This is a genomic window from Flavobacterium sp. N2820 (genome assembly GCF_025947285.1).
Classification (GTDB): Bacteria; Bacteroidota; Bacteroidia; order Flavobacteriales; family Flavobacteriaceae; genus Flavobacterium.
Genome location: NZ_CP110008.1, coordinates 633,786 through 1,095,158, shown reverse-complemented (window position 1 = coordinate 1,095,158; position 461,373 = coordinate 633,786). Strand labels below are relative to the sequence as shown.

At 32.3% G+C, this 461,373-nt stretch carries 429 protein-coding genes, 2 tRNA genes, 2 other RNA genes and 3 pseudogenes (2 of these 436 running past the window's edge); 229 read left to right on the top strand and 207 right to left on the bottom strand.

What is annotated here, in order from left to right; translation table 11 throughout:
* Positions 1–971 carry the 3' portion of a formate--tetrahydrofolate ligase gene (locus OLM52_RS05160; RefSeq protein ID WP_264550072.1) on the top strand. It extends 703 nt beyond the left edge of the window, so the window shows 971 of its 1,674 coding nt (coding positions 704–1,674); the start codon falls outside the window, past its left edge; it ends in the stop codon at positions 969–971.
* Between the two features lie 69 nt (positions 972–1,040).
* On the opposite strand, the gene OLM52_RS05155 is transcribed toward OLM52_RS05160, so the two are convergent.
* The 8 genes from OLM52_RS05155 to OLM52_RS05120 all read right to left on the bottom strand — a co-directional run bounded on the left by OLM52_RS05155 (position 1,041) and on the right by OLM52_RS05120 (position 5,708).
* On the bottom strand, positions 1,041–1,811 hold the full coding sequence (locus tag OLM52_RS05155; protein WP_264550071.1) for a TerC family protein: 771 nt from the start codon (positions 1,809–1,811) through the stop codon (positions 1,041–1,043).
* Positions 1,812–1,844: 33 nt separating this feature from the next.
* Positions 1,845–2,231: a DNA topoisomerase IV gene (locus OLM52_RS05150; RefSeq protein WP_264550070.1), complete on the bottom strand. Its 387-nt coding sequence runs from the start codon at positions 2,229–2,231 to the stop codon at positions 1,845–1,847.
* An 18-nt stretch (positions 2,232–2,249) separates the two neighbouring features.
* A complete protein-coding gene (locus OLM52_RS05145; RefSeq protein WP_264550069.1) occupies positions 2,250–2,486 on the bottom strand; it encodes a DUF6095 family protein in 237 nt (78 codons plus the stop codon).
* On the bottom strand, positions 2,486–2,950 hold the full coding sequence (locus OLM52_RS05140) for a hypothetical protein (protein WP_264550068.1): 465 nt from the start codon (positions 2,948–2,950) through the stop codon (positions 2,486–2,488). Before OLM52_RS05140 ends, OLM52_RS05145 begins: the two co-directional genes overlap by 1 nt.
* A 9-nt stretch (positions 2,951–2,959) precedes the next feature.
* Positions 2,960–3,778: an N-acetylmuramic acid 6-phosphate etherase gene (murQ, locus tag OLM52_RS05135; protein ID WP_264550067.1), complete on the bottom strand. Its 819-nt coding sequence runs from the start codon at positions 3,776–3,778 to the stop codon at positions 2,960–2,962.
* Between the two features lie 4 nt (positions 3,779–3,782).
* On the bottom strand, positions 3,783–4,163 hold the full coding sequence (locus OLM52_RS05130; RefSeq protein ID WP_264550066.1) for a PH domain-containing protein: 381 nt from the start codon (positions 4,161–4,163) through the stop codon (positions 3,783–3,785).
* A gap of 67 nt (positions 4,164–4,230) precedes the next feature.
* The gene (locus tag OLM52_RS05125) at positions 4,231–4,965 is read right to left on the bottom strand and encodes a ZIP family metal transporter (RefSeq protein ID WP_264550065.1); all 735 of its coding nucleotides are present in this window, start codon (positions 4,963–4,965) and stop codon (positions 4,231–4,233) included.
* Positions 4,965–5,708, bottom strand: a complete 744-nt coding sequence (locus tag OLM52_RS05120; RefSeq protein ID WP_264550064.1) for an SAM-dependent methyltransferase — start codon at positions 5,706–5,708, stop codon at positions 4,965–4,967. The genes OLM52_RS05125 and OLM52_RS05120 overlap by 1 nt, the downstream gene beginning before the upstream one ends.
* A gap of 147 nt (positions 5,709–5,855) precedes the next feature.
* On the opposite strand from OLM52_RS05120, the gene OLM52_RS05115 reads away from it, so the two are divergent.
* The 27 genes and pseudogenes from OLM52_RS05115 to OLM52_RS04985 all read left to right on the top strand — a co-directional run bounded on the left by OLM52_RS05115 (position 5,856) and on the right by OLM52_RS04985 (position 31,778).
* The gene (locus tag OLM52_RS05115; protein ID WP_264550063.1) at positions 5,856–7,019 is read left to right on the top strand and encodes a THUMP domain-containing class I SAM-dependent RNA methyltransferase; all 1,164 of its coding nucleotides are present in this window, start codon (positions 5,856–5,858) and stop codon (positions 7,017–7,019) included.
* Between the two features lie 116 nt (positions 7,020–7,135).
* On the top strand, positions 7,136–7,369 hold the full coding sequence (locus OLM52_RS05110) for a hypothetical protein (RefSeq protein WP_264550062.1): 234 nt from the start codon (positions 7,136–7,138) through the stop codon (positions 7,367–7,369).
* Positions 7,370–7,538: 169 nt separating this feature from the next.
* Positions 7,539–7,623 (top strand) — tRNA-Ser (locus tag OLM52_RS05105).
* Between the two features lie 288 nt (positions 7,624–7,911).
* Positions 7,912–9,159, top strand: coding sequence for a site-specific integrase (locus tag OLM52_RS05100; RefSeq protein ID WP_264550061.1), 1,248 nt, complete (start codon positions 7,912–7,914; stop codon positions 9,157–9,159).
* Between the two features lie 60 nt (positions 9,160–9,219).
* Positions 9,220–9,597, top strand: coding sequence for a hypothetical protein (locus OLM52_RS05095; protein WP_264550060.1), 378 nt, complete (start codon positions 9,220–9,222; stop codon positions 9,595–9,597).
* 180 nt (positions 9,598–9,777) lie between these two features.
* On the top strand, positions 9,778–10,650 hold the full coding sequence (locus tag OLM52_RS05090; RefSeq protein WP_264550059.1) for a DUF3347 domain-containing protein: 873 nt from the start codon (positions 9,778–9,780) through the stop codon (positions 10,648–10,650).
* A gap of 6 nt (positions 10,651–10,656) precedes the next feature.
* Entirely contained in the window at positions 10,657–11,121 is a 465-nt protein-coding gene (locus tag OLM52_RS05085; RefSeq protein ID WP_264550058.1) for a TlpA family protein disulfide reductase, read from the top strand.
* A gap of 1 nt (position 11,122) precedes the next feature.
* Complete coding sequence (locus OLM52_RS05080; protein ID WP_264550057.1) at positions 11,123–11,620, top strand: heavy-metal-associated domain-containing protein; 498 nt, start codon at positions 11,123–11,125, stop codon at positions 11,618–11,620.
* On the top strand, positions 11,620–12,429 hold the full coding sequence (locus OLM52_RS05075; RefSeq protein WP_264550056.1) for a hypothetical protein: 810 nt from the start codon (positions 11,620–11,622) through the stop codon (positions 12,427–12,429). Before OLM52_RS05080 ends, OLM52_RS05075 begins: the two co-directional genes overlap by 1 nt.
* A 7-nt stretch (positions 12,430–12,436) precedes the next feature.
* Entirely contained in the window at positions 12,437–13,096 is a 660-nt protein-coding gene (locus OLM52_RS05070; RefSeq protein WP_264550055.1) for a class I SAM-dependent methyltransferase, read from the top strand.
* Between the two features lie 13 nt (positions 13,097–13,109).
* Positions 13,110–13,805, top strand: a complete 696-nt coding sequence (locus tag OLM52_RS05065; protein ID WP_026712073.1) for a DUF3347 domain-containing protein — start codon at positions 13,110–13,112, stop codon at positions 13,803–13,805.
* A 1-nt stretch (position 13,806) separates the two neighbouring features.
* Positions 13,807–14,277, top strand: coding sequence for a heme-binding domain-containing protein (locus tag OLM52_RS05060; protein WP_264550054.1), 471 nt, complete (start codon positions 13,807–13,809; stop codon positions 14,275–14,277).
* Between the two features lie 5 nt (positions 14,278–14,282).
* Positions 14,283–15,563: an efflux RND transporter permease subunit gene (locus OLM52_RS05055; protein WP_264550053.1), complete on the top strand. Its 1,281-nt coding sequence runs from the start codon at positions 14,283–14,285 to the stop codon at positions 15,561–15,563.
* An 11-nt stretch (positions 15,564–15,574) separates the two neighbouring features.
* Positions 15,575–17,512 (top strand): efflux RND transporter permease subunit, encoded by a 1,938-nt coding sequence (locus OLM52_RS05050; RefSeq protein ID WP_264550052.1) that lies wholly within the window; start codon positions 15,575–15,577, stop codon positions 17,510–17,512.
* Entirely contained in the window at positions 17,499–18,752 is a 1,254-nt protein-coding gene (locus OLM52_RS05045; protein WP_264550051.1) for a TolC family protein, read from the top strand. Before OLM52_RS05050 ends, OLM52_RS05045 begins: the two co-directional genes overlap by 14 nt.
* 2 nt (positions 18,753–18,754) lie before the next feature.
* Positions 18,755–20,002, top strand: coding sequence for an efflux RND transporter periplasmic adaptor subunit (locus OLM52_RS05040; protein WP_264550050.1), 1,248 nt, complete (start codon positions 18,755–18,757; stop codon positions 20,000–20,002).
* Between the two features lie 2 nt (positions 20,003–20,004).
* Positions 20,005–21,222 carry an efflux RND transporter periplasmic adaptor subunit gene (locus tag OLM52_RS05035; RefSeq protein WP_264550049.1) on the top strand — a complete coding sequence of 406 codons (1,218 nt, stop codon included), beginning with the start codon at positions 20,005–20,007 and terminating at the stop codon, positions 21,220–21,222.
* Positions 21,223–21,242: 20 nt separating this feature from the next.
* On the top strand, positions 21,243–23,780 hold the full coding sequence (locus OLM52_RS05030) for a heavy metal translocating P-type ATPase (RefSeq protein ID WP_264550048.1): 2,538 nt from the start codon (positions 21,243–21,245) through the stop codon (positions 23,778–23,780).
* Positions 23,781–23,800: 20 nt separating this feature from the next.
* Positions 23,801–24,139, top strand: a pseudogene (locus OLM52_RS05025) (MerC domain-containing protein); the annotation flags it as partial.
* A 51-nt stretch (positions 24,140–24,190) separates the two neighbouring features.
* Entirely contained in the window at positions 24,191–24,409 is a 219-nt protein-coding gene (locus tag OLM52_RS05020) for a GDCCVxC domain-containing (seleno)protein (protein ID WP_035124236.1), read from the top strand.
* Between the two features lie 59 nt (positions 24,410–24,468).
* On the top strand, positions 24,469–25,341 hold the full coding sequence (locus OLM52_RS05015; protein WP_264550047.1) for a DUF2911 domain-containing protein: 873 nt from the start codon (positions 24,469–24,471) through the stop codon (positions 25,339–25,341).
* 56 nt (positions 25,342–25,397) lie between these two features.
* Complete coding sequence (locus OLM52_RS05010) at positions 25,398–27,662, top strand: multicopper oxidase domain-containing protein (protein ID WP_413614425.1); 2,265 nt, start codon at positions 25,398–25,400, stop codon at positions 27,660–27,662.
* A 223-nt stretch (positions 27,663–27,885) separates the two neighbouring features.
* Positions 27,886–28,725, top strand: a complete 840-nt coding sequence (locus tag OLM52_RS05005) for an RteC domain-containing protein (RefSeq protein WP_264550046.1) — start codon at positions 27,886–27,888, stop codon at positions 28,723–28,725.
* A gap of 116 nt (positions 28,726–28,841) precedes the next feature.
* Positions 28,842–29,156 carry a helix-turn-helix domain-containing protein gene (locus OLM52_RS05000; protein ID WP_264550045.1) on the top strand — a complete coding sequence of 105 codons (315 nt, stop codon included), beginning with the start codon at positions 28,842–28,844 and terminating at the stop codon, positions 29,154–29,156.
* A gap of 166 nt (positions 29,157–29,322) precedes the next feature.
* Positions 29,323–30,282, top strand: a complete 960-nt coding sequence (locus OLM52_RS04995; RefSeq protein ID WP_264550044.1) for a transcriptional regulator — start codon at positions 29,323–29,325, stop codon at positions 30,280–30,282.
* On the top strand, positions 30,266–30,925 hold the full coding sequence (locus OLM52_RS04990) for an ATPase (protein ID WP_264550043.1): 660 nt from the start codon (positions 30,266–30,268) through the stop codon (positions 30,923–30,925). Before OLM52_RS04995 ends, OLM52_RS04990 begins: the two co-directional genes overlap by 17 nt.
* 187 nt (positions 30,926–31,112) lie before the next feature.
* Positions 31,113–31,778 carry a hypothetical protein gene (locus tag OLM52_RS04985; RefSeq protein WP_264550042.1) on the top strand — a complete coding sequence of 222 codons (666 nt, stop codon included), beginning with the start codon at positions 31,113–31,115 and terminating at the stop codon, positions 31,776–31,778.
* Between the two features lie 575 nt (positions 31,779–32,353).
* Here OLM52_RS04985 and OLM52_RS04975 read toward each other — a convergent pair.
* Positions 32,354–32,539 carry a hypothetical protein gene (locus OLM52_RS04975; protein ID WP_264550041.1) on the bottom strand — a complete coding sequence of 62 codons (186 nt, stop codon included), beginning with the start codon at positions 32,537–32,539 and terminating at the stop codon, positions 32,354–32,356.
* A gap of 46 nt (positions 32,540–32,585) precedes the next feature.
* Here OLM52_RS04975 and OLM52_RS04970 point away from each other — a divergent pair, with 46 nt between their 5' ends.
* The 16 genes from OLM52_RS04970 (at position 32,586) to OLM52_RS04895 (ending at position 51,139) form a co-directional block, all read left to right on the top strand.
* Entirely contained in the window at positions 32,586–33,311 is a 726-nt protein-coding gene (locus OLM52_RS04970; protein WP_264550040.1) for a di-heme oxidoredictase family protein, read from the top strand.
* A gap of 1 nt (position 33,312) precedes the next feature.
* Positions 33,313–33,753 carry a ubiquinol-cytochrome c reductase iron-sulfur subunit gene (locus OLM52_RS04965; RefSeq protein ID WP_264550039.1) on the top strand — a complete coding sequence of 147 codons (441 nt, stop codon included), beginning with the start codon at positions 33,313–33,315 and terminating at the stop codon, positions 33,751–33,753.
* Positions 33,750–34,979: a hypothetical protein gene (locus OLM52_RS04960; RefSeq protein ID WP_264550038.1), complete on the top strand. Its 1,230-nt coding sequence runs from the start codon at positions 33,750–33,752 to the stop codon at positions 34,977–34,979. The genes OLM52_RS04965 and OLM52_RS04960 overlap by 4 nt, the downstream gene beginning before the upstream one ends.
* A 99-nt stretch (positions 34,980–35,078) precedes the next feature.
* Positions 35,079–35,366 carry a DUF6660 family protein gene (locus OLM52_RS04955; protein ID WP_264550037.1) on the top strand — a complete coding sequence of 96 codons (288 nt, stop codon included), beginning with the start codon at positions 35,079–35,081 and terminating at the stop codon, positions 35,364–35,366.
* A gap of 96 nt (positions 35,367–35,462) precedes the next feature.
* A complete protein-coding gene (locus OLM52_RS04950) occupies positions 35,463–39,812 on the top strand; it encodes a CusA/CzcA family heavy metal efflux RND transporter (RefSeq protein WP_264550036.1) in 4,350 nt (1,449 codons plus the stop codon).
* A gap of 11 nt (positions 39,813–39,823) precedes the next feature.
* Complete coding sequence (locus tag OLM52_RS04945) at positions 39,824–41,110, top strand: efflux RND transporter periplasmic adaptor subunit (protein WP_264550035.1); 1,287 nt, start codon at positions 39,824–39,826, stop codon at positions 41,108–41,110.
* 40 nt (positions 41,111–41,150) lie between these two features.
* A complete protein-coding gene (locus OLM52_RS04940; protein ID WP_264550034.1) occupies positions 41,151–41,471 on the top strand; it encodes a heavy metal-binding domain-containing protein in 321 nt (106 codons plus the stop codon).
* A 44-nt stretch (positions 41,472–41,515) separates the two neighbouring features.
* Entirely contained in the window at positions 41,516–41,881 is a 366-nt protein-coding gene (locus OLM52_RS04935; RefSeq protein WP_264550033.1) for a DUF3703 domain-containing protein, read from the top strand.
* Between the two features lie 10 nt (positions 41,882–41,891).
* Positions 41,892–43,883, top strand: coding sequence for a heavy metal translocating P-type ATPase (locus OLM52_RS04930; protein WP_264550032.1), 1,992 nt, complete (start codon positions 41,892–41,894; stop codon positions 43,881–43,883).
* 247 nt (positions 43,884–44,130) lie between these two features.
* On the top strand, positions 44,131–44,643 hold the full coding sequence (locus tag OLM52_RS04925) for a hypothetical protein (protein WP_264550031.1): 513 nt from the start codon (positions 44,131–44,133) through the stop codon (positions 44,641–44,643).
* Positions 44,644–44,648: 5 nt separating this feature from the next.
* Positions 44,649–45,098, top strand: a complete 450-nt coding sequence (locus tag OLM52_RS04920) for a LexA family protein (RefSeq protein ID WP_264550030.1) — start codon at positions 44,649–44,651, stop codon at positions 45,096–45,098.
* Between the two features lie 115 nt (positions 45,099–45,213).
* On the top strand, positions 45,214–46,473 hold the full coding sequence (locus tag OLM52_RS04915; RefSeq protein ID WP_264550029.1) for a Y-family DNA polymerase: 1,260 nt from the start codon (positions 45,214–45,216) through the stop codon (positions 46,471–46,473).
* Between the two features lie 195 nt (positions 46,474–46,668).
* Positions 46,669–47,079 carry a Fur family transcriptional regulator gene (locus tag OLM52_RS04910; protein ID WP_047788656.1) on the top strand — a complete coding sequence of 137 codons (411 nt, stop codon included), beginning with the start codon at positions 46,669–46,671 and terminating at the stop codon, positions 47,077–47,079.
* 67 nt (positions 47,080–47,146) lie between these two features.
* Positions 47,147–49,330 (top strand): TonB-dependent receptor, encoded by a 2,184-nt coding sequence (locus OLM52_RS04905; RefSeq protein WP_264550028.1) that lies wholly within the window; start codon positions 47,147–47,149, stop codon positions 49,328–49,330.
* 1 nt (position 49,331) lies between these two features.
* A complete protein-coding gene (locus OLM52_RS04900; RefSeq protein WP_047419588.1) occupies positions 49,332–50,126 on the top strand; it encodes a cation transporter in 795 nt (264 codons plus the stop codon).
* A 371-nt stretch (positions 50,127–50,497) separates the two neighbouring features.
* Positions 50,498–51,139, top strand: a complete 642-nt coding sequence (locus tag OLM52_RS04895) for an SOS response-associated peptidase (RefSeq protein WP_264550027.1) — start codon at positions 50,498–50,500, stop codon at positions 51,137–51,139.
* Here the strand turns inward: OLM52_RS04895 and OLM52_RS04890 are convergent.
* A complete protein-coding gene (locus OLM52_RS04890; RefSeq protein ID WP_264550026.1) occupies positions 51,114–51,497 on the bottom strand; it encodes a hypothetical protein in 384 nt (127 codons plus the stop codon). The genes OLM52_RS04895 and OLM52_RS04890 overlap by 26 nt on opposite strands.
* A 126-nt stretch (positions 51,498–51,623) precedes the next feature.
* Here OLM52_RS04890 and OLM52_RS04885 point away from each other — a divergent pair, with 126 nt between their 5' ends.
* The 4 genes from OLM52_RS04885 (at position 51,624) to OLM52_RS04870 (ending at position 55,579) form a co-directional block, all read left to right on the top strand.
* Complete coding sequence (locus OLM52_RS04885; RefSeq protein WP_264550025.1) at positions 51,624–52,676, top strand: endonuclease; 1,053 nt, start codon at positions 51,624–51,626, stop codon at positions 52,674–52,676.
* A gap of 1,295 nt (positions 52,677–53,971) precedes the next feature.
* Positions 53,972–54,394, top strand: coding sequence for a DUF6943 family protein (locus tag OLM52_RS04880; protein ID WP_264550024.1), 423 nt, complete (start codon positions 53,972–53,974; stop codon positions 54,392–54,394).
* Positions 54,395–54,580: 186 nt separating this feature from the next.
* Positions 54,581–55,141 carry a hypothetical protein gene (locus OLM52_RS04875; protein ID WP_264550023.1) on the top strand — a complete coding sequence of 187 codons (561 nt, stop codon included), beginning with the start codon at positions 54,581–54,583 and terminating at the stop codon, positions 55,139–55,141.
* A 9-nt stretch (positions 55,142–55,150) separates the two neighbouring features.
* On the top strand, positions 55,151–55,579 hold the full coding sequence (locus OLM52_RS04870) for a hypothetical protein (protein ID WP_264550022.1): 429 nt from the start codon (positions 55,151–55,153) through the stop codon (positions 55,577–55,579).
* A 213-nt stretch (positions 55,580–55,792) separates the two neighbouring features.
* Here the strand turns inward: OLM52_RS04870 and OLM52_RS04865 are convergent, their stop codons facing one another.
* The 4 genes from OLM52_RS04865 to OLM52_RS04850 are packed head-to-tail and all read right to left on the bottom strand — an operon-like array spanning position 55,793 to position 57,485.
* A complete protein-coding gene (locus OLM52_RS04865; protein ID WP_264550021.1) occupies positions 55,793–55,966 on the bottom strand; it encodes a hypothetical protein in 174 nt (57 codons plus the stop codon).
* Positions 55,959–56,252 (bottom strand): hypothetical protein, encoded by a 294-nt coding sequence (locus OLM52_RS04860; RefSeq protein WP_264550020.1) that lies wholly within the window; start codon positions 56,250–56,252, stop codon positions 55,959–55,961. Before OLM52_RS04860 ends, OLM52_RS04865 begins: the two co-directional genes overlap by 8 nt.
* A gap of 34 nt (positions 56,253–56,286) precedes the next feature.
* Positions 56,287–56,679, bottom strand: a complete 393-nt coding sequence (locus tag OLM52_RS04855; RefSeq protein ID WP_264550019.1) for a DUF5675 family protein — start codon at positions 56,677–56,679, stop codon at positions 56,287–56,289.
* A 47-nt stretch (positions 56,680–56,726) separates the two neighbouring features.
* Positions 56,727–57,485 (bottom strand): hypothetical protein, encoded by a 759-nt coding sequence (locus OLM52_RS04850; protein WP_264550018.1) that lies wholly within the window; start codon positions 57,483–57,485, stop codon positions 56,727–56,729.
* A gap of 265 nt (positions 57,486–57,750) precedes the next feature.
* On the opposite strand from OLM52_RS04850, the gene OLM52_RS04845 reads away from it, so the two are divergent.
* Together OLM52_RS04845 and OLM52_RS04840 are read left to right on the top strand one after the other, a co-directional pair.
* Entirely contained in the window at positions 57,751–57,951 is a 201-nt protein-coding gene (locus tag OLM52_RS04845; RefSeq protein ID WP_264550017.1) for a hypothetical protein, read from the top strand.
* 803 nt (positions 57,952–58,754) lie between these two features.
* The gene (locus OLM52_RS04840) at positions 58,755–59,018 is read left to right on the top strand and encodes a helix-turn-helix domain-containing protein (protein ID WP_264550016.1); all 264 of its coding nucleotides are present in this window, start codon (positions 58,755–58,757) and stop codon (positions 59,016–59,018) included.
* A 31-nt stretch (positions 59,019–59,049) separates the two neighbouring features.
* Here the strand turns inward: OLM52_RS04840 and OLM52_RS04835 are convergent, their stop codons facing one another.
* Positions 59,050–59,337, bottom strand: coding sequence for a hypothetical protein (locus OLM52_RS04835; RefSeq protein ID WP_264550015.1), 288 nt, complete (start codon positions 59,335–59,337; stop codon positions 59,050–59,052).
* Positions 59,338–59,638: 301 nt separating this feature from the next.
* On the opposite strand from OLM52_RS04835, the gene OLM52_RS04830 reads away from it, so the two are divergent.
* From OLM52_RS04830 to OLM52_RS04780, 11 genes are all read left to right on the top strand, one after another.
* Positions 59,639–60,280 (top strand): DUF6266 family protein, encoded by a 642-nt coding sequence (locus OLM52_RS04830; protein ID WP_264550014.1) that lies wholly within the window; start codon positions 59,639–59,641, stop codon positions 60,278–60,280.
* 164 nt (positions 60,281–60,444) lie between these two features.
* Positions 60,445–60,660 carry a helix-turn-helix domain-containing protein gene (locus tag OLM52_RS04825; protein ID WP_264550013.1) on the top strand — a complete coding sequence of 72 codons (216 nt, stop codon included), beginning with the start codon at positions 60,445–60,447 and terminating at the stop codon, positions 60,658–60,660.
* Positions 60,661–60,662: 2 nt separating this feature from the next.
* Positions 60,663–61,919, top strand: coding sequence for a DNA cytosine methyltransferase (locus OLM52_RS04820; RefSeq protein WP_264550012.1), 1,257 nt, complete (start codon positions 60,663–60,665; stop codon positions 61,917–61,919).
* Complete coding sequence (locus OLM52_RS04815) at positions 61,916–63,877, top strand: McrB family protein (RefSeq protein ID WP_264550011.1); 1,962 nt, start codon at positions 61,916–61,918, stop codon at positions 63,875–63,877. The genes OLM52_RS04820 and OLM52_RS04815 overlap by 4 nt, the downstream gene beginning before the upstream one ends.
* Before the next feature lie 14 nt (positions 63,878–63,891).
* Positions 63,892–65,571: a hypothetical protein gene (locus OLM52_RS04810; protein ID WP_264550010.1), complete on the top strand. Its 1,680-nt coding sequence runs from the start codon at positions 63,892–63,894 to the stop codon at positions 65,569–65,571.
* Between the two features lie 319 nt (positions 65,572–65,890).
* Positions 65,891–66,604 (top strand): TIGR04255 family protein, encoded by a 714-nt coding sequence (locus OLM52_RS04805; protein ID WP_264550009.1) that lies wholly within the window; start codon positions 65,891–65,893, stop codon positions 66,602–66,604.
* 4 nt (positions 66,605–66,608) lie between these two features.
* Positions 66,609–67,091 (top strand): hypothetical protein, encoded by a 483-nt coding sequence (locus tag OLM52_RS04800; RefSeq protein WP_264550008.1) that lies wholly within the window; start codon positions 66,609–66,611, stop codon positions 67,089–67,091.
* Positions 67,092–67,099: 8 nt separating this feature from the next.
* Positions 67,100–67,717 carry a hypothetical protein gene (locus OLM52_RS04795; protein ID WP_264550007.1) on the top strand — a complete coding sequence of 206 codons (618 nt, stop codon included), beginning with the start codon at positions 67,100–67,102 and terminating at the stop codon, positions 67,715–67,717.
* 58 nt (positions 67,718–67,775) lie between these two features.
* Positions 67,776–67,976: a hypothetical protein gene (locus tag OLM52_RS04790; protein ID WP_264550006.1), complete on the top strand. Its 201-nt coding sequence runs from the start codon at positions 67,776–67,778 to the stop codon at positions 67,974–67,976.
* Positions 67,977–68,111: 135 nt separating this feature from the next.
* Entirely contained in the window at positions 68,112–68,624 is a 513-nt protein-coding gene (locus OLM52_RS04785) for a hypothetical protein (protein ID WP_264550005.1), read from the top strand.
* Positions 68,625–68,760: 136 nt separating this feature from the next.
* Positions 68,761–69,540, top strand: coding sequence for a hypothetical protein (locus OLM52_RS04780; RefSeq protein WP_264550004.1), 780 nt, complete (start codon positions 68,761–68,763; stop codon positions 69,538–69,540).
* A gap of 299 nt (positions 69,541–69,839) precedes the next feature.
* Here OLM52_RS04780 and OLM52_RS04775 read toward each other — a convergent pair whose 3' ends face one another.
* The 4 genes from OLM52_RS04775 to OLM52_RS04760 form a co-directional block, all read right to left on the bottom strand.
* The gene (locus tag OLM52_RS04775; RefSeq protein ID WP_264550003.1) at positions 69,840–70,094 is read right to left on the bottom strand and encodes a hypothetical protein; all 255 of its coding nucleotides are present in this window, start codon (positions 70,092–70,094) and stop codon (positions 69,840–69,842) included.
* 6 nt (positions 70,095–70,100) lie between these two features.
* Complete coding sequence (locus tag OLM52_RS04770; RefSeq protein WP_264550002.1) at positions 70,101–70,853, bottom strand: hypothetical protein; 753 nt, start codon at positions 70,851–70,853, stop codon at positions 70,101–70,103.
* The gene (locus tag OLM52_RS04765) at positions 70,816–72,585 is read right to left on the bottom strand and encodes an ice-binding family protein (protein WP_264550001.1); all 1,770 of its coding nucleotides are present in this window, start codon (positions 72,583–72,585) and stop codon (positions 70,816–70,818) included. The genes OLM52_RS04770 and OLM52_RS04765 overlap by 38 nt, the downstream gene beginning before the upstream one ends.
* 328 nt (positions 72,586–72,913) lie before the next feature.
* Entirely contained in the window at positions 72,914–73,762 is an 849-nt protein-coding gene (locus OLM52_RS04760; protein ID WP_264550000.1) for an ABC transporter permease, read from the bottom strand.
* 331 nt (positions 73,763–74,093) lie between these two features.
* Between OLM52_RS04760 and OLM52_RS04755 the strand changes: the two genes are divergently transcribed.
* The 13 genes from OLM52_RS04755 to OLM52_RS04695 all read left to right on the top strand — a co-directional run bounded on the left by OLM52_RS04755 (position 74,094) and on the right by OLM52_RS04695 (position 85,307).
* A complete protein-coding gene (locus OLM52_RS04755; RefSeq protein ID WP_264549999.1) occupies positions 74,094–74,294 on the top strand; it encodes a hypothetical protein in 201 nt (66 codons plus the stop codon).
* A 52-nt stretch (positions 74,295–74,346) separates the two neighbouring features.
* Positions 74,347–75,990 (top strand): tetratricopeptide repeat protein, encoded by a 1,644-nt coding sequence (locus tag OLM52_RS04750; RefSeq protein ID WP_264549998.1) that lies wholly within the window; start codon positions 74,347–74,349, stop codon positions 75,988–75,990.
* Positions 75,991–75,996: 6 nt separating this feature from the next.
* A complete protein-coding gene (locus OLM52_RS04745; RefSeq protein ID WP_264549997.1) occupies positions 75,997–76,662 on the top strand; it encodes a response regulator in 666 nt (221 codons plus the stop codon).
* A gap of 108 nt (positions 76,663–76,770) precedes the next feature.
* The gene (locus tag OLM52_RS04740) at positions 76,771–77,208 is read left to right on the top strand and encodes a hypothetical protein (protein ID WP_264549996.1); all 438 of its coding nucleotides are present in this window, start codon (positions 76,771–76,773) and stop codon (positions 77,206–77,208) included.
* A 584-nt stretch (positions 77,209–77,792) separates the two neighbouring features.
* Positions 77,793–78,335, top strand: a complete 543-nt coding sequence (locus OLM52_RS04735; RefSeq protein ID WP_264549995.1) for an SH3 domain-containing protein — start codon at positions 77,793–77,795, stop codon at positions 78,333–78,335.
* A gap of 33 nt (positions 78,336–78,368) precedes the next feature.
* Positions 78,369–78,893, top strand: coding sequence for a hypothetical protein (locus OLM52_RS04730; RefSeq protein WP_264549994.1), 525 nt, complete (start codon positions 78,369–78,371; stop codon positions 78,891–78,893).
* On the top strand, positions 78,890–80,161 hold the full coding sequence (locus OLM52_RS04725; RefSeq protein ID WP_264549993.1) for a DUF4407 domain-containing protein: 1,272 nt from the start codon (positions 78,890–78,892) through the stop codon (positions 80,159–80,161). Before OLM52_RS04730 ends, OLM52_RS04725 begins: the two co-directional genes overlap by 4 nt.
* Positions 80,142–81,650, top strand: a complete 1,509-nt coding sequence (locus tag OLM52_RS04720) for a DUF4407 domain-containing protein (protein ID WP_264549992.1) — start codon at positions 80,142–80,144, stop codon at positions 81,648–81,650. The genes OLM52_RS04725 and OLM52_RS04720 overlap by 20 nt, the downstream gene beginning before the upstream one ends.
* Positions 81,651–81,656: 6 nt before the next feature.
* Positions 81,657–83,438, top strand: a complete 1,782-nt coding sequence (locus OLM52_RS04715; protein ID WP_264549991.1) for a hypothetical protein — start codon at positions 81,657–81,659, stop codon at positions 83,436–83,438.
* A 1-nt stretch (position 83,439) separates the two neighbouring features.
* On the top strand, positions 83,440–83,946 hold the full coding sequence (locus tag OLM52_RS04710; RefSeq protein ID WP_264549990.1) for a hypothetical protein: 507 nt from the start codon (positions 83,440–83,442) through the stop codon (positions 83,944–83,946).
* 11 nt (positions 83,947–83,957) lie between these two features.
* Positions 83,958–84,206 carry a hypothetical protein gene (locus OLM52_RS04705; protein WP_264549989.1) on the top strand — a complete coding sequence of 83 codons (249 nt, stop codon included), beginning with the start codon at positions 83,958–83,960 and terminating at the stop codon, positions 84,204–84,206.
* Positions 84,207–84,210: 4 nt separating this feature from the next.
* Positions 84,211–84,507 carry a DUF6804 family protein gene (locus OLM52_RS04700; RefSeq protein WP_264549988.1) on the top strand — a complete coding sequence of 99 codons (297 nt, stop codon included), beginning with the start codon at positions 84,211–84,213 and terminating at the stop codon, positions 84,505–84,507.
* On the top strand, positions 84,504–85,307 hold the full coding sequence (locus OLM52_RS04695; RefSeq protein ID WP_264549987.1) for an endonuclease/exonuclease/phosphatase family protein: 804 nt from the start codon (positions 84,504–84,506) through the stop codon (positions 85,305–85,307). The genes OLM52_RS04700 and OLM52_RS04695 overlap by 4 nt, the downstream gene beginning before the upstream one ends.
* Before the next feature lie 76 nt (positions 85,308–85,383).
* Here OLM52_RS04695 and OLM52_RS04690 read toward each other — a convergent pair whose 3' ends face one another.
* The 3 genes from OLM52_RS04690 to OLM52_RS04680 form a co-directional block, all read right to left on the bottom strand.
* A complete protein-coding gene (locus OLM52_RS04690) occupies positions 85,384–89,895 on the bottom strand; it encodes a PAS domain S-box protein (protein WP_264549986.1) in 4,512 nt (1,503 codons plus the stop codon).
* 659 nt (positions 89,896–90,554) lie between these two features.
* Entirely contained in the window at positions 90,555–91,439 is an 885-nt protein-coding gene (locus OLM52_RS04685; protein WP_264549985.1) for a type IX secretion system membrane protein PorP/SprF, read from the bottom strand.
* A 14-nt stretch (positions 91,440–91,453) separates the two neighbouring features.
* Positions 91,454–96,868: a gliding motility-associated C-terminal domain-containing protein gene (locus tag OLM52_RS04680; protein ID WP_264549984.1), complete on the bottom strand. Its 5,415-nt coding sequence runs from the start codon at positions 96,866–96,868 to the stop codon at positions 91,454–91,456.
* Positions 96,869–97,615: 747 nt separating this feature from the next.
* On the opposite strand from OLM52_RS04680, the gene OLM52_RS04675 reads away from it, so the two are divergent.
* The 3 genes from OLM52_RS04675 to OLM52_RS04665 all read left to right on the top strand — a co-directional run bounded on the left by OLM52_RS04675 (position 97,616) and on the right by OLM52_RS04665 (position 99,874).
* Positions 97,616–98,404 carry a PhzF family phenazine biosynthesis protein gene (locus tag OLM52_RS04675; RefSeq protein ID WP_264549983.1) on the top strand — a complete coding sequence of 263 codons (789 nt, stop codon included), beginning with the start codon at positions 97,616–97,618 and terminating at the stop codon, positions 98,402–98,404.
* An 81-nt stretch (positions 98,405–98,485) separates the two neighbouring features.
* Positions 98,486–98,902 (top strand): hypothetical protein, encoded by a 417-nt coding sequence (locus tag OLM52_RS04670; protein WP_264549982.1) that lies wholly within the window; start codon positions 98,486–98,488, stop codon positions 98,900–98,902.
* Between the two features lie 57 nt (positions 98,903–98,959).
* Positions 98,960–99,874 carry an alpha/beta hydrolase gene (locus OLM52_RS04665; protein ID WP_264549981.1) on the top strand — a complete coding sequence of 305 codons (915 nt, stop codon included), beginning with the start codon at positions 98,960–98,962 and terminating at the stop codon, positions 99,872–99,874.
* Here the strand turns inward: OLM52_RS04665 and OLM52_RS04660 are convergent, their stop codons facing one another.
* From OLM52_RS04660 to panB, 6 genes are all read right to left on the bottom strand, one after another.
* The gene (locus OLM52_RS04660; RefSeq protein WP_264549980.1) at positions 99,875–101,230 is read right to left on the bottom strand and encodes a hydroxymethylglutaryl-CoA synthase family protein; all 1,356 of its coding nucleotides are present in this window, start codon (positions 101,228–101,230) and stop codon (positions 99,875–99,877) included.
* A 150-nt stretch (positions 101,231–101,380) separates the two neighbouring features.
* A complete protein-coding gene (locus OLM52_RS04655) occupies positions 101,381–102,238 on the bottom strand; it encodes a neutral zinc metallopeptidase (protein WP_264549979.1) in 858 nt (285 codons plus the stop codon).
* A 38-nt stretch (positions 102,239–102,276) separates the two neighbouring features.
* A complete protein-coding gene (locus OLM52_RS04650) occupies positions 102,277–103,620 on the bottom strand; it encodes a hypothetical protein (RefSeq protein ID WP_264549978.1) in 1,344 nt (447 codons plus the stop codon).
* 14 nt (positions 103,621–103,634) lie between these two features.
* A complete protein-coding gene (locus OLM52_RS04645; RefSeq protein ID WP_264549977.1) occupies positions 103,635–104,405 on the bottom strand; it encodes a hypothetical protein in 771 nt (256 codons plus the stop codon).
* 9 nt (positions 104,406–104,414) lie between these two features.
* Positions 104,415–105,110 (bottom strand): RluA family pseudouridine synthase, encoded by a 696-nt coding sequence (locus OLM52_RS04640; protein ID WP_264549976.1) that lies wholly within the window; start codon positions 105,108–105,110, stop codon positions 104,415–104,417.
* Positions 105,111–105,112: 2 nt separating this feature from the next.
* Positions 105,113–105,931, bottom strand: a complete 819-nt coding sequence (gene panB / locus OLM52_RS04635) for a 3-methyl-2-oxobutanoate hydroxymethyltransferase (RefSeq protein WP_264549975.1) — start codon at positions 105,929–105,931, stop codon at positions 105,113–105,115.
* Between the two features lie 134 nt (positions 105,932–106,065).
* On the opposite strand from panB, the gene nhaD reads away from it, so the two are divergent.
* The 7 genes from nhaD to OLM52_RS04600 all read left to right on the top strand — a co-directional run bounded on the left by nhaD (position 106,066) and on the right by OLM52_RS04600 (position 112,301).
* Complete coding sequence (gene nhaD, locus OLM52_RS04630) at positions 106,066–107,352, top strand: sodium:proton antiporter NhaD (protein ID WP_264549974.1); 1,287 nt, start codon at positions 106,066–106,068, stop codon at positions 107,350–107,352.
* Between the two features lie 15 nt (positions 107,353–107,367).
* Positions 107,368–107,808: a nuclear transport factor 2 family protein gene (locus OLM52_RS04625; protein ID WP_264549973.1), complete on the top strand. Its 441-nt coding sequence runs from the start codon at positions 107,368–107,370 to the stop codon at positions 107,806–107,808.
* Between the two features lie 90 nt (positions 107,809–107,898).
* Positions 107,899–108,969, top strand: coding sequence for an ATP-binding protein (locus OLM52_RS04620; protein WP_264549972.1), 1,071 nt, complete (start codon positions 107,899–107,901; stop codon positions 108,967–108,969).
* A complete protein-coding gene (locus OLM52_RS04615; protein WP_264549971.1) occupies positions 108,962–109,645 on the top strand; it encodes a response regulator in 684 nt (227 codons plus the stop codon). Before OLM52_RS04620 ends, OLM52_RS04615 begins: the two co-directional genes overlap by 8 nt.
* Positions 109,646–109,658: 13 nt before the next feature.
* Positions 109,659–109,922, top strand: coding sequence for a hypothetical protein (locus tag OLM52_RS04610; RefSeq protein WP_264549970.1), 264 nt, complete (start codon positions 109,659–109,661; stop codon positions 109,920–109,922).
* Positions 109,922–111,274 carry a TrkH family potassium uptake protein gene (locus tag OLM52_RS04605; RefSeq protein ID WP_264549969.1) on the top strand — a complete coding sequence of 451 codons (1,353 nt, stop codon included), beginning with the start codon at positions 109,922–109,924 and terminating at the stop codon, positions 111,272–111,274. The genes OLM52_RS04610 and OLM52_RS04605 overlap by 1 nt, the downstream gene beginning before the upstream one ends.
* Entirely contained in the window at positions 111,252–112,301 is a 1,050-nt protein-coding gene (locus OLM52_RS04600) for a porin (RefSeq protein ID WP_264549968.1), read from the top strand. Before OLM52_RS04605 ends, OLM52_RS04600 begins: the two co-directional genes overlap by 23 nt.
* Here the strand turns inward: OLM52_RS04600 and OLM52_RS04595 are convergent.
* Positions 112,273–112,656: a DUF2809 domain-containing protein gene (locus OLM52_RS04595; protein WP_264549967.1), complete on the bottom strand. Its 384-nt coding sequence runs from the start codon at positions 112,654–112,656 to the stop codon at positions 112,273–112,275. The genes OLM52_RS04600 and OLM52_RS04595 overlap by 29 nt on opposite strands.
* Complete coding sequence (locus OLM52_RS04590; protein WP_264549966.1) at positions 112,656–114,071, bottom strand: L-serine ammonia-lyase; 1,416 nt, start codon at positions 114,069–114,071, stop codon at positions 112,656–112,658. Before OLM52_RS04590 ends, OLM52_RS04595 begins: the two co-directional genes overlap by 1 nt.
* Before the next feature lie 150 nt (positions 114,072–114,221).
* Here OLM52_RS04590 and OLM52_RS04585 point away from each other — a divergent pair, with 150 nt between their 5' ends.
* The 3 genes from OLM52_RS04585 to OLM52_RS04575 all read left to right on the top strand — a co-directional run bounded on the left by OLM52_RS04585 (position 114,222) and on the right by OLM52_RS04575 (position 117,896).
* Complete coding sequence (locus OLM52_RS04585; RefSeq protein WP_264549965.1) at positions 114,222–115,130, top strand: EamA family transporter; 909 nt, start codon at positions 114,222–114,224, stop codon at positions 115,128–115,130.
* Positions 115,131–115,265: 135 nt separating this feature from the next.
* On the top strand, positions 115,266–117,149 hold the full coding sequence (gene dnaK, locus OLM52_RS04580; protein WP_264549964.1) for a molecular chaperone DnaK: 1,884 nt from the start codon (positions 115,266–115,268) through the stop codon (positions 117,147–117,149).
* A gap of 117 nt (positions 117,150–117,266) precedes the next feature.
* Complete coding sequence (locus OLM52_RS04575) at positions 117,267–117,896, top strand: hypothetical protein (RefSeq protein ID WP_264549963.1); 630 nt, start codon at positions 117,267–117,269, stop codon at positions 117,894–117,896.
* Between the two features lie 61 nt (positions 117,897–117,957).
* On the opposite strand, the gene OLM52_RS04570 is transcribed toward OLM52_RS04575, so the two are convergent.
* Positions 117,958–120,498, bottom strand: a complete 2,541-nt coding sequence (locus tag OLM52_RS04570; protein ID WP_264549962.1) for a zinc-dependent metalloprotease — start codon at positions 120,496–120,498, stop codon at positions 117,958–117,960.
* Positions 120,499–120,679: 181 nt separating this feature from the next.
* Between OLM52_RS04570 and OLM52_RS04565 the strand changes: the two genes are divergently transcribed.
* The 3 genes from OLM52_RS04565 (at position 120,680) to OLM52_RS04555 (ending at position 122,601) form a co-directional block, all read left to right on the top strand.
* Positions 120,680–121,630 carry an NAD(P)H-dependent flavin oxidoreductase gene (locus OLM52_RS04565; protein WP_264549961.1) on the top strand — a complete coding sequence of 317 codons (951 nt, stop codon included), beginning with the start codon at positions 120,680–120,682 and terminating at the stop codon, positions 121,628–121,630.
* A 34-nt stretch (positions 121,631–121,664) separates the two neighbouring features.
* A complete protein-coding gene (locus OLM52_RS04560) occupies positions 121,665–122,045 on the top strand; it encodes a hypothetical protein (RefSeq protein WP_264549960.1) in 381 nt (126 codons plus the stop codon).
* Between the two features lie 85 nt (positions 122,046–122,130).
* Complete coding sequence (locus tag OLM52_RS04555; RefSeq protein ID WP_264549959.1) at positions 122,131–122,601, top strand: hypothetical protein; 471 nt, start codon at positions 122,131–122,133, stop codon at positions 122,599–122,601.
* 45 nt (positions 122,602–122,646) lie between these two features.
* Here OLM52_RS04555 and OLM52_RS04550 read toward each other — a convergent pair whose 3' ends face one another.
* Together OLM52_RS04550 and OLM52_RS04545 are read right to left on the bottom strand one after the other, a co-directional pair.
* A complete protein-coding gene (locus OLM52_RS04550; RefSeq protein ID WP_264549958.1) occupies positions 122,647–123,333 on the bottom strand; it encodes a carboxypeptidase-like regulatory domain-containing protein in 687 nt (228 codons plus the stop codon).
* Entirely contained in the window at positions 123,326–124,369 is a 1,044-nt protein-coding gene (locus tag OLM52_RS04545; protein WP_264549957.1) for a glutaminyl-peptide cyclotransferase, read from the bottom strand. Before OLM52_RS04545 ends, OLM52_RS04550 begins: the two co-directional genes overlap by 8 nt.
* An 88-nt stretch (positions 124,370–124,457) precedes the next feature.
* Between OLM52_RS04545 and ffs the strand changes: the two genes are divergently transcribed.
* From ffs to OLM52_RS04530, 3 genes are all read left to right on the top strand, one after another.
* Positions 124,458–124,556, top strand: an RNA gene (gene ffs / locus OLM52_RS04540) — signal recognition particle sRNA small type.
* A 90-nt stretch (positions 124,557–124,646) separates the two neighbouring features.
* Positions 124,647–125,645 (top strand): enolase C-terminal domain-like protein, encoded by a 999-nt coding sequence (locus tag OLM52_RS04535; protein ID WP_264549956.1) that lies wholly within the window; start codon positions 124,647–124,649, stop codon positions 125,643–125,645.
* Positions 125,646–125,682: 37 nt separating this feature from the next.
* Positions 125,683–126,486, top strand: a complete 804-nt coding sequence (locus OLM52_RS04530; RefSeq protein ID WP_264549955.1) for an SDR family oxidoreductase — start codon at positions 125,683–125,685, stop codon at positions 126,484–126,486.
* 1 nt (position 126,487) lies between these two features.
* Here the strand turns inward: OLM52_RS04530 and OLM52_RS04525 are convergent, their stop codons facing one another.
* Complete coding sequence (locus OLM52_RS04525) at positions 126,488–127,372, bottom strand: Brp/Blh family beta-carotene 15,15'-dioxygenase (RefSeq protein WP_264549954.1); 885 nt, start codon at positions 127,370–127,372, stop codon at positions 126,488–126,490.
* Positions 127,373–127,476: 104 nt separating this feature from the next.
* Here OLM52_RS04525 and OLM52_RS04520 point away from each other — a divergent pair, with 104 nt between their 5' ends.
* Together OLM52_RS04520 and fsa are read left to right on the top strand one after the other, a co-directional pair.
* Complete coding sequence (locus OLM52_RS04520; protein WP_264549953.1) at positions 127,477–128,211, top strand: bacteriorhodopsin-like; 735 nt, start codon at positions 127,477–127,479, stop codon at positions 128,209–128,211.
* Between the two features lie 129 nt (positions 128,212–128,340).
* Positions 128,341–128,997, top strand: a complete 657-nt coding sequence (fsa, locus tag OLM52_RS04515; protein ID WP_026726663.1) for a fructose-6-phosphate aldolase — start codon at positions 128,341–128,343, stop codon at positions 128,995–128,997.
* Positions 128,998–129,076: 79 nt separating this feature from the next.
* Here fsa and OLM52_RS04510 read toward each other — a convergent pair whose 3' ends face one another.
* Positions 129,077–130,480, bottom strand: a complete 1,404-nt coding sequence (locus tag OLM52_RS04510; RefSeq protein ID WP_264549952.1) for a TlpA family protein disulfide reductase — start codon at positions 130,478–130,480, stop codon at positions 129,077–129,079.
* A 155-nt stretch (positions 130,481–130,635) separates the two neighbouring features.
* Between OLM52_RS04510 and OLM52_RS04505 the strand changes: the two genes are divergently transcribed.
* From OLM52_RS04505 to OLM52_RS04480, 6 genes are all read left to right on the top strand, one after another.
* A complete protein-coding gene (locus tag OLM52_RS04505; protein WP_264549951.1) occupies positions 130,636–132,255 on the top strand; it encodes an ABC-F family ATP-binding cassette domain-containing protein in 1,620 nt (539 codons plus the stop codon).
* A gap of 94 nt (positions 132,256–132,349) precedes the next feature.
* The gene (gene pyrR / locus OLM52_RS04500) at positions 132,350–132,889 is read left to right on the top strand and encodes a bifunctional pyr operon transcriptional regulator/uracil phosphoribosyltransferase PyrR (RefSeq protein ID WP_264549950.1); all 540 of its coding nucleotides are present in this window, start codon (positions 132,350–132,352) and stop codon (positions 132,887–132,889) included.
* Positions 132,890–132,918: 29 nt separating this feature from the next.
* Complete coding sequence (locus OLM52_RS04495; protein ID WP_264549949.1) at positions 132,919–133,848, top strand: aspartate carbamoyltransferase catalytic subunit; 930 nt, start codon at positions 132,919–132,921, stop codon at positions 133,846–133,848.
* A 37-nt stretch (positions 133,849–133,885) separates the two neighbouring features.
* Entirely contained in the window at positions 133,886–134,218 is a 333-nt protein-coding gene (locus OLM52_RS04490; RefSeq protein ID WP_264549948.1) for a ribonuclease Z, read from the top strand.
* Between the two features lie 64 nt (positions 134,219–134,282).
* Complete coding sequence (locus tag OLM52_RS04485; protein WP_264549947.1) at positions 134,283–135,188, top strand: ribonuclease Z; 906 nt, start codon at positions 134,283–134,285, stop codon at positions 135,186–135,188.
* Between the two features lie 103 nt (positions 135,189–135,291).
* Entirely contained in the window at positions 135,292–135,948 is a 657-nt protein-coding gene (locus OLM52_RS04480; protein ID WP_264549946.1) for an HAD family hydrolase, read from the top strand.
* Here the strand turns inward: OLM52_RS04480 and OLM52_RS04475 are convergent.
* Genes OLM52_RS04475 through OLM52_RS04460 form a run of 4 tightly spaced genes read right to left on the bottom strand, consistent with a single transcriptional unit; the run spans position 135,945 to position 139,964 of the window.
* Positions 135,945–137,405, bottom strand: a complete 1,461-nt coding sequence (locus tag OLM52_RS04475) for an FAD-binding domain-containing protein (protein ID WP_264549945.1) — start codon at positions 137,403–137,405, stop codon at positions 135,945–135,947. The two genes, OLM52_RS04480 and OLM52_RS04475, sit on opposite strands and share 4 nt — an antisense overlap.
* Before the next feature lie 51 nt (positions 137,406–137,456).
* The gene (locus tag OLM52_RS04470) at positions 137,457–138,743 is read right to left on the bottom strand and encodes a cryptochrome/photolyase family protein (RefSeq protein WP_264549944.1); all 1,287 of its coding nucleotides are present in this window, start codon (positions 138,741–138,743) and stop codon (positions 137,457–137,459) included.
* A gap of 11 nt (positions 138,744–138,754) precedes the next feature.
* A complete protein-coding gene (locus OLM52_RS04465; protein ID WP_264549943.1) occupies positions 138,755–139,453 on the bottom strand; it encodes an SDR family NAD(P)-dependent oxidoreductase in 699 nt (232 codons plus the stop codon).
* A gap of 46 nt (positions 139,454–139,499) precedes the next feature.
* Entirely contained in the window at positions 139,500–139,964 is a 465-nt protein-coding gene (locus OLM52_RS04460; RefSeq protein WP_264549942.1) for an SRPBCC family protein, read from the bottom strand.
* 136 nt (positions 139,965–140,100) lie between these two features.
* Here OLM52_RS04460 and OLM52_RS04455 point away from each other — a divergent pair, with 136 nt between their 5' ends.
* Positions 140,101–140,952: a DUF2911 domain-containing protein gene (locus OLM52_RS04455; RefSeq protein WP_264549941.1), complete on the top strand. Its 852-nt coding sequence runs from the start codon at positions 140,101–140,103 to the stop codon at positions 140,950–140,952.
* A gap of 52 nt (positions 140,953–141,004) precedes the next feature.
* On the opposite strand, the gene OLM52_RS04450 is transcribed toward OLM52_RS04455, so the two are convergent.
* From OLM52_RS04450 to OLM52_RS04410, 9 genes are all read right to left on the bottom strand, one after another.
* Positions 141,005–142,687 (bottom strand): sodium:solute symporter, encoded by a 1,683-nt coding sequence (locus OLM52_RS04450; protein WP_264549940.1) that lies wholly within the window; start codon positions 142,685–142,687, stop codon positions 141,005–141,007.
* 209 nt (positions 142,688–142,896) lie between these two features.
* Positions 142,897–145,341 (bottom strand): PIG-L family deacetylase, encoded by a 2,445-nt coding sequence (locus OLM52_RS04445; protein ID WP_264549939.1) that lies wholly within the window; start codon positions 145,339–145,341, stop codon positions 142,897–142,899.
* Positions 145,342–145,417: 76 nt separating this feature from the next.
* Complete coding sequence (locus OLM52_RS04440; RefSeq protein WP_264549938.1) at positions 145,418–146,881, bottom strand: rhomboid family intramembrane serine protease; 1,464 nt, start codon at positions 146,879–146,881, stop codon at positions 145,418–145,420.
* 2 nt (positions 146,882–146,883) lie between these two features.
* A complete protein-coding gene (locus OLM52_RS04435; protein ID WP_264549937.1) occupies positions 146,884–147,420 on the bottom strand; it encodes a mechanosensitive ion channel domain-containing protein in 537 nt (178 codons plus the stop codon).
* Complete coding sequence (locus OLM52_RS04430) at positions 147,413–147,997, bottom strand: Maf-like protein (RefSeq protein WP_264549936.1); 585 nt, start codon at positions 147,995–147,997, stop codon at positions 147,413–147,415. The genes OLM52_RS04435 and OLM52_RS04430 overlap by 8 nt, the downstream gene beginning before the upstream one ends.
* A complete protein-coding gene (locus tag OLM52_RS04425; RefSeq protein WP_413614421.1) occupies positions 147,987–148,856 on the bottom strand; it encodes a geranylgeranylglycerol-phosphate geranylgeranyltransferase in 870 nt (289 codons plus the stop codon). Before OLM52_RS04425 ends, OLM52_RS04430 begins: the two co-directional genes overlap by 11 nt.
* A 117-nt stretch (positions 148,857–148,973) precedes the next feature.
* Positions 148,974–149,348 (bottom strand): four helix bundle protein, encoded by a 375-nt coding sequence (locus OLM52_RS04420; RefSeq protein ID WP_264549934.1) that lies wholly within the window; start codon positions 149,346–149,348, stop codon positions 148,974–148,976.
* A 71-nt stretch (positions 149,349–149,419) separates the two neighbouring features.
* Positions 149,420–149,947, bottom strand: a complete 528-nt coding sequence (locus OLM52_RS04415) for a KdsC family phosphatase (protein WP_264549933.1) — start codon at positions 149,945–149,947, stop codon at positions 149,420–149,422.
* Positions 149,931–150,689, bottom strand: a complete 759-nt coding sequence (locus OLM52_RS04410; protein ID WP_264549932.1) for a Rossmann-like and DUF2520 domain-containing protein — start codon at positions 150,687–150,689, stop codon at positions 149,931–149,933. Before OLM52_RS04410 ends, OLM52_RS04415 begins: the two co-directional genes overlap by 17 nt.
* A gap of 107 nt (positions 150,690–150,796) precedes the next feature.
* Here OLM52_RS04410 and OLM52_RS04405 point away from each other — a divergent pair, with 107 nt between their 5' ends.
* Complete coding sequence (locus OLM52_RS04405) at positions 150,797–153,295, top strand: T9SS type A sorting domain-containing protein (protein WP_264549931.1); 2,499 nt, start codon at positions 150,797–150,799, stop codon at positions 153,293–153,295.
* 137 nt (positions 153,296–153,432) lie between these two features.
* On the opposite strand, the gene pheT is transcribed toward OLM52_RS04405, so the two are convergent.
* The gene (gene pheT / locus OLM52_RS04400; protein ID WP_264549930.1) at positions 153,433–155,862 is read right to left on the bottom strand and encodes a phenylalanine--tRNA ligase subunit beta; all 2,430 of its coding nucleotides are present in this window, start codon (positions 155,860–155,862) and stop codon (positions 153,433–153,435) included.
* 269 nt (positions 155,863–156,131) lie between these two features.
* Here pheT and OLM52_RS04395 point away from each other — a divergent pair, with 269 nt between their 5' ends.
* Both OLM52_RS04395 and OLM52_RS04390 read left to right on the top strand, forming a co-directional pair.
* Positions 156,132–157,637: an aldehyde dehydrogenase family protein gene (locus OLM52_RS04395; RefSeq protein WP_264549929.1), complete on the top strand. Its 1,506-nt coding sequence runs from the start codon at positions 156,132–156,134 to the stop codon at positions 157,635–157,637.
* Between the two features lie 185 nt (positions 157,638–157,822).
* A complete protein-coding gene (locus OLM52_RS04390; protein WP_264549928.1) occupies positions 157,823–158,203 on the top strand; it encodes a DUF779 domain-containing protein in 381 nt (126 codons plus the stop codon).
* Positions 158,204–158,305: 102 nt separating this feature from the next.
* Here the strand turns inward: OLM52_RS04390 and OLM52_RS04385 are convergent, their stop codons facing one another.
* From OLM52_RS04385 to OLM52_RS04375, 3 genes are all read right to left on the bottom strand, one after another.
* Positions 158,306–159,229, bottom strand: coding sequence for an AraC family transcriptional regulator (locus OLM52_RS04385; protein ID WP_264549927.1), 924 nt, complete (start codon positions 159,227–159,229; stop codon positions 158,306–158,308).
* A 63-nt stretch (positions 159,230–159,292) separates the two neighbouring features.
* Complete coding sequence (locus OLM52_RS04380) at positions 159,293–160,306, bottom strand: proline iminopeptidase-family hydrolase (RefSeq protein WP_264549926.1); 1,014 nt, start codon at positions 160,304–160,306, stop codon at positions 159,293–159,295.
* Positions 160,307–160,312: 6 nt separating this feature from the next.
* A complete protein-coding gene (locus OLM52_RS04375) occupies positions 160,313–160,732 on the bottom strand; it encodes a hypothetical protein (RefSeq protein WP_264549925.1) in 420 nt (139 codons plus the stop codon).
* Between the two features lie 411 nt (positions 160,733–161,143).
* Here OLM52_RS04375 and OLM52_RS04370 point away from each other — a divergent pair, with 411 nt between their 5' ends.
* The 10 genes from OLM52_RS04370 to OLM52_RS04325 all read left to right on the top strand — a co-directional run bounded on the left by OLM52_RS04370 (position 161,144) and on the right by OLM52_RS04325 (position 173,939).
* The gene (locus OLM52_RS04370; RefSeq protein ID WP_264549924.1) at positions 161,144–161,332 is read left to right on the top strand and encodes a hypothetical protein; all 189 of its coding nucleotides are present in this window, start codon (positions 161,144–161,146) and stop codon (positions 161,330–161,332) included.
* A gap of 11 nt (positions 161,333–161,343) precedes the next feature.
* Complete coding sequence (locus OLM52_RS04365) at positions 161,344–162,036, top strand: hypothetical protein (protein ID WP_264549923.1); 693 nt, start codon at positions 161,344–161,346, stop codon at positions 162,034–162,036.
* 144 nt (positions 162,037–162,180) lie between these two features.
* The gene (locus OLM52_RS04360; protein WP_264549922.1) at positions 162,181–163,005 is read left to right on the top strand and encodes a DUF4328 domain-containing protein; all 825 of its coding nucleotides are present in this window, start codon (positions 162,181–162,183) and stop codon (positions 163,003–163,005) included.
* 276 nt (positions 163,006–163,281) lie between these two features.
* Positions 163,282–166,014 (top strand): class I SAM-dependent DNA methyltransferase, encoded by a 2,733-nt coding sequence (locus OLM52_RS04355; protein ID WP_264549921.1) that lies wholly within the window; start codon positions 163,282–163,284, stop codon positions 166,012–166,014.
* Positions 166,015–166,159: 145 nt separating this feature from the next.
* Positions 166,160–169,885, top strand: a complete 3,726-nt coding sequence (locus OLM52_RS04350) for a hypothetical protein (RefSeq protein ID WP_264549920.1) — start codon at positions 166,160–166,162, stop codon at positions 169,883–169,885.
* 102 nt (positions 169,886–169,987) lie between these two features.
* The gene (locus OLM52_RS04345) at positions 169,988–170,662 is read left to right on the top strand and encodes a DUF4339 domain-containing protein (RefSeq protein ID WP_264549919.1); all 675 of its coding nucleotides are present in this window, start codon (positions 169,988–169,990) and stop codon (positions 170,660–170,662) included.
* Positions 170,663–170,695: 33 nt separating this feature from the next.
* Complete coding sequence (locus OLM52_RS04340; protein ID WP_264549918.1) at positions 170,696–171,415, top strand: DUF4339 domain-containing protein; 720 nt, start codon at positions 170,696–170,698, stop codon at positions 171,413–171,415.
* A gap of 166 nt (positions 171,416–171,581) precedes the next feature.
* A complete protein-coding gene (locus OLM52_RS04335) occupies positions 171,582–172,283 on the top strand; it encodes a fibrobacter succinogenes major paralogous domain-containing protein (RefSeq protein WP_264549917.1) in 702 nt (233 codons plus the stop codon).
* Positions 172,284–172,453: 170 nt separating this feature from the next.
* On the top strand, positions 172,454–173,221 hold the full coding sequence (locus OLM52_RS04330) for a hypothetical protein (protein ID WP_264549916.1): 768 nt from the start codon (positions 172,454–172,456) through the stop codon (positions 173,219–173,221).
* A 400-nt stretch (positions 173,222–173,621) separates the two neighbouring features.
* Positions 173,622–173,939, top strand: a complete 318-nt coding sequence (locus OLM52_RS04325; RefSeq protein WP_264549915.1) for a GIY-YIG nuclease family protein — start codon at positions 173,622–173,624, stop codon at positions 173,937–173,939.
* Between the two features lie 566 nt (positions 173,940–174,505).
* Here the strand turns inward: OLM52_RS04325 and OLM52_RS04320 are convergent.
* The 6 genes from OLM52_RS04320 to OLM52_RS04295 all read right to left on the bottom strand — a co-directional run bounded on the left by OLM52_RS04320 (position 174,506) and on the right by OLM52_RS04295 (position 181,265).
* Positions 174,506–174,949 (bottom strand): hypothetical protein, encoded by a 444-nt coding sequence (locus tag OLM52_RS04320; RefSeq protein ID WP_264549914.1) that lies wholly within the window; start codon positions 174,947–174,949, stop codon positions 174,506–174,508.
* 12 nt (positions 174,950–174,961) lie between these two features.
* Positions 174,962–175,465 (bottom strand): hypothetical protein, encoded by a 504-nt coding sequence (locus tag OLM52_RS04315; protein WP_264549913.1) that lies wholly within the window; start codon positions 175,463–175,465, stop codon positions 174,962–174,964.
* Positions 175,466–175,482: 17 nt separating this feature from the next.
* Positions 175,483–176,028 (bottom strand): hypothetical protein, encoded by a 546-nt coding sequence (locus OLM52_RS04310; RefSeq protein WP_264549912.1) that lies wholly within the window; start codon positions 176,026–176,028, stop codon positions 175,483–175,485.
* Complete coding sequence (locus OLM52_RS04305; RefSeq protein ID WP_264549911.1) at positions 176,025–177,311, bottom strand: hypothetical protein; 1,287 nt, start codon at positions 177,309–177,311, stop codon at positions 176,025–176,027. The genes OLM52_RS04310 and OLM52_RS04305 overlap by 4 nt, the downstream gene beginning before the upstream one ends.
* Positions 177,312–177,329: 18 nt before the next feature.
* Positions 177,330–179,237 (bottom strand): fibrobacter succinogenes major paralogous domain-containing protein, encoded by a 1,908-nt coding sequence (locus OLM52_RS04300; protein WP_264549910.1) that lies wholly within the window; start codon positions 179,235–179,237, stop codon positions 177,330–177,332.
* 177 nt (positions 179,238–179,414) lie between these two features.
* Complete coding sequence (locus OLM52_RS04295; protein ID WP_264549909.1) at positions 179,415–181,265, bottom strand: LytTR family transcriptional regulator; 1,851 nt, start codon at positions 181,263–181,265, stop codon at positions 179,415–179,417.
* Positions 181,266–181,348: 83 nt separating this feature from the next.
* Between OLM52_RS04295 and OLM52_RS04290 the strand changes: the two genes are divergently transcribed.
* Positions 181,349–182,128 carry a LuxR C-terminal-related transcriptional regulator gene (locus tag OLM52_RS04290; RefSeq protein ID WP_264549908.1) on the top strand — a complete coding sequence of 260 codons (780 nt, stop codon included), beginning with the start codon at positions 181,349–181,351 and terminating at the stop codon, positions 182,126–182,128.
* A gap of 99 nt (positions 182,129–182,227) precedes the next feature.
* The gene (locus OLM52_RS04285) at positions 182,228–182,725 is read left to right on the top strand and encodes a hypothetical protein (protein WP_264549907.1); all 498 of its coding nucleotides are present in this window, start codon (positions 182,228–182,230) and stop codon (positions 182,723–182,725) included.
* A gap of 474 nt (positions 182,726–183,199) precedes the next feature.
* On the opposite strand, the gene OLM52_RS04280 is transcribed toward OLM52_RS04285, so the two are convergent.
* From OLM52_RS04280 to OLM52_RS04245, 8 genes and pseudogenes are all read right to left on the bottom strand, one after another.
* On the bottom strand, positions 183,200–184,129 hold the full coding sequence (locus tag OLM52_RS04280; RefSeq protein ID WP_264549906.1) for a hypothetical protein: 930 nt from the start codon (positions 184,127–184,129) through the stop codon (positions 183,200–183,202).
* 1,234 nt (positions 184,130–185,363) lie between these two features.
* Positions 185,364–185,762 carry a DUF2452 domain-containing protein gene (locus OLM52_RS04275; RefSeq protein ID WP_264549905.1) on the bottom strand — a complete coding sequence of 133 codons (399 nt, stop codon included), beginning with the start codon at positions 185,760–185,762 and terminating at the stop codon, positions 185,364–185,366.
* Positions 185,763–185,765: 3 nt separating this feature from the next.
* Positions 185,766–186,068 carry a TIGR03643 family protein gene (locus tag OLM52_RS04270; RefSeq protein WP_264549904.1) on the bottom strand — a complete coding sequence of 101 codons (303 nt, stop codon included), beginning with the start codon at positions 186,066–186,068 and terminating at the stop codon, positions 185,766–185,768.
* Between the two features lie 211 nt (positions 186,069–186,279).
* A pseudogene (locus OLM52_RS04265) lies at positions 186,280–187,142 on the bottom strand (bestrophin family protein).
* Between the two features lie 59 nt (positions 187,143–187,201).
* Positions 187,202–188,506, bottom strand: coding sequence for a TolC family protein (locus tag OLM52_RS04260; protein ID WP_264549903.1), 1,305 nt, complete (start codon positions 188,504–188,506; stop codon positions 187,202–187,204).
* Between the two features lie 130 nt (positions 188,507–188,636).
* Positions 188,637–191,723, bottom strand: a complete 3,087-nt coding sequence (locus tag OLM52_RS04255) for an efflux RND transporter permease subunit (protein ID WP_264549902.1) — start codon at positions 191,721–191,723, stop codon at positions 188,637–188,639.
* A 15-nt stretch (positions 191,724–191,738) separates the two neighbouring features.
* Positions 191,739–192,824: an efflux RND transporter periplasmic adaptor subunit gene (locus OLM52_RS04250; RefSeq protein ID WP_264549901.1), complete on the bottom strand. Its 1,086-nt coding sequence runs from the start codon at positions 192,822–192,824 to the stop codon at positions 191,739–191,741.
* 158 nt (positions 192,825–192,982) lie between these two features.
* Entirely contained in the window at positions 192,983–195,520 is a 2,538-nt protein-coding gene (locus OLM52_RS04245) for a DUF559 domain-containing protein (RefSeq protein WP_264549900.1), read from the bottom strand.
* A gap of 316 nt (positions 195,521–195,836) precedes the next feature.
* Here OLM52_RS04245 and OLM52_RS04240 point away from each other — a divergent pair, with 316 nt between their 5' ends.
* Complete coding sequence (locus tag OLM52_RS04240; RefSeq protein WP_264549899.1) at positions 195,837–197,894, top strand: M1 family metallopeptidase; 2,058 nt, start codon at positions 195,837–195,839, stop codon at positions 197,892–197,894.
* An 11-nt stretch (positions 197,895–197,905) separates the two neighbouring features.
* Here the strand turns inward: OLM52_RS04240 and OLM52_RS04235 are convergent, their stop codons facing one another.
* The 7 genes from OLM52_RS04235 to rsfS all read right to left on the bottom strand — a co-directional run bounded on the left by OLM52_RS04235 (position 197,906) and on the right by rsfS (position 203,445).
* The gene (locus tag OLM52_RS04235) at positions 197,906–198,676 is read right to left on the bottom strand and encodes a superoxide dismutase (RefSeq protein ID WP_319800220.1); all 771 of its coding nucleotides are present in this window, start codon (positions 198,674–198,676) and stop codon (positions 197,906–197,908) included.
* A gap of 3 nt (positions 198,677–198,679) precedes the next feature.
* Positions 198,680–198,967: an acyl-CoA-binding protein gene (locus OLM52_RS04230; RefSeq protein ID WP_264549898.1), complete on the bottom strand. Its 288-nt coding sequence runs from the start codon at positions 198,965–198,967 to the stop codon at positions 198,680–198,682.
* Positions 198,968–199,621 carry a phosphatidylserine decarboxylase family protein gene (locus OLM52_RS04225; protein WP_264549897.1) on the bottom strand — a complete coding sequence of 218 codons (654 nt, stop codon included), beginning with the start codon at positions 199,619–199,621 and terminating at the stop codon, positions 198,968–198,970. It lies immediately after the preceding gene.
* Positions 199,611–200,417 (bottom strand): phosphatidate cytidylyltransferase, encoded by an 807-nt coding sequence (locus OLM52_RS04220; protein ID WP_264549896.1) that lies wholly within the window; start codon positions 200,415–200,417, stop codon positions 199,611–199,613. The genes OLM52_RS04225 and OLM52_RS04220 overlap by 11 nt, the downstream gene beginning before the upstream one ends.
* Before the next feature lies 1 nt (position 200,418).
* Positions 200,419–201,030, bottom strand: a complete 612-nt coding sequence (locus tag OLM52_RS04215; RefSeq protein ID WP_264549895.1) for a lactate utilization protein — start codon at positions 201,028–201,030, stop codon at positions 200,419–200,421.
* 106 nt (positions 201,031–201,136) lie between these two features.
* Positions 201,137–203,065 (bottom strand): ATP-dependent zinc metalloprotease FtsH, encoded by a 1,929-nt coding sequence (ftsH, locus tag OLM52_RS04210; protein WP_264549894.1) that lies wholly within the window; start codon positions 203,063–203,065, stop codon positions 201,137–201,139.
* A gap of 8 nt (positions 203,066–203,073) precedes the next feature.
* Positions 203,074–203,445 (bottom strand): ribosome silencing factor, encoded by a 372-nt coding sequence (gene rsfS, locus OLM52_RS04205; protein WP_262318426.1) that lies wholly within the window; start codon positions 203,443–203,445, stop codon positions 203,074–203,076.
* An 86-nt stretch (positions 203,446–203,531) separates the two neighbouring features.
* Here rsfS and OLM52_RS04200 point away from each other — a divergent pair, with 86 nt between their 5' ends.
* From OLM52_RS04200 to OLM52_RS04190, 3 genes are all read left to right on the top strand, one after another.
* Positions 203,532–204,263, top strand: coding sequence for a biotin--[acetyl-CoA-carboxylase] ligase (locus OLM52_RS04200; protein ID WP_264549893.1), 732 nt, complete (start codon positions 203,532–203,534; stop codon positions 204,261–204,263).
* A 107-nt stretch (positions 204,264–204,370) separates the two neighbouring features.
* Positions 204,371–207,526: a cytochrome c biogenesis protein CcsA gene (gene ccsA, locus OLM52_RS04195; RefSeq protein ID WP_264549892.1), complete on the top strand. Its 3,156-nt coding sequence runs from the start codon at positions 204,371–204,373 to the stop codon at positions 207,524–207,526.
* A gap of 159 nt (positions 207,527–207,685) precedes the next feature.
* Positions 207,686–208,279, top strand: a complete 594-nt coding sequence (locus OLM52_RS04190; RefSeq protein ID WP_264549891.1) for a glutathione peroxidase — start codon at positions 207,686–207,688, stop codon at positions 208,277–208,279.
* Positions 208,280–208,356: 77 nt separating this feature from the next.
* Here the strand turns inward: OLM52_RS04190 and OLM52_RS04185 are convergent, their stop codons facing one another.
* Positions 208,357–208,851: a GNAT family N-acetyltransferase gene (locus tag OLM52_RS04185; RefSeq protein WP_264550519.1), complete on the bottom strand. Its 495-nt coding sequence runs from the start codon at positions 208,849–208,851 to the stop codon at positions 208,357–208,359.
* Positions 208,852–208,930: 79 nt separating this feature from the next.
* Here OLM52_RS04185 and menD point away from each other — a divergent pair, with 79 nt between their 5' ends.
* From menD to OLM52_RS04170, 3 genes are all read left to right on the top strand, one after another.
* Positions 208,931–210,586 (top strand): 2-succinyl-5-enolpyruvyl-6-hydroxy-3-cyclohexene-1-carboxylic-acid synthase, encoded by a 1,656-nt coding sequence (gene menD, locus OLM52_RS04180; protein ID WP_264549890.1) that lies wholly within the window; start codon positions 208,931–208,933, stop codon positions 210,584–210,586.
* Positions 210,587–210,658: 72 nt separating this feature from the next.
* On the top strand, positions 210,659–211,000 hold the full coding sequence (locus OLM52_RS04175; protein WP_264549889.1) for a DUF2853 family protein: 342 nt from the start codon (positions 210,659–210,661) through the stop codon (positions 210,998–211,000).
* Positions 211,001–211,203: 203 nt separating this feature from the next.
* The gene (locus OLM52_RS04170) at positions 211,204–211,626 is read left to right on the top strand and encodes a lipocalin family protein (protein WP_264549888.1); all 423 of its coding nucleotides are present in this window, start codon (positions 211,204–211,206) and stop codon (positions 211,624–211,626) included.
* A gap of 68 nt (positions 211,627–211,694) precedes the next feature.
* On the opposite strand, the gene OLM52_RS04165 is transcribed toward OLM52_RS04170, so the two are convergent.
* From OLM52_RS04165 to OLM52_RS04145, 5 genes are all read right to left on the bottom strand, one after another.
* Positions 211,695–212,090 (bottom strand): DUF1801 domain-containing protein, encoded by a 396-nt coding sequence (locus OLM52_RS04165; RefSeq protein ID WP_264549887.1) that lies wholly within the window; start codon positions 212,088–212,090, stop codon positions 211,695–211,697.
* Positions 212,091–212,169: 79 nt separating this feature from the next.
* On the bottom strand, positions 212,170–212,919 hold the full coding sequence (tpiA, locus tag OLM52_RS04160; RefSeq protein WP_264549886.1) for a triose-phosphate isomerase: 750 nt from the start codon (positions 212,917–212,919) through the stop codon (positions 212,170–212,172).
* Entirely contained in the window at positions 212,919–213,419 is a 501-nt protein-coding gene (locus OLM52_RS04155) for a TlpA disulfide reductase family protein (protein WP_319800219.1), read from the bottom strand. Before OLM52_RS04155 ends, tpiA begins: the two co-directional genes overlap by 1 nt.
* Before the next feature lie 4 nt (positions 213,420–213,423).
* Complete coding sequence (locus tag OLM52_RS04150) at positions 213,424–214,491, bottom strand: MauE/DoxX family redox-associated membrane protein (RefSeq protein WP_264549885.1); 1,068 nt, start codon at positions 214,489–214,491, stop codon at positions 213,424–213,426.
* 60 nt (positions 214,492–214,551) lie between these two features.
* Entirely contained in the window at positions 214,552–215,091 is a 540-nt protein-coding gene (locus OLM52_RS04145; RefSeq protein WP_264549884.1) for a DUF1599 domain-containing protein, read from the bottom strand.
* 89 nt (positions 215,092–215,180) lie between these two features.
* Between OLM52_RS04145 and folP the strand changes: the two genes are divergently transcribed.
* Positions 215,181–216,002 (top strand): dihydropteroate synthase, encoded by an 822-nt coding sequence (gene folP / locus OLM52_RS04140; RefSeq protein WP_264549883.1) that lies wholly within the window; start codon positions 215,181–215,183, stop codon positions 216,000–216,002.
* A gap of 3 nt (positions 216,003–216,005) precedes the next feature.
* The gene (locus OLM52_RS04135; protein WP_264549882.1) at positions 216,006–216,725 is read left to right on the top strand and encodes a hypothetical protein; all 720 of its coding nucleotides are present in this window, start codon (positions 216,006–216,008) and stop codon (positions 216,723–216,725) included.
* Positions 216,726–216,766: 41 nt separating this feature from the next.
* Here OLM52_RS04135 and OLM52_RS04130 read toward each other — a convergent pair whose 3' ends face one another.
* Both OLM52_RS04130 and OLM52_RS04125 read right to left on the bottom strand, forming a co-directional pair.
* On the bottom strand, positions 216,767–217,291 hold the full coding sequence (locus tag OLM52_RS04130; protein ID WP_264549881.1) for a hypothetical protein: 525 nt from the start codon (positions 217,289–217,291) through the stop codon (positions 216,767–216,769).
* Between the two features lie 2 nt (positions 217,292–217,293).
* Positions 217,294–217,731: a hypothetical protein gene (locus tag OLM52_RS04125; protein WP_264549880.1), complete on the bottom strand. Its 438-nt coding sequence runs from the start codon at positions 217,729–217,731 to the stop codon at positions 217,294–217,296.
* 391 nt (positions 217,732–218,122) lie between these two features.
* Between OLM52_RS04125 and OLM52_RS04120 the strand changes: the two genes are divergently transcribed.
* The 4 genes from OLM52_RS04120 to OLM52_RS04105 all read left to right on the top strand — a co-directional run bounded on the left by OLM52_RS04120 (position 218,123) and on the right by OLM52_RS04105 (position 223,332).
* The gene (locus OLM52_RS04120) at positions 218,123–220,450 is read left to right on the top strand and encodes an ATP-dependent helicase (RefSeq protein WP_264550517.1); all 2,328 of its coding nucleotides are present in this window, start codon (positions 218,123–218,125) and stop codon (positions 220,448–220,450) included.
* Between the two features lie 63 nt (positions 220,451–220,513).
* Positions 220,514–221,134 carry an L-threonylcarbamoyladenylate synthase gene (locus OLM52_RS04115; protein WP_264549879.1) on the top strand — a complete coding sequence of 207 codons (621 nt, stop codon included), beginning with the start codon at positions 220,514–220,516 and terminating at the stop codon, positions 221,132–221,134.
* A 96-nt stretch (positions 221,135–221,230) separates the two neighbouring features.
* Entirely contained in the window at positions 221,231–222,607 is a 1,377-nt protein-coding gene (locus tag OLM52_RS04110) for a sensor histidine kinase (RefSeq protein ID WP_264549878.1), read from the top strand.
* Entirely contained in the window at positions 222,604–223,332 is a 729-nt protein-coding gene (locus OLM52_RS04105) for a LytR/AlgR family response regulator transcription factor (protein WP_264549877.1), read from the top strand. The genes OLM52_RS04110 and OLM52_RS04105 overlap by 4 nt, the downstream gene beginning before the upstream one ends.
* A 205-nt stretch (positions 223,333–223,537) precedes the next feature.
* Here OLM52_RS04105 and OLM52_RS04100 read toward each other — a convergent pair whose 3' ends face one another.
* From OLM52_RS04100 to OLM52_RS04045, 12 genes are all read right to left on the bottom strand, one after another.
* Positions 223,538–225,025: a carboxypeptidase regulatory-like domain-containing protein gene (locus OLM52_RS04100; protein ID WP_264549876.1), complete on the bottom strand. Its 1,488-nt coding sequence runs from the start codon at positions 225,023–225,025 to the stop codon at positions 223,538–223,540.
* Positions 225,026–225,027: 2 nt separating this feature from the next.
* The gene (locus OLM52_RS04095) at positions 225,028–226,458 is read right to left on the bottom strand and encodes a CsgG/HfaB family protein (protein WP_264549875.1); all 1,431 of its coding nucleotides are present in this window, start codon (positions 226,456–226,458) and stop codon (positions 225,028–225,030) included.
* Positions 226,459–226,534: 76 nt separating this feature from the next.
* Positions 226,535–226,975, bottom strand: a complete 441-nt coding sequence (locus OLM52_RS04090; protein ID WP_264549874.1) for a curli production assembly/transport component CsgF — start codon at positions 226,973–226,975, stop codon at positions 226,535–226,537.
* 10 nt (positions 226,976–226,985) lie between these two features.
* On the bottom strand, positions 226,986–227,711 hold the full coding sequence (locus OLM52_RS04085) for a curli production assembly/transport protein CsgE (protein ID WP_264549873.1): 726 nt from the start codon (positions 227,709–227,711) through the stop codon (positions 226,986–226,988).
* The gene (locus OLM52_RS04080) at positions 227,708–228,190 is read right to left on the bottom strand and encodes a hypothetical protein (RefSeq protein ID WP_264549872.1); all 483 of its coding nucleotides are present in this window, start codon (positions 228,188–228,190) and stop codon (positions 227,708–227,710) included. The genes OLM52_RS04085 and OLM52_RS04080 overlap by 4 nt, the downstream gene beginning before the upstream one ends.
* A gap of 145 nt (positions 228,191–228,335) precedes the next feature.
* The gene (locus OLM52_RS04075) at positions 228,336–229,154 is read right to left on the bottom strand and encodes a hypothetical protein (RefSeq protein WP_264549871.1); all 819 of its coding nucleotides are present in this window, start codon (positions 229,152–229,154) and stop codon (positions 228,336–228,338) included.
* A 407-nt stretch (positions 229,155–229,561) separates the two neighbouring features.
* Entirely contained in the window at positions 229,562–231,352 is a 1,791-nt protein-coding gene (locus OLM52_RS04070) for an acyl-CoA dehydrogenase family protein (RefSeq protein WP_264549870.1), read from the bottom strand.
* Positions 231,353–231,476: 124 nt separating this feature from the next.
* Positions 231,477–232,661: an acetyl-CoA C-acyltransferase gene (locus OLM52_RS04065; protein ID WP_264549869.1), complete on the bottom strand. Its 1,185-nt coding sequence runs from the start codon at positions 232,659–232,661 to the stop codon at positions 231,477–231,479.
* 84 nt (positions 232,662–232,745) lie between these two features.
* Positions 232,746–233,099 (bottom strand): four helix bundle protein, encoded by a 354-nt coding sequence (locus OLM52_RS04060; RefSeq protein WP_264549868.1) that lies wholly within the window; start codon positions 233,097–233,099, stop codon positions 232,746–232,748.
* Positions 233,100–233,145: 46 nt separating this feature from the next.
* Entirely contained in the window at positions 233,146–235,536 is a 2,391-nt protein-coding gene (locus tag OLM52_RS04055) for a 3-hydroxyacyl-CoA dehydrogenase/enoyl-CoA hydratase family protein (protein ID WP_264549867.1), read from the bottom strand.
* 18 nt (positions 235,537–235,554) lie between these two features.
* On the bottom strand, positions 235,555–235,995 hold the full coding sequence (locus tag OLM52_RS04050) for a MarR family winged helix-turn-helix transcriptional regulator (protein ID WP_264549866.1): 441 nt from the start codon (positions 235,993–235,995) through the stop codon (positions 235,555–235,557).
* 123 nt (positions 235,996–236,118) lie between these two features.
* Positions 236,119–237,900, bottom strand: a complete 1,782-nt coding sequence (locus OLM52_RS04045; RefSeq protein ID WP_264549865.1) for an AMP-dependent synthetase/ligase — start codon at positions 237,898–237,900, stop codon at positions 236,119–236,121.
* 287 nt (positions 237,901–238,187) lie between these two features.
* Here OLM52_RS04045 and OLM52_RS04040 point away from each other — a divergent pair, with 287 nt between their 5' ends.
* From OLM52_RS04040 to OLM52_RS04000, 9 genes are all read left to right on the top strand, one after another.
* Positions 238,188–238,541 carry a cupin domain-containing protein gene (locus tag OLM52_RS04040; RefSeq protein ID WP_264549864.1) on the top strand — a complete coding sequence of 118 codons (354 nt, stop codon included), beginning with the start codon at positions 238,188–238,190 and terminating at the stop codon, positions 238,539–238,541.
* A gap of 43 nt (positions 238,542–238,584) precedes the next feature.
* Positions 238,585–239,157, top strand: coding sequence for a helix-turn-helix domain-containing protein (locus OLM52_RS04035; protein WP_264549863.1), 573 nt, complete (start codon positions 238,585–238,587; stop codon positions 239,155–239,157).
* Positions 239,158–239,274: 117 nt separating this feature from the next.
* Complete coding sequence (locus tag OLM52_RS04030; protein WP_264549862.1) at positions 239,275–239,496, top strand: hypothetical protein; 222 nt, start codon at positions 239,275–239,277, stop codon at positions 239,494–239,496.
* 121 nt (positions 239,497–239,617) lie between these two features.
* Entirely contained in the window at positions 239,618–240,652 is a 1,035-nt protein-coding gene (locus OLM52_RS04025) for a pesticidal protein Cry7Aa (RefSeq protein WP_264549861.1), read from the top strand.
* Positions 240,642–243,026 carry a glycosyltransferase gene (locus OLM52_RS04020; RefSeq protein WP_264549860.1) on the top strand — a complete coding sequence of 795 codons (2,385 nt, stop codon included), beginning with the start codon at positions 240,642–240,644 and terminating at the stop codon, positions 243,024–243,026. The genes OLM52_RS04025 and OLM52_RS04020 overlap by 11 nt, the downstream gene beginning before the upstream one ends.
* A gap of 128 nt (positions 243,027–243,154) precedes the next feature.
* Positions 243,155–243,796 (top strand): porin family protein, encoded by a 642-nt coding sequence (locus tag OLM52_RS04015; protein WP_264549859.1) that lies wholly within the window; start codon positions 243,155–243,157, stop codon positions 243,794–243,796.
* An 18-nt stretch (positions 243,797–243,814) separates the two neighbouring features.
* Positions 243,815–244,129: a YtxH domain-containing protein gene (locus tag OLM52_RS04010; RefSeq protein WP_264549858.1), complete on the top strand. Its 315-nt coding sequence runs from the start codon at positions 243,815–243,817 to the stop codon at positions 244,127–244,129.
* A gap of 161 nt (positions 244,130–244,290) precedes the next feature.
* Entirely contained in the window at positions 244,291–244,746 is a 456-nt protein-coding gene (locus OLM52_RS04005) for a hypothetical protein (RefSeq protein WP_264549857.1), read from the top strand.
* A 5-nt stretch (positions 244,747–244,751) separates the two neighbouring features.
* Positions 244,752–245,177 (top strand): hypothetical protein, encoded by a 426-nt coding sequence (locus tag OLM52_RS04000; RefSeq protein WP_264549856.1) that lies wholly within the window; start codon positions 244,752–244,754, stop codon positions 245,175–245,177.
* An 88-nt stretch (positions 245,178–245,265) separates the two neighbouring features.
* Here OLM52_RS04000 and purL read toward each other — a convergent pair whose 3' ends face one another.
* From purL to OLM52_RS03985, 3 genes are all read right to left on the bottom strand, one after another.
* Complete coding sequence (purL, locus tag OLM52_RS03995) at positions 245,266–248,931, bottom strand: phosphoribosylformylglycinamidine synthase (protein ID WP_264549855.1); 3,666 nt, start codon at positions 248,929–248,931, stop codon at positions 245,266–245,268.
* Between the two features lie 128 nt (positions 248,932–249,059).
* A complete protein-coding gene (locus OLM52_RS03990) occupies positions 249,060–249,692 on the bottom strand; it encodes a DUF1579 domain-containing protein (protein WP_264549854.1) in 633 nt (210 codons plus the stop codon).
* Between the two features lie 19 nt (positions 249,693–249,711).
* Positions 249,712–251,283 (bottom strand): hypothetical protein, encoded by a 1,572-nt coding sequence (locus OLM52_RS03985; RefSeq protein WP_264549853.1) that lies wholly within the window; start codon positions 251,281–251,283, stop codon positions 249,712–249,714.
* A gap of 91 nt (positions 251,284–251,374) precedes the next feature.
* Here OLM52_RS03985 and OLM52_RS03980 point away from each other — a divergent pair, with 91 nt between their 5' ends.
* The 4 genes from OLM52_RS03980 to OLM52_RS03965 all read left to right on the top strand — a co-directional run bounded on the left by OLM52_RS03980 (position 251,375) and on the right by OLM52_RS03965 (position 253,784).
* Complete coding sequence (locus OLM52_RS03980) at positions 251,375–251,800, top strand: hotdog fold thioesterase (RefSeq protein ID WP_264549852.1); 426 nt, start codon at positions 251,375–251,377, stop codon at positions 251,798–251,800.
* Positions 251,800–252,834, top strand: a complete 1,035-nt coding sequence (locus OLM52_RS03975) for a chorismate-binding protein (protein WP_264549851.1) — start codon at positions 251,800–251,802, stop codon at positions 252,832–252,834. The genes OLM52_RS03980 and OLM52_RS03975 overlap by 1 nt, the downstream gene beginning before the upstream one ends.
* Before the next feature lie 59 nt (positions 252,835–252,893).
* A complete protein-coding gene (gene bshB1, locus OLM52_RS03970; RefSeq protein ID WP_264549850.1) occupies positions 252,894–253,610 on the top strand; it encodes a bacillithiol biosynthesis deacetylase BshB1 in 717 nt (238 codons plus the stop codon).
* A gap of 98 nt (positions 253,611–253,708) precedes the next feature.
* Positions 253,709–253,784: transfer RNA gene (locus OLM52_RS03965), tRNA-His, on the top strand.
* A 55-nt stretch (positions 253,785–253,839) separates the two neighbouring features.
* Here OLM52_RS03965 and OLM52_RS03960 read toward each other — a convergent pair.
* Positions 253,840–254,766, bottom strand: a complete 927-nt coding sequence (locus OLM52_RS03960; protein ID WP_264549849.1) for an SIMPL domain-containing protein — start codon at positions 254,764–254,766, stop codon at positions 253,840–253,842.
* Positions 254,767–254,929: 163 nt separating this feature from the next.
* Between OLM52_RS03960 and OLM52_RS03955 the strand changes: the two genes are divergently transcribed.
* The 4 genes from OLM52_RS03955 to OLM52_RS03940 are packed head-to-tail and all read left to right on the top strand — an operon-like array spanning position 254,930 to position 257,368.
* A complete protein-coding gene (locus OLM52_RS03955) occupies positions 254,930–255,832 on the top strand; it encodes a hypothetical protein (RefSeq protein ID WP_264549848.1) in 903 nt (300 codons plus the stop codon).
* A gap of 1 nt (position 255,833) precedes the next feature.
* Positions 255,834–256,376, top strand: a complete 543-nt coding sequence (locus OLM52_RS03950; protein WP_264549847.1) for a hypothetical protein — start codon at positions 255,834–255,836, stop codon at positions 256,374–256,376.
* A 23-nt stretch (positions 256,377–256,399) separates the two neighbouring features.
* The gene (locus OLM52_RS03945) at positions 256,400–256,906 is read left to right on the top strand and encodes a hypothetical protein (RefSeq protein ID WP_264549846.1); all 507 of its coding nucleotides are present in this window, start codon (positions 256,400–256,402) and stop codon (positions 256,904–256,906) included.
* 3 nt (positions 256,907–256,909) lie between these two features.
* On the top strand, positions 256,910–257,368 hold the full coding sequence (locus OLM52_RS03940) for a hypothetical protein (RefSeq protein ID WP_264549845.1): 459 nt from the start codon (positions 256,910–256,912) through the stop codon (positions 257,366–257,368).
* 83 nt (positions 257,369–257,451) lie between these two features.
* Here OLM52_RS03940 and OLM52_RS03935 read toward each other — a convergent pair whose 3' ends face one another.
* From OLM52_RS03935 to OLM52_RS03925, 3 genes are read right to left on the bottom strand one after another with little or no spacing between them, the layout of a single operon-like run.
* Positions 257,452–258,015, bottom strand: a complete 564-nt coding sequence (locus tag OLM52_RS03935; RefSeq protein ID WP_264549844.1) for a YceI family protein — start codon at positions 258,013–258,015, stop codon at positions 257,452–257,454.
* A gap of 29 nt (positions 258,016–258,044) precedes the next feature.
* The gene (locus OLM52_RS03930) at positions 258,045–258,677 is read right to left on the bottom strand and encodes an NAD(P)H-dependent oxidoreductase (RefSeq protein ID WP_264549843.1); all 633 of its coding nucleotides are present in this window, start codon (positions 258,675–258,677) and stop codon (positions 258,045–258,047) included.
* A gap of 14 nt (positions 258,678–258,691) precedes the next feature.
* On the bottom strand, positions 258,692–259,144 hold the full coding sequence (locus OLM52_RS03925; RefSeq protein WP_264549842.1) for a MarR family transcriptional regulator: 453 nt from the start codon (positions 259,142–259,144) through the stop codon (positions 258,692–258,694).
* A 126-nt stretch (positions 259,145–259,270) separates the two neighbouring features.
* On the opposite strand from OLM52_RS03925, the gene OLM52_RS03920 reads away from it, so the two are divergent.
* Entirely contained in the window at positions 259,271–259,579 is a 309-nt protein-coding gene (locus OLM52_RS03920) for a rhodanese-like domain-containing protein (protein WP_264549841.1), read from the top strand.
* 36 nt (positions 259,580–259,615) lie between these two features.
* Here the strand turns inward: OLM52_RS03920 and OLM52_RS03915 are convergent, their stop codons facing one another.
* Positions 259,616–260,293 (bottom strand): Crp/Fnr family transcriptional regulator, encoded by a 678-nt coding sequence (locus OLM52_RS03915; protein WP_264549840.1) that lies wholly within the window; start codon positions 260,291–260,293, stop codon positions 259,616–259,618.
* A gap of 109 nt (positions 260,294–260,402) precedes the next feature.
* Here OLM52_RS03915 and OLM52_RS03910 point away from each other — a divergent pair, with 109 nt between their 5' ends.
* The 8 genes from OLM52_RS03910 (at position 260,403) to OLM52_RS03875 (ending at position 269,145) form a co-directional block, all read left to right on the top strand.
* Entirely contained in the window at positions 260,403–262,778 is a 2,376-nt protein-coding gene (locus tag OLM52_RS03910; protein ID WP_264549839.1) for a heavy metal translocating P-type ATPase, read from the top strand.
* 91 nt (positions 262,779–262,869) lie between these two features.
* Complete coding sequence (gene ccoS / locus OLM52_RS03905; RefSeq protein ID WP_264549838.1) at positions 262,870–263,064, top strand: cbb3-type cytochrome oxidase assembly protein CcoS; 195 nt, start codon at positions 262,870–262,872, stop codon at positions 263,062–263,064.
* A gap of 3 nt (positions 263,065–263,067) precedes the next feature.
* Positions 263,068–265,242, top strand: coding sequence for a cytochrome-c oxidase, cbb3-type subunit I (ccoN, locus tag OLM52_RS03900; RefSeq protein WP_264549837.1), 2,175 nt, complete (start codon positions 263,068–263,070; stop codon positions 265,240–265,242).
* 2 nt (positions 265,243–265,244) lie between these two features.
* Positions 265,245–265,415, top strand: coding sequence for a CcoQ/FixQ family Cbb3-type cytochrome c oxidase assembly chaperone (locus OLM52_RS03895; RefSeq protein ID WP_264549836.1), 171 nt, complete (start codon positions 265,245–265,247; stop codon positions 265,413–265,415).
* A gap of 88 nt (positions 265,416–265,503) precedes the next feature.
* Entirely contained in the window at positions 265,504–266,448 is a 945-nt protein-coding gene (locus tag OLM52_RS03890; protein WP_264549835.1) for a cbb3-type cytochrome c oxidase N-terminal domain-containing protein, read from the top strand.
* A 69-nt stretch (positions 266,449–266,517) separates the two neighbouring features.
* Positions 266,518–267,936, top strand: a complete 1,419-nt coding sequence (gene ccoG, locus OLM52_RS03885) for a cytochrome c oxidase accessory protein CcoG (protein ID WP_264549834.1) — start codon at positions 266,518–266,520, stop codon at positions 267,934–267,936.
* A 15-nt stretch (positions 267,937–267,951) separates the two neighbouring features.
* On the top strand, positions 267,952–268,401 hold the full coding sequence (locus OLM52_RS03880) for a FixH family protein (RefSeq protein ID WP_264549833.1): 450 nt from the start codon (positions 267,952–267,954) through the stop codon (positions 268,399–268,401).
* 42 nt (positions 268,402–268,443) lie between these two features.
* Positions 268,444–269,145 carry a sulfite exporter TauE/SafE family protein gene (locus OLM52_RS03875; RefSeq protein WP_264549832.1) on the top strand — a complete coding sequence of 234 codons (702 nt, stop codon included), beginning with the start codon at positions 268,444–268,446 and terminating at the stop codon, positions 269,143–269,145.
* A gap of 118 nt (positions 269,146–269,263) precedes the next feature.
* On the opposite strand, the gene OLM52_RS03870 is transcribed toward OLM52_RS03875, so the two are convergent.
* The 3 genes from OLM52_RS03870 to OLM52_RS03860 form a co-directional block, all read right to left on the bottom strand.
* Positions 269,264–270,403 (bottom strand): endonuclease, encoded by a 1,140-nt coding sequence (locus tag OLM52_RS03870; protein WP_264549831.1) that lies wholly within the window; start codon positions 270,401–270,403, stop codon positions 269,264–269,266.
* Between the two features lie 2 nt (positions 270,404–270,405).
* The gene (locus OLM52_RS03865) at positions 270,406–271,623 is read right to left on the bottom strand and encodes an RsmB/NOP family class I SAM-dependent RNA methyltransferase (protein ID WP_264549830.1); all 1,218 of its coding nucleotides are present in this window, start codon (positions 271,621–271,623) and stop codon (positions 270,406–270,408) included.
* Positions 271,624–271,696: 73 nt separating this feature from the next.
* Positions 271,697–272,887: a hypothetical protein gene (locus OLM52_RS03860; RefSeq protein ID WP_264549829.1), complete on the bottom strand. Its 1,191-nt coding sequence runs from the start codon at positions 272,885–272,887 to the stop codon at positions 271,697–271,699.
* 161 nt (positions 272,888–273,048) lie between these two features.
* On the opposite strand from OLM52_RS03860, the gene OLM52_RS03855 reads away from it, so the two are divergent.
* Positions 273,049–274,080, top strand: coding sequence for a WD40/YVTN/BNR-like repeat-containing protein (locus OLM52_RS03855; RefSeq protein WP_264549828.1), 1,032 nt, complete (start codon positions 273,049–273,051; stop codon positions 274,078–274,080).
* A gap of 36 nt (positions 274,081–274,116) precedes the next feature.
* Here the strand turns inward: OLM52_RS03855 and OLM52_RS03850 are convergent, their stop codons facing one another.
* The 3 genes from OLM52_RS03850 to OLM52_RS03840 are packed head-to-tail and all read right to left on the bottom strand — an operon-like array spanning position 274,117 to position 275,573.
* Positions 274,117–274,566: a sensor of ECF-type sigma factor gene (locus tag OLM52_RS03850; protein WP_264549827.1), complete on the bottom strand. Its 450-nt coding sequence runs from the start codon at positions 274,564–274,566 to the stop codon at positions 274,117–274,119.
* A 3-nt stretch (positions 274,567–274,569) separates the two neighbouring features.
* A complete protein-coding gene (locus OLM52_RS03845; RefSeq protein WP_264549826.1) occupies positions 274,570–275,001 on the bottom strand; it encodes a hypothetical protein in 432 nt (143 codons plus the stop codon).
* Positions 275,002–275,006: 5 nt separating this feature from the next.
* On the bottom strand, positions 275,007–275,573 hold the full coding sequence (locus OLM52_RS03840) for an RNA polymerase sigma factor (RefSeq protein WP_264550516.1): 567 nt from the start codon (positions 275,571–275,573) through the stop codon (positions 275,007–275,009).
* A 118-nt stretch (positions 275,574–275,691) separates the two neighbouring features.
* Here OLM52_RS03840 and pdxH point away from each other — a divergent pair, with 118 nt between their 5' ends.
* Both pdxH and OLM52_RS03830 read left to right on the top strand, forming a co-directional pair.
* Positions 275,692–276,336: a pyridoxamine 5'-phosphate oxidase gene (gene pdxH / locus OLM52_RS03835; RefSeq protein ID WP_264549825.1), complete on the top strand. Its 645-nt coding sequence runs from the start codon at positions 275,692–275,694 to the stop codon at positions 276,334–276,336.
* A 235-nt stretch (positions 276,337–276,571) separates the two neighbouring features.
* Positions 276,572–277,063 (top strand): CAP domain-containing protein, encoded by a 492-nt coding sequence (locus tag OLM52_RS03830; RefSeq protein WP_264549824.1) that lies wholly within the window; start codon positions 276,572–276,574, stop codon positions 277,061–277,063.
* A 142-nt stretch (positions 277,064–277,205) separates the two neighbouring features.
* On the opposite strand, the gene OLM52_RS03825 is transcribed toward OLM52_RS03830, so the two are convergent.
* From OLM52_RS03825 to OLM52_RS03795, 7 genes are all read right to left on the bottom strand, one after another.
* Entirely contained in the window at positions 277,206–277,781 is a 576-nt protein-coding gene (locus OLM52_RS03825; protein ID WP_264549823.1) for a hypothetical protein, read from the bottom strand.
* A gap of 105 nt (positions 277,782–277,886) precedes the next feature.
* Positions 277,887–278,282 carry a hypothetical protein gene (locus tag OLM52_RS03820; protein ID WP_264549822.1) on the bottom strand — a complete coding sequence of 132 codons (396 nt, stop codon included), beginning with the start codon at positions 278,280–278,282 and terminating at the stop codon, positions 277,887–277,889.
* Positions 278,279–278,872, bottom strand: a complete 594-nt coding sequence (locus OLM52_RS03815; protein ID WP_264549821.1) for a hypothetical protein — start codon at positions 278,870–278,872, stop codon at positions 278,279–278,281. Before OLM52_RS03815 ends, OLM52_RS03820 begins: the two co-directional genes overlap by 4 nt.
* Positions 278,873–278,980: 108 nt before the next feature.
* Positions 278,981–280,888, bottom strand: coding sequence for an OmpA family protein (locus tag OLM52_RS03810; protein WP_264549820.1), 1,908 nt, complete (start codon positions 280,886–280,888; stop codon positions 278,981–278,983).
* Between the two features lie 10 nt (positions 280,889–280,898).
* Complete coding sequence (locus tag OLM52_RS03805; protein WP_264549819.1) at positions 280,899–281,807, bottom strand: type IX secretion system membrane protein PorP/SprF; 909 nt, start codon at positions 281,805–281,807, stop codon at positions 280,899–280,901.
* Between the two features lie 29 nt (positions 281,808–281,836).
* Entirely contained in the window at positions 281,837–291,070 is a 9,234-nt protein-coding gene (locus OLM52_RS03800; RefSeq protein ID WP_264549818.1) for a gliding motility-associated C-terminal domain-containing protein, read from the bottom strand.
* Between the two features lie 16 nt (positions 291,071–291,086).
* The gene (locus OLM52_RS03795; protein WP_264549817.1) at positions 291,087–291,563 is read right to left on the bottom strand and encodes a hypothetical protein; all 477 of its coding nucleotides are present in this window, start codon (positions 291,561–291,563) and stop codon (positions 291,087–291,089) included.
* A gap of 296 nt (positions 291,564–291,859) precedes the next feature.
* On the opposite strand from OLM52_RS03795, the gene OLM52_RS03790 reads away from it, so the two are divergent.
* From OLM52_RS03790 to OLM52_RS03780, 3 genes are read left to right on the top strand one after another with little or no spacing between them, the layout of a single operon-like run.
* Positions 291,860–292,351 (top strand): SixA phosphatase family protein, encoded by a 492-nt coding sequence (locus OLM52_RS03790; RefSeq protein WP_264549816.1) that lies wholly within the window; start codon positions 291,860–291,862, stop codon positions 292,349–292,351.
* Positions 292,344–294,440 (top strand): polyphosphate kinase 1, encoded by a 2,097-nt coding sequence (ppk1, locus tag OLM52_RS03785; RefSeq protein WP_264549815.1) that lies wholly within the window; start codon positions 292,344–292,346, stop codon positions 294,438–294,440. Before OLM52_RS03790 ends, ppk1 begins: the two co-directional genes overlap by 8 nt.
* Positions 294,441–294,452: 12 nt before the next feature.
* Positions 294,453–295,343, top strand: a complete 891-nt coding sequence (locus OLM52_RS03780; RefSeq protein WP_264549814.1) for a Ppx/GppA phosphatase family protein — start codon at positions 294,453–294,455, stop codon at positions 295,341–295,343.
* 3 nt (positions 295,344–295,346) lie between these two features.
* Here the strand turns inward: OLM52_RS03780 and OLM52_RS03775 are convergent, their stop codons facing one another.
* Complete coding sequence (locus OLM52_RS03775) at positions 295,347–295,715, bottom strand: DNA polymerase III (protein ID WP_264549813.1); 369 nt, start codon at positions 295,713–295,715, stop codon at positions 295,347–295,349.
* A gap of 40 nt (positions 295,716–295,755) precedes the next feature.
* On the opposite strand from OLM52_RS03775, the gene OLM52_RS03770 reads away from it, so the two are divergent.
* The gene (locus OLM52_RS03770) at positions 295,756–295,995 is read left to right on the top strand and encodes a hypothetical protein (protein ID WP_264549812.1); all 240 of its coding nucleotides are present in this window, start codon (positions 295,756–295,758) and stop codon (positions 295,993–295,995) included.
* Between the two features lie 40 nt (positions 295,996–296,035).
* Here OLM52_RS03770 and dnaX read toward each other — a convergent pair whose 3' ends face one another.
* On the bottom strand, positions 296,036–297,109 hold the full coding sequence (gene dnaX, locus OLM52_RS03765) for a DNA polymerase III subunit gamma/tau (protein WP_264549811.1): 1,074 nt from the start codon (positions 297,107–297,109) through the stop codon (positions 296,036–296,038).
* A gap of 112 nt (positions 297,110–297,221) precedes the next feature.
* Positions 297,222–297,482, bottom strand: a complete 261-nt coding sequence (locus OLM52_RS03760; RefSeq protein ID WP_264549810.1) for a hypothetical protein — start codon at positions 297,480–297,482, stop codon at positions 297,222–297,224.
* Between the two features lie 166 nt (positions 297,483–297,648).
* Here OLM52_RS03760 and rnpB point away from each other — a divergent pair.
* An RNA gene (gene rnpB / locus OLM52_RS03755) (RNase P RNA component class A) lies at positions 297,649–297,972 on the top strand.
* A 13-nt stretch (positions 297,973–297,985) separates the two neighbouring features.
* Here rnpB and rsmD read toward each other — a convergent pair.
* From rsmD to OLM52_RS03740, 3 genes are read right to left on the bottom strand one after another with little or no spacing between them, the layout of a single operon-like run.
* A complete protein-coding gene (gene rsmD, locus OLM52_RS03750; protein ID WP_264549809.1) occupies positions 297,986–298,564 on the bottom strand; it encodes a 16S rRNA (guanine(966)-N(2))-methyltransferase RsmD in 579 nt (192 codons plus the stop codon).
* Positions 298,561–299,373 carry a DUF3822 family protein gene (locus OLM52_RS03745; RefSeq protein WP_264549808.1) on the bottom strand — a complete coding sequence of 271 codons (813 nt, stop codon included), beginning with the start codon at positions 299,371–299,373 and terminating at the stop codon, positions 298,561–298,563. The genes rsmD and OLM52_RS03745 overlap by 4 nt, the downstream gene beginning before the upstream one ends.
* Positions 299,357–300,118: a hypothetical protein gene (locus tag OLM52_RS03740; RefSeq protein ID WP_264549807.1), complete on the bottom strand. Its 762-nt coding sequence runs from the start codon at positions 300,116–300,118 to the stop codon at positions 299,357–299,359. The genes OLM52_RS03745 and OLM52_RS03740 overlap by 17 nt, the downstream gene beginning before the upstream one ends.
* Positions 300,119–300,241: 123 nt before the next feature.
* On the opposite strand from OLM52_RS03740, the gene OLM52_RS03735 reads away from it, so the two are divergent.
* Together OLM52_RS03735 and kdsB are read left to right on the top strand one after the other, a co-directional pair.
* Positions 300,242–301,666, top strand: coding sequence for an ATP-dependent DNA helicase (locus tag OLM52_RS03735; RefSeq protein WP_264549806.1), 1,425 nt, complete (start codon positions 300,242–300,244; stop codon positions 301,664–301,666).
* Positions 301,667–301,769: 103 nt separating this feature from the next.
* Positions 301,770–302,498, top strand: coding sequence for a 3-deoxy-manno-octulosonate cytidylyltransferase (gene kdsB, locus OLM52_RS03730; RefSeq protein ID WP_264549805.1), 729 nt, complete (start codon positions 301,770–301,772; stop codon positions 302,496–302,498).
* On the opposite strand, the gene OLM52_RS03725 is transcribed toward kdsB, so the two are convergent.
* Entirely contained in the window at positions 302,495–303,199 is a 705-nt protein-coding gene (locus OLM52_RS03725; protein WP_264549804.1) for a potassium channel family protein, read from the bottom strand. The two genes, kdsB and OLM52_RS03725, sit on opposite strands and share 4 nt — an antisense overlap.
* Complete coding sequence (locus tag OLM52_RS03720) at positions 303,186–303,860, bottom strand: spermidine synthase (RefSeq protein WP_264549803.1); 675 nt, start codon at positions 303,858–303,860, stop codon at positions 303,186–303,188. The genes OLM52_RS03725 and OLM52_RS03720 overlap by 14 nt, the downstream gene beginning before the upstream one ends.
* 55 nt (positions 303,861–303,915) lie before the next feature.
* On the opposite strand from OLM52_RS03720, the gene OLM52_RS03715 reads away from it, so the two are divergent.
* Positions 303,916–304,473, top strand: a complete 558-nt coding sequence (locus tag OLM52_RS03715) for a 1-acyl-sn-glycerol-3-phosphate acyltransferase (RefSeq protein WP_264549802.1) — start codon at positions 303,916–303,918, stop codon at positions 304,471–304,473.
* A 108-nt stretch (positions 304,474–304,581) separates the two neighbouring features.
* Positions 304,582–305,619: a hypothetical protein gene (locus tag OLM52_RS03710; RefSeq protein WP_264549801.1), complete on the top strand. Its 1,038-nt coding sequence runs from the start codon at positions 304,582–304,584 to the stop codon at positions 305,617–305,619.
* Between the two features lie 53 nt (positions 305,620–305,672).
* On the opposite strand, the gene OLM52_RS03705 is transcribed toward OLM52_RS03710, so the two are convergent.
* Positions 305,673–306,134 carry a helix-turn-helix domain-containing protein gene (locus OLM52_RS03705; RefSeq protein ID WP_264549800.1) on the bottom strand — a complete coding sequence of 154 codons (462 nt, stop codon included), beginning with the start codon at positions 306,132–306,134 and terminating at the stop codon, positions 305,673–305,675.
* A 301-nt stretch (positions 306,135–306,435) separates the two neighbouring features.
* Here OLM52_RS03705 and OLM52_RS03700 point away from each other — a divergent pair, with 301 nt between their 5' ends.
* From OLM52_RS03700 to OLM52_RS03690, 3 genes are read left to right on the top strand one after another with little or no spacing between them, the layout of a single operon-like run.
* Entirely contained in the window at positions 306,436–307,590 is a 1,155-nt protein-coding gene (locus OLM52_RS03700; RefSeq protein WP_264549799.1) for a M14 family zinc carboxypeptidase, read from the top strand.
* A gap of 57 nt (positions 307,591–307,647) precedes the next feature.
* Positions 307,648–308,127, top strand: a complete 480-nt coding sequence (locus OLM52_RS03695; protein WP_262318519.1) for an Lrp/AsnC family transcriptional regulator — start codon at positions 307,648–307,650, stop codon at positions 308,125–308,127.
* A 43-nt stretch (positions 308,128–308,170) separates the two neighbouring features.
* Entirely contained in the window at positions 308,171–308,680 is a 510-nt protein-coding gene (locus tag OLM52_RS03690; protein WP_264549798.1) for a DinB family protein, read from the top strand.
* 97 nt (positions 308,681–308,777) lie between these two features.
* Here the strand turns inward: OLM52_RS03690 and OLM52_RS03685 are convergent, their stop codons facing one another.
* Positions 308,778–309,944, bottom strand: coding sequence for a proline dehydrogenase family protein (locus tag OLM52_RS03685; RefSeq protein WP_264549797.1), 1,167 nt, complete (start codon positions 309,942–309,944; stop codon positions 308,778–308,780).
* A gap of 95 nt (positions 309,945–310,039) precedes the next feature.
* Here OLM52_RS03685 and aroB point away from each other — a divergent pair, with 95 nt between their 5' ends.
* The 4 genes from aroB (at position 310,040) to OLM52_RS03665 (ending at position 314,240) form a co-directional block, all read left to right on the top strand.
* A complete protein-coding gene (gene aroB / locus OLM52_RS03680) occupies positions 310,040–311,107 on the top strand; it encodes a 3-dehydroquinate synthase (protein WP_264549796.1) in 1,068 nt (355 codons plus the stop codon).
* 290 nt (positions 311,108–311,397) lie between these two features.
* Positions 311,398–312,807 (top strand): arginine decarboxylase, encoded by a 1,410-nt coding sequence (locus OLM52_RS03675; RefSeq protein ID WP_264549795.1) that lies wholly within the window; start codon positions 311,398–311,400, stop codon positions 312,805–312,807.
* 11 nt (positions 312,808–312,818) lie between these two features.
* Complete coding sequence (locus OLM52_RS03670; RefSeq protein ID WP_264549794.1) at positions 312,819–313,793, top strand: deoxyhypusine synthase family protein; 975 nt, start codon at positions 312,819–312,821, stop codon at positions 313,791–313,793.
* An 87-nt stretch (positions 313,794–313,880) separates the two neighbouring features.
* Complete coding sequence (locus OLM52_RS03665) at positions 313,881–314,240, top strand: DNA primase (RefSeq protein WP_264549793.1); 360 nt, start codon at positions 313,881–313,883, stop codon at positions 314,238–314,240.
* A 60-nt stretch (positions 314,241–314,300) separates the two neighbouring features.
* Here OLM52_RS03665 and katG read toward each other — a convergent pair whose 3' ends face one another.
* The 3 genes from katG to OLM52_RS03650 form a co-directional block, all read right to left on the bottom strand.
* Entirely contained in the window at positions 314,301–316,487 is a 2,187-nt protein-coding gene (gene katG / locus OLM52_RS03660) for a catalase/peroxidase HPI (RefSeq protein WP_264549792.1), read from the bottom strand.
* Positions 316,488–316,625: 138 nt separating this feature from the next.
* On the bottom strand, positions 316,626–318,095 hold the full coding sequence (gene nhaC / locus OLM52_RS03655) for a Na+/H+ antiporter NhaC (protein WP_264549791.1): 1,470 nt from the start codon (positions 318,093–318,095) through the stop codon (positions 316,626–316,628).
* 113 nt (positions 318,096–318,208) lie between these two features.
* Entirely contained in the window at positions 318,209–319,411 is a 1,203-nt protein-coding gene (locus OLM52_RS03650; RefSeq protein WP_264549790.1) for an aminotransferase class I/II-fold pyridoxal phosphate-dependent enzyme, read from the bottom strand.
* A 182-nt stretch (positions 319,412–319,593) separates the two neighbouring features.
* On the opposite strand from OLM52_RS03650, the gene OLM52_RS03645 reads away from it, so the two are divergent.
* Complete coding sequence (locus OLM52_RS03645; protein ID WP_264549789.1) at positions 319,594–320,046, top strand: Lrp/AsnC family transcriptional regulator; 453 nt, start codon at positions 319,594–319,596, stop codon at positions 320,044–320,046.
* Positions 320,047–320,149: 103 nt separating this feature from the next.
* Positions 320,150–321,553 carry a dihydrolipoyl dehydrogenase gene (gene lpdA / locus OLM52_RS03640; protein WP_264549788.1) on the top strand — a complete coding sequence of 468 codons (1,404 nt, stop codon included), beginning with the start codon at positions 320,150–320,152 and terminating at the stop codon, positions 321,551–321,553.
* Between the two features lie 71 nt (positions 321,554–321,624).
* Here lpdA and OLM52_RS03635 read toward each other — a convergent pair whose 3' ends face one another.
* Both OLM52_RS03635 and OLM52_RS03630 read right to left on the bottom strand, forming a co-directional pair.
* Positions 321,625–322,002: a DoxX family membrane protein gene (locus OLM52_RS03635; RefSeq protein ID WP_264549787.1), complete on the bottom strand. Its 378-nt coding sequence runs from the start codon at positions 322,000–322,002 to the stop codon at positions 321,625–321,627.
* Between the two features lie 84 nt (positions 322,003–322,086).
* Positions 322,087–322,980, bottom strand: coding sequence for a DUF4349 domain-containing protein (locus OLM52_RS03630; protein WP_264549786.1), 894 nt, complete (start codon positions 322,978–322,980; stop codon positions 322,087–322,089).
* Between the two features lie 267 nt (positions 322,981–323,247).
* Here OLM52_RS03630 and OLM52_RS03625 point away from each other — a divergent pair, with 267 nt between their 5' ends.
* The 8 genes from OLM52_RS03625 (at position 323,248) to yaaA (ending at position 332,672) form a co-directional block, all read left to right on the top strand.
* The gene (locus OLM52_RS03625) at positions 323,248–324,639 is read left to right on the top strand and encodes a hypothetical protein (protein ID WP_264549785.1); all 1,392 of its coding nucleotides are present in this window, start codon (positions 323,248–323,250) and stop codon (positions 324,637–324,639) included.
* A gap of 94 nt (positions 324,640–324,733) precedes the next feature.
* Positions 324,734–326,017, top strand: coding sequence for an anthranilate synthase component I family protein (locus OLM52_RS03620; protein WP_264549784.1), 1,284 nt, complete (start codon positions 324,734–324,736; stop codon positions 326,015–326,017).
* 43 nt (positions 326,018–326,060) lie between these two features.
* Positions 326,061–326,417, top strand: a complete 357-nt coding sequence (locus OLM52_RS03615) for a four helix bundle protein (protein WP_264549783.1) — start codon at positions 326,061–326,063, stop codon at positions 326,415–326,417.
* 33 nt (positions 326,418–326,450) lie between these two features.
* Complete coding sequence (tilS, locus tag OLM52_RS03610; protein WP_264549782.1) at positions 326,451–327,758, top strand: tRNA lysidine(34) synthetase TilS; 1,308 nt, start codon at positions 326,451–326,453, stop codon at positions 327,756–327,758.
* Positions 327,758–329,773: a protein-disulfide reductase DsbD family protein gene (locus OLM52_RS03605; RefSeq protein ID WP_264549781.1), complete on the top strand. Its 2,016-nt coding sequence runs from the start codon at positions 327,758–327,760 to the stop codon at positions 329,771–329,773. The genes tilS and OLM52_RS03605 overlap by 1 nt, the downstream gene beginning before the upstream one ends.
* A gap of 84 nt (positions 329,774–329,857) precedes the next feature.
* Positions 329,858–331,393 carry a YifB family Mg chelatase-like AAA ATPase gene (locus OLM52_RS03600; protein WP_264549780.1) on the top strand — a complete coding sequence of 512 codons (1,536 nt, stop codon included), beginning with the start codon at positions 329,858–329,860 and terminating at the stop codon, positions 331,391–331,393.
* A gap of 54 nt (positions 331,394–331,447) precedes the next feature.
* Complete coding sequence (locus OLM52_RS03595; RefSeq protein WP_264549779.1) at positions 331,448–331,816, top strand: methylglyoxal synthase; 369 nt, start codon at positions 331,448–331,450, stop codon at positions 331,814–331,816.
* 97 nt (positions 331,817–331,913) lie between these two features.
* Complete coding sequence (yaaA, locus tag OLM52_RS03590; RefSeq protein ID WP_264549778.1) at positions 331,914–332,672, top strand: peroxide stress protein YaaA; 759 nt, start codon at positions 331,914–331,916, stop codon at positions 332,670–332,672.
* Between the two features lie 19 nt (positions 332,673–332,691).
* Here the strand turns inward: yaaA and OLM52_RS03585 are convergent, their stop codons facing one another.
* Both OLM52_RS03585 and OLM52_RS03580 read right to left on the bottom strand, forming a co-directional pair.
* On the bottom strand, positions 332,692–333,951 hold the full coding sequence (locus OLM52_RS03585) for a DEAD/DEAH box helicase (protein ID WP_264549777.1): 1,260 nt from the start codon (positions 333,949–333,951) through the stop codon (positions 332,692–332,694).
* 80 nt (positions 333,952–334,031) lie between these two features.
* Positions 334,032–335,060: a formimidoylglutamase gene (locus tag OLM52_RS03580; protein WP_264549776.1), complete on the bottom strand. Its 1,029-nt coding sequence runs from the start codon at positions 335,058–335,060 to the stop codon at positions 334,032–334,034.
* Positions 335,061–335,183: 123 nt separating this feature from the next.
* On the opposite strand from OLM52_RS03580, the gene OLM52_RS03575 reads away from it, so the two are divergent.
* A complete protein-coding gene (locus OLM52_RS03575; protein ID WP_264549775.1) occupies positions 335,184–336,062 on the top strand; it encodes a hypothetical protein in 879 nt (292 codons plus the stop codon).
* A gap of 54 nt (positions 336,063–336,116) precedes the next feature.
* On the opposite strand, the gene crcB is transcribed toward OLM52_RS03575, so the two are convergent.
* Both crcB and hutI read right to left on the bottom strand, forming a co-directional pair.
* Positions 336,117–336,494, bottom strand: a complete 378-nt coding sequence (crcB, locus tag OLM52_RS03570; protein ID WP_264549774.1) for a fluoride efflux transporter CrcB — start codon at positions 336,492–336,494, stop codon at positions 336,117–336,119.
* A 1-nt stretch (position 336,495) separates the two neighbouring features.
* Positions 336,496–337,731 carry an imidazolonepropionase gene (gene hutI, locus OLM52_RS03565; protein WP_264549773.1) on the bottom strand — a complete coding sequence of 412 codons (1,236 nt, stop codon included), beginning with the start codon at positions 337,729–337,731 and terminating at the stop codon, positions 336,496–336,498.
* Positions 337,732–337,802: 71 nt separating this feature from the next.
* Between hutI and corA the strand changes: the two genes are divergently transcribed.
* Positions 337,803–338,873: a magnesium/cobalt transporter CorA gene (gene corA, locus OLM52_RS03560; RefSeq protein ID WP_264549772.1), complete on the top strand. Its 1,071-nt coding sequence runs from the start codon at positions 337,803–337,805 to the stop codon at positions 338,871–338,873.
* Between the two features lie 323 nt (positions 338,874–339,196).
* Here the strand turns inward: corA and OLM52_RS03555 are convergent, their stop codons facing one another.
* Together OLM52_RS03555 and arsC are read right to left on the bottom strand one after the other, a co-directional pair.
* Positions 339,197–341,647, bottom strand: a complete 2,451-nt coding sequence (locus tag OLM52_RS03555) for an outer membrane beta-barrel family protein (RefSeq protein WP_264549771.1) — start codon at positions 341,645–341,647, stop codon at positions 339,197–339,199.
* A 66-nt stretch (positions 341,648–341,713) separates the two neighbouring features.
* Positions 341,714–342,064, bottom strand: a complete 351-nt coding sequence (arsC, locus tag OLM52_RS03550; protein WP_264549770.1) for an arsenate reductase (glutaredoxin) — start codon at positions 342,062–342,064, stop codon at positions 341,714–341,716.
* A 44-nt stretch (positions 342,065–342,108) separates the two neighbouring features.
* On the opposite strand from arsC, the gene OLM52_RS03545 reads away from it, so the two are divergent.
* Positions 342,109–343,095, top strand: a complete 987-nt coding sequence (locus tag OLM52_RS03545) for a CPBP family intramembrane glutamic endopeptidase (RefSeq protein WP_264549769.1) — start codon at positions 342,109–342,111, stop codon at positions 343,093–343,095.
* Positions 343,096–343,137: 42 nt separating this feature from the next.
* Complete coding sequence (locus OLM52_RS03540; RefSeq protein ID WP_264549768.1) at positions 343,138–344,193, top strand: AMP-binding protein; 1,056 nt, start codon at positions 343,138–343,140, stop codon at positions 344,191–344,193.
* Here OLM52_RS03540 and OLM52_RS03535 read toward each other — a convergent pair.
* The 6 genes from OLM52_RS03535 to prfB all read right to left on the bottom strand — a co-directional run bounded on the left by OLM52_RS03535 (position 344,180) and on the right by prfB (position 352,817).
* Positions 344,180–345,796, bottom strand: coding sequence for a M1 family metallopeptidase (locus tag OLM52_RS03535; protein ID WP_264549767.1), 1,617 nt, complete (start codon positions 345,794–345,796; stop codon positions 344,180–344,182). The genes OLM52_RS03540 and OLM52_RS03535 overlap by 14 nt on opposite strands.
* Before the next feature lie 51 nt (positions 345,797–345,847).
* Positions 345,848–347,515 carry an RluA family pseudouridine synthase gene (locus OLM52_RS03530; protein WP_264549766.1) on the bottom strand — a complete coding sequence of 556 codons (1,668 nt, stop codon included), beginning with the start codon at positions 347,513–347,515 and terminating at the stop codon, positions 345,848–345,850.
* 71 nt (positions 347,516–347,586) lie between these two features.
* Positions 347,587–349,215 carry an acyl-CoA carboxylase subunit beta gene (locus OLM52_RS03525; RefSeq protein ID WP_262318537.1) on the bottom strand — a complete coding sequence of 543 codons (1,629 nt, stop codon included), beginning with the start codon at positions 349,213–349,215 and terminating at the stop codon, positions 347,587–347,589.
* A 94-nt stretch (positions 349,216–349,309) separates the two neighbouring features.
* Complete coding sequence (gene lpxD / locus OLM52_RS03520) at positions 349,310–350,308, bottom strand: UDP-3-O-(3-hydroxymyristoyl)glucosamine N-acyltransferase (RefSeq protein WP_264549765.1); 999 nt, start codon at positions 350,306–350,308, stop codon at positions 349,310–349,312.
* 106 nt (positions 350,309–350,414) lie between these two features.
* Complete coding sequence (locus tag OLM52_RS03515; RefSeq protein WP_264549764.1) at positions 350,415–351,686, bottom strand: PorT family protein; 1,272 nt, start codon at positions 351,684–351,686, stop codon at positions 350,415–350,417.
* Between the two features lie 35 nt (positions 351,687–351,721).
* Positions 351,722–352,817 (bottom strand): peptide chain release factor 2 gene (prfB, locus tag OLM52_RS03510; RefSeq protein WP_264549763.1). Its coding sequence is split into 2 segments (ribosomal slippage): positions 351,722–352,753 and positions 352,755–352,817, totalling 1,095 coding nucleotides; the frame shifts between segments, so codons are not numbered across the junction.
* 173 nt (positions 352,818–352,990) lie between these two features.
* Between prfB and OLM52_RS03505 the strand changes: the two genes are divergently transcribed.
* Genes OLM52_RS03505 through OLM52_RS03490 form a run of 4 tightly spaced genes read left to right on the top strand, consistent with a single transcriptional unit; the run spans position 352,991 to position 357,054 of the window.
* Positions 352,991–354,016, top strand: a complete 1,026-nt coding sequence (locus OLM52_RS03505) for a threonine aldolase family protein (RefSeq protein ID WP_264549762.1) — start codon at positions 352,991–352,993, stop codon at positions 354,014–354,016.
* Positions 354,017–354,064: 48 nt separating this feature from the next.
* Entirely contained in the window at positions 354,065–355,156 is a 1,092-nt protein-coding gene (locus tag OLM52_RS03500; protein WP_264549761.1) for a two-component regulator propeller domain-containing protein, read from the top strand.
* 58 nt (positions 355,157–355,214) lie between these two features.
* Complete coding sequence (locus OLM52_RS03495; protein WP_264549760.1) at positions 355,215–356,276, top strand: two-component regulator propeller domain-containing protein; 1,062 nt, start codon at positions 355,215–355,217, stop codon at positions 356,274–356,276.
* 4 nt (positions 356,277–356,280) lie between these two features.
* The gene (locus tag OLM52_RS03490; protein WP_264549759.1) at positions 356,281–357,054 is read left to right on the top strand and encodes a sulfite exporter TauE/SafE family protein; all 774 of its coding nucleotides are present in this window, start codon (positions 356,281–356,283) and stop codon (positions 357,052–357,054) included.
* Here the strand turns inward: OLM52_RS03490 and OLM52_RS03485 are convergent.
* Positions 357,047–357,370, bottom strand: a complete 324-nt coding sequence (locus OLM52_RS03485; RefSeq protein ID WP_264549758.1) for a YbaB/EbfC family nucleoid-associated protein — start codon at positions 357,368–357,370, stop codon at positions 357,047–357,049. The two genes, OLM52_RS03490 and OLM52_RS03485, sit on opposite strands and share 8 nt — an antisense overlap.
* Positions 357,371–357,434: 64 nt before the next feature.
* On the opposite strand from OLM52_RS03485, the gene OLM52_RS03480 reads away from it, so the two are divergent.
* Together OLM52_RS03480 and OLM52_RS03475 are read left to right on the top strand one after the other, a co-directional pair.
* A complete protein-coding gene (locus OLM52_RS03480; protein WP_413614420.1) occupies positions 357,435–359,570 on the top strand; it encodes a S9 family peptidase in 2,136 nt (711 codons plus the stop codon).
* Positions 359,571–359,708: 138 nt separating this feature from the next.
* Positions 359,709–360,749 (top strand): PLP-dependent cysteine synthase family protein, encoded by a 1,041-nt coding sequence (locus OLM52_RS03475; protein ID WP_264549757.1) that lies wholly within the window; start codon positions 359,709–359,711, stop codon positions 360,747–360,749.
* A 59-nt stretch (positions 360,750–360,808) separates the two neighbouring features.
* Here the strand turns inward: OLM52_RS03475 and OLM52_RS03470 are convergent, their stop codons facing one another.
* The 14 genes from OLM52_RS03470 to OLM52_RS03405 form a co-directional block, all read right to left on the bottom strand.
* On the bottom strand, positions 360,809–361,282 hold the full coding sequence (locus OLM52_RS03470) for a hypothetical protein (RefSeq protein ID WP_264549756.1): 474 nt from the start codon (positions 361,280–361,282) through the stop codon (positions 360,809–360,811).
* Between the two features lie 66 nt (positions 361,283–361,348).
* On the bottom strand, positions 361,349–362,095 hold the full coding sequence (locus OLM52_RS03465; RefSeq protein WP_264549755.1) for a DUF3667 domain-containing protein: 747 nt from the start codon (positions 362,093–362,095) through the stop codon (positions 361,349–361,351).
* Positions 362,096–362,100: 5 nt separating this feature from the next.
* Positions 362,101–362,643 (bottom strand): hypothetical protein, encoded by a 543-nt coding sequence (locus OLM52_RS03460; RefSeq protein WP_264549754.1) that lies wholly within the window; start codon positions 362,641–362,643, stop codon positions 362,101–362,103.
* A gap of 11 nt (positions 362,644–362,654) precedes the next feature.
* Positions 362,655–363,236, bottom strand: a complete 582-nt coding sequence (locus OLM52_RS03455; protein WP_264549753.1) for a hypothetical protein — start codon at positions 363,234–363,236, stop codon at positions 362,655–362,657.
* A gap of 39 nt (positions 363,237–363,275) precedes the next feature.
* Positions 363,276–364,205, bottom strand: coding sequence for a transglutaminase-like domain-containing protein (locus OLM52_RS03450; protein WP_264549752.1), 930 nt, complete (start codon positions 364,203–364,205; stop codon positions 363,276–363,278).
* Between the two features lie 27 nt (positions 364,206–364,232).
* On the bottom strand, positions 364,233–365,081 hold the full coding sequence (locus tag OLM52_RS03445; protein ID WP_264549751.1) for a substrate-binding domain-containing protein: 849 nt from the start codon (positions 365,079–365,081) through the stop codon (positions 364,233–364,235).
* Positions 365,082–365,131: 50 nt separating this feature from the next.
* On the bottom strand, positions 365,132–366,256 hold the full coding sequence (locus OLM52_RS03440) for an SDR family oxidoreductase (protein ID WP_264549750.1): 1,125 nt from the start codon (positions 366,254–366,256) through the stop codon (positions 365,132–365,134).
* Positions 366,257–366,286: 30 nt separating this feature from the next.
* Entirely contained in the window at positions 366,287–366,823 is a 537-nt protein-coding gene (locus tag OLM52_RS03435) for a GNAT family N-acetyltransferase (RefSeq protein ID WP_264549749.1), read from the bottom strand.
* Positions 366,820–367,254 (bottom strand): DinB family protein, encoded by a 435-nt coding sequence (locus OLM52_RS03430; protein WP_264549748.1) that lies wholly within the window; start codon positions 367,252–367,254, stop codon positions 366,820–366,822. The genes OLM52_RS03435 and OLM52_RS03430 overlap by 4 nt, the downstream gene beginning before the upstream one ends.
* Positions 367,251–367,628: a VOC family protein gene (locus OLM52_RS03425; protein WP_264549747.1), complete on the bottom strand. Its 378-nt coding sequence runs from the start codon at positions 367,626–367,628 to the stop codon at positions 367,251–367,253. The genes OLM52_RS03430 and OLM52_RS03425 overlap by 4 nt, the downstream gene beginning before the upstream one ends.
* Before the next feature lie 16 nt (positions 367,629–367,644).
* Entirely contained in the window at positions 367,645–368,511 is an 867-nt protein-coding gene (locus tag OLM52_RS03420) for a nucleoside phosphorylase (RefSeq protein WP_264549746.1), read from the bottom strand.
* A 150-nt stretch (positions 368,512–368,661) separates the two neighbouring features.
* The gene (locus OLM52_RS03415) at positions 368,662–368,994 is read right to left on the bottom strand and encodes a translation initiation factor (RefSeq protein ID WP_264549745.1); all 333 of its coding nucleotides are present in this window, start codon (positions 368,992–368,994) and stop codon (positions 368,662–368,664) included.
* A gap of 45 nt (positions 368,995–369,039) precedes the next feature.
* Entirely contained in the window at positions 369,040–369,438 is a 399-nt protein-coding gene (locus tag OLM52_RS03410) for a GxxExxY protein (protein ID WP_264549744.1), read from the bottom strand.
* 167 nt (positions 369,439–369,605) lie between these two features.
* Positions 369,606–370,559, bottom strand: coding sequence for an isopenicillin N synthase family dioxygenase (locus tag OLM52_RS03405; RefSeq protein WP_264549743.1), 954 nt, complete (start codon positions 370,557–370,559; stop codon positions 369,606–369,608).
* Between the two features lie 290 nt (positions 370,560–370,849).
* On the opposite strand from OLM52_RS03405, the gene OLM52_RS03400 reads away from it, so the two are divergent.
* Together OLM52_RS03400 and OLM52_RS03395 are read left to right on the top strand one after the other, a co-directional pair.
* A complete protein-coding gene (locus tag OLM52_RS03400; protein ID WP_264549742.1) occupies positions 370,850–372,826 on the top strand; it encodes a dehydrogenase E1 component subunit alpha/beta in 1,977 nt (658 codons plus the stop codon).
* 393 nt (positions 372,827–373,219) lie between these two features.
* Complete coding sequence (locus tag OLM52_RS03395) at positions 373,220–374,029, top strand: alpha/beta hydrolase (protein WP_264549741.1); 810 nt, start codon at positions 373,220–373,222, stop codon at positions 374,027–374,029.
* 5 nt (positions 374,030–374,034) lie between these two features.
* On the opposite strand, the gene OLM52_RS03390 is transcribed toward OLM52_RS03395, so the two are convergent.
* Entirely contained in the window at positions 374,035–374,958 is a 924-nt protein-coding gene (locus OLM52_RS03390; RefSeq protein ID WP_264549740.1) for a LysR family transcriptional regulator, read from the bottom strand.
* 102 nt (positions 374,959–375,060) lie between these two features.
* Here OLM52_RS03390 and OLM52_RS03385 point away from each other — a divergent pair, with 102 nt between their 5' ends.
* From OLM52_RS03385 to OLM52_RS03365, 5 genes are read left to right on the top strand one after another with little or no spacing between them, the layout of a single operon-like run.
* A complete protein-coding gene (locus OLM52_RS03385; RefSeq protein ID WP_264549739.1) occupies positions 375,061–375,258 on the top strand; it encodes a hypothetical protein in 198 nt (65 codons plus the stop codon).
* A complete protein-coding gene (locus OLM52_RS03380) occupies positions 375,236–375,514 on the top strand; it encodes a hypothetical protein (RefSeq protein ID WP_264549738.1) in 279 nt (92 codons plus the stop codon). The genes OLM52_RS03385 and OLM52_RS03380 overlap by 23 nt, the downstream gene beginning before the upstream one ends.
* Complete coding sequence (locus OLM52_RS03375) at positions 375,504–376,358, top strand: DUF6671 family protein (RefSeq protein WP_264549737.1); 855 nt, start codon at positions 375,504–375,506, stop codon at positions 376,356–376,358. The genes OLM52_RS03380 and OLM52_RS03375 overlap by 11 nt, the downstream gene beginning before the upstream one ends.
* 4 nt (positions 376,359–376,362) lie before the next feature.
* Positions 376,363–377,316, top strand: a complete 954-nt coding sequence (locus OLM52_RS03370) for an L-threonylcarbamoyladenylate synthase (RefSeq protein ID WP_264549736.1) — start codon at positions 376,363–376,365, stop codon at positions 377,314–377,316.
* Positions 377,317–377,340: 24 nt separating this feature from the next.
* Positions 377,341–378,303, top strand: coding sequence for a sodium-dependent bicarbonate transport family permease (locus tag OLM52_RS03365; protein WP_264549735.1), 963 nt, complete (start codon positions 377,341–377,343; stop codon positions 378,301–378,303).
* Positions 378,304–378,364: 61 nt separating this feature from the next.
* Here OLM52_RS03365 and OLM52_RS03360 read toward each other — a convergent pair whose 3' ends face one another.
* The 3 genes from OLM52_RS03360 to OLM52_RS03350 form a co-directional block, all read right to left on the bottom strand.
* On the bottom strand, positions 378,365–379,087 hold the full coding sequence (locus tag OLM52_RS03360; protein ID WP_264549734.1) for a sterol desaturase family protein: 723 nt from the start codon (positions 379,085–379,087) through the stop codon (positions 378,365–378,367).
* A gap of 70 nt (positions 379,088–379,157) precedes the next feature.
* Positions 379,158–379,733, bottom strand: a complete 576-nt coding sequence (locus OLM52_RS03355) for a Crp/Fnr family transcriptional regulator (protein WP_264549733.1) — start codon at positions 379,731–379,733, stop codon at positions 379,158–379,160.
* Between the two features lie 111 nt (positions 379,734–379,844).
* Positions 379,845–382,568 carry a T9SS type A sorting domain-containing protein gene (locus OLM52_RS03350; protein WP_264549732.1) on the bottom strand — a complete coding sequence of 908 codons (2,724 nt, stop codon included), beginning with the start codon at positions 382,566–382,568 and terminating at the stop codon, positions 379,845–379,847.
* 142 nt (positions 382,569–382,710) lie between these two features.
* On the opposite strand from OLM52_RS03350, the gene OLM52_RS03345 reads away from it, so the two are divergent.
* Positions 382,711–383,325, top strand: coding sequence for a matrixin family metalloprotease (locus OLM52_RS03345; protein WP_264549731.1), 615 nt, complete (start codon positions 382,711–382,713; stop codon positions 383,323–383,325).
* Here OLM52_RS03345 and OLM52_RS03340 read toward each other — a convergent pair.
* The 10 genes from OLM52_RS03340 to OLM52_RS03295 all read right to left on the bottom strand — a co-directional run bounded on the left by OLM52_RS03340 (position 383,322) and on the right by OLM52_RS03295 (position 393,569).
* Complete coding sequence (locus tag OLM52_RS03340; RefSeq protein WP_316044629.1) at positions 383,322–384,068, bottom strand: Asp/Glu racemase; 747 nt, start codon at positions 384,066–384,068, stop codon at positions 383,322–383,324. The two genes, OLM52_RS03345 and OLM52_RS03340, sit on opposite strands and share 4 nt — an antisense overlap.
* Before the next feature lie 88 nt (positions 384,069–384,156).
* On the bottom strand, positions 384,157–385,065 hold the full coding sequence (locus tag OLM52_RS03335) for a fumarylacetoacetate hydrolase family protein (RefSeq protein WP_264549730.1): 909 nt from the start codon (positions 385,063–385,065) through the stop codon (positions 384,157–384,159).
* 76 nt (positions 385,066–385,141) lie between these two features.
* Positions 385,142–386,254: a cupin domain-containing protein gene (locus OLM52_RS03330; RefSeq protein WP_264549729.1), complete on the bottom strand. Its 1,113-nt coding sequence runs from the start codon at positions 386,252–386,254 to the stop codon at positions 385,142–385,144.
* An 86-nt stretch (positions 386,255–386,340) separates the two neighbouring features.
* Positions 386,341–387,321 carry a carbon-nitrogen hydrolase family protein gene (locus OLM52_RS03325; RefSeq protein ID WP_264549728.1) on the bottom strand — a complete coding sequence of 327 codons (981 nt, stop codon included), beginning with the start codon at positions 387,319–387,321 and terminating at the stop codon, positions 386,341–386,343.
* Between the two features lie 79 nt (positions 387,322–387,400).
* Positions 387,401–387,823, bottom strand: coding sequence for an acyl-CoA thioesterase (locus OLM52_RS03320; RefSeq protein ID WP_264549727.1), 423 nt, complete (start codon positions 387,821–387,823; stop codon positions 387,401–387,403).
* Positions 387,816–388,442 (bottom strand): hypothetical protein, encoded by a 627-nt coding sequence (locus tag OLM52_RS03315; RefSeq protein WP_264549726.1) that lies wholly within the window; start codon positions 388,440–388,442, stop codon positions 387,816–387,818. Before OLM52_RS03315 ends, OLM52_RS03320 begins: the two co-directional genes overlap by 8 nt.
* Before the next feature lie 38 nt (positions 388,443–388,480).
* Complete coding sequence (locus tag OLM52_RS03310; RefSeq protein WP_264549725.1) at positions 388,481–390,070, bottom strand: AMP-binding protein; 1,590 nt, start codon at positions 390,068–390,070, stop codon at positions 388,481–388,483.
* 69 nt (positions 390,071–390,139) lie between these two features.
* On the bottom strand, positions 390,140–392,434 hold the full coding sequence (locus tag OLM52_RS03305; RefSeq protein WP_264549724.1) for a bifunctional salicylyl-CoA 5-hydroxylase/oxidoreductase: 2,295 nt from the start codon (positions 392,432–392,434) through the stop codon (positions 390,140–390,142).
* Between the two features lie 71 nt (positions 392,435–392,505).
* Positions 392,506–392,961, bottom strand: a complete 456-nt coding sequence (locus tag OLM52_RS03300) for an SRPBCC domain-containing protein (RefSeq protein ID WP_264549723.1) — start codon at positions 392,959–392,961, stop codon at positions 392,506–392,508.
* Positions 392,962–392,963: 2 nt separating this feature from the next.
* Positions 392,964–393,569 (bottom strand): flavin reductase family protein, encoded by a 606-nt coding sequence (locus OLM52_RS03295; RefSeq protein WP_264549722.1) that lies wholly within the window; start codon positions 393,567–393,569, stop codon positions 392,964–392,966.
* Positions 393,570–393,813: 244 nt separating this feature from the next.
* On the opposite strand from OLM52_RS03295, the gene OLM52_RS03290 reads away from it, so the two are divergent.
* From OLM52_RS03290 to acs, 10 genes and pseudogenes are all read left to right on the top strand, one after another.
* The gene (locus tag OLM52_RS03290) at positions 393,814–394,233 is read left to right on the top strand and encodes a hypothetical protein (RefSeq protein ID WP_264549721.1); all 420 of its coding nucleotides are present in this window, start codon (positions 393,814–393,816) and stop codon (positions 394,231–394,233) included.
* A 98-nt stretch (positions 394,234–394,331) separates the two neighbouring features.
* Positions 394,332–395,543, top strand: a complete 1,212-nt coding sequence (locus OLM52_RS03285; protein WP_264549720.1) for a hypothetical protein — start codon at positions 394,332–394,334, stop codon at positions 395,541–395,543.
* Positions 395,544–395,567: 24 nt separating this feature from the next.
* Complete coding sequence (locus OLM52_RS03280) at positions 395,568–395,828, top strand: DUF4212 domain-containing protein (RefSeq protein ID WP_262318614.1); 261 nt, start codon at positions 395,568–395,570, stop codon at positions 395,826–395,828.
* Positions 395,829–395,852: 24 nt separating this feature from the next.
* Positions 395,853–397,601 (top strand): sodium:solute symporter family protein, encoded by a 1,749-nt coding sequence (locus OLM52_RS03275; protein ID WP_264549719.1) that lies wholly within the window; start codon positions 395,853–395,855, stop codon positions 397,599–397,601.
* A 99-nt stretch (positions 397,602–397,700) separates the two neighbouring features.
* Positions 397,701–397,895, top strand: coding sequence for a hypothetical protein (locus OLM52_RS03270; RefSeq protein WP_264549718.1), 195 nt, complete (start codon positions 397,701–397,703; stop codon positions 397,893–397,895).
* Positions 397,888–400,589 (top strand): annotated as a pseudogene (locus OLM52_RS03265) (ATP-binding protein). The gene OLM52_RS03270 and the pseudogene OLM52_RS03265 overlap by 8 nt, the downstream one beginning before the upstream one ends.
* Positions 400,586–400,948 carry a response regulator transcription factor gene (locus OLM52_RS03260; protein WP_264549717.1) on the top strand — a complete coding sequence of 121 codons (363 nt, stop codon included), beginning with the start codon at positions 400,586–400,588 and terminating at the stop codon, positions 400,946–400,948. Before OLM52_RS03265 ends, OLM52_RS03260 begins: the two are co-directional and overlap by 4 nt.
* A 17-nt stretch (positions 400,949–400,965) precedes the next feature.
* Positions 400,966–401,547: a hypothetical protein gene (locus OLM52_RS03255; RefSeq protein WP_264549716.1), complete on the top strand. Its 582-nt coding sequence runs from the start codon at positions 400,966–400,968 to the stop codon at positions 401,545–401,547.
* 103 nt (positions 401,548–401,650) lie between these two features.
* Positions 401,651–403,552: an acetate--CoA ligase gene (locus tag OLM52_RS03250; RefSeq protein WP_319800225.1), complete on the top strand. Its 1,902-nt coding sequence runs from the start codon at positions 401,651–401,653 to the stop codon at positions 403,550–403,552.
* 124 nt (positions 403,553–403,676) lie between these two features.
* The gene (gene acs / locus OLM52_RS03245; RefSeq protein WP_264549714.1) at positions 403,677–405,584 is read left to right on the top strand and encodes an acetate--CoA ligase; all 1,908 of its coding nucleotides are present in this window, start codon (positions 403,677–403,679) and stop codon (positions 405,582–405,584) included.
* 50 nt (positions 405,585–405,634) lie between these two features.
* Here the strand turns inward: acs and OLM52_RS03240 are convergent, their stop codons facing one another.
* From OLM52_RS03240 to OLM52_RS03230, 3 genes are read right to left on the bottom strand one after another with little or no spacing between them, the layout of a single operon-like run.
* Positions 405,635–406,246, bottom strand: coding sequence for a GDSL-type esterase/lipase family protein (locus OLM52_RS03240; protein WP_264549713.1), 612 nt, complete (start codon positions 406,244–406,246; stop codon positions 405,635–405,637).
* Positions 406,247–406,255: 9 nt separating this feature from the next.
* A complete protein-coding gene (locus OLM52_RS03235) occupies positions 406,256–406,864 on the bottom strand; it encodes a PolC-type DNA polymerase III (protein ID WP_264549712.1) in 609 nt (202 codons plus the stop codon).
* A 3-nt stretch (positions 406,865–406,867) separates the two neighbouring features.
* Positions 406,868–408,787, bottom strand: coding sequence for a DUF294 nucleotidyltransferase-like domain-containing protein (locus tag OLM52_RS03230; protein ID WP_264549711.1), 1,920 nt, complete (start codon positions 408,785–408,787; stop codon positions 406,868–406,870).
* A 179-nt stretch (positions 408,788–408,966) separates the two neighbouring features.
* Between OLM52_RS03230 and OLM52_RS03225 the strand changes: the two genes are divergently transcribed.
* From OLM52_RS03225 to OLM52_RS03205, 5 genes are all read left to right on the top strand, one after another.
* A complete protein-coding gene (locus OLM52_RS03225) occupies positions 408,967–409,335 on the top strand; it encodes a hypothetical protein (protein ID WP_264549710.1) in 369 nt (122 codons plus the stop codon).
* Positions 409,336–409,449: 114 nt separating this feature from the next.
* Positions 409,450–410,058 (top strand): YqaA family protein, encoded by a 609-nt coding sequence (locus tag OLM52_RS03220; RefSeq protein ID WP_264549709.1) that lies wholly within the window; start codon positions 409,450–409,452, stop codon positions 410,056–410,058.
* A complete protein-coding gene (locus OLM52_RS03215) occupies positions 410,055–410,330 on the top strand; it encodes a DUF3817 domain-containing protein (protein ID WP_264549708.1) in 276 nt (91 codons plus the stop codon). Before OLM52_RS03220 ends, OLM52_RS03215 begins: the two co-directional genes overlap by 4 nt.
* A 42-nt stretch (positions 410,331–410,372) precedes the next feature.
* A complete protein-coding gene (locus OLM52_RS03210; RefSeq protein ID WP_264549707.1) occupies positions 410,373–411,569 on the top strand; it encodes a mechanosensitive ion channel family protein in 1,197 nt (398 codons plus the stop codon).
* Positions 411,570–411,661: 92 nt separating this feature from the next.
* Positions 411,662–412,048 carry a glyoxalase gene (locus OLM52_RS03205; protein WP_264549706.1) on the top strand — a complete coding sequence of 129 codons (387 nt, stop codon included), beginning with the start codon at positions 411,662–411,664 and terminating at the stop codon, positions 412,046–412,048.
* Between the two features lie 66 nt (positions 412,049–412,114).
* Here the strand turns inward: OLM52_RS03205 and OLM52_RS03200 are convergent, their stop codons facing one another.
* Complete coding sequence (locus OLM52_RS03200) at positions 412,115–412,783, bottom strand: DUF2461 domain-containing protein (RefSeq protein WP_264549705.1); 669 nt, start codon at positions 412,781–412,783, stop codon at positions 412,115–412,117.
* Between the two features lie 117 nt (positions 412,784–412,900).
* Positions 412,901–413,290 carry an acyl-CoA thioesterase gene (locus tag OLM52_RS03195; protein ID WP_264549704.1) on the bottom strand — a complete coding sequence of 130 codons (390 nt, stop codon included), beginning with the start codon at positions 413,288–413,290 and terminating at the stop codon, positions 412,901–412,903.
* A 71-nt stretch (positions 413,291–413,361) separates the two neighbouring features.
* On the opposite strand from OLM52_RS03195, the gene OLM52_RS03190 reads away from it, so the two are divergent.
* Positions 413,362–413,931, top strand: a complete 570-nt coding sequence (locus tag OLM52_RS03190) for a hypothetical protein (RefSeq protein WP_264549703.1) — start codon at positions 413,362–413,364, stop codon at positions 413,929–413,931.
* A gap of 86 nt (positions 413,932–414,017) precedes the next feature.
* Complete coding sequence (locus OLM52_RS03185) at positions 414,018–414,434, top strand: hypothetical protein (RefSeq protein ID WP_264549702.1); 417 nt, start codon at positions 414,018–414,020, stop codon at positions 414,432–414,434.
* Positions 414,435–414,438: 4 nt separating this feature from the next.
* Here the strand turns inward: OLM52_RS03185 and hisIE are convergent, their stop codons facing one another.
* The 21 genes from hisIE to fabG form a co-directional block, all read right to left on the bottom strand.
* The gene (gene hisIE / locus OLM52_RS03180) at positions 414,439–415,038 is read right to left on the bottom strand and encodes a bifunctional phosphoribosyl-AMP cyclohydrolase/phosphoribosyl-ATP diphosphatase HisIE (protein WP_264549701.1); all 600 of its coding nucleotides are present in this window, start codon (positions 415,036–415,038) and stop codon (positions 414,439–414,441) included.
* Between the two features lie 72 nt (positions 415,039–415,110).
* Positions 415,111–415,866, bottom strand: a complete 756-nt coding sequence (gene hisF, locus OLM52_RS03175; protein ID WP_264549700.1) for an imidazole glycerol phosphate synthase subunit HisF — start codon at positions 415,864–415,866, stop codon at positions 415,111–415,113.
* Between the two features lie 14 nt (positions 415,867–415,880).
* Positions 415,881–416,603 carry a 1-(5-phosphoribosyl)-5-[(5-phosphoribosylamino)methylideneamino]imidazole-4-carboxamide isomerase gene (gene hisA / locus OLM52_RS03170; RefSeq protein ID WP_264549699.1) on the bottom strand — a complete coding sequence of 241 codons (723 nt, stop codon included), beginning with the start codon at positions 416,601–416,603 and terminating at the stop codon, positions 415,881–415,883.
* 34 nt (positions 416,604–416,637) lie between these two features.
* Entirely contained in the window at positions 416,638–417,267 is a 630-nt protein-coding gene (gene hisH, locus OLM52_RS03165) for an imidazole glycerol phosphate synthase subunit HisH (protein ID WP_264549698.1), read from the bottom strand.
* A 176-nt stretch (positions 417,268–417,443) separates the two neighbouring features.
* The gene (hisB, locus tag OLM52_RS03160; protein WP_264549697.1) at positions 417,444–418,583 is read right to left on the bottom strand and encodes a bifunctional histidinol-phosphatase/imidazoleglycerol-phosphate dehydratase HisB; all 1,140 of its coding nucleotides are present in this window, start codon (positions 418,581–418,583) and stop codon (positions 417,444–417,446) included.
* Positions 418,555–419,616 carry a histidinol-phosphate transaminase gene (gene hisC, locus OLM52_RS03155; RefSeq protein WP_264549696.1) on the bottom strand — a complete coding sequence of 354 codons (1,062 nt, stop codon included), beginning with the start codon at positions 419,614–419,616 and terminating at the stop codon, positions 418,555–418,557. The genes hisB and hisC overlap by 29 nt, the downstream gene beginning before the upstream one ends.
* A gap of 115 nt (positions 419,617–419,731) precedes the next feature.
* Entirely contained in the window at positions 419,732–421,012 is a 1,281-nt protein-coding gene (hisD, locus tag OLM52_RS03150; protein WP_264549695.1) for a histidinol dehydrogenase, read from the bottom strand.
* 40 nt (positions 421,013–421,052) lie between these two features.
* A complete protein-coding gene (gene hisG, locus OLM52_RS03145) occupies positions 421,053–421,910 on the bottom strand; it encodes an ATP phosphoribosyltransferase (RefSeq protein WP_264549694.1) in 858 nt (285 codons plus the stop codon).
* 253 nt (positions 421,911–422,163) lie between these two features.
* Complete coding sequence (locus tag OLM52_RS03140) at positions 422,164–422,664, bottom strand: hypothetical protein (RefSeq protein WP_264549693.1); 501 nt, start codon at positions 422,662–422,664, stop codon at positions 422,164–422,166.
* 13 nt (positions 422,665–422,677) lie between these two features.
* Positions 422,678–423,790 (bottom strand): efflux RND transporter periplasmic adaptor subunit, encoded by a 1,113-nt coding sequence (locus OLM52_RS03135; protein ID WP_264549692.1) that lies wholly within the window; start codon positions 423,788–423,790, stop codon positions 422,678–422,680.
* A gap of 7 nt (positions 423,791–423,797) precedes the next feature.
* The gene (locus OLM52_RS03130; protein WP_264549691.1) at positions 423,798–428,135 is read right to left on the bottom strand and encodes a CusA/CzcA family heavy metal efflux RND transporter; all 4,338 of its coding nucleotides are present in this window, start codon (positions 428,133–428,135) and stop codon (positions 423,798–423,800) included.
* 93 nt (positions 428,136–428,228) lie between these two features.
* On the bottom strand, positions 428,229–428,603 hold the full coding sequence (locus OLM52_RS03125) for a hypothetical protein (protein ID WP_264549690.1): 375 nt from the start codon (positions 428,601–428,603) through the stop codon (positions 428,229–428,231).
* An 82-nt stretch (positions 428,604–428,685) separates the two neighbouring features.
* Complete coding sequence (locus OLM52_RS03120) at positions 428,686–430,086, bottom strand: sensor histidine kinase (RefSeq protein ID WP_264549689.1); 1,401 nt, start codon at positions 430,084–430,086, stop codon at positions 428,686–428,688.
* Complete coding sequence (locus OLM52_RS03115) at positions 430,079–430,741, bottom strand: response regulator transcription factor (protein WP_264550514.1); 663 nt, start codon at positions 430,739–430,741, stop codon at positions 430,079–430,081. Before OLM52_RS03115 ends, OLM52_RS03120 begins: the two co-directional genes overlap by 8 nt.
* A gap of 10 nt (positions 430,742–430,751) precedes the next feature.
* Positions 430,752–432,197, bottom strand: a complete 1,446-nt coding sequence (locus OLM52_RS03110) for a DUF3570 domain-containing protein (RefSeq protein ID WP_264549688.1) — start codon at positions 432,195–432,197, stop codon at positions 430,752–430,754.
* A gap of 12 nt (positions 432,198–432,209) precedes the next feature.
* Positions 432,210–432,419: a DUF4266 domain-containing protein gene (locus tag OLM52_RS03105; RefSeq protein WP_264549687.1), complete on the bottom strand. Its 210-nt coding sequence runs from the start codon at positions 432,417–432,419 to the stop codon at positions 432,210–432,212.
* 2 nt (positions 432,420–432,421) lie between these two features.
* The gene (locus OLM52_RS03100) at positions 432,422–433,405 is read right to left on the bottom strand and encodes an FAD:protein FMN transferase (RefSeq protein ID WP_264549686.1); all 984 of its coding nucleotides are present in this window, start codon (positions 433,403–433,405) and stop codon (positions 432,422–432,424) included.
* Positions 433,402–433,839 carry a thioredoxin family protein gene (locus OLM52_RS03095; protein WP_264549685.1) on the bottom strand — a complete coding sequence of 146 codons (438 nt, stop codon included), beginning with the start codon at positions 433,837–433,839 and terminating at the stop codon, positions 433,402–433,404. The genes OLM52_RS03100 and OLM52_RS03095 overlap by 4 nt, the downstream gene beginning before the upstream one ends.
* A 146-nt stretch (positions 433,840–433,985) precedes the next feature.
* Positions 433,986–435,944, bottom strand: a complete 1,959-nt coding sequence (locus OLM52_RS03090) for an LTA synthase family protein (protein WP_264549684.1) — start codon at positions 435,942–435,944, stop codon at positions 433,986–433,988.
* An 84-nt stretch (positions 435,945–436,028) separates the two neighbouring features.
* On the bottom strand, positions 436,029–438,056 hold the full coding sequence (locus OLM52_RS03085; protein WP_264549683.1) for a hypothetical protein: 2,028 nt from the start codon (positions 438,054–438,056) through the stop codon (positions 436,029–436,031).
* Positions 438,057–438,071: 15 nt separating this feature from the next.
* Positions 438,072–438,818 (bottom strand): 3-oxoacyl-[acyl-carrier-protein] reductase, encoded by a 747-nt coding sequence (gene fabG / locus OLM52_RS03080; RefSeq protein WP_264549682.1) that lies wholly within the window; start codon positions 438,816–438,818, stop codon positions 438,072–438,074.
* Between the two features lie 137 nt (positions 438,819–438,955).
* On the opposite strand from fabG, the gene OLM52_RS03075 reads away from it, so the two are divergent.
* Positions 438,956–440,140, top strand: coding sequence for a cytochrome-c peroxidase (locus tag OLM52_RS03075; protein ID WP_264549681.1), 1,185 nt, complete (start codon positions 438,956–438,958; stop codon positions 440,138–440,140).
* 62 nt (positions 440,141–440,202) lie between these two features.
* Here OLM52_RS03075 and sucD read toward each other — a convergent pair whose 3' ends face one another.
* The 10 genes from sucD to gyrA form a co-directional block, all read right to left on the bottom strand.
* A complete protein-coding gene (sucD, locus tag OLM52_RS03070; protein ID WP_264549680.1) occupies positions 440,203–441,075 on the bottom strand; it encodes a succinate--CoA ligase subunit alpha in 873 nt (290 codons plus the stop codon).
* An 84-nt stretch (positions 441,076–441,159) separates the two neighbouring features.
* A complete protein-coding gene (locus OLM52_RS03065; protein ID WP_264549679.1) occupies positions 441,160–441,522 on the bottom strand; it encodes a nuclear transport factor 2 family protein in 363 nt (120 codons plus the stop codon).
* Complete coding sequence (locus OLM52_RS03060) at positions 441,512–442,453, bottom strand: UDP-3-O-(3-hydroxymyristoyl)glucosamine N-acyltransferase (protein ID WP_264549678.1); 942 nt, start codon at positions 442,451–442,453, stop codon at positions 441,512–441,514. The genes OLM52_RS03065 and OLM52_RS03060 overlap by 11 nt, the downstream gene beginning before the upstream one ends.
* Before the next feature lie 10 nt (positions 442,454–442,463).
* Positions 442,464–443,030 carry an elongation factor P gene (gene efp, locus OLM52_RS03055; RefSeq protein ID WP_133607314.1) on the bottom strand — a complete coding sequence of 189 codons (567 nt, stop codon included), beginning with the start codon at positions 443,028–443,030 and terminating at the stop codon, positions 442,464–442,466.
* 39 nt (positions 443,031–443,069) lie between these two features.
* Positions 443,070–443,855: an acyl-ACP--UDP-N-acetylglucosamine O-acyltransferase gene (gene lpxA, locus OLM52_RS03050; protein ID WP_264549677.1), complete on the bottom strand. Its 786-nt coding sequence runs from the start codon at positions 443,853–443,855 to the stop codon at positions 443,070–443,072.
* Positions 443,856–443,857: 2 nt separating this feature from the next.
* The gene (locus OLM52_RS03045) at positions 443,858–445,246 is read right to left on the bottom strand and encodes a bifunctional UDP-3-O-[3-hydroxymyristoyl] N-acetylglucosamine deacetylase/3-hydroxyacyl-ACP dehydratase (RefSeq protein ID WP_264549676.1); all 1,389 of its coding nucleotides are present in this window, start codon (positions 445,244–445,246) and stop codon (positions 443,858–443,860) included.
* Between the two features lie 17 nt (positions 445,247–445,263).
* Positions 445,264–446,280: a UDP-3-O-(3-hydroxymyristoyl)glucosamine N-acyltransferase gene (gene lpxD / locus OLM52_RS03040; protein WP_264549675.1), complete on the bottom strand. Its 1,017-nt coding sequence runs from the start codon at positions 446,278–446,280 to the stop codon at positions 445,264–445,266.
* 120 nt (positions 446,281–446,400) lie between these two features.
* Complete coding sequence (locus OLM52_RS03035; protein WP_264549674.1) at positions 446,401–447,636, bottom strand: HD domain-containing protein; 1,236 nt, start codon at positions 447,634–447,636, stop codon at positions 446,401–446,403.
* Positions 447,637–447,739: 103 nt separating this feature from the next.
* Positions 447,740–448,846 carry a hypothetical protein gene (locus OLM52_RS03030; RefSeq protein WP_264549673.1) on the bottom strand — a complete coding sequence of 369 codons (1,107 nt, stop codon included), beginning with the start codon at positions 448,844–448,846 and terminating at the stop codon, positions 447,740–447,742.
* Between the two features lie 55 nt (positions 448,847–448,901).
* Positions 448,902–451,457 carry a DNA gyrase subunit A gene (gyrA, locus tag OLM52_RS03025; protein WP_264549672.1) on the bottom strand — a complete coding sequence of 852 codons (2,556 nt, stop codon included), beginning with the start codon at positions 451,455–451,457 and terminating at the stop codon, positions 448,902–448,904.
* A gap of 255 nt (positions 451,458–451,712) precedes the next feature.
* Here gyrA and OLM52_RS03020 point away from each other — a divergent pair, with 255 nt between their 5' ends.
* The 6 genes from OLM52_RS03020 to OLM52_RS02995 all read left to right on the top strand — a co-directional run bounded on the left by OLM52_RS03020 (position 451,713) and on the right by OLM52_RS02995 (position 457,264).
* Complete coding sequence (locus OLM52_RS03020) at positions 451,713–454,262, top strand: ATP-dependent Clp protease ATP-binding subunit (RefSeq protein WP_264549671.1); 2,550 nt, start codon at positions 451,713–451,715, stop codon at positions 454,260–454,262.
* A gap of 79 nt (positions 454,263–454,341) precedes the next feature.
* Positions 454,342–455,709: a 30S ribosomal protein S6--L-glutamate ligase gene (gene rimK / locus OLM52_RS03015; RefSeq protein ID WP_264549670.1), complete on the top strand. Its 1,368-nt coding sequence runs from the start codon at positions 454,342–454,344 to the stop codon at positions 455,707–455,709.
* A gap of 32 nt (positions 455,710–455,741) precedes the next feature.
* Entirely contained in the window at positions 455,742–455,924 is a 183-nt protein-coding gene (locus tag OLM52_RS03010; protein WP_264549669.1) for a GldL-related protein, read from the top strand.
* A complete protein-coding gene (locus OLM52_RS03005; RefSeq protein ID WP_264549668.1) occupies positions 455,921–456,502 on the top strand; it encodes a TMEM175 family protein in 582 nt (193 codons plus the stop codon). The genes OLM52_RS03010 and OLM52_RS03005 overlap by 4 nt, the downstream gene beginning before the upstream one ends.
* A 2-nt stretch (positions 456,503–456,504) precedes the next feature.
* Complete coding sequence (locus OLM52_RS03000; RefSeq protein WP_264549667.1) at positions 456,505–456,864, top strand: DUF1304 domain-containing protein; 360 nt, start codon at positions 456,505–456,507, stop codon at positions 456,862–456,864.
* Positions 456,865–456,868: 4 nt separating this feature from the next.
* Positions 456,869–457,264, top strand: a complete 396-nt coding sequence (locus OLM52_RS02995) for a hypothetical protein (RefSeq protein ID WP_264549666.1) — start codon at positions 456,869–456,871, stop codon at positions 457,262–457,264.
* 39 nt (positions 457,265–457,303) lie between these two features.
* On the opposite strand, the gene hutH is transcribed toward OLM52_RS02995, so the two are convergent.
* Positions 457,304–458,806 carry a histidine ammonia-lyase gene (gene hutH / locus OLM52_RS02990; protein ID WP_264549665.1) on the bottom strand — a complete coding sequence of 501 codons (1,503 nt, stop codon included), beginning with the start codon at positions 458,804–458,806 and terminating at the stop codon, positions 457,304–457,306.
* 163 nt (positions 458,807–458,969) lie between these two features.
* On the opposite strand from hutH, the gene gcvT reads away from it, so the two are divergent.
* Together gcvT and OLM52_RS02980 are read left to right on the top strand one after the other, a co-directional pair.
* Positions 458,970–460,052 (top strand): glycine cleavage system aminomethyltransferase GcvT, encoded by a 1,083-nt coding sequence (gene gcvT / locus OLM52_RS02985; protein ID WP_264549664.1) that lies wholly within the window; start codon positions 458,970–458,972, stop codon positions 460,050–460,052.
* 12 nt (positions 460,053–460,064) lie between these two features.
* Positions 460,065–461,373: the 5' portion of a S41 family peptidase gene (locus OLM52_RS02980; RefSeq protein ID WP_264549663.1), read on the top strand. 716 nt of this gene lie beyond the right edge of the window; only the first 1,309 of its 2,025 coding nucleotides appear in the window; its start codon is at positions 460,065–460,067; its stop codon lies beyond the right edge, outside the window.

Sequence of the window (461,373 nt, the reverse complement as noted above, 5' to 3'; positions counted from 1 at the left end):
TTGCCCGCGATTTGAATGCGGTAGGAGCAATGACTGTTTTGTTGAAAGATGCCATTAAACCTAATTTAGTGCAAACTTTAGACGGAAATCCTGCTATTTTGCATGGTGGTCCATTTGCGAGTATTGCACAAGGAACGAATACCGCAATTGCTACCAAAATGGGATTATCGCTTGGTGATTATGTAGTTACAGAAGCTGGTTTTGGTGCCGATTTAGGTGCCGAAAAATTCTTGCATATCAAATGTGAGCAAGCCGGTTTAAAGCCTGATGCAGTGGTTTTAGTAGCTACTTTGAGAGCGATAAAACATCATGCTGGAATGAGTGAATATGAATTGAAAGTACCAAAAGTGGCTGCTATTGAAAGTGGTTTTTGTAATTTAGAAAAACACATCGAAAACATTCAGAAGTTTGGAATTAACCCAGTAGTTTGTGTGAATGCTTTTCCAGATGATACGCAAGCAGAATACGATAAATTGAAAGAATTATGTGCTGCAAAAGGGGTAACCGCAATTGTGAGTACTGCTTTTGTTGAAGGGGGAAAAGGTTCGGCTGAATTGGCTTCTAAAGTTATTGCCGAAATAGAAGCAGGAAAAGCAAATTACAAACCGCTTTATGTGCCTTCGGATAGTATTGAGTATAAGATTAAAACGGTTGCTACTGAGATTTATGGTGCCCATACGGTAGATTTTTCTCCAAAAGCAAAAACACAATTAAAAATGATTAACGATTTAGGATTTAGTCATTTTTCGGTTTGTATGGCTAAAACGCCAGCGAGTTTTTCAGATAATGAAAAGTTAATTGGTCGCCCTACAAATTTTGATATTACGGTTCGTGAATTTGAAATTGCGAGTGGTGCTGGATTCATTGTACCGCTTTTAGGTGAAGTAATGCGAATGCCTGGTTTACCCGCTGTTCCAAACGCAGAGCGAATTGATATTGATAACGATGGAAGAATTACAGGATTGTCTTAAAACTAAATGCTTTATAAAATAAAAATGTCCCGATATTATCGGGACATTTTTTATGTACTTAGTTTAGAATTAGTTTTTCTTACGCATCTTCATATTAATAAATTCTACGGCTAAAGAGAATGCAATTGCAAAATATAAATAGCCTTTTGGAACTGCACCTACGTGTTGACCCGCTAATTCAGCGTGTGACAAGTGCATACTTTCGGTAATAAGCATGAATCCAATTAAGATTAAGAAGGCTAACCCTAAAATTTGAATAGAAGGATTGGCATTTACAAAATTGCCAACAGGAACTGCAAATAACATCATAACACCCACAGAAATAACCACAGCAGTAATCATAATTACTAACGCACCTTCGATGCCATTAGTCATACCTACAGCAGTTAAAATACTGTCTACAGAGAAAATGATGTCGATTAATAAAATTTGACCAATAACGCTTCCAAATGATTTGGTTGCCGAAGTTTTTAGTTCTTTTTCTTCTTCACCTTTGTGGTCTACTTTTTCATGGATTTCCTTCGTGCTTTTGTAAATTAAGAACAAACCTCCTAATAATAAAATTAAGGCTTGACCAGTTATATCTGCAGAGAACCATCCAAAATCAAAACTAAACCAAGGTGCTTTCATTGCTATTAAAATGGTAATTCCGAAAAGCAATGCAATACGCATAAACATCGCTAAAAATAATCCTACTCGTGTAGCTTTTTTACGTTTTTCTTCAGGTAATTTTCCTGTTACTATCGAGATAAAAATGATGTTATCAATACCTAATATGATTTCTAAAAAGGTTAAAGTCAAAAGTGCTATCCAAGCATCTGGGTTTAAGAAAACTTCCATTTATGTAGTGTTTTAAATTGTGTTTAACGTTGTTTAGTTCAGTTTTGTTACAGTTCCACGCTGTTTTTTTGAATCGCCCACAAAAGAATATTCAAATGTATATGAATCAGCGTTAGTTGTCAAAATTTTCATTTGAACTGGTTTTTTTTCTTCGCGGTTTTTTGGATTCGTATTTTGAATAATGTATTCGCAATCATTGGTCCATCGCACTTTAAAAGTATCAATTTTACCTTCGTAGCTTTCTATTTGAATAGAATCGTTTCGTTCAAAAGTACTGGTGTATTTTTTGCCTTCAATTTCGGTTTCCGAAGTAAATTTACCCGTTTTAAAATCGTTACAATTGCGTTCTTGATTGTAACAAGAAGTCAGCAATGTTAGAAGTAGTAAACCGTAAATTGTATTTTGTAAGTTGAATTTCATGGGTTGTATTTGAATTTGTTATTCCCCTTGTTTATCGCCATCAAATAAGCTTTTTAAAATCGTTTGGATTCCTTTATAAATCAAAAACATGGCAAACAAACAGCCAATAATTCCTAATCCTAAAACATAAGGATATAAAGGGTTATCTTGATTTTTAAAAGCACTATTGATAATTATAGGTCCTATGAATAACATTGGTAAAGCACCCGATAAATATCGTATTCCTTTTACTAATATTTTTTTATTGGTTGCCATTAAAAATTAATTTGAATCCCAAGTCCATTGGAATTGTTCACGATATTTAATTCGAAATTATCCCCTAGAGTTTTCTTCTCGTTTTTTAATCCTTGGTTGTAGCTATCCACACTTTCTTCAATCAATTTTTTTCTTCCTGATAAAACAGGAATGGATAGTGCCATTAATCCTACACCAACGTAAGTTATCCCTGTTGGATATTTAACATCAGAGGTTAATCCCATTACTAAATCGGCAGCAGTTGTTCCTATTCCTAAGCCAAGTAAGAAGCCACCTATTGATTCTTTATTTTTGGCTTTTTTAAATGCATATTGCGCTTTTAAATTGGAGGCCATTACTAGTTTGGTTTCATACGAAGACAATTGTTCACCTGCTTGATAAATTTTGCCTTTTGAATACTCTAAATTTTGTGCAAAACCAATTGAAAATCCTACTATGGCTATGCTTAAAAATAATTTTTTCATGCTGAATTTCTAGTTATTGTTGTTGTAATAATCTACTGCGTTTCTAACACTTCCATGGGTGTTTAATAATTGATTGGCTTCTTCATAACTTACCGGAATTTCCTCCATAATCATTCGGGTGCCTCTATCAATTAATTTGGTGTTACTCAATTGCATGTCGACCATTTTGTTGCCTTTTACTTTGCCCAGCTGTATCATGGTTGCGGTCGAAATCATGTTTAAAACTAATTTCTGAGCCGTTCCTGCTTTCATGCGTGAACTTCCCGTGACGAACTCTGGTCCAACGACCACATCAATCGGAAATTTAGCGGTTTTAGATAACGGACTTCCCGCGTTGCAACTGATGCTTCCTGTGCTGATGTTGTGTTGATGGCACATTTCTAACCCACCAATTACATAAGGTGTTGTTCCCGAAGCAGCAATACCTATTACGACATCATTTTCATTGATATTCCATTCTTGTAAATCTTTCCACGCTTGTGCGCTGTCGTCTTCGGCAAATTCTACTGCTTTTCTAATGGCAGTATCGCCACCAGCTATAATTCCGATAACCAAATCAAACGGAACACCAAACGTAGGTGGACATTCTGATGCATCTACAATTCCTAAACGCCCTGAAGTGCCTGCGCCAATGTAAAATAAACGACCACCTTGTTTCATTTTCGTAACGATTTCAGTCACTAAAGTTTCAATTTGTGGTATGGCTTTTTCTACGGCTAACGGTACGGTTTTGTCCTCGTTGTTGATATTGGTCAACAAATCGGTAACCGACATTTTTTCTAAATGTTCGTATTTGGAGGCTTGTTCAGTGGTTTTGGTAAAGTTCATGCGATTATTTTAAAACATGATGTGCTAAAACATTTTGCACATCATACACATTAACTGATTTATTAAATTGTTTCACGATACTTGGATTGGCTTCGCTTGAAACCCATATTTTTAATTCGGCTTCTAAGTCAAAAGTGCCTGCAGTTTCTATGCTGAAACGTGAAATACTCTTGTATGTGATGGATTTATATTCAATTTTACTACCTGTAATTCCTTGTTTTTCAATTAGAATTAATCGTTTGTTGGTGAAAATAAAAGTATCTCGGATTAGTTTGAAACCTAACTCGATTTCTTCACCTGTAATTAAAAGTTTGCCATACTCTTTCACTAAAGTTTCTTGATTTACAGCACCTGCATTGCCAAGTAGCGCAGAAAATAATCCCATATTAATTGTTTTAAATGTTCTTCAAATTTAACTAAAAACTACATATGATTTATGTGTTTATTGCTTTTTAATGCGAATGCCCCATTTCAATTATATATGCCAAAACGAAACCAAACACAATCATGGTAATTTTAGCCAAATTGAATTTATGTCCTTCGTTACTTTCAAAAATAATTGTTGAGGAAATGTGAAATAAAATTCCCACTACTACAGCCGAAATTTCCTTTGAATAATGTTGAGCAAAATGCATTTGTTCCGCTAATAAAGTGCCTAGTGGTGTCATTAATGCGAAGGAAAACATAAAAGCAAAAATCATTAGTTTATTCATCTTCGCATTTACGAAAAACAAGGTCAAAATAATGGCAATAGGGAAGTGGTGTACTGCAATTCCATAGGCTAAATTGTTGTTTTCGTGAATTGGAAAACCTTCTAACAAGGCGTGAATACACAAACTAATAAACAACAACCACGGAATGTGATGCAATTCGTTATGTTCGTCGGTATGTACATGTACGTGACCGTGTTCGGCACCTTTTGAGAAAAATTCCAATAAGATTTGAAATAAAATTCCAATCATAATGAAAACACCAACTGGTAACGTGGCATGTGCTTCTTCTCCTTCGTGAACGTGATTGTGTCCTTCGCTAAATAATTCAGGAAGTAGGTGTAAAACGGTAAGCGAAAGTAAAAACGCACCACTGAATGCCAACAATAATTTGATGTTTTTTTTCTTTTGTGGTTTTAAAAACAAAGCGATTAAAAACCCTAAAATAACAGCTGAAAAGGTGATGATATACTGCATTATTTAAAAATCATAATTAAACGTTCGGATTGTGTTTTAAAGAACTTTCGCAATTTATAATCGCCAAAGATATCCAATAAAAAGATACCCGCTTCTTCCATAATTTGTTCAAAATCGGACAGGCGAAGTGCTTGTACTTTTTCGGTAAAATGAAACGTTTCGCCTTGGTCTTCAAAATCAATTTCTTTGTAAATGTAGCCGTCTTTCAAATAGCGTTTGATATGAAAATCTATTCCGTCTACTGATTTTACTTCATCAGCCACTAAATTTTCTACAACATAATCCACATTCATAAAATCGATAACCGCAAATCCGGTTTCGGTTAAGCTATCATGAATGGCTTTGATGGTTTTATAATTGTCGGCATTGTCTTCAAAATAGCCAAAGCTGGTGAATAAATTAAAAATGGCATCGTATTTTTCTTCAAACGGTTCACGCATATCGTGTACTTTGAAGTGGAGTTTATCGTTTGCAAATTTAGAAGCTTCGGCAATACTATTTTCAGATAAATCGGCACCTGTAACGTCAAAGTCTAGGGAGTTTAAGTAAATGGCATGGCGTCCTTTTCCACAAGCTAAGTCTAAGATTTTAGCGTCTTCTGGAAGGTTTAAATAGTGCGTCAAATTATCCATTAACAATTGGGCCTCTTCGTCGTTGCGTTCTTTGTATAAAATGTGATAATATTTGGTATCAAACCAAGAGGCAAACCAATTTTCTGTTGAAGTCTTTTGTATTTCTGACATTAATTCTAAATTCGTTTCTTTCAAGAAGCAAATTTAGTGTATTTTTGCACGATAATTCAATTAATACGAATATTGATTTCTAATTTCGGAAATCAAATTTAAAAATAATAGTAAGGAAAAGGAAATTACTATTTTAAAGAAAAGGAAATGGAAAATTATAAAATGACCGCCAAAACCTTCTTTGGTTTTGAAGAAATATTAGCAAGAGAACTACAAATTCTTGGTGCGCAACAAGTTGAAATTGGTACGCGTGTAGTTAGTTTTAAAGGAGATAAAGGATTTATGTACAAAGCCAATTTGGCACTTCGTACGGCTTTAAAAATCTTAAAACCTATAAAAACGTTTAAAGCACATAACGACAAAGCGTTGTATGAAGGCATTAGAGCGATTGATTGGTCGGATTACTTGACGGAACACAATACGTTTTTAGTAGAAACTACATTACATTCTGAAAACTTCAATCACAGTCAGTTTGTGGCTTTGAAAACGAAAGATGCGATTGTGGATCAATTTAGAGATTTGAACGGAAAGCGTCCAAGTATCGATAAAGACTTCCCAGATTTACAAATTCACGTGCATATTGATAGAGATAATGTAACGGTTTCGTTAGATTCTTCGGGTGCTTCGTTGCACCATAGAGGGTATCGAACGGCTACGAATATTGCGCCTATCAACGAAGTTTTAGCAGCAGGAATGTTGATTTTAGCGGGTTGGGAAGGTAAGAGTCATTTCTTAGACCCAATGTGTGGTTCAGGAACTATTTTGGCGGAAGCGGCGATGATTGCTTGCAACGTTCCAGCGAATATTAACCGTAAGGAATTTGGTTTTGAGAAATGGAAAGATTGGGATGCGGAATTGTTTGATAACATTATGGAATCGTTATTAAAGAAAACGCGCGAATTTCATTACACGATTACAGGCTATGACAAAGCGCCAAGTGCGGTTGCTAAAGCAAAAGACAATGTTAGAAACGCCAATTTAGACGAATACATTACCATTACCAATGAAAACTTCTTTGATTCTAAAAAAGAAACCGAAGGACCGTTACACATGGTGTTCAATCCGCCTTATGGAGAGCGTTTGGATATTGATATGGAGCGTTTTTATAGAGAAATTGGCGATACGTTAAAACAAAATTATCCGAATACCAACGCTTGGTTCATTACTGCTAATTTAGAAGCTTTGAAATTCGTAGGCTTAAAACCCAGTAGAAAGATTAAACTGTTCAATGGTAAGTTAGAAGCCCGTTTGGTGAAATACGAAATGTATGAAGGCAGTAAGAAAGGTAAGTATATGAATAGTGAGGGATAAGTGTTCGGTGTTCAGTGTTCAGTGTTCGGTGTTCAGTATTCAGTGTTCAGTATTCAGTGTTCGGTGTTCAGTGATTGGTGTTTAGAATAGAGTTTCAATAATTAAATAAAAATACAATGAGTAAAAAAGTAAAATCATTTATATATAACTTTATAGGGTTTAGTGTTTTTTATATTCCTGCCTATTTATTGGTTATGAATTATTCCAACTTGCAAGGTTTGTGGATAGCTGGAACTGCTTTTATGGTTTCCTTGATTTTGTCGCCTAAATTTCAAGCGATCAAAACGCATGATGGCGAAAAAATCTTTATGAAATGGATTTTTATTAGTGGTGTGAAAGAGGTAAAATAGGGAGTAGGGAACTATTTCTTTAAAAAATATAGATTGGCTATCTGCTGAAATTCAGAGTTTTGTAAAAAAGTGCATAAAAAATGTTATTTTTTGTTCTTAAAACGCTTGCAGAAATAAAAAAACGTTCTATATTTGCACTCGCAATACGGAAATGATTGCACGACTTATTGGAGAAATGGCAGAGTGGTCGAATGCGGCAGTCTTGAAAACTGTTGACTGTAACAGGTCCGGGGGTTCGAATCCCTCTTTCTCCGCGGAATAGCTTATCAAAAGTTATCAAAACCTCGAAAATCTTATGAATTTCGAGGTTTTTTGTTTTTACTACCTTTCAAAATATTCATTCTTTTTCAAAAATCAAGAGACCCCATCGAGACCCTAATAAAAAAGTAATTTTTGGGTCTCGCTAAATTGAAAAATTAGTTGCAGTAAATTTCAACCAATCCACTATTGGTAAGCTGTTCAATAACCTTTTCAATTTTCAAACATCTTGATTTGTGGCAAACTTTAAAGTAAATTAATTAATAACTTAAAGGTTACCAAAAATGAATTCAAAAGTTACATTGCATTTTTATGCAAAATCAACCAAAGCCAATGGTAATGGATTATTACCAATTTATGTGCGATTAACAATCGAAGGAAAACGATTTGAGTACAGTACTAAAAAATTTATTGAGCCATCGAAATGGTCAACTGAATTAAGCAAAATGAAGGGTAATTCAGAAGAAGCTCGTTCAATAAATAACTTACTTGATTTTACACGAAATCGAATAAACGAAATCCAATTCGAATTATTAAAAGATGGCGTATCATTAAACAACGATGAATTTAAAAATCGTTTACTCGGTATCAAAGAACGCGAACGACTACTAATCCCAATATTCACAGAACACAACCGAAAAATTAAAGAGTTGGTTGGAAGCGAGTACGCTCCTGGAACACTAGAACGTTATGAAACATCCCTGAAACATACTAAAGACTTTCTTCAATGGAAATACAGAGTTTCTGATATTGATATTGAGAAAATAGATCATGCTTTTATAACCGAGTATGAATTCTATCTTCGTACAGAAAGAAAGTGTGCGAACAATACAGCTGTAAAGTATATTAAAAACTTTCACAAGATTATTAACATTTGCTTGGCCAATGGATGGCTGAATAAGGACCCATTTGCTAACTACAAATCAAAAGTAAAAGAAGTTACACGTGAATTCTTGACAGAACAAGAAATTCAAAGTTTGATGGAAAAAGAATTCGTTTCAGAACGTTTGGAATTAGTTCGTGACATATTTGTTTTCAGCTGCTTTACAGGATTAGCATATATAGATGTGAAACAACTAACACCGGATAATATTGTTTTAGGAATTGATGGTGATAAATGGATAAACAAAAACCGCCAGAAAACCGATACAAATTCAAAAATTCCTTTATTACCAACAGCTCAATATATCATGGATAAATATTCTGATTATCCTGTTAATAAAAATAAGGGCACAATACTTCCAATATTGTCAAACCAAAAAATGAATTCTTACCTTAAGGAAATTGCAACTGTTTGCGGAATCAATAAAGAACTAACATTCCATATTGCACGACATACTTTTGCTACAACAGTTACGCTGAGTAATGGGGTTCCAATTGAAACAGTAAGTAAAATGTTAGGACATACCAATCTAAAAACAACGCAGCATTACGCTAAGATTTTAGACAAGAAAATTAGTGAGGATATGAAAATACTTAAAGATAAATTTTCAATCAATGTAAATCGACGTAGTTGCCAAAACTCTATTTAACAATATTTTATACAAACAACAATTCATTTTTTATACATTTGTGATGTTTTAAAATTAAAAATGAAAAAATATCACATAATATTAATAGTTTTACTAGGCATGTTTTTAATGCCTAGTACAGCTATGGCTTGTGGTAACTCTAATTCAAAACATTCTTGTGAAAAAGAAGTTTCATCTAAAAAAACTGAAAAGAAATGTTGTTGTAGTAATGACAGTTCTGAAAGCAAAGATGAAAATGGATGTAAAGGTGATTGTGGTCATGCAAATTGTGGTTGTTCTATGACTTGTCCTTCTTCTTCAATCATTTTTATACCAGAAATTACTTTTAAATTTAACTTTATTCAATATTCTTCAATAGAGAAAGTTAAGTTTTCATACACGGCACCATCAATCTCAGATGGTTTTCATTCTATTTGGCTAATACCTAAAATAGGTTAAATTCTTTTTTTGACAGCCATTAGTGTGTCAAATTTATAGCATTTTGCTATCAGATTAATCATCAGTTTACTTTCCGTTTATTTTTAATTATTTCAAGCAGATAGACTTGTAAACTGAAATTCATTATTTTTTTATCAACTTATCAAAGGAATTCACTTTGATTACTAATACATTATTAAAATGAAAAATTCATTTAAAAATATAATGCTAGCAACTTTTATATTGCTTAGTATTGCTGTCAATGCACAAATTAAAAATGCAAAAACAGAAACAGTTAAGATTTATGGAAACTGTGGAATGTGCGAAACCAAAATCGAAAATGCAGGAAATATCAAAAAAGTAGCTAAAGTAGATTGGGATCAAGATTCTAAGATGGCCACTTTAACTTATGATACTACTAAAACTAATCCAGACGAAATACTAAAAAGAATAGCATTAGCAGGATATGATAGTGATAAGTTTCTTGCACCAGATGATGTCTATGACAATCTTCATGGATGTTGTCAATATGACAGAGTTGCTAAAGTTCAAGTTAAAGAAGAAATCAAAGTGGAAGAAACTACTGAAATCCATAATAATCATGTAAACCACAATGAAACTTCAAAGATGGTACTTCAAGAAGTTAACCAACTTAAAGTTGTTTTTGATAACTATTTTGTAGTAAAAGATGCTATGATTTCTTCTGATGGTAACACAACTTCAATTGCTTCAAAGGAATTACTAACTGCAATAAACAATGTTAAAATGGACAAATTGGATATGGATGTTCATATGGTTTGGATGAAAGTTGTAAATCAAATTAAAAAAGATACTGAACTGATTTCAAAATCAAAAGATATTAATAAACAACGAAATCACTTTACAACATTATCAAAAGACATTTATTCATTATTAAAAGTTGCAAAGTATGAGGTTCCAGTTTATTTCCAACATTGCCCTATGTACAATGATGGTAAAGGTGCAAATTGGTTAAGTAAAGAAAATGCAGTAAAAAATCCTTACTACGGCTCAATGATGTTAACTTGTGGAAAAACGGTAGAAACTATTAAATAATCTAAAATGAGAAGAATAATTTTTGCATTTTTTTTAATTACTAATATAGCCACTGCACAGATTGATGTTGGAGATACAATACCATCAATAGCATTAAAAAGTACTAGTAATACAGAGATAAATATTACATCTTTTAAAGGGAAATATGTATTAATTGATTTTTGGGCATCATGGTGTGGTCCTTGCAGATTAGGCAATAAAAAGTTAGTAAAACTACATAATGAAGTTAGCCCTGATAAAATAGAAATAATAGGAATATCAATCGATACAGATACTAATAAATGGCTAAAAGCTGTTGAAAAAGATAAAATTAAATTTACCCAATTGATAGACTCAAAAGGTTTTGATGCTGAAACAGCAATACAATTTGGTGTAGAGGAATTACCATCGAAATATTTGTTCAATCAAGAAGGTATTCTAATTGCAAAAAATCCAACAGAAGAAGAAATAATTAAATTAATAGAAAAGTAAAATGAAAAAAATAAATAAAGTATATATGGTCGTTGCATCAATGGTTTTGATGTTTTCAATAAAAAGTAATGCACAAATTGTAAAAGCTGAAATTAGAGCAACGGGTTTAACTTGCTCAATGTGTTCAAATGCTATAAATAAGCAACTTAAAGCATTACCAGAAGTTATCAATGTTGAAACTGACTTAAATACTAACACATTCACCGTAACTCTTAAAGAAGGAAATGAATTAAGTCCAAAAACATTTAAGGAAAAAGTAGAAAAAGCAGGTTTTTTTATTGGATCATTAGTGATAACTGCCAAAGCTGAAACCATTAGTAAAAGTCCTTACATTTTAGTAAATGACAAAAAAGACACTACAGAAGTTGTTAAATTTCAAGTAGTTGATAAAGGTTATGTTACAGAAAAAGAGTTTAAAAAATTATCAAAATCATATAAGGACATTTCGACTTATGTTGCAAACAGTGAAGATGATTTTCATATTAAAATTTTAAACTAATGAGAAAGTTTTTTATTCTAATAATATTATTCAGTATTCAAAAAAGTGTAAGTCAAGAACTGTTTCTAATCACAGATCCCGCTAGTAATGTTCCGGCAAACTCATTAGGTGTCAATCTTCTTCAATCACGTTTTAAAGAAGAATTTAAATCAGGATATAGTTATCATCTGATGCCCGAAGTTACATATGGGATTAATAAAAATTTGATGGTTCGTGCATCTGCTTTTGTGAGTAACAGAAGTAATGATTTAGTAACAGAGGGAGGAAGCTTTTATGCCAAATATCGTTTTTATTCTACAGATGATTTAAACAGTCATTTCCGTATGGCAGCTTTTGGAAGATATAGTTTCAATAATGCCGACATACATCAGGAACAAATTGAAATTATGGGACATAATACGGGTTTTGAATCTGGAATTGTGGCTACTAAACTGATTAAAAAATTAGCAATTAGTTCATCAATTAGTTTTGAGAAAGCTTTTGACAACAAACCAGATTATCCATTTCCAAACGAATTAGGAGATAATGCCACTAATTACACTCTTTCTTTTGGAAAATTAATGTACCCTAAAAAGTACACTAGTTTCAAACAAACCAATATCAATTTAATGGTTGAATTTGCAGGTCAAACCATTAACGAAAACGGTAAATCATATTTGGATGTTGTGCCTGTAATTCAATTTATTTTCAACAGTCAAGCGAGAGTTGATGTAGCTTACAGACATGAATTAATGAGTTCAATGGTACGTTCAGCACCAAATGGCTTTTATTTTAATCTGTACTATACTTTTTTCGATTTAACAAAATAAAATCAAGATGAGTGAAACAAAATTTATCCCGGCATTAGGTTATGATTTTTTAAGCGATTACTATGATTTAGCTATAAAAGTAACAATGCCTGAAAAAAAGTTCAGAAACAGATTAATTGATTTTGTTGACCCAAAGGAGAAAGAAAAAATTTTAGAATTTGGTTTCGGAACAGCCCAAAACATTATCATACTCAAACAACGATTTCCTAACTGTAACATACAAGGAGTTGACATCGACCCTAAGATTAAGTCAATAGCAGAATATAAATTGAAAAAAACAGGAATTGAAGCACCTCTTTTTTTATATGATGGAAATAAGTTACCATTTGAAGATAATTCAATTGACAAGGTTTATAGTTCTCTTGTTTTTCATCAGTTAGACATGATTACAAAATTGAAATGTTTATTAGAGATTAATAGAATATTAAAACCAAATGGAGAATTAATCATTGGAGATTGGGGTAAAGCAAAAACAAAATGGATGAGGTTATTCTTTTACTTAGTTCAATTATTAGACGGTTTCAAAACTACCACTGATAATGTAAATGGATTGATGATAAAATACATTACTGATGCAGGATTTAAAAATGCTCGGGAAGTAGATTATATCAACACATCAATCGGGACTTATTCTTATTATAAAGCAGAAAAAATAATTAATAACTAAAAAATAACACAGTATGAAAGCACTTATTTTAACAGCTATTTTAGCAATCACTTTAGTTTCTTGCAATCAAAAAAACAAAGAAACAGAAAACAACACTACAGAAACTTCCGCAAATTCAAGTGAACTATATGCATGCCCAATGCATCCCGAGGTTCAAGGAAAAAAAGATGAAACATGTTCCAAATGTGGTATGGAATTAACCGAACTGGTAACTCAAACGCAAGCACCTCACGAAAAAAAAGCAACAGAAGCATCCTCTGCTGCAACAACACAATCCAATGTTAACATCGAGGATATTTTAATTAGTTACATAAATTTAAAAAACAAATTGGTTAAAGATGATACAAATGGTGCTGCCGAAAAAGCAAAAATACTATTCACCTCATTTGACAGATTTGACATCAAAGTTTTAAGCGAAAAACAAAAAAAAGAATATTTGGATATTGCAGATGATGCCAAAGAACACGCAGAGCATATTGGAGATAATGGAGGAAAGATAGAACATCAAAGAGAACATTTTGTAATGTTAAGTAAGGATATGAATGACTTAATTCAATTATTTGGAACCAGTCAAAAACTATATCTGGATTTTTGCCCAATGGCAGATGACAACAAAGGTGCTGTTTGGATAAGTGAAACAAAAGAAATCAAAAATCCATATTTTGGAAAAGAAATGGCTACTTGCGGTTCTATAAAAAAAGAATACTAGTATGAAAAAAATCATCAAAAAAATACTTTTTATTGGGTTAATTATTTTTTTGCTGATGCAGTTGTATCAACCTGCTCGTAACGAAAGTTTTGAGCAGGATATAACTGGCAATTTTACAAAAGTCTATAATGTTCCTAAAAATGTTGAAATCATTTTGCGAACTTCTTGTTATGATTGCCACAGTAACAACACCTATTATCCTTGGTATTCTTACATTCAACCCGCTCGTTTTTTTATGGAAAGACATATAAAAGAAGGTAAAGAGGAATTGAATTTTAATGAATTTGGAAATTATTCAAAACGCAGGCAAAACAGCAAATTGAAAGCTATAAGTAAAGAAATCGAATCAAACGAAATGCCTTTGAGTTCTTATACTTTAATTCATAAAAATGCAATCCTTACAGCCTCACAAAAAAAGAAAGTTTTGGATTGGATAAATAAAATAGAAGATAGTATTTCATCACAAAATTAAAAATAATGGTAGAAAAATTAATAACATTCTCACTACGAAATCGAGCCGTTGTCTTGCTGGTTTCAGCTTGCTTATTTGCTTGGGGAGTTTACAGCGTCCAACAAAACCCCATTGACGCCATTCCTGATTTATCCGAAAATCAAGTTATCGTGTTTACGGAGTGGATGGGAAGAAGCCCACAAGTAATGGAAGATCAAGTCACTTATCCTTTGGTTTCAAACCTGCAAGGCATTCCAAAAGTCAAAAATATTCGGGGTGCTTCGATGTTTGGGATGAGCTTTGTCTACATCATTTTTGAAGATGATGTCGATATATATTGGGCAAGAACTCGGGTTCTAGAAAGATTAAATTATGCACAACGATTATTACCACAAAATGTAGTACCAACCTTGGGTCCTGATGGCACAGGTGTGGGTCACGTTTTTTGGTATCATTTAAATGCGAAAGGTATGGACTTGGGAGAACAAAGAGCCTTGCAAGATTGGTACGTGAAATTTGCCTTGCAAACCGTTCCAGGAGTTGCCGAAGTGGCTTCCTTTGGTGGATTTGAAAAGCAATATCAATTAGTGTTGGATCCATTGAAAATGCAATACTACAACGTCAGTATGATGGAAGTAATGAATGCTGTCAAAACAAATAATAATGACGTTGGAGGAAGAAAATTTGAAATGAGCAATATGTCCTATATCGTTAGGGGCTTGGGCTACATCAAAAACATAAAAGATGTAGAAGACATTGCTATTAAAAACTATAATTCCGTTCCGGTAAAAGTTAAAGATATTGGTTCAATACAAATGGGTGGCGATTTGAGACTAGGTATTTTTGATGAAAATGGCAATGGTGAAGTTGTTGGCGGAATTGTGGTAATGCGTTATGGTGAAAATGCTGACAAAGTAATCACGGCAGTAAAAGAGAAAATGAAAGAAGTCGAAAAAGGATTGCCCGAAGGAGTTACTTTTAAAACGTCTTATGACCGAAGTGAATTAATAGAAAAAGCAATCGCATCTGTTAAAGGCACTTTAATAGAAGAAATGATTGTCGTTTCAATTGTTGTACTACTTTTTCTTTTTCATTGGCGAAGCGCTTTAATTATACTCATTCAATTACCAATATCTGTGGCTATTGGCTTTATTTTACTCGAAGCATTTGGTATTTCTTCAAACATTATGTCACTAACGGGGATTGCTCTGGCAATTGGTGTTGTCGTTGATGATGGTATCGTAATGGTAGAGAATGCATACAGGACAATTTCGGAGAAACAGGAAGAAATGGACAATAATCAGTAATTGGAAATAAGATGAAAAATAAAATTAAAAATATATTCAAAAAAGAAAACGATCCGTTGTCTTCTGAAGATAAGTTGAAGCTTATAGAAAGCTCTTCCAAATTAGTAGGCCCAGGTGTTTTCTACTCAACAATAATTGTAATTACATCCTTTTTGCCTGTATTTCTTCTCACGGGAATGGAAGGCAAGTTATTTAGTCCACTAGCTTGGACAAAATCGTTTATACTGATAGTTGATGCTTTTTTAGCCATTACACTTACACCTGTGTTAATTAGTTTCTTACTAAAAGGAAAACTTCGCCCAGAAGATAAGAACCCAATTAATAAAAAATTGGAAAGCATTTATACACCCATTTTGATTTTTTGTTTAAAATGGAGAAAAACAGTATTGGGCATCAACATTATTGCTTTGCTGATTGGCGTATTGATGTTTACTCGTTTGGGTTCAGAATTTATGCCTCCTTTAGATGAAGGATCTGTACTGTTTATGCCAGTAACCTTACCCGATGTATCCAACTCCGAAGTAAAGAGAATTCTTCAGGTTCAGGACAAATTGATCAAATCAATTCCCGAAGTGGCTCACGTGTTGGGAAAAGCAGGCAGGGCAAATACGGCAACTGATAACAGTCCAATAAGTATGGTTGAAACCATTATTTTGTTAAAACCTCAAGCAGAATGGCGAGAAGACAAAACCAAGAATGATATTATCACGGAAATAAACAACAAACTGCAAATCCCTGGTGTGACCAATGGCTTTACGCAACCTATTATCAACCGTATCAATATGCTTTCAACAGGAATCAGAACCGATGTGGGTATCAAGATTTACGGAGCAAGTTTAGATACTATAAACGTTTTGGCTCAAAAAATTAAAAAAACACTCGAAGGAACTTCTGGAGTTAAAGATTTGTATGCGGAACCCATAACAGGCGGAAAATATATTGATATTGAAGCAAAAAGAGACGTCATTGGTAGATATGGATTGACCATAGACGACATTAATAATGTGGTTGAAGCCTCTATTGGAGGTATGAAACTAACCACGACTATCGAGGGAAGACAGCGTTTTTCTGTAAATGCAAGATATGCTCAAGAATACCGTAACAGCATTGAAGCCTTAAAAAAACTACAAGTGCAAACAATGGATTTTGGTCCAATACCATTAGAAACTGTCGCTAATGTAAAAATAAGTGATGGCCCTCCAATGATAAATAGCGAAAATGCAATGCTTCGTGGCACTGTGTTGTTCAACGTTCGGGAACGTGATTTAGGAAGTACTGTAAAAGAGGCGCAGAAAAAACTCGATGCAATGATAACTAAAATGCCAAAAGGATATTATGTGGAATGGAGTGGTCAATGGGAAAATCAAATTCGAGCCAACAAAACATTAAGTTTAATCTTGCCAATTGTTGTCATCATCATATTTCTTGTTTTATATTTTACGTATCATTCAATGAAAGAGGCGTTAATCACGATGATCACAGTACCTTTTGCTCTAATTGGAGGCATTTTTATGGTTTATTTTTATGGAATTAATATATCCGTTGCTGTTGCCGTTGGCTTTATTGCACTGTTTGGAATGGCAATCGAAACGGCAATGTTAATGACCATCTATTTGAATGAAGCAATGAATAAAATGGTAGAAAAGTACGGAAACACGAAGGAAACCATAACCGAAGAAATATTGAAACAATATATTATTGATGGTTCAGCCAAAAGGTTAAGACCAAAATTGATGACTGTTTCAGTTTCATTATTTGGACTAATCCCCATTCTTTGGGCAACAGGAACAGGATCAGATATAATGCTTCCCATCACTGTCCCACTAATTGGAGGCACCATTACCTCCACGATTTATGTATTATTAGTAACACCGGTTGTTTTTGAGATGGTTAAACTTCGAGAATTAAGAACAAAAGGAAAAATAGATCTTATAGATGTTAAAGAATAAATTTTATATAGCCATAAGTTGTTTGATTTTGACCGCCACTAATTTGGCAGCACAAACACTTTCCTTGGATAATGTATTGAGTACAATCAAGACAAACAATCCTCAACTAAAAATGTACGATGCCGAAATTCAAAGTATGGATGCAGCGGCAAAGGGTGCTAGAAGTTGGATGGCTCCACAAGTAGAGACGGGCTTTTTTATGGCACCTTACAACGCCAAAATGTGGAAAGCAGATGGTGCATTTCCTGGAATGGGGAATTATATGTTGGGCGTTACACAAATGATACCGAATGCTTCCAAGTTAAAAGCAGATTTTAATCTAATGAGTGCGATGTCATCGGTCGAAAAGGAAAATAAAAACTATACGATTAATCAATTGAAGGCACTAGCAAAAACAAATTATTATCAATGGTTGGTTTTAAATAAAAAAATAAAAATAGCCGATGATAATTTGTTGCTTTTAGACTATATGATTAAAAGTATGGAAATACGGTACCAGTATAATATGGATAAACTACCTACCTATTACAAAGCGAAATCTCAATATAGCATCCTGCAAAATATGATTCTAATGTTGAAAAATGATATTTCTCAAAAAAGAATTATGCTGAACACCTTGATGGCAAGAGATAAAAACACCGCATTTGAAATTGAGGAAACCTACGAAATAAAAGATTTCAATTCGGTAATATCAGATACCACTTCTCTTTCGAAAAATCGAAGCGATGTACAAGCCATCGAAAAAACGATGGAAATAAATCAGCTCAAAATTGCAGCCGAAAAAACAAAACTATTACCCGAGTTTGGTATAAAATACGACCATATGTTTGCTTTTGGAACACAACCACAACAGTTCTCCTTGTTGGGAATGGTTACTATTCCTATGCCTTGGTCAACCAAAATGAATAAAGCCAATATCAATAGTTTTAAAATTAAAAATGAAAGCTTGAACTGGCAAAAACAAATGATTTTGAATGAAGCTGCAGGAATGATTTCGGGAATGAATACAGAACTAACTTCCTTAAAAAAACAGTACGAAATCGCCCAAAAAAGTATCATACCTGCTTTACGAAAAAATTATGAAACCGCAATCTTGGCTTGGCAAAATAACACTGGTGATTTATTTGTCACTCTCGATGCTTGGGAAGCATTAAATATGGCTCAAATTGATGCCTTGGACAAATTACAAAGTATTTTGGCAGCACAAGTAGAAATTGAAAAACAATTAGAAACCAAATAATTATGAACAAGTATATAAAGTATGGTTTAGCTCTTGTTGTAATTTCCATTATCGGAATTGCAATCTATTTCTTTGCCAAAAAATCAGATAATCATTCGGAAATGGGACATCAAAACGAGGTTTACACTTGTTCAATGCACCCGGAAATCATTAGAGATAAACCCGGAAATTGTCCCATTTGCGGAATGACTTTGGTAAAAAAAGTAACAGAGAATAATTCCGTTGACGACAATTCAATCGACAATCTTATAAAACCTACCGACAATTTTATAGTAGGTAATTATCAAACAACAACGGCAATAGACACTGCTTTGAGCAGTGAAATAAATTTACCGGGAATTGTGGAGTATGATCCCAATTCATCGGTAAATATTGCAGCTCGAATGAGCGGTCGAATCGAAAAAATGTATGTCAATTATAAATATCAAAAAGTAAATAAAGGACAAAAACTATTTGATTTATACAGCCCTGAATTACTGACGGAGCAACAAAACTTCATTTATATGGTCATTAATGATGTTGAAAATCCTGCGATTATTAATGCATCCAGACAAAAATTGTTGCTTTATGGAATGACGGAAAGTCAAATTAATTTTTTGGTTGCAACTAAAAAATCGAATCCTGTAATCTCAATCTTTAGTCCTGCTTCTGGTATTATTGACGGTACAGGAACGATGGATAATACAACAAATCCTGCGATGCAAAGTGCAAGTAACAACACTGCAACATTGGATGTGAAAGAAGGGAGTTATATAAAAAAAGGAGAAGTCATTTTTAAACTATTAAATACGGATAAAGTATGGGGAATATTCAATGTTATCCAAGGATATAATAGTCTAATAAAAGCCAATCAATCCATCAGAATTACTTCCGAACTTGACAAAAACGAATTTATGGATGCCAAAATAAATTTTGTCGAAACACAATTAAATGCAACTGATAAAACCAATAGAATTCGAGTTTATTTAAATAACAATAAATTAAAATTACCAATTGGGTTAAGATTGCAAGGAGTTGTGAAAACAAATCCAGTAAATGGAATTTGGATTCAAAAACAGTCAATGGTAAGCATTGGAAACAAGAAAATAGTTTTCTTAAAAATGGACAATGGCTTTAGGGCAACCTCCATAAAAACAGGAATTGAAATAGTTGATTTTATCCAAATTATGGAGGGTATTTCAGTAAAAGACACCATTGCCAAAAACGCACAATATTTAATTGACAGCGAAAGCTTTATTAAAACCGAATAATAATGAAGACAATAAAAAAAATAAGTGTACTATCAATACTATTTATGGTAATGGTGGCTTGTAATACTAAAGACAAAGAAGACCATAGCAAACACAATAAGAGTGCAGCAACAACATTTTACACTTGTTCTATGGATCCACAAGTTAAGGAAGACAAACCCGGAAAATGCCCCATTTGCCATATGGAGTTAACACCAATAAAACAAGATGATACAGAGGCTAATGAAATAAGTTTGAGTAAACAGCAAATACAACTGGGAAATATCACTACACAAACTATTTCAGAAACTCAAAGCAGTTTAGAGCAAAATTATACAGGAGTCTTGTCCATTAATCAAGAAAAAATAAAAACCATTTCTGCAAGAGCAATGGGACGAATTGAAAAGTTGTATTTCAAAACCGTTGGTGATTATGTTTCTAAAAACCAAGCCGTATATCAATTGTATAGTGAAGATATTGCCATTGCCAAACAGGATTATTTTACGGCATACAAACAACTGGCAATGCCTGGCGATTTTGGAAAAAATGCCCGAAATATGCTCAATGCAGCAAAACAAAAACTGTTGTTCTTTGGTTTAACCAATGCCCAGATTGAAAGTATAAAAACCAGTAAGGAAGTTTCTCCTTATACCATTTTTTATAGCACTGCCAGTGGAACAATATCGGAAATAAGTACCACAGAAGGCAATTATGCAATGGAAGGTTCTAGCATCATTAAATTGGCGGATTTAAACAGTCTTTGGTTAGAAACACAGGTAAACGTAAACTATGCCAAGAATCTAAAAATAGGACAAAAAGCCCAAATTACATTTTCCGATTTTCCTGATAAAACCATAAATGCGCAAGTTTCTTTTATCAATCCTGAAATAAATCCAGATACTCGTCTGCTTTTAATTCGATTGGAAATATCAAATCCAAATTTGCAATTAAAACCCGGGATGCAGGCTATGGCAAAATTAACACAATCCAATTTAAAAGGATTGTATATTCCTGTAGATGCAGTGATCAGGGAGGAAAACGCTTCCTATATTTGGGTTGAAAAAAGACCGGGAGTATTTGAAAACGTAATGGTAGAAACTGGAATAGAAACCAATGGAATGATAGAAATCAAATCTGAAATAGATCCTGCCAAAAAAGTCGTTATTACAGGGGCTTATGCCATAAACAGCGAATATAAATTCCGAAAAGGAAGTGACCCAATGGAAGGGATGAAAATGTAATATTTAAAAACTAAAAAATTATGACACATACCTATACCATTACCGGAATGACTTGCAATGGCTGTCGTTCTAAAGTCGAAAAAACATTGAATGCTATTGATGGCGTTGAAGCAAAAGTTTCCTTAAACCCATCCATAGCTACTATAACAATGGAAAAACACATTCCAATAACACAGTTGCAAGAAGCATTATCTGCCGTTGGAAAATACACCATAGAAATAGCCAATGATAAAATGTTACAACAAGCAACCTCAAATGAAAATACTGTAAAATCTTGTTGCTCTACGCATTCCCACAGCGATAAAAAAGAAATCAAAATCGCTGTTAATGCTAATGGCAAATATTATTGTCCAATGCATTGTGAAGGCGAAAAAGTGTATGACAAAGCAGGCGACTGTCCTGTATGCGGAATGGATTTAGTCAAAGCTCCGGATTTAACTCTTAGCAAATCCCTATATACTTGTCCAATGCATCCAGAAGTAATTAGTGAAACACCAGGTTCTTGTCCTATTTGCGGAATGGATTTAGTGCCTATGAATCCAACTGACACAGAAGATCAAAAGACCTATAAAGATTTGGTCAAAAAAATGAAAATAGCGGTCGTATTTACAGTTCCCATTTTTGCAATCGCAATGATAGAAATGATGCCAAACAATCCGTTACTTAAAATAATGGATGCTACAAAATGGAATTGGGTACAATTTATACTTACACTTCCTGTTGTTTTTTATGCCTGTTGGATGTTCTTTGTTCGTGCCTTCAAATCTATTATTACTTGGAATTTGAATATGTTTACCCTTATCGGTATAGGAACCGGAGTTGCCTTTTTGTTTAGTTTAGTGGGTATGTTTTTTCCAAACATTTTTCCAAACGAATTCAAAACAGAACACGGAACAGTCTTGCTTTATTTTGAAGCCACAACAGTAATTCTAACATTGGTTCTATTAGGACAATTAATGGAAGCCAAAGCACACAGCCAAACTAGTGGAGCAATTAAGGAATTACTAAAACTCGCTCCTACCGAAGCTATTTTAGTAATTGATGGAAGTGATAAAGTAATTTCGATTCACGACATCAAAAAAGGGGATTTATTGCGCGTAAAACCCGGGGACAAAATACCAGTTGATGGCAAAATTACCGATGGAGAAAGTAGCATTGATGAAGCGATGATTACAGGCGAACCCATTCCAGTGGACAAAAAGAAAGATGACAATGTAATTGCAGGAACTATAAACGGTAACAAATCCTTTGTAATGATTGCCGAAAAAGTAGGTTCAGAAACACTACTCTCTCAAATCGTGCAAATGGTCAACGATGCTTCTCGTTCGAGAGCGCCAATCCAAAAATTAGCCGATAGCATTTCCAAATATTTTGTTCCTATTGTAGTAATTATATCAGCAATTACATTTATCATTTGGGCAAAGTTTGGTCCCGAACCGGCATTAGTATATGGTTTTATAAATGCTATTGCCGTTTTAATTATTGCTTGTCCGTGTGCGTTAGGATTAGCAACACCCATGTCAGTAATGGTAGGTGTTGGTAAAGGTGCACAATCAGGGGTTTTGATAAAAAATGCAGAAGCTTTAGAAAACATGAATAAGGTTAATGTTTTAATTACAGATAAAACAGGAACAATAACCGAAGGAAAACCATCGGTCGAAAAAATTTATGCGACCAATAACAATGATAACGATTTATTGCAAAGCATAGCTTCATTAAACCAATATAGTGAGCATCCATTAGCACAAGCCGTAGTCAATTATGGCAAAACAAAATCCATTTCATTAATCGAAGTAAAAGATTTTGAAGCCATTGCCGGAAAAGGAGTTACAGGAACAGTAACCAATAAAAAAGTAGCATTAGGTAATAAAAAACTAATGGAACAAGTAAAAGCTAGTATTTCTGACGATATAGAAAACAAAATCATTACCGAACAAAAATTGGGAAAAACTGTTTCATATATTGCTGTAGATGGCGTTGCAATTGGTTTTGTATCAATCTTCGATGCTATTAAAGAATCAAGTTCAGCAGCCATTAAAGAGTTAATACGTCAAGGTGTAGAAGTAATTATGCTCACAGGAGATAACGAAAACACAGCCAAAGCAGTTGCAGATGAATTGGGGTTAGCGGCATATAAAGCAGGATGTTTACCCGAAGACAAATTAAACGAAATCAAAAAATTACAAGCAGAAGGCAAAATTGTGGCCATGGCTGGCGATGGTATCAACGATGCACCGGCATTAGCACAAGCCAATATCGGAATAGCTATGGGAACAGGAACAGATGTCGCCATTGAAAGTGCCAAAATAACTTTAGTCAAAGGCGATTTACAAGGCATTGTAAAAGCCAAGAACTTAAGCCATGCTGTTATGAAAAACATCAAGCAAAATTTATTTTTCGCCTTTTTCTATAACGTATTAGGTGTACCAATTGCAGCAGGAGTTTTATATCCAGTTTTTGGAATTTTATTATCTCCTATGATCGCCGCTTTAGCAATGTCATTTAGTTCTGTATCTGTAATTGTAAATGCATTGAGATTACGAAATTTAAAACTTTAAATAATAACAAAAACAACAAAATGAAATTAATTAATAATGTAGATAAATTAGGCACTCTGGGGCTTTTTTTCACAGCACTGTTTTCGCCTTGCTGTTTTCCTCTTTTTGCATTTGCAGCATCAGCTCTTGGACTTGGAAGCTTTGAATTATTTGGAGGATGGACGATGTGGATTTTTCAAGCGATGGTTTTAATTTCCATTGTTGGCTTAATCATTTCCTATCGTAAACATCGTTGCCTGTATCCTTTATTAATAGCAATCCCGAGTGGAATAACAATATTATTTGCCTATTATTTTAGCAAATCAGAAAATGCAGTTTATTTAATTTATGCTGGTATGCTTGGGCTTTTCATAGCTACGATAGTAAATTATTATCGAAACAAATTACACGGAAATTGTGATACTTGCACTATCTACAATGGAAAATCAGTAGAATTAAAATCTACATTAACATGTCCAAATTGTGGGTATAGTAAAGACGAAATAATGCCAACCGATGCTTGTCAGTTTTTTTATGAGTGTGAAAAATGCAAAACAGTTTTAAGACCTAAACAAGGCGATTGTTGCGTTTATTGTAGTTACGGAACTGTAAAGTGTCCACCAATACAAGCCGGAGATAATTGCTGTTAGAAATCACAAAATCAATATAACTTAAAGTATAAAAATACAGTAATCAATAATTCAAAACAATGAAAAAAATATTCCTATTTCACCTAATTATTTTACAATCAGTATTTATTTCTGCACAAAACAAAGTCCAGATAAGAACAACATCTGCAAGTCCTGCTTCATCATTTGAACAGGAAGTCGGCAGTGCAAAAATTAAAATAGCCTATAGTAGACCATTAGTAAGAGGCAGAAAAATATTTGGTGAGTTAGTGCCATTTGATAAACTTTGGCGAACTGGTGCAAGTGATTGTACCGTAATTACAACTTCTGAAGATATCTACTTTGGTAATAGTATATTAAAAGCGGGTAGTTATTCAATATTTTCAATTCCTTCAATTAATGAGTGGACAATAATCATTAATACAGATATAACTTTACATGGTGAAACCGGCTATGATGAGAAAAAAGACGTAATGCGTTTTAAAGTTCCCACAGAAAAAAGTCCCTATTTCTATGAAACATTTACAATTGAGTTAAATGACATTAATAGCAAAGGTGAAGCATTTCTAAAAATCTTTTGGGAAAATACTATGGTCAAAATACCAATTAAAAGTAAAGAGGACGATATGTTATTAGCGTTGATAGACCAACATATCGTTAAAGGAAAAACGCAAGATGCCAACTTATTATTTCAAGCAGCCAACTATTATTACAGTACAAATAGAGATTTCAAACAAGCAATTAAATGGCTATTGGATGCTGAAAAGTTAAATCCTCAAAATTTCCATTATCCAAATTTGAGACAAAAAATAGCATCGGAAAACAAAGATTACGCTAGTGCTATTGAAGCTGCAAAAAGGGCAGTATCATTAGCAGATAAGGAAAAAATGAAAAAAACTATAGAAACATTGAACAATAAAATAGCAAGTTGGGAATTGCTATTAAAAAAATAAAATCAAAAATGCTTGATTTTCAAAAATTTGCAATAACTAAAATGAAAATATCAGATATGGATTTACAAAATATTTTTTCAAAAAAAATGTTGCAAATAGTACTATTACTTTTTGTATCACAAATCTTATTCGCTCAAAAAATAGTACGTTACGATTTATACGTTCGCGATACAATTGTTAACTATTCTGGAAAAGAAAAAAGAGCTATAGCAGTCAACGGTCAAATCCCAATGCCAACATTAACTTTTACAGAAGGCGATATTGCCGAAATTTACGTACATAACGAATTAAATGAAACTACTTCGTTGCATTGGCACGGATTATTTTTACCTAACAAAGAAGATGGAGTACCGAATTTAACCCAAATGCCCATTCAACCTGGCACAACGCATAAATATACATTTCCCATCATCCAAAACGGAACCCATTGGTATCATTCGCACTCGGGGTTGCAAGAACAAATAGGAATGTATGGTATGTTCATTATGAATAAAAAAGAAAACGATCCTACTTTTAGAAAAGGTATCGATGATTTACCAACTGTTCCTTTAATTTTAAGCGAATGGACCGATTTAAAACCAGAAAACGTTCACCGAATGTTACACAACGCTTCCGATTGGTTTGCCATAAAAAAAGGCTCAACACAAAGTTATAGTGAAGCTATCAAGCAAGGACATTTCAAAACCAAATTGGGTAACGAGTGGAAACGTATGAATGCCATGGATGTGAGCGATGTTTATTACGAAAAGTTTCTAATCAACGGAATAAACGAAAGTCAATTAACACAGTTTAAAGGAGGCGATAAAGTCCGACTGCGTATTGCTAATGGCGGTGCTTCCTCTTATTTTTGGTTAACCTATGCCGGTGGAAAAATAACGGTAGTAGCTAGTGATGGTAATGATGTAGAACCTGTGGAAGTAAATCGATTACTAATTGCTGTTTCAGAAACCTATGATGTCATAGTCACAATTCCAGCCAATAATACGTCATATGAATTTTTAGCTACTGCCGAAGATAGAACAAAATCCGCATCCCTTTACATTGGAAACGGTATCAAACAATTGATTTCACCCTTGCCAAAATTAAAATATTTTGAAGGGATGAAGATGATGAACGATATGATGAAAATGAACGGTGAGTTAGACGATATGGGAATGAGCATGTCTTTAAATCAAATGGATATGAACGTAGTTATGTATCCTGAAATTACGGGTGAAGAAATAGAAAAAAGTAAAGAAGCAACTCCTAAAACGGAAATGCATCAAGAACATTCAAAACATAATAAGTATGATGCTAATGCATTGGCGAACATCACCACACTTAATTATGCTATGCTAAAAGCCACAGAAAAAACAGCGCTACCAAAAGATGTAGAAGTTAAAGAACTTCGATTTGAGCTTACAGGAAATATGAACCGTTATGTTTGGAGCATGGACAACAAAGTAATTTCAGAAACCGATAAAATCTTAATTAAGAAAGGCGAAAATGTTAGAATTACGCTCTACAACGGTTCCATGATGCGCCATCCCATGCATTTGCACGGACATGATTTTAGAATCATTAACGGACAAGGGGATTATGCACCTTTAAAAAACGTAATGGATTTAATGCCAATGGAAACCAATGTAATAGAATTCAATGCTAATGTTGAGGGCGATTGGTTTTTTCATTGTCACATCTTGTATCACATGATGGCAGGCATGGGAAGAATTTTTACGTATGAAAATCAAGAACCCAATCCATTAATTCCTAATCCAAAATTAGCCCAACGCAAATTATTTGCTGATGACAGAGCTTTTCACTTTATGGCTGAAAACGATTTTGCTACCAATGGTAACGATGGTATGGCAATGGTACAAAATACTCGTTGGAGTTTAGGAGCAGAATGGCGTTTAGGCTATCATGATATGCACGGTTATGAAGCAGAATTCCATTTAGGAAGATATATTGGAAAAATGCAATGGTTAATGCCCTTTATCGGTTTTGATTGGCGTTACCGAGATATGGAAGGTGAGATAGAAAAAAACATTTTCGGACAAAAAAACACCAAAGACCATAGAGCTGTTTTCAGTGCCGGTTTTGCATACACTTTACCCATGCTTGTACAATTTCAAGCAGAGGTGTTTCAAGACGGAAATCTAAGATTACAATTAATGCGAGAAGATATCCCTGTTTCCAAACGATTACGAATGGGGTTCATGGTCAATACTGATACCGAATACATGCTAGAAGCACGATATATTCTAAAACGAAATCTCAGCCTAAGAACTCATTATGATAGCGATATGGGATTCGGATTCGGGTTGAATTTAAATTATTGATTTTAAAATTAGTATGTGAAATCCAGCATTACGCTAAGATTTTAGACAAGAAAATAAGTGAAGATATGCAAGTGTTAAAAGCTAAATTCAATACAAAATTACAAACTCATAGTAAATCAATGAATTACTAAAATATTATAAATATTGTAATATTTTTAAGATTTTATTTACATTTAATTTAATAGATTTTAGTTTAATTTGACAAACTAAAATCTATTTTTTTATGATAACAACTATAAAAAACAACTCTTTGGTAGATTTTGAACACGAACTTTCTCTAATCCTTAACTCAAATTCTAATGAAGTAGAAAAAGCAAAAAAGATTATTATTTTCATTGAAGACATTTTAAAACAATTAACCGACTGGCTTAAACATCACGTCTTCGAAACCATTCAAGAAGAAATCAAATTCTTCAAGGAAATCAAGCCTAATATTGTAGCTAAACTTATTTTCTATAAAGAAATCCTTTCTTTAGTAGCATCTCTTCCATTAGACAAGAGCAAAAGAATAAAACACTTTGAGAAAAAACTGGATGCAATCAACCATTTTTACAGGAAAAATAGAGAATTTATCAAATACATTAAAAGTCATTCCACGCATTTTGATGAATTGTATTTTACCAGGAAAAAATACAAAGACATATTTTTAAACGATTGCTCGGTGATAATTCATGATGCTAAATTATGTACGTCACATGATTATTTGCTAGCGGAAGTAATTGCTTTTGAATTACTAGCATTACACATCGAAAACCGCATTGATAATCTCAATCAATCATGTGCAATTACCAACAATCAATTCAAATCTAATCTACATTGGACAGAAAAAAAAGTAGATTTAGTTGAACTCATTTACGCGTTACATGAAGCTAAAGTTTTCGATAATGGTCAAGCCGACATCAAAGAAATCACCCACGTTTTTGAAAAAGCGTTTCAAATAGAATTAGAAGACAACATCTACGGAAACTTCAATGCTATTAAAAAACGCAAAACAGATCAAACTCGATTTTTAAGCCATTTACAAAAGCTTTTGGAAGATAAAATCGAAAACGATTTAAACTAAAACCTACAAAAAACAACCAAATCACATAAAAATCGTTCCCAAGTTGGTACCAACTTGGGAACTTTTCTTTTTCAAATGCAATTGTTTTGTACCAAATAACTTCAAAACATAGCATTATGAACTTCAATCACAAAGCCCTGTTCCCAGAAACAGACAACATTGAACTATTACAACACCAAATGGTAACGAAACGAGATTTGCTAAACTTTGGAAATCTATTACTACGAGAAATCAAAAATTCCACAACAAAATCAAAAACATCTGAAGCTTTACCAAAACCTTGGCTCAAATCAGCCGAAGTCCGTGAAATCCTAAAAATCTCCCCAGGCACCTTACAAAACCTCCGCATCAATGGGACATTAAAATACAAACGCATAGGCGGAATCAATTACTACAACTACGAGGACATCGTAAAAATGTTAGAAAAGTAATATGCAAGAAAACACAAACACCTGTAACGGCACTTGTGAAGTTTGCACCTGCAAATCGCACACACAAAGTTGTCATACTGCGCTTGCCAAAGTATCTCCTACGAAGTAGGTTTTAACTTTTAAGCGCAGCTTAAAACCACAATCTGAAACTTGAAACTTTAAAACCATGAATTATATAAAACATTTGACCGGCTTCTTCGAAAAAGTAAGCGCCGATTACGAGCTCAATCCCACCCACATAAGCCTATACATGGCCATTTTCCAACTATGGAATCAAAACCGCTTTCAAAATCCAATCAGCATTTCACGTGACGAACTAATGCGCATTAGTAAAATTGCATCGACAGCAACCTACCACAAATGCATGAAAGATTTAACCGAAAGAGAATACGTGATTTACAAACCATCATTCAACCCATTTAAAGGTTCCATTCTGGAAGTCTGTAACTTGGATTTTTACACCAAACCAGTTTCTAAAAAAGAACTAAAAAAGCATGCAACCAAGTCAAAAAATGACCAAGTCATTGAACAGGTTGATGAACAGGTTACTAAACAAGCTCTAAACAAGCATCAAACAAGCTCTAAACATGTACCTTATATAAACAATATAAACAATACAAACAGTATAAACTTAGCTAAGCAAGAAATTTCAAAAAATGAAAATAAATTAAATTTTACAAATTCAATTTTTGATGAGGTTGTAGAATCGGATTTGAAAGTTGAAAAAGAAAAACAAAAAAAGTTGCGCGAAAAAAATAAAAAGAAAGATGAAAATCATTCTTCTATCACTTCGAGCGATTGCCTGTCCCGTCCTATCGGGATCGAGAAGCTTGTTTCAAAATTTATAAAACCCACTTTGGAAGAAGCACAAATCTACTTCCTCGAAAAAAACTTCACCGAAATCGAAGCACAACGCTTTTTCAATTACTTCGAGAGCAACGGCTGGTTAGTCGGTGGCAGAACCAAAATGAAAGACTGGAAAGCTGCAGCAAGAAATTGGATGCTCAACGCTAGGAAGTTTGGAAATAAAACTAATGCTTCAGTTCAAACAGAACCCAAAACAATCAATTTAAACCCAAAACACCTCCACGTAACAAATCAAAAAAACTATGGAGAAGCACTTTAACACCATCAAAGAAACTTTTGAAATCCAAAACGGAATCAAAGTCTACAACTTCAATTGGTGCTTAAACTACATCGAGTACCAGGGCAAACTCATCTACGGACGCTCATTTAAAATTGAAGATATTGATCACCAAACTATCTTCAAATTGGTTATTTATGCCATTCGAGACGAAAAAAAGGCTTTAGAGCTCGATTTAGACCTCAACAAAGGTATTTTATTATCGGGACCAATTGGATGCGGGAAAACGTCAATTATGGCATTAATTCGACCATTTTTTTACCACAAACACGACTACAAAATCAAGACATGTAGAGAAATATCTTTCGAGTTTGCAAAAAATGGCTTTGAATCACTTCATCATTACACCCAAAAAGAACACACTCAATCACGTTTAACCGGCTACTGTTTCGACGACTTAGGAGCAGAACAAAACATCAAACACTACGGCAACGACCTAAACGTAATGGCAGAAATAATCATTTCACGCTACGAAGACTTCGTTCAAAATCAATCCATCACCCACATCACCACAAACCTCTCCGCAAGCGAAATAGAAGCCCTCTACGGCAACCGCCTAAGATCAAGGATGAGGTCAATGTTCAACCTAATCACCTTCAGTAATGAATCCAGAGATAAAAGATAATTCTTCAATCAATCATGATAATGATTGTGTCATTCCGAGTGAAACTAGGAAACTCCTACAAAGTAGGCTTCTGTTTAACGGCGTTAAACTTGTCATACCGCGCGAAGCTTGGTATCTCCTACGAAGTAGGCTTACTCTTTTAAGCGCAGCTTAAAACCACAACCTGAAACCTTAAACTTAAAACAAAATGAACAAACAATTAAACCCTCGCCAAATAAAAACCATCCAAAACTTCTGGACTTGGTTCCAACAAAACGAACAAGCAATTTACCACGCCTACAAACTGGGAATTAATTCAGATGAGGTAATAGAAAACCTACATCGAAACCTCAACTATGTTTCAAAAAGAATCGTCATTTACATTTACATGCAAAACAACCAATCTAACAAATTTTGTGTCTTATTTTCAGCTCACGGTTACCGTAAACTATTCCCTAAAATAATTGCATTAGGTGAAAATAAACCAAGATTAGAATATTTCACAGCTCACACATTTCTAAAGCCATTATGTGCCGAAAACAAAAACCAATTTTCAGACAAATTGATAGAGATGATTAAATCAATTTTAATCAAGTTAGAAGACTACAATACAGCTAGTAAAAAAATCATACTAACGCTTTATCTGCCTAAAAACATTTCACATGAAGACAAAGTATATTCAAAAAAATATGTAAAATCATTATTGCGTTTTACTTTGGGTGAAATAATCTTCAAAAAACACATAAAAGAAGTCCACTTCAAACCTTTACCAAGAAACACAAACGGCTTACTCTCACTCTCCGAACTCCCAGAATTCATAGACTATCTCGCAAAAATCAACTACAACAGAAAACTAAAAATTTTCTTCGAATGAGGAAAACCGTACGGTTTTATATAAATCCGTACGGTTTTACGTATGCTTAAAACTTTTTTAAAATTTACTTTTGTTTTAAATACATATTATCTATAGTGTGAACTATACAAGGATTGTTAATTACACCTTTATAGCTATCTACATATTCATTATCTCACTACTTATGTTCTTTTATGTTTTATGATTTAATATCTTTTTTTGTAACGAAATAAATACCAATAATTAGATTTTTTGTCATATTCCATTAGTTATAAATCTTTTTCATATTATATTTTTTTTATTTAATTTGTATTTACCTAATTAATATTTTAGTTTTGCCTAAAAATAATTATTAGAATAACGAAAACAATTTTTAAGCAAATAACAACTCTCTCGTTTTTATCGATTATACTTATCTCGTGTGAGACTTCTTAAGTAGATATTCCAGCTGACGATGAAGTTTTAGATGGAACAATTGATGGTTTATCAAATGAAGAATTAGCAAGGTTTTTAAAAGGTGATGTAGCTTTCACTGAAGTCTTTACACGACAAACGGGTTTAGGGTCAACATTTGTTGCAACAAGTTGTATTAGTTGTCATGCTGGTGATGGAAAAGGACACCCTTTTACTACATTAATTCGTTTTGGCCAAGCTGATGAATTTGGAAATACCTTTTTACATTTAGGAGGTCCACAACTACAAAATAGAGCTTTACCAGGATATACTCCTGAGCAAATTCCTTTTGGAGCTACATTTTCAAAATTTACACCACCTGCAAACACAGGTTTAGGCTTTTTACAATACCTTACAGATGCTGATATTTTAGCAATGGCAGACCCAAACGATTCAGATGGTGATGGTATTTCAGGTGTACCCAATTGGATAACTATTCCAAGCTATATTAACCCTGAAAATGCACTAACTCAAAACGGAAAATATATTGGACGATTTGGTAAAAAAGCGGCAGCTATTAATTTATTGCATCAAACAGTAAATGCTTATAATCAAGATATGGGAATAACATCAACCTTTAATCCTATCGATGTTTATACTAATGAAGAAATTGACCCAGAAGTAGCAAATGTAACGGTTAATGATTTAGTGTTTTATCTTAAAACATTAAAAGCCCCTATCCAAAGAAATCAAAATGACACAGAAGTAATTCATGGTAGAAATGTATTTGAACAAATTAATTGTACAGGCTGTCATAAATCAAATTTAACAACTGGATATTCACCAATAACTGGATTATCATTCAAATCATTTTCACCTTATACTGATATGCTTTTGCATGACATGGGAAGTGGTTTAGATGATGGTTACACAGAAGGTATTGCAAAAACTTATGAATGGAGAACACCACCTTTGTGGGGATTAGGACTTTCTGCAAATTCACAGGGAGGTCAATATTTTTTAATGCACGATGGAAGAGCTCGTAGTATTGAACAAGCCATTTCTATGCATGGTGGTGAAGCAACTGGTAGTAGAACCGCATTTAATAGTCTTTCTCAAGCAGATAAAAATGCAGTACTAAAATTTTTAAAATCCTTATAAAATGAATAGAAAAGATTTTCTTAAAACATGCGGTTTTGGTTGTTTAGCAACTATTGCAGGTATTTCTTTATTAGAAAGCTGTTCCTCAACACAAATCTTGTCAAAAGAAATAAAAGGTTCAGATCTTTTAGTTCCAATTACTGATTTTGAAATTAATTCAAATGGAAAAATAGAATATAAAAAATACGTTATCGCTCAGAATGAAATATTACAATTTCCTATTTGTATTTATCGATTCAATGAAACAGAGTATATGGCATTGTTAATGGAATGTACACATCAAGGAGCAGAACTTCAAGTCTTCGGAGATAAACTTCAATGTGCAGCTCATGGTAGTGAATTTAGCAATAAAGGAATTGTTGAAAGCGGTCCCGCAAGCACAGATTTAAGAAAATTTCCAATACGAATAGAAAATAATATTTTAAAAGTTTCATTAAAATGAGAATCTCAATTTCCTATATAATTTTATGTTTTTTTGTAATAAGTAATACAATCAATGCACAAATAGATCCTAGCTTATTAAAAAGAGTATCAAAAGATACAACCAAAGTATTAAATATGGATGCTATATATAATCGTCCAACTTTAAATATTAATAAAACACCAATTGCTATTGGAGGTTATGTAGAAACCAATTGGCAACATCTTACTACCGATGGTGTTTCAGAAGGACATCAGTTTCAAGCCAGAAGATTATCTATATTTATGTCTTCATCAATAGGTAAACGAGTAAAGTTTTTAAGTGAGTTAGAATTTGAAGAAGGTGGCAAAGAAATTGCAATCGAATTCGCTTCTGTTGATGTTGAGTTTCATCCTTTGGCAAGTTTTAGAGCAGGAATTATTGTTAATCCAATCGGGGCATTTAATCAAAATCACGACGGTCCAAAATGGGAATTTACAGACAGACCAATTCCAGCAACTCAGATGTTACCAGGCACTTTTAGTAATGTTGGGGCAGGTTTATACGGTAAAAAATACCATAAAAATTGGATGTATGGATATGAGGCTTATTTTTCAGGAAGTTTTGATAATTCAATAATAGAAAACACTCAAAATAAAACCTATTTACCAGCAGCTAAAGATAATCCAGATAGATTCGAAGAAATTAATAGTGGAATACCATTATTTACAGGAAAAATAGCCGTAAGAAATGGTAAAATTGGCGAAATAGGTTTGTCTTATATGGGAGGTGTTTACAATAAGTTTCAAGAAGATGGCATTATTATAGATGAAAAGCGAAGTGTAAATATTTTTGCAATTGATTTCAATACGACACTTCCAAACACAAAAACTTTTATTACTACTGAATTTGCTTGGATAAATGTTGATGTGCCTAGTACATATTCACAACAGTTTGGAAGTAAACAACAAGGTGGTTTTATAGATATCGTTCAGCCAATTCTAAATCGTACAATGTTAGGTTGGGAAAAGGCAACATTAAATGTAGCTTGTAGATTAGAATATGTAGATTGGAATGTGGGTAAATTTAACGAAACAGGTGGTAATATAGGTGAAGATTTATGGAGTGTGGTTTCTGCTATTAGTTTTAGACCAAATAGTCAAACAGTTATTCGTTTAAATTATAGATTACTAAAACAACGAGATATACTATCAAATCCACCATCTATAACAGATGGATTCAATTTTGGGATATCAACTTATTTTTAAAATAATTGCCCAATTTGTAATTATTTTTATTTTTTGTAAAAATATACTACTTTTACAACGATGAAAATCTTAAACATCATATTATCAATATATATAGTTATGCTTACTGCCTATCCTTGTGCAGATAAGCATAATGATGTTACTACTATTTCATCAAGTTCACAAGCTCACTCACAACACAATCATTCGCATGATGAAGAAACAGATTTATGTTCTCCATTTTGTGATTGCAATTGTTGTGGTCAACAAACATTAACCTTTTTTGAAGTTCAATCTTTTCAATTCTTAGTTCGATTTCAAGAAATAAAAACTTCCATTTCTTTTTATAAATCAACTTCGTTTTCAAATTTCTACGGAAGCATTTGGCAACCGCCACAGTTAGTGTAATGAAGCCCGAGTAATTTCGGGTTAATAAGTTGTGTCTTTAAAACAACTTTAAAAAAATAACAGTTCTCTGTTTAATAATTCATTACACAAAATAAAATGTTAGATAAAATCATTCATTTTAGTATCAATAATAAATTTATTATTGGTCTTTTTACACTTGTATTAGTCATTGTAGGTAGTTATTCATTATATACTTTACCAATAGATGCTTTACCAGACATTACAAATAATCAAGTACAAATCATTACAAGTTCACCTACTTTAGCAACTCAAGAAGTAGAGCAGTTTATAACCTATCCAATAGAGCAATCAGTTAAATCAATTCCTAATGTTGTGGAGCTTCGTTCCATAAGTCGTTTTGGTTTAAGTGTGGTTACCGTTGTTTTTGAAGAAGATGTCGATATTTATTGGGCAAGAGCACAAATAACAGAACGTATTAAAGAAGCAGAAAATACCATACCAAAAGGTGTTGGAACTCCTGAAATGTCTCCAGTAAGTACAGGTTTAGGCGAAATATACCAATATGTAGTATTTCCCAAAAAAGGGTACGAAGAAAAATACAACGCTACTGATTTAAGAACCATTCAAGATTGGATAATAAAGCCCCAATTAATCGGTACAAAAGGTGTAGCTGAAGTAAATACTTTAGGTGGAAACCTAAAACAATATGAAATAGCTGTTGTTCCAGACAAGCTAAGAAGTATGAATACAACCATCACTGAAATATTTGAAGCATTAGAAAATAATAATGAAAATACAGGTGGTGCATACATAGATAAAAAACCTTATGCTTATTTTATTAGAGGTGTCGGAATGGTCAGTAGCATCGACGATATAAATAAAATAGTGGTTAAAAATCAAAACGGAATTCCTATTCTTATTCGTGATGTAGCCAATGTTCAAATAGGTAGCAGTATTCGTTATGGTGCAGTTACAAAAGATGGAAAAGGCGAAGAAGTGTCAGGAATGGTAATGATGCTTAAAGGTGAGAACAGTGGTGAAGTAGTTAAGGTGGTTAAAGACAAAATGGAACAAATCAAAAAATCACTTCCCGAAGGTGTAGAAATTGAGGCGTTTATGGACAGAACCGTTTTAGTAAACAAAGCTATAAGTACAGTTCAAACTAATTTAATTGAAGGAGCATTAATAGTTATTTTCATTTTAGTATTACTACTTGGTAATTGGAGGGCAGGTTTAGTGGTTGCTTCGGTTATTCCATTGGCATTATTATTTGCCATTTCTATGATGAAACTTTTTGGAGTTAGTGGTAATTTAATGAGTTTAGGTGCTATCGATTTTGGGCTAATTGTAGATGGTGCGGTTATCATTGTAGAAGCTATAATACATCGACTCCAAGTTAGTAATAAAGGCAAACTCACCACTCAAGAAATGAATGACGAAGTATATCAAGCATCATCAAAAATTAGAAGTAGTGCGGCTTTTGGAGAAATAATAATCTTAATTGTTTATCTTCCTATCTTAGCTTTAGTAGGTATCGAAGGAAAAATGTTTGGTCCAATGGCACAAACGGTTTCTTTTGCCATATTAGGAGCATTTATATTGTCTTTAACGTACGTCCCTATGATGTCGGCTTTGGCATTAAAAAAACAAACAGGACATAAAAAGAATTTTAGCGATAAAATTATTGATGCTATCTATAATTTTTACACTCCAATTTTAGAAAAAGCACTACAAGTTAAAGCAGCAATTATTGCGGTTGCCATTGGTTTATTTGTTGCAAGTTTATTTGTTTTCAATTCGTTGGGTGGTGAATTCATTCCTACATTAGATGAAGGTGATATTGCAACACATTTAATCATTGCATCAGGTAGTTCATTATCTCAAGAAGTAGAAGCAACCACGCAAGCAGAAAAAATATTAAGAGATAAATTTCCCGAAGTAAAAATGATTGTAACCAAAATTGGTTCGGCTGAAATTCCTACTGATCCAATGCCTATTGAAGCAGGAGATATGATTATTCTCTTGAAGGATAAAAGCGAATGGACTTCCGCAGAAACAAAAGAGGAACTAATGGAAAAAATGGAACATGCTTTGTCAGATATTCCAGGTGCGTTTACTGAGTTTTCCCAACCTATTCAAATGCGTTTTAATGAGTTAATGACAGGTGTAAGAAGTGATGTTGCCGTTAAAATTTTTGGTGACGATATTGATATGTTAGTTAGCAAAGGTGAAGAAGTAGTGCAGTTAATTAATGGTATTGAAGGTGTTTCAGATGCTAAAGCAGAACGTGTAGCAGGTTTACCACAAATAACAATTAGATACAATAAAGATAAATTAGCATTATATGGTTTAAAAATTGGCGACTTAAATAAAGTTGTTCGTATGGGTTTTGCAGGAGAAACAGCAGGAGTTGTCTATGAAGGTGAAAAACGTTTCGATTTAGTTGTGCGTTTAGCAAATGATAGCAGAAAAGATATTGAAAACTTAAAGGCGTTGTTTGTAACATTACCATCAGGCAATCAAATACCTTTAGAACAAATTGCTGATGTAAAATATGAAGATGGTCCAATGCAAATTTCTCGTGAAAACGGAAAGCGTAGAATAGTTGTAGGTTTCAATGTTCGTGGTGCTGATGTAAAAACAGTTGTAGAAACTATTCAAGCTAAATTAGACGAAAAGCTAAAATTACCTGAAGGATATTACACTACTTATGGCGGACAATTTGAAAATCTTATCAAAGCAAACAAACGACTTTCTGTTGCTGTGCCGGTAGCATTAGGTTTAATTTTAGTCCTACTTTATTTTACATTCAAATCAATTAAACAATCGTTGTTAATATTTACAGCAATTCCATTATCTGCTATTGGAGGTATTGTGGCGTTATGGTTACGCGATATGCCGTTTAGTATTTCAGCAGGTGTCGGATTTATTGCTCTTTTTGGTGTAGCGGTATTAAACGGAATTGTTTTAATTGGTTATTTTAATGAACTTAAAAAACAAGGTATGGATAATGTATATGACCGAATAAAAGAAGGAACTAAAGTACGTTTAAGACCTGTTATATTAACAGCTGCTGTAGCTTCACTTGGGTTTTTACCAATGGCAATAAGTAGTAGCGCTGGTGCCGAAGTTCAAAAACCTTTAGCAACAGTAGTAATTGGGGGTTTAATAACAGCTACTCTACTAACATTAATTGTCTTACCAATTTTGTATTTATACTTTGAAAAAGGGATTAAAATAAAACGAAAAACCATGAAGAATTCAGCTATGCTACTTGCATTTTTATTTAGTTCATTAGCAATCAATGCACAAGAAAAGCAAAAATTAAGTTTAAATGAAGCATTAGAAATGGGGCTAAAAAACAACTTAAACATTCAAGCGGTTACCTTAGAAACTAAAATGCAATCACAATTAGTTAAGACTGCATTCGAATTGCCTAAAACAGAAATTTCAGGAACTTTTGGACAAATAAATTCGCAAGCTCAAGATAAAAATTTTCAAATTAGTCAGAGTTTCAATCCTTTTCAAATAAGTGCAAAAAGAAAATTATTGCAAGAAAATAGTTCGGCTAGTCAAAATAAATTAAGTGTTTCAAGGCAACAAATAACTTTTTCTATTCGTCAATCTTGGAATACCATTCTATACTTTGAAAAGCAAAATGCATTGTTAGATAAGCAAAATGTACTCATGCAAAAATTTGTAAAATCAGCAACATTAAAGTTTCAAACAGGTGAAACAAGTGCTTTAGAAAAAACAATTGCAGTATCTAAACAACAAGAATTAGAACAAAAAATAAAACAATTCAAAACGCAAATTGCTATCGAAAAATCAAAGCTTAAAACACTTTTAGATTTAGACAATGATATTGAAATTTCGGATACAACTTTTGGACCTATGCCTTTTGTTGTAAAAATGGATAGCACATTAGTGAAACAAAATCCAGTAGTTCAGTTAGCTAATCAACAAGTGAAAATAGCTGAAGCCAATCATAAATTAGAAAAATCAAATTTATTTCCAGAGTTTTCAGTAGGCTACTTTTTGCAATCCATAACAGGGAATCAAGAAGTGGATGGTGTAACGAAATACTATGATAATTCACCACAATTTCAAGGTTTTTCTGTTGGACTTTCAGTCCCTATATTTATGGGAAGTACTATTAAAAAAAGTAAAGCAGCACAAACAAATATAGAAATGGAGCAAAAAAATGCTAACTATATAAACCAGCAATTTAAAAGTCATTTAGAGCAGCAAATTGAGCAACTTACAACCTATCAATCATTGATAGATTATTATAAAAACACAGCCATTCCGAATGCTGATTTAATAATTAAAAATGCTACAAAAAGTTATCAAAATGGGGATATTTCGTATGTAGAATATGTACAAGGTATTGAAACGGCTACCGAAATACAAACCAATTATAATGAAGCTATAAATAATTTTAATCAAACTATAATAGCTATACAATATACTATCAATCAATAACATAAACAGAAATGAAGAAATCAAATATCATATACGCATCAATAGTTGGAGCAATAATCCTTGCTATTATTTTATATTTCTCTTTGCGTCATACTGAAGGTGATGGTCACGTTCATACTGAAGGCGAAACACATACAGAAGAAAGTCATTCAGATGAAAAAGAGCCTACAGCAATAAAAGAAGTAGAACTAAACGAAGCACAATTTAAAGCCTCAAGTATTCAATTAGGAACTTTTTCAGATAAAAATTTAAGCGAAGTAATAAATGTAAATGGTTATACCAAGTTACCTCCACAAAATCAAGCTGATGTTTCAGTTTATACATCAGGAATTGTAAAAACTATTAATGTTTCAGAAGGGCAGTATGTAAGCAAAGGTCAAATCATCGCAACAATTGAAAGTCCAGAGTTTACTAAATTACAAGAAGCTTATTTAACTTCAAAGAGCAATTTGGAGTTTTTAAAATTAGAATTTGAAAGACAAAAAACATTAAGCGATGAAGAAGTAAATTCTAAAAAAACGTTTCAAAAAACAAAGGCAGAATTCGAAATTGAAAGAGCTCGATTTAATTCGCTACAAAAACAATTAAATACTTTAAATATTAGTGGTAATGGAAACGCAACAGCAACCGTTCCTGTTCTTGCTCCAATTTCTGGAAACTTAACCGAAATTTATATTAAAATTGGAAGTAATGTTGAAGCAGGAAAACCATTAATGAATATAGTAGATAATTCTAAATTACATGTAGATTTATTAGTCTATGAAAAAGATTTATTTAAGGTAAAAATAGGTCAAAATGTACGTTTTGTTTTAGTGAATCAAGATAATTCAGAGGTAAAAGGAAAAATATTTAGTGTTGGTAAATCCTTTGAAAACGATACAAAATCTGTAGCTGTACATGCAGATATTTCAAACAACCAACAAAAATTAATACCAGGAATGTATGTAAATGCGCTTATAGATGTAGGTTCAAATAATGTAAAAGCAGTTCCAACTGAAGCAATTATTAAAGCTGATGGACGCGAATTTATTTTTGTTTTAGAAGAAGGACATAAAGAAGATGCTCACGACGAAAAAGAAGGGCATAATCATGAAGATGGTGACAAGCACGAAGAAGTAGAAGGAAAAACATTCCATTTTCAACGTATTGAGGTAAAATCAGGCACCACACAATTAGGATATACACAAGTTACGCTATTACAAAAAATCGATGCAAACGCAAAAATTGTTTTAAAAGGAGCTTATTACATTCAAAGCCATTTAATTAAAAACGAAGGTGGTGGTGGTCATGCACATTAATATTTTAAAATAACAATTAATATAAATAAACTAAATTATCATGAAAAAATCAATTTTAATTATGGCACTTGCCATAGCTTTAGGTACAACGGTTTCTTGTAATAAAAAAGAAGAAACTACAAAAACAGCAACAGAACACGAAGGACACAATCATAAAGAGGGTGAAGAGCATAAAGTTACTTATGAATGTCCAATGGATTGTGAAAAAGGTAAAACTTATGATGAAAAAGGAACTTGTCCTGTTTGTAAAATGGAATTAATAGAAGCGAAAGCTGAAAGCCACGAAGGTCATGATCATGAAACTGAAAACCATGAAGGACACGACAATTCTGAAGAAAACCATGACGGACATAATCATTAGAAAAAATAGTAATCTAAGTTTATAAAATTAATGTAAACTCAATTATGAAATTTAATACAATAATGCCAAAAGAATTAGTATCATTCTATCAAAATGAATTGCAATTGGCTGCTGAAAATTTAAAGTTAAACGACTTACAAATAGCTTGGCATCATTTGGAACGTGCTCACATCATCGGACAAAAATATCCTTATGAGCATTCCTTTGTTCATTGGAAAATGTTACAATTTGGTATTAAAATAAAAAGCACTAAAGAAGTAGTTGGTCAAATCCCAAGATTATTGGTAGGTGGTGTAAAATCATTTGTTGGTCATATTCCTTTAGGTAATACAGGTGGTGCAAATGTACCACCTTTAAAAACAATGGAAATACCAGAGGATATTCAAGAAATTTTAAAGTTGAACGCATAATTCATATAGTATGGAACATCAACACATTTATGACAAAGATGGGAAACAAATTTGTTGTTCATTAGAAGAGAAGATTAATAATGATAGTGAACATCATTCTGATGGTGATGGTCACGACCACGACCATTCTAACCAAGAAAAATCTACGTTTCAAATGTTTTTGCCAGCAATTATAAGCTTGGTGTTATTGATGTTTGCCATTGGATTGGATAACTATTTTACCCCATCTTGGTTTACAGGTTATATTAGAATAGGTTGGTATATTTTAGCGTACATTCCAGTCGGTTTTCCTGTTATTAAAGAAGCTTTTGAAAGTATCAAAAAAGGCGAATTTTTTTCAGAATTTCTATTAATGAGTATTGCTACAATTGGTGCTTTTGCAATTGCCGAATTTCCCGAAGGTGTAGCAGTAATGTTATTTTATGCCATTGGCGAAATCTTTCAAGCATTAGCCGTAAAAAGAGCTAAAGCCAATATTAAAACCTTACTAGACCAACGACCAGATGAAGTTACTATTTTAGAAAATAATGTTGCTAAAACAATCAAAGCATCAACAGCTAAAATTGGAGATATTATCCAACTTAAAGCTGGTGAAAAATTAGGTTTAGATGGTGAATTACTTTCTGATACTGCTTCTTTCAACACCGCTGCATTAACAGGCGAAAGTAAACCAGACACAAAAGCAAAAGGAGAAATAGTTTTAGCAGGAATGATAAACTTAAATTCGGTTTGTCAAGTAAAAGTAACTGTTGCTTATACGGATAGTAAATTATCAAAAATTCTTGAAATGGTACAAGATGCAACGTCTAAAAAAGCACCAACAGAATTATTTATTAGAAAATTCGCAAAAATATATACTCCAATTGTAGTTGCTTTAGCCGTTGCAATATGTGTGTTGCCAATGTTTTTTGTTTCAGATTACCAATTTAATGATTGGTTGTATCGAGCATTAATTTTCTTGGTTATTTCTTGCCCTTGTGCTTTAGTTATTAGTATTCCTTTAGGATATTTTGGTGGAATTGGAGCAGCTTCTAAAAACGGAATTCTTTTTAAAGGAAGTAATTTTCTTGATGTAATGGCTTCGGTTCAAAATGTTGTAATGGATAAAACAGGAACAATGACCGAAGGAGTTTTTAAAGTTCAAGAAGTTGTTTTTAATTCCGATTTCAATAAGGAGGATATTTTAAAAATGGTTAATGCTTTAGAAAGCCAAAGTACACATCCAGTAGCAACTGCTATACATCAATTTGTTGGAAATATTGATACTACAATTGTTTTGCAAAATGTTGAAGAAATATCAGGACACGGATTAAAAGCCTATGTAAATGGTAAAGAATTATTAGTGGGTAATTTCAAACTAATGGACAAATTCTCTATTTCGTATGATATTGATCCATCAAGTATCGTTTATACATTAATTGCTGTAGCTTACGATAAAAAATTTGTTGGATATTTAACCATTGCAGATAGCATCAAAGAAGATGCACAAATCACAATTGATAAATTAAAAGCATTAGGAGTAAAAACCACAATGTTAAGTGGCGATAAAAATACAGTTGTCCAGTTTGTAGCTCAAAAACTCGGAATCATTAATGCTTTTGGAGATTTATTACCCGAAGATAAAGTAAATAAAGTAAAAGAAATCATTGCAAAAAAAGAAACAGTTGCTTTTGTTGGCGATGGTGTAAACGATGCACCAGTAGTCGCATTAAGTAATGTCGGAATAGCAATGGGTGGTTTAGGAAGCGATGCCACCATAGAAACCGCTGATGTTGTCATTCAAGATGATAAACCAAGTAAAATTCCTATGGCTATTAAAATAGGCAAGCAAACAAAGAAAATTGTTTGGCAAAATATAATACTTGCATTTGGTGTTAAAGCAATAGTTTTAATCCTCGGTGCAGGTGGATTAGCCACCATGTGGGAAGCCGTTTTTGCAGATGTCGGTGTGGCGTTATTAGCTATTTTAAATGCGGTTAGAATACAAAGGATGAAGTTTTAAAGTTAATTATATAGTTATAAAAAGATGTTTACTAATTTAAGTAAGCATCTTTTTTTGTTTATATTCATTACCTCATTCAGCTGCACAAAAATCGCTCCTATGCCTGTACCGAAAACAATCGGTATCCAAGTATTCCTAGCATCAATGCTGCCGTTTGCTTCATAGCCTGTCCTGAGTTAAAATCGAAGGATTAATTTTTGCGTTGCTAATAACTTCTTTAGTAACTTTGTATAAAATAGATTTTGCTATGAATACTTTTGAAAACACTTATAAGGAACCAGTTCTAATAGTTAGAAACAACTTTGATATTCAGTTAGATAATGATAGTTTGGAACTAATAGCTAATAAACTAAATCAAAATCTAAAAGTATTCAGAAACAATAATTTACTAAGGGAAATTGTAACAAACAATCAACTTGAAAGTATAGAATTCAACTTTCACAATTATGAAGAAAGCAACATTGAACATAAAGTACTAGTTCATGGTGACGAAGCTTTATTATTTCATGAGGAATACATTTATATTCATTTACCTTTTGAATTAGATTATGATTCTTTGTTAGAAATGCACAATACCAATAAGCTAGCAGAAGACACATACTTTAAGTTATTATTTCAAAAAGTAAAAAACTTAGGTTCAGATGAAATCCATATCACAGTATTTGATCCAAGGAATATGGAGGTCCTATCTGATAAAAATTGGTCAGAAATTGAACAAGCTTTACAATCTAAAGAAGAATATTTTAAAATTGTATTCTAGGAAAAATGAAACTAAAGAATTTACATACTACCAAAGTGTTTGACTTTTATACACCTGATTTCTCAACAGAATTGGAATTACCTTATGTTGATGTAGGTATTAGTGCCGGATTCCCTTCTCCTGCAGATGACTTTATTGAGCTAACTATCGATTTAAATAGAGAATTAATAAAACATAAAGACAGTACTTTTTTCGCTAAAGTAAAAGGGGATTCCATGAAGAATGCAGGTATTTTCGATGGTGATTTATTAATCATTGATAAAAGCTTAGAACCACAAGATGGTAAAATTGCTATTTGTCAAATAGATGGAGATTTTACAGTAAAAAGAATCAAAAAAGAAAACGACATAGTTTGGTTAATTGCCGAAAATGAAGACTACAAACCCATAAAAGTTACAGAAGAAAACGAACTAATGATTTGGGGAATAGTAATCCATAGCATTAAAACATTTTAACCGTAATTTGTCATACTGAGCTTGCCAAAGTATCTCCTACAAAGTAGGCTATCCTTTTGAACAAAGTTCAAAAAAAACTAATCACTATTCACTAATTACTAATCACTTAAAAAGAATGTTTGCATTAGTAGACTGCAATAACTTTTACGCCTCTTGCCAAAGAGTATTCGAACCTCATTTAATTGGAAAACCAGTAGTAATACTTTCCAATAATGATGGTTGTGTTATTGCGCGTTCTAACGAAGCTAAAGCATTAGGAATTCCAATGGGTGCTCCTGCATTCGAATTCAAAAAACTATTCGAAGACAACAATGTATTTGTCTATTCTTCAAATTATGCCTTGTATGGTGATATGAGTAGCAGAGTAATGAACATCCTTTCAACTTTTACACCCGATATTGAAGTTTATAGTATTGATGAAGCTTTTCTAAAATTTGAAGGATTTGAATTCTTTAACCTGGAAGAGTACGGTATTAAGATTCAAAAAACCGTAACTAAAAATACAGGTATTCCAATCAGTGTAGGATTTGCACCAACAAAAGCACTTGCTAAAGTAGCCAATAAAATAGCAAAGAAGTTCCCTGAACGAACTAAAAGTGTCTATGTGATAGATACTGAAGAAAAGAGAATAAAAGCCCTTAAATGGACTAAAATTGAGGATGTTTGGGGTATTGGAAGAAAACACGCAAAACGCTTACAAGCAATAAATGTTTTTAATGCTTATCAATTCACTCAATTACACGATGATTGGGTAAGAAAAGAAATGGCAGTAGTAGGGTTGAGGTTAAAACACGAATTGGAAGGCAAGCCAACATTGGATTTAGAAACTCCAAAGAGTAAAAAAATGATTGCTACAACTAGATCATTTGAAAAACCAATGACAAAACTGGAAGATGTTTCTGAACGCATTGCAACGTTCACAACTTCCTGTTCCGAAAAACTAAGAAGACAAAACAGTCATTGCAACATGATAATGGTTTTTCTTCACACCAACTATTTCAGAAAGGACCAACCACAATACTCAAGAAACATAGTAATAAACACCGATTTTCCAACAAATTCCACAATTGAGTTAAACAAGTATGCTCAAATTGGATTAAAAGCAATTTTCAAAGAAGGCTACAATTACAAAAAAGCAGGCGTAATAGTAATGGGATTAACTCCAAACGACCAAACCCAATTATCACTATTCAACACCTCAAATCCTAAACATCAACCCTTAATGTCAGTAGTTGATAAACTTAATAAAGCTTATGGCAAAAACAAAATCAAGTTCGCTAATCAATCACTAGGTAGACAATGGAAAATGAAACAAGAAAAATTATCAAAGTCTTATACAACAAGAATTGATGAGATTATTATGATTAAAATTTAAAAAAGTTGTATATATTTGATGATATTTACTAGTTGTGCATAATGCAAAAAATCGTTCTAAAATTCAACATTTGAACTAAAAAAGCCAACCGCACAAACAGCACATTTATTTTTTTTGCCAACGCGAAATACCAACGCTAAAAAAATAAAAGAGCTGTTTTTCGCCAACGCTCGAAAAAAATGATACATTAGGAAAATGCAAACTGAAGAAGAAATCCTAAAAATAAAAAAAGTAAAAAACACCGCAGTCAGAACTGTGGTTTTACGACATCTTTTGAGCCAAGAAAAAGCCCAATCTTTAAAAGATATTGAAAACGCATTGGCATATACTGACAGAAGTTCGATTTTCAGAACGCTGAAAACATTTGAGGAAAACAAAGTTATCCACAGCATTGAAGATGGTTCTGGAATGACCAAATATGCGGTTTGTGCCAAAGGCTGTAACTGCGACCCAAAGGATTTGCACTATCATTTTTACTGTACAAACTGCGATAAAACATTCTGCCTTTTCGATGTTCCAATTCCTCAAATTGAACTTCCTCAAAACTTCAAACTACAACAAGCTAATATGGTTGTAAAAGGCTTGTGCGACAACTGCAACAAGTAATCTTTGCAATCGAGTTGCAGTAAAAGGAATTTACATTTGTACTATTCTTTTAAATCAGAATAAGCAGATGAAAAACATATTTTTAAACACATTATTTTTATTCGTATCAATCATATCGTTCTCACAGACGAGCGATATTTCCATTTCTGTTAGCGATGCAGAAACCAACGAACCATTATTGGGTGCTACCGTCTATTTTGAAGAATTAGCAAAAGGAGCAGTAACAGATTTTTACGGAATTGCCACATTTACAGAAATCCCAAATGGAAACCACATTATAAAAATTTCATACATAGGCTTCAAAACCATAGAAACTACTATTGATGTTGGAACAAAAAAGGAGTTCGCTTTCAAGCTCGAATCTGGAGGTAATGAACTTGACGAAGTTGTCATACAATCTTCAAGAAGTACACGAACTGTTAGAAAAATTCCAACTCGAATTGAATTTATTGGAGCGGAAGAATTAGGCGAAAAAGCAGTAATGAACCCGACAAATATTTCAATGGTACTTCGAGAAAGTACAGGCATACAGATGCAACAAACTTCGTTAAGTAGCGGAAATACCAACATTAGAATTCAAGGTCTCGATGGACGCTATACACAACTTTTGAGAGATGGATTTCCACTTTATGGCGGTTTTTCCAGCGGTTTGAGTATTTTACAAATTCCGCCATTAGACTTAAAACAATTTGAAATAATAAAAGGAAGTTCATCAACGCTTTATGGTGGTGGTGCAATTGCAGGTTTGATAAATATGGTTTCCAAAACACCAGACGAAGAACCTGCTTTGGATATTATGTTGACACAAACCCAAGCTCTGGGAAGTACAGCAAATGTATTTTACAGCAAACGGAATGAAAAATTTGGTGTTTCACTTTATGGTTCAGGTCATTATCAAAAAGCGTATGACCCAGAAGATGATGACTTTAGTAACTTGCCAAAAACAACTTCGATTTCATTCAACCCAAAGTTCTTTTATTATCCATCGGAAAAAACAACATTTTGGTTTGGCTTAAACGGAACGTATGACGACAGAATTGGTGGCGACATCACAAAAATTGAAAGTGGCGAAAATGGCATCCATCAATATACCGAAGAAAACGTATCGAAAAGATTGAGCAGTCAAGCGGTTTACGAAACTCAAATAGATTCCGTCAGTTCATTAACTATCAAAAATAGTATCTCGTTCTTCGACAGAGAACTGACCATTCCCGATTTTACATTTGACGGTAAACAAACCAATACATTCACGGAAATAAACTATCAAAAGTCAGCCAATAAAACAGATTGGATTTTTGGAGCAAACCTATATACTTCTGATTTTGATGAAAATGATAATGCAACTTTGCAACGCGACCAAACAGATATAACTTATGGAGCATTTGCAAATAACATTTATGACATTTCGGATAATTGGATTTTGGAAACAGGATTGCGAGCAGATTACAATACTGATTTTGGCTTTTTTCCGCTTCCACGAGTTTCATTGCTATACAAAAACGATAGTGGATTTTCGAGCAGAATTGGTGGTGGATTAGGTTACAAAATTCCAGATATTTTTACAGAAGAGGCGGAATTTATCAATTTTGAAAATGTACTTGGTATTGATAAATCTTCACTAAATGCGGAACGTTCTTACGGTGTAAATCTTGATTTCAACTATCAAACACGTTTATTTGAAACCGTTGGTTTTTCTATTAATCAACTGTTTTATGTAACTGCGATTAATGATGCATTACTGTTAAATTCAACTGATAATGGATTTTTCCAATTTGAGAATGCAACAGATGAAATTTTGAGCAAAGGTGCTGAAACAAACATCAAGTTTACCTATAAAGATTTTCGTTGGTTCTTGAATTATGCACTCATTGACACAAAATTGAATTATTTGGCTGGAAATCCACAAAAACCGCTAACTGCAAAACATAACGCAGGAAGTGTTTTGATGTACGAATCTGAAAAATGGCGAATCGGTTACGAAACGTTTTACAAAGGAAAACAATTTTTGTCTAATGGAACAGAAACAACCGACTTCATAACAATGGGTTTTGTGGCAATGCGAAATTTTAAATGGGGAACAACGTTTGTGAATTTTGAAAACTTTACGGACAGAAGACAAAGCAGGTTTTCGCCATTGGTTTTGCCACCACACGACAATCCAGAATTTTCCGAAATTCATGCACCAACAGACGGTTTTATATTTAGCGTTGGAGTAATAATCAAACCTTTTGGAAACGAAGATGACGACTAAAATGAACAAAACGATATTTGAAATCAGTAAGATGGATTGTCCTTCCGAGGAAAATCTTATACGAATGAAATTGGATGGAATCCAAGAAATCAAAAATCTCGATTTTGACATTCCCAACCGAAAATTGACCGTTTTTCACGATGGTCATAACGACCAAATTGAAAAGTCAATTATCGAATTAAAATTAGGCGGAAAGAAAATCTCGACCGAAGAAACCAACAAAAAAGATTTTGTAGAAAACACCAACCAAAAAAAGCTACTTTGGATTGTACTGGCGATAAATTTTGTCTTCTTCATTATCGAAATGACCACAGGGCTCATCTCGAAATCAATGGGATTGGTTGCCGATAGTTTGGATATGCTTGCCGACAGTTTTGTTTACGGAATTAGCTTGTTTGCGGTTGGCGGAACGTTGATTAAGAAAAAACGGATTGCAAAAATTGCAGGCTATTTTCAGATAACACTTGCGATTATCGGATTTGTGGAAGTGTTGAGAAGATTTTTTGGAGCCGAGAAACTTCCCGATTTTTCAACGATGATTATCGTTTCGATTTTAGCACTTATCGCAAACGGAATTTGTCTTTACATTTTGCAAAAGTCAAAGAGCAAAGAAGAGGCACATATGAAAGCGAGTATGATTTTTACTTCCAATGACGTGATTATCAATTTGGGAGTAATAATCTCAGGAATTTTAGTGAATTGGCTAAATTCCAACAAACCTGATTTGATTATCGGAACAATCGTTTTTATAGTGGTAATACAAGGTGCATTTCGGATTTTGAAATTAAGTAAGTAATCGGAATTGCCAACGCTGAAAGCCATACACATTTACAGTCGCTCAAGCCATCGCACCACCAAAACTGTAAAAGAATATGTCTTGCCAACGCTCAATTTAGAACTAAATAACAAACATCGGAAAACCAAGCAAAACGTGAAAAGCACTATGCACAACAATGTATATAAAACATAACTATTACAAGCTTTCCGAGAGGTTTTTGCTTCTCTATTAAGTCCACCAAATTTTTATTTTTGTATATTTAAAAAATTAAAGATAAATAGAAAAAATAAAAATTTGGCTCGTGTATAATCCGAAAAGTTAGTGTTTATTTATACGCTACGTTTCATATACTAGACCGTTAAATATTTCATTTAAAGCATAAAAAAAACATGTGCTTCCATTCCAAACAAACAAAACTAGCTTTAGAAGTCGAAAATAGATTTAAAGCAACAATAGAAAAGAAAGAACTTTTCAAATCTTCTAATGATATAAATGGTTTTGATTTTGGAATAAATCCAGTTATCACAGATGAAAACCCTAATATTATAAAACATTTCAATTGGGGTTTAATTCCTTCCTGGTCTAAAGACGAAGACATCAAAAAACTAACACTAAACGCACGAATAGAAACAATAGAAGAAAAGCCATCATTCAAAAATTCTATCAATAAAAGATGTTTAGTAATCGCTAATGGTTTCTATGAATGGCAATGGCAAGATAGTAAAGGCAAAAATAAAATCAAGTACGAAATTGGTATTGGTAATGAAGATTTATTCGCTTTTGCAGGAATCTATTCACAATGGGTAAATCAAATCACTGGAGAAATTAAAGACACCTATTCCATAGTTACCACACAAGCCAATCAACTAATGGCAGAAATTCACAACACCAAGAAAAGAATGCCAATCATTCTAAAACCAGAAGACGAATCCAAATGGTTACAACACGAACCAATTAATAAATTTGCCTATCCCTATGAAGTTAATTTAGTAGCAAAACCTTTTCCTACTGATATAATAACTCTATGGTAATTTCTTTTTTTATAAATCCTTTTTCAGTAATAATGGTTGTCCAATAAGGTGCTTTTGTAGTTACAAGATTAGAATAAGCAGCAAGCACTTCTTCTTTTGAACTTTCTAAAGTTAAACCCAAATCTTTATTGTAAGCAATAATTCGAAAGAAAACCCCATCTAATAATAAATCATCTTGATTATCCGCTGTATTATCAGGAGCAAAACCAAAATAGGTAATATCAGTATTAGGATCGTTTAAAACATCTAATACATCTTGTTTTACAGTCAAAAACAAAACTTCATCAATGATATCTTTTGGTACAATAAAATCTTTCGCTTCTACAATTAATGAATATTCAATTTCCTCATTATTCATAGTATAATTTATAAAATAAAATAAGTAGTTTAAGTATATAGAGTTATTTCAAAACTAAACAAAATGATTGAGAATTTAATTTTTTACACTAAATTTGAATAAATCAAAGCAATTAAAAGTAAAACTATGCTTAAAAAAATACTCTTTCTACTTGTCCCAACATTTTTCTATGCCCAAATTCCAGCATATTACGCTTCAATTGATTTTAGTCAAGATGGTGATTATTTAAAAAACCAATTAACTACGCTTATTACTAACACACATACAACAAATTTACCTTATACAGCTACAGGCGTTACAGACACTTGGGATGCTTTATATCAAACCGACTTAAACCCAAATAACACAAACAATGTCCTTCTAGTTTACGGTTGGAATGATACCGATGCAGATATCACAAACGATTATTCAAGAGCTCAAACTTCTTCTTGTCATACTTCTTCTTGTAGTGGTTTATGGGTAAGAGAACATGTTTATCCACGTTCCCTCGGAACTCCAAATCTTGGTTTCGAGTTTGCCGGTGCCGATGCGCATCACTTACGTTCAATAGATAGTGAAAGAAACGGTCAAAGAAGCAATAGAAAATTTGAGGCTGGTAGTGGAACTATGTCTTTTATAACATTGGCAGGTAATTGGTTTCCTGGTGATGAATGGAAAGGTGATATTGCACGTATGATAATGTACATGTATGTTCGATATCCTTCACAATGTTTACCAAACAACGTTGGTGTAGGTAGTACATCTTATTCCAATTATGGTGATATGCCAAACGTATTCTTAGATTGGAATGCCCAAGATCCAGTTTCACAATATGAAATAAATAGAAACAATATTCTTAACACCATACAAGGTAACAGAAATCCTTTCATAGACAACCCATATCTAGCAACAATAATTTGGAATGGACCACAAGCAACAGATTCTTGGGGTGTATTAGCTACAGATGATTATACACTATCAAACAACCTAATTTACCCAACAATCACAAAGGACTATATCTACATCAACAATACTGAAAACAAGACCTATAATTACACTATTTACAACACACTAGGGCAATTAATAACTACCAATACTACAACCAATACAATAGATTTATCAGGTAATTCAAAAGGCATCTACTTTATTACACTACAGTCAGAGAATAAATCCAAATCATATAAAGTAATTTTGAACTAGAAGCGAATGGCTCGGGCATTCTTGGTTTCCATATTCCCGCTGTCCGTTAAACACGGTATCACTCCCATCGGGGCTAGATAGTAAACTATTGGCTTTCTTGGTTTCTTTTTCTAATAGGAACGCTTCGCTGAGTTATTTGCGCCCACCCAGTCCAACGCTCCCCACCGCACTAGTGGTATTTTGTGTGTTTTTAGCACTTGTTTTCCCCACAGTAAGTCAATAAAAAAAGGCTCCCTGTTTTCCCAACCCCTCGCGCACAGTCCGCCTTTTTTTATCCACTTACACCCAATCCAAAAAACAAACGCTAAAAACACACAAAAACCACTCCCAAGCTATATTTACATAATAAGTGTTATAATGCCTTCCATCTCCCTGTACTACGCCAACGGCAGTTATAACAGTTATTATGTAAAATATCCGCTCCCAGCCGCACCCACCCGAAAGAAAAATAGGAACGCTAACGCTGTCGTAATTTTCATTGTTTTTTGAAAATGCCTCCCATTTCCAGTTCACTAAACATTAAAAACAATCCACTGAAAACTATCAAGGCATTATCAAAAATCAAATTTCCCCCACAAGAGTATGGTTTTCTTTTTCAAATTTTCATAAAGATATTTGTCAAACCGTGCGAAGTCGAGTTAGTCCAGCAAAAAAAGAAAACCATACCCTTGTTCCGCTACTGCCCTCTCACTAGGAAGTATCATATTGTTTTTTGAAGATGCCTCCCATTTCCAATTTGCTGAACACTAAAATCTGAATACTGAACACACATCAGGCATCCTCAAAAATCAAACCACCACAAGAGTGTGTTTTTCTTTTTTATCATCTTCATAAAGCCATATTGTCAAACCGAGCGAAGTCGAGGTTGTCTAGCAAAAAAAAGAAAACCACACCCTTGTTCACCACTCCCGATTGAACACCCCCTAAAACCCCAGTTCACAAGAACATTTGGGGTAAACATTTTTACAAAAAAAAGGATAAAAAAGAAGCCAAAGGTTTGTTCCGGGTATTCAAAAAAGCAAGTTCAAGCCTTCGGTTCCGGATAAAATCTCCACCCTCATTTTCCAGTTCACTTCTTTCCTGAACACTAAAAACTGACCACTGAACACTCCTCAGTAGGGTAGTATTTTATCCAGAAAACTTGCTTTTTTGAAACCCTCCACAAGGCAAGACGGCTTTCTTTTTTTTCCTTTTTTCTTTTGCAAAAATGTGTGTGGGGCATCTCGGTTTTCAATCACATTTCGGGCAATCACGAAGGAAAGACGAAGGAAGTTAACCAGTTAAATCCTTGTACTATGGACACTATTTTTATTAAAACCCACCAACCTGGGGCGCACTATGCCAAACCGCACTTTTTCGTATTATCAAAAGGACTAAATAGCGGAAAACCAAGCAATGAACCTTTTACAAACAGCTTTGTACTTGTATTTCAAACCGAAACGCAAAAAGAGGACATTTTTTGGATATGCATGAGCCTCTGGAAATCAAAATTCTGGCAACCATTTCTAAAAGGCTCCGTAATCCCATTTATTTCGCTTTACGACTTCAAAAAAGAGTTCAATCCAAGAGCAACGCGAATGATGCGAGAACACGAGCAGCACCTCAAAAACATTCAAGCACTAAAGCTGCTGCAAGAACAAGAAAACCATTTCAACAAAAATATTCATCTCATCAACGAGCTCAAGAACGCTATTATGATGAGGTATAGAATGAAATAATACCAAGCCTAGACAAACTTGTCTGGGCTTTTTTATTGAAATGGAATGTTTATTTGAAATAATGTATTTATATTTGAAGAACACTACAAATAGCGTATATACATCTAAAATTGGGTAGATTGGCGCAACTTTATTGCGCATATAAACAAGTTGTGTGCTATTTTGGAAAAACGAAAACGCTTAAACATGAAATTTATACATTTTTCACTTTTAGTTTCACTAATCTTTAGTTGTGCTTCTTCTTCATCTGTTAAATTAAAAAAGAATATAGATAGAGAAGTTTTAAAAATTGAAAAAAAGCTTATTGAAAAAAAGAATGAAAAATCAATAGACAAAACTTATCCCTTTTGGGATTATTGGATTGGTAAAAACAATCCAATTGTTTTGGTAACTAAAAATGGAATCGAAATTAAAAAATTAAGCTTCGAAATACTTGAAGAAGAAGGTTATGATCATTATAACCGAAAATGTCAAATTTATTTTAAGAATAATACTCCAATATTGATAACCGAAATTATTAATGCTAAATGTAGCGAAGAAGTAGTTGGTGTTGACAAGATATCAAAAGATATGAAATCGGTTAAAATAAAAACAGATATTTCAATTAATGATAAAATTTATATTTACAATTGGGACATATTCGAAATTGAAGTAATTGGCGGAAATGAATATGATTATAATTTAAAAAGAAAACAAGAATATGAAAAATTAATTACTTTAATTTATGGAAGTAAAATGAAAACTTAAAAAAGTAAAATGAAACAAATTATTCACATATTCTTTTTCCTTTTCGCCGTTTTGTCTTTCGGACAAGATATTAAAACTAAAACTATTAAAGTTTTTGTTTTTGGAAATGTTTCTTACATAAAAACTCAAATTCCAGTATTTGAAGCCGATATTTTAATACATATAGATGGAATAGAAAGAAGAACAAATACAGACAAAGATGGTAAATTTCAAATAGAGGTAAAAAATGGTGATGAATTGATTATTGGCGTTCTTGGATATGATGAACAAAAAATATTAATTACTGATAAAAATTGCTATAAAATTTTATTGTGGTCAAAAGATTTTGATGTTTGGGAATCAAGAAAAACATTTAAAAAAAATCGAAGATACTATCGAAAACTCGAAAAAGAAATATTGAAGAAAGTAAAAAAAGGAATTTATGATTGTTTTGATTAAAAAAACAGCACACAACAGCGGTTTGCTTCAATGGCTACTTCCGGATTTTCCTACGGAAAATCCGCAGCTGAATGGAATGTTTTGTTATATTTGTAGTGGCTTGGTGTTGGTACAACGCCACTGAGAGCAAGCCACAGAACGTTAAAACAAAAAAAGCCTGAACAAAATTCAGGCTTTCTCATACTCAGTAAAGGTTACCAATCAAAACTGAGCTTATTTTTTTTTCGATGTAAAGTGTTTTAAAAGCAAGGTAACACCAAAACTCACTACTGCTCCAATAAAGGCTAAAACTATTGTTTTTAAGACATCTGCTGAGGTTAAATTAGGTATAACACTCAGTGCAAATCCTCCAAAAGTTCCTGCCTTCAAAGTTAAGGAATTATCCATTCGCTCCAACGTCAGTTTCGGTCTTAACCTCATCTTTTTTGTTGCCCAGGATAGTATTATCCTTAACCTGTGCTGAGCTTGTCGAAGTATCAACAGTAATTTGGCTTACTGCAGATAAAACACCACCTGCAACGGCAGCATAACCCGCAACGGTTACAACAACAGCAGGTAAAGCTACTGGAGCAGCTACAATGCTTCCACTTACTGCTAATAAGGCTAGTCCAATGGTGCGCAACACCTTAAAAAATTTCGGAGTGGGTGCCTTAGCACGTTCTACTACATTCATAATCTTTCTTTTTATGTCATCCTGTAAAGGATCACTATTGTACAATCAATTCTACACTTTCTTTGTTATCTAAAGCTTTATAAACTAAGTCTTTCAACTTTGTAAAAGCTTTTCTAGACATTAAACCTAAACCAGGTCCAGAAAGTTTCGTAACAGGAGCAATACAGCCACGCAATTCCTTTTGCGCATTATTGGCAGGATGTATCAAAATATACGTTCTATTCGGTACATCCACCAATTCTAAATGCCATTTGTATTTCGCACTATATCGCTTTCTAATAAAATATTTCCCTTCCGGAATACAGGAAATCCCACGTTCATTTCGTTTCCACGGCAATTCAATTGTATAACTAATCAATTTGCCCTCACATTCCAATTTTCCATTCGTTCCTTCAGGGAAATAAGTTCTAGTTAAAAACAATACCATTTTCTAACTATTTCATTTGTCAGACTGAGCTTGTCGGAGTCTATCGATTAAACTCCACCATCAACCGCCACAATCGATAACGGGTTAAAAGCCCCATTTTTCAACGGATACATTTGCCCATTAATTTGTTGGTAAAACTCCACACCAAGAGCCAAAACAAGTGGGTGAGTAGAGTTCGCAGTCACCGCATTACTCAAGTTAATCACAGCTGTTGCCGTAGCATCCCAAGGTAAAATTGCAGTTTCAGAAGAAGCCACCAAATAACTTTCACCTGTAAAGTCAATTTCAGCACCTCCAGAAATCACCTTAAAGTGAGTAGTTCCACTAGGAGCAGCAATCATATTCGCAGGAATAAAAGCAGGAATACTAACATCCAAAGTTCCAGCCACGCGGTCAATATCCGTAGTAAAAGGAGCAAACAAAGAAGTGCCTAATTTCCCACGAATATTAAATTCGAAGCCAAGAACTAATTCAATTTCCCCATCAATTACATTACGTAATCCTCTATCACTCACAGCATCCATTTGGATAACCTTAACCATTTGTTGCGTCAAACGACTCACCATTCTACCATCAGCAGAATTTAACAACAATGGGCGTAAAGCGGTTCTCAAAAGCTTACCTGCTTTTCCAGCTCTACCAAATTCAGAACCGTTCTCACGCGTTCTTTGAAACGCAGGGTCACTAGCAATTCTACTTGCCTCAATTCCACCTTTCTCACGAGCTAAATGCCCATCCTGCGTCTTATAAAAAGTAATATCCCCGATAGTACCTTTTAACTTAATTATGCCTTTCTGTCTAGCCATAACTTAAAATTTTAGTTCAACATTCTTTCACTTTCACAAATCATTCAAAACTCGGTTGCAACACTTTCTGAAATAATTACACTGCAAATTTCCCACACAAAACCCATCAATAAACGTACACCATTCCAAATGTCATAATATGTCCTTATCTGTCATAAAATGACTTATTTAACAAGCAAGTATCAATTTCAATCTACGTTAAATGAAAAGATTAATTAAGTACCTTTAACCTATCTTAAAGCCAACTCAAAAGCAAGGTTAAAGTATGAATCAAGTATCAAAACGAGTTTGTATCTATCCAAAGGACATACAACGCATTACAGGTAAAAGCTATCGCCAAAGCATAAGAATATTAAATGAAATAAGAAAGTCGCTTAGAAAGCCTAAAAACAGCCTTGTAAGTATAGAAGAGTTTTGTTTTCATACTGGCTTAAATATCGAACATGTTTTACCATTGATTGATTAGCAGTATCAACTTATTTAATTTTTAAACTACTTAATTGAAATATTTTATTATATTTGTACTATAAGATTTGTCAGAAAAACGAATGCTTTTTTGAGGTTTAAAATCGAGACCCAAGATTTGGACAATTGAAAAAACTTTTAAAATATAGGCTTGACGAAAGAGATACGAATCCCTCTTTCTCCGCAGGGTAAAACCGATTCAGAAATGAATCGGTTTTTTTTATGGATTTTTTTTAGTTTTTTTAGCCCTATACAGACAGAAGCCACAACATTTTATGAAGCGGCTTCTGAAGTATCGATGCTTTAGAGGGGTTTTAAAAATAACCCAACACCCTCCAAATTAGTATAAAAATTACGATGGTTCCTATACAACCACTTCCTAACTTTTTGGCGCCATAACCTGCAAGTAGTCCTTTGAAAATAGTATTCATGCTTTAATGCGTTAGGCTTTTGTTTGCGCCGCTTCAATATTTATTGCTGCCATCATGTTGTTGTATAAAAAACGTATCATCCGAGCTTTTTTGCTGCATTTAGAGCAAAAATAGTTATCAACAAAAAAACAACTTTTATTTGTAATGTCCACAAAATCAGCACTATACGATTTACTCAACAAACACTCAACAAACAGACAACACTTTTGATGTAGCCCAATACAGTGCTGGCTTTTCAGGACATGATGCTTTTAGTTTAAAAAACGAAAAGTGTCTTCAACTAACTTAATTCGAAATTAATTAGCTGTTAATAACTAAAATTGACTTAAATGCTTTTTTTTCAGATGTTTGTATTTATAAAATATATAAGCCTTTGAAGACAGAAGTTGACATTTTAAAAACAGAACTGAGTGCGTTAAAAAATGATTTAGCGCAACTTAAGCAACAAGCAAATACTAATATTTGGTATGACGGAGCCGATTTAAAACAGCTGTTTAATTTTAGCGAATCCACATTGATTCGTTATCGTAAGAACAAACAAATCCCATTTACAAAGTTGGGCGGTCGGTATTTTTATCCTAAAAGTTTTTTTACCAAATCATTGCTCGAGAAAATGGAAAACAAGCACTTGTTGTAAGTGCGCTAGCGTTCATTTTCCCATCCCATTTCTACCCGCATTTAGCGTTACCTTCCTGTTTTTCTATAGGTAAAAATTTTCCTCTTTTTTCACCCCTTTTTTTAGGCATCTTCCTTAGGCCACTTTGTTTCAAAAGCGTAACTACACTTTTTTGAAGGTGTTGTGTTACTATCATTTTAGTACTTCTTTTTTCATGAATAGGGCAGTGACCACTCGATGGTTTACCTGCTAATCCTCCTTTTTTCACCCTTTTCTTCTTATTTGATGCTATATTGGTTCCTACGTTGTTCGTATAACCCCTAGTTTTTGCGAAGCTCATACGAACGAAATACGAACAAAATACGAACAAAACCCCTATAAAATTACAGTAAACATAGCATTAACTAGCAGTACCTGTCAAAACAATTCAATACCTATCAAAAGTGTTCAAAATAGGGTATTGGGTGGCAAATTATGGCAAAGTATAGCGTTATAGTTTAAATGTAATTAAAACATATTAAAACATTGTATTTCAGTTAGTTGTGTTGTTTTTAAGTAACTGCCGATTTATATTTGCCTCGTTCTTTGATAGCGCGCATCAAAAACAAAAGTAATTGTATAAATTTTAAATTTTAAATCGTATGGGAACGTACAACAAGGGCATCTTAGGTGCATTTTATGGAAAAGTAGGTCCGGTAGTGGGCGCTACATGGCGTGGTAAAGACGTAATGCGTAGTTTACCGAAACGCAGCAACCGAATGGCGACTGTAATTCAACAACAGCAAAGAACAAAGTTTGCAATGGTTACCGAGTTTTTAAGCGGAATACAGCCCGTTATAAAGCGGTATTTTGGAGGCGATACAGGTTTAAAAACCCGACGCAATCAAGCCATGTCGTATTTGATCAAGGAGGCTATTGTGTTTAACGATCCTGATTTAGAGTGGGATTATGCAAAAGTGTTGGTTACAAAGGGCGATTTGCTAGGCATCAACAACGGTCAAGTAGTGGCTGGAACCGGTCAGAACTTAGATTTTACTTGGGCTGACAACAGTGCACAAGGCGAGGCAACCATCGACGACAAGCTTGTTTTAGTGGTCTATGAGCCTACTCTAAAGGTTTCGGTCTACAGTTTAAATGCTGGAACCAGGGCTAGTGCAGCGGCTTCGCTAGTGTTACCTAATTATTTATCGGGTTTACAAGTGCATGTTTGGGCGGCTTTTGTTGCGGCAAACGACAAGCGCTATGCCACGAGTATGTACTTGGGTCCCGTAACCGTGGGGTAATCTTCTTCAGTTATTAGTGTTCCTGAAGAAGGAATTATAAAATGCCCTGCCAGTAATGGTGGGGCGTTTTTTTAAGTTTTAAAACGGCTATATATTCCATTATGGAATATCAAAAAAGCTTCCTTAATATTGCTAATTGGAATAATTTTATTCAATTGTAAACGATGACAGAAAAAAAAATCAACCAACTCATTTCGCATCAATTAGTTAAAGCCAGAGAGGAATTAGGTTTTACACAAATGAAAGTACAAAACGATAAAATTATGCGCCAAAGTACTTTATCTAAAATTGAAAACGGAGCGAAAAATATAAGTGCTGCTAAATTATTCCTTTTAGCAACATATTACAAAAAATCTATTGAATACTTTTTTGAGAAATAAAAATGAAAGAGAAAATAACGATTGATGAATTTGATGGGAAAAAATTTAAAATTCGCTTTGTAGAGGAAGATGATAATAGAAAAGCTGTGCTAACTCATTATCTTCACAATTATCATAATGGTATTAAAAAACATTATGAAAAAGAAGCACTAGAATACTTAAATCAAATCATAGAATACTTAAATCAAGATGAAGATTTAAATTTAGTCAGTGATGTAGCTTTACAACAATTATTATTTGAAGTTGAAAATGTACCTTTTCCAATGCCAAAAGATTACAAATTTAAATTTATCGATTTATTTGCAGGAATTGGTGGTTTTAGATTAGCATTACAAAACTTAGGCGGCAAATGTGTTTTCACCAGTGAATGGGATGAGAATGCTAAAAAAACATATAGAGCTAATTTTGGTGAAACACCTTTTGGAGATATTACTAAAGAAAGTACAAAATCATTCATACCCAATGATTTCAATGTTCTTTGTGGAGGATTCCCTTGTCAACCTTTTTCTCATGCAGGATTAAAGAAAGGATTTGAAGATATAAGAGGAACTTTGTTTTTTGATGTCGCAGATATCATAAATAGAAGAATTGAAAATAAAAATCCAATAGATGTAATATTCTTAGAGAATGTTAAAGGATTAAAAAATCATGATAAAGGAAATACTCTAAAAACAATTATAAAAACTCTTAATAATCTTGGATATGAAGTAAAAACTGAAATTTTAAATTCAAAAAATTTTGGTGTTCCACAAAATCGTGAACGAATTTTCATTGTTGCTTGGCTAAAAAATAAAAATAAAACGTTCAAATTCCCTTTAGGTATAGATTCTGAAAATAATATAATTTTTGAAAAGGATAATTTATACAAAATTAAATCTACTAAAGTTGGAGATATTTTAATTAAAAATCCTGATGCAAAATATACTATTTCTGACAGATTGTATGCAGGACATTTAAGGAGAAGGAAGGAACATAAAGAAAAAGGTAATGGTTTTGGATTTTCATCTTTTACCAAAAACTCAGCTTACACAAGTACTATTTCTGCAAGATACTATAAAGATGGGAGTGAAATTTTAATTGAGCAAAAAGATGCAAATCCAAGAAAACTAACACCTAGAGAAGCGGCAAATTTACAAGGTTATCCAAATAATTTTGTTATTCCAGTTTCAGATACTCAAGCATATAAACAATTTGGAAACAGTGTCTCTGTTCCTGTTATACAAGTAGTTTTTAATGAAATAAAAGAACAATTATTATGATATTAAACGACTTAAATAGATTAGGATTAGAAGTTAGAGAAAAAATAAAAAATTATGATAATAAAGAATTAATTTTATCAGATTCTTTTAAAAATGAATTTTCAAATTTTTTATTATCTAATTCTAAAGACAAAATTGAATATCAGAAATTTACCTCTGTAGTTACTACTCCAAAAGATTTAAAAATAATTTTTCCAAATCAATGGTTTTATATTGCTTCATTTTTTTATGATTTTTTAAATTCTTTGTGGAAATACAAGGAAATAATTAATGAGCTAAACTTTTCTGACGAAATCATTAAAAATTTAAGAAATAGTTCTACAAATGAAGAGATAGATATATTATTAAAATCTAAATTGGATAATGAAGTCGATTTAAATTATTTTAAATTATTTCTAACGAATTATGAATGGTGGTTTGGAAGTAAAACAATAGATAGAGGTGATTTTTTTGTATCCTCAGTTCTAAATTTATCTAAAGTAGTTAATGTTTCTCATTCTTATTTAGCTGATTTAGCTTATTATTTGAGTAAAGATAAAAATCTTAAAGATTTAATATCAAAAGATTACAACAATTTTAGTGTTGAAAATTCTGTAAGTAACGAAATAATATTATTAGAAAATAAAAACTTAAGAGCCATCTTAAAAAGTTCTTTTGATTATTTAATTGATAACTATGGGGAAAATAAGGTTCTTTTTGGATATGAAATTAAAGATGCTAAAATTGAAAATAGAGAATATAAGGGATTGTCATTGCCTGAATATTTTGGTTTTGAAATTTTGATTGGTATTTTTGATAATATTCAAAATGGAGAAAGCCTTAAATCTAGTGGAACACTGAGATTTATAAACGAAGAATTAACCATTTTGAATAAACCTAATTGCTACTTTACCTCTCAATGGAATGAAAGTAATAATAGAGGTTTAACTTTGGGAAATTTTAATAATTTTTTAAGTAAAATTTCTGATGGTACTCTAAAAATTATAAAGGATGAAAAGGAGTTTAAACTTATTAAACTAACAAAGATAACATCTACTTCACCTTTAAAAAAACTTGAACAAATAATTTATTATGGTGCTCCAGGTACTGGAAAATCACATAAAGTAGATCAAGAAATACAAAACTTAGATTCTCATTTTTATGAAAGAGTAACATTTCATCCAGAATACGATCATTCGAGTTTTATAGGAGGATATAAACCCAAAACAGATCAAAAAGGAGAAATTAAATATGAATTTGTACCTCAAGTATTTATAAATATTTATGAAAGAGCTTGGAATGATGAAAAAAATCATTATTACTTAATAATTGAAGAGATAAATAGAGGTAATTGTGCTGAAATTTTTGGAGATATTTTTCAGCTATTAGACAGAACAAGTAATTATAATGTTTCACCATCCACAGAATTGAGGCTATATCTTGAAAACGTACTTACTAATAAGAAAGGAATAATTAATGGTTTAAAACTACCTTCTAATTTGACAATTTATGCCACTATGAATACCTCAGACCAATCTTTATTTCCAATGGATAGTGCATTTAAAAGAAGATGGGATTGGGAATATATTCCGATAATTTATAAAAATGAAAAAAACAAAGATGATGATAACTTATCATTTAAATTTATTGTAGAAATTGATGAAGAAACATCTTTCGAATGGATAGAATTTATTGAAAAAATAAATTTGAATCATATTATGGATAATGAGTCACTAGGTATGGATAAATGTTTGGGTAATTATTTCATAAAACCTGATTTAGTAGACAATCACATTTCGTTAAAGTCATTTATAAATAAAGTTATTTTCTATTTATGGAATGATGTGTTTAAAGATGAAGATAGTATCATTTTTAAAGGCTTGGCTTATGAAAAGTTCTTTCCAATCGACGACAAAGGTAAAGAAGCAGTAATTAAAATTCTAAATACACTAGATGTTACAATAAATAAAAAACAATAAATTAACTTAAAGGAATGAAAATCCTAATAGAGAACGAAATATATCCAATAGATTTACTTCGAGAAGTATTTGATGATCCAAAGTTTTATAAACAAAACGGTTTGGAGGGAACAATTACGTCTGTAGGGTATTACCATTCATTTGAGAAAAATAGTTTAGTATTTATGCTGCCTAAAGTTTTTATGGCAGAAGACAAAAAAACGGTTTTTGATTGTACAAAAGATGAATTAGTTAACTTAATTGTAAATGAATCCATTAAACATAAAACGCAATACAATTGGGTACGTCAATTATCAGTACATTTTTACAATAGTTTAACCGAATTTAAAAAGAGATATACTAATACTTCTATAATTCACAATACGGAAACATTTGAGCTAAACACAAATTTAGGAGATAAAGAATATTCTTTTCTAGATTTACTATTAAGCTTTGTTAACTTCTATAAAAAGAATAAACAACAAATTTTATTCAAACACATAGAGTTTGTATCAAACCAAGCAAAAAAGCCTAAATGGGAAAAAACAATCAGAAATTCATTACCAATTCTAGCTAATGGTAAAACACCTATTTACGTTGAAATTACCAATAAGAAGAAAATAATAAATACTGAAGAAGAATTACTAACATACTTTTTCTCAATCCTAAATCATTTAAATACGGAGCATAATTTAAACCTAAAAATTGATAAATCATTCAATTTCATTACAGGTAAACAATTTGAAACTTTATGTAATAATGGTTCAGCTAAACTTAGAAAAATAAAACATCGTTACTTTAATGATACCTTAAAGAAAATGTATGTTTTATGTGAGTTGTATTTTTCTCAATTTGATAAAAGCAGTATTAAAAGAAAAAGAGAAGACTTTTTGGCTATAAGTAATTACAACCTCGTTTTTGAGGATATGGTAGATAAATTATTCTCTGATAAATTAAATACACTTGAAGTTGATGGTATTACGATAGACAAATTAAAAAACAACGATGATGGTAAAATCATTGACCATATTTATGATTATAAATCATTAATAGACACAAGTAATATTTTTTATATTGGAGATTCTAAATACTACAAATCAGATAGCCTAGCAGGTAAAGTGTCAAAATACAAACAATTTACTTATGCTAAAAACGTGATACAATTCAATATTGACTTACTAAACAACAAGGGTCAACAACACTTAGGTAAATTAAGATACAGAGATAAAATAACGGAAGGTTATAATATTTCGCCTAACTTCTTCATTTATGGTTACATTGATGATATTAATAATTACGATTCACATTCAATAACAAAAAAAGGAAGTCCAGTACCATCATATCATTTTGAAGACCGTTTGTTCGATAGAGATACATTATTTGTGCATCAATATAAAATCAATTTTCTATATGTTTTAAAAGCATATACAAACTTTAATGAAAGTGAAATTATTGTTTTTAGAGATGATGTTAAAAGTAGGTTTAGAAAACACTTTTTGAAATTTTTCAATAATAATGAAGATTGTGGTTTTGAATTTTATGAATGCACTAAAGCTCCACACGAATATGAGTTATTTGTAGAAGAAAACTTTAAAAAACTCAATGGTAAATGCTTTTGCACAATAGACAATAGGTTACTCCTTGCAAAACATAATGATGATAATGAAATAGAAGAAATCCTAAAACACTTTAAAAAGATTGAAAAACTAGAATAATTTAAAACAATACACTATGAGCCAACAATTGTATTTCAACCTACTAACTTTTACATAACAATCATTGTTTTTATAATCTATAAAAAATATAATTATCTAAGAAAAGCCAATATTATTTAAACCAAATTAGAATAAGGTTTAATTGTTCTTCACAATTTAAATAATATTTTTTTTAATTTTTACGTTATAGATTTAATGACTCTGTTTTAAATGATTAGTTTATTAAGTCTTTTTAATTTAATAAATATTAGTTAATTTTAATTACTTTTGCGGTAAAAGAAATTTATATTTTGTAAATTTATATCAGATTTAAAATTAAATGGATATACCTAGTAGTATTAACCCTAATAGATTAAAAAATTCTATTATAGAGGTTTTTATAGATTACAATGAACCTTTTGAGATTTTGTTTGGCGATTTTTATAACAATGTTTTAAAAAATGGTCAATACAAAAATATCGAAATAAGTAGTGAAAATTCGTCAACAGAGGATTTAACTACAAAAAAAATATTGTTTTATAATGAAAATATTAAGTTTGTTTTTTCAGAAAATAAATTAGTAATCAATTGTAATGAAAAATATGAAAGTTGGTCTATATTTTTTCCTGAAATTAAGAATGTCTTTTCTTTTTTAAATTTAAACTCTAACATAATTATTACCAAAATTGGTTTAAGATACATAAGCGAATATCCTGGTATAGATTTAAAAGAAAACATGAAGTTTGAATTTAAATTTGGTTTTCCAGAAATTATATCAAATTCTTATTCATTTAATACTGAATTCAATTATAAAGATTCATTAGCTATATTAACTATTAGAAATCAGATACCATTTAATAACAAATCTAACAAAAATGAAGTTATTAAGGTTTCTTTAATTGATATTGATATTGTTAAAGATAATTTAAATTTAAAAATAGAAGAAATTGATAATATCTTCGACTCAATTAGTAAAAGCCATACCTACGAAAAAGAAATATTTTTTAATATATTAAGAGAAGATTTTATTAAATTATTAAATCCTCAATACTAGATTTATGCAAACAGCAGAATGTGTAGAAATACAAAATCAGACAGCTATTCATAGAAGTCATATAGAACCAAGATATAACAGAGTTCCTCGTTTTTCAAATGGTTTTATATCAGTAGAGGTCTTTGAATCTACTCCTTTTATTATTTCAATGAATAAAAATCAAAGGTACTTAATTAAGTTAAGCCAAAAATTTGATACACTAAAAGCATTGGTAGATTATAATAAATTTGATAATCAAGAAATTAAAAAAGCATTTAATAATATTTCTAATTCCCTTGTTTCCTTAAATCCTGACAATATCGATTTTGAGTTTACTACTGAAGATAGTTTGCTTTTCACTTTCAAAAAAGATGATTTTGTTTCATTTTTTGAATTTTATATTGAAGATGAAGAGGTATTGTTTACGGCATTTAAAAATGATGTAAAACTAAAAAGCTATTCTGGTAATATTAATGATTCAATAAAAAAAATCAAAAGTTATTTATAATTTTATTGATGGTATACCCTGTAAAACTTCTTCCTAAAACAAACTATAAAAATATTGAAACAGGTCTTGAGGATAAATGTTTAATTAGACATTTTGTTGTTGATGAAACACAAGGTGTTTTAGATGATTTAGGTTTCCTAAAAGACTATATCATAGCTAGTGGTGGTGAAAAACAATTACCTGACTTATCTACATCTTTGTTTGGTGTTTTTACAGAAAATGATATTTATTTTAATGTTATAAATTCTCACCTTATTCAATATTGTGTCCCAAATCACAATTCAACTTCTCCTATATATATTCAAGATTTTAATATTGTAAATAACAGAAGATTCTGGTCAATACTGGTCGAAAAAATAGATAATGTAGTGGTCGAATATGATGGCGATGAGTTCAAAGCAACTTGCTTTATCAGCCATACTCCAACAATTTCAAACTTTTGGCATTTTTCAATAATGTGGTATATCAACACTGAAGGTAAATATTGGGATGCTACAGATACTTCAATTAGCAATTCAACAAAAAGAAAACTTAAAAAAGAAACGAGAGATTTTTTAAAGAAATTCGCTAAAGAAGAAATACTTTCTAATTCTGTTATTGAAGAAGAGCATTATTGTTTAAAATAATAGGATCACTATTCCTGAAATTTTTGTATTATTGCCTTAAAGCGCTACTTGTTATAACATGCATTTTGATAAATTTTATGATATACAAAAGTTAGCTTTTGAAATCAACAAGCATCATAATTCTAAGAGTAAGTATATGGATGAGTTTTTGACTATTTTTTCCAATATTGATGCATTTGAAAAAGAAAAATTTTCTAATACCATTCAGCCCTTGCTTACCATAGCTAATAATAATGGATTTCAATATATGCAGCTTTAAATTTAATTAATTTAAGAACTATTTTTAAATACTAATTTTAAAAAAGTTCAGTTATTACTAGTATATAATTTTCAGAATATGCACCAATCTTCCTTTACCATTTGCAGATCAAAATTAAAAACGGAGTTAACTAAGATGCAGAAGGCACTTGCCACTATGTATAAAAAGAAGACTTATACCGTTTTAGAGCTTACCATTACAGATGATTTACTTACCCTAGTTATTCCAGGTATCAAATTAGAATTGCCTTGTAAAACGGTGCATACTGCAAAAGCCACTTTTGATTTTCATTACTTTTATGATATGGTAAAAACGTGGAAAGGTGTTTTTTTTGAATGTGTTGTTACGGATGATCAATTGCAAATGGGAGTTACTAAAGTTACGGCTCAAACTACTTTTTTTGAAGATGATAGTATTTTAAGAAGTATTAAATTACCTATTAATTATACTGACTGGCATTTACTACAATTAGAACAAAAAGGTTTTACACTTGAAGAGTTGCGTTTTAATAATTTAGAGTTTGCTGTTTTTCACGCGGGAAAAAGATTAAAACGTAATGTAAATAAGGCGAAAGAAATTTTAGGCATTTATGGTATAACGAAACAAGAAATTGAGGACTTAATTGCTTCAAAAGTAACTATTCGTTGATTTTTTGAGTGTATTTTGCTCTTTTTACTTGAACTATTCAAATTTTTTAAAATATTTGTACAAAATCTAAAAAATAATCTACTTTCCCATGCACCACAAAATCCTCTTTCTTATTCTCCTTTTTCCACTATTTGCTTTGAGTCAGACAAAGCCACATTTTAAGCGTACGATTACGGCTTATGAAATCAATAAAAAGGATACGATTAAAAAGAATGTATTGGTTACGTATTTGGATAGTTTAAAAGCAGTAATTTCTTCAGAAAATAATATCGCTAATGCAATTGCTGGCAATACATCAACTAAGGACAAAACCTATTCGGTAGATTTAGTTGATACGGATCAGTTGTATATTTCAGCAACGGTGAATCAAAAAGGGGATACCCTAAATAAAATCGTTTATAAGTTTAATGACCAGAAACAACAAACCGAATATTATCAAATTCATCATGGTGATACCCTAAATGGTCAAAAGCGCATTTATGATGCCAAAGGAAATAATACCCAGCTTTTGAATAGAATTAAAGAAACGGGTGTTTACTTTTTACGAATGGAATGGGAATATGATTTAAAAAACAATCCAACTCAAACCAAAACCTATAATGAAGCTGGCCAATTGATAGGGTTAGATAAGTATGCTAATGTGTATAAAAATGATGAAGTGATTGTAACCAAGTCATCGTATAGTAATACGAAAGGGTATGTTAAACAATATAAAGAAATTATCAAAGGTCCTCATACAACCACTTATTATTATTACTCTGGTACCGGCTTTAATTATGGTATTACAATCTCACATGTAGCAGGAGGGATGCGTGTTGAAGAAAAAGATGCGGATGGGAATTTAAAAGTGCTGAAGTATTTTGATGATAAAAAGCATTTAACCGTTTTAGTTGTTCAAGAAGAGACTAAGATTTAAGGTTTTGTCTTTGGTATTTTAATTGTGGCTTTATCGGGATTGCCTTGTTAGTAGCGCATTATTTGCCGTATTAGCTGTTAAGTAGGATAAGTTGGAGAAGATTAGTGTTACTTGATACTACAAGAAGATGCTTTAGAACCGAAAAGTTTTAAAGGGATTGCGATTTTCTTTAATCTAAAACAAAAAACACTAGCGAATTGATGTTTCAATTGCTAGTGTTTTTTTAAACTTTTTTAATGCTCTTTTTTGAATAGTTTACCTACGAATAGGTGTACTAACCATCCAATTTATGTATGCCGTTATTCTTTGTTATTTGTACAACTGTTTGTTTTTGAGAAGTTTCGTTGAATGAAAAACGCATAACTAATCCCTGCTATCCCTAAAACAATTAAATATATATTGATGGGTGCTGCGGGCGTATCATCAGGATTATTTCCTGTTTCGCCAGTGGATCCAAAATCAGTTGGTTCTGAATTGTTAGATTGTGCAACAATAGTTGTTGTTGAAAGAAGAATACTTAAAAGTATCCAAAAAGGTAGGTTGTATATTTTCATGGTGTCTTAAGGCGTTTTATGGATTACTTTAACCGCTATTGGTTGCAGATTTTGCAAAATAATATGGAATACGACTACTTGATCAGATACGCCCATTTTATTCAAAATTACTGCGTTAGAATTGATGTTTTTGAGGTGATAAAGCAATTGACCAGATAAATTATAGACGCTAATATCTTTCATCATCGTATTTGGCGTTGATACATGAAATTTATTGTTTTTTTGATAAATAATTACTGAATTAGCGGCTAAATCATGTGATAATTCGCTAAGATTTTCGGTGTAAACCACAACAAAACGATCGTTAAAAGTACCTACTGTAGCGTTAAAAATATAGGGTGTTGTTTTGATATTAGTTGTAGTTACTGTATAGTTATCTCTTATGTATACCGCTTGATTTCCTAAGAAAATGCCATCCCAATCTGAGAGTTTTATCGTATAGTTTCCAGGGGTATCACAAAACCAGCCAAGCGGAACTTCATCTGTTGCGTTAAAAGGTAGCGCGCGTCCTTGAATAACAAGTGGCTCATTTCCAAGGATAGAATAAAGATGATTGCCGGTATTGCCATATGATTTTCCGTCATAATTTACATCTAAACCCATAGTAGCACCTTCAACATATCCAATTAAAATTTGATTGATATCATTGTCATCAATGGATGCTACGTTTAACCAAATATGATGTTGTTCTGTAAGTGTTTTTAAAAATTGATGGTCTTGATTATTGGTACGTTGTATTGGTAAAGTTGACTGTTCCATTGTTTTTTGCCATTACAAAAAAGCCTTGTCCCACTTGTATGCTACCGTTTGGAATAACCGATGGCGTGTGATAATCAGGGTGATTAATGTCTACAGCAGTGGCTGCGGTTCCTCCAGTAGCATTCCAAGTCGCATAGTTTGTACCTGTTGGAAATATTCCATTGGCATCCATGGTAAGCGTATGTTCATAGAAATACAATGTACCTTCTATAGTTGCTTCGTTATCGTTAACAAAGAGTTCGGCATCTAGTGTAGAAGGATATGGATTTCCTAGTAAATTGAAATAATTACTTGGCGAATGAATAACATTAAACGGAATAGTTCCATTATTTGGCACACCATAAAAAGAGCCCGTCCATTCAGCTGGGATATTAGCCGATTGGTTATTGGGTGCTCTAATGGCATATCCTTTTCCAGCTAAAAATTCAGAGGCATTAGAAAGAGTTGAACTTAGATACGTATTCGTTAAGGTATCATACGTATAGAAACGATGTGTAAGCGTTTCGGGAGAAAAAGCATACAAATTTTGTCCAGAAACGGGTGATGACCATAACGTGTGGTCTAATCTAACGATAGTAGATGTATTTCGATGAACCATTAAGTTCCCCGTGTTTGTGGCTAAAGGATTGATTTGAATAATATTGTTGTTGTTGTTTGCTATGCAGTAACTACCATTGTCTATTGTAATGGCATCATATATAAAAAGCGTATGATTTAAAGTTAATGTTGCGTTATTCGTTATTAAAATGGCGCAAGCATAAATATCTGAGGTTGAGGTGTATGCTCCAGAAAAGATGACCGATTTTTCATAGGTTGGCGTTCCATTACTCCATTCAGTACCATTCCATATAGTAGACACCCCACAAATGCTTGTATCTGAATCAATACTACCATTACAATTATCATCTATTCCGTTGCCATATATTTCTATGGCATTGGGATTTACTAAGATATTTGTATCATCACAATCAGAATGGTTTAAAACATACCCAGCCAACATATAGCAAGATGAACTAGTAACATTGCCATATCCATCAAGGTCAGCGTCGGCATAATATAGGGTGGAGGTATTATCTATACCGTTTATAGTTAGTGTTGTTTCATAAGTTGCTATAGCTCCATCAGTAGAAAACAATTTACAGTTTAAAAAATTACCAACTCCAATCGAAATTGCTGCATTTGTAATGATGGTACCAGACATTGAAGTATTTGCTGCAAGTGATACTGCACCGTTCACTATCCAATAAATATTGTTAGGTTGTGCACCATTAGTAAGTAGTATTGAAGCACTTGCACCACTGGTAAAAGCACCTCCAAATTTTAGAATAAATTTTGCACTGGGATCATTTTGACCATCTAAAGTAAGCACACCCGCAATAGAACCCGCACCACCAATGCTGTATACACCGGGTAAAATGGTTTCTCCGCTTCCAAAAGCAGGTGCATGTGTTGTATTTGTGGCTGTTATGTTTTGAAATGCGATATAGGCTACCGCTAAATCCATAGCAGCAGACTGAGTAACACTATCCGCATTATAAACGGTTCCAGAGATTGTTGAGGACTCAAAGCCAGAAATTGCTCCAGAATTTGAACCAATATCTCCATCAATTGAAGTTATGCCAACGTTGCTAATTGCGCCAATTGTAGTAAAAACTGCAAAATTAGCCGCAGTACCCATTGGAGGTGTACATTGTGCATAAACTGGGATTAGAGGGTATAAAAATAGAAGCATAAATACCCTGCCAAACCACTTGAAAGTTAAATTTTTCATGTGTTTTAAATTAATTATTTAGAAAATAAGAGTAGCTATTTAATGCTAGGAAATAGATTGTCCTTTTGAAGTGTTGTAAAGGTAGTGTTAAATAGCTACTCTTATTGAAAATAATTGAAATTCAGGTAATTATATTTGAATTTGTAGTGCTACATAAGAAATTAATGCTAAAAGACTAGATTAAAATAGCATATTAAAGGTGTGGCACAAGGCATTAATTTAAGAAAGTGAAGGTAGTGGATTATTTGTGGTTTTAATTCGAGTTATGATGAGTTGGGAAATAATCAAATTACTCCTTTTTTTTCACCCACTTATCAATCATGTATTTAGTGATTGGTTTTAGAGGTTTTCCTGTAATGGGGTGGAAGCCGTGTGTGTTAAAATATTCTGGTATTCCATCCACTTTAGAGTACCAAATTACTGGTTTGTCATTTACAAAAAAGGTAGTTTTTTCGGATACATCTATTTTTTTAAGTATTGCTTTATTTTCATCAGCTGGTTCAATTGGAATTTCTAAAAATCCTTGTATGGTGTTGGTATTGCAATCCACATATTCGTAATGGTCTATTTGCCATTGCATGCATTCTTTATCGTTTACAACTAAATCTTTAGCGGTATATCCCACGGAAAATAATCCTGTTACTGCCAGTATACCTATTCCTACATTCTTTTTCCATTTATTTTTTGGCTGAGGTATTTTATCATTAACAATTGGTGTTTCTTCCTCTTTAGTAGGAATAGTTACATCTTGTTGTAAAGCTGTTATGCCTTTTGATTTTTCGACAAAAACACGAAAAGGTCTAGGCTTATAATCTACTAGTAAAGCGGCAATATTTATTGTTTCTGTATCTGCTAAATCGGTTTCCCCTTTAAAAAAAGTTTCTATAGGTCTAAATTTATCTGTAAGGCTTTTTAGTCTGTTTCGATTACCAGCTTCATACTCAAAACCAAAAACCAAATTAAAACTTAATCGATCTTCCTTTTCATGTGTTTCTTTTAATCTTTCTTCACACAATTGTCTCAATTTGGCTCTAGATGGATTACTTAAAAAACTAGAATATTTCCCTTGCTTTTCAATTTCATACTGCGCTCTAATGGCTTTTTTGTAGGCTTCTAAACTTTTAGTTCTTGTTGTCATATCGGAACAATTAGGAATCTTTTGGAATTAACGGAATTTCAGGAATTCCTTATCAACACTCACACAAAAACGCAATTCCTTTGCTTCAGAATCAGTTCTCGTTTTAACTAGCTATTGAAACAAATGTACAAAACTGATTTCAAAAAAGTGTTGCTATACAGGACTGAATTTTTATTCGGGAAGTATAAAATGAACGTTCTGTGGTAGCACACTTCTACTTCCCAAAACAAACAAGTACTTAAAAAAGAGTTGGGTTCAAGTAACCCTAAAAACGGACTTCGGAATAGTTCCGAATGGCCAAACGTATGTCCAATTTTTAAATTTTAAACCAATGAAAAAATATGCATTTATAGCATTTATAGCTATCAGTAGTTTAGTAACTTCTTGTACAACAGATAATGATGTACTTCCAACTTCAAAAGTAACTCTTGACGATTCCTCATTTGATTATAGCTTGATGCAGAAAGAAGGCGATTCAATTCCAGAGGGCGAAACTGGAGGCGAAACAGGAAATAATCCGATAAAACCATAATTTTATTGCTTTATAATTTTATTTCTATAATTTAGGGAAATATTTTTAAAGAATGAGTTTCCCTAAATTATTGTGTTTTGTTTTTGTATTCCTTTTTATTTCGTGTGAACCTAAAGAAACGACTTCCGCGCCTTTAGATGCGCACTTAAAAATTGCGGAATCACTTTACAATAGTAATAAGCAAAATGAGGCGTATGTCTATTATAATAAATCGCTAGATTTTAATTTGGCAAACGAAAACAATAAGAGAGCTTCTTATTGTTTGCTTCAAATGGCTAATATTGAGCATTCGGAATCCGATTATATCCACAGTGAAATTTCTGCAACCCGTGCCATTGCTTTATTTGATGAACATACTTCTGTTGCTTATCAAACGAATGCTTTAAATGTATTGGGACAAAATTACACCCAACTTTCAAATTTTGAAGATGCTTTAAAAGTATATCATCAAGTGCTTCGTATTGATCCTGATGAACTTACGGCTTGTATTACAAAAAACAATATTGCTTACGTGTATTCAAAAATGGGTAACTATCAAGCCGCAATTGCGCTTTTATCTTCGATTGAAAACAATAAAGTTTTGGCTCAAAATCCGCTGCATTATGCCCGAGTACTTCACAACAAAGGCTACTATTTATATCATGTAAACGATACAAATGCCTTATCCTATTTATTGAAGGGATTAAAAATTAGAGAACAGCAACAAGACGATTCGCAAACTGTTTCGTCCTACATGCGTTTGGCGGCTTTTTATGAAACAAGTCATCCCGAAGATGCTTATGCATGGGCACAAAAAGCGTATGCCGCTGCTACGAAGGCGTCCATTGCAGATGATCGTCTTGAAGCCTTGGATTTATTGTATAAAACCACAACCGATGTTACCTTAAAAAACAAGTATTATGCTGACTTTTTTACTATAAACGACAGTTTGAACAAAAGCCGACAAAAAGCAAAAAACCAATTTGCGAAAATTAAATTTGATGCAGAGAAAGAAGTAGCCAAGCGAAAAGAATATCAAGCAAAAATGTATCTCTACATTATTTTATTGCTGTGTTCTATTTTACTGTTTTTTCTAATGTATCGGTTTACCCTTCGAAAAAATCGTAAAAAGATTAAAGAGACCGCTTATTTAACCGAAACACGAATAGCAAAAAAATTGCACGATGAATTAGCAAATGATGTTCACAACACGATTGCATTTGCCGAAACACAAGATTTAGAACAGCCAATGAATAAAGAAACGTTGTTGGAAAATTTAGACACTATTTATCACCGAACCAGAAATATTTCAAATGAAAATAAAGACATCGATACAGGTGAATTATATCTTGAAAAATTAAAAGCTATGCTTGCCACTTATAATTCTTCTGATCGAAATGTAATTGTAAATATGGATGCTTTTAACCATTTAAAAACTTCGAAGGAGGTAAAAGTAATTGTCTATCGAGTGCTTCAAGAATTAATGGTTAATATGAAAAAGCACAGCCATTGTTCGTTAGCGAGTATTTCAATTAAATCCAACAAGAACTCTTTGCAAATCAACTATTCTGACAACGGGATTGGAACAGATAACTTATTAAATTTAAAAAACGGACTCCAAAATGCGGAAAACCGTATTCTTTCTATTCATGGAATCATTAATTTTGACACTGCACCTGGAAAAGGGTTTAAAGTGAAGATTGAGATTCCAAAATAATAGCATATGTTTAAAAAAGTTTTAATAGCAGAAGATTTCGACAGTATTAATATAGCCGTAAAACAAACCCTAGAATCACTTGGAGTTGAAGAAATACAGTATGCTAAATATTGCGATGAAGCGTTATTAAAATTCAAAAAAGCAAAACAAGATCATGTGCCTTTTGATTTGTTAATTAGTGATTTATCGTTTGTAGCCGATTATAGAACGGTCGTAATTTCGTCAGGCGAAAAACTTATAGCGGCCATTAAAACAATTGATCCAGAACTTAAGGTTATTGTTTATTCGGTAGAAGATAAAGCGTATACCATTCAAAAGCTTTTTGAAATACACAAAATTGGAGCGTTTGTGCATAAGGGAAGAAATAGTATTAGCCAACTCAAAACGGCTATTGAAACGTTACTCTATGGAAAAACATTTCTTTCACCTGATTTGGCCAGCACTTTACAAGATAAAACAGGTAAAGAAATCGACCACTACGACATCACTTTACTATCGCATTTAGCCAATGGTGTTTCGGTTGAAGAGATGGAAGGGGTATTTAAAAAACTAAACATTTCACCCAATAGTAAAAGTACTATTGAGAAGCGTGTGGCAAAACTCAAAGATTACTTCAAGGCAAGCAATACGGTTCATTTAATTGCTATCACCAAAGATTTAGGTATCATCTAAATTTTTTTCTCCATTAATTTTAAAAAAAATAATCACTTTACGGTTTTCCGTAAGGAATAGATTTTTATTGGTTTTATGTTTGGTGCATAAACTTTAAAAATATTAAAAATGAAAACAAAAATCCTTATTTTATCTCTGTTAGCTACAACAATTATTTCTTGTAATACTATTAAATCAGGTACAGCAAAAACAATTGATATTTATGGTGCTGGTGTTCTACATAAACCTGTTATTGCAGATTTAGAAGTAAATCCTCAGAAAACTTCAAAAACAATTAAGTTGAAAAGCATTGAATCTTTAGAAAACGCTAAAAATGAAATTGTTAGAGAATTATTAAAAGAGAACAATGCAGATCTTTTAATTGAACCAAAGTTTGAATCAACCACTATAAACGGAAAAACGGAATTAACGGTTAATGGATGGTTGGCTTTCTACAAAAACTTTAGACCCATTAAAGAAGAGGATATTAAGTTTTTGGAAATCAAAACCACTATAAATAATAAAGTAGAAAAAACACAACCTGTTATTTTACAAAAAAAGAAATAAACAATTTATTCTGTAGCCTAATAAAGCTTCGTGTTGTAAAACTTTACAATTCGAAGCTTTTTTTACTCAAAAAATTTCAGATTTATGATTTTTTTGAGAAGACAATTACAAAAAAAGTCCCACCGAAGCAGGACTAAAGATTTTCATCTACGGCATATAGCCTTATTGTGATAAGATTAAAGATTTGAAAGTTTAATCTGTTTCAAATCTAGAAAAAAACTTTTTTAGTTTGTTTACGGTTTTCCGTAAGGAATAGATTTTTATTGGTTTTATGTTTGTCAAGATTAAATTATAGTAATCTAAGAATGACTGCATTCTGGTTGCAGTATAAGAGATTATAATTGTAAATAGTTTGGATATACGTATTATCATAAAGATTCACGAACTGATACAAGTTGAATTTACGGGAAGTCCGAAAGACTTTGCGGAAAAGATTACTGTGTCCGAAAGAACTATATATAATTATTTAGAATTTATGAAAAACGAACTTCAAGCACCTATCATTTACAATACTTCAAAAAAGAGCTATTGTTATGATGGGGAGTGTGGGTTGAGGTTTAAGAATAACTATAAAAATTTGTAATATGAAAAAAATACTGCTCTCATTATTTTTAATTTTAGTATCAAACGGAATGTTTAGCCAATCCTATCTTGGTACAATTACGAAACAAGTTAATTTTAGAGAAGAACCAAGCGTTGATGACAACATTATTAGTTCATTAAAACCAAATACTCAAATTTTTATTGTTTCACTTGAAACAGAAAATGATTATTACAATGTAATTGACATTGCTACAGATAGAGAAGGATATGTACATAAGTCATATGTTAAAATTGGAAAAGTAGTTAATAAAAGTGATCAAAGTGTTTTTACTCCAAATGGAAAGTCATCTGATTACGATTCTGAAGTAAAAATATTTAATAATACAAGTAAAACACTTACTCTTAAAATGAATACTGAGGTATATCGTTTTGCGGCCTATGAAACAAAGAATATAAAATTAATACCTGGTGAATATGATTTTAGAGCTTCAGCTCCCGGAGTTATTCCTTACATTGGAACAGAGACATTAAATAGTAGTCAAGCTTATTCTTGGCAATTTTATATAAGAACTAGTTTGAGATAAAAATTTGAATGAAAGCATAATAATACTTTATAAATGGTTAGTAATTTACTTAATGATTTCATTATTTACATTAAACTCTATTTCAAAATAGCGTTACGTTTTCTATTGATTTTATTCAGAAAAGACAAACATCTCAAAGAACTTTATTTTGATAGTGATAATGAAGTCATTTTTGAAAATAGTTTATTAATAATTAATTATCGCTTTAAAAATGCCATCTACTATAAGATTAATAATAAAATTACTTTAGAAAATAAGATTAAGATTTTTAATGTTAAAAATATTGATTCAGAAATACCTTTTATTGTTTATGGTTGGTTTCAAAAGAAGCACTACGTAATAGAAGTTAGTCCAAACAAATCTTTAAATAACGAGTCTTTCAAAACTCAACTTTCAAACTTAAATATTTCATTAACAGTTGCAGATATTCCTAAACTAGTTAATAATCAAATAAATATCACAACAAAAAATGTACACATAGAAACTTCTAAAGTTTTTATTCCAAATAAGAAGGTACAGATTAAAACAAATTCATTCACTCAAAACGACTTTATATGACACGCGATTATTATCAATTACCTAAAGCTGGAAAAATAATGCAATTTCTGTGGAAATGTGCTGGAGGAGATAAATATTTGTTAGAACGAGCTACATACTCAGACCAAATTAAATATATGTGCTTAGGAGGTATTGTATTTGCCACAGGTGCAATGGCAGGACTAGCAGGAGGATATGCGTTTTATACTATTTTTTCTCCAAAGTCCTCTGATGTTATAAATAAAACTAAAACAATTGTAAACACAATTGATAATGTTTCAGTAGATACAACTACTATAATATTATCAATTGTTTTTGGTATTATTTGGGGATTGATAATTTTTAATATAGATAGATTTATAGTTACTAGTACAGGTAAAGGTGATGGTACGGAGGAAATTACTTGGTTAGAATTTAAAACTGCTATTCCCAGAATTTTGATGGGTATGATTATCGCTATTACTATTTCAAAACCAATTGAGATAAGAATGTTTCAAACGGAAATTAATTTAGCTGTTCAAAAAGAACAAGAAAAAGAAAAAAATTCGTTAATCGCACAAGCCAATACAAATTATGAGGCGAAAGTGAAGGAAATTAAAGTGAAGTTAGGACAGTTACAAACAACAATTGATGAAAAAAATAGACAAGTTGCGGATTTAAGAATTGAAATATCTAAAGAAATTACTGGAAAGAACAATAATGGAGATGGTTTTGGACCAAGAGCTAAAGAATTAGAAAGACAAGCAGTTTTATTAGAAACACAAATAGAAGCCTTAGAAAATACTCAAGAGTATAAGAACTCCTTGCAAGACAGAAGAAGTTATGAACTTCAAAAACAAAAAGATATTGCAATTGCCGAAAAGAAAGGAGCTTCGTTAGATGGGTTATTAATAAGAATTCAAAAAGCTCATGAAATTGCAGGCTTTTGGATTTCTCTTTTCATTACTTTACTTTTTATGGCAATTGAGTTAACCCCAATATTTTTTAAATTAATGTTAACTAAAACAACCTATGATTATTTAGCAGAAAATAGAGATGAGTTAATTAAAGCAGATTATGGTATTGAAGTGCAATATGATAAATATAAAGACAAAGAAGGAGTAGAAAGACACCTTGTTATTAATCATGAAGCTGAAAAATTAATATATGAAAAAATAAAAGTTACAGAAATCCAAAAAGAATTAACTGATTATGCTGTTCAAAAATATAAAGAACGTGAAATGAAAAAAATCGATGAAAATTTAGATAATTATATTTCAACCATAAATAATGGAGAAAAGAATTCATAAAAAGTTTTTTCGCTTTCTATTAACTTGTTCAGGTGAAGATATGCTAATACTTGAAAAGTGTAATCAACGTATTCGAGACAGATTTGCGTTTCTTGGCTTTTTTGTGTTACTTATTTTCATTGGTTGCTTTTTTAGTGCATCATTTTTTGTGTATTCCATGTTTGATGGTGCTTTCTGGATAAGTTTACCAGTTGGAATCATTTGGGGATTTATTGTAGTAAATCTATATTTATTGTTATTGCATACTATATCACCTCCAATTATTCCTTTAAGTACAAAAAATAAGAAATCAAAAACTATTTCTTTTAATTTTTTTAATCTTTCAATGTTATTACGTATTGGGTTTATGATGTTATTAGCTATAATTATTGCCCAACCACTGAATGTTTTTTTGTTATCCAAAAGTGTACAAGATGATATTGCAAAGCATAAAGTCATTGAAAGGGTAAAAATGTTTTCACTCACTAACAAAGGATTGATAAAAAATGAATTACAAGCCTTAAATGAATTTAAAAGTAAAGTATTGTTTTTTTCAAATCCAAGTGAAGAACATGATTTAAAAAGTAAAATAGCTATTATCGAATCTAAAGTTATAAGTGATAGCTTATTTTTGAAAGAATCATTGTTTAAAATTAGAAGAATTAATCAATTAGATGAACAATTATTTTTAAATAATAAAGAACAGCAAGAAAAAGAATTATTAATTAATGACATAGAGATTAATTTAAACAATGAACTAACTTCAGATAATCAATTTATTGCAAATATTTCAATAAGTTATATTTCAAATAGTTACTATAAAATGTTTAATGCATTTGTCTCTAATTTTAAAAATATCCTTATTGAAAAAAACGAAAATTATCAAAATTTAAATTCAATTCTTGATAAAAGTAATTTTTATGTTAAAACGATTCAATTATTATTAATTAAAAATCCTTTTTCATGGATTTTAACAATACTAGTTTGTTCTATTTTTTTAATTCCAATCTATACAAAATACAAAGTAAGAGATTTATGTGCTAGGTTATTTAATATTGAAAGGAATAATTCAGATTTTATTAAATTAAGAGAACAACTTATTCAAACCACTAATTTTAGTTGGTTATCAAGTACCATTTTAAAAAGTAAAATTCAGGATTATAATACTTCGGATTATTATTTTCATAGAATGCTAATTGAACATAAAATCATTTTAGATGAATATGAAATAATAAAACAAAAGTTTTCGATTATTCTTTCAGAAAGAATTAAAGAATACAATAAAGAATCGTTAAAGCGAATATTACCCTTATTGGAGAAATTAAAAGATATTAATCCACAGAAATACAAAATATTAGTAGAAGATATTTATAAAGAATACTCTTTAGCTCATGTAGAAAAATTTGAATATTGGTTGGATTCTCCATTTAGAACAATTAGACCTTCAATCAATGTCGTTAAAAATAATGAAAAAGAGTTTTTAGATTTCATTTATAATTTAGAAGAATAACCAACAATGGAAAATACAATTGAAAATATTTTGAATATTGAGTCTTTTGTTGGTGAAGACGGAAAAAACTATGTAAAGATAACTATAGAGATTCTTACTCCAAGAAAAACCTATTTAAAAGGAACTATCTCTGGAAAATATAGAGGAACTCGATTAGTTGGTTATTCTAGTTATGAAGATTTATTTGATTTCGAAATATATGAAGCTGAAGTAAATTGTAAGTCAAAAGATGATGTAAGGAAAAATAACTCGTTTGAATTTCCAAATGATTTTAAAGGAATAAATGTTGATTCAATTTCTGGAAATGTTTTCCCAAAAGACAAATTGCCATCGACGTTACCTGTACAAATGTTTTCTGATGGTGAAAGATTTGGGATTAATTTGTTAGAGCCAAAGCTTTATGAATTTGAAATAATTCGAAAATTACATCAAACTGAAGGTGATGAAGTATTTGGTTCTTTTAATGCTTATGTAACTGGGTATGTTTTTGACTATGAAAGTGAAATAGTAGAGGAAATTAAAGAGCAATTAAATAATGGAAGAGATGAAGACGAAGATGAGAATAATGATTTAATAACGGATAATAAAGTTTGCGAATCAAGTAAAGTTACAACAGGTAGAACCAACAGAAAAGGAGATTATATTAGTACAGAGTACCGTTGTAAGCACCATGATGATACCATTTGGAGTGACTATATTTATAAACCGATAAATTCACCTCCAATTGGAGACGGTTGCTTTTCAAGTATTTTTAGTGTTTTATTGGTAATAATTGGACTCTTTTTATTGATTAAATTTTTTCCAGGACTTTTATATTTAATAGGCTTCTTCATTTTAATTGCTCTAATTTCTTTTTTAGGACCAGTCCTTAGATGGATTTTTAGGATTTTAGGTCCGTTATTATTAATTACATTTATAGGTTCATTAATTTACAACTTTAGCAATAGTGCAGGAGGTAGAAATTTTTCTCCAATACCATCAAGTACAGATGTTCCAAGGGAAACAATACCTATAGTAGAACCATTACCAGTTATAGATAATGATACAGATAATTTGAACCCAACTGATTCTACGCTAGTAGTTCAGGAAACGAATGACAGTATAATAACTCGATATAGACAATGGAAAGATTATAGAGGAAAAGTTTATGAAGGAACCTATCAAATTAAATTGAGTGACTATAGAAAAGCTTCGTTTTTTAAAAACAATTTGGGCTTAAATGACCAAAACATAAGAAGTTATGATCAGATAATACATAATTTAAAAGAGTATGATAAATCTAAATTAAATAGCTTGTATATCATGTTTGATAGTATTCAAAAATCAAATCAATTGAATACAAGACAATTTGCTGAAATGGTTGTAACCTTTGTTCAAGACATACGTTATGCTTTAGTTTTATCCAACGGATGTGACCCATCTTTATACAACGACCGTTTTACAAGAACATACCTTTTAAATAATGAAGGTTTTTGTGATGGAAATCAGCGATTTGGAATTAATACTCCAGTTGAATTTATGACTAATTTAAAAGGGGATTGCGATACTAGAACACTTTTGCTTTATACCATTTTGTCACACTACAACTATGATGTAGCTGTAATGAGTAGTGAGTTTTACGGTCATTCCATTTTAGGTATTAACTTGCCCTATAATGGTTTATCCTATAATTATAAGAATCAAAAATATATTTTGTGGGAAACTACAGCTTTGGGTGCAAAACCTGGAATAATTTCGAATGACATTTCAAATACTAATTATTGGAGAATATCCTTAAAATCTAAATAATATGAATAAACAGAGTCTTTTTTTTACTTTTCTTGTAGCAATAGTAACTTTACTTATTGCATTGAATTTAATTTCTATTTTAGCAAAAAAGAGAAATATTAATACAACTAATTTAAGTTTAAATACTAGTTCGGTTTTATGGTATTTATCTATTTTGTTACCTTTCTTCTTGATGCTTAAAGTCTCTTTAGAAATGATTGAAAATTCAATTGAAGTACTTATATATTCTGCTACAACTGAAAATACATTTTTAGCAGTTATGGAAAAAATACTTATCTACGTTGGTTTGTCATTTGTATTTTCTGCTATTGTTTTTTTAATTACAGAAAAATTAGTCATTTTCTCTTTTGGTAAACGACAAGATTCTATTGAATTGGGAAATAATAATTATTCTTATTTCATTTTTAAATTAAGTTTATCAACATTACTAGTTTATTGTCTTTTGTCTGTTTATGAGCATTTTTTAAGATGGTTTTTACCTGTAGTTGAAACCCCTTTTTATCATTAAATTTCATATTTATGAAAAAATATTTATTTATTGTTACATTAACAGTATTTCTCTCATGCAAAGAAAATTCAGAAAATTCAGAAAATTATAAATTTGATGAATCTGCTATAGTTGTTGATTCATCTTTTCAGGAAGAAGATGGTTCTATGTATATTGATTCTGCTGCAGTTCCAGCTTTTGAAGATGATAATTATGCAGGAAGCGAATCATTAAGTAGAGATTACACTTCAAGTTATTATATTTCAACATCTTATAGATAATTCAATGCAAACAGCTATTAAACTAATCCTAACCATTCTCCTTTTCGGTTGTCTCATCGATTTTCCTTACGGTTATTATCAATTCGTTCGTTTTGCTGCGTTGGTAGGTTTTGGTTATTTGGCTTATTGTTCAAATCAACAAGAGTATAAAAATGAAGCATTTATTTATCTTGTTTTAGCCATTTTATTTCAACCTTTTATTAAAATTGCATTAGGGAGAACTATTTGGAATATAGTGGATGTAGTTGTTGGAATTGGATTAATAGTTTCATTATTTTTATCGAAACATACTAACAAATGAAAAAACTCATTTTTTTATTTTTTTTTACTTCGACTACACTTTTCTCCCAAGTCAAACTCCTTTCTTGGAATGTAGAAAATTTAGGGAGTTCAAAATCAGAAGAGGATATTTCTTTTATTGTAAACACCATCAACGCGTATGATGTAGTGGCGTTACAAGAAATTGTTGCTGGTGATGGTGGTGCGCAAGCTGTAGCTAAATTAGTCGATGAACTCAATAGGAAAGGTTCAAAATGGGATTATGCCATAAGTGACCCAACCAGTAGTAGTACCTACAAAACGGAACGGTATGCTTTTTTATGGAAAACAAATAAAGTTAAAAAGAAAGGTGAGGCTTGGTTGGAGAAAAAATACCATTTAGAAATCGATAGAGAGCCTTATTATTGTACGTTTGAATACCAAAATAAGCCCTTTACAGTCGTTAATTTTCATGCTATAACGAAGAGTAAACAACCTGAAACAGAAATCAAATATTTTAAGTTTTTGCCTGCTCAATATCCAACATTGAATTTGCTTTTCGTAGGTGATTTTAATTGTCCACAATCGCACACGGTTTTTAATCCTTTGAAGAAAATGGGGTATGCATCGGTTTTTGTAAATCAAAAAACCACTTTAAAAAGAGAATGCTTTAACGATGAGTGTCTGGCTTCTGAATTTGATACTATTTGGTATAATACTTCAAAAATCATGTTTGTCAATGCTAAAGTAATTCATTTTTATAAATCTTTTGAAAACTTAAATGAAGCTAGACAAATTTCAGATCATATTCCCATTTTTTTTGAATTTAATGTCAAAGAATAAGTAGTTCATCAATTCAATTACAAAACGTTTTTTCCTCAAAATAAAATTTATATCCATTCCAAACCCCATCCGCGAGTTATTCCTCTACCATTTCTCTTTTTGGAATTGTAAAATAGACTGTTGTTCCCGAATTGATTACCGAGTTGATCCAAATTGTTCCGCCCCAAGATTCTACATTTTTTTTAGATAACGCTAGTCCAATTCCTGTACCGTCGTACTCGTTTTTGTTGTGTAGCCTTTGAAAAATGATGAATACTTTCTCGTAGTATTGTTTCTGTATCCCAATGCCGTTGTCTTTGATAGAAAGGGTCCAATGTTCGTTATCTTCTTTCATGCTGATTTTTATAACTGGTGCGCAATCGTTTTTCGAATATTTTATGGCATTATCAATTAGGCAGTGCATGGTTTGAATCAAAGGAACTTTGTAGGCCATCAATTCAGGCAATTCACCCGTTTGAATGGTCACCTTTTTTTCACAGATGATTTTACTTCTTAGTAGTTTGTAGTCGTCTAAAATATCATTTAAATCAATTTCTTCTAGGGTTTTATTTGTTATACCCGCTCTGGAATATTCTAATAAATCCAGAATAATTTGCCTCATTCGAATGGCACCATCGGTTGCAAAGTGAATGTATTGCTTGGCTTTGTGGTCTAATTGGCTTTCGTATTTTTGTTTTAAAAGGTCTAGAAAACTTGTCACCATTCGCAATGGCTCTTGTAAGTCATGTGAGGCTATAAACGCAAATTGTTCTAACAACTCGTTGGTTGCTTCGAGTTCTTGGGTGTGTTTTTTTAACGATTCGTTTAGTTTCAGAAATTCGGTTTCATGTTTTTTTCGTTCCGAAATATCGGTCATGGCACCAACAATACGGGTCGCTTTTCCTTTTTTGTTTCTGATGATGAGTCCTTTGTCGACTACAAAACCAATTTTTCTGTTTTCCTTAATGATGCGGTATTCCATTTCCCAACGCGAAATAGTAGGGTCTTGAATTGCTTCTTCTAAACTTTGCTGAATCAACGGGAAATCTTCTGCATGAAATTTGTCTCTCCATTCACTGTCTTCAGGGAGTGATGCATTGGTATTCTTATCGAAGAAATTTTCAATGCCGTGGCTTCTAAAAAAGGTACCATTTTCAATATCCCAATCCCAAATTACATCATTAGTGGCTTGGGTTGCTTTTTCAAAGCGCTCGTTTGCTTTTAAAATTTCTTCTTCAGCTTGTTTTTTGTGTGTAATGTCTCTAAAAAATACCGTAATACCTTCTTCAGACGGATAGGCGTTTACCTCTAACCAAATGCCATCACAACAATCTTCAAATGTCACAGATTGCTCTAATTCAACCGTATTTAGTATGTGCGTATACGCAATACTTTCGGTTAAATTTGGAAAGACTTCCCACAGGTTTTTGCCCACTAATTCCGCTCTATTCATGCCTGAAATGACTTCAGCCGTTCTATTCCAGTAGGAAACCATAAAGTTTTTGTTCATGGTAAAAAACGCATCGGTAATACTTTCAATGATGTTGTTTTTTTCTTGATAGGCTTTTTCTAATTGTGCGGCAGTTTTTTTGCGTTCGTCAATATCTTTGAAATAGACCGAAATTCCACTGTGAGAGGGGAAGGTGTTTATTTCATACCAACGTCCAGCGGCTGGAAAATAATATTCAAATGATTCTGGGATTCCGCTTTGGTTGACGCGATGGTATACTTCTTCCAACGGCTTTTTTTTGATGGTAGAAAAGACTTCCCATATGTTTTTCCCCAGCACATCATCCAGTTTCTTTAAAAATAAATTTTCGGCTTCTTTATTAAAATAAGTAAACCTCCAGTTTTGATCTACAGCATAAAAAGCATCGGAAATACTACCCAAAATTTCTTCCAGTTGTAGTTGTACAAGTTTAAAAGGATGAATGTCTTGAAAACTACCAAAAATTCGGACACAATTTCCATCAACAAATTCAGATTGCCCAATGACTCTAACCCAACGCTCATTGTTTTTCATGGTTTTGATTACGGCTTCAAAACTAAAAGGTGTTCCATCAGTAGCACAACGTTTTGCAGACTCGGTAATCATTTCACGAAAATCTTCGCGGTAAAAATTAATGGTAGTTTCTAAATCGGGTATGAATGTTGTAGGATCAGTTTCATGCAGGTCGTGCACTAAATCCGTCCATAAGAGTTTATTTTCGAATAAGTCGATTTCCCAACTTCCAATTTTAGCCAAAGAAGAAGTTTGCATTTGCAATTCACTTAATTTTTTTTCTTTGGTAATATTTTTGGCCGAAGCGTAAATATGGCCTTCCTGCGATTCTGAATTACAAGTCCAACTCAGCCAAATAATTTCGCCTTTTTTAGTGATGTATCTGTTTTCAAATTTAAAAACGGTTTCACCTTTTTTGAGTTTCGTAATTTCATTGGTAGAAATTTCTTGGTCTTCGGGATGCACAAACTCATGAAACGAATGGTATAGGATTTCTTTTTTAGAATATCCTAATAAATCGCAACCTGCTTTATTTATTTTGAGGAATCGGCCTCGAAAGTCGGTGATACAAATAATATCAGGAATGGCTTGAAACAGATGTTTGAGGTTGGTTTCAAGTGATTTCCGATTGATTTCTGACCCAATAAAAGTTTCCAATTCGCGGAAGATATTCAAATAATTGCGCAATTGATTTACGTTTTTGGAAGAGCCAAAAACAAGTACGCCAACGATTATTTCTTTGAATACTAATGGAATGCCAATGATGGAATTGATTCCAGCATTTATAGCGGCCTCTTTGCGAATGAAAACGGTATCACTATTGTTGAGGTCAATAATTACAGACTGTTTTAATTGCCAAATAGTACCAATAAATCCTTCCCCAAAACGTAAACTATTATGGGTTTCGGACTGGATGTAAAATTCTGTTCCTGCACGAGAGTTGTTGCTATAGCTGTGTAATTGAATGGAAGTATTTTCTAGATTTGGAGACCATACTTCTACAAAATCAAACGCTCCAAAATGCGCAAATGTTTCACACAATCGTTGGGTCGCATTCTTGAGTTTTTTTTCCTCGTTAAAAATTTGACTAATTTGATGTAGTAAATTTTGTTCTAATTCACGGTTCTTTTTTTCGGTTACATCTCTTTGTATGGCCACCCAGTGGGTGTATACTCCTTTTTCGTTGACCACAGGATTAACCATGAAGTTATTCCAAAATTCTTCCCCGTTTTTTTTGTAGTTTATGATGGTAATTTCACAAGATTCCCATTTTTGTAATGATTCGCTTAGTCTTGAAAGTTCATTCTTGTCAGAATTGGGACCGTGCAGAAAATGAGGGGTTTTTCCAATTACTTCTGCTGCTGTGTAGCCTGTCATTTTAGTGAAAGCCTCATTGACATATAAAATTTTTGGTCCAGATTCATCATGAGATTCGGCTTCTGTAATTACAACAGAGTCTTTTGTGTTGAGGATTACACTTTCAAGCAATTTTAACCGATTTTGCTCTTCAATTTTCTCTGTAATATCTCTAGAATTAGCAACAATACCTTTTATAGAAGGATGGTGTAGCATATTCGTTAAGATGGTTTTGATCCATCGCCAATCTCCTAAACTGTTTTGAAAACGAAAAGGGGGTACTTTAATGCGGTGTTCAGTGGTAATGCGTTCCAAACTTTTGCTCACTTTTTCCGCATCGTCGGGATGAATAAATTCAAACGGACTTTTGCCTATAAGTTCTTCGGCATTAATTCCTAAAACGGTAAGGGATGAAGGACTAACATACGAATAGTTTCCATTGTCATCTAATATAGCAATAAGGTCTAATCCTTCTTGAACTAAGGATTTAAACCTGCTTTCACTTTCGATAAGCAATTGTTCCATTTCCCTTTTTTCAGTTGCGTCTCGGGCAACGGCATACATTATTCTGGTACTATTGTCATAATGGGCAGACCAGATGTTATGAGTAATTTCCCCATTTTTAGTTACATAACGGTTTTCGAAGGCTGTTACATCTTTGCCCAAAATAATTTGGTTTGCGGCATGATTTGTTTTTTCAACATCTTCATGAAATACAAGCTCTAAGTATGGTCTTCCTTCGAGTTCTTCAGGGGTATATCCCCAATGTTTAAATGAAGCGGCACTTACTCTTATAAATTTGCCGTTTTCATCAATAGAACAGATCACATCCAATGAGGTGTCTAAAAGGTTTTTGGCCTCTTGAAGCATGTTTTGTTTTTGAATGTTTAGAATGTGTTCTTGGCAAACCAGCATTACGCATTTTTTACCCTTATAATCAATGATATGTCCATTGATTTGTATGGGAAAACGAGCGCCGTTCTTTTTTTTATGGATAAAAACACCAAAATCGATATTGGTTACAAGACTCGTTAGTTTTTTATCAATAACAAATTGCTCCTTTGCATCTTCAACATAAAACAGGTCGTTGAATGTGCGTTCAAGAAAAACTTCTTTGGCATATTTGTAGTACTCAATTGCAGCTTGGTTGCAATCGTAGATTTTTAAGGTTTCAACATCACAGATTAATGTAGGTACTGGGTTGATTTCAAATAGGCCATTGTCATTATAAGAGGGGACTTTCTTATTCATTTCTTTTTTTAAAACAACCCATTTTTTCTCTACAACATCAAAAAAATAGTCGTTTCGTGTTTTTGGTTGATTATGTAAAATTTTTAATTTTTCACAAGGCTATAGTATCATCCACAATAAAAAAAATGTGAATAACTTCGCGCTGAAAATAAATTTTGTAGGGAGCCTCAAAATTATGTATAATATTAGTGTATGACAAGTATTTTACTGCGTAAATTTTACTTTTTTGTTATATAAATAGTAGTTGAAAGTGCTTATGATTGTTTGTTTTTTTAACATTTTAAAGCCGTTTTTTTTTAAATTTTACAAATACATCATGCTATTTTGATTTTTTTTTAAGCGTGTTTTTGAATTGTAAAATGGACTAGTTTACATCAAAGTATTTGCAATGCTTTCGGCTACAAAATAAGGTTCGTTTTCAAGGGTTTAACATAAATTAGTTTTGCGTAAAAGTGTCATTATTGTACATAAATTATTATATTTGTTAATCTAACGATTTTAAGAAACTCTAATTTGAGTATCTATTTTTACATTGCTCTAATCAAAATTTTTACTTATCGTAGTATTTGTTTACTATTCTAAAATAAAAGAGGATGGATTATTAAATCCATCCTCTTTTTTGGCCTACTTTTTTGTGTGTAGTTTACTAGTTATTTGAATTATAAATTAAATTTCAAAATAAATTCATGGGTTCCGTTTGCTCTTCCTTTCAAGTCGCTCTGCAAGTCGCTTTCATAGGCATAACCTAGCGTTAATCTTTTATTGGCCACGATTGAGAACATTCCAGTAACTACTTTACTTGTTCTATAAGCAACGCCAATACTCGCTGTTTTGTCATAGTTAAAAGCAGCAGTAATGTCTGCATTAAAAGGGGCTCCATTTACATATCGCAACATGAACGATGGTGTAAATTCAAATTTATCAGAAAGACTATAATCCATTCCAGAACTAAGATAGAAATGAGGACTATCGGTTGCTGTTGAGGCAAATCCGTCTTTTTCGTCCGCACGTTCTGTATTTAAGATTCTTGGACTCGATAATGATACATAAAAGTCTTCGTGTTTTAAATAAAAACCTAAGCCTACATTTGGATTAAAATTATTGATTGCTTCTAAAGCTGGATCAGCAACAACATTATACGTTTGTAATCCAGAGGTATTTACATCATAAAAATTACCACCTACTTTTAGTCCCATATACAATTTATAGGCTGCATTTAGGTCTAACTTATAGGAGAAGTCAACCCCTAAAAACGTTTGTTTTTCAATGAATGTTTTATCGTGTACCATAGAGATACCCAATCCAAGTGATTTGCCCAGTGGTGTTCCAAATGAAACGGCTTGTGTTTCAGGTGCATCTTTAATACCAGCCCATTGTTTTCTGAATGAGCTGGTAATTTGTGTTTCATCTTCAGCACCTGCAAATGCTGGATTTACAAGATTCATATGACTTCGGTAAAAACTAAACAAACTTTCTTGTTGTGCGTTAGCGGTAAAAGTTCCTACCAAGAGTAATGTTACTGTAATTATAACTATTTTTTTCATGTAATTTTTATTTTTTAGCGTGTAATATAAATCCAACCATCGTGATCTACCGTTCCATTACCATCTAAATCAATTTGATAGTAGTAAGATGCAGCTTCAGGTGTTTCATTCCCTTTGAAACTTCCATTCCAATTGTTTTGATAATTTTTAGCTTTAAATAGCTCATCACCCCAACGGTTGTATACGCGTACTACTGAATTTGGATGATTTTGAATATTGATGATTACCCACGTATCATTGATGCCATCTCCATTTGGAGTGAAGGCTTGTGATACATTTATTTCTACAACATCACAAACATCACCAATACCGTCATTATCAATATCTTCTTGACCATCATTGTAAGTAAACGGACAGTTATCGACTTCATCTAAGAATCCGTCATTGTCATCATCTGCATCACAAATATCACCTATACCATCAAGGTCATTATCTTCTTGATTCGGATTGGCTACTGTTGTACAATTATCATTAACGTCTAAAATTCCGTCGTTATCATCGTCTTCATCACAATTATTTTTAATACCATCTCCATCAGTATCCACAAAATTGTTAACGATAGTCACGGTTGCATTTGCAGAAGCACTATTTCCATATATATCCGTTACAGTAACCGTAACTGTAGTAACTCCTTCATTTGAACAATCAAATATGCTTTGAGAAATAGTTATGGTGTCGATTGTACAGTTGTCTGTTGAACCATTATCTAACATGCTTGGAGTTACTGTTGTAGTACCCGTTGCATCTAAAGTAATCGTAATATTTTGTGTGACTACGATAGGAGCAGTTACATCAGTTACCACCACATTTTGTGAAGCTGTAGCAGTATTTCCTAAACCATCTATAACCGTCCAAGTAACAACTGTTGTTCCAATAGGGAATACAGAAGGAGCATTTGAACTGAAAGAAGCCACTAAACAATTGTCAGAAACAGTTGGCGTACCTAATACAACACCCGTTGCAGTACATCCTGCATTTGTTGTTATTGCAACATCTGCAGGTGCAATTATAACAGGATTCGTAACATCTAAAACAGTTCCAATAACGAATGATTGAGTAGTTGAACAACTATTTGCATCAACAACTGTAACTGTATACGTTCCAGCTGATAAACCAGAAGCAGTAGCATTTGAACCACCAGAAGGAGCCCATGCATAAGTATAAGTACCAGTTCCTCCAGTAACTGCAACTGTAGCAGTTCCATCACTTGCACCAGCACAAGAAACATCAGCTTGACTTCCAATAGAAGCTACTAAGGCAGTAGGTTCAGTAATTGTAAATGATTGTGTTAATGCACAACTATTAGCATCTAAAATAGTTACAGTATAGATTCCCGCAGATAAACCAGTAGCAGTAGCATTTGTACCACCAGCAGGTGCCCAAGAATAAGTATAAGCGCCAGTTCCACCTGTAACGGTAACTGTTGCACTTCCGTTTGAACCTCCGTTACATGAGACATTCGTTTGAGAAGTTGTACTTGCTAAAGCAGTAGGCTCAGTTATTGTAACGGTTCTAGTTATTTGACAAGCATTTGCATCAATAATCGTAACAATATAAGTACCTGCAGTTAAGCCAGAAGCTGTAGCATTTGTGCCACCCGAAGGCGCCCAAGAATAGGTGTAAGCAGCTGTACCTCCTGAAACAACAACACTAGCTGTTCCATTTGATCCGCCATTACATGATACATTTGTTTGTGAAGTTGTAGCTGTTAGTGCGCTTGGTTGGGTAACTGTGAAGTTAACACTAGCGGTACAGCCGTTCGCATCGGTAACGGTACACGTCCAAGTTCCTGCTGTTAAACCAGTAACAGATGAAGTTCCGTCTCCAGTTGGTGTGCCTGGTGTCCAATCGTATGTATAACCACCGGCACCTCCGGTAGCTGTATTTACAGCCGCAGCGCCATTAGAACCGCCATTACAAGCAATATTCGTTTGTGAAGCAGGCGTTAAACCTAAAGCAGTTGGTTGAGTAACTGTGAAGTTAACACTAGCGGTACAGCCGTTCGCATCGGTAACGGTACACGTCCAAGTTCCAGCTGTTAAGCCAGTAACAGATGGCGTTCCGTCTCCAATAGGATTTCCTGGTGTCCAATCGTATGTATAACCACCGGCACCTCCCGTTGCAATATTTACAGAAGCAGCCCCATTAGAACCAGCGTTACAAGCAATATTCGTTTGTGAAGCAGGGGTTAAACCTAAAGCAGTTGGTTGAGTAACTGTGAAGTTAACACTAGCGATACAACCGTTAGCATCCGTAACTGTACACGTCCATGTCCCAGCTGTTAAACCTGTAACAGATGGCGTTCCGTCTCCAGTTGGTGTGCCTGGTGTCCAATCGTATGTATAACCACCGGCACCTCCGGTAGCAGTATTTACAGCCGCAGCGCCATTAGAACCGCCATTACAAGCAATATTCGTTTGCGAAGCAGGTGTTAGAGTTAAAGCAGTTGGTTGAGTAACTGTGAAGTTAACACTAGCGATACAACCGTTAGCATCCGTAACTGTACACGTCCATGTCCCAGCTGTTAAGCCAGTAACCGAAGGAGTTCCGTCTCCAGTTGGTGTGCCTGGTGTCCAATCGTATGTATAACCACCGGCACCTCCGGTAGCTGTATTTACAGCCGCAGCGCCATTAGAACCGCCATTACAAGCAATATTCGTTTGCGAAGCAGGGGTTAAACCTAAAGCAGTTGGTTGAGTAACTGTGAAGTTAACACTAGCAGTACAACCGTTAGCATCGGTAACGGTACACGTCCATGTCCCAGCTGTTAAACCAGTAACAGATGAAGTTCCGTCTCCAGTTGGTGTGCCTGGCGTCCAATCGTATGTATAACCACCGGCACCTCCGGTAGCTGTATTTACAGCCGCAGCGCCATTAGAACCGCCATTACAAGCAATATTAGTTTGCGAAGCAGGTGTTAAACCTAAAGCAGTTGGTTGAGTAACTGTGAAGTTAACAGTAGCGACACATGAATTAGCATCCGTAACGGTACACGTCCAAGTTCCTGCTGTTAAGCCCGTAACAGATGGCGTTCCGTCTCCAGTAGGATTTCCAGGTGTCCAATCGTATGTATAACCACCGGCACCTCCCGTAGCTGTATTTACAGTAGCAGCCCCATTAGAACCGCCGTTACAAGCAACATTGGTTTGTGAAGCAGGGGTTAAACTTAAAGCAGTTGGTTGCGTAACCGTAAAGTTAACAGTAGCGACACATGAATTAGCATCCGTAACGGTACACGTCCAAGTCCCTGCAGTTAAACCTGTAACAGAAGGCGTTCCGTCTCCAGTAGGATTTCCAGGTGTCCAATTATAAGTATAACCACCAGCACCTCCTGTAGCTGTATTAACAGTCGCGGCCCCATTAGAACCGCCGTTACAAGCAATATTCGTTTGCGAAGCAGGTGTTAGAGTTAAAGCAGTTGGTTGAGTCACCGTAAAGTTAACAGTAGCGACACAAGAATTAGCATCGGTAACGGTACACGTCCATGTCCCAGCTGATAAGCCCGTAACAGAAGGCGTTCCGTCTCCAGTAGGATTTCCTGGTGTCCAATTATATGTATAGCCACCGGCACCTCCCGTAGCTGTATTTACAGATGCAGCGCCATTAGAACCGCCATTACAAGCAATATTTGTTTGTGAAGCAGGGGTTAAACTTAAAGCAGTTGGTTGAGTAACCGTAAAGTTAACAGTAGCGACACAAGAATTAGCATCGGTAACGGTACACGTCCATGTCCCAGCTGATAAGCCCGTAACAGAAGGCGTTCCGTCTCCAGTAGGATTTCCTGGCGTCCAATTATAAGTATACCCACCGGCACCTCCCGTAGCTGTATTTACAGTAGCAGCCCCATTAGAACCGCCATTGCAGGCAACATTGGTTTGCGAAGCAGGGGTTAAACCTAAAGCCGTTGGTTGCGTAACCGTAAAGTTAACAGTAGCGACACAAGAATTAGCATCGGTAACGGTACATGTCCATGTCCCAGCTGTTAAACCTGTTATTGTAGTTGTTCCGTCTCCAGTAGGATTTCCAGGTGTCCAATTATAAGTATAACCACCGGCACCTCCCGAAGCAGGATTTACAGTAGCTGTACCATTAGAACCGCCATTACAAGAAATGTTGGTTTGCGAAGCAGGGGTTAATGCTAAAACTGTTGGTTGTGTAACCGTAAAATTGACACTTCTAGTACACGCATTTGCATCGGTAACCGTACACGTCCATGTTCCAGCTGATAAGCCCGTAACAGATGGTGTTCCGTCTCCAGTAGGATTTCCAGGCGTCCAATTATAAGTATACCCACCGGCACCTCCCGACGCAGGATTTACTGCCGCTGCACCACTGGCTCCGCCAAAACAAGCAATATTCGTTTGTGAAGCAGGGGTTAGTGCTAAAGCTGTTGGTTGTGTAACCGTAAAATTGACACTTCTAGTACATGCATTTGCATCGGTAACCGTACACGTCCATGTTCCAGCTGATAAGCCCGTAACAGATGGTGTTCCGTCTCCAGTAGGATTTCCAGGCGTCCAATTATAAGTATAGCCTCCAGCACCTCCCGACGCAGGATTTACTGCCGCTGCACCACTGGCTCCGCCAAAACAAGCAATATTCGTTTGAGAGGCTTGTGTTAATGAAATAGCTGTTGGTTGCGTAATAGTCACATTTCTAGTAATACTTGTAGAGGTATTGTCTGTTATTGTACAAGTATATGTTCCAGCTGAAAGGCCAGTAGCCGTAGCGCCAGTTCCTCCTGAAGGAGACCAACTGTAACTATAAGGTGCAGTACCACCTGAAGCGTTAACACTAGCTGTTCCATTTGATCCGCCATTACATGATACATTTGTTTGTGATGTTGTCGCTGTTAAAGCCGATGCAGTAGGACCAACAATGATATTATCGATAGCATAATGAAGAATTGCTTGAAAAGTTATCGATACAGAGGTTACAGTTACACCACTTCCGCCTGGCGAAATTGCAATCGACGAAGAAGTGTAATTATTCCATGCCGTACCAGCGGTCATAGCAGTCATATCTTGATATTGATAAGCACCTGCTGTTAAAGTATACCATGGTGGTAATGTGTAAAAAGCAGAATAGGAGTTCATACTTTGGTGGTTGACCCAAAGGCCATAAAATTGAAAGGGTTGGCCATCCACTCTTTGTAATGAGAAAGAATCACCGCCAGCACCTTCTTTTCTTAGGCAATTGCTGTTGGATACACCACCACTTCCTTGATTGGTAAAACCACCATTTCCTCCAGAAGTTAATCGATAAGCAACCCCACCAATCGTAATGTCAGCTTGGGTAATCCAAGTACCTGTATTGGTCAAAGTTGCTGGAGTGGTAAAATCGTAAGTGGTTTGAGAAAAACCGAGGAGGGAACATAGCATTACTATTAAGAATGCTATTTTTTTTAATTTAAATAATTTTGTTTTCATACGTTTTGATTTAATTGTTTTTTAAAGGGCTACTTTAGAAAACTAAATCAGAAAACATAAAATTTACTAATCTGAAATGTTAAATACATACTATAATTGGTTTTAGTTATTTCTAATAAAAGAACAAAAACAACCCAATCAACAATAGTATACTATTGCTAATTAAAAATTAGTATTGTATTATTTAATTTCTTTGGGGGGATTGAAGAAAAAAAAATTTAAATTTTTTATTGAGAGGGTTTATTTATTTTATATAGTTTTATTTTTTAATTTATTATAATTCTAGAAACAGTTCAATTTATTTTCCTTTTTTGATTAAAAAAGAGCGGTTTAACATCTGTTAAATATTAACAAAGGTAAATATTATATTTTTAATTTTAAGCGAATTATATTACATTTTTAAAAAATAGCCGTATGTTATTTTAAATATAAGGTATTAAATAGTATGTTATACGTATATTTTATTCAGTTTAATAGTTTTAAACACTAAAAAAATAAGTTTATACTTACGATAAATTTAACCATTTGATAACTTAAATGTTGCTATTCAGGTAGTTGTTTTTTTGCTTTATGGTATTTTTACATTTTTTTTCGGTTTTATTTAGCATTTAGCTGTGTAGAGAACACCAAAAAGTTACAAAACGGAATGGGCTGATTATACTATCAAAATTTATAGTTTTTTCTAGTCTCAAAAGTTGTTTATCTTTGGTTTATAGTGTCAACATATTTAACGAAGTTCATTAACCAATGCCACAAAAAATATATCAAATAGACGCATTTACTGACGTTGTTTTTTCAGGAAACCCAGCTGCGGTTTGTCCGCTTGAGAATTGGTTGAGTGATGCTCTTTTGCAAAAGATTGCTTTAGAAAATAATCTTGCCGAAACGGCTTTTTATGTCCGTCACCATCACCATATTGAAATTCGATGGTTTACGCCTACAATTGAGGTTGATCTTTGTGGTCATGCTACTTTAGCTGCTGCTTATGTGTTGTTTAATTACGAAGGTTTTTTAGGAAATACGATTACTTTTCATTCGCCAAGAAGCGGTACTTTGATGGTAACTCAAAACAACACATTGTTAACTTTAAATTTTCCAACAGATGTTTTACAAGCTACAATTGTTACCCAATCTTTAACGAGTTGTTTTGATTTGAAACCGCAATTTGTGTTTAAAGGCAAATCGGATTACTTATTTGTTTATGATACTGAGGCTAGTATTTTGAAGATTCAACCCAATTTGAATGCGATTTCAAAACTTGATGCACGTGGTGTAATTGTTACCGCTAAAGGAACAAATGTTGATTTTGTTTCGCGCTTTTTTGCTCCTCAAATTGGTATAAATGAGGACCCTGTAACTGGCTCGGCGCATACTACATTAACGCCTTATTGGGCAAAAATACTGCATAAAAGTGAACTTTCTGCTCAACAGCTTTCATCACGAGGTGGTTTTTTACAGTGCAAATTAGTAAACAATACTGTTGAAATTAGTGGAAATGCCAAATTATATTTGATTGGAAATCTATTTTTAGAATAATTTGAAATAGATTATTGTTAGTAGTATAACTTTTCAAATTTTCAATTATATTTGACTTTTCACATAATTTAATCAAGCATCATGAAGAACATAATTTTATTAGCGTTGGTAGTTCTTAGTTTAACTTCTTTCAATACAAAAGATAGCGCCTCATTCAATATTGTGGGACGTTGGAAGGGAATCGATAATAAAGAAATAGGGTATGTAGTTTTTCAAGCTGATGGTTATGCTTATTTTGAAATGAATGGGAAAAAAATGGGAGGGAAGAGTTTTACTGAGAATGGTAAAAAAGCCAGTATGAAATATAAGTTTGATGATTCAGAGCGTCTTATGAAAATAGATATTATTGTTCAAATTGTTGGAGAAAAGACCAGTAATTCTTTATTAGGTATTGGGGAAAAAATTGATGACAATAGTTTTAAAATGCAAATGAGCTATGATAATGTAAGACCAAAAGCATTTGATAAAAAGGAAACAATTGTTTTTAAACGTCAATAAAGCGTATAAATTGGTGTGAATAGTTGAAAATTGCATTTGTTTTCTAAATATTTTTTTATGCGACTGATTGTTTTTTGTATGGTACTATCAAATTTAATTTTTTCACAAGAAATTCCTGAGGTTTCTTTTGGGCGAATAGAACGCATTGAAAATTTTCAATCGCAATTTGTTACACCAAGAACCATTGATGTTTGGTTGCCAGAGGATTATTCAACGACTAAAAAATATGCCGTTTTGTATATGCATGATGGACAAATGCTATATGATGCTACACAAACATGGAACAAGCAAGCTTGGGAAGTTGATGAAGTTTTGGCAAAATTACATGCCGAAAATAAAATACAAGATATCATTGTTGTTGGTATTTGGAATGGAGGAGCAACAAGGCATTCTGATTATTTTCCACAAAAAGCTTTTGAATTGCTCTCTAAAAAACAGCAAGATTCGATCTATAGTTTAGAACGTTCACCAGGTGTTAAGTATTTTAATGGTAGTGTTACTTCTGATAATTATTTGAAATTTATGGTACAAGAATTGAAACCATTGATTGATGGTAAATATGCGGTACATACCTCAAAAGAACATACGTTTGTTGCAGGAAGTAGTATGGGTGGATTAATTTCTATGTACGCTATTTGTGAATATCCAAGCGTTTTTGGAGGTGCGGCTTGTATATCCACTCATTGGCCTGGTATCTTTCAAGTCGAAAACAATCCAATTCCTACTGCTTTTTACAGGTATTTAGAAAAGCATTTACCAAATCCAAAAGAACATCGTATTTATTTTGATTTTGGTACAGCAACCTTAGACGCCTTGTATGAACCACTTCAAAAGGAAGTAGATGCAATTATGTTGCAAAAAGGATACAATGTGAACAATTGGCTTACCAAAAAGTTTGAAGGTGAAAATCATTCCGAAATGGCTTGGCAAAAACGACTTCACTTTCCATTTGTTTTTCTATTCGGTATATAATTAATCTACGAAAGTATAATATCGAGCACCCTTTAAAACCGGATTTTCTTTTTCAATGTGTTCTAGTATAAATTCATTTTTAGGTGCTATAACTGATACTTTTAGTTCTTTTTTATGAAGTTTCTCATACGTTGTAAAGTCAATAGTTGTACGCTGTTCAAGAATTTCAAAAAGTGTAGTTTTTAAGATGGTATTTTTCCAATCTGGTTGTATTTCGCCTTCAAATACTTTTGATTTAGAACCGCTACCATAGGCTATAAAACCCACTTTTTTATGGTCTAAATAGTTGTCATTTTTTGCACTATGGTATAATGCAGATACTAATCCCAAGAAAATGGAACCGGTATACATATTTCCCACTTCACCTGATGCAATTTCTGAAGGATAAATTTTAGTTTGTATCAGCGAAATATATTCTTCTGATTTTGTTAATGCCTTCATTTTATCTTTGACAGTTTCCCCATCTTGTTTTTCAATTAATGCTGTATTTTCTTTTGCAAAAATTTCTATAAATGTGCGTCTTCCTTGAAAGCAGTAGGGAAGATGCATTAAAATTAATTCCCAGTTATTAAAGATGGTTTCATTTTGTTGGGATTCTTTTTTATAATGTTCGTAGGCTTCTGTAATTCGATTGATATAACAAGTGTTGGAATACTGTCCGTCAAAAACGGGTTGGTCTTTTACAATAGTAATTTCGGATTCTAAAATATCAAACCAATTTTCGTTGGTTTCGTTTCCAGTAATTGTTGCTTTTTGAATGGTTTGTTTTGGTTTAAAAAAGTCAAAAACACCTGCGGTTGCAATGCCTGTTTCTTTTGAAAATGCAATTATTTTAGGATTCGCAGTTATTAGCATTGCTATAGCACCCGCACCTTGGGTATATTCACCAGATGAGTTTAAATCATATTTGGCATTATCAGTAGCTATTACAATCGCTTTTTTTGTAGGATGCAATCGGACGAAATCTACACAATTTTGGAGTGCATCTACTGCGCCAATGCAAGCAAACGTTAAATCAACTACATCGCAATTTTGTAACGAATGAGCACCATATTTTTCTTCAATTAGTTGAAGAATATACGATGCGATAGGTTTAGAATTATCAATACCGCTTTCTGTACCTACATAAATTTTGGCAATTTCAGACAAGTTGATTTTTTCTTGTTCAATTAACTTTACAAGAGCATTTGCACCTAAAGTAATTACATCTTGATGTACATCTAAGAAACTCATTTTTTGGAGTCCTAATCCTTTTGTTAGCTTATCGGCTTCAATATTTCTATTTGTAGCTAAGGTTGGAATGGGTAAATATATTTTTGGAACATCAAATTGAATGGCGTCTATTCCTACTTTCATTTTTCGTTTAATTTATTTACTCAAAAATAAAAAAGGTATGCTCAAAAATGCTTGAACATACCTTAAAAATGTATTTTAAATTAAAGATTTACGAAAAATGTAAAAAGCAGAGTTTAATTTCTTATTCTGATAAAAAATGAAATCATAAAATTACAATTCTTCATTAAAAGTGTCGTGTAATCGAATATCACCAGAATTATATCCTTTCATAAACCATTTCATACGTTGTTCTGAGGTGCCGTGTGTAAATGAATCAGGAACAACATGTCCTTGCATTTTACTTTGAATGGCATCATCGCCTACCGCGTGTGCAGCGCTTAATGCCTCTTCAATATCACCAGCTTCTAGGTATTGCTTATTGTAATGCGCCCATAAACCGCCATAAAAATCGGCTTGTAGTTCTAGGCATACTGATAATTTATTTCCTTCCGTTTCGCTTTTGGTTTGTTGTAATTGCCTTACTTTAGCTGAAGTGCCCAATAGGGTTTGTACGTGATGTCCTACTTCATGAGCAATTACATATGCAATTGCAAAGTCACCCCCTTTTGCTCCAAAACGGGTACGAAGTTCCTCGAAGAAAGTTAAATCCATATACACTTTTTGGTCGCCAGGACAATAAAATGGACCTGAAGCCGAACTTGCGCCTCCACAAGCAGTTTCAACTGAACCAGAAAACAACACCATTACAGGTTGTTTGTAGGTTCCAAGGTTATTCTCTTCAAAAATTTTTGTCCAAATATCTTCGGTATCGGCTAAAACAGTTTTGACAAATTCACCCATTTCTTTTTCTTCAGCGGTAAGGTCGCGTTGTTCTGTTGGAGCTGTTTGTTGGCCTTGATTTATTTGTTCCAAAAGAGGTGTTAACATTTTGGCATTTTCACCACCAAACATATTCAGTAATAGAATTACAACACCAATTAAACCACCTCCAACGATTGCTTTACCACCGCCCGACATACCTCTGCGGTCTTCTACGTTGTCACTTTGACGTCTGCCTCTCCATTTCATATTTAATTCTTATTTTAGGGATTATATTAACTATAAAATTAGATACCAAATCTAAAACCAAGATAGATATCTGCTTGAGTTGAATCGTTTATTACAGCAGTAATTATTGAGCTAGAGCCCATGAAAAATCCGCCCAATCTAAAACCGAAGCCTGTGGTAAAATCAGAAACTTCATTTTGCGAAAACGGCACATACACTTCATAGTGTTTTCCTGAAAAACGAGGCGTTACAGTGATTACATTTTGAATGGTTGTAAAATCATTTTCAGAATCATCCGCCAATTTTTGTTGGGTATAGGCTGAAATATACCATTTGTTATGAATGTGATAATCCACATAAGCATTTATTACAGCGGGTAGTTTTATTTTAAAATCTTTACTTGTATTTTCGACAGTTAAATAACCGCTATTTACAAGAATTGTTTCGATATCAGTAATGCTCTCTGAGCCGTCAAATTGATTTAAGTTAAGTGCTTCAAAACCTTGAATTTCAAGATTATAATCTGTAGCTACATTGTTTTCAGATTTGAAAGACATAGTCCCCATATTTCTAAAACTTAAACCAGCATTTAGCTTATAGCCGTTAGAGGAAGATTCGTCAGTTTTTGGTTCTTTTAATTGATAGTTTACACCGATTTCTGCACCAAATCCATTCAAACCACCTGCAAATAATTTGCTATAATTTGAACTATCGGTATAATTGTCTGCTAAACTTCCAGAGTATGAAATATTGACATCAGCAGTTGCATTGGTCAGATTAATATCACCAAAAGTATTGGTTATAGTACCTTTAAGATTTGAAACCCCTAAATTCATGTAGGAACCAGGAAATAAGAATTTTACGGTTGCTCCAACATTAAATCGATGTTTTTCGGAATCTAAAATATTTCGGGAAGCAGCTAATCCAATTTCGCCCCAAGTAGCAGCATTTAAGCGTTGATTATAGTTTGAATTGATGGCAGCACTTCCAACAAATGAGTTGGTTAAAGCATCTCCTAAATTTACATCAACATCAATCGCATTAGTTTTTACATTTGCCGATGAAAAAAGCCCAAATCCCCATTTTTTATATTTCATTGCAAAAGAAGGACCGTTGATTAAAACATCTAACCTAATGTTTGCAGGATCTGTTCCTGTAAAAAATTTATCTTCAATATTACTTCCGTTGACCAATTCGTTGAAAGTAATTTTGTTATTGGATATATTGGTGCTAAAGTTAAAAACGCTTACCTCAAAATCTGATGATAAATTATTTAGTTCAGCTGGATTAATATTTGCGTTTAAGATTCCTACTCTTTTACTGGTGTTGATTCCAGAAAAGTGTTCTTGTGCAACTCCAATTATGCCTATTAAAAGTGCAGTGCTAATGAATACTTTTTTCATACTACTATATTTTGTTATTCTAATCCAATTTCGTCAATAGGAGAGGTTTCTTGAAATCCAATAGCTTCATGGTACACAGCATAAATTACTGAAAAATAGTAAGGTGCAGTAAAAAATATTCCGATACAAAGCGCAATAATTCCTACCATTGAACCTAATCCTCCAATAATAATACTAACAATAATTACTAAGGGTTGTTTTATAAATAATTGTGCACTTTTAGTAATTGCATCCATGTAATTTTGGTCACCAAAAATAATCAGTGGAATCGAAAAGAATGTTAAAAGCGCAACGATTATTTGAAGTAATCCGCTGATTATTGGAAAGTTTGCAATCACCAAAAATGTAGCTATTGCATTAACAAACAAGGTAATAATCAGTTGATTAATTAGAATGTCTTTTACTTTATCACTTTTGTAAAAATCAAAAAATGAGGCTACACCATATTCTTTATTTGTATTAGCTAGGTGATTTACATATATAAACCCTGCAATAATAGGTCCAAATAAGGCACTAAAAACAGCACCAACAAGTGTATTGGTAATCTGTGTAGTTGCATTTAAAGCACTAGATTCAATTTGAGCCATAGTATCGGCAAAATTGCTAAAACCAAATAAAAGTCCAAAATAGCCTGCATATAAAATTAACGCAACGATACATATAATGATGAACGCAACGCCAGAAATTAGAAATGTTTTTTTGAAAGTAGCAAAGCTAAGCTCAATTATTTTACCTAAATCTAAAGAATACCCATTTTGAATTTTGTTGTCCACACTATTTTTCATACGTTGTAATTAAATTAAATCCCAAATAACATCTTTGGGAGGATTTGCTATAAATGTAAAAATTTCTTTTGAAACCGGATGCGTTAAAACCAATTTTCTTGCATGAAGATGTATTCCTCCGTCGGGGTTACTTCGGTCAAAACCATATTTTAAATCCCCTTTAATAGGACAACCAATTGCTTGTAATTGTGCTCTAATTTGGTGATGTCTTCCTGTATGCAAATCAATTTCTAACGCATAATAATTGGTTAGCTTTTTAAATACTTGGTAACTTAAACTAGCTTGTTTGCTATCAGGAACTTCTTTTAAATGCGCTTTGGATGTGTTGTTTTTGGTGTTTCTTTTTAAGAAATGAATCAGTTTATCTTGTTCTTTTGGAGGCACATTTTTAACAACTGCCCAATACGTTTTTTGAGTTTCTCTATTTTTAAATGTTTCGTTTAAACGAGTAAGTGCTTTGGATGTTTTTGCAAAAACCACAATTCCTGTAGTAGGTCTGTCTAAACGATGCACGACCCCTAAAAAAACATCGCCTGGTTTATTGTACTTTTCTTTGATGTATTCTTTTACAACATCCGAAAGTGGTTTGTCGCCTGTTTTGTCTCCTTGTACAATATCGCCTACACGCTTATTGATGACAATAATATGATTGTCTTCGTGAAGGATTTGAAGGTTATTTTTGGTTGAAATTTCTTTGTTAGACACAATTAATATTGTTCATTAGCATTTGGAAAATCTTTCGATTTTACATCGGTTACATATTGTCCTATTGCAGTTGTCATTTGATCGTATAAATCTAAATATCTTCTCAAAAATCTTGGACTAAATTCATTATTCATTCCTAACATATCATGGATTACCAATACTTGTCCGTCCACGCCACTTCCAGCTCCAATTCCAATAACAGGTATTGAAATACTTTTTGCTACTTTCTCTGCCAAAGCTGCTGGTATTTTTTCTAAAACTAGGGCAAAGCAACCTAATTTTTCAAGCATTTTTGCGTCTTCTAATAATTTTTCAGCTTCAGCATCTTCTTTTGCTCTAACCGTATACGTTCCGAATTTATAGATAGATTGTGGTGTTAAACCCAAGTGACCCATTACAGGAATTCCTGCATTTAATATTTTTTTTATTGAATCTTTTATTTCGCTTCCACCTTCTAGTTTTACTGCATGTCCGCCACTTTCTTTCATAATTCTGATAGAAGAACGCAACGCTTCTTTAGAATCAGATTGGTAACTTCCAAAAGGTAAATCTACCACCACTAAAGCTCTCTCACAGGCTCTAACCACACTTGATGCGTGATAAATCATTTGGTCAAGTGTAATTGGAAGTGTTGTTTCATGTCCAGCCATTACATTACTTGCGGAATCGCCAACTAAGATTACATCTACACCAGCTGAATCAACAATTTTTGCCATTGTGAAATCATAAGCAGTAAGCATGGAGATTTTTTCTCCATTTTCTTTCATTTCGATTAGTGTTTTGGTCGTAATTCTCTTGTAATCTTTTTTTGCTACAGACATAATATTTTTGCTTTATAGTACAAATGTAATAAATGTTAGTTTCTTTTTAACACCGTTGAAAAATATTTATCCAATATTAAATTTATGTTAAATTATTAGATTAAATTCGTACCGTTTTTAAAACCTATGCTAAAATGATATCTATATTACTTGCAGTTGCAATTTTGGGTTATTTATCTGTTATAATGGAATCTCCCATTCGAATTAATAAAACCATTACCGCTTTACTTACAGGAACAATTTGTTGGGTTGTAATTGCATTATACAGTAATGATGACCAGCATTTAGTTACAGAGCGATTAATGGAATATTTTGGCGAAATTTCGGGGTTGTTGATCTTTTTGATGGGCGCCATGACTATTGTTGAGTTGATCGATATTCATAGAGGATTTACAGTAATTACGAGTAGAATTAGAACCACTTCGGTTTTAAGATTATTGTGGATTGTTGCTTTTATAACCTTTGTTTTATCTGCTTTATTGGATAATTTGGCTACCGCTATTATTATGGTAACACTTTTAAGAAAGTTAATGCCAAAAGGTGAAATTAGAATGATGTTAACCGGAATTGTTGTTATTGCAGCTAATGCTGGAGGTGCTTTTAGTCCAATTGGTGATGTCACCACAACTTTGTTATGGATTGGTGGACAAGTAAGTTCTTTTGGAATTGTAAAGGCGTTATTTTTACCTTCAATAATGGTTTTGTTGGTTCCTGTAATTATTGCGAGTTTTAGAATAAAAGGTTTTGCAGTTTTGCGAGCGCAAGTATCAATGGCTCAAGTGCGTCAAGAAGAGAAAATGAGAGGAAGCATGAGTGTTTTTATCGCTGGAGTAATTGGATTAATTATGGTTCCTGTAATCAAAACCTTAACGGGATTACCACCATTTATTGGCGTTTTAATTTCTTTATCAATGGTTTCTTTAGTTTCTATAATGTATCACAGAAAGAAAACACAAGAAGAAAAAGATAAATTTTCGGTGGCCTATGCTTTAACCAAAGTTGACATTAGCTCAATTCTATATTTTATGGGAATTTTATTAATGGTTTTTGCGTTGCAAGAAGTTGGTATTTTACGAGAAATGGCTACTTTTTTAGTTACAAATTTACCCAATACAGATTCCATGATTATTGCAATTGGGGTATTGTCATCAATCGTAGATAACGGAAGTTTAGTTGCAGCCACACAAGGAATGTTTTCATTAGCAGATTATCCAATGGATCATTCTTTATGGGAATTTATTGCATTGTGTGCAGGAACAGGCGGAAGTATGTTAGTAATTGGATCTGCAGCAGGTATTGCTGTCATGGAAAAAGAAAAAATTACGTTTATGTGGTATTTAAAAAAGATAACTCCGCTTGCAATAGCAGGATACATTGCTGGAATTGTAACATATTTAGTTCAAGTGCTACTAATGCATTAACCAAATAATTTTGCAATGAAAAAGTTTTTGACTGTCACAATCGTTTTAATATCAAATTTTATTTTTGCTCAAGATGCAACTCCTAAAGAGGTAGTTGATGATTTTTTTAAAGCATTTCATGCAAAAGATACCATTGCATTAAATGAATTATGTCATTCTGAAATCGTATTGCGAACCATTGCTAATACTAAAGAAGGTTATAAGTTAGAAGCAGAAAACTTTGATGATTTCTTAAAATCGATTGCTACAATTCCTGCCAATCTCAAAATAGTTGAAAAACTTATCGATTATAAAGTAGAAATTGACGGTAATTTAGCACATGTTTGGACTCCTTATGAGTTTTATGTAAATGATAAGCTAAGTCACATTGGTGCAAACGCTTTTACCTTGTATAACGACAACGGAAAATGGCAAATTATCCATTTGATTGACACCAGAAGAAAAAAATCTTTATAAAATCTTTATACTTATTAGTATTTCTTTTATACGCTATTTATAAAACCCAACTTATCTTTGCCAAGTAATTAATTGGTAAAGTTTTAAAGCGTGTTTAGTAGAACATCAAATCCTAACAATCAATATATTTTCAGCATACTATTAGTGGTGCTGGTTTCCCTTGTTTGTTTTACATTTAAAGACATTATTGGCTACAAAGTTATTGCCTTTATTCTTTTGGTTACTGTTTCTTTTGTAGCCATGTTTTACAGAATTGTTCCAACATTATTAGCTGCTGTTTTGAGTGCTTTAATTTGGAATTTCTTTTTTATCAAGCCTTATTATACGTTTCACATCGGAAATACAGAAGACAAATTTATGTTCTTTATGTATTTTGTAATTGCTTTAATTAATGCTGTTTTGACGTTCAAAATCAGACAAATTGAACGAATTGCGAATGAAAAAGAATCAAAATTACAATCCATAAAACTCTACAGCACCCTTTTAGATAGTTTATCTCACGAATTAAAAACGCCTATTGCTGCCATTATTGGTTCAACCGATGCGCTTCAAAGCAATGCAATTATGACCGAAAATCAGAAAGAAAAATTATTGGAAGAAATTTCAATTGCTTCGTTGCGACTGAATAATCAAGTTGAAAATTTATTGAATATGTCGCGATTAGAATCGGGTGTTATTGTTGCAAAAATGGACTGGGTTGATGTGAATGAAATTGTATATGAAGTAATTAGAGCGCTGAAAATTAAATCATACACGCAAAAAATAGTAGTTACTGCTCCCGAAAATCTACCGCTTTTTAAATTGGATTACGGTTTAACAGAACATGTTATTTACAATTTATTGAACAATGCCATAATTTATACGCCTGAAAAAAGCACTATAACAATCAATTTATCATATACCGAAGATACTTTGCAAATTAAAATTTTAGATGAAGGAAAAGGTTTTCCAGAAGATGAAATTGCCTTTGTTTTTGATAAATTTTACAGACTTAAAAATTCGCGTCCTGGTGGTTCAGGTTTGGGATTATCTATTGTAAAAGGTTTCGTTGAAGCGCAAAACGGAACTGTAGCTTTAGAAAATAGAGTAGAAGGTGGAGCAAAATTTGTAATCAAAATTAAAACCGAAGTTTCAAAATTTAATCCGATAGAAAATGAATAAGCGCCAAATTTTAGTCATTGATGATGAATCGCAAATCAGAAAGCTTTTAGAAATTACTTTGAGCACGAATGATTTTGAGGTGAAATTGGCCGAAAATGGCTTAGAAGGTATTCGTTTTGCGGCAACTTTTCAACCCGATTTGATTATGCTCGACTTAGGTTTGCCTGATGTTGATGGTCAAAAAGTATTGCAGCAATTGCGCGAATGGTATTTGAATCCCATCATGATTTTATCGGTAAAAAGTGAAGAATCGGAAATTGTAAAAGCTCTAGATAATGGAGCTAATGATTATTTAATTAAACCCTTTAGAACGCAAGAATTATTAGCAAGAGTTCGTTCTCACATGAGAAATCACATCAAAGAAGCTTCTGAACCAGTAATTAGTTCAACTAATTTTTCAATTGATTTGATGGTGCGAATTGTAAAAGTGAATAACGAAGAAGTTAAATTAACTCAAACAGAGTTTAATTTGTTAGCCATTTTGGCAAAAAATGAAGGAAAAGTATTAACACATCAATACTTATTAAAAGAAATTTGGGGTAAAAGTTATAGCGACCAAACCCAATATCTACGCGTGTTTGTAGCACAATTAAGAAAAAAAATTGAAAAAGATGCCAATCATCCGGAAATGATTCTCACCGAAAGCGGAATTGGTTATCGATTTATTCTGACATAAAAAATCATTACATATGGAAAATTTAGACAGCAACACAGCTAATGTGCCAAGCAACAGCGATAGTTTGTCTTTAAATAACGCAATTCGACCTCCACAATCTAACTCAAATTCAGATTATTGGCTTCGAGAATTTATCAAAATTAATCAATGTCCACAACGAGATGACGCCTTAGAACATCAACTCAATGATTTGAGTTTAATAGCTGAAAAACTCGGATTAGTTCATGCTTCGCACTTTATTAAAAACTATTATAAATTTAAAATTAACAAAGAATAATGCCTAAAACTTTATTTCAAACCGTAAGACGCGAATATTTAAAATTTCATTTGCGATTAAATCCACAACAGAGTTTGTTTTTTGGATTTTTCATGTACATGGTCTTGGGTTGGATTTTTCTATCCTTACCCTTTTCTCAGAAAATCCCAACAGATTTCATTGATACACTTTTTACATCCACATCAGCACTTTCTACTACAGGATTAGCAACGGTGAGTACGTTTGATAATTATACCTTTTTTGGACAATTCATAATTCTAACATTGATTCAAATTGGTGGAATTGGCTACATGACCTTAACGACTTATATTTTACTTTCTACCACAAAACAGATTACCCATTGGCATAAAAAAATCTTGCATAACGAGTTTACTATGCCAAAAGAATTCAAAATTCAGGATTTCTTAAAATCAGTTATTGTATTCACGTTTACCATCGAAATTATTGGAGCTATTTTGTTTTATTTTGCTTTTAGACCTATTCATTCTGATACTTTTTTTACAATTTGGACTAGTGTTTTCCATAGTGTTTCTTCTTTTTGTACCGCTGGATTTAGTTTATACAATACCAGTTTTGAAGCTTATGCAACCAATACTTTTTTAAATGGAATTGTACTCTTTTTAACAATTTCTGGAGGATTAGGGTTTATTGTTGTAACTGATATTTGGTATTATTTTTCAAAAAAATCAAATTCCATTTCGTTTACTACAAAAATGATTACTTTATCGTTCTTTGGCGTTTTGTTTATTGCAACTGCAATTACTTTTTTTGGAGAGAGTACCATACAACATTATCCCGTTTTTGAACGATTAGAAATTGCCGCTTTTCAAACAGTTAACGCAATATCAACAGCGGGTTACAATTCTATTCCACTCAGTAATTTGACTTTAGGAGTTTTACTAACCATTATTTTCTTAATGTATGTTGGAGCAGCACCTTCAAGTACCGGAGGAGGTATGAAAATAACAACTTTAACAGCTGTAATTGCGATTGTAAAGAGCAAAGTAAGAAACCAAGCAAAAGTGACTTATTTAGGTAAAAAAATTCCAGCAGACCGATTAGAAATGGCAGTTTCAACTTTTATTTTTTACACAGCAATTTTATTTTTTAGTGTATTTTTGTTAAGTTTTACTGAAAATCAATCGTTAGAAAAGTTACTATTTGAAGCTACTTCAGCCATTGGAACAGTTGGTTTAAGTATGGGAATTACCGGAAGTTTATCGGTTTGGGGAAAAATAATTTTAATTAGCATCATGTTTATTGGAAGGGTAGGCGTTATTACTTTTGGATTAGCCATTTTAGCTAAAAAACAACATAAAAAAATTGACAATGAAACAGATTTGGCTGTATAGTATAGTGCTTTTATCCTTTTTGGGAAACGCTCAGGAAAAAGATTCTTTAAAAATAAAAGTTTCAGGTTTTTTAGAAACGTATTATGCGTATGATTTTAGCAATCCAACTACAGAAACTAAACTTCCATTTATGTACAATTACAACCGTCATAACGAGTTTAATGTGAACAATGGATTAATTCGTGCACAATTACAATACGGAAATACTTATGCGTCAATTGCGGTTCATGGAGGAACGTATGTAGATGATAATTACGCTTCGGAAGATATAAAATTAGTAAGCGAAGCTTATGTAGGAATGTACTTGAATGACAACAAAAAATCATCCATTGAAGTTGGAATCATGCCAAGTTACATCGGATTTGAATCGGCAACAACGGCTGCTAATTTGACATTAACGCGTTCTATTTTAGCTGAAAATTCGCCTTACTTCATGACAGGAATCAAATACAATTATAAACCAAATGAAAAATGGAGTTTTTCGGGATTGGTAACTAATGGTTGGCAACGCATCAACAAACCTGACAAAACCGTTGCACCAGCTTTTGGGACGCAAATTGTTTACAAACCTACTGAAAAAGCCATTTTAAACTGGAGTACTTTTATTGGAAAAGAATTTTATCAAACCGAATTAGCCATGCGTTACTTTAGTAATTTATATTGGGATAATCAGTGGAATTCAAAATGGCGCACCATTTTAGGATTTGATCTTGGTATTCAAGATAGTTCTTCTTTAAATGACAAACATTTGTATTGGATGAGTCCCGTTTTGATTGCGCAATATTCAATTAATCCCAAATGGCAAACTGCGTTAAGAGTTGAATATTATCAAGATGAAGATAATGTGATTGTTGCTACTTCAGATGCGTTTAAAACCTCTGGAGCTTCCATAAACTTTGATTATTTACCTAATTCTAAAGTAAAATTAAGAACCGAAGCCCGTTATTTCGATTCAAAAGAAACAATTTTCTTTGACAATAAATCGAATAACTTTTTTGTTACAACGAGTTTAAGTTTTGAGTTTTGATGAACTTCCAATCGATTACAAAAGCAATTAAAGTTCCAAATATATAGCAAAGTAAATCTAACCAAAGGAAACCTTGACCTAAAATATAATGACCTAAAGTAGTTTTTCGAAGGCCAATTAACCAATCAATTTGAACCAATTGTAAGATTTCGATACTAAAACAAAAAAGTAAACTCAGTAGGAATGTTTTGTGTATTTTTAAATGAATGAAAAGGAAGCGTAATCCAAAATAAATCAATACAGCATACAAAACATCTCCTATAAATAAAGGAATGTCAGATATTTTCCTTGAAAGTATTCCAAGAATTATAACGAATAAAATTAAGATGAAATAATTCAGTTGATTGCTTTTCATTAACAATCCGACATATTTACGGCTACAGCTAAACCACCTTCAGAAGTTTCTTTGTATTTTGAATTCATGTCTTTTGCGGTTTGCCACATCGTGTTAATTACTTTGTCTAAAGGCACTTTTGCATTTAAAGCATCGGTTTCTAAAGCTAATTCGGCTGCGTTGATGGCTTTAATTGCACCCATTGTATTTCTTTCAATACATGGAATTTGTACTAAACCACCAATCGGGTCGCAAGTTAATCCCAAGTGATGTTCCATTGCAATTTCGGCTGCCATTGCCACCTGAGCTGGAGTTCCGCCCATTAATTCACATAAAGCTGCCGCCGCCATAGCACTTGAAACACCAATTTCTGCCTGACAACCGCCCATAGCTGCTGAAATGGTGGCACCTTTTTTAAAGATGGAACCAATTTCACCTGCTACCATTAAAAATTGTTTGATTTCTTTTTCGCCCGCATCATGGTTTTCGATTACCAAATAATACATTAAAACGGCTGGAATTACTCCTGCACTTCCATTGGTTGGAGCAGTAACTACACGACCTAACGAAGCGTTAACTTCATTTACTGCCAAGGCAAAACAGCTTACCCATTTTAAAATCTGACGGAATTTAACTTCAGTTTGTCTGATGATTTGTAACCACGAATAAGGGTCTTCATACGGCAAAACACCAATTAAGTTTTTGTGCATGTCATACGCTCTTCTTCGAACATTAAGTCCACCTGGAAGAATGCCTTCCGAATGGCAACCAATATACATGCATTCCAACATCGTATCCCAAATGCGAAGCAATTCGTTGTGAATTTCTTCTTCGTTGCGCATGGTTTTCTCGTTTTCGTATACGATTTCAGATATTTTTTTATTTTCGGCTAAACAAAAAGCCAACAATTCATCAGCTTTTTCAACAGGAAATGGAAAGGTATGTAAAATTTCTTCTTTGTGATGGTCTTCTTTTTCTTTTACAACAAAGCCACCACCTATAGAATAATAGGTTTCCGAAAAAGTTTCGGTGTCGGTTTTGGCTGTAAAGGTTAATCCGTTGGCATGAAAAGGTAAAAAGTTTCTGTTGAAAACAATATCGGTTTCAAAACAAAACGGAATTAAGATTTCATTCCCTAAGAAAATTTCTTTCTTGTTTTTGATGGCTGAAATAATCACATCAATGCTTTCCACAGGAATATATTCAGGGTCAGCCCCACTTAAACCAAGCATTACGGCTAAATCTGTTGCATGTCCTTTTCCCGTTAATGATAAAGAGCCATATAAATCTACTTTAACACCAATTACGGTATCAATTAGGTTGCGTTCGCGCAATTCTTTTAAAAATTGTTCGGCAGCACGCCATGGTCCAAGTGTGTGCGAACTCGACGGTCCAACACCAATCTTTAACATATCAAAAACGGATATACATTCCATAAATTCATTTCTTTAATATAGCAAATATAGTCTTTAAAATTGAAATTAAACAACACATAAAAGAGTTCAATTGTTTTAAATATTTTGAATTAATAACATAAAATTGGGATTTGATTTCCATCTTTTTTAGTTCTTTTGCAAAAAAAAGTAATGCCAATAAATAAGTATTTTTTATCCGCTTTAGTTGCCTTTGTTATTTGGGGTTTTTTTAGTTTGGCATTAAAACCACTTACTAATTATGCTTCTCTAGATATTTTATTCTTTCGAGTTTTCATTGCTACGGCTTTCTTATTGGTTATCAATTTATTTTTTAGAAAATCAGTTGTACTTGAAGCAAAGAGAACCTTTTTAGAACTTTCAAAGAAAAAGCAAAAATCAGCAGTAATTATGACGGCTGTTGGTGGATTTTTGTTAGTCTTAAATTGGTTCTTGTTTATTTATGCAGTGAATCATGTGAGTTTGCAATCTGCTTCGTTTGCTTATATTATTTGTCCAATATTGACCACCGTTTTAGCTTTTGTTTTACTAAAAGAAAGAATCGATGTTTGGCAATGGATTGCCGTTGGGTTATGTGTAATTAGTTGTGTGATTTTATCATATGGGAATTTCAAAGATTTGATTTATAGCGTGGTAATTGCTTTAAGTTTTGGATTTTATTTGGTTTCCCAAAGAAAGAATAGTGACTTTGACAAATTCTTAATATTAAGCATTCAAATGGTGATTGCTTCTGTTATATTATTGCCGTTTTATCCAAGTTTTGGAGGAGCAGTTCCAACAGAATTTTTATTCTATTTTCTACTTTTTATTATAGTAATTGTCTTTACCATTATTCCATTGTTCCTGAATTTATATGCTTTAAAAGGATTGAATTCGTCAACTGTTGGAATATTAATGTATACTAATCCATTGATTCATTTCTTTTTAGCGATTTTCTATTTTAAAGAATCAGTTTCTATTGCGCAAATCGTTTCTTATTCCTTGATTTTGATTTCTATCTTGGTTTTTAACATGGCTAATTTTAGAAATTTAAGTCAGAATAGAATAAAAAAAACACCATAAAACGACATTTTGTCAGTTCTAAAAACCTGACAAAAGCTGTTTTCTGTCAATTTTCCTTATTTTTCGTAATGGCACAATCATTGAATTAGAGTCATCGAGTTTAAAATTGAAATTTAAAATCTAACAAGTATAAAAATGAGCAAAATTATTGGAATCGACTTAGGAACAACCAACTCATGTGTGGCTGTAATGGAAGGTGGAGAACCTGTTGTAATTGCAAACGCAGAAGGAAAAAGAACAACACCATCTGTTATTGCATTTGTAGAAGGTGGCGAAATTAAAGTTGGAGATCCGGCAAAAAGACAAGCAGTAACTAACCCAACAAAAACGATTGCTTCTATCAAACGTTTTATGGGTAACAAGTATACTGAAAGTGCAAAAGAAGCTTCAACAGTAGCTTACAAGGTAGTAAAAGGGGACAACGATACACCACGTGTTGATATCGATGGTCGTTTATACACACCACAAGAATTGTCTGCAATGACACTTCAAAAAATGAAAAAAACAGCTGAAGATTATTTAGGTCATTCAGTTACTGAAGCAGTTATTACTGTTCCAGCTTACTTTAATGATGCGCAACGTCAGGCTACGAAAGAAGCAGGTGAAATTGCAGGTTTGAAAGTAATGCGTATTATCAATGAGCCTACAGCAGCAGCTTTAGCTTATGGATTAGACAAACAAGGTAAAGACCAAAAAATTGCAGTTTACGATTTAGGTGGAGGTACATTTGATATTTCTGTATTAGAATTAGGAGACGGTGTTTTTGAAGTTTTATCTACCAATGGAGATACACATTTAGGTGGAGATGATTTTGACCAAGTAATTATTGATTGGTTAGCAAACGATTTCAATGCTGCTGAAGGTGTTGATTTACGTAAAGACCCAATGGCATTACAACGTTTAAAAGAAGCAGCTGAGAAAGCTAAAATTGAATTATCAGCTTCTGCTCAAACAGAAATCAACTTACCATACGTAACTGCTACTGCTTCAGGACCAAAACACTTAGTACAAACATTAACTAGAGCTAAATTTGAACAATTAGCAGAATCTTTAGTAAAACGTTCTATGGAACCAGTTGCTAAAGCGTTAAAAGATGCTGGTTTATCAGTTTCTGATATTGACGAAGTAATCTTAGTTGGAGGTTCAACTCGTATTCCTGTTATTCAAGAACAAGTAGAGAAATTCTTCGGTAAAAAACCATCAAAAGGAGTAAATCCTGATGAAGTAGTAGCAATTGGAGCTGCAATTCAAGGTGGCGTTTTAACAGGTGAAGTAAAAGATGTATTATTATTAGACGTTACACCACTTTCATTAGGTATTGAAACTATGGGAAGTGTAATGACTAAATTAATTGAGTCGAACACTACTATCCCAACAAGAAAATCACAAGTTTTCTCAACAGCAGCAGATAACCAACCATCGGTAGAAATCCATGTTATTCAAGGAGAAAGACCAATGGCAAATGATAACAAAACAATTGGTCGTTTCCATTTAGACGGAATTCCACCAGCACCAAGAGGCGTTCCTCAAATTGAAGTAACGTTTGATATTGATGCGAATGGTATAATTAAAGTATCGGCTACAGATAAAGGAACAGGTAAATCGCATGATATTCGTATAGAAGCTTCTTCAGGTTTAACTCCAGAAGAAATTGAAAAAATGAAAAAAGATGCTGAATTAAATGCTGAAGCGGATAAATTAGCTAAAGAAAGAGCAGATAAGTTAAATGAAGCTGATTCTATGATTTTCCAAACAGAAAGTCAATTGAAAGAAATTGGTGATAAATTAACTGCTGAACACAAAACAGCTATCGAATATGCGTTAACTGAATTGAAAATGGGTCATGAAACGCAAGATTTAGACGCTATTCAAAAAGGTTTAGACAACGTAAATGCAGCTTGGAAAACAGCTACAGAAGAAATGTACAAATCACAAGAGCAAGGAGCTTCTCAAGCTGAGCCACAAGCAAGCGCTTCAGGAGACCAAACGCAAGATGTAGATTTCGAAGAAGTGAAATAATTTACAAATTGTAAATAAATTTAAAACCGAGTCAGCAATGATTCGGTTTTTTTTATTTAACAGTGATTCGTTTTTTAATTTTTGTATATTGGTGACTTATTCTAACAACCAACTATTATGAAAAAACTATTTTTAGTTCTAATGCTATTTGTTTCAACAATTGGATTTACACAAAAAGGAAAAGCAAAACCGAAACCCACACCATCAAAGAATCTAGTTTTGACTACGGTTGATAACATTTCGGCTGAAATTATTACTGAAAAAGCAGGAAAAAGAGTTGTTCTATTTGTAAAAAATGAAGGAAAAGTAGATACATTAGAAATAAAAAAAATTGAAAAAACAGATTTTAAACCAACCAATTTTACGATTAAAAGTTACCTAGCACAAGGTAAAAAGTTGTATCATGTAAATTGGAAAGAGGAAATTAAAGTAGATACAAAATTAAAAAAGGAAAATGGAGTAGTAACAGAAAATCAACTTTGGGATACACAATCAAAAACTCTTTTATTAGGAAATACACACAAATCATCGCATATCAAAGAAACCGTTTTTTTAGATGCAAATAAAACCGCTTCACATGAAGTTGAAAAAAATCGTAGTGAAGGTTTTGAGTTTACCTTAAATGTTGATGGAAGCTTTGTTTTAAAAACTAAAACCCAAAACAGTACTTATGTTTACAACACCACTTTAAGTAAATATGAAATGAAAGGAAGTCCAAAAACTTCTGGAACTAAAAAGAAAAAATAGCTTAATCGTAATAAAAAAGGGATAACAATTAAGCCATCCCTTTTTTAATTACTGTATTGTTTTATTTTGGTTTCATTGCATTTTCAATTCTAGCCACTAAATCGTTAAGATGGAATTTAGTTAATCGATCACCTGAAGCCGTTGCTGCCAGTTTTAATTGATTTTTCAATTCGTTTAATTGCCCTCGAGCTATTGAAGGAATATCGGTATCCGCTAAAACAATTCGTCTTCCATTAAAGAATGTTACATTTGTTTTTTCACTAGACATTGTTTCAATAAGTTTAGAGACAAACATTTTTTGTAAATTTCTTCTATAAATATCAATTGGAGCATTGGTTTTTGTTTCTGAGAAAATTCCTCTTCTCAAATCACTTATTAACTCATCTACAGAATAGTTTGCCTTATTTTGTGATGAAGTTTCTAATAAACGAATTAATCTATCGCCAGCTAGTAAACTTGAAAGTGTTCCATCTTGTATAGATTTTATAGCTTCAACACCATTTTCAGGTTTTATTTTTGATAATACGTTTTGATCTAATAGCCATAATGGAGTTTTAAATAATTGTTCGTTTAAGAATGCAACAGCTTCGTTTTGAATAGCTGAAGGTACAACTTCGTATTTATCTCCTTCCATGTCGTATGTTTTTGGTGTTTCATAAATACCACCTACATTTTTAGTAACATGTCCCATATATCTTCTATACTGGCCTGTTAACGAATTATATAGTCCGTTTAATTCATCATAATCTTCTCCGTTTTCTTTGCTCCATTCAATTAAATTAGGTAAGATTCTTTTTAAGTTTTTAATACCATAATTTGACGCTTTCATTGCATTATCTCCTAAATCTTCTGTTTGGTATCTTGGATCATATGGATTTGTTTCGGTACCAAACCATAAACGACGATTTTTATAGGCTTCTTTTGTCATTTCGTTTAAGATTGCTTTTTCAGCTTCTTCATCTGAAGCATCTTTAAAATAAGAATATCCCCATTTAATAGCCCATTTGTCATAATCGCCAATTCTTGGAAATAAATCGGTTACACCATCTTCAGGCTGTGCTACGTAATTGAAACGCGCATAATCCATAATCGAAGAAGTATGTCCGTTTTTCTTTTGAAATTCAGGATTTCTCAACATTTCAACTGGAGTTGCAAAACTAGCACCCATATTATGACGAAGACCAAGTGTATGACCTACTTCATGAGCAGCCACAAAACGTATTAATTCCCCCATCAATTTATCATCAAATTTTTTATTTCTAGCTTGTGGATCAACAGCAGCGGTTTGAATTAAATACCAATCACGCAGTAAACTCATGATATTGTGATACCAACCAATGTGACTTTCCATGATTTCACCAGTTCTTGGATCATGAACGTTTGGTCCGTAAGCATTTTGAATTTCTGCAGCAAAATATCTTAATACAGAAAAACGAGCATCTTCTAAGCTCATAGTTGGGTCATTTTCTGGCCAATATTCGCCACGAATTGCATTTTTCCAACCTGCAAATTCAAACGCTTCTTGCCAATCGTCAATACCTTGTTTAATAAATGGTTTCCATTTGTCTGGTGTTGCAGGATCTAAATAGTAAACGATCGGTTTTTTTGGTTCAATCAGTTCGCCTCGTTTTTGTTTTTCAGCATCTTCCTCATTTTTTGGTTCTAAACGCCATCTTACGGCAAAAATATCTTTGTCTGCTTTTTGAGAATCTTCTTCAAAAACATCATAACCGTTTGCAAAATATCCAACTCTTTTATCAAAAGTTCGCTTGCGCATTGGATTATCTGGAAGTAATATAAACGAAGTGTTTAATTCCATTGTTACTACGCCAGCATCTAATCCAGCAGGTAAATCAACTCCAATTTTAGGAGTGGGAGTTCTTGAAATTTGTGGTGAAGCTGTAGTAAATGTTTTTGTTGTTCTAATTTCAGTATTGATTGGAAAACTTTTTATAAACTGAATAAAGGATTTATCTTTTTGAAAAGATTGTATACTTAATAATTGCTTATTGATAGAATTTAATGAAAATGTTTGTAAATCAGATTCAAAAGCCGCAGTCATATCAATAACACTTGCAATGTTTTCTTTACCTGATGCGTCTTTTTTGTATGCTAAAATATCATACATACCAATAATTGGATCTGCATTTGAATTTTTTACAGATTTTGTTATTGGTTTATCTTCGTCTGGTGTCATGATTACATAAGTAATCGAACGAAGTAAAATTGTGTTGTTTTGTCCTTTTTCAAATCGAACAACTTGACGATTTATTTCTTCTCCACCAAAGATACCTCCACCTGCAGGGGTTTTAGAATATCTAGTAATGGTCATAATTTCTTTACCAATTAAGGAATCTGAAATTTCAAAAAAGTATTTTTCACCTACTTTATGAACATCAATTAATCCATTTTGAGTAACTGCAGTCGAATCAATTACTTTTTTGTATGGTTTTGGTTCTTTTTTTGTTTCTGATTTTTTAGCATCAGAAGCTAGTGTTTCAGTACTTGGTTTTTTTTTATCTTTCTTTTTTTTCTGTGCCACTAAATCTGTTGAAAAAGAGAAAACTAAAAGACAACTTAAGATTGTTAGTTTTTTTATCATTTTGGAATGGATTAATATTTTTTCAAATTTATCTGAAACTAATTAGTTCTCCCACTGTATTAAGTTTTTATTAAGAATTTTTGTTTATTTTTTTGACATGTGGTTGAAAAGACTAAAATTATTTTTATATGCGCGCATAATATTTTATTTTTTGCTATATTTGAATTTAAATTAAAATGATATGGAAAAGCAATCTCTCACTTCGTTACTTCAAATTACACATCCCATAATAATGGCTCCAATGTTTTTGGTATCCAATACAAAAATGGTTATTGAAGGAATGAAAAGTGGCATTGCAGGTTGCATTCCAGCATTAAATTATAGAACATTAGACGAATTGCAAGCTTCCATTAGAGAATTAAAAGCGGCTAAAGTGCCAGGCGGAAGTTTTGGATACAATTTGATTGTAAATAAATCTAACGTAAAATATAAAGAGCAATTGCGAATTTTATGCGAAGAAAAAGTTGATTTTATTCTGACCTCATTAGGTTCACCTGAAGAAACCATCAATGAAGCCCATAAAGTAGGCATCAAAGTCTTTTGTGATGTTACCGATTTATCCTTTGCAAAAAAAGTTGAAAGTTTAGGTGCTGATGCGCTTGTAGCAGTTAACAATCAAGCTGGAGGTCACCGCGGAAATATCAACCCAGAAGAGTTGATTAAATCTTTAAATGAGCATACGTCGTTACCCGTAATTTCTGCAGGTGGAGTAGGAAGTAAGGCAGATTTAGATAGAATGTTAAGCTATGGAGCCGTTGGTGTTTCTGTAGGAAGTCCCTTTATTGCTTCAATTGAATCAGGTGTTTCTCAAGAATACAAGCAAGCTTGCGTGGATTATGGTGCGAAAGATATCGTAATGACTGAACGTATTTCTGGAACACCTTGTACAGTTATCAATACACCTTATGTTCAAAAAGTAGGAACCAAACAAACTTGGTTAGAAACAGTATTGAACAAAAGCAAAAGTTTAAAAAAATGGGTCAAAATGATTCGCTTTTACATTGGTATGAAAGCTACTGAAAAAGCTGCAACACAAGTAACGTATAAAACGGTTTGGGTAGCGGGACCAAGCATTGAGAACACAAAAGCAATTTTACCTGTCGCTGAAATTGTGGCGAAATTAGTTAAGTAGCTCTTTTATAATTACATTTGTAAAAAATATTCAATTGAAGAAAATCTTTCACTATTTTACTACTCTATTAACCGTTTTTGTATTCGGTTATTTATTGATGCATAGTGCCGATGTTTCTGATGTTGAAACAAATGATTCATCAAAAGAAATTGGTTTTCAATTGCAGCAAAATGACTATCATTTTAATGCTGAAGGAATTCAAAAAGAATCTATTTCTTTAAAATCCAATCAAAATCAAACCAATGTAAACGAAGTAGTTAGAAAACAAGTCCAATCACTTTTCGTTTTTACTTCTTTTGTACAAATTGAATTATTACAAAAAAATAGTTTTGAGGTGTTTTTCGGCAAGAAAAATCTTTTAAACCTATTTTTTACCACTTCAAGAATCATTTTTCCATTTCATTATTTCTGGTAAAATTTATTTTATTTTTTAGTTAATCTCAAGTAATACTATACTTGGGAAGTTTTATTATACACTCAATTTAAAATAAATTTATAAAATGGATACCATAAACACGATTATTGGAATTGTATTTTTATTACTAATATTAGTTCCTATTTATATTATTAATAATAATGTTAAAAAAAGAAAAAATCAATTATTAAGCACCTTAAACGAATTGTCCAATGATAAAAACACCAAATTTTCCGAAACTGATTTTTGGTCAAATAACTCAGGAATTGGATTAAAAGGCAATATGTTAGCTTACTTTAGAAAAGGTGAAGATGCTCAAGTAAATGAAGTTGTTGACTTAAAAGAAGTAAAAAAATGTTCTTTAGTGCAGCTAGATAAACACGGAAATGTGCCTAAAAATAGTCATGAAATCAATAAATTAGCTTTGCATTTAACACTGAACAATCATAAAGAAATTAGTTTAGTTTTCTTTCATGTAGATGCTCTAAATTTCATTATAGGAGAAGAATTTAGAATTGCTAAAAAATGGCAAGAGATTATTTCAAGTACCATTTAAAAATAAAAAAAAGCCTCAGAAATGAGGCTTTTTTATGATATTAGATTATCGAAACCAATTTCTTATTTTTTGAAATTGTCTTCCTAAAAAGGTTCTTCTTTTGATTCCTCCTGTAATAATTACCGTTTGTCCAATTTCAACAACTTTTAAAACAACATTATAATTAGATTGTTTGTCAGTTATAATTACTTTTTCAACTGAACTAGCAAAAGAAAATACTATTTCATCACCAATTTCAGCTTCTATACTATAGTTTCCATCATAATCAGTTGTGGTGCTTTTTCCAGAATTTTTTACTACAACATTTGCTCCTGGAACAGGTCCTAAATCATCTGAAACAACACCTTTTATAATTCGTTTTTGTGGAATAAGAACTTTTCCTAAAATTAAATCTTCTTTTTGTTCAGTTTGAATAGTGTCTTGTTTGACTTGGGAATAGGCAACCTCATTTCCTAATCCTAAAAACCCAATTATTGTTGCTGTTGCAATTAACCAATAGCTCGATTTTTGTTTTGAAACAATTAAATTTCGATTTAATTGATTGTTATAAAGTCTACCACAAGTAGTTGCATCTTTATTTAATTGCTCAATTATTTCCTTGTCAGATGCTTTAGTAAAATCAAAAACAGTTTTCGTACAAACGCTGCAAAATCTTCCTTTGTCTTCAGGAGTCATTGCTTCCCAATTTTCATGGCAAGGCTTAGGAATCGATATATTAACTTTTCTACTCAATCGTCAATTCAAATGTTTTATCCCAATTTTTACCTGTTACAAAATAGGTTTTGGTTGTTGGGTTGTATGCAATTCCATTAAAAGCATCAATTTCAGGATGTTGTGTCACTTTACTTTTCAATTCAGAACAATTAATCACATGTTCTACGGTTCCTGTTTTTGGGTTTATGATTGCTATGACATCTTTTTGGTAAATGTTTGCCCAAATTTTCCCATTAATCCATTCCATTTCATTGATCGAATCAATTTTTGAACCACTCGTATATACATTGATAAAATCTTCTACTTTTAATGACTCTGGATTTAAAATGTAGATTTTTTCAGTTCCATCACTCATATATAATTTTTCACCATCATTGGTAATTCCCCAACCTTCGGTTTCAAACGAAAAAGTTTTTTCTAATTTGAAGGTTTTCGCATCATATACAAAACCTGTTTTTTCTTGCCAAGTCAATTGGTAAATTTTGTCTTTCAAAACGGTAATTCCTTCGCCAAAATACTTGTCCTCTAATTTAATTTGTTCAATAACTTTTCCAGTTTTATAATCCGTTTTTCTTAAAGTAGATTCTCGATATTGTCCTGTTCCTTCTAATAAAACCCCATTGTAGAACTCAAACCCTTGTGTGTAGGCATTGATATCGTGTGGATAAGTATTCACAATTTTATAATTCAAAATCTTTGGTTCTGTACTTGCATAAATGGAGAATCCAGAAACTAAATCAATGTTTTGTCCTTCAAAATATACCAATGCTTTAATCGTTTGATTCCCTAATTTTTGATTTTTCAACGCAAAAAGAAGTTTTTCATTTCCTTTTACGGAACCAATTTTAACTTCGTTAATGTAGTAAATAACAGAATCTATTGTTTTGTTTTCTTTGTTTTGGAGTACCAAATCGATGCTTTCTTCTAACTTAAGAATCGGTTTTATGGTAGAATTTTCTAACGAAAATAAATTTTTTAATGCATTTTCATCATCTTTACATGAAGTTGAAATAACACCTAATACAATGAAAGCGAATAGCTTAACTTTTAACATGGTTGAAATATTTAATACCGTAAATATACAATGATTTTTTATACTCACAATTGACTTGCAAAAATATAAAAAGGTTGTATATTTGCACCGGCAAGTCCTACACGACCAGCTCCTGCAGACTCCTCCAGGGTGGGAACACAGCAAAGGTATGTGGTCGTAGCGGTGCGATGTAGGTCGCTTGCCATTTTTTTGTTTTTACGAGGAACGAAGTAATCTTTCCAATAATTATGATCTCCCTTTGCGGAGATTTTTTATTTTTACATCAATTCTAATTCCTATGCAAATTACCTGGCAAATTGTTCGCTTACAACTAAAAGAAACGTTTTCAATTAGTTATGGAAATTATACATTTAGAGAAGCCTTAATTATTTCGCTTTCCAAAAATGGTAAAATAGGTTATGGCGAATGCACTGCGATTGATTACTACGGAATTAATCTTGCGGATTTCATTCGGAAATTAGCCCAAATCCAAGCCCAAATCCAAAAACAATCCATAAATCATCCTATCGAATTTTATGCTTTTTTAGAAAGTTTACAATTGCATTCTTTTTTGCGTTCGGCTTTAGATTGTGCGTATTGGGATTTATTCGGAAAGTTAGAAAACAAGAGTTTCTTAGAATTGAATTTGATTGAAGTAAAAAAATTACCAGAATCTTCTATCACCATAAGTGTTGCACCAATTGAAGAACAATTGCAAAAAATTGAAAAGTCAGATTGGAATAAATTCAAAGTTAAATGGAATCATTTTGATGAAAAAGCATTGGATTTATTACTAAAATGTGAAAAAGAAATCGCTTTAGATGCTAACGGAAGTTTTTCTATTTCCGAATGTCAACAATTAGAAGAAAATCCGTTGTCAGCCCAATTTACTTATATTGAGCAACCCATGAAAACCGGAATTTCAAATTACAGTCATTTGAATGCTTTCAAATTTGCGAATTGGATGGCCGATGAAGATTGCCAAGAACAAACCCATCTTTCCGATTTAAAATCGCATTATAAAACCATCAACATCAAATTGGTTAAAACAGGCGGATTAACTCCCGCTTTAGAACTAATCAAAGATGCACGAGCAAACGATTTCAAAATCATGATAGGTTGCATGACCGAATCTACTGTAGGAATTTCAGCTGGAGCCGTTTTGGTTCCTTTAGTGGATTATGTGGACTTAGATGGCGCAAACTTAATTGCTAACGACATTGCTTTTGGAAGTACCATCGAAAAAGGAAAAGTATTGCTTTCAGATAAAGTTGGGTTAGGAATTTCCTTGAAATAATATAAAGCCGTATTTTCGCAACATAATTCACATTAAAATGAGTAAAGTAGTATTAATTACAGGTGGTTCATCAGGAATTGGAAAATCAATTGGCGCGTATTTACATCAAAAAGGTTTTGTAGTGTATGGCACAAGCCGAAATCCTGAAAAAATTACGAATTCAATATTTCCATTAGTAGCTTTGGATGTTCGCGATAAACAAAGTATTGTGAATTGCGTGGCTGAAGTTATTCATAAATCTGGACGACTAGATATTGTTATTAATAATGCTGGAGTAGGAATTACAGGTCCAATTGAAGAAATCCCAACCGAAGAAATCCGAAATAATTTTGAAACGAATTTATTTGGACCAATTGAAGTGATGAAAGCAGTTTTACCCCAAATGCGAGAACAAAAATCGGGTTTAATCATTAATATTACCTCGATTGCAGGTTATATGGGATTGCCTTATCGTGGGATTTATTCGGCTTCAAAAGGCGCTTTAGAATTAATTACCGAAGCCTTACGAATGGAAGTAAAATCGTTCGGAATCCAAATTACCAATGTAGCTCCAGGTGATTTCGCTACTAATATTGCAGCAGGACGTTATCATGCACCAGTGGTGAAAGGTTCGGCTTATGAAGTCCCTTACGGAAATACCTTAAAAGAAATGGATTCACACGTTGACAGCGGTAGTAATCCAAACGAAATGGCAGAAGCAATTTTCGCTATCATTCAAACTGATAAACCAAAAGTACATTATAAAGTCGGAGCCTTTATGCAAAAGTTTTCTATTGTTTTAAAACGCATATTGCCTGATACAGTTTATGAAAAAATGTTAATGAATCACTATAAGTTGTAGATTATTTTTTATACATCTTTAAAATTACAATTGCGTGTGGAAATGTAATTGATGCTAAAAATGAAAAGAACAAAGCATCAAAAATAATCAGGTCTTTAGAGATGAAATAGAGTATACTTATTCCCACTAAAGAAATTATCCAATACAAAAAAGCAGATTTAAAGTATTTCTTAAAATTTGTAAACGAATATTTACCATATAAAAAGCGGATTTGATCATTTAGAGAAGGTATGCTGTGCCAAAATATAAAGTATATTGTAAATCCCCATATTAAACTAGAAACTTTAAATATTAAGCAGAGCAACACCAAGTAAAAAAGTTGTTCAATTATAATGTTTTTAAAAGTTTCTGATTTCTTATACAATATATAGGTGTTAATTAAAAACAATAGTAATACTATAAAAAACGCAATACTTATTGTTTTTTCAGCAATTGAAACTGTTGTAATCTTAAAAACAATTTCTATAACTTCTTTTTTGTTGAAGATGAACAATAACAATAAGATGATTAAACCATAATTAAATTGAAATATTTTGGTAATTATTTTATTCCCGTTTTTTTCTATGTCTTGCCAATGTTGTTCCCCAAAGTGATAAGCACTAACTAATATAAATAAGGTTAAAGCTACAATCGGAATTTTTGTAAAAAGCAGTGCAGAAATTAATACTATTGCAATGTAACTAATTAATATTTTAAAAAAGCTTTGCTTTTTTCTATTTTCAAGTTGACTAATCAATACTAAATCGTTTGCTCCATGTAAAATTCCAAAGGTAAAAATCAAGATAAATCCCAAAACCAACTGATTCTTATCTGATAAATAAGAAGTTAGCCAAAGCCCTAAAAAGCTTGCTATGACTGTTATTTTCTGGACTTTGTACATTTTCATATTTTTTTTGTTTAATATTTTTTATAAAAAATTAAACAAAATGTTTTTTATTTCGTTTAACGTTTAGTAAATTTACTTAAACAAATTAATAAAAACTAAATATTATGTCAAATTTTATGTTTATTTCTGCAAGTGTAGCTAAAATGCTACCAAACGATTACGTTGGTTTTACATTTTTTATTGGAAGCATGGCTATGATGGCTGCTTCAGCATTTTTCTTTTTATCATTAAATCAATTTGATAAAAAGTGGCGGACATCAGTATTAGTATCAGGATTAATTACTTTTATTGCAGCTGTGCATTATTTTTACATGCGTGATTATTGGAATGCTTTTCAAGAATCACCAACATTTTTTAGATATGTTGACTGGGTATTAACTGTGCCGTTAATGTGTTTAGAGTTTTATTTGATTTTAAAAGTAGCAGGTGCAAAACAAAGCTTATTGTGGAAAATGATTTTCTTATCGATAGTTATGTTAGTTACAGGTTATTTTGGAGAAACAATTTTTAGTGATCAAGCAGCTTTATGGGGATTCATTTCTGGTGTTGCATATTTCTGGATTGTTTATGAGATTTGGTTAGGTGAAGCATCAAAATTAGCTGCTGCTGCTGGTGGAAATGTATTAGCTTCTCACAAAATTTTATGTTGGTTCGTATTAGTTGGTTGGGCTATTTATCCATTAGGTTACATGTTAGGAACTGATGGATGGTACACTAGTTTCCTAGGTAAAGGAAGTGTAGATGTAGCGTATAACATTGCTGATGCGATTAACAAAATCGGTTTTGGGTTGGTTGTTTACAATTTAGCTGTAAAATCAACTTCAAACGAAAAGGCTTAGTTCTATTTTTTAGTTTTTAGTTAGCCGCCTCATTTTATGGGGCGGTTTTTTTATTTTATTATTTTATTCTGAATTTGATTTCTTACTTTTGCATTTCAAAACAACACAATACTTTAAAATTTAAAAAAGATGAAATTTTTTATTGACACAGCTAATTTAGAGCAAATTAAAGAAGCACAAGAATTAGGAATTTTAGATGGCGTTACTACAAACCCATCGTTAATGGCTAAAGAAGGCATTACAGGAAAAAACAATATTCTAAAACATTATGTAGACATTTGTAACATTGTAGACGGTGATGTAAGTGCAGAAGTGAATGCAATGGATTTAGAAGGTATGATTAGAGAAGGTGAGGAGTTAGCTGACTTACACGAACAAATCGTAGTGAAATTACCGATGACTAAAGAAGGTGTAAAAGCATGTAAATATTTCTCTGATAAAGGAATTAAAACGAATGTAACGTTGATTTTCTCTGCTGGACAAGCTTTATTAGCAGCAAAAGCGGGAGCAACGTATTGTTCGCCTTTCCTAGGAAGATTAGATGATGTTTCTACAGATGGTTTAAATTTAATTGATGAGATTCGTCAAATTTATGACAACTACGGATTTGAAACTCAAATTTTAGCGGCATCTGTGCGTCATACTATGCACGTGATTAACTGTGCTAAAATTGGTGCTGATGTTATGACGGGACCATTATCATCAATTACTGGATTATTAAAACATCCTTTAACTGATATTGGAATTGCTCAATTTATTGCAGATTACGAAAAAGGAAATAAATAATTTCTACAATTTATATAAAGTTAAAAAGCGTTCCATTCGGAACGCTTTTTTTGTGAAACGAATCAATTATTATTGATTTTTATTTTAAGTTTTGTTCAAAGTTGACATCAAAGAAATTTGCAAAACCATTTTTAATAGTTCCATCGGCATTTAAAATGATTACTCGGTGTACTTTAGTAATTACCCATTTTTCTCTAATAGCTTCGAAGTCAACAGCATGTAATTCTTTAATTGCATTCAAATTGTGTGTTTTTAGTGCATTTTTCCATTTAGAATCTGTATCATTAATGTTAATTGCAATAAAATCATAGTTTGCATATTTCCCTTTTAAATCCATCACTTTTTTGTGCGATGCAGCAATGTGTGATTCAGCAGGAGTAGTCCAAAAGAATAAAACGGTTGGTTTTTTTATGGCATTTTGCAAATCAAAAACCTGATTATTGCTGTCAATTAATTCAATTTTTGGTAATTTGTTGCCTACCTTTAAGTTTTGTACCGAATTATAAATTTCAGATATTTCTTTTTCTTGTTCAGTGTCAGTTGAAAGTTCTAAGTAACGTTCAATAAATTTTTGGTTGTTGTACATGTTTTGATCTTCTAACAAGTACATCATCGCAACATTATTTAAAACTACATTTTTTACCTTTTCATTTTTGATTAAAGTATCAGTAATGTTTAACTTTATAATGTTATTTTCTAATGAATTTTCATTTAAATCTTCATTATTATTTTGAAGCGCAACATTATTAAGCATCACACTTACAAACTTTATGTATGGTGAATAATTTGTTAAAACAGCATTATTAAAATCAACTTCATTCCTATGATTGTAGTAATCTTTAGGTAGATTGGTTCTAATATTTTCACCTGTTCTAAATTGGTGTGCGTAGGGATAAATTTCTTTTTTGGTAATATGATGAAAATCTAAACTCGCTTTGGCTATTAGATCAAAATTTTCATCCCAACCAATTTCTGCTTTTTTCTTCAGATAAAATGATTTTCTTATGGCAAAACTTGAATCTATGTTTTTTGTAAATCGCTTTACATCTCTATCAAAAACATCAAACATTAGTGATTTATCGGCTTCATTTTTAAGATATAATTCCATTAAAAAATTATTCTTTTCATCGCCTCTTCCACAAAAAACTATAGAATTATCAAAGTCAAATGAATTAACACGAACCATTAAACTGTCGTTTTTGTCAAAATAAACATACTGATACTCAGGATGGTGTTTAAAAGTATATAATCCTGGAGCTAAAGAATCAAACTTGTGCATGAATCGATTATTTTTGTCTAAATAAATCGTATCAATTACTTCATTATCTTTCATGAAAAGCACAAACTTATCTTGTGGGTTTAATATTTCCCCGCCAAAATAAGCAATATAGTTGTCTTCTTCAAATACCTTTTTACAAGAGGTTAAAGTGGTAAACAGGACGATAGAAAGGGGTAGAAAATATTTTATGTACTTGTTAATCATTAACCAGATTATTAAATTCTAAACAAATGTATTAGTTATAATCAAAACAGCTTGTTAACATTCAGTTAAAATAAACCTATATTAATTATAAATAAAGCATTCAAAAATCTACTATTTTTACTACTTTTGCAACAGTTTTATAAAAAAATACAAAAATGTTAACAGTTTCAAATTTATCGGTTCAATTTGGGAAACGAATTTTATTCGATGAAGTAAATACAACGTTCACACAAGGTAACTGCTACGGAATCATTGGAGCCAATGGTGCTGGGAAATCAACCTTTATGAAAATCATTGCAGGTGAAATGGATCCAACCTCTGGAAGAGTTATTCTTGAACCTGGAAAACGGATGTCGGTTTTAAACCAAAATCACAACTTATTTGACGAACACACTGTTTTAGAAACAGTTTTGATGGGAAATAAAGTATTGCATGCTATTAAAACAGAAATGGATGCTTTGTATGCCGATTATACCGACGAAAATGCCAACAGAATTGGCGAATTGCAATTGCAGTTTGACGAAATGAACGGCTGGAATGCAGAAAGCGATGCAGCTACTATGTTGTCTAACTTAGAAATTGGCGCTGAACATCACTATACTTTAATGAGCGATTTGGATGGAAAACTAAAAGTTCGTGTGTTATTAGCACAAGCTTTATTTGGAAATCCAGATGTATTGATTATGGATGAGCCTACCAACGACTTGGATTTTGAAACCATTGGTTGGTTAGAGAATTTCCTAGCAAATTATGAAAATACAGTTTTAGTGGTTTCGCATGACCGTCACTTTTTAGATGCGGTTTGTACACACGTTTCGGATATTGATTTTGGAAAAATTACACATTATTCTGGAAATTATACGTTTTGGTACGAGTCTTCGCAATTAGCAGCGCGTCAAAAAGCACAACAAAACAAGAAAGCCGAAGAGAAAAAAGCTGAATTAGAAGAATTTATCCGTCGTTTTAGTGCGAATGTGGCAAAATCAAAACAAGCAACTTCTCGTAAAAAAATGATTGAAAAATTAAATTTAGACGAGATTAAACCTTCAAGTAGAAGATATCCAGCAATCATTTTCGATGTAGAAAGAGAAGCGGGAGATCAAATTTTAAACGTGCAAAATTTAGCAGCTTCAATTGAAGGAGAAACTTTGTTTAAAAATGTAGATTTAAACATGGCTAAAGGAGATAAAATTGTGGTTTTTTCTAAAGATTCGAGAGCAACAACTGCTTTTTACGAAATCTTAAACAATAAAATGACAGCTGATGCAGGAACATTTGATTGGGGAATTACCACTACACAATCGTATTTACCAGTTGATAATCATGAATATTTTGATGGAGTAGATTTAAACTTGGTAGATTGGTTACGTCAATGGGTAAAAACAGAAGAAGAACGTGATGAAGTATACGTTCGTGGATTCTTAGGGAAAATGATTTTCTCAGGAGAAGAAGCATTGAAAAAATGTAACGTTTTATCAGGAGGAGAAAAAGTGCGTTGTATGTTGTCGCGTATGATGATGATTAGAGCAAACGTTTTAATGCTAGACGAACCAACGAATCACTTGGACTTAGAATCGATTACAGCTTTTAATAATTCCTTAAATAATTTCAAAGGTTCAGTATTGTTTACTACGCATGACCACGAATTTGCGCAAACCGTAGGAAACAGAATCTTAGAATTAACACCAAATGGCGCCATCGACAGATACATGACATTTGATGAATATTTAGAAGATGACAAAATCAAAGAATTAAGACAAAAAATGTATTCTTAATATCATTCCCGTTGCTAGTTTTAGTAACGGGATTTTTTTTACAATACGATTGCTATTAGAAATATAAATTCTAAATTTGTACAAACAACACACTATGAGTCAAAAAGTTTTGCTCACTTCAAAAGAAGTACACATCATCTTGCATCGATTAGCTTGTCAACTAATTGAAAATCATTTAGATTTCTCAAATACGATCTTAATCGGTTTACAACCTCGAGGTAAATTTTTAGCCGAAAGAATCAAACAAATTTTAGAAACAGAATACCAGGTTTCCAATATTCAATTGGGATTTTTAGACATTACGTTCTTTCGGGATGATTTTAGAAGAGGCGAAAAACCATTAGAAGCCAATAAAACTCAAATTGATTTTTTAGTAGAAGATAAAAAAGTAGTTTTTATTGATGATGTTTTATATACTGGAAGAAGTATCAATGCTGCTTTAACCGCTATTCAATCTTTTGGAAGACCATCAGAAGTAGAATTACTGACTCTAATTGATAGAAGATTTAGTCGTCATTTACCCATTCAACCCGATTATAGAGGAAGGCAAGTAGATGCTATAAATAATGAAAAAGTATTAGTAAAATGGCTTGAAAACGATGGAGAAGATGCCGTTTACCTAATCACAAAATAACATAACTACAAACACACAACTACATATAAATGAAAGAATTATCAGTAAATCATTTAATCGGAATAAAACATATTACCAAACAAGATATCGATTTAATCTTCGAAACGGCAGACCATTTCAAAGAAGTAATCAATCGTCCCATCAAAAAAGTACCCTCATTACGTGATGTAACTATTGCCAATATTTTCTTTGAAAACAGCACAAGAACCAAGCTATCCTTCGAGTTAGCACAAAAACGTTTGTCGGCGGATGTCATTAGTTTTTCGGCAGCTCAATCTTCGGTTAAAAAAGGAGAAACTTTGATAGATACTGTGAATAATATTTTATCCATGAAAGTAGATATGGTGGTGATGCGTCACAGTAGCCCTGGAGCGGCTCACTTTTTATCACAAAACATTAATGCAAGTGTGGTAAATGCTGGAGATGGAGCACACGAGCACCCAACACAAGCGCTATTAGATAGTTTTACGATTAGAGAAAAATTAGGCGATGTAGGCGGAAAGAAAATCGTAATTGTGGGTGATATTTTACATTCAAGAGTAGCCTTGTCCAATATCTTCGCTTTACAAATGCAAGGTGCAGAAGTGAAAGTTTGCGGACCAAAGACGTTGATTCCTAAATACATTGAATCACTTGGAGTAACGGTTGAACCAAATTTACGTAAAGCTTTAGAATGGTGTGATGTAGCTAATATGTTACGCGTTCAGAACGAACGTTTAGATGTGAGTTATTTCCCAACCACAAGAGAATATACCCAACAATACGGAGTAACAAAAGAATTATTAGATTCACTAAATAAAGAAATCGTAATCATGCACCCAGGACCAATCAACAGAGGAGTTGAAATTACTTCAGATGTAGCCGATTCACAGCAATCCGTGATTTTGAATCAGGTGGAAAATGGAGTAGCGGTTCGTATGGCAGTAATTTATTTATTGGCGAGTAAGATTAAGAATTAATTTGTTATATTAGCAGTATATCAGTAATACCACCAAAATGAAAGTAGATCAAAAAGGACATACTACCATTATCAAAGACACACAAAATAATGTGGAAGCTTTTGTGGGTAAAATCACCAATGAATATCATGTGTTTCAAGGTCAGAATTTAATTTTGGATGTAACGTATAATAAAACTCTTGCTAATACTGATTTAGTTCATTTCAAAGAATTGGCAAAAAACCATAAAAAAGCAAAAAAATCAATGATTATTGTTTCCGACGAAGTTGATTTTGATAAAGTACCTAATTATTTAAATGTAGTTCCATCTATTTTAGAAGCACATGACATGATTGAAATGGACGAAATTGAACGCGATTTAGGATTTTAATAAAAGTTTACAGTCTCAGTTTACAGTATTCAGTAACTGCGACTGAAAACTGCGACTGAAAACTATGAAACTACAAATACTCGGCTGTTATGCAGCTACTCCCAGAACCATAACAAATCCAACATCACAAGTTTTAGAGATGAAAAACCATTTGTTTCTAATCGATTGTGGCGAAGGAACGCAAGTGCAATTGCGAAAACACAAAATCAAGTTTTCACGTATTAATCATATTTTTATTTCGCATTTACATGGCGATCATTTTTATGGATTAATCGGTTTAATTTCGACGTTTATGTTGCTAAATCGCGAAAATGATTTGCACGTTTATGGTCCAAAAGGAATCAAAGAAATTATTTTGTTGCAATTGCGTGCTTCGGGTTCATTTACGGGTTATAATTTATATTTTCACGAACTAGAATCAAAAGAAAGTGAAGTAATTTTTGAAGATGAAACCGTAATTGTAAAAACTATTCCGTTAAATCATAGGGTGTATACCAACGGATTTTTGTTTCAAGAAAAGCTAGGAAAACGCCATTTGAATATTGAAGCCGTTGAGAAATATAAAATTGAAAAGGTATATTTTGATAAAATAAAATCGGGTGGAAATGTAACCTTAGATTCAGGGGAAGTGATTGATAATAAATTACTTTCATTGCCTCCTGATGCAACTAAAAGTTATGCTTTTTGTAGTGATACGGTGTATGATGAATCCATTATTCCTATCATTAAGGATGTAGATGTGTTGTATCATGAATCTACTTTTTTAGATTCCGAAGCACATTATACTGAAAAAACCAAACACACTACCGCAAAAGAAGCTGCTCAAATTGCGAAGTTAGCGAATGTAAAACAACTGATTTTGGGACATTATTCTACACGTTATGGTTCCATCGAGCCTTTCAAAACAGAAGCACAAACTATTTTTGAAAACGTACTTTTAGCCGATGACGGTAAAGAATTTGATTTTTAATATAAACAGAATTTTTGGGAACACAGATTAAAGAAATTTCAAAAATTTTAATAATTTCTTTAATCTGTGTTCCCCAAAAAAAACATTTTCAAAATTATAAATTATGATACAAACTGTAATTTTTGATATGGATGGTGTAATTGTTGATACCGAACCGGTACACCATTATGCGTATCACCAACATTTTAAGCAATTAAACATTGAAGTTACTACCGAAATGTATGCTTCCTTTACTGGAAATTCAACGCGTAACATTTTTCAGAAATTAAAAGCACAATTCAATTTAGTAGATGACGTGGAAGATTTGATTTTAACCAAACGAAACCTTTTCAATGATGCCTTCGATTCAAAAGAAGATTTGTATTTAATCGAAGGAGTTGAAGATTTAATCAAAGATTTACACGCCAACGGAATGCAACTAATTGTGGCTTCTTCAGCTTCAAATGTTACAATCAACCGTGTGTTTACCCGTTTTAATTTGCATCAATATTTTACCCATATTGTTTCGGGTGAAGATTTTCCGAAGTCGAAACCACATCCTGCTATTTTTGAACATGCTGCGAGTTTATCGATTGCTCCAAAAGAAAATTGTATTGTAATTGAAGACAGTACGAACGGAATTCAAGCCGCAGTTTCCGCTGGAATTTTTTGTGTGGGTTACAACAGTTTTCATTCCAAAAATCAGGATTTATCAAAAGCAAATGTAGTTATTCAGCATTTTAACGAATTGAATTTTGAGAAAGTTCGTGATTTAAACTAACTCATTTCTCGATCTTGAAACGTGTGTTTTTCAACAATTCGTTTGCTGTCTTTTTTGACGGATTCTTCTTTTCGCATTGACCAAAAGAAATCACTTGAAAACTTTCTGGCTTCTTCTAAATTGACAATTGGAGAAGGATAATCGCGTCCTATTTCAAAATCATACAACATTTGCTCAATGGGTGTTAATTTCCATGGTTCATGAATAAATTCAGCAGGAATATTTGCTAACTCAGGTACCCATTTTTTAATAAAAGTACCATCAGCATCGTGTTCGTATGAATTTTTCACAGGATTATAAACGCGTAACGTATTAATTCCAGTCACACCCGCTTGCATTTGAATTTGAGGATAGTGAATTCCAGGTTCAAAATCTAGGAATTGTTGCGCCAAATGCGGACTGCAATTTTGCCAAGGTTGAAACAAATGATGTGTGTAAAACGAAACCACCAGAGCACGCATTCTAAAATTCAAATAACCTGTTGTATTTAAACAGCGCATGCAAGCATCAACCAGTGGAACACCTGTTTTTCCGGTTATCCAAGCTTTATGATATTTCTCATTGACTCTTTGAATCAAATTGCGATAGCCTTTATTTACGGCTATGAACTCCATTGTGCTTTCCATTTCAAATTTCTGAATAAAATGCGCTTGCCATCGTAATCTTGACGCAAAATTAGAAATCTGACGTTTAAATTTCCCTTGTTGATGCACTTCCCAAGCTTTGGTATACACTTGTCTAATAGATAAATTTCCCCAAGCAATATAAGGCGATAATCGGCTGCATCCTTTTCTACCTAATTCAGGTTTTGAAATGTGATTGCTATAATTTTGCACCCGTTCTTCAAAGAAAGAGTGCATATAACGCAATGCCGTGGGAACACCTCCTTTTTGAAAATTTGGATTATGAACTGTTTTAATCGAAGGAACATCAAAGGCATTTTCTAATTCTTCAATTTCAATATATTTTACAAAACTTCTTGGTGTTGGATGAAATGGTAAACAATCTTTATCCATGTAATCATACCAATCTTCTTTCCATGTTTTTCGGTTTTTGATGCCACGAATGACACCATTTGTGATGTATTCTTTCCAGATGATTCCTTTTTCTTTTAACAATTCAGCTACAGCTAAATCTCTTTCGTATGTTAGTTTTATTCCTGTTTCTTGATGGGAATAAATTTCTCGTATAGAAATAAGTTGTGTTAGCTTTTGAAAAACTGGTACCGCTTCTCCTTGAACAATTAAAATTTGTGTGTGGTATTTTTGGAGTTCTTTTTGAAGTGCTTCTAACGATTGTTTTATAAAATCAAAATGACGCGCACTATAATGATAATCTTTCATCAGCGAAGGTTCAAAAATATAAAGCAACAAAGTCTTGCCCGAAGTCGATAAGGCTTCATGTAAGGCTTCATGATCGTGCAAACGCAAATCTCTCTTGAACCAAACAACTTTCATTTTTAAACAGTTTTTTTACTGAACAATATATACTGAACACTGAATACTGAACTAACCAACTGCTTCTTTGTACACTCTCAAGCATCGTTCTCGTGCTTCTTTGTGATCTACAATTGGTTTTGGATAATATTGGGTTTCCAATTCTGGAATCCATTTTTTGATGTATTTTAAATCTTTGTCAAATTTTTTGATTTGTTCTGTTGGATTGAAAATTCTAAAATATGGTGCAGCATCTACACCAGAACCTGCTGCCCATTGCCAATTTCCAACATTGCTCGCCATTTCGTAATCTAATAGTTTTTGTGCAAAATAAGTTTCGCCCCAGCGCCAATCGATTAATAAATGTTTGCATAAGAAACTAGCAACAATCATACGCACGCGATTGTGCATGTGACCAGTTGCATTTAATTCTCGCATTCCCGCATCAACAAAAGGATAACCTGTTTTTCCTTGACACCATTTTTGAAATAAATCTTCATTGTTTTCCCAAATAATGGCATCGTATTTTGGTCTAAAACTGGTATTTTTAGTATGCGGAAAATGCCATAGAATTTGCATGAAGAATTCGCGCCAAATTAACTCGTTCCAAAAGGTTTCATTTTTTTCTGCAATGGCTTTTGCAATCATTTTTCGAATAGAAACCGCACCAAATCTGAGGTAAATTCCCAGATACGAGGTTTTGTTTAAAGCTGGAAAATTTCGCGTAGCTTCGTAATTCTGAATTAAATTTTCGGAAATATCAAAAGCAGAAACTTTAATTGTTGATTTTTCAAAACCAATATCATCTAATGATAAAAAAGGGTAGGAGTGCTTCGTAATTTTATCCAATTTATCTTCCGATGGATAATGAACTAACTTGATTTTTCTGAAGTTCTCTTTCCATTTTTTTGAATAAGGTGTGTAAACCACATAAGGACTTCCATCATCTTTAACCACTTCACTTTTTTCAAAAATAACCTGGTCTTTCAAAGTTAAAAAAGAAATGCCTTTCGAAACAAACAACTGATTCATTTCCTTGTCGCGCTTACGAGCGTAAGGTTCGTAATCATGATTGGTGTAAACTGCTGTGATTTTATTTTCGGAAATTAATTTGGTAAAAACGTCAATGGGGTTTCCGTGAAAAACCGCTAATGACTTCCCAATTTTACTCAATTCTGACTGAATTTTTTCTAATTGTTCTTGAATAAACGAAACCCTAGCATCATCTTTTGGAAGTTCCGACAAAATAATTTCGTCAAAAATAAAAATTGGGAGAACTTCTTCAGCACTATTTAAAGCATGAAAAAGTCCTACGTTGTCTTCTATTCTTAAATCGCGTCTAAACCAAAAAATATTCATTTTTTATTCTATTATCCGTTTACTAATAATGTTGACATACCGCCATCAACATGGAAAATTTGTCCTGAAATCCAACTGCTTTTATCACTTAATAAAAAGCTTGCCATTTGGGCACTATCTTCTGGTTTTCCAAATCGTTTTAATGGATGACGTTCGGCTGATTTTTCTTGTTTGGTTTCGTTATTTAAGAATTTATCAGCTAATGGAGTGTCGGTTAATGAGGGAGCAATTACGTTTACTCTTATTTTTGGAGCATATTCTGCCGCTAATGCTTTTGCAAAACCTTCAATAGCACCTTTAGCCGCTGCCACACTGGTATGAAATGGCATTCCCATAGAAGCAGCAACACTACTAAAAAGCACGATGCTCGATTGTTCACCTGCAGTTAAATTGGGTAAAACGGCTTGAATTACTTTTACTAAACTAATGAAATTAATTTGTAAATCGGCTTCAAAAGCTTCAGGTTTTAATCCTCTAAACGGACGTAAATTAATACTTCCTGGGCAATAAACCAAACCATCTAAAATTGCAGGTAATTTAGAAGCATCTAAAGTATCGGTAGAGGCGTCAAACGGAATGTGTGTAACGTTCAAACCCGCTAAATTTTCATTGGTTCTAGACGCAACAAAAATGTTATTATCGTTTTGAAGCTCTTGAGCTATAGCTAATCCTATACCATAAGAACCACCTATTAGTAATATGTTTTTCATGATTATTATTTTATCTTGTTAGTTACAGACGCGATAAATCGCATCTCTACACAAATTCGCCAAACATTTCGATTAATTTTTTTCTTCTGTATTCAAAAATTTCATTCAATTTAGGTTTGACTAAAAAAGGATGAACTAATTGTCCTATAATTCCCATCGGAACTTTATAATCGACAATATCTTCCATTTCCACACCACCTGGAATTTCTTTAATAAAGTGTTTGTGATGCCAAAGCGCATATGGTCCAAAACGTTGCTCATCTACAAAATACTGTTTGTCAACAACGTGGGTAATTTCGGTAACCCATTTCGCAGGGATTCCTAAAACAGGTGTAACTATATATTGTATAATTTGCCCTGGAAACATAGGTCTATCTGCTCCAGATAAAATTTTGAATCCCATATATTCAGGAGTAATTTTTTGAAGGTTTTTTGGATCTGAAAGTAAATCCCAAGCTTCGTCAATTGTTATGGGTAAGTTTTGTTTGGTATGTAATCTATAGATTTTCATTTCTTTATTTTTTTGTAAAGTTACAACTTTGTTTAATTATTTTACTAATAACTTAAACAAAAAATATTCATTTAAGTTATTCTTAACATTTGAGTCAATAACAATTTGTAATTTTGGAAAACTAAAAATAAAACCTATGAGAAAAATTATTGTTATGTTGGCTGTTATTTTAGCCAATTTTGTGGTAGAAGCACAAGTTAAAACGCCTCAAGCTAGCCCGTTAGCTAAAATTGATCAAGTTGTTGGATTAACTACAGTACAGATTGAATATTCTAGACCAAGTGCTAAAGGAAGAACTGTTTATGGTGATTTAGTTCCTTATGGAAAAAATTGGAGAACAGGAGCTAATGCAAATACAACTATTTCTTTTAGTGAAGATGTAACTATTGGTGGTAAACAACTTAAAAAGGGTAAATATGCTTTATTTACCACTCCAAAAGCTGATAGCTGGGATGTTATTTTTTATGCAGACACAAATAACTGGGGTTTGCCAGAAGAGTGGGATGAAAGCAAAGTTGCTTTGAGAACTTCTGTTAAACCAGAGACTTTGAATAAATCAGTTGAATCATTTACTATTTTTTTAAATAATTTATCAAATGATTCAGGTGTTTTAGAATTATCATGGGAAAGAACAATTGTTTCAATTCCATTTACGGTTCCTACGCAAGAAGCGGCGATGAAGAGTATTGAAAAAACATTAGCAGGTCCTTCTGCAGGTGATTATTTTTCAGCAGCACAATATTTTTACCAAACGAATGGCGATATGACAAAAGCGTTGTCTTGGGTAAATAGTGCTATTTCTAATTCACCAAAAGGACAAGATGTTCCTTTCTGGTATTTACGTTTAAAATCGTTAATTCAAGCAAAATCGGGTGATAAAAAAGGGGCAATTGCTACGGCAAAAGAATCTTTAGCATTAGCGACAAAAGCAGGAAACGGCGATTATGAAAAAATGAACAAAGACAGCATTGCTGAATGGTCAAAATAATAGTTAATTGTTAATTCAAAAGATAAGTCCCGAAATTAATTCGGGACTTTTTTTATGGTGTTTTATTGAAAGATTTTTGCAAAATTAAACCTAATAGTATGGTTAGAACGGCTCCAATGAAATTGAGCCACAAATAACTCACTACATCCAAATAAAAAATATAGAAAATGGTTAATTGACTGATACAAGCTGCTATAAAAGCTGCTTTTCCTTTGATGTAATTGAAATAAAACCCGATTAAGAAAATACCTAAAACAGTTCCGTAGAAAATAGAACCAATGATGTTTACTAACTGAATTAAATTTTCGAATAACGAACTAACGCATGCAAATCCGATAGCAACAATTCCCCAAAATACCGTAAAATATTGTGTTGCATATACATAATGTTTATCAGATTTTGCACTTACATTTCTTTTATAAATGTCAATTGCTGATGTTGCTCCTAAAGAGTTTAAACCCGAAGCACTTGAAGACATAGCAGCACTAAAGATAACCGCTAAAAGTAGTCCTAAAAGGCCTTTAGGAAGATAGTTTAAGATAAAATATAAAAAAACATAATCTTTATCGTTGGTTTCTGTTTTTCCATCTATTTTTTTGATGACATCTTTGGCGTCTTCACGTAAATCTTTTTCTTTTAGCGAAAGCGCTACCATTTGTTTCTTTAAAATTGGATTATCAAATTCATTGTGTTTTAGCTGTTGAATATAAATTTGATTTACAATTTTTTTATCGGTGTTTAATTGGGCTAATTTATTTTCTAAATTTTCATATTCCTCTTTTTGCTCAGAGGCTTTTACTTTTTCAACATTAGTTGGATTAAAATGCAAAGGCGCATCATTGAATTGAAAGAAGACAAACACTAAAACTCCTGTTAAAAGAATAAAAAATTGCATTGGAACTTTCAACAATCCGTTCATGATTAAACCCATTTGACTTTCTTTTACTGATTTTCCAGAAAGATAACGGCCTACTTGCGATTGATCGGTTCCAAAATAGGAAAGCATTAAGAAAAATCCTCCCGTAATACCACTCCAAAACGTGTATCGCGTTTCGGGATTGTATGAAAAATCTAAAATATCCATTTTTCCATTGGCACCTGCAAGGTGTAAGACATTTGAAAAATCAACTTCTTGAGGTAAATTTGCTAAAATATAGAAGAAAATGATGAACATACCGCTCATAATCACAAACATTTGTTGCTTTTGAGTCACATTCACTGCTTTTGTACCACCTGTAACGGTGTATACAATCACCAAAATTCCAATGATTATATTCAGCATATTTAAATTCCAACCTAAAAGTGCTGATAAGATTATTGAAGGCGCATAAATTGTGATTCCTGTTCCTAAACCTCTTTGAATTAGGAATAAAATAGCAGCCAAAGTTCGGGTTTGCACATTGAAGCGTTGTTCTAAATATTCATAAGCGGTGTACACTTGTAATCGATGATAAATAGGAATAAAAGTATATGCAATTACAATCATTGCTAATGGCAGACCAAAATAGAATTGTACAAAACCCATTCCGTCATGATAGGCTTGACCAGGTGTGGATAAAAAAGTAATAGCACTCGCTTGTGTTGCCATAACCGAAACCCCAACAGTAAACCATGGTGTTTCGTTATTATCTAGTAAATAATCTTTGACGTTGGCACTTCCTTTGGTTTTCAAAGCACCATAAATCACGATAAAAAAGAGAGTGGTGGATAATACAATCCAATCTAAAATTTCCATATTAGTTGTATATTTCCATTAGTAAATAGAAAATAAGAATATATATAGCATTAAGTATCAAAACGATGCTATAACTTTTTTTCCATTTGTGTTTTTCTTCCATGTTTTTTTTTTGTTTCAGGTTTCAAGTTTCAGGTTCAAAATCAAGTTCAAGTTCAAATAATATTTCAATTATCAATCACTCATCATCAAACACCCATCACTCATCATCAATCTAATGCAATTATATTTGCTAATAATCGATAGGCACCACTTACACCTTCTGGTAATTCTCTAAAGAAACTTAAACCTGTATAAATGTAATTTCCTTTTCCAAATTTGGCAATGACCAAACCACCAGTTTTTGAAGATTCGCCTTCATCATTAGAAGCTAAAATAGGAATAAATTCGGAACTCCATTTGTTTGGATAGTATAAACCTTGCTCTTGAACCCAGCCTGTGAAATCTTTTTCAGTAATTTTGTTGGGTTGATTAAGTACTTTATGAGTTGGAGTTACAAAAGTAACCTTTGCATTTTCATCGGTAACTCTATCTCTTGAAAGTTCTAAATTATAGGGTGCTATTTCTTTAGTAATCAAATTATTAGTGGTGTTGTATTGAACGATTAAATTACCTCCGTTTTCTACATATTGAAACAGTATTTTATTCTTATATTTTAATTCTTCAACCACATTAAAAGCTCTAATTCCTAAGATTACAGCATCATATTGTTGTAGTTTTTCTGTTGAAATTTCGTTCGGATTAATTGTCGAAACTTTAAACCCGAGATGTTCTAAATTTTTGTTTACTTCATCGCCAGCGCCCATGATATAGCCAATATTTTTGCCCTTAATTTCGATGTCCAATTTTACTAATTTAGATTCAGAAGGCACTAAAATAGTTTGTTTAGGAATGTGTGGATATTGAATGGTGATTAGTTTATTATTGAAAGTTTGATTACCAATTTGAGCTTTTGCGCTCAATTTTGTGGCTATTTCGGGTTTAGTTGGGTACAAAGTAAACGTGAATTTTTTCTCTTCGTTTTTGGTTGTAATTTCAAACGGAATTTCTTTTGGATTTACTTTCCAGTCGGTCGGTATATTCAACGATAAAACGCCTTTTGCATTGGCCTTGTGCGCTTTTACTGAAACCGTAATTTCTTTGGTTTGTGTTCCGTTGAAAATAATTACTTCAGGTTCAATTTTTGTAGTAACATCAGGTAAAACAGTAAAAGGAACATAGGTTTCTCCGTCATCGGGATTATTGAATTTGTAACAAATATTCTTTATAAATTCAATTGTTTTTCCTTCAATTTCAATGGTGAAAACGACTGGAAAATTTGATGAAATTTCAGGAAGAATTCGAATTGCTTTATCTGAAACACGATACATCCCTTCAGTTTGTTTTTCTTTTAACCAAAATAAGTTTGAATAATCAACCGTTTCTCCAATAATTACATTTTTAATTGGAAAACTTGTTTTTTCGTTATTCTTTAACAAAGCATTTTTTGTTAGTATTGGGAGTTGTAATGCTTTCACAGAAATCAATTTTGCATTCGATTGACTTCGATTAATAACTTCGATATTGATATTAAAATTACTATCTTTTGTTGTCGTTTCAGTGTCGGCCACGGCTTCCATAAACAAACCACTACACGCTTCAATAATCTTAATAATCTGTTTTGATTTGCTGTTTTTCCAATGTGAATCTTCTAAATTCTGAATCAAATCATACGCTTTTATTAAATTCGGAATATGTACTGATGGATTTCCAAAGTTGAAATTCTTTTCAATTTCGTATAAAATTGTTCCAATTTCATTACCGCCTTTTACTCGATTCCATGAGGTGTCTATTCCTTCAAATAGGTTGGTATTGCTAGGTAAATCTCCTTTTAAAAGTTCTAAATATTCGGTTTCGTCGCCACGACTTCCTAAAGTCCCAAAGCCTTGACATTTGTGCTGACTTCTGCTCAAAGCAGCAATTTCGTTGTTACTTTTTCCTTTTAACGGATAATAAACATTAGAATTTATCGCTAATAATTTTGATTTATCGGCTGCATCAAAGGCTTCTTGACTTCCGTAAAACCACCATGAAGTATTGAAAAATATGCGTTTTGGTTGGTGTTTTACTAAATCATATGCTTCCAAACTCAACATAGCCGAAGCTGTGTGATGTCCGTGTGTTGTCCCTGGTGTGTTGTGGCTAAATCGGTTAATAACAATGTCTGGACGGAATGTTTCAATCACTTGAATGACATCTTCCATAACTTCGTTTTTGTTCCAAATGGAGAAGGTTTCATTCGGTTCTTTTGAAAATCCGAAGTCATTTGCACGTGTGAAAAACTGTTCGCCACCGTCAATTCTTCTTGCAGCTAACAATTCTTGTGTTCTAATGGCTCCTAATTTTTCTCTTAATTCTGTTCCAATTAAATTTTGACCACCATCGCCACGAGTTAGCGATAAATAAGCTGTTTGTGCGTGATAATGATTGGAAAAATAGGTAATTAACTTGGTGTTTTCATCATCAGGATGAGCTGCAACATACAATACTTTTCCTAAAAAATTTAGTTTTTGAACTTGTTCATAAATTTCTACTGCATTTAGTTTTTGTGGTGCTTGCGCAAATGAAATTATAGAAATTAAAAATATATAAATTGAAGTAATGCTTCTGTTCATTGTAATGGATTTGTTTCAAAAATAAGGAAATAAAAAAAAGGAAGTTTTAGTTGCTTCCTTTTTTAACACTATTTTATTAATTGGTTACGGTAAAAATGATGTTATTTATTTCTTGATTTACCTCTATGAGTTTTTGATCAAATTTATCTGATTCGGATTCAATTTTTTGTCGAATGAGTCCTGTTTGTTTAATTCTAAGTAAAACATATTGTTTTAAAAGAACATTTTTTTTCAAAGCATCTTTCGGAATGCTGTAATTTTCAATTTCATTTACAATTTTTAAATTTTCATTCCAATAGTACATAGTGTGGTTTTCGATGTAATTTAACATGTCTTCTTTTTGAGAAGTATTTTGGTATTGGATATCAAGCGCTAGTGTTTCATTATCAACAAAATCCTTCATTTTGATGTCGTATAATTCAAAATAATTCAATTTTTTACCACTAGTAGTTTTATAGTTTTTAATTGGATTTGGAATTTTTTCGAGTACTAAATAGGAACAACTAATTCCTAAAAATGAAATTATTCCTAGAATCCAATAGTTCAATTCTTTTGATTCTTTGTTTATTAAACCATAAAAGAAAGCATATCCGATAATGCATCCAGAAATCAATCCACCCAAATGTGCTGCGCCATCAATTCCTTCTTTTAGACCATTCACTAAATTTAAACCAATGTATATAAAGATGTATGTTAACATCGATTTTCTGGCGTTTTTGTCTAAATAATTTGTTGTTAATAAAGCTAAAAAAATCCCAAATAAACCAAATATGGCTCCAGAAGCACCTGCACTTAGCGTAAAGGTATTCCACCACAAACTAGCTGTACTTGCAATAAACCCAGTGATTAAGTATCCAACAATAAATTTATATTTTCCAATTATTGGTTCTAAAATACTTCCTATAAAAATTAAAGCATAAAGATTCATAATTAAATGTATGATACCAATATGAACAAAAATGCATGAAAACAAACGCCAATATGCACCATTTAATGTAATTGTTCTTTCGTTTGCTCCCCATTTTATTAAGTCTTCTGCAGCGGGTGAAATGATATTTGTTCCGTCAACAACCATTAATACAAATACCAAAATGTTTAGAAAGATCAGAATTGGAGTAAAAAAGTATTCTTTAGTGGGGATAAAAACAGCTAAATAGTCTTTAAAACTACCCTTCTTTTTTTGAATTGTATCAAAACTACTTTTCTGCGTTTCTAAAACTGGAGTTTCAGTATACTCATATTTTTTTAACTGTTCGAGTAGCGCTTCAATATTTTTTTTGTTTTTACCCCAATCAACTAATTGATTGCCAACACATGTACTTTCAATACTAATGTTTCTGTCTGAGATTTCAATTGTAATTGATTCTCCCCAAGAACTTAATGATAGAGAGGTATGCCCTTCGATTTTAGTCTCAGATGTTGTTACTATTTTCCAATTTAGTGCATTAAAAGCTTGTTGAACAGATTGATTGAAAGAAATTGCTTCGACTTCGGTAATTTCAAATTCAATTTTGTAGTGTGGAATTAATTTATTTTTCATACTTAATCAAAAAATTCTCTTTCTTCAGGATTGTTTTTTAGTACCGAAATTCCTTTTTGCATTAGCAAATTGTTTGGATAGGTAACCATTTCTCCTTCAGAAGATTTTAAAATGACATAAAACGCTTTAATATCGTCAATTTCACCTTCAATAGGGAAATCTTTATCGTGGATTTTAATTCTGTCTCCAATTTTAAAAGGATACGAAAAGAATAAAATAATTCCTGCTGTAATGTTACTCAAAATCGACCATTGTGCAAACGAAGCAACTCCCACAACTGCAAATACGGAAGAAATGAAAAGCAAAATTTGATCTTTTTTTACTCCCCAAATAATTACAATTGAAATTAAAGCTAAAATGCCTAAAAGAAGGTTTATGTATTTGATTACCAAATTTGTACGGTGTTCTAAAACTTCATTTAAAGTGGCATATTTGCGCACTAATTTATTCGAGCTGAAGCGTAAAATAAAGTAAACCAACAACACAACTAATGTTGCTATTTCTTGGTCTAAATAGGGGTTTTCAATGAGTTTAAGCATAGTGCATTAATTTTTGAAACAACATTTCGGTTGGTAATCCTACAACATTAGTGTATGAACCTTCTATTTTTGAAATTCCGATTAAGCCAATCCAGTCTTGGATTCCATAGCTTCCTGCTTTATCAAAAGGTTTATAATTATCTAAGTAATAACGAATATTTTCATCAGAAAGTGCTGCAAAAGTTACTTTTGTTGTACAATGAAAAATGTCGACTTTTGATACCGATTTCAAACAAACAGAAGTGATTACTTCATGTGTTTGATTGGCTAATTGTTGCAACATTTTGAAGGCATCGTCATAATCTTTTGGTTTACCTAATGCTTTTTCGTTCAGCCAAACAATAGTATCACTTGTGACTAAAATATCGTTCTCTTTTAGCTCATTTTCAAAGGCATTGGCTTTTAATTCGGCTAAAAAATTCGTAATTTCTTCGGCTTTTAAATGATTGGGATAAATTTCTTCCACGTCTTTTAACTGAATCGAAAAATTCAAATCCATTTCTTTAAAAAACTGTTGTCTTCTAGGTGAACCCGAAGCTAAAATGATGTTTTTATGGTGTAAAATTTTATTGAGCATATTTTAAATTCAAAACAATTACGGCAATAGACAAAATTCCGAAAAACAAAACAATTTTTAACATTGTGCTTAAATGATGAAATTCTTTTTTTGTTGTAGCATTAATTAATTTTGCTCCAAAATAAACCAAAGGCCCAAACACAAATACCAATGCATAATAAATGGTATAATCCAATTCAAAAAGAGAAGTTTTTAAATAGTAGGCAAGAATTACTATGGCCATTATAGTTAAAACACCCACAAGTATTTTGGTTTTTTGAATCCCGATAGCAATAGGCAACGTGTTGATTCCTGTTTGATAATCGCCATCCATATCTTCTAAATCTTTGACAATTTCTCGAATTAAGTTGATGATAAAAGCAAAAATTGCATAATCAATTAGAATATCAAATGCTCTATCCATTCTGCTATAATTTTCCAAATCTGTTGCCGGAAAAATATCAAATAAAGCAATAATGACAATACTTATGGAAAGTAATAAGGCAACAATTATATTTCCTAAAAGCGGAATTTGTTTCAAATTAGTAGCATAAACATACAATAAAGTAGCGACCAAAATAAACATCGAAGCAAAGGTTGGTTTGTAGATTACATTGGAAAGATAAAATCCAATTCCAACCCCAATGATAGTAAGTACAATGTACCAATTATAAGCACCAGTTTCTGATATTGAAACGCCAACCACACGGTTTTGAGGTTTCGCAATTTCGTCGGTATCTTGATCCATAATATTGTTAATGACATAGCCACCTGCAGCAATACAAACGGTTGAAATTACCAACAAAATGTAATTGAATTCGGTCAACGCTAAATCAATATAGGATTGTGCTAAGAATAAATAACGAAAAACAAGCTGCATAAAAGCAAGCATTAGTAAATTTTGGTATCGAATTAGTTTTAAGTATTTCATGTTTCAGTGTTCAGTGTTCAGTATTCAGTGTTCAGTATTCAGTATTCAGTGTTCAGTGTTCGGTGTTCAGTGTTCGGTTTTTACACCGAATTTAGTTGGATTTAATAACATATAATTTATCAGTTTTCCGACTTCTTTATTCTTTTCGGTTAATTCGTTGAAAGTGTTTTCGTTTATGTATTTGCAGGCGTAAGCGAATTCTAACCAAGTTTGTGTTTCAGAGTTTTCGGCATCACTATCTGTCAATTTACTATGAAAGTGTTTTGGATAAACTCTTTTTCGATAAGATTCAGCAAAATTTGCACAAACACTTCGAGACGAACGTCTAATTTGGTCAGTGAGTGAATAGGTTTCTTCTTTTGGAAACGATTTTGAAACTTCAAAAATCTCCATTGCAACTTCAAATCCTTTTTTATAAGCTAATAAATCTTGATAAATCATTTTATAGTATTAATAGTTTATACACAATCTATTCAACTGACCACTCCACACTCCACACTGACCACTTATCATTAATCAAACTTCGCATCAAAATGTTCCATCCATTTGCCTTGTACTTTCATGACTTGTTCGATTACATCACGAACGGCACCTTTTCCGCCTTCTATGTGCGAAATGTATTTTGAAATGCCTTTGATTTCAGGAACTGCATTTTGTGGACACGTTGGTAAACCTACTAATTGCATTACATGATAATCTGGAATATCGTCGCCCATGTATAACACGTTTTCAGATTTTATATTGTAAATATCGGTGAATTCTTTGAAGGTGTCGACTTTGTTTGGAACGCCTAAATGAATATCGGTAATGCCTAAATTTCTCAAACGAACGCGAACCCCTTCGTTGCTTCCGCCCGAAATGATACAAACGGTGTAGCCATTTTCAACAGCTGCTTTCATGGCATAACCATCTCTGATGTTCATGTTGCGAAGCATTTCGCCTGTTGGGGTTACGTGAATGGTTCCGTCGGTGAGCACTCCGTCTACATCGAAGACAAAAGTGGTTATTTCATTCATGAGTTCTTTATAACTTTTTGACATGTTGTATCGATTGTGTAAGTAATTGGTATAGGTTTTTATATTCGGGATTTTCTAAGAAATCCAAATGTTTTTCAATGGTTTTGGTGTCATTTCGTAAAGCCGGACCTGTTTGTGCTTCTTTAGGCGAAAGTTCCCTAATTTTATGAGCTGTTTCCTGAATTAACGGATGCAATACTTCAAACGGAACGTTGTTTTCTTCGCAAATTTCATTTCCAATTTGGTACAAATGATTCACGAAATTACAAACAAAAACAGCAGCTACATGCAAACTTTTTCGTTGTTCGGAATTGATGCGGACTACCTTTTGTGAAATGGAATTCCCTAATTTTTCTAAGAGTTGGTAATCGGTTTCATTTTCAGCTTCCAAGCAAATAGGAATAGGAGTGAAGTCGATTTCTTTGCCTTTAGTAAAGGTTTGTAACGGATAAAAAACACCTTTTCTGTTTTTAGCATTCAATATCGAAAGTTCAGACGAACCCGAAGTATGCACAACTAAACGATTTTCAAAGGGTAACTGTACAGAAACTTCTGCAATGGCATTATCTGAAACCGAAATAATGTACAAATCAGCCTCCGCAATTTTTTGATAATCTGAAGTAATTTTGGTTGCAGGAAGCAAATGCGATAAATGACTTGGGTTACGAGCAAAGGCTTGCACCAAATCCACATTTTTTGCGTGTAACAACACCTGAATTAGATGTTGTGCCACATTTCCAGAACCAATTAAAACGACTTTTATCATGGCGCTAAAATAGTGAATTTTGAGGAAATTTTGTAATCTAATAATTTTTAGATGATGCTTTGATATTTAAGGATTTATCTTACTTTTACTTTTTTAATTTCTTACAAATGAAAAAACTTTACTTTTTATTCTTTTTGACGATTGGTTTTTTAGGGAATGCGCAGATTGTGAATATACCAGATGCGAATTTTAAAGCGATGTTGTTGAGTGCTAACCCAAGTAATTTTATTGCATCAACTGAACTTCCTACATATCTTTCAAGCAATGATTTATGGACAGTTTCTAATTATCATGTAATTGATACAAATGGGGATGGTGAAATACAAGTAATTGAAGCTCAGTCAATAAAATATTTAACTATAGCAGGAGATACTACAATTTCTGATTTAACAGGAATTCAAGCATTTATTAATTTACATTCATTAATATTTGAGAGTAATCAATTAACTAGTTTAAATGTTTCAGGATTAACTAATTTAGAATGGTTAAGATGTCAAAGTAATTATCAATTAACTAATTTAAATGTTTTTGGTTGTTTAAATTTAAAAAAATTGGAATGTGGTTCTAATCAACTTTATAGTTTAGATATTTCTGGACTATCAAATTTATTATATTTAAGTTGTAGCTTAAATCAAATAAATAGTTTAGACGTTACAAGCGCAATTAATCTTAAAACTTTATTATGTACATATAACAATTTAACGAGCTTAAATGTAAGTGGTTTAACAAATTTAAATCTAATAGACTGTCAAAATAATCAATTGGTAAATTTAGGTCTAAGTAATAATGTTAGTTTACAATATTTTGCCTGTACTAGCAATCAATTAACCAATTTAGATGTTTCGGGTTTAACGAATTTGCAATTTTTGGGTTGTTCTAATAATCAATTACTAAGTTTAGATGTTTCTGGCTTGACAAATTTAACAGAAATAAGTTGTAATAATAATCTATTACCTATAATTGATTTTTCAGGATTATCTAATTTAAATAAATTGAGTTGTAAAAATAATCAGCTTACTAGTATAGATGTTTCTGGATTAAATAACTTAAGTTGGTTAAGATGTGATTATAATCAACTAGAAACTCTGTTAATTAAAAACACAAATTTAAATTGGTCTTTTTCCGGTTTTTATAATAACCCAACTATTGAATATGTATGTGCTGATTTTGAAGATTTTGATATAGTACAGCAACAAATTAATAATTACGGTTATAATACTACTTGTCATGTAAATTCTTATTGTTCATTCACTCCAGGAGGAACTTATTATGAAATTTCAGGAAACACAAAATTTGATTCAAACAGCAATGGATGTGATATTTCAGATCTAAATTATTCCAATTTAAATTTTTCAATAACTGACGGAACCTATTCAAGTTCTTTAATTTCAAATTCATCTGGAAATTATTACATACCAGTTTCAGCAGGAAATTACACCATAACTCCAAACCTTGAAAACCCAAGTTATTTCAATATTTCGCCAACTAATTTCACAGTAGATTTTCCAACACAAGTCAGTCCATTTAATCAAGATTTTTGTGTAACGGCTAATGGTGTTCATAGCGATGTTGAAATTGTTTTAGTTCCAACGACTCCAGCTCGTCCTGGTTTTGATGCGGATTATAAATTAGTTTATCGAAATAAAGGAAATCAAGTAGAAAATGGAACTATATCCTTAACTTTTGACGATGCAAGATTGGATTATGTTGCTGCAAATCCGGTTTATGATAGCTCAGTTCTAAATAATTTCACTTGGAATTATACTAATTTGCAACCTTTTGAAACTAGAGAAATTGAAATTGTTTTCAACGTAAACTCTCCAATGGAAACTCCAGCGGTTAATATTGGAGATCAAATAGATTTTCTTGCTCAAATTACTCCTTTTACAAATGATGAAGTGCAATCTGATAATATTTCTGCTTTAAAACAAACAGTTGTTGGTTCATACGATCCAAACGATAAAACGTGTTTACAAGGCGAAACTATTCCTCCAAGTGAAGTGGGTAAATACGTGCATTATGTTATTCGTTTTGAAAACACGGGTACTTTCCCTGCTGAAAACATTGTGGTAAAAGACCTGATTGATTTGGCTAAGTATGATATTGCAACGTTGGTTCCATTAAATAGTAGCCACGATTTTTATACCAGAATCAATGGAAACAAAGTAGAGTTCATTTTTGAAAATATCAATTTAGATTTCAATGATGCAACTAACGATGGTTATGTTGCGTTTAAAATTAAAACCAAGCCTACTTTGGTTGTTGGAAATACGTTCAGCAACAATGCCAATATCTATTTTGATTATAATTTTCCAATTACAACCAATACGTATACCACAACTGTTGTTGCTTTAAGTACACAAGACTTTGATTTTGGAACTTATTTTACCTTGTATCCAAATCCGGCTAAGGATGTTTTGAACATTCAAACCAAACAAGATTTACAAGTAAATTCTATTGAAATCTACAATCAATTAGGGCAAATTGTTTTGGCAGTAACCAATGCGGTTAACTCAATTGATGTGGCTGATTTAGCTTCAGGTACTTATTTTGTAAAAGTAAATACCGAAAAGGGTAGTGCAAATAGTAAATTTGTGAAGGAATAAGGTATTAAATTTTAGAAAAAAAACTCCCAATTTTGTTAGAAATTGGGAGTTTTTTTATTTAGATGCTGAAACAAGTTCAGCATGACAGTAGATAGCTTAAAAACTGACCACTGCGACTAACCACTGAACACTGACCACTATCTCAAACTCGCACCTAACTGACTTTCAAAATTACTTTGTAACTTACTCATAATTTTATCAATTTGAGTGTCGGTTAGTGTTTTTGAATCGTCTTGTAAAATGAAACTTACAGCGTATGATTTTTTACCTTCTGGTAAGTTATTTCCTTGGTATACATCGAATAAATTTACATCTTTTAATAAACCTTTTTCGGTTTGTTTTGCGATGTTGAAGATTTGCTCAAACTGTACATTTTCGTCAACTAACAACGCAAAATCACGTCTTACTTCTGGGTATTTTGGAATATCGGTAAATTTGATTTTGTTGGTTACGTATTTTTGGATTTTTCCCCAATTAAAATCGGCATATAACACTTCTTGTTTGATGTCAAAATGTTTTAAAATTGATTTTTTTACTGAACCAAATTCCACAATGATTTCTTTTCCGATTGCCAAAGCTAATCCTTCTGCAAAAACATCATTTTCAAAAGGTAAGGACGTCACTTTTTTATCTAATCCTAAACGTGTTAAAATCGTTAAAACATATCCTTTGAACAAGAAGAAATCTGATTTTTCTTGCGGTTTTATCCAAGTTTCGTTGCTTCTGTTTCCAGTAACGGTTAAAGTCAAATGCTTTTCTTCGTCATATGAAGCAGGTAATTTGTGATATGTTTTACCAAATTCAAAAAACTTTAAATCACTTCTTTTACGATTGATATTGAACGATACTGCTTCTAATGCTGAAAACAATAACGATTGACGCATCGCTGATAAATCATTACTCAAAGGATTCAACATAACTACATTGAATTCTTCTTTTAAATTATCAGAAAGTTTTACATAATCGGGTGTAGTCAATGAATTGGCCATCATTTCGTTGAACCCTAAGGAACACAATTGATTAGCAATTATATTTTGAACATTGTATTCTTCTGTACGTAATGAATTTGAAATGGTTGCATTTAGCTTCGCTGGAATTTTTACATTGTTGTAGCCATAAACGCGAAGAATTTCTTCAATAACATCAATTTCACGTGTAACATCAACACGGTAAGAAGGAATGATTAAGCCCAAACCAGCATCAGAAATCGAGTTGACTTTTATGTCTAAAGAAGCTAATATTTTTTTGATGGTTTCTGGTTTAATTTCTTCACCAATAATTCTATTGACTTTATTGAAATGAATGAAAACACTAAAATCTTCAATCTTTTTTGGATAAATATCTACAATGTCAGAAGTAATTTCACCTCCAGCTACTTCCTGAATCAATAAAGCAGCACGTTTTAACGCATATTCTGTAATCGTTGGGTCAATTCCTCTTTCAAAGCGGAACGAAGCATCCGTGCTCAGCGTATGTCTTTTAGCCGTTTTTCGAACAGCAACCGGATTAAAGTAGGCGCTTTCTAAGAAAATTGCTTGAGTGCTTTCTGAAACTCCTGAAGTTTTTCCACCAAAAACACCTGCGATGCACATGGGTCCACTTTCGTCACAAATCATTAAATCTTCTTCGTGAAGTGTGCGTTCCACATCGTCTAAAGTGGTGAATTTTGTTCCAGCAGCAACTGTTTTTACAATTACTTTATTTCCTTTAATTTGTGAGGCATCAAAAGCGTGTAGTGGTTGCCCTAATTCGTGTAAAACATAATTTGTAACATCTACCACATTGTTTTTTGGGGTTAAACCGATTGATTTTAATCGATTTTGTAACCAACTTGGTGAAGGTTTTACCGTAATTCCTGAAATGGTTACCCCACAATATCTTGGAGCTAATTTGTCGTTTTCAACTTTAACATCAATTTTTAAGGTACGTTTTTCTACTTTGAATTTACTTACCGACGGCGTCATTAATTCAGAGGTAGTTCCTTTTTGCGATAAACCCGCACGCAAATCACGTGCAACACCCATGTGTGACATAGCATCAGCACGGTTTGGTGTTAAACCAATTTCAAATACTTCATCACATTCTATATTGAATACTTTTGAAGCAGGTGTTCCGGTTTTTAATTCTTCGGCTAAAATCATGATTCCGTCGTGACTTTCACCTAAGCCTAATTCGTCTTCAGCGCAAATCATTCCGTGGCTTTCTTGACCGCGAATTTTACCTTTTTTGATTTCGAATGCGTTACCTTCTTTATCGTATAATTTGGTTCCAATTGTTGCCACAGGTACTTTTTGTCCCGCAGCTACATTTGGAGCACCACACACAATTTGAACCGGCGCGTTTCCGTCGCCTAAATCAACAGTAGTGATTTTTAATTTATCAGCATCTGGATGTTTTTCACAGGTAAGTACATGACCTACAACAACACCTTGCAATCCACCTTTAAGACTTTCAAATGGGTCAACGCCTTCTACTTCTAAGCCTAAGTCGGTTAGAATATCAGCAATTTCCTCAGATTTTAATTCCGTTTTAATAAATTGTTTTAACCAATTGTAAGATATACGCATTTTTGTATCGAATTTTAAAGGGCAAAGATACTTTTTAAAATTAGAAATTAGAAATTAGAAATTAGATTTTTTGAACAGCTTTTTGGTGATAAGTATAAATTGTTTTAATTATCATTTTGATAAATTATAGCATTGAAATTTAAATTATGTATAATTTTTTAGTGTTAAATTTTAGTGAATAGCAGTTTTGTGCTATTAAATGAATTAATTGTGCTATTCTAAGCGCGTAATTGAAGTTAATTTTGATAAACAAACCTAAAATCAAAATTATGAGTAATTTAATTCAAAGACCTCAATTAAAAGAAAAGTACGATAACTACATCAACGGAAAATGGACAGCGCCTTCAACAGGACAATATTTTGAAGTGCTTTCTCCTGTAGATGGAAAATTAATGGCTAAAGCCGCACATTCTGCTAAAATGGATGTTGAAATGGCTGTAAATGCTGCCGATGAAGCGTTTAAAACATATAGCCAAACTTCGGCTACTGAGCGAAGTATTATGTTGAACAAAATAGCAGACCGAATTGAAGCTAATTTAGATTTCATTGCAGCTGTGGAAACCTTAGACAATGGTAAAGCAATTCGTGAAACGATGGCTGCGGATATTCCGTTAGCTATTGACCATTTTAGATATTTTGCTAGTGTAATTCGTGCTGAAGAAGGTTCGATAACCGAATTGGATAAAGATACTGTTTCAATTATTGTGCATGAGCCAATTGGAGTTGTGGCACAAATTATTCCTTGGAACTTTCCTATTTTAATGGCCGTTTGGAAACTAGCACCTGCTTTAGCAGCCGGAAACTGTGTGGTGTTGAAACCAGCAGAAAGTACGCCAATTTCAATTATGGTTTTAATGGAAATTATTGGCGATTTAGTTCCAGCGGGTGTAATCAATGTAATTAATGGTTTTGGAGCTGAGCTTGGAAGAACTTTAGTAACCAATCCAAAAGTCAATAAAGCAGCCTTTACGGGGTCAACTGCTACGGGAAGAATGGTAATGCAATATGCTACTGAAAATATTATTCCTGTAACCTTAGAACTAGGAGGAAAATCACCAAATATTTTCTTCCCATCGGTTATGGATGCTGATGATGCCTTTTTAGATAAAGCGTTAGAAGGCGTAGCACTTTTTGCTTTAAACCAAGGCGAAGTGTGTACGTGTCCATCGCGATTATTGATTCACGAATCGATTTATGACCAATTTATTGAAAGAGTATTGGAACGTGTAAAAGCGATTAAAATGGGTAATCCATTAGATCCTACTGTAATGATGGGTGCTCAAGCTTCTCAAATTCAAAAGGACAAAATTCTTTCGTATATTAATTTAGGGAAAGAAGAAGGAGCTGAATTATTATGCGGTGGCGATGTAAATCATTTAGGTGGTGATTTAGAAGGAGGATATTACATTCAGCCAACACTATTTAAAGGGCACAACAAAATGCGTATTTTCCAAGAAGAAATTTTCGGACCTGTATTAGCAGTAACAACTTTTAAAACTACGGAAGAAGCTTTAGAAATAGCTAACGATACGATGTATGGATTAGGAGCAGGCGTTTGGACACGTGATGCACATGAATTATATCAAGTACCAAGAGCCATTCAAGCAGGACGTGTTTGGGTCAATCAATACCATGCTTATCCAGCAGGAGCGCCATTTGGAGGGTATAAACAATCGGGAATTGGAAGAGAAAACCACAAAATGATGTTAGATCATTACCGTCAAACGAAGAACATGTTGATTTCTTACAACAAAAACAAATTAGGTTTCTTTTAGTAAATGATAAACGAACCCAGTGTGATGCTGGGTTTGTTTTTTTATATACAATTAGAGTTTTTGTGAACTTAATTATTTTAAAACATATAAGTCATTTAAGCTTATAGTAAGTTTTATACAATTATTTTCAAGCGCATTTAAGAAGTATGTTACGAGGATAAAACTTATATGTTTAAATTTAAGATATGGAAAAAATAAAACGATTAGAAGCGACTAAAAAAGCATTAGATTTAATAGACCAGTTATCTGAAAAATTTGGTGATTTAATGTTCTATCAAGCGGGTGGCTGTTGCGAAGGAACGCAACCGCAATGTTTTGAAAAAGGCGGATTTTATCTAAGACTTGGTGATGTTTGTATTGGAACTCTTCAAGGATTTGAATTTTGGGTGGACAAAGATTTGTTCGAATATTGGAAACACGCTCATTTTACCTTAGATGTAGCTGATGGAATAGGAGCAGGCGGTTTTTCATTGGAAACACCTTACGGAAAAACATTTAAAGTAAATTATAGATTGTTTACTGAAGAAGAAGCTGCTAATTTAGAAGCGGTGAGGTTGAATGGGTAGGGAAAAGGGAAAAGGGAAAAGGGAAAAGGGAAAAGGGAAAAGGGAAAAGGGAAAAGGGAAAAGGGATTAGGGATTAGAGATTAGGGATTAGGTTTTTGTTTGTTATCCATTATAATTCATTAACTGGTATTGTTTTGGTGTTACGCCTTCGTATTTTTTGAACAATCTAATGAAGTAATTGCAGTCTTCAAATCCGGTGGCATAGGAAACTTCATTGATTTGAATGGTTGGATTACTCAATAGTTTTTTGGCGTATTTTATCTTTTCATTTAAGATGTATTCAATAGGGCTCATGCCTAATTCTCTTTTGAAATAGCGGTAAAATGAAGTGGTACTCATGCACGCTTTATCGCTTAAATCTTTCAAATTGATGGTTTCTCTGATGTTGTTTTTGATGTATTCAATCGAGGGTGTAATTGGGCTGTTACTATCAATAAATGTTTCACTTTCAAACCGTTTGGTGGTTTGCGTTTGAATGATTCGAATAATTAGTTCCTGTAGCGTTAAATCAGCGAGAACATCTTTGGTTAAAGAACTACCCATGCATTCTTTGATTAATTTATTGATGGTGCCTGCTAATTCTACATTGTTATAAAAGAAATAGTTTTCGTGGTCTAATTTCCACAAATTGCTTTTCCCTTCTTTTGGGTACTTTTCGTTTAAAAAGTCTAAGGTATTTGTAATTATTTGATTATCGATGGCCAAAGCGATACACTGTGTGGGATTCTCTTTTGACGCTTCGGGAAAATCAATTTTCATTTCGGCATTGGAAGGCACAATTACAGTTTCACCCGGCAAGTATTCAAAACTTGGATCTTCAAATAAGTGCATCACTTTTTTACCGCGTAACATGCTGGTAACGACCAAATCATTAAACTTCAAAGGCACTAAATCAGATTTTTGATAGGTTTCAAAAATATTCAATTCGCAATGGTTTAACGAAAAAATAGTACGGTTTTCCACTAAAGTTTTTAACGACTTTTCGTGGGTTAAAGCAGGGGTAAAAAGTAATGCTTTGTTGGCCATTTTAAATTTTGAAATAGAACAGCAAGTTACAAAAAAAAGCAACTACTAAGAGTTGCTTTTGAGTTATTTTTTCAAGAATGAAATCAATCCCGCAAAATAGGTCTTTTGATCATCATAAAAGGCCATGTGACTTCCTTTCGGACAGAATAAATAGGAACCGTTTGGTAAGATTTTCGAGATTTCTTCCATGTGTTTTGGATCCATTGTATCGTGTTTGGCTCCGATTACTAGCGTAGGAATAGTTACCTTTTTTAAATCGGCTTTTCTATCCCAATTTTCTAGTTTCCCAGAAATACCAAATTCACTCGGCCCTTGCATGGTGACATAAAGCGACTGATTCATTTTGGCAAACGAACGATTTACAGGTTCTGGCCAATCTTTTGCTGGAAAGCGAAGAATGTGTTTTTCATAGAAATTTGGCAACAACAATTCCATGTATTTTGGATTCGAAAAGTCGTTGTTGGCTTCCAATTTCATTAGTTCTGCCAACACTTCAGGGTTCATTTGTTTACTTAAAACTTCATTAGCATATTTATCATATTCTGGACAACTAGCCATCATGTTCGAAATGATTAAGCCTTTCATGTTGTTTTGATATTTCATACTGTATTCCATTGCTAAAATACCGCCCCAAGAATGACCTAACAAGTAAAAATTGGTGTTGTCTAATTGCAAGGCTTTACGCACTTGTTCCACTTCTTCGACATATCTTGCTAAATCCCACATGGATGTATCGTTTGGGTTATCTGCATTTCCACATCCTAATTGGTCGTAATAGATGAATTCGATCCCTTCGGCAGGTAAGAAATTCTCAAAACATTCAAAATATTCGTGTGTAGCACCAGGTCCGCCATTTAACAACAATACTTTGATCTTTGGGTTGTTGCCAATGCGTTTTGTCCACACATTAAACGTGCCTTTTGGTGTGGTGATGGGAATGACTTTTATTCCACCATTTTGGATGCTGTCAGCAGATTGTGCAAAATACTCGTTTTGAGTAGTAATGGTTTCTTGTTTACAGCTAGTAAATAAAGCGAGCACTACTAATAGCACTATGGTTTCAAATCGTTTTTTCATGGTTGGTTATTTTATTGGAATTTTAAATGTGTGTACCCAAACGGAATCTTTTTCATCCCTAAAGTTAACAAATAATTTTAAAGTATTGCCTTTGATGTGTTCTCTTTTTGGTTCAATTTCTAAAATACTTTCTTGGTTGTCATTGCTTCTTTGAATAAATCTTAATCCTGGTGCCGAAAAGGATAGTCTCTTTTTTTCAATATGCTCAAGTTGCACTGTAAAGGTTGTTTTTTCATTCCATCTTAAATGGTTTGCCTTGTTTTCCAGTACAAGTGTTATTTTTTTATCTTCTTTTTTAAAAACATAAGGATGCTGTTTAACCGCAGTACAACTAAGTACGAATAATGCCATTATGATGGTGAATTTGTAGCTGTATTGTATGGTGTTCCGCATTTTGTTTTTCTTATTTTGATTGGCGGTTTTCATTTGTTTTGTTTCGTTTTTTACTGGATGTTTGTCTTCTGTATTGTTTAAGGATAAAATATAAAACTAACGGTACCATAAGTGCCAATCCCATTAAAACAGGATAGATGCTGTATGTATTTATTCTACTGTAAACAGTTCTTCCTCCAATACTTAAATACAGTATTCCAAATCCTATTAATGCTAGTGTGGTTGCTATTTTTAAAAATATTTTATGGGTCACGTTGCTGTTTTAATGAGGCTTTTTTATTTTGTTTTCCACCGGTTACATTGCCTTAAATCTCTTTCAAATATAATTAATTTCTTTATAAATTGATGTTTTTGTTTGGATTCAGACTGTTGTTTTTGACTTGTTTGAGGTATCGATGTGTTTTGAAAGGGGTACCACAACCTAACCGTATCTATGGCGTATCTATGAAGTATCCATACCGTATCTATACAGGAACGACTAAATTACGACCACCGATTGGTTTGTATTTTGTTATTAATTTAGTTGATAATTTGTTGTATAAAGTGCTGTTTTTTAAAAAGGTATCGCTTATTTTTGAAAATAAAGGGTACCACAACTACGAACCAAATACGAACCAAACCCAAACCAATTAGGAAGCAAACGTATGGCAAAGATAAAAGTCTATTCTGGAAAATACCCCAAGCGCATTGGCGATTATATTGTGTATCCATTGGGTGACGAATTGATTGTGCGGCAAAAATCGGGTTTTACTACTAAAGGATTGTTGACTAGTCCTAAGTATGCTTTGTGTAGGCAAAATGCTAGTGAGTTTGGATTGGTTTCTACCACCTGTAAAGCCATTCGGGGGGTGTTGACCGATTTTTTGACCAAGCACAATAATTTATTGGTAGTAAATGCGTTGACCAAAAAAATGCGCAGTTTGTTGGTTTATGATGAGACGCATCCACGTGGTGCTCGTTTGTTGCAAACGGCTTTCGCTTCAAATGCGGCACAACAAGCGATTTTGGGCTATTTTTTTAATCCTGATTGTCGATTAACGGTTACGGTTGTTGCGGGTAATGTTTCGATTTCGGTACCAGAAGATTTGCTAAATGCAACCGGTATTTATTTGGGTTGTAGTGTACTGTATCTTTTTTTTGATTTTGAAACTTTAACGGGACATTTGGAGACTTCCACTTGGCAGATGGAAAAGTTGCATCCTGCAATTTCTTTTGGTGTACCTGATGCAATTCCGGATGGTTGTTGGCTGCGCTTGGTGGCTATCTCTTTTTTTTCGGAAACTGATGGGGAATGGCTGCCGATTTTACCTGAGGAGAAAGGATTGGTGGTTCTTTAGGATGTTGCGTTGAAAGCGTTGCATGATCCCCTGTTGGCTTCACTTTATTGCGTAGTTCAATGTTGGGGATAAAATTACTCTTGGCGTTGTGTGCGTGTTGTTTTTTTGTTATGTTTGGCACTTTATTCTGAAAAAATATAGTGTATGACTGCAGCGCAACTTTTGGTTTGTAAGACTTGTTTGAATCGTAAAAAGGGTGATTTTGAACCCGAGGCCATTTGTAATTTGAGAGGCCATCAATTGGAAGCGGATGCCGATTGCAGGTATTATGCTAAAGATTCTAGTGTGGTTACAGACGTAGCCAAGCAACAACTTTTGATACGTCCTAATGCGGTACGTGCAAAAAATGCACAATTTATGCTCATAGTAATTATGGTATTGGATATTGTTTCTGGTTTTTCGTCTTATTTGCAATTGGACTTACTTTATGACTTGAAGGCGGGTATTTTTGCTACGGATGAAGTGCTTTCGGCAAATGATTTGCGTGAACAAATTATAGCGGTAATTTACCTCATTGCGATGGTGATTTGTGCAGTGTTTTTTATTCAATGGTTTAGGCGTGCTTATTATAATTTACAAGTGCGCACGGGTACCTGTGAACACAGTGATGGATGGGCAGCGGGGAGTTGGTTTGTGCCTATTATTTCGTTGTTTAGACCTTATCATATTATGAAGGAATTGGATGAAAAAATGAGTCGATTGATTGGTACGGCCACAGGCAAAGTTGTTGCCCTGGAGACTACTTTGATTGGTTTTTGGTGGGCCTTGTGGATTTTGAGTAATTATGTGGGCAATTATCTAATTAAAATGGCTTTTAAAGACGAGACTTTAGACAATTATATTTCTGCCACCCAATTAGAAATGTTGAATTCTGCCTTGGGTATTCCTTTAGCATTCTTGGCGGTTTATGTGGTTAAAAGTGTTGCTGCAAAAGAAGCAAGATTAGTTGCATTGGATCAACACTCTTAATCGCGGAACACTTTATAGTATGATTTAGAAGCCAATTTTAATAGTTGGCTTTTTTGTTGTATTTTTTTTACAAAAAGTAGCGTTGCTCGCGCTTTTGTTTTTTTTTAATTCCTTTACGGTTTCCCGTAAAATTTATCAAAACCCTTTATCTACCTTAGCTCCCGAAGGTACCCCCGTAGTTTTACCTGGTTTGAAAATCAGGTATTTTTACGGGTTGTACAGGTGCTTTTTTTTCGTTATGTTTGGGAATTATACTACAATTAAAACAAAACACAAATGGCGTTAAGCTGGAATGAGATAAAAGATAGAGCAGTTAAATTTTCCAAAGAATGGAAAGATACCACTAATGAAGAAGCTGATGCAAAACCATTTTTAGATGCTTTTTTTGATGTCTTTGGAATCACTCGTAAGAAGATTGGAACGTTTGAACACCGAGTAAAAAAACTATCGGATGCCGATGGGTATATCGACTTGCTTTGGAAAGGAACTATTTTAGTTGAAATGAAAAGTCGTGGTAAAAACCTTGACAAAGCATTTCAACAAGCGATTGATTATACGCATGGTTTAAAACAAAATGAACTCCCAAAATACGTTTTGGTATGTGATTTCCATATATTCAGATTATACGATACCGAAGAACAAACGACTTTATCCTTTACTTTAGACGAATTAGTACTAAATGTGCAAAGCTTCGGCTATCTTTTAGGCTATCAAAAGAAAACATATAAGGAACAAGACCCTGCCAACATCAAAGCAGCGGAATTAATGGGGAAATTGCACGACCGATTAGAAGAAATTGGGTATGAAGGACATCCGTTAGAAGTATATTTAGTTCGAATTTTATTCTGTTTGTTTGCGGAAGACACTACTATTTTTGATAAACAACAATTTCAAGATTACATAGAACATAGAACCGCTGAAGATGGAAGTGATTTAGCTTCCAAAATTCAAGAATTGTTCCAGGTGTTAAATACTGCTAAAGACAAACGATTCAAAAACTTGGACGAGCAATTAAACGACTTTCCGTATGTGAATGGAAAACTGTTTGAAGAAATTTTGCCTATGGCAAGTTTTGATAGTAAAATGCGCCAAGCTTTATTAGATTGTTGTTACATCGATTGGAGTAAAATTTCTCCGGCTATTTTTGGTTCCATGTTTCAAAGTGTAATGAATCCAAAAGAACGAAGAAACTTAGGAGCACATTACACCAGTGAAAGCAATATCTTAAAATTAATAAAGCCATTATTTTTAGATGAATTGTGGGCGGAATTTGAAAGCATCAAAGGAAACAAAAACAAATTACCTGAGTTCCATAAAAAAATTAGCCAACTCAAATTCTTAGACCCTGCTTGTGGTTGCGGTAACTTCTTAGTAATTACTTATCGTGAATTACGTTTGTTGGAATTAGAGATTTTAAGAGCACAATATAAAAACCAATATGTAACTGAAATAGAAAGTATTATTTGGCTGAACGTCGATATGATGTACGGCATTGAATACGAAGAATTTCCAGCACGTATTGCCGAAGTAGCCATGTGGTTAATTGACCACCAAATGAACATGCAAATTAGTAATGAATTTGGACAATACTTTGCACGTTTGCCATTAAAAAAATCGGCAAAAATTGTGCATGGTGACGCTTTGGAAGTAAACTGGGAAGATGTTGTAGCTAAAAATCAACTTTCATACATTATTGGAAATCCACCATTCATTGGTTCAAAAATTATGAGCCAATTCCAAAGAAATCAAATTATTAAAGAGTTTGATAACAGTAAAGGTTGTGGAGTTTTAGATTATGTTTCGGGATGGTATTTAAAAGCTGCTAAATACATTCAAAATACAAAAATAAAAACAGCGTTTGTTTCTACTAATTCGATTGTTCAAGGTGAACAAACTAGTATTTTATGGGGACAGATGTTAATTAAATATGGAATTAAAATTCACTTTGCACATCGAACTTTTAAATGGAGCAATGAAGCAAAAGGTAATGCAGCAGTATATTGTGTTATTGTTGGTTTCGCAAATTATGATTCAATAAATAAAAGAATATTTGAATACGAAGATATAAAAGGCGAAGCTCATGAAATAAAAGCAAAAAACATTAATCAATATTTAGTCGATGCTAAAGATGTTTTAATTGAAAAGAGAACAACTCCAATTTGTTCTGTTCCAAACATAAAGTTTGGAAATCAACCTATTGATGGAGGATTTTTGTTACTTACTGAAGAAGAAAGAAATATAGCAAAAAAACAAGACTTAAATATTTCTAAATACATTAGAAAATATGTAGGAAGTATAGAGTTTATAAATAATATACCAAGATATTGTCTTTGGCTAAAAGATGCAGAGCCTAACGACTTACGAAAATCAGATTTCATTTCTGAAAGATTAAAAAGTGTAAAAAAATTTAGAGAAAGCAGCACAAGAAAGGAAACAAGAGAATTGGCAAACAGACCCTCTCAATTCGCATTTGTTTCACATAATGAAAGTGAATATATTATTATTCCAAGTGTTTCTTCTGAAAGGAGAAAATATATCCCAATTGGGTTTATGCCTTCAAATATTATTGCTAGTAATTTATGTTTAATTATTCCAAATGCAAAATTGTTCCATTTTGGATTATTAACTTCAGAAATGCATATGACTTGGGTTCGTAATTTATGTGGTAGATTAAAGAGCGATTATAGGTATTCAAATTCTATAGTTTACAACAACTATCCTTGGCCAGAAAATCCATCTGAAAAACAAATAAAAACTATTGAGGAAAAAGCACAAAATGTTTTAGATTTAAGAGCTTCTTTTCCTACTAGTTCATTAGCAGATTTATACAATCCGTTAACCATGCCGCCAGCTTTAGTAAAAGCCCACAACGAACTAGATAAAGCCGTTGATGCTGCCTACAGCAAACAAGCCTTCACCAGCGAAGCCAAACGCATGGAGTTTTTATTTGAGTTGTATGAGAAATATACATCTGGGTTGTTTGTGAAGGAGAAGAAAGGGAAGAAATAAAATGTAATTAATAGAATAAAGCAAAAATGCTCAAATTGTTAAAAAAAATAATAAATAGACTAAATGGTTTATAAATTTTATGGTTTGAGTGAAGAGGACATAAGAATTGTAGAGAATAGTTGATTTCTTTTATAAAAATAAAGCTATGACTGAAAAAATAATAATCAAACTGAAGAAATTTAAATCTGATGTATATGATTTCTTAATTGACAATATTATAATATTGAAATTAAATGATTTAGCAAAGAAAAAATCAATTAGCCTTTCCGAAAGGACTATAGAAGGTTTTTCTGCAAAGATTTTGAACGAAGAACAAGATAAACATTCTATTTTACTTAAAGAAGCAATTGGAGATAGTAATATTTTTAATATTGCCTTATCTGGTCCTTATGGTTCAGGGAAAACATCAATTATAAAAACTTTTAAACACATATATCCACTTAGTTATATAGATATATCTTTAGCAACTTTTGATGATAAATTTGTCAAAGATGAAAAAATTACATCAAAATTAGAATATTGTATATTAAAACAACTCTTTTATAAAGTTCATCCTGATAAAGTTCCAGAATCAAGATTTAAAAGAATTGTAAATCATAAGTATATTGCTTTAAACGCATTTTTATTTTTCTGTTGGTTAATTTCAATTTTATATTTTACTAATAATAATATTTTAGATTCTTTAATTTTTGCTTTAGGATTAGATTTTTATTCTTCTTTCTTTAATGGAGTTTATAGTATAGTTTCATTTGCGGGTCTAATCTTTATTGTATATAAAGTATATGATTTTTTCATCAATTTTAAGATGACAAAATTTAAGATTAATGAAGCAGAATTAGAAAGTAAACATGAAAAAGCAACAATAAATTTTGAAAATGAGATTGATGAAATTTTATATTTTTTTGAAAGAAATCCAATTGATGTAGTTTTTTTTGAAGATTTAGATAGATTTAATAATACAGAAATTTATATAAAACTTCGAGAAATTAATTTTCTGATTAATAATTACGAGCCAATTAGAGAAAAAGGTAAAGTGACTTTTGTATATGCCGTAATTGACGATATTTTTACACAAAATGAGCGTACTAAATTCTTCGATTTCATATTACCAGTCGTTCCCATCATAAACTATACAAATTCTGCAATAGAACTTATTAGAAGATTTAATAATGAAATTGAATCAATTGAAAACATAAATGAAAAGAGAGAATTCAAAAATTTTATAGAAAAAGTGTCACTTTATTTAAGTGACATGAGAGTTATAATTTCTATTGCAAATGAATATAAAGTTTATAAAAACATTCTTAATGAAAATGTAGATGAGAAAAAACTATTTGCAATGATGGTATACAAAAACGTAGAACCAACAGAATTTGATTTATTAAATAATCGAAAGGGGTATGTTTACCAATTGTTAAAAAATAAGATTAAACTAATAGACGATACAATAAAAAAAATTGAGCAAGAAATAAACACTTTTGAAGGATTAATTGATTTATTAAACAAAGAAATTTTAACTAATACTAAAGAATTACGAATGCTATATGTAGCAAAGTTTCTTGAAATTGTAAATCAAAGAAATGGTCATGGTGTTATTAATGTAACATTAAACTCAAAAAAAATCAATCCATCTGATTTAGTGCAAGAAGAAAATTTTAAAATTTTCACTAAAAATAATCACATATATTATGATTGGTATAGTTCAAATAGTCATTCAATACAATTATCTTTCAATGAAATTGAAAAGGCTGTTAATCCTTCTATTAATTACTCACAGAGACTTGAAAGAATTACTAACAAAGCTTCAAATAATATTGAAGAACTTAGAATTAAAGTAGAAATAAACCAAAATAAAATCAAGTCAATAAATTCAAAAAAACTATCAGAACTACTTAATGAATTTGAAAGTATAAATTATTTTAAACAGCTACAATTAGATTATGAGAAAACATTAGAGGGTGATGAAAATGAGAATAAGGTAAAGAACTATGATTTAATTAATTTTTTAGTCAAAGTTGGATATATAGATGAAGATTATGAACATTATATTTCAAGACAAGATGGGAATTTATCTAAAGAAGATAGAGATTTCTTATTAAGTTTTAACTCGAAACAGTTACCATTTGATATAAAACTAAATGAGTTTAATAGTATATTGAATAAAATTGATGATGCCTATTTTTACAGACAAGAGATATTAAATTTTTCATTGATGGATTATCTCATTGAGAGTAATAAATCGGTTGAAATAATCAAAATTATGAATGTTTTAAAAAATGAAACGGAGAATTCAATTTTATTTATTGATGAATATTTGCAATACACTAATGATACAAATAAAAATATTTTTATTAGACATGTATCAAATACATGGACTAATATTTTTAATTATTTAGAAAATTCAACAGAATATTCGATTGACAAAAAATCATCATATTTAAGGTTGTTATTTAAAAATATCCCCGTTTCAAAAATTAAGGAATTAAATAAAAACAAATCAATATTTTATTTTTTAAATTATTCTGAATCATTAGCATCAATTTATTTTGAGGATGATAATAAAACTAAAGTAGAACAGTTTCTTAAGGATGAAAAAGTTCAGTTTGATAGACTAATTTTTGACGACAAACATGTTCAATTATTAAAGTTCATCTATGAAAATAATCTTTATGAAATTAATTTCGATATGATTAAATTAATGATTTCTGCTTTCAAAACTAATGATGTTGATTTAAAGGAATTAAATTTAAAAAATTATACATTGATTTCGAATTCTGGCTGTACAAGATTAAATTCTTATATTGATTATGAAATAGAATATTATCTTGAATGTGTATTATTTGAGTTTGAAAATAATTTAAATGAGTCTGAACAAAGTGTTTTAAAAATTTTGAATGAATTAGTTGTTTCTGAGGAATTGGAAATTCAATTAATTGAAAAGAATAATACATTAATCAATAAACTTATACATGTAAAAGAGAAAAATTTATGGCCAATATTTTTTAATAACAATAAATTAATCGTTTCATGGCAAAATATAATTGATTATTTTAAAGAATTTAATGAAATTGACAATGTACTAGTAGAGTATTTAAACCGGAAAGAAATATTTGATATCCTTTCAAAAGAAATAATCGAAGAAGAAGATGATAGAATTAAAACTCAATTTATAACAAAACTAATACATAGCAGTATTGATATTGAAAGCTATAGTTCCCTTGCTACAAAAATACCGTATCATTATAATTTTTCTGAAGTAGAGGGTGTTGAAAAAAACAAAGTTGAAATTTTAATTAAAAACAATGTCATTCCTTTTTCAGTAGAGAACTTTACAGATATTAAAAATATTCATGAACAATTAATTTTAATTTATTCTGAATTGAATAAGGATGATTTTTTTGAGTCAATTGAAGAGTTACCTTTTACAAGTACAATTGTGTTGGATATAATGAATTCAAAGGTTTTTAGTGAAGGAAATAAATTAGATGTCATTAAAACTATAGATGAAAATTTAATTATTGAAGATCGAAATCTACAATCGTTTATTTGTAAATTTCTATTAAACCAAGTAAATATTTCAATAAGTGAAACTTTACTTAATTCTTTACTCTCTTCAAATAATTTAATTAGTACTAAAGTTGCTCTATTTAATAAATACTACACTAAATCTCTACCCTTAGATAAATTGAATGCAAGACTAATTTCTTTGGGAAGTCCATTTATTAATCTAACAGAAAATCTTGAAACAATTGATCTTTTAGATACTGTTGAAAATAATCAATTCTATTTACTCTTATTCAGAAGAATTCTTGGTTCAAAAAAAGAAAAAAATGGTAAATTGAAAATTTGGCAATTAAAAAATAAGAGATAGAAAATATTAATCATGCAAAAATACTCCGTAAGCCAACACTTAATTGAAACGCTTTTAACCTGGGTAAAATCAGGTGAAATTGCCTAAAATAAAAACAAAAAAATGAATAAATATTACTTACATGATGGTACAGACACTATTGGACCATTCTCTATTGAAGAATTAAAACAAAAAAATATTACGCGTACTACGCAAGTATGGTGTGAAGGCATGGAAGATTGGAGAGAAGCTGGAACTGTAGAAGAATTGAAAATGCTGTTTCCAGTTTTGCCACCGCCAATAAAAAAGACCACAACTAAAAATAAAAAACAAGACGTAACTGTTAATATAAAAACGCATTCTTCGTTATATAAAATCTTTAAAATTATTGGGATTGTTTTTTTAATTTTAATTCTATTATCGCTTGTTGTCAATATTTTAGATTCAAAAAAATCTTCAACATCAACTTATCAAGAAAGTGTCATGACTATTCAAGAAATTGAAGCAGCCAGTCCATTGAACTATTTACAAGCAGATGGAACTTACACTAGTAATTTTATAGGTGATAAAGTAAAAATCAACGGCGTTATTACTAATACTGCAACGGTAACCACCTATAAAGATGTAACTGTTAGAGTGAATTTTTATAGTAAGACCAACACGCTAATTGGTTCTGAAGATTATACCCTTTATGAATTTTATCCACCTAATAGCAAACAAGAGTTTAAACTAAAGGTGAAAGCTTACAGCAATGTTAGTACTTTAGGTTGGGATGTTATCAATGCAAGTATAAAATAATCCAAAGGAAGTTTAATAAAAATATAAATAACGATGAAAACCTTTTTCTTATTCATTGACGACGAACAACAAGGACCTTTTAATTTAGAGGAATTAAAATCAAAAAAAATAACACGAACTACTAAAGTTTGGTTTGAAGGATTAGACGATTGGAAAAATGCGGATGAAATAGAGGAATTAAAGTCACTTTTTATTTCAGTTCCACCTCCAATAAAACCAATTTCAACGCCACCACCCATAAAAAAAGTACTTTCTGAAATTGAAGTTGAACAGGAAGACAAGATATTTGGACTTAGAAAAAAAACATTTTTTATATCTGTTGGAATACTTGTTTTGCTACTTTCATTAACATTCAAAATGATGCAAAGCTTTCAAAAAGATGAGATTGAAAGAGAAAATAAAGAAACCGAAATTTATAACGAGCAGTTAAAAATTCAAAACGAAGAGATTTCCAAACAAAAAGAAATAATTGCGGAAAAAGAACGATTAGAACAAGAACGCATCGAGAGAGAACGAGAAAAAGCAAGAAAGAAGAGAATCGATGAAATCGTCAACGAATTGAATATTGCGCACGAAGAACTTAGAAAAGCTAACAAGAAATTAGTCAATGTAACGGAGTTTAAATTTCTAAGAACTGCAAGTGAAAGGGAAAATCAAATTGCTGTAGCAAAAGAAGATATATCAATTTGGGAAAACAACATATATGAATTGGAAAAGGAAATGAAAAGATTAAATCCTGAACAATATAACTAAATCTCAACCTAATGATGATTAGTATATTATATGGGTTATAAATTAGATGTGTTGCGTGAGGAAGAGATGAATATTGTAGAAAATAGTTGATAATAAAAATTATAAGCAATATATGTTGGTTAAACAGTAGTAAAACTAATCTTTTTATGAACTTTCAAAATATGATATGGTAGTAATGAATAAACAAGAATTAATGCAGCATCAAAACAAAACGATATACAAAAAAATCAATGATCAATTGATTTATCTTTTACTCTTCTCATCAATTGGGCTTAATTTTCAAATCTACGCTCAACAGGTTGAAACTGTACAAATAGGAAATCAACATTGGACAACCAAAAATTTAGAGGTAGTAACGTTTAGAAATGGTGATGTTATTCCCGAAGCACAAAGTGATGCTGCTTGGAAAAAAGCCTATCTTGAAAATCAACCCGCTTGGTGTTATCTGTATAGTGATGCTAGCAATGGTGAAAAATATGGTAAATTGTATAATTGGTTTGCGGTTACTGATCAACGGGGCCTTGCTCCTGAAGGTTTTCACATCCCCAGCAAAGACGAGTGGGCAAGTTTAGTAGAATTTTTGGGAGGTCAACCATTAGCGGGAAGAAAGTTAAAATGCGAAAAAGGTTGGCCTAATGAAGGAAACGGCACTAATGAAGTGGGTTTTTGTGGTCTTCCAGGCGGTATGCGTCATCATTCTGGGTATTTTACTCCAATTACACGATATGGTCATTGGTGGACTACAACACATCTTGAGCCCTTTTATGCATGGCAATATTATCTATTATCAACTGGTGATGATATTGGATGGTACAGCATTGGTTTTGATAAAGGGACAGGTTTGTCGGTTCGTTGTATTCGGGATTAGTTTTTCTTACAAAAAGAAGTAGTAAAACCCCGCTCGTATTCGAATCCTTTGCGTTCGTTTGGTTAGTAAGGAGATACGTTCAGTATCACAAAAAAATAATATAGCAATTTAGCTCACTATAAGATGTATAATATCTATAATTAAAATATAAACTTTGAAAAATCAAACAAATGAAAAAAATCATTCTTTTTAGCTTATTAGCTTTATCTACTTTATCTTGTAAAAAAGAAAACACAGAAAATGCTAAAAAATCAGAAGCGGAGCAACTTACTTTTTACAAAAAATTATTGATAGAAGATGTAGCTAAAAGCCTTAAAAAAGAATATTCTAAGGAGCTAACTAACATTTCTGATAGTACAATTGAAAAAATTGCTACTATTCAAACCGATAATTGTAATTGGAAGATTGAACAATTAAATGATACTATTTATTTATCAAATAATTCTGTTACAACATTTAAAAAACAGCTTGCCTTAGTTGATAGTCTTTATCGAAATAAAAAAGATTATACATTGAATTTGTATGATTTATATACAGATTTACATCATAGACAATTAAAAGATATTAGTTTTAATGAAAATATAATTGGATTCTATTGGTCACCTGGTCAAAATACAATATCAGATCACTATCAAAAACTTCTTTTAAAAGATAATGACGTCATAGACTTGGGTAACGGATTAAAATTATTAGCAAAAAAAGATGTGGATTATCTTGTGTCTCAAATGCATTCCAAAGGGTTTAAAAATTATGAATTCTCTTCTGAACCTGGAAGAAATGAAATAAGTATTGTTAAAAATGATAAGGGAAATTATACTTTAGTATTTTTAGCATATGATGAAGATGATGCAGATTGTTGTCCTACTGTAAACGTATCATTTGAGACAGCTGATTTTATTTCAATTACAGCAAATTCTTTGAAGATAGGAAAGGACTAATCGGGAAATTTTTCCCCTTCTCGTGCGCAAAACAAAGTTCAGCGGAGCTTATCCTTTCGTGTTCGTTTAGTTTGTAATGAGATGGTTAAGAGATGCTGAAACGAGTTCAGCATGACAGAGAAGTCCGGTAGTACTACTTGTCAACCTGAACTTGTTTACTTCGTCAATTCGCAAGCTCGGGTCAGGTTCTAGTGAGAGTGTGAAATGAGATACTGAAACGAGTTCGGAATGACAGGATTGAGGTGAGATTCCGAAACGAGTTCGGAATGACAAAAGTAGAAGAGATGCTGAAACGAGTTCAGCATGACATAGAAGTCTGGGAGTATTGCTTGTCAACCTGAACTTGTTTACTTCGTCAATTCGCAAGCTCGGGTCAGGTTCTAAATAAAAACGAATAGCTATGGCAAATAGAGCTTACCATAATTACTGGGTGTATATTCTAACCAACAAACCTAACGGTACTTTATACATTGGTGTTACTGGTGGAATTGATGATAGAATGGAACGTCATGTCAATGGTGAAGGTTCAAAGTTTACGGCTAAATACAAATTAAAAATGTTAGTCTATTTTGAAGAATTTCAATTCATCGACGATGCCATTGCGCGAGAAAAACAGTTGAAAAATTGGCATAGACAATGGAAAATTAATTTGATAGAGGAGCATAACCCTAATTGGGAAAATTTATGGAGAGGAGATGCTGAAACGAGTTCAGCATGACAGGAATGAGGAGAGATTCCGAAACGAGTTCGGAATGACAAAAGAGAGAGATGCTGAAACGAGTTCGGGATGACAAAAGGAGAGGAGATGCTGAAACAAGTTCAGCATGACAGGAAAGAGGAGAGATGCTGAAACGAGTTCAGTATGACAACAGTGAGAGGAGATGCTGAGATAAGTTCGGAATAACAAAAGGAGAGGAGATGCTGAAACGAGTTCGGGATGACAAAAGGAGAGGAGATGCTGAAACGAGTTCAGCATGACAGGAATGAGGAGAGATTCCGAAACGAGTTCGGAATGACAAAAGAGAGATGCTGAAACGAGTTCAGCATGACAAGAAGGAGAAGAGATGCTGAAACGAGTTCAGCATGACAACAGTGAGAGGAGATGCTGAATATCAAAGAAGGTTATGAAGCTTTAGGGTAATACAAAACAATTAGAAAAGAATCAAAAGTTCTAGAGTACTTTGCTTATAGAAATTATCACTACACTTATTAGTATGCCCTAATAGCTAACGGCTTTATAAGTACTACTAAATATTAATAATTGGAAATAACGATATTAACGTTTCATTTTTTTTTCAATTTATCAATTAGTTTTAAAAGCGGTTCACGGTTTTTGGCCTCGTGATATAACTTTGGTAGTTTTTCCAAGAGTGTAAAATGTGAGCGGTCTTTGTGTTCGCGCAGTTTGGCTCCTATATATTGTTCTAAATAGAGCAGATGAGCTTCGTTGTAGGCAAAAAAGATATCGTTTTTAAAAGAGGCATAGTACCAAAGTTCCACATCAAAATAGTCGCATGCTGGTGCTTCAAAATGTGCGGTGTGTCCTAAATGCATCATCAATGTGTTTTTTATTTCATGGTAACCACAATATGAGCAAGTGAGTTTGGCTTTCTTATTTTCGTAATTTACATTTGTTATTGCTTTTTTTTGGCATTTAGGGCAAACAATTGCCACCTCTTTTTGGAAATGCGTCAGACGATAATTTTGGTCTTCAAAGCGATGTTCCATATTTTTTATAGTTTATTTACTTATTAATTCATTTGTTTTTAAAAAGTATTCTACCACAATCCAATAGTCAGCCTCACCTAAATCTATTGTTGAAATACTAATATAGTGTTTAATCGGATGGTTCTCGCTATCATTCGATAGATATACATCTTGGGCTCTATCAGTTAAATAGTTGGTCTTTGTGTAGCCTAATTGGTTTATTTCTGCAATTAAAGTAGCTGCAAATTGTTCACTATAGGGCAAAAAAGTATTTTCTTTATAGCATCTGAACTGGTCAGAATCTTTTGCTAATTTTAATTCTCTAAAGCCTTTTAACACATTGTTTTCATCATAAGAATATTGCACTATATTAATTTCACCATTTGGCATATTTTCTCTTTTGAAGTTGCTGTTTTCCATTGTAAAATAGAGTTCGATGTCAAAAAGTGTTTTGTCTAAATATGCTTGACCAAAAACATTGTTTCCTACCAATAGTATGATTAGAAAAAAGAGGGATTTAAAATTAAGTATTTTCATAATAGTACGTTTATAAGTTAATCAAACCAATGCCCTTTTTTAATGGTATATCCGGCTTCTTTGAATGCTTTAATAATTGCTGTTGCTAAATAGTCGTTTTCTTTAAGAGAAATAAAATATGTTCTAAACAAATCGGTAGTACTAGTGTATTGATTAGAATTTCCATCATCATAGTATTCGTATCGTGTTATGCATATTTTATCGGGTTTGGTTTCAAAGAAGATACCAATGTCTTTAGAGATTAAGATAATGTCTTTCAATGCTACTTTTTGTTGTTCTAAATAGTAGCCTTTTTCAATTTCAAAATGCTGTTTTGTTGTATAATATAGAGTATCATTTTTAATGATAAATGCTTCAGTTGTGACCAAGCTGTCGATATCCATTTTGAATAGGCCTATTTCGTTTCCAGCGGTATCAATTTCAGTATAAACTCTATTGCGCATTTCATTTTCTTGTTGTAGTGTTTTTTGCAGGATTTCTGTTATGGAGTGGGTTTGTGATAAGGAGATATTGTTCAATATTAATCCCATACAGAGTAGTTGAAGTACCTTTATTTTACTCATTTCGTTCTGGTTGTTAAAGGTGAAAAGATACCACTTAATTCTTTTAGATTGAATGCTTTTGATAGCGTAACACCAAAGAAAGGTCTTGGGTTAATTCCTGTATTGGTTATTTCTGCTTGTAAGGTTAATCCAGTTCTAGGTTCTGTAATCCAAGCTCTACCCGCAAAAAATATATCATGACTTCTGTCAGTAGTGATTAAAGAAGAATTTGAAGAAGTTCTAGGATAAAAATTTGAAGAATAGCCAACAGAGCTTTGAATTCTAACGCTTACATCAGCATTTTCTAGCGTTAAAAAAAGCCCAAGAATTCCAGCATTAAATGAATATTCGTTGAATTGTCTTCTCGAACTGGCACCTATTTCAATAGTCCCAGGGATAAAACCTACCACTGTATTAGATTCTAGATTTGTAGGCTCACTAAATTCTTGTGTTAAATTTGTTCTTCTCCAAATAAATTCTAAAGATGGTGCATAAAAAAGTTTTAGATCAGCGCTTTCTTTGCTTTCAAAAATCGGAAACAATACGCTAATATGTGCCCCTATATTATCAGAGACTCTATTTGTAATCATTTTTGATTGTGCGGTATAATTGATATAGGTACTATCGGTTAATTTTTCCAATTTATAAGAGCGTCTTACATTACCCGTTGAGTCTATATCACTCATTGCTCTATTTCCATAAAGACTCAAATAAAATCCAATTTTGTTTTTATTTAATCTGTTTGGCAAATATATGTTTGTTGCAAAAAATAAATTTTGTGCCTTGATGCCGTCTACTAAATCAAAGTTTGTTCCTACATAGGAAAGATATGAGTATTCAGAAATATGATTTTCAATAGCTTTATGTTCTTTAATTGTTAACGTTATTTTTTTATTTTTTGCTTTATTGTTTGATGTTACTTCTTTATCACCGTCAAAGATTTTAATTTCTAATACTATTTTTCGTTCCCTATCATTAAGAGTATCCTTGTTGAGAAGAAAGTATACTTTTTCAGCACCATTTTTTTGGAAATTTTTTTTAGAGAAATCAATTAGTTTATAATCACTTATAGCAAGAGTGGTTTCATCGTTTACAATGGATACTGTGTAGTTATAGTTTTTATATTTATCTGAATCAGGAACATTGCTTTCAATATTTATTGAACTTAAGACATCAATTTGACTACTTTTACTAATAGTCAAAGTATCTGTTTTAAAACCAATGCTATAAAAATCTTGTGCATTCATTGAACTACATCCTAAAATGAAGGCAAGTAGTACTACTAATTTAACTGTTGATTTCATAATTTGATAGTTAATAGATTAATTTTTTATGCAGCGGACCGAAAAACCTGTTACTTTGTCGATATCGAATCTCCAAACCCCTTCAATATCATATGTTAAACTTCGACACCATGCTTCATTAGCTATTGAACTTGATGCACTCCACCAATATCCTTCCGCTCCAATATTAATATATCCTCCATGGTTTGGGCGATAACCACCAGGAAGTCCTGTAAAATTACTATTATTAGTTGCACCTGTATTTGGAGCATTCCATCCAGTAGTAGTTTTCATTTTACCACCTGCTAAATTTTCGCCACCTAAAAAATTAATCAATACCGTCCATTCCGCATCACTAGGAATGTGATAGCCTTCTGGAGCTAGTCCACGAGGATCGTTAACGGCATACCAATTGTATATTTTACCATAAACCGTTCCGTTTGCTGTATTATTTTCATAGTAGCACCAAGCTCCAGTTGTTAATTGATTCCAAGCTGCTGGGTCTGTAACTTGTGGTATTACATCTCCATTTCTATAGCGACTTACATTTAAGTTACTTTTCATCCAACATTGCGTTCCAATAGTTACGGATTCATAAACATTACCATCTATATCGGTACTGTTACCACATGCAGACGCCGCGGTTACGACTATTGGAAAACTTCCAGAAAAACTACTAAAATCGTCAGAATAAGTATAGTTTAAAGAACTGTTTATAGATGTAAATGAGGGGTTACCAATAAATTTAATTTTCAAATTAAGCAGTCCCGTGTTTGATAAAGTTGCATTTTCTAATTGCAGATTGGGATGGTTAACAGAAAACGAAAAGCGTTGCATGATTTGAGAGTTGGCCTCAAATGAATTGACTGTAGTAGTATTAGGTATGTTAACCGATTCAGTAGTAACTAGATTTAGAAGAGGAACATTATTGTTTATCCATACAATCGTACTATTTATTTTTGATATAAAAATATTTAATCGGTTTCTCGCTTTAAAAAAAGTACTAACAAACTCTTTTTGTGTATTGCTGTCTGCATTATTTAAATTGCGTGCATTAACTTCAAAAGGAATCGTTATTGTTTCATTGTTTGTAAGAGAAAGCGGCGCATTTGTAGAAGAAACGTTTCGATTATTGAAACCTAATACGTTATCTAATTTAATACCGACGACTTTATAAACATCTTCAATTACTTGTCCATGAAATTGTCTGGATTTATAAATTCCAGCTAAGGCTATACTTGAAGCAATTATAGTTTTAGTTGGTTCATATGGAGGGGTAACAGCCACTTTACCTGCTATTATAGTTGTTACAATTGCTAACGAATGTTTAAAAACCAAAGCACGATAAAGAGCAAAATCAAAATCAGTTTGTGTTTGTTGTAAGTTTCTACCTTGAATGGCATCATAATTTGTATTGTATACGGCGTCAATTATGGCTTTGTTTGCTTTATAAAACTTAGCTGCTTCTATCTTTTCAACATCGGATAAATTAGCATAATACGTTGTTATTGCATTATGATTTTGTAGAAACGGCGCATCTTCAGTTGAGGTTGTTAATGCACTACCATATTGTTCCTGAAAGTCAATTAATGGTTGTAGTGTTGCTTCACTTGTTTGAGTTAAGATTACATCTACAACTTCATAATTTATTTTAGCATTATTTAGTTCAGAAATGATAAGTTGAGATTTACCTAAGGTTGTCGTTTCATCTACATAAAAGACGAGTTTATTTTCATCGACTTTAGACAATTCAATGGGTTGGTTATTTAATGTACCTATATATGTTTCATTTGATAATTGGATGGTTCCAACATCAATTGTGACACATTGATAACGTGAAATAATGCCGCCATTTTGGTTAATTTGGTTTGTTTCATTTTCATCATTAGCACAAGAGAAAAAAACTACGCTTACAATAAGAATTAAAAAATAGATTGTTGATTTCATAAGAAAATTAATCATTTAATTATACAAATTTGTACTATACAACACACATTATTTATAAATTTTATAAAGTGTAATCAAAATTGAGATATTTTAAGGTTATTAAAAAAAAAATGTCGTGAACAACATAAAAAAGAACGTAAACGGTAGTAGAATTACTGTTTGATTGCTCAATTGTTCTTAATTTATATAAGTTCTAGATTTGGGAATGATGGCTCCATTAGATAATATATATTCTTTACTTGTGTTTTGTTTGATAAAATTTTTATTCACTACATACGATTTATGACAGCGAATGAAATTGGGTGGTAATTGTTCTAATATTGTTTTTATACTTGCTCTAATGAGTTCTTTTTTAGAAAGAGTTACCAATTCTAAATAATGGTCTTCAGAGTGTATGTAGAGTAAATCATTTAAATAAATTTTTGTTTTGTTTTTCAGTGCAATATGGTCAATTATAACTTTTTTTTCAACTTCTTTTAAAGCTTCGTTGATGGCATCATGTTTTTTTTCTATTAGTTGTTTTTCTTTGAGTAGTGCTTTTTTCTTTCGGTCTTCATTTTTCCATCGAATAAAAGAATACAAAGCAATTATAAATACAAAAATTAAAGATATTGTAAAGATGAAACGGTTTTTATTGTATTTTTTATTGAAATTTTTTGCACTTTGAAGTTGTATTTCTTTTTTCTCCAATTCATATTTGTGGGCAGTTTCCATTACTTTTATAATTTCACTATTTTGTAGTAGTGAATCTTGAAGTGCCATTGCTGCTTCTTTTTGTTGAAGTGCATTTTTTATGTCCCCCTTTAGTTTGTAATGTTCTGCTAAGGCATTTAAAAAAAACTTTTTATTATCAGTTTTTTCATTCTTTAGGTTTTTTTGTGCTGCAAATAATAGTTTTTCGGCTTCGTCATAACGATGTTCTTTGTCTGCTACTATTGCTAAACTAGTTTGTGTTGCACCAATGTCAAATTTATTTTTCAACAATAAACGTTTTGATAAAGCAATAGATAAATATTTTTGAGCTTCTTTGAATTTATTTTGCAGCAAATAGTAATGGCCTAAATTATGATAGCACCGGGCAATATTATTTTGGTCTTTAATGGTTTCAAAAAGCACAATTGCTTTTTTTCGATACCAAATAACGGAATCATTTTTATGGGTTAAATCATATAGAGTAGCTATGTTATCGTATCCAATTCCCATAGCATATTTAGTATTATACGATTCAGATATTGCTAATGATTTTTTACTGTAAGAAATTGCTTTTTCATATTGTTTAGATTTTTTAAATAATGTGCTTAAGTTGTTGTAAAATTGTGTCATACTTCTAAGATCATTTATTGACTCACTAATTTTTAATCCTGAAAAGTAAGAGGTTGCAGCTTCTTCTAATCGCACTAGTTCGCTTAGGGTATTGCCTTTATTCATGTAAATTAAAGCTTCTATTTTTTTATTTTTATCAACTTGTGACAATGCTTCATTTAGTACTTCTAATGAAGCATTAAATTGGCCATCAACACGATATAAAATTCCTAATGCATTATTAATAGTGGCGAGTTCTTGAGGAATATTTTCTTGAATAGCAATTTGTTTGGCCAAGGAAGTTTTTTGAATTGCCTCTTTAATTTTCCCCATGGTTTTTAAATTGCGTCCCATATTTTTGTAACTTCTAACTTTTCCAACAGCATCATTAGTTGTATTAGAAAGTGTTAACGCTTGTTCGTCAAGCTTTAAAGCTTCTGCATAGTTGTCTTCTCTTGAAAATATACCCGAAAGTTGATTAAGTATTTCTATTTGTAATTTGGTATCGTTTGCCTTTTTTGCGAGTTGCAAGGCTTCAAGAGCATCATTTTTTGGTTTTTGGATTTCTATTGAAGAATAGGCTTTACTACGTTTTATGAGAAGTTTTGCTTTTTCAAGAGGTAGATTTGTATTATTAATTAAAGTGGTTAAACTATCCACTTTGAGTTCTTGTGCATAGTGGATGTTGCACAAAATAAGTAAGAAAAAAGTTATTATTTTTTTCATTTATTTCATTTTACAAACAAATTTATTATTTTTGAGAACAACATAAAATCCCTATTTATAGTGATTTTTAATCCCTCCTCGCTATGGAAAAGCTACAATTTGATGACATGAAGAAGACTTGGTATGAGATTGCTCGTTATCAAGAAAAAGAAATGGATATAAAGTTTGAGTTAGAGATCCATAAGAAGTTATTAGATATTTTTCAAGTTGGGGATTACTATTATTATATTTTTAATCCTGCAACTGCAAGTTTTGAATATGTAAGTGAAAATGTTGTAAACATAATGAAAGTAGAAAAACCGGATGATTTTACACCTCAATATGTTTTTGAAAATATGCATCCCGACGACCAAAATCGGTTTTTAGCTCATGAACAAAAGGTTGCTGAATTTTTTAGTCGTCTAACACCTGACCAAGTACTAAAATATAAAGTTAGTTATGATTATCGAATGAAGACTACTTCAGGTGATTACAAATGGATTTTAATGCAAACTGTTACAATTCAAACGGATGATCAAGGTGCGGTAATTCGAGTTATAGGAATTCAAACAGATATTACTAATTTAAAAACTAACAATCATCCCTCAGGTCTTTCATTTATTGGATTAGCAGGAGAACCTTCCTATCATAATGTTCTTGTAAATGATATTGTTACCATTACTTCAGATTCTATATCATTTACCGCTAGAGAAAAAGAAATCTTGAAATTAATTCTGAGTGGAAAAACAAGTAGTGAAATTGCATTACTATTATTTATTAGTAAGCACACCGTTGACAGTCATCGGAAAAATATTCTAAAGAAGTCGAATTGTAAAAACAACGCGGAACTAATTGCAAAGGTTGTTAGTGAAGTTTTGCTATAAATTGTGCTGTTTTGGAGGCATTAGTAGCTGTTTTTATTAAAAACTACCCTATATTTGATTCCTTTCGATGTATTGTATAAAAATTATAAAAACAAAATTATGAATAGATTACGGTTGTTATTAGTTCTATTTTTTTTCTTGCCAAATGTTATTTTTTCTCAGGAGGCAAATTTCTCAACGGTAAAAACCAATTCAGGTGAAGTTAAGATTCCGGGTGTTTGGGAACAATTGAATACGATGGATGTTAGTGGTCAGACGTATTTGAAGAATAAAGACGGAGTAGTTATTGCCATTGCTCAAAATCCTAAAAAAGCCTATCCTTTTTTTAAAAGCAATGTCACGGATTTTGAAAATGTAAAATTGTTTTATGTCTGGGATTCCGAATACAGAAAAGAAAATAAATTTAAAACAGCATGGATTAAAGAAAGTGCCAAACAGGAATATGTCATTTGGAAATATACGGATGAAAAACTTGACAATGTGTTTTTGTTTGGTTCAGTGGGTACTAATTTTTTAAATCTTCTGGTATATACTTCTATTTGGACTGAAGAGGAGAAGGTACTCTTTTTAGAAAAAATATATCAGTTGAACAAATAATTCTAATCGAAGCTTGTACTATGACAGGAAGGATAAGAGTTTCGCATGAAATGGAAAAACACAACGTTTGTCAACCTGAACTTGTTTACTTCGTCAATTCGCAAGCTCGGGTCAGGTTCTAAAGAGAGTGTGAAATGAGATGCTGAAACGAGTTCAGCATGACAAAAGAGAGAGATGCTGAAACGAGTTCAGCATGACAAAAGGTGAGGAGATGCTGAAACGAGTTCAGCATGACATAAGAGAGGAGATGCTGAAAACTAGTTTAGCATGACAAGACTTCGGATTGCTTATCAATCTTATGTTCAACTTGCGGATTTTGAATAAGTGGCTGACTTTGACGCATTTTACTATCTGTTAGCACTATTTAATTTTAAAGACAGAACTTCAAATTAGCAATGAACCCGCCATTTTGTGAAACTGCTGTTACAAGATGTCTTTAGTGATTTTTTTTTTCAATGTAACTTAATTTTTTTTCTAATCTAACTTTCTTGTATATAGCAAAACCACAGGAGTTACAATACTACTTTTATGAGGTTTTGAAAAGAAAGTATTAAAATAATCATTATTAAGCCATGCATTAATATTTATCATATTTTCTGATAATATTGAAGTATTTGCATCTATAAGTTTTGCAAAATAATTAGAATTATTAGAAAGACAGAATTTAATTTTGCTAACCTCTTTAAAATTTGGCTCAAAACTTTTGTTGTTTTCATCTAAATGGCAGATTAACTCAATAAAAACAAATATTGGTTGTTTTTTTAAAATTATTTTTTCATCAAAAATATATTCAATTTTATTTTTTTGATTTGGGCGTAGGTATAAAGTATCAGTAGAGGTTATTAAATTTCCTAGTTTAGCTTCTTGAATACCAATTTTTATTGGTGGTTCTTCGAACTCGTATATTTCTATTCGATAAGCTGTTTTATGTTTTATTTTTTCAACAAAAAATTCAATTTTATTAATTTCTAAATCCTTATTTGTTTTATTTTCAAATACTAAACCATATAAATTATCTTTAGATAAGCCGTTACTTCTTCTTCTAACAAATTTATTTTTTTCTCCAAGTATAATTTCGTTATTAATATTAGTTAAGACTATTTCATTTAAAATTTCAATTTTTTCGTTCATTAAAATTATATTAGATATTTTGTCTATACTTATTTTTTTTTCTTCGTAGTTTAATTTTCTTAAAACAATTGTATCAAAAATAATATTTATAGGCAATATAGTTTTGCTTTCATTATTACAGTAATCTGCGTAAACTATTTTTTTGTTGTAAAAAAGTTCGTATCTAACATCTTCAATAAAATCTAATGTTTCATTATCTATAACTACAAATTCTTGACAAAATGCGCAATTAATAAAGAAAAAAGATACAAATAAATATAATTTTAGTTTCATAGTAATATTTTTTATTATAGGGTTGTATAAAATAACCCTTTATTATTTATTTAAGGATAAGACACTTGATCACATGGAACTGAAAGATTACCTCCATTTGCATTTTGAACAGGATCTGGTTCTCCAGTAACATTAATTCCAAAGACATAATAATTTGAGTAAACTCCTTTTTAATATTTTGTCAACGTCAGATTGAGCTTAACAACTATTTACAACTATAACAATTTAATATGAGTAATTATATCAGAAATTAATTTTATAATTAAAAGTAAATAAACACCTTTTATTATAATTTTTTTTGTTGATTCTTCTATTTTTAAAGGTTTTGTTAATTCAAAAACTAAAAATAGTATAATTAATAGGTACACAATTATCTTTGCAATATTGTTCATATATTTATATTAAAAATGAAAAAAACTAAATTATTAAATATTTTTATATATTAAATAAAAAATTAAAAAGGCAATTAAAAGACAAATAAAACTGATGTATAAATCACTTACTTTTTGAATCTTTTTTTGACGAAAATCTTTAATTAAATTTAAAACCCAAATTATAAATATTAGTGTAGAAAAATAAAAAAAATAGGTTTTCATAAATTATATACTTTTTAAGATGACAATACATTCAAATTACAATCGAATGCATACCTTTTTTTATGATAGTATGGAATAAAACTACAGTCGTTTTAGCGTATTCACTATACATATTTCGTTCACATTCTTGCTACGTTAGTTATGTCTAGTTCCATCGTACTTATAGTTTCATAAAAATAGAAAATAACAAAACAACCCATCTATCGAAAAGTGTGATGTGTTATTGATAATTGATAAAAGTTGTTGCAAGTAAATGAGTACGTATTTACATAATTTATTTTGCGGTTATTTAATTAGCAATGAGATGCTGAAACGAGATGCTGAAACGAGTTCAGCATGACAAAAGAGAGATGCTGAAACGAGTTCGGAATGACAAAAGGAGAGGAGATGCTGAAACGAGTTCAGCATGACAGAGAAAACAAATTATACGCACGGATTGTCAACCTGAACTTACTTACTTCGTCAATTCGCAAGCTCGGGTCAGGTTCTAAAGAGAGTGTGAAATGAGATGCTGAAACGAGTTCAGCATGACAAAAGAGAGAGATGCTGAAACAAGTTCAGCATGACAAAAGAGAGAGATGCTGAAACAAGTTCAGCATGACATGGAGGTGGAGAATAGCGCTACTTAATTAGTGCTTTTATTCGATAAAGATCCATTTTTTATCACTGTTGAGACGGAAAGTGCCCAGGTGTTCTCTGTTACATTCTGTGGGTGAAATTAATGATAGAAAGTTGAGGCCATCAGCTCCACGGTAGAGGTGGTATAGCTCCCCAATGACTGGTTCAAAAGAGAATTTAGCACTGTAGACCAATTCATTGTATTCGAACTCTTTCATTAGGCTTTCGTACTGTTGTTTGAGTTCGTTGAACTTGTTTTCAAATTCTTTATTGACATTTCTAATGCCTCTGCTTTTGAAAGCGACTACATCATCAATTTGAATTACGGGTGCGCCTACATTGGTTCCGTAGCGCATTAGGCTTGCGTTGTAGCCTTCTTTTTCAGAATACACTACATTATCTGGTTTTTTGGTTTCCATAACTTACCTTTTAGCAATTTTATTGTTGGAGATGCTGCGTTGTCGTGTGCATTTGAATCGGTCGATTGCTGCATTGCGTTTGGCGCTGTGTTTGGTTTTGCAATTTTCTACACGGGTGCGCCACAGTTTGTAACTACTAAACTTGAGTTCTTTTTTCATTAATGCTTTTACCTCGGCTTCCGCTAGTCCGAATTGGAAGGTAATGGCATCAAAAGGTGTACGATCTTCCCATGCCATTTCAATAATGCGATCGATTTGACTTTCGGATAAAGCTTCGTTTGTAATGGTTGCAATAACAGGTTTCATTTTGTTTATTATTATGAGTAAATAATTAAACAAAAATAGATAATATTTGTGTTAAAAACAAAATAAATTGTAAAGGGCTTAACGATAAAAATAGAAGGAACCTGATTGGGTTTTTCAAAATCTATTTTATGTGATTATTTATCTTACTACTAATTTTTAAACCATTAGGATTTAAAGAAAAATCATTTCTGAACTGTTGATTATTAATTGCTTAAATTATTTCTTCCACATGTTTTTTAATATTGGAAGCAATTTTTGTCATGGGTAAATCGTTAGCGTCGTTGCCAAATGGGTCTTCGATTTCTTCTGCGATTAATTCTAAACTCGCTAAAACATAGAAGATGAAAATTACCACAGGTATTACATAATAGCCTAAGCTGAATACGAATCCAAAGGGTAAAGTCATTACAAAAAAGAAGATGAATTTTTTGATAAAAGAACTGTATGAGTAGGGAATAGGGGTGTTTTTTATACGCTCACAAGCCCCACAGATATCGGTAAACGATTGCAGTTCAGCATTGATAATGTAAAATTGATCCCCCGTTATTTTTTTTGAAGTGTACAAGTCATTTGCTTTTTGAAATAGCATTTTAGCCACCTGATTAGGGCGGTGTTTGTGGTGATCCATTTCTAACTCTAAGCCTTCAAACAGCATTTTGCTGACTTCTTCATTTAATAAATGTTTAGAAAGTACTGAGGCATAAGCAGGAATTACTTTTCTAAAAAATTTCTATCGCTTTCATCTGTGGTGTAGGCAGCTATTTTTATGGCTAAGTTTCGGCTGTTGTTTACTAAAGCGCCCCATTGTTTTCTGCCTTCCCACCAACGGTCATAGGCGGTGTTGGTTCGATAGGCTAACAATAATGACAATACAAAACCTACTGTTGTATGCATTACGGTAAGGTTTTTTACATGGCTATTTTCGGAAAGGTTCCAATATTCTAACTCTAAATAAGCGATGCCTCCTGCATACAATCCAATGAAAATCATCATGGGAATCAGTTGACGAAAGGTATCTGATTCGTGAAAACGAAAAATGAAGGTAATCCAGTCTTTAGGGTTGTATTGAACCATTTGTAAGTTAAAAGTTATAAGTTATAAGTTAAAAGTTATAAGTTAACAGTAAAAATATATTAATTTAGTTGTAAAGTACCTGCTAATTCTTTTAAGTTAATTTCGGAAAGTTTGGTTAGGTATTGCGCATTGGAATAACGAACGGATGCCTCCACAAAATTTTGTTGAGCGGTTCTAAACTCGATGGTAGTAATGGTCCCGATTTTGAATTTTGCCAAAGTAATATCTAGGTTTTGTTTTGCGATTTCGAGGTTTTTTTCTTCTACTTTTACGAGTTCCAAATTGGTTTGGTAACTTGCATACAAAGTAGCTAATTGTGCCGTTAAAGCTAATTTTTGCTGTTCCAATACTAAGCCAGCATTCTCCACTTGATATTTTGCAACTTTTTCATTTTTATTTTGTAAAAAGCCATTAAATATTGGCACTGTAGCGGTTACTCCATATACAAAACCTTGTCCAGAAGATTGGGTAATAAATCCCAACGAAGCCTCAGAGCGTGTAAAGTTATATCCAGAAGTAATTCTAACGGTTGGATAGCGATTGCCCTTGACCTGTTTTAGATTCAAATCGGCTACTTTTTTTTCTAAAATTTGCGCTTGTAACAGCGGGTTTTGTTTTTCAGCAGTTTCTTTGAGTGCATTGAAATCTAAATTTTGATCAAATGCGATTTCTTTGGCTACTTTAAAATCAGTTTGTATCTCACGAATCAATAATTCATTCATTCTGATTTTGGTATTGCGGTATAATTCTTTTTGTTTTAAAAGCAGACTTATATCACTGTTCAAGTCTACTTGTGCATTCAATACTTCTAATTTTGAAGCTTTTCCAATACTAAAACGATTTTGTGCGGTAGTTAAGCGTTGGTTAGAAATCACAATTGCGGTGTCAATTGATGCGATTACTTGTTGTTGTTGTACCAAATCAAAATAGGTTAGGTATACATCGCTAATTTTAGTTAAAATAGCCGCTTGTAATTCGGCTTTTCCTTGTTGTTCCAAAACGTTCAATTGCTCTTTTCGGGCAAACATACTTAAGCCATCAAAAATAGTCCAATCTAAACCAACGCCATAGGTTAAATTCATGTTTTTGGCATTGTCTAGTTCCCTTTCAGAGCCATCACCTTGGGTTTGTTTGGTATCCAATTGACTGTTGTTGTTTGTAAAATTTGCATTTAGGGAAGGCAACATTCCCGCATTGGCTAAATTGTTATTGGTGGCATCTATTTTGGAATTGTTTTCCGCAATTTTAATATCATAATTGTTTTCTAATGCAATTTTTACGGCATCTTCTAATGAAAGCAATTCTTGTGCTTGCACAGAAATTCCAAGAATAAAAATGAATAAAGTTATATATAAATTTCGCATAATGTTTTTGTTTGCCACGGATTCACAGATTTTTTAATTTTTATAAAGCATACTTCATTTGAATTAAGTACCGATGTATTGGATTCTAATTTTGCTTTCCAAATTTTAATTTGCGAATCTGCGGTTTATTTTATTTCTCTAAAGCGTCTAAATTATCAAATTCAGGTCTATGTTTTTTGGCTTTCGACCACATTAAATAAATGGCAGGAATTACAAATAAAGTTAAGATTAACGAAAACATCGTTCCTCCTACAATTACAACTCCCATTCCCATTCTACTTGCAGAAGCTGCTCCAAGTGATAAAGCAATTGGTAACGCACCTAAAGCAATGGCTAAACTGGTCATTAAAATTGGTCGTAAACGCGCTTCAGAAGCTTCTAAAATAGCATCGTATTTTGATTTTCCTTGTTCGCGCAGTTGGTTGGCAAATTCAACAATTAAAATTCCGTTTTTGGTTACCAATCCAATCAGCATGACGGTTCCAATTTGGCTAAAAATATTCCATGTTTGTCCAAATAACCACAGTGAGAATAAAGCTCCCGCTACAGCCATCGGTACCGTTAGAATGATGATAAACGGATCAATAAAACTTTCAAATTGTGCGGCTAAAATCAAATAGATTAACAGCAAAGCCAAACCAAAAGCGAAAGAAGTATTCGAACTACTTTCAACGAAGTCACGCGATTCACCACCTAAATCGGTTGTAAAGGTATCGTCTAATACTTTTTCTTTGATTTCGTCCATGGCGTTGATTCCGTCAATCATACTTTTACCCGGTGCTAAGCCAGCAGAAACTGTTGCTGACATATACCGATTGTTGTGAAATAATTGTGGTGGATTACTTTGTTCTTCTACTTCAACTACGTTATCTAATTGTATTAGTGCGCCAGCTTTATTTTTAACAAAAATTGAAGTCAAGTCTAAAGGTGCATCACGGTCTTTTTCGTCAAACTGACCAATTACTTGGTATTGTTTACCATTTCGCATAAAGTAGCCAAAACGTTGTCCGCTCAACGATAATTGTAACGTTTGCGCCACATCTAAAACAGAAACGCCTAAACTTTCTGCTTTTTCACGATTAATCGTTACGTTGATTTCAGGTTTATTGAATTTTAAGTTGACATCCACATTGGAGAACGTTTCGTTTTTACTTGCTTCTTCCATGAATTGCGGAATTTTCGCTCTCAATTGTTCAAAATTTGGCGCTTGAATAATGTACTGAATCGGTAAGCCACCGCGTCTGTTTACTGAGATAGTAGGTTGTTCAGAAACATTTACTTTTGCTTGTGGATATTTTTTGGTCCATTTGTTTAAGTCGTCTACTATTTCTTTTTGTGATTTTTCTCTTTCACTAGGATCAACCAATGCCAAACGTACCCTTCCTGCATTTACGGATGACGATAAAAAACCTGGGGATGTAATTACTAATGCCACCTTTTTTTCAGGAATAGAATCGTTAATTAAATCCGATAATTCTTCCATGAAGCGGTCGGTGTATTCATACGTTGCCCCTTCGGGAGTTGTAACACTAATGATACCTAAGCTTCTATCATCGTAAGGAGCTGTTTCTTTAGGAAGAATTGCAAAAAACAATACAATTAGTCCAATACAAACCCCAATGATTGGAAAACTTAACCATTTTTTATTTAAAAATTTAGTCAAGGAATTGGCATAACCTTTATTTAAATTTACAAAGAAAGGTTCGGTAAATTCATAGAATTTGGTTTTCTTTTGTTCGCCACCTTTCATTAAATAAGCATTTAACATAGGTGTTAATGTTAAGGATACAAAGGCCGAAATTAGCACTGCAGCCCCAATGACTACGCCAAATTCTCGGAACAATCGCCCTACGAAACCTTCCAAGAAAATAATTGGTAAGAAAACGGCAGCTAATGTTACCGAAATCGAGATTACGGCAAAGAAAATTTCGTTTGAACCTTTGATTGCCGCTTCGATAGGCGACATACCTTCTTCTACTTTTTTAAAGATATTTTCGGTAACCACAATTCCGTCATCCACTACTAATCCTGTGGCTAAAACAATAGCTAATAATGTTAATACATTGATAGAAAATCCGCACAAATACATGATAAAAAAAGTTGCTATCAACGAAACAGGAATATCAATCAAAGGTCGGAATGCGATGGACCAATCTCTAAAGAATAAAAAGATAATAATGATTACTAAAACTACAGATATGGCTAAAGTTTCAGCAACTTCAACTACCGATTTTTTAATAAAAATAGTATTATCTAAAGCGATATCTAATTTGATATCAGCGGGTAAATCTTTTTTTAATTTTTCAATTTCAGCATAAAATTGCTCTGCAATTTCTAAATAATTTGTTCCTGGTTGTGGAATAACCGCTACAGCTACCATCGGGTTTCCAGATTCTGTAAACTTAGTTTCTAAATTTTCAGAAGCCAAAACTGCGTTACCAATATCACTTAAACGAACGGTTTTATTTGCATCAGAAACAATAATAATGTCGTTGAACTCTTTTTCTGTAGATAAATTCCCTAAGGTTTTTACCATTAATTCTGTATTGGCACCCGTTAATTTTCCGGATGGTAATTCTACATTTTGTTTGTCCAAAGCATTTCGAACATCGGCTACTGTGATTCCGTATGAATTTAATTTGATGGGATCCATCCAAATTCGCATTGAATATCTTTTTTGTCCCCAAATTTGAACACTACTGACACCAGGAATAGTTTGTATTCGTTCAGAAATTACGTTTTCAGCATAATCACTTAATTCTAGGGCATTTCTAGATTGACTTTGAACCGTCATCGAAATAATGGCATCCGAATCGGCATCAGCTTTCGAAACAACAGGTGGTGCATCAATATCTTGCGGTAAACTTCTAATGGCTTGAGAAACTTTATCACGCACATCATTAGCCGCTTCTTCTAAGTTTTTTTCTAATTTAAATTCTACTGTAATATTACTTGAACCTTGATTACTTGAAGAGGTAATGTTTCGAATTCCATCAATAGAATTAATTGCTTTTTCAAGAGGTTCGGTAATTTGCGATTCGATGATATCAGAATTCGCACCCGTATAATTGGTTCTAACATTAATTACGGCAGGGTCTATAGATGGGAATTCGCGAACGCCCAAATAACTAAATCCCAAGATACCAAATAGAATAATCAAAAGGTTGATTACTATAGTAAATACGGGTCTTTTTATGCTTAAGGTGGATAAACTCATTTTTAAGGGGGTAAGTTAGAAGTTAGAAGTTGGAAGTTTTGCTTGTTTTACTTTAACTTTAATATCGGCTTCGTCTTTTAAAGCCATAACGCCCGACGTTAAAATGGTATCTCCCGATTTTATGCCTTCCGTTACAATTACATCTTTATCAGTTCTTGTGATTGTTTCAATTTTAACTTCTTTTGCCTTTCCATTGTTTGCGATGTATACTACTTTTCCGTCTTGAACAGGAACTACCGCTTCAGAAGGAATGCTTATTGCTCCTTTGATATTTTTTAATGGAAGTTCAATCGTTGCAAATGTTCCGGCTAATAATGTTCCTTTTGAATTTTCTGCGATAGCCCTGATCTTTAAGGTTCGCGTTGAAGTTTCAATTTCCGGTTCAATAGCATAAATTTTAGCACTATATTTTTGGTTATTATTTGGAATTGTAAATTGAATGATTGTATTGTTTTCAACTTCTGAAGCATATTTTTCAGGAATTGAAAAGCTAATTTTGACTTGATTTGAGCTTACTAATTTTGTAATTAATGTAGCGGGTGTAACATAAGTTCCTGGTGAAATATTTCGCAAGCCAATTTTACCTGAAAAAGGGGCTCTAATGGTTGTTTTAGCAATTTGTGCTTGAATCAACTGCGTTTGCGCTTTTAAGCTTCTAAATTCGGCACTTGCGATTTCATATTCTTCTTGACTGATGGCTTCTTTTTGTAGTAATAATTTGGCTCTTCTTTCATTTTCGGAAGCCAAACTTTGTCTAGTAGTAGCTTGCGATAGTTGTGCGCGTAATTCGATATCATTTACTTTTACTAAAACTTGACCTTTGCTCACATTTGTACCTTCGGTGAAATAAATTTTTTCTACAATACCTGAAACTTCGCTTCTAATTTCTACATTTTCATTGGCTTCAATGGCCCCTGAAAGTGAAATGGTATTTGAGAAATTTTGTTCAGAGACAACAACAGCGTCCACTGTCATTGGAGGTTTTTTATCCCCTTTTTTGTTGTTTTTAGCCGATTCTTCAGCATTTGAAAAAACTCTATATCCGATTAATCCAAGTAGGGCAATAATTAGTAGCGTAATACTGATCGTTTTTATTTTCATGGTAATGAAGGCTTTTGTTGCTACAAAGCTAACTTTTACGAACTAATTATGCCAAAACCTTACCATTTATTTAACATTGTTGTAGATACAAATGTTGAAAGAAGTTTAAAAGTTTAGTTGTTTAAAAGTTTAAGAGGAAATAGTTTTGAAAATTTCAACTAACTAATATAATTCCAAATGGTTTTCTTTTTACTGATTTCAATAAAAGCTTCTCTTAGTTTAGCATGCTCAGGTTGTTCCATTGGTGCATCTTCTTTTAGGAGTTTTATTGCGTGATGCCTAGCCAATTGCAAAATGTCTTTGTCTTTGACTAAATCCGCAATTTGAAGATTTAACACCCCACTTTGTTGTTTGCCCATAATATCACCTGGACCTCGCAATTTTAAATCTACTTCCGAAATTTCGAAGCCATCATTGGTACGAACCATCGTTTCCATTCGGATTTTACTATCGTTGCTTAGTTTGTGACTCGTCATTAAGATGCAGTAACTTTGTTCAGCGCCACGCCCCACACGACCGCGTAACTGATGCAATTGTGATAATCCAAAACGTTCTGCACTTTCAATGACCATTACGGAAGCATTGGGTACATTTACACCAACTTCAATTACAGTAGTTGCGACCATAATATTTGTTTTTCCTTCCGAAAAGCGGCGCATTTCTTCGTCTTTATCGGCTGGTTTCATTTTACCGTGAACGATAGAAATGGAATACTGAGGAAGTGGAAAATCTCTTGAAATACTTTCATAACCGTCCATCAAATCTTTATAATCCATTTTTTCAGATTCTTGAATTAATGGATATACAATGTAGATTTGGCGTCCTTTTGCAATTTCATCTTTTAAGAATTTCCAAACTTTTAATCGGTTTGAATCATACCGATGAACTGTTTGAATCGGTTTTCTTCCTGGAGGCAATTCATCAATGACTGAAATATCCAAATCACCATACAAACTCATAGCTAAGGTTCGAGGAATAGGAGTAGCAGTCATTACCAAAACATGAGGCGGAATAGTTGCCCCACCAACCTCCCCAGAAGGGAGGCTTTCCAAGATTGCGGATATTTTTTTTACTGTATTTTCGGTATTATTAATTACTTCATCATTGGTGAAACGAATTACTTTAAAACCAATTTCATTTAATATTTGGGTTCGCAATTCGTCGGCTTCACTTTGTTCTAAAGTGTAGTGATAACCACCATCTACTTCAATTATCAGGTTTTTCTCTAAACAAACAAAGTCAGCAATAAAAATATCTATTATGTGTTGTCTTCTAAATTTATAGTTTAGATTTTTATTTCTTAAATAGTCCCAAAGAACATTTTCTGCTTGTGTGCTGTTTTTTTTATTTTCTGTTTTTAGTTCTTTTAAAAGTGCATATGTTGAAGGTCGAGCCGTTTGATATTTTTGTAATACACGTTCTGTTTCAACTCTTTTCTCTGGGTTAGGGGAAGCTTTTCCCCACAATTTACTTCTTTGTTCCACACCAAAACGATGCTGTTCATCTATAATTGCTAAACCTAAATTATGGAATTGAACTTTATCTTCTAATAAGGCATGTGTGCCAATTAAAATATCTAAAGAACCATTTTCTAGGGCTTCATGGATGATTTTTCTATCTGCAGTTTTGGTTGAACCAGTAAGGATTTTTATATTGATATTGAGTTCTTTAGCTAATTCGGTAATGCCGTTAAAATGCTGATTTGCTAAAATTTCAGTTGGTGCCATTAAACAACTTTGAAAGCCATTATCTTTTGCCAAAAGCATACACATTAAAGCTACAATTGTTTTTCCAGAACCCACGTCGCCTTGCAACAAACGGTTCATTTGAGCGTTGCTTCCTAAGTCGTTTCTAATTTCTTTTAAAACGCGTTTTTGAGCATTCGTTAAATCAAAAGGTAAGTGGTTATTATAAAAATTTGTAAAATTTTCACCTACGCGCTCAAAAGGCATTCCTTTGATTTTGTGTTTGCGAATCAGATTCTTCGTAATCAATTGCAATTGAATGAAAAATAATTCTTCAAACTTCAATCGGAATTGCGCTTTTGCCAATAAATCTTGACTCTTTGGAAAGTGAATATTGAATAAAGCCGCATTTTTTGGAATTAATTTTAATTCGTCTAAAAGATAATTGGGTAAAGTTTCAGAAAATAAGGCTTGGGTTTCCACAAACAATTGCTGCATCATTTTATTAATGACTTTGTTTGAAATCCCTTTGTTTCCTAATTTTTCAGTACTTGGATAAACGGGTTGCATGGCTGAACGAAGACTTGCTTTGTGTTCTTCTAACAATTCCATTTCGGGATGTGCCATGTTGTAAGTAGCGCCAAATTGCGTTACTTTTCCAAAAATCACATACGGAATATTGATTTTTATGCTTTCGTGGATCCATTTTTGACCTTGGAACCACACGAGTTCCATTTGGCCTGTATCATCGACAAAAGTAGCTACTAATCGCGAACGTCCTTTGCCTTGTTCAACCGTTTTTATATTGATGATTTTCCCTACGATTTGAACCTCTGAATTGCTGTTTTGGAGTTCGTTAATTTTATAATAACGCGTTCTGTCAATATAACGATTTGGGAATAAATTCAGTAAATCGGCATATTTATGAATGCCCAACTCCTTGCGCAATAAATCACCACGTTGTGGACCAACGCCTTTGAGATATTCTATGGGAGTTTCGAGTAAGTTCATTTTTAGTGTTCAGTATTCAGTGATCAGTGTTCAGTCTCAGTGTTCAGTCTCAGTGTTCAGTGTTCAGTGTTCAGTCTCAGTGATCAGTATTCGTTGTTTAACATTTTTAGTTTGAAACACATAGCCACATAAGTTTTACTAACTGTAGATTAAGAGCGTTTCACTTTTCAGAGTTAACATGGAAAATCAGTGTGAATCCGTTAAATCAGTGTCATCTGCGTTCTAAAACCAAAAGCGAAGATAGTTTATAATTTGTTAATTTAAAATCAGTGAAATTGAAAATGTTTATATTCGTACATTATTAAAATCCATCAAGATGTTTCGTATTCTTTTAGCCTTGTTTTTCATTAATTTGTCATTTGGTCAACAAATTAATAACGTTGATTTTATTAAATGTGATGCTTTAGTACTTCCAAATGCTTCAGAAAAAACAATTTCTGGAACTATTACGTATGAGTTAAAAGTAAAAAAAGTAATTGATACCATCAAAATAGATGCTAAAAATATGGAGTTTTCTCAAGTTATCATGAATGGAAACTTGGTGAAATTCAAAAATTCAGGAAAAACATTAGATTTATTCGAAGGGTTTAAGAAAGGAAAAAATAAACTAACTTTTAGTTATTCTGCAAAACCAAAGCAAACCCTTTATTTTACAGGTCAAGATGAAAATTTGCAAATTTGGACCCAAGGACAAGGACGTTATACCAGTCATTGGTTGCCCAGTTTTGATGATGTGAATGAGAAAGTAATTTTTAATTTGTCGGTCGAATTTAAGCAACAATTTCAGGTAATTTCTAATGGAAGCCTAAACAGAATTAGTTTTGTTACTTCTATTTTAAATGGAAAACAATGGCATTTTAAAATGCAAAAACCAATGTCTTCTTATTTAGTGATGTTGGCTATTGGAAATTTTGAAAGGCAATTTGCATCAACCAAATCGGGAACGCCATTAGAATTTTATTTAGATAAAAATGATGTTTCAAAATTTGAACCAACGTATCGCTATTCCAAAGAATTATTTGATTATTTGGAACAAGAAATAGGAGTGAAGTATCCTTGGGGCATTTACCGTCAGGTTCCCGTTCGTGATTTTTTGTATGCGGGAATGGAAAATACGACTTCAACAATTTTTGCACAAGATTTTGTGGTGGATTCAATAGGTTTTAACGATCGAAATTATATTAACGTTAACGCACACGAGTTGGCGCATCAATGGTTTGGTGATTTGATTACGGCGCAATCCGGAAAACACCATTGGTTACAAGAAGGTTTTGCTACCTATTATGCGTTATTAGCAGAGCGTCATTTGTTTGGCGATGATTATTTCTATGAAGAATTATATGATTATGCCGAACAATTAAAACGTGCTTCCAAAACAGATACCATTCCCGTAATGAATGAAAAGGCGAGTTCGTTATCGTTTTATAAAAAAGGGGCTTGGGCGTTGCATGTGATGCGAGAAGACATCGGGGCTAAGGATTTTCAAAAAGCCGTAAAAAAGTATTTAAAAAAATACAAATACAAGAATGTAAACACGGATGATTTCTTGAAAATTGTGAAAGCTGTTTCGGGTTATGATGTTGAAAATTTTAAAAAGGTTTGGTTGGAACAATCAGGTTTTGAGATGGAAATTGCTCAACGATATTTATCAAAAAACAAATTCATTCAAGACTATTTTGCTTTAAAGAAAAGCAACAAGTCGTTATCCGAATTAACCGAAATTCTAAAATCAGATGCCTATTATCCTGTGAAGCAATATATTGTTTATCGAACGCAAAATGTACCATTTGATGAACGTAAAGTGATTTTAGAAACTGCTTTGGCGACAAATGATGTTTTAGTACGAAGAGCAGTTGCTGAATCCACACCAGTAATTCCAGAAGCTTTTAAATCGCAATATGAAACGTTGTTGAATGATAATTCGTATCAAACAAAAGAAATTGCGTTAGTAAATTTATGTAAAAGTTTCCCTGACGATAGAGAAAAATATTTATTTCAAAATAGACGTTTGATAGGAAATAACGATAAAAGTTTACGTATAACATGGTTAAGGTTAGCCTATGATACACCAGCGTTTGAAACTCAAAGGTTAGATTTTTATTTAGAATTGTTGCATTATGCATCAGCTCATTATGAAAGTTCTATTAGGCAAAATGCTTTGGAAGCGCTTCTTTCAATTGATTTTATGAATGAAAAAGTAATTACACAATTGTTTTTAGCTACAAATCATCACAAATGGCAGTTTACCCTTTTTGCAAGAACAAAAATTCGTGAATTACTTAAAGATCCAGCTTACAGAACACAAATAGAACAATTGTCGTTTACTTCTAATGCCTCAATGAAAGCTTTATATTTAAAGTTTTTAAATGAGTAAGTATGTAAAAATTACAGTTTTGAGATGGCTAATTCATATTTTGCATTCACCACATTCCAATCGATAACGTTAAAAATTGCAGTTAAATAATCAGCACGTTTGTTTTGGTAATTCAAATAATAAGCATGTTCCCAAACATCAATTGCTAAAATAGGAGTTCCTTTAACTTCTGCATTTGGCATCAAAGGATTGTCTTGATTTGAAGTACTGGTAAGGGCAAGTTTTCCTTCATTAGTAATGACCAACCAAGCCCAACCACTTCCAAACTGATTGGTTGCAACTTCTGTTATTTTCTTTTGAAATTCGTCAAACGAGCCAAATTCTGTTGCGATTGCTTGTGCTAATTCGCCTGAAGGTGTGCCACCTGCTTTTGGGTTTAAAGATTCAAAAAACAAATTGTGATTGTAATATCCACCCGCGTTGTTTCTTAGCGCAGCATTTTTTAGGTCTAATTTTGATAAAATTTCTTCGATAGTTTTTGTTTCTAAATCGGTTCCCGCTATCGCTTTGTTTAATTTATTGGCATATCCTAAATGATGTTTAGAATAATGAATTTCCATGGTTTTGCCATCAATAAAAGGCGCTAAAGCATCATAAGCATATTTTAGGCCTTTCATTTTAAAAACGCCACCTTCATTTACTTTTACATCAGCTGGATTTCCAAAAGCTGTTTGTGTAACAGGAACTTCAGGATCAGGAATTTTTACTTCTATGAGTTCGTTATCCTTTTTACAACTTAAAAGAGTGGCGGCTAAAAAAGAAATGATAAAAACTTTTTTCATTTTTTAAGATTTAATGTTGCGTTCTGCCATTAATTGATTGATGAGTTCAATATATTGTGTTTTTGCCTCATCAGCCGAAATATGTTTGACTTGCATCCAGGCGTTAAATTTGAATGCATTTCGCAAGTCTTGAGGATTTTGAAAATATAATTTATTGGTACTTTCTGAAGTAGCTTGCTTGTATAGTCCATACAAGACTAATTGCATATCTTGCGGAACAGATTCTTGTGGAATCAATTGCGCGTTTGCAAATGCTTCATCAAATAATGTATTTAAATCTTTTTCGCTCATTTATGCTTTTTTACAAATCACGGTTTTATTACCAATAGCTTTCTCTCCAATTTTCACATTTACTTCAGTTCCTAGCGGTAAATATAAATCTACTCTTGAGCCAAACTTAATGAAACCAGCATCTTTTCCTTGTACCACTCGCATACCTTCTTTTGCATAGTTTACAATTCTTCTTGCCAATGCACCAGCAATTTGACGGTACATCACTTCACCATAGACTCTATTGTTAATTACTACTGTTGTTCTTTCATTTTCTTCACTAGCTTTTGGGTGCCAAGCTACTAAATATTTTCCAGGGTGGTATTTGCTATATTTTACAATTCCGTTTAGTGCATAACGTGTTACGTGTACATTTATAGGTGACATAAAAATGGAAACCATTAAACGTTTGTCTTTAAAATATTCGGGTTCGTAAACCTCTTCAATGACAACCACTTTTCCATCAACTGGCGCTAATATATGATTATCACTATTGTCTGCAACACGCGTAGGATTTCTAAAGAATTGGAGTACTAAGACTAAAATTACAATTGCAAAAATAAACATTGTTGTTCTTAGCCATTCAATTGATACAAAAGCATCTGCTAAAAAAATGATTCCAACTACTAACAGTAGGGTGATAAAAATGAGTTTTGAACCTTCTTTATGAAACATAATATAAAATTAAATAAAACAAATTAATAAACGGGATTACAAAGATAATACTATCTAATCGGTCTAAAATACCTCCGTGACCGGGCATTATTTTCCCGCTGTCTTTTATGCCAGCCACACGTTTGAACTTTGATTGAATCAAATCGCCTAATGTGCTAAAAATACTAACTATTATTGCAATAACAATCCAAATGTACAAAATGTTTGATTCGATATAAAATTTAGACAATAAAACACTTGAAATAATTGTAAAAAACATTCCACCTACAAAACCTTCGATGGTTTTTTTGGGTGAAACACTTGGGAAGAGTTTTCGTTTTCCAAAATTTTTACCTACTAAATAGGCAAACGTATCATTTGCCCAGATGAGAATTAAAATGGTGATTAATATTTTGGGATTATAGCCATTTTTACCAATTGCTACATAGTTTGTACTGATAAACGGAATGATAATATATCCAATTAGCAATAAATAGCGAGTAATGATTTTAAAGTTGGTTTTTTGAGTATTGAATAAATACAATAAAAGTTTTATAGAAATAAGTATAGATAAACTTACAATACTTGTTTTTAAAATGATGTCCTGACTTTTATTCCAAAAGAAATAATAGGAAACAGCCGCAATGGGTAGGCAAATGTATAAATTTAATGCTGCTATTTTGCAAAATTCATATACGCCAATTAGCAAGAATACACCAAAAAGAATTGCTAAACTTTCTTGTGAGTAAGAGATACAGCCTAATAATAAAATTATATAAACGGCTCCAGATAATGCTCTTTTCAGCGTTTCGTTCATTCTATAAATCTTCTAAAAGAAGGAGGTAGAGATTTTTATGGCAACTTCCATAATGAAGAAAATCTTGCTCTTTTACTTCTTCAAAATATTTTATGGTTGTAATATTTGTGGGATAATTTTTGTCGTGTGCATTTTTTATTCTTCTTAAACCATCACCTTTTGTACCTGTAATTTGACTCGTTGTTGCAAATACAATCATATTTGTAGGCAATTCGTTTGGTTTAAAATGTTTTAGTTGATTGGAAGAAAAAAGTATAGAACCTTCATCTGCCACTAAGTTTTCACAACTTGTTAGAAAGAACGTTGCTTTTTCACTGGTACCATTAGGAGACAATCTGTTTTCTTCTAAAAGTTTAAAAAGATTTGGGTTAAAACACAATGTTTCTTTCTCAAACCAATCATTTTCAGCTAGTATGTTTTCAAAATTTTCAGACACCTCATTCAGGTTTTCACAATATATAAACTTACCTCCATTTTCTTTGAAATTGAAAGTAAATTGCTCATCAATTGGCAATGAAGTATCGGGTGCATAAGGACTTTTGACATCATTTTTTTTGTCGTTGTCTGCCTCTTCACCTGAGTTTCCGAAAAATTTTCTAAAAAGACTACTCATCTATTTTTAGTAGGTAAATTGTATAGTAAAAATCAAAGATAAAAAAAAACTCAGCAAATAGACTATTCAGCTGAGTTTTTTATTAAGATTATTTTGTTGATAAGTATTATTCAACTACAGGAATTTCATCTTCCTTATCAAAAGGTCTTTTTCCAAAGATGGTTTCTAAATCGTCTTTAAAGATTACTTCTTTCTCGATTAAGATATTGGCCAATTGTGTTAATTTTTCTTTATTTGTTTCTAAAAGATGAATTGCTCTTTGGTATTGTTCTTCAATTAATTTAGAAATCTCAAAATCAATAACTTTTGCAGTATCTTCAGAATATGGTTTTGAAAAATTATAATCTGATTGCCCGGTTGAATCATAATAAGTGATATTTCCTAACTTATCATTTAATCCATAAATTGTAACCATTGCTCTTGCTTGGCGCGTAACTTTTTCCAAATCGCTCAAAGCGCCTGTTGAAATTTTATCAAAAATAACTTTCTCAGCAGCTCTTCCACCCATTGTAGCACACATTTCGTCTAACATTTGGTCTGGTCGCACAATCAAGCGTTCTTCAGGTAAATACCATGCAGCACCTAAACTTTGCCCACGAGGAACAATTGTAACTTTTACAAGTGGTGCAGCGTGCTCCAACATCCAACTTACAGTTGCGTGACCTGCTTCGTGAAAAGCAATAGCACGTTTTTCATCTGGAGTAACAATTTTATTTTTCTTTTCTAAACCACCAACAATTCTGTCAACAGCGTCTAAGAAATCTTGTTTATCTACCGCTTTTTTATCTTTACGCGCTGCAATTAAAGCAGCTTCGTTACAAACATTAGCAATATCTGCTCCTGAAAATCCGGGCGTTTGTTTCGCTAAAAACTCGGTATCTAATTCTTCTGATTTTTTTAAAGGTTTTAAATGTACTTCAAAAATTTCTTTACGTTCTCTAATATCTGGTAAATCCACATAAATTTGTCTGTCAAAACGTCCAGCACGCAATAAAGCTTTGTCTAAAACATCGGCTCTATTGGTTGCAGCTAGTACAATTACATTAGAATTGGTTCCAAAACCGTCCATTTCTGTCAGTAATTGATTCAATGTATTTTCTCTTTCGTCGTTTGCACCGGTCATGTTGTTTTTTCCACGTGCTCTACCTACAGCATCAATTTCATCGATAAAAATAATTGCAGGTGATTTTTCTTTTGCTTGCTTGAATAAATCTCTAACACGAGAAGCTCCAACACCTACAAACATTTCCACAAAATCTGAACCTGATAAAGAGAAGAAAGGCACTTTAGCTTCACCAGCAACGGCTTTAGCTAATAATGTTTTTCCTGTACCTGGAGGTCCAACTAATAATGCTCCCTTTGGAATTTTTCCTCCAATTGAAGTATATTTTTCTGGATTTTTAAGGAATTCAACAATTTCTTGAATTTCTTCTTTAGCACCTTCTAATCCGGCAACGTTTTCAAAGGTTGTTCTTGTATCGGTTTTTTCATCAAAAAGTTTTGCTTTTGACTTTCCAATACTAAAAATTTGTCCGCCTCCGCCTCCAGAGCCACCAGACATTCTTCGCATCATGAAAATCCACAAACCAATTAGTAATAAAAATGGTAGAAGAATTGAAAGTAATTCTCCCCACATACTCTCTGGTTCCTTTTCATAGGAGTTGATTTTCTTTTCAGCATCGGCTTTTGCCAACGTTTCTTGGAACGTTCTCAAATCACCAATTTCAAAGTAATAATGAGGCCCTTTAGTATTTAATTTATTCGTAATATCATTTTTAACTTTCTCGTGTTTTTTATCCGATAAAGCTTCTTTTTTCAAGAAAACTGTAGCTTTCGTGTTGGTAAAGGTCACTTTGTCTACTTGACCAGCAGCTAAGAATTCATTGAATTTTGATAAACTTGTCTTGCCTGGATTGCTTAAATCAATTCCATTAGTAACCAGACTAATTGTAAAAAAAATCGTTAGGACAAGTACAATACTCATCCATGGACTAAATTTAAATCCTGAACTATTGTTATTACTATTTTGTGCCATACAATGTTTTAGTATTTAGTTTCGATTGTTGTGATTTTAGCATCACCCCATAAACTTTCTATTCTGTAGTATTCGCGAATGTGTTTTTGAAAAACATGCACCACAATGTTAACGTAGTCCATTAAAACCCATTCACCATTTTCGGCACCTTCGACATGCCAAGGCTTATCTTTTAATTCTTTGGAAACAATTTTTTGAATAGAACCTACTATTGCATTTACTTGTGTATTTGAATTTCCATTACACACTACAAAGTAATCACAAACTGTATTATCAATTGCTCTTAAATCAAGAATATCAATATTTTCTCCTTTTACTTCTTCAATTCCTTTGATGATGTTTGCTAATAAATCATCATTGCTAATATTTTTCTTCGCCATTTATTATTTTTGAATTTATGCAAAGGTATCATTTTTTGTGATTATTTTTGAACCTTAACACAAGATTAAAATTTGTTAGTATAGTTATGAAGTTAATCAAACTCAATGCCATTGATTCTACAAATACTTTTTTAAAGCAATTAGCCGCTACAGAAAGGGTAGAAAATTTTACTGTAGTAGCCGCAGAACACCAAACAAATGGTAAAGGTCAACGCGGTGCGGTTTGGTCAATAGAATCGGGTAAGAATCTAACCTTTAGTGTTTTATATGTTAAAAATAAGCATTTAAAAATCAATTTATTTACATTAAATGTCATTGTAGCACTAAGTGTTGTAGAAGGTTTGCAATTGATTAGTTCTAAACAATTTAAAATAAAGTGGCCAAACGACATTTTGGCAGATAATAAAAAAATTGCCGGAATTTTAATTGAAAACAGCATAAAAAGTCAGGCAGAAATACAATCCGTTATCGGAATTGGAATTAATGTTAATCAAGAAAATTTTGAGAATTTACCGCAAGCTTCTTCTTTATGTCTTTTGGAACAACAATTTTTTGACAAAGATTTACTTTTAAAAAGCGTAGTGAATCAGTTAGAAAATAATTTAGAACAACTCAATTCGCAATCTGAAGTTGTTTTTTGGGAAAAATATCACAATTATTTATTTAAGAAAAATATTGTGTCAACATTTGAAGACGTGAATGGCAATCGATTTGTTGGTCAAATAATCAAAGTTACTTCTGAAGGAAAACTCAATGTTGCATTAGAAGATGATTCTACGATTGATTTTGATATTAAGGAAGTCAAAATGTTGTACTAAATTAATCAATCCTTAAAATTACTAAATCCTTTGTTAAACTTCATAAAAAAGAATTTCAAATTAAGTACATTTGTGCCAATTTAAAAAAAACAGAATTCCTATATCTCATGGAAAAAAAAATATTCTCCTTTTTGTTTTCAACCCGTTTAATGGCTGTCTTATTTATTTTGTTTGCATTTGCAATGGCAGCAGGTACTTTTATTGAAGACGAATTTAATACTGATACAGCTCGTGTAATTATTTATAATGCTTGGTGGTTTGAAACCATCATGGTTTTTTTTGTAATCAATTTCATAGGCAACATCAAACGTTATCAATTGCATAAAAAAGAAAATTGGGCGACTTTAATTTTACATCTTTCTTTTATCTTAATTATTGTAGGTGCTTTTGTTACTCGTTACATAAGTTATGAAGGAATGATGCCTATCAGAGAAGGTGAATCGGCAAATATTATTTATTCAGATAAGCCTTATTTAACGGTATTAGTTGACGGTGACTATCAGGGTGAAATGAGACGTAAAACTTTTGAAAGAGATTTAATTTTAGCACCAGAAGTAAAAGAAAGTTGGTTTTTAAATCTGTTTGCGGATAATCATTTTTCAATTAATGAAAAGTTTAGTGGTATTCCATTTGAAGTAGAACATAAAGAATTTATTTTGAATGCAACCGAAACAGTTGTTGCCTCTGAAAATGGGAAGTTGATGCTTAAAATGGTTGAATCGAGTGGAGGAACGCGTCATGAACATTATTTAAAAGAAGGCGAAGTTCAAAATTTGCATAATGTACTTTTTGCGTTTAATAAATATACAGAGGGTGCTATTAATATTACCAAAATCAGTGAAGCGTATACGATTCAAACGCCTTTTGAAGGAGATTTTATGCGAATGGCAGATAAATTACAAGGGAAAGTAGTAAAAGATGCTGTACAACCCTTGATGTTGCGTTCGTTGTATAACATCGGTGGCGCACAATTTGTGTTTCCAGAACCAGCAATTAAAGGGGAATTGGTTTTTAAATCTAATAACGATTTTAAAGACAAACAAACCGATGATGCTTTAAAAGTTAAAATTAAAACACAAGGCAAAGAAGAAATCTTAACCTTAGTTGGTGCGAGAGGAAAACAAGGTATTCCACAAAGTGTAAAAATAGGCGATTTAGAATTTACATTATTTTTTGGTAGTAAAATTTACAACACGCCTTTCAATATTAAATTAGATGATTTTATTGCCGATAAATATCCTGGAACTGAAAAAAGTTATTCCGCTTTTAAGAGTAAAATCGAAGTACAAGATGCTGAAAAAAAGAATACCTTTAAAGATAGTATTTTTATGAATAACGTATTGGATTATAGAGGTTATCGATTGTTTCAAGCCGGTTTTGATCCAGATGAAAAAGGAACGCAATTATCGGTTAGTCATGATTTTTGGGGAACTTGGATTACTTACATTGGTTATTTCTTATTATACTTTGGTATGATGGCAATTTTATTCACAAAAAGTAGTCGTTTTGCCAGTTTGAAAGAAAAATTAGAAAAAGTCAAAATCAAAAAATCAAAACTATTAAGTATTGTATTGATTTTATTTTCTTCATTGACTTTTGCACAACACAATCACCAGCCGAGTAAAGAAGAAACGCTTACATTATTAAAAAAATATGTGGTTTCAGAAGAACACGCGTCTCAATTTGGAAAAGTTGTTATTCAAGATAACGGTCGAATGAAGCCTATTAATACGTTTTCATCTGAATTACTTCGTAAAGTTTCTAAGAGCGATACTTATGAAGGTATGAATTCTGATCAAGCTTTTTTATCAATGACACAATATCCTCAATATTGGTATAATTTGCCAATTATTTATTTAAAAAGGGGGAATGACAGTATTCGTAAATTAATTGGCGTTGAAAAAGATGCAAAATACGCACCATTAGTTGCCTTTTTTGATGAAGCTGGAGGGTATAAATTAGCTAATTATTTAGATGCAGCTTACAAAGAACCTGTTCCAAATCAATTTCAAAAAGATTTTATTGAAGCAGATAAAAAAGTTAACTTATTATATTCCGCTTTAAGTGGTCAAATTTTAAAAGTTTTCCCAATTCCGGGTGATAAAGCAAAGAAATGGGTTTCATTTTTAGAAGTGAATCAGCCCACAGGCACTTCGTTAGATTCGATTAAAAATGTGATGCCTTTCTATTTGAATGCTGTAGATAAAGCAACACAAAGTAACGATTATAAATTAGCCAATAGTTTGCTTACCGGTTTAACGCAATATCAAAATAAATACGGTGCAACTGTAATGCTTTCAGAAAGTAAAATCAATTCTGAAATTATGTACAATAAATATGATATTTTCAAGCGATTGTATTACATGTATATGATGGCAGGTGTTTTTATGCTAATTTTTTGTATTGTCCAAATTTTTAATGATTCAAAATTAATACGAACAATTATCAATGTTTTTCATGGATTAATAGGTTTGTTTTTCGTGTTGCACTTAGCTGGATTAATTGTTAGATGGTATATATCTGGTCACGCACCTTGGAGCGATGCTTATGAAAGTATGATTTATGTAGCTTGGGCAACCATGTTTTTTGGATTAGCTTTTGGGAAAGATTCCAAGCTTACTGTGGCTTCAACTGCATTTGTTACAGCCATAATTTTAATGATTGCTCACTGGAATTGGATGGATCCATCAATTGGAAATTTACAACCTGTATTGAATTCGTATTGGTTAATGATTCACGTAGCGGTAATTGTAGGTAGTTATGGCCCTTTTGCTCTGGCAATGATACTTGGTTTAGTAGCCTTATTCTTAATGATTTTTACGAATGACAGGAACAAAGAAAAAATGAAATTGAGCATCGACGAAATCACTTATATCAATGAAATGGCGTTAACCGTAGGTTTGGTTATGTTAACCATCGGAAATTTCCTTGGTGGCCAATGGGCTAATGAAAGTTGGGGTCGTTATTGGGGTTGGGATCCAAAAGAAACTTGGGCGTTAATTAGTATTATGATTTATGCATTTGTAATCCACGCACGATTTGTTCCCGCTTTACGAGGAAGATGGATATATAATGTAATGAGTGTTTTTGCTTTTGCTTCTATTGTAATGACCTATTTTGGGGTAAATTTCCATTTAAGTGGTTTACATAGCTATGCTTCGGGAGAAAAACAAAATGTTACATATTACATTTACATTGCAATACTAGTCGCTATAATCTCAGCCTTGGCTTATTTTCCGTACAGAAAACATATTAAGAAGTAGTAAGTATGAGTAACTGTCAAGCTGAACTCGTTTCAGCTTCTCAATATTTCAAGATGCTGAAACAAGTTCAGCATGACAAGTCATATTGGTGTTTGTGAGTGTTTTATGAAATGTTTAGCAAAAAATGTGTTTAAAAGCCTTAAATTTGAAATAAAAAAGATGAAGAAATTAGTAACCTTGTTTTCGGTAGTGGCTTTGTTTTATAGTTGTCAAAATCAGGCACAAAAAAACCAAACAACTTCGGCAACAGCAATCACAACACCTATGTCAGCAGAAACGATTTATCAATTTAAAGTAGAAGATTTAGATGGAAATGCTTTTGATTTTGCTTCATTAAAAGGAAAGAAAATTTTAGTAGTCAATACTGCTTCAGAATGTGGTTTAACGCCTCAATATGAACAGTTGCAAGCGATTTACGAAAAGTATAAAGATCAAAATTTTGTAATTGTAGGTTTTCCTGCGAATAATTTTGGTTCACAAGAACCTGGAAGTAATGCACAAATTGCTACTTTTTGTCAAAAGAATTATGGTGTTACTTTTCCAATGATGAGTAAAATCTCGGTAAAAGGAAGCGATATGCATGCAGTGTATCAATTTTTAACGCAGAAAGCTAAAAACGGATTGCAAGACAGCGATGTCGAATGGAATTTCCAAAAATACTTAATCAATGAAAACGGAGAATTAGCAAAAGTAATTTCGCCAAGAGTACTTCCTACTGATGCTGAAATCGTAAATTGGATTGAAGGAAAATAGTTAGTAATCAGTATTCAGTCGCAGTTTTCAGTGAGAAGGTTAATAACTGCCCACTGTGACTGCGACTGTTTACTATTTTAAAGTATTTTTTGCATGAAAACCGAATGTAACCATCTATCAAATTTGAATCCAGATTCTTTGATAAAACCTACATTTTCGAATCCAAATTTTTTATGAAAATCGATGCTGTTTGTGTTTTCAGAGTCGATAACGCCAATCATGGTGTGTAAGTTTTGTGATTTTGCTAGCTGAATTAATTCGGACAATAATAATTTTCCAATTCCTTTTCCAATACAGTTTTTATGCGCATAAACGGAATGTTCCACTGTGAATTTATAAGCCTCTCTGAAACGAAATTCACTATAATATCCAAAGCCAACCACTTCGTTATTCATTTCGGCAATAATAACAGGAAAACCTTTTGAAATTTTATCTTCAAAAATAGCAATTTGATGGTCTAGACTTCTTGGATGATAATCATACAGCGCTGTAGAATTTAAAATCGCCTCATTAATTATCGCTAAAATAGCCGTACAATCTTTGGTTTGGTAGTTTCTAATCTGGATATCCATATTCATTATAAATAATTGTGTAAAAGTACTAAAAATCGGCACATCTTTGTAAATTTGTAATTCATTTAGCTGCATAAAAATGATGTATCCAAAAATTCCTTTAGCGCAAAGTATTCTTGAAATTTGCCAACAAAAAGGAGTCCAACATATTGTAATTTCACCAGGTTCAAGAAACGCACCTTTAACTATTGGTTTCACAAACAATCCTTATTTTAAATGTTACAGTATAGCTGATGAGCGTTGTGCTGCTTTTTTTGCGTTGGGAATTGCACAACAAATTCAGAAGCCTGTTGCAGTCGTTTGTACTTCGGGTTCAGCATTGTTAAATTATTATCCAGCGTTTGCAGAAGCGTTTTACAGTCAAATTCCGTTGATAGTATTTTCGGCTGACAGACCACAAAGTAAAATTGATATTGGTGATGGTCAAACCATTCGTCAAGAAAATGTTTTTGCCAATCATAGTTTGTTTAATGCAAATTTGAATGAAAATGCATCTATAGCAAATGACGTTTTGATTCAAGAAGCCATTTCGATTTCCATTATTAAAAAAGGACCGGTGCATGTTAATGTTCCGTTTGAAGAGCCTTTGTACGAAACTGTCTCAGAAAGGACTTATTTTCCTACTATAACAAAGAAGGATAGTAGTAAGAGCGATTTTATTTTTGATGCCAATTTCAAGCAAAAATGGGATAATGCTTCAAAAAAATTAGTTTTAGTAGGAGAGTTGTTTCCCAATTTAGTTGAACAAAAATATGTTGATAGTTTAGGAAACGATGCAAGTATTGTGGTTTTAACCGAAAAAACATCGAATTTGCATCATAGCTCATTTATAGACCAAATAGATACATTAATTACCCCTTTTTCAGACAAAGATTTTGAAGTTTTTCAGCCCGAAATTCTTTTAACTTTTGGTGGAATGGTCGTTTCAAAACGCATTAAATCGTTTTTGCGAAAATATCAACCACAAGAACATTGGCATGTTGATGAACTGCGTGCCTATGATACCTATGGTGCCTTATCGCAACATTTTAAAACTTCTCCAAATACTTTTTTTAGTCATTTATTAAATGAAAAATCAATTGAGAGTGACTATAAATCTTCAATAGCAACTGTTTGGAAAAGTAGAGTAGTGCAACATAGATTATACACGAAGACTGTTCCGTTTTCTGATTTTAAAGTTTTTGATTTTATTAGTCAAAATTTGCCTAAAAATACTCAATTACAAGTGAGTAATAGTTCTGCCATTCGTTATATTCAGTTATTTGATTTGGATACAACTGTTGCTGTTTTTTGTAATAGAGGAACGAGTGGAATTGATGGTAGCACTTCAACGGCAATTGGCGCATCGGTGGTAAATAATAAAGCTACAATTTTCATAACAGGAGATATTAGTTTCTTATATGATAGTAATGCTTTATGGAATAACTATATCCCTTCAACTTTTAAAATTATTTTGCTGAATAATGGAGGTGGTGGAATTTTTAGAATTTTGCCCGGACATCAAGAAACCGAGACCTTTACTACTTATTTTGAAACTTCACATCATTTAAACGCTTCGCATTTAGCAAAAATGTATGATTTAGATTATTATAGCGCATCCGATGAAAATAGTTTGACCACTTCATTTACATCTTTTTTAAATTCTAATCAAAAACCTACAATTTTAGAAATTTTTACTCCAGAAAAAAGCAACGATAGTATCATATTGGACTTCTTTAAAGCGTTAAAAAAATAATAATTATTTAAATCATTTGTTAAAAAAAATGTTTAAATTTGAGATTATTAATCACCCTAAAAAGTTTTCATTATGAGTAAAAGAGATGAATTAATTGCAAAATACGCAGCTGATTTAAAAGAGAAATGTGGCGTAAGTGTTGATATGGATTTTTTAACTAAAGTAGTTATTGGTTGTGGTCCATCAATTTACAATGCTGATTCTTCAACGGTTTCTGGTTCTGACGAAAAAGAGTTGGCAACAGTTAAGAATAATTTCTTAATCAAAAAATTAGGTTTAAAAGATGGCGCAGATTTAGATAAAGGTATTGCTGCTGTAATTGAACAATATGGAAAATCTAATAAAAATAAATACAGAGCTGTGGTTTATTATTTATTAGCAAAACATTTCAAAAAAGAATCGGTATACAAATAAAAAGTAGATAAAGCTCTGATGAAAATCGGAGCTTTTTTTTGCATCTATTTTTAAGAAATATTTTTGTGTTTTTTAGATTAAGCCTCTATAAGTTATTGATTTAGTTTTTCTTAAAGTGAATCATGTAAATTATAAATTTATATGTGTAACATAAATTGAAAAGGCTAGGAGTACATTTACACCTAACATAAAAATAGATCAAAATGAAAAACGGAATTAAATTATTCGCCTTATTATTAAGTTTAGGCTTAGTAGCAACTTCTTGTAGTGATGATGATAATGAAGGTGAAACACTTGCGCCTTTAGCTGCAAAATGGAATATTACTCAAGTAGGTTCTACGGTTAATGGGCAAGAAGTTTTGGTTGATGCCCCTCAAAATGAAAGCGGTTGTAATAAAGATTATTTAGATCTTAATACCGATAATACTCTTGAGGAAGGTGATTATGATTCAACGTTGGCTCCTTGTGCTATATATACTAAAGAAGGTATTTACTCAAGATCACACAATAATTTAACAACTGTTGTTGACGGTGTAAGTACAACAAGAGACATTGTTAATTTAACGCTTACAGAATTAAAGTTAAGAGATGCCAATGGTGGTATCCAAGTGTATTCGAAAAACTAATTTTTAAAAGATTAGATTTTAAAACGGAAACGACTTAGTTGTTTCCGTTTTTTTTATGATAAAATGAATCATTTTAATCGTTCTAAAATGCCTTTTCGTTTTACAATATTTTTGTAATCCCATTGTATTTCGCGCGATTTTCTGAGCCAATTTTCCAAATTCACAACGTCGATTTCTTCAACGGAATTATAAAAAATAGACGCATCTTGAAATTTATTCCCTATAACATTCAATTTCTGCTCTTCAAACGATTTTCCGCTCCAAAACATTAATCGTATTCCTAGTTTTTGCTTGCTATAACCAACGATTGGATTACCTTCTAAAAACCAAACAGGATGTGCGTGCCAAATTTTATTTTCGGCTTCAGCCAAATGCAAATTGATTTCTTTGGCAAGCAAGTCGCAAATTAATTGGTCTTCTGCTGATTGCGAGTTGTTGTAGTTGGAAATTTCTAGATTTATCATTCCTTCTTTTATTTATTGGAACACAGATTTATGAAATTAAAGAGAATTTAAAATCTGTGTCATCTGTGTTCCAAAAAAATTAAAAACCGTTTACAATGGCCAAAAAGTCATCTGCTTTTAATGCAGCACCACCAATTAATCCGCCATCCACATCAGGTTTTGAGAAAATTTCTTTTGCATTTTCTGGTTTTACACTTCCACCATACAAAATTGTTAAGTTGTCAGCAATGTCAAATCCATATACTTTTTCTACTAAAGTTCTAATAAATTTATGCATTTCCTGTGCTTGTTCTGGAGAAGCGGTTTCGCCAGTTCCAATTGCCCAAACGGGTTCGTATGCCAATACAATATTTGACCAATTTTGTTTATCCAAATGAAACAATCCATCTCTCAATTGGTATTCAACCACATTAAAATGATTATCACTTTGACGGTCTTTTAATTCTTCACCAAAACAAAAAATTACACGCATATCGTGTTTTAATGCCGTATCGACTTTACTTGCTAATAAAGCATCTGTTTCATGAAAATAAGCACGTCTTTCGCTGTGTCCTAAGATTACAGTATTTACACCAATATCAGTTAACATACTAGCGGCAATTTCGCCTGTAAAAGCACCACCTTCAGCTTGGTGCATGTTTTGTGCAGCTACTGTAATTGATTTTCCATGAGTAATTTCAACTGCTTTAGCTAAATTAACAAACGTCGGTGCTACAATAATTTCGGTAGATGTATTTGTTTTTTTTGTGATAATTTCTTCTAATAATGCAATAGTTTCCTGTTGGTTTTTGTGCATTTTCCAGTTTCCGGCTACGATATTTTTTCTCATTATTTTAGTGATTCTAATGTTTTAATTAATTTTTCATCATCAGCTTCAATTACATTATAAAGTGCAATTTTACCTGTTTTGTCTACAATCATATAGCGTGGAATCCAATTTAAATTAATTGATTTTCCAAAAACACCTTTCATTCCGTCAGAAGTTAGGTAATGTTCGCCATTTACGTCATATTTTTCAATTCCATTTTTCCAAGCTTCATACGTTTTATCCATAGAAATGAATAAATATATGGCATCTGGATATTTTACTTGTAATTCTTTTAGTTTAGGCATTCCTTTAATACAATCTGAGCACCACGAAGCCCAAACGTCAATTACAATTGTTTTACCTTCGTATTTTTTTAAAATTTCAGCAAATTCAATGGGCTCGTTTTCTACGGTTACCATGGCGTTACTTAAAGCTTCTTTTCTAAAGTTTGTTTCTTCATTTTGAGCACAGCCCACAATACTAATTAGTAAAGCTGTTAAAGCAAATAATTTCTTTATCATGATTTTATTTTTTTAGTTCTGAATAATTTTTTTTGATTGTTTTCTTTAATTCAATTGCGTCAAATTTGTTTTCGTTGATACCGTCATAAAACTTGATTTCATTTCCATTCCATAAATATTTTACGCCTGGCGTATCTCTGGTATTGCCTAAAACATTCCAAAAACTGATAACATCTACTATTTGATACGGATATTTTTTACCTGCTATAGTAAAGAAATCTGGAATTTTATCTACCTCTTCATCCATAAAAATAATAGAAACCTCTGGAAACGATTTGTCTTTTTTTCTCATTTCAGTTAATTGTTTCGCCGTTTCTTGACAATGATCACAACCAGGAGCAAAGAAGCATAAGATTTTTTTGTCTTTATCAATGTTTGGAAAGAAGTTTGCAAAACCCGATTTTTTTGCGGTAGGTTCATCAATTTTTACTTCCTCTTTAATTTTATTAACCGAGTCAATTGCTTTTTCAATGGTAGGAATTACAGTTGAAAGTGTAGAATCGCTGACTATTCCAATGCTTTGTTCTTCAGTGAAATTTGAGTTATCAATAGTAGTGGTAGAAGATTTCATTGGAGCTACCATAAATAAAGCCAAAATACAACCTAAGCCTACCGATTTTAGTAACCAAAAATTTGATGTTCCATCCGCTGCAAGTAATTTAAACAACCAAACTAACAAACCAATTGCTATGATGTTTTTTATGATTGCTTCAACTGGTGTCATTGGAATTAAATCGCCAAAACAACCACAATTACCTGAATTTCCGCTGATAAAAGTTGTGTATGTTAAGTGAATTGTAAACACCGCCAATAATAAAATTGTAGCTGGAATTGTGATCTTTTTCAAATAGTGAGGCAACAAAATACAAATTCCTAATGCAAACTCAATTCCAATTAAAATTCTAGAAAAATAAGGAGCAAACCCTTCTGAAAAACCTAATGGATACAATTGTTTTACTTCAAAAGTAGAAATTGCAAAATAAGGTGAAGGATATAATTTAGCAATAGCCGAAAGGAGGAATAAAGCTGAAATTATAATACGTAAAATCCAAGAAATGTTTTCTTTCTTCATAGGTTTTTTTAATTTTTATAAAAATACAACTTCCAATAAAGTTAACGTGTTAACGACTTGTTATTTATTTTCCATTAGAATCAAAGCAAAAACCGAGTAATTAATCATGTCTTGATAATTTGCATCAATTCCTTCAGATACTAATGTTTTTCCTTTATTATCTTCAATTTGTTTTACGCGTAGTAATTTTTGCAAGATTAAATCCGTTAAACTGCTTACACGCATTTCGCGCCAAGCTTCACCATAATCGTGATTTTTGTTTTCCATTAACGTTTTGGTCAATGCAATTTTTTCGTCATAAAGTGCAATTGCTTCTTCAAATCCCATATCTGGTTGCTCAGCAATTCCTTTGTCAATTTGAATTAAAGCCATTACGCAATAATTAATGATTCCAATGAATTCTGATGTTTCATCCTCGTCTACTTTTCGCACATCATTTTCTTGTAAACTACGAATTCTTTGTGCTTTTATAAAGATTTGATCAGTTAAAGAAGGCAAACGTAAAATACGCCAAGCACTTCCATAATCCTTCATTTTTTTACTAAATAATTCGCGGCAAACCGCTATAATTTTATCATATTGTTGAGAAGTATTCGACATTATTTACTGTATATTTGTTTGAAATTTTTCAAAAGTAATGAATTAAGTCAAAAGTGAAAAGTCAAAAGTGAAAAGAAATCAAAATTAAGATGAATATCAATTGCAACGGAAATTTAATCGATTTATCAACTCCAAAAGTAATGGGGATTTTAAATGTGACGCCCAATTCATTTTATGATGGTGGTAAGCACAAAGAAATAAATTCGATCATTCATCAAGTAGATAAAATGCTTTCGGAAGGTGCTGATTTTATTGATGTTGGGGCCTATTCAAGTAAGCCAAGTGCAGCATTTGTTTCTGAAACTGAAGAAATTAATCGTTTGGTTCCAATTATTAAAGAATTGGTCAATACATTTCCAAATAGTATTTTATCGGTTGATACCTTTCGAGCTGAAGTTGCGCGAGTTTCGGTAGATAATGGCGTTGCGATTGTAAATGATATTTCGGCAGGTTTATTAGACGAAAACATGTTGCCAACGGTTGCTGATTTAAAAGTTCCTTATGTTATGATGCATATGCGAGGTAATCCGCAAACCATGCAAAGTTTGACAAATTATGATGATATATTGAAAGAAATGATTTTTTATTTTTCGGAACGAATAGCAAAAGCGAGAAGTTTTGGAATTTCAGATATTATCATTGATCCTGGATTTGGATTTGCAAAAACGGTAGAACAGAATTATGAAGTTTTACAAAAAATGGAATTGTTATCCATTTTAGAATTACCATTGTTAGTAGGCGTTTCAAGGAAGTCAATGATTTACAAAGTATTAGAAAATTCGCCTGAAAATGCATTAAATGGAACATCAGTCTTGAATACGGTAGCATTACAAAAAGGAGCAAAAATTTTACGTGTTCATGATGTAAAAGAGGCCGTTGAGTGTATAAAAATAGTTAATAAATTAAAATAAATAATGAAAAAAATAGTGATTATAGTTGCGGTAATGAGTTTGTTTTCTTGTAGTGAGAAAGAAGTACTATTGCCACAGGCTGAAGTTTCCGTTTTGAAAACGGTTATGGATCATTCGCCAATTTATATGTTTTTTGAAATCGAAAACAAAAAAGATACCATTATTAATGTAAACCGAAAAAATTCAATCAGTTCTACCAACTGGGTATATAATATTGATAAGCGTTTACCATTAAAATTAGTAATTCCAGAAGTCATAAAATTACAAGAAAAGAAATCAACTAGTTCACATTCTAAAAAAGATGCAATTGATGTTTTTTCTTATTCTGACAGTCTTTCAAATGCATTAGCTTTTTATCCTTTTACTGAAGTAAAATATAAATATGATAAAGAGTTTTCAAAGTTCTTCATAAAAAAACATGCCAATAAATACATGTCTTATCACAATTTTACAATTAATTTTAATAAGGATAATGCCATTACAATTGATGGATTAGAAGTTGATAGAAATGAATTTGTTGCTTTTATTAAGGAATTCTCAGATTTTACGAATGATGGAAAACTAACTATGTTGCATTTAAACTTCGATAAAAATTTATCTTACGGTGCATATTTGAATAATAAAATTTTAGCTTGGAAGGCTACAAGTCAAAAAGTACAATTATCTTCTTTTGAATTTATTTACGATGAAAAACAACTACCAGAATGTGGTTGTAAATTGTAATAAACATAAAAAAATCCCGAGCTTCAACTCGGGATTTGTATTTAAAAAACTCTTTTCAATTCTTCTTTCAAATAGCTAATCGCAATATTGCTTGGTGCTTCAGATTCCGTTAGTTCTATCATGATTGCTTCTCTCATTTTGTCAGCATCAGCAACATCCTCGCGCAGTGCATTTTTCCGAATCATTTGCACCGTACTATTTTTTGCTTTTAATACGATATTCCAAGTTTCAGCTGTTAAGTAAATTTGCTGTGTTAAATTATGCTCAAATTCAGTTTGAATATGATGCGACAATAAAGTAGCATAATCGTCTTTATTTTTACTCGTTGGAGCCACACGAATTAATAATTGCGTTGGATTAATTCGTTCTAATAACAAAACCATTCGCTCATAAGCTTGTAAACGAATTGGTAACGCTTGTTTTTGATTTTCTCGTAATAATTCAAATTTGCGTTTGCTTTCTTCACTGTTATAAAATTTTTGCATCATTACAAAAGCAACACCACCTGTAATTAAAGCGGGTATTGTATAAGCCGCAATTTCTAATAATTTATCTTCGATTGTCATTTTTAAAAATTTATTTGTGGAAATTTTTCTTTAAACCATTTTCTATCTCTTTCTATTTGATTGTTTAATTCAAAAATTCCTTTTCTTGTGTTTAATTTAATCTCCCCAAGATAATTAATTTCATTTTCTTTAATTTCAAAAGGTAAAGAGATTTCTGCAGATCTAGTTGATTGCATATAACCAGTATTCAAAAATAGTACAATCTCAGAAAATTTATAGTTTCCTTTTGGTTTAACAATACTAAAAAGATAATATTTATTTTTTCCAATTTTGTGATCTGAATTACTACCTAATATTTTAATTTCATCAGAATATATAAAATCACCTGTTGATATTTCATTATAAAATTTAAAATAGTAACCATCAAATCTTTTATTTTCAATACAAATAGTTCCAACTATCATACCTTCATGATTACTTTGATTAATGTAAGTTTTCATTGAATCGGACGGAATTATACAACTGTTAAATAGTAAAAAAATAAAAAACAAAAATAATTTTATATACTTCATTTTAAACAAAAATTTATTTAGCAAATTAAGTTTAAAAATATTAAAATTCAAATAGATTTGAGAACACAGATTTGAGAAATTTCAAAAACTCTAAAAGTCAAATCTTAAATTAAAAATAAGTCACTTCATTTTCTGTATAAACTATGTCAAATGAAACAATTTTGTAGATTTAGTAAAACTAATGTCACTATAGTATTTAAATTGACAACTAAATACTTTAATTACCAAACTTCTAGCTCCAAAATAAAAACTTGTATTAACCCTTTTCATGATGTATTTTTGTAAATTAGTTAAAAAGTTATAGTACATTATGAAAGAAATGCAGCGATATATCAGCCAATTAAACGAAGCACAGCAAGCACCTGTTTTGCAGAAAGACGGTCCCATGATTGTAATTGCGGGAGCGGGTTCTGGCAAAACACGTGTATTAACCGTTCGTATTGCTAATTTAATGAGTCAAGGAGTAGATGCATTTAATATTTTAGCTTTAACTTTTACTAATAAAGCTGCACGTGAAATGAAAAAACGTATTGCTGATATTGTTGGGACTAATGAAGCTAAAAACCTTTGGATGGGAACCTTTCACTCTGTTTTTGCTAAAATTTTACGTAGTGAAGCCGATAAATTAGGCTATCCATCTAATTTTACGATCTATGATTCTCAAGATTCATTGCGTTGTTTGGGTGGAATTATCAAAGAAATGCAATTGGACAAAGAAATTTACAAACCAAAGCAAATTTTAGGCAGAATTTCATCGTATAAAAACTCTCTAATCACAGTTAAAGCCTATTTTAATAATCCTGAATTACAAGAAGCCGATGCAATGAGTAAAAAACCGCGTATGGGTGAAATTTATCAACAATACGTGGAACGTTGTTTTAAATCGGGTGCGATGGATTTTGATGATTTGTTATTGAAAACCAATGAATTATTGAATCTTTTTCCAGATGTTTTAGCGAAATATCAAGATCGTTTTCGATACATTTTAGTAGATGAGTACCAAGATACAAATCACTCACAGTATTTGATTGTTAGAGCCTTATCGGATAGATTTCAGAATATTTGTGTGGTGGGCGATGATGCGCAAAGTATTTATGCCTTCCGTGGTGCGAATATCAACAATATTTTAAATTTCCAGAAAGATTACGAAAACGTACAATTGTATCGTTTGGAACAAAATTATCGATCTTCTAAAAACATTGTAGAAGCAGCGAATAACGTAATTGATAAGAATAAAACCAAGTTAGATAAAATCGTTTGGACATCGAATGATGACGGACCAAAAATTAAAGTCCACCGTAGTTTAACCGATGGAGAAGAAGGGCGTTTTGTAGCGGCAACTATTTTCGAACAGAAGATGCAAAATCAAATGTTAAACGGACAATTTGCAATTTTGTATCGTACGAATGCACAATCGCGTGCTATGGAAGATGCGTTACGTAAACGTGATATTCCCTACCGAATTTATGGGGGTTTATCGTTTTATCAACGTAAGGAAATTAAAGATGTTTTGGCCTATTTGCGTTTGGTGATTAATCCAAAAGATGAAGAAGCGTTAGTGCGTGTGATTAATTATCCAGCAAGAGGAATTGGAGACACAACGGTTGAAAAATTAACGGTTGCTGCCAATCATTACAAGCGTTCTATTTTTGAAGTAATGGAACACATTGATAAAATTGATTTGAAACTGAATTCGGGTACAAAAGCCAAGTTGAATGATTTTGTGACGATGATTAAAAGTTTTCAAGTCATTAACGAAAATCAAGATGCTTTTTTCTTAACAGATCATGTTACAAAAAAAACGGGATTGGTTCAAGAACTTAAGAAAGACGGAACTCCAGAGGGAATTGCCAAAATTGAAAATATAGAAGAATTATTAAACGGTATTAAAGATTTTACTGAAGGACAAATTGAAATCGACGGTGCAAGAGGTGCGCTAGCCGAATTTATGGAAGATGTAGCTTTAGCCACCGATTTAGACAAAGATACAGGAGATGATGATAGGGTAGCACTGATGACGATTCACTTGGCAAAAGGATTAGAATTTCCACATGTGTTTATTGTGGGATTAGAAGAGGATTTGTTTCCAAGTGCCATGAGTTTGAATACCCGTAGCGAATTAGAAGAAGAACGTCGTTTATTTTACGTAGCCTTAACACGAGCCGAACATCAAGCGTATTTAACCTATGCGCAATCACGTTACCGTTGGGGAAAATTGGTAGATAGCGAACCTTCGCGTTTTATTGAAGAAATCAACGATGAATATTTAGAATATTTGAATCCGGTTGATTCGGGTTATCGTTACAAACCGGTTATGGATATTGATGTTTTTGGTGATATTCATAAATCAAAATTACGATTAGCAAAACCAACCGCAGGAACGCCACCAAAATATTTAACAAGAGATGAACCAGTTTCTTCTGCTAATATTAGACGATTAAAACCGGTTTCAAGTAATTCAGGAAGTTCTAATGTGGTCGATGCGAATTTAAACGTTGGAAATATCGTAATGCACGAACGTTTTGGAAAAGGACAAATTGTAAATATTGAAGGAATTGGTGCCGATAAAAAAGCAGAAATTCGTTTTGATGTGGGTGGATTGAAGAAATTGTTATTGCGATTTGCGAAGTTGGAAGTAATAGGGTAAAAGGTTTTAAGTTTTTCGATTGACTTGAAACTTGAAACAAAAATAACTTGAAACAAAAATAAGATGTCAGAAATTATAAAAATATACGAAGATAAACCTAGCGAAGCGGCTATTAAAAAAGTAGTTCAAGTCTTAAAAGATGGCGGTTTAGTAATTTATCCAACTGACACAGTTTATGGTTTAGGCTGCGATATTACCAATTCTCGTGCGTTAGAAAAATTAGCTAAAATCAAGGGAATTAAGTTAGAAAAAGCAAATTTTTCCTTCGTTTGTTCGAGTTTGAGCAATATATCTGATTATGTGAAGCAAATTGACACAGCGACTTTTAAAATTTTAAAGCGTGCTTTGCCAGGACCATACACGTTTATTTTACCAGGTAATAACGATTTACCAAAAGAATTCAGAAAGAAAAAAACAGTCGGAATTCGTGTACCAGCTAATAATATTGCGTTGCAAATTGTAGAACTGCTGGGAAATCCTATCGTTTCTACATCCATTCATGATGATGATGAAGTAATAGAATATTCTACAGATCCAGAATTAATTTTCGAAAAATGGAATAACAAAGTTGATATTGTTATTGATGGTGGTTATGGAGATAATGTCGCTTCAACCATTATAGATTTAACAGGTTATGAACCTGAAGTTATTCGTGAAGGAAAAGGAAGTTTAGATGTTTTGTAAATTCATTCACTATTAAATTTAGCTCATTCACTAATATTTTTTTAGAATTTTGATGCGTAATTGAGACTTTTGAAATGAATTAAAAATCTATCTAAAATGTCATTATTTAAAAAGTTTCTAATATTAACAACTCTTCCCTTTGTTTTAATTTTAGGTGTTTTTGTTTTTTCAAAGAACACAACAAATGAATTTAAAGATGCCTTTGTGACGATTTTTTCACTAGGCTTTTTTGTAATAATTGCTTTTAATTCAGTTTATGTTTCTGATTTTTTAATGAAAAAAAACATCAAATTTTTTCTAAAACTACTTTTAGTTTGTTTAACTACATTTATTAGTATTGCTTTTTTTTCATTTATTTTAAGCATTATTTTACGAGATTTAAATTTTAGATTTTCAACTATTTTCTCTCAGGCAATTCTTGGGATTTGTATTTTTCTTTTGGAGTATTTGGTTTTATATATTTTAGAAAAAAAAGATACTTCGGATTTAAAATTTGAAGATAGAAAGCATCATTATTTTTGGCTTATCCTTTCTGTGATTTTTATAGAATTTACATTGTATTTATCAATGATATATAGAGATATTAATGATTTGTATCAATTTATATCGTTAAACAAGTTCATAATCATCTATATGATTATTGTCCCTATTTTCTCTTTTCTATTCATTCGATTGTTTAATTATTTAAAATTTGGCGGTTTATTAAATGTGCTATCCAGTTCAATCGTTTCTTTTCTTTCTACATTTTTTATTACTGTTTTATTTGTTATTGGTGAATTCAAATTTTATAATAATCGTTTAGGGATTTATCTCATTTTTTATTTAATTTCTTTGTTCTCTTCGCTATCAATTTATGCTTTTTTATACTATAGAAATCAAATCAATGAAAAGAAACTATTAAAACTTCAAAATATTCAAAAAGATGCACAATATCTGGAACTAAAAAACCAAATTAATCCTCATTTCCTATTTAATAATTTGAATACTTTAATTTCGTTTATAGAAGTTAATCCAACGAAAGCCATTGATTTTGGTCATAATTTAGCAAACGTATACAGACATTATTTAAAAAAGCATGATGAGGATTTTATTTTACTTAAAGATGAATTGTTATTTATCAAAGAATATTTAGAAATTTATAAAGCAAAATTTGAAAACGGATTTAATTTTTCAATTTCTGAAGAATTTAGAGATAATCAATACGTGTTATCATCATCAATTCAAGAGTTGATAGATAATATTTTTAAACATAATAATTTAGATGAAGATCAGCCAATTGAGATTAAAATTTATACGGAAAATGATTATTTGGTAATTTATAATTCAATTGATTCAAATAATTTAGCAGATTCAATGAATACTGGTTTGGATAATATTAATAAAAGATATCAGATTTTGACCAATTCATCAATAGTTATTACAAAAGATAAGAATAGTTTTAGTGTTCAATTGCCAATATTAAATTTAGAATGACAGCTGTAATTGTAGAAGATGAAATCCCCGCAGGAATTCGTTTAGAGCGACTTTTGATTCAATATGAATTTCAAGTTTTGGTTGTTTTGAATTCTGTAAAAAAAGCAACAGCTTGGTTTAAAGACAACAAACATCCAGATATAGTTTTTATGGATATTAAACTACGCGATGGAAATTGTTTTGAAATTTTAGATAAAGTTAAAATTGAATCAAAAATTGTTTTTACCACAGCTTTTGATGAATATGCACTTAATGCCTTTAATTATAATTCAATTGATTATCTGTTAAAACCAATTGACGAAAGCAAACTGAATAGATTATTAGAAAAAATTGAAACTTTAAAATCAGGTTTTCACAATGAAATTAATTGGTCAAACTTTAAAGAATCAACTTTTATTAATTCTTATTTAGTCGCTTTTGGAACTCATTTGAAAAAAATCGAAGTTAAAGATATTCTATATTTTTTTAGTGAAAACAATTCTACGTTTATTTTTACAACAGAAAATAGACAGTTTTTACTTCATAAATCATTAGAAAAAATAGAACAAGAGGTTGATAATAATCATTTTTTTAGAATTAATAGAAAATTTATTATCAATAAAAAATACATTCATACCGTCAAAAATAATTCAAGAATTGAGTTATCATTAAAGAATGCCGAGTTGTTTTACTATGAAGTAAGTATTTCAAAATCTAGGGCGTTTATTCAATGGTTTTCAGTATAATATATATGTTTTATAGTAAATAATTTGGTTTTATCACTATAATATCTTAAATTAGCATTATTATTCTCAATTTTAACCAATTATAGATGAGACATTCACAGTTTTAGGATAAATATATTAAAACTATGTGTTTCTTAATTTAATATTTAATTGGTTATTAATAAAAAAATTAAGGATACATTAAGCAGGTCATTGACCTGCTTTTTTATTTCCAGTCGGGCATAATAGCATTATCAAATAGTTGTACTCTTGAACCAGTTATCCCGATTGCATACTTAAAAATATTTTTTGCTGAAATTCCATCATTGGAAGTGCTTACAAATAATAATTCCGCTTCGTTTGGAGAATATCGAACTTCAAAATCGTTGAATCCAGCTGGTTTTTGAACATTTACTTCAGTAGCAGTATCAGTGGTAAAATCATATTGAAAAATTCTTGAATCTAATTGTCGGTAATCAAAGCTTTCAAACCCTGTAATGTCTCTTGAATAAACCAACTTATTATTGGTTACAGATAAATGTAACCCGCTAATAGCTCCTGAGGTTCCCGAAATTACATTTTCAATGATAATTCCGTTTGAATCAATTACGTAAATTTCAGTTTCATAGCCCGTAGAATTGTTTACTTTTAAAGCAATTATTGAACTGTCAATGCTCCAATCACATTCTGAAATAAATTTACCGTTTGGTGTTTGAAATATTAATTCTAATCCACTACCATCAGCATTAATTTTGTACAGTTTATCAAAATTGGAATAAATCAATTGACTTCCGTTGCTTTTCCAACTAAAATTGTAATAATCCAAATTAAATCCTGCCGCAGGAATACCGGCTGTGACTTTAAAAACATCTGATCCATCCGGTTTCATAGTGTAAATATGAGCTTGTCCGCCGGTTGTTCTCAAAAAAGCAATTTTATTTGCTGGAATATTTTTTCTTGGTCTAAAACTATTGGTGGCATCGGACGTAATTTGGAGTTCATTTCCAGCATCGTCAGCAGTGAAAATCACATTGTTATCAGCTATTTTTCGAGTAAAAAGAAAACGGGCATTAGGAAATTCTAATGTTCTAAAGGATTGCGTTAAACTATTTACTTCAGGATTAATTCCATCTGAAACAGAAACTTGCCAAAAATATTTGGTGCTATAATTTAAATTTGTTAGTGTGTAAGATGCAGTTAAAATGTTTTCATAGATTGTAATTTCGTTTGTAATATCATTTCGAAGTGTAACTTTATATGTTAATTCGTCATTTTCTGCATCTGTAGATTGCCAAGTTAAATTAACGCTTAAACTTAAATCTTCGGCATTATCGAGTGGTGTTAAAAGTTCTGGAACAGTGGGTGATTGGTTGATTTCTTCGATTGGTTCTAATTCAAAAACCAATTCTGTTTCAGCATCTTTTAGAACCGTACCAGATTCAAATTTGGCAATATAACCATCTTTTCGAGCTTCAAATGCATAATCTCCTGTGGGTACATTTTCTATGGTGAAATAACCATCTTCATCTGTAAAAACAGCACTTGTATTTGGGTTTGAAGAAACACGTGCGTTTTCAATTGGCTCAAATGTTACTGCTTCTACAACACGACCTTTTACTGATCCAAAACCCGTATCATCAATAGTTTCTTCAGAACAAGAAGAGGAAAATGTTAGAAAAAGTAAAAAAATACTGAATTTATATATCTTGTACATGATTATTTTTTTGTGTTTGAAGTTGCTTCAATTGATAAATCTTTCACATGTTTTTTAATGGCTTTTTCATCATATTTTCTTTTTGGAAAATAGTAGTTGACACTAATGAAAAATCGCCAATAATTGTCGTCTCGAATACCTGAAACTATGTTGTCAATTTTATCAGATTGCGTTAAATTGATTTCGCCAAGCATTCGAATTCCGAAATTGTCTGTCGCTAAATATTCAACACCTAAACCCGATTGAAGTTTAAAATAAGGTGATTCGTAACTTGATGTTGCTCCTAATCCGGTTCCGATATAGAAAAAGGGACTAAGTCTATCATAAGGTAAAAAGAGTACTTCGGTATTTAAATCGAAAGATGTGTGTGCATCGTCAAATTTATTTTTGTTTTTCATCCAAAACAAATTAACAGAAGTATTAATACTAAAAGTTGGTAAAAGAAAATAGCGCATTCCTGTACGCAAGGCTGGTTTTAAAACAGGACTTGGATAATCGCCTTGAATGAGCGAACTACCAACATCTAAATTCACACCAAATTTAGCTCTACGCTCTTTGAAATAACGTTTGTACAGTAACGTTGATTCTGATTCATCTTTTTCTTTATTGTATTCGTTTATAACTTCGGTTAGTGTAGAGATTGGCGCATTGGCAACCCAAATATTATCTTGAATTCCCTCAACAATTAATCCTTCAACCGCTTTTTCAATTGCTTCTGTAACGGCTAATTGTAAAGGCTCGTTTTTAGTGAAACCCGTTTCAACTTCTAATAATCTTTTGAACTTAACATAACGAAATAAACTTGCATCTAATGATTGCGACAAAATGGTTTTTGAAACATAAATTGTTTTTAGAATTTTTCCATTTTGCGTTGAAACAAGGCGAAGATATACAGTAACTCGATCTTGTCTATAACTTGTAGAACTTCCTGCACCAAAATAACGTGCTCCAAAACCACCAGTTATAATATTAGAATCATACGAAACAATTCCGCCTTCCAATAAAACTCCAGCATAGAGTAGAGGAGTTAGTTGCTGATCTTTTGAATTTGAGTCTTTTAAATATTCTTGACGTGTAGATCTAATGATGTTTCTTTCTTGTAAAAGATTGGCTAAATTTTCTCGTTCAATTGGAATAAACCATTTTGAATCTTCAAGTGCTTTTATCAAAATTGAAGTTGAACCTTGAGTCACAGCGGTACTAAAATTACTTCCATTATCTGAAGGTTTGTATTGGCCTGTTTGGTCTCTAAATTTATATACACCTACAACAATTTGTTCTTTTGGAGGTGGTAACGATTTTAATGATAAGGTAGCAGGAGTTTCTTCTCCATAAGAAGCTTTTTGAACGGTAAGAGGCTGATTAAAATAGGCACCGCAACTGCTTAATAGAATAAATAAACTGCAACCAACTATTTTTATGCTTGTTTTCATGTGTTTTGTTTTTAGTAAAAAGAACACGAATAAGCTAAATTTTAATAAACTTAGGGCAGTTTATGTTAGGTAAAAATTAATTTCGTGGAATGATAACTTGTGTTTCTTCACCGGTTAGAATGTCTAAAATATTAACGACTAAGCCTAAGTTTGACTCATATAATTCTACAGATAAACTTCCAAAAGTATACACACCATTTTGAGTTCCAGAGCCACCAGTACTAGTTCCTGTTCCTGAAGTTCCTGAGCCAAATTGATTGTCAAAAAGTTCTCTGGATAGATAACTTAATAATTGAGAGTTTAAGTTATCTCTAAATCGTTCTAATTCAGATTGTTGTTCAAAACCTGCATCTCCATCCGGGTCTTTTAACAAATTTTGAGCTTCAGCAGAACTCAACATCCATTGATAATTGAATGTATCGCCACCAAATGCGGGGTTTTTTGGTTTATAAACTAAGTTTTGGCCCCATGAAAAACCAACAAAAAAACAAGTAAATAGTATTATGTACGTTTTCATTTTTATTGTTTTAATATTGTTCGATTCTGTTTTTTAGTTTTTCTAAGTCTTTGAAATATTTCTTTGTAATTTGTATAGCTTCTTCTGCCTTTTGATAAAGAAATTCCTCATTTGGGTTTGCAATAAACTCGGATATCAACTTATTATCTATTGTTATTTTAAGAATTGTTGTTCGTCCTACATTAAGTTGTTCTTCAATTAAAACAATTTGATTGCCTTTAATGGCTTCAGAATTGTATTTTGAAAAATATATATCGTAAAAATCTTTTCCTACTTTAGTTTTAGTATCATCTGAGACAATACCTGTAATTTCAAGTTCAGCTTCATTTTTTTTTAAAACGTCACTTTTTTTTTCTTCTACAATTATTCGATCTTTTCCCACCATTACATCATTTTCATCATAAATTAAGAGTAGAATAATAATTTCATCTTGTGTGCTTTGATTTATTTTTGTTGTTGAAAGTATTTTTTTTTCATTTGGATTTAATGTAAACTCACCATTTTGAGAATTGTTTGATGTGTTTGCATTTTTCTTGTTTTTTTTGATAACTGACAAAGTATATGACAAATTTTTCATACCATCATCAAGATTTTCTGCTGTACCAGTTACCGAAACCATTTCTTCAAAATAACTTAATTCTACTTTTGCCTTTACTTCTGTATTCAGAATCTGAGCATGGAGAAGTGTGTTAAAAAACAACAATAGAAATAGACTATATGTTTGATTTAGTTTCATCGGCTAATTACTATTATTGCAGCGTTATTTCCGTTTATTTGAATTTTTAAATTTTCTGAAATTGAATTACTTCCAAAGCTGGTAATTCGGTTGTTATTACCATTTTGAATGTATTGATTATCAATTGTATTATAATTTCCTATCGACATTTCATTAATTGAGTTTCCATTTCCATTTTGAATAATATATTCGTTTACTTCATTTTCAACTCTATAGATATCCGTCAAATTAAAATGTCCGTTTTGATATACTTGAATAATTGATTGATTGGCAATGATGGTGTTTTGATTGTGGTTTTGATTTCCAATTTGTGTAATTATAGCATTATTAGTTTGGTTTTGCGAAATTGTTGCAGTTAGTTTATAATCTACATTTTGATTTATAATTGCAATTTCTGTTAGGGTGTTTTCTTGCGAAATAACCTTTGGAGAACCAATTAGCAAAATAAAAATAACGACTATTTTTTTTAGATTTTTCATATGTTAATATTTCATTTTTAATAGGTAACATATGGTATCGCTTATTATAGATGTGTTTGTTAGTACAAAATTTTTGTTGTTAGCGATTTCATATAATAAAAATGAGACAAGCAAGAAGAGCTTACTTGTCTCATTAATAAAAAAATTAGTTAGATTGATTTACTAAAGAAAGGTTTCCAACTCCAGTTTGGTTAACAAAACTCATGTGCAATTGTCCTGTTTGATTTGTCCAAGCTGAGTTTAATGAACCATCTTGTTGAATATAAGAGAAGTTTCCTTCACCATCTTGAGTGGTAATAGCTAAATTACTTTGACCATCTTGATCATGAATCGCCATATTATCTTCTCCTAATTGCAATTGGAATGAAGCATTTCCTTCACCAACTTGCATCGCTAAACCTGTGTTACCTTCACCAACTTGAGTTTGAGAAGAATAGTTGTCTTCTCCAAATTGAATTGCAGTAGCAGTATTATCATCACCAAGTTGAGTTTGATCTGCTAAATTGTCTTCTCCAACTTGCAAAACTGAAGCAGTATTGTCTAATCCAACTTGTAAAACGTTTGCTTCGTTAGAAATTCCTAATTGATTCACTGTAGAACTATTTCTTCTACCAAATTGATCAATATCTGAATCATTTCCAAACCCAACTTGAGTTACATCAGCTTCATTTCTTCTGCCGTCTTGGTTTACGTTTGAATAATTTCCAACGCCTAATTGATCTACTTTGGCATCATTACGTCTACCTAATTGGTCAATTTCCGAACCATTGAATGCACCAACTTGATCAACTTCTGCTTCATTGTAGCGTCCATCTTGGTCAACATCTGAACCATTTAACAATCCGAATTGGTCTACATTAGACATGTTTCCTAAACCTGTTTGGTTTACTAAACTTAAATTGGCTTGTGCAAACATTGCAACTCCAAACAACATCACTGAGATGTTTAAAACAACTTTTTTCATAATTTAAATATTTAATTGGTTATTAAATTCAATATAAAATACGACCAAAGAAGTGAGGTAAGTTGTTTTAATCAACGACATAATTCCATTTGTAGAAGGGGGGCGGAATCTTTAATTATATATGTCAAAATTATATAGAATATTTATATATAAAAACTTTTATGGAGTAATTTTTTAATTATTTAATAACTTTTCTACGAATTGTTTAAAATCATAGATGAAGTGCTTGTTTTGTAAATTTTTTTCTGAAAATTTCCTTATCTTTTAATTATCAGGTAACTACATTTTATTTTTGATTTGAATTGGCGCATTCCTACTACATGTTATTTTTGAATTAAATAGCAAAAGCCACTACAAATCTGTAGTGGCTTTTGTTTTAAACAAACTAAACCAATTATATTACTGTATTAAAAAGCGTATTTGTTTTCGCTAATAATTTTTGCAGCAATTTTTTCACGAAGACCAATTACATTTGGCATGTTCGTATATTTTGTAAAACGTTTTAATCCCATTAACATCATACGTTGTTCGTCGCCTTCAGCAAAAGAAACAATTCCTTCTTTACCTTTTTGGTTTACGATATCTACGGCATGATATAAGTATAATTTTGCCATTGCAATTTGCTCCTGAACTTTGTCTTCACCTTCTTTTTTAGCTAATTTTTCAGTTCTAAGAATTGTACTTTCTGCCATGTAAATTTCAATTAAGATATCAGAAGCAGCCATTAACAATTGTTGGTGTGATTCTAACTCTGGTCCGTATTTTTGTACCGCAGCACCAGCAACCATTAAGAACACTTTTTTCAATTTGGCAATCATTTCTTTTTCTTCAGCGAATAGTTCTGAATAATCAGGAATATCAAAAGAAGGAATACCCATTAATTCTTCGGCAACAGCCATTGCTGGACCTAATAAATCCACGTGACCTTTCATAGCTTTCTTTACTAACATTCCAACCGATAACATTCTGTTGATTTCGTTAGTTCCTTCGTAAATTCTTGCGATACGAGCATCTCTCCAAGCACTTTCCATTGGTGCATCTTCTGAGAATCCCATACCCCCAAAAATTTGAATTCCTTCATCCGTACACGCCTGAACATCTTCAGAAACGGCAACTTTTAAGATAGAACATTCGATTGCGAATTCTTCAACACCTTTTAATTCTGCTTCTTGGTGCGAATTTCCTTCACTAACTCTAATGTTAATTCTATTTTCGATATCAGCTGCTGCTCTGTAAGTAGCACTTTCTCCAGCATAAGCGTTTGTTGCCATTTCAGCAATTTTAGCTTGAATTGCTCCAAAACTTGAAATTGGTGTTTTAAACTGAACTCTTTCGTTAGCATAATGTACTGCTCCAGTAATGGTTCTACGTTGTGCTTCTAAACAAGCTGCTGCTAATTTAATACGACCAACATTTAAAGCATTCATAGCAATTTTAAAACCTTCGCCACGACCAGCCAACATATTTTCTACTGGTACTTTTGTTTCATTAAAGAAAACCTGACGAGTAGAAGAGGAGCGAATACCTAATTTGTGCTCTTCGTCACCCATTGAAATTCCGTTTGAAGGATCATTTTCAACGATGAAACCAGTAATATTTTTATCGTCTTCAATACGAGCGAAAACAATCATTACGTTACAAAAACCCGCATTAGAAATCCACATTTTCCCACCTGTGATTTTATAATGTGTTCCATCTTCTGAAAGAACGGCTTTTGTTTTTCCTGAATTTGCATCTGAACCAGCTCCAGGTTCTGTCAAACAATACGCTCCAAACCATTCGCCCGAAGCTAATTTTGGTACATATTTTTGTTTTTGTTCTTCAGTTCCATATAGCGTAATTGGCATGGTTCCAATTCCAGTGTGCGCCCCAAAAGCAGTTGAAAACGAACCAGTTGCTCCCGAAATATAATCACAAACTAAAACCGTGTTTACGAATCCCATTTCCATTCCGCCATAGGCAGCAGGAACAGCAACGCTTAGGTAACCCAATTCACCTGCTTTGCGCATGATGTCTTCAGTTAAAGCGTAATCTTTCTTTTCGAAGCGTTCTTTGTTTGGCCAAATTTCTTTGTCTACGAATTCGATAACCGAATCACGCATCATAACTTGTTCTTCATTGAAATCTTCTGGAGTGAAGATGTCTTCGCAATTTGTTTCTTTTACAAGGAATTGTCCTCCTCTGATGATATCTGACATAATTAGCCCCCTATCCCCCAAAGGGGAACCTATTAGGGGTCAATAGGGTTTAAATTTTACAATATATTTTATTTATAGTATTTCAGTACAAAGTATAACCACAATCCATATTCCCTAGGGGGCTTTACTTCAAAAATTCGTAAATTCCTGCTGTTCCTTGTCCTGTTCCCACACACATGGAAACAATTCCATATTTACTTCCTCTTAATCGCATTTCGTCAAACAATTGAACAGAAAGTTTAGCACCTGTACAACCTAGTGGATGACCTAATGCAATAGCTCCACCATTTACGTTTACGATATCAGGATTTAAGCCTAATTCTCTAACAACAGCTAAGGATTGAGAAGCGAACGCTTCGTTTAACTCTATTAAATCAATATCAGATTGTTTTAAACCTGCTTGCTTTAAAGCTTTTGGAATAGCCTTTACAGGTCCAATTCCCATGATTCTTGGTTCTACACCTGCAGAAGCAAAATTTACTAATCGAGCAATAGGTTCAAGATTTAATTCTTTTACCATTTCTTCGCTCATAACTAATACGAAAGCTGCTCCATCACTCATTTGAGATGAGTTTCCTGCTGTTACACTTCCATCAGCTGCAAATACGGGTCTTAAACCTCCTAATGCCGCAACAGAAGTTCCTGCTCTTGGTCCTTCGTCTTTGTTAACAACATAAGAACGCGTTTCTTTTTTACCATTTTCATTGATAAAAGTTTCTTCTACTGTAATAGGAACTATTTGAGCGTCAAATTTGCCTTCTGCTTGTGCTTTTAAAGCCTTCATATGTGATTGATATGCAAATTCATCTTGATCTTCACGAGAAACGTTGAATTGTTTTGCAACCGCTTCAGCAGTTAATCCCATTCCCCAATAATAATCTTCGTGACCAGCAGCTGCCGCTTTGTAATCTGGTGTTGGTTTGTAGCCTCCCATTGGAATATAACTCATACTTTCGGCACCACCTGCAATGATACAATCTGCCATTCCAGATTGAATTTTTGCTGTTGCCATACCGATAGTTTCAATACCTGATGCACAATATCTATTTACTGTAACACCTGGAACATCTTCTACTTTTAATCCCATTAATGAAATTAATCTACCAACGTTTAAACCTTGTTCTGCTTCTGGCATGGCATTTCCTACCATAACATCATCGATACGAGTTTTATCAAAATTAGGAAGCTCTTTCATCATGTGTTCGATGGTTTCTGCTGCTAATTCGTCAGGACGTTTAAAACGAAAAACTCCTTTAGGTGCTTTTCCTACTGCTGTTCTATATGCTTTTACTATATATGCTGTTTTCATATTGTTTGTATTAAGATTGGAGTATTAAGTATTAAGACTTTTTTTAGTATTAAGATGTTAGTATTAAGTATTATGACTTTTTTATTATGTTTTTAAAGTTTTTTGGAATGAAAAATTCATATTTGACACCTCTACCAATTGACTAATTACAGGTTGTACAATTTCTTCTTTTATAAGTTTTAATCTTTTCGCAAGTATTAATTGAGTTATTAATTCAAAAGTTGACCCATTTGCAATTCCTAAAAACTGAATAAACTCTTTATTGTGGTTTCTTCCTGAACCTTCTGCTATATTTGAAGGAATTGAAACTGCACATTTTTTTATTTGATGAATTAAATTAAACTTTTCATCATTTGGCAATAGCAGTGAAATTTCATAAATCACAACAGCAATATCCATTGCTTTTTGCCATATTTTAAGTTTTTCAAAATTATGCATAATCTATTTGTCTTAATACTTAATACTTGAGTCTTAATACTTACAACTAATTTCTCAACGGTTTCCCTTTGGTTAACATGTACTGAATTCTTTCTAAAGATTTTCTTTCTCCTGTTAATGATAAAAATGCTTCTCTTTCTAAATCCAATAAGTATTGTTCAGAAACTAAAGTTGCTTCTGATAAATCGCCACCAGCCATTACATAGGCTAATTTGTTGGCAATTTTTTTATCGTGTTCAGAAATGTATTTACCAGCTTCCATTTGGTCAGTTCCAACTAAGAACATTCCCAATGCTTGCTTTCCTAATACTTTGATATCTTTTCTTCTTACAGGTTGCGTGTAACCTTGTTCTGCCATTTGTAACGCTACTTGTTTAGCTGTTGCAATTTGACGGTCTTTGTTTACCACAACAATATCTCTTCCTTTTTGTAAAACACCGGTATCAAAGCCTTCATAAGCTGAAGTAGCTACTTTTGCCATTCCTACAGTCAAGAAATATTCTTGAAGAACATTTAATTCCACATCGTTTTTACGGAATAAATCAGAAGCTCTCAAAGCCATTTCTTTAGAACCGCCACCGCCTGGAATTACTCCAACACCAAATTCGACTAATCCGATGTACGTTTCTGCTGCAGCAACCGCTCTGTCGGCGTGCATAGTTAATTCGCAACCACCACCTAATGTCATTCCATGTGGAGCAGCAATAACTGGAATTGCAGAATATCGGCAACGCATCATCGTGTCTTGGAACATCTTGATAGCCATGTTTAGTTCGTCATATTCTTGTTCCACAGCCATCATGAAAATCATTCCTAAATTAGCGCCAACAGAGAAATTTGCGCCTTGATTACCAATTACTAAACCATTGTAATCTTTTTCAGCAATTTCAATCGCTTTGTTGATTCCTTGTAAAACACCAGCTCCAATAGAATTCATTTTAGAGGTAAATTCTAAATTGATGATTCCATCACCTAAATCGGTAATGATTGCATCGCTGTTGTTCCATATTTTTTTGCTTTCGCGAATATTATTTAAGATAATGAAGGCATCTTGACCTGGAATTTTTTCTACTTTTTTGTTTGTGATAGAGTAGAAGTGTGTTGCTCCATCTTTAATCGAATAAAAAGAAGTGTTTCCAGAAGCTAACATATCCGTTACCCAAGAAGCAGGTTGATATCCTTCCGCTTTCATCAATTCAATTCCTTTTTCCACTCCGATGGCATCCCAAATTTCGAACGGACCGTTTTCCCAACCAAATCCAGCTTTCATAGCATCGTCGATTTTGTAGAAAGCGTCTGTGATTTCAGGAATTCTGTTAGAACAGTATTGGAACATTGAAGCAAAGTTTTTTCTGTAGAAATCACCTGCTTTGTCTTTTCCAGTCACTAAAACATTGAATCTATCGATTGGTTTATCGATTGTTTTTGTCAATTCTAAAGTTGCAAAAGATGCTTTTTTATTGGCTCTATATTCTAAGGTGTCTAAATCCAAAGTTAGAATGTCTTTCCCTTCTTTTTTATAGAAACCTTGACCGGTTTTACTTCCTAACCATTTGTTTTCCATCATTTTGTTAACAAATTCTGGAAGTTTAAATAATTCATGCGCTTCGTCGTTTGGACAATTTTCATAAATTCCATTCGCTACATGCACTAAAGTATCTAAACCAACCACATCAACCGTTCTAAAGGTAGCCGATTTTGGACGACCAATAACGGGTCCAGTCAATTTATCAACTTCTTCAACGGTTAATCCCATTTCCTTTACTTGGTGGAATAAACTTTGAATACCAAATATTCCGATTCTATTTCCGATGAAAGCTGGAGTATCTTTTGCTACAACTGAAGTTTTTCCTAAGAATTTTTCACCATAACCATTTAAGAACTCCAATACATCATCAGATGTTTTTGGACCAGGAATGATTTCAAATAATTTTAAGTAACGAGCTGGATTGAAAAAGTGTGTTCCACAGAAATGTTGTTGGAAATCTTCGCTTCTTCCTTCGCTCATGAACTGAATTGGAATACCAGACGTATTTGATGTTACTAAAGTTCCTGGTTTTCTGAATTTGTCCACTTGTTCAAAAACAATTTTCTTGATGTCTAAACGTTCTACAACAACTTCAATAATCCAATCAGCTGTTGCAATTTTTGACATATCATCTGTGGTATTACCCGTTGTAATTCTCGAGGCAAAACTTGGATGATAAATTGGTGAAGGTTTTGATTTTAAAGTGTTTGCTAGGTGATCATTTACTAATCGATTTCTAACGGATTTGCTTTCTAAAGTCAACCCTTTTTTCTGTTCTGCTTCGGTTAGTTCGTTTGGTGCGATGTCTAATAATAAGACTTCTACTCCAATGTTTGCAAAATGACAAGCAATGCCACTTCCCATAATTCCGGAACCAATAACAGCAACTTTTTTAATATTTCGTTTCATGTTGATAGGTTTGTTGTTTTATTTGTCGTTAAATATTTTTTTATCGGTGATTAATTCATTGATGATTTCGGCTACTTCCATAAAGTTTTGCAGTTTTTCATCGGTAAGATTTGCTCTTACTGTATCATTAAATTTTAATACCGTATTTTTTGAAAGTTCTCTTTTTTCTTTTCCTAATTCAGTTAAATAAATTAAAACACCTCTTCCGTCTGCTGGATTTTTTTTTCGGATAATTAATCCTTTTTCTTCCATTGATTTTAAAGTTCGTGTTAAACTTGTTGCTTCCATTCCCATTCTAGGACCAAGAGTAGTAGAAGGAGTTCCATTTTCTCTATCAATACTCAAAAGTGCAAAACCAGTAGCCATTGTGGCACTGTATTTAGCGGCTTCTTCGTTATACATTCTAGCAACAGCTTGCCAAGTGTATCTTAATATATAGTCGATTGTTTTATCTTGCATAACCTAAATTTCTTCAAATATAAAAAAAAATACTATGCACGCATAGTATTTTAAGATTTTTTTATTGATTTAATGATTTTTTAACATTTAAAAAGTAAAATCCACCAATTGGTGGATTTAATTTTATTGTTCTCCGTAAATTTTCACGTATAAATTATTATATTTTTCTTTTATAATTTTACGTTTAAGTTTCATCGTCGGAGTTAAATGCCCGTCATTAATAGACCAAACGTCTGGAGTTAACTCAAAACGTTTTACTTTTTCCCAATTTCCAAAGCGTTCGTTATAATGTTCGATTTCTTCTTGAATTCTTTTTATAACTACAGGATTTGTGATAATATCTTCGTTGGTAGTACCTAGTTTTACATCAGGATGTTTGATTGCCCAATCTTTTATAAATTCAAAATTTGGTTGAATAAAAGCAGCTGGCATTTTTTCACCTTCGCCAATAACCATAATTTGTTCAATAAAACGTGATTGTTTGAAAGTGTTTTCAAGTAATTGAGGTGCTACATATTTTCCACCAGACGTTTTGAACATTTCTTTTTTACGATCAGTAATTTTCAAGAAACCTTCGTTGTCGATTTCACCAATATCACCAGTATGGAAATAACCACCTTTTAAAACTTCATTCGTTTGCGTTTCATCTTTGTAGTAACCCATCATTACATTTGGACCTTTACATAAGATTTCGCCATCTTCAGCAATTTTAACTTCAACGCCATCTAAAACTCTTCCTACTGTACCTACTTTGAACCCTTTGTTTCTCATGTCGTTAACAGAAATTACAGGAGAAGTTTCGGTTAAACCATAACCTTCCATAACTGGAATTCCTGCTGCGGTAAACACTTTTGTTAACCTTGGTTGTAAGGCAGCACTTCCTGAAACTAAAAGTTCTAATTCGCCACCAAGTGCTTCTTGCCATTTTGAAAAAATTAATTTTCTTGCAATTTTAAGCTGGAATTCATAAAACCATCCGTTTTCTTTATAAGGTTTGTATTGAATTCCTAAACCGGTTGCCCAAAAGAATAATTTCTTTTTGATTCCAGTTAAATCAGCTCCTTTAGCATAAATTTTATCATATACTTTTTCTAATAATCTTGGCACAACCGACATTACGTGTGGATGTACTTCTTTTAAATTATCTGAGATTTTTTCAATGCTTTCTGCAAAGTAGATTGAAATGCCATAATATTGGTACAAATACGTCAGCATTCGTTCAAAAATATGACAAATAGGTAAAAAACTTAATGCTTTTGTATCACCAGGTCTAAGAGGAACTCTTGGCGCACTCATTAAAACATCAGAAACAATATTTTGATGTGATAACATCACACCTTTTGGTCTTCCTGTAGTTCCAGAGGTATATATTATAGTGGCTAAATCAGTAGTTGTTACATTATTTTTTCGATCTTCTACTACATCCTGATTTGATTCATCTGCTCCAAGTTCAAGAATTTCTTTCCAACTTTTACATCCTTCAATAGCATTGTAAGAATAAATAGCTTTAAGATTTGGAATGTTTTTTTGTACAGCAATTAATTTGTCATACACTTCTTGATCAGAAACAAAACAATAGGAAGATTCTGAATGATTTAAAATATACTCATAGTCTTCAGATGAAATAGTTGGATAAATTGGCACAGTTTGTGCACCAGTTTGTAAAGCACCAATATCTGTAATATGCCATTCTGTTCTATTGTTGGAAGAAATAATAGCTATTTTATCATTTTTATTGACTCCTAAACGAATTAATCCTCTTGAAACAGCATTAGCTTTATCAAGATATTCTTTAGTAGAAGTCTTAACCCATTCGTTACCATATTTTGTTACAAGAGCATCTGGTAAGTTGTACTTTTCTAATTGATGGTAAGGAAAGTCAAATAAGCGTGTAATATTTGTCATAATTCACAATTAATATTTCTTGCAAATTATAAAAATAAAACTAATTGTGCAATTTTTTAAATAATTGATAATCTATGAATTAAATTTTTATGAATTTAAAAATAGTATGCTTGCCTACTAAATTATCTAAATTGTATTAATAATAGAAAAATATTGGTTTTACTTCTAAAATGGGAAATATATAAATATTAATCACGATTATGTAATGATTTTTGTAAAATAATTAACCACCTTTGAATAGAATTGTATTTCGTGTTTAAAATTATAAAGCAATTCAGCCAAAAAAAATGAAAAAGCCAAGCGAAGTTGTTGAAGTTGAAAAAGGAAAAATTCACATTGTTGTTGAGCTAATTGAGTATATCCCAAATGCAGTGGTAAGTAAAACAATTATAAAAAAAGTAACCGGAAATGTTACGGCTTCTTCTTTTGATGCAGGAGAAGAATTAGATGAAAAAAGATCCCCTTTTGATACCTACATTCAAATTATTGATGGAGTAGCTGAGCTAACTATTGATAAAAAGAAATTCAAGTTAAAATTAGGAGATGGTATGGTAATTCCTGCTCATTCCACTCACCATTTTAATGCTAATGAACAATTTAAAATGATATCAACTGTAATTAAAAGTGGTTATGAAGATTAAATAAACGGAGCAAAAACTAATTTGCCATTAAAACTAAAACAAAATGATACTCTATATTAAATATATGGTTAGTCTTCGCTGTAAAATAATGGTCAAGGAAGAACTAAAAAAAATAGGGTTGCATCACGTAATCGTTGATTTAGGGGTTGTTGAAATTTTAGAAGATATAACTCCTGAACAATTTGATTTATTGAAAACAAATTTAGGCAAGTCTGGTCTTGAATTATTAGACGACAAAAAAGCTATTCTTATTGAAAAAATTAAAGATGTAATTATCGAAATGGTTCATTATACAGATGAATTGCCAAAAGTAAATTATTCAGATTACATCAGCGAAAAACTACAACAAGACTACACGTATTTATCCAACATTTTTTCAGATGTAAAAGGAATTACCATTCAGCAATACATTATCAATCATAAGATTGAACGTGTAAAAGAATTGCTTTTATACGATGAAATGAATTTATCTGAAATAGCATACTTATTAAATTACAGTAGTGTAGCACATTTATCGAGTCAATTTAAAAAAGTTACTGGATTATCTCCATCTTATTTCAAACAATTGAAAAAAAGAAAAAAATCAAAACTTAGAGAAAACTTAGAAGATGTTTAGTTTAAATGCATGAAAATGTGTGATTTATGTAAGTTTTCTTTTTAATGCTGTAATACATTTTAGTTTCAAATGAATAACCTTTGTTTTATAAGATTATAACATTTAAACACAATTAAAATGGAATCAAAAGCAAACAAAGGAACAGAAGTTTTTAAATTTTCTGGTGATTGGAAAAGACAAGCAGATAATTTAAAAGATAAATTTCCGCAATTGACCGATTCTGATTTAAAATTCGAAAGTGGTAGAGAAGATGATTTACTTGAAAGAGTAGAGGCTCGTTTGCACAAAAAGCGAGAAGAAGTAATGAATATTATCAAAAAAGGACAACCTACAACATAATAATTGACTTTATTTTGTGGGCAACTTAGTAACTCAAAAATGCTAAGAATACACATAATAGCCAATAAAAGGCGTAGGTGAATTTTCATCTACGCTTTTTTTCATCTAACTACATCTCAAAATGATACAAATCAAAAAAGAAGGTATTCTTCTTAAAAAAACCGAACTCTCGTTTGAAAATGACAGTGTTTTAAATCCTGCAATTTTGCAAGAGGGAAACACAGTTCATATGTTGTATCGAGCGGTTAGAAAAGGAAATTATTCAACAATTGGATATTGTATGTTTGATGGGCCTCTTACATTAGTGCAACGCAATAATACACCTTTATTAATTCCATTTTCTGATGACGCTTCTCATGGTATTGAAGACCCAAGAATTGTTAAAATTGATGGTGTGTATTACATTACATATACTGCTTATAATGGAATTAATGCTTTAGGTGCTTTAGTTACATCAACTGATTTACAACATTTTGAACGTAAAGGAATTATTGTGCCTAAATTTACTTTTGACGAATTTAAACGATTGGCCGAATGTACAAATTTGGTAAATGCAAAATATTTTCGTCACGTTCGCCACTTTAAACACAATGAAGAAGTTTTTCTTTGGGATAAAGATGTAATTTTTTTTCCAAGAAAAATAAAAGGAAAATTGGCTTTTCTACACCGAATACGTCCCGGAATTCAATTGGTTTTGATTGATAGTTTAGAAGATTTAACTAAAGAATTTTGGAATCAATATTTTCTCCATTTTAATGAACACATTATTCTTGACCCTGTTGGTACTAATCACGAATCAGGTTTTATCGGTGGTGGCTGTCCTCCAATAGAAACCGAATTGGGTTGGCTACTCATTTATCACGGTGTTTTTGATACTTCTGAAGGTTATATTTATTCAGCTGCAGCTGCTTTGTTAGATATTGATAATCCTACAAAAGTAATTGCAAGACTAGTTGACCCTTTATTTGAACCTGAATTGGATTATGAAAAAAATGGAGTTGTTTCCAATGTGGTTTTTCCTACTGGGACAGCTCTATTTGATGATACATTATACATTTATTATGGTGCAGCAGACAAATGTATTGCTTGTGCATCAATGAGTTTGAAAGCATTATTACAAGAACTTTTACTAAATCCAACTCAAAATGAAAGATAATTTTTTTCCCATCTATAATAATTCATTGCTTGTTTATAATGAAGCAAAAAATAATCGTAATGAAAGTAACTTGATGCGATTCATAAATCAATCTAAATATCAGTTACTCCCAGTAGTAGAAAAACAATTGCCCGAAATCGTTTTTATAACATCATATCCACCAAGAGAATGTGGAATTGCTACCTATACTCAAGATTTAAAAAATGCGATACAAGAAAAATTCGGAGGCACATTTTCATTAAAAGTTTGTGCATTAGAAACAAGCGAATCGAATTACAATTATCCAGAAGAAGTTAAATATAAACTAAATACTGAAATTGAAGATCATTTTTCTGAATTGACAACAAAATTGAATGCGGATAGAAATATTGCAATGGTATTTTTACAACACGAATTTGGTCTTTTTGGAGGCGTTTATGGAGATTATTTGTTAAAATTTATGAAACATTTAAAGCGTCCAATTACAACTACATTTCATACTGTATTACCAAAACCAGCTGATCAACTTAAAAAAGTGGTTCGTAAAATTACCGATTATTCTGATTGTTTAGTTGTGATGACCGAAATTTCAAAATCTATTTTGATGACTGATTATGGAATAGCTTCTCGAAAAATCGCCGTAATTTCTCATGGAACGCATTTGGTTGCATCGTTTGATACTTTGCATCAAAAAACTAAAAATCAGTTTAGTGATAGAGTAGTGCTAACCACTTTTGGACTATTGAATGAAGGAAAAAGTATAGAAACAGCACTTGAAGCTTTGCCAAAAATTATAGATAAATTTCCAAATGTGATTTATTTAGTTATTGGAAAAACACATCCTGAAGTTCTAAAAAGAGATGGAGAAAAATACCGTAATTTTCTGTATGAAAAAGTGCAAGAATTACATTTAGAAAACAACGTTCGGTTTATAAATAAGTATTTATCCTTAGAAGAATTAATGGATTATTTAGAACGAACAAAAGTTTATCTATTTACTTCAAAAGATCCTAATCAAGCAGTTAGTGGCACATTAGCGTATGCAATGGCTTGCGGTTGTCCTGTAATTGCAACGCCCATTCCGCATGCAAAAGAGTTTTTACAAGGTGCTGGATTTAATTATGATTTTCTAAACGTCAATCAACTTGCCGAAAAAACAATTGAACTATTATATAATCCAAAATTGGTAAGAGAAATGCGATTAAATGCTTTGCATAAAATTAGTCCCACTTCTTGGCAAAACTCAGCGATTGCTCATATTGAATTGGTAAAAAATAAAAATAACAAGCATAAAATAACTTTGCACTATGAAATGCCGAAAATTTCATTAAACCATATCAAAAGAATGACGACAATAAATGGATTAATTCAATTTTCGGCTATTTCAAAACCCAATTTGCAATCAGGTTATACATTAGATGATAATGCTAGAGCACTGATTGCGGTAACTAAACATTATCAATTAACAAATACTGAAGAAGATTTAGAATTAATTAACACGTATTTAAAATTCATTTTATTTTGCCAACAAGAAAATGGTAGCTTTTTAAATTATGTTGATAAAGAAGGAAATTTCACTACCAATAATTCGAATGAAAATTTAGAAGACTCCAATGGTAGAGCCATTTGGGCACTTGGAGAATTTATTTCTCATAGGGAGATAATTCATAAAAGTTTGATTAAAAAAGCAAAGTTTGCAATAGAAAAAGCTTTAATAAATATCCATAAATTTCATTCACCAAGAGCAATTTCTTTTGCTATAAAAGGATTATATTTTTATAATCAAGAAAGTCAAAGTCCACGAATAAATTATTTAATCACTTCCTTGGCCGATAATTTAGTTTCAAAATACCGTGGAGTTTCTGATAAAAAGTGGAAATGGTTTGAAGATTATCTTACCTATGCCAATAGTATTCTTCCAGAAGCAATGTTGTTTGCAGGTTTGAGTACTGGAAGTGAGTTGTATAAAGATATCGCAAAAACTTCGTTTGATTTTTTACTTTCTCTTACTTTTAAAGAAGATCAAATCAAAGTGATTTCAAATCAAGGTTGGTATCACAGAGGAAAATCGGCCAATCAGTTTGGAGAACAACCTATTGATGTAGCTTATACGATTTTAGCGCTACAAACTTTTTATCAAGTCTACGAAGATGATGCTTACAAAAGCAAAATGTGTATAGCATTTGATTGGTTTTTAGGAAAAAATCATTTGCATCAAATTGTTTATAATCCAAAAACGGGTGGTTGTTATGATGGTTTAGAGCAACATCATGTTAATTTGAACCAAGGTGCAGAATCAACTATTAGCTATTTGCTCTCTAGATTAACAATGGAAAACGTTGTCAATCCCATACATGAAACCGTTTTCTTTGAAGAAGCCTTTCAAAATGAGTGAATCATGTAACTTAAAAAATAGATTGTGTAACACATTTTAATGGTTGTGAACGCACCTTTGTACTATAAATTAGAACTATTACTAGTAAGGTTTAAAAATATTGCGCATATAACTTAAAATTAAAAAAAATGAAAAAAGCAATCATAATGATCGCGTTAGTTACTTTATCGGTTACAAATTCAATGGCTCAAGAGTCTTCAACAACTGATAATCGAAACAAATTATTCTTTGGATTAAAAGCAGGAACAAATTTTTCAAATGTTTATGATTCTGAAGGCGAAGATTTTGTTGCAGATGGGAAATTTGGATTAGCAGGAGGTGTTTTTGTATCAATTCCGTTAGGTAAATTTGTTGGAATTCAACCCGAAGTATTATTTTCTCAAAAAGGTTTTAAATCAACAGGTACGTTTTTAGGAACCGATTATGAAACCACAAGAACTACTGACTATATTGATATTCCATTATTTTTAGCTGTTAAACCAGTTGAATATGTAACACTTTTATTTGGGCCTCAATACTCATATTTATTAAAACAAAAAGATGAGTTTACAGGAGGTTCATTAAGTTCAACACAAGAAGAAGAATTTGAAAACGATGATATTCGTAAAAATACTTTTTCACTTATTGGTGGTGTGGATATAAATGTTCAAAATCTAGTTTTTGGACTAAGAGGTGGATGGGATTTAAAAAACAATAATGGAGATGGAACTTCTACAACGCCACGATATAAAAATATGTGGTATCAAGCAACAGTAGGTTACAGATTTTAATCTTAAAAATAAAATATCATGGAAAATCTTAATGATAAAGGAAAATTAGTTTTTGGAAGTTTATTTGTTGGAGCTCTAATTGGAGCAACTATTGGCGTATTGTTTGCACCTCATAAAGGGAAAAAAACAAGAAGCAATATTGCAAAAAGCTTAAAAAATTCGGCAAATAAGTTCAAACAAGAAGTGAGCGAAGATGGTCAATATTTAAAAGATAAAGCAATGAAAGTTGAAAATTTTTTAGAAGACAAAATGAACAAAGCGAATACTTCATTCAAAGACAAAGCGAATGAATTACTGCGAAGTGGTTCTGATCATGAAATGAGTAAAAAATAATTAAAGAAAGGCCATGGTTTCCTTTTTAAATCACCTGTCAAAATACGTTTGCATAAGTAAACATTACTATGAAAAGGAGATAACTTATATGAGTGCTAAAATGTAAATTTTACATATTTGAAAAATGAAATCATGGTTTTACAAACACAAAAAAGCATACAATGAAAACATTTATTATAAAAACAGTACTTACCGCTAGTTTTTTAGGTTTTTTTATGAACAGTTGTAATAATTCTCCAACTGCAAAAGAAGAAGACGTTAAAGAAGCTACACAAGATTTAATTGATGCTGAAGCAGATTTGGTTCAAGCAGAAAATGATTCTATCAGTGATTACAATACATTTAAAGAAAGCATTCAGTTGAAATTAGCTCAAAATCAGCAAGAAATCAACGAATTAAAACTAAAAATCAATTCGAAAGGAAAAGTTGAAAGAGATTTAGATGAAGTTGAAATCAATACATTAGAAAAAAGAAATTCGGATTTAAAACTTAAAATTGAAAATTATGAACAAGGTCCTGAAGAAAAATGGGCATTATTTAAAGTAGATTTTAATAATGAATTGAACGATTTAGGAAAATCGATTTCAAATATGGCTGACCGTAATATGAAAAAATAATGCATATGAAAACAAATAGTTTATCACTAAAAATTGCACTTTTTTTAGTATTACCTTTTGCCTTATTGCAAATCTTTACATCTTGCTCTAAAAATGTAAAGTTTGAAAATTCAAATATTGTTCCAGCAGCAAGAGGTGATATATCTGTTAAAAAGGACAATAATAATAATTACAACATCAAGTTAGAAATTTCATATTTAGCAGAACCAGAGCGTTTACAACCACCCAAAAAGTATTATGTGGTTTGGTTGTCCTCTGAAGAAAATCAAATTCCTTTAAATATTGGTCAAATTGTTGGAACATCTAAACTTCATGTAAAGTTTGAAAGTGTTTCTTCATCCAAACCAAAACGAATTTTTGTAACTGCTGAAGATGATGTTAGCACGCAATATCCAGGACAATACGTTGTTCTAGAAACCGATAAGTTTTAGTTTTTTGGGGTTGATGTTTGGAAAAACTGCTTTCGGGCAGTTTTTTACATTAAAAAAAGTGCTCATTTTAATGAGCGCTTTTTCTTTATTATTTTTTATTTTCAATCCATTTTCTGGCATTTACAAAAGCTTCTAACCATGGAGAAACTTCATCTTTTTGTCCTCTATCCGGATAATGTGCCCAATTCCAAGGGAAAGTCGAACGCTCAATGTGTGGCATCATTACTAAGTGTCTTCCAGTTGTATCACACATCATAGCTGTATTGAAATCTGAACCATTTGGATTAGCTGGATACCCTTCGTAAGCATATTTTGCTACAATATTATATTTTTCTTCAGAATAAGGCAACTTGAATTTTCCTTCTCCGTGTGAAATCCATACCCCTAAAGTAGTTCCTTCTAACGTAGATAACATTACCGAATTATTTTTCTGAACGGTTACCGACGTAAAACCACTTTCGTGTTTGTTTGAAGTATTGTGATGCATTTTTCCGTGGACTTCATGCTCTGGGTTAATCAATTCTAATTCCATTAACAACTGACAACCATTACAAATTCCAACTGAAAGCGTGTCTTCACGTTTGTAGAAGTTTTTCAAAGCCGTATTCGCTTTTTCGTTATATAAAAACGCTCCAGCCCAACCTTTAGCCGAACCTAAAACATCTGAATTCGAAAATCCTCCAACCGCTCCAATGAATTGAATGTCTTCCAATGTTTCTCTCCCAGAAATTAAATCGGTCATGTGAACATCTTTTACATCAAATCCTGCTAAGAACATAGCATTTGCCATTTCACGTTCTGAATTACTTCCTTTTTCGCGAATAATAGCTGCTTTTGGTCTAGGTGTTGAAGCATCAATTACAGGTAGTTTTCCATTAAAATGCGATGGGAAAGTGAATTGTAATTTTTGATTTTTGTAATTATCAAAACGTGCTGCAGCCATTCCGTTTTTAGCTTGTTTCGAATCTAAAAGGAACGATGTTTTAAACCAAGTATCTCTTAACGTTGAAATACTAAATGTCAAACTATCATCACCATTGATAATCGTAAACGCATCGCCATCAATTGCCGAACCAATTTTAAAAATTTCAATATTATGATGTGCAAAAGTTGCTTCTACTTCAGCATTAGCTTGGAAAACAACTCCTATATTTTCATTAAATAAGGCTTTAACCGTATCTTTTTCACCTAAAGAAGTCAAGTCGATTAACGCACCTAATTTATCATCTGCAAAACACATTTCTAATAAAGTAGTGATTAAACCACCACTGCCAATATCGTGTCCAGCTTTAATTTTTCTATCTTTAATTAAATCTTGTAAAACGTTGAATGCTTTTTTAAAGAATTCCGAATTTTGAATCGTTGGAACATCATTTCCGATTTTATTCAATACCTGAGCAAATGAACTTCCACCTAATTTAAACGAATCTTGCGATAAGTTTATGTAGTAAATGTTTCCGCCATTTCGTTGCAAAACGGGCTCTACTACTTTCGTGATATTTGAACAATTTCCAGCGGCCGAAATAATAACCGTTCCTGGTGCAATTACTTCATCATTTGGATATTTTTGCTTCATTGAAAGCGAATCTTTTCCTGTTGGTATATTGATTCCCAATTCAATAGCAAAATCTGAACAACCTTTTACGGCTTCATATAAACGAGCATCTTCACCTTCATTTTTACAAGCCCACATCCAGTTGGCTGATAATGAAACCGATTTAATTCCTTCTTTTAAAGGAGCCCAAACCAAATTTGATAAAGCTTCACCAATAGCAGTTCTTGAACCCGCCACAGGATTTACTAATGCTGAAATAGGCGAGTGGCCAATCGAAGTAGCAATTCCTTCTTTTCCTTTGAAATCCAATGCCATAACACCGACATTGTTTAAAGGCAATTGTAATGGACCAACACATTGCTGTTTGGCAACGCGTCCACCTACACAACGGTCTACTTTATTGGTTAACCAATCTTTACAAGCTACTGCTTCCAATTGTAAGACTTGACTTAAGTAGCTTCCTATATTTTCTTTTGAATATTCTAATTCTGAATAATTGGTAGCAACGGTTTTATCCGTCATAATCGTTTTTGGCGAACTTCCGAAGAAATCTTCCAAAGCATAATCCATTGGTTTTAAACCAGTTGATTTTGATTCAAATGTAAATCTATGGTCGTTAGTTACATCACCCACTTGATACATAGGAGAACGCTCTCTGTCGGCAATTCTTTGTAAGGTTTCAATGTCTTTTTCACCAATAACCAATCCCATTCTTTCTTGCGATTCGTTTCCGATGATTTCTTTTGCCGAAAGCGTTGGGTCTCCAACTGGTAATTTATCTAAATCGATTAATCCTCCAGTTTCTTCCACTAATTCTGATAAACAATTCAAATGTCCGCCTGCTCCATGATCGTGAATCGAAACGATTGGATTGTTATCACTTTCTACCAAACCACGAATGGCGTTGGCAGCACGTTTTTGCATTTCTGGATTCGAACGTTGGATAGCATTTAATTCAATTCCTGAACCAAAAGCACCTGTATCTGCAGACGAAACCGCAGCGCCACCCATTCCAATTCTATAATTTTCACCACCTAAAATAACGATTTTATCGCCAGCAGTTGGTTTCTTTTTAATGGCTTGATCTAATTTTCCATAACCAATTCCACCCGCTTGCATGATCACTTTATCGTAACCAATTTTACGATTGTTTTCCTCATGTTCGAACGTTAAAATAGAACCTGTAATTAAGGGTTGTCCGAATTTATTTCCAAAATCTGAAGCTCCGTTGGATGCTTTGATCAAAATATCCATTGGTGTTTGGTACAACCAAGGTCTTTCTGCCATTCCATTTTCCCATGGACGTTCTTCTGCTAAACGTGAATAAGAAGTCATGTAAACGGCAGTTCCCGCTAAAGGTAACGAACCTTGTCCACCTGCTAAACGGTCACGAATTTCTCCTCCAGAACCTGTTGCTGCTCCATTGAATGGTTCAACTGTTGTTGGGAAGTTGTGTGTTTCTGCTTTTAAGGAAAGAACCGAATCAAATTCCTTTTCTTGATAGAAGTCTGGCTTGTCGGCACTTTTTGGTGCGAATTGGGTCACTTTTGGTCCTTTTACAAAAGCTACGTTATCTTTATAAGCCGAAACAATATCGTTGGGATTTGTTTCGGATGTTTTTTTAATTAATTTAAATAATGAAGTTGGTTTTTCTTCGCCATCAATCACAAATGTTCCATTGAAAATTTTGTGGCGACAGTGTTCTGAATTGGCTTGTGAGAAAGCAAAAATTTCAGAATCGGTTAATTTTCTACCTAATTTCGAAGAAAGAGTATTCAAATAGTCTACTTCTTCAGGACTTAAAGCCAAACCTTCCGATTTGTTATAAGCTGCAATATCTTCAATATCTAAAATAGGTTCTGGTTGAATATTAATCGTATAAATTTCTTGATTTAATTCTGAATATTTTTGCGAAAGCATCGGGTCAAAATCGGTAAAGTCTGCGTTAACTTTCTCAAATTCTTCAATACGAATTATACCAGAAATACCCATATTTTGAGTAATTTCGACAGCATTTGTACTCCAAGGCGTAACCATTGCGGCACGAGGTCCAACAAAAAAATCCGCTACTACGGATTTTTCTATTTTATGTGCGTTGCCAAAAAGCCAATTTAATTTGTTGCTATCTTCTGATGAAATCTCGTTTTGCGTTTGAACTGCAAAAACAGTGTTGGATTGGTTTCCGAAGAAATGAATCATTGTGTAGTTATTTGTGTTGTTGAAGTTGCAAATTTATTCTAAAAAGTTAGAAGTTCAAAGTTTTAAGAGCGCATAAAAACAAAAAAAGCTGTTCTTTTTTGAACAGCTTTAATTTTATTTGTTGAAAACTACATTTTACGTTTCGAAACTACTTGCATCGACTTGAATTCTTTGCCGTCTTCCAAAACATCAAACATTTCCATTTTTTGGTTGTTATCATCAATATAAGTAATGATTTCTTTTACTTTTTTAGCTTTTTTAGTCACTGGATCCACCATTTCCCCATAAAAAGTAGAGGTTTTTGTTGCTTCATCGTATTTTCCACGAGTAATCATCATTCCAGTTCCCATATTGTCAATCCAAGTTGATACAAATTCTTCGGTTGCATTATCAAAAGCAACTGTTCCTTTTCCCTCAAATGGCATTCCAAACATATCACCAGAATAAGTTCCTTCTTGATATTTACCGCCCATAATCATTTTATAGGTTACAGTAGCAGTAGATTTCATTTCCTGTGGATTGTCTGGTGACCAAAACGTTAATTCAGCATCCCAAGTTCCGTTATCTTTAGCTAACATTTCGTGAGCTTTTGATGGTGTAGCATAATCAGTCCAAGCTTTAGCGACTGTAGCAGAATCTGGTTTTGTTTCGACAGCAACTTCTTCTTTAGTTGTTGTTTCTTCAGGTTTTTGTACTTCTTCTTTTTTACAAGAAACGAATGTTAAACCAATAATTAAAAGAGATAAAGAGAGATTTTTCATAATTGTATAGTTTAATTGATTAGTCAAAAGTAGTCCAATTATAAGCTCCTATATCAGTAGCTCCAATTCTTGGATTATTTAATATATCGTTAAAAGTAGAGTAAGTGTTGTCAGCACTTTCTCTTGCTGCAGAATCTTCTCCAATCATTAATTCATTATTCGTTGGATTTTTAAAATAAGGTCTATTTACATTTGAACTTGTTGCAATTAAACAATTTGTATAATTACTTCCCGAAAAATCATACAGCGGATTAGATGCAAATTGATTTCCTGAATTGGCAAATTTGATCAGGCAATGATCAAAATTAAAGTTAAAAGTTGCACCTTCTTTTTGTAAACTAATTCCTAAATTACTTGAAGTATACACAATACAATTTTTAAAATTTGCTTGTATTAATTCCGTTTCATCAGTTTCACTAAGATTTTCATTACTTAAAACAATTGCCGTTTGTGAAGGGCTCGACCAATAATTTGCAAACGTACAATGCGTAAAATCATAACTACCGCCAAAACTTCCAGCAAAAGATGCTTGTCCACAATTATTGATAACCATGTTTCTACCTTCAATATTTCCTGTTCGAGCTAAAATTCCAACATTTGAACAATTATAAATTTGTGTATTATTGATATCTAAAGTTGGAGTAGAAGTGCCATCATTTCCTGTAACTAGGAGTCCAACTGTAGCATTTTTTATTGTTAAATTAGAAATTTGATTGTTTGTACTTCCTTGTGTTAGCCAAATGGTTCCCCATTGTCCAGGAACTTCTGCAAAATCAGGTTCTAAACGATCGCCTTCAAAAATGACTTCGTTTTCTAAAGCTGTTGTTGTTGAATTTGTTCCATTCACGTGAATAGAAGCATTATTTGCAACAATTAAACCCGATTCGGCATGAAAATGAACTCTTGCTCCAGCATCTACCACTAACGTTTTTGTACTCGGAACTGCTGCATAACCATACACTACATAAGGTTTGGTATTGGTCCAATGCAATTCGTTTCCGTTGGTTGGATCGGCTTCATCTAAGAAAAAACCGTAAATTTCGTCATCTCCAATAGGTAATGTTTCAGTAGTTCCATCAGAGAATTTTTGAGGATATAAAAAAATTGCATCTTGAATTAAAGTTACCAATTCTACTTTTTGTTGATTAATTCCATCTCCAAATAAAATTTGATCGGTATATAAAAAATCGGTTGGGTTTGCAGCTGCTACATCAGCTGTGACAGATACAAAAATGTACATACTGTCTTTAGCTAACATTTCTACATTTTCAAATTCCTGACCTGCCATTCCATCAACCATTAATCGATATTTTGAAGCAGATCCTTTGCTCAATCGTACAGTAGGAATAGAAATATTCTTATCACTTCGATTATAAACTTTTAAGGTATAAGTACTTGAGCCTATATTAGTAAACACAGTATCTAGATAAACAGTATCTTTTGAAAAACGCAAGCCTCCATTGCTGGTTTCAAAGTCTAAATCATTTCTGCAAGATGTTAATGAAACTGCAAATCCTATTAATAATAAAAGTAGTAAACGACGCATGTATAATGTAATTTTGGTAAATGTAATTATTAATTTTAAATTCATAAAATCAAAATGTGTATAAAATACATAGTAAAACGTTAAATCAGATGAAATATTCTATTCAGAATGTTTAATTTTACAGAAAAATAAACTTATGCTGTTTGATAGAGAAAAAATGTTGCAATTATGTAACGATTGGAGCAAAAATACTTTAATGAATACCTTAGATATTGTTTACACAGACGCTGGTGAAGATTTTTTAACCGCTACAATGCCTGTGAATTCAAGAGTACATCAACCTATGGGATTGCTACATGGTGGAGCTACAGTTGCTTTGGCAGAAAGTGTTGGAAGTGCCGCTTCACTAATGTTTGTAAATCCAGAAAAACAAGAAGTTCGTGGTATCGAAATTTCAGCAAATCATTTAAAAAGTAAACGAGAAGGAATGGTTACTGCTACGGCTAAAATTATTCACAAAGGTGCCAGTATTCATTTATGGGAAATTAGAATTGTAGACGAAGAAGGAAAATTGATTTCGCTTTGTAAATTGACTAATATGGTACTTTCAAGAAGACAATAATGCAAGTTTTCGAAGAAATACATACTCTACTATCAAATCAAAAAGCGTTTGTGTGTTATGTAAAACCAAATGAAACGGTTTGGAATTTAATCGTACAACAAAACACTGAAATTATTGATTTTATCGGTCAAGCCGGATTTGTGTTCATGCCTTTTCATGAAGGAAAACAAGTGGTAATTCCGTTTGAAGGAAATATGTTTTCGCAAGGAAATCTTGAAAAATTAGAGCAAAAATCAGCTGAAAATTTTATTTCAGAAACGAATCAAAAAGAAGCTTTTGAGAATTTAGTTTCCAAAGGAATTGAAGCAATTAAACAAGGCGAATTTGATAAGGTAGTTTTGTCACGTAAAATTGTTTTAAAGGAACAAATCTCAATTGTTGAAACGTTTCAGAACATGATTTCGGCTTATCCAACGGCTTTTCGCTATTTGTTTTGTCATCCAAAAATTGGTTTATGGATGGGAGCAACGCCGGAGCAATTGGTAAAAATCAATCAAAATCAGTTTGAAACGGTGGCTTTGGCGGGAACGCAATTGTATTCTGAAAATGTAATTTGGGCAACCAAAGAAATAGAAGAACAGCAATTTGTAACCAATTATATTGTAACTAAAGTAAAAGATAAAGTAAGTCAACTTATTGTTTCTGATGTTAAAACAGTTAAAGCTGGAAATTTAGTACATTTAAAATCATTTATTTCAGGGGAATTAACAACTGATTTTCTGTCGAATGATTTAATAAAAGCATTACATCCAACGCCAGCTGTTTGTGGTTTACCCAAAGAAAATGCAATCGATTTTATTCTGAAAAATGAAGACTATAATCGAAAATATTATGCTGGATTTTTAGGGGAATATAAGAAAGACAATCAAACCGATTTATTCGTAAATTTACGCTGTTTAGAAGTGGATAATGATGTTGTACATATTTATGTAGGCTGCGGTATTACAAAAGACAGCCATCCAGAAAAAGAATTTATCGAAACCGAAAACAAATCGATGACGATGCGGAATGTTCTAGTAGTCAGTGTTCAGTAATCGGTGTTCAGTTAAAAAAAACTTATTGACTTAGTGCCTTCGTGGCAAAATTAAAAGATATGAAATTAGACATATTAGCTTTTGGAGCGCATCCAGACGATGTAGAATTAGGTTGTAGTGGCACAATTGCCAAAGAAGTTAGCCTTGGAAAGAAAGTCGGGATTATCGATTTAACTCGAGGAGAACTTGGTACACGTGGTTCGGTTGAAATTCGTAATTCTGAATCGGCTAAAGCTTCTGAGATTTTAGGCGTTTTTGTACGTGAGAATTTAGATATGCGTGATGGGTTTTTTATAAACGATGAAGCGCATCAGTTAAAAATAATTCAAATGCTACGCAAATACCGTCCCGAAATCGTGTTATGCAATGCAATTGCCGATAGACACATCGATCACGGAAAAGGAAGTAAATTGGTTAGTGATGCTTGTTTTTTATCAGGTTTGGTTAAAATTGAAACCGAATTAAACGGGGAAAAGCAACACGCTTGGCGACCAAAAGTAGTCTATCATTACATTCAATGGCAAAACATTGAACCGGATTTTGTGGTAGATATTTCTGGATTTCTGGATAAAAAAATGGAATCAGTGTTAGCATATGGTTCGCAATTTTATGATCCAAATTCTAATGAACCGGTGACACCCATTGCTTCAAAAAACTTTTTAGACAGTGTAAAATATCGAGCCGAAGACTTTGGAAGACTAGTAGGAGTGGAGTATGCCGAAGGTTTTACTACCGAAAGATATTTGGCAGTCAATAGTTTAGCTGATTTGAAATAAAATAGTAGTAAAAAAGTAAAAAAAATCTTTGCAAGATTGTAGGAAACACCTATATTTGCACTCGCAAAAGAATTAAGATTCTCTTGTTCAAAACAAATGGTGATTGTAGCTCAGTTGGTTAGAGCGTCGGATTGTGGTTCCGAAGGTCGCGGGTTCGAGACCCGTCTTTCACCCTTTAAATTAGAAAGCCCTGAATTTTCAGGGCTTTTTTTTATGGAACAAACTTTCCTTAAATCGAAGTATCAATTTTATAATGCATTGTAATGGTCATTACATATTGAATACCCACTTCAGTTTGATTGGGATTGATGACTTTGTCAAAACCTGCGCTTGAAATTCCGTCGTAATAAAAAGTCTTATTTTTTCGAGCAATTTTCTTTAAATAAGGACTTCGGTTGTTGTAATTCGTTTGAATTTCTGCTGTTTCAAAAGCTTGGTAGGTATTGTATTGTGTTTTTGGGAAAACCGTTGCAAATTCTTCTGTAGCTGTCGGTGTTCCAATGATTCGTTTTCCAAAAGCTTTCATGTATCTAATTTTTTTCGCTTCAGCTAAAACTAAGGCTTCATCAAAAAGTGAATTATGAATGGCATCCGTTTCATTGTTGTAATATTCCACTTTTATCACATCATGAATTTCAAAATCGGAAGCCAACGCAATTATTTTTTCCAAACTAGTTACGTTTGAAGTTGAAACTATAATGTTCTTTTTGATTTCAAATCCTTTTTCAATTTGTTCAGAATTCATACCATTTACTTCAAAATCATAAATTTTGGTTTGCGAAATAAAATCGATGTACACATTTTCTTTTTTCACACCCAACGATTTCATTTTTTCGATAAAACCCGTAATTCTTGCCGTAATTTTTTTGCTACAACCAGCAACCGTTTCATCTTCTTCGTTTAAACCTAACGTCATTACAAATCCATCTGCTTTTTTGTTGAGTAAAATTTTTACAGAAACCGATAAAACATTATCATTGATCGACACTTTACTGTTATTTGGTAACGATTCCTGGTTGTAATTGTTGCCGTTGTAATTGTTTTTTCCATAGACTTGATTGCCACTAATTTGTGCCGAAACACTTAAAACATTTAGTAAAAGCAAAGCAATAATTAGTTTCCATTTTCCGTTTAGTTGTTGTACTTGCGTGTTCATATTTTTTTGTTTTTAAAATTAATATGGTGCAATAGTACATTCGCAACACAAATTTTGGTTGGCAAATCAACTTTCCTTTCACTGTAAAGATTTTTCGTTACTTTTACAGTGGTTTTACAGTAAATAAAATTGAGTAATTGCCTACTTTTGACGCATAAAATTCATGAACCCATTAAACGTATTCTTCCAACTTAAAAACGATGTGCTTTTGACTTATCAAAAGCAATATCCTTATTTTGAAGGAACTTGGAAAACGTTTAGTTCGCAAGACATTCAAAATTTAACCGATTTGATTGCCGTTCAAGTAAAACAAACGGTGAGTGAAAAATGGATTTACACCCATCTAAAATCGGAAACCAATGCTAAATTGCCTCGAAAAGATATGTTAGATATTTTATCGCAATTGGTGGGATATTCGGGTTGGGATGAATACGTGTTTAAAGCCAAACAAAATGAAATTGTAGTTACAGCACAACCTAAAAAGAAGCAAAATGTGTTTCTGATTGGCATCGTAATTTTAGCTTTGTTTTTGGTCGGATTTCTTTCGTATCAAATAATGAATAAAGAAGAAATTCAAACCATAGAAGTAAAGAATGCATTTACCGAAGAACAAATTAATAGCGATGAAGTAAAAGCGGTGATGATTGAAAATAATATTGAATCGCCAGTTGAAATTATCGATTCGAAAATTCAAATTGCAGCAAAAGATAGTACGAAAATTGTTTTGAAAAGTCCGTATTATAAAGAAAAAACGATTGTTATTAATAAAGAAAACACAACGCCAATTACATTACAACCCGATGATCATGCCATGATATTGAAAGGTTTTATGAAATCGGATATTAAAGATTGGCAAACCCGAAAAGAGCAATTGCAGCAAATTTTGGCAAATGATTTAGAAGTTTTAGTCATGCTAAAAAACGATTTGGGAATAGAATATTTTAACAAACAAGAATTTTCTGAAAAGTTGATTGTTCCAAGCGTTTCATTAAAAAAAATGAAAGTAATTGACATTCGAAGTAATGAAAAAAATGAGATAAATTTTATACGAATTTTACAAGAATAATATGTTTTTACGAAGTTGTATTTTTCTGTTTTTAGTTGGCACATTTTCCGTTTTTGGTCAAAATGCGAATCCGACTGCTTCCACGGCAATAAAAGCAAATTTTACGATGGCTTCGGTAAAAGCCTACCAAGAAAGCGCGACTTTAAAAGTGGAAGATTATTACCATTATTTAACGCTATTTTCTGCCGAAAGCACTTCAGAAAGTTTAAAAAGCGAAATCAAATCGAGTATTTTCAACTTGTTTGAGAATGAAAACAACACCGTTGTTGATTATACCTCAGAAGAAAAACTTACAATTTCACTGAAAGAGTTATTAACTAAAATTGAAAATAAGAACTATTTATTTTCTGTTTCCAATTTTGAGAATTCTATTGTTGCAAACGATTTTTGGACCACACAATACCAATTAACAATTTCGCAAAACGAAAACACAACGCAATTGCAACTTTTTCAAAAAGTAAGTTTTAAGCCAATACTAAAGGCTTTTGGTTCTATTAAAAGAGAAGTTTGGACGTTGTTTTTAGGTGAAGTAACGTTGCCTTGAGTTTGTTTTATATTCTCATAAATATGAAAAACTATATTATTACTTTCTTTCTAATTACAATTATTTCATCTGGCTGTGATAAAAGCAGAACTTCAAAAATAGAGGAGAAGAACACTTCTAAATATGTAAAAATTTGGTTTGATACTATTAGAACTTATCCATACATCGCAGAATTGAAAATTAAAAAGAACAACACATTTGAATTCTTCAGTGGTGCTTGTACTTATAGGTCAATTAGTAAAGGAACATGGATAATTAAGAATGATACTATCATTTTAAACAGTTCGCAACCAAAAGACTGTTTTTACATGTGTGAATATGGTACCATTTGTAAAACTGTTGAAGAAATTAATAAAAGAAGAGATAGAAAAAAATCAATAAAAGATTGTAATGCTGATATTGAATTTGAATATGAGTTGTTTTCTAATGAAAAGTTTTATTTGAAGAATGACACATTAGTTCATGTTAGGCAAAATAAGCAATGTGCTGGTTTAGAATTTGCATATGCTTCAAAACAAAAAAAGGATTAATTAATGAAATTTTCAGCTGAATCTCAAGATTTTGATAAACAATTGAAAAGACGTGTAACTAAAGAACCTATAATTTGGTTTTTTACACCAAAAGTATTCGATGATAAAAATTTTACAGGAAAATTTAATGATTCAAATTTTAATTTAAGTTCAAATACTTATTTTTCATCCCTCAAAGCAATACGAATTAAAGGAATTTATAAAAGAAAATCTGAGAACCTTTATTCAATTGAATATGATGTTGAACTATCAAAAGGAACAAAGATATTTTACTTCTTAGGAATTTTCTCATTTGTTTTTGTTATGAATTTTATGATTTATAAACAAAGACAAACGTTTGAAATTTTTCCCAATTGTATATTTTTATTCTTTAATGTGTTTATTCTTTTTGTTTTTTCATTATCTAAAAGAAACATAAAGAAAAATTTTGAAAAAGAATTTGAATTGAAAAATATCGTTTAAAATATTTTAAAAACTTCCAAAAACAAAAAAGCCCTGAATTACTTCAAGGCTTTTGTTTTTCATAGCAAAGTTTCCCAGTTCAATTAGAATACTAATTTTACTTTTAATTCGAATTCATCATAAATAGCTTTATCACCTAAATCGCTGAAAAAGTTTCCAGATTTGTAAGTAATATCATATTTAGTTCTATCTACTTTTAAATCAGCTGTAGCAGTGTTTCCTGCAACAGTAATTTCAAATCCAATAGTATTAGTTTTTCCTTTGATCGTTAAATCAGCATTAATACCGTAAACACCATTTCCTTTGTCTGCAATTTTTTTGATTACTAAGTTCGCTGTTGGGTGATTTTCAGTACCAAAAAAATCATCTGACTTTAAGTGACCATCTAAACTTGATTTACTTTTACCTTCTAAATCAGTTGTATTAATTGATGTCATGTCTACCGTAAAACTTCCACCAGCTAATTTGTTTCCTTTGAAAACTAAAGCTCCATCTTTTATGTTGATAGTTCCTTCATGTGAACCTGTTACTTTTTTTCCAACCCAATTGATTGTACTTTTAGCTGCGTCAACTTTTTTAGTTTGTGCACTTGTTGATAATGTTACTAAAGCTACTAGAGCTAATGCGATTGATTTTAAATTTTTCATGTGTTTCATTTTAAATGTTAGTGGTTATATTAAATAGTTTCAAATAATTCTTCGATTGGTTTTCTCACTTTTGCATAGTGTTGTGTAGCATCTTCTTCATGACGATAACCTACAGTTGCTACTAATGAGGCGTTTAAACCTAATTTGTTTAAACCCAAAATTTCGTTGTATTTTTCAGGTTCAAAACCTTCCATTGGAGTTACATCGATTTTTAATTCAGCGGCCGCATTTAGAAGATTTCCTAACGCTAAATAGGTTTGTTTTGATGTCCAAACTGCTTTTTGTTCAACAGGTAGTGATACAATTTTAGATTTCATAAAATCTGAATAGCCTTTTAAATCTTCAAGTGCTAAACCTCTAGTATTCGCAATATTTTGAACATAATTGTCAATATGATTTTCTTGAACATCTACCACATTTGCAAAAACAAATAGGTGAGAAGCCTCTACAATTTGTGATTGTCCCCAAGAAACAGGCTGTAATTGTGCTCTAATAGCTGGATTTTCAATAATAAATACTTTGTATAATTGTAATCCGTATGAAGATGAACTTAGTTGAATGGCTTTTTTTAGAGTTTCTAAATCTTCTGTTGATACTTTTTTAGTGGCATCAAATTTTTTGGTGGCATAACGCCAATTTTGGTTTTCTATAAAGTTATTCATGGCAATTTTTATAATTAATTTCTAAATTTTTCTAATAATTCATTTAACAATTCTAATTCTTTATCCGTAAGATTTTTGGCAAAACTTTTTTCATGAGATTCTACTAAAGCATCTAGACTTTGAAGCAATTCCATCCCTTTTTCAGTTATGGTAATTTCCATTTTACGTCTATTTTCTGGACAAATCTCTCGAATGACTAAATCTTTTAATAACAATTTATCTACAAGTCTTGTAGTATTACTGGTTTTGGCAATCATTCGTTCCTGAATAGTGCACATATTTACAGGATTTCCTTTTTGACCTCTTAAAATTCGTAATACATTGAATTGTTCAGGAGACAAGTCAAATGGCTTTAAAATTTCATTGAACTTTTCTGAAACAACATTTTGAGTGTACATTACATTGAGTAGTGTACGCTTTTCAATTGCCATTGGAGAAGTTGGTTTTATGATTTCTTCTATTCTCATTTGAGTTTGTAAAATTTGTATGTACAAATGTAGTAATTATTTTATTTGTATGTACAAATGTGTGTTAAATTTTTATTAAAGTTTTTTTTTAAAATTATAGATAGTATTTTTGGAAAAAAATAAACGATGACAAACTTAGATCAAAACACATGGTGGAGTCAGTTTTTAGCTGATGAAAACGGAGTTATATTAGATGTGCGTACAGAAGATGAATTTAACGATGGTTCTATTCCAGAAGCAATAAATATTGATATCTATAAAGGACAAGGTTTTATTTATAGAGTGGAGGAGTTAGATAAATCGAAAAACTATTATGTGTATTGTGCAGCGGGAGTACGAAGTGCAAATGCTTGTGGTGCTATGGAACAATTGGGTTTTGAAAAAACATTTAATTTGGTAGGTGGTTTTTCAAATTGGGAAGGACCAACGAAATAAGAAATAAAAAATCCGCTGAAAAGCGGATTTTTTATTTTAGGCAAAACGTTTTAATTTATTTTTATCGGCAATAAATATTTTTTTGCCACTTAATTCTATGAGTTCTGATTTGTTTAGTTCTGAAAGTAAACGAATACAACTTTCGGTAGCGGTTCCAATCATTCCAGCTAATTCTTCTCTAGAAAGTTGAATATGTAAAGAACCATCTTCGTTTTTTCCAAATGTCTCTTCTAAATAAATAAGCGTTTCTACTAATCGTTGACGCACCGTTTTTTGGGCCATATTTACCATATGATCATCGGCATCTTTTAAATCCTCACAAATGGTTTTCATTACATTCATTGAAAACTGATTGTTATGATTAAAAAACTGCATCACTTCACTTCTAGGAATAAAGCAAACTTCCATATCTTCTAATGCAATTGCACTTAAATTAGCAGGTTCATCACTAATCATAGAGCGTTGGCCTAATAATTCGCCGGGTTTTACTAATTTAACAATTTGGTCTTTACCATTATCGCTTAATTTAGATAATTTACATACACCGTCTTTAACACAGTAAATACCATTGGTTACATCACCTTCTTCAAAAATAGGCTCACCTTTTTTAATAGTATAAGACGTTTTGCACTCGGCCATGCGAAGTAACTCTTCTTTATTTAAGGCTTTTAATGAACTAAATTGCCTCACAATACATTGTTCGCATTTACTCATAGTAAGATTTTGTTTAATGTGTTTACAAATTTACAAAAATGTATGACAAATATCATATTTTGACTTATATTTAAATAAGACTTTTGTAACAGGTAAAATGAGCAAATTTATGGACACAGAAAATTGTTTCCATTGTGGTACTGAAATTATAAAAAAAGAAGAGATTGTATTCGACGAAAAAAAGTTTTGTTGTAACGGTTGTAAGACCGTTTATGAAATTTTTAGTCAAAATGATTTATCATGTTATTATGATTTTCAGGCTTCTCCCGGAGCAACACCACAGGATATTCAGGGAAAATATGACTTTTTAGAAAATGAAGAAATTGTTTCAAAATTATTGGAATTCCAAGAGCGTACAACACATATTGTTTCACTCTATATTCCTCATATACACTGTAGTTCGTGTATTTGGATTCTGGAAAATCTACAAAGACTTCAACCAGGAATAAACGCTTCTCAAGTTAATTTTGGAGAAAAGAAAGTTCGTGTAACGTATAATCCAGAACAAACAACTTTGAAAGAGATTGTTTATTTATTGAGTTCGATAGGTTATGAACCATATATCTCTTTAGAAAATTTTGATGAAGGCAAAAAACAAATCGATCGAAGTTTAATTTATAAAATAGGTGTCGCGTTTTTTTGTTTTGGAAATATCATGCTATTATCATTTCCTGAATATTTTGAAGTAGAAGAATATTGGATTGATCAATATCGCGGATTTTTTCGTTGGTTGATTTTTGGATTATCACTTCCTACTTTTTTTTATTCAGCTTCTGGATATTATGTTTCAGCTTGGAAAAGTATTAAATCGGGCTTATTAAATATTGATATTCCTATTGCATTGGGAATTGTTGTAATGTTTATAAGAAGTACGGTAGATATTATTTTTGATTACGGTCAAGGATTCTTTGATAGTATGGCTGGATTGATTTTTTTCATGTTATTAGGAAAGTTATTTCAGAAGAAAACATACGATTTTCTTTCATTTGAGCGCGATTATAAATCCTATTTTCCAATTGCAATTACCAAAGTTTTGCCAAACGGAGAAGAAGAATCGGTTCAAGTATACGATATTCAAAAAGGTGACAGATTATTGATTCGTAATCAAGAGTTAATTCCGGTAGATGGAATTTTAATTTCTGAAAAAGCCTCTATTGATTACAGTTTTGTAACTGGTGAAGCGGTTCCAATTGAAAAAAAATCTGGCGATAAAGTATTTGCAGGTGGTAAACAAATGGGGAAAGTCATCGAAATGGAGGTGTTATTTTCGGTTTCAAATAGCTATTTAACGCAATTATGGAGTAATGATGTTTTTCAAAAAAGAGTAGAACAACAACATAAGAATATTACGGATAGAATAAGTCGCTATTTCACACCTACTTTATTAGCTCTATCAATAGTGTCATTTATCTATTGGCTATTTATTGATGTAACAACTGCTTTTAATGTTTTTACAGCTATTTTAATTGTTGCTTGTCCATGTGCTTTGGCTTTAACGGCTCCGTTTACATTAGGCAATGTGTTGCGAATTTTAGGCAATCGAAAATTATATTTAAAAAATGCGTTGGTTGTAGAACAATTGGCTAAAGTAGATACAATTGTTTTTGATAAAACAGGAACGATAACTACCAATAAAAAAACAGATATAACTTATGAAGGAACAGCATTAAATGCATCCGAATTAAAGTTGTTAAAAAATGTTTTACGAGGTTCAAACCATCCATTAAGCCGAAGACTTTACGATTTTATTACCAACCAAGATAAAATAGAAGTTACCACTTTCGAAGAAATTATTGGAAAAGGAATTTTTGCAGAAATCGATGGCAATAAAATTAAATTAGGCTCGTCTCAATTTCTAAAAACAATGACAGAGAACACACATAAAAAAACGAAAGTACACGTCGAAATTAACGATGAGTATAAAGGAAGTTATGTGTTCAATAATCAATATAGAAAAGGATTAGAACAATTGTTTGAAAATTTAGCCAAGCATTATAATTTAGTTGTTTTATCAGGCGACAATGATGGTGAACAAAAAATATTAGAAAAAATGTTGCCCAAAAAAACCACTTTAGTTTTTAATCAAAAACCAGAACAAAAACTACAATACATCGAACAATTGCAAAAAGAAGGCAAAAATGTAATGATGGTTGGTGATGGTTTAAATGACGCAGGGGCATTAGCACAAAGTAATTTGGGATTATCGATTTCAGAAAATGTAAATGTTTTTTCTCCAGCATGTGATGGCATTTTAGATGCTAGCCAATTTGATAAAATAAGCTTTTTTATGCGCTATTCTAAAAACGCGATGAAGACTATTTACATGAGTTTTGGATTGTCGTTACTATATAATGTAGTTGGTTTAAGTTATGCTATTGCAGGCGAATTAGACCCAATTGTAGCAGCTATTATTATGCCATTGAGCACAATAACCATTGTAAGCTTTGTTACAATACTTACCAATTTGTATGCACGTAAAGGATAAAAGTATTAAATTTAAGAAAATTTTAATATATGATAAAAGTCATATTTTATAAAAAAGAGTAAAAGTAACTTTGTTAACACAATTTTAAGGTATGAGTGTCATTTATTTATTAATCACAATCAGTATAGTAGTTGCTATTGCTTTTTTAGTTGCTTTTATTAAAGCAGTTAAGAGTGGCCAATATGATGATGACTACACACCATCAGTCAGAATCCTATTTGACGATGAAATTGTAAAAGAAAATCCAAACAAATTAATACAAACAGAAAAACAAAAATCAATCTAATTTATGGAGAAGCAACAATTTTATTACGACAACAAAATTGTAAGGAATTTCATCTACGCTAGTATCGTTTTCGGAGTAGTGGGGATGTTGGTAGGGCTAATTTTAGCGTTCCTATTTTTGTTTCCAAACTTAACAAGCGGCGTTTCGTTTTTAAGTTTTGGGCGCTTAAGACCTTTACACACCAATGCGGTCATTTTTGCCTTCGTTGGAAACGCAATGTTTGCAGGGGTTTATTACTCAATGCAGCGTTTATTAAAAACTAGAATGTTTAGCGACCTTTTAAGTAAAATTCACTTTTGGGGATGGCAGTTAATTATTGTTGCTGCAGCAATATCCTTACCATTAGGTTATTCTACTTCTAAAGAGTATGCAGAATTAGAATGGCCAATAGATATTGCAATTGCCTTAATTTGGGTGGTTTTTGGTATCAATATGATTGGAACCATCATTAAAAGAAGAGAACGCCATATTTATGTAGCAATTTGGTTCTATATTGCTACGTTTGTTACGGTTGCAGTACTTCATATTTTTAATAGTTTAGAGTTACCAGTTTCAGCAATGAAATCGTATTCAGTTTATGCTGGTGTTCAAGATGCCTTAGTTCAATGGTGGTATGGTCATAATGCAGTAGCATTTTTCTTAACTACTCCTTTCTTAGGTATGATGTATTATTTTGTGCCAAAAGTAGCTAACCGTCCGGTATACTCGTATAGATTATCAATTATTCACTTTTGGTCGTTAATCTTCATTTATATTTGGGCTGGACCTCACCACTTATTATACACAGCTTTACCAGATTGGGCTCAAAACTTAGGAGTTGTTTTCTCTGTAATGTTGATTGCTCCATCTTGGGGAGGTATGATTAATGGATTATTAACATTAAGAGGTGTTTGGGATAAAGTTCGTACTGATGCAGTATTGAAATTCTTCGTAGTAGCAATTACAGGGTATGGAATGGCAACTTTTGAAGGTCCAATGTTATCTTTAAAAAACGTAAACGCTATTGCTCACTTTACGGATTGGATTATTGCTCACGTACACGTAGGTGCCTTGGCTTGGAATGGTTTCTTATCATTTGGTATGATCTATTGGTTAATCCCACGAATGACCAAAACAAAATTATTCTCTGAAAAATTAGCAAATTTCCATTTTTGGATTGGTACCTTAGGTATTATTTTATATTCTCTTCCAATGTATGTTGCTGGTTTTTTACAAGCTTCTATGTGGAAACAATTTAAACCAGACGGTGGTGCTTTACAATATGGAAATTTTCTAGAAACGGTTACTGAAATTATGCCAATGTATTGGATGCGTGCAATTGGTGGTACTTTATATTTAACTGGAGTTATTGTGTTGGTTTACAATATTATAAGAACAGTAATTCAAGGCTCTCCTGTAGAAAATGAACTTGCTGAAGCTCCAGCCTTAGCTGTAATTTCTCCGAATCGTTTAAAAGGTGAAAAACTTCACTCTTGGTTAGAAAGAAAACCAGTTCAATTTATGTTATTAACAACAGTTGCGATTTTAATTGGTGGATTAATTCAAATTTTACCAACCATTTTAGTAAAATCAAACATTCCAACTATATCAGCTGTAAAACCATATACTCCTCTTGAATTAGAAGGTAGAGATTTATACATCCGTGAAGGTTGTGTGGGATGTCACTCACAAATGGTTCGTCCATTCCGTTCAGAAGTAGAGCGTTATGGTGACTATTCTAAAGCAGGAGAATTTGTTTATGATCATCCATTCTTATGGGGTTCAAAACGTACTGGTCCAGATTTAGCTCGTGAAGGAGTAAAAGGAAAACCATTCAATGGTGGTAGAGATGATGTATGGCACTTTAACCATATGTATGATCCACAAGGTTTAAATGAGAAATCTATTATGCCAAGATACCAGTGGTTAATTAAAGATGAACTTGACAAATCATCAACGCAAGATAAGATGAAAGCTATGGTTACATTAGGGGTTCCTTACACTGAAGCTGAAATCAATAATGCATTGAAACATATGGATGAACAAGCTACAAAAATTGAAGCTAATTTATTAGCCAATCCAGATATTAAAAAATCTTTTGGAGCTCAAACAACATCACCATTGAAAGATAGAGAGATTGTAGCGCTTATAGCTTACTTACAAAGATTAGGTACTGATACTCAAGTTAAAAAACAATAATTATGCTAAAGTTTATCAAACATAATTTGGAAACTATTGAAGGAGTAGATATTTATCCAATCATTTCATTGACAATTTTCTTTACTGCATTTGTATTGTTCACAGTATGGGCTTTTACCTATAGTAAAGATAAAATCAAAGAAATTAGCCAAATGCCATTAAACGACGAATAGTCATAATTATAATTTACTGAAGCTGAAACAACCATAAAGCTTTATTTTATGGTTGTTCAGGTTCTCATAACATCAAAATTTTCTACAAATGAAAAAATTAATTCCATCATACGTAAGAGTTCCATTACTGTTTGCATTTGTATTTGCAGCTTTGGAATATTTTATCGATTCAGGAGACAGGCCAGCTTTTATAAAGTTTCCAATGGTAGCTTTATTTTTGGGAGTATTCTTGTTTTTATTAATTGCAATAGAAATCGTAATCGATGCTGTTGATAAAGTAACGTATCATTTATTAACAGATGAACAAAAGAAACAATTAGCAGAGGCGCAATCAGTCTCTTTTACAGAAAGTAAATGGTATCAAAGTATTGTTAGTAAACTTACTCGTTCTAAAGAAATGGAAAGAGAAGAAGACATTATGTTAGATCATGATTATGATGGTATCAAAGAACTAGATAATGTTTTGCCACCATGGTGGGTTTATTTATTCTATGGTACGATAATATTTGCTTTGGTTTATATGGTACGTTTTCATATCGTTAATGAATACGATCAGGAACAAGAATTTATAAATGAAGTTGAATTAGCAGCATTAGAGAAATCAAAATTACCAAAAAGTGCAGCTGATGAAGTAAGTTATGAAACGGTAGTTGCTGTAACAGACGCCACAAGTTTAGCAAAGGGCAAAGAAATTTTCACAAATGCTTGTGCAGCATGTCATAAAGCTGATGGTGGAGGTTTAGTAGGGCCTAATTTAACAGATGAACATTGGATTAACGGAGGTGGTATTAAAAATGTTTTCAAGATTATTTCTGAAGGAAGTAAAAACAATGCTTCAATGGTTGCTTGGAAAGGAAATTTATCTTCAACAGATATTCAAAGTGTTGCTAGTTATATTTTAACATTAAAAGGCACCAAACCTGCTGGCGCTAAAGCTGCAGAAGGAGAAGTTTGGAAAGAAACAGCTGCTGTTGCACCAACAGCAACAACTGTAGTGGATTCAACAAAAATAATAGCAGCTCCTGCAAAATAATAATAAGCAGTCAAAAAAAAGGTTTTGAGAATCTCTCAAAGCCTTTTTTAAACTAAAATAAAAAGTATCATGTCAAATTTACCAGACGAAAGTTTTAGAGATACCATATCTACCATTGATGCCGATGGAAAGAGAAATTTTATTCATCCTAAAAAACCTTCTGGACCATTTTATGAGAAAAGAAAACTATTAAGTTATTTTCTTTTGGTGTTCTTAATTGCTTCACCTTTTATTAAAATCAATGGAAATCAGTTTTTAATGTTCAATGTCTTGGAAAGACGTTTTAGTATTTTCGGATTTGCATTTTGGCCTCAAGATTTTCATTTGTTTGTAATATCAATGATTGTTGGAGTAGTTGGTTTAACACTTTTTACTGTTGCATTTGGTCGTATTTTTTGTGGTTGGTTTTGTCCACAAACTATTTTTATGGAAATGGTTTTCAGACGCATCGAATATTGGATTGATGGTGATAGAGGCGCACAAATAAGATTAGCTAAACAAAAATGGGATGCTGAAAAAATAAGAAAAAGAGTTACTAAATGGATTATCTTTTTTATTTTTTCATTCTTCATAGCCAATGTTTTTTTAGCGTATTTAATTAGCAGCGATGAGTTAATCAAAATGATTACCGAAGGACCAGCAACTAATTTAAGCACACTAATTGCATTATTAATTTTTACTGGAGTTTTCTATTTTGTGTTTGCATGGTTTAGAGAACAAGTTTGTATTATAGCTTGTCCATATGGAAGAATGCAAGGTGTTTTATTAGATAATAAATCTATAAATGTTGCCTATGACCATGTAAGAGGTGAAGGACAAAACGGAAGAAAAAAATGGAGAAATGGTGAGGATAGAACCGCATTAGGCCATGGAGATTGTATCGATTGTAACCAATGCGTCGTAGTTTGTCCTACAGGAATTGATATTCGTAATGGAACGCAATTAGAATGTATCAATTGTACTGCTTGTATTGATGAATGTGATATCATTATGGATAAAGTAGGATTACCAAAAGGTTTAATTCGTTATGCAAGTGAAGATGAAATCGTCAAAAAAGAAAAGTTCAAGTTAACCACACGAATGAAAGGTTATATTGGTGTTTTAACTTTATTAATTGGGGTATTAATCGGAATGTTATTTTTAAGAAACGATGTAGAAGCTAATTTTTTACCCATGTCAGGTCAATTGTTTCAGCATAACGGAAAAAATATTAGAAATTTCTACACCTATAAAGTGGTTAACAAAACAGAACAAACGTTTAATAATGTAACGGTTAAAATAGTAAATTATAAAGGCGAAATAAAACTTGTGGGAAGTCCCGTAATTAAAGTTCCTAAGCAAGGTTTAGCCAGCGGAACATTATATATTGATATTCCAGAGAGTTTGCTAAAAGATGAAAAAGTTCATTTAAAATTAGAACTTTATAACGGAGATAAGTTGATTGAAGAAACAACAACTAATTTTCAAGGTCCAAGAAACTTTAATTAAATAAAATTTACAAATATGAAAATGAATTGGGGAACAGGAATTGTAATCGCTTTTGCGCTTTTTATAACTTTTATTTTATCCTATGTTTATAAAGTGCAATCAAATGCTAAATATGATCATGAACTAGTTGTTGAAGATTATTACAAAAAAGAGGCATTAGTGCAAGGGGATATTGAAAAACAAGAAAACGCGAATGCTTTAACAAATAAAGTAGTCATAGAAAATACACCTGAAGGAATCAATATTCAATTTCCATCAGACTTTGATTATTCAAAAATAAATGGAAAAGTGTCCTGTTATAGACCGTCAAGTCAGAAATTAGATTTTGAAATTCCGATTTCATTATCTAGTCCACATTTGCTCATACCTAAAAGTAATTTGGCTGGCGGTCTTTGGGACATTTCTATTGCATGGAATTATGATGGTGTTGCCTATTTAAACAAAAATTCAATTAAAATAGAGTAAAACTATTTGGTTGAAAATAAAATTTAATTTTTAATATAAAATATGCTGTATTCAGCTTTTATCTTTGGTCTAATTAGTAGTTTTCACTGCATAGGAATGTGTGGTCCAATAGCTATGATGTTACCCGTAGATAGAACTAATGAAGCAAAAAAAATAGCCCAAATTTTAACCTATCACATTGGAAAATTAAGTGCTTACGGAATTTTAGGATTGCTATTTGGTTTATTGGGACGAAGCTTTTATTTAGCAGGAATGCAACAGCAGTTATCAATAATTGTTGGAATCTTAATGATTTTGGTTGCAGTAATTCCTGAAAAAGTATTTGCTAACTATAATTTTTCGAAACCAGTATATAGATTGATAACAAAGGTAAAATCAAGTTTAGGGCAACAGTTTAAAAATAAGAGTTATAAATCGTTATTTACCATCGGATTATTAAATGGATTTTTGCCTTGTGGAATGGTTTATGTAGCACTTTTTGGAGCAATTGCAATGCAAAATGTTTCATTAGGAATAGGGTATATGTTGCTATTCGGTTTGGGAACGATTCCAATGATGGTTGCTGTTGTTTATGCTTCTGGATTGATTTCTTTTTCATTAAGAGGTACTATTCAAAAAGCAATTCCATTAGTAGCAGTAATTATAGGTATGTTATTTATTGTAAGAGGTTTAGGGTTAGATATTCCGTATTTATCACCAAGCAATATGAGTTTATTTGTACAACCCGAAGCCAATTGTCATTAAAATAGGATTAGTTAATAGGGGAAAAGAGTGTTAAGGTTTATACTTTAGCACTCTTTTCATTTTATAAAAAAAGTCCCATCAAATGATGAGACTTTTGAATTTTATATGATTTGTATTCTTAGTTTACAATAACTTTCTTAGTTGCAACCGCATTTTCAGACGCCATTTGAACTAAATAAAACCCACTTGATAAATTATTTAGTTTATAAGAATTATCAACTCGTGTAGGGTTTTTAATTTCTTGAATAATTTGTCCGTTGATGTTGTATAAAACAATCGATTTTAATTCCGTTTCAGATGAAATTGTAACTTCGTTATTAACAGCTGGATTTGGGTAAATCGAAATTGTATTTTCAAAAGCAAAACTCTCTGAAGACAAAGTAGTACAATGTGTTGTCCATATTTGACAAACATATTCAGGATGATCTATGAATGGGTTTCTGTTATTTTGATGAACAAAAATAGCATTATTTCGATCTATTTCTTTTTGAGAAACAGGATCATTTGAATGCCAATCTAACATTGTATATAAAAAGGTATCTGTCAAAACTTGATTTGAAGTGCCATTAAACATCGAATACGTCCATCCTGTAACTTGATTTTCATAACGTGTAATGAAATAAAAATAAATTCTTGCTATATCTCCTTTAAACTCATCGATAGGCTCAAAAACAGTTCCAGTATATCCAGAAAATAATCCAGTATTAATATTATTACCTAATTTTGAACCATTCATTGTTGGATTTGATATTCCACTTTGAGAAATTAGATTACTTCCAACATATCCAAAAGGAAAATTACTTCTGAAACCGTTCACTCTTCCGTCAGTAGGTAATAAATGATGTGCATCACCTCTCATAGGGTCATTTTGACTAAAAATTGATTGAGGAATAACATGCTCTTTGTTGTAACAATCTGCTTCACTATCATAATTTCCACATTCATTTGTAATAGGGGTATAATTATAAGGATCTGAAGCAATTGGATTTTCAGAATAAACATCTAAAATACTCCCATCATTTTCATAATAAATATCTAAATCATTAACTGCAGTAAATGCGTCAAATGCATCATAACCTTGATCATTGTGAGTATATTCTGGTGTTAATCCATTATTTGAATTATTGATTATATTGAATAATTGTGTTTTTAATGCATAGCCAGAACCTGTTGCTGTGCTGTAATATCCTGTAGGAACTTGAGCCCAACCAATTACTGAGCACAATAAAAACGTTATTAGGGGAATGTTTTTTTTCATAACTATTTATTTTTTCTTTCCAATAATGCCATGTAAAATCCATCAAAACCACTTTCATGTGCCAATACTTTTCGGTCTTGAACAAAAGTAAATTCTTTTCCAATTTCTGTGGTTAAGAAATGCTTAATTTGATCTTGATTTTCTGAAGGTAAAACAGAACATGTAGCATAAACTAATTTGCCTCCTGGCTTTACAATTTTTGAGTAATTTTCTAAAACTTCAGCCTGAATTTTTTTGATGTTCTCAATAAATTCAGGTTGTAATTTCCATTTACTATCTGGATTTCTTTTTAAAACACCTAATCCACTACACGGTGCATCAATCAAAACTCTATCCGCTTTTTCGTGTAATTTTTTTATCGTTTTGGTGCTTTCAATTACTCTTGGTTCAATATTGAAAGCTCCATTTCGTTTGGCTCTAATTTTTAGTTGCTTTAATTTACTTTCATATAAATCCATAGCAATTAATTGACCCTTATTTTCCATTAAAGAGGCTAAATGTAGTGTCTTTCCGCCGGCACCAGCACATGTGTCTACAACACGCATTCCTGGTTGTACATCCAAGAAATAGGCTACTAACTGAGACGAAGCATCTTGTACTTCAAACAAACCATCTTTAAATGCATCTGTTAAAAAAACATTTGCTCTTTCTGTCAAAATTAGAGCATCTGGATAATCATTATGAAACTCTGTTTCAATATTCAAATCCATTAACATGGCGCGTAATTTTTCTTTAGTGGTTTTAAGTCGGTTAACTCTTAAAATTACTTTAGCTTGTTGGTTTTGAGCAGCAAGTTCTTTGGTCCAAATTTCCTCACCTAATTCTTTAACACCCAATTCATCCATCCAATCAGGAATCGATTCTTTGAATTTTCTAGTTTTTGTTAATTCGTCAAATCTTCCTTTGATTCTTCGAACAGGTGTTTCTTCAAAATATTTCCAATCGGGTAGGTTATACCCTCTTAATACTGCCCAAACAGCGAAAATTCTCCAAATTTTATCTCGATCAAAAGGCTCTTTTACTTCTGCAATTTCTACATATAAACGTTTCCAACGTACAATGTCATATATTGTCTCTGCAACAAATTTTCTATCATGACTTCCCCAACGCTTGTCTTTTTTTAAAGCTCTTGCAACAACTTTATCGGCATACTCACCTTCATTAAAAATCGCCATTAGCGAATCAATAGTAGTAAATACTAAATTTCTGTGTAATCTCATTTTATATTTTAAATCAGCCTGCAAAGATACAAATTAAAATAAAAAAAGCTGCCTAAATTGGCAGCTTTATGATTTATCCTCTTCCAGCATTTCTTGAACTCGAACTTCTTGAACTTGAATTCGTTCTTGGAGTACTATTTCTTTGTCCTGAGTCTCTTCGAGGAGCACTTACTTTTGGTTCAGATTTTGCTCGAGATTCTGAGTAGCCTCGTTGCGAACTTGACTTTGGTGCAGTTGCTCTAGGCTCTGAATAGGCTCTTGGATTTTCTGCTCTTGGTGAAGTTGCTTTTGGAGCATTATTTCTTGGTTCTGAATAGGTTCTAGGATTTTCAGCTTTTGGACTGTTATTTCTTGGTGAACTTGTTCTTGGTTCTGCACTTACTTCATTTTGTCTTGGTGTAGAACTGCTTCTAGGGCTAACTTCAGCATCTCTTGTTCTTGGAGTAGATGTAGTTCCTCTTGTTCCACTATTTCTAGGCTCGTTACTTGCTATTTCATTTCTACCTCGTGGAGCTCTAGTCGTTCTATTATTGTCTAAATCTTGACGGTTTGTATAACCTGCATTTCTGTGCGCAAATGAACGATTTGGGTGTCTTGTTTCGTAGCCATTTCCTCTTCTTCCATAATAGTTGTTATACACACTTGCACATCTTCTGTGTGTCACATAATGATAAGAGTGTCCAAAGTTTATGTGTACCGAAATATGATTTCTATATCTAAAAACAGGAAAAGGATTCCAGTAATAATAATAACTTGGATAATAGTTCCAATACCATGAAGAGCAATACGGACGATAGTTGGTTACCCAAAAAGTATTATAAATTACAGGTGTATGTACATAAACTGGTTCGTAAATATAGTTTTGACCATACATGTAAACATCTCCTACAACTTGCACCTGAACTCTATTGTTTCTATCGCGCTCAATTTCAATAGTTGCAACATCTTGGTAAACATCTTTATCTAAAACAGCTTGAACTATTACCAAGTGAATATTTCCTTCAACCGATTCAATTACACGAAGATAATCGACATAATTATCGTTGTTTAAATCTAAGTTCGAAAGTTGTGCTTTTGGATCATTAATTCGATTTTCAAAGTCTTCTAAATTAGAGGCATCACCAAATACAGATGCAATGGCTCTTAAATCTAAGTTATCACTAATATCAGCACTTGAAGCTGTAACGGTAGTTTTTTCTTGAGCAAATAATGAAGTCATAGACAACATTGCTAATGCACTTATAGAAAGTAATTTCGTTTTCATAACATTTGTATTTTGGTTAAACACTAATTTCATGTTTTATACTAACCAATTTCTGTGCCAAAAAAATATAGTAATGTTAAATATTTGATTTTTAGTTGTTTAAAAATTATATTCTGTACTTAAAATTTATTCACTTATATTTGAAATTATAATTCTATTGTATGAAAAACTATTTATTTATCCTTTTAATTTGCTTAGGTTGTGCTTCAAAAAAAGAAATTGTTGCTCCTAAATTTGAAGCTAAAATTATTTCTACCGAAAAACTGAGTTGCAGAGCCATTTTTGTTGAAACAGATACAGTTTGGCTAGGAATGGATAAAGGTAGATACGGTTTTTACGATAAGAAAAAAGATAAGTTAATAGTAAAAACAATTCAAAGCGTTTCCAATGCTACAGAATTTAGAAGTATTGCAGCCACAAAAGAGGCGATTTTTATTTTAGCAGTTGGAAATCCAGCCAAGTTGATTAAAATTGATAAAAAATCTTTGAAAGAAACCCTTGTTTACCAAGAAGAAAACGAGAAAGTATTTTACGATAGCATGCAATTTGTTGATGATTTGAACGGTTTTGCAATGGGTGATCCCACAGAACACTGTTTGTCTTTTATTAAAACAACCAATGGAGGCAATTCTTGGGAAAAGATTTCTTGTGCAAATTTACCCAAAGTGAATGAAGGTGAAGCTGCTTTTGCATCGAGCAATACGAATTTAATTGTAAAAGGGAAATCAATTTTTATGGTTTCTGGCGGCAAGAAATCACGTGTTTTTGTTTCGCACGATTTTGGAATTTCTTGGCAAGTGTATGAAACACCTATTGTGCAAGGTGAAGAAATGACCGGAATTTTTACAGCCGATTTTTACAATGATAAAAAAGGAATTATTGCAGGCGGAAATTACCTAAAGCAAACTCAAAATTGGTCAAACAAAGCAACTTCAACCAATGGTGGAAAAACATGGCGTTTAATTGCTGAAAATGAAGCTTTTGGTTATGCTTCTTGTGTTCAATTTGTACCAAATAGCAAAGGAAATCAGCTAATTTCTGTTGGTGGAACTGGATTGTTTTATTCTTCTGATTTTGGACAAAGTTGGACGAAATTTTCTGATGATAAGGATTTTTATACGTTTAGATTTGAATCAGAAAAAGTGTTTTATGCTACGGGAAGAAATAAATTAGTTCGGTTTGAAATAAAATAAAAAAAACGCTCAAATTAATAATTGAGCGTTTTTTTTTTATCCTTTTCTTTTTTCTCGCATTTGTTTCAATAAATGACGATTAAAATCTTCCTCTGCTTTTTTAAGCTTAATAATTTTCTTTGCACTAATAACACCTTGTAAATCTTTGATGAATTTTTTACGAAGTGTAAATAAATTCTCTTCAATCGTTTCCATTTGAGTCAATAGGGCAGAAGCTTCTTTTTCAGATAATTTCTCCACACTTCCGGGTTCAAATCGATCCAAAATTGCTCTCATTTTTTCATGACGCAATTCGGCTTGCTTATCGTCAAACGTGTTATAGATGGGCCAAAATTTTTGTGCTTCTTCCGTAGTTAAATCTAATTGTTCTGTAATGTAAGCTACTTTAAGTGCTTTTACTTTTTCTTTTTTCTCTCTAAATCCTTGCGCAAAGGAAATTGATGTCATCAAAAGAAATAGGATTGGAAATATAAATTTAGTTTTCATAATTTATTCGTTTAAAATGTAATCTAAGTTTTCAGTTTCTGATAAATAGGCTTCTATTTCATCACGTTCTGATGTTGAAGCTCCTAAAGTGCTTTCAAGAGCTAAGATGTCTTCGTCTGTCAAATGCTTGGTTAATTCTGTAGTTCCAACGCTTTGTTGTGCTAAATAGCTTTCAATTGTTGAGGCATCTAAATTGGTTTCATTTGCCATATTAAAATATACTGGAATTGCAATTGCAACTAATAACAAAGCTGCAATACTACTCATCCAAACTTGTTTTCTGTAGAATAACGAAACCACTTTTACTTCTTTTTCAACGGGTTGTTCCCCTGCAATTTGTTGCATCATTTTTGCTTCAAATTGCTCAAAGTAATCTTCTGGTGTTTTAAATCCAGTTGTAATTTTATCGTTATTTTCTAAATCAAAATGCTTCATATTCATTAGACAAAAATAGTGCTAAAAGGTTTAATTTGTATGTAAATATTCTTCAATTTTTTTACCGCAATATGATAACTTGCTTTTAATGCACCCACCGAAGTGGTTAAAATTTCGGACATTTCTTCGTATTTAATTTCTTCAAAGTATCTCATTTTAAACACAAGTTGTTGTTTTTCGGGTAGCGTTGCAATCGCTTTTTGAAGTTTTAATTGAATTTCATCGCCATCAAAGAATACATCACTTTCTAATTTGTTTAATTCTTTTTGTTGTACTTCTTCGTTGGATATGCCTTGTTTTTTGGCGCGTTGTTGCATAAAAGTGATAGCTTCGTTGGTTGCAATTCGATACATCCATGAAAATAATTTACTATCGCCTTTAAAATTCTTTAAATTAGCAAATACTTTAACAAACGTATTTTGCAGTACATCATCCGCGTCATCATGGTTTAAAACCATTCCTCTAATGTGATTATACAAGGGTTTTTGATATAATTGCAAGAGTTTTCTAAACGCTTCATTTTGCGTTTTTGGGTGTATTAATTCTAAAACAAATGCTTTTTCGTCTTGCAAAATCAATCGATTATTTTCATAAGACTAAAGATATTCAAAAAGGTTTAATTTTAATTTTTGTTTTAGCAGAATTATTGTTTTGACTTTGTAACTTTGTTGTTCAAACAGCCAATCAAAAATGAAAGATTTAAGTAATTACAGAAAATCCTATGAAAAAAGCGAACTTTTGGAAAATCAAATTCCAGAAGATCCCATCAATCTTTTTCATCGATGGTTTTATGAAGCGGAAGATTTAAACGCAGCCGAAGAAGTAAACGCAATGACCGTTTCAACCATAGGGTTAGATGGTTTTCCAAAATCGAGAGTGGTGTTGCTTAAAAAGTTTAATGAAGAAGGATTTATTTTTTATACCAATTACAATTCAGAAAAAGGAAAAGCAATTTTAAACAATCCGAATATTTGTTTGTCTTTTTTTTGGCCAACGGTGGAACGCCAAATCATTATAAAAGGAATTGCCGAAAAAATCGATGCAACTCTTTCAGACAATTATTTTGCTTCGCGTCCAGATGGAAGTAAGCTGGGTGCCATTGTTTCACCACAAAGTGAAGTGATTCCAAATCGTGAATTTTTAGAGGCTAATTTAAAGCAATTGGAAAAAGATTTTGAAGGCAAAGAAATATTGCGTCCCGCACATTGGGGTGGCTTTTTAGTACGTCCAGTAGAAGTAGAATTTTGGCAAGGTCGTCCGAATCGCTTACATGATCGAATTAGATACCATTTAGAGGAAGATTTCAATTGGAAAATAGAACGATTATCTCCTTGATAGTCAGAAATATAATTTTCAATACTTTACAACCCAACTATTTTTAGTTGGGTTTTTTTATTTTCTGTAAGTAAATTATTAAGTAATTGTTATATGAAAGGTTAAAGTGTTAAATTTTTGTGCATTTCATCGAATTTATTTGCGTATCATCGACGATTTAATACATTTGTCTGGTAAATCATACACTTCGTCGATTTTTTATAAAAAAAGGTAAGTGTTTTTAAATGAAATGATTATGAAAAATTTAATGGTTGCCTTTTTTACCCTAACAATTACCCTATCATTTTTTACCTCATGTTCTTCAGATTCAGAAAGTACGTCAACTACTAACGAAACTGCTAAAAACTATTCCCATTCAACTCTTGAATTAGATTTGTTAGACGAAGTAAATACTTACAGAGTTTCTGTAGGATTGAATCCGTTGCAAATAATTGAACATATATCGTATAAATCAGACGAGCACAATGCGTATATGATATCCATTCAGGATGTCAACCACGATGGCTTTAACGAAAGAAAAACAAATTTACAGCAAGTTTTAGGTGCTGGCAGAGTAGGAGAAAACGTTGCCTACGCTTATTCTTCTGCACAATCTACAGTTGCAGCTTGGGTAAATAGTCCAAGTCACAAAGCCAATTTAGAAGGCGATTACACGCATTTTGGTGCTTCAATCAAAATTGATGATGAAGGAAAAAAATACTACACCAATATGTTTATTAAGAAATAAAAATTTCATGTTTGTTTATAAAAAAAGCAGCTATTTTGAGAGAAATAGCTGCTTTTTTGTTTTGATATTGTGGAAATGATTTGTTATTGTATATTTCAATAAGTTGATCTATTAATACAAGCTGAAGTTATCAAATATTTTTTTAACTCATCCAAGTTTCCCACCTATCAACTATTTTCCATTTTCCATTAATTTTTTCTAAAAATAAAGAAACTCCATTACCACATAAACCGTTACAATAATGGTTTAATTGTACAAAGGCTTTTTGATTATCCAAAGAAAAAACTGGTATTGTCATTTCGTAAAAATCAAATGGTTTGCCAGTTTTCTTTTTATTGTTTTCATTTTTTTTTGTTGTGAGATTAATTTTGTCAAAAATGATTTTGTCAATTTTAAATTTTTGAGAATTTGAATTTTGTTTGAGTAAATGCAAAGAATCTTTGACTTTAAAAAATTCTGACTTTTTATAATGTAATAACTCTTCTATTGAAACAGCATTTTGTGATAGAGTAGACAAGGGGACGATTTCTCCATCTTTTGATTTTTCAGGAATATAAATTTTTAATTTAGGAAGTTCTTCGCAAAACATTTTAGAGTTCTTTGCATTTATCGAAACGTTTAAGCTATCTTTAATTATTATAGCAAATACTATTTCATTAATGTCTTTAGTGTTTGAAATTTCAATTTGAGTTTTGTTTTCAGTTTTTTTACAACTCAAAAGAAATAAAAATAGGAGTATTGAAATTATATGTCTCATCGTACATGGTTTGAAAAATATTTGTGAACGTTTCGCCGGCTTTATGAAGGTGGTTTTTTTATAGCCTTAGTTTCGGTTAATAAATGACGTTAAATTTACAAAAAAAACTTTCAGTTTGCTTAAAAGTCCCACTTTCATAAAACCGCTGTTAGGCGCAGTTAATCTTTTATTTCCGCATGAAGCACAAAATGATGCTTGAGGTGTTCTATATGGTTTTCCGCAATTTTCACATGGTGGTCCATATTGAGAAATTCTATGATGCATGATTGCATTTGGTTCAGTTTCTCCAAATCCTGTTATCTCATTATAATAATCCAGCATTGGCTTAAAACTCTCTTTTCTAGACAATCCTGTCTTCATTTTTTGAAAACTTTCACCATATAATTTTGATGCAATAATATATTCTTCCTCATTTAGCATAGGAATTTCCATTTTACAGCGCCAACACCAAAGTGTTTTCATTCTTTGATTTCTTTTACGGATTCAACTTGGGTATTAATTATTTTTTTCATCAAAATAAACGAAAACTTTACACCTTCTTTTTCTGTAATAATATCTTTTAAAAAGATTTTTGACTGTTCTAAATATTCGGAAGGAAATGAAATTGTCAAATAAGTCATTAACTTTTTGTCATCTTCCCAGAATCTATATTTGACTTCAGGTTTACCAGCATATTTTTTCAAAAACCTATCAATTGTTTGGTCTTCCTTATGCCAATTTACTATTGGTTTACTAACCCAAACTTCATCCCATTTGGTGAAAAACGGAAAATGTGAAATAACATTTCTTACAAACTTAAAAAGCTCACTTCCTATTTCCGATTCCATTGGAGGTCTTTCAGTTTTCAGTTTTTCGATTACCCATTTAATTGGCTCGTAATTTAATAGTTCCGCATAAATTGAATATGCTTGTTTTATTTTTGAAAACCTTTCCCAATCATTTTTATCCCAAAAATCATCACTCATGACTTCTTCGTACAAGTCGTAGAAACGATTATAAGCTAAAGTTAAGAATTGTATTTCTGATGAATTTGGTCTGGTTGTATCGTTCATTTTAATTGCGCCTAACTAATTAATATCATCAAATATATAAAATTTTTACTACATAAAAAAGCAGCAATTTCTTTCAAAATAACTGCTTTTTTATTGTGGTATAGGGGTTTACATTTTTATAACAATGAATTCACTTCGTCTGTTTTTTTGGTGTTCTTCCTCGCTACACGGCACATCGTCGGCACAGTTGTTTAGCAATTGGTTTTCACCATAGCCTTTGGCGGTTAATCGGCTTCTGCTGATGCCGTTTTTCACCATAAATTCTAAAGTAGATTTTGCTCTTCTATCAGAAAGTAATTCATTGTATTTGTGCGTTTGACGGCTATCGGTATGCGAACGAATGTCTACAACCATAGTTGGATATTGTTTCATCACCGCAATAATTTTTTCTAAATCTTCTGCTGCATCTGGTCGAATATTCCATTTGTCTAAATCAAAATAAATAATACTGATATTCAATACTTTTGCTAAGTCGGTTCCTTCTTCAATTGGAATAACATTGCGTTTTAATTCAATATCTAAATTCGATGTTCCGGTTGTTTTAGTAGAGGTTAAGGTTTTTTCAGCCGTTTCGTATTCTTCTTTTGAAGCTCTTACATAATACTTTTTATCGCAATCCAATTGGAATTCATAATACCCTTTCTCAGAGGAAGTCGTTTCGCTTACTTTGTTCATGTTTTCGTCAAATAAAACCACTTTTGAATTGGGTAATATAAGTTGAGTGTCAATATCTTTAATTAATCCGCTTAAAGTATACGTACAAATTGTAAAGGTGTAAATGTCATCAAAACCCACACCTTCGTCTCGGTTAGAAGTAAAGAAACCTAATTTGTCTTTGTTCACATAACCAAAATCGTCTTTTGAACTGTTGATCGGTTTGCCAATATTTTGTGGTTTTTGCAACGAGTTGTTAACCATTTTAGCTTCAAAAACGTCTAAACCTCCTAATCCTGGATGTCCGTCTGAAGCAAAGAATAAGTTGTTATCCGCATCCATAAACGGGAATGTTTCTCTTCCTTCGGTATTGATGGTTGGTCCTAAATTTTCGGGTGTTCCAAAGTTTCCGTTGGCATCAATAGACACTTTGTATAAATCGGACATTCCTAAACTTCCAGGCATATTTGATGCAAAATACAATGTTTTTTCATCGGGACTCAAAGCTGGATGCGCAGTTTTATAATTGTCATTGCAAAACGGAAGTTCTTTTACATTCGTCCATTCATTATTGATTAACTCGGCTTTGTAAATTTTTTCAAGAATACTTACTTTATCGTCACTTTTTCCTTTTTTTCCATCATTGTAATTATTTCTGGTAAAATACATGGTTTTGCCATCTTTTGTAAAAACAGGGGAGGACTCATTGTATTTGGTATTGATTTCTTTAGAAAAATTTTCAACTCCGCCTAATTTTCCATTGATATCAATTGAGGTTACAAATAAATCTGTAAAGTTTTGATTGGTCCAACTGTGAATTTTTGAGTGCGAATTGCCTTCGCTTCTTGAAGAAGTAAAAACAACTTGATCACCAAAAAAAGAAGGGCCATAATCATAAAATTCAGAGTTTATATCCGTTTTTCCAATAGTATATTTTCCTGAAACCGCATTAATATCTGAAAGATAATCTTTGTTCTGCACGAATAATTTTCCTCTAGAATCTGGAGATTTCTTGTTGAAAAGTTCCATGTATTCATTTGATTTGGTATAATTTTCTTGCGATTTTAATGCTTGTGCATATCTAAAATAATATTCGGCATCGACTTCTTGATTTAGCGCAAATAAGTCGCCATACCATTTTGAAGCTTTATCTAATTCGCCATTGAAATAGTAGGCATTCCCTAATTTTTGAAATAAATCAACTGATTTATAGCCTTTTTCGGCAACTTTTTCATAAATTTCGATAGCATCGATATAAGAATAAGTGTCGTATTTTTTATCAGCAGTTTTCAATTTGGTTGTTTGTCCAAAAGAAAGAAAAGTGAATCCTATGATGAATAAAATGGTGTATTTTGTTTTCATAATCCTAAATTTAGAAGAATCTTGGTGCAGTTACTCGTGTTCTATTGAAAAGTTCATAACGAAGGAATATTTCGTGCGAACCTGAATTGTATCGTGCTAATTTAGTAGTTTCTAAATCATATCCGTAGCCAATAAACCAAGAATCTGAAATTTGAAAGCCAGCTAAAGCACTTACGGCTGCATCCCATCGATAAGCAGCACCTAAAGTTAGTTTGTCAAACAATAAAAAGTTGGCGGTAACATCGGCTTGTAAAGGAGAACCTTCTACTAATTTTGTTAATAAAGCAGGTTTAAATTTCAAGCTAGGACTAAGTTCAAAAACATGTCCAGCAATAAAATAAAAGTGCATTTTTTCTTTCGTAATGGCTACATTATTATCATTATAACGATAACTTTCAAAAAGATTAGGAACCGATAAACCCACGTAGGTATTTTCAGAAAACAAATATAAACCTGCACCAACATTAGGCGAAAACTCGGTATCTACATTTTGAAATTGGGGATCTAAGGGATCATAAATAGTTAATTTGTTTACATCTAAATTAAATAAATTAGCCGTTCCTTTCAATCCTAATGATAATTTATAATTTTCTGAAATTTGAATAAAATAAGCTAAATCTGCAGATATTTCGTTTTCAGATGTTGGTCCGATTTTATCATTTGTAAACGAAACACCAATTCCAAAATTTGAATCCCCTAAAGGTGAATTTACGGTAAAATTGTTTGTCACTGGAGCGCCATCTAAACCAACCCATTGATTTCTATGTAAAAGAAATGCAGTTAAAGTTCCTCTTGAACCAGCATATGCAGGATTTACATTTGCGGTATTATACATGTATTGAGTATATTGAGAATCTTGTTGTGAATAGCACAAAACATTTAAAATGAATGTACAAATTATTGTGATATATGTTTTCATCTTGGTCATAATTTTAGTTGCTATATTTCTTAACGGTTAAGGTATAGATAGCCCGATTTGTCATGATTTTTGTTTTCTTCATCTGTATATTTCAAAATATAGAAATAGGTTCCATCTGGTAAAAGTTCGTTTTTATTGTAAGTATTTCTACCTTCTGATTTTCCTTTAAATGATTTCAATGCATTATCATAACCTTTTTCATCATAAACTAAAACGCCCCATCGATTATAAATTTCAACTGTGTTATTTGGATAACATTCTATACCATCAATGATCATTACATCATTCGAAAAGTCATCGTTTGGTGAAATTGCATTATAAACTGTAATATCACAAGCTGCTAAAACCACACAATCATCGTTTACATTTAAATAGATTTCAAATATCATCGGACAATCATTATTTTCTTGATTTACAGTGTATTGCAATGTATAATAACCTAATGTTACGTTTGCTGGATTAAAAATACTTCCAGATAATCCACCAGAATTTGTAATCTCAACCCAAGTTCCATTTGTTGGAATTGAATCGTCTAATATAGTAAATAAATCAATTGCGTCTTCTTCAATACAAATTGCATAGTTAATTGCATCAAAAGGTTCTTCAACTGTTACATTAACAATTTGTGAAAAAGTAGCTTGATTTCCACAATTATCAGAAACTGTCCACACATGAGTAATTGTATATTCATAAATGGAAATAGTGTTTGTAGTTTCATTATGAATAACATCTAATATTCCAGAACAATTATCTATAAAATCAGGTATTGGTGTTGGTGGAATTTCAGAACAAATAACATCAATTTCAGCATCTAATGGAGTAACAATTGTTGGTGCAGCTGTATCATAAACAGTAATTGTTTGTGAATAAGTTACACTATTGTTACAATCGTCTGTGGCTGTCCATGTTCTTATGATCAGATATTGTCCAGCACAATTTGAATTACTTGTGTCGATATTATCCGAAACAGAAATTAGTATATCATTATCACAATTGTCAGTTGCCGTTAAAGTTTGCGCTTCAGGAATAGCATCACAGGAAACACTACTATTTACGGGTAATTCACTTGTAAAAATAGGAGCAGTGTTATCTTCAACAACAATAGTTTGAACTAAGTTTGTTGTTAAACCACTACAATCTGTTAAGGTATAAGTTCTTGTAATAATTAAAGGATTACCATTACAACCGCTTCCGCCATTATTTGTTTCCGAAACAGTTACTGTAACCGTTCCATTGCAATTATCTGCAACATCAGTTACTAAGTTAATATCCGCAACAGGAATTTCCGAAGTACATTGTAAATCTAAAAGATCTGAAGGCGCAATTCCAGTTGGAGGAGTTGTATCATCAATAGTAAAAGTATGTACCCAATTGTGCGTGTTTCCTTCACAATCCGTGAAAGTATAGGTATACGTCACATTTCCTTCACAAGCTGGAGTTGTAGAAACTACAGGAGCAGAAGCCACTAGTATATTTCCACAATTGTCCGTTACTACAGGAACACTTGGCGCTACAATATCTGCAGCACAAGCTACCGTTGAAGCAGTGTTTGCAGGAAGCGTAAAATCAGTATTTTCGATAGTGAATGTATGTACCCAATTGTGCGCGTTTCCTTCACAATCGGTAAAAGTATACGTATAGGTTACATTTCCTTCACATGCTGGAGTTGTAGAAATAGCAGGAGCCGAAGCTACTAATACATTACCACAATTATCTGTTACAACAGGAACACTTGGTGCTACAATATCCGCAGCACAAGCTACACTAGAAGCAGTATTTGCAGGAAGTGTAAAATCAGTATTTTCAATAGTGAATGTATGTACCCAATTGTGCGCATTTCCTTCACAATCCGTAAAAGTATAGGTATACGTCACAGTTCCTTCACAAGCTGGATTAGCAGAAATAACAGGAGCCGAAGCCACTAATATATTTCCACAATTGTCCGTTACTACAGGAACACTTGGCGCTACAATATCTGCAGCACAAGCTACCGTTGAAGCAGTGTTTGCAGGAAGCGTAAAATCAGTATTTTCGATAGTGAATGTATGTACCCAATTGTGCGCGTTTCCTTCACAATCGGTAAAAGTATACGTATAGGTTACATTTCCTTCACATGCTGGAGTTGTAGAAATAGCAGGAGCCGAAGCTACTAACACATTACCACAATTATCCGTTACAACAGGAACACTTGGCGCTACAATATCCGCAGCACAAGCTACCGTTGAAGTAGTGTTTGCTGGAAGCGTAAAATCCGTATTTTCAATAGTGAAAGTATGTACCCAATTGTGAGAGTTTCCTTCACAATCCGTGAAAGTATAGGTATAAGTCACATTTCCTTCACAAGCAGGATTAGCAGAAATAGCAGGAGCAGAAGCCACTAGTATATTTCCACAATTATCTGTTACAACAGGAACACTTGGCGCTACAATATCCGCAGCACAAGCTACAGTTGAAGTAGTGTTTGCAGGAAGCGTAAAATCGCTATTTTCAATAGTAAAAGTATGTACCCAATTGTGCGCGTTTCCTTCACAATCCGTGAAAGTATAGGTATAAGTCACATTTCCTTCACAAGCTGGAGTTGTAGAAACCACAGGAGCCGAAGCTACCAACACATTACCACAATTATCCGTTACTACAGGAACACTTGGCGCTACAATATCCGCAGCACAAGCTACCGTTGAAGTAGTGTTTGCAGGTAATGTAAAATCGCTGTTTTCGATAGTAAAAGTATGTACCCAATTGTGCGCATTTCCTTCACAATCCGTAAAAGTATAAGTATACGTCACATTTCCTTCACAAGCTGGAGTTGTAGAAATCGTAGGAGCCGAAGCTACTAATACATTACCACAATTATCTGTTACAACAGGAACACTTGGTGCTACAATATCCGCAGCACAAGCTACACTAGAAGCAGTATTTGCAGGAAGTGTAAAATCAGTATTTTCAATAGTGAATGTATGTACCCAATTGTGCGAGTTTCCTTCACAATCCGTGAAAGTATAGGTATAGGTTACAGTTCCTTCACAAGCTGGAGTTGTTGAAACAACAGGAGCAGAAGCCACTAATACATCGCCACAATTATCTGTTACAACAGGAACCGAAGGCGCTACAATATCCGCAGCACAAGCCACAGTTGAAGCAGTGTTAGCAGGTAATGTAAAATCGCTGTTTTCAATAGTGAAAGTATGTACCCAATTGTGCGTGTTTCCTTCACAATCCGTGAATGTATAAGTATAGGTTACATTTCCTTCACATGCTGGAGTTGTAGAAATAGCAGGAGCCGAAGCTACTAACACATTACCACAATTATCCGTTACAACAGGAACACTTGGCGCTACAATATCCGCAGCACAAGCTACCGTTGAAGTAGTGTTTGCAGGTAATGTAAAATCAGTATTTTCGATAGTGAAAGTATGTATCCAATTGTGCGTGTTTCCTTCACAATCCGTGAAAGTATAGGTATAGGTTACAGTTCCTTCACAAGCTGGAGTTGTAGAAATCGAAGGAGCCGAAGCTACCAACACATTACCACAATTGTCCGTTACAACAGGAACACTTGGTGCTACAATATCCGCAGCACAAGCAACCGTTGAAGCAGTGTTGGCAGGTAATGTAAAATCACTGTTTTCGATAGTGAAAGTATGTATCCAATTGTGCGTGTTTCCTTCACAATCCGTGAAAGTATAGGTATAGGTTACAGTTCCTTCACAAGCTGGAGTTGTAGAAATCGTAGGAGCCGAAGCTACTAACACATTACCACAATTATCTGTTACAACAGGAACACTTGGCGCTACAATATCCGCAGCACAAGCTACCGTTGAAGTAGTGTTTGCAGGTAATGTAAAATCAGTATTTTCAATAGTGAATGTATGTACCCAATTGTGCGAGTTGCCTTCACAATCGGTAAAAGTATAGGTATAGGTTACAGTTCCTTCACAAGCTGGAGTTGTTGAAACAACAGGAGCAGAAGCCACTAATACATCGCCACAATTATCTGTTACAACAGGAACCGAAGGCGCTACAATATCCGCAGCACAAGCCACAGTTGAAGCAGTGTTAGCAGGTAATGTAAAATCGCTGTTTTCAATAGTGAAAGTATGTACCCAATTGTGCGTGTTTCCTTCACAATCCGTGAATGTATAAGTATAGGTTACATTTCCTTCACATGCTGGAGTTGTAGAAATAGCAGGAGCCGAAGCTACTAACACATTACCACAATTATCCGTTACAACAGGAACACTTGGCGCTACAATATCCGCAGCACAAGCTACCGTTGAAGTAGTGTTTGCAGGTAATGTAAAATCAGTATTTTCGATAGTGAAAGTATGTATCCAATTGTGCGTGTTTCCTTCACAATCCGTGAAAGTATAGGTATAGGTTACAGTTCCTTCACAAGCTGGAGTTGTAGAAATCGAAGGAGCCGAAGCTACTAACACATTACCACAATTGTCCGTTACAACAGGAACACTTGGTGCTACAATATCCGCAGCACAAGCAACCGTTGAAGCAGTGTTGGCAGGTAATGTAAAATCACTGTTTTCGATAGTGAAAGTATGTATCCAATTGTGCGTGTTTCCTTCACAATCCGTGAAAGTATAGGTATAGGTTACAGTTCCTTCACAAGCTGGAGTTGTAGAAATCGAAGGAGCCGAAGCTACTAACACATTACCACAATTGTCCGTTACAACAGGAACACTTGGCGCTACAATATCCGCAGCACAAGCTACCGTTGAAGTAGTGTTTGCAGGTAATGTAAAATCAGTATTTTCGATAGTGAAAGTATGTACCCAATTGTGCGAGTTGCCTTCACAATCGGTAAAAGTATAGGTATAGGTCACAGTTCCTTCACAAGCTGGAGTTGTAGAAACCGAAGGAGCCGAAGCCACTAACACATTACCACAATTGTCCGTTACTACAGGAACACTTGGTGCTACAATATCCGCAGCACAAGCAACCGTTGAAGCAGTGTTGGCAGGTAATGTAAAATCACTGTTTTCAATAGTGAAAGTATGTACCCAATTGTGCGAGTTGCCTTCACAATCCGTGAAAGTATAGGTATAGGTTACAGTTCCTTCACAAGCTGGAGTTGTAGAAATCGAAGGAGCCGAAGCTACTAACACATTACCACAATTGTCCGTTACAACAGGAACACTTGGCGCTACAATATCCGCAGCACAAGCTACCGTTGAAGTAGTGTTTGCAGGTAATGTAAAATCAGTATTTTCGATAGTGAAAGTATGTATCCAATTGTGCGTGTTTCCTTCACAATCCGTGAAAGTATAGGTATAGGTTACAGTTCCTTCACAAGCTGGAGTTGTAGAAATCGAAGGAGCCGAAGCTACTAACACATTACCACAATTGTCCGTTACAACAGGAACCGAAGGCGCTACAATATCCGCAGCACAAGCCACAGTTGAAGCAGTGTTAGCAGGTAATGTAAAATCGCTGTTTTCAATAGTGAAAGTATGTACCCAATTGTGCGTGTTTCCTTCACAATCCGTGAATGTATAAGTATAGGTTACATTTCCTTCACATGCTGGAGTTGTAGAAATAGCAGGAGCCGAAGCTACTAACACATTACCACAATTATCCGTTACAACAGGAACACTTGGCGCTACAATATCCGCAGCACAAGCTACCGTTGAAGTAGTGTTTGCTGGAAGCGTAAAATCCGTATTTTCAATAGTGAAAGTATGTACCCAATTGTGAGAGTTTCCTTCACAATCCGTGAAAGTATAGGTATAAGTCACATTTCCTTCACATGCTGGAGTTGTAGAAATAGCAGGAGCCGAAGCTACTAACACATTACCACAATTATCCGTTACAACAGGAACACTTGGCGCTACAATATCCGCAGCACAAGCTACCGTTGAAGTAGTGTTTGCTGGAAGCGTAAAATCCGTATTTTCAATAGTGAAAGTATGTACCCAATTGTGCGTGTTTCCTTCACAATCCGTGAAAGTATAGGTATACGTCACATTTCCTTCACAAGCTGGAGTTGTAGAAATCGAAGGAGCAGAAGCCACTAATACATCGCCACAATTATCTGTTACAACAGGAACCGAAGGCGCTACAATATCCGCAGCACAAGCCACAGTTGAAGCAGTGTTAGCAGGTAATGTAAAATCGCTGTTTTCAATAGTGAAAGTATGTACCCAATTGTGCGTGTTTCCTTCACAATCCGTGAAAGTATAGGTATACGTCACATTTCCTTCACAAGCTGGAGTTGTTGAAACTACAGGAGCCGAAGCTACTAACACATTACCACAATTATCCGTTACAACAGGAACCGAAGGCGCTACAATATCCGCAGCACAAGCTACCGTTGAAGTAGTGTTTGCAGGTAATGTAAAATCGCTGTTTTCGATAGTAAAAGTATGTACCCAATTGTGCGCATTTCCTTCACAATCCGTAAAAGTATAAGTATACGTCACATTTCCTTCACAAGCTGGATTAGCAGAAATAGCAGGAGCCGAAGCTACTAACACATTACCACAATTATCCGTTACAACAGGAACACTTGGCGCTACAATATCCGCAGCACAAGCCACAGTTGAAGCAGTATTTGCAGGAAGCGTAAAATCAGTATTTTCAATAGTGAAAGTATGTACCCAATTGTGCGAGTTTCCTTCACAATCCGTAAAAGTATACGTATAAGTAACATTTCCTTCACAAGCTGGAGTTGTAGAAATCGAAGGAGCAGAAGCCACTAATACATCGCCACAATTATCTGTTACAACAGGAACCGAAGGCGCTACAATATCCGCAGCACAAGCCACAGTTGAAGCAGTGTTAGCAGGTAATGTAAAATCGCTGTTTTCAATAGTGAAAGTATGTACCCAATTGTGCGTGTTTCCTTCACAATCCGTGAAAGTATAGGTATACGTCACATTTCCTTCACAAGCTGGAGTTGTTGAAACTACAGGAGCCGAAGCTACTAACACATTACCACAATTATCCGTTACAACAGGAACCGAAGGCGCTACAATATCCGCAGCACAAGCTACAGTTGAAGTAGTGTTTGCAGGTAATGTAAAATCATTGAGTTCTATGGTGAATACTTGACTTAAATTAACTGTTACACAAGAAGTTGAAACAGTATAACTTCTATTGATAATAGTAGGACAATTTCCAGCAATTACATCAACATAAGTTATAGTATAAGTTAAAGTAGTATTTGAAACACTTCCTCCAATAGTAATAAAATCTTGTAATGTAATAGCAACAGGAACTGTACTAAATGGTAGAGTAGTGAGTGCACTAGTTCCACAGCCATTAATAGTTGTTGATGCAGGTGATGTTATAATTGGGATATCATCAATAACAATTGTAAATCTATAATAACATCCATTTGAATTGGGTGGAATTGCATAAAAGGTATGTACTCCAATTCCGTTAGGAAAAGGATTATTTGTTGAGTATTCTGTTGTTGAAGGTGTTACTGGATATGAGTTATAAAATTGGGTACCATTTGGATAATTTGATGCAATTGAATTGAAAGGAATTTGAACATTAGTCCCACAAAAGTCAAAACTTAATTCAACATTCTCATTTTGACAATTTTGACTAATATAATTGGTTGCATCAATACTAACTGAAATGGGATCAGTAATTGGATCACCAATACATAATCCAGAGGTCACATAACCTTGTATAAAAGGTTGATTAGTGATCGGTATTCCTGTAAGTGCACCAACTCCATTAATAAAGCCTTGAAGACTAGTACTTGGTATACAAAATTGATTTTTAAGTAAAAAACAATCTTCTGTAATCTTTATTTTATATTTTAATTCTCCTAAAACATCAGAAGGATTTGCCGGAACCGGTAATGTTCCAATATCCCAAATTAATGCACCAGATGCCCCAATTGCTGGATTAAAATATAAATTATTTGGAGTAGGTAATGGGCTGAAATTGATGATTCCCGATTGACTTCCGTTTACAAAAGTAGCCATATATGGAATTTCAATTCGTATTTGTGCATTATTTATAGCATCAGTACCTTCATTCAAAATTTTAATCGAATATTCAATTTCTTCTCCTGGTGATACTGTTGTGGTGCTTGTCGCAGGTAATCCATTAATAGACACCAAAGACATAACTCCTTCAGCTTCTGGAATGTATGCATCTACAGCCATTGCTGCCATAAATATAACATATGTATCTTGTGTAGAACCATAACGAAGTGTTGTTGATGTTTGATTATTAGCAATAACACTGTTTCCTACATTAGGAATATTAAACATTGAAATATCTAACCCCGTATTGTTTAACAAATTGGGATTCCTTGTATTACCACCTGTTTGAATCGATGAATTAAAAAAATTATTTGTTCCGTTTCCTGTATGATTTAATGCTTGCCAATTATTATCACTTGAACGACGAATGTTAAAATAATCACCACTTATACTACGATCACCTTCACCTGCCATTAACCCAAGTTTAATATTTACCTGACCCGTTTGAACGGCATTAAAACCAGAAATTGGAATTTCGTGACTCACAGTTGTACTACCTTGTACATAAGCATGTCCATCAAAAACAGTAATATCGCGCCATTTCATTTTAGAATTTTCGTAAACAACAATAATTCCCCAGCCACCATAATAACCTGTTCCACCTCCATTGCCTTCAACAAGTGCAATATCAGCAACCGTATATTGGCCCAAACCATTCGTTTTGACATAATCTGTTATTTCTGCGAAAGCAGAATACATAAAACCATCACTATTTTGAGGGTAATAGATGTCATTTGTACCCGCTGTAATTTCAGTATAAGAACTTGATAATGGTCCCTTTAATTGTACTTTTCTTTTGTTAAACGTTTTGGTAACAGCATTTTTTGTAACATCAAATGTATCAGGACTACTTGAACCATCTGATGCTCTTCCTGTCCAATATAAACCTGCAAAAACAACTTTTGAACACTCAGGAACCGCTCCGTTTTCATTTGAAAAAGTCAAATTTGCAGAGGAAGAATTAAATGTACTTGCATCACCATCTACATCAACATAGCGCATGTTGTTATTACTATTTGGTTCGTTATCATCATAAGAATTTAAGGTCAAATTTGTGTTTCCAATTAATGAAAAATCACCCTTAACTTTATATATTGATGTTGACGGACTTGCAACAGGTTCTCTTGGAGTAAAATTTACTCTTACTTGAGCCATTCCGTAATAGTTAAATGATAAGAAAAGTAAAACAAACATTAATGTTTTATTTTCATTCAAGTTTTTAGTAATATAATTTTTAGGAGACATGATAGATAATATAAAATTATTCAGGAATGCTTATTTGATAAGAAATTAAAACTTGCTTATTATTCATAGAAATTAAACTAGGAATATTACCATTGATTGTTTTGGTTTCAATGATTAGGTGCACAATTTCTAAATTCGAAAATTGATTTAAATCATTTAGATTAATAGTAGCAACGGATGTGGAAATTCGTACAATACAATTTCTAATATTCTGAAATTGTGCTGTATCTAATTGTGATAACTTAGACAAATCTAAATAACCAATATCTAAGGTGCTAGAGGTTTTTGAAGAGGTATTAGCATCAGATGAATTCGAAAACTTGAGACTATTGGAATTTAAAATAGTGCTAATTTTTTCAACATTGTTTTGTTTTTCTTTACCCAATAGTGCAGCGTTATAATTGAAAAATTCTTGTGCACTACATATTTCATAACTTGTAAAGAAAAAAAATGTCACTAAAAAAAGACATTTGAATTTAAATATACTTTCCATAATACTAATTTTAAAATTAAGATTATAGCAAGTCTAGTATAAGGTTAGATAGGGGGAAAAGATAGGCTGTTAAAATTACTTTAGGGGGTATATTTAAAAATCTATTTTTTAGTCAAACAAACTACATTAGTCTAGTTAACATGGTGCTAAATTACTTAAATTCTTAGATTTGTAATAAAACTGTAGTACTTATTCGACAAAGTGATTAAAATAATCTATAAAGTCACTTAAAATTGACAAAATGATAATAAATAAGTTGAAAAAAATGATTAATTTAATCATCTAAACGAATCACTATGAAAAATTTAATTTTAATCAGACATTCAAAGTCAAGTTGGGATGCTCCTGTGCAAGATATTGATCGATCTATTTCTTCTCGTGGTGTTAAAGATGCGCATTTAATTGCCTCAAAATCTGTTAACATTGTTCCAAATTCCTATATTGTTTGGAGTAGTAAATCAAAACGAACCACAGAAACAGCTTATATTTTTTCACAATACCTATCAATACCTTTGGAAACAATTCATTTTACAGAAGATTTATATACGTTTGACGATAAAAAATTATATCAAATCATAAAAAAATGTAAAAATGAACACGATAGCCTAATTCTTTTCGGACATAATGAAGCTATTACAAATTTTGTTAATAAATTTGGAGACCTTTATATTGAAAATGTTCCAACGTCAGGTTTGGTTGCTATGCAATTTGAAACTAATGATTGGGATAATTTAGGTAAAGGAAAAACAATTGCAACCTTATTTCCAAGCCATTTTAAAAATGATTAACACAAATAATAATTATATAGACCGCGAAAAAAGTTGGCTAACCTTTAACGCTCGCGTGCTTCAAGAAGCTAACGACGAAAGTGTTCCTTTATTAGACAGATTTCGATTTTTAGGAATTTTTTCAAATAATTTAGACGAATTTTTTAGAGTACGCTATGCTGCTATTCGACGAATGAGCCTCGAATCAACTGAAACTGAGAAAATATTAGGGGTTCCAGCTGAACAATTACTGAAAGAAATTACAGAAATTGTTATTGAACATCAATCGGAAAGTTTGCGAATCTTAAGCGAAATTGAAAAAAAACTAGAAAAAGAAAACATTTTCATCATTAGCGAAAAAGATATTTCTAAAGATCAAGAAAATTTTATTCACGACTATTTTATTCAAAAAGTTAGTCCTGCTGTAGTGACAATCATGTTAAATGATTTGGAAGAATTCCCGCTTTTAAAAGATACTTCTGGATATTTAGCTGTCAAATTGGTAATGAATTCTAAAAGTAAATTCTCATTATCTACGAAAGAAATTCGTTATGCCGTAGTCGAAATTCCAAATACAGTTAATCGATTTGTAGTACTTCCCTCAAATTCAGAAAAACAGTATATTATTCTTTTAGATGATGTTATACGGTATAACTTAAACAATATATTCAACATATTTGATTACGAAAGTATTTCAGCTCACATGATTAAAATTACGCGTGATGCTCAGTTAGAATTCGATAGTGATTTGAGTAAAAGTTTAATTGAAAAAATTTCATCTTCTGTAAAAGAACGAAGAGTTGGTGAACCTGTACGATTTGTTTACGACCAAGCCATAGGCAAAGATACTTTAGAATATTTTTTGAAAGGAATGAAAATTGATAGTTCCGACAGTATTATTCCTGGTGGAAGATATCACAATCGTAGAGATTATATGAATTTTCCAAATTTAGGACGATATGATTTATTATATAGAGAAAATGTACCTCTTCCTGTTCCTGGATTATCGTTAGAAGGAAGTATATTAGAAAAAATAAAGAAAAAAGATTATTTGTTATATGCTCCGTACCAATCATTTTCATACATTATTAAGTTTTTGCGAGAAGCCGCTCTAGATCCAAAAGTAGCTTCTATAAAAATTACATTGTACCGTTTAGCAAAAAATTCACAAATAGTAAGTTCGTTAATAAATGCGGCCAAAAACGGAAAAAAAGTAACGGTTCAAATCGAATTACAAGCTCGTTTTGATGAAGAAAGCAACATTTCATATTCCGAACAAATGCAAACCGAAGGCATCGAATTAATTTTTGGGGTTAAAGGTTTAAAAGTGCATAGTAAAATTTGTGTAATAGAGCGTGTTGAAGAAGGAAAAGTTAAACGCTATGGATTTATTTCAACCGGTAATTTCAATGAAAATTCAGCAAAAGTATACACGGATGTTACTTTGTTTACAAGTAATAACGAGATTTTAAAAGATGCAGCAAAGATTTTTGATTTCTTTGATGTGAATTATCGTGTGCATCGTTACAAACATTTAATTGTATCGCCTCATTATACAAGAAGTCGTTTTAATAAGCTAATTGAACGAGAAATCTTAAATGCAATTTCTGGAAAAGAAGCCTATATTAAGTTGAAAATGAATAGTATTTCCGACTTTAAAATGACAGATAAATTATATGAAGCAAGTAAAGCAGGCGTAAAAATTCAATTAATAATTAGAGGAATTTGTTGTTTGATTCCTGGTGTTAAAGGTTTGAGCGAAAATATTGAAGCAATTAGCATTGTAGATAATTATTTGGAACATTCTAGAATTTACATTTTTGCAAATGATGGAAATCCAGATGTTTTTATTTCCTCAGCTGATTTTATGACGCGTAATTTAGATGCAAGGGTTGAAGTAACTTGTCCTATCTATGATGAAGATATTAAAAAAGAACTAATTGAAACATTTGAAATTGGGTGGAAAGCCAATGTTAAAGCTAGAATTCATTCAGATGATTTAAAAAATGTATACAGAAAACGTGGTGATGAAAAAACGTTCAGAGCACAATTAGAAATGTATAATTATTACCAAAAAAAGCTTGATGTAATAGCCGAAAAAGTTCAATAATTACATAAATATATGATTACAATAAAAAAATATGCGGCTATTGATATAGGTTCTAATGCAATGCGATTATTGGTAACCAATATAGTAGAGCAGGATGGTTGCACCCCTCAATTTAACAAAAGTTCATTGGTTCGAGTTCCAATTCGTTTAGGACAAGATGCGTTTACGGTTGGTGAAATTTCGGAAGAAAATATTGACCGAATGGTTGATGCCATGAAAGCTTTTAAATTATTAATGAAAGTTCACAAAGTTGAACAATACAGAGCTTGCGCAACTTCGGCTATGCGTGAAGCTTATAATGGAAAAGAAGTTGCCGAAATTATTAAGAAAAAAGCCGATATTAAAATTGATATTATTGATGGTAAAAAAGAAGCTGCTATTATTGCTGCTTCCGATTTAAAACAATTTATAACTTCTGACAAAGCATATTTATATGTAGATGTTGGCGGCGGAAGTACTGAATTTTCTCTGTTTTTTGAAGGGAAAATTATAGCATCCAAATCGTTTAAAAATGGAACCGTTCGTTTGTTAAATGATATGGTAAACGATATTGTTTGGCAAGAAATGGAAAAATGGATAAAAATAAACACTGAACCATTTGAAAATATCACGTTAATTGGTTCTGGTGGAAACATCAATAAATTATTCAAATTATCGGAGAAAAACCAAGATAAACCGCTATCATACATGTATGTACAATCGCAATATCAAAAGTTAAACAGCATGACTTATGAACAACGCATCTCTGATTTAGGCTTAAATCCAGACCGTGCCGATGTAATTATTCCTGCAACACGAATATATTTAAATGCTATGAAATGGAGTGGCGCAAGAAATATACATGTCCCAAAAATTGGATTATCTGATGGTATCGTGAAAGCGATGTATTATGGGAAGATTTAAAATCTAAACATCCAAATCAAACGTCTTTCTCAACAATTCAATCGTAGGATTAATTTGTTTTAATCGTTCAAATTTTTCTTGTGGCGTAAAAGCATATTTGTTTTCTGTTGCTTCATTGACCACCACTTCAATAGTAATATCGTGGTTGTGTAATTTACCTCTTAAATAACCCAATAATTCATGGCATCCGGATAAAAATTCTTCTTTCGTACTTTGATTAGGAAGTTCTAATGTTATGGTTGCTCCGTTTAAGGTTGGATCGTTCATTTGCATGTATGTCGCCAACAAACGTTTTCCAGAATCTGTCATTTTTTGAGCAAATTTATTCCATTGCAATAACATATCTGTTTCGTTAAATGCTTCAGAAGGCAATTCTTCTTTGTGCTTTTGATGCTGATTTTGTTGGGCTTCTATGTCTTTTTTAGCTTTTATACTCGCTAATGAAAGTGCCGAAACTTTTGTTCCTGTTGGATTTAAATTGGTAAGAACTGGTTTTGGAATTTCAGGAACAATTGGAGCAACTACTTCATTTTGTAGTTCTGGTATTTCATCAATTACAGGTTCGTTAACAACTGGTACAGCTACTACAACAGGTTTTGATTCCTCAGTTAAAATTTGTGTTTTAACTGTTGAAACTTCAGTAATAGAGTAGGAGTTGTTCTTGTAATAAGTAGCCGGAATAATAAATTTAGCTACTTTTTTTTTTCTCCATCAAAAGTGATAGAGGCTAATTGCATCAAACAAAGTTCAACTAAAAGGCGCTGATTTTGACTGACTTTAAATTTCAAGTCGCACTCGTTTGCCAATTCAATTCCTTTTATCAAGAAATCGTGCATTGCTTTATGCGATTGAGCAGCATACAAAGCTTGAGCTTGTTCGCCAGCTTCTAACAAAGATAAAGTTGCTGGATTTTTACACACCAGTAAATCTCTAAAATGCGATGCCAAACCAGCAATAAAATGATGTCCATCAAAACCTTTCGCTAAAATATCATTATAAGCAATTAATAAATCAGGAATTTTATTTTCTAAAATTAAATCCGTAATTCTGATGTAATATTCAAAATCTAATACGTTTAAATTCTCGGTAACAGCTTGTCTGGTAAGGTTTTTTCCACAATATGAAACCACTCTGTCAAAAATAGACAAAGCATCACGCATCGCACCATCAGCCTTTTGAGCAATAATATGCAAAGCATCGTCTTCGTAAGCAACACCTTGTTCTCTAGCAATTTCAGCTAAATGATCTTTCGCATCTTTAACAGTAATTCTTTTGAAATCAAATATTTGACAACGCGATAAAATCGTTGGAATAATTTTATGCTTTTCTGTAGTTGCTAAAATAAAAATGGCATGTTTAGGCGGTTCTTCTAATGTTTTCAAGAAAGCATTAAAAGCAGCTTGTGAAAGCATGTGCACCTCGTCAATAATATAAACCTTATATTTTCCTGTTTGTGGTGGTATTCTAACTTGGTCAATGATACTTCTAATATCATCTACACCATTGTTTGATGCGGCATCTAATTCAAATACATTAAACGAAAAATCTTCATAGGGATCATCATAACCTTCCTGATTGATTTTTCGAGCTAAAATACGAGCACAAGTTGTTTTTCCAACACCACGAGGTCCCGTGAATAATAAGGCTTGTGCTAAGTGATTGGTTTCAATAGCATTCAACAAAGTATTCGTAATAGCCTGCTGCCCCACAACATCTTTAAATGTTTGCGGACGGTATTTTCTGGCAGATACTATAAATTGTTCCATACTGATTATTGATTTACAAATATAGGTTGAGGAATTCCAAAAAGCAAGTTCCAACTTCCAATTTGAAAAGAAACTTTGTAAAAGTTATTCACAATTTTATACATAAAACCAATTATAAATGTGAATCATTTTTAGCTTTAATTACTAATTTTGAAATAAAATGTGCATTATCATCCACCGAATTAGCAGAAGAACCAGTTACAAATACACCTTTTAGTCCAAATTTTGAAACAATGCCATAAACAATTGCACTATCGTCTGGACTTGAATTACCTTCATATTGATAAATTTGATTCACAATATAATTTTCGGGATGTAAAATTATCTCTTCTGAGTTTTGATTAAAATCATATGTAAAACCTTCATTTCTCAATTGTTTTTAATGCAACAGAAACGGATGCGTATTTATATATATTTGTCATTGTATTGCATATTAAGGACATATAAATTTACTGTTTTTAATCTGAGTAAGTACCCTATAAAACGTTAAACTCTTTGAAAAAAAGTTAAATTACCATCATATTTTATTGTAAGTTTGCACCGCAGACCGCCTTATCGTTCCCGATTTATCGGGAGAGGAAAGTCCGGACACCAAAGAGTAGCATAGCGGGTAACGCCCGTCCGTTGAAAGGCGAGGACAAGTGCAACAGAAAGTATGTACAGGTAATGCTGTAGTGAAACCAGGTAAACTCTATGCGGTGAAATGTCAAGTATATCAGCAGTTTCTGAGCAATTAGAATAAGGGCGACTCGTCCGATGTTGAAGGGTAGACAGCTTGAGTCACGCAGTAATGCGTGATCTAGATAAATGATAAGGCTCCGATTTATCGGGGACAGAATCCGGCTTATAGGTCTGCTTTTTTATTTTTTGAAGATTTTAACCTTCGTCTTCTTCGTCAAAATCTTCTTCTTCGTCGCTTTCAAATTCGTAAAACGAAAAAACTGAACCTCCATAATGTTTATCAAAAGAAAAATTAGACATGTGGTTTAATTTTGTATGTTTCGAATGTTCTACAATCAACATACCTTCTTCGTCTAATAATTCATTATCAAAAATAAGTTGAATTACTTTTTCAAATTCTTTTTGATCTAAATTATAGGGTGGATCAGCAAAAATGATGTCATAAGTAGTTTTATTTCTTTCAAGAAAAGAAAAAACATCACTTTTAATTGCTGAGATATCTAAATCTAATTCGGTAGCAGTTTTTTTTATAAAATTTACACAACCCATATCGCCATCTACACTAGTAATAGGACCAGAACCACGCGAAGCAAATTCATAGCTGATATTTCCAGTGCCTGAAAACAGGTCTAATACCTTTAATCCATTGAAATTAAAATGGTTATTCAAAATATTGAACAACGATTCTTTAGACATATCGGTTGTAGGCCGAACCGGTAAATTTTTAGGAGCAGTTATTCTACGACCTTTGTGTTTTCCAGAAATAATTCTCATGAATGATAAAGTGTGAAGTGATTTCTAATAGCAGTTTCTGACGCATCAAAAGTAGTAACCAATGATGAAACATTTAATAAAGAACAATTTCTAATGTATTGATAGGCCATTTTATAATTTGCATCTTCAACAGAACAATTTCCTAAAATTTGAACGGCAATTGTTTCTGGATTCAATTGCAATTGTTCGCAAGTAAATAACAGATAATAAATAAAATCTTGTGGTGTTGAATAGCTAAATGAATTGAAAAGCAATAATTCTTGATTTTTCACTACTACTATTTCAAATGTGTTCTTTTGAATATGAACAAAAACCTGTTTTTCGTCTTTGTTTTTTGAAATGTCTAATAACTTTTTTACTAAAATAGAATTGCTGTTTTTGTATTCAAAACTTTCATATTGATCTAATAAAAAATTATTAATATTTACAAACGGTACATAAACATTGTTAATTTCATATGGAACAATTGTATCATAGGTAAAAAAATCAGTTTCAAAAACCTTTGTATTGTATTGTAAATAAGAAGCTAAAAAATTAATATCAAATAATGAAGTAGGCACAAACGCATTCAAATTGTTGTTGTGTAAAACAACAATTTCATCATATGGTTTTGTCAAAATAGTATTGTCTACAAATGAACGCCAAAGTTGTTCTTCAACTACTTTGTTTTTTTCAAATGCAATTTCAGCAGTGTGTAAAACTTTATTGGTAAATAAATCAAAGACACAAAAAGAAAGTCCACTCAAGGAAACCTGAATGGACAACTTTTTGTATGTTTTTTGAGTTATATCGTTATTCGTTACTACCATATTTTTTTGGCCAGTTTCCTGTAAGACTAACTTCTTCTAATGAACCTAAAATTACTTCAGGACCATTAATTTCGTCAATAGATTCAACTTTATTCTCGCTTTTAACCATTTCTTGATCTAAATCTTTTAATAAAGCATTTTTATCAATTTTAGCTTCAAAAACTGAAATATTCATATCGTTTCTACTTACTAAACCAGTTTTCATTGATACAGGAACTTCAAAGTCCCCAACTTTTACAACATTAAGTCTTTTGTAACGATCAGAATTTTTAAATAGTGAATCTTTAACAGAAACACTTCCTAATTTTTCAGTAATTACGATATCCTTAAAGAAACCTCCAACTCCATCAGCATTAACTGTAATTCCAAAAGCAGCATTTTTAGCAGCATCAATAACAGCGGTATCTCTACGAGAAATAATGTCAAATTTTTGAGTTTCCACAAATTTAACTAACTCCTCAAAACTATCTGCATATTTACCATAAACAGATTTGTAGCCTAATTGTGTTTTTTTAATATCTAACATTTTGTTAACTGCAGCTTGAAATCTTTCTTCTTTTGTTTTATCAAAATTGATTGGTTTCATTACAGAAGCATAAATTAAATATACTAAGAAAAAAGAAACACCCCATAATACTACAGAAACAATTTTTCTACTTCCCGGAGTGACAAATTTATCAATTAGCTTAACCAATACAAGGATTAAAACAATCAATACGACTAAATAAATAGCAATTTCTAACATTTGATTCTAAAATTTTTTAGTTAAATAGGTACGCAAATCTACAATTTTTTTTTCTTTAGAAAAGAATTTCTTGTAAAAATCATCAGTATCTTTGAAAAATTAATATTAGCGAAACCTTTTTTAATGACTTACATGCTGTTTTACAATTTATTACGAGAAAATTTTTTATTTGAGCCTACATTAAAGCAGGATATTTTTCTTCAAAAAATTGCCGTTTTTTTATTAAATTCTTCTCCAGATGACATTTTTGTTTTAAAAGGTTATGCTGGAACAGGAAAAACAACCATAATTTCTAACGTAATTAATTCTATTAGTAACGTAGAAATGAAGTGTGTATTGTTAGCACCAACAGGTAGAGCTGCAAAAGTAATCAGTAATTATTCCGGAAAACCAGCATTTACAATCCATAAGCGAATTTATTATCCAAAAAAAAATAAAACTGGAGGAGTAAGTTTTACGCTCCAACAAAATAAATTTAAAAACACCTTATTTATTGTTGATGAATCTTCTATGATTTCAGACACTTCTCAAGATTCTAAATTATATGAAAATGGTTCATTATTAGATGACTTATTCTTTTATGTAGAAGCTGGAAAAAATTGCAAACTATTATTAATAGGAGATACAGCGCAGTTGCCGCCTGTTAATATGACCTTAAGTCCGGCTTTAGATATTGATTCACTTTCTTTACATTATCAAAAAAACGTGCATCATATCGAATTTGATGAAGTTATGCGTCAATCTGAAAATTCTGGAATTTTATACAATGCTACGCAATTACGCGAGTTATTAAATTCTCATTTTATTGACACGTTTCAATTTAAATTAAAAGGATTTAAAGATATTATTCGTTTGCAAGATGGTTATGAAATTCAGGATGCCATTCATGGTGCTTATGACAATTATGGAATAGAAGACACCGTTTTTATCGTGCGTTCAAATAAAAGAGCCAATCAATACAATCAGCAAATTAGAACTTCGATTTTATCCAAAGAAAGTGAAATTTCAACAGGTGATTATTTAATGGTCGTAAAAAATAATTATTTCTGGTTAAAAGAAGAATCGGAAGCCGGTTTTATTGCTAATGGTGATATTGTTGAAATTTTAGAAATTAGAAAAATTCAAGAACTATATGGCTTCAAATTTGCAACTGTAAAAGTTAGAATGGTAGATTACCCTAATCAAGCAGCTTTTGATACGATTATAATGTTAGATACGATTATGAGTGAATCACCTTCGTTAACTTATGAAGAATCGAATAAATTGTATCAAGAAGTTTTATTGGATTATGAAGACGAACGTCAGCAATATAAAAAACTGCAAAAAGTAAAAGAAAATGAGTATTTCAATGCTTTACAGGTTAAATTTTCATATGCAATTACATGTCATAAATCGCAAGGAGGTCAATGGAAAACCGTTTTTGTAGAACAACCTTATTTGCCTAACGGAATTGACATTGATTATGTGCGATGGTTGTACACTGCCATTACAAGAGCAGAAGAAAAACTATATTTAATAGGATTTAAAGACGAATATTTTGAAAATTAGTATCTTTGTAAATTAATGAAGAAATGTTATTAGAACCTATTGACTGTATTTCTTTGAGTTAAATTAATTAATAAAATTTTGCTTTTTAGCGCTTTATATAAACATGAAAATCATCGCTGTAATTCCTGCTCGTTATGCATCCACTCGTTTTCCTGCAAAATTAATGCAAGATTTGTGCGGCAAAACGGTAATTCTTCGCACATATGAAGCGGCAAAAAACACCAATCTTTTTGATGATGTTTTTGTGGTAACCGATTCTGATTTGATTTTCAATGAAATTATATCGAATGGAGGCAAAGCTATCATGTCAGTTAAAGAACATGAAAGTGGTAGTGACCGAATTGCGGAAGCAGTTGAAAATATGAACGTTGACATCGTAATTAATGTGCAAGGCGATGAACCTTTTATCAATAAAAAACCGCTTGAAGAATTAATCGAAGTTTTTAAAAACGATAGCAATAAAAAAGTTGACTTAGGATCATTAATGTTTCAAATTACTGATAAAGAAGAAATTAACAATCCTAATAATGTAAAAGTAATTACAGATCAACAACGTTTTGCTTTGTACTTTTCACGTTCAGTAATTCCGTTTCCACGAGAGGAAAATGCTGGTGTTCGCTACATGAAACACATCGGAATTTATGCTTTTAGAAAAGACGCGTTGATGGATTTTTACCGTTTACCCATGTTATCATTAGAAGCTTCAGAGAAATTAGAGCAACTTCGTTATTTGGAATACGGAAAACGCATCAAAATGGTTGAAACTTCTCACGGAAGTATCGGAATTGACACTGTAGAAGATTTAGAAAAAGCACGTAAGTTATTGTCTTAAATTGGTTCATCATCAAAATACCCTTTGCTTTTTACTTTTGTTGAGAAAAAATTTAAAAATAAAATCACAAATGATAAAAAGAACAAAGCTTGAAGACTTACTAACACTTTTCCAAAAGTTGTAACTGGATAATAATCTCCATATCCAATTGAATTTGAACTTATTAAACTAAAATAAACCGAATCAAACCAATGTTCAAAAGGTTTATTCATATTATTTCCTAAAGTATATAAAACTGCAAACGATACCACAATTTCTATATAATTCAAAAACAACAATAACATCGAACGTTTGTATGATCGAGGTCTTGAAAACAAATCGGATGCAAAAATTAATGTTGGTATATATAATACCGTTTCTAATAAAACAAAAATTAATCCCCAAATTACATATTCATTATTTTGCCAACCATTTATCAAAATTAAAAAAGGAAAAATTACTTTAGCCAAAACATACAAATCTAAAGCCAAATCTTGGTATTCGTGACCGATTTTACAAGCATAATATTTGATATATATTCCAGGAAACATCAATTGGGAAGAGGAAAGAAGTAAACGAACAATTTTTTCAATTCCATTATCATCTTGATGATCGTTGTTCCAAATAGATTTAATATTCAAAATTCGCTTTTGAATAGGATTTAATTTTGGAGCATAATTTTTATTTACTTTACCAACTAATAATTTTTTAAGAATGTTCATCAGCTAATTTTTTAATGGTAAATAATTCATTGTGCACTTCAATTTTTGGATATAATCTTACCGAAAAATTGTTGTTAAATTTACTTTTATACAAAGCATTTCTTCTTCTATCTTGATAATCTAATACCATAGTGTTAAACAAGATAAAACCATTTACATTAAGTAAAAAATTAACTCTGTTGATAAAATAATCTTCAAATAAAAAGTTAGGCATTATAGTATCTTGAAAAATATCAATTACAATTAAATCATATCTTTCTTTGGTTTTTAAAACAAATTCAAAGGCATCATCAATTACAATTTTAACATTTTTATATTGGTTTAAACCAAAGTAATTATTAGCGATTTCAACAACGGTTCGATCTATTTCTACCCCTGTTATTTTACCTTCAAACTTAACTTCATTTTTCAAGGTTTCAATTATACTTCCACCAGCAACTCCAAGAATTAAAATATTTTCAAATGTATTAATTCGGTCATAACCAATATATTTTAAACCTTTTTTAAGAACACGCTGAAGACTACCAAAGGAATAATTAGTATTTTCAGAATCTAAAACCAAATACCCATTATTCCAAGTAACTTCTAGGTTTTTACTGAATTCTGATTTTTTTTGGTAAATCTTTACAGGTAAAATATAGCTTAATAATCGCTTTATCATTTGCTTTTGTTTGTAATCGTAAATATAATTTTATTTTTGTGTCAAATTAAATCAAATGAAACAAATTATTTACAAATTTATTTTCTGTAAAATTTTTGGTTGGAAAGTAGTTGGGACTATTGCTCCAGATATAAAAAAATGTGTATTAATTGCTGTTCCACATACCAGTTGGTGGGATTTTTTTCTTGGGATTTTCTCAAGAGGAATTCTTGATATAGAAATAAATTATGTAGCTAAGAAAGAGCTATTTGTATTTCCGTTTAATTATTTTTTTTCATGGACAGGAGGAACACCATTAAATCGTCAAAAGAATGAAAATAAAGTAGATACAATCGCAAAAATATTCAAAGAAAAAGAAACTTTCAGATTAGCAATTGCCCCAGAAGGAACAAGAAAAAAAGTATTCGAATGGAAAACAGGCTTCTATTATATGGCATTAAAAGCTAATGTTCCAATTATTCCCGTTGCTTTTGATTATGGTAAAAAAGAAGTGGTTTACAATAAACCCTTTTATCCTACAGGAAATATTGAAGAAGACATTACATTTTTAGAATCATATTTTATTGGTGTAATTGGAAAAATTCCAGAACTAAGTTATGTTCCAAAAAAATAAGTCACTGATTAACAGATACAAATGAATTATTTATTAAAATAATCATCTATTTTAAAACCAAGAATAGTAGTTTTTCGTACATAAGAGAAATTCAAAAACTTTTAACAAATGAAAAAACTATTCTTCCCTTTAGCAATTATTGCAATTTCTTTTGCATCTTGTAGTGATGATGATTCTATGCCAACACCCGTTGATCCAACACCAGGTAATCCAACACCAACACCCGCTGTAGAATTAAAACTATTTACATCAAGTAATACGTCAGGAGCAATTTCATATACTGATTTATTAGCTGCCTCACCCGTACCAAAAACGTTCTCAGTATCTTCAGTAGATTCTGATGGAATTTTTTATGATCCGTTCAAAGATCAAGTAATTCTTGCTTCTAGAACTAATAATAGAGTAGATGCTTACACAGGTTTTAGAAATTCTATTATAACTTCATCAACAGCACTATCATTAGGTTTTTCATCGGCTTCAGATTTTACAAACGCGCGTGAAATTGCAGTTTCAGGCGATAAAGTAGTTGTTGCACAAGATCAAAGTGCAGCTAATGGAAATACTAGTATGTTTTATGTGTACCAAAGAAATACTTCTGGATTCACATTATTAAATACCTATACAGTAGACATTAAACTTTGGGGAATTCATTTAGAAGGTGAAACCATGTATGCTATTGCTGATAATACAAGTGATTTAGTAGTATACAACAATTTTTTTTCAAATGCTACTGGAACTATTTCAGCTTCAAAAAGGGTTACTATAGAAGGTTTAATAAGAACTCACGGAATAACCTATTCAAATCAAGATAATGTTATGGTTTTATCTGACGTAGGTTTAGCTTCAAGCGCTACCGATGGTGGATTAATTATTATTAACAACTTTTCTTCGGTTTTAAGTTCTACTGCTAATATGGGAACAATTGCTATGAGTAACCAAGTTAGAATTTACGGACCAAATTCTTTATTAGGAAATCCAGTTGACGTAGCCTACGATCACGTAACAAATGATATCTACGTAGCAGAACGTTTAAATGGAGGAGGACAAGTGCTAAAATTTGCATTCCCAACTACTAATGGAGATTTTGCACCACAAACAGCTAGAACAGAAGCTGGTGTAACAGCAGTATACTTATTGAGAAGATAAGGTGTTAATTTTTTAATTTGATTGTTAAAAAGCTTCAGTTTCTGAGGCTTTTTTTATGGAATATAGTTTTTAAAAGTTCCATCTTGATAAAAAATAACAATTCGTTCAATAGCTGCAGAAGTAGTTGCAATAGGAGTGTGGTGATTCATTTCTACGGGCTGTACTTCTTTTTCTAAATTTTTGTTGGCTGTTGCCGAGAATAAATCAGTTGAGTCAAATTCGGTTTGAATAAATGGTGTTTCAACTGATGTAGTTTTTACTTCATCAAAACGATTTGAAGTATTTTCAGATTTTGGAAATGTCCCTTTTCCATTTAAAATCCAATACAAATCTACTTCAGGAAAAACCTCTATTACTTTAATAATAAAATCTAAACTTGGTTTGTTTCTACCCGAGAGTAGGTGAGACAAACTTGAACGTTGTACACTAATCCTGTCAGCAAAAGCAGAGGCAGATAAATTGTAATAATCGAGGATTATTTCCAAGCGTTTAATAAAGTCATCAATGTTTACCATTGTAAATAGGATTAAAATTTTAATTTATTACAAATGTAAACAACCTACACAAATAAAACAAGTTTACAAATGTAAATAGCTAAATATTAATTAATGTTTTAGTTTATTTTATACAATTTAAATAACTGATAAACAAACAATTAATAATAAAAATAATAAATGATTAGTTTTGTAAACAAATAAATTAAAAAGTGAGTATGCCAGTATTTAAAAGTGTTTACAAAAGTAATTTTTTTAACCTTTTTATTTGTTTACAATTGTAAATACAAAGTTGTTTACATTTGTAACACAATATAAAACCATGGATAGTTTACAATTAGCAACAGATAATTTAGAACCAAACCTAAAAGGAAAGTTCATTCATTTAGATGTTATTTTACCTTTATTAGAATCGTTAAAAAGCGTATTTGAAATTACCGAAATTGGAAAATCAGTTCTTAATCGACCAATCCATCAAGTTAAAATTGGAACTGGAAAAACTAAGATATTGATGTGGTCACAAATGCACGGCAACGAACCAACCACAACTAAAGGGCTCTTTGATTTTTTTAATTTCCTTTCAAATGATTCGGAAGTAGCACAACAAATTAAAAACAAGTATACCTTATTATGTATTCCAATGCTAAATCCAGATGGAGCATTTGCTTACACACGTGAGAATGCGAATTCGGTGGATCTAAATAGAGATGCTTATTTGTCTTCACAACCAGAAATGAAACTTTTAAGAACCTTACACAAAGATTTTAAGCCCGATTTGTGCTATAATTTACATGATCAGCGCACTATTTTTGGTACTGAAGGATTTAACTTACCGGCTACCATCTCTTTTCTAGCACCAGCCTATAATGAGAGTAGGGATTATAATGAAGTGCGCTTGAAAGCGATTGTTATAATTAATAAAATGAATAAAGCTTTACAGGAATATATTCCAAATCAAGTGGGACGATTTGATGATAGTTACAACGTGAATTGTACCGGAGATTTCTTTACAACTCAAAACACACCAACTATTTTGTTTGAAGCTGGACATTTTCAAGGTGATTATGCTAGAGAAGAAAGTAGAAAATTTATTTTTATTGCGCTTTTAAGTTCGCTATTAGGTAATTACGAAAACGTTATAGTTGATAATGAATTGGATGATTATTTAAGAATTCCTCAAAATAATAAAAGATTTTTTGATTTTATTTATAAAAATGTCAAAATTATTGATAATAGTGTTGAAAAAATAATTAACTTTGCTGCACAATATCAAGAAGTTTTGATTGATGGCAAAATTCATTTTATAGCTATTATTTCTAAAATATCAGATTTGGAGGATTATTCCGGACATGTTGAATATGATTGTGAAGCGTTACTTTTCAACTCAGATAGGAAATGTTTTCCTGAATTGGGAAAAAAAGCAACATTTGAACTAAATAATTTAACTAAATTTAACAACGGATTAAAAATAATTTAATAAATTTGCCTCGATATTGATAAAAAATCAAATATTTAACATTTATTATAAGCACTCATGAGTAAGTTTCGTTTAGATGAAGTAGATCATCAAATTTTAGACATGTTAATTGATAACACAAGAGTTCCTTTCACGGATATTGCTAAAAAACTTCTAATTTCTGCAGGTACTGTGCATGTCAGAGTAAAAAAAATGGAAGATGCAGGAATCATACAAGGTTCTTCTTTGACATTAGATTATGAGAAATTAGGTTATTCTTTTATTGCTTATGTAGGTGTGTTTTTACATAATACATCACAAACTAAGTTTGTATTAGAAAGAATTAATCAGATTCCGTATGTAACTGTTGCGCATGTAACTACAGGAAAATTTAATATTTTTTGTAAGATTAGAGCGAAAGATACAAAACACGCTAAAGAAGTTATCTTCATGATAGATGACATTGAAGGTGTTTACAGAACAGAAACAATGATTTCTTTAGAAGAAAGTATCAATGATAAAAAACGATTGATGCATACAATTTTTAAAGAACTTTAATATTCTAAGCCTCATACTGAGGCTTTTTTTATACGTTATAGCCATGAATAATTTGCAAGTAAACGAATATGCTCCCTATCAAATGAATTATATTAAATTGGTTTCTGAGCATACTATTTTAAAAGGTTTGGTGAATCAAAAAGAAGAAATGATTCATTTTTTTAAAACGATTCCAGTTTTTAAACAAGAATATAAATACGCAGAAGGTAAGTGGACGATAAAAGATCTTATGTTACATTTAATTGATGCTGAACGAATTTTTTCTTACAGAGCATTACGAATTGCTAGAAATGACCAAACTGCTTTACCTGGATTTGAAGAAAATGATTATGTAATAACTGCAAATGCTAATGAGAGAGATTTTGAAAGCTTGCTAAATGAATACAGTATTGTTAGAGATGCTACAATTTCATTATTTGAAAGTTTTTCTGATACTGATTTATTAAAACTTGGAACAGCTTCAAATGCGAGTGTTTCTGTTAGAGGAATTGGATATTGTATTTTAGGACACGAATTGCATCACAAAAATATAATTATTGAGCGTTATTTATAATATTTTAAAAAAAATTGTACAATTAGTCTTTATAATTAACTCCCATACAAAAAATCCCAAATTCAATTGATTTGAATTTGGGATTTTTTAATTTTATCTATAACTTTCTTCTTTCTTTTTCTTTTTTAATTAACATTAATTCCCTGCTAGTTTGTCCAGCTACAGAAGTATTTTCTTCCGCTCTTCTAATTAAATAGGGCATCACATCTCTAACAGGTCCAAATGGTAAATATTTGGCTACATTATATCCGTTTTCTGCTAAATTAAAACTAATGTTATCGCTCATGCCTAATAATTGTCCAAAAAAGATGCGTTTGTCATTTTTAGCAATTCCTTTTTCAGTCATTAATTGCATTAATGAATATGAACTTTCTTCGTTATGCGTTCCAGCAAAAACCGCCATTTTATCAATATGTTCTACCATGTACAATACGGCTGCGTTATAGTTGATATCTGTAGCTTCTTTAGAAATACAAATTGGTGATTTTAAACCACGAGCAGCAGCTCTTTCATTTTCTTTCTCCATGTAAGCACCACGAACTAATTTCATTCCAATGTAAAAACCTTCTGATGTTGCTTTTTCATGTAAATTTTTTAAATAATCTAGTCTGTCCCAGCGATACATTTGTAAGGTATTAAAAACAATTGCTTTTTCCGTATTGTATTTACGCATCATATCTGTAACAATGGCATCTGCGGCATCTTGCATCCAACTTTCCTCTGCGTCAATCAATAATAAAACGTCTTTTTCATGTGCGGTTTTACAAGCCAAATCAAATCTAGCCATCACACGGTTCCATTCTTGTTGCTCAGCTTCGGTTAAACCAGCTTTCTCTCCAACTTTTTCATACAAATCGATACGGCCAAAACCCGTTGGTTTAAAAACGGCAAACGGAATAGCTTCGCGTTCTTTAGCAAATTCGATTGTTTTCAAAGTCATTTCCAAAGCAGCATCAAATTGTGCTTCTTCTTCTTTTCCTTCTACAGAATAATCTAAAACAGAAGAAACACCTTTGGTAAACATATTGTCTACCACTTTTAAGCAATCAACTTCATTTACACCACCACAAAAATGATCAAAAACGGTTGAACGAATCAATCCTTCAACAGGTAAATGAGCTTTAAGCGCAAAATTGGTAACGGCAGTTCCTATTTTTACAAGGGGTTGACTTGCTATTAATTTAAAAAGAAAATAAGCTCTTTCTAATTCGGTATCACTTTTTAAAGAAAAAGCAACTTGTGTATTGTCAAATATTTTATTCATGGTATTTTTGATAAAAAGCGACACAAATATACATCAGTTTTTACGAATTTTAAATAAAAAATGCCTTATTTTGCAATAAAATTCAAGCTTTTTACATGCATACTATTTCAGCAACCAATTATAGCGTTTACTTTGATTTAAAAGGATATGAAACTTTAGCAGAAATGCTGAACCCATCACTTTATTCTAAAATTTTTATTTTAGTTGATGAAAACACTTCTCAATATTGTTTACCCCATTTATTGAACCATTTAGCTACTGAAATGGAAATTGAAATTATTGAATTGGAAGTTGGTGAAATTCATAAAAACATAGCTACTTGTACTGAAGTTTGGGGTGCTCTGTCTGAATTAGGTGCAGATCGTAAAAGCATCATGATAAATTTAGGCGGTGGAGTAATTTCTGATTTAGGTGGATTTGTTGCCTGTACATTTAAAAGAGGTATTGATTTTATTAATATCCCTACAACTTTACTTTCTATGGTTGATGCTTCCATCGGAGGAAAAAATGGAGTGGATTTAGGAAATTTGAAAAACCAAATTGGGATCATTCGCGAACCAAAAGCAGTGCTAGTTGATACACAATTTTTAAGTACGTTACCTCAAAACGAAATGCGATCTGGCTTAGCCGAAATGCTAAAACATGGATTGATTTTTGATAAAAAATATTGGGATAAATTTAAAAATCTAAAAGACTTATATACAGCCGATTTAAATCAATTAATTCATCAATCTATTCAAATAAAAAACACAATTGTTTGTGAAGATTTAACTGAAAATGGGGTTAGAAAATCATTGAATTTTGGACATACTTTAGGCCATGCCATCGAAAGTTATTTCTTAGAAAACGAATCAAAAACAACCTTGCTTCATGGTGAAGCAATTGCTGTCGGAATGATTCTAGAAAGTTATATTTCGAGAGAAAAGAACTTATTAACTAATAATGAATACCAGGAAATTAAATACATTATTAATGATATTTTTGAACGAATTGAATTCTCACAAGTCGACATTGATAAAATTATAGAATTATTGATTTTTGATAAAAAAAATGAGTTTGGAAAAGTACAATTTGCATTGCTTGATGGAATTGGAAAAATAAAAATCAATCAAGAATCAGATAACCAATTGATTTACAAAGCTTTTGAAGATTATTCTATGTAGTTATTTTTTTATTTTTTCTTTATTTTTTAGCCATTTTATTTTTTAACTTTGCTCCAATGAAAAGAAATAAAAACCAATCTAATTTCAATAGAATTCTCGCCAATAGAAATGCTGACATCTCTATAATTGGGCGATTCTTTTTTTCTATTTTTAGTTTTCATATTATTGATTTATTTGAAATATCGAAGGCATTTAGTGAGAAATTACTAATTCGCTTTGCCAACATTAGGGTTTGAAAATTGTGATTAAGACCAATTTTATACCTTTTTAATTTAATCCAAATTTTCAAAATGAACACAAGATATTACGATTTAATAAACCAAACTTTTTATTTCCCGCAAGAAGAATTTACTTTAAACAAAGATACTTTACAGTTTCATGGCATTGATTTAATGAAATTAGTAGAAGAATATGGTACACCATTAAAGTTTACTTATTTACCAAAAATTTCTCAAAACATCAACCGTGCAAAAATGTGGTTTAGAAATGCCATGGAAAAACACGATTATGATGCGAAGTATTTCTATTGCTATTGTACAAAAAGTTCTCATTTTGAGTTTATTTTAAATGAAGCTTTAAAAAACAACATCCACATTGAAACTTCTTCAGCTTTTGACATCAATATTGTTGAAACATTAATGGAAGAAGGAAAAATCAATAAAAACACATTTATCGTTTGTAACGGCTTCAAACGTGATCAATATGTTACCAATATAGCACGATTAATTAATAACGGACATAAAAATACCATTCCTGTTATTGACAATTTTGAAGAATTAGATTTATTGCAAGAAGAAATTGATGGTAAATTTAAAATCGGAATTCGTATTGCAGCAGAAGAAGAACCTAAATTTGAGTTCTATACTTCTCGACTAGGAATAGGGTATAAAGATATCGTTCCTTTTTATCGTAAACAAATTGCAGAAAATAAGAAAGTAGAACTTAAAATGCTTCACTTTTTTATTAATGCAGGTATTCGTGACACTGCCTATTATTGGAACGAATTATTAAAATGTATGAAAGTGTACATCGCTTTGAAAAAAGAATGTCCTTCATTAGATAGTTTAAATATTGGTGGTGGTTTTCCAATAAAAAATTCGTTAGCCTTTGAGTATGATTACCAATATATGGTGGACGAAATTTTAAACCAAATCAAAATTGCTTGTGATGAAGCAGAAGTTCCAGTTCCACATATATTTACAGAGTTTGGTTCATTTACAGTAGGTGAAGCTGGTGGAGCATTGTACCAAGTGTTATATCAAAAAAAACAAAATGACCGTGAAAACTGGAACATGATTGATTCATCTTTCATTACCACACTTCCAGATACTTGGGCAATTAATAAACGTTTTGTTATGATTGCTGTAAACCGATGGAATGACACGTATGAACGGGTTTTATTAGGCGGATTAACTTGTGATGGTGATGATTATTATAATTCGGAACAACACATGAATGCCGTTTATTTACCAAAATACAATAAAGAAAAACCACTTTATATTGGATTCTTTAATACGGGTGCCTATCAAGAAACAATTGGTGGTTTTGGCGGATTAAGTCACTGTATATTACCACAACCAAAACATATTTTAATAGACAAAGATAAAAACGGAATCATTGCAACCGAAGTTTTTTCGGAACAACAAAAAGCAGAAGACGTTTTAGAAATTTTAGGTTACAACAAAAGAAAAGAACAATAAAATAAGAAATAATGAGCAAAGGACCAGTTAGTCAGTTTATAGAAAAACATTATCTTCATTTTAACTCTGCCGCTCTAGTAGATGCTGCAAAAGGGTATGAAGAACATTTATTAGACAACGGAAAAATGATGATTACTTTAGCAGGTGCCATGAGTACAGCTGAATTAGGAAAATCATTAGCCGAAATGATTCGTCAAGATAAAGTACACATAATTTCTTGTACTGGAGCTAATTTAGAAGAAGATATCATGAACTTGGTAGCTCATAATTCATACAAAAGAGTTCCAAATTACAGAGATTTATCACCACAAGAAGAATGGGATTTATTAGAAAATCATTACAACCGTGTAACAGATACATGTATTCCAGAAGAAGAAGCGTTTAGAAGATTACAATCGCATTTATTTGACATTTGGAATAATGCAGATTCTAAAGGAGAACGCTATTTTCCACATGAATTTATGTACCAAATGATTAATTCTGGAGTATTAAAACAATACTACGAGATTGATCCAGCAGATTCATGGATGGTTGCTGCAGCAGAAAAGAATTTACCAATTGTAGTTCCTGGATGGGAAGACAGCACAATGGGGAATATTTTCTCTTCTTATTGTATCAAAGGTGAATTCAAACCTACAACAATGAAAAGTGGAATTGAATACATGATGTGGCTAGCGGATTGGTATCCAAAAAATTGTGCTGGAAAAGGAATTGGGTTCTTTCAAATTGGTGGAGGAATTGCTGGAGATTTCCCAATTTGTGTAGTTCCAATGTTATATCAAGACATGGAAATGCATGATGTGCCTTTTTGGAGTTATTTTTGTCAAATTTCTGATTCAACAACAAGCTATGGTTCCTATTCTGGAGCAGTTCCGAATGAAAAAATCACTTGGGGTAAATTAGACATTCATACACCAAAATTTATCGTAGAGTCTGACGCTACGATAGTTGCACCATTAATGTTTGCTTACATTTTAGGGTGGTAAAATTTTTGAAAAAAATATTTCAAATTGTTTGAAAATATAGTTTTAGGATAGTACATTTGAACAAAATACAAGATTAAAACCTACCCAATGAAAAGAGTTATTGTTGATTACGCAAAATTAACAAATGAAATCTTAACCTTACTAGTTGAGAAATTTCCTGATGGATATGATGATTCAGACATCATACGTTTTAAGAACGCTAAAAATGAGACAATTGAGGCTGTAGAAGTTCGTACAACTGATACTATTTTTCTAGTAAAAGTAAGTACAAAACTTTCTGACCGAATTGAAAACTATGACGAAGATGATATCATCGAAGAAGAAGTTGTAGTAGACAAAATTGTTGGCTTAAAAGAATTAGACATTGAAGACGACGAAGAAGAAGAGGAAGAAGATGAAAATGTTATTGATTCTGAAGATCCAGAAGATATAGATGATGAAGATTAACACAAAAAGTCCCGAATAATTCGGGACTTTTTTTTTGAAAACAATTAAACTTAGTAAACTTTATTTTAGATCAAAACGGTCTAAGTGCATAACTTTTGTCCAAGTATTAATGAAATCTTTTACAAATTTTTCTTTGTTATCATCTTGAGCATAAACCTCTGCATAAGCTCTTAAAACAGAATTTGAACCAAAAATTAAATCAACTCTTGTTGCAGTCCATTTTGTAGCGCCAGATTTTTTATCTACAATATTGTATAAGTTTTCACCAACAGGTTTCCAACTGTAACTCATATCAGTAAGATTTACAAAGAAATCATTGGTTAGAACACCTTCATTGTGCGTAAAAACACCATGTTTTGTTCCACCATAGTTGGTTCCAAGAACACGCATTCCGCCAATTAGAACGGTCATTTCTGCTGCTGTTAATCCAAGAAGTTGTGCTTTATCTAACATCAATTCTTCAGGTTGAACTAAGTAGTTGGCTTTCATAAAGTTTCTGAAAGCATCATTTGTTGGTTCTAAAACCTCAAAAGATTCAATATCAGTCATTTCTTGTGAAGCGTCACCTCTTCCGGCTTTAAATGGAACTTTTACATTGAAACCACCATCAAGTGCAGCTTTTTCTATAGCAGCATTACCTCCAAGAACGATTAAATCAGCAATGCTTACTTTTTTACTTAAACCCGATTGAATTTCGACTAATTTATTCAATACTTTTTGTAATCTTTCAGGCTCATTTGCTACCCAACTTCTTTGAGGTTGCAAACGAATTCTTGCACCGTTTGCACCACCTCTAAAGTCTGAACCTCTAAACGTTCTTGCACTGTCCCAAGCGGTGTTGATTAGCTCAGCTCTTGACAATCCACTATTTAGTAGTTTAGCTTTTAATTCTTCAACTTCTGAATCAGATAAAGCGTAATCTACAGTTGGAACTGGATCTTGCCAAATCAAATCTTCTGTTGGTACATCAACTCCTAAATAACGCTCTTTTGGACCTAAATCTCTGTGTGTTAATTTAAACCATGCTCTTGCAAACACATCCGAAAAATAAGCAGGGTCTTTATAAAAACGCTCCGAAATTTCTCTGTAAGCAGGATCCATTTTCATTGCCATATCAGCATCGGTCATTATGGGATTTCTTCTTACTGATGGATTGTGAGCATCAATTGGCTTGTCTTCTTCTTTGATATTGATAGGTTCCCATTGCCAAGCACCAGCCGGACTTTTCTTTAATTCCCAATCATAATTTAAAAGCAAATAAAAATATTCATTATCCCAACGAGTAGGGTGGGTTGTCCAAGAACCTTCTAAGCCACTGGTTACGGTGTCAGCGCCATTTCCATTTCCTTTTGGGTTTAACCATCCAAAACCTTGATTTTCAATTTCACAGCCTTCCGGTTCTTTTCCTAATTGTGAAGCATCACCATTTCCGTGTGCTTTTCCTACCGTATGTCCTCCTGCAGTTAAAGCAACAGTTTCTTCATCATTCATTGCCATTCGTTTGAATGTGATTCGAACATCATGTGCTGTTTTTAATGGGTCTGGTTGTCCGTCGACTCCTTCAGGATTTACATAAATTAATCCCATCATAACAGCTGCTAGTGGATTTTCTAAATCTCTTTCACCTGAATATCTACTGCCTTCGCTTCCTGATTTTGCTAACCATTCTTTTTCTGCTCCCCAATACACATCTTTTTCGGGATGCCAAATATCTTCACGACCTCCAGCAAATCCATACGTTTTCAATCCCATTGACTCGTAGGCCATATTTCCTGCTAAAATCATTAAATCTGCCCAAGAAATCTTGTTTCCATATTTCTTTTTGATTGGCCATAATAATCGTCTAGCTTTGTCTAAATTTCCATTGTCTGGCCAACTATTTAAAGGTGCAAATCTTATATTTCCAGTTCCTGCGCCTCCACGACCATCTGAAATTCTATAAGTTCCTGCAGAATGCCATGCCATACGAATCATCAAACCACCATAGTGTCCCCAATCGGCTGGCCACCAATCTTGGCTATTCGTCATAAAGGTCTTTAAATCATTCTTTAATGCTTCCAAATCTAATTTTTTAAATTCTTCGGCATAATTAAAATTTTCACCAAACGGATTTGTTTTGGTATCATGCTGATGTAGTATATCTAAGTTGAGTGATTTAGGCCACCAATCTTGATTCTTTACACCATCACTTAATCCTTTTTGGTTTTGATGAAAAGGGCATTTACTAATGTCGTTTGTGTTTTCCATATTCAATAATTTTAATTTATGATTGTAAGTGTTTGTTTTCTAATTTTCTACTCTTGCTAATTTACAAATAAAAAAACCATTACTTGATTTAAGTAATGGTTAAATTTTATTGAATAATAGATTTTATTGATAGTATATCTATTCTTTGATACTTGAAACTAATTGTTTTATTTTAATATTAAATGCGGCAAAAATTAAAGTCATAAATGGACTGATAATATTAAAGAAAGCATATGGTAGATAATCAAGAGTTGAAACATCAAGAGTTCCTGCTTGATAAGCTCCACAAGTATTCCATGGTACCAAAACTGAAGTTACAGTTCCAGTATCTTCTAATGTTCTACTTAAATTTTCCGGAGCTAATCCTTTATCTTTATAAGCTTGTGCAAACATTTTTCCAGGAACTACAATCGCTAAATATTGATCAGAGGCCGTAATATTTAATGCTAAACAACTTCCAACAGTTGAAGCGAATAAGCCAAAGGTTGTATGCGCTAATTTTAATAATGATTCACTAATTTTTGACAAAGCACCAATAGCATCCATAATTCCACCAAAAACCATAGCACAAAGAATTAACCAAATTGTTGGTAACATTTTAGCCATTCCACCTGAAGTAAATAAATCAATTAAAGTTTTATTTTCGGTAGGTACAATAACTTCAGTAGTTATGGCTTGCATAACCCCTTTGTAGGCCGATTTAAAAGTTAAACTATCAGCACCGGTAATTTGAGTAACAATTTCTGGTTGAAAAATAATTGCAAAAATACCCGCTAATAATGTTCCAACTAAAAGTGCTACTAGAGGTTCTGTTTTTTTAACAATTAATCCAATTACAATTACAGGAACTAAAAATAACCATGGAGTAACGTGGAAAGAAGTTTCGATAGAAATTAATAGCTCATTTATATTAACATCTCCTTTAACATCAACGGAAAGTCCTAATATTATAAATAGAATTAGAGATATAATGTATGTTGGGATTGTGGTTAAGGTCATATATTTGATATGGGTAAACAAATCGGTTCCAGCCATAGCAGGAGCAAGGTTAGTTGTATCGGACATTGGGGATAATTTATCTCCAAAATAGGCTCCCGAAATTACAGCTCCTGCAACCATTCCTAAATCAAAGCCTAGAGCACCTCCAATTCCAATTAATGCAATACCAACAGTTGCTGATGTAGTCCAAGAACTCCCTGTTGCAATTGAAATTACCGAGCAAATTATTAATGTTGCTGGTAAAAAGATTGCAGGACTTAATATTTGTAATCCGTAATAAATCATTGAAGGGATGATGCCGCTTACCATCCAAGTTCCTGCAAGTGCACCAACCATTAATAGGATTAAAATAGCGCTAGCTGTAGATTTAATGTTATTTGCTACTTCATCTAACATTTTATGAAAGGAAACTTTATTAAAATAGCCTACGATTGCAGCAACCGCACCTCCAAGTAAAAGAATAAATTGATTACTTCCACCTAATGCATTATCATCTGGTCCATTGTAGGCAAAAAGTACATTGTAAGCAAGCATTCCAATTAGAGCAAAAACAGGAATTAAGGCTTCCCATAGTTTTAATTCTCTGTTTTTTATGATTTTAGTATCCATTTAGTTTTTTTTGAGCTTGCAATATAGAAAAATCATATTTTACAACAAAGTATCATTAAAATAAAAATCCGATTTATCATAAATCGGATTTCTATTTTGAGATAGAATTTTAATTATAAAACACCTAATTCAACCATACATTGTTTCATCATTTGGTACGTTCTTTCAATATCGTTGTCCAAGCCTATTGAAAAACGAATTAATCCATCGGTTAAACCCATTTCGGCTTGTTCTTCTAATGGAATTTCAGAAGAAGTTGAAGTTCCAGGGGCACTAAATAACGTTTTGTAAAATCCTAAGCTTACGGCTAAATATCCTAAATTTCTTTCTTGCATCAATTCCATCAACGCATTAGCTTTGTCTAAACTTCCTACATCAATGGTCATCATTCCACCAAAACCATATTCTGGATTAATCATGCTTTTGTAAATTTCATGACTTGGGTGACTTGCCAAACCTGGATAAACGGTTTTAATTCCGTCTGTTTCAAATTTGTTTGCCAAATAAAGTGCGTTGTGACTGTGTTGTTTCATTCTGATGTGAAGTGTTCGCATGTTTTTCATCACACTTGCAGAACGTAAACTATCCATTGTTGGACCTAAAAGCATACTTGCCCCGTCGTTTACATTTTTTAAACTGTTGATGAATTCTTGAGAAGCACACGTTACACCACCAACTGTATCACTACTTCCGTTGATGTATTTAGTTAACGAGTGAATTACGATATCAGCACCTAATTTTGCTGGAGCAACTGATAAAGGAGAAAACGTATTGTCAACTACTAATTTGATATTATGTTTTTTAGCAATTTTTGCCAACGAAGCAATATCAGCCACTTCTAATAATGGATTACTAACTGTTTCGCAGTATAAAACTTTTGTGTTTGGTGTAATAGCCGCTTCAACTACATCTAATTTGGTAATGTCAACAAATGTAGTTTTGATGCCCATTCTTGGAACAAAATTCTTCAAAAAAGCATAAGTACCGCCATAAATAGTTCTACTTGAAACGATATGGTCACCGTTTCCACATAATTGCAATAGTGTAGGAGTGATAGCGCCCATTCCAGAAGCCGAAACATTTGCCGATTCTGTTCCTTCCATTGCGGCTAAAGCTTTGTCTAAGTATAAGTTACTTGGTGATGAATGACGTGAATATAAATAACAACCTTCTGCATTGCCTTCAAACGTGTCAAACATCGTTTTTGCTGAAAGAAAAGTGTATGTTGAACTATCTGAAATTGATGGGTTTACACCACCAAATTCTCCGAAATATTGTAAATCTTGTATACGATCTGCAGGATTGAATTTTTCCATATTTTTAAAGTTTAGTTGTTTATTTTAAATCAAAAATAACAATGTGTAAATTATTATTCAATACATACAAGTTAAAATAGTTTTTTATTCTATTTTTGTTTAAAGTTATAGTTTTTATTTCTGTTATTTACTCATTTTAGTTACATTTGCTGACAACTAAAAAACAACCAACACAACAATCAATGGACACAATTGACAAAAAATTACTTGGATTACTTCAAGCAGACACAAAAAAAACTACAAAAGAATTATCAATGGTTTTAAATCTTTCAGTAACTGCGGTATATGAAAGAATTAAAAAACTAGAAAGAGAAGGAGTAATTAGTAAATATGTTGCAATATTAGACAGAAATAAGGTCGAAAAAGCATTTGTTGTTTTTTGCCACATTAAATTAATTCAGCACACAAAAGATTTTGTAACCACTTTTGAAAGTGAAGTAGTAAAATTAGATGAAGTATTAGAGTGTTTTCACGTAAGTGGCGATTACGACTACATTTTAAAAGTACATGTTAAAGATATGGACGAATACCGTGAATTTATGATTACAAAACTAACCAGTTTACAACATATTGGAAGTACTCACAGTTCTTTCATGATAGGTGAAGTTAAAAATACGACTGCTTTTACTTTGTAAGAATCAGCTATAATAATTTACCAAAAAAGTAACAAATAATTAATTCAAAAAGCGTTACTTTTGTATCCGAATTTAAGTCAAACAACAAACTTTATATAAAATCATGAGTCAATTTGATGTAACCATTATAGGTTCTGGACCTGGAGGATATGTTTCAGCTATCCGTTGTGCCCAATTAGGTTTTAAAACAGCTATTATTGAAAAATATTCAACTCTTGGAGGAACGTGTTTAAATGTGGGATGTATTCCTTCTAAAGCATTATTAGCTTCTTCTCATCATTATGAAGAGTTACAACACTTTGCTGACCACGGAATTGAAGTATCGGGTGATGTAAAAGTGAATTTAGAAAAAATGATTGCTCGTAAACAAGCAGTTGTGGATCAAACTTCAGGTGGAGTAAAGTTCTTAATGGATAAAAACAACATTACCGTTTTCAATGGAGTAGGTTCGTTTGAAAGCGCTACTTCTGTAAAAGTAACCAAAGAAGATGGTTCTTCAGAAATCATCGAATCAAAAAATATTATTATTGCTACAGGTTCTAAACCTTCGAGTTTACCTTTTATCAAGTTAGATAAAGAAAGAATCATTACGTCAACCGAAGCATTAAAACTGAAAGAAGTTCCAAAACACTTAGTCATTATTGGTGGTGGCGTTATCGGAATCGAATTAGGTCAAGTGTATTTACGTTTAGGAGCGCAAGTTTCTGTAGTAGAATTCATGGACCGAATTATCCCAGGAATGGACGCTGCTTTATCAAAAGAGTTGACTAAAGTATTGAAAAAACAAGGCATGAAATTCTATACGTCTCACAAAGTTCAATCGGTTGAAAGAGCTGGAGATGTTGTAACGGTAAAAGCAGAAAATGCTAAAGGAGAAATCATCACGTTAGAAGGAGATTATTCATTAGTTTCTGTAGGTCGTCGTCCTTATACAGATGGTTTAAATGCAGAAAAAGCTGGTGTAAAAGTTACCGAAAGAGGTCAAATTGAAGTAAACGATCATTTACAAACTTCGGCTTCTAACATTTATGCAATAGGTGATGTGGTTCGAGGAGCAATGTTGGCACACAAAGCAGAAGAAGAAGGTGTTTTAGTTGCCGAGATTTTAGCCGGACAAAAACCACATATTGATTATAATTTAATTCCAGGCGTAGTGTACACTTGGCCAGAAGTTGCAGCTGTTGGAAAAACAGAAGAGCAATTAAAAGCGGATGGTGTAGCTTACAAAGCAGGAAGTTTTCCTTTCAAAGCATTAGGAAGAGCAAGAGCAGGTGGTGACACCGACGGATTTGTAAAAATCTTAGCCGATGCAAAAACCGATGAAGTTTTAGGCGTTCACATGATTGGAGCTCGTTGTGCTGATTTAATTGCAGAAGCAGTTACAGCTATGGAATTTAGAGCAAGTGCAGAAGATATTTCAAGAATGTCTCACGCACACCCAACGTTTGCAGAAGCTATCAAAGAAGCAGCATTAGCAGCTACAGATAATAGAGCATTACACGTGTAATTAAGATAAATTATTATACTAAAAATCCCAAATTCATTAGAGTTTGGGATTTTTTTTAGCTTTATTTAATATTATGGTTTAACAATTTCTTTAAAACCATTCCAATTAGCATAAATTAAAAACACATTTGCAAATAAGATTGCTGCTGCCATTGGAATATCTGTACCTGTAACAACTACGTGAATTAGAAAAATATTAATGCTTATTGGTAATAAAATGATGGTTCCAAGGCGAACAAACTTTCCAGTTACTAACATTAATCCTGCTAATAATTCAATAGCTTTCGCTACTGGGAAAATGTATTTTGACGCCATAAAACCAGCCATTAGCGTAGCTAAATAACCAGTTGGTTCTGGTTGTTCTGGACCAATTTTGAAAAAATAAGAAATAGAAGCAAAAAGCATCATAGCTCCTAAAAGTACTCGAACAATAATAGTTGCAATTTTCATAATTTAAATAGTTTTTTGGTTAGTTATTTCAAATATAGCAAATTAATTAAACAAAAAAACTTCAGTTTCCCGATGGCTTATTTCTTACTTTTTCAAAAACTTTTTATATCCTAAAAATCCTAAAAACACAATCAAAGCAAATGGCCAAAGCACTACAACAAACGAAATAATATGTTCCAACATAAACCAACCTGTTTTTATACTGTCCCAAATTTGTAACCCAATATTTGGTCGGTACGCGTTGATGCTTTTTTCATTAGCCACCATTTCTTGTTTGATGCTTTCGTCTTGATAAATGTTTAACGTTAAAGTGCTAAAATTCACTTGGTCTTGTAACGATAAATTCTGCAATTTTGAAGCGTCATTTTGCTCTTTTTTAGCATCTAAGGTTTCTTCTGCTTTTACAATTTGATTGAGTTTTTTTCCTTTTGAATCAATCGCATTTTCCAATCGTTTTTCGGAAGAGTTACTTCTTTTTTGTGCTAATTCATTGGAAAGCATTTGTAACGAAACATCATCTGCTTTGATAATTCGGAAGTCCAAAAAATGAATTTGTTTCGCAATGGTTTTAATCACGGTATCCATTTTTGTATTTGGGATACGAATCGTGATGTTATTATCTACTTTATATTTTGTAGTTACTAAAGTGCTATCTTGACTCACCTTGGTTCTGTTTTCGCTGTGAATATTACTTTGCAGATTTGTATAGGTAACAAAACCCCCAAATTTCGTAGTTGCATCTTCAATCGCATAGGTAGATTTAGCGACATTCTTGACTTTAAATTTTACATCTGCCGTTCGTACAAATTTTCGATTGCTGTTTTTGTTTTCAACGGCTGCAGAAGAGGGCACAATACTCATGTCTTCGGTTATGGCTTCTTCAGTGTAAGCAGCGTTTTCTGTCGATGCAGATTCTTTACAAGATAAGACTATGCCAAGTGCAAGCAAAGTCAGTACGATTTTGGTGTTTTTGTTCATAAAAATTCATTTTAAAGTTATTGATTAATCGTTTTTAATACGTGTAGTTTTAGAATCAATACAAATGAATTTTTTGGTTAGTACTAATTAATTCTAGAATAAAAATCGTGCCAAATTATTTTTAAACCATTCTAAAAGCAAGAATGAATTTATTTCGTATATGAATATGCAAACAAAGAACATTTGTCTATACAATTATTAGTTAAATAAATGATAAAATGTTTTAATTCAATAAAGTAAGATTAACTTTGCAAAAAAATAAAGTTCATGAAGAAATATCTTTTATTATCCCCCTTATTAATTAGTATGACTATGTTTTCGCAAGTAGGTATTGGAACTACATCTCCAGATCCTTCTTCAATTTTAGACATTAGAAGCTCAAATTCTGGCCTATTAGTTCCTAGAGTAAACCTGACTTCAACTACTGATGCAATTACTATTCCTAATCCAGCAGAAAGTTTATTAGTTTATAATTTGAACACTATTAATAATGTAAGTAGAGGTTTTTATTATTGGCAAGATAATGTTTGGACACCCATAAAATCGAATAATGATGGCGGAGGTTCAAATACCAGCTGGAATTTAACTGGAAATTCTTTAACCAGTGGAACAGAATTTTTAGGAACAACAAATTATAACGCATTAAATTTCAGAGTAAATAATCAGCAAGTGGGAAGAATACATCCCAATGGTGGTTTAGCTTTTGGAAATGGAGCGCTTGCAAACGATAACAATTCGATTGCTATTGGAAGAAGTGCTACTTCATCATCAAATAATGAAGCTATTGCCATTGGACCATCTGCAAACGCATCGGGTTTCAGGTCAACAGCAATTGGAATGCAATCTGTAGCCAGCAACAATAATACTTTAGCACTTGGCTATTTTTCATCAGCCTCTGGTTTTCAATCTACAGGAATTGGGGTTAGTTCATTATCAAATACAAATAACTCGTTGGCAATTGGAAATTCTTCAAGAGCAACGGGGCAACAAGCAACAGCCTTAGGAACGGAAGCAAATTCTAGCGGTCAAAATGCTACTGCGATTGGTTATCAAGCCATAGCAACCCAAGCGAACTCTATTATTTTAGGTAATTCGGCCAATACCAATAATAGAGTGGGAATAGGAACAAATACACCCGATGAACGACTGCATATTAATGGATCTATTAAAATTGTTGATGGAACTCAGGCTGCGGGCAGAATTCTTACCTCAGATGCAACTGGTAGAGCAAGTTGGGTTAGTCCGTCTGCAACAAAAGCTTATGCAGATATCTATTACAACGGTAGTGGACAAGCAATAAATAGTAATGCAAATGTAACCTTTGGATCTACTAATATTTCTTCAAATGTTGCAGTTAATAATACTAATTTACAAGTTCAAACTGCAGGAAGATATAAAATAACATATAGAATAACACTTTCAAAATCAAATGGTGGTGTTGATATTATTCGTTACAATTTATACCGTGGTTTTTCAAATTTAATTCCCGGCAGTGCAACATCCGTAACAATTAGAAGAGATGAAGAGGTAACAGTTACAGCTTCAGTAATAGTTAATTTAAACGCGTTCGAACAAATATCTGTAAGAAGTAATGTTTCTGACAATAATATATTTGTTTTAGGAAATGGTTCTTCATTATCAATAGAACTTGTAGATTAACTTTTTATTGTTTTTTAAAAATTTAAGTCCATTATTTCTAATGGGCTTTTTTTTGTTTTTAATATCGTATTTTTGACGTATTAAATATTAATTCTTGAGAACAGTAATTACAAAAGATATTTCTAATTTTTTCGATTTTAAGAAGAAACTTTTACATTGGGCAAACCAACACAGAGAAGTTATATTTTTAGATTCAAATGCCTATCATCAAAAGTATTCGAGTTTTGATTCGGTATTGGCGGTTGATGCATTTACATCTATTAAAACCGATTACGAAAATGCTTTTCAAGATTTGTATCAGTACCAAAGCCAGACCAAAGATTGGCTATTTGGTTACTTATCATACGATTTAAAAAATGATACCGAAGCATTACATTCCAATAATTTTGACGGATTAGAATTTCCTGACTTGTTTTTCTTTCAGCCCAAAAAGTTGTTTTTAATAAAAGAAAATCAAGTAGAAATTCAATATTTAAGAATGTGCGATGACGAAATGGAAACTGATTTCGAAGAAATAACACAGTGTTCAGTGTTCAGTATTCAGTCCTCTGATGTTGAAGTTCTACAGCGTATCGCAAAAGAAAATTACCTTTCTAAAGTTTCAAAAATGCTCGAACACATTCATCGTGGCGATATTTATGAAGCGAATTTTTGCATGGAATTTTTTGCCGAAAACGCCCAAATTGAACCTTTGGAAATCTACCAAAAATTAAACGCCATTTCCGAACCACCATTTGCGGTGTATTTTAAAAATAATTTTCAATATTTACTTTCCGCTTCACCTGAACGTTATTTGCGAAAAGAGGGGTTAAAAATCATTTCCCAACCGATAAAAGGGACAGCCAGAAGAAGTTTCGATTTAGAACAAGACGAGCAATTAAAATTCGATTTGGTTCAAAATGAAAAAGAACGTTCTGAAAACATCATGATTGTTGATTTGGTCCGAAACGATTTATCGCACACCGCCACAAAAGGAAGTGTTCAAGTAGAAGAATTGTGCCAGATTTACACGTTTAAGCAAGTCCACCAAATGATTTCGACCATTGTTTCGGAAGTAGAAAATACAATTTCACCAGTTGAAATTTTGAGAACTACTTTTCCTATGGGAAGCATGACAGGCGCTCCAAAAATTTCTGCTATGCAAATTATAGAAGAATTGGAAGCAACAAAGCGCGGATTGTACAGTGGGGCAGTGGGTTATTTTACGCCGACAGGAGATTTTGATTTCAATGTGGTGATTCGAAGTATTTTGTACAATTCAAAAAATCAATATTTATCATTTTCTGTTGGAAGTGCCATCACTTCTCAAGCCATTCCAGAAATGGAGTACGAAGAATGTTTGTTAAAAGCAAAAGCAATGTTTGAGGTTTTAAGCTAGGGAAAAGTTATAAGGGATTAGGGAAAAGTAAAAAATAATAAATATGAAAAGTTATAGAGATTTAATAGTTTGGCAAAAATCAATGATTTGGGTTACAATAGTTTATTCTCTAACATCAAAAATTCCTGAAAGTGAAAAGTTTGGATTAATTTCACAAATTAGGAGAAGTTCTGTAGCTATTCCTTCAAATATTGCTGAAGGTTATGGAAGAAATTATAAAAAAGATTATTCAAGATTTTTGCAAATAGCGAGAGGTTCATTGTTTGAATGTCAAACTCAAATAGAAATTGCTATTAATCTAAATTTTATTTCCAGTGGAGATTGTAAAGAAATCAATGAATTGTCTATTGAAATTGAAAAAATGCTAAATTCGCTAATAAATAAATTATCAGAAAACTAATCCCTAATCCCTTTTTACTAATTACTTTTATAAATGCTAATAAAATTCCAAAACCATATCGCACAAAATTTTCCCCAACTAAAAGACAAGAAATTGCTTTTAGCGGTTAGTGGAGGCATTGATAGTATGGTTTTGATGCATTTATTTCTGCAACTGAATTATGATATTTCAATTGCACATTGTAATTTTCAACTAAGAGGAGAGGAGAGCAATGAAGATGAAAATTTTGTAAAGTCAGCAGCAGAGAAATTTAAAATTCCGAATTACTTCATTCAATTTGATACTGAAATTTATTCTAAAGAAAATAAACTTTCTACTCAATTAGCAGCACGAAAGTTGCGGTATGATTGGTTTCAAAAACTTTTATCAGAAAACCAATTAGATTATTTGGTTACCGCACATCATTTAGATGACAATGTCGAAACGTTTTTAATCAATTTTATCAGAGGAACTGGATTAGATGGTTTAACAGGAATTCCAGCTCAAAATAAGAACATTGTCAGACCATTATTGCCTTTTTCAAGAGAAGAAATTGAAAATTATGCTAAAAAAAATCAAATTCAATGGCGAGAAGATTCGAGTAATGCTTCTGATAAATATTTTCGAAATAAGCTACGTCACAACATTGTTCCCACAGTAAAAGAATTGAATACGGGATTTTTAGATTCATTTCAAAACACCTTAAATCATTTGCAACAAGCAGAAAGTTTAGTTGATGATGCTTCAAAATTAGTGTATGAAAAAGTTGTTTTAACAACTGAGAATCAATCAGAAATTCACTTAAAACCATTACTTGAATTCAAAAATTATAAAGCATATTTGTACCAATGGCTTAAAGAATATGGATTTTCAGCTTGGAATGATATTTACGAGTTAGTGGAAGCACAATCAGGAAAACAAGTTTTTTCTGAAACGCATATTTTGTTGAAAGACCGAGAAAAATTAATACTTTCGGAAAGAAAAGCAGTAAGTAAATCAGCAGTTTTTTTTATTGAATTTTTGGAAAGTAAAGTTAATATTCCCTTAAAACTTACGTTTAGCAAAGTAGTTAACATTTTTGAAACAAATTCAAATTGTATATTTGTGAACGAAGATAAAATTAAGTTTCCGCTTACAATTAGAAAATGGCAAGAAGGAGATTATTTTTATCCAACAGGAATGAATGGAAAAAAGAAATTAAGTAAATATTTCAAAGACGAAAAATATTCGCTGATAGACAAAGAAAACCAATGGTTATTGTGCTCAGAAAATCAAATTATTTGGGTAATTGGAAAACGAGCAGACAATCGCTATATTGCAAACGAAACAACACAAAATAGTATAAAAATCGAATTAAAATAATGAAGAAATTAACCTACATTTTATTATTAATAACCTTTTTTGCGCAAGGTCAAATTTTAAATCCTGTAAAATGGAAAACCAAAGTTATTCAAAAATCTGAAACAGAATTTGAATTAATTATGGACGCTACTATTGAAAATGAGTGGCACATGTATTCTCAATTTACACCTGAAGGAGGAGCACTTCCAACAGTTTTTGACTTTAAAAATACAAAAGGAAATTATACTTTAGTTGGGAAAACTAAGGAAAGTCCATACAAAAAAGTTTATAATGATATTTTTGAAGTAGATGAATATTATTTTGCTAAAACAGCTCAATTTAAACAAGTAATTAAAGTTACGAATACTAAATTGAAAGAAGTAAAAGTGTATGTTGAATATCAAGCTTGTAAAGAGCAATGTATTCAACAAGACGCAACATTTACTTTTGAATTACCTGAGATTAAAAAAATTGTAACTGATGATACAAATACCGAAGTTTTGTCAGTTTTAAAGGGTAATACTATCGATTCAACAACGCAAAAAGAAGAAGAGAGAATTTCGGCTACAAAAGAAAGCCAAACTGTTAATATTGTTAATGAAAAGAAAGAAGAAGCAAAAGGTTTGTGGACAATTTTCTTTTTAGCGTTTATTGGAGGTTTTGCAGCATTGCTAACTCCATGTGTTTTTCCAATGATTCCAATGACAGTAAGTTTTTTTACTAAGCAAAGTGGCACTAGGGAAAAAGGAATTGTTAATGCACTTATTTATGGTTTTTCAATAATTGTGATTTATGTTTTATTAGGTTCTCTAATAACTGGTATTTTTGGTGCTGATGCTTTAAATGCTTTATCAACTAGTGTTTTATTTAACATTATATTTTTTATTGTATTAGTGTTTTTTGCTACTTCTTTTTTAGGTGCATTTGAAATAGTTTTACCTAATTCATGGGCGAATAAAGTAGATAGACAAGCTGGAAAATCAGGAATTGTTGCTATATTTTTTATGGCATTAGCTTTAGCGATAGTTTCTTTTTCTTGCACAGGTCCAATTGTAGGTACATTATTAGTAGAATCTGCCTCTAAAGGAGGAATAGCTCCAATTGTTGGAATGCTAGGCTTTTCTTCTGCAATTGCGCTACCTTTTATGCTTTTTGCAATGTTTCCTGGTTGGATGAATTCGTTACCAAAATCTGGTGGTTGGTTAAATACAGTTAAAGTTTCATTAGGATTTTTGGAATTAGCTTTGGCTTTTAAATTTTTATCAAATGCTGATTTAGTAGTTCAAGCACACTTATTAGAAAGAGAGGTTTTCTTAATTATTTGGATTGTAATTTTTGGAGCTTGGGCATTATATTTATTTGGAAAGTTAACTTTACCTCACGATAGTCCATTAACCCATTTATCTGTTGGACGATTATATATGGCTATTTTTGTTTCTATTTTTACAGTTTATTTAATTCCTGGTTTATGGGGAGCTCCTTTGAAAATTATTTCAGGTTTTCCACCGCCAATGACCTATAGCGAAAGTCCAAACGGAATAGGAACTTCAGGAGGAAATACCACGGCAGCAATTGCACTTCCAGAACATGCTCATTCAGGTCCGCACGGAATTATAGCTTTTCATGATTACGAACATGGTTTAGCGTATGCTAAAAAAGTTGGAAAACCTATTTTATTAGATTTCACAGGTCATGCATGTGTGAATTGTAGAAAAATGGAAGATTTTGTTTGGTCAAAACCAGAAATATTATCTATTCTAAAAGACAAAGTAGTTTTAGTTTCATTATACGTTGATGACAAACGAGAATTACCAAAAGAAGAACAATACGTTTCTAAAGAAACAGGTAAAGAAATTGTAACCATCGGAAACAAATGGAGTGATTATCAAATTACTCGTTATAAAAATAACGCACAACCGTATTATATAATTTTAGATTCTGCCGGAAAAGACATTTCTAAACCCGTTGGCTACACACCAGATGTTGAAGAATACAAAAAATGGTTAGAAGATGGCATTTCTAAATTCAAAAAATAAATCAAATCCCGAGTAATCGGGATTTTTTATTTCAAAAACTTTTCTATATTTGCATCTATATAAGCCATTTAAATAATTTAAGCCATGTTAGTAAAAGTATTCGGAAGCGCCGTTTTTGGTGTAGAAGCCACAACCATTACTGTAGAAGTTAATATCGATAAAGGAATCGGCTACCACTTGGTAGGTTTACCCGATTCTGCTATAAAAGAAAGTAGTTATCGTATTGCTGCAGCTCTTAAAAACAACAATTTTAATTTTCCAGGAAAAAAAATAACCGTAAATATGGCCCCAGCCGATTTGCGAAAAGAAGGTTCTGCTTATGATTTAACATTAGCAATTGGAATTTTAGCTGCTTCATCCCAAATTAAATCAGAAGAAATTCACAATTATGTAATCATGGGTGAATTATCACTTGACGGTGGTTTACAGCCCATTAAAGGAGCCTTATCAATTGCCATAAAAGCCAAAGAAGAGGGTTTTAAAGGATTGATTTTGCCTTTTCAAAATGTCAAAGAAGCAGCAATTGTAGAAGGGCTTGATGTTTATGGAGTGGAAAATGTATTGCAGGTAATTAATTTTTTTCAAGAAACAGCAGATTTAATTCCTACAACAATAGACACAGCTGAAGAATTTAATAAAACCTTAGACTTTCCAGAACACGATTTTAGTGATGTAAAAGGTCAAGAAGGAATAAAGCGGTGTATGGAAATTGCGGCAGCAGGCGGACATAATATCATCCTAATTGGTCCTCCAGGCTCAGGAAAAACAATGTTAGCAAAACGTTTGCCTAGTATTTTACCTCCAATGACCATGCGAGAGGCATTAGAAACTACGAAAATTCATTCGGTCGCCGGAAAAACCAAAGATGTTGGTTTGATGGCACAACGTCCTTTTAGAAGTCCACATCACACAGCATCGAGTGTAAGTTTAGTAGGAGGTGGAAGTTATCCACAACCGGGCGAAATTTCATTAGCACACAATGGCGTTTTATTTTTAGATGAATTACCCGAATTTAAACGAGAAGTTTTAGAAGTAATGCGGCAACCACTGGAAGATCGGGAAGTTACAATTTCAAGAGCAAAATTCACTATTACTTATCCATCTTCGTTTATGTTGGTAGCGAGTATGAATCCAAGTCCTGGTGGTTATTTTAATGACCCGAATGCTCCTGTTAGTTCTTCTCCTATGGAAATGCAACGTTATTTGAGTAAAATTTCAGGTCCTTTATTAGATAGAATTGATATTCATATTGAAGTAACTCCAGTTCCGTTTGAAAAATTAACCGAAACTCGAAAAGCAGAAAGTAGCATTGAAATTAGAAAAAGAGTTACAAAAGCAAGAGAAATTCAATCACAACGATTTGAAAACTTTGAATACATTCATTATAATGCTCAAATGAGTAGCAAATTAATCCGAGAGTTTTGTGCTTTAAACCAAGACTCATTGCAATTATTAAAAACAGCAATGGAACGATTAAATTTATCCGCTAGAGCGTATGATAGAATTTTAAAAGTATCAAGAACGATTGCAGATTTAGAAAATTCAGAATGCATTCACTCACATCATATTGCAGAAGCAATTCAATATCGGAGCTTGGATAGGGAAGGATGGTTAGGATAAAATACGTAAAAAATTGATTTTTATATTTATATCTTTGTGTTGAAATAGTAACTTATGGAAATAGCAATCATCGCTCACGACGGAAAAAAAGCTGATATGGTTCAGTTTTTAAATAAAAATAAAAATCTTCTTTTAAAAGAAAATATCAAAATTATTGCGACTGGAACAACTGGTGGAAGGGCAGAAGCTGCAGGCTTTAAAGTAAAAAAAATGCTTTCTGGACCTTTAGGAGGTGATGCGCAAATTGCTGCACGAGTTGCCGTTGGAAAAACCAAAATGGTATTGTTTTTTAAAGACCCAAATTCGAGTCATGCACACGAAGCAGATATCAATATGTTGATTCGAATTTGCGATGTACACAATGTTCCATTAGCAACAAATGAAGCTACAGCACAATTATTGTTGTTGGGATTAGTTGATTAAAAATAGTATCAGTAAAGCCAATTAACCAATAAAAATTTCTGATACCAATTAAAAACTAAAGTTCTATTTAAAACGTATTTTTGAAAAAAGATTAATTATGAAGATTGTAATTTCACCTGCTAAATCATTAAACTACGAAAGTCAGTTACCAACAACTACTTATACAGCACCAGCTTTTTTATCCAAATCGGAAACCATTCAAAAAACATTAAAAAAGAAGAAACCTAAGCAATTAATGGAACTTATGGATATTTCTGAAAAGTTAGCTGAATTAAACTGGCAACGCAATCAAGAATGGAATGTTCCTTTTTCTCCTCAAAATGCACGCCCAGCGGTTTATGCTTTTGATGGTGATGTCTATACCGGTTTAGATGCTTATACTTTAACAGAAGATAAAATAATTGCTTTGCAAGATAAATTAAGAATACTTTCGGGTTTGTACGGACTTTTAAAGCCTTTGGATTTAATGCAACCGTATCGTTTAGAAATGGGAACTTCAATGGCCATCGGTACAAAGAAAAATCTTTATGAATTTTGGAAAAAAACAATTACTGATGCTTTGAACAAAGAACTTTCAAAAGGTGAATTATTTCTAAATCTAGCCAGTAATGAATATTTTAGTGCAGTTGATACAAAAGCCTTAAAAGTTCCAGTTATTACGCCAGAATTTAAAGATTATAAAGACGGAAAACTAAAAATGATTAGTTTTTTTGCAAAAAAGGCAAGAGGAATGATGGTGCGTTATATTATAGATACGAATGCCGAAACTATTGATGATTTAAAAGGATTTAATTACGAAGGTTATGCTTTTGATGCCAATTTAAGCAAAGGAAATACCTTGGTTTTTACGCGATAATTAAAACAAAAAACGTTGGTTAATACCAACGTTTTTTGTTTTTCTTAGAAGCTTCTGATTTTCTTGAGTTTGAATTTGGATTCATCTTATTCTTATTTCTTAAATCAGGTTTTGCATCTGGATTTACTTCCTCTTCACCATCACGCCAAGTGTATTGATGATCGGTTACCACTTTTACTTTCATACGAATCAACTTCTCGATATCTAACCAATATGGTTTTTCATCTTTTCCACAAAAAGAAATCGCTAAACCAGAATTACCAGCACGACCTGTACGTCCAATTCGGTGAACATACGTTTCAGAAATATTAGGAATATCAAAGTTAATTACAAATGGAAGTTGCTCAATATCAATACCTCTTGCAGCAATATCTGTAGCTACTAAAATATCAATTTCTTTATTTTTGAATTGCTCTAACACGCGTTGGCGAGCATTTTGTGATTTATCACCGTGAATGGCTTCTGCCTTAATATGTGCTTTTTTCAACACTTTTACAATATTGTCAGCACCATGCTTGGTTCTTGTAAAAACTAAAGCATTACTCAAACTTTCTTCAATAATTAATTGTTTTAACAACAATCTTTTATCGTCTTTATTTACAAAATATACTTTTTGTGATACATTTTCAGCCGTAGAAGAAATAGGTGTAACCGAAATATATTTAGGCTTTGTTAAAAAAGTATCCGCTAATTCTCTAATTGCTAATGGCATTGTAGCTGAAAAAAGCAATGTTTGTCTGTTATCTGGTGTTAATTTGATGATTTTTTTTACATCATTAATAAAACCCATGTCTAACATTTGATCGGCTTCGTCTAAAACCAAATGGTGCATATGATTTAAATCGATAAACCCTTGTTTATGAAGGTCTAAAAGTCTACCAGGCGTTGCTATTAAAACATCAATACCGTTTTTTAATTCATTTACTTGCGACATTTGATTTACACCACCAAAAATCACTAACGACTTAACATTGGTATATTTTCCGTAGGTTTTAAAACTTTCGTCAATTTGAATAGCCAGCTCTCGAGTAGGTGTAACCACAAGTGTTCTAATGTGCTTTGCTTTTTTTGCTGAACCAACTATGCGGTGTATTAAATTAAGAATAGGAATGGCAAATGCGCCTGTTTTTCCGGTTCCTGTTTGAGCACAAGCCACTAAATCTTGTCCTAATAAAATTTCAGGAATGGCTTGTTCTTGAATAGGAGTAGGATTTGTGTATCCTTCTTCTTCCAATGCTTGCTGTATGTTGTTGTATAATTTTAAATCGTTAAATGTCATATAATATAATTAGTCCTATTGAACTTTCAATAAGAGTACAAAGGTAGTGTAATTTTAATTAAATTGTTTTTGTACTAAAGTTAAGCTTTAGCTTTCATAAAATCAGTAATCATCGATGCAATTAATTTGCCCGTTAAATGATTGTTATTTGAATCATCAAGTTCAGGAGCACCTTCACAAATATGCAAATATGAAGCATTTTGATGTTTGCCAAAATAGTATAAATAATGACGTGCTTTGTCTACACTAAAACCACTTAAAGTCATTGCACTAGAAGGAATATTTGGGATAGCGTCTAAATCGAGTTCAATTCCAAAAGGCTCATTTTTAATGAATTCTAACGCATTTTCAAGTTCGGTTTCAAAGTTTTTTTCGCGTTTTACTTCAATTTCTTCATATGTAACATATTTTACTCTTGAAGTGAGTTCTTTCAACGTATTGAAAACACTTTTAGATACAAAATTTTCATGCAAACCAAAAACAAAATATTTCTTTAAAAAACCATCTTCGTACGCATAGCTAAAGCCATTTCCTGAATGTCTTCCTTCTAAAATTCTAAAATCGGTATGGGCATCAAAGTTAATTGCGTTTACAGGTTTTCCTTTAGCAAGCGCTAATCCTTTTATATTTCCGTATGCGTTATTGTGTCCACCACCAATAATAATAGGTATTTTTCCAGCTTTCACAATTTGATGAACAACATGAGATACTTCGGCATCAACTTTTTCAACTAATTTAAAAAGTTCCTTACGGTCTTCTTTAACTTTTGAATCTAGCAATTGTGCAGCTTCAATTTCGGCAGTAATATCTAGATGTCCTAAAATCAAAAGATTACTCCCTTTGCAAAATTTATTATGCTGAATATTTACTAAACTACTAAGGGCACTTTGATATGCGGAAGCAGTCCCAGGTCTTCCTAGATTTGCCCTAACACCAATATCTTCTGTAATCCCAAAAAGTACAAATTTTGCTTCACATGAACATATAAAATCAACTACATTAACATCTTTAGGAACAGTAATAATTTTTTCTCCAAACTTTATTTCACCACTTCTGTGATGGGTAATTTTTGCTAATTCGTTTTGATTAAGCAATATGATATTTTCCATAAAAAAATTTAATAGCCCTTCAAATGTACTATTTTAAAATAAATTGCGTTATAAAAATATCAAAAATACTTTTTTAATCGTACTTTTGAATAACAATTTAACCTACGAACATAAACAATTACTATGGAACACAAATCGAACAATTCAGGGCTTAAAGCAGCAGTTGTAGTTTTAGCATTATTACTTTTAGGAAGTATAGCTTACATTTACAAATTATCAACTGATAACAAAGAGACTGTTAACGCACTTACTACAGAGAAGGAAACTTTGTCAGAAGAATTAAAAGCTAAAATTGCAGAGTATGACGTAATGATAGCTGATAACACAGCTTTAAAAGACGAACTTCAATCTGAACAAGCTAAGATGGTTGAACTTTTAGAACAAGTTGAAAAATCAAAAGGGGATGCAGCTGCAATGGCTAAGTACAAAGCCTCTTATTTTAAACTTAAAGGGGAAATGGATAATTTAATTGCTGAAAACAAGCTTTTAAAAGAGGAAAACGTAACCCTAACATCTAGTTTAGACAGTACTAAGGTAGTTTTAGATGATGCTAAAAAGTTTAATGATACGTTATTAGTACAAAACGAAGGATTAACTAAAACCGTTGAAAAAGGATCTAAATTAGCCGTTTTAAACTTAAAAGTTTTAGCTGTTAAAGAAAGAAGTTCTGGAAAACAAATAGAAACAGATAAAGCAGGTAGAGCCGACAAACTAAAAGTGAGCTTCTTAATCGCTGAGAATCAAATAGCAAAAACGGGCAACAGAGAATATTATGTTCAAATTATTGACAGTAAAAATAATATTTTAGGCGAAAAGAAAACTATTCCAGCGGGTGATAAAACATTAACTTATAGTTTTATTTCAACTGTAAAATATGAAAATAAAACTGTACAAGTAAACGAAGAAGTTTCAGGTAAAGATTTTGCTGCAGGAACTTACTTTGTAAATGTATTTGATAAAAATTCTGAATTAGTATCAAAAACAAGTTTTAATTTGAGATAATCCCCAAAATTATCATCAAAAAAATCCCGATAGAATTTATTTTATCGGGATTTTTTATAAAAATTTTGATAGATAATTACCAATTCCAACAGCTGTTATGGTCAAAATTATTGAAGTAATAATATATAAATAAGCTGTTACATGTTGATTATTTTGAAATAAATTAAAATTTTCAACTGCAAAACTTGAAAAAGTTGTAAATCCACCACAAAAGCCAACAATCAATAAAAATTTTAGCGGATGATTTTCAGGAAAATATTTTGAAATATATCCAATAAATAAGCCAATTAGTAAACTTCCAAAAACATTCACCAATAAAGTGCTTACTGGAAATGAACCTTGAAAATATTTTGTGGTTATCCAATGCGTCAAATAGCGAAAAATACTTCCAACTGCACCGCCAATTCCGATTAATAAAATTGTTTTTAGCATATTATATAAATTTTCCTTCAAGCATTACTTTATCTATTAAATTAGTTCCAAAAGCATACGGCAATTGATAATAAGTAGTAATAGGTTTTGTAATAATTATATTTGCTTTTTTACCTTTAGTTATACTACCATGTGATTTTGATAAACCCATAGCATAAGCTCCGTTTATAGTTGCAGCATTGATAGCTTCTTGAGGTGTCATTTTCATTTTGATACAAGCGGTTGCTACCACAAAATTCATATTTCCAGATGGCGTAGTGCCTGGATTGTAATCTGTAGCCAAAGCCAACGGCAAACCTGCACTCATCATTTTTCGAGCAGGAGTATAGGGAATGCTAATAAAATAAGAACAACTTGGCAAAGCAACTGGCATTGTTTTACTATTTTTCAACACTTCAATATCTTCATCAGTTACAATTTCTAAATGGTCAACTGATAACGCTCCGTTTTCTACACAAGCTTTGATTCCTTCAATTGCAGTAAATTGGTTGACATGAATTTTTGCTTCTAGACCATATTTTCTTCCAGCTTCCATTATTTTTATGGTTTCGTTTACCGAAAAATAACCTGTTTCTAAGAAAGCATCAATATAATCTGCTAAATTCTCAGAAGCTATTTTTGGCAACATTTCATTGATAATCAAATCAATGTAAGCAGCATGATTTTCTTTGTATTCCATAGGAAAAGCGTGTGCGCCAAGAAATGTAGCTTTAATTGCAATTGGATAATTTTCTTTCAAACGTTTAATAACGCGAAGCATTTTCAATTCGCCTTCAACCGTTAATCCATAACCCGATTTGATTTCAACCGCACCAGTTCCTTGTTGCATAACTTCTTCTAAACGCAATTTTGATTGTTGGTAAATTTCGTCTTCTGAAGTTTCATTTAATTTTTTTGAGGAATTTAAAATACCGCCACCACGATTTGCAATTTCTTCATACGACAAGCCGTTAATTCGATCTACAAATTCCAGAATTCGGTTTCCTGCATACACAATATGTGTGTGACTGTCTACCCAAGTTGGTAAAATCACTTGACCCGCAACGTCAATAATTTCAACATTTGGAAGAGTAGGACAGTTTTCCATCATACCAAAATCGGCAATTAAATTGTCATTAATTAATAGAAAAGCGTTGTCAATTTTAGGCAAAATAGCCATTTCTGAACCAGAAATTTTGTCAATGTGATTGTCTCTAACTTGTAAAAGTTCTTTTATATTGATGAATAACGTTTGCATTAAAAATAAATTTGAGTAAAAATACTTCTCATTTTTAAAAACTCCTATCTTTATGTCAAAATTTATTTGTTTTGAGAAAAATTAAATATAAAAAAGGTAGAAAAGTTCATCCAAGCACATTGGAATATACGGGTAGTCATAAAGACACCCCAACAGAAATTCAGTTGTTTGTTTACAATGCTGATGATGTAACAGAAATACAGCAACTTCAAGTAGATGAAATTCAAGATACTATTGATACTTCAAAGGTGAATTGGCTCAATATTCATGGTTTGAATGAACCAGATATTATTGCAAAAATTGGTGAAAAATTTGAAGCTGATAGCTTTATAATTGGTGATATTTTGAACACCACTAAACGAACAAAATTAGAAGAATATCACAATATTCTATTTTTTAATGTGAAATCGCTTTTACCAATTGAAAATTCAGATAATATTAATTATGAGCAGATTAGTTTTATTTTGAGAGATAATGTTTTGTTGTCGTTTCAAGAAAAAAGAAGTGATTTTTTTACCCATATTCGCGAACGAATTCGAACCAATTCGGGTGTGGTTAGAACCAAACGAGCGGACTTTTTGTTGTATTTATTGTTAGATGCTATTATCGAAAATTTTTACATTACAATTGAAAGTGAAGAAGATAGAGTTGACGAAATCATAAATCTTTCAAAATCCAGTACTAAACCAGAAGTTTTAGAATTGATTGAAAAACATCGAGATAATTTTAATTTCTTGAAACGCTCTATTATTCCTTTGCGCGATTCGTTATATTCAATTAAAAGTATGAAAGATGATGATGTGTTCAATGATATTCAGGCTGAAAATTATTCCTTTTTTTCAAGATTACACCAAAAGTGTTTGGAGCTTTTAGAACAAATTGAATCTGATTTAATAACATTAGAAAGTGCTTCAAATTATTTTTTTTCGGCACAAAATCATAAAATGAATGAGGTAATGAAATCATTAACAGTGGTTTCTATGTTTTTCTTGCCTTTAACGTTCATCGTAGGTGTTTATGGAATGAATTTTAAATATTTTCCTGAATTGGAGTGGGAGAATGGTTATTTTATTATTTGGGGTGTTATGATTGTGGTCGTTTTGTTCATGTTTGTTTATTTCAAAATGAAAAAGTGGTTTTAAATACTATAAATAATTACTGTTTATATTGTTCAAAATAAATATTCCACTTATCTTTGACAAGAATTCATAAATTCCGGAAAAATCATGTTTGAATTTCAACAGTACCTAGGTTTTTTACTTTTCTTAACCATTTTAACTATTGGTTTTTGGTTAATGATATTCTTAGTAGGGTTTGTCCACTATTGGTTGGGCGGTGCTATTATGGAATTAATTAAAGAGAAAAGAAACAAAAACAAAGAAGAGTAAGATTTTTTAAATTTTACCTTAAAATAAAAAGTCCCGAATAATCGGGACTTTTTTTATTGTTCAAAGATATGAATGTGTTATGGTTTTCCCATAAAATCACCATCTCCGCCATTATCGTCTCTTCTTGGTTGTCTATCTTTTTCGTTTTTCTGTTTGTTAAAACGGTATGTAAATGTTAGCATTACTTGTCTTTGTCTCCATTGCATTTCGCTATAAGAGCTTACCACATTTGGAATTTCAGTTTCCATAATTCTTTTTCTAGAATTGAAAACATCACTTACATTAAGTGCAATTGTACCTTTATCTTTTAGAATATCTTTACTTAAAGCAACGTTCATAGAAGCAACTCCTAACGATTTACCTTGTGCATTTGTTTGTGGCGCATTATACGTTCCATTGGTTTGCCAATCTATTTTGTAAGGTAACGTAACCTTAGAACTAATTCTTGTGAACCAAGTTAATGCAACGTTATCAAAATTTTGAACAATAGTATTTCCTAGATAATCTACATAAGAATAATCACCTTGCGTTTCATTTCTAAATGCATTGAAGTTTCCATTCAATCGCCACCATTTGTAAGGTGAATAATTTACGTTAAATTCAAAACCAGCTCTGTATTCTTTTGCCAAGTTAATAGGTGTACTCAAAATTACCGGAACACCATCAACAAATAAACCTGATTCTTTTCTAATAAACTGAAAAGCATCGTTTGTAATATTTACATAAGCAGAAGTATTGAAAGTAACTTTATCCCATTTTTTTAAGTAACCCAAATCAATAGCATCCGTTAAAGATGGGTCAATATCTGGATTTCCTTGAAAAATATTAATGTTACTTGATAGCGACGAAACCGGATTTAAGAAACGACCTCTTGGACGATTTATTCTTTTACTGTAACTTAAACTTAATGAGCTATTTTCAGAAAATTCATAGTTAATAGTTGCAGAAGGAAATAAATTATTGTATTTTTTTGTATTGTAATCGTTCAATGATAATGAGTTAACTTCAATATGACTGTCTTCAAAACGCAGTCCTAAGAAATAAGAGAATTTATTAATTTTTGAACCATATTGTGTGTAAAATGCATTAACATTTTCTACATATTCTAATGTATTTGAAAAATCTGAAATTGGAGTTACTTCAAAATCTGTTAAATTGTTTTGAAAACTACCTCTATAACCTGCTTCAAATCTACCATCTTTTCCAAAAGGAAGCACATAATCTAATTGAAACAAATTACGTTGTTGGTCATTTTTGTTAGATGTTCCTTCAGTAGTTAATGTAGATGCATCCCCTAAAATTTGATCATAAATGGTCGCAAATTCATTTTCTCTATTTTGAGAAATGGCTACGTCAACCGTTAATTTATGGTCTTCTTTTTTAAAGTTTTTGGTGAAATTCGTTGAATATTCAATACTAAATTCATCACTTATTTGGTCATTTAAACGGTTTCTAACAAATGTTGGATTAAATGAATTATCAAAATTATAGAAAAGTACATTGTCTGGATTTTCGCCAGAATTTTTTCTAAAAGTAACTGCGTTTGTCCAAGTTGCAGATTTTGAAATATTTAAATCTGCACCAAAATTAACATTTAAGCCTTTGCTTAATCTCTCATTAGTTCTTCTTTCATTAATAAAACGACTTGTTGAACCATCTGAATTAAAATATTCTGCATCAACCATTGTATTTCCAAGGTTGGTTCTGTAATTATAACCAATATTAGAAAATAAATTAAAATCGTTGGTCTTTTTATTTAAGTTAGCACTTACACCATAAGTTTCTGGATCACCGGCATTAACCATAATCGAACCATTTAAACCATTGGCTTTTCCTTTTCGAATTACGATATTGATGATTCCACCACCACCTTCAGCATCATAACGCGCAGATGGATTGGTAATCACTTCAACTTTTTCAACAGCATCAGCAGGTAATAATTTTAAAGCATCAGCAATGTTAATTCCTGCTAAACCGGATGGTTTACCATCGATTAATATTTTTACATTTTCATTACCACGTAAAGCAACAGTTCCTTCTGCATCAACGGTTACCGAAGGCACGTTATCTAAAACATCACTTACGGTTCCACCTTTAACCATCATGTCTTTACCAACGTTATATACACGTTTGTCTAATTTTATTTCTACTGTAGATTTTTCTGCTATAACTACCACATCATCAAGTTGTGCGGCATCTGCTTCCATTGAAATTACTCCTAAATCGGTATTAGTAGAAAATTCTTTTTGAGGAATAACTACATTCTTGAAAGAAATAAATTCGGCTCTAGCATTGTAAGTTCCAACTGTTACATCAAATTTAAAATTACCATTTTCATCTGTAATTCCTCCAGATAACTGCTTATTTGTTGCATTTTCAAAAATAACTGTTGCATATTCCAAAGGTTGGTTGCTTCCTTTTTCAATAACTTTACCAGAGATTGTAATTTTTTTAGATTCAGGTCTTTGGGCAAATACTATCGTACTTATAAACAATGTAAGTACCAATAAAAAATTTTTCTTATTCATAAACTATTTTTTCTACTAAGACTGCAAAAATACTCTATGGTTTAAGCTTACTTTCCTAAATGTTTGTTAAATATGCAGAAGCAATTCGTTAATCTTTTCTTTTGGTCTTGCGATAATGGCTTTGTTATCAATTACCACAATTGGACGTTCAATTAATTTGGGATGAGATAATAAAGCATCAATAATTTCTTCATCTGTTAATTGTTTGCCTTTGTAGTTTTCAATCCAAATCGTTTCTTTGGTTCTAACCAACTCTAAAGGCTTGATAGCAAGATTTTTGATTACTTTTTTTAACTCTTCTTTCGTGAAAGGTTCGTCTAAATATTTTCTAATAATGAAGGGTTTATTCAATTTTTCAATTTCGCACAAACCTTCTCTTGATTTGGTGCATCTTGGATTGTGGTAAATGGTAATCATTTCGTATTTTTGTTTAGAATTACACAAAAGTAATCGTTTCTACTATGTTTATAGCACAAGCTTTTAAAAATGAAACTAAATCAATATCAATTGTATTAAATTTCTTAAAATATTTACTAGGTTCAATTCTAATCATCTTAGCTTCATTTATTGGACAAGTTCCTTTATTAGTAGCCATAGCAATAAAAAGCATTACTTCAAAACAAATGTCTTTATCAGAAATTGATATGTACGCAATGTTTGATTCAAATTTATTGTTATTTCTAATACTAATTTCGTTTGTTTTTGCTCTTTTAGGGTTGTTTTTTGTGTTAAAATTTCTTCACAATCAATCATTTATATCAGTAATTACCTCTAGGAAGTCTGTAGATTGGAAACGCGTATTTTTTGCATTTGGTATATGGGCTTTGTTTTCATCTTCGATGATTTTTGTGTCTTATTATTTTGATCCATCAGAAATGAAATTACAGTTTGATTTGGTTCCTTTTTTAATTTTGGCATTCATCACATTGCTTTTAATGCCTATTCAAACTACAACAGAAGAGTTGGTTTTTAGAGGATATTTGATGCAAGGGTTTTATAATTTAGCAAAAAATAAATGGTTTCCATTAGTCATGACTTCTGTGATTTTTGGAACGATGCATATTTTTAATCCCGAAGTGCAAAAAATGGGGTATCTAATTTTGGTATATTATATTGGAACTGGATTATTTTTAGGAATTATTACGCTTATGGATGAAGGAACCGAATTAGCATTGGGATTTCATGCCGCAAATAATATGGTTGCAGCATTATTAATAACTTCAGATTTTACAGTATTTCAAACGCATTCTGTGTTTAAAGATTTATCTGAACCATCATTAGATTATGAAGCATTTTTACCTGTATTCGTTATCTATCCACTATTGATTTTCTTGTTTTCGAAAGTATATAAATGGAAAAATTGGAATGAAAAACTAATTGGTATTCACCATGATTTACAGTTTCAAGAACAAGAACAATTTCAAGAGCAATTTCAGGAAAAAGATTAAAACCTTTTAAACTTATAACCAATAACCTTTAAATCACATAAAATGATACCACACTATAAAAACATTCACAATCGATTTAAAATAAATGGCTTTCATCTAGAACGTGAAGCCTTGTTCCAATTAGCCTATAGTTTCATAAAAGAAGGAGCGCAATTTGAAAGAGAATTTGGTGAATTTTTATTGGATTGGATTGATGATAAAGATACCATTCAACTAATGACTTCTGGGACTACAGGTGAGCCTAAATTAATTACCATGCAAAAGCAAGCAATGGTAAATTCTGCAATTGCAACAGCTGATTTTTTTGATTTGCATCCAGGAGATAAAGTCTTGCATTGCTTACCAACAAGATATATCGCAGGAAAAATGATGTTAGTACGATCAATAATTGTTGGTTTAGAAATGGATATTATGACACCCAGTTCTCATTTAGATGATTTATTGCCCTCCAAAAAATATGATTTTGTGGCTTTAGTTCCTGTTCAAGCACAAGCGGGTTTAAATAAATTGAATCAGTTTAAAAAAATTATTATTGGTGGTGCAAAATTATCAGACACATTAGCGCATCAACTTCAATATTGCAATGCGGCTGTTTATGAAACATATGGCATGACCGAAACCATAACTCATATTGCAGCTAAAAGAATTGGGACAGACTGTTTTGAAACCTTACCAAATGTTTCTATAGCTAAAGATGATAGAGGTTGCTTAATCATTCAGGCACCAAATATAGTTTCCTCAACTATTGTTACCAATGACTTAGTAGAAATTATCAGCGATAACCAATTCAAATGGTTGGGCCGATTTGATAACGTAATTAATAGTGGAGGTATAAAGTATTTTCCTGAGCAAATAGAGGCCAAATTGGCTTTAAAAATCAATCAACGCTTTTTTATCGCAGGATTACCAGACGATAATTTAGGACAAAGGATTGCCTTGTTTATTGAAGGGGAAGAATTTCCTTTGGAAGCATCAATTTTTAATGAATTAGAAAAATTTGAGCGTCCAAAAGAAATTCATTTTATACCAAATTTTATCGAAACGAATAATAAATTAAAACGTTTTGAAATGGTTAATAATCAGATTAATTTACTTTAATATAAAATTGATTTGTTAATACTTTTAAATCATCAAAACTAGTAATAATTTCACCTGCTTTTTTCCATTCGTTGGTAGCGTTTAATCTAACTTTTCTACCGTGAATCATAATATCAACGGGCATTTCAAAATTTGGATCATCTGTTTTCCAACGGTATTGAAATCTGTTTTTAAAGCCTTTAATTTCCAATTGAGGAATGCTTTTATGATTCAAGTATTGATTAAAAATTGGTGTTAAGTTTCTACCGGTTTCTGCATTAAAAAACGCTATAACAGTAGGTGTATCGATAATTTGTTTTTTATATGTTTCAGAATATTTCAACAATATTGCCCACCATTTTGTGTCATTATTAATGACATGTCGCAACGTATTTAACAATAGTGAACCCTTATAATACATATCGCCAGAACCTTCTCTGTTTACACCAAACTGACCAATAATAGGTTTGTCGTTTCTAACGTTTTTTGATTGTCCGTTGATGTATTTCATAGCTGCATCATAACCTTGCGTACATTCTACAAAAACCGTTTCGGTATAGGTTGTAAAGCCTTCGTGAATCCACATATCAGCAATATCTTTACTGGTGATACTATTTCCAAACCATTCATGACCTGTTTCGTGAATGGTAATGTAATCGAATTTCATTCCAACACCTGTTCCCGACATATCAAAGCCCATGTAGCCTTTTTTATACTTGTTTCCATAAGCAACAGCACTTTGATGTTCCATTCCTAAATAGGGTGTTTCTACTAATTTATAGCCGTCTTCCCAAAAAGGATATTTTCCAAATTTAGATTGAAAGCAATCCAACATTGGTTTTACATCGTCTTCAAAATGCTTTCTCGCTTTTTCTTCATTTTCACGTAACACATAATAATCTAAATCTAAACCGTTGTGATTGTCATGAATGTGTACATAATCACCAATGTTTAAGGTAATATTATAAGTGTTAATTGGATTTTTTACTTCCCAATTCCAGCGTGTAAAATTGTTTGCTAATTTCTCCGAACCTAAAAAACGACCGTTCGAAACATTCATTAATCCATCGGGAACAGCAACCTTTACAGAAGCTCCATTATCAGGTTCATCGGTTTGTGTGTCTTTTACTGGATACCATAAACTTGCACCAGTTCCTTGAACAGCTACGCCAATCCAAGGTTGTTTCTTAGAATCATTTGAATATACAAATCCACCATCCCATGGCGCATTTTTAGCTACTTTAGGGTTTCCTTGATAATATACCTTGATATTTTGTGTACTTCCTTTGGGTAATTCTGAAGGGAATTTTACGAAAACAGCATCAAATTCTCGCTTGTACGTGAGTTTTTTTGTATTCCAAACAATCGAATCAATTTGCATGTTTTCAAACAAATCAATTTGAATTTTTGAGGTATTGTCTACGACTTTAAAAATAATTTCGTTATTTCCTTCAATTTTTTTTGTTCTTGGTAATACTTGAATATCAAGATTGTAACGCTGTACATCAAAACAAGTTCTTTCAAAGCGTAATCCACCTTGTAAGGTATCTCTACGAGTAGTTTCTTGAGCTGTAATTTGTTGAAATCCTAAGCCAACAAAGGCTAACAAAAGTAGTTTTTTCATATTGTAATAGTTCTATTGTAAATATAAGTAGATAGAATTAGAAAAATGTTACTAAAATTCCGATTCTTTTTGAATTGTGAGTTCCTCTCTTGAAATTGGATGTATAAAAGTCAAACTTTCGGCATGTAAATGCAATCGATTGGCTTTTGAACCGTATAAATCATCACCTACAATTGGTGTTTTTAATCCTAATTCGTGTGAAGCATGTACGCGTAATTGATGTGTTCTTCCTGTGATAGGATAGAAGTAGACCAACGTTTGATTATTTCTTATTTCAATGCTTTTCCATTTGGTCTGTGCAGATTTCCCATGTTCATAACAAACCAATTGTCTTGGTCTGTCATCCAAATCTACACGAAGCGGTAAATCAATAAAACCATCTTTTTCTTTCAAAACACCATCTAATAAAGCAATATAGCGTTTTTTAATGGTTCTTTTAATGAATTGACTCTGTAATTCTACATAGGTTTCTTCGTCTTTTGCAATTAACATTAATCCAGAAGTCGACATGTCTAAACGATGCACAATGAGAGGACCAGTTGCATTTGGATATAAATCTTTTACTCTTTGATAAACAGAATCAGATATAATTTTTCCAGGTACAGATAGAAATTCAGCGGGTTTGTTTATTACCGCTAAAATTTCATCTTCATAAATTATTTCAATCTCTTTTCCTTCCGCTGGATTTTCCTGAAACGGATTTGCCTCCATGTCTAAGCCTTTTAACATGTGCGATAATAATATTGGTTCGCACTTGCTTTTACAAGCTGGATAAAATTGTTTGTGCTTACGAATTTCCGATTTTGGCGATTGTCCCCACCAAAATTCAGCCATAGCAATTGGCGTTAATTGGTTTTCAAAAGCGAAATGCAACAATTTGGGAGCAGCACATTCACCAGCTCCAGCAGGCGGATTATTATTGAAAATTTCACCAATACTTTTTCGTTCGCCAAATTGATTTAGAAAGGAATATTCTGCAAACAATTTTTGTTGCAAAGCACTCGATTTTAATCGGCGTTCATCTTTATGTTGATTGATTTCGTCTAAAAGCAAATTGACCTGATTTTGTGCATTTTCAATTTGAAAATTCCAGTATTTAGTCATTTTTTTGAGTAAAATACTTTCTTTTTTACTTTCTTCGGAAAGTTCTAATTCTAATTGTTCTATTTCAGCTAAAGATAAATTGGTGAATGAAATTCGTTTTTCATCGCGTTCAATTTTTAGCTTTTTGATTTTATCTTTTTGACTTTGAATATCAATTGTTGCTTCTTTTTTAGTTGATTCTAATTGATTTTTCTTGTTTTGAAGTTCGTCCGAATTTTCTAATATTTCAATTTGACGATTGATCGTATTTAAAACTTCTTCTTCTTTTCTAAAAAAACCATTTTCTTGCAACATATCAAAAATCGTCGGAACAAAGTAGGGAAGATGATTCACACCCGCCAATTTTCCAGAAAAAGCCCATAAATAACCTAATTTTCCTTCTTGATTTTTACAAACCAAAACGCCAAACATTTTTCCAATTACTAAACCTTCTTGATTTTCTTGTAAACCAAAGTTATGCTCAAAATCAGATTGTGTTTCTAAATACGCTTGCAATTCAGTTGAAGCAATCATGCTCAACTCATGCGGTTCGTAATAAAAAGGAAACGTGAATTTTTCAGGTAAAGAAATACCTGAAATATTGGTTTTAAAAGGTTGGAAAATATTTTTTTTCATAAAAAAAGCCACGAATACACAAATATAAACATTCGTGTATTCGTGGTTATTAAGTTTTTAAATTTTGTTTATTACACCTGAATCACTCCTAAATTAAATTGCTTCTCAATAGGAGCGTGGTTGGCTGCTTCTATGCCCATTGAAATCCAATTTCTGGTTTCTAATGGATCAATAATGGCATCCGTCCACAAACGAGAAGCTGCATAATATGGTGAAACTTGTTCGTCGTAACGCGCTTTTATTTTGTCGAATAATTCTTTTTCTTTTACTTCATCAATTACTTCACCTTTTGCTTTTAGCGATGAAGCTTCAATTTGTGCCAATACTTTTGCGGCTTGCGTTCCACCCATAACGGCTAATTCTGCACTTGGCCAAGCGAAAATTAATCTAGGATCATAGGCTTTTCCACACATGGCATAATTTCCTGCACCATATGAATTCCCTACAATTACTGTGAATTTTGGAACAACCGTATTCGCCATTGCATTTACCATTTTAGCGCCATCTTTGATAATTCCGCCATGTTCTGATTTGGAACCCACCATAAAACCAGTGACATCTTGCACAAATACTAATGGAATTTTCTTTTGGTTACAATTCGCAATAAAACGTGTCGCTTTATCAGCAGAATCCGAGTAAATAGCACCACCAAATTGCATTTCGCCTTTAGCATTTTTTACAATTTTACGTTGATTCGCTACAATTCCTACTGCCCAACCATCGATGCGAGCGTAAGCTGTAATTAAGGTTTTACCATAATCACCTTTGTATTCGTCAAATTCTGAATTATCTACCAAACGTTTGATGATTTCATACATATCGTATTGGTCAGCTCTCGATTTTGGTAAAATTCCATAAATATCTTTGGGTTCTAAAGCTGGTTTTTCTGCTTTCACACGATTATAACCTGCTTTATCGAAATCACCAATTTTACCTACGATACTTTTAATTCTATTTAAAGCATCTTTATCATCTTTAGCTTTATAATCTGTCACACCCGAAATTTCACAATGAGTTGTTGCGCCTCCAAGAGTTTCGTTATCAATAGTTTCTCCAATAGCAGCTTTTACTAAATAACTTCCAGCCAAGAAAATACTTCCAGTTTTATCTACAATCATGGCTTCATCGCTCATAATTGGTAAATAAGCACCACCTGCAACGCAACTTCCCATTACAGCGGCAATTTGGGTAATTCCCATACTGCTCATAATCGCATTATTTCTAAAAATACGACCAAAATGTTCTTTATCAGGAAAAATTTCGTCTTGCATCGGTAAATAAACACCTGCCGAATCCACTAAATAGATAATTGGCAAGCGATTTTCCATAGCAATTTCTTGAGCGCGAAGATTCTTTTTTCCGGTAATTGGAAACCAAGCACCCGCTTTTACCGTAGCATCATTTGCCACAACAATACATTGTTTTCCAGAAATAAATCCGATTTTTACAACAACTCCTCCAGAAGGACAACCACCGTGTTCTTTGTACATTCCGTCGCCAACAAAAGCACCAATTTCAATACTTTTTGCTTTTTCATCCAAAAGATAATCGATGCGTTCACGTGCTGTCATTTTACCTTCAGCGTGCAACTTTTCGATACGTTTTGGTCCACCACCTAATTTAACTTGGGCAAATCGATTTTTTAAATCAGAAAGTAAAAGTTTGTTATGGTCTTCGTTTTTATTGAAATTAATGTCCATTTGGGTTTTTGTTGTTTATTGGGTGGCTAAAATACAAAATCCATCCGAAAAATTGAATTTTAAGATGGATTTAGTCTTAATTTTTAACGAATGTTTATTTTTTGGAATCGTTTACCATTCTTTTTAAAATAGCCCATTGTCTTAGAGCATCTTTAGCATCAATTGCGGGATAGCCTAACATTGTTTTTCCTGCTTCGACATCGCCAGTTACACCAGAACCAGCTCCAATAATAGCGCCATCTCCAATAGTAGTGTGGTCTTTTATAGAAGCACTTCCGCCAATAATTACGCCATTTCCTAACGTTACAGAACCAGCTAATCCACTGTTTCCTGCCATTATACAGAACATTCCTAATTTACTATTATGACCAATTTGAACTAAATTATCAATTTTACAGCCATTTCCTAAAACAGTAGAACTAAATTTTCCTCTATCAATACATGAATTAGCTCCAATTTCTACGTTATGTCCGATAATTACATTTCCTATTTGCGGAATTTTGACCAATCCTTTTTCAGGATCTGGACGAAAACCAAAACCATCTGCTCCTATAGTTGCATTTGGATGAATAATACAATCATTTCCAATATGGCAACGTTCTCTTATCACTGAACCTGACCAAATAGTAGTGTTTTTACCGATAGTACATTCGTCTAAAACAGTTACGTTTGGATATAGAATAGTATTTTCTCCAATAACAACATTTGGACCTACATAGCAATTTGCACCAACTTTTGCTCCGTTACCAATTTGGGCGGTTTCATCAATTGTCGCTGATGGATGAATGTTTGTTTTGAAAACGGGTGGAGGTGGAGCAAAAAGAGTCAATACTTGTGACATTGCCAAATCAGCATTTTTTACTTTTATAAAAGCTCTGTTTTCACCTGGTTCGATTGAAATATCTTCATTTACAACGGCAACACAAGCTTTAGATGTTGTCCAAAATTTCTCGTATTTTTTATTTCCGATAAACGAAATTTCAGTTTCTTTAGCTACTTCTAATTGTTCAGGACCCGTAATTTTTGTCGTTATTGAACCAATAATTGTTCCTTTAAGAACTTCATTGATTTCTTCAATTGTAATTTGTTTCATTTAATAGTTAGGTTGGTAAATTTTGTCTAAAATATAAAAACAAATTGATTTTTTTGAAGAAATTATAAAAAAAGCCGAACTTAATCGAAGATTCGGCTTTTTAAAATTATAACAATTGATATCTTAAGTTTACAGAGATGTTTTTATAATCTGCCTGGTTGTTTTGATCTCCTCCAGCCAGTAATTGTGTGTTACTAAAAAATCTAGATTCAATAGAATATTTTTTATAATTGAATCCAATTCCAAAGGCAAGATTATTTAATGAAGGAAAAAGTCCTGCATTTGCAGCTGTTGTATAGCTATATCTTACTGCGTTATTATCTCCTATTTTGAATTTAGCATTATATAAAGCATTTATGAAAATACTGGAGTTATTGTTTAAATAAAAATAATGTCTTACTCCAATAGGGACTTGAATGTAAGTGTATTTTACTTCTACTTTTTGATTTTTAACGGCTAAAGACCATTCGTTATAAAGTGTTTCAGAATCTGAATAACTATTATATGAAGGTTCTGTAATTACAGCCCATTTATTATTGTTGAAAGGTAAAACTAATTCAGCTTCAAATCCAAATCCAAAAGATACAGAATTTCCAAAATCTGCTGAATACACTTCACTACTTAATCTATTTAAATCAACACCGCTAAAATTACTTATAATTGAAGCTTTTAATCTAAAAGTTGATTTGCTTCCACTATCAAATTTTTTAAATTCTGATTGATTACATTCATTATATTTTTTAAAAAAATTTAGCAATGCCGTTTTAGAATACTCTAATTTGTTTAATTGTTCTCTAGTACTCTCACAGTTTACATTTTCGTTTAATTGCTTTCTGTAGGTTCTATCATATAGTATTGATGCATATTGAATAACATCATCAATACCTTGGGCTTTTAGATTTTCAACATCAGCCTTATCAGCAATATACGATAAAAACAATAATTGCTCAATTTCTTTTTTATCGGTAGCATAAAAGAATTTTGTAATGCCATTATCAAAATAGTAGTACAAAGAGGCTTTTCCTTCAATTAAAACTTTAAGTAAAAGGTCTTCTTTTTTAAATATAGGGGTTTTACTGTTAATACTAAGTTGACCAGGGGAAACAGAAGATCGTTCAATATTAACATTAAATCGTTTAAATTTTAGTTTATTTTCAATCTCAAACTCTGAAATCTCCGAAGCATTTACTTCTATTGCATTATCTGTTATATTCGTTTTAAATTCAATTGAATTAGGGGAATTTTTCCAATCGCTATTTTTTATAAATCCATTTGATTTTATTCCATTTAGATTGATATAGTATCCTTTTTCAAATTTTGTCTGTGCCGATAGAAATGTAGATGCGCATACAAATAATACAACGAAGAATTGTTTCATTTTTTTAAAATTTAAATTGTTTTTTTTAAGGTTAATTATTCTTCTTTTTGTCCCATCATCATTAAATAGGCTTTTAAGAAATTATCGATTTCTCCATTCATAATCCCCTCCACATCACTGGATTCAAATCCTGAACGAACGTCTTTAACTAATTTATAGGGGTGCATCACATAATTTCGAATTTGTGAACCCCATTCGATTTTCATTTTTCCAGCTTCAATATCACTTCGCTGAGCTTGTTGTTTTTTAAGCTCAATCTCATATAACTGCGATTTCAACATTTGCATCGCACGTTGGCGGTTATCTTGTTGTGAACGCGTTTCTGAACACTGAATTTGAATTCCGGTTGGTTTGTGAAACAATTGTACTTTGGTTTCTACTTTGTTTACATTTTGTCCACCAGCACCACTCGAACGTGAAGTAATGATTTCGATATCAGCGGGATTGATTTCTATTTCGATAGAATCATCCACCAAAGGATACACATACACAGAGGCAAAAGAGGTGTGACGCTTTGCATTACTATCAAAAGGAGAAATTCGAACCAAACGATGCACTCCATTTTCACCTTTTAAATACCCAAAAGCAAAATCGCCCTCAAATTCTAATGTTACCGTTTTAATTCCTGCAACATCTCCTTCTTGAAAGTTTAATTCTTTGATTTTATAGCCTTGTTTTTCGCCCCACATTAAATACATTCGCATTAACATTGAAGCCCAATCACAGCTTTCGGTACCACCAGCGCCAGCCGTAATTTGCAATACAGCACTCATGCTGTCTCCTTCATCGGAAAGCATGTTTCTAAATTCTAAATCTTCAATGTGATTTAAAGTTTGATAAAAATGAGCTTCAACTTCTTCTTCAGAAATATCACCTTCTTTGAAGAAATCCATCATAATTTGAAGTTCTTCGGCCTGTTCCACACCTTTATTGTAATCTTCAACCCATTTCTTTTTGGAACGTAGGTTTCTGACAATAATTTCGGCATCTTTTGGATTGTTCCAAAAATCGGGAGCAAATGTTTTTTCTTCTTCGTTAGTTATCTCAATCGTTTTGGCATCAATGTCAAAGATACCTCCTTAACGCACCAAGGCGATCAATAATATCTCTGACTTGTTCTGTATTAATCATAAATATTGTAGTTTTGTTTTGAAATGGGATGCCATAGCCCCGATAATAGTGTAAATCCTTTTTTTAAATTTTACTTCGACAAGCTTAGTATGACAAAATTTAAAAAAAGATTGCAACGAATAGCGGGAATTAGCTCCTAAAATTTTATCAAAAATAAGGTATCTGATTGATATATGGAAATAAATTTAGTAAGTGACACCGTAACCAAGCCTTCAGTGGAAATGTTAAACGCTATGTTTAATGCTAAAGTTGGCGATGATGTTTATAAACAAGACCCAACAGTCAACGAGTTAGAGGAAACTTTGGCCGATTTATTTGGAATGGAAGCGGCTTTATTTTTTCCTTCGGGAACAATGGCCAATCAAACGGCTATAAAATTACACACGCAACCTGGCGAGCAGGTAATTTGTGATAAATACTCGCATATTTATCATTATGAAGGAGGAGGTGCCTCATTTAATAGTGGTGTTTCGTGCTGTTTGGTGGATGGAAATCGCGGCATGATTACGGCTGATTTAGTTAAAAATGCAATCAACGATCCCGATTTTTATCATGCTCCTTTAACTTCGTTAGTAAGTATAGAAAACACAACCAATAAAGGTGGTGGCGCTTGTTACGATTTACAACCTTTACAAGAAATTAAGCAAGTGTGCATTGAGCATAATTTGAAATATCATTTAGATGGTGCACGTTTGTGGAATGCTTTAGTGGCTAAAAAACAACATCCAAAGCAGTATGGCGAATTGTTTGATACAATTTCTGTTTGTTTATCGAAAGGTTTAGGTGCGCCAGTAGGTTCGGTTTTGTTGGGAAGTAAAGCAGATATGCATCGTGCTTTACGTATTAGAAAGATTTTTGGTGGCAACATGCGACAATCAGGCTATTTGGCTGCCGCTGGATTATTTGCTTTGCAGAACAATATAAGTCGTTTGGAAATTGACCACAGAAGAGCCAAAGAATTAGGAAGTTTGTTAGAAAAAATGCCTTGGGTTGCCAATGTAGCACCTGTGGAAACTAATATTTTGATTTTTGGATTGCAACCATCAGTTGATGAAAAGCTTTTCATGGAAAAATTGAAACAAAAAGGGATTGCGATTAGTTCGATGGGACATGGAAAACTTCGTATAGTAACACATTTGGATTATAAAGAAGTCATGCACGAATATGTAATGGAAGCTTTTTCTAAACTAAATTTTTAGTCGTGTAGACAAGCTTTTTTTTAAGAAATTAACCAATAATAAATCATTATGAGACTATTCAAAAGAATTAATACTAGATTTTTCACACTTGTTTTATTATTCTTATTTAATTCATGTGAAGGACAAAACACGCAACATTTACCTGTTAAAGCTACAAAAATACATCAAGATAGTATAAGTTTAAGAGCAGAAACACTTCCAGAATTTAGAAATAGTGTTTATGATACAGATTATCAAGGAAACCAAATAAGTGGGGTTATTCGAACCGTTTTTCAAGATAGTAAAGGAAATTTATGGTTTGGAACTCAAAACGGATTAGCTCGTTACGATACATCAGGACTTGTTTATTTTGAGCTTACGGATTCTAACGGGCAAGGTGTTACAGTTCATGCCATTATTGAAGATAAAACAGGCACTATTTGGATAGGCTATGGTGGCGGAATTGCAAAATATGACGGACAATATTTTACCGTTTTTCATGAAAAAGAGATATTGAAAAAAAATGGATTATGGAGCATGACAATGGATAAAAAAGAAGTACTTTGGATTGGAACGACTGATGGTGTTTACACTTTTGATGGCAAAGCACTTACTCCATTTGAAATTCCAGAAGGAAAAATAAATCCTTCAATGGGAATTAGCACACCTAAAATGATTCATTCCATTATTGAAGATAGTAAAGGTAAAATGTGGTTTGCAACTAATGGAGGTGTCTATATTTATGACGGAAATTCGCTAAAAAACATTTCAGAAAAAGACGGATTACAATCTAATTTTGTTAGTCAAATTATTGAAAGTAACGATGGTAATTATTGGATATCAACCTCTTTTGGAATTTATAAATATAATGGAAACACATTGACTAATATTACGGAAAAACTCATCGAAAATGAAGGAGGAATTGGTTGTGTATTTGAAGATAAAGAGGGTACACTTTGGTTTAGTGTAAATAAGCGCGATATCTATAGTTACAACGGTAAAACATTTACAAAAATTAAAAATAAAGACAGTGACTTTTCACCTTTCCCATTCCAAATTTATCAAGATACGCAAGAACGACTTTGGTTTGTTGGATTTAAAGGTGCTTATCGTTATGAAAATGAAACTTTTGTAAACGTTACACGAATTGGGCCTTGGTAAAAAATAGTACCTATGACCGTATAATTTTCAGTTTTGTATCCTATAAAATCGGTCTAAAATGAAAAAAACTTCAAAAATGATTTACCTGATTGTTTTGTTATCCTTAAACTTTTCCTGCTTTGAACAAAAAGCGACCGAAAAAGAAAAAAATAATTCTGAATTAGTAAGTACTTCAAAAACCGATACTTTAAAATTTACTTCTGGTATTCGCACTATATTTCAAGACACTAAAGGTAATTATTGGCTTGGAAGTCATAATGAAGGAGTCAGCTATTACGATGGAAAAACATTTGAATACTATACAACTAATGAAGGTTTATCTAACAATCAAATTCGTTCAATTCAAGAGGACAAGAATGGGAAAATTTGGTTTGGAACGGCTAAAGGAGTAAGTGTATATGACAAAGAAATGTTTATAAAATATCCAACTAATACCAAGAATCCAAAATATGAATGGAATGAAACCGAAGGAGATTTATGGTTTAATGCAGGTGAAAGAGACGGAATAAATCGTTTTGACGGAATAAATATGAACTATCTAATTGTTCCAAAACCGGAAAATCAAGAGCGTGATGATGCTTATGGTGTAACGGATATATCCGAAGCAAATGGCGATAAAGTTTGGATTGCGACTTATGGAGCATTATTTAACTATGATGGTAAAATGGTAACTATCTTTGATCATGAAAAATTAAAACTTAAAGAGAATGAGTTTTTGCATATTAGAAGCGTTTTAGCCGATTCAAAAGGACGTGTTTGGATAGGAAATAATGGGATAGGAGTATTGCTAATGGAAGGTAATTCAATCATTAATTTTTCGGAAAAGCATCATTTAATTCATCCTACAAGTACCAGAAGAGGTGATAAGTCACAACCAGGCACTCTTGAACACATTTTTGCAATTGAAGAAGATTCAGAAGGAAATATATGGTTTGGAGATAGAGATACAGGTGCTTGGAAATATGACGGCAAAACAATGACAAACTATACTATTGACAAAAATCTTAAATCGCAGATGATTTGGACAATTTATAAAGACAATACCAATAATTTGCTTTTCGGAATGGCAGAAGGTGGCGTTTATAAATTCAATAGAAAATCATTTGATAAAATATTTTAAACATATGGAAATCATAATCATATCAATTGTAGCTTTTTTAACCGCCATTTTAACCTTTTTTTCTGGGTTTGGATTGGGAACTTTATTAACTCCGGTTTTTATGCTCTTTTTCCCCGTTGATATTGCTATTGGATTGTGTGGCATTGTACATTTTGCTAATAATTTATTCAAGTTTTTCTTGGTAGGGAAACACGCTAACAAGGAAGTCTTGCTAAAATTTGGAATTCCAGCAATTATTGCTGCTTTTGTGGGTTCTTGGTTGTTGTTGCAAATTTCTGATTTAGAACCTTTGTTTAGTTACTCACTTTTTGGAAAACAATTAGACGTTTTTCCGGTAAAATTCATCATTGCCGTTTTATTAGTGATTTTCGCGCTCTTAGACTTGATTCCGTTTTTGAGTAAATTGGAATTTGGTAAAGATAAACTGCCTTTGGGCGGAGTTTTAAGCGGATTTTTCGGCGGACTTTCGGGACATCAAGGAGCTTTACGAAGTGCGTTTTTGATAAAAGCGGGTTTATCTAAAGAAAGCTTTATTGCTACAGGAATTGTAGTTTCGATGTTTATCGATTTTACCCGATTAAGTGTTTATGCTTCAAAAATCACGACTTATACATTGTATGAAAATAAAGTACTGTTAATATCTGCAACACTTTGTGCGATTACTGGAGCGTATTTGGGTAACCAACTTTTAAAGAAAGTTACCCTAAAATTTCTACAAGTGTTTGTTGCTATTTTATTGCTTTTAGTGGCAATCGCTTTAGGAATGGGAATTATTTAAATAGATCCATTCCGGGAATGTTTGGCATACCTTCTTTGGCCACAGCCGCTAATTCTGTTTCGTGAACGTTTGTAGCTTTTTCGATAGCTTTATTTAAAACGTTAACTAAATAATCTTCAAGCATTTCTTTGTCATTAAGTAAAGTATCACTTATAGTAATGTTTTTGATTGTTCTGTTGGCAGTTAGCGTTACTTCAAGCAAGCCATCAGTGCTTTTTTCATCAATTAAAACAAAATCTAAACGCTTCTTTGTTTCTTCTACTTTTTGCTGGGTTTCTTTAAGTTTACCCATCATACCCATAATATCTCCAAACATAATTTTAATTTTTTTATTCCGACAAAAATACTAAATTAGCAGTTAATAATTATTGTAAAACTTCATGAAAAAAATCACGTATTTCCTTTTAGGTTGTGTTATTTTTGCTCCAGTTCAAAGTCAAAATAAAACAAATAAAATGTCTGATAAAGTACATCCGCCTGTTGCTAAAATTGTTCCCAAAACATTAGAAAAACATGGTGATAAAAGAATTGATAACTATTATTGGTTAAACGAAAGAGAAAACCCAGAGGTTATTGATTACTTAAATAAAGAAAACGAATATTACCAAAAATCTACTGCTCATACCAAACAATTACAAGATGATTTGTTTTTGGAAATGAAAGGAAGAATCAAAGAAGACGACAGTTCTGTTCCTTATTTTTATAACGGATATTACTATATTACACGTTATGAAACAGGTAAAGATTATCCTATTTATTCGCGTAAAAAAGGAAGTTTAGAAGCCAAAGAAGAAATTTTGTTTGACTGCAATGAAATGGCAAAAGGACATTCTTATTTTAATTTAGGCGGTCTAAACATTAGCGAAGACAATAAATGGGCAGCTTTTGGAGTCGATTTGGTTTCTAGAAGACAATATACGATTCAAATTAAAAACTTAGAAACAGGTGAAATTCTTCCCGTGAAATTAGAAAACACAACAGGAGGTTCTACTTGGGCTGGTGATAATAAAACCTTATTTTACACACGTAAGGATGCACAAACGTTACGTTCGGATAAAATTTACAAACATACTTTAGGAACTGATGCTTCGGCAGACACAATGGTTTTTCATGAAAAAGACGATACATTTGGCACCTTTGTTTACAAAGAAAAATCAAAGAAATATTTGGTTATAGGCTCATCAAGTACATTAACTTCTGAATACCAAATTTTAGAAGCTAAAAATCCTAATGGTGAATTTAGATTATTTCAAAAAAGAACACGTGGATTAGAATATTCTATTTCGCATTATGGCGATAGTTTCTACATCGTAACCAATAAAGACAAAGCAACGAATTTCAAACTAATGAAAACACCAGAAACAGCTACTTCTGCTGAAAACTGGAAAGATTTAATTGGACATAGAAAAGATGTTTTGTTAGAAGGAATTGAAATTTTTAAAGATTATTTGGTAGTTGAAGAACGTTCAAATGGTTTAAACAAAATTCAAATTCGCCCTTGGAATGGAAAAGGCGAGTACTATTTGCCATTTTCTAGCGAAACCTATACGGCTTACACAACTACTAACGTAGATTTTGATACCGAAATTCTTCGTTATGGCTATCAATCGATGGCAACACCTTCTTCTGTGATTGATTTTAACATGAGAACTCAGGAAAAGAAAGTATTGAAAGAACAAGAAGTTTTGGGTGGAAAATTCGACAAGAACAATTACATCGAAGAAAGAATTTGGGCAACCGCAACTGACGGAACCAAAGTGCCAATTTCAATTGTTTATAGAAAAGGAATTAAAAAAGATGGAAAAAACCCATTGTTATTATACGCTTATGGTTCGTATGGAGCAACTATGGATCCGTATTTTTCATCAACACGTTTGAGTTTATTAGATAGAGGATTTATTTATGCCATTGCACACATTAGAGGAGGCGAGGACTTAGGAAGAGAATGGTATGAAAACGGAAAACTTTTGAAAAAAATTAACACTTTCACCGATTTTATTGACTGTTCAAAATTTGTGATAGCAGAAAAATACACTTCGGCATCACATTTGTATGCAGAAGGTGGATCGGCTGGTGGTTTACTAATGGGAGCAATTGTTAACATGGCACCAGAATTATATAATGGTGTGATTGCACAAGTTCCTTTTGTGGATGTGGTTACAACAATGTTAGATGATACTATTCCGTTGACAACGGGAGAATATGACGAATGGGGAAATCCGAATGAAAAAGTATATTATGATTACATGCTTTCGTATTCACCATACGACCAAGTTAAAAAGCAAGATTATCCAAATATGTATGTATCTACAGGGCTTCATGACTCACAAGTACAATATTTTGAACCTGCAAAATGGGTAGCAAAATTGCGTGTTATGAAAACAAATGACAAGCAATTGTTCTTAGATACAAATATGGATGCTGGTCACGGAGGAGCTTCGGGAAGGTTTGAAGCTTTGAAAGAATTAGCTAAAGAATTTGCTTTTTTGTTAGATTTAGAAAAAATTAAGAAGTAGTTAAACTTTTTTTGTTAAATTTGCAAGGTTTTAGAAGCGTCAAAATAAGTCTTCTTACACAATCTAATTTTTATGAAAAAGTAATTCAAACTGAGTTAACTGCCTCATATTCAATTTAAAAAACAAATATTATCTTCTATGAAAGATGAAATAAAAGCCTATAATAATGTTTTAGAATTAATTGGAAATACGCCATTAATCAAATTAAGTAAGGTTACAGCAGACATGTCTGGTGATTTTTATGCAAAAGTGGAAGCTTTTAATCCAGGACATTCTACAAAAGACCGCATCGCATTATACATTATTGAAGAAGCTGAAAAAAAAGGAATTCTAAAACCTGGCGATACTATTATTGAAACAACTTCTGGAAATACTGGATTTAGTTTAGCAATGGTAAGCATTATTAAAGGGTATGATTGTATTTTAGCCGTAAGTTCAAAATCATCAAGAGACAAAATAGATATGTTGCGTTCCATGGGAGCAAAGGTATATGTTTGTCCTGCTAACGTATCTGCTGATGATGACCGCTCGTATTACAATGTTGCTAAGCGATTACATGAAGAAACCAAAGGTTCGGTTTACATTAACCAATATTTTAATGAACTTAACGTAGATGCACATTACAAATCTACTGGTCCAGAAATTTGGGAACAAACTGCAGGACAAATTACACACTTAGTAGCGTGTAGTGGAACCGGAGGAACGATTTCGGGAACAGCTCGTTTCTTGAAAGAAAAAAATCCAAACATTAAAATTTTAGGTGTTGATGCTTTTGGTTCGGTGTTGAAAAAATACCATGAAACTAAAGAATTCGATAACGATGAAATTTATCCGTATCGCATTGAAGGTTTAGGTAAAAACTTAATTCCAACAGCAACCGATTTTGATATCATTGATAAATTTATCAAGGTTTCAGATGAAGAAAGTGCACACACTACCAGAGAATTAGCTAAAAAAGAAGGTTTATTTGTAGGATATACTTCTGGAGCAGCTTTTCAAGCGGTAAAACAATATGCTGAAGAAGGAGAATTTGATGCCAATAGTAAAGTTGTTATTATCTTCCCTGATCATGGTTCTAGATACATGAGTAAAGTATTTAGTGATGATTGGATGAACGAACAAGGTTTCTTTGATTCCGTAAATCAAGAAGAAGCACTAAAAATTGAAATTATCAAATAATTTGATTTAAATATATACACAATCCCAGTCGAAAGATTGGGATTTTTTTTAAGTATTTTTTAAGGAAGTCCTCTTACAGGATATTTTGGCTTCCATGGCATTGTGCTGACTTTTCGTTTAAATGCCAGTAAACTTGATTTAGACTCTATTTCAACCCTAATTTCATAAGTTAGTTCATCTATAAATAAGGTATCTACTTTCAGATTAAACGTGCCATTCAATGCTTTTTGTTTAGATGATAAATGTATTAAATGCTTGTTATCCGATTTTCTTTCAATCATAAATTGTGAACCTATGCGTTCATTACCTTCAATAAGGTAAAGTGAATCATTCCAATCACTAATAATTATTGTTGTAGCACTAACTCCAAAAAACAAACTATCTATTTTTGAAGGAAAAATTATTTGTTCATTCAAGATTATTTTTTCGGGTGACCAAGTTCCTTCGATACTTATTTTATCCGTTTTGTAAAAGGCTAAAATAAATAATGAAATTAACACAAAACTTATGATTATGATTTTAAGTATTTTCATAGCATCATATTACAAATTACATCTAGCATTATGTTGTCCAATAATCCAAAAAACAACATCCAAACTTTAATTAACCGTGTGAATATCAAAGGCTAAAACACCTATCAATAATAGTATAAAGAAAATAACTAAGAAGAGTAAATACGCATAAATTGAAAATAAAAAAGCTTTTACTTTTGATAAATTCTGAAAAAAAGTAATGTAAGACCAAAAAATAAAAACAATATCCATCAACATTAAAAAGTCGACAAATAATGTTATGTTTTCTGATTGACTAAAGTATTTGATAACGGGAAAAATAGCAATTCTAAAAATCAATCGTTGTGAAGCCATATAAGAATTCAAAACAAAATGCGCTATGAAATTATATCCTTGCTTTCTAAAAACAACAAAAGAAGCCACAGAAAACATAGGAATTGACAATAAAATTATCCACGAATAATGATGCGAAATCCATTCATTTAGGTTTTCATAATCAACCCCTTGAATTTCAGAGACTGATTTTTTATCCAAAATACTAAAATGAAACAAATGGCGCAAAAGCCCATAAAAAGTAGCCAAAATAATAACTAAAGATATTGGCTTAAAATGTTTTACACGTTTTCCTTCTATAAATTCTCTTATCGAATCGCCTGGACGCGTAAATAATTCTTTTGCAGTAAATAATACTCCTTTATCAAAATGAAAAAATCCATGTTGAATATCATGCCAAATAAAATGAAGATTTAACTTGTGTGTTGCAGCAGGTTGTCCACAATTTGAACAAAAATGTCCCGAATAGGTTAGGCCGCAATTTTTACAAGTAACTTGCATAATAACTATAAAATTGTAAAATCTAAAACATTATTTGCATTTACACCCGTTACAGTAGTACGAATTGTCACCGTAACAGCATCTTTAGAACCTAATGACACAATTTCATTATCCAACGATATTCGGTATTCACCTGGTGAAGTTGGAGCAATAGTGGTTTCATATTCATAATTGGTTTGCAAAGCATCTAATTGGCAAATTCCTGAAATAAATTCTCCATACTGGTTACTACCATCAACAACAGTAGTTGTAAAGCCACTTGAAGGAACTAATTCCCAAATTCCAGCATTGTTTTTCTTTTGTAAAGTATAATTAAAGAAAAATTCTTCAGAAGTGGTGGTTAAGTACAAATCAAATGGTGTTGTATTTTGAGGCAATAAGCGATTAAAATTACATGATACTGTAACATCATTAGTTGTAGCACTCACATTAATTAAATTGTTGGCTGTAACAATTTTTGATGCAAAAAATTCATCGTCACTTTCTGTACAACCCGTAAACAGTATTGAAATAAAAGCAATTGTAAGTAGTTGAATATATTTTTTCATGATATTTTTATTTAAAAACGGTACCCTAAATTAATTCCTAGTCGTGAAATGTTTTTGGGACTATCTGCATGAAGTAGATTTTTACCCATTCCAATGGTTACATCAACAACAAATGATTCTTTAATATAAAATTTATATCCTACAGCAGCACCAATTGCTACATCATTGTAATCTTTTACCGAAGTAACCACGTAATCGGCTGCACCATTATTGAGCGTAACTAATTCTTTAAATTGCCCACCATTTATTGAAGTGAAAGCTTCTACATAATACAAATTAACCGCGCTTTTTGATAAGGCATAACGCACATAAGGAATCACTTGATAATCAATTAATGTTCGGGTATCATCGGTTGCAAATTTATCTTCTTTACTCGATTTATTTAAAAACATCCCCGTGATTCCAACGGAGAAATTTGAATTTAAAAAACGTTCATATGAAATCCCTAATCTTCCGTTTGAAATCAAGTTCAAACCGTCAATTTTAACTTCATTTTTCTTTGCGACAATAGGGGAAACTAAAGAATCTGAATTCGTTTGTGCATAGGAACCAAGTGCAAGAAAGAAACAAAATAATAAGCTTATTTTTTTCATAAAATTTGATTGTTAATTTGCGTAAATATAGCAAAATTATCAATTAAAAGTTAAGGCTCCGAGAATTTCTTCACTCATAAATCGTCCGCCAGGATAGGTTGCAGTGTAATCTAAATTAAGCCAAATTTGTCCTCGTTCATCAATATGGTAATGAATTTGTTGGTTATAACTTTCTGAAACAAAAAGAATTTCTTTGATAAAATAGGTCGCTGTTTCTAAATCTTTTTGGGTACCAATTAGCATTTCTGGATATAAATGTCCGCCAGTATGAATAATTCTAGGCGTTCCACCAACAGCTTTGATACAAGCTGCCATTAAAATGGCATGATCATCACAATCACCCGAAAAATGTTGTAGGCTTTCGGAGGCATCTGCGATGTATTCACTTCCTTTTGGGTCGTTGACATAATTCCAATTGTTTCTAATTTCTTTAAAAACAGCAAAACATTGAATCATAATTCTAACATCTCCTGATTTTTGTACGTTTTTAAAATGCTTGGAAGTTGCCGCTAATGCAAAATTTCTAACTTTTGGGTTTTTAAAATCTACTGCATCTATAATTTTAGATTTGTTTGGAAAAGGCAATAATTTAGAAAGAATCAAGTCTTGAGGATTTGGATTTTCTTTCATGGAATAAATCATATATCGATAATCTTCAAAAACGCGATTAAATCCATAATTCCCAAATAATGTTCCAATTAAAAGTGAAATAACATACAAGAACGCAATCAATATAATCACCGTTTTAACCAATCGTAAAAGCAATTGAATAATAACAATTATTGCAATAAACAGAAAAATTCGATCTAAATGAAGAAACCAATCTAAATCTATTAAATTTTGATGCGCAATTAAAAAAACGGGAATGGCTATCAAGATGTTTAACAAAAAAATGACAACAATATCCCATGGCTTTGGTAAAGAAAGCTTTTCTTTGATTACAGCGGTAGTTGGAATTTTAATTGTCATTTCGTTTAAAACGATAAAAATACGGAATTATTTAAGTATCGATTCTTTCGGTGGTTTTTTATCGATGATTTGTAACTTCAAAAGTTGTTCCAAAATTTTATCTAAAACCGCTGGTTGCATTTGTTTTTGCGACCATCGTGTTACTTTTAACCACTCTTGAATGGCGTCAACTTTTTGATTGAACTTCGAAGCTAAAGTGCGGTCAATACTTGGAATTAATTTAAATTCTTCAGTCGTCGTATTGATAATTTCAAGTATTTGCTGAATTATTTTTGGTTGTGCTTCTAAAACTTCATTTCGAACAGCAATTACAAAGCAAGGCCATGGAGTAGGGCAATCGTCAACTCTTCTAAAAACTCCTTGATCAACTAATGGTTGGGTCATAAAACGTTCCCACATAAAATAATCGGATTTTCCTGAAGTTAAGCTTTCAACAGCGCCATCAATAGTATTTACGATTTCAAATTGTAAATTTTCTGTATTCCAATTCTGATTTTGTGCATTTACAATACTCATCAAATGAGAGCCTGAACCCATTCGAGAAATCGCTATTTTTCTATTTTCTAAATCCGCTATGGTTTGATAATTGGAATTTGCAGCAACGTGAATTCCCCAAATCAAAGGACTTTGTACATAAATTTGAACAATCTTACTCGGATTTCCAGCAACAATATCTTTTATAATGCCTTCTGTTAAAATAACGGCAATATCGGTTTCGCCGTCGCGCAACATTTGACACATTTTACCTGTACCTTCTGGAACATCAGTCCATTGTAAATCGATGCCAATGGCTTCAAATTCACCATCTTCAATACACATATGCCATGGCAAATTGAAATGTTCTGGTACACCCGCTATTTTGATTGTTTTACTCATGCTTTTTATTATTACTTGTATTCGTAAATCTTCAATTTTATCCTTAAAATTTACACATTAATGTCTTTGAAATTATGCAGTCTAGCATAGCGAATCATATGGGTAAACGATTCTGCGTCTAATTTTGGAATTTCTAGAATAGAATTTAGCAAAGTAGTATCATATTCGTTTGCATCCGAAATCAAATAAGGTTTCAAATGTTTCCCAATGCTCTCATAATAAAGCTTTTCAATCGTATTTTTATAATCAAAATCTAATGTGTTTTGAATCACACTAAAATTAGAATAACCTACTTCTTTCATAATCAGTTGCAGGCCTTTTATCAAATTAAAACTTTCATTGTGAACTATGTTTAACTGCTTGATGTCTTCGCGTTTAAAAGTTGCTACAATTACTTTTGCCACATAATCAACAGGAATAATATTTAAACCCGACTCTTCACTTATAGCAAATCGAACATTTTCTTGGTCATTTTTGCGTTGTGCAGTAAAGTGGAAAAATTTAGCCATCAAATAAAACACCATATATTTTGGGATAAAATAACGATTTTCTGTGCCTAACATTTTTCCGCCGATAACACTTGGTCGTAAAATTTGATAAGGTAAATTCAGTCTTGTACAGTTTTGAATTACAAATTCTTCCGAATGAAATTTAGCATTTTCATACGCATTACGATGTTCTAATTCAAAATTTAAATTATGAAAATCGTTATCAATTAATCCTTTGCGAGCCCCCGATGAAAAAGCAGTACTGATATAAATAAACTTTTTAATGAAAGGTGAAAAAGTTGTAAAAATGGCTTTCGTAATAGCTGCGTTTTCATTAAAAATTTTTTCTTTTTGATCTTCGTCTGTAGATAAGTTTACATAGCCTGCCGAATGAATAAAATAAGCTCCTTTTATTTGCTCAGAAAAATTATCTTGAATGGTTGCCAAATCTGTATCAATAATTTCTAAATATTGATGTAGTTTTTCAATTCCCTTATCTAGAAGAAATTTTGGTGTATAATTGCTAGACAATAGCTCACTAATACGCTCTTTAGCACTAATTTTACCTTTATTTCTAGTGATTAGGAATAATTTTCCTTCAATATTATGGGTAATAAAGTTTTCTAAAATATCATACATAATATGAGAACCTAGAACACCAGTAGCGCCTGTAAGGATTATTTTCATTGCGGATTTTAATTTTGTACAAAAGTACTGCTATTTTACGGATTTATTTTCCAATTGCCACCATTTCCAAATAACACCTTCTAGGTCTGGATACTCCTCAATAAAGTGAAAACCTACTTTTTGTAAAATATGATTCGAAGCCCCGTTTTGTGCATGTGTATAAGCATTCATAATTTGAATATTCATTTGGTTAAAACCGTAATCTAACCATGCTTTTAAAGCTTCAGTTGCATAACCTTTGTTCCAAAATTTTTCATTTAAACGATAGCCGTAATCATAGAAATTGGTATTTCCGTTTTCTACGTGATCGTTAACAAATTTAATACCTGTCCAACCAATGAATTCGCCTGAATCCTTTAATATAGTAGCAAAACGTCCTATTTTGTTCTCTACATACTGCTTTTGCACCATCTCAATAATTTTAATGGTTTCGCTAAGCTCTAATGTAGGCTTTTGCCATAAGTATTTGTGTACATTTGGATTGTTATCCATCGTAAACATCGCTTCGGCATCTGTAATATCTAGTGGTCGAAGAATTAGGCGTTCGGTTTCGAGTATTAAATTCATGCTTTGTTGATTTGTGATACATGATAAAATAGATGTTCAATATAATCTTCAATTAAAAATTGTAAATTGGTTGCTGTGCCATTAGGTAGAATTAATTGGTAATCTAAAGTTTTATCCGTTTGGTTTTTTATAATTTCTAAAATATGACGGTTCAAATGCAACCATAAATCAAATAAATCCTGATTGTTTTTATTTTGATAATCGTTATATTTAACTAAGGCGTCTTGATTGTAAGGTCTTATTTTATAGGGCTTTTCAGAATATTGAATTTCGGTAAAACGCTGTAAATTATTAATAGCTGAATCAATTAAATGACCTAATATTTCTTTTTTAGACCACTTGGCAACATTAGTTTTAACCTCAAAATCAGTTATTGATTGTAATGTCAAATTATCTAATAACAACTCCAATTTCAAAATTTTGTTTTTCATTCTATTTTTAAATCTGAAATTACAACTCTATAGCCATCAGGATCTAAAATCATTTTACCGTTTTCATTCCAATATGGATTTTTGGCCTTTATAAATTCAATTTTATGCGATTGAACTTTATTTACAACCAAGTCAAACTCCATTTTGCTATTTGGATAAAAAACTAAAATATCATCCTCGTTAAAATCAAAAAGAACAATATTTTCTGATTTTGTAAATTCTAAATGCCAATTTTCATTTGATTTTCCAATAAAAATGCCATCATAACCATTATGATTTTCAAAACCACCAAGCAATTCAAATCCTAAAATATCGATATAAAAGGATTTAATTTGTTCCAAATCATTGGTGTGTCTTGCTAAACGAAAAGTCATTTTTTGTGTTTTAAAATTATTCAGCCAGCTTATTCAACGCATATTCAATTAATTCATCTACAGCTTTATAAGGGTCTTTACTAAAAGTTCCAGTTGCACGGTTGGCAATGATGGCATTTAACGATAAACATTGGTGACCTAATAGTTTTCCTAAGCCATAAATTGCACCCGTTTCCATTTCTAAATTGGTTATTTTAACACCCTTAAAATTGAAACTATCCATTTTATTATTCAACTCTGGATCTTGAATTCCTAAACGCACTACACGTCCTTGAGGACCATAAAATCCGCCAGCAGTACCTGTGAAACCTTTAAAAATTGTATTACTTTCTAATCGTTTTTCTAACGTTGTGCTTCCAGCAATTACATACGGACGCCCTTTTCGTAGGTCCCAATTTGTTTGCTTGATAAATGCTTCTTCCATTTCCGTTTCCGAAATTTGGTCAATCAAATAGGAGCGAAGCATGTTGTCTAACCCTAGGCCATACTGACTCATCACAAAGCTATCACAAGGAATATCCGCCTGTAACGATCCTGAAGTGCCGATACGAACGATATTCAATGATGTCAATTCTTTTTTAACGGTTCTAGTTACTAAATCAACATTTACCAATGCGTCTAACTCGTTCATAACAATGTCAATATTGTCCGGTCCAATACCTGTTGACATTACCGTAATCCTTTTGCCTTTGTAGGTTCCTGTTTGTGTTTTAAACTCGCGTTTTTGAGTCGTAAACTCAATAGAATCAAAGTGTTTTGTAATTTTTTCTACACGATTTTGATCGCCTACAAAGATAATATCGTTGGCAATTTGCCCAGGTTTTAAATTGATGTGATATACACTTCCATCTGGATTTAATATTAATTCTGATGCTGCTATCATTTTAGCCCCCTAACCCCCAAAGGGGGAATCCTATTAGGGGTCAATAGGTTTTAAATTCTCACTATTATTTTAAAGTAAAATATGAGATAGTTATTAATATTATTTTATTCTTTTTACATTATTTATTCCCCCTTTGGGGGTTAGGGGGCTTTAACCGCCAACTCTTTTTGTTTTGAATCCTTTATCTTGTAAAATTTTCATGATTTTGTCACGATAATCGCCTTGAATGATGATTTCACCCTCTTTAAAAGTGCCACCAACTGCTAATTTGCTTTTGATTTCTTTGGCTAAGATTTTAAAATCTTCATCATCACCTTCATATCCTGAAATAATGGTAGTAGGTTTTCCTTTACGCTTTTCATATTTGCAAATCATAGGTTCCTTTTGAACGAATAATTCATGAGGCGTTTCATCGATAGCTTCTGGTTCGATAGAAACTTCGTGATCTGGGAAAAGTTTTTTTAATTGTTCTTGTAAGTCCATATTTTAGCACGCGGATAAAACGGATTCGCTTAAGCGAAGCGCGAATTAAAACTGATTTTTTCTATTCTTTCTTTTGTTTTCGTAAATTTTTCTTTTGAATTCGGGTTTCTTTCCAAAGTTTAATAATAAACCTACTTCACAATCAGTTCCTTTTAAGTAATTGAGTAATTGGTTTTCAAACTCATCTACAATATAATCAGCTGCTTTTAATTCTAATATTATTGTATCATTTACAATAATATCTGCATAATAATCGCCAACATTTTCTCCTTTATAGTAGACTTTAATTTTTTTATTTGGAGATGCTTCAAGTCCGTTTTTTCTTAACTCAATCAATAAGGCATTTTGATAAACTTTTTCAAGAAAACCATAACCTAATTCGTTATATACTTCGTAAAAAGTTTTTAAAATTAACGATGTTAAATCTTGATGTAATGAGTGCATATATTCATTTTTTATGGTTTATAATCTGTTTTTATCTGCGTTTTACGAAGTAAATCCGTTTCATCCGCGTGCTAATATGGCTTGTAATTATTTTAAATCTTTTAACAAAAAACCAAACCCCAATGTTACTTGGAATTTGGAATTTTATTATTTAGAATTTTTATTCTTTATTTTTTAATCAAACCTAATTCAACCAAACGCTCGTATAAGAATTCACCAGCGGTGATGTCTTCATAAAGTTTTGGATGGTTTTCATCGATGCATTCGGGTAAACAATTTAAACTCATGTCGCTTACTGGATGCATAAAAAACGGAATGGAATAACGAGAAGAACCCCACAATTCTCTTGGTGGATTAACCACTTGGTGAATCGTTGATTTTAATTTGTTGTTGGTGTGTCTTGACAACATATCACCCACGTTAATCATCAATTCGTCTGGTTGTGCCATGGCATCAATCCATTCTCCGTTATGATTTTGTACTTGTAAACCTTTACCTTGAGCCCCCATTAATAAGGTAATCAAGTTGATGTCACCATGTGCTGCTGCACGAACGGCTCCGTCTTTAGGTTCATCTGTAATAGGTGGGTAGTGGATTGGTCGTAAAATACTGTTTCCATCTTTGATGTATTTATCAAAGTAGAATTCGTCTAAACCAATGTAAAGTGCTAAAGCTCTTAACACATAAACACCTGTTTTTTCTAACATTTGGTACGCTTCTTTACCTACTTCATTGAATTTAGGTAATTCTGTTACTTCAACGTTATCTGGATATTCGCCAGCGTACTTTGAACCTTCGCTAACGTATTGTCCAAAATGCCAAAACTCTTTCAAATCTCCAGCAGAGCGCCCTTTAGCATGTTCTTTACCAAAAGAAACATAACCACGTTGACCGCCAATGCCTGGGATTTCGTATTTAGCTTTGGTTTCTAGGGGAAGTGTAAAGAAGTTACGCACTTCTGAATACAAACCTTCTACTAATTTGTCATCTAAAAAATGACCTTTTAATGCTACGAATCCAATTTCTTCGTAGGCTTTGCCGATTTCATTTACAAATTTTTGTTTACGTGCCGGATCATCCGACAGGAAATCACGTAAGTCAACACTAGGAATTTGTTGCATACTTAAGCTTTGTTGTTAATAAATCATTTTGGGCTTTAACCCAAGTAAATACAAAGATAATTAAATATTTTTATTGTAAGAGGGGAAAGTTGTTAACAATTGGAAAAGGGGGAAATAGCTTGTGGTAATTTTACAAATCTTAAAATTAATTCTTCGAGAACTTTGCGAAAAAACTTTCCTGCTTTGTGTTTAGACTTAACTTTGATTTTTTAACTTTCTTTTTTTATAACAATTCGCTTTCAAAATGTTATTTTTATTACTTTTGAGCAAATTTTAACTGGTCTAGTATCATGAACTTTGAAAGAAAAGAATTATCAAATCCACAACTACTTGATTTATATAAGAAAATCTTAAAACCGCGCTTGATTGAAGAGAAAATGTTGATTCTAATCCGTCAAGGAAAAGTATCAAAATGGTTCTCTGGAATTGGGCAAGAAGCTATTTCGGTTGGGATTACTTCGGTATTGGATAAAGATGAATATATCTTACCGATGCACCGTAATTTAGGTGTTTTTACGACACGTGACATTCCTTTGCACCGTTTGTTTTCGCAATGGCAAGGCAAGAAAAATGGATTTACCAAAGGTCGAGATAGAAGTTTTCACTTTGGAACACAAGAATACAAGATTATTGGAATGATATCGCATTTGGGACCTCAATTGGGGATTGCAGACGGAATCGCTTTAGCCAATAAACTAAGAAAAAATGGAAAAGTAACCGCAGTATTTACAGGTGAAGGCGCTACATCAGAAGGCGATTTTCATGAAGCATTGAATATTGCTGCTGTATGGGAATTACCCGTTTTATTCGTGATTGAAAATAATGGTTACGGATTATCAACACCTACAAACGAGCAATACCGTTGTGAAAACTTAGCAGATAAAGGTATCGGTTACGGAATGGAAAGCCATATTGTGGATGGAAATAACTTATTAGAAGTGGTGCATTTGATTACAGAATTAAAAGCTTCTATGGTTGAAAATCCTCGTCCGGTGTTGTTGGAGTTCAAAACGTTTAGAATGCGTGGGCATGAAGAGGCGAGTGGTACGAAATATGTCCCGCAAGAATTGATGGATCTGTGGGCTGTGAAAGACCCTGTAGAAAATTATAGAAATTACTTAAAAGCTACTGCTGTTTTAAATGATGATGAAGATGAGGCCATCAGAGCAGCTATTAAGCAAGAAATCGACACCGATTGGGCGAAAGTTCAAGAGGAACCAGAAATTATAGCTTCGTTAGAAGAAGAATTAGGAGATGTCTACCAACCTTATACTTTCGAAGAAATCAATCCTTCATCGGAAATGGAAAATATTCGTGTGATTGACGCGATTTCTAATGGTTTACGTCAGTCGATGGAACGCCATGAGAATTTGGTGATTATGGGACAAGATATTGCTGAATATGGTGGTGCCTTTAAAATTACCGACGGATTTGTTGCGCAATTTGGAAAAGAAAGAGTTCGAAATACACCCATCTGTGAAAGTGCTGTCGTTTCAGCAGCTAACGGATTATCCATCAACGGATTTAAAGCCGTAATGGAAATGCAATTTGCGGATTTCGTTTCAACTGGATTTAATCCAATCGTAAACTTATTAGCCAAGCAACATTACAGATGGCAAGAAAAGTCGGATGTTGTGGTGCGTATGCCTTGCGGTGGTGGTACTCAGGCAGGACCTTTCCATTCGCAAACAAACGAAGCTTGGTTTACAAAAACACCAGGATTAAAAGTTGTATATCCTGCATTTCCTTATGATGCAAAAGGATTATTAAATACCGCAATTAACGATCCAAACCCGGTATTGTTCTTTGAACACAAGCAATTGTATAGAAGTGTATATCAAGATGTTCCAAAAGATTATTACACGTTACCTTTTGGAAAAGCGTCATTGATTAAAGAAGGAACGGATGTTACGATTATTTCGTTTGGAGCAGGAGTGCATTGGGCTTTAGAAACTTTGACTAAAAATCCAGAAATTAAAGCGGACTTATTGGATTTAAGAACGTTACAACCAATGGATTGGGATGCGATTTACGCTTCGGTTAAGAAAACGAATAAAGTCATTATTTTACAAGAAGATACTTTATTTGGCGGAGTTGCCAGCGATATTTCGGCTATGATTATGGAAAACTGCTTCGAACATTTGGATGCTCCAGTTAGAAGAGTAGGAAGTTTAGAATCTGCTATTCCATTTATGAAGTCGTTAGAAGACCAATATTTACCGAAAGTTAGGTTTGAAAAAGAATTAAAAGAATTGTTGGCGTACTAAAAAATGCCTCAAAATAAATCATAAAGAGACCGTTGCAATAGCGGTCTCTTTTTTTGTTTGGGTACCACAACCTCACCGTATCTATGGAGTATCTACGGAGTATCCCCACTTGAACTATGGATCATAATCGTGGTTGAATCGGTTTGTTTACACACTTTTGATAGGTTTTGATAGGTTTCGAAAGGTTTTGACAGCTTATATTAGGTTTGGTCTGATTTTATAGGGGTTTTGTTCGTACTTTGTTCGTGTTTTGTTCGTAAGAGGTTCGCAAAAAGGGGTGGTTATACGAACAAAGTAAGAAGAAAGGTAGAATGAAACCCCAATACTATGAAAACAACTTTCTTCAATGATTAAAATTATTATCTTTATGGTTGAATAAAAATTATCCTTCCTATGATGAAAATTTATTTTTTCTTCTCCGTTCTTTTGATCGGTTTTTTAAATTGTTCGAATAGCCAACAACCTAATGACCCCATTCCTGTCCATGATACCTTTACCATTGATTCTAAATATGTTAATGAAAAAAGAGTTATTACTGTTTGGTTTCCTGATGAATATAAGAATTCAACAGATTCATTGCCTGTTTTATATATGCTTGATGGCGGAATTAAAGAAGATTTTCCACATATTGCCAATACGTTATCAGAGTTAATTAAAGCAAAGAAAATTAAACCCTTTATTTTAGTTGGAATTGAAAACACACAGCGTAGGCGCGATTTAACACCACCAACATCTGTAGCAAAAGATAAAGAAATTGCTCCTGTAGTTGGAGGTTCTGCTGCATTTAGACAATTTATACAAGCCGAACTGATTCCTGAAATCCAAAAAAAGTACAGAACAACGGCTAAAAAAGGCATTATTGGGGAATCGTTAGCTGGATTATTTGTAACTGAAACATTTCTAATTGCTCCAGATATGTTTGATTTTTACATTGCTTTTGATCCTTCTTTATGGTGGAATAACAAGCAATTGTTGATAGATGCTCCGCATCATTTGAAATCATTTCCTGGGACAGCTAAATCGTTTTGGTTTGCTGGTTCGAGTGCTAAAGATATTTTTGAAAACACCTCAGCCTTATCAAAAGTATTGGCTTCAAGTACTCTTCCCAATTTAAAATGGCATTATTCTCCAGAAAAGAAAGAAAAACATCATACTATTTTTAGAGCTACTAAGGAAAAGGCGTTGATTTGGAGTTTGAATTAAAAAAATTACATCGTCTCATACCAACTAAACTTGGAATGGATAATGGCTTCTTTTTCCTTTTTTAAATAATCCAAATAGGCAAGGGCAGCAGGGTTGTGGTTTTTACCTTTAACCCAAATTAAACTCCAATTGGTTTTAATAGGTAATCCTTTTAAAGGAATAATTTGTAAGTCCTTGTTTTGTATTTCTTTACGAATGCCTATCAAAGGCATAATTGAATATCCTAAGCCAGCTAAAATGGCTTGTTTTATGGCTTCATTTGAGGTTAATTCCATTCGCTTGCTAATCATTAAATCTTGTTGCACAATGAAACGTTCCATGGTTTGGCGTGTTCCTGAACCATTTTCTCTAAATAATAAGGGACGGTTTTCTAAAATATCTTCGATTTTCTTTTTCTTAGTAAAATCTTCTTCCATATTCCCCACTAAAAACAACTTATTTTGCATCAAATCAATTTTTTCTACTTTCATTTTTTCGGGAAGAATAGAAACTAAAGCAAAATCTACTTCATTGTTTTGCAAACTTTTCACGACTTTATTTTTATTGGTCACATCCATTTCTAATTCTACACCAGGATGCATTTTAAGAAAATCTGCTAAAAAGTAAGGCATTACATATTTTCCAGTAGATACAACGGAAATTTTTATTTTTCCAAAAAGCTGTCCTTTATAAGCTAACGTTTTATAATCGATAGTATTGACTTGCTGCAATATTTGTTCGGCTGCTTCTGCAATTTCTTTACCAAAATCAGTTACGTAAATTTTTCTACCCACAACTTCGGTTAAGGGAATTTCAAATTGATCTTGAAAATTTTTTAATTGAATGGACACCGCTGGTTGGGTCAAATGCAATTCCTCAGATGCTTTGGTAACACTCTGATTTTGTACTACTTTCAAGAAAATTCGTAATTGGTTTAAAGTGTAATTCATAAAAATAATTTATATAATACATAGCAAATATAAATAAAAATATATGAATTATAATTCTAAAATTTGCACAAGAAATCAAATCATAAAGTAAAAATCTTAACTATGAAAAAAAATACCATACAATTAGTTTTGATACTCTGTGTAGTTGTTGAAGCACTATTGGTTTTTAGAATAATGGCTACAACAGATATTATTTATCAAGAACTTTATGGAGGTCTTGCAATCCTTGTGATGCTTACAATAATTCGTTTAATACATAATTTAACAGACATTACTTATGGAAACCCTGAAAAAAATTAATTTAATTAATGGCGAATTTAATTCGTTTGAAGCCCGTGAAATCTTACTAGATATGTGTAATAAAAACATGAATTTCAATAAGATTCAAAATTTTAGTTCTCAAATTCGATTTGGGGAAGATGATGAAAAAGCCCTTCATCGAATAGATGAATTAAGAGAAAGTATAGTTCATATTTCTGAAATTTTAGAGGACGCGAAAGTACATAACAGAAAACTTAAAATTAAATCGTTCATCGAGATTGATTATGAAGACTAAACCTGATTTTTTTTCAGGGCGACGTTTGCTCATAGTGACAAAACATCAAAAGGAAGAAGTAATTGCTCCTTTACTTGAAAAAGCGCTTGGAGTAAGTTGTTTTGTTTCAAAAGACTTTGATACAGATAGTTTAGGTACCTTTTCTGGAGAAATTGCTCGAAAAGATGATGCGATAACAACGCTCCGGAAAAAATGTTTGGAAGGTATGCAATTAGAAGGTTTTGATTTGGCAGTAGCTACTGAAGGTTCATTTGGAAATCATCCCACCGTATTTTTTGCTCCTGCTAATGATGAATTTATCATGTTAGTAGATAAAAAAAATAACATTGAAATCATTGAGAGAATATTATGTCTGGAGACCAATTATGATAGTTCAGAGGTTTTTACAAAAGAAGAATTAAAAGCTTTTTTAGATAAAATTCAATTTCCTTCACACGGTATTATTCTCAAAAATGCTTTAGAAAATTGGACTAAAATTTACAAAGGTCTTACCGATTATGATTCGGTAGAAAAATTATACGATGAAATAGTTACAGCAACTAATTCGTGTTACATTGAAACCGATATGCGAGCACTGTTTAATCCAACCCGTATGAAGGTTATACATGATGTTTGTTTTAAGTTAATCAACAAGTTGCATTCGGTTTGTCCTGAATGCCTTTTTCCCGGCTTTGGTGTGGTTGGTGCCCAAGCCGGTTTGTTGTGTAATAGTTGCTCTATGCCAACTCGTTCAACATCAGCTAATATTTACCAATGCAAACATTGCCATTACGAATCTAAAGTTTTGTATCCGAATGGTAAAGAATCAGAAGATCCAATGTATTGCGATTTTTGTAATCCTTAAAAAAATGATAAGTACAGATATTAATTTAGCAGTTCAGCATCTTAAAGAAAATGGTATAATAGGTTTTCCAACTGAAACCGTTTATGGATTGGCAGGTAATGCTTTTGACACTGAAGCTATTCATAAAATATTTGAAGTAAAAAAACGTCCAACTTTTAATCCATTAATTGTTCATATTAAAGGAATAGAAGATTTAAAGCAGGTCGCTACAGAAATTCCACCAATGGCTCATGAATTAGCTAATACTTTTTGGCCAGGGCCTTTGACTTTACTATTAAAAAAACAACCTTATATTCCAGATTTAGTTACAGCCAATCTAGATACTGTCGCGGTTCGAGTGCCTAATCATCCTGTAGCTTTATCACTTTTAAATCAATTAGATTTTCCTCTAGTAGCTCCAAGTGCGAATCCATTTACGAACATAAGTCCAACAAGAGCTGAACATGTTGAAAATTATTTTGGGAATCAAATCAATATGGTCTTGGATGGCGGCGAATGTTCGGCAGGAATAGAATCAACGATTATTGGATTTAATAATAATAAAGTAGTAGTGTATCGCTTGGGAGCATTGTCCTTGGAAGAAATTGAAAAAGTATCAGGTAGTGTGTTACTAATAACCAAAAATGATAAAAAAACAATCGCTCCTGGAATGTTATTAAAACATTATGCTCCAAAAACTGATTTTATTATAACTCAAAATATTCAAGAAGAGTTGGATTGGTATTCGGGACAGAAGATTGGATTACTTCTTTTTGATTCATATTTACCTTATTTTGAGAAAAAAAATCAAATTGTATTATCAGAGGAAAGCGATTTAAAAATTGCGGCTCGCAAATTATACAATGCTATGCATAAATTAGACAAAATGAATTTAGATTTAATCATTGCAGAACGCTTACCCGATTATGGATTAGGTATTTCAATAAACGACAGATTAGTAAGAGCTTCAAAAAAATAAACACAACAAAATAAAAATTACAAAATGGATTTTAGCTTATTATTTGAAAATTTAACCAATCCAGCGTTACTATATTTTATCTTAGGAATTATTGCAGTTAGCTTAAAAAGTGATTTAGAAATTCCTAATAATTCGTCTAAATTCATTTCTTTATACTTACTGTTTGCCATTGGATTTAAAGGAGGTCAAGAATTATCACACGAAACGATTAACAGTGAAATTATATGGTCAATGCTATTCGGAATCTCTATTGCAATAGTGATTCCTTTGTACACCTTTTTTATTTTAAAACATAAGTTGAATGTATATGATGCTGGAGCCATTGCTGCAGCTTATGGGTCAATTAGTGCGGTAACTTTTGTTACAGCAGTCTCATATTTAGAATCGCATCAATTAGAACTTCACGGTTATATGGTAGCTATTATGGCGCTCATGGAATCGCCTGCCATTATTGTGGGATTGGTATTGATTTCAATTTTTAATAAAGAAAAACCAAAAAAAATCAACAAAACTGAAATTTTACGTCATTCGTTTACTAACGGAAGTGTTTTGTTGATTTTAGGAAGTTTGATTATTGGTTATCTTACAAGTGCCAAAGAAGCACAAGGAATTCAACCTTTTACCAATGATTTGTTTAAAGGATTTTTAGCTATTTTCTTATTGGATATGGGAATTACAAGCGGAAAAAAATTGAAATCTTTCTTTGCTCATGGTTGGTTTCCATTTGCTTTTGCCTTATTAATTCCGTTAGTAAATGGAGGTGTTTTTGCTTGGTTGAGTGGATTTGTTACGGATGATGTATCTAATCGCTTCATTTTTGCCATTCTTGCAGCAAGTGCTTCTTATATTGCTGTTCCTGCGGCTATGAAAATAACAGTTCCTAAAGCTAATCTAGGTTTGTTTTTACCAATGGCTTTAGCCATAACATTTCCTGTTAATATTACTATTGGGATGCCGATATTCTTTTATATAGCTCAATATTTTTAACGCTAAATCTTAATTGTATTTTAAAACCCTGAAATCTCATATTGGTTTCAGGGTTTTTATTTTACTCCTTATGCACATCTTTGAATTGCAACATGTCAAATAATCGTTGTTCTTTTTCTACATCAAATCCACAAGTTGATTTGAATTCTTTCGGGTTTTCATAGGTACCAAAAAGCATATCCCACCAAACGATATCGCCATAATTACTGGTATGTTTGTTGTATTCGTGGTGAATTCTGTGCATTTCTGGTCGTTGGAAAATATAGCCTACCCATTGTGGCGTTTTTACATTGGTATGATAGAAAAATTCCCCCAATGCTGTAAACAAAGTATAAATGGCTCCTGCTTCAACATCTAACCCTAAAGTTGTAAATACTAAAAGACTTCCAATGATTGAATTGACCGTCATTTCTAATGGATGCTTATAGAACGAAGTAATGACTTCTAATCGTTGTGGACTGTGGTGAATTTGATGAAAATGTGTCCATAAATAATCGATTTTATGTCGCCATCTGTGCCACCAATAAAAAATAAAGGTTGCAATAAAATAGGCGATAAGCCCTCCCATAAAAGGATTAACATGATTGGAAAGATGAAATAGGGCGTATTGTGAGAGCCAAATTTCCCAAGAATAACCCGCAAGTGTTACTACACCCAGTTGAACAAAATTTACAGCTAATACTCGAATGGTCCAAGTGGGAACTTCGGGTAATTTCCACCCGGGAATTAAACGTTCCAAGAGAAAACAACCTCCAAAAACGATAAAAATAATAGTTAATGTCATAGTAATTTTGATTTAAATGATTGCTGTTTCAAAATTACAAGTGACCTAAGTTATAATTGATGCACCTAAGTTAATAAATGCGTTTTCTAATTCTACTTAACGATTGGGGTTTTACACCCACATAAGAAGCAATTAAATATTGAGGAATGCGCTGTGCTAACTCTTTATAATGTTGCAAGAAATAACGATAACGGTCTTCGGGAGCATACCGATGCACAGTTAGTAATTGGTTCACCATGATGATAAAACGATGTTCAATGATGATTCTACCTAATAAATTTGCATTTTTTGAAACCTTATAGAGCTTTTGCAATTCATCGTAATCAATGATTAAAAATTCGCAATCTTCTAATGCTTGGATGTTTTGTATTGAAGGTTCTTTAGAAATAAAACTCCCATAATCTGCTACAAATTCGCCCTCTTTAGTAAATTCTAAAGTTGCTTCTTCATCATTTTTAAACACATAATACCGAACAAGTCCTTTGCATAAAAATCCTAATTTAGTACAAACCTCTGAAGCCTGTAAAAAGTGTTCGTTTTTTTTGATTGTATGAGGTTTAAATGCGTTTAGAAACAGCTCTTCCTCTTGTGGCTCAAGTATGGTAATCCTTTTTAAGGTTTGTAAAAGCAATTCGAAAGATTTCATGGGCAGCTATTTATTACAATACTACTAAAAATTATTGAATTGTTAGTTGATGTCAAAAAAAAACCGACTCCAAAAAATGAAGTCGGTTTATCTATTTAAGGCATCTAATGATTATTCTACCATTAGTTTTTTCATTACTTTCACGTTGTTGTTTGACGTAATTTCAATCATGTAAACACCCGCATTTAATTCTGTAATATTTACAGTTTGCGCTTCGGTATTGCTTACTTGTTTTGTAAGAACTACTTTTCCTAACACATCATAAATTACAATCGATTTTATTGAATGAATGGTGTTGTTTGAAGTAACTGTTAGCTGGTCTTTGGCAGGATTTGGATAAAAACCAAATTGATTGCTTTCAAAAGAATTCGTTCCTAAAGCTGCAACAAACTCTGTATTGAATGTATTGGTTACAATAGCCGGATTAAAGTCAAAATAGATTGACGCCGTATTTGGAATAATATCACCCACAGCATAACCCGCTTTTGGTTTTACTTTAAACATTACATATCCTTTACCAATTGTTGTATTTGCAACAGAAACTGGTAACATAATATCATCAAAGTTCCATGTTAAATTTGTTCCTACACGGTCTAAAACATATGAATGACTTGCATCAACCATTGTAATCGTACTTTCATCTAATTTAGCATCTAAAACATCATTAATTCTAACGTTTATTGCACTTGCATTTCCAGTATTTTCAAAACGTATTGTATAATATAAATAATCTTCGGCTGTAAATGAACTGTGTAAAATTTCTTCACCATGCGATTCCATTTTATCATTAGGGTCATACGCATTGATTACCATTTGAGAAAGCGTATTGTCATTATTTTCTGGAACAATATCACCTGATAATGGAATAATAGTAGCCGAATTTGTTAAGTACTGTCCAGCATTAACTGTTGGAATAGTTGGTACTAACATTGAAACCGTAATTTCTCTTGCTTCAAATGGCAATAAATTTGTAAAATCATAGGTAAATCCTGAAGGTGTTGGATTTGTACCAGATTGAGAAATTGATGCTATAGAAACATTTGGGTCTTTTGTAAAAGAAACCGTTCCAGAAGCAATTGTTTGATTTCCTAAATTAGCATAAACTAGTTTGTTAATGTAGGTAAAACCTGGTCTAGGAGCAGATACAGGAATAATTGCAATTGCTAAATCATTATAAGGTTGATTCACCGTTATTGGGAAATTATAAGTCGTCATACCAGCACCAACTACTACACTTATATCCGTATAACTTGATGTTGTTATATTAAACATAGCTGCATATGCTGGATCAATACTATAGTTGAAATCGTATGAATTTGCAGCATTTGTTTCATAAATATTATATGTACCTACTGGCGATGAAATGTTATGAATTACACCATCATTATTTAATTCATATTGGAATTGTCCTAATGGGAAATTATTTTCACCATTATCTTGTGTACCATTTGCATTTGCATCTAAGAATGCGTTTAGTCGAATTCCTGAACAATCGATTGTACCTTGTGATGTACCAATATCGGTAATTTTAATATATCCAGGCTGGTTACTAAAATTAGTTACCATAATTAAATAGTACTGGCCTGCAATTGCGTTTGCAATCGTTGCTGTTTCAACTGCAGAATTAGAATAACTACAACTCACAATGGTATTTGGTGTAATTTGACCATTACAAGGCGTTACAGGATCAGTAAAAGGGCCAAATACTGCATAATCAACATCCAAGTTATTAAATCCAAAATTTGGATCAGTACTTTGCTGAATCATTAAACTGATATTTCCAGTAGTGCTTACAGGCAAGTAAAACCATGTTGGATTTGGCGTTGTACCTAAACAACCCAGAGCGCCATTATTAGGAACGTTTATGGTATTTTGAAAAGGATTTCCCAAAGCACCACACAATGAATTTGCTAAACTACAAACAGAAGCCAAGTTACAATTTGCAAATGTTCTCAAGTTCATTGTATAAATTGTATCACAACTGTTTGGAATACTTTCTCTAATAAAAATTGGAACCGTCAAAGGTGAAACAGGAAGTGTGTAAGATGTTGTATTTGAAATTGCATTTACTTGGTTTTCCGCATCTGATTGTGATGTGTAGTAAGCCAAAGTATTCGTGGTATTCAACTGAGCTTCAGCACTTGTTAAATCAAAAGAAATGTTACCGTTATTATCTTGGTCACACTGTTCCATTGGAGCAAGGAAAGGTTGGCTATAATTGTAAGCCGTAACACTTAAAAAGAACACTGAAATATAAGAATTTCCATTGCTCGTATTTGAAACCCTTGCATACACAGGTTGATTTACACCCAATCCAACACAATAAGGAGAAGCCAATTGATTTACATTATTGTTGGCATCGTCATTGGTTAAATGATAAGATATAACGTGTTCTGCCGGGTTTAAAGAACCCATTAAATTTACATCATTATCGGTTAAATTAAAACACGCTTGTGCAGCACCGTTAAGACAAGCCGAATAACTTTGTGGCTGTCCAGGTCCTTGATTACAAGCAGCTGTTAAAAAGGTAATGGTGATTGGACTACTGATTTCTGTTGGAGAACAGATAGAACTAATCGTCACCGTTATATTTGAATCACATGCTAAACCATTTAGAACAAAAGGGTTTGTAGTTGCATTAATTTGTGATGCAGAAACTCCATTTATAGAAATCTCGATATTCCATGCGGTAGTCGTTGAAACATCTTGCCAAAAAATTACGGCAGAAGAATCTGTAATATTATTTACACCTGGAAACGTTGGACTTTGGCATTGAGCCGAAACCAATGTAGTTGTAAACAAAAATGAAATTAAGAAGAGTAGTGTTTGTTTCATTAAGTTGTTTTTTTATGTTAATACGTGTGCAAATTACAAATTTTCAACAAATTAGGATTAGTGAATGTTATTTTTTAACAAAATTTCAAAAAAAATACTTTTTTTTATACTCTTTCGTTTAAGTATTTTAAATCTCTTTTGTATGAAACTCATTTATGTATTCGTTTTGTTGTTGTTGTTTTCTTGTAAAAAAGAAGATACTGGTCTTGTAGTTGGCATTCAACCTTATGGCCAATTTTCAAAAGCAAAAACCGATACGATTGCAAAAACGATTGCAGCATTTTATCAAATTAAAACGATAATCCTTCCTTCTAAAGAATTATATAAAGAAGCTTTCACCGAAGTTAAATCGCCTAGATATCGTGCAGATAAAATAATTAACATTCAGAAAAAGGACAAAGTCGATTCTTTAGATTTTATATTGGGATTGACTTCTAGAGATATCTCGGTAACAAAAAAAGACAAATGGGGAAGAGTAAAAACCCCAACCTACAAATATGCCGATTGGGGAATTATGGGTTTGGCGTATTGCCCAGGAAACAGTTGTATTGTTTCTACTTTTCGTATTCAACATACTGATCCAAAAACACATTTTACACGTTTTAAAAAAGTAGCGGTTCATGAATTTGGACATAATTTAGGCTTGCCTCATTGTCCTAATAAAACCTGTGTGATGACAGATGCTGTAGAAAGCGTTAAAACGATTGATCATGCTAAATTGGCGTTGTGTGAGAAATGTAAAAATAAATTGAATTAATATTTTCCACTTAACAATTCACCTCCGATAGCAGATTTTGCTTCAATTCCTATTTTTTTCATCATTTCATACGTTGTACAAACTGCTGCTGAAGTGACTGGGATGCCGCATTCCGCCTGAATCAAATCGATAGCTTCTAAAGATGGCATTTGTACACAAGCCGAAGCAACTAATACATCCACATCAGTTAAATCCAATTGTTTGTAAATTTCTAATAAATTCATTGGATTTTGAGCCGCAACTTCTAAATTATCTGGAATTTCTAAAGCAATACTTTGTTTCACTTTAATACCTTGATTTTCGATATAATCGACCACCATATCCGTTAACGGTCGCATATAAGGTGTAATAATTGAAATTTGTTTCGCACCTAATACTTTTAAACCATTAATTAAAGCTCCAGCAGAAGTTACAATAGGAGTAGGGAAGTCATTCGCTACCGTTTCTTGGTGTAAATTCACTTCCGAAACGCAATGATAGCCTCGTCCCATGCTCATAATGGCTACTAAACAAGCATAACCCATTACATCAACATGAGCATCGGAAAGTTCTTGTGCACATTTTAAACTCATGGCATCCATCGCTTCGAGTTCTTCTTTGGTTACTTTTTTCATGCGCATTCTACTGCTGTGAAACGTAAAACGTTCCGGTAAAATGGTTTCACGAGAACGGAAAATTGCTGGTATTTCGGTTTCCATCGTTACGTTTGAGGATGGAACTATTTGGCCAATTCTGTATTTCATTTGTAGTGTGTCTTTTTGGAACACAGATTGAAAAAATTCAAATAATTTTAAAAATTTCTTAGATTTCTCTAATCTGTGTTCCTTGTAATTATATTTCTTTAATTGTATTTACTATTGTACCAATTCCTTCCACTGTTGCCTCAACAACATCACCATCATACATCCATTCTTGTGGATTTCTTCCTGCGCCAACTCCTGCTGGAGTTCCTGTTGCGATAATATCACCTGCTTCTAAAGTAAAAACCGTGCTTAAATCTTCAATTAAATCATTGATGTTAAACAACATGAATTTTGTATTTGAATTTTGTTTCTCAACTCCATTCACTTTTAATGATAAATTCAAATTGTGTGGGTTTTCGATTTCGTCTTTCGTAACAATAACAGGTCCCATTGGAGCGAATGTATCTTGACCTTTAGAAACAATCCATTGGCCTTCACGACGACAATCACGGGCAGAGATATCATTAATCACTGTATATCCAAATACATAATCCAATGCTTCAGATTTCGGAACGTATTTTCCTTTTTTTGAGATGATTACCGCCAATTCACATTCCCAATCCAATTGCGAAGTTAGTTTCGTATTTTTGATAATTTGAGTATTCGTAGCGGTAACGGTTGTTGGTGGTTTTGAAAAGATAATCGGTTTTGTTGGAAGCTTTCCTGTGGTATCTAAAGTGCGAGCGCTTTCTGCCACGTGTTCGGTATAATTTAAACCAATTCCAATGATGTTTTTTCTTGGTTTTTCGATGGGAGCCAAAACGGTAACTTCCTCCATATCATAGGCAATTTCTTCGAAGAAATTTTCAGGAGTTTCCGCAATCATTTCGGTAATTTCAGCAATGATTTCAAATCCCATATCAATTAATTCCAACATATCATTTGGTAATGGAAAATTAGAAATATCACCAAAATCCTGCATATCGATGACTTGGTTGTTATGAATAAAGCCTAAACGAGGCTCAATATCTTGTGTTTTATAAGTAAGTAGTTTCATATTCTTTATTTAAACGCAAAGAGTGCTAAGTTTTACGCAAAGTTTTTGTTATTATTGATTTTTGAACTTGATATTGTTATTGAATTTGTTGGTGTCCGTTGTTTTCTGTTAATTCTCTTCCTTGAAATAAGCCTAATTTTTCAATTACAGGTAAATCGTTAAAATTGAATAAACAAGCCTCTTCTGTTTCGGATAAATTGTGGTGTTCGTGCCAAGCCCAACTCGGTACACAGAAAATATCTCTTTCTTTCCAATCAAAACGTTTTCCGTTAATAATAGTAAAGCCTTTTCCTTTCGCACATTGGTACACGAACGAGCCCGTATGTTTATGCGCTTTCCCTTTGAATCCAGCCGGTAATAATTGCATCGCTGCACCCATAGTTTGCATTACATGTCCGCCTGTTAAAGGATTCGAATATTGCATAAAAATACCGTCAAACGGATTGATTTCATTTACTTTTTGTGCTTCTAATAATGCTGGATAAACATTTTTCCAAGAATATTTGAATAGCGGGGAATATGGTTTATCCCAAGTTTTATCGGCTGGAATTAATCCTGCACAACCATATGTAATTGGTGAAAAATTCAGTGGCGCTGTTAAGGGTTGTTTCCCATCATAAACCGCATAATCATTGGCTTCTAAAGCATTAACTAACGGAATATCCAAACCATCTTGCCAAATACATGTTTTTCCGCCTTCTTCAACGCCATGTTCATGCCAAGTAGAATTTGGTGTAATGACAAAATCATTCACTTCTAACATAATTTTATTGCCATCTACAACCGTATATCCTTTTTCGCCTTCCATAATAAAACGTAGGGCAGAAGCACGATGACGATGCGCCGAAGTACTTTCTCCAGGACGCGTGACTTGAATTCCGGTGTATAACCAACCCACAGCTGCAGAAACGTCTTTTCGATTATCGTTAACCAAATACACTACGCGTCTTCCGGCTTGTTCAGGAGTTACTAATTCGGATGATTTTAGGACTAATTCGCGTAAATCGTCATATTTCCAAAGCATTGGAACAGAAGAAGAACGTGGTTCCCAAGGTTCTATATCATTGGCCACTGTCCATAAGGCACCAGCGCCAAGTGTTTCTAATTCTTTGTAGTACGCAATTAATTCGGGAGAGTCTTGAACACGAGCTCTTCCGTATTGGTCGTCTGAATAGTTATTTTCTTCCATTTTTTTTTATTTTTCTGCCACTGATTAAAGGATTAAAAAGGATTTTTATATTTCTTAATCCATGAAAATCGTAAAATCCGTGGCTATTATCTCTTATTAAACTCCTCGTGATTATCAATAAACGTAATCTTTCGAGTAGGAGCCACGTTTACCCGCAAATCGAAAATATCAAACCGATTGTAATGGCCTAAAATATCGTGCATTTGTTTCGGTTGGATGCATTTTGCTAAATCAATTTCGGCATAAACCATGCCTTCTTCATCGATTAGCGGTTGCCCAATAACAGCACCATTTGGCCCTATAAATCCTGAAAAAGCTGAACTTTTTCTATCCAATAATTCATCTACATTCGGAACATCGGCACGTAAGGCATCTTTAATTTCTTGCGAAACCGTTGAACATGAAACAATTGTAAACAATTTACCTTCAAACGAATGCGCTGCGGCACGAATTTTAATCGCTTCCGCCATATCGTAATCTGGTGGAGCCACAGGAAGTGAAATATAATTGGCAATATGAATCAATTCACCTTGAGAAAGTAGCGTAAAACGTGCTAGAGTATTTGTATTTTCGCCACAAGCTAAGGTTCCAATCGGTCCAATTTCAGTATCATACACTTTTAGCGAAGAGCCATCACCTGAAGACCAAGTTAGTTTTTCAGCCCATGTTGGGACTAACTTTCTGTGTTTTCCAACGATAACACCTTTGTTGTCAATGATTAAATTGGTATTGTAAATTTCGCCATAGCTTTTACCTCGCTCGTTGATTCCCATCACAATATGAATGTCATTGTCTTTTGCCGCTAAGCACAATTTTTTGATTTCAGGACCTGTTACGTCAACCGAATTTTTATACAATTCTTCATACCATTTACTCCCTTGAACAGGCGTCATAATCCAATTCCAATACGGATATCCAGCGATAAAAACCTCTGGAAAAGCGATTAATTTAGCTCCGTTATTGCTTGCCTCTTTAATGAAAGAAATGGCTTTATCTACTGTTTTTTCTACATTTAGAAATACAGGTGACGTTTGAACGGTTGCGGCTTTGAATTTTTTGAATTCCATTTGTGAATTGTTTTTTTTGGAACACAGATTGTAGAAATTTTTAAAATTTACATAATTTATTGTATCCGTGTTCCTAGTTTTATAATTCGTATTGCTTTATTTTTTGTTTCATTTCTTCTGTGAAAGGTTCGGCTTTGATGCCATTTCTTTGAGGGTTGAAAGCTACGTTTACTAAGGTAACTTCGCCTTCTAAAACCGTATTTTCTGCTTCATTTACAAACTGAAATCCGCAAAGTATGGAAGAGTTTTTTAGTTCTTTTACCCAAAGTTTTTTATTTAAGATTTCGCCTAATCTAGCAGCGTTTTTGAATTGAATTTTTAAATCAACCGTTGGAATACCATTGGTTTCGTGCATTTTTGAAAAAGGACGTTCTAAGGCTTCTTCAAACCAATCTTCTACTAAACAATTTAGCATTTCTAAAAATCGGGGATAAAAGACAATTCCAGCATAATCAACATGTTGGAAACGTACTTTTTCTTTTTTTGTGAAGTAATTATTCATTTTTATTTTTATATTTTCGTTCTAATTTTAATTCTAGTTCCTTCATTTTATTTATAAAATCTTCTTGTTCTTCTTTAGTTTCTTCAAAATAGCTGATGCCAAATTCTTGAAAAAGTTTTCTCTGAAATAACATTTTATCTTCTAATATTTTTAATTTTTTAGATGAACTTGCTCTACTACATTGAAAACATAATTCGATATCACCTAAAATATTTTCATTTTCATTATAAAATACAATAGTATGTCTTGGGTCAAAACAATCTGCTCTGTCTTCTATTTTTTGTTTTGATTTTATTAATTCTTTTTCTAATTTTTTTATTTGATTATGATTGAGTACTATTTTATTTCTTAAATATTTTGATGGAATATCATTAATAGTATTTGCTTTAAGATATTCATTTCTGTCTTTTTTTTCCCATCTGTTTTGATCCAAATAGGCATAAATTTCAATCTTTTTTGTTTGATTAAATAGTGATTTTATTTCTATTTTATCATTTTTATTTGTTGCACATGATGATAATAAAATTAGCAAAGCAAAAATCAATTTCACATTCATTGTAATAGATATACGATCAACATTTTGGAAACGTACTTTTTCTTGTTTTATAAATTGTCTCATTATATATGTCTTGATACTTAATACTAAAATCTTTATACTTATTTTAACTTAAATCGCTGTATTTTTCCAGTCTCCGTTTTCGGTAAACATTCTACGAAATGAATCACTCTTGGATATTTATAGGGAGCAGCTACTTCTTTGAACCAGTGTTGAATACGATTTTTCATTACATCTGTTGCTTTAGTTGTATCGTGTAATACAATATGCGCACAAACTAACATTCCTCGTTCTTCATCGGGCAAACCTACTACAGCACATTCCAAAATATCTTCGTGGGTTAAAAGTACGGATTCTACTTCAATTGCCGCAATATTATATCCTGAAGAAATAATCATATCATCACCACGCGCCACAAAATAAAAATACCCTTCTTCATCTTGACGGAAAATATCACCTGTGATGTTCCAACCGTTTTCGACGTATTCTCTTTGTTTTTCTTCTCGGTTTAGGTATTTGCAACCTGTAATTCCACGAACGGCTAGTCTTCCGGCTTCGTTTCTTGGTAATTCGTTACCTTGTTTGTCTATGATTTTTGCTTCGTAACCTGCAATGGCTTTACCAGTAGCGCCGGGTTTCATATTTTCTTCATTGGAAGAAATAAAAATATGTAACATTTCGGTAGCTCCGATTCCATCTATGATTTTTAAACCTGTAGCATCATACCAATCTTGCCAAACTTTTAACGGCAAGGTTTCTCCTGCAGAAACACATTTTCTCAAACTTGAAATGTCATAATCCTGAACTTTTGTTGTGATGATACGCCAAGCGGTGGGTGCGGTAAAACAAATCGTAATTTTAAAGTCTTGAATCGCTTTTAACAACAAATCTGGACTCGGTTTTTCGATTAAAAATGTCGAAGCGCCAAAATACATTGGAAACAAAACTAATCCACCTAAACCGAATGTAAATCCTAATGGAGGACTTCCTGTGAAAATATCCTTTGGAGTAGGTTGTAGCGAATATTGTGGAAACGCCTCACAAATATTCAAAATATCTTTGTGATAATGTGCTGTCATTTTTGGCAAACCTGTTGTTCCTGAAGTAAAACCAATCAATGCAACGGAATCGGATTTTGAATGATAATTGTCGAATGTTTTTGGTTTAGCTGCCATTAATTCTTCCAATTGCGAATTTCCGTAAAAACACGTTTGTTTTAAGAAATCAGACTTAACCAAATGGATTTCTTCTTCCAATTCCTTATCGCACAATACATGCGAAATTTCAGCACAATCGATAATAGTCGTTAATTCTTTAGAACGAAGCAAGGGCATGGTAGCCACAACAATTCCACCTACTTTTAAAATAGCAAACCAACACGCTACCATCATTGGATTATTTGCCGAACGAATCAAAACGCGATTACCCGATTTTAATCCTAAATCATCCACCAAAACATGTGCAATTTGATTCGCTTTTTCATACAAATCTTGATACGTCCAAGTTTCTTCAAACGTGCGAATACAACTGTTATTTCCACGACCTTCTCTAATATGATTGTCTAATAGTTTATCGACGCAATTCAGCATTTCAGGTTGTTGGAATTGCGTTAAATCCAAAAAGGTGTATTCTGGTTGTAATTCCAAAGCTGGTAAGCTATTGTGAGTAAAATTATCTTCGTAATGTTTCATAATGATTAGTTTCTCGCAAAGTCGCAAAGTCGCAATTTTGTCTTAATACTCAATTCTACAATCTTAATACTACTTTTTATTACTTTTAGGTTTTAATGCCTTTTTCATACCTTCCACTTGTTTTCTTTCCGAAGCTTTTAGCGGATACAAATGTGAAACTCCCATTTTATATGGATTTGGAATGTCATTCGCTTGAAATTGTTCGTAAGCTTGTGCGTTTCTCACGAAATTAGCATCCAACAATAATGGTCTACCTAATGCAACTAAATCAGCTCTTCCGTTTAAAAGAATCGTATTGATTTGGTCGATATCTTGAATATAGCCAGCGGTTATAGTTGGGATATGGACAGTATTTCGAACGGCATCCGAAAAAGGCGTTTGCCACATTCTACCCGTTAATGGTTTTTGACCTGCGACAGTATTTCCTGTTGAAACATTAATGATGTCAGCTCCAGCAGCTTTAAAAGCAGTTGCTATTGCAATTACTTCTTGTTCCGAAATTCCATTTTCTGCCCAATCGGTAGCTGAAATTCGCACTGAGATTGGTTTTTCAGTTGGAAATACGTCACGAATTGCTTTAAATACTTCCAAAGGATATTTTAAACGATTTTCTATGCTTCCGCCAAATTCATCCGTACGAATATTGGTTAATGGCGATAAGAAAGAAGCCAATAAAAAGCCATGATGCGCTTGTAATTCAATCATATCAAATCCAGCTTCGTCTGCGTTTTTGGTCGCTTGAATGAATTGTGATTTGATTTCTTCCATATCTTCCAAAGTCATTTCCTTAGGAGTAGCGAAATTTTCATTGAATGGAATAGGAGAAGCGGAAATTAAATTCCAAGGTGTTTCCATTGGTCCTTTGCCTTCCCAAGGTTTTTTAGTAGCACCTTTTCGACCCGAATGTCCTAATTGAATTGCAATTTTTGTGGATGTATTGTTATGAATGAAATCGGTAATTTTTTTCCATTGATTCAATTGCTCTGCATTATAAATTCCCGCGCAACCTTCTGTAATTCTTCCAGTTTCGGAAATTGCCGTCATTTCGGTTATGATTAATCCTACACCACCCGTAGCGCGACTTCCGTAATGCACCAAATGCCAATTGGAAACTTCACCATCAACAGCGGAATATTGTCCCATAGGCGCCATTACGATGCGGTTTGGGAGTTCTAATTTTCTTAATTTGAATTTTGAAAAAGCTGCTGATTGATTTTTGATATTGACATTGTAATTGTCATTGAATTCTTCTAAAACTTTATCCGTAAACGAACTATCTCTTAAACGTAAATTTTCATATGTTACTTTTTTTGAACGTGTCATGCATCCAAACGCAAATTGTTGGAACGGATGTTGCATATGACGATCCATATTTTCGAACCAATCTAAAGAAACTACTGCGGCATATTGAATCATTTCTACCGTATTTCTTCTGGTTTTATCGTATTGCTCAAAAGCGGCTTGAACGTTGTTTGGATTAGCAATTACGGCATCCGATAATCCGATGGCACAATCCATAGCTAATTTTGTTCCTGAACCAATAGAGTAGTGGGCTGTAGCTTTTGCATCTCCAAGCAAAACAATATTGTTGTGATACCATTTTTCATTTGTTACATGTGGGAATTTACGCCAATGTGATTTATTTGAAATTAGTGGATGTCCGTCTAATTCTTCTTTGAAGATTTCAGCTATTTTTGCCATGGTATCTTCTTCATTTGTAACTTCAAAACCGTGTTTTTGCCACGTTTCATCGCTACATTCAAAAATCCACGTACTCATGCCTTCTTCATATTGATAGGAGTGCGCAACAATAGTTCCTTGAGGTGTACTTCTAAAGAAATAAGTGAAGGCATCTAAAGGTTTTGTAGAGCCTAACCAAACAAATCTGTTTTTCTTTAATTCGATTTTAGTTCCAAATTCATTCTCATGTTTTGTTCGGATGGCACTTGCAATTCCGTCAGAAGCTAATATAATATCCGAATCCGCAAATCGAGATAAATCATCTACATTTTGTTCGAAATGCAGATTTACGCCTTCTTCAACACATCTTTGTTGTAATAATTGTAAAAGTGTTTTTCTGGAACAACCACAAAATCCATTTCCGGCAATATTTACTGATTCGCCATCACGAGCCACGATAATATCGTCCCAATAGGCAAATTTACTTCGAATGAGTTCGTATGATTGCATGTCGCGTTTTAGGAATTCCCCTAAGGTTTCGTCTGAAAACACCACACCAAAACCAAAACTATCGTCGGGTTTATTGCGCTCGTAAATATCGATTTGGCAATGTGGCATTGCTTTTTTGGTTAATATCGAAAAGTAAAGTCCGCCAGGACCACCACCTATAATTGTTATTTTCATATGTATTAGCACGCGAATAAAACGAATTTGCTCTGGCAAATACGGATTTCCGCAGATTTTATTTATTAATTTTATTGCTTCATAAAATCAAAAGCGCCCTTACGCAAATTGATTCCATATTCTAAATAGGCTTTTAAACAAGAAAGAAAATTGGACCAACCGAATGAATTTCCGGAAAGCCATTTTAAACCTGCTTCGTTATTTTTCATACTTTTCTCTGTAATCGTAACTAAAGCTGAATTGTTTTCTTTTTCTGAAAGTTGAATTTCTACTAATAAGTCAACTCCAGCATTTTCCCAATAGAATGAAATGTATTTGTTGTTTTCCACTTTTCCAACTTTAACAGGACATTCGTAGTCGAATTCAGGAAATTTCCAAATGATATTTTTGCCTTCTTCCATTATTCCTGTGCTAGTAGCAATGAAATAACAAGCCATTTTTTCTGGATTTATAATGGCTTCAAAAACTTCATGAACAGGTTTTTGAATTTGCATTGCACAATTTATTTCTAATCTATCAGAATTCATTTCTAGCCTCTTTTTATAGAGAAAATTTCTCCTAATTTACTATAATTTGAACCTGCTAAACGAGCAACAGGTTTGTATTTGTCTAAGTTGATTTTATGATTCTCCATTAGAATGGAATCGTCAATATGCATGGTGATTATTTTACCAATAATAATGCAAGCGCCACCATTTTGATGCTTTTCAATAAAATAATGATGTACCATTTCACATTCAAAATGCACTAAGCTTTCTTTGACACGTTTTGGCTTGATATAAATAGCATCAATAGGAGTAACACCTGCTAATTGAAATTCGTCAACATCAGCAGCAACACTTTGTGAGGTAGTATTCATTTGTTCGACCACATCTTCGGTTACTAAATTGACCACGAATTGTTTGTTATCTAATACATTATTCAATGTGTCTTTGTTTTTATTTCCTGTGCGAACAGTAGAAAACATTACGTGAGGAGGATCTTCGCTTACGACATTAAAAAAAGAAAACGGAGCAAGGTTGTTCATTCCTTGAGCATCAACTGTTGAAATCCAACCAATAGGTCTTGGAATTACGGTTCCAGTTAAAAGCTTGTATAAAGCGGAAGATTCGGTATGTTGAATATCGAATTGCATAGTTTAGTGTTGTTTCTACAAATTAAGTAAAATAATTTAAAGTCATAACTATACTTTTTTGATAAAATTGAATATTTTTATGAACATTCTAAAATCATAAAAAAGCGAGTATTTGATTATTATTGCATTATGTGTAATTTTTATTCAAAATAATTGTGATATGTGAAAAAATATATTTGAAAAATTACGAACAATATTTTTGTATATTTTGCAAAATTAGTATATTTATGCAAAAATTATATATATGGAGATTTTAGCATGTCCCAAATGCCAAAGCGATTCAATTGTAAAAAGTGGTGTAATCAAAGATAGACAAAGGTATTTGTGTAAATCTTGTAATTATTATTTCACTGTCAACAAATTAGGTAAAAAGATAGATGATTACTATGTTACTAAAGCATTACAACTGTATTTAGAAGGTTTAAGTTTTAGAGAAATTGAGCGTATTTTGGGGGTTTCGCACGTATCGATTAGCAATTGGGTGAAAGAGTTTAAAATCAAAAAACCGCCACATCCTAATTATCATCCAACCTATAAGATTTTCAAGCACAATGAGCTGGTTGAATACCTTCAAAACAAAGATAGATTGTCTGGTGCGGGTATGATTATTACAGAGCTTGGCGATAAGTTTATGCTTATTAAATGGGAACGTTTTAAAGATTAACTATACCATTTTACAAAATTATATATTACAATTTTTTTCATTAACATAATTTTAGAATTTGGTCAAGCAGAAATGCAACACTAACCAAAACTTAAATTATGAAAAAATTATTATTAGTTGCTGGATTACTCTTTTCAGCATATTCATTTTCACAAGGTTCTCCTGATTATGGAGCTGGTATGAAATTCAATCTTAATGAAGATGGGTCTAAGTACATGCGTGTAATCGCTTGGGGGCAAATGTGGGGGCAATACAATGACAATTTGCCCGATGACAAAAAAGCATTTGAATTTTCTACAAGAAGAGCAAGAATTTTAACGTATGCTCAAATTACACCAAAATTTTTAGTCTTAACGCATTTTGGATTAAACTCACTTAATGCAGATAATATGTCACCCCTTGGAAAAGGAGAAAGTTCTCAGTTATTTTTCCATGATTTTTGGGTACAATATGCCTTAGGTAAAAACCATGCTATTGGATCTGGATTACATTATTGGAATGGTATTTCACGTTTAAATAGTCAAGGAACGTTAAACTTCATGACACTTGATAATAACAGACAATCATGGGCAACATTGGGCTTATCAGACCAGTTTGCAAGACACCAAGGAGTATATGCTAAAGGTACATTTGGAAAATTTCAATATAGAGTTTCTATCAACGAAGCAATTACAAATGGTTTAGATGCAAGAAATCCTGCAGATAATGTTAATACAGCAGTCTACGGAGGAAGAAGAGTATTAGGATCTAAAGATGCTGGAATGAATTATGCAGGTTATTTTGAATATGGCTTTTTAGAGCAAGAAAGTAACTTTTTACCTTTTAGAGTAGGTTCATATTTAGGTACTAAAAAAGTCTTTAATGTTGGTGCTGGATTCTTTTTACATCCAAAAGGAAGTGTTATGAATGATGGAACTACTAATGTTGGAGAAGATGTTTCAGTTTTTGCAGTTGATGCTTTCTATGATGTACCACTTGGAGATAAAAAAGGAGCTATTACAGCTTATGCAACCTATCAAAATAATAATTACGGAAAAGATTATTTATTCAATGCCTATGGAACAGGAAGTATGATTTATGGACACGCTGGATATTTAATTCCAACCGAAAAACTAACAAAACTTCAACCTTATATCTCTTATGCATCAAATAGCTATGATGCAGTTGATGATAATAGAACTGTTTTTGGAATTGGTTCTAATTTATACATGAATGGACACAATTCAAAATTAACATTAGAGTATAAAAACGAAAAATTTGGTGATAACGAAACAGGGACTGTTACGCTTCAAGCCATGATTTACCTATAATAAACAATCAAAAACTAATAAACAATGAGTGATCAAAAACACGCTACGGCTTATTGGAAGGAAAATTTAAGATACCTTCTAATTCTTTTAAGCATTTGGTTTCTATGCTCGTATGGAGCAGGAATACTATTTGTAGACCAATTAAACACAATCAAATTAGGTGGATTTCCACTTGGCTTTTGGTTTGCCCAACAAGGATCAATGTATGTTTTCGTAATCTTAATTTTTGTCTACGTTCGTTTAATGAACAAATTAGATAAGAAATACGGTTTTGATAACGATTAATTAACAAGATAAAAAATTATAATCATGGATGTAAAAATTTGGACATATATTATTGTAGGAATTACGTTTGCAATCTACATTGGAATTGCTATTTGGACAAGAGCAGGTTCTACTAAAGAGTTTTATGTAGCAGGTGGAGGGGTTTCTCCATTAGCTAATGGTATGGCAACTGCTGCCGATTGGATGTCTGCCGCATCATTTATTTCAATGGCAGGAATTATTTCTTTTGCAGGTTATGATGGAGCCGTTTACTTAATGGGTTGGACCGGAGGTTATGTACTTTTAGCATTACTTTTAGCTCCTTATTTGAGAAAATTTGGGAAATTCACGGTGCCAGATTTCATTGGAGATCGTTATTACTCAAAAACTGCGCGTTCAGTAGCTGTTTTCTGTGCTTTGATTGTATCATTTACATATGTAGCGGGTCAAATGCGTGGAGTAGGAGTTGTATTTTCAAGATTCTTAGAAGTTGAAATTAACACCGGTGTAATCATCGGAATGATAATCGTTTTATTTTATGCGGTTTTAGGTGGAATGAAAGGGATTACTTATACGCAAGTAGCACAATATTGTGTATTGATTTTTGCTTTTATGGTTCCTGCAATCTTCATTTCAATACAAATGACAGGAAATCCAATTCCACAATTAGGAATGGGAGGAACAGTAGCTGGAACAGATACTTATTTATTAGATAAATTAAATGGATTGTCTACAGAATTAGGTTTTACCGAATATACAGATGGCTCAAAATCAATGATTGACGTTTTGGCAATTACTTTAGCTTTAATGGTAGGAACTGCAGGATTACCTCACGTAATTGTTCGTTTCTTTACGGTTAAAAATGTAAAAGATGCACGTAAATCTGCTGGATTAGCATTAGTATTTATTGTAATTTTATATACAACAGCTCCTGCAGTATCTGTTTTTGCAAGAACTAACTTAATCGAAACAGTTAGTAATAAAAATTATGCCGACATGCCTCAATGGTTTAAAAACTGGGAAAAAACTGGTCTTTTAATCTATAATGATAAAAATGCTGATGGAAAAATTCAATATGTAAAAGGAGATGCATTTGTATTGAAAGACGGTAAACCACAAAAAGACCAACCCAATGCTGAAAGTGCTAATGAATTGTATATCGATAATGATATCATGGTGTTAGCAAATCCTGAAATTGCAAAATTACCTAACTGGGTTATTGCATTGGTTGCTGCTGGAGCTTTAGCTGCTGCACTTTCAACTGCTGCTGGTTTATTGTTAGTAATTTCTGCGGCCGTTTCTCACGATTTAATTAAGAAAATGGTTAACCCAAATATTTCTGAAAAAGGAGAATTATGGACTGCTCGTATTTCTGCCGCTGTTGCTGTTGTAATTGCTGGTTACTTTGGAATTAATCCTCCTGGGTTCGTAGCAGCGGTTGTAGCATTGGCTTTCGGATTAGCCGCTGCATCATTCTTCCCTGCTATTATTTTGGGTATTTTCAATAAAAAAATGAACAAAGAAGGAGCAGTTGCAGGTATGGTTGTAGGTATGGCATTAATGTTATACTATATGGCAAAATTCAAATTAGGTTGGATTGGTGATATGCCAGACAAATCTGAATGGTGGTTTGGAATTTCTCCTGAAGGATTTGGAACAGTTGCTATGATTGCAAACTTTATTGTTGCTTTAGTAGTAAGTAAGTTTACACCTGCGCCACCACAAGAAGTACAAGATATTGTAGAAAATATCCGTATACCTTCTGGTGCTGCTGAAGCAGGAGCTGCTCACTAATTTCATAGAAAATAAATTATTTTACAACTCTGTTCTTGTTTTTCAAGAACAGAGTTTGTATTTTTAAAAAGTTAATATAAAATATACCTACAATTCTCAATGAAAAAAAGACATCAACAAAAATTAGTGGTTTTATCATTACTATTGTTATTGGCGCTTAACTTGCCAATAGTATTATTATTTGATAGTTCCGACAGTTTTTTAGGCTTTCCTATCATTTATATTTATGTCTTTTCGGCTTGGTTTTTTTCGATTTTAATGTCTTGGATTGTAGTACAACGTTATTATGAATAGTGCGGTTCTTTTACTTATTTTATTAGGGTATTTGGGTATTCTTTTTTTTATCGCACATTGGGCAGAAAAAAAGAAAATATCAAATGGACGAATAATTCATACATCTATTCTTTATCATTAGCCGTGTATTGTACCGCTTGGACGTATTATGGAAGTATAGGTGTTGCAGCTAATTCAGGATTAGGATATTTGCCTATTTACATCGGCCCCATCATCATTATTCCAGCTTGGATTATTATTTTGAAGAAAATTATTCGCATTTCTCGTGTGAATAAAATTTCAAGTATTGCCGATTTTATATCGCTTCGTTATGGAAATAGTCGTTTTTTAGGAGCTATTGTAACCGTAGTTTGCTTGGCAGGAATTTTACCCTACATCGCATTACAATTAAAAGCAATTTCGGAAACGTTTCATATTGTTACCAAAACCAGTACTAGCTCATTAATTTTTGATGATACTACAACATATGTTGCCATTGCATTAGCACTTTTTGCATCTTATTACGGTACGCGTTATGTTGACGCATCCGAAAAAAGAAAAGGAATTGTAACCGCAGTTGCCATTGAAAGTGTGCTGAAATTAGTCTTTTTTATCATTGTTGGAATTTATGTAACCTTCTTTGTTTTTGATGGCTATGATGATATTTATGCAAAAGCTTCTCTTTTAGAGAATTTCAAAGAAAAAAATACCATTGGCGGATTAGAACAAGGTCTAAATTGGTTTTTTCTAAGTATGGTTTCTCTTTTTGCTATTTTTTTATTGCCGAGACAATTCCAAATGTCGGTGGTTGAAAACAATAGAGAACGTCATATAAAAACCGCAATTTGGTTGTTTCCTTTATATTTATTGCTATTCAATATTTTTGTATACCCAATTGCTTGGGGCGGAAATGTATTGTTTGAAGGAACTAATGCTAATGCCGATACTTATTCGTTACTAATTCCTCAATTTTTTAATAATACCACATTAACCGTTTTGGTTTTTCTTGGCGGATTTTCGGCCGCAATTTCAATGATTGTAGTTTCGAGCATAAGTTTATCTACCATGTTGAGTAACAACTTATTAATTCCATATACTTTTTTAGGAAAATTACGCAGCGAGGAACAAGTCATCAATAACAAAAAGATTGTCAATATTCGTAAAATTGGCATTTTTTCACTCATTATTGGGGCCTATTTTATCTATCGTTTCTTCGCATTAGACTATAGTTTAGTTTCTATCGGATTAATTTCATTTGTTGTTATCGCACAATTAGCGCCAGCCTTTTTCGGAGCTATTTTCTGGCGTAGAGGTTCAAGAATGGGAGCAATTTATGGCATTTTAATTGGATTTCTAATCTGTATTTATACCTTATTGTTGCCCTATGCAATTGGACTGACCAACAACGAAAGTTCTTTTATTTCGGAAGGTTTTATGAAGATTTCGTTGTTAAAACCCTTCCAACTTTTTGGTTTGGATTATTTACAACCCGTTCCACATGCACTGTTTTGGAGTATGTTATTCAATAGTATTACTTATTTTGCGGTTTCAGTGAGTTTTAAAGGAAATTACCGCGAACGTAATTATGCTGAAATGTACGTTGACATCGAAAAATACAGCACCAATCATGAAAATGCATTCGTTTGGAAAGGAACCGCTTATACCAGTGATATTGAAAAAGTCTTAGTTCGATTTTTAGGCGAAGAACGAACCAAAAGAGCTTTAAACATATTCAATGTAAAATATAATGTGGATAAAAATCAAGAGCTTGCAGATGCGCGTTTAGTTAAATTTGCCGAAAATTTATTAACAGGTCACATTGGAACAGCTTCGGCTCGAATTTTAATTTCAAGTGTCGTTAAAGAAGAAAAAGTAACCCTTCCAGAAGTACTGAAAATCTTAGAAGAATCCAAAGAAAACATTATAACTAATAAAAAACTACTGGAAACTTCTAATGAATTGAAAGAAATTACTTCGCAACTTCAAAAAGCAAATGAAACCTTGGTTCGAAAAGACATCCAAAAAGACGAATTTTTAGACACTGTTACACACGAACTTCGTACACCAATTACCGCTATTCGTGCTGCGAGCGAAATTTTGCACGATGACGACGAAATTCCAGAAGAGTTAAAAAAACAATTTCTACAAAATATTATTTCCGAATCCGACCGATTGAATCGATTGATTGATAAGATTTTGGATTTGGAAAAATTTGAAACAGGAAAACAAACCATTCATCCAAGTGTAAATAACTTAATTGCTACTATTGAACATTCGATTGAACCATTACAACAACTGATTAAAAACAAGAAAATCAGTATTTATGTAGAAAGTAAAGATACTATTTTTGCGTTTTATGATGAAGATCGAATCATTCAAGTGGTAACGAATTTGTTATCAAATGCCATTAAGTTTTGTCCAGAAAGCGAAGGTTTAATCACCATTCAAGTAAAAAAAGAAGATAATTTTGTAATAACTTCTGTTCAAGATAACGGAAAAGGTATTAATCCTAACGATTTTGAAGTTATATTTGACAAATTTTATCAAGCTTCCAATCAAAATTTCAAAAAACCCGTTGGTAGCGGATTAGGATTGGCAATTTGCAAACAAATTATAGAACATCACAAATGTAAAATTTGGGTAGAACCAAGTATAAAAGGCGCATGTATTGCTTTTACATTGCCTTTAAAAAATATTGAAAATACAGATTTATGAAGAAGATTTTAATTGTTGACGACGAACCAAACATAGTAATGACGCTGGAATACACTTTCAAAAAAAGTAATTACGAAGTATTTATAGCGCGTGACGGGCAAGAAGCTTTGGATATTTTAAAAAGTAATTTTCCAGATGTGATTATTTTAGACATCATGATGCCTATGGTTGACGGTTTTGCCACTTTAGAACAAATTAGAAAAGACGAAAATCTAACCCACACTAAAGTATTGTTCTTATCCGCTAAAAACAAAGAAAGTGACATTGAAAAAGGAATGGCTCTTGGTGCCGATGCCTACATGACCAAGCCGTTTTCAATTAAGAAAGTGGTAGAGAAAGTGGAGGAATTGTTGAATTAACTAAATTCATAGTTAAAATGATCGAAGTAGAATTTAAAAAGTTTTGGAATAGTAATTTTAACCAAACTATCCCATTAAGCTACCTTTTTAAAGAAGTTTATCATGAAAGATGGCTAAGATTTCATAGCCTACCAGATTCGAAAAGATATCCTGAAAGCGATAATGAGATGAATATTATATTGCAAAGATATAATCAAATATTTTCTGAAATCTATAATGAAAACGAAGAAATCTATTTAGTTCATACTAATATAACTCATAATGATGAAAAATTTGAATTATTAAATTTTCACTCTGAATTAAATTTTAAAAAAAGTTGCTCATTTAAATTAAAAATGTATTTTCCTAATGACTTTGATAATGATGCAATATTAGAAGTCTTTGTAAGTAGAAAATGTTGGAAATTAAATTCATATAATGAAATTTTGAAAGAAATTGTTAACGATATTTCAAGGTTTTTTTTTATTTCATTAGATAGTAAAATTATAGTAGCTCCTTATGATGGAGGAATTGACATTATCTTAAAATCAGAAACTGATAAAGCTATACTTACAAAAAAATACAAAAATTGGATTTCAAAACGTATTGATAAATTATAATTCTTGAAACGCTAAACAATCTATACCTATTTAGCAAGATTAATTCATTTGGCATTATTTTATTCTTTAAATTTACTAAAGAAAAAATAACACAAACCGAATTATTCAAATGAATTATTACGAATTTTATAAAAAAAGTAACGAATCCGCAGTAGATTTCTGGAAAGAGCAATCACAAAACATTGCTTGGTTTTCAAACCCAAAAACTATTTTGTCTAACGATTCAAACGATTATCCATTGTGGTTTGCAGATGGAGAACTCAACGCATGTTATCTAGCAGTTGATAAACACATAGAAGATGGCTTTGGAGAGCAAGTTGCTATTATTTATGACTCACCCGTTACACAAACTGTAAAAAAGTATACATTTATCGAAGTTAAAACCGAAGTTGCCAAATTAGCTGGCGGTTTACTTTCGCTTGGATTAGAAAAAGGCGATACTGCTGTAATTTATATGCCAATGATTCCTCAAGCCGCCTTTGCTATGTTGGCTTGTGCACGAATAGGAGTAACACATTCGGTAGTTTTTGGAGGTTTTGCACCGCATGAATTAGCTATTCGTATTGATGATTGCGAACCTAAAGCCATTATTACCGCTTCTTCAGGAATTGAAATCGACCGGTTAATTGCCTACAAACCTTTAGTTGACGAAGCTATTGAATTAGCCCATCACAAACCAGAAAAAGTAATCGTTTTCAATAGAAAATTAGGGGCAAGAGTACCCTTTAAAAAATACGATGTCGATTATGATGCCTTAGTTTATGGTTCAGAAGAAGCTGACTGTATTACTGTGAATTCAACACATCCTTTATATATTTTATACACTTCAGGTACAACAGGAAAACCAAAAGGAATTGTTAGAGATACAGGTGGTTATGTTACCGCACTTAAATTTTCAATGCAACACATTTATGACGCAAAAGAAGGTGAAGTGTTTTGGGCTGCTTCCGATGTGGGTTGGGTGGTAGGACATAGTTATATTGTTTACGGACCTTTAATTAATCGAAACACAACCATTCTTTTTGAAGGAAAACCAATACGCACACCTGATGCAAGTACCTTTTGGCGCGTAATTGCCGAACACAAAGTTAGTGTAATGTTCACCGCACCAACTGCTATCAGAGCCATTAAAAAAGAAGATCCTAATGGCGAATTCATCAAACAATATGATTTATCTTGTTTACGAATTCAATTCTTAGCAGGAGAACGTTGTGATGTAGCAACTTTAGAATGGTATCGCGAACATATTCCAGTTCCAGCAATCGACCATTGGTGGCAAACCGAATCGGGTTGGCCAATGATTGCAAATATGATGGGAGTAGAGTATTTACCTATAAAACCAGGTTCGGCAGGAAAAGCTGTTACGGGTTACGACATCAGAATTTTTGGAGAAAACGGACAAGAATTAGGACCAAATGAAGAAGGTTATGTGGTAATCAAATTGCCATTACCTCCTGGAACTTTATTGGATTTATGGAAAGATAATGAACGTTTCAAAGCGGGCTATTTGAATAAATTTCCAGGGTATTATTTCTCAGGAGATGGCGGATTTAAAGATGATGAAGATTATATTTTTATTACAGGTAGAGTAGATGACGTCATAAACGTTGCTGGTCACCGCCTTTCAACTGCTGAAATGGAAGAAATTGTAGCTTCACATCACTCCGTTGCAGAATGCGCTGTAATCGGAATTAATGACGAATTAAAAGGTCAAATTCCATTAGCATTGGTTGTTGCAAAATCGGGAGAAGATATTGAACATTTCCAACTGCAACACGAAGTTGTCAAATTAGTAAGGGAACAAATCGGAGCTGTAGCATCGTTACGCGATGTAGTTATGGTGCAACGCTTACCAAAAACCCGTTCTGGTAAAATACTTCGTAAAATGATGCGAAGCATTGCCGATGGAGAAAACTTTCAAATTCCTTCCACTATCGACGATGAAGCAATTATCGAAGAAATTCGAGATGTTTTACAACACGATAAAATTGGATGTTTTAAATAGATTAAATAGTTAATCTCTACTTACTTTTAACTAATCACTTAACTATATCTATTTAGCAAAAAAATATGAAATTCAAAAAATAGATTGATTATATTTACACTATCAATTAAAAATAAACTAAAAAATGAGTTATTATAAAATACACGATTTAGAAAACTACTTTAAAATGTATAAGAAGTCGGTACGCGAACCAAGAAAATTCTGGGACCGTATTGCTGATGAAAACTTTGTATGGTATCAAAAATGGGATAAAGTTTTTGAAGTAGACATGCAAGAAGCTAATTTTAAATGGTTTTTAAATGCAAAAGTGAACATCACTAAAAACTGTATCGACAGACATTTAGCAAAAAGAGGCGATAAAACCGCTATTATTTTTGAACCAAATGATCCAACCGAAGCAGCACAACATATTTCTTACAACGAATTATACGTTCGTGTATCTAAAATGGCAAATGTTTTGCGCGATCAAGGCATCAAAAAAGGCGATAGAGTTTGTATTTATTTGCCAATGATTCCCGAATTAGCCGTAGCTGTTTTAGCTTGTGCTCGAATTGGAGCTATACATTCAGTTGTTTTCGCTGGTTTTTCATCTTCAGCAGTTGCTAGTCGTATTAATGATAGTGAATGTAAAATGGTAATTACTTCTGACGGAAGTTATAGAGGTAATAAATCAATTGATTTAAAAGGAATTGTTGATGAAGCTTTAGACAAATGTCCTTGTGTTGAAACTGTTTTGGTCGTTAATAGAACCAATACAGCAGTAACCATGAAAGAAGGGAGAGATTTGTGGTTACAACCGCTTTTAGATGCTGCTTTAGGAAATAATGTTGCCGAAATAATGGATGCAGAAGATCCGTTATTCATTTTATATACTTCGGGCTCAACCGGAAAACCAAAAGGAATGGTACATTCAACGGCTGGTTACATGGTTTACACAGCTTACACCTTTAAAAACGTTTTCAATTATGAAGAAAATGATGTGTATTGGTGTACAGCAGATATTGGTTGGATTACAGGACATTCTTATATTTTATACGGACCACTTTTAAATGGCGCTACCACTGTGATTTTTGAAGGAGTACCTTCTTATCCAGATTTTAGCCGTTTTTGGGAAGTAATTGAAAAACATAAAATTACTCAGTTTTATACAGCTCCAACAGCAATTCGTGCATTGGCTAAAGAAAGTTTAGATTTTGTTCAAAAACATCCATTGAGTTCATTAAAAGTAATTGGTTCTGTTGGTGAACCCATTAACGAAGAAGCTTGGCACTGGTATAACGACCACGTAGGAGGAAAGCGCTGTCCGTTAGTAGACACTTGGTGGCAAACCGAAACTGGAGGAATTATGATTTCGCCAATTCCGTTTGTAACACCTACAAAACCTACGTATGCATCCTTACCCTTGCCAGGAATTCAGCCTGTTTTAATGGATGAATTGCGAAATGAAATTGAAGGGAATCAAGTAACAGGAGCTTTGTGTATTAAATTCCCTTGGCCGTCAATGGCAAGAACCATTTGGGGCGACCACCAACGTTATAAAGAAACATATTTTACAGCTTTTCCAGGCAAATATTTCACAGGAGATGGTGCTTTGCGTGATGAAGTAGGGTATTATAGAATTACAGGTAGAGTAGATGATGTTATTATTGTTTCTGGACATAATTTAGGAACAGCACCTATTGAAGATGCGATCAACGAACACCCAGCAGTTGCAGAAAGTGCAATTGTAGGTTTCCCTCATGATATCAAAGGAAATGCATTATATGGTTTTGTAATTCTAAAAGAAACAGGAGAAAGTCGTGATAAAAATAATCTTGCAAAAGAGATCAATCAATTGATTTCTGATCAAATTGGTCCGATTGCGAAATTAGATAAAATTCAGTTTGTGAGTGGTTTACCAAAAACGCGTTCGGGTAAAATCATGCGAAGAATATTAAGAAAGATTGCAGAGGGTGACTTCTCTAATTTTGGAGACATCTCAACGTTATTAAATCCTGAAATAGTGGAAGAAATTAAGAACGGCAAGCTTTAGTTTTTTAGTTTTATTGGTTAAAAACTGCTTCAGTAATGGAGCAGTTTTTTTTATTTTAAATAAAATTCAAATATACTTTTCATTTTTAAATAACCCTCTAAATTTGGATGAACTCCATCATCCGTATATTTTTTATCTAAACCTAGATTCTCATCAACCATTTGAGTATAATAATCAACGTATTTTATTTGTTTAACTAAAGAGTAAGCCTTTATCATTTGATTGAGTTGGATGATTTTCTCAATTGGCTGAATTTTGGGATTCCAATAAAAATTATTTGCAGGAAGTACTGAGCAAAGCAATACTTCAATATTATTTTTTAATGATTTCTCAACCATTGAAACAATATTATTCATGATTTCTTCTATGGAAATTGGACCATTATTTTCTGCAATATCATTAATTCCTGCTAAAATAATTACACTTTTAGGCTGTAAATCAATAACATCTTTTTGAAAACGTTCTAAAATTTGTGAAGTGGTTTGGCTACTAATACCTCTATTGATATAAGTATTTTGACTAAAGAACATCGAATCGTAGCGTTCCCAAAATTCGGTTATCGAATCACCAATAAAAACAATTCGGTTGCCATCATTATGCTGTTTTAGTAAATGCTTATTATCTAAAGCATATTTTTCCAAGTAAGCCCAATCGTTTTGCATTTTTTGGAATTAAATCTCTAATTTTTTCTTTAGTTTTAAAAACAATAAAGCGGTAATAAACGCATCGCCACTTGCTGTATGTCGATCCGATTTTCTGATTTTATAGATATCACATAATTCATCTAAAGAATTGTGTTGTTCTTGAGGTAAATATTTTAATTTCTGATACATAACATCAGTATCCATCGCTTGATTTTTTAGTTTTCCAACATCCAATCGTGCTAAACCTTGATTAATCATTTCGATATCAAAATCAACGTGATGGCCAACTAAGGTGGCATCTTTAATAAATTCTAAAAAACGAATAATGGCTTCGGCTTCCACAATTTTTTCTTCCTTTCCATCTTTTAAAATACCATGAATAGGCACCGATTCTGCTTTAAAAATGTCTTGTTGTAAAAACACTTCCATAAAATCTCCAACAATTATTTGATTGTTTTCAATGGCTACTGCACCAATAGATAAAATTCGGTCTGATTTGTAATCTAAACCAGTTGTTTCGCAATCAAAAACAACAAATCGTTTCTTTTTATCTTGATTTTCATCAAAATAAGTAAGATAGGTTTCCCAAAATTTAGGATGATCTTTAACTATTTTCTTAAACCAATTGAACGCCATATCTTAAGTAAAATAAGTTAATTGAAAACGATTTTTAATCACTTCTTGAATGTCATGTATTGGCTGAAAATCATTTTTAAGTTTTACTTTATCTAACTTCGATAACTCACTTAAATTCAAATACCTACCATCAGAATCATTTTTCAAACCTTCTTCCGTTCTAAACTTCAATAATTCAGCAAAAGCATCGGCACACGCTTCATAAATTGGTGCATTTTGAGGTTCTAATTCGGCTAATTTTGCATATCTCGAAATGGTATTGGCTGTATTTTTTATGCCTTTACCTAACGATAAAATTCGAGCTGCGTCAATCAATGGCATTAAAGCTCTTCCTTTTAAATCAAAGGTATCTTTATGTTCGCCATCGCTTTCAACTAAAAACTGACGGAAAAAGCCTAATGGTGGTGGATTTTTCAAAGCATCAGCACCCAAATAAGCAAAAAACAACTGATTATCGTGGGTTTCTTCTTGAATGGTTTTCGTAATTGCATCTACTAAAGTTTCATTTCCGTATACAAAATCATAATCAAAGAATATAGTACACATCAAAATACCTTTTTCACCTGGAGCAGTAATCCAACCTTTGTATTGGTTTTTCCAATCGGAAACCGATTTACACCAAAGTGGATTGCTTGCCATCATTTCTGCAGGACAATATTCATACCCAACTTTATTTAATGTTTTAGTAACTTTTTCAGCTAATTCTATAAAGTATTTTTTAACATCATCATATTTATCTTCTGGAACATCTTCAAAAATAATTGCATTGTCTTGATCGGTCATTAATAGTTGTTCTTTTCTACCTTGACTACCAATGTTTAACCAAGCAAACTGGGCTGGAGGAGGAGTTCCAATTTTTTCAACGGCCAATTCGATAGCTCTACTTGTTATGGCTAAGTTGATCTCACCAACAATAGAAGAAATATGATTAATAGGTACGTTTTTATCTAAAGAATGCTGAATTAAATCAGATAATTTTTCTCTAACTTCTTTTAAATCAGCAGATTTTTGAGCTCTTTTGCATTGTTTTAATAAAACCCCTGGATTATTTGCTTGAGCCACTACAATATCATGTTCGGTAATAATCCCTGTAATTTCAGAATCATTTGAACCATCTTTTGTAACACATAAATGCGAAACACCATGTTTTAACATCATAATTTGTGCTTCGGCAATAGATAAATTATCGGCAACAGTAATTACAGGTGATGACATGATTTTATCAATTGTAACTTCAATACTAAATAATCCGGTTGCAATTTTTGAACGCAAATCTTTATCGGTTACAATGCCAATTGGTTTTCTATCTTGATGAATAATCATGCTTCCAATTTTACTACTTGCCATTGTTTGTGCAACAAAACGAACAATGTCGTTAGGTGAAGCGGTGATTGGATTTGCGGTATATTTTATGGGTTGATAGTATTGAATTTCGGCATTTTGATCATTATAAATAACATTTTCAGAAATTAGTTTTCCTTTGTTGTTTTTGTCATAAGGATTTCTGGTATTTGATGCAAAACTTTCCAATAAAAAACTCAAAACATCAGGGTTTTCTGCCACATAAGGTTTAAAAGTCTCGATAGGAATTGCATAAATTATACTTTCTTCACGCGCTTTTGCTGTCATTAAATAATTATTCTTTGCAAAAAACGGTCGTAATCCTAAAATATCGCCTTCGTCACATTTATCAATTAGGATATCATCTGCATCAGAAGTGACCGACAATCCAACAGCACCAGAAGCCACAACATAAAAAAATGAATGTGTAGCATCGTTAATTTTAAAAAGTGTTTGGTTTTTTTCTAAATATAAAACTTGACAACTCTTAGCAATTGTCAATAAATTTTGATAATTCAAACTCGAGAATGGAGGATAATTCTTTAAAAAGTCGGTTATTCGTTCAGCAATTGGATTTTTCATAGGTAGTGCATTTACAACACGAAGGTACAAATTAATGTTAGTATATTGAAGTAGTTTTTTAGAAATTCTATTTTACATAATGTATATTATAATTCAATAAAAAGTACAAAAATAAGACTTAAAAAGTCTTGCTTATCTATTATAGAAAGTTTAATTTTGCAAATATTATTAAATATCACATGGAAAATAAACAAGCCCTCAAATTAATAGAAAAAATTCAAAAAGAAATTTTACAAAATAAATTCTCTGTTGAAGATGCTGTTGCTGATTTAAAAAAAGTTAGAGAAATTACTTTAGAATTAAACAATCCTGTAGTTACAAAAGCGCTTCGTTTAGCTTATGAACATTTAGCAACCAATAATGCTTTTTTTATTGGAATTCCAGATGATGAACCTGTTGATGCAAAAGATGCTGTTATTGAAGCAAATATTTCAGAAGAAAACAACTTAGAAAGTTTAAACTACTTCCTTTCTTTATTCACTGATTTAAGCAAGAAAAATAATTTATTAGATTTAAAAGAATACAACAAAGCTTTTCTAGCGTACTAATTCTTTTCTATTTTACATAATATCAATCGGTAGAATTCATTTTTACCGATTTTTTTTATTTTTCTTAACGCATTTCTATTTTCTATTCACCTAATTTTGCAAAAAAATTAAAACATGTCAAAAGTTAAAAAACCAAAATATAAATTATTACATCAATATTACAAATACACTGGTTTTTATTCCTTTATTTGGGAAGGTGTGAAAAAAGCAATTTTACCAACATTTGTAGTTGTTGCTATACTTTTTTATGTAAATTATAAAGTAATTAACTTGAATGAAGGGTTGGTTTACATTACCCAAAATTTCAGTGATTTTTTTATATTTTCAATCTTTTTGTTATCAGAAAGTGTTTTAGGATTAATTCCACCCGATATCTTTATTGCTTGGACCAAAAATACTGAATCACCTCTACTCTATTTATCCATTTTAGCTTTTCTTTCTTATTTAGGCGGAGTTATTGCTTATTTTATGGGAATGGCAATAGTTGCAATCCCATCTGTCAATAAATATTTATATGGGAAAATGCAGAAACACGTAATTAACATGCAAAAATGGGGTGGATTTTTGATCGCTGTTGGAGCTTTGTTGCCTTTACCGTTTGCAATCGCATGTCTTGCTGCAGGAATGATTAACTATTCTAGAAAACATTTCTTTTTATTTGGATTACTTCGCTTTTTTAGATTCGCTATATATGGCTTTGTAATATATTCTGCTTTATCATGATAAAATCATTTAGATCAATTGCTCTTTTAGAAGGGCTATCCTTACTTGCCTTATTGTTTTTTGCTATGCCAATGAAATATATTGGTGGAAATGATATTTATGTAAAAAACATAGGTATGGCACATGGTGTGCTTTTTATTTTGTACATTGCTTTTGCTATTTTGATTAAAAACGAACAAAAATGGTCTTTTAAAACCTTTTTAATCATTTGTTTAGCATCAATTGTTCCATTTGGAACCTTTTATGTAGAAAAAAAATATTTACAAAATTAAAGCGTGAAAATATTTAATTGGGCATATCAACTGTTTAAACAAATGGATTGTAGCGACGATGTTTCGCTTTACCTAAATTTGTTTATCAACCTCATTATTCTAATACTGGTTGCTGCCTTTTTAGATTTTATTTTTAAAAAAATATTTATCGTTTTTTTAGCCATAATTGCTGCCAAAACCAAGTCAAGCTTTGATGATTTTTTAGTAGCTAATAAAACGGCTAAATACATAGCGCATTTAGTCCCACTTTTATTTATTTACAAAACGGTTCCTGTAATCTTAAGTAAATTTACCTATTGGGAGGATTTCTTTGAAAAAGGTGTAAAAATCTACATCATCATTCTTTCGCTTTGGATTACCCGAAGTATTTTTAATGCCCTTAAAGATTATTTAAAACACAAGCCTCGTTTTAGCGACAAGCCAATTGATAGTTACATTCAAGTAATTATGATTGTTTTGTGGATTTTTGGGATTACTTCTTTTGTTTTGATCATGTTTAACACCACAATGGAAACATTGTTAACTACTTTTGGAGCAATTTCAGCCTTAATTTTCCTTATTTTTAAAGATACAATCCTTGGTTTTGTAGCCAGTATTCAGGTTTCTGTGAATGACATGGTACGTATTGGTGATTGGATTACAATGGATAAATTTGGTGCAGATGGTGATGTAATCGAAATTAATTTAGCAACCGTTAAAGTGCGAAATTTTGATAATACAACCACAACAATTCCTACCTATAGTTTAATTTCTGATAGTTTCAAAAACTGGCGCGGCATGTTAAACTCAAATGGGCGTAGGATAAAAAGACATCTGCTGATTAAAGCACATTCGGTTAAATTTGTTACACCAGAAGAAGTGGAAAAATACAAACAAATTCAACACATCAGTTCGTATATTTCACACAGACAAGCTGATATTGATAAGTATAATAAAGCCAACAACATTGACAAATCTAACATTGTAAACGGCAGAAATTTGACCAATTTAGGCCTTTTCCGAAAATACATCAATCAATACATTTTATCGCATCCCGGAATTAACAAGGAGATGTTATTGATGGTTCGCTATTTACAACCCACAGAACACGGAATCCCTTTAGAAATATATTGTTTTTCAAAAGATAAAGAATGGATTAATTATGAGCACATTATGGCCGATATTTTTGATCATACAATGGCATCTATTCCTTATTTTGATTTAGAAGTATTTGAATCGATTAGTACTAAAAACAGTTAATTATTAACAACTGATTCTTAATAACTTAAAATAGCCTTCAAGAAATTGGAGGTTATTTTTTTTAACTTTAAACAACTATAAAGAAAAACATCATGAAAACAAAAGATGAAGCTATTTTAGAAATTAGAGGCGAATCTATTGGAACCATTTTTGAAAATTCGAGCTCCGAAGAAAAGTTTCAAAACCAAACCCTTCGACCTATTTTAAAGTTTCAAAATGATTTATTTATTGAAGTTTTTAGAAATTATGCCTTCAAACAGAAAAACGCTTTTTTTTCATTAACTCCTGAAAAGAAAATGATTTATATTGAAAATGCCATTCAGCGTGATATCAAATTTAGAAATTCGCTAAAAGGCATTATCATTGGAATGTTTACAATTTCAGAATACAAAGATTACATTCAAAACTCGTCTAATATCAACAAACGAATGATGAATTTGCTAATTGAACGTTTAAAAAGCCAAATTCAGATTATTTAATTTGGCAATAGGCCAATGTGTCAATGAGGAGAAAAGAATTGACACATCGGCACATTGACTAATTGGCTAATTATACAAAGATTCTCCATTCAAATCGGTACTCAATACTTCGCTCATGTAATCGAAAAAAGGGCGCATCGCTTTGAATGTCGCTAAAACTTCTTCTTGAAAATGAGAATCCAAAACTTCTTTATCCGAAAAACTTCGGGTTAATAAATATTGCTTTTTGCGAATCAAATCAATCGCTGGGTGCGTTTTATCAAAACCTTTTGGAGCTGTTTTTAACTCCTCGCCTTTTAATTCGCCAAAGAATTTCTTGAACGTTTCATCTGCAATAATCGCTCTGATTTCTTCATCATCCATTTCAAACTCTTTACGAATGCGATTCAAATCGACAGGATTGGGTTCCCAAAAACCGCCACCTACAAAACTTCCTCCAGGTTCAATATGCAAATAATAACCGCCACGAAGCATTGGTTTTGTTCGGGTAAACCCAACGCTGAAGTGATTTTTATAAGGTGCTTTATCTTTTGAAAACCGCACATCACGATAAATTCTAAAAATCTGAACACGTTCGATACTATCCACTTTTCCCAACTGCTCGCCTACCGATGTAAAAAATGTTTTGGCTAACTTTTGTTCGGTTTCAAAGGCTTTTTTATTTGCAGCAAACCAATCACGGTCGTTGTTTTCTTTGAGTGTATTTAAGAATTCTAAGGTTGATTTATTTATCATATTTACAAGATTTTGTCAAGCTGAACTCGTTTCAGCTTCTCTATTTTAGCCACAGATTTCACAGATTAGCACAGATTATATATTTTAGAAATCAAATCCATTTAATCCTAATAATTATTATTTTTTTAAGCGGTCTTCTATAAATTCGATTTGGGTTTTACCATGTGGTTTTGGTTTTCCATTTTCATCTAAATTTACCATGGTAATGTTTTCAATGGTAATGATTTTTTCACGTGTCATCATGTTACGAACTTCACATTTTAATACTAACGATGATTTTCCAAATTGTACTACATCCAAACCAATTTCAACAATATCACCTTGTTTGGCGGCACTCATGAAATTAATTTCACTCATAAACTTGGTCACCACTTTTGGATTTTCCAATTGCACAATCGAATACAAAGCAGCTTCTTCGTCTATCCAAGCCAATAATTTACCACCGAATAACGTTCCATTCGCATTCAAATCTTCGGGCTTTACCCATTTTCTTGTATGAAATCGCATTTTGAATTTTTATTTTAAAGGTAAGAATTTTTGAAGAAATTTGGATATATTTGGAAAAACATTCGTTATTTATGAAAATTATTAAAACACTCTTTTTAATAAGCCTCTTTTTATTTTCTTTTAATTCTTCTGCTCAAATTTATAAGTTTGATAAGTTTGTAGTTTATGAAAATAAAACGGATTCAATAGAGTCAAATGTTTATTGCAATTCAATTAATTCAAATTATTTTTTAAGGATTATAAATTCTTATCATGGACAAGAAGCTTTAGTTTATGATCTTATAAATAAAAAAGTTCATTATTTCGAAGTTACAAAAAAATCAATTGAAAAAGATTTAACTGAAGTGTCATTTAAATATAAAAATTCAAGAAAAGTAATTGAAAAAGTTAAATTTAATTACTTTTTCGAATACATTAAAATAAATGAAGATAGCTTATATAATTATTCAAAATTAGTTGTTTACAAAAATAAATCTAAGAAAAAAATAATCAATGAAATTGAATTAAAAATCAAAAAAGACAAATCAAGTTACTTTCCTTTGTATCGATTTTGCACAATGCATACGTTTGAATTTAATACTGAAATGGACTTTAGTATAGATGGAATAATAGAAGCATCAAGAACAAAAAAAACGATTTAATTACTAATGAAATTGTTTTAACAAATTTTGAAGATTTTGATTTAGAGTTATTTATACCTAAAGAAATAATTATTAAATAATTTCAAATGAATCTATCTGGGAACTGGCAAGACTTTTATGAGTATGGTAGTGGTTATGAACTGCCCTATTTTGGACAACGTGTACATATTAAAGCTTCCATAACGGATGTAAATGGTTCTTTTACAGGAGAAATTGTAGAAGATGGTTCTGTTTTTTCTGTTAAATTAGAAGCCACAATAAAAGGATTTATTGAAGATGGTTTTATTTCTTTTGTCAAAAAATATCCGAAAAAACCTATCATTGTAGAACATTCAACTACAATCAATTATGAAAGCGGTTCTTTAGAAATTGAGCATGAAGGCATTGTTGATGCGCAAAATAATTCAATCTATGGAAATTGGTTTATCATTGAAATAATAACAGATGAATTGGGTACTTTTGAAAACACATCTCAAGGAATTTGGCTATTAACCAAACTATAAAAACCTACTTCTCCCTTCCCTTCAAAACTTCCACTACATCTTGCAACTGAAAACCTTTCGCCTGCAATAAAATTAAATAGTGAAACAATAAATCGGCATTTTCGGATAAAAACAAATCATCGTTGTTATCTTTGGCTTCAATGACTACTTCAACGGCTTCTTCACCTACTTTTTGAGCGATTTTATTAATACCTTTTGCAAATAATGAGGCTACATAACTCTTTTCTGTATCGGCATTTACTTTGCGTGTTGCAATGGTATTTTCTAGTTTTGATAAAAACCCAAATTCTTGATTATTAGCTTCTTGCCAACACGTATCTAAACCTGTGTGACAAGTTGGACCCACTGGTTTTACTTTTACTAATAGTGTATCGTTATCGCAATCTTCTTTAATGGAAATTAGTTCTAAGAAGTTGCCACTCTCCTCACCTTTTGTCCATAATCGTTTTTTAGAACGACTGAAAAAAGTTACTTTATTGGTCGCCAACGTTTGGTCTAATGCTTCTTGATTCATGTAGCCCAACATCAAAACGTTTTTGGTTTCGTTGTCTTGAATGATGGCTGGGACAAGGTTATCTGGGGTCTTGTTGAAATTGATATTCATAATTTTATTTTTAAACATATAAGTTAAATAGGTTGATTCCTTAAATTGAGTTTGTCTTTAAGTTCATAAAAGTTATACTCTAATTGCAATATTTTGATTTTTTAAAAACTGTTTCAATTCAAGAATTTCGATTTCTTGATAGTGAAAAACACTGGCGGCTAAAGCGGCATCGGCTTTTCCAATAATGAATGTGTCAGCAAAATGTTCCATTGTCCCAGCGCCACCCGAAGCGATGATGGGAATGTTTACGATTTCAGATAATTGGGCTAAGGCTTCATTGGCAAATCCGTTTTTGGTTCCGTCATTATTCATAGAAGTGAATAGAATTTCTCCAGCACCACGTTGTTCCACTTCTTTTGCCCAGTCGAATAAATTTAATTCCGTTGGAACTTTTCCACCTACTAAATGAACTATCCAAACGCCATCGATCTGTTTGGCATCAATAGCAACTACTACGCACTGACTTCCATATTTTGCTGCAATTTTGTTTATCAAATCAGGATTTTTAACGGCTGAAGAGTTAATTGAAATTTTATCAGCACCATTGCGAAGTAAAATATCAACATCAGCAACAGATGAAATACCACCACCAACCGTAAACGGAATATTTATAGTCGCCGCCACTTTTCGAACCAAATCGATTAATGTCGCGCGACGTTCTTCAGTGGCGGAAATATCTAAAAAAACGAGTTCGTCTGCACCTGTTTCTGCATATTTTTTTGCCAGTTCCACAGGATCACCAGCGTCTTTTAAATCCACAAAGTTGACGCCTTTAACGGTTCGTCCGTTTTTGATGTCTAAGCAGGGAATGATTCTTTTTGTAAGCATTGTAGTATTAAGTATTAAGACAAAATGTAGTTTTCTAATTGCTTCAACGAAATTCTGCCTTCGTAAATGGCTTTTCCGATGATGGTACCTTCGCAACCTAATTCGGCTAACTTGGGTAATTCATCAAAAGTGGAAATGCCTCCTGAAGCAATTAGTTTAATTCCTTGAGTTTGTTCTAAAATTCTTTGGTACAATTCAAAACTTGGGCCTTCTAACATGCCGTCTTTTGAAATATCTGTACAAATTACATACTGAATTCCTTCTTGTTGATACTTTTGTATAAACGGAACTACCTCTTCTTTTGATGCTTCTAACCAACCTGAAATCGCTACTTTTTCATTCATTGCATCCGCTCCTAAAATGATTTTTTCAGCTCCATATTGCTGTATCCAACTTTTGAAAACTTCAGGTTGTTTGATGGCAATACTTCCGCCCGTGACTTGATTCGCACCACTTTCGAAAGCAATTTTTAAATCTGCATCCGATTTTAAACCGCCACCAAAATCGATTTTTAAATTGGTCTTCGAAGCAATTTGTTCCAAAATCTTATAATTCACTATTTTGCTTGATTTTGCACCATCTAAATCTACTAAATGCAAATACTCAATTCCATGTGCTTCAAAGGATTTGGCTACTTCCAACGGGTTTTCATTATATATCTTCTTCGTACTGTAATCCCCTTTGGAAAGTCGTACGCATTTTCCATCAATGATGTCTATGGCTGGAATAATTCTCATGTCATATTTTTTTAAGAGCAATTTCAAGCTCCAATTATACGTTTAAAAAGTTTTTCAAAATTTGTGCTCCGAATGTTCCGCTTTTCTCTGGGTGGAATTGTACTCCAAAGAAATTATCACGTTGTAATGCTGTACTATATTCTTGTCTGTAATTTGTTGTAGCAATAGTGTTTTCAGACAATGGGGCATAAAAGCTGTGCACCAAATACATGAATTCGTTTTCTTTAATTCCTTCAAACAATGGCGATTTTAGATTGTAAATCGTATTCCAACCCATTTGAGGCACTTTAACCTCGTTTGAAAATTTCACCACATTTACATTAAAAATTCCAAGTCCGTTTGTGTTTCCTTCCTCTGACTGTTTGCACATCAATTGCATGCCTAAACAAATCCCTAAAACCGGTTGTTTTAACGTTGGAATTAGCACATCTAATCCACTTTCTTGCAACATTTTCATGGCACTACTCGCCTCGCCTACACCAGGGAAAATAACTTTATCAGCCGATTTTATGATGTTCCAATTGTTTGTTACAATTCCTTCGAATCCAAGTCGTTTCAATGCAAATAAAACACTTTGCACATTTCCGGCTCCGTAATCTATAATAGCTAGCCCCCCAGCCCCCAAAGGGGGAGTTTGACTAACTGTATTTACATTCTTTTTCATATGTTTAAATTTTATTTTTTAGCGGTAACATATGGTATCGCCTTTTTAATCATTGGTGTTTATCTCACAATTGTTTTATTTTTCATCGGTGTTCGATGATTATTCAATTGCTTGCGCAAACTTTTTGTTAATGGCGATTTCATAATCTTTTAATTCCCCCTTTGGGGGTTAGGGGGCTATAACATTCCTTTTGTTGAAGGTAAAATCATTTTTTCTGTATCTCTTTTTACTGCTACTTTTATCGCTTTTGCGAAGGCTTTAAAAATTGCCTCAATCTTATGGTGTTCATTTGTTCCTTCAGCTTTGATGTTCAGATTTGCTTTTGCTCCATCTGTAAACGATTTGAAGAAGTGAAAAAACATTTCGGTTGGCATTTGACCAATCATTTCACGTTTGAATTCGGCTTCCCAAACCAACCAATTTCTTCCACCAAAATCAATAGCCACTTGAGCCAAACAATCGTCCATTGGTAAACAAAAACCATAACGTTCGATACCTAACTTGTTGCCTAAAGCTATTCCAAAAACTTCACCTAAGGCAATTGCCGTATCTTCAATCGTATGGTGTTCATCGACTTCTAAATCGCCTTTGACTTGGATATCTAAATCCATTTGTCCGTGACGCGCTAATTGGTCTAACATGTGATCAAAAAACGAAATCCCAGTGTTAATGTTGCTTTTGCCTGTTCCGTCTAGATTTAAAACAATATTAATATCCGTTTCATTGGTTTTTCTGACTATCGAAGCGGTTCTTTCTTCTAATTTTAAAAATGCATAAATTGCTTGCCAATCATTCGTTTGTAAAACTATAGTGCTTTGTAATTCTTCTAGAGCAGTTACAATTTCATCTTTACCTAAATTATCTTTGTTATTGATAAAAATAGCTTTGGAACCTAAGTTTTTTGCCAATTCGACATCCGTAATTCTATCACCAATTACAAATGAATTTTGCAAATCATATTCTGAATTATTCAAATATTTCGACAACATTCCTGTTCCTGGTTTTCTGGTTGGTTTGTTGTCTTCAGGAAAACTTCTGTCAATAAAAATTTCACCGAATTTTATACCTTCATTTTCAAATGCTTTTAGAATAAAATTTTGTGTTGGCCAAAATGTTTCTTCAGGAAAACTTGCTGTTCCCAAACCATCTTGATTGGTTACTATTGCCAATTCAAAATCCAATTCATTGGCTATTTTACTTAAAAACTGAAAGACCTTTGGATAAAATTCTAATTTAGTTAAACAATCTAATTGGTAATTTTTTGGTTCTAAAACCAAAGTTCCATCTCTATCTATAAATAATACTTTTTTCGGCATTGTTCAATATTTTTAATACTTCCATTAAACGTTCATTTTCTTCTTTATTTCCTACGGTTATACGCAAACAATTTTCACAGAGTGGTTGGTTACTTCTGTTGCGAACCACAACTCCATTATCTAAAAATTGTTGGTATCGATAAGTTGCCTCGTCTACTTTTACTAAGATAAAATTAGCGTCAGAAGGAAATACTTTTACTATAAATTTAGTTGCTTTTAAAGCACTAACTAATTTTTCTTTTTCTACCAAAATTTTTCTCACCTGAGCTTTTAGTGTACTTTGAAGTAATTTTTTCTCAGCGGCTTCTTGCGAAAGAATATTAACATTATAAGGTGGCTTTATTTTGTTTAGTACTGCAATAATAGGCTTTGAAGCATACAAAATTCCAATTCGTAAACCTGCCATAGCATAAGCTTTTGACAAAGTTTGAGTAATGATTAAATTTGGAAAATCGTTCAATTCGTTCAACCAACTTTTATTAGCAGAAAAATCAATATATGCTTCATCTAAAACAACTAAACCTTTAAAATTATTCAAAATTCTGATGATAGATTCATCTGAAAATGAATTTCCAGTTGGATTGTTCGGCGAACACAAGAAAATTATTTTTGTATTGGCATCTACGGCATTCAAAATAACATCTACATTGGGTTGAAATTCTTCATTTAAAAGCACTTCACGGTTTTCAATGGCATTGATACTTGCTAAAACGCCATACATTCCATAGGTTGGTGGTAATGTGATGATGTTATCTTGATTTGGTTCGCAAAAAGCTCTAAAAATCAAATCTAACACTTCATCACTGCCATTTCCTAATAAAATATTTTCCACATAAATATCTTTTTTATCTGCAATTGCAGCTTTTAAATCTTTTTGTTGTGGATCAGGATAACGATTCATTCCGTTTGAAAATGGATTTTCATTTGCATCTAAATAAATCATTGGTCTTGTAAACTGCTCAAATTCGTCTCTAGCGGAAGAATAGGGACTTAATTTTTTGACATTTTCTCTGATTATGTTTTCTAAATTCATACATTTTTTAATTTTAAACACATAGTCACATTAGCTGTTATTTGTGTTGATTTTAGGGGTTTCACTTGACAAAGTTCACAAAGATTACTAGTTAAATTCTATGCGTCTAAGTGTTTTAATTCTTTTTTAGTCTTAATGTAACGGCATTCCTGTGGGCTTGTAAACCCTCTGCTTCAGCCATCGTTTCTATTGCTTTTCCAATATTCTGAATGCCTTCGATTGAAATTTTTTGAAACGTCATCGCTTTCAAAAAACTATCTAAGTTTACACCGCTATAACTTTTAGCATACCCATTTGTTGGTAAAGTGTGATTGGTTCCCGAAGCATAATCTCCTGCGCTTTCTGGAGTATAATTTCCAATAAAAACAGAGCCCGCATTTTGAATTCCGTCCACAAAATAATCTTCATTTTTTGAGCAAACAATGAAATGCTCAGGTCCGTATTCGTTAATTAACGATAAAGCTGTCTTTTCGGTTTCGACGAAGATTAATTTCGAATTATTGATAGCAACCTGAGCAATTTCTTGTCTTGGAAGTTCTTTTAATTGTTGGTAGACTTCTTCTTCTACATCATTTAAAACATTTTTATTGGTGGTAACCAAAATCACTTGGCTATCTTTTCCGTGTTCGGCTTGACTCAATAAATCAGAAGCTACGAAACTTGGAATGGCGGTTTCATCTGCATACACTAACAATTCACTTGGACCTGCAGGCATATCAATCGCTACACCGTTTTGAGAAGCGAATTGCTTTGCAATGGTTACAAATTGATTACCAGGTCCGAAGATTTTATATACTTGCGGAATCGTTTCTGTGCCAAAAGTCATTCCAGCAATAGCTTGAATTCCACCTACTTTATAGATTTTAGTTATACCGCATAAATCAGCAGTGTATAAAATGGCTGAATTGATTTTTCCATTTTTATCAGAAGGCGAACACAAAACAATTTCTTGACAACCCGCTAATTTTGCAGGAACGGCCAACATTAAAACCGTTGAAAATAAAGGAGCCGTTCCGCCAGGGATGTATAAACCTACTTTTTGAATTGGTTTTTTTTCTTGCCAACACGTAACTCCGATGGTAGTTTCAACAACTATTTTATCCGTTTTTTGGGCTGAATGAAATTGTTCAATGTTTGATTTGGCTAATTGAATTGCTTCTTTTAGTTGATCAGAAACTTCATTTTTTGCGGTTTCAATTTCTTCTGAAGTCACTTGAATGTTCTCCAAAGTCACGCCATCAAAGAAAGATGCATATTTTGCTATAGCTTTGTCGCCTTTTTGTTGTACTTCTTTAAAGATTTGCTTAACCGTTGCTTCAACATCAGAAAAAGTTTGGGTTGGTCTTTTGCAAATTTCTGACCAAGTTTCAGGTTGTGGGTTGTATATTTTTTTCATAAGTCTATATTCTTAATTCTATTCTCTTTTTTCTTTTTTTTTAAAGGACCATTTTCTCAATTGGGCAAACCAAAATACCTTCAGCTCCAGCTTCTCTAAGTTGGTCAATGACTTCCCAAAATTTATCTTCGTCAATTACAGAATGCACACTACTCCATCCCTCTTCGGCTAATGGCATAACAGTTGGGCTTTTTAAAACAGGAAGAATTTTGCTGATTTCAACGATTTTTTCATTGGGAACATTCATTAAAATATATTTTGATTTTCTAGAACGTAAAACAGATTGAATTCGGAATTGTAATTTGGCTAATAATTGCGTTGCTTCATTAGAAATTTGAGGAGAAACCGCTAAAACTGCTTCGCTTTTTAAGATCACTTCCACTTCTTTTAAACCGTTTTTAAACAACGTACTTCCACTAGAAACAATATCAACAATCGCATCTGAAAGTCCGATATTTGGGGCAATTTCAACTGAACCTGAAATTTGGTGAATGTCTACTGAAATTCCTTTGGAAGAAAAGTAATCGACAACCGTTTTTGGATACGAAGTGGCAACTCGTAATCCGTCTAAATCTTGAATAGAATTGTAGTTGAAATTCTTTGGAACCGCTACCGAAACTTTGCATTTGGAAAAACCTAATTTCTCTGCAATTTGAATGTTTTGCCCTTTTTCTACCAATAAGTTATCACCAACAATGGCAATATCAACAACGCCATCAATCAAATATTGAGGAATATCAGAATTTCGTAAATAATATACTTCTAAAGGAAAATTGGAAGCAGTAACTTTGAGTTGATCGTTTCCATTATATACAGAAATTCCACAATCTTTTAAGATTTGAATACTTTCATCGTGAAGGCGACCTGATTTTTGAATAGCAATTTTTAATGTGTTCATTTTTAATTTTTGTTTTAAAAAAGTACACCAAGGGATTTGTAAAAAATGCTTAACAACAAAAAACCCGCTTGATGTACTCAAACGGGTTAATAGTTTATATGGTATAATTACATAGCATCACTACTTCGCTTGAGCGGAGGTATGATGATGATGATGTAATTGATTTAAAAACATAATTTCTGTTATTTTAACAATGCAAATGTAACGACTTAATTTTCGAATAAACAAAACTTTTTAAAAAATTATATTTTGTTTAGTGATCATCATTATCCAATTCTTCTTCATTACTTTCAGTTGAAGCATTGTTAATATTGGCATTTTCTCTGATTTCGGTATGACGTATTTCGCCACCTGAAGTTCCTACTGACTTAGACAAAACTGCAGCACCAATTGCTAAAACTAAAACAACATAAGAAACAATTGAAGCTTTTGCATGTTTTTTAAAATTGGCAACTAGGCCTAAAATGGAAAGAAAACCTAAAACATAAAGTACTTTCATGAAGGTTTCTGCCACTTCTTCGTGATTGTGAATTATGTCATGTGAAATACCTATTTCTTCGACAATTTCTTCAGCTCCTTCTCCTGTCATCATGGTTGCTTTTGCCATAATCATACAAAAAATGAACATTACATAAGCCGTATTAACCAAAATGGTGTGCTTTTTAAAAATCCCAATGGCTAAAATTCCTATTCCAAAAAATAATCCAATGATTGGAAAATGGTTAAAAACCATGTGTAAATGCGCTTGATTCATAATTTTTTATTTTTTAATTAGTTAATTCGAATACTCCTTTTGTGAGTAATTTTGTTTTAGCGTTAATAGTAGCATTAGGCATAATTTCAATGAATTTTTCTGATTTTTCACCTACCGTAACAGCAACTTTTTTAAATTTATATTCTGTTGTTTTACTGTTTAAAACCAATACATAATGTTTGTCATTTTCTGTAATGATTGCATCAGATGGAACTCCAAATCCTCTTTTAGCATCTGTAATTATGTGAGCTTCTACAAACATTCCAGATAACAATTTTTCTTTTATTTCTGGTGATAGTGTACCAAAAACCGAAATGGTTCTGTCTTTACTTTCTATCGATTTTCCAACTAATTGTACTTTGGAATTGAATTGTTCTTTACTTGCTTCTGGTACTTTAAAAGTGATTTTTTGACCTTGTTTTACATGTAAAATGTCTTTTTCAAAAATGCTTAAATTCAGGTGTAAATAATTGGTATCCACAATTTCTAAAATTACATCAGAAGGAGACATAAACATGCCAACATTTGCGTTCATTACTGTTATATCACCTGAAATGGGTGCCGAAATTGTAATTTGTGAAGTAAATTTTCCACGCTCAACATTAGCTGGATTGATGTTTAACAACACTAATTTTTCGCGTAAGCCTTGATACATTCCTTTTGCTTGTCGGTAATCACTTTCTGCTTTTAGATAGTTTTTTTGTGAAGTGATTTTTTCATTATACAATGTTTTCTGACGTTCAAATTCGGATTTCAAATAGTTAATTTGTTCGGCAACTTCTACATAATCCTTTTGTAAATCCAGATAATCGGTGTTTTCTAAGGTAATTAAAGCTTGTCCTTTTGCAACTTTATCACCCACTAATAATTTGGTAGCTTTTACATAACCGCCTAAAAACGTGGTTACTTTAGCTCTATATTGTGGTGGAACATCAATTTTCCCAGAGGATTTGACTGTAACTTCGAAATCTTGTTCAATTGGTGAACCTATTTCCATTTTTGAAGATTGAAATTGGGCTTCAGTTACTGAAATCAACCCGTCATCAATTCCTTTTTCTTCTGCAACTTCTTGTTTGCATGAAAATAAAAGAGTTGTTATTGTTGCTATGTAAAACAGTTTTTTCATTTGTAAATTATTGTATATTAACATATTGTAAGTCTAATTGTGTTTTGTTGTATTGGTTTACGGCATCTAAATAATCTACCTGTATAGTAGTTGCATTTTCTAAACTTTGTATGAATTGAAAAAAGTCAATTTCACCGTGTTTGTAACTCATGTTAGCAACCTTAATAATCTCTTGAGAAACTTTTTTTCCGTATTGATTATAGTAATCGATGGCTTGGTTATATTGTTCTAATTCACTGTTTTTCTGGTTGATGTGTGCATCCATTTTAATCAGTTCATGTTGTTTTTGTTGTTCCCAAGCTTGTGTTTCTAACTTGGCAACTTTAGATTTAGCAACAGTTCCATTGAATAAAATAGGAACAGCAATACCTACTTGAAATCCATATAAAGATTGCGAAATTCCGTTATTTCTTCCTTGAAAATATTCCACATTTAAATCGGGTAACCAATGCTGTTTCTGAAGTTGTTCATTAGATTTATATTTTTTTGTAATACTTTCTAAATAAGAACTATATAACTCTCTACTTGAAGCGTTTAATGTAGTTATTATTGGTTTAATTTCATTCGTTTTTACACTAATTTTTTCCTCCGATTGTACTAAAGCTTGCAATAATTCTAATTGCGCTTTTTTCTCTTTATCTAATTGCGAAAGTTTGGTTCTAATTTGTCTAAACTTTGCTTCAGCGGTTATTTTTTCCAAGTAATTGGTTTCGCCTAATTCAAATCTTCTGTCGCTTGCTTTAGAGAAATTTTGGTACAAACTATCTAAATAAAAATACAATTTTTCTTGATGTTGCACATATACGATTTGATGATATACTTTTGAAACTTCTAACTTGAGTTTGTTTTTTTGTAATTCGAAAGAAGTCTTTTGACTTTCTAATTCGGCTTTATAAAGCTTTTTTTGAGCACCATAAACCGTTGGAAAAGCAAATGATTGCTGCACTCCAAATACTTTTAAGGGTTCGTTATTTAGCGCTAAATTATTTTGATCATAGCTATAATACACATTCGTTTTATCAAAAGAATAAGCCGTTTTTACGTTTGCATTTGCTTTATCAATTTGCAATTGTCCAGCTTTTACTAATTTATTGTTTTGTAATGCTTTAGCCATAATTGAATCTAGTTCAGCATTATTTTCTTGAGCAAAACCAAAGCTTGTACCCAATAAGAATAGTAAAATATAAGTTCCGCTTACATGTTTTTTGAATTTTGGTTTTTTGAATTCTTTCTCATCAAAAACTTTGAATAAAATAGGCAATACAATCATGGTTAACAGTGTTGCAGTGAATAATCCACCAATAACTACGGTAGCTAATGGGCGTTGTACCTCTGCTCCAGCCGATGATGAAATTGCCATTGGTAAAAACCCTAAAGCAGCTGCAGCGGCGGTTAATAAAACTGGTCGAAGTCTATCAGTGGTTCCTTTTAAAATGAGTTCATTCATATCTTTCATGCCGCTGTGTTTCAATTCTTTAAAATGTTCAATTAGTACAATTCCGTTTAACACTGCAATTCCGAATAATGCAATAAATCCAACACCTGCTGAAATACTAAAAGGTAAATCTCGCATCCACAAAAATAACACCCCACCTACTGCTGATAAAGGAATTGCAGAATACACCATTAACGCTTCTTTGATGGATCCAAAGGCAAAATGTAACAAAATAAATATTAAAAATAAGGCAATTGGTACCGCAATTAACAATCGGGCTTTGGCACTTTGTAAGTTTTCAAATTGACCACCATAAGTAACGCGATAGCCTGTTGGTAAATCAATTTTAGTATCAATAATTTGCTGCACATCATCCACAACACTTTGTAAATCGCGGTTTCTTACATTGATTCCCACAATAATTCTTCGATTGGTATTGTCTCTTGAAATTTTAGCCGGACCTTCTGTATATTCAATAGCAGCTAATTCTCTTAACGGAATTTGCTCTCCATTTGGAGTGGAAACATATAAATTTCGTAAGTCTTCAATATCGGTTCTGTTGGTTTTATCTAATCGAATGACCATATCAAAACGTTTTTCGCCTTCAAATACGTTCCCAACGGTTTTCCCAGCGAAACCTAAAGCAATCATTTCGTTTAAATCGGCAATATTTAAGCCATAACGAGCAATTTTACTTCGGTCGTATTGCACGAACATTTGAGGCAAACCTTCCGTTTTTTCAATGATAATATCCGATGCACCTTCCACATTTTTAATTGCTTTTTCAATTTCGTGTGCTTTTTTGGCTAAAATATCTAAATCTTCACCAAAAATTTTAATGGCCACATCGGAACGAGAACCTGAAATTAATTCGTTGAAACGCATTTCAATAGGTTGCGTAAATTCAATTTCCATGTTTGGAATTTTCTCTTCTAAAGCCGCTTTGATTTTATCAGCTAATTCATCTTTAGAATCGGCAGAAACCCATTCTGATTTTGGTTTTAATTTTACGATAATATCACTCTCTTCCATACTCATTGGATCGGTAGGCACTTCGGCAGCACCAATTCTACTGACTACTTGCGAAACTTCTGGAAAATTTTTAAGAATTATTTTTTCAATCTTGGTAGTCGTTTCAATGGTTTTAGAAAGTGATGTTCCTGTTTTTAAAACGGGTTGAATTACGAAATCACCTTCATCTAATGTTGGAATAAATTCACCTCCCATTGTTGCAAACAATCCAACGGCTAAAAACAATAAGCCAACAGCTCCATAAAGTACTTTTTTAGTGTTGTCTAAAGCCCAAGTAATCACAGGTAAATACCAAGAATTCAATTTATTAATTAACCGATTGGAAATTGATTTTGGGTTTTCTTCTTGCGGTTTTAAAAACAACGAAGCCGCAACAGGAACGTAAGTAAAACAGAATAACATCGCGCCAACTAAAGCAAAACTAAATGTCATTGCCATAGGTTTGAACATTTTCCCTTCCACACCTGATAAAGAAAGAATTGGAATAAATACGATAAGAATGATTAACTGCCCAAAAATAGCCGAATTCATCATTTTTGAAGCACTTTTATAGGTAATTTGGTCAATTTCTATCTGACGTTCTTCTTTCGCTAAACCGACTAAATGTCTAGACTTATGAGCAATTTGAAAAGCAATAAATTCTACGATAATTACGGCTCCGTCGATGATGATTCCGAAATCTATCGCCCCTAAACTCATTAAATTGGCATCAATTCCAAAAATATTCATGAAGGAAATGGCAAATAATAAACAGAGCGGAATTACTGATGCAACAACCAATCCTGAACGCCAATTTCCGAGTAATAAAACCACAACAAAAATTACGATTAAACAACCTAAAATTAGGTTTTCTGCAACGGTAAACGTTGTTTTTCCTACTAATTCACTTCGTTCTAAAAATCCGTTGATGTAAACGCCTTCTGGTAATGTTTTTTCAATTTCTGCAACTCTTTCTTTTACATCTTCAATTACTTGTTTTGAGTTGCCGCCTTTTAGCATCATGACTTGCCCAAGAACCTTCTCGCCTTCTCCATTGCCTGTAATCGCACCAAAACGATTGGCATGACCAAATTGTACTTTGGCGATGTCTTTAATGTATATTGGCAAACCAGAATCATTTTTAACAACAATATTTTCAATATCTTGAGCGGAATTTACTTTTCCCTCGCCCCGAATAAAATAGCTTTGATTGGTTTTTTCAATATATGAACCACCGGCAATACTATTATTTTTTTCTAACGCCGTAAACACATCAGTAGTAGAAATGTTCATTGCTTTTAAACTAGCTGGATTGATCGCAATTTCATACTGTTTTAAATAACCACCCCAAGTATTGATTTCAACTACACCTTTGATTCCAGACAATTGTCTTTTTACTACCCAATCTTGAATCGTTCTTAAATCGGTAACCGAATATTGATTTTTGAATTCGGGTTTTACTTCTAACGTATATTGATAGATTTCGCCTAAGCCTGTGGTAATTGGGCCCATTTCTGGCGTTCCAAAACCTTCTGGAATTTTTTCAGCAGCGGTTTTAATTTTTTCAGCAATCAATTGTCTAGGTAAATACGTTCCTATTTCGTCCTCAAAAACAATCGTTACCACAGATAATCCGAATTTTGAAATTGAACGAATCTCGGTTACCCCTGGCAAATTTGCCATTTCAATTTCAACAGGATAGGTAATATATTGTTCAATATCTTGAGTAGAAAGATTGCGAGATGTAGTTATAACTTGAACCTGATTATTAGTAACATCAGGTACTGCACCGATTGAAATTTGGAAAACAGAAAACAAACCAAATCCTACAACACCGAGTGTAAATAAAAGAATTATGAGTTTATTTTTTAAACTAAAGGCGATAATTTTTTCTAACATTTTAGTAAATTTTGTATATATGAAATAACATTTATCATTTTAAGATAAGCACAACTGAATCATCATAAATGAATCAATTATTAAAACAAAATATTAGAATAATTTAGGCGGTAACCAAATTGAAGCAATCAAATTGGATTTAAAAGATTTATTATAAAAGAACTTCTTTTTAATAGAAATTAAAGGCTTTACATCTTGAATTTGATATGTAATTGTGGAAAATGCAAATAATGCACTTGACGAATTATCAAATGTTTTAAAGGGTAAATCTTCGTGATCGTGATTATTCTCGGCGTTTTTAGAATAATGCGAAATGATATAGTCAATAAATAAAATTGAATTCGAAGACAATTCATTTTTATGCTCGTTGTAATGTTCTATTAAGTTTGGAACTTTCAATAATTGCCCTATCGATGTGTTGGCACACATAAATACCGTAATTAAAAAATAGGCAATTAATTTGTTCATTTTATACAATTTGAGCAGTTTATAAAAATACTAAAAACTACAATACAAATGTAAAGAATATAAATAGGAAAAAACTTAAGAGCTACTTAAGTTTGGCTAAAGGGAAACTTAAAATAAAAGTGGTGCTTTGGTGTAATTTGCTTTCTACAGAGATTTCAAATTTTAGTAAATCACAAAGTCTTTTTACAATTGATAATCCTAAACCTGTTCCTTTAACTTCAGATTGATTTGTTACATCAGAGCGATAAAATGAATTGAATATTTTAGCTATATCACTTGGTGCGATTCCAATTCCATTATTAGAAATTTTAAAGATAATTTGATTGCCTTCATTGGTTAAAATTATGGTTACAACCTCGTTATCATTTGAATATTTTAAAGCGTTTGAAATCAAATTACTCACAATAATTGAAACTAGATAACTGTCGGATTGAATATAAAAATCTTCTGAAAAATTTGTAATTACTTTGAGTTTTTTATACTCTATTTTTTGAGAAAAACGGGTTAAATTATCTAAAATTATTGCGTTCAAATAAATGGTTTCGTTTTTGATGTTTTGTTTTTGATTTTCAAATCGGGCCAAGAGTAATAATTGGTCAACCATATGATTTAATCGATCGACTTCAGAAATGCAAAAATTAATTTTTTCCTCATATTGAATTTGTGTTCTTGGTTTTCGAATCAAAACTTCCATAGTACCTTTCATAACGGCCAATGGAGTTCTCAATTCATGAGAAGCATCAGAAGTAAATTGTTTTTCACGTTCAATTGCATTTTCGACTCTATCTAAAAGATTGTTAATGTTTTTAGATAAAATAAATAATTCATCTTTATTTATTGGTAGTGGAATACGAGTTTTTAAATTGTCTTTTGTTATTTTACTCGAAGTATCAATAATTGTTCGAACTGGTTTGATGCTTTTTCCTGCAAAAAATCTTGCTATTAAAAAGAGTAAAATTAAAATTAATGGGTAAGAAATTAATAGAATATTTTTTAGAATTTTAACAATTTCAAAATCTTCTAATGACATTGCCACTACAAGGTATCCAACAATTTCATTTTTATTGATAATCGCCGTTTGAATTTGTCGAATAGGAATTCCGTTTAACTTGGTGTCGGTAAACTTATTATTTTTATCATTATCTAATAATTCAACATTTGAATTTTTTAAATTGGGTGATTTATCGATAAGTTGTTTATTATTATCATAAAATTCAACAAAAACAGGATTAACACTGATAGAATTATGTTCTCGTGCGCGCCATTGATCCACATGAATTAGATATGTATCATTTTCATCTGTAGTTACATCATCTAAATGTTTGTATAATTCTTCTTGAATCTCCTCATTAACATGCTGATTAACACTGTATTTAACAATGCTAAAAATGGAAAGAAAAACTATTGCAATAAGTATTGAACTGCTCAAGATATAGTTAAAAGCAATTCTGTTTTTAAATGAAAATGAAAAAAAATTAGTCATTGGCAATGTATCCGACTCCTCTAATAGTTTTGATTAGATCTTGATCTTTCGTTAAGTTTAATTTTTTTCGAAGTGCATTCATGAAAACGTCAATGACACCCGTATCGTACTCAAAATGAATATCCCATACATCTTCAATAATTTTATTTCTTGTGCAAACGGTGCCTTTATTTTTTATCAAATATTCCAATAATTCAAATTCACGCTGAGTTAATGAAATTTCATTAGGACCTACAAAGACTTGAAATTTAGATTTGTCTAATGTAATCGTACCCAAAGTTAGTATTTTTACTTCATCTTTAGTTCTAAAATGAATTTTTATACGTTCTAAGAGTTCTTCGAAAGAAAATGGCTTTTTTATGTAATCATTAGCACCTGCTTTTAAACCTTCTATTGTTTCTTGAATGGTATCTTTCGCAGTTAAAAAAATAATAGGAACATCACTATTTTGAGTTCGAATTGCTTTACAAACTTCTAATCCACTTAATTTTGGCAACATCCAGTCCAATAAGACTAAATCAACTTGTTGAGACAATGCTTTTTCAAGGCCTTCTTTACCATCCATTGCTGTGGAAATCGCAAAACCTTCTTCTTCTAGACCTTGTTTTAAAAAATCTATAATTCCTTTTTCATCTTCAACAATTAAAATATGCATATTCAAAGTTTTATTGTTGTACAAATTTTACTCCAAATGTAACAATATTAGCACTTAGACCATCATTTCTGTCGTAATGATTAAACCTAAAATCAATATTTTTTAATCCGAATTTCCAAATTTTAGCGTTTGCAAAAATATCTGTATAATTCAACCCAAATCCATATTGATGTGCATTAAAAGTCGATAAATCATAGTCAGATGTATAATATTTCTCTGTTGATAAATGCGTTTCAAAAGGTGCAAAAAATTTAGATTGTTCTTGCGTATAATATCTGTAAGAAGGAAAAACGGTAAATCTTTCTGATAGTTTAATTGGCAATTCAATACTAGCGGTGTTCGATGTTATTCCCCAATCATCCCAATAGTATCTATAATACGTTCTAAGGGTTAATCGTTCATTCAAATAGTAGTTTAAACGTGCACCAACTGGAATTTTGAAACGTGTATTTGGTAAACGTTCAATGTCGTCTGCTAATTGATAAACACCTGTGTTTTGAGTTGTTTCATAAACAGGAATGTCAGCTGCTTGTCCAATGTAATAATTTGCTTTGTCTGCAAAATATACTCTATGGTATGGTGTTGACAACATTCCTTCTTGATGTAAAATGTCGAAAAATAAAGAAAATTGCATTTTTTTGGTTGCTACTTGAGAAAATCCAAAAGAAGCTGAATATGAATTTCTATTAGTAGAGTTCCAAGTTGTAAAATCTGACGGCAAATAAGCTGTTGATGCATTTCCATTTTGATCTAAAATTGTTACACCGCTAAAAAATCCATTACTTTGAAATCCTGAACCATATTTTGCATATTCATGCAATTCTGTTGCATAAATTGGTCTCCATTGATCTAAGTATACATTTCCTTTAAGAGAAATTTCTGTGTTTTTATTGTTAAATAATTTACTTACTCCTCCGCCAAAACCAATTGAAGTATAATCGTACTCATTAGAAAAAGCTACATCTGCGTTCCAAATAAAATTTCGATCATCGCTACTGTGACTATAATTTACTACCACAGCTGTTAAAGCATCTTGTGCAGAAGCTCCAGACGATGCCTGCCAAGGTGTTCCATAAGGTCCATCAACGGGTGCTCTTCTATCATCATCATCATCATCGTCATCATCGCCACCAGAAGCACCGGAAGAATTAAATGGATTAATATTACTTGACGAAGCCGACGTATATGCTGAAATACCCATATCAACTGTTAATACATCATCATCATTAAGAGGAATTGCTATAGTAATATTTGATGCTAAATCTGTTAATTTTTCGGACCCCATACCACCTGAAACAGAAGAATGGATACCATCTTGTTTGTAATAACTAGCTAAAAAATCTACTTCGATTGACTCTAAGACACGTTTTTTATATACTATTTCAGTTGAATCTTTTTCTTGCGAGAAAGCCAAACAACTCATTAATCCTAAGGCGAATATAAATTTACTTTTCATTTTTATTATTTCTTAATTGCAACCACAACCACCACCTGTTTTTCCTCCATTTGCTCCAGAGGCAGCTTCACGATACACTTGAAAAGTAGTTTCATAACGCTCAGCACTTCTTGCAGAAAGTTTCATTTCTGGATCATTTATATATTGTTTGTCGTATTCTTTTACTGAATTGCATGAAATAGCTGAAAAAACTACTATTAAAGCCAAAATTTTATTTTTCATATTTATTGGTATTTCTTTATATCTATATTTTTGGACACATGTATTGTTCCTTTTTCATCAACAATAATGCATTCTATTCCGTTCAATTGATTGATTAAATCTAAGCCTACCTCTATTCCTAAAACAAATATTCCAGTAGCTAAAGCATCTGCTAATTCCGTTTGCTTTGCAAAAACGGAAACACTAATAATTCCAGTTGCTGGATAACCTGTTCTTGGGTCAATTATATGAGAATATCGTTTTCCATTAAATGAAACATATTTTTCATAACTTCCAGAAGTTTCAACTGCACTGTCATCGAGTGGAAATGTTGCAAATACTTTATTTTTATTTAATGGATTAATAATTCCAACAGTCCAAAATTGTCCGTTTGGTTGTTTTCCCCAAGTATTGATGTCTCCTGAAACATTTACTAATCCCGAAGAGCATCCTTTTTCTTGTAATAAAGCTTTAATTTTATCTGCTATATAACCTTGTCCTATTCCTCCTAATCCCAGTTTCATTCCTTTGTTTTTCAAGAAAATAGTAGTGTCTTTTGAATTTAAGATTATATGTTCAAACCCTACCCTTTCAACCGATTTTTTGATTGCTTCTGGAGAGGGCATTTCTTTCATGCTACCATCAAATTTCCATATTTTATCCATAGAAGCATAGCTGATATCAAAAGCACCCGAAGTTAATTTTGAAATTTTCTTAGCTCTTTCAACCAAATCAAATACCTCTTGATCAACTTTCACAGGAGCAATTCCAGCATTTTGATTTACTTTTGAAATTTGAGTCGTTGGAATCCAATCGGAAATTAAGTTTTCAATACGTTTTACTTCGGCTATAGCCAAATCCGCGAACTGATTTCCCTGAATTGAATCTACGGCAACAACTGTAATTTCAAATGGACTACCCAACAAACTTTGCTTTTTCTTAAAAATTTGTTGTGCAAATGAACTACTTGTTATTAAAACAAATAAAAAAAGTGATACTATTCTCATTTTTTCTCTAATGCGTGAATCATTTTAATGTATTCTTCTGGAGTAACGTTTTTGAATCCCATTTTTCCTAATACTTTTCCACTTTTATCTAAAATCACTACCAATGGAAAACTACCTTCAATATTATATTTTTCGGCTAATTTTCTATTGTGTTCTGTTTGTTCTTTGGATAATTCATTTGCTTTTTTTCTTGGAAAATTTGCTTTGACTAAAACCCATTCTTCATTTGCTTCTTTTTTAAATGCTTCTGATTGCCAAATATTTTTGTCCAATTTAATGCATGGAGCACACCAATCTGAACCCGAAAAAACAATGATTATGTTTTTATCTTGTTCTGATGCTATTTTTTTTGCTTCATCAAAATTTTCTTGCCATTCTTGTGCGAATCCAAAATTTGATATTAAAACTATAAATCCAATTAAAATCTTTTTCATTTTTATTATTTAATAAAGTTGTTTGCAATTAAACAGTTTAGTCTAAAAAAACCCTACCTAAAACATGCTCTATTTATCGTTAACAAAAAAACTAATTATATTACAATAAATTGCACTTGTACTTCGACATTAAGCAAATTTTAAGTTTACTTCAATTTGTTGTTTAAATACAGATAATCAGCCGTTTGATACCATGCGATTGTTTCTTTCTGTTTTGATTTATTCATTGGTATTAAAAGTAAATGATTTGAACTAGAATTCCATTTATAATTGGCATTCTTTTTCTGATTCGATAAAATACAAACATTAGCATTTGTTTTGTGAGCTAATTTTAGATAAGTTCCTATTAAAGCTCTTTCTTTATAGTTCTTATCAAACACATTTGTACCAAAAAAATTAGACGTATAATTCCAATGTAATTGACCAAAAAGTGTTGGAAAAACATCAATTTGACTACATAATTTTGTGACTTTTTGTGGTTGAATTGTATTTTGTCCATAAATAATTGCAGGAATTTGATAGTTTTTGACATCTATTTCGTCTTTTCCGGCACTACTTGCACAATGATCGGCAACAAAAACAAAGATGGTGTTTTTAAACCAAGGTTTGTTTTTTGCTTTAGCAAACATTTGTTGCAATGCATAATCTGAATATTTTACAGCACCATTTCTACCTGTCCCAGAAGGAATATCAATTTTATTTTTGGGATAAGTATAGGGTCTATGGTTTGAGGTAGTCATGATAAAATTCAAGAAAGGTTTATTTTTTTGATGATATTCATCTGCCACTTTTATCATTTTATTATAAATATCTTCATCACAAATACCCCATGCATTCTCAAAAGTTACTTCGTCGTCATCAATATTGTGTCGGGTAGTTTTAATTGCATCACTCAAAATACTACCTCTGCCTCTATCATAAATATCAAAGCCATTTCCACCATAAAAGGCATTCATGTTATCAAAATAACCATCGCCGCCATAGAAAAAATTACATTGATAATTTTTGCTTTTAAATACATTTGAAATGGTGTATAAATTTGCATTATTTGGTCTTTTAACAATGCTTTGTCCAGGTGTTGGTGGAATTGATAAAGTTACAGCTTCCATACCTCTAACGGTTCTATTTCCAGTTGCATAAAGATTTTTAAAAAATATACTTTCACGAGCAATACTGTCTAAAAATGGTGTGATTTCCTCTTGATTACCAAATTCAGTCATAAAACTTCCACTCATGCTTTCAATCAAAATAAAAACCACATTTGGTTTTGCATTACCATCGAGACTATCTGAAATTTTCCGTTTTATCGAATAATCATTTGTTATGAATCTTGCATTTTCTTCTTGTAGGTTGTTTCTAATAATTCTAAAAGCTTCTTCGTCAGAAATTGAAGTATAAAATGTTTTAAAGTCTAATTTATTGTTTCTTAATTCTGCAAAGAAAGAGTAAATTCCGGCTTTTGAAATTTCGTTATTGTACCGATTTGTCGACCATTCTGCGTTTGAATTCGTAACGAAAAGTGTATAGCAACATGTGATAATTAAGGCTACCGCAAAAGGTAATACACGATTTTTAAAAGAAATTTTAGCCGTAAAGGTTTGACTAAATAACTGTTTCGTTAAAAAATAATAAAAAATAACTCCGGTGATCAAAAGCATTGATGGAATTAATACATATAATGGGTAGGATTCGTGAATATTTTGTACGACTTCAAATGTGTAAATTAAATAATCAACTGCCACAAAATTAAATCTGCATTTAAATTCTTCCCAAAATGTGATTTCTGCAAAAAAAGTAAAAACAAAAATGAGCAATGTTAACCCAAAACCAGAGTAAATTATGAATTTATCGAGTTTACTACCCATCCATTTTTGTGGAATTAGTAAAATATAAAAGGTGCAAATCACAAACAAAAAAGACAGTACACCAATATCATAAAATAATCCTATACCTAAAATTTTAGCTAAAGTAAATACAGAAAGCTCAACATCATTTAATTGCCAAATCAAAAAAACTATTCGGAGTATTAATGAAAACAGTAGAAACCAACCTGAAAATCCAAGTAAAAGAGCATATCTTTTAGATAAATATGAAGTAAATTGCATAAAATATAATTTTATACAAAATTGAATTTAAGTCAAAGGATTTGTCTTAAGTATCGCTTAATTACTTCTTAAATTTTGCTTAAGTTAAAGTAAACCATTGTATTTGCGCGTAAACCATTCTGTGGTTAATGCAGTTATTGCTAAAATTAACAACCAAATCCAATCGATTAATGGCGATTTTTGAATAGTTGCTTTTTGGACAGGAATATAATTTTCGTTTTCAAGTAACGAATTAATTAAATTATCCATTTGATTAGGATAAAAAACAGCTCCGTTAGTGTTTGAAGCTAGTTGTTCTAATCGCGATTTATCCGGATTAACAAATTGCTTTTCGATTTCAAAATCCAAGACTTCAAAACTGCCAGAAAAACTAGAGTTTGATTCTTTTTCTGTTACTTTAAACGAATAATTTCCTGCTTCTAAGCCGTCTAAATTTACTTTAAAACTGTTTGTTGATTTAAGTAAGTCATATTTCTTACTCCTTTTTGTTTTTGAATTTGTAACCTGGATTGTTAACTGTGCTTTTTCATCAAATTCATAGTTTTTATTGAAATATTCAGCTGTAATTTCAATGTTTTCACCAGAATTATAGAAACTTTCATGGGTTACATTTAAATTCTTTTTTGAGGCATTTGTAACTAAAAACTGAATGATTTTATCGGTAAACAAATCAAAATCATCAAAAGACTTTTTGTTTAAGTTATTTTCCAATCGCCATTTCCAAATGTTTTCTCCCAATAAATAAGCGCTTCTTTTGCTTCCCTTTTCAGTAAAAGTTAACAATGGATTTTGCAATTGAACATTTCTAATTCGTGCAGAAAGCAGTGTGTTTATATTACTTTTTGCGACAATTGTACCAAATTTATTCTCTAAAGGTGGGAAATTTTCAAAACTAATATTGACTTGTGAAAACAAATTAAAATTCGATTCATAGTTCGCTAAATAATCTTCTTTTTGTGCTGACATTTTAAACAATAAATCATCTTGAACTTGATTTAGAAAATTAAAATCGGTTGTAGTTCCTGTGATGATAAAAGTATTTATTTGAGCCAATTTGTTTTGATCAAAAACAGTTTTAAAAGAAGTATTTGGTTGGTATAAAATCAAAACATTATAATTTTTTAATGATTTGATTTCGTTTGGTTTAAATAGAGTTACTTTACGTTGTTGATTAACTTCAATACTTCGCTTCAAAGCGCTCAAGTCTGGATGGTTTATAGCAGAAATTAATGCAATTTCACTACGCTGATCGATTACTTCAACTGCAAAATTTTTACTATTATTAAACGTGTTTTTTTCTTTGACATTGGAAGAAATTATGGCTTTGTATTTTGCAATTCCAACCTTATCCGCATTTAACAATACCGAAATGGATTGTGCTTTTTTATCTTTTGAAAAATCAACCGTCTGTTTGTGAATGGTTTGATTTCCATTTTGAATAGAAAAAGTTGTCGAAATAGCTTGATTTCCATTGTATTGCAAGAATATTTCAACTGGAAATTTATTTTTTAAAAATGCATATTTATTAACATTGATTTGATTGATTTTCAAATCAAAAACCGTTGTAGTATCGCCTAAAACAACAGGTAAAACACTTGTATTTTCCTGAAAACTAAACACATAATCATTTCCCATGGTTTGATTTCCATCGGTAAACAATACAACAGGATAATTGGTGTTTCTGTATAACTGCTTTAAATTTTTTGCAACACCATCAATATGCGATTGATTTCCTTTAAAATCTAATTCTTCCAATGACTTAAATTCGTCATCAAATGAAAACAATTGTACGTCATATTTTTCTGCAATTTCTTTGTTATCTGATATTCTCTGATACAATTCGTTTGCTTCCTTAGTTGCTTTTAATTCAGAAATTGATTTAGAATTATCAACAACAATTGGCAATGGTGTCTTTCTGATTTCGTTTATTTTTCGACTAATAATTGGATTAATTAGCAATAAAAAGATAGAAAATAAACTAATAAAACGCAGAAAAGCCAAAAACCAGTTCAATTTTGACTGATTTTTGACTTTATATAAATAATGAAAAAACGACAATCCAGCAGCAATAATTACTGATAAGATAAGAAGTAAGATTGTGCTTGTTGTCATTTATAGTTTAAACTACTAAGTTAGCATTCCTCCGTCAACATTAATAACTTGTCCTGTTACATAAGCACTCATTTCAGAGCCTAAGAAAACACAAACATTTGCAACATCTTCTGGCGAACCACCTCTTTTTAATGGAATAGCGTCTCTCCAACCTTTAACCACATCTTCATTTAATTTTGCAGTCATTTCAGTTTCGATAAAACCTGGCGCAATCGCATTACAACGAATATTTCTTGAGCCTAATTCTAACGCAATAGATTTTGTAAAACCAATCATACCTGCTTTAGAAGCTGCATAATTTGCTTGTCCAGCATTTCCTTTAACACCTACTACACTACTCATGTTTACAATAGAACCTTTGCGGTTTTTCAACATAATTTTTTGCACTGCTTTTGTCATATTGAAAACTGATTTCAGATTGATTTCAATTACTTTATCAAAATCCTCTTCTGACATTCGCATTAATAAATTATCTTTTGTGATTCCGGCATTATTAATTAAAATATCTATTGTACCAAATTCTGCAATTACATCATCTACTAATTTATGTGCATCATTAAAATCTGCAGCATTCGATTGATATCCTTTTGCTTTTATACCCAAAGCGTTTAATTCATTTTCTAAAGCCATTGCAGATTCAGCAGATGAACTATATGTAAATGCTACATTTGCTCCTTGTTGTGCAAAAACTTTTGCTATACCGCTACCAATTCCACGGCTTGCACCAGTAATTATGGCAACTTTTCCTTCTAATAATTTCATATTAAATATACTTGTTAGTTTGTTTTCAAATAAAATTCAAATATAGGAATAATTTAAAGTATAAAAAAAAGGATGCTTTTAATTAAACCTTTTTTATTAGATGATGTCTTACAAAAAATAACTTAAAAACTAATTTAATGAAAAACCAACTAGTAAAACTTTGCATGATTGTTTTAATACTGTCTTCATGTAGTAACAATTCAGATGAGAATTATGAAGAAATTGCAACCTATCCTTTTGTGGAAGCTGAATTTGGTTCATCTGTTGATTTAGAAAATTTAGCAAATTATGCCAATCAAGCAACTCCGTCCTATATCACTAAAAACAATTCACAAGGAAATGCAATTACAGACAAAGGTGCAACACTTGGTAGAGTTCTATTTTACGATAAAAACTTATCTTCAAATAATAGCATTTCATGTGCAAGTTGTCATAAACAAGAATTTGCATTTAGCGATAGTACTGTTGCCAGTACAGGAGTAAATGGAACAACAGGAAGACATTCAATGCGATTAATTAATACAAAATTTGCATCAGAAACCAAATTTTTTTGGGATGAACGAGCTTTAAATTTAGAAACACAAACAACAATGCCTATAAAAGACCATGGAGAAATGGGATTTAGTGGCGAAAATGGTGATGAAAATTTTGAGGCATTACTTACAAAATTGAGTGCAATAGGCTATTATAAAGAACTTTTTAAATTTGTTTATGGAACAGAAGAAATTACAGAAGCTAAAATTCAGAATGCATTAGCACAGTTTATTAGAAGTATTCAATCTTTTGATTCAAAATATGATGCTGGTAGAGCATTAGCTGCAAATGATGGTCAACCATTTACAAATTTTACAACTCAAGAAAATCAAGGAAAAAATTTATTTTTATCACCTCCAACTTTTAATGCTACTGGAGTTAGAACTTCTGGTGGATTAGGTTGTGCAGGTTGTCATAGAGCTCCAGAATTTGACATTGATCCAAATTCATTGAATAACGGAATTATTGGAAAAATATCAGGTACAGGAATTGATATTACAAATACAAGAGCGCCATCACTTCGTGATTTAGTAAAAGTAGATGGAACTCCAAACGGACCAATGATGCATACAGGTGTGATATCTGATTTGCAAACCGCCATTGGACATTATGGCACAATAAATTTAGCCCCTGGAAACACTAATTTAGACCCAAGATTAAAACCAAATGGTTTTGGTCAACAATTAAATTTAACAGCAACCGAAGTAAATGCTGTCATAGCTTTTTTGAGAACGTTATCAGGTTCAGATGTTTATACAAATTCAAAATGGTCAAATCCATTTAATTAAAAAACAATCAAACAAAAAAAATCCCGCTTTCAGCGGGATTTTTTATATATGTAAGTAAGAGATTACCCTAAAACTTCTTTGACTTTTTTACCAATTTCTGCTGGAGAATCAACCACGTGAATTCCGTTTTCTCTCATGATGCGTTTTTTCGCTTCTGCTGTGTCATCCGCACCACCAACAATTGCACCTGCGTGACCCATTGTTCTTCCTTTTGGTGCAGTTTCACCCGCGATAAAACCAACAACTGGTTTACGATTTCCGTCTGCTTTTACCCAACGAGCAGCGTCTGCTTCTAATTGACCACCGATTTCACCAATCATGATGATGATTTCAGTTTCTGGATCGTTCATTAATAATTCTACTGCTTCTTTAGTAGTTGTTCCAATAATTGGGTCTCCACCAATTCCAATAGCTGTTGTAATTCCTAAACCTTGTTTTACAACTTGATCCGCTGCTTCATAAGTTAAAGTACCCGATTTAGATACAATTCCAACTGTTCCTTTTTTGAAAACAAAACCTGGCATAATACCAACTTTAGCTTCTCCTGGTGTAATTACACCTGGACAGTTTGGTCCAACTAATCTACAATCTCTTCCTTTAATATAATCGTTTGCTTTAATCATATCAGCAACCGGAATTCCTTCTGTGATAGTAATAATAACTTTAATACCTGCATCAGCTGCTTCCATAATAGCATCAGCTGCAAATGCTGGTGGTACAAAAATAATCGTTGTATCAGCTCCAGCTTTTTCAACAGCATCTTTAACTGTATTAAAAACAGGTCTGTCTAAATGAGTAGTTCCTCCTTTTCCTGGAGTTACACCACCAACAACATTTGTTCCGTACTCAATCATTTGTGAAGCGTGGAAAGTTCCTTCGCTACCTGTAAAACCTTGTACAATTATTTTTGAATCTTTATTAACTAAAACGCTCATGATATATGAATTAAATTGTGTTTAAATTTGTGATGCAAAAGTAAGTTTTTTACCAAATACACACGTAATATTTACTATATTTTTTTAATTAGGTTTGCTAATTTGGTATCCTTTTTTAATTTTATGGTCTTCAAATTCCCAAATGACAATAATTTTAGCAATTAAAAAGAATTCTTTGGGATTTTCAATCGTAGTAACTTTATGATTATACTTTACTACAATTTGATTTTCTTGTTCAATGAAATGTGAAATTTCCATGAAAGAATCAATGTAATTTTGTTTTAATTCATTAGCTAAATGAATAACATCAGCTTTTTGAAGTAATAATGTACCTTCTGAGCTGTCCCATTCTAAAATAAAATCATTGTGTAAAAGGGTCTCAAGAAAAGTGGTATTTCTTATTCCATCTTCTTTGTACAAAAACTCAATGCGTTCTTTATTTGTCATTTTGTTTTAATTTTTCAATAATTTCAGGAATTCGTTTCACGTTAGCCAATTGTTTTAATTTCTCACGCGATTCTTCAATTGGTGTTCCAAAATAGGTTTTACCGCCTTCAATTGACTTGGTAACCCCTGTTTGTCCCATAATTACAGCTTTTGAACCAATAGTTATACCACTTGTAGTTCCTACTTGACCCCAAAGCGTTACTTCATCTTCAATAATTACACAACCTGCAATTCCTGTTTGCGAAGCAATTAAACATTTTTTGCCAATAACTGTATCGTGACCCACGTGTACTTGGTTGTCAATTTTAGTTCCCGCGCCAATAGTTGTATCGCCAGTAACACCTTTATCAATTGTACATAAAGCACCAATACCAACATTATCTTCAATAACTACTCGTCCGCCGGAAATTAATTGATCAAAACCTTCTGGACGTTTTTTGTAATAAAAAGCATCAGCGCCTAAAATAGTTCCAGCATGAATCATAACATTATCACCTATTACAGTGTTATCGTAAATAGTAACATTTGGGTGAATTAAGCAATTTTTACCGATTTGAACATTATGTCCAATGAAACAATTCGGTTGAATTACAGTTCCTTCACCAATTGTAGCCGAATCAGAAATAGCTGAATTAGAGGATTGAAAAGGTCTGAAATGTTTGGTAAGTGTATTGAAATCTCTAAAAGGGTCATCAGAAATCAACAACGCTTTTCCTTCAGGGCATTCTACTTCTTTATTAATTAAAACTATAGTAGCAGCCGATTGAAGAGCTTTATCATAATATTTTGGATGGTCAACAAAAACAATATCACCTTTTTCAACCACATGAATTTCGTTCATGCCTTGTACTGGAAAATTTTCGTCGCCCACAAAATTACAATTGATAATTTGTGCTATTTCTTTAAGAGGATACGTTTTTGGAAATTTCATTTTGAAGTATTTATTCTTTTACTCTTTCCATGTAGTTTCCAGAAGCTGTATCAATTTTGATTTTATCACCTTCATTGATAAATAATGGAACATTTACGGTTGCTCCTGTTTCAACTGTAGCTGGTTTTGTAGCATTTGTAGCGGTATTCCCTTTTACACCTGGTTCAGCATAAGTAACTTCTAAAACAATAGAAGCTGGCATATCAACTGATAAAGGCGCTTCTGTTTCAGCATTAATTTGAATCATTACATTTGTTCCTTCTTTTAATAAATCTGGAGCATCTAATACTTTTTTATCTAATGTAATTTGTTCAAATGATTCGTTATTCATGAAATGAAACTGATCTCCTTCAGCATACAAATACTGAAATGTATGTGTTTCAACACGCACTTCATCAATTTTATGTCCTGCAGAAAATGTATTGTCTAATACTTTTCCATTGGTTAACGATTTTAATTTTGTTCTTACGAAAGCTGGTCCTTTACCTGGTTTTACGTGAAGAAATTCAATAATTTTATAAATATCGTTATTGTATTTGATACATAATCCGTTTCTAATATCTGATGTACTTGCCATTTTATTATTATTTGATGTTTGTTTATTATTAATTGTAAATTACATTGAACCTGTATATCCTTTCATAATTCCACGAGAAGAATTTCTAATGAATTGAATGATATCATCGCGCTCTGGAGTTGCTTCCATTTCGGCTTCAATAATACTCAATGCCTGAGTTGTATTATAGTTTTTTTGATATAAAATTCTGTAAATATCTTGAATTTCTCTAATTTTTTCAGTTGAAAAACCTCTTCTTCTTAGTCCAACAGAGTTGATTCCTACATAAGAAAGTGGCTCTTTTGCAGCTTTTGAAAACGGTGGAACATCTTTACGAACTAAACTTCCTCCAGAAATCATTGCATGTTCACCAATAGAAATGAATTGATGTACAGCCGCTAAACCTCCAATAATAGCATAATCACCTACTGTAACGTGTCCTGCCAAGGCAACTCCATTAACAATAATTGCATTATCACCAATATGGCAATCGTGAGCAATGTGAGCTGTAGCCATAATTAAACAGTTTTTTCCTATTTTAGTTTGGCCTGAAGCGATAGTACCTCTATTGATCGTAACACATTCTCTAATTGTTGTATTATCCCCTATAACAGCCAAGGATTCTTCTCCACCAAATTTTAAATCTTGAGGTACAGCTGAAATTACAGCCCCAGGAAAAATGTTACAATTTTTTCCAATTCGCGCACCTTCCATAATGGTAACATTAGAACCAATCCAAGTTCCTTCACCAATTTCAACATTATTATGTATTGTTGTAAAAGGATCAATTACAACATTTCTTGCTATTTTGGCACCTGGATGCACATATGCTAACGGTTGATTCATAATTATTTAACTTTAACAATTTGAGCCATTAATTCGGCTTCTGAAACTAATTTACCATTTGCATACGCATAAGCTTGCATGTGACAAATCCCTCTTCTAATTGGAGAAATCAAATCGCACTTAAAGAATAAGGTATCGCCTGGTAAAACTTTATTTTTAAACTTAACATTATCAATTTTCATGAAATAGGTTAAGTAATTTTCTGGGTCTGGAACTGTGCTCAATATTAAAATTCCTCCTGTTTGTGCCATTGCTTCGACTTGTAAAACACCTGGCATTACTGGTGCTCCTGGAAAATGACCTATGAAAAAATCTTCGTTCATAGTTACATTTTTTAATCCAACAACATGTGTTTCAGAAAGTTCTAGAATTTTATCTACTAATAAAAATGGTGGTCTGTGCGGTAATAAATCCATAATACCATGAATATCCATCACAGGCTCTTTATTTATATCATAAGTAGGAACATTATTACGTTCTTCCAATTTAATTAATTTAGAAAGTTTTTTTGCAAACTGGGTGTTTACAAAATGTCCCGGTTTATTGGCAATAATTTTTCCTTGAATTTTAGTTCCAATCAAAGATAAATCACCAACGATGTCTAATAATTTATGACGAGCCGCTTCGTTTGGATAATGCAATGTAAGGTTATCTAAAATTCCATTTTCTTTTACAGAAATAGTATCTTTATTAAAGGCTTTCTTTAAATTTTCCATTGTTTCCGCAGAAATTTCTTTATCTACATAAACAATTGCATTATTCAAATCTCCACCTTTGATTAAACCGTTATTAAGTAAGCTTTCTAATTCATGTAAAAAACTGAATGTTCTACAATCGGCAATTTCGGTTTTAAACTCAGCGATATTTTTCATAGTCGCATTTTGAGTACCTAACACTTTAGTTCCAAAATCTACCATAGCAGTTACACAATAATTATCACTTGGAATTACTGTAATTTCGCTTCCTGTAGCCTCATCTGTATAAGTAATTACTTCTTTAACTACATAAATTTTTCGTTCTGCTTCTTGCTCAACAATACCAGCTTTTTCAATAGCTTCAACAAAATATTTTGAAGAGCCGTCCATAATTGGTAATTCAGAAGCATTTAGTTCAATAATAAGATTATCTAAATCACAACCAACTACTGCTGCTAAAACATGTTCTGGTGTTTGAATCATAACACCTCTTTTCTCTAAATTAGTCCCTCTTTGGGTATTAACTACATAATTAGCATCGGCTTCAATAATAGGTTGGCCTTCTAAATCGACTCTTACAAAAGTAAAGCCGTTATTAATAGGTGCTGGTTTAAAAGTCATTGTAACTTCTTGTCCCGTGTGTAGTCCAACTCCAGTTAAAGAAATTTCACTGGCAATGGTTGTTTGCTTAACCATAATATTATTCTATTTTATTATTGTTGTTTTTTTAATTCTTCTAAATCGGATACAATTTTTGGTAAATTTCTAAAATGTACGAAAGACTTCGCAAAATCACCGTAATTGAAAGCTGGACTTCCTTGAACAACTTCTCCGTCACTTAAATTTTTACCAATGCCTGATTGTGCTTGAATTTTTACATTATCACCTATCACTAAATGCCCTGCAAAACCTACTTGACCTCCAATTAGACAGTTTTTTCCAATTTTGGTAGTTCCTGCAATTCCTGTTTGAGCTGCAATTACTGTGTTTTCACCAATTTCAACATTGTGTGCCACTTGAATGTGATTATCAAGTTTTACTCCTTTTCTAATAATGGTTGAACCTAATGTTGCTCTATCAACTGTTGTACAAGCACCAATTTCGACATTGTCTTCAATGATTACATTACCGATTTGGGGTACTTTTGAATAGGTACCATCCTCTAAAGGAGCAAAACCAAAACCATCAGAACCTACAATGGTTCCCGAATGAATGGTGCAATTATTTCCGATTTCTGTTTCTGAATAAATTCTAACACCTGCAAAGAAAACACAATTGTCACCAATAGTTACATTATCGCCAATAAAACTATTGGGATAAATTTTGACATTATTTCCAATAATTACGTTTTTTCCAATGTAGCAAAAACTGCCTAAATACAAATCGGTACCATAGGTTACTCCTTCTGAAATTACAGATGGTTGCTCAATACCCGATTTCATTAGTTTTACTTGATTGTAATATTCTAATAATTTTGAAAATGATTTATAAGCATCCTCAACCTTAATTAGTGTTGTTGTAATATTTTGTTCTGGTTCAAACGTATTGTTTACTATTGTAACTGTTGCTTGCGTGGAATAAATGAAGTTGATATATTTTGGATTGGCCAAAAATGTGAGAGAACCTTCTGTTCCTTCTTCTATTTTAGATAATTTATGGACTTCAGCATTAGGGTTTCCTACTACTTCTCCTTCTAAAATACCTGCTATTTGCGCTGCTGTAAACTTCATTTAAATGATACTATTTATTTCGCTTGACACACGAAATGATACATATAAAAATACTCAAACTATCAAATATACGAATTTGAGGGTTTTATATTGGCAAAAATATAAAATTAAATTAAAATGTTAAGACTCTACTACTACTTTTGGAAAACAAATGTAATATTTAGTTACTTCTTTAGATAATGCTTTTAGATACATTTGGTCTGAAGCTTCAACTACATCTTCGATACTTTTGTCTTTTTTAAGCACATAAATTGGTTCACTTGATTTACTATAAGCTTGATTTTTCAACTTTCCTTTGAATACAAAATAACCTGCTTCTTTATCTGAAATATTTACTTTTTCAATAAATTTATTTTTATAATCTAACAACTTCTCTTTGTTAGGTTTATCTTCAGTTATTTGAATCTTTAGTAAATCACGATTTAAAATCATTCGGCATAAATTTTGCAACACAAAATCGTCGTTAAATTGCCATGATTTAATAGCTCCCATTACATCATAATCGTCTAAATAAGAAAATCTGTCTACTATATTTTTATCAAAATTTGCCAATGAAATTTTGTTTTGCATAAAAAATTGAAGCGATTCACTACAAGGCAAAACCGTTCCTTTTTGAGTTAATTCTTTTGCTCTTTTTAAAATTTTTGTAAGAATTAATTCAGCTACAACACTTGTTTTGTGTAAATATGCCTGCCAATACATCAATCTTCGTGCAACTAAGAATTTTTCAACCGAATAAATTCCTTTTTCTTCAATAACCAAAACATCATTTTCAACATTCATCATTTGAATTAATCGTTCACTATTGATGTTTCCTTCGGCCACTCCGCTGTAAAAACTATCGCGTTTTAAATAATCCATTCTATCCATGTCTAGTTGACTAGAAATCAACTGTAACATAAATTTTCGATGATATTCACCCTTGAATACTTGAATTGCTAATGCTAATTGTCCGTCAAACTCTTTATTCAATTGTTCCATAAAAAGCAAAGACAGCTCTTCGTGATGCACTTCTTCAACAATACTGTGCTCCATAGCATGACTGTAAGGGCCATGACCAATATCGTGCAAGAGAATGGCAACATACAATGCATTCTCTTCTTCATCTGAAATAGAAACCCCTTTAAACTTGAGTGTTTGAACAACTTTTTGCATAATATGCATACATCCCAATGCATGATGAAAACGAGTATGATGCGCACCTGGATAGACTAAGTATGACATCCCCATTTGAGAAATACGTCTTAAGCGCTGGAAATAAGGATGCTGTATTAAATCGTATATTAAAGTATTTGGAATGGTGATAAAACCATAAATGGGGTCGTTAATTATTTTGAGTTTATTAGTTTGGCTCACAAGATTAAAATTTGAATAACAAATGTAGGGATTTTTAAAATAGGTAGTAAATAAAAAAGGTGCTAGACTTTATCTAACACCTTTATATACTATAAAATCAACTTTAATTAATTGATTTTGCTTTTTCAAGTTGACCAGTGATTTCGTAAGCTAATTTTAAAATATTTTTTGTATTAGCATCAGTCGGATTAATTGAGTAAGCTTTTTCAAAAGATGGAATTACTTTTTGGAACATTGCTTTTCTTTGCGCCATTAATTCATCATATTTCTTTTTATTTGCTGTTGAAGCGTTTATTTCGGCAACCAATCTATCTTCGTCTTTTAACCCCGCGAAGCCTTCATTAAAATACAAATTAAATTCACCTGTTTTTAATTCTTCATCATTAGGATTTTGCATTCTAGCTTCTGTAAAAATCTCTTTTGCTTTAGCAATTTCTCCATTTTGAACGTATAAAATAGATAATATTCTTTGAACTTCAGGTTTCATTTTATTAACCTTTTCATCTCTTGGATTTTCATAAAACCCTGCTCCAATATTTTTAGTTCTATTTTCTCTTGTGCCTAAATCTTCTTCAACGCCACTTGCTTTATTTGTAGCGTAATAAATTACACCATTATTAAGATAATCACTTTTATAAAATTCTTCATACAGTTTTTCTCCTAATTTAGCATCATTCGCTTGAACGGCTAAGATTGCAGCATTTTGCAAAGATTTACCTTCATTTTTTGGATCAAAAGTATATAAATTATAAAAAGCTGCAGATGCTTCTTTAAACCTTGAAGCACTATTAAGTGCTAATGCAAAAGTCATAATTCCTTGCTTGAATTGATCTTTTTCAATTATTAAATCATCTGTGTAAACTTTCTTACCTGTTTTCTTTTCAAAAGCTATGGTTTCATCAATCACTACACCATATTCTTTGATGAATTCTGGATTATATAGCTTCATTTGATCTTGCAATGTTGCTTTTTCACCTTTTGAAGCTAATTCAATTGTTGGATACATTACCTTATAAAATTTAGCATACACTTTGTCAGCTTCTTCAGTAGCTAAATTTTGCAAAGCGTCGCTGGTTGATTTATAAGTTTCTAAATCTTTTACAGAAATAGTTTCTTTTGCATAAATCTTTTTTAAGGTTTTAAGCTCATCTTTTTGAGCAAATGTTGCAACTGATAAAAATAATGTTGCGCTTAATACTAATTTTTTCATAGTTCTATAATCTGGGTTTAAAGAAAAGCCCAAATAAATTTGGGCTTTATTTTATTTATTCTTGAGTTTCTTCTTCAGACGAATCAACATCTGTGCCAGTTTCAGCATCAGAAATTTCTTCATTTTCATCTAAAACAATTTCTTCATCTTCACGAAGCACCTTTGTTACAGCTGCAATAGAGTCACTTCCTTTAATGTTTATCAATTTAACACCTTGTGTTGCTCTTCCCATTACTCTCAAATCAGAAACCATCATTCTAATGGTTAAGCCCGATTTGTTAATAATCATTAAATCATCATCATCAGTTACATTATTGATTGCAATTAAAGCTCCTGTTTTTTCTGTAATGTTTAATGTTTTCACACCTTTTCCACCACGATTTGTAATTCGGTATACATCTACTCCGTCTTCTTCAACCAATTTGGTACGTTTTCCGTAACCATTTTCTGTAACAACTAAAATTTGCGTTTCATTTACATCTTCTTTGTTAACCGTTACAATGCCAATTACTTCATCTTTATCGTCGGCTAAAGTAATTCCTCTAACTCCAGAGGCAGTTCTACCCATTGGACGCGTTTTTTCTTCTTCAAAACGAACCATTTTACCTGATTTTCCGGCAATTAAAACTTGACTTGAACCGTTGGTTAATTTTGCTCCTAATAACTCGTCACCTTCTTTAATTGTAATTGCAGCTACACCATTTACACGAGGTTTAGAATATTTTTCTAAAGATGTTTTCTTAACCTGACCTTGTTTAGTTACCATAATTAAATTGTGGCTCTTAATGTAGTCTTGGTCTTTTAAGTCTTGTGTACAAATAAATGCTTTTACTTTATCATCACTTTCGATATTGATTAAGTTTTGGATAGCACGACCTTTACTTGCTTTAGTTCCTTCTGGAATTTCGTAAACGCGCATCCAGTAACACTTACCTTTTTGCGTGAAATACATTAAATATTGATGATTAGTTGCTACAAATAAATGCTCTAAGAAATCCTGATCTCTTGTACCTGCAGATTTTTGACCAACTCCTCCTCTATTTTGTGTTTTGTATTCTGATAATGAAGTACGTTTTATGTAGCCTGCATGTGAAATAGTAATTACAACACTTTCATCTGCAATCAAATCTTCGATACTTACATCGCCACCCGAATATTCAATTTTTGAACGACGCTCATCACCGTATTTTTCTCTAATTTCACCTAATTCGTCTTTAATCACTTGCATTCTCATTTCTTTACTTGCAAGTAATTCTTTTAAATACGTAATCAATTTCATGATTTCTTCGTACTCAGCACGCAATTTATCTTGTTCAAGACCTGTTAATTGTCTCAAACGCATTTCAACAATAGCACGCGCTTGAATTTCTGATAATTTGAAACGCTCAATTAATTTAGATCTTGCTTCGTCTCCATCTTTAGAACCTCTAATAATTTTGATTACTTCATCAATATTATCTGATGCAATAATTAAACCTTCTAAAATATGTGCTCTTTCTTCTGCTTTTCTTAAGTCAAATTGTGCTCTACGAACTACAACATCATGACGGTGTTCTACAAAATGGTAAATCAAATCTTTAAGATTTAACATTTGAGGACGCCCTTTTACCAATGCAATATTATTTACACTGAATGAAGATTGCAATTGCGTATACTTATAAAGTGTATTTAAAACTACGTTTGGAACCGCATCACGTTTTAATTCATAAACCACACGCATACCATTTCTATCCGATTCATCACGAATGTTTGATATGCCTTCAATTTTTCTGTCATTAACTAAGTCGGCAGTATGTTTAATCATATTTGCCTTATTCACTTGGTAAGGAATTTCAGTAACAATGATAGCTTCTCTACCATTCACTTCTTCAAAACCAACTTTTGCACGCATTACAATACGCCCTCTACCTGTTTTGAAAGCTTCTCTAACTCCTTCGTAACCATAAATAATTCCTCCAGTAGGAAAATCTGGAGCTTTAATATAATTGATTAATTCATCAATTTCAATATCGTTGTTGTCAATATATGCTAATGTTCCATCAATAACCTCTGTTAAGTTATGAGGTGCCATATTTGTAGCCATACCTACAGCAATTCCCGAAGCTCCGTTTATTAATAACGTTGGAACTTTTGTTGGCATTACTGTTGGTTCATGCAAAGTATCATCAAAGTTTAATTGAAAATCAACAGTTTCCTTATCGATATCGGCCAACATTTCTTCCGAAATCTTTTTCATTCTCGCTTCGGTGTAACGCATTGCTGCTGGACTATCACCATCTACCGAACCAAAGTTACCTTGACCATCTACCATTAAGTAACGTAAACTCCATTCTTGAGCCATACGTACCATTGCATCATATACTGAAGTATCACCATGTGGGTGATATTTACCTAAAACTTCTCCAACAATCCTTGCCGACTTTTTGTGGGCTCTGTTCGAAAGAACTCCTAATTCATACATTCCGTATAAAACTCTACGGTGTACAGGTTTTAAACCATCTCTAACATCAGGAAGTGCACGCGACACAATAACAGACATCGAATAATCGATGTAAGCTGATTTCATTTCTTCCTCTATGTTAATAGGAATTAACTTTTCTCCTTCTGACATAAGTATTTATATTAAAATTATGATTATTACTAAAACGTGCCAATATACGGCTTTTTGAACTTTTACAACAAATTTTTAGACACTAATTTAGAGATTTTATTAACAATTTTGTTTACAAATTGCTTATAAATCTAAGTCGTTTTTCTTTTATTTTACATTTATTTTTTGTCATTTAGCAACATAGTATGTTTATTAGGTATAGTTTTTGCTTTTACTTATACAATTTTGTACTTTTACTAATCTTATAAATGCAGTATGGACGATAATTTTTCACCAAGAGTTAAAGATGTAATTTCCTTTAGTAAAGAAGAAGCTTTACGTTTAGGTCACGATTTCATTGGCACCGAGCATCTAATGCTGGGGATTCTTCGCGATGGGAATGGTAAAGCAATAAATATTTTAAATAATTTGGCCGTAGATTTATCTCATTTGAGAAAAAAAGTAGAAATCTTAAGTCCCGCCAATCCTAACGGAATTCAAAATATTGAAAAGAAAAACTTACATCTAACTAGACAAGCTGAACGCGCTCTAAAAACTACATTTTTAGAAGCTAAATTATTCAATAATTCCGAAATTAGTACCGCTCATTTATTATTATGTATCTTACGTAATGAAAATGACCCTACAACCAAATTAATGAATAAAGTTAAAATTGATTATGAAACCGTTAAAGAACAATATACAGCCATGATGACAAACGAAGACGATTACTTAGAAAATTTGCCAAAAGCTGAATCTTTTAATGACGATTCAGGACAAGATGACAGCCTAAAAGATAGCGGTTTTAACAATCCCCCTTCTGGAAGTAAAACGAATAAAAAATCTAAAACGCCTGTTTTGGATAATTTTGGTCGTGATTTAACCGAAATGGCAGAAGAAGGAAAATTAGACCCAGTTGTTGGTCGTGAAAAAGAGATTGAGCGTGTTTCTCAAATTTTAAGCCGAAGAAAGAAAAACAATCCACTTTTAATTGGTGAACCAGGTGTTGGTAAATCCGCAATTGCTGAAGGCTTAGCATTGCGAATCATTAAGAAAAAAGTATCTCGAAATTTATTCAATAAACGTGTGGTTACACTTGATTTAGCAAGTTTAGTAGCTGGTACAAAATACCGTGGACAATTCGAAGAGCGAATGAAAGCCGTAATGAATGAATTAGAAAAAAATGATGACATTATCCTTTTCATAGACGAAATTCATACCATTGTTGGCGCTGGTGGTGCTACAGGCTCACTAGATGCATCAAACATGTTTAAACCAGCATTGGCACGTGGAGAAATTCAATGTGTAGGCGCAACAACATTAGATGAATACCGTCAATATATCGAAAAAGATGGTGCTCTTGAAAGACGTTTTCAAAAAGTAATTGTAGAACCAACCACAGTTGAGGAAACGATTACCATTTTAAACAACATCAAACCTAAATATGAAGATCATCACAATGTTTTGTACACACCTGAAGCAATTGAAGCATGTGTAAAATTGACAAATCGTTATATGACCGATCGTTTTCTTCCGGACAAAGCTATTGATGCTTTAGACGAAGCGGGTTCTCGTGTTCACATTATTAATATAGATGTTCCAAAACAAATTTTAGAATTAGAGCGTCAATTAGAAGAAGTGCGCGAACTTAAAAATACTGTCGTTAAAAAACAGAAATATGAAGAAGCAGCTAAACTTCGTGATGATGAAAAACGCATCGAAAAGGATTTAGCCATTGCACAAGAACAATGGGAAGAAGATTCTAAAAACAATAAAGTTACTGTTACCGAAGATAATGTTGCCGATGTAGTTTCTATGATGACAGGAATTCCTGTAAATCGTATTGCACAAACTGAAAGTAATAAATTAGCTCACTTACCCGAACTAATTAAAGGTAAGGTGATTGGGCAAGATGAAGCGGTATTAAAAATCGCAAAATCAATTCAAAGAAATCGTGCGGGTTTAAAAGACCCAAATAAACCAATTGGCTCATTTATTTTCTTAGGTCAAACAGGTGTTGGAAAAACACAATTAGCAAAAGTAATTGCAAAAGAATTGTTTGATTCTGAAGATGCTTTGGTTCGAATTGACATGAGTGAATACATGGAAAAATTTGCTATTTCTCGTTTAGTTGGAGCGCCTCCAGGATACGTTGGATACGAAGAAGGTGGACAATTAACTGAAAAAGTAAGAAGAAAACCATACTGTGTTGTACTTTTAGATGAAATTGAAAAAGCACACCCTGATGTATTTAATATGATGCTTCAAGTATTAGATGACGGACATTTGACTGATAGTTTAGGTCGTAAAATTGATTTTAGAAATACAATCATTATCATGACATCAAACGTTGGAGCACGTCAATTAAAAGATTTTGGCCAAGGCGTTGGTTTTGGAACAGCTTCTAAAACAGCTCAAGCAGAAGACAATTCTAAAGGAATTATCGAAAATGCTCTAAAGAAAGCCTTTGCACCTGAATTTTTAAACAGAATTGACGACGTAATAGTCTTCAATGCTTTAGAAAAACACGATATTGATAAAATTATCGATATTGAATTAGATAAATTATATTTAAGAGTAAAAGAATTAGGATATACCCTAAAACTTTCTGAAGAAGCTAAAGATTATATTGCCGAAAAAGGTTTTGACAAGCAATTTGGAGCGCGACCATTAAAAAGAGCGATTCAAAAATATGTTGAAGATGCCTTAGCTGAAGAAATTATTACTTCTAAAATTCATGATGGAGATCAAATTTTCATGGACTTAGATGCAGATAATCAGGAACTAACAATAGAGATTAAAAAATTAGAAGAACCAAGCACATAGCTTGGTTTTTTTATTTCGTAGAAATTGTTTTCGTATTAAAAAAAATACTACTTTAGAATCTTAATTCATACGTTTAAAAATGTTAGACAAAGTCATTGTTGGTAGCGAAGAATGGTGTTCCTTCCCTACTTTAGGAATTCCAACCATTAAAGCAAGAGTAGATTCTGGCGCTAAAACCTCTGCATTACATGCTATTAATATTGTAACATTTGAAAAAAATAGCGAAAGTTGGGTAAAATTTGATATCAATCCCATCCAAAATAATGCAAAAGCAGTAATTCATTGTGAAGCACCATTAGTTGATAAAAGAGTAGTAAAAAGCTCGAGTGGATATAGAGAACAACGTTATGTAATCAAAACCAAATTAGAAATTGGTACCAAAACTTGGGATATTGAAGTTACTCTAACCAATAGAGATTCAATGGGTTTCCGAATGCTTTTAGGTCGGGAAGCTATGTCGGGAAGAGTTTTAGTGGACCCAGAGCAAAAATATTTATTAGGTCAACCTACAACCGAAAAACTTAAAGAATATTATTATTCTTCAGAAGAACCAAAAAAAGGACTTCGAATTGGACTATTAGCAAGCAATCCTGAGCTTTATAGCAACAAACGAATCATGGAAGCAGGAGAATTAAGAGGACACGAAATGCATTTCTTAAATCTGAAATATTGCTACATGAAATTAGATGCAAATACACCCGAAATACATTATCGTGGTGGAAAAGTGCTGAATGATTTTGATGCAGTAATTCCTAGAATACGTCCTAGTATGACCTATTATGGTTGTGCTTTAACACGTCAATTTGAAGCACTAAAAGTTTTTGCACTTAATAATGCAGCTGCTATAACACAATCAAGAGATAAATTATTTTCGTTACAATTACTTTTAAATAATGGCGTTGAAATTCCTACTACTGGATTTGCAAATTCGCCTTTAGATACAGACGATTTAATTAAGATGGTAGGTGGTTCACCTTTAATTGTAAAATTATTAGAAGGGACACAAGGAAAAGGTGTCGTTTTGGCAGAAACAAAAAAAGCAGCAGAATCAGTTATTAACGCATTCAAGAGTTTAAATGCCAACATTTTAGTACAAGAATTTATCAAAGAAGCCAACGGAAAAGATTTGCGTTTGTTTGTTGTCGATGGAAAAGTAGTTGCCGCAATGCAACGCGAAGCTTTACCAGGGGAATTTAGAGCAAACATTCATTTAGGTGGAACGGCTTCAGTAGTAAAAGTGACTGCCGAAGAAAAGAAAATTGCTATAAAAGCAGCAAAAGCCATGAATTTAAAAGTGGCTGGTGTAGATATTATTCGTTCATCAAAAGGACCATTACTGTTAGAAGTAAATTCTTCTCCAGGCTTAGAAGGAATCGAAGGCGCAACACAAAAAGATATTGCCGGAGAAATGATTAAAGCGATTGAGAAGAATTTTAAATGGAAATAATTCAGTGTTCAGTGTTCAAAATTAGATAGATTATGAAAAAACAATATATAATTCCATTAATTTTATTCCTTTTAGGAATGGTGGTAACTATTATTGGCGCTTTATTTAAACTACAACATTGGCCTGGAGCAAGTATTATGCTAACAATAGGAATGCTTACCGAAGCTATTGCTATTATCATTTTAATTGTGATTTTACTTAAAAATACGAAATGAATAAAAACCGCTTAGAAGCCTTTAGTGATGGTGTTTTAGCCATTATTATAACTATCATGGTTTTGGAATTTAAAGTTCCAGAAGACACCACTTTTGAAGCGGTTGTTAAATTATCACATAAGTTTTTGAGTTATATTTTAAGCTTTATTTATGTCGGAATTTACTGGAACAATCACCATCATTTAATCCATTCATTAAAAAATGTAAATGGAAAAATTTTGTGGGCAAACTTACATTTATTGTTTTGGTTATCATTAATTCCTTTTACAACGGCTTGGATTGGTGAACATCATTTTGCTCCATTTCCTATGATGCTTTATGGGATTGTCTTATTAATGAACGCTTTTGCCTACTTTATTCTGCAGCGTTTAATTTTAAATGACCATGGAAAAGATTCGTCACTTTCAAAAGCTATTGGTAAAGATTATAAAGGAAAATTGTCGGTAGTTTTGTATTTAATTGCTGTATTAATAACCAAATATTCTGTAGAAATATCTGGCGCTATTTATATTTTAGTAGCTTTAATTTGGCTTATTCCCGACAAAAGAATTGAACGTACCTTTAACGAAAATAAATAATTATGTATGTAATTAGTAAAATACTTATTGCCATTATAGCGCTATTTCATCTGTATTTTTTATGGTTAGAAATGTTTGCATGGACGACAAAAGCAAAAAAAGTATTTAGAACTATTCCCGATGATTTATTCGAAAAAACAAAAGTTTTAGCAGCTAATCAAGGTTTATATAACGGTTTTTTAGCGGCTGGATTAATTTGGTCACTATTTATTTCAGATGAAAATTGGAGCAAAAATGTTGCTTTATTCTTTTTAAGTTGTGTAGCAATAGCTGGAATTTATGGCGCATATTCCGCTTCTAAAAAAATATTTTATGTACAAGCGCTACCCGCAATTATTACAATTTTAACACTTATACTTTAATCCAATGAAAAAAATAATCGCTTTTGTTATTTTTACTTTTCTATTTTTTATTCCCCAAGATGCATCAGCACAAAAATTAGATTGTAAAAAATTTAAAAATGGAACATTCAAATTAGTTGATAAATCTACAGGAACTACCTTTATTATTAAACGAAAAGGCGCCATTCAAACTGAAGAAATTGAAGGTGAAAGTCGTAGTTTAAGTTTTACTATAAAATGGATTGATGATTGTAAATACACCGTTTTACCAACACAAGAAACACTTGATTATGACAAAAGATATGCTGGTGTTTTAGTAATTGAAATTATTGAAGTAAAAGATAAATCTTATGTGATGAGAGCTACAATGCCTCAACATCCTGATTTTGTTTTGGAAAGTGAAATGTTTTTAATAGAATAAAAAAAAACGCTATTGTTATCCAATAGCGTTTTTTTTTATTTAATCTACCAAATCAATTTGAAAAGTGTTCAAAAAAGCAATAGATTTTTCTATGTCGTAATGTAAAATTCTATCTTCTGAAACAAACGAAACATCTTCTCTGTATGATTTTACAAAACTTTCGATAAAATCACTCGATTTTAATGGTCTTCTAAATGCTAACGCTTGTGAACCGTTCAATAATTCAATCGCTAAAATGCGTTCAATATTTTCAACTATTCTTAATGTTTTTGTTGCTGCATTGGCTCCCATACTCACGTGATCTTCTTGTCCATTTGATGAAACAATACTATCAATACTTGCTGGAGTTGCCAATTGTTTGTTCTGACTGGCAATACTTGCTGCTGTATATTGCGGAATCATAAATCCTGAATTCAATCCTGGATCGTTTACTAAAAACGCTGGTAAACCTCTTAATCCCGAAATTAATTGATACGTTCTTCTTTCAGAAATACTTCCTAATTCTGACAAAGCTATTCCTAAAAAATCTAATGCCAATGCCAATGGCTGTCCGTGGAAATTTCCTCCCGAAATAATTAAATCTTCACCAACAAAAATATTTGGATTATCCGTTACCGAATTAATTTCGGTACGAAATACTCTTTTTACATAATCAATTGTGTCTTTAGAAGCCCCATGGACTTGAGGAATACAACGAAACGAATAAGGATCTTGCACATGCACTTTAGGTTGCGCAATAATTTCACTATCTTCTAATAAATCTCTAAAATGTTCAGCCGTTTGAATTTGCCCTTTATGTGGACGAACTAAATGAATCAAATCGGTAAAAGGCTCTAATCTTCCGTCAAAACCTTCTAACGAAATAGCACCAATTACATCTGCCAAATAAGCTAATTTTTGCGATTTTATCAAACAAAATACCCCATAAGCGCTCATAAATTGGGTTCCGTTTAATAAAGCCAATCCTTCTTTTGATTGCAATACAATGGGTTGCCATCCAAATTTTTCTAACACTTTAGCCGAAGGTTGTCTAAAACCATCAACATATACTTCGCCTTCACCTAACAAGGGTAATGATAAATGTGCTAAAGGAGCTAAATCGCCAGAAGCTCCTAACGAACCTTGTGTGTAAATTACGGGTAAAATATCATTGTTATAAAAATCAATCAAACGTTGCACGGTTACTAACTGAACACCTGAATGTCCATAACTTAACGATTGAATTTTAAGCAACAACATGATTTTTACAATTTCATGAGGCACTTCTTCTCCCGTTCCGCAAGCGTGCGATTTCACAAGGTTTTCTTGCAATTTTGATAAATTTTCATTCGAAATTTTTACATTACATAGCGAACCAAAACCGGTATTAATTCCATAAATTGGATCTGAATTTGATTGCATTTTATCATCTAGATACTTTCGGCATTTTTCAATATTTACAACAGCTTCTTCAGAAAGAGCTAATGTTTTTCCTTGAAATACAACTTCGTTAATAGTTTCAATTGATAATAAATCTGAACTTATATAATGTATGGTTTCCATGTCAAAAATTTAAAGTCCAAAATTCCGCAAACAATTGTTAAAATGCAAGATTTATTATTAATATTAACAAAAAATAAATATTGCTTATTATTTATACCAATTCTAAAGCTATTTTTAAGATTTTTCAATAAATTAGCAGTCTTAAAATATTCAACACAAAATCATGAAAAATACAGCGTTAACGCACATTCACGAAAGTTTAGGAGCTAAAATGGTTCCGTTTGCAGGATACAATATGCCTGTTCAATATGAAGGAGTAAATGCAGAACACGAAATCGTTAGAAATGGCGTTGGTGTTTTTGACGTTTCTCACATGGGCGAGTTTTTCTTAAAAGGAGAAAATGCGTTAGCTCTAATTCAGAAAGTAACTTCAAATGATGCGTCTAAATTAGTAGATGGAAAAGCGCAATACTCTTGTTTGCCAAATAACGAAGGGGGAATCGTAGACGATTTAATCGTTTATAAAATCGCTGACAACCATTATATGTTGGTGGTAAATGCATCAAATATTGAAAAAGATTGGAATTGGATTGCTGCACACAATGATTTAGGAGTTGATATGCAAAATCTTTCAGAAGCATATTCGTTATTAGCCATTCAAGGACCAAAAGCGGCGGAAGCTATGCAATCATTAACTTCTATTGACTTAACCAATATGGGCTATTACACATTCCAAATTGGCGAATTTGCAGGAAAAAGTGATGTAATTGTTTCGGCAACAGGCTATACGGGTTCGGGCGGATTTGAAATTTACTTCAAAAACGAAGATGCTGAATACATTTGGAACAAAGTTTTTGAAGCTGGAGCCGCTTTCGGAATTAAACCAATAGGATTAGCTGCTCGCGATACGTTACGTTTAGAAATGGGATTCTGTTTATACGGAAACGACATCAACGATACGACTTCGCCATTAGAAGCTGGTTTAGGTTGGATTACCAAATTTGATAAAGAATTTACGAATTCTGAAAACCTTAAAAAACAAAAAGAAGCTGGGGTTTCTCGCAAATTAGTTGGTTTTGAAATGATTGAAAGAGGAATTCCTCGTCACGATTATGAAATTGCTGATGCAAACGGAACTATAATTGGTATCGTAACTTCTGGAACGCAATCACCTTCTATGGGAATTGCCATTGGAATGGGTTATGTTCCTACTTCATTAGCAACACCAGATTCAGAAATTTACATCCGAATTAGAAATAAAGACATTAAAGCAAAAGTGGTTAAAATGCCCTTTTATAAGAAATAATCACATTTGTTGATGAAAAAAATTTTATATTTCATGGTACTTTTTCAGTGTGGGCTTTATGCTCAAAACACTGAAAAAGTCTGTGATAAAATAAAAAAAATAAATACCTTTTTAAAAATCAATCATTATAAAATGAAACCTGTAGACGATAGTCTATCGGCTAATGTTTATGATGCTTTTTTTGAAATCTTAGACGAAGACAAAATCTATTTTACTAGTTCTGAAGCAGAAAAGTTAAGTGTTCATAAATTTAAAATAGATGATTATATTTCTACTAAAGATTGTGCTTTTTTAGACGAAATAGCGTTGGTTTATAAAAACGCTTTGTTACGAAAACTCGCAATTCTTGAAGCTTTAGAAAAGCAAAATATGGTTTTTAATACGAAAGACACTTTGTTTTTTACCAATAACAACAGAGAATATATTAAAAACGAAGAACGAATGAAAAATTTCATACGTAAAGGTATTACATATGATATTCTCATTGATGTTGCTGAACAAAGTAAAAATAAGGATTCGCTACAAAAGAATTTTACCAAATTAGCCGAAACTGCAAGATTAAAGGTATTTGAAAACCAAAAATGTGTTTTAAATAGCCTTATCAAAGATGATCTGTCATTTTATGATGCTTTTTATAACAACTTTTTAACGGCTTATACTAGTTATTTTGACCCACATACCTCCTATTTTAATTATTCTGAAAAAGAAAGTTTCATGTCGTCTGTTACAGCAAATAGTAGTTCTGTAGGAATTAATTTTGAATTGGATGACAATGATAATTTATTGGTTTCCGAGATTATTCCTGGAAGCCCGGCCTTTGAATATGGAAAAATTGACAATGGCGATCAACTGTTAAAAATAAAACATGGTAAAGATGATTTCACAATAAGTTGTGCAACAATCGATAAAGTTTCTGAGTTAATATCGTCCGACAATTATAACATTTTAGAATTTACATTCAGAAAAAAAACAGGCGATATTTTCAATGCCAAACTGCAAAAGAAAATAATGAAAACGGAAGAAAATTTAGCTTTTAGTTTCATTGTTGAAAATAAATCAAAAGTTGGATACATAAAAATTCCAAGTTTTTATAGTGATGAAGAAGGGAATAATAACCTTTCTAATGATGTAGCTCGAGAGATTATCAAACTTCAGGAGGATAATGTTGACGGAATTATCATAGATTTAGACGACAATGGCGGCGGCAGCATTACTGAAGCTATTAAGATGGTTGGAATGTTTATTGATGTCGGACCCGTTGCTTTAGTCCATGATAAATATAACAACATAGAAACTCTTAAAGATTTCAATCGTGGTGTGG

Excerpts from the sequence above, each read along its gene's own strand:
- OLM52_RS05155 (WP_264550071.1), bottom strand. The coding sequence starts at position 1,811 with ATGGAAGTTTTCTTAAACCCAGATGCTTGGATAGCACTTTTGACTTTA.
- OLM52_RS05150 (WP_264550070.1), bottom strand. The coding sequence starts at position 2,231 with ATGAAATTCAACTTACAAAATACAATTTACGGTTTACTACTTCTAACA.
- OLM52_RS05145 (WP_264550069.1), bottom strand. The coding sequence starts at position 2,486 with ATGGCAACCAATAAAAAAATATTAGTAAAAGGAATACGATATTTATCG.
- OLM52_RS05140 (WP_264550068.1), bottom strand. The coding sequence starts at position 2,950 with ATGAAAAAATTATTTTTAAGCATAGCCATAGTAGGATTTTCAATTGGT.
- murQ (WP_264550067.1), bottom strand. The coding sequence starts at position 3,778 with ATGAACTTTACCAAAACCACTGAACAAGCCTCCAAATACGAACATTTA.
- OLM52_RS05130 (WP_264550066.1), bottom strand. The coding sequence starts at position 4,163 with ATGGGATTATTTTCTGCGCTACTTGGCAATGCAGGTGCTGTAAATCAA.
- OLM52_RS05125 (WP_264550065.1), bottom strand. The coding sequence starts at position 4,965 with ATGCAGTATATCATCACCTTTTCAGCTGTTATTTTAGGGTTTTTAATC.
- OLM52_RS05120 (WP_264550064.1), bottom strand. The coding sequence starts at position 5,708 with ATGTCAGAAATACAAAAGACTTCAACAGAAAATTGGTTTGCCTCTTGG.
- OLM52_RS05115 (WP_264550063.1), top strand. The coding sequence starts at position 5,856 with ATGGAAAATTATAAAATGACCGCCAAAACCTTCTTTGGTTTTGAAGAA.
- OLM52_RS05110 (WP_264550062.1), top strand. The coding sequence starts at position 7,136 with ATGAGTAAAAAAGTAAAATCATTTATATATAACTTTATAGGGTTTAGT.
- OLM52_RS05100 (WP_264550061.1), top strand. The coding sequence starts at position 7,912 with ATGAATTCAAAAGTTACATTGCATTTTTATGCAAAATCAACCAAAGCC.
- OLM52_RS05095 (WP_264550060.1), top strand. The coding sequence starts at position 9,220 with ATGAAAAAATATCACATAATATTAATAGTTTTACTAGGCATGTTTTTA.
- OLM52_RS05090 (WP_264550059.1), top strand. The coding sequence starts at position 9,778 with ATGAAAAATTCATTTAAAAATATAATGCTAGCAACTTTTATATTGCTT.
- OLM52_RS05085 (WP_264550058.1), top strand. The coding sequence starts at position 10,657 with ATGAGAAGAATAATTTTTGCATTTTTTTTAATTACTAATATAGCCACT.
- OLM52_RS05080 (WP_264550057.1), top strand. The coding sequence starts at position 11,123 with ATGAAAAAAATAAATAAAGTATATATGGTCGTTGCATCAATGGTTTTG.
- OLM52_RS05075 (WP_264550056.1), top strand. The coding sequence starts at position 11,620 with ATGAGAAAGTTTTTTATTCTAATAATATTATTCAGTATTCAAAAAAGT.
- OLM52_RS05070 (WP_264550055.1), top strand. The coding sequence starts at position 12,437 with ATGAGTGAAACAAAATTTATCCCGGCATTAGGTTATGATTTTTTAAGC.
- OLM52_RS05065 (WP_026712073.1), top strand. The coding sequence starts at position 13,110 with ATGAAAGCACTTATTTTAACAGCTATTTTAGCAATCACTTTAGTTTCT.
- OLM52_RS05060 (WP_264550054.1), top strand. The coding sequence starts at position 13,807 with ATGAAAAAAATCATCAAAAAAATACTTTTTATTGGGTTAATTATTTTT.
- OLM52_RS05055 (WP_264550053.1), top strand. The coding sequence starts at position 14,283 with ATGGTAGAAAAATTAATAACATTCTCACTACGAAATCGAGCCGTTGTC.
- OLM52_RS05050 (WP_264550052.1), top strand. The coding sequence starts at position 15,575 with ATGAAAAATAAAATTAAAAATATATTCAAAAAAGAAAACGATCCGTTG.
- OLM52_RS05045 (WP_264550051.1), top strand. The coding sequence starts at position 17,499 with ATGTTAAAGAATAAATTTTATATAGCCATAAGTTGTTTGATTTTGACC.
- OLM52_RS05040 (WP_264550050.1), top strand. The coding sequence starts at position 18,755 with ATGAACAAGTATATAAAGTATGGTTTAGCTCTTGTTGTAATTTCCATT.
- OLM52_RS05035 (WP_264550049.1), top strand. The coding sequence starts at position 20,005 with ATGAAGACAATAAAAAAAATAAGTGTACTATCAATACTATTTATGGTA.
- OLM52_RS05030 (WP_264550048.1), top strand. The coding sequence starts at position 21,243 with ATGACACATACCTATACCATTACCGGAATGACTTGCAATGGCTGTCGT.
- OLM52_RS05015 (WP_264550047.1), top strand. The coding sequence starts at position 24,469 with ATGAAAAAAATATTCCTATTTCACCTAATTATTTTACAATCAGTATTT.
- OLM52_RS05010 (WP_413614425.1), top strand. The coding sequence starts at position 25,398 with ATGGATTTACAAAATATTTTTTCAAAAAAAATGTTGCAAATAGTACTA.
- OLM52_RS05005 (WP_264550046.1), top strand. The coding sequence starts at position 27,886 with ATGATAACAACTATAAAAAACAACTCTTTGGTAGATTTTGAACACGAA.
- OLM52_RS05000 (WP_264550045.1), top strand. The coding sequence starts at position 28,842 with ATGAACTTCAATCACAAAGCCCTGTTCCCAGAAACAGACAACATTGAA.
- OLM52_RS04995 (WP_264550044.1), top strand. The coding sequence starts at position 29,323 with ATGAATTATATAAAACATTTGACCGGCTTCTTCGAAAAAGTAAGCGCC.
- OLM52_RS04990 (WP_264550043.1), top strand. The coding sequence starts at position 30,266 with ATGGAGAAGCACTTTAACACCATCAAAGAAACTTTTGAAATCCAAAAC.
- OLM52_RS04985 (WP_264550042.1), top strand. The coding sequence starts at position 31,113 with ATGAACAAACAATTAAACCCTCGCCAAATAAAAACCATCCAAAACTTC.
- OLM52_RS04970 (WP_264550040.1), top strand. The coding sequence starts at position 32,586 with ATGGCAGACCCAAACGATTCAGATGGTGATGGTATTTCAGGTGTACCC.
- OLM52_RS04965 (WP_264550039.1), top strand. The coding sequence starts at position 33,313 with ATGAATAGAAAAGATTTTCTTAAAACATGCGGTTTTGGTTGTTTAGCA.
- OLM52_RS04960 (WP_264550038.1), top strand. The coding sequence starts at position 33,750 with ATGAGAATCTCAATTTCCTATATAATTTTATGTTTTTTTGTAATAAGT.
- OLM52_RS04955 (WP_264550037.1), top strand. The coding sequence starts at position 35,079 with ATGCTTACTGCCTATCCTTGTGCAGATAAGCATAATGATGTTACTACT.
- OLM52_RS04950 (WP_264550036.1), top strand. The coding sequence starts at position 35,463 with ATGTTAGATAAAATCATTCATTTTAGTATCAATAATAAATTTATTATT.
- OLM52_RS04945 (WP_264550035.1), top strand. The coding sequence starts at position 39,824 with ATGAAGAAATCAAATATCATATACGCATCAATAGTTGGAGCAATAATC.
- OLM52_RS04940 (WP_264550034.1), top strand. The coding sequence starts at position 41,151 with ATGAAAAAATCAATTTTAATTATGGCACTTGCCATAGCTTTAGGTACA.
- OLM52_RS04935 (WP_264550033.1), top strand. The coding sequence starts at position 41,516 with ATGAAATTTAATACAATAATGCCAAAAGAATTAGTATCATTCTATCAA.
- OLM52_RS04930 (WP_264550032.1), top strand. The coding sequence starts at position 41,892 with ATGGAACATCAACACATTTATGACAAAGATGGGAAACAAATTTGTTGT.
- OLM52_RS04925 (WP_264550031.1), top strand. The coding sequence starts at position 44,131 with ATGAATACTTTTGAAAACACTTATAAGGAACCAGTTCTAATAGTTAGA.
- OLM52_RS04920 (WP_264550030.1), top strand. The coding sequence starts at position 44,649 with ATGAAACTAAAGAATTTACATACTACCAAAGTGTTTGACTTTTATACA.
- OLM52_RS04915 (WP_264550029.1), top strand. The coding sequence starts at position 45,214 with ATGTTTGCATTAGTAGACTGCAATAACTTTTACGCCTCTTGCCAAAGA.
- OLM52_RS04910 (WP_047788656.1), top strand. The coding sequence starts at position 46,669 with ATGCAAACTGAAGAAGAAATCCTAAAAATAAAAAAAGTAAAAAACACC.
- OLM52_RS04905 (WP_264550028.1), top strand. The coding sequence starts at position 47,147 with ATGAAAAACATATTTTTAAACACATTATTTTTATTCGTATCAATCATA.
- OLM52_RS04900 (WP_047419588.1), top strand. The coding sequence starts at position 49,332 with ATGAACAAAACGATATTTGAAATCAGTAAGATGGATTGTCCTTCCGAG.
- OLM52_RS04895 (WP_264550027.1), top strand. The coding sequence starts at position 50,498 with ATGTGCTTCCATTCCAAACAAACAAAACTAGCTTTAGAAGTCGAAAAT.
- OLM52_RS04890 (WP_264550026.1), bottom strand. The coding sequence starts at position 51,497 with ATGAATAATGAGGAAATTGAATATTCATTAATTGTAGAAGCGAAAGAT.
- OLM52_RS04885 (WP_264550025.1), top strand. The coding sequence starts at position 51,624 with ATGCTTAAAAAAATACTCTTTCTACTTGTCCCAACATTTTTCTATGCC.
- OLM52_RS04880 (WP_264550024.1), top strand. The coding sequence starts at position 53,972 with ATGGACACTATTTTTATTAAAACCCACCAACCTGGGGCGCACTATGCC.
- OLM52_RS04875 (WP_264550023.1), top strand. The coding sequence starts at position 54,581 with ATGAAATTTATACATTTTTCACTTTTAGTTTCACTAATCTTTAGTTGT.
- OLM52_RS04870 (WP_264550022.1), top strand. The coding sequence starts at position 55,151 with ATGAAACAAATTATTCACATATTCTTTTTCCTTTTCGCCGTTTTGTCT.
- OLM52_RS04865 (WP_264550021.1), bottom strand. The coding sequence starts at position 55,966 with ATGGATAATTCCTTAACTTTGAAGGCAGGAACTTTTGGAGGATTTGCA.
- OLM52_RS04860 (WP_264550020.1), bottom strand. The coding sequence starts at position 56,252 with ATGAATGTAGTAGAACGTGCTAAGGCACCCACTCCGAAATTTTTTAAG.
- OLM52_RS04855 (WP_264550019.1), bottom strand. The coding sequence starts at position 56,679 with ATGGTATTGTTTTTAACTAGAACTTATTTCCCTGAAGGAACGAATGGA.
- OLM52_RS04850 (WP_264550018.1), bottom strand. The coding sequence starts at position 57,485 with ATGGCTAGACAGAAAGGCATAATTAAGTTAAAAGGTACTATCGGGGAT.
- OLM52_RS04845 (WP_264550017.1), top strand. The coding sequence starts at position 57,751 with ATGAATCAAGTATCAAAACGAGTTTGTATCTATCCAAAGGACATACAA.
- OLM52_RS04835 (WP_264550015.1), bottom strand. The coding sequence starts at position 59,337 with ATGAGCTTCGCAAAAACTAGGGGTTATACGAACAACGTAGGAACCAAT.
- OLM52_RS04830 (WP_264550014.1), top strand. The coding sequence starts at position 59,639 with ATGGGAACGTACAACAAGGGCATCTTAGGTGCATTTTATGGAAAAGTA.
- OLM52_RS04825 (WP_264550013.1), top strand. The coding sequence starts at position 60,445 with ATGACAGAAAAAAAAATCAACCAACTCATTTCGCATCAATTAGTTAAA.
- OLM52_RS04820 (WP_264550012.1), top strand. The coding sequence starts at position 60,663 with ATGAAAGAGAAAATAACGATTGATGAATTTGATGGGAAAAAATTTAAA.
- OLM52_RS04815 (WP_264550011.1), top strand. The coding sequence starts at position 61,916 with ATGATATTAAACGACTTAAATAGATTAGGATTAGAAGTTAGAGAAAAA.
- OLM52_RS04810 (WP_264550010.1), top strand. The coding sequence starts at position 63,892 with ATGAAAATCCTAATAGAGAACGAAATATATCCAATAGATTTACTTCGA.
- OLM52_RS04805 (WP_264550009.1), top strand. The coding sequence starts at position 65,891 with ATGGATATACCTAGTAGTATTAACCCTAATAGATTAAAAAATTCTATT.
- OLM52_RS04800 (WP_264550008.1), top strand. The coding sequence starts at position 66,609 with ATGCAAACAGCAGAATGTGTAGAAATACAAAATCAGACAGCTATTCAT.
- OLM52_RS04795 (WP_264550007.1), top strand. The coding sequence starts at position 67,100 with ATGGTATACCCTGTAAAACTTCTTCCTAAAACAAACTATAAAAATATT.
- OLM52_RS04790 (WP_264550006.1), top strand. The coding sequence starts at position 67,776 with ATGCATTTTGATAAATTTTATGATATACAAAAGTTAGCTTTTGAAATC.
- OLM52_RS04785 (WP_264550005.1), top strand. The coding sequence starts at position 68,112 with ATGCAGAAGGCACTTGCCACTATGTATAAAAAGAAGACTTATACCGTT.
- OLM52_RS04775 (WP_264550003.1), bottom strand. The coding sequence starts at position 70,094 with ATGAAAATATACAACCTACCTTTTTGGATACTTTTAAGTATTCTTCTT.
- OLM52_RS04770 (WP_264550002.1), bottom strand. The coding sequence starts at position 70,853 with ATGGAACAGTCAACTTTACCAATACAACGTACCAATAATCAAGACCAT.
- OLM52_RS04765 (WP_264550001.1), bottom strand. The coding sequence starts at position 72,585 with ATGCTTCTATTTTTATACCCTCTAATCCCAGTTTATGCACAATGTACA.
- OLM52_RS04760 (WP_264550000.1), bottom strand. The coding sequence starts at position 73,762 with ATGACAACAAGAACTAAAAGTTTAGAAGCCTACAAAAAAGCCATTAGA.
- OLM52_RS04755 (WP_264549999.1), top strand. The coding sequence starts at position 74,094 with ATGAAAAAATATGCATTTATAGCATTTATAGCTATCAGTAGTTTAGTA.
- OLM52_RS04750 (WP_264549998.1), top strand. The coding sequence starts at position 74,347 with ATGAGTTTCCCTAAATTATTGTGTTTTGTTTTTGTATTCCTTTTTATT.
- OLM52_RS04745 (WP_264549997.1), top strand. The coding sequence starts at position 75,997 with ATGTTTAAAAAAGTTTTAATAGCAGAAGATTTCGACAGTATTAATATA.
- OLM52_RS04740 (WP_264549996.1), top strand. The coding sequence starts at position 76,771 with ATGAAAACAAAAATCCTTATTTTATCTCTGTTAGCTACAACAATTATT.
- OLM52_RS04735 (WP_264549995.1), top strand. The coding sequence starts at position 77,793 with ATGAAAAAAATACTGCTCTCATTATTTTTAATTTTAGTATCAAACGGA.
- OLM52_RS04730 (WP_264549994.1), top strand. The coding sequence starts at position 78,369 with ATGGTTAGTAATTTACTTAATGATTTCATTATTTACATTAAACTCTAT.
- OLM52_RS04725 (WP_264549993.1), top strand. The coding sequence starts at position 78,890 with ATGACACGCGATTATTATCAATTACCTAAAGCTGGAAAAATAATGCAA.
- OLM52_RS04720 (WP_264549992.1), top strand. The coding sequence starts at position 80,142 with ATGGAGAAAAGAATTCATAAAAAGTTTTTTCGCTTTCTATTAACTTGT.
- OLM52_RS04715 (WP_264549991.1), top strand. The coding sequence starts at position 81,657 with ATGGAAAATACAATTGAAAATATTTTGAATATTGAGTCTTTTGTTGGT.
- OLM52_RS04710 (WP_264549990.1), top strand. The coding sequence starts at position 83,440 with ATGAATAAACAGAGTCTTTTTTTTACTTTTCTTGTAGCAATAGTAACT.
- OLM52_RS04705 (WP_264549989.1), top strand. The coding sequence starts at position 83,958 with ATGAAAAAATATTTATTTATTGTTACATTAACAGTATTTCTCTCATGC.
- OLM52_RS04700 (WP_264549988.1), top strand. The coding sequence starts at position 84,211 with ATGCAAACAGCTATTAAACTAATCCTAACCATTCTCCTTTTCGGTTGT.
- OLM52_RS04695 (WP_264549987.1), top strand. The coding sequence starts at position 84,504 with ATGAAAAAACTCATTTTTTTATTTTTTTTTACTTCGACTACACTTTTC.
- OLM52_RS04690 (WP_264549986.1), bottom strand. The coding sequence starts at position 89,895 with ATGAATAAGAAAGTCCCCTCTTATAATGACAATGGCCTATTTGAAATC.
- OLM52_RS04685 (WP_264549985.1), bottom strand. The coding sequence starts at position 91,439 with ATGAAAAAAATAGTTATAATTACAGTAACATTACTCTTGGTAGGAACT.
- OLM52_RS04680 (WP_264549984.1), bottom strand. The coding sequence starts at position 96,868 with ATGAAAACAAAATTATTTAAATTAAAAAAAATAGCATTCTTAATAGTA.
- OLM52_RS04675 (WP_264549983.1), top strand. The coding sequence starts at position 97,616 with ATGCCACAAAAAATATATCAAATAGACGCATTTACTGACGTTGTTTTT.
- OLM52_RS04670 (WP_264549982.1), top strand. The coding sequence starts at position 98,486 with ATGAAGAACATAATTTTATTAGCGTTGGTAGTTCTTAGTTTAACTTCT.
- OLM52_RS04665 (WP_264549981.1), top strand. The coding sequence starts at position 98,960 with ATGCGACTGATTGTTTTTTGTATGGTACTATCAAATTTAATTTTTTCA.
- OLM52_RS04660 (WP_264549980.1), bottom strand. The coding sequence starts at position 101,230 with ATGAAAGTAGGAATAGACGCCATTCAATTTGATGTTCCAAAAATATAT.
- OLM52_RS04655 (WP_264549979.1), bottom strand. The coding sequence starts at position 102,238 with ATGAAATGGAGAGGCAGACGTCAAAGTGACAACGTAGAAGACCGCAGA.
- OLM52_RS04650 (WP_264549978.1), bottom strand. The coding sequence starts at position 103,620 with ATGAAAAAAGTATTCATTAGCACTGCACTTTTAATAGGCATAATTGGA.
- OLM52_RS04645 (WP_264549977.1), bottom strand. The coding sequence starts at position 104,405 with ATGAAAAATAGTGTGGACAACAAAATTCAAAATGGGTATTCTTTAGAT.
- panB (WP_264549975.1), bottom strand. The coding sequence starts at position 105,931 with ATGTCTGTAGCAAAAAAAGATTACAAGAGAATTACGACCAAAACACTA.
- nhaD (WP_264549974.1), top strand. The coding sequence starts at position 106,066 with ATGATATCTATATTACTTGCAGTTGCAATTTTGGGTTATTTATCTGTT.
- OLM52_RS04625 (WP_264549973.1), top strand. The coding sequence starts at position 107,368 with ATGAAAAAGTTTTTGACTGTCACAATCGTTTTAATATCAAATTTTATT.
- OLM52_RS04615 (WP_264549971.1), top strand. The coding sequence starts at position 108,962 with ATGAATAAGCGCCAAATTTTAGTCATTGATGATGAATCGCAAATCAGA.
- OLM52_RS04610 (WP_264549970.1), top strand. The coding sequence starts at position 109,659 with ATGGAAAATTTAGACAGCAACACAGCTAATGTGCCAAGCAACAGCGAT.
- OLM52_RS04605 (WP_264549969.1), top strand. The coding sequence starts at position 109,922 with ATGCCTAAAACTTTATTTCAAACCGTAAGACGCGAATATTTAAAATTT.
- OLM52_RS04600 (WP_264549968.1), top strand. The coding sequence starts at position 111,252 with ATGAAACAGATTTGGCTGTATAGTATAGTGCTTTTATCCTTTTTGGGA.
- OLM52_RS04595 (WP_264549967.1), bottom strand. The coding sequence starts at position 112,656 with ATGAAAAGCAATCAACTGAATTATTTCATCTTAATTTTATTCGTTATA.
- OLM52_RS04590 (WP_264549966.1), bottom strand. The coding sequence starts at position 114,071 with ATGGAATGTATATCCGTTTTTGATATGTTAAAGATTGGTGTTGGACCG.
- OLM52_RS04585 (WP_264549965.1), top strand. The coding sequence starts at position 114,222 with ATGCCAATAAATAAGTATTTTTTATCCGCTTTAGTTGCCTTTGTTATT.
- dnaK (WP_264549964.1), top strand. The coding sequence starts at position 115,266 with ATGAGCAAAATTATTGGAATCGACTTAGGAACAACCAACTCATGTGTG.
- OLM52_RS04575 (WP_264549963.1), top strand. The coding sequence starts at position 117,267 with ATGAAAAAACTATTTTTAGTTCTAATGCTATTTGTTTCAACAATTGGA.
- OLM52_RS04570 (WP_264549962.1), bottom strand. The coding sequence starts at position 120,498 with ATGATAAAAAAACTAACAATCTTAAGTTGTCTTTTAGTTTTCTCTTTT.
- OLM52_RS04565 (WP_264549961.1), top strand. The coding sequence starts at position 120,680 with ATGGAAAAGCAATCTCTCACTTCGTTACTTCAAATTACACATCCCATA.
- OLM52_RS04555 (WP_264549959.1), top strand. The coding sequence starts at position 122,131 with ATGGATACCATAAACACGATTATTGGAATTGTATTTTTATTACTAATA.
- OLM52_RS04545 (WP_264549957.1), bottom strand. The coding sequence starts at position 124,369 with ATGTTAAAAGTTAAGCTATTCGCTTTCATTGTATTAGGTGTTATTTCA.
- OLM52_RS04535 (WP_264549956.1), top strand. The coding sequence starts at position 124,647 with ATGCAAATTACCTGGCAAATTGTTCGCTTACAACTAAAAGAAACGTTT.
- OLM52_RS04530 (WP_264549955.1), top strand. The coding sequence starts at position 125,683 with ATGAGTAAAGTAGTATTAATTACAGGTGGTTCATCAGGAATTGGAAAA.
- OLM52_RS04525 (WP_264549954.1), bottom strand. The coding sequence starts at position 127,372 with ATGAAAATGTACAAAGTCCAGAAAATAACAGTCATAGCAAGCTTTTTA.
- OLM52_RS04520 (WP_264549953.1), top strand. The coding sequence starts at position 127,477 with ATGTCAAATTTTATGTTTATTTCTGCAAGTGTAGCTAAAATGCTACCA.
- fsa (WP_026726663.1), top strand. The coding sequence starts at position 128,341 with ATGAAATTTTTTATTGACACAGCTAATTTAGAGCAAATTAAAGAAGCA.
- OLM52_RS04510 (WP_264549952.1), bottom strand. The coding sequence starts at position 130,480 with ATGATTAACAAGTACATAAAATATTTTCTACCCCTTTCTATCGTCCTG.
- OLM52_RS04505 (WP_264549951.1), top strand. The coding sequence starts at position 130,636 with ATGTTAACAGTTTCAAATTTATCGGTTCAATTTGGGAAACGAATTTTA.
- pyrR (WP_264549950.1), top strand. The coding sequence starts at position 132,350 with ATGAGTCAAAAAGTTTTGCTCACTTCAAAAGAAGTACACATCATCTTG.
- OLM52_RS04495 (WP_264549949.1), top strand. The coding sequence starts at position 132,919 with ATGAAAGAATTATCAGTAAATCATTTAATCGGAATAAAACATATTACC.
- OLM52_RS04490 (WP_264549948.1), top strand. The coding sequence starts at position 133,886 with ATGAAAGTAGATCAAAAAGGACATACTACCATTATCAAAGACACACAA.
- OLM52_RS04485 (WP_264549947.1), top strand. The coding sequence starts at position 134,283 with ATGAAACTACAAATACTCGGCTGTTATGCAGCTACTCCCAGAACCATA.
- OLM52_RS04480 (WP_264549946.1), top strand. The coding sequence starts at position 135,292 with ATGATACAAACTGTAATTTTTGATATGGATGGTGTAATTGTTGATACC.
- OLM52_RS04475 (WP_264549945.1), bottom strand. The coding sequence starts at position 137,405 with ATGAAAGTTGTTTGGTTCAAGAGAGATTTGCGTTTGCACGATCATGAA.
- OLM52_RS04470 (WP_264549944.1), bottom strand. The coding sequence starts at position 138,743 with ATGAATATTTTTTGGTTTAGACGCGATTTAAGAATAGAAGACAACGTA.
- OLM52_RS04465 (WP_264549943.1), bottom strand. The coding sequence starts at position 139,453 with ATGAAAAACATATTACTAATAGGTGGTTCTTATGGTATAGGATTAGCT.
- OLM52_RS04460 (WP_264549942.1), bottom strand. The coding sequence starts at position 139,964 with ATGAAAATCTATAGATTACATACCAAACAAAACTTACCCATAACAATT.
- OLM52_RS04455 (WP_264549941.1), top strand. The coding sequence starts at position 140,101 with ATGAGAAAAATTATTGTTATGTTGGCTGTTATTTTAGCCAATTTTGTG.
- OLM52_RS04450 (WP_264549940.1), bottom strand. The coding sequence starts at position 142,687 with ATGGAAATTTTAGATTGGATTGTATTATCCACCACTCTCTTTTTTATC.
- OLM52_RS04445 (WP_264549939.1), bottom strand. The coding sequence starts at position 145,341 with ATGAACAGAAGCATTACTTCAATTTATATATTTTTAATTTCTATAATT.
- OLM52_RS04440 (WP_264549938.1), bottom strand. The coding sequence starts at position 146,881 with ATGAAAAATAAATTAATTCCACACTACAAAATTGAATTTGAAATTACC.
- OLM52_RS04435 (WP_264549937.1), bottom strand. The coding sequence starts at position 147,420 with ATGCTTAAACTCATTGAAAACCCCTATTTAGACCAAGAAATAGCAACA.
- OLM52_RS04430 (WP_264549936.1), bottom strand. The coding sequence starts at position 147,997 with ATGCTCAATAAAATTTTACACCATAAAAACATCATTTTAGCTTCGGGT.
- OLM52_RS04425 (WP_413614421.1), bottom strand. The coding sequence starts at position 148,856 with ATGCAGCTTGTTTTTCGTTATTTATTCTTAGCACAATCCTATATTGAT.
- OLM52_RS04420 (WP_264549934.1), bottom strand. The coding sequence starts at position 149,348 with ATGATTTATCAAGATTTATTAGCTTATAAAAAAGGATTTGAAGTTGCA.
- OLM52_RS04415 (WP_264549933.1), bottom strand. The coding sequence starts at position 149,947 with ATGTCAAAAAGTTATAAAGAACTCATGAATGAAATAACCACTTTTGTC.
- OLM52_RS04410 (WP_264549932.1), bottom strand. The coding sequence starts at position 150,689 with ATGATAAAAGTCGTTTTAATTGGTTCTGGAAATGTGGCACAACATCTA.
- OLM52_RS04405 (WP_264549931.1), top strand. The coding sequence starts at position 150,797 with ATGAAAAAACTTTACTTTTTATTCTTTTTGACGATTGGTTTTTTAGGG.
- pheT (WP_264549930.1), bottom strand. The coding sequence starts at position 155,862 with ATGCGTATATCTTACAATTGGTTAAAACAATTTATTAAAACGGAATTA.
- OLM52_RS04395 (WP_264549929.1), top strand. The coding sequence starts at position 156,132 with ATGAGTAATTTAATTCAAAGACCTCAATTAAAAGAAAAGTACGATAAC.
- OLM52_RS04390 (WP_264549928.1), top strand. The coding sequence starts at position 157,823 with ATGGAAAAAATAAAACGATTAGAAGCGACTAAAAAAGCATTAGATTTA.
- OLM52_RS04385 (WP_264549927.1), bottom strand. The coding sequence starts at position 159,229 with ATGGCCAACAAAGCATTACTTTTTACCCCTGCTTTAACCCACGAAAAG.
- OLM52_RS04380 (WP_264549926.1), bottom strand. The coding sequence starts at position 160,306 with ATGAAAAAACGATTTGAAACCATAGTGCTATTAGTAGTGCTCGCTTTA.
- OLM52_RS04375 (WP_264549925.1), bottom strand. The coding sequence starts at position 160,732 with ATGAAAACCGCCAATCAAAATAAGAAAAACAAAATGCGGAACACCATA.
- OLM52_RS04370 (WP_264549924.1), top strand. The coding sequence starts at position 161,144 with ATGAAGTATCCATACCGTATCTATACAGGAACGACTAAATTACGACCA.
- OLM52_RS04365 (WP_264549923.1), top strand. The coding sequence starts at position 161,344 with ATGGCAAAGATAAAAGTCTATTCTGGAAAATACCCCAAGCGCATTGGC.
- OLM52_RS04360 (WP_264549922.1), top strand. The coding sequence starts at position 162,181 with ATGACTGCAGCGCAACTTTTGGTTTGTAAGACTTGTTTGAATCGTAAA.
- OLM52_RS04355 (WP_264549921.1), top strand. The coding sequence starts at position 163,282 with ATGGCGTTAAGCTGGAATGAGATAAAAGATAGAGCAGTTAAATTTTCC.
- OLM52_RS04350 (WP_264549920.1), top strand. The coding sequence starts at position 166,160 with ATGACTGAAAAAATAATAATCAAACTGAAGAAATTTAAATCTGATGTA.
- OLM52_RS04345 (WP_264549919.1), top strand. The coding sequence starts at position 169,988 with ATGAATAAATATTACTTACATGATGGTACAGACACTATTGGACCATTC.
- OLM52_RS04340 (WP_264549918.1), top strand. The coding sequence starts at position 170,696 with ATGAAAACCTTTTTCTTATTCATTGACGACGAACAACAAGGACCTTTT.
- OLM52_RS04335 (WP_264549917.1), top strand. The coding sequence starts at position 171,582 with ATGGTAGTAATGAATAAACAAGAATTAATGCAGCATCAAAACAAAACG.
- OLM52_RS04330 (WP_264549916.1), top strand. The coding sequence starts at position 172,454 with ATGAAAAAAATCATTCTTTTTAGCTTATTAGCTTTATCTACTTTATCT.
- OLM52_RS04325 (WP_264549915.1), top strand. The coding sequence starts at position 173,622 with ATGGCAAATAGAGCTTACCATAATTACTGGGTGTATATTCTAACCAAC.
- OLM52_RS04320 (WP_264549914.1), bottom strand. The coding sequence starts at position 174,949 with ATGGAACATCGCTTTGAAGACCAAAATTATCGTCTGACGCATTTCCAA.
- OLM52_RS04315 (WP_264549913.1), bottom strand. The coding sequence starts at position 175,465 with ATGAAAATACTTAATTTTAAATCCCTCTTTTTTCTAATCATACTATTG.
- OLM52_RS04310 (WP_264549912.1), bottom strand. The coding sequence starts at position 176,028 with ATGAGTAAAATAAAGGTACTTCAACTACTCTGTATGGGATTAATATTG.
- OLM52_RS04305 (WP_264549911.1), bottom strand. The coding sequence starts at position 177,311 with ATGAAATCAACAGTTAAATTAGTAGTACTACTTGCCTTCATTTTAGGA.
- OLM52_RS04300 (WP_264549910.1), bottom strand. The coding sequence starts at position 179,237 with ATGAAATCAACAATCTATTTTTTAATTCTTATTGTAAGCGTAGTTTTT.
- OLM52_RS04295 (WP_264549909.1), bottom strand. The coding sequence starts at position 181,265 with ATGAAAAAAATAATAACTTTTTTCTTACTTATTTTGTGCAACATCCAC.
- OLM52_RS04290 (WP_264549908.1), top strand. The coding sequence starts at position 181,349 with ATGGAAAAGCTACAATTTGATGACATGAAGAAGACTTGGTATGAGATT.
- OLM52_RS04285 (WP_264549907.1), top strand. The coding sequence starts at position 182,228 with ATGAATAGATTACGGTTGTTATTAGTTCTATTTTTTTTCTTGCCAAAT.
- OLM52_RS04280 (WP_264549906.1), bottom strand. The coding sequence starts at position 184,129 with ATGAAACTAAAATTATATTTATTTGTATCTTTTTTCTTTATTAATTGC.
- OLM52_RS04275 (WP_264549905.1), bottom strand. The coding sequence starts at position 185,762 with ATGGAAACCAAAAAACCAGATAATGTAGTGTATTCTGAAAAAGAAGGC.
- OLM52_RS04270 (WP_264549904.1), bottom strand. The coding sequence starts at position 186,068 with ATGAAACCTGTTATTGCAACCATTACAAACGAAGCTTTATCCGAAAGT.
- OLM52_RS04260 (WP_264549903.1), bottom strand. The coding sequence starts at position 188,506 with ATGCGAAATTTATATATAACTTTATTCATTTTTATTCTTGGAATTTCT.
- OLM52_RS04255 (WP_264549902.1), bottom strand. The coding sequence starts at position 191,723 with ATGAGTTTATCCACCTTAAGCATAAAAAGACCCGTATTTACTATAGTA.
- OLM52_RS04250 (WP_264549901.1), bottom strand. The coding sequence starts at position 192,824 with ATGAAAATAAAAACGATCAGTATTACGCTACTAATTATTGCCCTACTT.
- OLM52_RS04245 (WP_264549900.1), bottom strand. The coding sequence starts at position 195,520 with ATGAACTTACTCGAAACTCCCATAGAATATCTCAAAGGCGTTGGTCCA.
- OLM52_RS04240 (WP_264549899.1), top strand. The coding sequence starts at position 195,837 with ATGTTTCGTATTCTTTTAGCCTTGTTTTTCATTAATTTGTCATTTGGT.
- OLM52_RS04235 (WP_319800220.1), bottom strand. The coding sequence starts at position 198,676 with ATGAAAAAAGTTTTTATCATTTCTTTTTTAGCCGCCACTCTTTTAAGT.
- OLM52_RS04230 (WP_264549898.1), bottom strand. The coding sequence starts at position 198,967 with ATGAGCGAAAAAGATTTAAATACATTATTTGATGAAGCATTTGCAAAC.
- OLM52_RS04225 (WP_264549897.1), bottom strand. The coding sequence starts at position 199,621 with ATGTTTCATAAAGAAGGTTCAAAACTCATTTTTATCACCCTACTGTTA.
- OLM52_RS04220 (WP_264549896.1), bottom strand. The coding sequence starts at position 200,417 with ATGAACGAAACGCTGAAAAGAGCATTATCTGGAGCCGTTTATATAATT.
- OLM52_RS04215 (WP_264549895.1), bottom strand. The coding sequence starts at position 201,030 with ATGAGTAGTCTTTTTAGAAAATTTTTCGGAAACTCAGGTGAAGAGGCA.
- ftsH (WP_264549894.1), bottom strand. The coding sequence starts at position 203,065 with ATGGCACAAAATAGTAATAACAATAGTTCAGGATTTAAATTTAGTCCA.
- rsfS (WP_262318426.1), bottom strand. The coding sequence starts at position 203,445 with ATGGCGAAGAAAAATATTAGCAATGATGATTTATTAGCAAACATCATC.
- OLM52_RS04200 (WP_264549893.1), top strand. The coding sequence starts at position 203,532 with ATGAAGTTAATCAAACTCAATGCCATTGATTCTACAAATACTTTTTTA.
- ccsA (WP_264549892.1), top strand. The coding sequence starts at position 204,371 with ATGGAAAAAAAAATATTCTCCTTTTTGTTTTCAACCCGTTTAATGGCT.
- OLM52_RS04190 (WP_264549891.1), top strand. The coding sequence starts at position 207,686 with ATGAAGAAATTAGTAACCTTGTTTTCGGTAGTGGCTTTGTTTTATAGT.
- OLM52_RS04185 (WP_264550519.1), bottom strand. The coding sequence starts at position 208,851 with ATGGATATCCAGATTAGAAACTACCAAACCAAAGATTGTACGGCTATT.
- menD (WP_264549890.1), top strand. The coding sequence starts at position 208,931 with ATGATGTATCCAAAAATTCCTTTAGCGCAAAGTATTCTTGAAATTTGC.
- OLM52_RS04175 (WP_264549889.1), top strand. The coding sequence starts at position 210,659 with ATGAGTAAAAGAGATGAATTAATTGCAAAATACGCAGCTGATTTAAAA.
- OLM52_RS04170 (WP_264549888.1), top strand. The coding sequence starts at position 211,204 with ATGAAAAACGGAATTAAATTATTCGCCTTATTATTAAGTTTAGGCTTA.
- OLM52_RS04165 (WP_264549887.1), bottom strand. The coding sequence starts at position 212,090 with ATGATAAATCTAGAAATTTCCAACTACAACAACTCGCAATCAGCAGAA.
- tpiA (WP_264549886.1), bottom strand. The coding sequence starts at position 212,919 with ATGAGAAAAAATATCGTAGCCGGAAACTGGAAAATGCACAAAAACCAA.
- OLM52_RS04155 (WP_319800219.1), bottom strand. The coding sequence starts at position 213,419 with ATGATAAAGAAATTATTTGCTTTAACAGCTTTACTAATTAGTATTGTG.
- OLM52_RS04150 (WP_264549885.1), bottom strand. The coding sequence starts at position 214,491 with ATGAAGAAAGAAAACATTTCTTGGATTTTACGTATTATAATTTCAGCT.
- OLM52_RS04145 (WP_264549884.1), bottom strand. The coding sequence starts at position 215,091 with ATGTCGAATACTTCTCAACAATATGATAAAATTATAGCGGTTTGCCGC.
- folP (WP_264549883.1), top strand. The coding sequence starts at position 215,181 with ATGAATATCAATTGCAACGGAAATTTAATCGATTTATCAACTCCAAAA.
- OLM52_RS04135 (WP_264549882.1), top strand. The coding sequence starts at position 216,006 with ATGAAAAAAATAGTGATTATAGTTGCGGTAATGAGTTTGTTTTCTTGT.
- OLM52_RS04130 (WP_264549881.1), bottom strand. The coding sequence starts at position 217,291 with ATGACAATCGAAGATAAATTATTAGAAATTGCGGCTTATACAATACCC.
- OLM52_RS04125 (WP_264549880.1), bottom strand. The coding sequence starts at position 217,731 with ATGAAAACTTACATTAATCAAAGTAATCATGAAGGTATGATAGTTGGA.
- OLM52_RS04120 (WP_264550517.1), top strand. The coding sequence starts at position 218,123 with ATGCAGCGATATATCAGCCAATTAAACGAAGCACAGCAAGCACCTGTT.
- OLM52_RS04115 (WP_264549879.1), top strand. The coding sequence starts at position 220,514 with ATGTCAGAAATTATAAAAATATACGAAGATAAACCTAGCGAAGCGGCT.
- OLM52_RS04110 (WP_264549878.1), top strand. The coding sequence starts at position 221,231 with ATGTCATTATTTAAAAAGTTTCTAATATTAACAACTCTTCCCTTTGTT.
- OLM52_RS04105 (WP_264549877.1), top strand. The coding sequence starts at position 222,604 with ATGACAGCTGTAATTGTAGAAGATGAAATCCCCGCAGGAATTCGTTTA.
- OLM52_RS04100 (WP_264549876.1), bottom strand. The coding sequence starts at position 225,025 with ATGTACAAGATATATAAATTCAGTATTTTTTTACTTTTTCTAACATTT.
- OLM52_RS04095 (WP_264549875.1), bottom strand. The coding sequence starts at position 226,458 with ATGAAAACAAGCATAAAAATAGTTGGTTGCAGTTTATTTATTCTATTA.
- OLM52_RS04090 (WP_264549874.1), bottom strand. The coding sequence starts at position 226,975 with ATGAAAACGTACATAATACTATTTACTTGTTTTTTTGTTGGTTTTTCA.
- OLM52_RS04085 (WP_264549873.1), bottom strand. The coding sequence starts at position 227,711 with ATGAAACTAAATCAAACATATAGTCTATTTCTATTGTTGTTTTTTAAC.
- OLM52_RS04080 (WP_264549872.1), bottom strand. The coding sequence starts at position 228,190 with ATGAAAAATCTAAAAAAAATAGTCGTTATTTTTATTTTGCTAATTGGT.
- OLM52_RS04075 (WP_264549871.1), bottom strand. The coding sequence starts at position 229,154 with ATGAAAAAAGTTGTTTTAAACATCTCAGTGATGTTGTTTGGAGTTGCA.
- OLM52_RS04070 (WP_264549870.1), bottom strand. The coding sequence starts at position 231,352 with ATGTCAGATATCATCAGAGGAGGACAATTCCTTGTAAAAGAAACAAAT.
- OLM52_RS04065 (WP_264549869.1), bottom strand. The coding sequence starts at position 232,661 with ATGAAAACAGCATATATAGTAAAAGCATATAGAACAGCAGTAGGAAAA.
- OLM52_RS04060 (WP_264549868.1), bottom strand. The coding sequence starts at position 233,099 with ATGCATAATTTTGAAAAACTTAAAATATGGCAAAAAGCAATGGATATT.
- OLM52_RS04055 (WP_264549867.1), bottom strand. The coding sequence starts at position 235,536 with ATGAAACGAAATATTAAAAAAGTTGCTGTTATTGGTTCCGGAATTATG.
- OLM52_RS04050 (WP_264549866.1), bottom strand. The coding sequence starts at position 235,995 with ATGCAAGATAAAACAATCGACTATATATTAAGATACACTTGGCAAGCT.
- OLM52_RS04045 (WP_264549865.1), bottom strand. The coding sequence starts at position 237,900 with ATGACAAATATTACACGCTTATTTGACTTTCCTTACCATCAATTAGAA.
- OLM52_RS04040 (WP_264549864.1), top strand. The coding sequence starts at position 238,188 with ATGAAAAAGCCAAGCGAAGTTGTTGAAGTTGAAAAAGGAAAAATTCAC.
- OLM52_RS04035 (WP_264549863.1), top strand. The coding sequence starts at position 238,585 with ATGATACTCTATATTAAATATATGGTTAGTCTTCGCTGTAAAATAATG.
- OLM52_RS04030 (WP_264549862.1), top strand. The coding sequence starts at position 239,275 with ATGGAATCAAAAGCAAACAAAGGAACAGAAGTTTTTAAATTTTCTGGT.
- OLM52_RS04025 (WP_264549861.1), top strand. The coding sequence starts at position 239,618 with ATGATACAAATCAAAAAAGAAGGTATTCTTCTTAAAAAAACCGAACTC.
- OLM52_RS04020 (WP_264549860.1), top strand. The coding sequence starts at position 240,642 with ATGAAAGATAATTTTTTTCCCATCTATAATAATTCATTGCTTGTTTAT.
- OLM52_RS04015 (WP_264549859.1), top strand. The coding sequence starts at position 243,155 with ATGAAAAAAGCAATCATAATGATCGCGTTAGTTACTTTATCGGTTACA.
- OLM52_RS04010 (WP_264549858.1), top strand. The coding sequence starts at position 243,815 with ATGGAAAATCTTAATGATAAAGGAAAATTAGTTTTTGGAAGTTTATTT.
- OLM52_RS04005 (WP_264549857.1), top strand. The coding sequence starts at position 244,291 with ATGAAAACATTTATTATAAAAACAGTACTTACCGCTAGTTTTTTAGGT.
- OLM52_RS04000 (WP_264549856.1), top strand. The coding sequence starts at position 244,752 with ATGAAAACAAATAGTTTATCACTAAAAATTGCACTTTTTTTAGTATTA.
- purL (WP_264549855.1), bottom strand. The coding sequence starts at position 248,931 with ATGATTCATTTCTTCGGAAACCAATCCAACACTGTTTTTGCAGTTCAA.
- OLM52_RS03990 (WP_264549854.1), bottom strand. The coding sequence starts at position 249,692 with ATGAAAAATCTCTCTTTATCTCTTTTAATTATTGGTTTAACATTCGTT.
- OLM52_RS03985 (WP_264549853.1), bottom strand. The coding sequence starts at position 251,283 with ATGAATTTAAAATTAATAATTACATTTACCAAAATTACATTATACATG.
- OLM52_RS03980 (WP_264549852.1), top strand. The coding sequence starts at position 251,375 with ATGCTGTTTGATAGAGAAAAAATGTTGCAATTATGTAACGATTGGAGC.
- OLM52_RS03975 (WP_264549851.1), top strand. The coding sequence starts at position 251,800 with ATGCAAGTTTTCGAAGAAATACATACTCTACTATCAAATCAAAAAGCG.
- bshB1 (WP_264549850.1), top strand. The coding sequence starts at position 252,894 with ATGAAATTAGACATATTAGCTTTTGGAGCGCATCCAGACGATGTAGAA.
- OLM52_RS03960 (WP_264549849.1), bottom strand. The coding sequence starts at position 254,766 with ATGAACACGCAAGTACAACAACTAAACGGAAAATGGAAACTAATTATT.
- OLM52_RS03955 (WP_264549848.1), top strand. The coding sequence starts at position 254,930 with ATGAACCCATTAAACGTATTCTTCCAACTTAAAAACGATGTGCTTTTG.
- OLM52_RS03950 (WP_264549847.1), top strand. The coding sequence starts at position 255,834 with ATGTTTTTACGAAGTTGTATTTTTCTGTTTTTAGTTGGCACATTTTCC.
- OLM52_RS03945 (WP_264549846.1), top strand. The coding sequence starts at position 256,400 with ATGAAAAACTATATTATTACTTTCTTTCTAATTACAATTATTTCATCT.
- OLM52_RS03940 (WP_264549845.1), top strand. The coding sequence starts at position 256,910 with ATGAAATTTTCAGCTGAATCTCAAGATTTTGATAAACAATTGAAAAGA.
- OLM52_RS03935 (WP_264549844.1), bottom strand. The coding sequence starts at position 258,015 with ATGAAAAATTTAAAATCAATCGCATTAGCTCTAGTAGCTTTAGTAACA.
- OLM52_RS03930 (WP_264549843.1), bottom strand. The coding sequence starts at position 258,677 with ATGAATAACTTTATAGAAAACCAAAATTGGCGTTATGCCACCAAAAAA.
- OLM52_RS03925 (WP_264549842.1), bottom strand. The coding sequence starts at position 259,144 with ATGAGAATAGAAGAAATCATAAAACCAACTTCTCCAATGGCAATTGAA.
- OLM52_RS03920 (WP_264549841.1), top strand. The coding sequence starts at position 259,271 with ATGACAAACTTAGATCAAAACACATGGTGGAGTCAGTTTTTAGCTGAT.
- OLM52_RS03915 (WP_264549840.1), bottom strand. The coding sequence starts at position 260,293 with ATGAGTAAATGCGAACAATGTATTGTGAGGCAATTTAGTTCATTAAAA.
- OLM52_RS03910 (WP_264549839.1), top strand. The coding sequence starts at position 260,403 with ATGGACACAGAAAATTGTTTCCATTGTGGTACTGAAATTATAAAAAAA.
- ccoS (WP_264549838.1), top strand. The coding sequence starts at position 262,870 with ATGAGTGTCATTTATTTATTAATCACAATCAGTATAGTAGTTGCTATT.
- ccoN (WP_264549837.1), top strand. The coding sequence starts at position 263,068 with ATGGAGAAGCAACAATTTTATTACGACAACAAAATTGTAAGGAATTTC.
- OLM52_RS03895 (WP_264549836.1), top strand. The coding sequence starts at position 265,245 with ATGCTAAAGTTTATCAAACATAATTTGGAAACTATTGAAGGAGTAGAT.
- OLM52_RS03890 (WP_264549835.1), top strand. The coding sequence starts at position 265,504 with ATGAAAAAATTAATTCCATCATACGTAAGAGTTCCATTACTGTTTGCA.
- ccoG (WP_264549834.1), top strand. The coding sequence starts at position 266,518 with ATGTCAAATTTACCAGACGAAAGTTTTAGAGATACCATATCTACCATT.
- OLM52_RS03880 (WP_264549833.1), top strand. The coding sequence starts at position 267,952 with ATGAAAATGAATTGGGGAACAGGAATTGTAATCGCTTTTGCGCTTTTT.
- OLM52_RS03875 (WP_264549832.1), top strand. The coding sequence starts at position 268,444 with ATGCTGTATTCAGCTTTTATCTTTGGTCTAATTAGTAGTTTTCACTGC.
- OLM52_RS03870 (WP_264549831.1), bottom strand. The coding sequence starts at position 270,403 with ATGAAAAAAAACATTCCCCTAATAACGTTTTTATTGTGCTCAGTAATT.
- OLM52_RS03865 (WP_264549830.1), bottom strand. The coding sequence starts at position 271,623 with ATGAGATTACACAGAAATTTAGTATTTACTACTATTGATTCGCTAATG.
- OLM52_RS03860 (WP_264549829.1), bottom strand. The coding sequence starts at position 272,887 with ATGAAAACGAAATTACTTTCTATAAGTGCATTAGCAATGTTGTCTATG.
- OLM52_RS03855 (WP_264549828.1), top strand. The coding sequence starts at position 273,049 with ATGAAAAACTATTTATTTATCCTTTTAATTTGCTTAGGTTGTGCTTCA.
- OLM52_RS03850 (WP_264549827.1), bottom strand. The coding sequence starts at position 274,566 with ATGAAAACTAAATTTATATTTCCAATCCTATTTCTTTTGATGACATCA.
- OLM52_RS03845 (WP_264549826.1), bottom strand. The coding sequence starts at position 275,001 with ATGAAGCATTTTGATTTAGAAAATAACGATAAAATTACAACTGGATTT.
- pdxH (WP_264549825.1), top strand. The coding sequence starts at position 275,692 with ATGAAAGATTTAAGTAATTACAGAAAATCCTATGAAAAAAGCGAACTT.
- OLM52_RS03830 (WP_264549824.1), top strand. The coding sequence starts at position 276,572 with ATGAAAAATTTAATGGTTGCCTTTTTTACCCTAACAATTACCCTATCA.
- OLM52_RS03820 (WP_264549822.1), bottom strand. The coding sequence starts at position 278,282 with ATGAAAACACTTTGGTGTTGGCGCTGTAAAATGGAAATTCCTATGCTA.
- OLM52_RS03815 (WP_264549821.1), bottom strand. The coding sequence starts at position 278,872 with ATGAACGATACAACCAGACCAAATTCATCAGAAATACAATTCTTAACT.
- OLM52_RS03810 (WP_264549820.1), bottom strand. The coding sequence starts at position 280,888 with ATGAAAACAAAATACACCATTTTATTCATCATAGGATTCACTTTTCTT.
- OLM52_RS03805 (WP_264549819.1), bottom strand. The coding sequence starts at position 281,807 with ATGAAAACATATATCACAATAATTTGTACATTCATTTTAAATGTTTTG.
- OLM52_RS03800 (WP_264549818.1), bottom strand. The coding sequence starts at position 291,070 with ATGTCTCCTAAAAATTATATTACTAAAAACTTGAATGAAAATAAAACA.
- OLM52_RS03795 (WP_264549817.1), bottom strand. The coding sequence starts at position 291,563 with ATGGAAAGTATATTTAAATTCAAATGTCTTTTTTTAGTGACATTTTTT.
- OLM52_RS03790 (WP_264549816.1), top strand. The coding sequence starts at position 291,860 with ATGAAAAATTTAATTTTAATCAGACATTCAAAGTCAAGTTGGGATGCT.
- ppk1 (WP_264549815.1), top strand. The coding sequence starts at position 292,344 with ATGATTAACACAAATAATAATTATATAGACCGCGAAAAAAGTTGGCTA.
- OLM52_RS03780 (WP_264549814.1), top strand. The coding sequence starts at position 294,453 with ATGATTACAATAAAAAAATATGCGGCTATTGATATAGGTTCTAATGCA.
- OLM52_RS03770 (WP_264549812.1), top strand. The coding sequence starts at position 295,756 with ATGTCTTTTTTAGCTTTTATACTCGCTAATGAAAGTGCCGAAACTTTT.
- dnaX (WP_264549811.1), bottom strand. The coding sequence starts at position 297,109 with ATGGAACAATTTATAGTATCTGCCAGAAAATACCGTCCGCAAACATTT.
- rsmD (WP_264549809.1), bottom strand. The coding sequence starts at position 298,564 with ATGAGAATTATTTCTGGAAAACACAAAGGTCGTAGAATAACTGCTCCT.
- OLM52_RS03745 (WP_264549808.1), bottom strand. The coding sequence starts at position 299,373 with ATGGTAGTAACGAATAACGATATAACTCAAAAAACATACAAAAAGTTG.
- OLM52_RS03740 (WP_264549807.1), bottom strand. The coding sequence starts at position 300,118 with ATGTTAGAAATTGCTATTTATTTAGTCGTATTGATTGTTTTAATCCTT.
- OLM52_RS03735 (WP_264549806.1), top strand. The coding sequence starts at position 300,242 with ATGACTTACATGCTGTTTTACAATTTATTACGAGAAAATTTTTTATTT.
- kdsB (WP_264549805.1), top strand. The coding sequence starts at position 301,770 with ATGAAAATCATCGCTGTAATTCCTGCTCGTTATGCATCCACTCGTTTT.
- OLM52_RS03725 (WP_264549804.1), bottom strand. The coding sequence starts at position 303,199 with ATGAACATTCTTAAAAAATTATTAGTTGGTAAAGTAAATAAAAATTAT.
- OLM52_RS03720 (WP_264549803.1), bottom strand. The coding sequence starts at position 303,860 with ATGATAAAGCGATTATTAAGCTATATTTTACCTGTAAAGATTTACCAA.
- OLM52_RS03715 (WP_264549802.1), top strand. The coding sequence starts at position 303,916 with ATGAAACAAATTATTTACAAATTTATTTTCTGTAAAATTTTTGGTTGG.
- OLM52_RS03710 (WP_264549801.1), top strand. The coding sequence starts at position 304,582 with ATGAAAAAACTATTCTTCCCTTTAGCAATTATTGCAATTTCTTTTGCA.
- OLM52_RS03705 (WP_264549800.1), bottom strand. The coding sequence starts at position 306,134 with ATGGTAAACATTGATGACTTTATTAAACGCTTGGAAATAATCCTCGAT.
- OLM52_RS03700 (WP_264549799.1), top strand. The coding sequence starts at position 306,436 with ATGGATAGTTTACAATTAGCAACAGATAATTTAGAACCAAACCTAAAA.
- OLM52_RS03695 (WP_262318519.1), top strand. The coding sequence starts at position 307,648 with ATGAGTAAGTTTCGTTTAGATGAAGTAGATCATCAAATTTTAGACATG.
- OLM52_RS03690 (WP_264549798.1), top strand. The coding sequence starts at position 308,171 with ATGAATAATTTGCAAGTAAACGAATATGCTCCCTATCAAATGAATTAT.
- OLM52_RS03685 (WP_264549797.1), bottom strand. The coding sequence starts at position 309,944 with ATGAATAAAATATTTGACAATACACAAGTTGCTTTTTCTTTAAAAAGT.
- aroB (WP_264549796.1), top strand. The coding sequence starts at position 310,040 with ATGCATACTATTTCAGCAACCAATTATAGCGTTTACTTTGATTTAAAA.
- OLM52_RS03675 (WP_264549795.1), top strand. The coding sequence starts at position 311,398 with ATGAACACAAGATATTACGATTTAATAAACCAAACTTTTTATTTCCCG.
- OLM52_RS03670 (WP_264549794.1), top strand. The coding sequence starts at position 312,819 with ATGAGCAAAGGACCAGTTAGTCAGTTTATAGAAAAACATTATCTTCAT.
- OLM52_RS03665 (WP_264549793.1), top strand. The coding sequence starts at position 313,881 with ATGAAAAGAGTTATTGTTGATTACGCAAAATTAACAAATGAAATCTTA.
- katG (WP_264549792.1), bottom strand. The coding sequence starts at position 316,487 with ATGGAAAACACAAACGACATTAGTAAATGCCCTTTTCATCAAAACCAA.
- nhaC (WP_264549791.1), bottom strand. The coding sequence starts at position 318,095 with ATGGATACTAAAATCATAAAAAACAGAGAATTAAAACTATGGGAAGCC.
- OLM52_RS03650 (WP_264549790.1), bottom strand. The coding sequence starts at position 319,411 with ATGGAAAAATTCAATCCTGCAGATCGTATACAAGATTTACAATATTTC.
- OLM52_RS03645 (WP_264549789.1), top strand. The coding sequence starts at position 319,594 with ATGGACACAATTGACAAAAAATTACTTGGATTACTTCAAGCAGACACA.
- lpdA (WP_264549788.1), top strand. The coding sequence starts at position 320,150 with ATGAGTCAATTTGATGTAACCATTATAGGTTCTGGACCTGGAGGATAT.
- OLM52_RS03635 (WP_264549787.1), bottom strand. The coding sequence starts at position 322,002 with ATGAAAATTGCAACTATTATTGTTCGAGTACTTTTAGGAGCTATGATG.
- OLM52_RS03630 (WP_264549786.1), bottom strand. The coding sequence starts at position 322,980 with ATGAACAAAAACACCAAAATCGTACTGACTTTGCTTGCACTTGGCATA.
- OLM52_RS03625 (WP_264549785.1), top strand. The coding sequence starts at position 323,248 with ATGAAGAAATATCTTTTATTATCCCCCTTATTAATTAGTATGACTATG.
- OLM52_RS03615 (WP_264549783.1), top strand. The coding sequence starts at position 326,061 with ATGAAAAGTTATAGAGATTTAATAGTTTGGCAAAAATCAATGATTTGG.
- tilS (WP_264549782.1), top strand. The coding sequence starts at position 326,451 with ATGCTAATAAAATTCCAAAACCATATCGCACAAAATTTTCCCCAACTA.
- OLM52_RS03605 (WP_264549781.1), top strand. The coding sequence starts at position 327,758 with ATGAAGAAATTAACCTACATTTTATTATTAATAACCTTTTTTGCGCAA.
- OLM52_RS03600 (WP_264549780.1), top strand. The coding sequence starts at position 329,858 with ATGTTAGTAAAAGTATTCGGAAGCGCCGTTTTTGGTGTAGAAGCCACA.
- OLM52_RS03595 (WP_264549779.1), top strand. The coding sequence starts at position 331,448 with ATGGAAATAGCAATCATCGCTCACGACGGAAAAAAAGCTGATATGGTT.
- yaaA (WP_264549778.1), top strand. The coding sequence starts at position 331,914 with ATGAAGATTGTAATTTCACCTGCTAAATCATTAAACTACGAAAGTCAG.
- OLM52_RS03585 (WP_264549777.1), bottom strand. The coding sequence starts at position 333,951 with ATGACATTTAACGATTTAAAATTATACAACAACATACAGCAAGCATTG.
- OLM52_RS03580 (WP_264549776.1), bottom strand. The coding sequence starts at position 335,060 with ATGGAAAATATCATATTGCTTAATCAAAACGAATTAGCAAAAATTACC.
- OLM52_RS03575 (WP_264549775.1), top strand. The coding sequence starts at position 335,184 with ATGGAACACAAATCGAACAATTCAGGGCTTAAAGCAGCAGTTGTAGTT.
- crcB (WP_264549774.1), bottom strand. The coding sequence starts at position 336,494 with ATGCTAAAAACAATTTTATTAATCGGAATTGGCGGTGCAGTTGGAAGT.
- hutI (WP_264549773.1), bottom strand. The coding sequence starts at position 337,731 with ATGCAAACGTTATTCATCAATATAAAAGAACTTTTACAAGTTAGAGAC.
- OLM52_RS03555 (WP_264549771.1), bottom strand. The coding sequence starts at position 341,647 with ATGAATAAGAAAAATTTTTTATTGGTACTTACATTGTTTATAAGTACG.
- arsC (WP_264549770.1), bottom strand. The coding sequence starts at position 342,064 with ATGATTACCATTTACCACAATCCAAGATGCACCAAATCAAGAGAAGGT.
- OLM52_RS03545 (WP_264549769.1), top strand. The coding sequence starts at position 342,109 with ATGTTTATAGCACAAGCTTTTAAAAATGAAACTAAATCAATATCAATT.
- OLM52_RS03540 (WP_264549768.1), top strand. The coding sequence starts at position 343,138 with ATGATACCACACTATAAAAACATTCACAATCGATTTAAAATAAATGGC.
- OLM52_RS03535 (WP_264549767.1), bottom strand. The coding sequence starts at position 345,796 with ATGAAAAAACTACTTTTGTTAGCCTTTGTTGGCTTAGGATTTCAACAA.
- OLM52_RS03530 (WP_264549766.1), bottom strand. The coding sequence starts at position 347,515 with ATGAAAAAAAATATTTTCCAACCTTTTAAAACCAATATTTCAGGTATT.
- OLM52_RS03525 (WP_262318537.1), bottom strand. The coding sequence starts at position 349,215 with ATGGACATTAATTTCAATAAAAACGAAGACCATAACAAACTTTTACTT.
- lpxD (WP_264549765.1), bottom strand. The coding sequence starts at position 350,308 with ATGAAACAAATTACAATTGAAGAAATCAATGAAGTTCTTAAAGGAACA.
- OLM52_RS03515 (WP_264549764.1), bottom strand. The coding sequence starts at position 351,686 with ATGAAACAATTCTTCGTTGTATTATTTGTATGCGCATCTACATTTCTA.
- OLM52_RS03505 (WP_264549762.1), top strand. The coding sequence starts at position 352,991 with ATGGAAATAAATTTAGTAAGTGACACCGTAACCAAGCCTTCAGTGGAA.
- OLM52_RS03500 (WP_264549761.1), top strand. The coding sequence starts at position 354,065 with ATGAGACTATTCAAAAGAATTAATACTAGATTTTTCACACTTGTTTTA.
- OLM52_RS03495 (WP_264549760.1), top strand. The coding sequence starts at position 355,215 with ATGAAAAAAACTTCAAAAATGATTTACCTGATTGTTTTGTTATCCTTA.
- OLM52_RS03490 (WP_264549759.1), top strand. The coding sequence starts at position 356,281 with ATGGAAATCATAATCATATCAATTGTAGCTTTTTTAACCGCCATTTTA.
- OLM52_RS03485 (WP_264549758.1), bottom strand. The coding sequence starts at position 357,370 with ATGTTTGGAGATATTATGGGTATGATGGGTAAACTTAAAGAAACCCAG.
- OLM52_RS03480 (WP_413614420.1), top strand. The coding sequence starts at position 357,435 with ATGAAAAAAATCACGTATTTCCTTTTAGGTTGTGTTATTTTTGCTCCA.
- OLM52_RS03475 (WP_264549757.1), top strand. The coding sequence starts at position 359,709 with ATGAAAGATGAAATAAAAGCCTATAATAATGTTTTAGAATTAATTGGA.
- OLM52_RS03470 (WP_264549756.1), bottom strand. The coding sequence starts at position 361,282 with ATGAAAATACTTAAAATCATAATCATAAGTTTTGTGTTAATTTCATTA.
- OLM52_RS03465 (WP_264549755.1), bottom strand. The coding sequence starts at position 362,095 with ATGCAAGTTACTTGTAAAAATTGCGGCCTAACCTATTCGGGACATTTT.
- OLM52_RS03460 (WP_264549754.1), bottom strand. The coding sequence starts at position 362,643 with ATGAAAAAATATATTCAACTACTTACAATTGCTTTTATTTCAATACTG.
- OLM52_RS03455 (WP_264549753.1), bottom strand. The coding sequence starts at position 363,236 with ATGAAAAAAATAAGCTTATTATTTTGTTTCTTTCTTGCACTTGGTTCC.
- OLM52_RS03450 (WP_264549752.1), bottom strand. The coding sequence starts at position 364,205 with ATGACAATTAAAATTCCAACTACCGCTGTAATCAAAGAAAAGCTTTCT.
- OLM52_RS03445 (WP_264549751.1), bottom strand. The coding sequence starts at position 365,081 with ATGAGTAAAACAATCAAAATAGCGGGTGTACCAGAACATTTCAATTTG.
- OLM52_RS03440 (WP_264549750.1), bottom strand. The coding sequence starts at position 366,256 with ATGAAAATAATCCTTACAGGCGCTACTGGTGTTCTAGGTTCTCATATT.
- OLM52_RS03435 (WP_264549749.1), bottom strand. The coding sequence starts at position 366,823 with ATGAATTTAATACTCGAAACCGAACGCCTAATTCTTCGACCACTAGAT.
- OLM52_RS03430 (WP_264549748.1), bottom strand. The coding sequence starts at position 367,254 with ATGAAAAACAAAATTTTGAAATTGGAGTTGTTATTAGATAATTTGACA.
- OLM52_RS03425 (WP_264549747.1), bottom strand. The coding sequence starts at position 367,628 with ATGACTTTTCGTTTAGCAAGACACACCAATGATTTGGAACAAATTAAA.
- OLM52_RS03420 (WP_264549746.1), bottom strand. The coding sequence starts at position 368,511 with ATGATAGCAGCATCAGAATTAATATTAAATCCAGATGGAAGTGTATAT.
- OLM52_RS03415 (WP_264549745.1), bottom strand. The coding sequence starts at position 368,994 with ATGGACTTACAAGAACAATTAAAAAAACTTTTCCCAGATCACGAAGTT.
- OLM52_RS03410 (WP_264549744.1), bottom strand. The coding sequence starts at position 369,438 with ATGCACTCATTACATCAAGATTTAACATCGTTAATTTTAAAAACTTTT.
- OLM52_RS03405 (WP_264549743.1), bottom strand. The coding sequence starts at position 370,559 with ATGCAACAAATTCCTAGTGTTGACTTACGTGATTTCCTGTCGGATGAT.
- OLM52_RS03400 (WP_264549742.1), top strand. The coding sequence starts at position 370,850 with ATGAACTTTGAAAGAAAAGAATTATCAAATCCACAACTACTTGATTTA.
- OLM52_RS03395 (WP_264549741.1), top strand. The coding sequence starts at position 373,220 with ATGATGAAAATTTATTTTTTCTTCTCCGTTCTTTTGATCGGTTTTTTA.
- OLM52_RS03390 (WP_264549740.1), bottom strand. The coding sequence starts at position 374,958 with ATGAATTACACTTTAAACCAATTACGAATTTTCTTGAAAGTAGTACAA.
- OLM52_RS03385 (WP_264549739.1), top strand. The coding sequence starts at position 375,061 with ATGAAAAAAAATACCATACAATTAGTTTTGATACTCTGTGTAGTTGTT.
- OLM52_RS03380 (WP_264549738.1), top strand. The coding sequence starts at position 375,236 with ATGGAAACCCTGAAAAAAATTAATTTAATTAATGGCGAATTTAATTCG.
- OLM52_RS03375 (WP_264549737.1), top strand. The coding sequence starts at position 375,504 with ATGAAGACTAAACCTGATTTTTTTTCAGGGCGACGTTTGCTCATAGTG.
- OLM52_RS03370 (WP_264549736.1), top strand. The coding sequence starts at position 376,363 with ATGATAAGTACAGATATTAATTTAGCAGTTCAGCATCTTAAAGAAAAT.
- OLM52_RS03365 (WP_264549735.1), top strand. The coding sequence starts at position 377,341 with ATGGATTTTAGCTTATTATTTGAAAATTTAACCAATCCAGCGTTACTA.
- OLM52_RS03360 (WP_264549734.1), bottom strand. The coding sequence starts at position 379,087 with ATGACATTAACTATTATTTTTATCGTTTTTGGAGGTTGTTTTCTCTTG.
- OLM52_RS03355 (WP_264549733.1), bottom strand. The coding sequence starts at position 379,733 with ATGAAATCTTTCGAATTGCTTTTACAAACCTTAAAAAGGATTACCATA.
- OLM52_RS03350 (WP_264549732.1), bottom strand. The coding sequence starts at position 382,568 with ATGAAACAAACACTACTCTTCTTAATTTCATTTTTGTTTACAACTACA.
- OLM52_RS03345 (WP_264549731.1), top strand. The coding sequence starts at position 382,711 with ATGAAACTCATTTATGTATTCGTTTTGTTGTTGTTGTTTTCTTGTAAA.
- OLM52_RS03340 (WP_316044629.1), bottom strand. The coding sequence starts at position 384,068 with ATGAAATACAGAATTGGCCAAATAGTTCCATCCTCAAACGTAACGATG.
- OLM52_RS03335 (WP_264549730.1), bottom strand. The coding sequence starts at position 385,065 with ATGAAACTACTTACTTATAAAACACAAGATATTGAGCCTCGTTTAGGC.
- OLM52_RS03330 (WP_264549729.1), bottom strand. The coding sequence starts at position 386,254 with ATGGAAGAAAATAACTATTCAGACGACCAATACGGAAGAGCTCGTGTT.
- OLM52_RS03325 (WP_264549728.1), bottom strand. The coding sequence starts at position 387,321 with ATGGAATTCAAAAAATTCAAAGCCGCAACCGTTCAAACGTCACCTGTA.
- OLM52_RS03320 (WP_264549727.1), bottom strand. The coding sequence starts at position 387,823 with ATGAATAATTACTTCACAAAAAAAGAAAAAGTACGTTTCCAACATGTT.
- OLM52_RS03315 (WP_264549726.1), bottom strand. The coding sequence starts at position 388,442 with ATGAGACAATTTATAAAACAAGAAAAAGTACGTTTCCAAAATGTTGAT.
- OLM52_RS03310 (WP_264549725.1), bottom strand. The coding sequence starts at position 390,070 with ATGAAACATTACGAAGATAATTTTACTCACAATAGCTTACCAGCTTTG.
- OLM52_RS03305 (WP_264549724.1), bottom strand. The coding sequence starts at position 392,434 with ATGAAAATAACAATTATAGGTGGTGGTCCTGGCGGACTTTACTTTTCG.
- OLM52_RS03300 (WP_264549723.1), bottom strand. The coding sequence starts at position 392,961 with ATGAATTCTGATAGATTAGAAATAAATTGTGCAATGCAAATTCAAAAA.
- OLM52_RS03295 (WP_264549722.1), bottom strand. The coding sequence starts at position 393,569 with ATGCAATTCGATATTCAACATACCGAATCTTCCGCTTTATACAAGCTT.
- OLM52_RS03290 (WP_264549721.1), top strand. The coding sequence starts at position 393,814 with ATGGAGATTTTAGCATGTCCCAAATGCCAAAGCGATTCAATTGTAAAA.
- OLM52_RS03285 (WP_264549720.1), top strand. The coding sequence starts at position 394,332 with ATGAAAAAATTATTATTAGTTGCTGGATTACTCTTTTCAGCATATTCA.
- OLM52_RS03280 (WP_262318614.1), top strand. The coding sequence starts at position 395,568 with ATGAGTGATCAAAAACACGCTACGGCTTATTGGAAGGAAAATTTAAGA.
- OLM52_RS03275 (WP_264549719.1), top strand. The coding sequence starts at position 395,853 with ATGGATGTAAAAATTTGGACATATATTATTGTAGGAATTACGTTTGCA.
- OLM52_RS03270 (WP_264549718.1), top strand. The coding sequence starts at position 397,701 with ATGAAAAAAAGACATCAACAAAAATTAGTGGTTTTATCATTACTATTG.
- OLM52_RS03260 (WP_264549717.1), top strand. The coding sequence starts at position 400,586 with ATGAAGAAGATTTTAATTGTTGACGACGAACCAAACATAGTAATGACG.
- OLM52_RS03255 (WP_264549716.1), top strand. The coding sequence starts at position 400,966 with ATGATCGAAGTAGAATTTAAAAAGTTTTGGAATAGTAATTTTAACCAA.
- acs (WP_264549714.1), top strand. The coding sequence starts at position 403,677 with ATGAGTTATTATAAAATACACGATTTAGAAAACTACTTTAAAATGTAT.
- OLM52_RS03240 (WP_264549713.1), bottom strand. The coding sequence starts at position 406,246 with ATGCAAAACGATTGGGCTTACTTGGAAAAATATGCTTTAGATAATAAG.
- OLM52_RS03235 (WP_264549712.1), bottom strand. The coding sequence starts at position 406,864 with ATGGCGTTCAATTGGTTTAAGAAAATAGTTAAAGATCATCCTAAATTT.
- OLM52_RS03230 (WP_264549711.1), bottom strand. The coding sequence starts at position 408,787 with ATGAAAAATCCAATTGCTGAACGAATAACCGACTTTTTAAAGAATTAT.
- OLM52_RS03225 (WP_264549710.1), top strand. The coding sequence starts at position 408,967 with ATGGAAAATAAACAAGCCCTCAAATTAATAGAAAAAATTCAAAAAGAA.
- OLM52_RS03220 (WP_264549709.1), top strand. The coding sequence starts at position 409,450 with ATGTCAAAAGTTAAAAAACCAAAATATAAATTATTACATCAATATTAC.
- OLM52_RS03215 (WP_264549708.1), top strand. The coding sequence starts at position 410,055 with ATGATAAAATCATTTAGATCAATTGCTCTTTTAGAAGGGCTATCCTTA.
- OLM52_RS03210 (WP_264549707.1), top strand. The coding sequence starts at position 410,373 with ATGGATTGTAGCGACGATGTTTCGCTTTACCTAAATTTGTTTATCAAC.
- OLM52_RS03205 (WP_264549706.1), top strand. The coding sequence starts at position 411,662 with ATGAAAACAAAAGATGAAGCTATTTTAGAAATTAGAGGCGAATCTATT.
- OLM52_RS03200 (WP_264549705.1), bottom strand. The coding sequence starts at position 412,783 with ATGATAAATAAATCAACCTTAGAATTCTTAAATACACTCAAAGAAAAC.
- OLM52_RS03195 (WP_264549704.1), bottom strand. The coding sequence starts at position 413,290 with ATGCGATTTCATACAAGAAAATGGGTAAAGCCCGAAGATTTGAATGCG.
- OLM52_RS03190 (WP_264549703.1), top strand. The coding sequence starts at position 413,362 with ATGAAAATTATTAAAACACTCTTTTTAATAAGCCTCTTTTTATTTTCT.
- OLM52_RS03185 (WP_264549702.1), top strand. The coding sequence starts at position 414,018 with ATGAATCTATCTGGGAACTGGCAAGACTTTTATGAGTATGGTAGTGGT.
- hisIE (WP_264549701.1), bottom strand. The coding sequence starts at position 415,038 with ATGAATATCAATTTCAACAAGACCCCAGATAACCTTGTCCCAGCCATC.
- hisF (WP_264549700.1), bottom strand. The coding sequence starts at position 415,866 with ATGCTTACAAAAAGAATCATTCCCTGCTTAGACATCAAAAACGGACGA.
- hisA (WP_264549699.1), bottom strand. The coding sequence starts at position 416,603 with ATGAGAATTATTCCAGCCATAGACATCATTGATGGAAAATGCGTACGA.
- hisH (WP_264549698.1), bottom strand. The coding sequence starts at position 417,267 with ATGAAAAAGAATGTAAATACAGTTAGTCAAACTCCCCCTTTGGGGGCT.
- hisB (WP_264549697.1), bottom strand. The coding sequence starts at position 418,583 with ATGCCGAAAAAAGTATTATTTATAGATAGAGATGGAACTTTGGTTTTA.
- hisC (WP_264549696.1), bottom strand. The coding sequence starts at position 419,616 with ATGAATTTAGAAAACATAATCAGAGAAAATGTCAAAAAATTAAGTCCC.
- hisD (WP_264549695.1), bottom strand. The coding sequence starts at position 421,012 with ATGAAAAAAATATACAACCCACAACCTGAAACTTGGTCAGAAATTTGC.
- hisG (WP_264549694.1), bottom strand. The coding sequence starts at position 421,910 with ATGAACACATTAAAAATTGCTATTCAAAAATCAGGTCGCCTTCACGAT.
- OLM52_RS03140 (WP_264549693.1), bottom strand. The coding sequence starts at position 422,664 with ATGAATCAAGCGCATTTACACATGGTTTTTAACCATTTTCCAATCATT.
- OLM52_RS03135 (WP_264549692.1), bottom strand. The coding sequence starts at position 423,790 with ATGAAAAAACTGTTTTACATAGCAACAATAACAACTCTTTTATTTTCA.
- OLM52_RS03130 (WP_264549691.1), bottom strand. The coding sequence starts at position 428,135 with ATGTTAGAAAAAATTATCGCCTTTAGTTTAAAAAATAAACTCATAATT.
- OLM52_RS03125 (WP_264549690.1), bottom strand. The coding sequence starts at position 428,603 with ATGAACAAATTAATTGCCTATTTTTTAATTACGGTATTTATGTGTGCC.
- OLM52_RS03120 (WP_264549689.1), bottom strand. The coding sequence starts at position 430,086 with ATGACTAATTTTTTTTCATTTTCATTTAAAAACAGAATTGCTTTTAAC.
- OLM52_RS03115 (WP_264550514.1), bottom strand. The coding sequence starts at position 430,741 with ATGCATATTTTAATTGTTGAAGATGAAAAAGGAATTATAGATTTTTTA.
- OLM52_RS03110 (WP_264549688.1), bottom strand. The coding sequence starts at position 432,197 with ATGAAAAGTAAATTTATATTCGCCTTAGGATTAATGAGTTGTTTGGCT.
- OLM52_RS03105 (WP_264549687.1), bottom strand. The coding sequence starts at position 432,419 with ATGAAAAATAAAATTTTGGCTTTAATAGTAGTTTTTTCAGCTATTTCA.
- OLM52_RS03100 (WP_264549686.1), bottom strand. The coding sequence starts at position 433,405 with ATGAGAATAGTATCACTTTTTTTATTTGTTTTAATAACAAGTAGTTCA.
- OLM52_RS03095 (WP_264549685.1), bottom strand. The coding sequence starts at position 433,839 with ATGAAAAAGATTTTAATTGGATTTATAGTTTTAATATCAAATTTTGGA.
- OLM52_RS03090 (WP_264549684.1), bottom strand. The coding sequence starts at position 435,944 with ATGCAATTTACTTCATATTTATCTAAAAGATATGCTCTTTTACTTGGA.
- OLM52_RS03085 (WP_264549683.1), bottom strand. The coding sequence starts at position 438,056 with ATGACAACAAGCACAATCTTACTTCTTATCTTATCAGTAATTATTGCT.
- fabG (WP_264549682.1), bottom strand. The coding sequence starts at position 438,818 with ATGAAATTATTAGAAGGAAAAGTTGCCATAATTACTGGTGCAAGCCGT.
- OLM52_RS03075 (WP_264549681.1), top strand. The coding sequence starts at position 438,956 with ATGAAAAACCAACTAGTAAAACTTTGCATGATTGTTTTAATACTGTCT.
- sucD (WP_264549680.1), bottom strand. The coding sequence starts at position 441,075 with ATGAGCGTTTTAGTTAATAAAGATTCAAAAATAATTGTACAAGGTTTT.
- OLM52_RS03065 (WP_264549679.1), bottom strand. The coding sequence starts at position 441,522 with ATGACAAATAAAGAACGCATTGAGTTTTTGTACAAAGAAGATGGAATA.
- OLM52_RS03060 (WP_264549678.1), bottom strand. The coding sequence starts at position 442,453 with ATGAAATTTCCAAAAACGTATCCTCTTAAAGAAATAGCACAAATTATC.
- efp (WP_133607314.1), bottom strand. The coding sequence starts at position 443,030 with ATGGCAAGTACATCAGATATTAGAAACGGATTATGTATCAAATACAAT.
- lpxA (WP_264549677.1), bottom strand. The coding sequence starts at position 443,855 with ATGAATCAACCGTTAGCATATGTGCATCCAGGTGCCAAAATAGCAAGA.
- OLM52_RS03045 (WP_264549676.1), bottom strand. The coding sequence starts at position 445,246 with ATGGTTAAGCAAACAACCATTGCCAGTGAAATTTCTTTAACTGGAGTT.
- lpxD (WP_264549675.1), bottom strand. The coding sequence starts at position 446,280 with ATGAAGTTTACAGCAGCGCAAATAGCAGGTATTTTAGAAGGAGAAGTA.
- OLM52_RS03030 (WP_264549673.1), bottom strand. The coding sequence starts at position 448,846 with ATGAAAAAATTAGTATTAAGCGCAACATTATTTTTATCAGTTGCAACA.
- gyrA (WP_264549672.1), bottom strand. The coding sequence starts at position 451,457 with ATGTCAGAAGGAGAAAAGTTAATTCCTATTAACATAGAGGAAGAAATG.
- OLM52_RS03020 (WP_264549671.1), top strand. The coding sequence starts at position 451,713 with ATGGACGATAATTTTTCACCAAGAGTTAAAGATGTAATTTCCTTTAGT.
- rimK (WP_264549670.1), top strand. The coding sequence starts at position 454,342 with ATGTTAGACAAAGTCATTGTTGGTAGCGAAGAATGGTGTTCCTTCCCT.
- OLM52_RS03010 (WP_264549669.1), top strand. The coding sequence starts at position 455,742 with ATGAAAAAACAATATATAATTCCATTAATTTTATTCCTTTTAGGAATG.
- OLM52_RS03005 (WP_264549668.1), top strand. The coding sequence starts at position 455,921 with ATGAATAAAAACCGCTTAGAAGCCTTTAGTGATGGTGTTTTAGCCATT.
- OLM52_RS03000 (WP_264549667.1), top strand. The coding sequence starts at position 456,505 with ATGTATGTAATTAGTAAAATACTTATTGCCATTATAGCGCTATTTCAT.
- OLM52_RS02995 (WP_264549666.1), top strand. The coding sequence starts at position 456,869 with ATGAAAAAAATAATCGCTTTTGTTATTTTTACTTTTCTATTTTTTATT.
- hutH (WP_264549665.1), bottom strand. The coding sequence starts at position 458,806 with ATGGAAACCATACATTATATAAGTTCAGATTTATTATCAATTGAAACT.
- gcvT (WP_264549664.1), top strand. The coding sequence starts at position 458,970 with ATGAAAAATACAGCGTTAACGCACATTCACGAAAGTTTAGGAGCTAAA.